This window comes from Streptomyces sp. NBC_00207, from assembly GCF_045160965.1.
GTDB lineage: Bacteria > Actinomycetota > Actinomycetes > Streptomycetales > Streptomycetaceae > Streptomyces.
The window spans coordinates 6,928,358-7,389,730 of record NZ_CP130715.1; the positions used below are offsets into that span (position 1 = coordinate 6,928,358).

General features: G+C 72.7%; 388 protein-coding genes, 1 tRNA gene, 3 pseudogenes and 1 riboswitch (2 of these 393 only partly in view). Of the genes and pseudogenes, 236 read left to right on the top strand and 156 right to left on the bottom strand.

Translation table 11 applies throughout. The features are described from left to right. The 3 genes in view from OG472_RS32405 to OG472_RS32415 are tightly spaced (each overlapping or abutting the next) and all read left to right on the top strand, a layout consistent with a single transcriptional unit that may run on beyond the window. Positions 1–653 carry the end of an LLM class flavin-dependent oxidoreductase gene (locus OG472_RS32405; protein WP_401613750.1) on the top strand. Its footprint begins 682 nt before the window's first position, so the window shows 653 of its 1,335 coding nt (coding positions 683–1,335); its start codon lies beyond the left edge, outside the window; the stop codon is at positions 651–653. Then, positions 650–2,239 (top strand): FAD-dependent oxidoreductase, encoded by a 1,590-nt coding sequence (locus OG472_RS32410; RefSeq protein ID WP_405942324.1) that lies wholly within the window; start codon positions 650–652, stop codon positions 2,237–2,239. Before OG472_RS32405 ends, OG472_RS32410 begins: the two co-directional genes overlap by 4 nt. After that, entirely contained in the window at positions 2,236–2,589 is a 354-nt protein-coding gene (locus tag OG472_RS32415) for a 4Fe-4S binding protein (protein WP_383577148.1), read from the top strand. The genes OG472_RS32410 and OG472_RS32415 overlap by 4 nt, the downstream gene beginning before the upstream one ends. 50 nt (positions 2,590–2,639) lie before the next feature. On the opposite strand, the gene OG472_RS32420 is transcribed toward OG472_RS32415, so the two are convergent. Next, positions 2,640–3,560: an NADP-dependent oxidoreductase gene (locus OG472_RS32420; RefSeq protein ID WP_401613756.1), complete on the bottom strand. Its 921-nt coding sequence runs from the start codon at positions 3,558–3,560 to the stop codon at positions 2,640–2,642. 48 nt (positions 3,561–3,608) lie between these two features. Further along, positions 3,609–4,316, bottom strand: coding sequence for a DUF2470 domain-containing protein (locus tag OG472_RS32425; RefSeq protein ID WP_401613758.1), 708 nt, complete (start codon positions 4,314–4,316; stop codon positions 3,609–3,611). A gap of 157 nt (positions 4,317–4,473) precedes the next feature. Between OG472_RS32425 and OG472_RS32430 the strand changes: the two genes are divergently transcribed. The 4 genes from OG472_RS32430 (at position 4,474) to OG472_RS32445 (ending at position 7,305) form a co-directional block, all read left to right on the top strand. Beyond that, positions 4,474–4,869: a cell division protein SepF gene (locus OG472_RS32430; RefSeq protein ID WP_030721444.1), complete on the top strand. Its 396-nt coding sequence runs from the start codon at positions 4,474–4,476 to the stop codon at positions 4,867–4,869. A 67-nt stretch (positions 4,870–4,936) separates the two neighbouring features. Next, positions 4,937–6,310 (top strand): ATP-binding protein, encoded by a 1,374-nt coding sequence (locus OG472_RS32435; protein ID WP_405832381.1) that lies wholly within the window; start codon positions 4,937–4,939, stop codon positions 6,308–6,310. Then, entirely contained in the window at positions 6,307–6,696 is a 390-nt protein-coding gene (locus OG472_RS32440; protein ID WP_401613762.1) for a nucleotide pyrophosphohydrolase, read from the top strand. The genes OG472_RS32435 and OG472_RS32440 overlap by 4 nt, the downstream gene beginning before the upstream one ends. Before the next feature lie 123 nt (positions 6,697–6,819). Then, entirely contained in the window at positions 6,820–7,305 is a 486-nt protein-coding gene (locus tag OG472_RS32445; protein WP_405832383.1) for a DUF6099 family protein, read from the top strand. Between the two features lie 49 nt (positions 7,306–7,354). On the opposite strand, the gene OG472_RS32450 is transcribed toward OG472_RS32445, so the two are convergent. Continuing rightward, positions 7,355–7,606 carry a hypothetical protein gene (locus OG472_RS32450; RefSeq protein ID WP_405835055.1) on the bottom strand — a complete coding sequence of 84 codons (252 nt, stop codon included), beginning with the start codon at positions 7,604–7,606 and terminating at the stop codon, positions 7,355–7,357. A 202-nt stretch (positions 7,607–7,808) separates the two neighbouring features. Between OG472_RS32450 and OG472_RS32455 the strand changes: the two genes are divergently transcribed. The 9 genes from OG472_RS32455 to OG472_RS32495 all read left to right on the top strand — a co-directional run bounded on the left by OG472_RS32455 (position 7,809) and on the right by OG472_RS32495 (position 20,092). Then, positions 7,809–8,732, top strand: a complete 924-nt coding sequence (locus OG472_RS32455; RefSeq protein ID WP_401613764.1) for an LLM class F420-dependent oxidoreductase — start codon at positions 7,809–7,811, stop codon at positions 8,730–8,732. A 12-nt stretch (positions 8,733–8,744) separates the two neighbouring features. Then, a complete protein-coding gene (mmuM, locus tag OG472_RS32460) occupies positions 8,745–9,686 on the top strand; it encodes a homocysteine S-methyltransferase (RefSeq protein WP_405832386.1) in 942 nt (313 codons plus the stop codon). A gap of 53 nt (positions 9,687–9,739) precedes the next feature. Beyond that, complete coding sequence (locus OG472_RS32465; RefSeq protein WP_405832387.1) at positions 9,740–11,266, top strand: 3' terminal RNA ribose 2'-O-methyltransferase Hen1; 1,527 nt, start codon at positions 9,740–9,742, stop codon at positions 11,264–11,266. Beyond that, complete coding sequence (locus tag OG472_RS32470) at positions 11,263–13,815, top strand: polynucleotide kinase-phosphatase (RefSeq protein ID WP_401613770.1); 2,553 nt, start codon at positions 11,263–11,265, stop codon at positions 13,813–13,815. Before OG472_RS32465 ends, OG472_RS32470 begins: the two co-directional genes overlap by 4 nt. Positions 13,816–14,022: 207 nt before the next feature. After that, positions 14,023–14,499: a hypothetical protein gene (locus tag OG472_RS32475; protein ID WP_401613772.1), complete on the top strand. Its 477-nt coding sequence runs from the start codon at positions 14,023–14,025 to the stop codon at positions 14,497–14,499. Positions 14,500–14,545: 46 nt separating this feature from the next. Then, positions 14,546–15,772: an arginine deiminase gene (locus OG472_RS32480; protein WP_327416942.1), complete on the top strand. Its 1,227-nt coding sequence runs from the start codon at positions 14,546–14,548 to the stop codon at positions 15,770–15,772. Between the two features lie 130 nt (positions 15,773–15,902). Continuing rightward, on the top strand, positions 15,903–16,922 hold the full coding sequence (argF, locus tag OG472_RS32485; protein ID WP_383573575.1) for an ornithine carbamoyltransferase: 1,020 nt from the start codon (positions 15,903–15,905) through the stop codon (positions 16,920–16,922). 70 nt (positions 16,923–16,992) lie between these two features. After that, a complete protein-coding gene (locus OG472_RS32490) occupies positions 16,993–17,820 on the top strand; it encodes an enoyl-CoA hydratase family protein (protein ID WP_401613777.1) in 828 nt (275 codons plus the stop codon). Positions 17,821–17,824: 4 nt separating this feature from the next. Then, the gene (locus OG472_RS32495; RefSeq protein ID WP_405832390.1) at positions 17,825–20,092 is read left to right on the top strand and encodes a bifunctional salicylyl-CoA 5-hydroxylase/oxidoreductase; all 2,268 of its coding nucleotides are present in this window, start codon (positions 17,825–17,827) and stop codon (positions 20,090–20,092) included. A 28-nt stretch (positions 20,093–20,120) separates the two neighbouring features. On the opposite strand, the gene OG472_RS32500 is transcribed toward OG472_RS32495, so the two are convergent. The 6 genes from OG472_RS32500 to OG472_RS32525 form a co-directional block, all read right to left on the bottom strand. Next, the gene (locus tag OG472_RS32500) at positions 20,121–20,927 is read right to left on the bottom strand and encodes a sulfatase-like hydrolase/transferase (protein WP_405832392.1); all 807 of its coding nucleotides are present in this window, start codon (positions 20,925–20,927) and stop codon (positions 20,121–20,123) included. A gap of 26 nt (positions 20,928–20,953) precedes the next feature. Then, positions 20,954–21,742 carry a sulfatase-like hydrolase/transferase gene (locus OG472_RS32505; RefSeq protein WP_405832394.1) on the bottom strand — a complete coding sequence of 263 codons (789 nt, stop codon included), beginning with the start codon at positions 21,740–21,742 and terminating at the stop codon, positions 20,954–20,956. A gap of 173 nt (positions 21,743–21,915) precedes the next feature. Next, positions 21,916–22,755, bottom strand: coding sequence for a GNAT family N-acetyltransferase (locus OG472_RS32510; RefSeq protein ID WP_401613783.1), 840 nt, complete (start codon positions 22,753–22,755; stop codon positions 21,916–21,918). A 46-nt stretch (positions 22,756–22,801) separates the two neighbouring features. Beyond that, positions 22,802–23,278 (bottom strand): hypothetical protein, encoded by a 477-nt coding sequence (locus OG472_RS32515; RefSeq protein ID WP_405832395.1) that lies wholly within the window; start codon positions 23,276–23,278, stop codon positions 22,802–22,804. A gap of 27 nt (positions 23,279–23,305) precedes the next feature. Continuing rightward, entirely contained in the window at positions 23,306–24,106 is an 801-nt protein-coding gene (locus tag OG472_RS32520; RefSeq protein ID WP_401613787.1) for a PaaX family transcriptional regulator C-terminal domain-containing protein, read from the bottom strand. 4 nt (positions 24,107–24,110) lie between these two features. Further along, on the bottom strand, positions 24,111–25,778 hold the full coding sequence (locus OG472_RS32525; protein WP_401613789.1) for an AMP-binding protein: 1,668 nt from the start codon (positions 25,776–25,778) through the stop codon (positions 24,111–24,113). Positions 25,779–25,905: 127 nt separating this feature from the next. Here OG472_RS32525 and OG472_RS32530 point away from each other — a divergent pair, with 127 nt between their 5' ends. Continuing rightward, a complete protein-coding gene (locus OG472_RS32530) occupies positions 25,906–27,051 on the top strand; it encodes an acyl-CoA dehydrogenase family protein (protein WP_401613791.1) in 1,146 nt (381 codons plus the stop codon). After that, entirely contained in the window at positions 27,048–27,446 is a 399-nt protein-coding gene (locus OG472_RS32535; protein ID WP_361753935.1) for a RidA family protein, read from the top strand. The genes OG472_RS32530 and OG472_RS32535 overlap by 4 nt, the downstream gene beginning before the upstream one ends. A 30-nt stretch (positions 27,447–27,476) precedes the next feature. On the opposite strand, the gene OG472_RS32540 is transcribed toward OG472_RS32535, so the two are convergent. Beyond that, on the bottom strand, positions 27,477–27,686 hold the full coding sequence (locus tag OG472_RS32540) for a 4-oxalocrotonate tautomerase family protein (RefSeq protein WP_405832398.1): 210 nt from the start codon (positions 27,684–27,686) through the stop codon (positions 27,477–27,479). A gap of 53 nt (positions 27,687–27,739) precedes the next feature. Then, positions 27,740–28,507, bottom strand: a complete 768-nt coding sequence (locus OG472_RS32545) for an SDR family NAD(P)-dependent oxidoreductase (RefSeq protein ID WP_405832399.1) — start codon at positions 28,505–28,507, stop codon at positions 27,740–27,742. 107 nt (positions 28,508–28,614) lie between these two features. Here OG472_RS32545 and OG472_RS32550 point away from each other — a divergent pair, with 107 nt between their 5' ends. Both OG472_RS32550 and OG472_RS32555 read left to right on the top strand, forming a co-directional pair. Further along, positions 28,615–29,541 carry a LysR family transcriptional regulator gene (locus tag OG472_RS32550; RefSeq protein ID WP_405832401.1) on the top strand — a complete coding sequence of 309 codons (927 nt, stop codon included), beginning with the start codon at positions 28,615–28,617 and terminating at the stop codon, positions 29,539–29,541. A 130-nt stretch (positions 29,542–29,671) separates the two neighbouring features. Beyond that, positions 29,672–30,355 (top strand): alpha/beta fold hydrolase, encoded by a 684-nt coding sequence (locus OG472_RS32555; protein ID WP_405832403.1) that lies wholly within the window; start codon positions 29,672–29,674, stop codon positions 30,353–30,355. Between the two features lie 106 nt (positions 30,356–30,461). On the opposite strand, the gene OG472_RS32560 is transcribed toward OG472_RS32555, so the two are convergent. Beyond that, positions 30,462–31,832, bottom strand: coding sequence for an aminopeptidase P family protein (locus tag OG472_RS32560; protein ID WP_405832404.1), 1,371 nt, complete (start codon positions 31,830–31,832; stop codon positions 30,462–30,464). Between the two features lie 202 nt (positions 31,833–32,034). Here OG472_RS32560 and OG472_RS32565 point away from each other — a divergent pair, with 202 nt between their 5' ends. The 15 genes from OG472_RS32565 to OG472_RS32635 all read left to right on the top strand — a co-directional run bounded on the left by OG472_RS32565 (position 32,035) and on the right by OG472_RS32635 (position 48,860). Continuing rightward, positions 32,035–34,419 carry a collagenase gene (locus OG472_RS32565; RefSeq protein WP_405832405.1) on the top strand — a complete coding sequence of 795 codons (2,385 nt, stop codon included), beginning with the start codon at positions 32,035–32,037 and terminating at the stop codon, positions 34,417–34,419. A gap of 82 nt (positions 34,420–34,501) precedes the next feature. Continuing rightward, positions 34,502–35,689, top strand: a complete 1,188-nt coding sequence (locus tag OG472_RS32570) for an NAD(P)/FAD-dependent oxidoreductase (protein ID WP_405832406.1) — start codon at positions 34,502–34,504, stop codon at positions 35,687–35,689. Further along, entirely contained in the window at positions 35,689–36,000 is a 312-nt protein-coding gene (locus tag OG472_RS32575) for a (2Fe-2S)-binding protein (protein ID WP_405832408.1), read from the top strand. The genes OG472_RS32570 and OG472_RS32575 overlap by 1 nt, the downstream gene beginning before the upstream one ends. 124 nt (positions 36,001–36,124) lie before the next feature. Beyond that, the gene (locus OG472_RS32580; RefSeq protein ID WP_405832410.1) at positions 36,125–37,579 is read left to right on the top strand and encodes an NAD(P)/FAD-dependent oxidoreductase; all 1,455 of its coding nucleotides are present in this window, start codon (positions 36,125–36,127) and stop codon (positions 37,577–37,579) included. Between the two features lie 75 nt (positions 37,580–37,654). Continuing rightward, positions 37,655–38,575 carry a dihydrodipicolinate synthase family protein gene (locus OG472_RS32585; RefSeq protein ID WP_383573625.1) on the top strand — a complete coding sequence of 307 codons (921 nt, stop codon included), beginning with the start codon at positions 37,655–37,657 and terminating at the stop codon, positions 38,573–38,575. A 21-nt stretch (positions 38,576–38,596) separates the two neighbouring features. Then, positions 38,597–39,601: a proline racemase family protein gene (locus OG472_RS32590; protein ID WP_401613810.1), complete on the top strand. Its 1,005-nt coding sequence runs from the start codon at positions 38,597–38,599 to the stop codon at positions 39,599–39,601. Beyond that, complete coding sequence (locus OG472_RS32595; RefSeq protein WP_405832412.1) at positions 39,598–40,614, top strand: proline racemase family protein; 1,017 nt, start codon at positions 39,598–39,600, stop codon at positions 40,612–40,614. Before OG472_RS32590 ends, OG472_RS32595 begins: the two co-directional genes overlap by 4 nt. Then, positions 40,611–41,567 (top strand): ornithine cyclodeaminase family protein, encoded by a 957-nt coding sequence (locus OG472_RS32600; RefSeq protein WP_405832413.1) that lies wholly within the window; start codon positions 40,611–40,613, stop codon positions 41,565–41,567. The genes OG472_RS32595 and OG472_RS32600 overlap by 4 nt, the downstream gene beginning before the upstream one ends. Positions 41,568–41,637: 70 nt before the next feature. Next, the gene (locus OG472_RS32605) at positions 41,638–42,348 is read left to right on the top strand and encodes a GntR family transcriptional regulator (RefSeq protein WP_383573633.1); all 711 of its coding nucleotides are present in this window, start codon (positions 41,638–41,640) and stop codon (positions 42,346–42,348) included. Positions 42,349–42,544: 196 nt separating this feature from the next. After that, positions 42,545–44,287: an ABC transporter substrate-binding protein gene (locus OG472_RS32610; protein ID WP_405942325.1), complete on the top strand. Its 1,743-nt coding sequence runs from the start codon at positions 42,545–42,547 to the stop codon at positions 44,285–44,287. Positions 44,288–44,309: 22 nt separating this feature from the next. After that, entirely contained in the window at positions 44,310–45,335 is a 1,026-nt protein-coding gene (locus OG472_RS32615; RefSeq protein ID WP_401613820.1) for an ABC transporter permease, read from the top strand. Next, positions 45,332–46,318, top strand: a complete 987-nt coding sequence (locus tag OG472_RS32620) for an ABC transporter permease (protein ID WP_401613822.1) — start codon at positions 45,332–45,334, stop codon at positions 46,316–46,318. The genes OG472_RS32615 and OG472_RS32620 overlap by 4 nt, the downstream gene beginning before the upstream one ends. Then, positions 46,318–47,322, top strand: a complete 1,005-nt coding sequence (locus OG472_RS32625; protein WP_401613824.1) for an ABC transporter ATP-binding protein — start codon at positions 46,318–46,320, stop codon at positions 47,320–47,322. The genes OG472_RS32620 and OG472_RS32625 overlap by 1 nt, the downstream gene beginning before the upstream one ends. Beyond that, positions 47,319–48,344, top strand: coding sequence for an ABC transporter ATP-binding protein (locus tag OG472_RS32630; RefSeq protein WP_401613826.1), 1,026 nt, complete (start codon positions 47,319–47,321; stop codon positions 48,342–48,344). Before OG472_RS32625 ends, OG472_RS32630 begins: the two co-directional genes overlap by 4 nt. A 183-nt stretch (positions 48,345–48,527) precedes the next feature. After that, a complete protein-coding gene (locus OG472_RS32635) occupies positions 48,528–48,860 on the top strand; it encodes a hypothetical protein (RefSeq protein WP_405832417.1) in 333 nt (110 codons plus the stop codon). 46 nt (positions 48,861–48,906) lie between these two features. Here the strand turns inward: OG472_RS32635 and OG472_RS32640 are convergent, their stop codons facing one another. Further along, the gene (locus OG472_RS32640; protein WP_401613830.1) at positions 48,907–50,958 is read right to left on the bottom strand and encodes a prolyl oligopeptidase family serine peptidase; all 2,052 of its coding nucleotides are present in this window, start codon (positions 50,956–50,958) and stop codon (positions 48,907–48,909) included. Between the two features lie 83 nt (positions 50,959–51,041). On the opposite strand from OG472_RS32640, the gene OG472_RS32645 reads away from it, so the two are divergent. Continuing rightward, positions 51,042–52,595, top strand: a complete 1,554-nt coding sequence (locus OG472_RS32645; RefSeq protein WP_401613832.1) for an MFS transporter — start codon at positions 51,042–51,044, stop codon at positions 52,593–52,595. A gap of 35 nt (positions 52,596–52,630) precedes the next feature. On the opposite strand, the gene OG472_RS32650 is transcribed toward OG472_RS32645, so the two are convergent. Genes OG472_RS32650 through OG472_RS32660 form a run of 3 tightly spaced genes read right to left on the bottom strand, consistent with a single transcriptional unit; the run spans position 52,631 to position 55,269 of the window. Next, positions 52,631–53,149, bottom strand: coding sequence for an FBP domain-containing protein (locus tag OG472_RS32650; protein ID WP_405832419.1), 519 nt, complete (start codon positions 53,147–53,149; stop codon positions 52,631–52,633). Between the two features lie 38 nt (positions 53,150–53,187). Further along, the gene (locus OG472_RS32655; RefSeq protein ID WP_405942326.1) at positions 53,188–53,781 is read right to left on the bottom strand and encodes a hypothetical protein; all 594 of its coding nucleotides are present in this window, start codon (positions 53,779–53,781) and stop codon (positions 53,188–53,190) included. Between the two features lie 24 nt (positions 53,782–53,805). Beyond that, entirely contained in the window at positions 53,806–55,269 is a 1,464-nt protein-coding gene (locus tag OG472_RS32660) for a cytochrome P450 (protein WP_405832422.1), read from the bottom strand. A gap of 202 nt (positions 55,270–55,471) precedes the next feature. Between OG472_RS32660 and OG472_RS32665 the strand changes: the two genes are divergently transcribed. After that, complete coding sequence (locus tag OG472_RS32665; RefSeq protein ID WP_327416980.1) at positions 55,472–55,777, top strand: putative quinol monooxygenase; 306 nt, start codon at positions 55,472–55,474, stop codon at positions 55,775–55,777. Positions 55,778–55,965: 188 nt separating this feature from the next. After that, positions 55,966–56,862: an RNA polymerase sigma-70 factor gene (locus tag OG472_RS32670; protein WP_405834973.1), complete on the top strand. Its 897-nt coding sequence runs from the start codon at positions 55,966–55,968 to the stop codon at positions 56,860–56,862. Between the two features lie 76 nt (positions 56,863–56,938). Here the strand turns inward: OG472_RS32670 and OG472_RS32675 are convergent, their stop codons facing one another. Continuing rightward, positions 56,939–57,931 (bottom strand): excalibur calcium-binding domain-containing protein, encoded by a 993-nt coding sequence (locus OG472_RS32675; RefSeq protein WP_405832424.1) that lies wholly within the window; start codon positions 57,929–57,931, stop codon positions 56,939–56,941. Between the two features lie 179 nt (positions 57,932–58,110). Here OG472_RS32675 and OG472_RS32680 point away from each other — a divergent pair, with 179 nt between their 5' ends. Beyond that, positions 58,111–59,046, top strand: coding sequence for a MerR family transcriptional regulator (locus OG472_RS32680; RefSeq protein ID WP_401613843.1), 936 nt, complete (start codon positions 58,111–58,113; stop codon positions 59,044–59,046). A 26-nt stretch (positions 59,047–59,072) separates the two neighbouring features. On the opposite strand, the gene OG472_RS32685 is transcribed toward OG472_RS32680, so the two are convergent. Beyond that, the gene (locus tag OG472_RS32685) at positions 59,073–60,602 is read right to left on the bottom strand and encodes a UDP-N-acetylglucosamine 1-carboxyvinyltransferase (RefSeq protein ID WP_319730414.1); all 1,530 of its coding nucleotides are present in this window, start codon (positions 60,600–60,602) and stop codon (positions 59,073–59,075) included. Between the two features lie 295 nt (positions 60,603–60,897). After that, positions 60,898–63,180 carry a DUF6585 family protein gene (locus OG472_RS32690; RefSeq protein WP_405832485.1) on the bottom strand — a complete coding sequence of 761 codons (2,283 nt, stop codon included), beginning with the start codon at positions 63,178–63,180 and terminating at the stop codon, positions 60,898–60,900. Between the two features lie 443 nt (positions 63,181–63,623). Between OG472_RS32690 and acnA the strand changes: the two genes are divergently transcribed. From acnA to OG472_RS32710, 4 genes are all read left to right on the top strand, one after another. Beyond that, entirely contained in the window at positions 63,624–66,353 is a 2,730-nt protein-coding gene (gene acnA / locus OG472_RS32695; RefSeq protein ID WP_401613848.1) for an aconitate hydratase AcnA, read from the top strand. Positions 66,354–66,652: 299 nt separating this feature from the next. After that, positions 66,653–68,080, top strand: coding sequence for an N-acetylglucosamine/diacetylchitobiose ABC transporter substrate-binding protein (ngcE, locus tag OG472_RS32700; protein WP_401613850.1), 1,428 nt, complete (start codon positions 66,653–66,655; stop codon positions 68,078–68,080). A 19-nt stretch (positions 68,081–68,099) separates the two neighbouring features. Beyond that, positions 68,100–69,044: a carbohydrate ABC transporter permease gene (locus tag OG472_RS32705; protein WP_401613852.1), complete on the top strand. Its 945-nt coding sequence runs from the start codon at positions 68,100–68,102 to the stop codon at positions 69,042–69,044. Between the two features lie 13 nt (positions 69,045–69,057). Then, a complete protein-coding gene (locus OG472_RS32710) occupies positions 69,058–69,993 on the top strand; it encodes a carbohydrate ABC transporter permease (RefSeq protein ID WP_401613854.1) in 936 nt (311 codons plus the stop codon). 9 nt (positions 69,994–70,002) lie between these two features. Here OG472_RS32710 and OG472_RS32715 read toward each other — a convergent pair whose 3' ends face one another. Beyond that, complete coding sequence (locus OG472_RS32715; protein WP_405832488.1) at positions 70,003–70,896, bottom strand: hypothetical protein; 894 nt, start codon at positions 70,894–70,896, stop codon at positions 70,003–70,005. 112 nt (positions 70,897–71,008) lie between these two features. Beyond that, complete coding sequence (mgtA, locus tag OG472_RS32720; RefSeq protein ID WP_405832489.1) at positions 71,009–73,735, bottom strand: magnesium-translocating P-type ATPase; 2,727 nt, start codon at positions 73,733–73,735, stop codon at positions 71,009–71,011. A 629-nt stretch (positions 73,736–74,364) separates the two neighbouring features. On the opposite strand from mgtA, the gene OG472_RS32725 reads away from it, so the two are divergent. From OG472_RS32725 to OG472_RS32750, 6 genes are all read left to right on the top strand, one after another. After that, positions 74,365–75,579, top strand: coding sequence for an ROK family protein (locus tag OG472_RS32725; protein ID WP_401613860.1), 1,215 nt, complete (start codon positions 74,365–74,367; stop codon positions 75,577–75,579). Between the two features lie 117 nt (positions 75,580–75,696). After that, the gene (locus tag OG472_RS32730) at positions 75,697–76,812 is read left to right on the top strand and encodes a sugar ABC transporter substrate-binding protein (RefSeq protein ID WP_401613862.1); all 1,116 of its coding nucleotides are present in this window, start codon (positions 75,697–75,699) and stop codon (positions 76,810–76,812) included. 159 nt (positions 76,813–76,971) lie between these two features. Continuing rightward, positions 76,972–77,760 (top strand): ATP-binding cassette domain-containing protein, encoded by a 789-nt coding sequence (locus OG472_RS32735; protein WP_319730941.1) that lies wholly within the window; start codon positions 76,972–76,974, stop codon positions 77,758–77,760. A gap of 26 nt (positions 77,761–77,786) precedes the next feature. Next, entirely contained in the window at positions 77,787–79,076 is a 1,290-nt protein-coding gene (locus OG472_RS32740; RefSeq protein WP_383573810.1) for a sugar ABC transporter permease, read from the top strand. A gap of 262 nt (positions 79,077–79,338) precedes the next feature. Next, positions 79,339–81,255 carry a 1-deoxy-D-xylulose-5-phosphate synthase gene (dxs, locus tag OG472_RS32745; protein WP_401613865.1) on the top strand — a complete coding sequence of 639 codons (1,917 nt, stop codon included), beginning with the start codon at positions 79,339–79,341 and terminating at the stop codon, positions 81,253–81,255. Between the two features lie 132 nt (positions 81,256–81,387). Further along, a complete protein-coding gene (locus OG472_RS32750) occupies positions 81,388–82,875 on the top strand; it encodes an amino acid permease (RefSeq protein WP_266791756.1) in 1,488 nt (495 codons plus the stop codon). 66 nt (positions 82,876–82,941) lie between these two features. Here the strand turns inward: OG472_RS32750 and OG472_RS32755 are convergent, their stop codons facing one another. The 3 genes from OG472_RS32755 to OG472_RS32765 form a co-directional block, all read right to left on the bottom strand. After that, positions 82,942–83,982 (bottom strand): LCP family protein, encoded by a 1,041-nt coding sequence (locus OG472_RS32755; RefSeq protein WP_401613867.1) that lies wholly within the window; start codon positions 83,980–83,982, stop codon positions 82,942–82,944. Between the two features lie 91 nt (positions 83,983–84,073). Continuing rightward, positions 84,074–86,203: a 3-hydroxyacyl-CoA dehydrogenase NAD-binding domain-containing protein gene (locus tag OG472_RS32760; RefSeq protein ID WP_405832492.1), complete on the bottom strand. Its 2,130-nt coding sequence runs from the start codon at positions 86,201–86,203 to the stop codon at positions 84,074–84,076. Then, positions 86,200–87,426: an acetyl-CoA C-acyltransferase gene (locus tag OG472_RS32765; protein WP_215142984.1), complete on the bottom strand. Its 1,227-nt coding sequence runs from the start codon at positions 87,424–87,426 to the stop codon at positions 86,200–86,202. Before OG472_RS32765 ends, OG472_RS32760 begins: the two co-directional genes overlap by 4 nt. A gap of 321 nt (positions 87,427–87,747) precedes the next feature. On the opposite strand from OG472_RS32765, the gene OG472_RS32770 reads away from it, so the two are divergent. After that, positions 87,748–88,917 carry an alpha/beta hydrolase gene (locus OG472_RS32770; protein ID WP_405832494.1) on the top strand — a complete coding sequence of 390 codons (1,170 nt, stop codon included), beginning with the start codon at positions 87,748–87,750 and terminating at the stop codon, positions 88,915–88,917. A 48-nt stretch (positions 88,918–88,965) separates the two neighbouring features. Here the strand turns inward: OG472_RS32770 and OG472_RS32775 are convergent, their stop codons facing one another. The 3 genes from OG472_RS32775 to OG472_RS32785 form a co-directional block, all read right to left on the bottom strand. Continuing rightward, the gene (locus tag OG472_RS32775) at positions 88,966–90,249 is read right to left on the bottom strand and encodes an HRDC domain-containing protein (protein ID WP_401613873.1); all 1,284 of its coding nucleotides are present in this window, start codon (positions 90,247–90,249) and stop codon (positions 88,966–88,968) included. A gap of 149 nt (positions 90,250–90,398) precedes the next feature. Next, positions 90,399–91,061: a response regulator transcription factor gene (locus OG472_RS32780; RefSeq protein ID WP_007267191.1), complete on the bottom strand. Its 663-nt coding sequence runs from the start codon at positions 91,059–91,061 to the stop codon at positions 90,399–90,401. Between the two features lie 386 nt (positions 91,062–91,447). Continuing rightward, the gene (locus tag OG472_RS32785; protein ID WP_383573701.1) at positions 91,448–92,104 is read right to left on the bottom strand and encodes a DUF3000 domain-containing protein; all 657 of its coding nucleotides are present in this window, start codon (positions 92,102–92,104) and stop codon (positions 91,448–91,450) included. A gap of 91 nt (positions 92,105–92,195) precedes the next feature. Here OG472_RS32785 and hemE point away from each other — a divergent pair, with 91 nt between their 5' ends. Beyond that, positions 92,196–93,260, top strand: coding sequence for a uroporphyrinogen decarboxylase (gene hemE, locus OG472_RS32790; protein ID WP_383573703.1), 1,065 nt, complete (start codon positions 92,196–92,198; stop codon positions 93,258–93,260). A 49-nt stretch (positions 93,261–93,309) separates the two neighbouring features. After that, positions 93,310–94,470 carry an NADAR domain-containing protein gene (locus OG472_RS32795; protein WP_405832496.1) on the top strand — a complete coding sequence of 387 codons (1,161 nt, stop codon included), beginning with the start codon at positions 93,310–93,312 and terminating at the stop codon, positions 94,468–94,470. Here OG472_RS32795 and OG472_RS32800 read toward each other — a convergent pair. Together OG472_RS32800 and OG472_RS32805 are read right to left on the bottom strand one after the other, a co-directional pair. Continuing rightward, the gene (locus tag OG472_RS32800) at positions 94,467–95,858 is read right to left on the bottom strand and encodes an FAD-dependent oxidoreductase (RefSeq protein ID WP_405832497.1); all 1,392 of its coding nucleotides are present in this window, start codon (positions 95,856–95,858) and stop codon (positions 94,467–94,469) included. The genes OG472_RS32795 and OG472_RS32800 overlap by 4 nt on opposite strands. A gap of 61 nt (positions 95,859–95,919) precedes the next feature. Further along, positions 95,920–96,951: a DUF4349 domain-containing protein gene (locus tag OG472_RS32805; protein ID WP_405832498.1), complete on the bottom strand. Its 1,032-nt coding sequence runs from the start codon at positions 96,949–96,951 to the stop codon at positions 95,920–95,922. 138 nt (positions 96,952–97,089) lie between these two features. Between OG472_RS32805 and hemG the strand changes: the two genes are divergently transcribed. Both hemG and hemQ read left to right on the top strand, forming a co-directional pair. Beyond that, positions 97,090–98,595 carry a protoporphyrinogen oxidase gene (hemG, locus tag OG472_RS32810; RefSeq protein ID WP_405832500.1) on the top strand — a complete coding sequence of 502 codons (1,506 nt, stop codon included), beginning with the start codon at positions 97,090–97,092 and terminating at the stop codon, positions 98,593–98,595. Positions 98,596–98,599: 4 nt separating this feature from the next. Continuing rightward, positions 98,600–99,313, top strand: coding sequence for a hydrogen peroxide-dependent heme synthase (gene hemQ / locus OG472_RS32815; protein WP_351585520.1), 714 nt, complete (start codon positions 98,600–98,602; stop codon positions 99,311–99,313). A gap of 130 nt (positions 99,314–99,443) precedes the next feature. On the opposite strand, the gene OG472_RS32820 is transcribed toward hemQ, so the two are convergent. The 4 genes from OG472_RS32820 to OG472_RS32835 all read right to left on the bottom strand — a co-directional run bounded on the left by OG472_RS32820 (position 99,444) and on the right by OG472_RS32835 (position 104,435). Then, positions 99,444–101,069 (bottom strand): alpha/beta fold hydrolase, encoded by a 1,626-nt coding sequence (locus OG472_RS32820; protein ID WP_405832503.1) that lies wholly within the window; start codon positions 101,067–101,069, stop codon positions 99,444–99,446. A gap of 102 nt (positions 101,070–101,171) precedes the next feature. Continuing rightward, positions 101,172–102,224: a TIGR04222 domain-containing membrane protein gene (locus OG472_RS32825; protein WP_401613884.1), complete on the bottom strand. Its 1,053-nt coding sequence runs from the start codon at positions 102,222–102,224 to the stop codon at positions 101,172–101,174. Next, complete coding sequence (locus OG472_RS32830; RefSeq protein ID WP_401613886.1) at positions 102,221–103,546, bottom strand: DUF692 domain-containing protein; 1,326 nt, start codon at positions 103,544–103,546, stop codon at positions 102,221–102,223. Before OG472_RS32830 ends, OG472_RS32825 begins: the two co-directional genes overlap by 4 nt. A 136-nt stretch (positions 103,547–103,682) precedes the next feature. Further along, the gene (locus OG472_RS32835; protein WP_405832505.1) at positions 103,683–104,435 is read right to left on the bottom strand and encodes an aminoacyl-tRNA hydrolase; all 753 of its coding nucleotides are present in this window, start codon (positions 104,433–104,435) and stop codon (positions 103,683–103,685) included. Between the two features lie 71 nt (positions 104,436–104,506). Here OG472_RS32835 and OG472_RS32840 point away from each other — a divergent pair, with 71 nt between their 5' ends. The 3 genes from OG472_RS32840 to OG472_RS32850 are packed head-to-tail and all read left to right on the top strand — an operon-like array spanning position 104,507 to position 106,631. Further along, on the top strand, positions 104,507–105,178 hold the full coding sequence (locus OG472_RS32840; protein WP_383573719.1) for an AIM24 family protein: 672 nt from the start codon (positions 104,507–104,509) through the stop codon (positions 105,176–105,178). Next, a complete protein-coding gene (locus OG472_RS32845) occupies positions 105,175–105,984 on the top strand; it encodes an ATP-binding cassette domain-containing protein (protein WP_401613981.1) in 810 nt (269 codons plus the stop codon). Before OG472_RS32840 ends, OG472_RS32845 begins: the two co-directional genes overlap by 4 nt. Continuing rightward, complete coding sequence (locus OG472_RS32850) at positions 105,981–106,631, top strand: ABC transporter (RefSeq protein WP_405832506.1); 651 nt, start codon at positions 105,981–105,983, stop codon at positions 106,629–106,631. Before OG472_RS32845 ends, OG472_RS32850 begins: the two co-directional genes overlap by 4 nt. Before the next feature lie 31 nt (positions 106,632–106,662). Here the strand turns inward: OG472_RS32850 and OG472_RS32855 are convergent, their stop codons facing one another. From OG472_RS32855 to OG472_RS32865, 3 genes are read right to left on the bottom strand one after another with little or no spacing between them, the layout of a single operon-like run. Continuing rightward, the gene (locus OG472_RS32855) at positions 106,663–107,649 is read right to left on the bottom strand and encodes a TolB family protein (protein ID WP_405832507.1); all 987 of its coding nucleotides are present in this window, start codon (positions 107,647–107,649) and stop codon (positions 106,663–106,665) included. Next, positions 107,646–108,899 carry an MFS transporter gene (locus OG472_RS32860; RefSeq protein ID WP_401613894.1) on the bottom strand — a complete coding sequence of 418 codons (1,254 nt, stop codon included), beginning with the start codon at positions 108,897–108,899 and terminating at the stop codon, positions 107,646–107,648. The genes OG472_RS32855 and OG472_RS32860 overlap by 4 nt, the downstream gene beginning before the upstream one ends. Next, positions 108,899–110,248, bottom strand: coding sequence for a discoidin domain-containing protein (locus tag OG472_RS32865; RefSeq protein ID WP_401613896.1), 1,350 nt, complete (start codon positions 110,246–110,248; stop codon positions 108,899–108,901). The genes OG472_RS32860 and OG472_RS32865 overlap by 1 nt, the downstream gene beginning before the upstream one ends. A gap of 268 nt (positions 110,249–110,516) precedes the next feature. On the opposite strand from OG472_RS32865, the gene OG472_RS32870 reads away from it, so the two are divergent. Beyond that, positions 110,517–110,717, top strand: a complete 201-nt coding sequence (locus OG472_RS32870; protein ID WP_383573729.1) for a hypothetical protein — start codon at positions 110,517–110,519, stop codon at positions 110,715–110,717. A gap of 16 nt (positions 110,718–110,733) precedes the next feature. Here the strand turns inward: OG472_RS32870 and OG472_RS32875 are convergent, their stop codons facing one another. The 3 genes from OG472_RS32875 to OG472_RS32885 all read right to left on the bottom strand — a co-directional run bounded on the left by OG472_RS32875 (position 110,734) and on the right by OG472_RS32885 (position 113,766). Beyond that, a complete protein-coding gene (locus OG472_RS32875; RefSeq protein WP_405832509.1) occupies positions 110,734–111,666 on the bottom strand; it encodes a polysaccharide deacetylase family protein in 933 nt (310 codons plus the stop codon). Between the two features lie 87 nt (positions 111,667–111,753). Beyond that, positions 111,754–113,109, bottom strand: a complete 1,356-nt coding sequence (locus tag OG472_RS32880; protein WP_401613901.1) for an alkaline phosphatase PhoX — start codon at positions 113,107–113,109, stop codon at positions 111,754–111,756. Positions 113,110–113,190: 81 nt separating this feature from the next. After that, positions 113,191–113,766 (bottom strand): hypothetical protein, encoded by a 576-nt coding sequence (locus OG472_RS32885; RefSeq protein WP_405832511.1) that lies wholly within the window; start codon positions 113,764–113,766, stop codon positions 113,191–113,193. A gap of 254 nt (positions 113,767–114,020) precedes the next feature. Between OG472_RS32885 and OG472_RS32890 the strand changes: the two genes are divergently transcribed. Then, positions 114,021–115,334 (top strand): cytochrome P450, encoded by a 1,314-nt coding sequence (locus OG472_RS32890; RefSeq protein ID WP_405832512.1) that lies wholly within the window; start codon positions 114,021–114,023, stop codon positions 115,332–115,334. A gap of 27 nt (positions 115,335–115,361) precedes the next feature. Next, entirely contained in the window at positions 115,362–116,456 is a 1,095-nt protein-coding gene (locus OG472_RS32895; protein ID WP_405832514.1) for an amidohydrolase family protein, read from the top strand. A 58-nt stretch (positions 116,457–116,514) separates the two neighbouring features. Here the strand turns inward: OG472_RS32895 and OG472_RS32900 are convergent, their stop codons facing one another. Continuing rightward, positions 116,515–116,940, bottom strand: a complete 426-nt coding sequence (locus OG472_RS32900) for an OsmC family protein (protein ID WP_401613908.1) — start codon at positions 116,938–116,940, stop codon at positions 116,515–116,517. Positions 116,941–117,004: 64 nt separating this feature from the next. Then, entirely contained in the window at positions 117,005–118,060 is a 1,056-nt protein-coding gene (zapE, locus tag OG472_RS32905; protein WP_401613983.1) for a cell division protein ZapE, read from the bottom strand. 84 nt (positions 118,061–118,144) lie between these two features. Between zapE and OG472_RS32910 the strand changes: the two genes are divergently transcribed. From OG472_RS32910 to OG472_RS32950, 9 genes are all read left to right on the top strand, one after another. Next, complete coding sequence (locus OG472_RS32910; protein ID WP_401613910.1) at positions 118,145–118,927, top strand: pyrimidine reductase family protein; 783 nt, start codon at positions 118,145–118,147, stop codon at positions 118,925–118,927. Positions 118,928–119,076: 149 nt separating this feature from the next. Then, complete coding sequence (locus OG472_RS32915) at positions 119,077–119,544, top strand: indole-3-glycerol phosphate synthase (protein ID WP_401613912.1); 468 nt, start codon at positions 119,077–119,079, stop codon at positions 119,542–119,544. 53 nt (positions 119,545–119,597) lie between these two features. Continuing rightward, positions 119,598–120,992 (top strand): UDP-N-acetylmuramate--L-alanine ligase, encoded by a 1,395-nt coding sequence (gene murC / locus OG472_RS32920; RefSeq protein ID WP_383573747.1) that lies wholly within the window; start codon positions 119,598–119,600, stop codon positions 120,990–120,992. 23 nt (positions 120,993–121,015) lie between these two features. Further along, positions 121,016–121,429 carry a peptide-methionine (R)-S-oxide reductase MsrB gene (msrB, locus tag OG472_RS32925; protein WP_327417056.1) on the top strand — a complete coding sequence of 138 codons (414 nt, stop codon included), beginning with the start codon at positions 121,016–121,018 and terminating at the stop codon, positions 121,427–121,429. 365 nt (positions 121,430–121,794) lie between these two features. Beyond that, entirely contained in the window at positions 121,795–124,161 is a 2,367-nt protein-coding gene (locus OG472_RS32930; protein WP_405832516.1) for a nitrate- and nitrite sensing domain-containing protein, read from the top strand. Continuing rightward, on the top strand, positions 124,158–124,577 hold the full coding sequence (locus OG472_RS32935; RefSeq protein ID WP_361754152.1) for a roadblock/LC7 domain-containing protein: 420 nt from the start codon (positions 124,158–124,160) through the stop codon (positions 124,575–124,577). The genes OG472_RS32930 and OG472_RS32935 overlap by 4 nt, the downstream gene beginning before the upstream one ends. Continuing rightward, positions 124,577–124,945: a DUF742 domain-containing protein gene (locus OG472_RS32940; protein WP_319722863.1), complete on the top strand. Its 369-nt coding sequence runs from the start codon at positions 124,577–124,579 to the stop codon at positions 124,943–124,945. The genes OG472_RS32935 and OG472_RS32940 overlap by 1 nt, the downstream gene beginning before the upstream one ends. Beyond that, entirely contained in the window at positions 124,932–125,531 is a 600-nt protein-coding gene (locus OG472_RS32945; protein WP_401613919.1) for a GTP-binding protein, read from the top strand. Before OG472_RS32940 ends, OG472_RS32945 begins: the two co-directional genes overlap by 14 nt. A gap of 137 nt (positions 125,532–125,668) precedes the next feature. Then, on the top strand, positions 125,669–127,729 hold the full coding sequence (locus tag OG472_RS32950) for a phosphocholine-specific phospholipase C (RefSeq protein WP_405832517.1): 2,061 nt from the start codon (positions 125,669–125,671) through the stop codon (positions 127,727–127,729). On the opposite strand, the gene OG472_RS32955 is transcribed toward OG472_RS32950, so the two are convergent. Next, a complete protein-coding gene (locus tag OG472_RS32955) occupies positions 127,716–128,429 on the bottom strand; it encodes a hypothetical protein (RefSeq protein ID WP_405832518.1) in 714 nt (237 codons plus the stop codon). The genes OG472_RS32950 and OG472_RS32955 overlap by 14 nt on opposite strands. Positions 128,430–128,501: 72 nt before the next feature. Here OG472_RS32955 and OG472_RS32960 point away from each other — a divergent pair, with 72 nt between their 5' ends. Next, positions 128,502–129,257, top strand: a complete 756-nt coding sequence (locus tag OG472_RS32960; protein ID WP_401613925.1) for an alpha/beta fold hydrolase — start codon at positions 128,502–128,504, stop codon at positions 129,255–129,257. 72 nt (positions 129,258–129,329) lie between these two features. Here the strand turns inward: OG472_RS32960 and OG472_RS32965 are convergent. Both OG472_RS32965 and OG472_RS32970 read right to left on the bottom strand, forming a co-directional pair. Next, positions 129,330–129,402: transfer RNA gene (locus OG472_RS32965), tRNA-His, on the bottom strand. Between the two features lie 74 nt (positions 129,403–129,476). Then, positions 129,477–130,304, bottom strand: a complete 828-nt coding sequence (locus tag OG472_RS32970) for a glutamine amidotransferase-related protein (protein ID WP_405832520.1) — start codon at positions 130,302–130,304, stop codon at positions 129,477–129,479. A 77-nt stretch (positions 130,305–130,381) separates the two neighbouring features. On the opposite strand from OG472_RS32970, the gene OG472_RS32975 reads away from it, so the two are divergent. Beyond that, on the top strand, positions 130,382–131,227 hold the full coding sequence (locus tag OG472_RS32975; protein ID WP_401613985.1) for a LysR family transcriptional regulator: 846 nt from the start codon (positions 130,382–130,384) through the stop codon (positions 131,225–131,227). Further along, complete coding sequence (locus OG472_RS32980) at positions 131,224–132,363, top strand: M24 family metallopeptidase (protein ID WP_401613929.1); 1,140 nt, start codon at positions 131,224–131,226, stop codon at positions 132,361–132,363. The genes OG472_RS32975 and OG472_RS32980 overlap by 4 nt, the downstream gene beginning before the upstream one ends. 31 nt (positions 132,364–132,394) lie before the next feature. Here the strand turns inward: OG472_RS32980 and treZ are convergent, their stop codons facing one another. Then, positions 132,395–134,152: a malto-oligosyltrehalose trehalohydrolase gene (gene treZ / locus OG472_RS32985; protein WP_405942327.1), complete on the bottom strand. Its 1,758-nt coding sequence runs from the start codon at positions 134,150–134,152 to the stop codon at positions 132,395–132,397. 111 nt (positions 134,153–134,263) lie between these two features. On the opposite strand from treZ, the gene OG472_RS32990 reads away from it, so the two are divergent. Continuing rightward, a complete protein-coding gene (locus OG472_RS32990) occupies positions 134,264–134,827 on the top strand; it encodes an FHA domain-containing protein (RefSeq protein WP_401613933.1) in 564 nt (187 codons plus the stop codon). A 42-nt stretch (positions 134,828–134,869) separates the two neighbouring features. On the opposite strand, the gene OG472_RS32995 is transcribed toward OG472_RS32990, so the two are convergent. Next, positions 134,870–136,027 carry an alpha/beta fold hydrolase gene (locus OG472_RS32995; RefSeq protein ID WP_405942328.1) on the bottom strand — a complete coding sequence of 386 codons (1,158 nt, stop codon included), beginning with the start codon at positions 136,025–136,027 and terminating at the stop codon, positions 134,870–134,872. Positions 136,028–136,328: 301 nt separating this feature from the next. Between OG472_RS32995 and OG472_RS33000 the strand changes: the two genes are divergently transcribed. Beyond that, positions 136,329–136,799, top strand: a complete 471-nt coding sequence (locus OG472_RS33000; RefSeq protein ID WP_405942329.1) for a GNAT family N-acetyltransferase — start codon at positions 136,329–136,331, stop codon at positions 136,797–136,799. Between the two features lie 20 nt (positions 136,800–136,819). On the opposite strand, the gene OG472_RS33005 is transcribed toward OG472_RS33000, so the two are convergent. After that, on the bottom strand, positions 136,820–138,094 hold the full coding sequence (locus tag OG472_RS33005) for a M14 family zinc carboxypeptidase (RefSeq protein WP_401613937.1): 1,275 nt from the start codon (positions 138,092–138,094) through the stop codon (positions 136,820–136,822). A gap of 85 nt (positions 138,095–138,179) precedes the next feature. After that, positions 138,180–139,607 carry a dihydrolipoyl dehydrogenase gene (gene lpdA, locus OG472_RS33010; RefSeq protein WP_405832528.1) on the bottom strand — a complete coding sequence of 476 codons (1,428 nt, stop codon included), beginning with the start codon at positions 139,605–139,607 and terminating at the stop codon, positions 138,180–138,182. 83 nt (positions 139,608–139,690) lie between these two features. Between lpdA and OG472_RS33015 the strand changes: the two genes are divergently transcribed. After that, on the top strand, positions 139,691–140,599 hold the full coding sequence (locus OG472_RS33015) for a LysR family transcriptional regulator (protein ID WP_405942330.1): 909 nt from the start codon (positions 139,691–139,693) through the stop codon (positions 140,597–140,599). Here the strand turns inward: OG472_RS33015 and OG472_RS33020 are convergent. From OG472_RS33020 to treY, 4 genes are all read right to left on the bottom strand, one after another. Beyond that, positions 140,562–141,665, bottom strand: a complete 1,104-nt coding sequence (locus OG472_RS33020; RefSeq protein WP_405942331.1) for a hypothetical protein — start codon at positions 141,663–141,665, stop codon at positions 140,562–140,564. The genes OG472_RS33015 and OG472_RS33020 overlap by 38 nt on opposite strands. After that, entirely contained in the window at positions 141,662–143,005 is a 1,344-nt protein-coding gene (locus tag OG472_RS33025; RefSeq protein WP_405942332.1) for a hypothetical protein, read from the bottom strand. Before OG472_RS33025 ends, OG472_RS33020 begins: the two co-directional genes overlap by 4 nt. Before the next feature lie 4 nt (positions 143,006–143,009). After that, the gene (locus OG472_RS33030) at positions 143,010–144,749 is read right to left on the bottom strand and encodes a protein kinase domain-containing protein (RefSeq protein WP_405942333.1); all 1,740 of its coding nucleotides are present in this window, start codon (positions 144,747–144,749) and stop codon (positions 143,010–143,012) included. An 85-nt stretch (positions 144,750–144,834) separates the two neighbouring features. Beyond that, on the bottom strand, positions 144,835–147,105 hold the full coding sequence (gene treY, locus OG472_RS33035) for a malto-oligosyltrehalose synthase (protein WP_401613949.1): 2,271 nt from the start codon (positions 147,103–147,105) through the stop codon (positions 144,835–144,837). 82 nt (positions 147,106–147,187) lie between these two features. Here treY and OG472_RS33040 point away from each other — a divergent pair, with 82 nt between their 5' ends. Then, positions 147,188–148,498: an MFS transporter gene (locus OG472_RS33040; protein ID WP_405942334.1), complete on the top strand. Its 1,311-nt coding sequence runs from the start codon at positions 147,188–147,190 to the stop codon at positions 148,496–148,498. Here the strand turns inward: OG472_RS33040 and glgX are convergent. Continuing rightward, on the bottom strand, positions 148,483–150,597 hold the full coding sequence (gene glgX, locus OG472_RS33045) for a glycogen debranching protein GlgX (protein ID WP_405832539.1): 2,115 nt from the start codon (positions 150,595–150,597) through the stop codon (positions 148,483–148,485). The two genes, OG472_RS33040 and glgX, sit on opposite strands and share 16 nt — an antisense overlap. A 284-nt stretch (positions 150,598–150,881) precedes the next feature. Here glgX and OG472_RS33050 point away from each other — a divergent pair, with 284 nt between their 5' ends. Both OG472_RS33050 and OG472_RS33055 read left to right on the top strand, forming a co-directional pair. Next, complete coding sequence (locus tag OG472_RS33050; RefSeq protein WP_401253875.1) at positions 150,882–152,171, top strand: SAV2148 family HEPN domain-containing protein; 1,290 nt, start codon at positions 150,882–150,884, stop codon at positions 152,169–152,171. 169 nt (positions 152,172–152,340) lie between these two features. Then, entirely contained in the window at positions 152,341–153,057 is a 717-nt protein-coding gene (locus OG472_RS33055; RefSeq protein WP_401613955.1) for an exonuclease domain-containing protein, read from the top strand. A 51-nt stretch (positions 153,058–153,108) separates the two neighbouring features. On the opposite strand, the gene OG472_RS33060 is transcribed toward OG472_RS33055, so the two are convergent. Further along, a complete protein-coding gene (locus OG472_RS33060; RefSeq protein ID WP_405942335.1) occupies positions 153,109–153,981 on the bottom strand; it encodes a phosphotransferase enzyme family protein in 873 nt (290 codons plus the stop codon). Between the two features lie 192 nt (positions 153,982–154,173). On the opposite strand from OG472_RS33060, the gene OG472_RS33065 reads away from it, so the two are divergent. From OG472_RS33065 to OG472_RS33075, 3 genes and pseudogenes are all read left to right on the top strand, one after another. Further along, entirely contained in the window at positions 154,174–156,834 is a 2,661-nt protein-coding gene (locus OG472_RS33065) for an FUSC family protein (protein ID WP_405942336.1), read from the top strand. 6 nt (positions 156,835–156,840) lie between these two features. Then, positions 156,841–158,087 (top strand): annotated as a pseudogene (gene mgt, locus OG472_RS33070) (macrolide-inactivating glycosyltransferase). A 20-nt stretch (positions 158,088–158,107) separates the two neighbouring features. After that, a complete protein-coding gene (locus OG472_RS33075) occupies positions 158,108–158,671 on the top strand; it encodes a DUF1697 domain-containing protein (protein ID WP_401613961.1) in 564 nt (187 codons plus the stop codon). A gap of 20 nt (positions 158,672–158,691) precedes the next feature. Here the strand turns inward: OG472_RS33075 and OG472_RS33080 are convergent, their stop codons facing one another. Next, positions 158,692–159,537, bottom strand: coding sequence for an aldo/keto reductase (locus OG472_RS33080; protein ID WP_405942337.1), 846 nt, complete (start codon positions 159,535–159,537; stop codon positions 158,692–158,694). Positions 159,538–159,581: 44 nt separating this feature from the next. On the opposite strand from OG472_RS33080, the gene OG472_RS33085 reads away from it, so the two are divergent. The 4 genes from OG472_RS33085 to OG472_RS33100 all read left to right on the top strand — a co-directional run bounded on the left by OG472_RS33085 (position 159,582) and on the right by OG472_RS33100 (position 165,429). After that, complete coding sequence (locus OG472_RS33085; RefSeq protein ID WP_405942338.1) at positions 159,582–160,583, top strand: ketopantoate reductase family protein; 1,002 nt, start codon at positions 159,582–159,584, stop codon at positions 160,581–160,583. Between the two features lie 328 nt (positions 160,584–160,911). Beyond that, a complete protein-coding gene (locus OG472_RS33090) occupies positions 160,912–161,739 on the top strand; it encodes an FAD binding domain-containing protein (protein ID WP_405832548.1) in 828 nt (275 codons plus the stop codon). Next, entirely contained in the window at positions 161,736–164,453 is a 2,718-nt protein-coding gene (locus tag OG472_RS33095) for a molybdopterin-dependent oxidoreductase (protein ID WP_405942339.1), read from the top strand. Before OG472_RS33090 ends, OG472_RS33095 begins: the two co-directional genes overlap by 4 nt. A gap of 4 nt (positions 164,454–164,457) precedes the next feature. After that, positions 164,458–165,429, top strand: a complete 972-nt coding sequence (locus OG472_RS33100; RefSeq protein ID WP_405832550.1) for an antibiotic biosynthesis monooxygenase — start codon at positions 164,458–164,460, stop codon at positions 165,427–165,429. Between the two features lie 35 nt (positions 165,430–165,464). Here the strand turns inward: OG472_RS33100 and OG472_RS33105 are convergent, their stop codons facing one another. The 14 genes from OG472_RS33105 to OG472_RS33170 all read right to left on the bottom strand — a co-directional run bounded on the left by OG472_RS33105 (position 165,465) and on the right by OG472_RS33170 (position 179,127). Next, positions 165,465–166,229: a sirohydrochlorin chelatase gene (locus OG472_RS33105; RefSeq protein WP_401613973.1), complete on the bottom strand. Its 765-nt coding sequence runs from the start codon at positions 166,227–166,229 to the stop codon at positions 165,465–165,467. Between the two features lie 5 nt (positions 166,230–166,234). Then, on the bottom strand, positions 166,235–167,131 hold the full coding sequence (locus tag OG472_RS33110) for an ABC transporter permease (protein ID WP_405832551.1): 897 nt from the start codon (positions 167,129–167,131) through the stop codon (positions 166,235–166,237). Then, a complete protein-coding gene (locus tag OG472_RS33115; protein ID WP_401613977.1) occupies positions 167,118–167,912 on the bottom strand; it encodes an ABC transporter ATP-binding protein in 795 nt (264 codons plus the stop codon). The genes OG472_RS33110 and OG472_RS33115 overlap by 14 nt, the downstream gene beginning before the upstream one ends. A 34-nt stretch (positions 167,913–167,946) precedes the next feature. Continuing rightward, positions 167,947–169,077: an ABC transporter substrate-binding protein gene (locus OG472_RS33120; RefSeq protein ID WP_405832553.1), complete on the bottom strand. Its 1,131-nt coding sequence runs from the start codon at positions 169,075–169,077 to the stop codon at positions 167,947–167,949. 215 nt (positions 169,078–169,292) lie between these two features. Further along, complete coding sequence (locus tag OG472_RS33125) at positions 169,293–170,633, bottom strand: sulfate adenylyltransferase subunit 1 (RefSeq protein ID WP_383570510.1); 1,341 nt, start codon at positions 170,631–170,633, stop codon at positions 169,293–169,295. A gap of 2 nt (positions 170,634–170,635) precedes the next feature. After that, positions 170,636–171,574 carry a sulfate adenylyltransferase subunit CysD gene (gene cysD, locus OG472_RS33130; protein WP_383570507.1) on the bottom strand — a complete coding sequence of 313 codons (939 nt, stop codon included), beginning with the start codon at positions 171,572–171,574 and terminating at the stop codon, positions 170,636–170,638. Next, positions 171,571–172,116 (bottom strand): adenylyl-sulfate kinase, encoded by a 546-nt coding sequence (gene cysC, locus OG472_RS33135; protein WP_319724587.1) that lies wholly within the window; start codon positions 172,114–172,116, stop codon positions 171,571–171,573. The genes cysD and cysC overlap by 4 nt, the downstream gene beginning before the upstream one ends. 59 nt (positions 172,117–172,175) lie before the next feature. Next, on the bottom strand, positions 172,176–172,904 hold the full coding sequence (locus tag OG472_RS33140) for a phosphoadenylyl-sulfate reductase (protein WP_405832555.1): 729 nt from the start codon (positions 172,902–172,904) through the stop codon (positions 172,176–172,178). Continuing rightward, positions 172,901–173,080: a hypothetical protein gene (locus OG472_RS33145; protein ID WP_319724591.1), complete on the bottom strand. Its 180-nt coding sequence runs from the start codon at positions 173,078–173,080 to the stop codon at positions 172,901–172,903. The genes OG472_RS33140 and OG472_RS33145 overlap by 4 nt, the downstream gene beginning before the upstream one ends. Beyond that, on the bottom strand, positions 173,077–174,780 hold the full coding sequence (locus OG472_RS33150; protein ID WP_401614964.1) for a nitrite/sulfite reductase: 1,704 nt from the start codon (positions 174,778–174,780) through the stop codon (positions 173,077–173,079). The genes OG472_RS33145 and OG472_RS33150 overlap by 4 nt, the downstream gene beginning before the upstream one ends. Positions 174,781–175,003: 223 nt before the next feature. Continuing rightward, positions 175,004–175,087 (bottom strand): putative leader peptide, encoded by an 84-nt coding sequence (locus tag OG472_RS33155; RefSeq protein ID WP_312847410.1) that lies wholly within the window; start codon positions 175,085–175,087, stop codon positions 175,004–175,006. A 186-nt stretch (positions 175,088–175,273) separates the two neighbouring features. Next, the gene (locus tag OG472_RS33160; RefSeq protein WP_405832557.1) at positions 175,274–175,837 is read right to left on the bottom strand and encodes a GNAT family N-acetyltransferase; all 564 of its coding nucleotides are present in this window, start codon (positions 175,835–175,837) and stop codon (positions 175,274–175,276) included. Between the two features lie 5 nt (positions 175,838–175,842). Next, a complete protein-coding gene (locus OG472_RS33165; protein ID WP_401614972.1) occupies positions 175,843–177,105 on the bottom strand; it encodes a GAF domain-containing protein in 1,263 nt (420 codons plus the stop codon). A gap of 378 nt (positions 177,106–177,483) precedes the next feature. After that, positions 177,484–179,127 (bottom strand): acyl-CoA dehydrogenase family protein, encoded by a 1,644-nt coding sequence (locus tag OG472_RS33170; protein ID WP_401614958.1) that lies wholly within the window; start codon positions 179,125–179,127, stop codon positions 177,484–177,486. A 17-nt stretch (positions 179,128–179,144) separates the two neighbouring features. Here OG472_RS33170 and OG472_RS33175 point away from each other — a divergent pair, with 17 nt between their 5' ends. Continuing rightward, positions 179,145–180,269 carry a YihY/virulence factor BrkB family protein gene (locus OG472_RS33175; RefSeq protein ID WP_405832558.1) on the top strand — a complete coding sequence of 375 codons (1,125 nt, stop codon included), beginning with the start codon at positions 179,145–179,147 and terminating at the stop codon, positions 180,267–180,269. Between the two features lie 44 nt (positions 180,270–180,313). Next, entirely contained in the window at positions 180,314–181,048 is a 735-nt protein-coding gene (locus tag OG472_RS33180) for a helix-turn-helix domain-containing protein (protein WP_401614955.1), read from the top strand. On the opposite strand, the gene OG472_RS33185 is transcribed toward OG472_RS33180, so the two are convergent. Further along, positions 180,979–181,380 (bottom strand): VOC family protein, encoded by a 402-nt coding sequence (locus OG472_RS33185; protein ID WP_401614952.1) that lies wholly within the window; start codon positions 181,378–181,380, stop codon positions 180,979–180,981. The genes OG472_RS33180 and OG472_RS33185 overlap by 70 nt on opposite strands. Positions 181,381–181,533: 153 nt before the next feature. After that, a complete protein-coding gene (locus OG472_RS33190; protein ID WP_401614949.1) occupies positions 181,534–181,929 on the bottom strand; it encodes a hypothetical protein in 396 nt (131 codons plus the stop codon). Between the two features lie 177 nt (positions 181,930–182,106). Here OG472_RS33190 and OG472_RS33195 point away from each other — a divergent pair, with 177 nt between their 5' ends. The 4 genes from OG472_RS33195 to rsgA all read left to right on the top strand — a co-directional run bounded on the left by OG472_RS33195 (position 182,107) and on the right by rsgA (position 186,323). Beyond that, the gene (locus OG472_RS33195) at positions 182,107–183,381 is read left to right on the top strand and encodes a histidine kinase (protein ID WP_401614947.1); all 1,275 of its coding nucleotides are present in this window, start codon (positions 182,107–182,109) and stop codon (positions 183,379–183,381) included. Then, positions 183,369–184,025, top strand: coding sequence for a response regulator (locus OG472_RS33200; protein WP_383570477.1), 657 nt, complete (start codon positions 183,369–183,371; stop codon positions 184,023–184,025). The genes OG472_RS33195 and OG472_RS33200 overlap by 13 nt, the downstream gene beginning before the upstream one ends. Continuing rightward, the gene (locus OG472_RS33205) at positions 184,022–184,915 is read left to right on the top strand and encodes a hypothetical protein (RefSeq protein ID WP_405832562.1); all 894 of its coding nucleotides are present in this window, start codon (positions 184,022–184,024) and stop codon (positions 184,913–184,915) included. The genes OG472_RS33200 and OG472_RS33205 overlap by 4 nt, the downstream gene beginning before the upstream one ends. A gap of 271 nt (positions 184,916–185,186) precedes the next feature. Continuing rightward, complete coding sequence (rsgA, locus tag OG472_RS33210; protein WP_401614941.1) at positions 185,187–186,323, top strand: ribosome small subunit-dependent GTPase A; 1,137 nt, start codon at positions 185,187–185,189, stop codon at positions 186,321–186,323. 59 nt (positions 186,324–186,382) lie between these two features. On the opposite strand, the gene OG472_RS33215 is transcribed toward rsgA, so the two are convergent. The 3 genes from OG472_RS33215 to OG472_RS33225 all read right to left on the bottom strand — a co-directional run bounded on the left by OG472_RS33215 (position 186,383) and on the right by OG472_RS33225 (position 188,413). Then, complete coding sequence (locus OG472_RS33215; protein ID WP_361769375.1) at positions 186,383–186,754, bottom strand: PPOX class F420-dependent oxidoreductase; 372 nt, start codon at positions 186,752–186,754, stop codon at positions 186,383–186,385. Between the two features lie 174 nt (positions 186,755–186,928). Further along, positions 186,929–187,414, bottom strand: coding sequence for a DUF456 domain-containing protein (locus OG472_RS33220; RefSeq protein ID WP_401612690.1), 486 nt, complete (start codon positions 187,412–187,414; stop codon positions 186,929–186,931). Between the two features lie 24 nt (positions 187,415–187,438). Beyond that, on the bottom strand, positions 187,439–188,413 hold the full coding sequence (locus OG472_RS33225) for a helix-turn-helix domain-containing protein (RefSeq protein WP_401612688.1): 975 nt from the start codon (positions 188,411–188,413) through the stop codon (positions 187,439–187,441). 198 nt (positions 188,414–188,611) lie between these two features. Between OG472_RS33225 and OG472_RS33230 the strand changes: the two genes are divergently transcribed. After that, the gene (locus OG472_RS33230; protein WP_405832564.1) at positions 188,612–192,385 is read left to right on the top strand and encodes a S8 family peptidase; all 3,774 of its coding nucleotides are present in this window, start codon (positions 188,612–188,614) and stop codon (positions 192,383–192,385) included. Between the two features lie 129 nt (positions 192,386–192,514). Here OG472_RS33230 and OG472_RS33235 read toward each other — a convergent pair whose 3' ends face one another. Then, a complete protein-coding gene (locus OG472_RS33235) occupies positions 192,515–193,087 on the bottom strand; it encodes a TetR/AcrR family transcriptional regulator (protein ID WP_401612682.1) in 573 nt (190 codons plus the stop codon). Between the two features lie 148 nt (positions 193,088–193,235). Between OG472_RS33235 and OG472_RS33240 the strand changes: the two genes are divergently transcribed. From OG472_RS33240 to OG472_RS33255, 4 genes are all read left to right on the top strand, one after another. Beyond that, entirely contained in the window at positions 193,236–193,973 is a 738-nt protein-coding gene (locus OG472_RS33240) for an SDR family oxidoreductase (protein WP_401612680.1), read from the top strand. A gap of 1,609 nt (positions 193,974–195,582) precedes the next feature. Then, complete coding sequence (locus tag OG472_RS33245; RefSeq protein WP_405832566.1) at positions 195,583–196,614, top strand: protein phosphatase 2C domain-containing protein; 1,032 nt, start codon at positions 195,583–195,585, stop codon at positions 196,612–196,614. A 76-nt stretch (positions 196,615–196,690) separates the two neighbouring features. Beyond that, a complete protein-coding gene (locus OG472_RS33250; RefSeq protein WP_405832568.1) occupies positions 196,691–198,433 on the top strand; it encodes a pyruvate dehydrogenase in 1,743 nt (580 codons plus the stop codon). A 196-nt stretch (positions 198,434–198,629) separates the two neighbouring features. Further along, on the top strand, positions 198,630–199,022 hold the full coding sequence (locus OG472_RS33255; RefSeq protein ID WP_383570519.1) for an ATP-binding protein: 393 nt from the start codon (positions 198,630–198,632) through the stop codon (positions 199,020–199,022). 39 nt (positions 199,023–199,061) lie between these two features. Here OG472_RS33255 and OG472_RS33260 read toward each other — a convergent pair whose 3' ends face one another. Continuing rightward, a complete protein-coding gene (locus OG472_RS33260) occupies positions 199,062–200,120 on the bottom strand; it encodes a DUF2637 domain-containing protein (protein ID WP_401612673.1) in 1,059 nt (352 codons plus the stop codon). A gap of 224 nt (positions 200,121–200,344) precedes the next feature. Beyond that, positions 200,345–201,220, bottom strand: coding sequence for a (2Fe-2S)-binding protein (locus OG472_RS33265; protein ID WP_405832570.1), 876 nt, complete (start codon positions 201,218–201,220; stop codon positions 200,345–200,347). Positions 201,221–201,324: 104 nt separating this feature from the next. Here OG472_RS33265 and OG472_RS33270 point away from each other — a divergent pair, with 104 nt between their 5' ends. Continuing rightward, complete coding sequence (locus OG472_RS33270) at positions 201,325–201,987, top strand: GntR family transcriptional regulator (RefSeq protein ID WP_401612669.1); 663 nt, start codon at positions 201,325–201,327, stop codon at positions 201,985–201,987. Between the two features lie 341 nt (positions 201,988–202,328). On the opposite strand, the gene OG472_RS33275 is transcribed toward OG472_RS33270, so the two are convergent. Then, positions 202,329–203,111 carry a hypothetical protein gene (locus OG472_RS33275; RefSeq protein WP_401612666.1) on the bottom strand — a complete coding sequence of 261 codons (783 nt, stop codon included), beginning with the start codon at positions 203,109–203,111 and terminating at the stop codon, positions 202,329–202,331. Positions 203,112–203,278: 167 nt separating this feature from the next. Next, positions 203,279–204,958 carry a PucR family transcriptional regulator gene (locus tag OG472_RS33280; protein WP_401612664.1) on the bottom strand — a complete coding sequence of 560 codons (1,680 nt, stop codon included), beginning with the start codon at positions 204,956–204,958 and terminating at the stop codon, positions 203,279–203,281. Between the two features lie 254 nt (positions 204,959–205,212). Here OG472_RS33280 and OG472_RS33285 point away from each other — a divergent pair, with 254 nt between their 5' ends. The 6 genes from OG472_RS33285 (at position 205,213) to OG472_RS33310 (ending at position 213,545) form a co-directional block, all read left to right on the top strand. After that, positions 205,213–206,109 carry a xanthine dehydrogenase family protein subunit M gene (locus tag OG472_RS33285; RefSeq protein WP_214937389.1) on the top strand — a complete coding sequence of 299 codons (897 nt, stop codon included), beginning with the start codon at positions 205,213–205,215 and terminating at the stop codon, positions 206,107–206,109. 2 nt (positions 206,110–206,111) lie between these two features. After that, on the top strand, positions 206,112–206,717 hold the full coding sequence (locus OG472_RS33290) for a (2Fe-2S)-binding protein (protein ID WP_405832573.1): 606 nt from the start codon (positions 206,112–206,114) through the stop codon (positions 206,715–206,717). 2 nt (positions 206,718–206,719) lie between these two features. Next, positions 206,720–209,122: a xanthine dehydrogenase subunit D gene (gene pucD, locus OG472_RS33295; protein ID WP_401612660.1), complete on the top strand. Its 2,403-nt coding sequence runs from the start codon at positions 206,720–206,722 to the stop codon at positions 209,120–209,122. A gap of 322 nt (positions 209,123–209,444) precedes the next feature. Next, a complete protein-coding gene (locus tag OG472_RS33300; RefSeq protein WP_383570424.1) occupies positions 209,445–210,908 on the top strand; it encodes an NCS2 family permease in 1,464 nt (487 codons plus the stop codon). Positions 210,909–210,989: 81 nt separating this feature from the next. Further along, positions 210,990–212,141 carry an XdhC family protein gene (locus tag OG472_RS33305; protein ID WP_405832575.1) on the top strand — a complete coding sequence of 384 codons (1,152 nt, stop codon included), beginning with the start codon at positions 210,990–210,992 and terminating at the stop codon, positions 212,139–212,141. Positions 212,142–212,288: 147 nt separating this feature from the next. Further along, entirely contained in the window at positions 212,289–213,545 is a 1,257-nt protein-coding gene (locus OG472_RS33310) for a YncE family protein (RefSeq protein WP_405832577.1), read from the top strand. A gap of 43 nt (positions 213,546–213,588) precedes the next feature. Here OG472_RS33310 and OG472_RS33315 read toward each other — a convergent pair whose 3' ends face one another. Next, positions 213,589–214,056, bottom strand: a complete 468-nt coding sequence (locus OG472_RS33315; protein ID WP_401612652.1) for an OsmC family protein — start codon at positions 214,054–214,056, stop codon at positions 213,589–213,591. Positions 214,057–214,309: 253 nt separating this feature from the next. On the opposite strand from OG472_RS33315, the gene OG472_RS33320 reads away from it, so the two are divergent. Beyond that, positions 214,310–215,545 carry a GNAT family N-acetyltransferase gene (locus OG472_RS33320; protein WP_401612649.1) on the top strand — a complete coding sequence of 412 codons (1,236 nt, stop codon included), beginning with the start codon at positions 214,310–214,312 and terminating at the stop codon, positions 215,543–215,545. Positions 215,546–215,585: 40 nt separating this feature from the next. On the opposite strand, the gene OG472_RS33325 is transcribed toward OG472_RS33320, so the two are convergent. Next, a complete protein-coding gene (locus OG472_RS33325; protein WP_405832579.1) occupies positions 215,586–217,802 on the bottom strand; it encodes a terpene synthase family protein in 2,217 nt (738 codons plus the stop codon). Positions 217,803–217,914: 112 nt separating this feature from the next. Next, positions 217,915–220,056: an ABC transporter ATP-binding protein gene (locus OG472_RS33330; RefSeq protein ID WP_405832581.1), complete on the bottom strand. Its 2,142-nt coding sequence runs from the start codon at positions 220,054–220,056 to the stop codon at positions 217,915–217,917. Between the two features lie 353 nt (positions 220,057–220,409). On the opposite strand from OG472_RS33330, the gene OG472_RS33335 reads away from it, so the two are divergent. Then, positions 220,410–220,691, top strand: a complete 282-nt coding sequence (locus tag OG472_RS33335; protein ID WP_405832583.1) for a hypothetical protein — start codon at positions 220,410–220,412, stop codon at positions 220,689–220,691. Between the two features lie 68 nt (positions 220,692–220,759). On the opposite strand, the gene cobN is transcribed toward OG472_RS33335, so the two are convergent. Beyond that, a complete protein-coding gene (gene cobN / locus OG472_RS33340; protein ID WP_405832584.1) occupies positions 220,760–224,407 on the bottom strand; it encodes a cobaltochelatase subunit CobN in 3,648 nt (1,215 codons plus the stop codon). A gap of 32 nt (positions 224,408–224,439) precedes the next feature. Then, positions 224,440–224,598: riboswitch (cobalamin riboswitch) on the bottom strand. Between the two features lie 308 nt (positions 224,599–224,906). Between cobN and cobG the strand changes: the two genes are divergently transcribed. The 3 genes from cobG to OG472_RS33355 are packed head-to-tail and all read left to right on the top strand — an operon-like array spanning position 224,907 to position 228,399. Continuing rightward, entirely contained in the window at positions 224,907–226,247 is a 1,341-nt protein-coding gene (cobG, locus tag OG472_RS33345) for a precorrin-3B synthase (protein ID WP_405943224.1), read from the top strand. Next, positions 226,244–226,891, top strand: coding sequence for a precorrin-8X methylmutase (locus OG472_RS33350; protein ID WP_078893060.1), 648 nt, complete (start codon positions 226,244–226,246; stop codon positions 226,889–226,891). The genes cobG and OG472_RS33350 overlap by 4 nt, the downstream gene beginning before the upstream one ends. Further along, a complete protein-coding gene (locus OG472_RS33355) occupies positions 226,888–228,399 on the top strand; it encodes a precorrin-2 C(20)-methyltransferase (protein WP_405942340.1) in 1,512 nt (503 codons plus the stop codon). The genes OG472_RS33350 and OG472_RS33355 overlap by 4 nt, the downstream gene beginning before the upstream one ends. A 61-nt stretch (positions 228,400–228,460) precedes the next feature. Here the strand turns inward: OG472_RS33355 and OG472_RS33360 are convergent, their stop codons facing one another. The 3 genes from OG472_RS33360 to cbiE are packed head-to-tail and all read right to left on the bottom strand — an operon-like array spanning position 228,461 to position 231,238. After that, on the bottom strand, positions 228,461–229,228 hold the full coding sequence (locus OG472_RS33360) for a cobalt-precorrin-6A reductase (RefSeq protein ID WP_405942341.1): 768 nt from the start codon (positions 229,226–229,228) through the stop codon (positions 228,461–228,463). Further along, positions 229,218–229,967 (bottom strand): precorrin-4 C(11)-methyltransferase, encoded by a 750-nt coding sequence (gene cobM, locus OG472_RS33365; RefSeq protein ID WP_401612626.1) that lies wholly within the window; start codon positions 229,965–229,967, stop codon positions 229,218–229,220. The genes OG472_RS33360 and cobM overlap by 11 nt, the downstream gene beginning before the upstream one ends. After that, positions 229,964–231,238, bottom strand: coding sequence for a precorrin-6y C5,15-methyltransferase (decarboxylating) subunit CbiE (cbiE, locus tag OG472_RS33370; protein ID WP_405832589.1), 1,275 nt, complete (start codon positions 231,236–231,238; stop codon positions 229,964–229,966). Before cbiE ends, cobM begins: the two co-directional genes overlap by 4 nt. A 192-nt stretch (positions 231,239–231,430) precedes the next feature. On the opposite strand from cbiE, the gene OG472_RS33375 reads away from it, so the two are divergent. From OG472_RS33375 to OG472_RS33385, 3 genes are all read left to right on the top strand, one after another. Then, the gene (locus OG472_RS33375) at positions 231,431–232,378 is read left to right on the top strand and encodes an oxidoreductase (protein ID WP_401612620.1); all 948 of its coding nucleotides are present in this window, start codon (positions 231,431–231,433) and stop codon (positions 232,376–232,378) included. A gap of 104 nt (positions 232,379–232,482) precedes the next feature. Next, positions 232,483–232,701, top strand: coding sequence for an FAD-dependent oxidoreductase (locus OG472_RS33380; RefSeq protein ID WP_405942342.1), 219 nt, complete (start codon positions 232,483–232,485; stop codon positions 232,699–232,701). A gap of 119 nt (positions 232,702–232,820) precedes the next feature. Continuing rightward, on the top strand, positions 232,821–233,903 hold the full coding sequence (locus OG472_RS33385) for an FAD-dependent oxidoreductase (RefSeq protein WP_405942343.1): 1,083 nt from the start codon (positions 232,821–232,823) through the stop codon (positions 233,901–233,903). Positions 233,904–233,951: 48 nt separating this feature from the next. On the opposite strand, the gene OG472_RS33390 is transcribed toward OG472_RS33385, so the two are convergent. From OG472_RS33390 to OG472_RS33400, 3 genes are all read right to left on the bottom strand, one after another. Continuing rightward, positions 233,952–234,587: a VOC family protein gene (locus tag OG472_RS33390; RefSeq protein ID WP_401612611.1), complete on the bottom strand. Its 636-nt coding sequence runs from the start codon at positions 234,585–234,587 to the stop codon at positions 233,952–233,954. Between the two features lie 212 nt (positions 234,588–234,799). Further along, a complete protein-coding gene (locus OG472_RS33395; RefSeq protein WP_401612608.1) occupies positions 234,800–235,402 on the bottom strand; it encodes a TetR/AcrR family transcriptional regulator in 603 nt (200 codons plus the stop codon). A 120-nt stretch (positions 235,403–235,522) separates the two neighbouring features. Next, on the bottom strand, positions 235,523–236,494 hold the full coding sequence (locus tag OG472_RS33400) for a trypsin-like serine peptidase (RefSeq protein WP_405832594.1): 972 nt from the start codon (positions 236,492–236,494) through the stop codon (positions 235,523–235,525). 203 nt (positions 236,495–236,697) lie between these two features. On the opposite strand from OG472_RS33400, the gene OG472_RS33405 reads away from it, so the two are divergent. The 5 genes from OG472_RS33405 to OG472_RS33425 all read left to right on the top strand — a co-directional run bounded on the left by OG472_RS33405 (position 236,698) and on the right by OG472_RS33425 (position 246,073). Beyond that, positions 236,698–237,777, top strand: coding sequence for a phosphatidylinositol-specific phospholipase C domain-containing protein (locus OG472_RS33405; RefSeq protein ID WP_405942344.1), 1,080 nt, complete (start codon positions 236,698–236,700; stop codon positions 237,775–237,777). Positions 237,778–237,888: 111 nt separating this feature from the next. Further along, on the top strand, positions 237,889–239,142 hold the full coding sequence (locus OG472_RS33410; RefSeq protein ID WP_405942345.1) for a hypothetical protein: 1,254 nt from the start codon (positions 237,889–237,891) through the stop codon (positions 239,140–239,142). Beyond that, a complete protein-coding gene (locus OG472_RS33415) occupies positions 239,139–241,247 on the top strand; it encodes a hypothetical protein (RefSeq protein ID WP_405942346.1) in 2,109 nt (702 codons plus the stop codon). Before OG472_RS33410 ends, OG472_RS33415 begins: the two co-directional genes overlap by 4 nt. A 72-nt stretch (positions 241,248–241,319) precedes the next feature. Further along, positions 241,320–242,423, top strand: a complete 1,104-nt coding sequence (locus OG472_RS33420; protein WP_401612696.1) for an AAA family ATPase — start codon at positions 241,320–241,322, stop codon at positions 242,421–242,423. Next, a complete protein-coding gene (locus OG472_RS33425) occupies positions 242,420–246,073 on the top strand; it encodes an SAV_2336 N-terminal domain-related protein (RefSeq protein WP_405942347.1) in 3,654 nt (1,217 codons plus the stop codon). Before OG472_RS33420 ends, OG472_RS33425 begins: the two co-directional genes overlap by 4 nt. A gap of 6 nt (positions 246,074–246,079) precedes the next feature. Here OG472_RS33425 and OG472_RS33430 read toward each other — a convergent pair whose 3' ends face one another. Together OG472_RS33430 and OG472_RS33435 are read right to left on the bottom strand one after the other, a co-directional pair. After that, positions 246,080–246,946, bottom strand: a complete 867-nt coding sequence (locus OG472_RS33430; RefSeq protein ID WP_401612591.1) for an ion transporter — start codon at positions 246,944–246,946, stop codon at positions 246,080–246,082. An 84-nt stretch (positions 246,947–247,030) separates the two neighbouring features. Continuing rightward, positions 247,031–249,328: an MMPL family transporter gene (locus tag OG472_RS33435; protein WP_405942348.1), complete on the bottom strand. Its 2,298-nt coding sequence runs from the start codon at positions 249,326–249,328 to the stop codon at positions 247,031–247,033. 164 nt (positions 249,329–249,492) lie between these two features. On the opposite strand from OG472_RS33435, the gene OG472_RS33440 reads away from it, so the two are divergent. Continuing rightward, positions 249,493–250,350: a BTAD domain-containing putative transcriptional regulator gene (locus OG472_RS33440; protein WP_405942349.1), complete on the top strand. Its 858-nt coding sequence runs from the start codon at positions 249,493–249,495 to the stop codon at positions 250,348–250,350. 7 nt (positions 250,351–250,357) lie between these two features. Here OG472_RS33440 and OG472_RS33445 read toward each other — a convergent pair whose 3' ends face one another. Genes OG472_RS33445 through OG472_RS33455 form a run of 3 tightly spaced genes read right to left on the bottom strand, consistent with a single transcriptional unit; the run spans position 250,358 to position 252,929 of the window. Next, positions 250,358–251,128 (bottom strand): thioesterase II family protein, encoded by a 771-nt coding sequence (locus OG472_RS33445; protein ID WP_405942350.1) that lies wholly within the window; start codon positions 251,126–251,128, stop codon positions 250,358–250,360. Continuing rightward, positions 251,125–251,364, bottom strand: a complete 240-nt coding sequence (locus OG472_RS33450) for an acyl-CoA carboxylase epsilon subunit (RefSeq protein WP_401612580.1) — start codon at positions 251,362–251,364, stop codon at positions 251,125–251,127. The genes OG472_RS33445 and OG472_RS33450 overlap by 4 nt, the downstream gene beginning before the upstream one ends. A gap of 5 nt (positions 251,365–251,369) precedes the next feature. Then, on the bottom strand, positions 251,370–252,929 hold the full coding sequence (locus tag OG472_RS33455; protein ID WP_405942351.1) for an acyl-CoA carboxylase subunit beta: 1,560 nt from the start codon (positions 252,927–252,929) through the stop codon (positions 251,370–251,372). A 306-nt stretch (positions 252,930–253,235) separates the two neighbouring features. On the opposite strand from OG472_RS33455, the gene OG472_RS33460 reads away from it, so the two are divergent. From OG472_RS33460 to OG472_RS33495, 8 genes are read left to right on the top strand one after another with little or no spacing between them, the layout of a single operon-like run. Next, on the top strand, positions 253,236–255,047 hold the full coding sequence (locus OG472_RS33460; protein ID WP_405832607.1) for a fatty acyl-AMP ligase: 1,812 nt from the start codon (positions 253,236–253,238) through the stop codon (positions 255,045–255,047). Further along, the gene (locus OG472_RS33465; RefSeq protein ID WP_405942352.1) at positions 255,044–256,801 is read left to right on the top strand and encodes an acyl-CoA dehydrogenase; all 1,758 of its coding nucleotides are present in this window, start codon (positions 255,044–255,046) and stop codon (positions 256,799–256,801) included. The genes OG472_RS33460 and OG472_RS33465 overlap by 4 nt, the downstream gene beginning before the upstream one ends. Before the next feature lie 53 nt (positions 256,802–256,854). After that, on the top strand, positions 256,855–257,157 hold the full coding sequence (locus tag OG472_RS33470; protein ID WP_383570334.1) for an acyl carrier protein: 303 nt from the start codon (positions 256,855–256,857) through the stop codon (positions 257,155–257,157). Further along, positions 257,157–260,138, top strand: coding sequence for a type I polyketide synthase (locus OG472_RS33475; RefSeq protein ID WP_405942353.1), 2,982 nt, complete (start codon positions 257,157–257,159; stop codon positions 260,136–260,138). Before OG472_RS33470 ends, OG472_RS33475 begins: the two co-directional genes overlap by 1 nt. Next, positions 260,135–261,175, top strand: coding sequence for a 3-oxoacyl-ACP synthase III family protein (locus OG472_RS33480; protein WP_405832611.1), 1,041 nt, complete (start codon positions 260,135–260,137; stop codon positions 261,173–261,175). Before OG472_RS33475 ends, OG472_RS33480 begins: the two co-directional genes overlap by 4 nt. Before the next feature lie 7 nt (positions 261,176–261,182). Further along, positions 261,183–263,096: an HAD-IIIC family phosphatase gene (locus OG472_RS33485; protein WP_405942354.1), complete on the top strand. Its 1,914-nt coding sequence runs from the start codon at positions 261,183–261,185 to the stop codon at positions 263,094–263,096. Beyond that, on the top strand, positions 263,083–263,319 hold the full coding sequence (locus OG472_RS33490) for a phosphopantetheine-binding protein (RefSeq protein WP_319731376.1): 237 nt from the start codon (positions 263,083–263,085) through the stop codon (positions 263,317–263,319). Before OG472_RS33485 ends, OG472_RS33490 begins: the two co-directional genes overlap by 14 nt. After that, on the top strand, positions 263,316–264,230 hold the full coding sequence (locus OG472_RS33495) for a 4'-phosphopantetheinyl transferase family protein (RefSeq protein ID WP_405942355.1): 915 nt from the start codon (positions 263,316–263,318) through the stop codon (positions 264,228–264,230). Before OG472_RS33490 ends, OG472_RS33495 begins: the two co-directional genes overlap by 4 nt. 16 nt (positions 264,231–264,246) lie before the next feature. Here the strand turns inward: OG472_RS33495 and OG472_RS33500 are convergent, their stop codons facing one another. Together OG472_RS33500 and OG472_RS33505 are read right to left on the bottom strand one after the other, a co-directional pair. After that, positions 264,247–265,284, bottom strand: a complete 1,038-nt coding sequence (locus tag OG472_RS33500; protein WP_401612553.1) for a LuxR C-terminal-related transcriptional regulator — start codon at positions 265,282–265,284, stop codon at positions 264,247–264,249. A gap of 384 nt (positions 265,285–265,668) precedes the next feature. Beyond that, on the bottom strand, positions 265,669–266,397 hold the full coding sequence (locus OG472_RS33505) for a 4'-phosphopantetheinyl transferase (protein ID WP_405832615.1): 729 nt from the start codon (positions 266,395–266,397) through the stop codon (positions 265,669–265,671). Between the two features lie 309 nt (positions 266,398–266,706). Between OG472_RS33505 and OG472_RS33510 the strand changes: the two genes are divergently transcribed. From OG472_RS33510 to OG472_RS33520, 3 genes are all read left to right on the top strand, one after another. Further along, positions 266,707–267,534 (top strand): metallophosphoesterase family protein, encoded by an 828-nt coding sequence (locus tag OG472_RS33510; RefSeq protein WP_401612547.1) that lies wholly within the window; start codon positions 266,707–266,709, stop codon positions 267,532–267,534. Positions 267,535–267,678: 144 nt separating this feature from the next. Next, positions 267,679–270,363, top strand: a complete 2,685-nt coding sequence (locus OG472_RS33515; RefSeq protein ID WP_405942356.1) for an AAA family ATPase — start codon at positions 267,679–267,681, stop codon at positions 270,361–270,363. A gap of 187 nt (positions 270,364–270,550) precedes the next feature. Then, positions 270,551–271,501: a polyprenyl synthetase family protein gene (locus tag OG472_RS33520; protein ID WP_405832618.1), complete on the top strand. Its 951-nt coding sequence runs from the start codon at positions 270,551–270,553 to the stop codon at positions 271,499–271,501. A gap of 524 nt (positions 271,502–272,025) precedes the next feature. On the opposite strand, the gene OG472_RS33525 is transcribed toward OG472_RS33520, so the two are convergent. The 4 genes from OG472_RS33525 to OG472_RS33540 are packed head-to-tail and all read right to left on the bottom strand — an operon-like array spanning position 272,026 to position 279,741. Next, positions 272,026–273,753 carry an AMP-binding protein gene (locus OG472_RS33525; RefSeq protein WP_405832620.1) on the bottom strand — a complete coding sequence of 576 codons (1,728 nt, stop codon included), beginning with the start codon at positions 273,751–273,753 and terminating at the stop codon, positions 272,026–272,028. Beyond that, positions 273,744–276,008, bottom strand: a complete 2,265-nt coding sequence (locus tag OG472_RS33530) for an ATP-binding protein (RefSeq protein WP_405942357.1) — start codon at positions 276,006–276,008, stop codon at positions 273,744–273,746. Before OG472_RS33530 ends, OG472_RS33525 begins: the two co-directional genes overlap by 10 nt. Next, complete coding sequence (locus OG472_RS33535) at positions 276,005–278,731, bottom strand: BTAD domain-containing putative transcriptional regulator (protein ID WP_405942358.1); 2,727 nt, start codon at positions 278,729–278,731, stop codon at positions 276,005–276,007. The genes OG472_RS33530 and OG472_RS33535 overlap by 4 nt, the downstream gene beginning before the upstream one ends. A gap of 5 nt (positions 278,732–278,736) precedes the next feature. After that, the gene (locus tag OG472_RS33540; RefSeq protein ID WP_405832623.1) at positions 278,737–279,741 is read right to left on the bottom strand and encodes an AfsA-related hotdog domain-containing protein; all 1,005 of its coding nucleotides are present in this window, start codon (positions 279,739–279,741) and stop codon (positions 278,737–278,739) included. A gap of 248 nt (positions 279,742–279,989) precedes the next feature. On the opposite strand from OG472_RS33540, the gene OG472_RS33545 reads away from it, so the two are divergent. The 11 genes from OG472_RS33545 to OG472_RS33595 all read left to right on the top strand — a co-directional run bounded on the left by OG472_RS33545 (position 279,990) and on the right by OG472_RS33595 (position 292,093). Further along, complete coding sequence (locus OG472_RS33545) at positions 279,990–281,402, top strand: MFS transporter (RefSeq protein WP_405832625.1); 1,413 nt, start codon at positions 279,990–279,992, stop codon at positions 281,400–281,402. 96 nt (positions 281,403–281,498) lie between these two features. Beyond that, a complete protein-coding gene (locus OG472_RS33550) occupies positions 281,499–282,449 on the top strand; it encodes an AIR synthase-related protein (protein ID WP_405832626.1) in 951 nt (316 codons plus the stop codon). A 167-nt stretch (positions 282,450–282,616) separates the two neighbouring features. Then, positions 282,617–283,216: a DapH/DapD/GlmU-related protein gene (locus OG472_RS33555; RefSeq protein ID WP_383570283.1), complete on the top strand. Its 600-nt coding sequence runs from the start codon at positions 282,617–282,619 to the stop codon at positions 283,214–283,216. A 407-nt stretch (positions 283,217–283,623) separates the two neighbouring features. Beyond that, the gene (locus OG472_RS33560) at positions 283,624–284,793 is read left to right on the top strand and encodes a hypothetical protein (RefSeq protein ID WP_405832628.1); all 1,170 of its coding nucleotides are present in this window, start codon (positions 283,624–283,626) and stop codon (positions 284,791–284,793) included. Next, entirely contained in the window at positions 284,790–285,560 is a 771-nt protein-coding gene (locus tag OG472_RS33565) for a WecB/TagA/CpsF family glycosyltransferase (RefSeq protein ID WP_401612519.1), read from the top strand. The genes OG472_RS33560 and OG472_RS33565 overlap by 4 nt, the downstream gene beginning before the upstream one ends. Further along, positions 285,560–286,816 carry a nucleotide sugar dehydrogenase gene (locus tag OG472_RS33570; RefSeq protein ID WP_401612516.1) on the top strand — a complete coding sequence of 419 codons (1,257 nt, stop codon included), beginning with the start codon at positions 285,560–285,562 and terminating at the stop codon, positions 286,814–286,816. Before OG472_RS33565 ends, OG472_RS33570 begins: the two co-directional genes overlap by 1 nt. A gap of 4 nt (positions 286,817–286,820) precedes the next feature. Further along, entirely contained in the window at positions 286,821–287,966 is a 1,146-nt protein-coding gene (wecB, locus tag OG472_RS33575) for a non-hydrolyzing UDP-N-acetylglucosamine 2-epimerase (RefSeq protein ID WP_401612513.1), read from the top strand. Positions 287,967–287,988: 22 nt separating this feature from the next. Then, positions 287,989–288,747, top strand: coding sequence for a chain length determinant protein (locus tag OG472_RS33580; RefSeq protein WP_405832632.1), 759 nt, complete (start codon positions 287,989–287,991; stop codon positions 288,745–288,747). Continuing rightward, the gene (locus tag OG472_RS33585; protein ID WP_405942359.1) at positions 288,744–290,195 is read left to right on the top strand and encodes an oligosaccharide flippase family protein; all 1,452 of its coding nucleotides are present in this window, start codon (positions 288,744–288,746) and stop codon (positions 290,193–290,195) included. Before OG472_RS33580 ends, OG472_RS33585 begins: the two co-directional genes overlap by 4 nt. Positions 290,196–290,199: 4 nt before the next feature. Continuing rightward, the gene (locus OG472_RS33590; protein ID WP_405832634.1) at positions 290,200–291,276 is read left to right on the top strand and encodes a hypothetical protein; all 1,077 of its coding nucleotides are present in this window, start codon (positions 290,200–290,202) and stop codon (positions 291,274–291,276) included. 13 nt (positions 291,277–291,289) lie between these two features. Continuing rightward, positions 291,290–292,093, top strand: a complete 804-nt coding sequence (locus tag OG472_RS33595) for a glycosyltransferase family 2 protein (RefSeq protein WP_405832635.1) — start codon at positions 291,290–291,292, stop codon at positions 292,091–292,093. On the opposite strand, the gene OG472_RS33600 is transcribed toward OG472_RS33595, so the two are convergent. Both OG472_RS33600 and OG472_RS33605 read right to left on the bottom strand, forming a co-directional pair. Continuing rightward, positions 292,090–292,557: a cupin domain-containing protein gene (locus tag OG472_RS33600; protein WP_405832636.1), complete on the bottom strand. Its 468-nt coding sequence runs from the start codon at positions 292,555–292,557 to the stop codon at positions 292,090–292,092. The two genes, OG472_RS33595 and OG472_RS33600, sit on opposite strands and share 4 nt — an antisense overlap. Positions 292,558–292,608: 51 nt before the next feature. Further along, entirely contained in the window at positions 292,609–293,799 is a 1,191-nt protein-coding gene (locus tag OG472_RS33605; RefSeq protein WP_405832638.1) for an amidohydrolase family protein, read from the bottom strand. 181 nt (positions 293,800–293,980) lie between these two features. Here OG472_RS33605 and OG472_RS33610 point away from each other — a divergent pair, with 181 nt between their 5' ends. Further along, positions 293,981–294,904, top strand: coding sequence for a sigma-70 family RNA polymerase sigma factor (locus OG472_RS33610; RefSeq protein WP_405832640.1), 924 nt, complete (start codon positions 293,981–293,983; stop codon positions 294,902–294,904). 15 nt (positions 294,905–294,919) lie between these two features. Here the strand turns inward: OG472_RS33610 and OG472_RS33615 are convergent, their stop codons facing one another. Next, positions 294,920–295,891: a glycosyltransferase gene (locus OG472_RS33615; protein ID WP_405832641.1), complete on the bottom strand. Its 972-nt coding sequence runs from the start codon at positions 295,889–295,891 to the stop codon at positions 294,920–294,922. Continuing rightward, the gene (locus tag OG472_RS33620) at positions 295,837–297,858 is read right to left on the bottom strand and encodes an O-antigen ligase family protein (RefSeq protein ID WP_405832643.1); all 2,022 of its coding nucleotides are present in this window, start codon (positions 297,856–297,858) and stop codon (positions 295,837–295,839) included. Before OG472_RS33620 ends, OG472_RS33615 begins: the two co-directional genes overlap by 55 nt. 80 nt (positions 297,859–297,938) lie before the next feature. On the opposite strand from OG472_RS33620, the gene OG472_RS33625 reads away from it, so the two are divergent. Then, positions 297,939–298,703, top strand: coding sequence for a hypothetical protein (locus tag OG472_RS33625; protein WP_405942360.1), 765 nt, complete (start codon positions 297,939–297,941; stop codon positions 298,701–298,703). Here OG472_RS33625 and OG472_RS33630 read toward each other — a convergent pair. From OG472_RS33630 to OG472_RS33660, 7 genes are read right to left on the bottom strand one after another with little or no spacing between them, the layout of a single operon-like run. Beyond that, on the bottom strand, positions 298,616–299,665 hold the full coding sequence (locus OG472_RS33630) for a glycosyltransferase family 2 protein (protein WP_405832645.1): 1,050 nt from the start codon (positions 299,663–299,665) through the stop codon (positions 298,616–298,618). The genes OG472_RS33625 and OG472_RS33630 overlap by 88 nt on opposite strands. Beyond that, positions 299,662–302,967 carry a DUF4082 domain-containing protein gene (locus OG472_RS33635; RefSeq protein WP_405832647.1) on the bottom strand — a complete coding sequence of 1,102 codons (3,306 nt, stop codon included), beginning with the start codon at positions 302,965–302,967 and terminating at the stop codon, positions 299,662–299,664. Before OG472_RS33635 ends, OG472_RS33630 begins: the two co-directional genes overlap by 4 nt. A gap of 34 nt (positions 302,968–303,001) precedes the next feature. Then, a complete protein-coding gene (locus OG472_RS33640; protein WP_401612479.1) occupies positions 303,002–304,117 on the bottom strand; it encodes a DegT/DnrJ/EryC1/StrS family aminotransferase in 1,116 nt (371 codons plus the stop codon). Next, positions 304,114–304,881, bottom strand: a complete 768-nt coding sequence (locus OG472_RS33645; protein ID WP_401612476.1) for a NeuD/PglB/VioB family sugar acetyltransferase — start codon at positions 304,879–304,881, stop codon at positions 304,114–304,116. Before OG472_RS33645 ends, OG472_RS33640 begins: the two co-directional genes overlap by 4 nt. Further along, entirely contained in the window at positions 304,878–306,035 is a 1,158-nt protein-coding gene (locus OG472_RS33650; RefSeq protein WP_401612473.1) for a DegT/DnrJ/EryC1/StrS family aminotransferase, read from the bottom strand. The genes OG472_RS33645 and OG472_RS33650 overlap by 4 nt, the downstream gene beginning before the upstream one ends. Continuing rightward, the gene (locus OG472_RS33655; protein WP_405832649.1) at positions 306,032–307,060 is read right to left on the bottom strand and encodes an NAD-dependent epimerase/dehydratase family protein; all 1,029 of its coding nucleotides are present in this window, start codon (positions 307,058–307,060) and stop codon (positions 306,032–306,034) included. The genes OG472_RS33650 and OG472_RS33655 overlap by 4 nt, the downstream gene beginning before the upstream one ends. Before the next feature lie 55 nt (positions 307,061–307,115). Next, a complete protein-coding gene (locus OG472_RS33660; RefSeq protein ID WP_401612467.1) occupies positions 307,116–308,207 on the bottom strand; it encodes a Gfo/Idh/MocA family protein in 1,092 nt (363 codons plus the stop codon). A 327-nt stretch (positions 308,208–308,534) separates the two neighbouring features. Between OG472_RS33660 and OG472_RS33665 the strand changes: the two genes are divergently transcribed. The 3 genes from OG472_RS33665 (at position 308,535) to OG472_RS33675 (ending at position 311,905) form a co-directional block, all read left to right on the top strand. After that, complete coding sequence (locus tag OG472_RS33665; protein ID WP_405832650.1) at positions 308,535–309,413, top strand: glycosyltransferase; 879 nt, start codon at positions 308,535–308,537, stop codon at positions 309,411–309,413. Positions 309,414–309,539: 126 nt separating this feature from the next. Next, complete coding sequence (locus tag OG472_RS33670) at positions 309,540–310,889, top strand: MFS transporter (protein ID WP_405832652.1); 1,350 nt, start codon at positions 309,540–309,542, stop codon at positions 310,887–310,889. Beyond that, a complete protein-coding gene (locus OG472_RS33675) occupies positions 310,886–311,905 on the top strand; it encodes a TolB family protein (protein WP_405832653.1) in 1,020 nt (339 codons plus the stop codon). Before OG472_RS33670 ends, OG472_RS33675 begins: the two co-directional genes overlap by 4 nt. A 33-nt stretch (positions 311,906–311,938) precedes the next feature. On the opposite strand, the gene OG472_RS33680 is transcribed toward OG472_RS33675, so the two are convergent. Further along, positions 311,939–312,784 carry an alpha/beta fold hydrolase gene (locus OG472_RS33680; protein WP_401612455.1) on the bottom strand — a complete coding sequence of 282 codons (846 nt, stop codon included), beginning with the start codon at positions 312,782–312,784 and terminating at the stop codon, positions 311,939–311,941. A gap of 184 nt (positions 312,785–312,968) precedes the next feature. Between OG472_RS33680 and OG472_RS33685 the strand changes: the two genes are divergently transcribed. The 24 genes from OG472_RS33685 to OG472_RS33800 all read left to right on the top strand — a co-directional run bounded on the left by OG472_RS33685 (position 312,969) and on the right by OG472_RS33800 (position 334,790). Further along, entirely contained in the window at positions 312,969–313,361 is a 393-nt protein-coding gene (locus tag OG472_RS33685) for a hypothetical protein (protein ID WP_383570205.1), read from the top strand. A 183-nt stretch (positions 313,362–313,544) separates the two neighbouring features. Then, a complete protein-coding gene (locus OG472_RS33690; RefSeq protein ID WP_405832655.1) occupies positions 313,545–315,410 on the top strand; it encodes a hydrogenase maturation protein in 1,866 nt (621 codons plus the stop codon). 72 nt (positions 315,411–315,482) lie between these two features. Beyond that, positions 315,483–316,538: a hydrogenase expression protein HypE gene (locus OG472_RS33695; protein WP_383570200.1), complete on the top strand. Its 1,056-nt coding sequence runs from the start codon at positions 315,483–315,485 to the stop codon at positions 316,536–316,538. 87 nt (positions 316,539–316,625) lie between these two features. Then, positions 316,626–318,410, top strand: coding sequence for a nickel-dependent hydrogenase large subunit (locus OG472_RS33700; protein WP_361754409.1), 1,785 nt, complete (start codon positions 316,626–316,628; stop codon positions 318,408–318,410). Further along, on the top strand, positions 318,407–318,934 hold the full coding sequence (locus tag OG472_RS33705) for a hypothetical protein (protein WP_401612448.1): 528 nt from the start codon (positions 318,407–318,409) through the stop codon (positions 318,932–318,934). Before OG472_RS33700 ends, OG472_RS33705 begins: the two co-directional genes overlap by 4 nt. Next, complete coding sequence (locus OG472_RS33710) at positions 318,931–319,578, top strand: DUF5947 family protein (protein ID WP_401612445.1); 648 nt, start codon at positions 318,931–318,933, stop codon at positions 319,576–319,578. The genes OG472_RS33705 and OG472_RS33710 overlap by 4 nt, the downstream gene beginning before the upstream one ends. Continuing rightward, positions 319,575–320,279: a DUF6084 family protein gene (locus OG472_RS33715; RefSeq protein WP_401612442.1), complete on the top strand. Its 705-nt coding sequence runs from the start codon at positions 319,575–319,577 to the stop codon at positions 320,277–320,279. Before OG472_RS33710 ends, OG472_RS33715 begins: the two co-directional genes overlap by 4 nt. Further along, positions 320,276–321,718: a hypothetical protein gene (locus OG472_RS33720; RefSeq protein WP_401612439.1), complete on the top strand. Its 1,443-nt coding sequence runs from the start codon at positions 320,276–320,278 to the stop codon at positions 321,716–321,718. Before OG472_RS33715 ends, OG472_RS33720 begins: the two co-directional genes overlap by 4 nt. Further along, entirely contained in the window at positions 321,715–322,269 is a 555-nt protein-coding gene (locus OG472_RS33725; RefSeq protein WP_401612436.1) for a hydrogenase maturation protease, read from the top strand. Before OG472_RS33720 ends, OG472_RS33725 begins: the two co-directional genes overlap by 4 nt. Continuing rightward, the gene (locus tag OG472_RS33730) at positions 322,266–322,370 is read left to right on the top strand and encodes a DUF6893 family small protein (protein WP_401612433.1); all 105 of its coding nucleotides are present in this window, start codon (positions 322,266–322,268) and stop codon (positions 322,368–322,370) included. Before OG472_RS33725 ends, OG472_RS33730 begins: the two co-directional genes overlap by 4 nt. A 113-nt stretch (positions 322,371–322,483) precedes the next feature. Beyond that, a complete protein-coding gene (locus OG472_RS33735; protein ID WP_401612430.1) occupies positions 322,484–322,879 on the top strand; it encodes a hydrogenase maturation nickel metallochaperone HypA in 396 nt (131 codons plus the stop codon). A 3-nt stretch (positions 322,880–322,882) separates the two neighbouring features. Beyond that, on the top strand, positions 322,883–323,782 hold the full coding sequence (gene hypB / locus OG472_RS33740; protein WP_405942361.1) for a hydrogenase nickel incorporation protein HypB: 900 nt from the start codon (positions 322,883–322,885) through the stop codon (positions 323,780–323,782). Continuing rightward, a complete protein-coding gene (gene hypF, locus OG472_RS33745) occupies positions 323,782–326,193 on the top strand; it encodes a carbamoyltransferase HypF (protein WP_401612424.1) in 2,412 nt (803 codons plus the stop codon). Before hypB ends, hypF begins: the two co-directional genes overlap by 1 nt. Continuing rightward, positions 326,162–326,497, top strand: coding sequence for a HypC/HybG/HupF family hydrogenase formation chaperone (locus OG472_RS33750; RefSeq protein ID WP_401612421.1), 336 nt, complete (start codon positions 326,162–326,164; stop codon positions 326,495–326,497). The genes hypF and OG472_RS33750 overlap by 32 nt, the downstream gene beginning before the upstream one ends. After that, a complete protein-coding gene (gene hypD / locus OG472_RS33755; protein WP_405942362.1) occupies positions 326,494–327,636 on the top strand; it encodes a hydrogenase formation protein HypD in 1,143 nt (380 codons plus the stop codon). The genes OG472_RS33750 and hypD overlap by 4 nt, the downstream gene beginning before the upstream one ends. Beyond that, the gene (hypE, locus tag OG472_RS33760) at positions 327,629–328,690 is read left to right on the top strand and encodes a hydrogenase expression/formation protein HypE (RefSeq protein WP_401612415.1); all 1,062 of its coding nucleotides are present in this window, start codon (positions 327,629–327,631) and stop codon (positions 328,688–328,690) included. The genes hypD and hypE overlap by 8 nt, the downstream gene beginning before the upstream one ends. Positions 328,691–328,987: 297 nt before the next feature. Next, entirely contained in the window at positions 328,988–329,320 is a 333-nt protein-coding gene (locus tag OG472_RS33765) for a hypothetical protein (protein ID WP_401612412.1), read from the top strand. 37 nt (positions 329,321–329,357) lie between these two features. Next, positions 329,358–330,209 (top strand): helix-turn-helix domain-containing protein, encoded by an 852-nt coding sequence (locus tag OG472_RS33770; protein WP_405943225.1) that lies wholly within the window; start codon positions 329,358–329,360, stop codon positions 330,207–330,209. Positions 330,210–330,291: 82 nt separating this feature from the next. Next, positions 330,292–330,498, top strand: coding sequence for a hypothetical protein (locus OG472_RS33775; RefSeq protein WP_319728744.1), 207 nt, complete (start codon positions 330,292–330,294; stop codon positions 330,496–330,498). An 80-nt stretch (positions 330,499–330,578) separates the two neighbouring features. Next, on the top strand, positions 330,579–331,148 hold the full coding sequence (locus tag OG472_RS33780; protein ID WP_401612406.1) for a MauE/DoxX family redox-associated membrane protein: 570 nt from the start codon (positions 330,579–330,581) through the stop codon (positions 331,146–331,148). Between the two features lie 19 nt (positions 331,149–331,167). Beyond that, positions 331,168–331,701 (top strand): TlpA family protein disulfide reductase, encoded by a 534-nt coding sequence (locus OG472_RS33785; RefSeq protein WP_405832669.1) that lies wholly within the window; start codon positions 331,168–331,170, stop codon positions 331,699–331,701. 14 nt (positions 331,702–331,715) lie between these two features. Next, on the top strand, positions 331,716–333,650 hold the full coding sequence (locus OG472_RS33790) for an ABC transporter ATP-binding protein (RefSeq protein WP_405832671.1): 1,935 nt from the start codon (positions 331,716–331,718) through the stop codon (positions 333,648–333,650). 11 nt (positions 333,651–333,661) lie between these two features. Beyond that, positions 333,662–334,198, top strand: coding sequence for a S26 family signal peptidase (locus OG472_RS33795; protein ID WP_405832673.1), 537 nt, complete (start codon positions 333,662–333,664; stop codon positions 334,196–334,198). 88 nt (positions 334,199–334,286) lie between these two features. Beyond that, positions 334,287–334,790, top strand: coding sequence for a hypothetical protein (locus OG472_RS33800; RefSeq protein WP_405832674.1), 504 nt, complete (start codon positions 334,287–334,289; stop codon positions 334,788–334,790). 48 nt (positions 334,791–334,838) lie between these two features. On the opposite strand, the gene OG472_RS33805 is transcribed toward OG472_RS33800, so the two are convergent. After that, positions 334,839–335,432: a TetR/AcrR family transcriptional regulator gene (locus tag OG472_RS33805; RefSeq protein ID WP_405942363.1), complete on the bottom strand. Its 594-nt coding sequence runs from the start codon at positions 335,430–335,432 to the stop codon at positions 334,839–334,841. A gap of 155 nt (positions 335,433–335,587) precedes the next feature. Between OG472_RS33805 and OG472_RS33810 the strand changes: the two genes are divergently transcribed. Then, positions 335,588–336,427 (top strand): class I SAM-dependent methyltransferase, encoded by an 840-nt coding sequence (locus tag OG472_RS33810; RefSeq protein ID WP_405942364.1) that lies wholly within the window; start codon positions 335,588–335,590, stop codon positions 336,425–336,427. Between the two features lie 481 nt (positions 336,428–336,908). Beyond that, positions 336,909–341,564: a HEAT repeat domain-containing protein gene (locus OG472_RS33815; RefSeq protein WP_405942365.1), complete on the top strand. Its 4,656-nt coding sequence runs from the start codon at positions 336,909–336,911 to the stop codon at positions 341,562–341,564. A 14-nt stretch (positions 341,565–341,578) separates the two neighbouring features. Here the strand turns inward: OG472_RS33815 and OG472_RS33820 are convergent, their stop codons facing one another. After that, positions 341,579–344,470, bottom strand: coding sequence for a BTAD domain-containing putative transcriptional regulator (locus OG472_RS33820; protein ID WP_405832681.1), 2,892 nt, complete (start codon positions 344,468–344,470; stop codon positions 341,579–341,581). Here OG472_RS33820 and OG472_RS33825 point away from each other — a divergent pair. From OG472_RS33825 to OG472_RS33835, 3 genes are all read left to right on the top strand, one after another. Then, entirely contained in the window at positions 344,469–344,888 is a 420-nt protein-coding gene (locus tag OG472_RS33825) for a trypco2 family protein (RefSeq protein WP_401612379.1), read from the top strand. The two genes, OG472_RS33820 and OG472_RS33825, sit on opposite strands and share 2 nt — an antisense overlap. Next, a complete protein-coding gene (locus tag OG472_RS33830) occupies positions 344,885–347,680 on the top strand; it encodes a trypsin-like peptidase domain-containing protein (protein WP_405942366.1) in 2,796 nt (931 codons plus the stop codon). The genes OG472_RS33825 and OG472_RS33830 overlap by 4 nt, the downstream gene beginning before the upstream one ends. An 83-nt stretch (positions 347,681–347,763) precedes the next feature. Then, positions 347,764–348,702 (top strand): DUF6801 domain-containing protein, encoded by a 939-nt coding sequence (locus OG472_RS33835; RefSeq protein WP_405832686.1) that lies wholly within the window; start codon positions 347,764–347,766, stop codon positions 348,700–348,702. 18 nt (positions 348,703–348,720) lie between these two features. Here the strand turns inward: OG472_RS33835 and OG472_RS33840 are convergent, their stop codons facing one another. Then, positions 348,721–349,746 (bottom strand): hypothetical protein, encoded by a 1,026-nt coding sequence (locus tag OG472_RS33840; protein ID WP_405832687.1) that lies wholly within the window; start codon positions 349,744–349,746, stop codon positions 348,721–348,723. Positions 349,747–349,958: 212 nt separating this feature from the next. Between OG472_RS33840 and OG472_RS33845 the strand changes: the two genes are divergently transcribed. The 4 genes from OG472_RS33845 to OG472_RS33860 all read left to right on the top strand — a co-directional run bounded on the left by OG472_RS33845 (position 349,959) and on the right by OG472_RS33860 (position 353,968). Continuing rightward, positions 349,959–350,156 (top strand): hypothetical protein, encoded by a 198-nt coding sequence (locus OG472_RS33845; RefSeq protein WP_401612367.1) that lies wholly within the window; start codon positions 349,959–349,961, stop codon positions 350,154–350,156. Positions 350,157–350,249: 93 nt separating this feature from the next. Beyond that, positions 350,250–353,126, top strand: a complete 2,877-nt coding sequence (lanL, locus tag OG472_RS33850; RefSeq protein ID WP_405942367.1) for a class IV lanthionine synthetase LanL — start codon at positions 350,250–350,252, stop codon at positions 353,124–353,126. A gap of 86 nt (positions 353,127–353,212) precedes the next feature. Further along, positions 353,213–353,338, top strand: coding sequence for an ALQxL family class IV lanthipeptide (locus tag OG472_RS33855; protein WP_405832691.1), 126 nt, complete (start codon positions 353,213–353,215; stop codon positions 353,336–353,338). Positions 353,339–353,464: 126 nt separating this feature from the next. Then, complete coding sequence (locus OG472_RS33860) at positions 353,465–353,968, top strand: hypothetical protein (protein WP_405832693.1); 504 nt, start codon at positions 353,465–353,467, stop codon at positions 353,966–353,968. Between the two features lie 191 nt (positions 353,969–354,159). Here OG472_RS33860 and OG472_RS33865 read toward each other — a convergent pair whose 3' ends face one another. From OG472_RS33865 to OG472_RS33900, 8 genes and pseudogenes are all read right to left on the bottom strand, one after another. Further along, on the bottom strand, positions 354,160–354,945 hold the full coding sequence (locus OG472_RS33865) for an enoyl-CoA hydratase/isomerase family protein (protein ID WP_405832695.1): 786 nt from the start codon (positions 354,943–354,945) through the stop codon (positions 354,160–354,162). Beyond that, entirely contained in the window at positions 354,942–356,189 is a 1,248-nt protein-coding gene (locus OG472_RS33870) for a cytochrome P450 (protein WP_405832697.1), read from the bottom strand. Before OG472_RS33870 ends, OG472_RS33865 begins: the two co-directional genes overlap by 4 nt. Positions 356,190–356,293: 104 nt before the next feature. Continuing rightward, positions 356,294–357,664 carry a cytochrome P450 gene (locus OG472_RS33875; RefSeq protein ID WP_405832699.1) on the bottom strand — a complete coding sequence of 457 codons (1,371 nt, stop codon included), beginning with the start codon at positions 357,662–357,664 and terminating at the stop codon, positions 356,294–356,296. Between the two features lie 10 nt (positions 357,665–357,674). Then, on the bottom strand, positions 357,675–358,235 hold the full coding sequence (locus tag OG472_RS33880) for an ATP/GTP-binding protein (RefSeq protein WP_383570111.1): 561 nt from the start codon (positions 358,233–358,235) through the stop codon (positions 357,675–357,677). Positions 358,236–358,238: 3 nt separating this feature from the next. Then, positions 358,239–358,631, bottom strand: a complete 393-nt coding sequence (locus OG472_RS33885) for a DUF742 domain-containing protein (RefSeq protein ID WP_401612347.1) — start codon at positions 358,629–358,631, stop codon at positions 358,239–358,241. Next, positions 358,624–359,466, bottom strand: coding sequence for a roadblock/LC7 domain-containing protein (locus OG472_RS33890; protein ID WP_401612344.1), 843 nt, complete (start codon positions 359,464–359,466; stop codon positions 358,624–358,626). The genes OG472_RS33885 and OG472_RS33890 overlap by 8 nt, the downstream gene beginning before the upstream one ends. Beyond that, on the bottom strand, positions 359,463–360,650 hold the full coding sequence (locus OG472_RS33895; protein WP_401612341.1) for an ATP-binding protein: 1,188 nt from the start codon (positions 360,648–360,650) through the stop codon (positions 359,463–359,465). The genes OG472_RS33890 and OG472_RS33895 overlap by 4 nt, the downstream gene beginning before the upstream one ends. Positions 360,651–361,542: 892 nt before the next feature. Then, positions 361,543–361,674 (bottom strand): annotated as a pseudogene (locus OG472_RS33900) (CorA family divalent cation transporter); the annotation flags it as partial. Positions 361,675–362,031: 357 nt separating this feature from the next. Here OG472_RS33900 and OG472_RS33905 point away from each other — a divergent pair. Further along, positions 362,032–362,427: a hypothetical protein gene (locus OG472_RS33905; RefSeq protein ID WP_401612338.1), complete on the top strand. Its 396-nt coding sequence runs from the start codon at positions 362,032–362,034 to the stop codon at positions 362,425–362,427. Positions 362,428–362,917: 490 nt separating this feature from the next. Beyond that, on the top strand, positions 362,918–363,457 hold the full coding sequence (locus OG472_RS33910) for an SMI1/KNR4 family protein (protein ID WP_405834975.1): 540 nt from the start codon (positions 362,918–362,920) through the stop codon (positions 363,455–363,457). A gap of 66 nt (positions 363,458–363,523) precedes the next feature. Here the strand turns inward: OG472_RS33910 and OG472_RS33915 are convergent. Then, a pseudogene (locus OG472_RS33915) lies at positions 363,524–364,124 on the bottom strand (transposase family protein). Positions 364,125–364,697: 573 nt separating this feature from the next. On the opposite strand from OG472_RS33915, the gene OG472_RS33920 reads away from it, so the two are divergent. Together OG472_RS33920 and OG472_RS33925 are read left to right on the top strand one after the other, a co-directional pair. Beyond that, positions 364,698–364,985 carry a lactococcin 972 family bacteriocin gene (locus tag OG472_RS33920; RefSeq protein WP_405832702.1) on the top strand — a complete coding sequence of 96 codons (288 nt, stop codon included), beginning with the start codon at positions 364,698–364,700 and terminating at the stop codon, positions 364,983–364,985. 340 nt (positions 364,986–365,325) lie between these two features. Next, positions 365,326–366,237, top strand: a complete 912-nt coding sequence (locus tag OG472_RS33925; protein WP_405832704.1) for a LysR family transcriptional regulator — start codon at positions 365,326–365,328, stop codon at positions 366,235–366,237. A gap of 304 nt (positions 366,238–366,541) precedes the next feature. On the opposite strand, the gene OG472_RS33930 is transcribed toward OG472_RS33925, so the two are convergent. Further along, a complete protein-coding gene (locus OG472_RS33930) occupies positions 366,542–367,711 on the bottom strand; it encodes a magnesium and cobalt transport protein CorA (protein ID WP_405832706.1) in 1,170 nt (389 codons plus the stop codon). Between the two features lie 152 nt (positions 367,712–367,863). Between OG472_RS33930 and OG472_RS33935 the strand changes: the two genes are divergently transcribed. The 3 genes from OG472_RS33935 to OG472_RS33945 all read left to right on the top strand — a co-directional run bounded on the left by OG472_RS33935 (position 367,864) and on the right by OG472_RS33945 (position 371,539). Then, the gene (locus OG472_RS33935; protein WP_405832707.1) at positions 367,864–368,997 is read left to right on the top strand and encodes a winged helix DNA-binding domain-containing protein; all 1,134 of its coding nucleotides are present in this window, start codon (positions 367,864–367,866) and stop codon (positions 368,995–368,997) included. A gap of 66 nt (positions 368,998–369,063) precedes the next feature. Beyond that, positions 369,064–369,657 carry an O-methyltransferase gene (locus tag OG472_RS33940; protein WP_401612252.1) on the top strand — a complete coding sequence of 198 codons (594 nt, stop codon included), beginning with the start codon at positions 369,064–369,066 and terminating at the stop codon, positions 369,655–369,657. Between the two features lie 190 nt (positions 369,658–369,847). Further along, positions 369,848–371,539, top strand: coding sequence for an AMP-binding protein (locus OG472_RS33945; protein WP_405832709.1), 1,692 nt, complete (start codon positions 369,848–369,850; stop codon positions 371,537–371,539). Positions 371,540–371,657: 118 nt separating this feature from the next. On the opposite strand, the gene OG472_RS33950 is transcribed toward OG472_RS33945, so the two are convergent. Together OG472_RS33950 and OG472_RS33955 are read right to left on the bottom strand one after the other, a co-directional pair. Next, positions 371,658–372,146, bottom strand: coding sequence for a glutathione peroxidase (locus OG472_RS33950; RefSeq protein WP_383571865.1), 489 nt, complete (start codon positions 372,144–372,146; stop codon positions 371,658–371,660). 116 nt (positions 372,147–372,262) lie between these two features. Beyond that, complete coding sequence (locus OG472_RS33955) at positions 372,263–373,168, bottom strand: hypothetical protein (RefSeq protein ID WP_405832712.1); 906 nt, start codon at positions 373,166–373,168, stop codon at positions 372,263–372,265. A gap of 266 nt (positions 373,169–373,434) precedes the next feature. Between OG472_RS33955 and gcl the strand changes: the two genes are divergently transcribed. Beyond that, positions 373,435–375,222: a glyoxylate carboligase gene (gcl, locus tag OG472_RS33960; protein ID WP_401612243.1), complete on the top strand. Its 1,788-nt coding sequence runs from the start codon at positions 373,435–373,437 to the stop codon at positions 375,220–375,222. Between the two features lie 99 nt (positions 375,223–375,321). Here the strand turns inward: gcl and OG472_RS33965 are convergent, their stop codons facing one another. Continuing rightward, a complete protein-coding gene (locus OG472_RS33965) occupies positions 375,322–375,903 on the bottom strand; it encodes a TetR/AcrR family transcriptional regulator (protein ID WP_401612240.1) in 582 nt (193 codons plus the stop codon). Between the two features lie 164 nt (positions 375,904–376,067). Here OG472_RS33965 and OG472_RS33970 point away from each other — a divergent pair, with 164 nt between their 5' ends. Both OG472_RS33970 and OG472_RS33975 read left to right on the top strand, forming a co-directional pair. After that, positions 376,068–377,132: an agmatine/peptidylarginine deiminase gene (locus tag OG472_RS33970; RefSeq protein WP_405832714.1), complete on the top strand. Its 1,065-nt coding sequence runs from the start codon at positions 376,068–376,070 to the stop codon at positions 377,130–377,132. Then, the gene (locus tag OG472_RS33975) at positions 377,129–378,070 is read left to right on the top strand and encodes a nitrilase-related carbon-nitrogen hydrolase (protein WP_405832716.1); all 942 of its coding nucleotides are present in this window, start codon (positions 377,129–377,131) and stop codon (positions 378,068–378,070) included. The genes OG472_RS33970 and OG472_RS33975 overlap by 4 nt, the downstream gene beginning before the upstream one ends. Before the next feature lie 449 nt (positions 378,071–378,519). Here OG472_RS33975 and OG472_RS33980 read toward each other — a convergent pair whose 3' ends face one another. From OG472_RS33980 to OG472_RS33990, 3 genes are all read right to left on the bottom strand, one after another. Then, entirely contained in the window at positions 378,520–379,977 is a 1,458-nt protein-coding gene (locus OG472_RS33980) for a catalase (RefSeq protein ID WP_401612694.1), read from the bottom strand. A 227-nt stretch (positions 379,978–380,204) separates the two neighbouring features. Next, positions 380,205–381,095: a 2-hydroxy-3-oxopropionate reductase gene (locus tag OG472_RS33985; protein ID WP_401612231.1), complete on the bottom strand. Its 891-nt coding sequence runs from the start codon at positions 381,093–381,095 to the stop codon at positions 380,205–380,207. A 75-nt stretch (positions 381,096–381,170) separates the two neighbouring features. After that, positions 381,171–382,004 carry a TIM barrel protein gene (locus OG472_RS33990; protein WP_383571844.1) on the bottom strand — a complete coding sequence of 278 codons (834 nt, stop codon included), beginning with the start codon at positions 382,002–382,004 and terminating at the stop codon, positions 381,171–381,173. A gap of 126 nt (positions 382,005–382,130) precedes the next feature. Here OG472_RS33990 and OG472_RS33995 point away from each other — a divergent pair, with 126 nt between their 5' ends. The 7 genes from OG472_RS33995 (at position 382,131) to OG472_RS34025 (ending at position 388,138) form a co-directional block, all read left to right on the top strand. Then, positions 382,131–382,382 carry a thiamine-binding protein gene (locus tag OG472_RS33995; RefSeq protein WP_383571841.1) on the top strand — a complete coding sequence of 84 codons (252 nt, stop codon included), beginning with the start codon at positions 382,131–382,133 and terminating at the stop codon, positions 382,380–382,382. Beyond that, on the top strand, positions 382,379–382,774 hold the full coding sequence (locus tag OG472_RS34000; protein WP_401612225.1) for a helix-turn-helix domain-containing protein: 396 nt from the start codon (positions 382,379–382,381) through the stop codon (positions 382,772–382,774). Before OG472_RS33995 ends, OG472_RS34000 begins: the two co-directional genes overlap by 4 nt. 154 nt (positions 382,775–382,928) lie before the next feature. Then, positions 382,929–383,444: a 2-oxo-4-hydroxy-4-carboxy-5-ureidoimidazoline decarboxylase gene (uraD, locus tag OG472_RS34005; RefSeq protein WP_319722010.1), complete on the top strand. Its 516-nt coding sequence runs from the start codon at positions 382,929–382,931 to the stop codon at positions 383,442–383,444. Positions 383,445–383,452: 8 nt separating this feature from the next. Further along, positions 383,453–383,842 carry a hydroxyisourate hydrolase gene (uraH, locus tag OG472_RS34010; protein ID WP_030715205.1) on the top strand — a complete coding sequence of 130 codons (390 nt, stop codon included), beginning with the start codon at positions 383,453–383,455 and terminating at the stop codon, positions 383,840–383,842. A gap of 1 nt (position 383,843) precedes the next feature. Next, complete coding sequence (gene pucL, locus OG472_RS34015; RefSeq protein WP_254381168.1) at positions 383,844–384,767, top strand: factor-independent urate hydroxylase; 924 nt, start codon at positions 383,844–383,846, stop codon at positions 384,765–384,767. Positions 384,768–384,956: 189 nt separating this feature from the next. Further along, positions 384,957–386,360 carry an 8-oxoguanine deaminase gene (locus OG472_RS34020; RefSeq protein ID WP_401612221.1) on the top strand — a complete coding sequence of 468 codons (1,404 nt, stop codon included), beginning with the start codon at positions 384,957–384,959 and terminating at the stop codon, positions 386,358–386,360. Between the two features lie 377 nt (positions 386,361–386,737). Then, positions 386,738–388,138, top strand: coding sequence for a nucleobase:cation symporter-2 family protein (locus tag OG472_RS34025; protein ID WP_401612219.1), 1,401 nt, complete (start codon positions 386,738–386,740; stop codon positions 388,136–388,138). Between the two features lie 81 nt (positions 388,139–388,219). Here the strand turns inward: OG472_RS34025 and OG472_RS34030 are convergent, their stop codons facing one another. Beyond that, on the bottom strand, positions 388,220–389,218 hold the full coding sequence (locus OG472_RS34030) for an MTH938/NDUFAF3 family protein (RefSeq protein ID WP_405832719.1): 999 nt from the start codon (positions 389,216–389,218) through the stop codon (positions 388,220–388,222). 162 nt (positions 389,219–389,380) lie between these two features. Between OG472_RS34030 and OG472_RS34035 the strand changes: the two genes are divergently transcribed. Further along, entirely contained in the window at positions 389,381–389,767 is a 387-nt protein-coding gene (locus tag OG472_RS34035; RefSeq protein WP_401604589.1) for a VOC family protein, read from the top strand. Positions 389,768–389,773: 6 nt separating this feature from the next. Here OG472_RS34035 and OG472_RS34040 read toward each other — a convergent pair whose 3' ends face one another. The 4 genes from OG472_RS34040 to OG472_RS34055 all read right to left on the bottom strand — a co-directional run bounded on the left by OG472_RS34040 (position 389,774) and on the right by OG472_RS34055 (position 393,877). Further along, positions 389,774–390,964, bottom strand: coding sequence for a GDSL-type esterase/lipase family protein (locus OG472_RS34040; protein WP_401604590.1), 1,191 nt, complete (start codon positions 390,962–390,964; stop codon positions 389,774–389,776). A 280-nt stretch (positions 390,965–391,244) separates the two neighbouring features. Continuing rightward, positions 391,245–392,864 (bottom strand): malate synthase A, encoded by a 1,620-nt coding sequence (gene aceB / locus OG472_RS34045; RefSeq protein WP_401604593.1) that lies wholly within the window; start codon positions 392,862–392,864, stop codon positions 391,245–391,247. Positions 392,865–393,116: 252 nt separating this feature from the next. Further along, entirely contained in the window at positions 393,117–393,728 is a 612-nt protein-coding gene (locus tag OG472_RS34050; RefSeq protein ID WP_401604596.1) for an NTP transferase domain-containing protein, read from the bottom strand. Then, on the bottom strand, positions 393,695–393,877 hold the full coding sequence (locus OG472_RS34055) for a hypothetical protein (protein ID WP_401604599.1): 183 nt from the start codon (positions 393,875–393,877) through the stop codon (positions 393,695–393,697). The genes OG472_RS34050 and OG472_RS34055 overlap by 34 nt, the downstream gene beginning before the upstream one ends. A gap of 88 nt (positions 393,878–393,965) precedes the next feature. Between OG472_RS34055 and OG472_RS34060 the strand changes: the two genes are divergently transcribed. Further along, positions 393,966–395,453, top strand: coding sequence for a PLP-dependent aminotransferase family protein (locus OG472_RS34060; RefSeq protein WP_383571804.1), 1,488 nt, complete (start codon positions 393,966–393,968; stop codon positions 395,451–395,453). Positions 395,454–395,458: 5 nt separating this feature from the next. Here OG472_RS34060 and OG472_RS34065 read toward each other — a convergent pair whose 3' ends face one another. The 3 genes from OG472_RS34065 to OG472_RS34075 all read right to left on the bottom strand — a co-directional run bounded on the left by OG472_RS34065 (position 395,459) and on the right by OG472_RS34075 (position 397,893). Further along, positions 395,459–395,929 carry a hypothetical protein gene (locus OG472_RS34065; RefSeq protein ID WP_405832721.1) on the bottom strand — a complete coding sequence of 157 codons (471 nt, stop codon included), beginning with the start codon at positions 395,927–395,929 and terminating at the stop codon, positions 395,459–395,461. Between the two features lie 123 nt (positions 395,930–396,052). Next, positions 396,053–396,688: a response regulator gene (locus OG472_RS34070; protein WP_401604604.1), complete on the bottom strand. Its 636-nt coding sequence runs from the start codon at positions 396,686–396,688 to the stop codon at positions 396,053–396,055. Between the two features lie 2 nt (positions 396,689–396,690). Beyond that, a complete protein-coding gene (locus OG472_RS34075; RefSeq protein ID WP_405832722.1) occupies positions 396,691–397,893 on the bottom strand; it encodes a sensor histidine kinase in 1,203 nt (400 codons plus the stop codon). Positions 397,894–398,027: 134 nt separating this feature from the next. On the opposite strand from OG472_RS34075, the gene OG472_RS34080 reads away from it, so the two are divergent. Next, positions 398,028–399,113 carry an ABC transporter permease gene (locus OG472_RS34080; RefSeq protein ID WP_401604609.1) on the top strand — a complete coding sequence of 362 codons (1,086 nt, stop codon included), beginning with the start codon at positions 398,028–398,030 and terminating at the stop codon, positions 399,111–399,113. Beyond that, positions 399,110–399,829: an ABC transporter ATP-binding protein gene (locus OG472_RS34085; protein WP_401604611.1), complete on the top strand. Its 720-nt coding sequence runs from the start codon at positions 399,110–399,112 to the stop codon at positions 399,827–399,829. Before OG472_RS34080 ends, OG472_RS34085 begins: the two co-directional genes overlap by 4 nt. 143 nt (positions 399,830–399,972) lie before the next feature. Here the strand turns inward: OG472_RS34085 and OG472_RS34090 are convergent, their stop codons facing one another. Next, positions 399,973–400,776: an IclR family transcriptional regulator gene (locus OG472_RS34090; protein WP_401604614.1), complete on the bottom strand. Its 804-nt coding sequence runs from the start codon at positions 400,774–400,776 to the stop codon at positions 399,973–399,975. Positions 400,777–401,113: 337 nt separating this feature from the next. Between OG472_RS34090 and allB the strand changes: the two genes are divergently transcribed. The 3 genes from allB (at position 401,114) to OG472_RS34105 (ending at position 404,226) form a co-directional block, all read left to right on the top strand. Continuing rightward, positions 401,114–402,448: an allantoinase AllB gene (gene allB, locus OG472_RS34095; RefSeq protein ID WP_401606380.1), complete on the top strand. Its 1,335-nt coding sequence runs from the start codon at positions 401,114–401,116 to the stop codon at positions 402,446–402,448. A 2-nt stretch (positions 402,449–402,450) separates the two neighbouring features. Further along, positions 402,451–403,563 (top strand): allantoicase, encoded by a 1,113-nt coding sequence (gene alc, locus OG472_RS34100; protein ID WP_383571787.1) that lies wholly within the window; start codon positions 402,451–402,453, stop codon positions 403,561–403,563. A gap of 186 nt (positions 403,564–403,749) precedes the next feature. Continuing rightward, positions 403,750–404,226 carry a pyridoxamine 5'-phosphate oxidase family protein gene (locus OG472_RS34105; protein ID WP_401604617.1) on the top strand — a complete coding sequence of 159 codons (477 nt, stop codon included), beginning with the start codon at positions 403,750–403,752 and terminating at the stop codon, positions 404,224–404,226. Between the two features lie 13 nt (positions 404,227–404,239). Here OG472_RS34105 and OG472_RS34110 read toward each other — a convergent pair whose 3' ends face one another. The 4 genes from OG472_RS34110 to OG472_RS34125 form a co-directional block, all read right to left on the bottom strand. Then, positions 404,240–404,929 carry a hypothetical protein gene (locus OG472_RS34110; RefSeq protein WP_401604619.1) on the bottom strand — a complete coding sequence of 230 codons (690 nt, stop codon included), beginning with the start codon at positions 404,927–404,929 and terminating at the stop codon, positions 404,240–404,242. Further along, complete coding sequence (locus tag OG472_RS34115) at positions 404,926–405,357, bottom strand: hypothetical protein (protein WP_405832726.1); 432 nt, start codon at positions 405,355–405,357, stop codon at positions 404,926–404,928. The genes OG472_RS34110 and OG472_RS34115 overlap by 4 nt, the downstream gene beginning before the upstream one ends. 178 nt (positions 405,358–405,535) lie before the next feature. Beyond that, entirely contained in the window at positions 405,536–407,863 is a 2,328-nt protein-coding gene (locus OG472_RS34120; RefSeq protein ID WP_401604625.1) for a glycoside hydrolase domain-containing protein, read from the bottom strand. An 850-nt stretch (positions 407,864–408,713) separates the two neighbouring features. Continuing rightward, positions 408,714–409,445 (bottom strand): SDR family NAD(P)-dependent oxidoreductase, encoded by a 732-nt coding sequence (locus OG472_RS34125; protein ID WP_405832728.1) that lies wholly within the window; start codon positions 409,443–409,445, stop codon positions 408,714–408,716. Between the two features lie 183 nt (positions 409,446–409,628). Here OG472_RS34125 and OG472_RS34130 point away from each other — a divergent pair, with 183 nt between their 5' ends. Next, the gene (locus tag OG472_RS34130; protein ID WP_401604630.1) at positions 409,629–410,243 is read left to right on the top strand and encodes a dihydrofolate reductase family protein; all 615 of its coding nucleotides are present in this window, start codon (positions 409,629–409,631) and stop codon (positions 410,241–410,243) included. Positions 410,244–410,253: 10 nt separating this feature from the next. Here the strand turns inward: OG472_RS34130 and OG472_RS34135 are convergent, their stop codons facing one another. Beyond that, on the bottom strand, positions 410,254–410,625 hold the full coding sequence (locus tag OG472_RS34135) for a hypothetical protein (protein WP_401604633.1): 372 nt from the start codon (positions 410,623–410,625) through the stop codon (positions 410,254–410,256). 115 nt (positions 410,626–410,740) lie between these two features. On the opposite strand from OG472_RS34135, the gene OG472_RS34140 reads away from it, so the two are divergent. After that, positions 410,741–411,679, top strand: coding sequence for a DMT family transporter (locus OG472_RS34140; protein WP_405832730.1), 939 nt, complete (start codon positions 410,741–410,743; stop codon positions 411,677–411,679). Between the two features lie 79 nt (positions 411,680–411,758). On the opposite strand, the gene OG472_RS34145 is transcribed toward OG472_RS34140, so the two are convergent. Next, positions 411,759–412,772, bottom strand: coding sequence for a Gfo/Idh/MocA family oxidoreductase (locus tag OG472_RS34145; protein ID WP_405832732.1), 1,014 nt, complete (start codon positions 412,770–412,772; stop codon positions 411,759–411,761). 225 nt (positions 412,773–412,997) lie between these two features. On the opposite strand from OG472_RS34145, the gene OG472_RS34150 reads away from it, so the two are divergent. From OG472_RS34150 to OG472_RS34190, 9 genes are all read left to right on the top strand, one after another. Continuing rightward, positions 412,998–413,978: a substrate-binding domain-containing protein gene (locus OG472_RS34150; RefSeq protein ID WP_401606382.1), complete on the top strand. Its 981-nt coding sequence runs from the start codon at positions 412,998–413,000 to the stop codon at positions 413,976–413,978. Next, entirely contained in the window at positions 413,975–415,009 is a 1,035-nt protein-coding gene (locus OG472_RS34155; RefSeq protein WP_405832734.1) for an ABC transporter permease, read from the top strand. Before OG472_RS34150 ends, OG472_RS34155 begins: the two co-directional genes overlap by 4 nt. Continuing rightward, positions 415,006–415,866, top strand: a complete 861-nt coding sequence (locus OG472_RS34160) for an ATP-binding cassette domain-containing protein (RefSeq protein ID WP_401604640.1) — start codon at positions 415,006–415,008, stop codon at positions 415,864–415,866. The genes OG472_RS34155 and OG472_RS34160 overlap by 4 nt, the downstream gene beginning before the upstream one ends. Beyond that, positions 415,863–417,035 (top strand): ROK family glucokinase, encoded by a 1,173-nt coding sequence (locus tag OG472_RS34165; protein WP_401604641.1) that lies wholly within the window; start codon positions 415,863–415,865, stop codon positions 417,033–417,035. The genes OG472_RS34160 and OG472_RS34165 overlap by 4 nt, the downstream gene beginning before the upstream one ends. After that, entirely contained in the window at positions 417,032–417,619 is a 588-nt protein-coding gene (locus OG472_RS34170; RefSeq protein ID WP_383571748.1) for a hypothetical protein, read from the top strand. The genes OG472_RS34165 and OG472_RS34170 overlap by 4 nt, the downstream gene beginning before the upstream one ends. 30 nt (positions 417,620–417,649) lie before the next feature. Further along, complete coding sequence (locus OG472_RS34175) at positions 417,650–418,282, top strand: MBL fold metallo-hydrolase (RefSeq protein WP_401604643.1); 633 nt, start codon at positions 417,650–417,652, stop codon at positions 418,280–418,282. Positions 418,283–418,312: 30 nt separating this feature from the next. Further along, a complete protein-coding gene (locus tag OG472_RS34180; protein WP_405832737.1) occupies positions 418,313–419,098 on the top strand; it encodes an exodeoxyribonuclease III in 786 nt (261 codons plus the stop codon). A 95-nt stretch (positions 419,099–419,193) separates the two neighbouring features. Next, complete coding sequence (locus tag OG472_RS34185) at positions 419,194–419,634, top strand: DUF6278 family protein (RefSeq protein WP_383571740.1); 441 nt, start codon at positions 419,194–419,196, stop codon at positions 419,632–419,634. Positions 419,635–419,732: 98 nt separating this feature from the next. Continuing rightward, the gene (locus tag OG472_RS34190) at positions 419,733–420,476 is read left to right on the top strand and encodes an amino acid ABC transporter ATP-binding protein (RefSeq protein WP_405832739.1); all 744 of its coding nucleotides are present in this window, start codon (positions 419,733–419,735) and stop codon (positions 420,474–420,476) included. A gap of 21 nt (positions 420,477–420,497) precedes the next feature. On the opposite strand, the gene OG472_RS34195 is transcribed toward OG472_RS34190, so the two are convergent. Both OG472_RS34195 and OG472_RS34200 read right to left on the bottom strand, forming a co-directional pair. Continuing rightward, positions 420,498–422,093 carry a CocE/NonD family hydrolase gene (locus OG472_RS34195; protein ID WP_405832741.1) on the bottom strand — a complete coding sequence of 532 codons (1,596 nt, stop codon included), beginning with the start codon at positions 422,091–422,093 and terminating at the stop codon, positions 420,498–420,500. A gap of 130 nt (positions 422,094–422,223) precedes the next feature. After that, complete coding sequence (locus OG472_RS34200) at positions 422,224–423,393, bottom strand: Ig-like domain-containing protein (protein WP_405834976.1); 1,170 nt, start codon at positions 423,391–423,393, stop codon at positions 422,224–422,226. Between the two features lie 252 nt (positions 423,394–423,645). Between OG472_RS34200 and OG472_RS34205 the strand changes: the two genes are divergently transcribed. From OG472_RS34205 to OG472_RS34230, 6 genes are all read left to right on the top strand, one after another. Then, positions 423,646–424,812, top strand: a complete 1,167-nt coding sequence (locus OG472_RS34205; protein ID WP_405942368.1) for a lipid II:glycine glycyltransferase FemX — start codon at positions 423,646–423,648, stop codon at positions 424,810–424,812. Next, a complete protein-coding gene (gene murJ, locus OG472_RS34210; protein ID WP_405832745.1) occupies positions 424,737–426,473 on the top strand; it encodes a murein biosynthesis integral membrane protein MurJ in 1,737 nt (578 codons plus the stop codon). The genes OG472_RS34205 and murJ overlap by 76 nt, the downstream gene beginning before the upstream one ends. 40 nt (positions 426,474–426,513) lie before the next feature. Next, positions 426,514–427,197, top strand: a complete 684-nt coding sequence (locus tag OG472_RS34215) for a response regulator transcription factor (RefSeq protein WP_361763060.1) — start codon at positions 426,514–426,516, stop codon at positions 427,195–427,197. Positions 427,198–427,203: 6 nt separating this feature from the next. After that, complete coding sequence (locus OG472_RS34220) at positions 427,204–428,649, top strand: ATP-binding protein (protein ID WP_401604658.1); 1,446 nt, start codon at positions 427,204–427,206, stop codon at positions 428,647–428,649. After that, positions 428,646–429,179: a hypothetical protein gene (locus OG472_RS34225; RefSeq protein ID WP_401604660.1), complete on the top strand. Its 534-nt coding sequence runs from the start codon at positions 428,646–428,648 to the stop codon at positions 429,177–429,179. Before OG472_RS34220 ends, OG472_RS34225 begins: the two co-directional genes overlap by 4 nt. A 69-nt stretch (positions 429,180–429,248) precedes the next feature. Then, a complete protein-coding gene (locus OG472_RS34230) occupies positions 429,249–430,508 on the top strand; it encodes a cytochrome P450 (protein ID WP_405832747.1) in 1,260 nt (419 codons plus the stop codon). Here OG472_RS34230 and OG472_RS34235 read toward each other — a convergent pair. Further along, entirely contained in the window at positions 430,468–431,196 is a 729-nt protein-coding gene (locus OG472_RS34235; RefSeq protein ID WP_401604665.1) for a hypothetical protein, read from the bottom strand. The two genes, OG472_RS34230 and OG472_RS34235, sit on opposite strands and share 41 nt — an antisense overlap. 160 nt (positions 431,197–431,356) lie before the next feature. Between OG472_RS34235 and ggt the strand changes: the two genes are divergently transcribed. Then, the gene (gene ggt, locus OG472_RS34240) at positions 431,357–433,162 is read left to right on the top strand and encodes a gamma-glutamyltransferase (protein WP_405832749.1); all 1,806 of its coding nucleotides are present in this window, start codon (positions 431,357–431,359) and stop codon (positions 433,160–433,162) included. Positions 433,163–433,244: 82 nt separating this feature from the next. Here the strand turns inward: ggt and map are convergent, their stop codons facing one another. Beyond that, on the bottom strand, positions 433,245–434,012 hold the full coding sequence (gene map, locus OG472_RS34245; protein ID WP_383571709.1) for a type I methionyl aminopeptidase: 768 nt from the start codon (positions 434,010–434,012) through the stop codon (positions 433,245–433,247). A 65-nt stretch (positions 434,013–434,077) separates the two neighbouring features. On the opposite strand from map, the gene OG472_RS34250 reads away from it, so the two are divergent. The 7 genes from OG472_RS34250 to OG472_RS34280 all read left to right on the top strand — a co-directional run bounded on the left by OG472_RS34250 (position 434,078) and on the right by OG472_RS34280 (position 441,994). Next, on the top strand, positions 434,078–434,329 hold the full coding sequence (locus OG472_RS34250) for a helix-turn-helix domain-containing protein (protein ID WP_401604670.1): 252 nt from the start codon (positions 434,078–434,080) through the stop codon (positions 434,327–434,329). 330 nt (positions 434,330–434,659) lie between these two features. Beyond that, the gene (locus OG472_RS34255) at positions 434,660–435,040 is read left to right on the top strand and encodes a PPOX class F420-dependent oxidoreductase (RefSeq protein ID WP_401604673.1); all 381 of its coding nucleotides are present in this window, start codon (positions 434,660–434,662) and stop codon (positions 435,038–435,040) included. Positions 435,041–435,139: 99 nt separating this feature from the next. Next, entirely contained in the window at positions 435,140–437,062 is a 1,923-nt protein-coding gene (locus OG472_RS34260; protein WP_405942369.1) for a hypothetical protein, read from the top strand. A 366-nt stretch (positions 437,063–437,428) separates the two neighbouring features. Continuing rightward, positions 437,429–438,271 carry a nitrilase-related carbon-nitrogen hydrolase gene (locus OG472_RS34265; protein ID WP_327417421.1) on the top strand — a complete coding sequence of 281 codons (843 nt, stop codon included), beginning with the start codon at positions 437,429–437,431 and terminating at the stop codon, positions 438,269–438,271. Further along, positions 438,268–439,563 (top strand): aspartate aminotransferase family protein, encoded by a 1,296-nt coding sequence (locus tag OG472_RS34270; RefSeq protein WP_401604677.1) that lies wholly within the window; start codon positions 438,268–438,270, stop codon positions 439,561–439,563. Before OG472_RS34265 ends, OG472_RS34270 begins: the two co-directional genes overlap by 4 nt. Before the next feature lie 10 nt (positions 439,564–439,573). Then, the gene (gene hydA / locus OG472_RS34275; RefSeq protein WP_405832753.1) at positions 439,574–440,974 is read left to right on the top strand and encodes a dihydropyrimidinase; all 1,401 of its coding nucleotides are present in this window, start codon (positions 439,574–439,576) and stop codon (positions 440,972–440,974) included. Between the two features lie 18 nt (positions 440,975–440,992). Continuing rightward, on the top strand, positions 440,993–441,994 hold the full coding sequence (locus OG472_RS34280) for a TIGR03842 family LLM class F420-dependent oxidoreductase (protein ID WP_405832755.1): 1,002 nt from the start codon (positions 440,993–440,995) through the stop codon (positions 441,992–441,994). Between the two features lie 73 nt (positions 441,995–442,067). On the opposite strand, the gene OG472_RS34285 is transcribed toward OG472_RS34280, so the two are convergent. From OG472_RS34285 to OG472_RS34300, 4 genes are read right to left on the bottom strand one after another with little or no spacing between them, the layout of a single operon-like run. Beyond that, positions 442,068–442,754: a hypothetical protein gene (locus OG472_RS34285; protein ID WP_405832757.1), complete on the bottom strand. Its 687-nt coding sequence runs from the start codon at positions 442,752–442,754 to the stop codon at positions 442,068–442,070. Positions 442,755–442,810: 56 nt separating this feature from the next. Next, positions 442,811–443,989 carry a hypothetical protein gene (locus OG472_RS34290; protein WP_405832758.1) on the bottom strand — a complete coding sequence of 393 codons (1,179 nt, stop codon included), beginning with the start codon at positions 443,987–443,989 and terminating at the stop codon, positions 442,811–442,813. A gap of 14 nt (positions 443,990–444,003) precedes the next feature. Beyond that, positions 444,004–446,874 (bottom strand): ATP-binding protein, encoded by a 2,871-nt coding sequence (locus OG472_RS34295; protein ID WP_405942370.1) that lies wholly within the window; start codon positions 446,872–446,874, stop codon positions 444,004–444,006. After that, complete coding sequence (locus OG472_RS34300; protein ID WP_405832762.1) at positions 446,871–448,040, bottom strand: hypothetical protein; 1,170 nt, start codon at positions 448,038–448,040, stop codon at positions 446,871–446,873. The genes OG472_RS34295 and OG472_RS34300 overlap by 4 nt, the downstream gene beginning before the upstream one ends. A gap of 130 nt (positions 448,041–448,170) precedes the next feature. Between OG472_RS34300 and OG472_RS34305 the strand changes: the two genes are divergently transcribed. From OG472_RS34305 to OG472_RS34325, 5 genes are all read left to right on the top strand, one after another. Beyond that, on the top strand, positions 448,171–448,656 hold the full coding sequence (locus OG472_RS34305) for a hypothetical protein (protein WP_401604696.1): 486 nt from the start codon (positions 448,171–448,173) through the stop codon (positions 448,654–448,656). A gap of 26 nt (positions 448,657–448,682) precedes the next feature. Next, positions 448,683–450,467 carry a hypothetical protein gene (locus tag OG472_RS34310; protein ID WP_405832764.1) on the top strand — a complete coding sequence of 595 codons (1,785 nt, stop codon included), beginning with the start codon at positions 448,683–448,685 and terminating at the stop codon, positions 450,465–450,467. Then, entirely contained in the window at positions 450,464–450,637 is a 174-nt protein-coding gene (locus tag OG472_RS34315) for a hypothetical protein (RefSeq protein ID WP_405832766.1), read from the top strand. The genes OG472_RS34310 and OG472_RS34315 overlap by 4 nt, the downstream gene beginning before the upstream one ends. A gap of 4 nt (positions 450,638–450,641) precedes the next feature. Then, positions 450,642–451,202 (top strand): hypothetical protein, encoded by a 561-nt coding sequence (locus OG472_RS34320; RefSeq protein WP_405832767.1) that lies wholly within the window; start codon positions 450,642–450,644, stop codon positions 451,200–451,202. A 64-nt stretch (positions 451,203–451,266) separates the two neighbouring features. Beyond that, a complete protein-coding gene (locus OG472_RS34325; protein ID WP_401604705.1) occupies positions 451,267–452,841 on the top strand; it encodes an AAA family ATPase in 1,575 nt (524 codons plus the stop codon). A 63-nt stretch (positions 452,842–452,904) separates the two neighbouring features. On the opposite strand, the gene OG472_RS34330 is transcribed toward OG472_RS34325, so the two are convergent. After that, complete coding sequence (locus tag OG472_RS34330) at positions 452,905–454,455, bottom strand: serine/threonine-protein kinase (RefSeq protein WP_405832769.1); 1,551 nt, start codon at positions 454,453–454,455, stop codon at positions 452,905–452,907. A gap of 172 nt (positions 454,456–454,627) precedes the next feature. Here OG472_RS34330 and OG472_RS34335 point away from each other — a divergent pair, with 172 nt between their 5' ends. The 5 genes from OG472_RS34335 (at position 454,628) to OG472_RS34355 (ending at position 459,911) form a co-directional block, all read left to right on the top strand. Beyond that, positions 454,628–456,574: an FHA domain-containing protein gene (locus OG472_RS34335; RefSeq protein ID WP_405832771.1), complete on the top strand. Its 1,947-nt coding sequence runs from the start codon at positions 454,628–454,630 to the stop codon at positions 456,572–456,574. A 186-nt stretch (positions 456,575–456,760) separates the two neighbouring features. Then, positions 456,761–457,597 carry an inositol monophosphatase family protein gene (locus tag OG472_RS34340; RefSeq protein WP_401604712.1) on the top strand — a complete coding sequence of 279 codons (837 nt, stop codon included), beginning with the start codon at positions 456,761–456,763 and terminating at the stop codon, positions 457,595–457,597. 72 nt (positions 457,598–457,669) lie between these two features. Further along, complete coding sequence (locus OG472_RS34345) at positions 457,670–459,088, top strand: phytoene desaturase family protein (protein WP_401604714.1); 1,419 nt, start codon at positions 457,670–457,672, stop codon at positions 459,086–459,088. 48 nt (positions 459,089–459,136) lie between these two features. Then, positions 459,137–459,328 carry a hypothetical protein gene (locus OG472_RS34350; RefSeq protein WP_405832773.1) on the top strand — a complete coding sequence of 64 codons (192 nt, stop codon included), beginning with the start codon at positions 459,137–459,139 and terminating at the stop codon, positions 459,326–459,328. Between the two features lie 64 nt (positions 459,329–459,392). Then, positions 459,393–459,911 carry an O-acetyl-ADP-ribose deacetylase gene (locus OG472_RS34355; protein WP_401604718.1) on the top strand — a complete coding sequence of 173 codons (519 nt, stop codon included), beginning with the start codon at positions 459,393–459,395 and terminating at the stop codon, positions 459,909–459,911. A 35-nt stretch (positions 459,912–459,946) separates the two neighbouring features. On the opposite strand, the gene rph is transcribed toward OG472_RS34355, so the two are convergent. Continuing rightward, positions 459,947–461,373 carry the 3' portion of a rifamycin-inactivating phosphotransferase gene (gene rph / locus OG472_RS34360; RefSeq protein WP_405832774.1) on the bottom strand. The gene runs 1,180 nt beyond the window's last position, so 1,427 of the gene's 2,607 nt are visible here — the last part of the coding sequence; the start codon falls outside the window, past its right edge; it ends in the stop codon at positions 459,947–459,949.

The window sequence follows — 461,373 nt, forward strand, 5'->3', positions numbered from 1 at the left end:
CCGCCCAGTACGCCGAGGCCGTGTTCACCGCCCAGCAGACCCTCGCCGACGGCCAGACCTTCTACAAGGACCTCAAGTCCCGCCTCGCCAAGTACGGACGCACCGAGGGCGACCTGCTCGTCCTGCCCGGCATCGCCCCCGTCATCGGATCCACCGAGGCCGAGGCGAAGGCGCTGGAGCAGCAGCTCACCGACCTCCAGGTGCCGGAGTACGGCCTCGCCCAGCTCTCCGGCATGCTGAACGTCGACCTGACCGGGCTGCCCCTCGACGGCCCGCTGCCCGACCTGCCCGAAGAGCGGGACATCAACGGCAACAAGAGCCGCTTCACCCTCGTCGCCGAGCTGGCCCGCCGCGACGGCCTCACCCTGCGCGAGCTGATCGCCCGCCTCGGCGCCGGCCGCGGCCACCGAACCTTCGCGGGCACCCCCGAGCAGATCGCCGACCAGCTGGAGGAGTGGTTCACGCAGGGCGCCGCCGACGGCTTCAACATCATGGCCCCCGTCCTGCCCACGGGCTTGACGGCCTTCGTCGACCACGTCGTGCCGATCCTGCAGCGGCGCGGCCTGTTCCGCACCGAGTACACCGGCCGCACCCTCCGGGAGAACTACGGCCTCGCCCGCCCGGCCAACCGCCACACCCGGGAGGACGCATGACCGACCACGTCACCGACGTCCTCGTCGTCGGAGGCGGACCGGCCGCCGCCTGGGCCGCCCTCAAGGCGGCCCGGGCCGGGGCCCGGGTCGTCCTCGCCGACAAGGGCTACTGCGGTACGAGCGGCGCCACGGCCGCCGGCGGCACCGGCGTCTGGTACGTCCCGCCCGAGCCCGCCGCCCGCGAGGCGGCCATGGCCTCCCGCGAGGGCCTCGGCGGCTACCTGGCCGACCGGCGCTGGATGGCCCGGGTCCTCGACGAGACGTACGACCGGATGAACGAGCTGGCCACCGAGGGCCGCTACCCGTTTCCCACCGGACCGGACGGACGGCCGCTGCGGGGCGGCCTCCAAGGCCCCGAGTACATGCGGCGGATGCGCATCCTGATCCGCCGCGCAGGGGTCCGCGTCCTCGACCACAGCCCGGTCACCGAACTGCTCACCGACGCGGACGGCGCCGTCGCGGGCGCCGCCGGCTACCGCCGCCAGGCCCGGGAGCACTACCGGGTCCGGGCCGGCGCCGTGGTCCTCGCCACCGGCGGCTGCGCCTTCCTCAGCGGGGCGCTCGGCACCAACACCAACACCGGGGACGGCGCGCTCTTCGCCGCCGAGGCCGGGGCCGAGCTCTCCGGCATGGAGTTCTCCAACGCCTACGGGATCGCCCCCGAGGGCACCTCGGTCACCAAGACCGCCTTCTACTCCTTCGCCACCTTCTACCAGGAGGACGGCAGCGTGCTGGAGGGCGCGGCCAGCCAGGGCGGCCGCTCGGCGATCGCCCGCGAACTCCTCACGGGCGCCCGGGTGTACGCGCGCCTCGACCGCGCCGACGAGAAGGCCCGGGCCGCGATGCGCCTCGCGCAGCCCAACTTCTTCCTCACCTTCGACCGGCTCGGCATCGACCCCTTCACCGACCGCTTCGCCGTGACCCTGCTCGCCGAGGGCACGGTCCGCGGCACCGGCGGCATCCGGATCACCGGCGACGACTGCGCCACCGGCGTCCCGGGCCTCTACGCCGCCGGGGACGCGGCCACCCGCGAGGAGATCTGCGGCGGCTTCACCGGGGGCGGCAGCCACAACGCCGCCTGGGCGGTCTCCTCCGGCAGCTGGGCCGGCCGGGGCGCCGCCCGGCACGCCCTCTCCCTCGGACCGGGACGGGCCGCCCGCCGCCCCGTCACCGGCGCCGGCGGAGCCGGACTGCGCCCGACGGGGACCCGGGCCGAGCCGGGCGGGCACCGGGCCGCCGTGGAACTCGTACAGGCGGAGGTCCTCCCGTACGACAAGAACTACCTGCGCAGCGGTGACGTCCTCGCCGCCTCGCTGCGGACCCTCGACACGGCCTGGTCGCAGCTGCGGGCCACGCTGTACGGCGAGGGCGCGGAGCTGGTCAGGGCCCGGCAGGCGGCCGCGATGACGGCGCACGCGCGGTGGATGTACGCGGCCGCCCTCGCCCGGCCGGAGACCCGGGGGATGGCCAAGCGCCTGGACCATCCGCAGCAGGACCCGAAGCTGCACCACCGGATCCTGGTGGGCGGCCTGGACCGGGTGTGGACCCGGCCCGCGGCCCTGACGGGTACGGGGGCGGCGGCGTGATCGAACTGGTCTCGCGTGATCGGTGCATCACCTGCGACAAGTGCATCGAGGTGTGCCCGACGGACGTGTTCGAGCGGGGCCCCGGGGGGATCCCGGTGCTCGCGCGGCAGGAGGACTGCCAGACCTGCTTCCTGTGCGAGGCGAACTGCCCGGTGGACGCGCTGTTCGTCTCCCCGCTGACCCGCCCGGCGGCGGACGACCCCGCCGTACGGGACGAGACGGGGCTGGCGGAGCGCGGCCTGCTCGGCAGCTACCGGCGCGAGATCGGCTGGGGCGAAGGCCGGACGCCCGGGTCGCTCAGGGCGGTCGGCCCGCCGCTGGGGCCGGACCTGCGTCCGATCACGTCCTGAGGCGGGGGCGGTCCGGCCGGACCGCCCCCGCCGTTCGCCGCGTCAGACAGTCAGACCGTCAGGACGATCTTGCCGCGCGTACGGCCCGCTGCGCTCAGCTCCCAGGCCCTGGCCGCCTCGGCGAGCGGCAGCGCATGCTCCACGTTGACGGTGAGGCTGCCCGCGTCGGCCAGTTCCGCGAGGAACGTCAGGTCGGCCGTGTCGGGGCGCACCCACAGCTGGTGGGCGCCCTTGGCGGCCGCCTGGTAGTCGGCGATGGAGGCGACCCGGTCGCGCTCCTTGACCAGGGACTGCAGGGTCTCCACCACGTCGTCCCCGTAGAAGTCCAGGGCCGCGTCGACCCCTTCGGGCGCCAGCTCGCGGATCCGGTCCGCCAGGCCCTCCCCGTACAGCACCGGTTCGGCGCCGAGCGCGCGCAGGTAGTCGTGGTTGTGCGCGCCGGCCGTGCCGATCACGCGCAGGCCGAGCGCGACGGCGATCTGCACGCCGAAGGAACCGGTGCCGCCCGCCGCGGAGTGGATGACGACGGTCTCGCCGGCTTTCGCGCCCACGCGGGTGAGCGACTGGTAGGCGGTGAGGCCGGCCAGCGGGATGCCCGCGGCCTGCTCGAAGCTCAGCTCGCGGGGCTTGCGGGCGAGGGTGCGGACCGGGGCGCTGACCAGTTCGGCGTAGGTGCCGAGCTCCACCCACTCCTTGCGGACGTAGCCGTACACCTCGTCGCCCACGGCGTAGTCGAAGGTGTCCGGGCCGACGGCCTCGACGATTCCGGCGACGTCCCAGCCGGGTATGACGGGGTAGCGGACTTCGAGGATCGGGTCGAGGTATCCGGCGGCGAGCTTCCAGTCCACCGGATTGACCCCGGCGGCCTTGACGCGGACGAGGACCTCGCCCGGTCCCACCTTCGGCTGCGGTACGTCAACGAGCGTGAGGTTACCGGCAGTTCCGTATGCGCTGTACGTGATGGCCTTCATGATCACTGCCAACAGGGCCCCGCGGGGCGCTATTCCCCCACGATTCCCTCACGCGGGCAGGGTGTTGCGGTGCGAGCTCCGGCGGGCCGCGGCGAAGAGCGCCTGGATCTGCGTGCCGGACTGCTCGACGTCGTCGAGGGGGGAGGGGAAGGGCAGCCTCACGTCCCGGTGGCCGCGCCGCTCCTCCAGCCGCAGGGTGATGCCGTACCGGTCCATGGCGACCGGCAGCGCGCGCACGACGGCGGCGGTGGGCAGCGGCCGGACCAGGCGGAGCAGCAGGGTGACGAGGTCGTGGTGGTCGTCCAGGAGGTGCGTGAGCATGCCCGCCTCGTACGGGGCGAGCGGGTCGGGGCGGGCGGCCTCCAGCTCTTCGAGGCCGACGTACGCGAGGCCGTGCCCGGTCTCCAGGACGGCCTGGCCGAATTCCACGCAGGTGGAGCCGGCGGCCTCGTCCGAATAGGGGGTGAGCAGGCGGCCCAGCACGGTGACGCGGGCGCGCACCCGGTCGCGTACGGGGGTGGGGGCGACGTCGGTGAATTGCAGCCGGATCGTGGGCCGGTACTCGGCGTCGCCGCCGGGCTCGGCGGGGTGCAGGTGCAACCGGCCCATCGGGTCGCTGCCGTCGAGGTGGCGGACCTCGGTGCGCCGCTCGTCGGTGATCAGGGTCATGGAGTGGGCGGCGGTCAGGATCGACCGGATTCGCTCGGCGTCGGTGGGCCGGGCGGCCGGGGTGGCAGGGGCACCGGACATGCGCATGCGGATCTCTCCATCGCCAGAGTGGGTTAGGTATGCCTAACCTAACCCATTCGGCGCTCCGGGAGTACCCGGCGTGGTTCGTGTCGTTGTTGGGCTGAACGGGTGAAACGCGAGAGGATGGGGGGATGCACATGAAGCGCGCGGCCGAGGCGGCCCGGTGAGCAGGTACGACGTCACCGACGAACAGTGGGAGGGGCTCGCGCAGGTGGTCCCCCTGCGCAGTCGCAACGAGTGGCCCTCCCGGGTGGACCACCGCACGATTCCCAAGGCGCCCGGAGCTTCGGTGGCGGAGCAGCGGCGCTTCGTGGTGATCAGAGTCCAGATCTTCGCGGACGCGCGGGAGGTGGCGGAGTACCTGATCGCACAGATCCCGGTGCTGCTCGACCTCACCGGCGCGGACAGCGAAGTGGCCAAGCGCATCCTGGACTTCAGCAGCGGCGTGGTCTTCGGGCTGGGCAGCGGCATGCACCGGGTGGACCGGAACGTCTTCCTGCTGGCCCCCGTGGGGACCGAGGTCGAGGGGATCGCGGCCGCCGCCGTCCCCCGATCGTAGGAAGGTCCCCACGAGGGAACGGTTCGCCGGGGCCACGGGGGGTCCGGCGGCCCGTACCGTCCCGCGCATGGACGCCACCTTGGACGCGGCGGTGGGCCCCGCCCCCGCCGCACCCGCCCCCGACTCCCACCCCGACGGCGCGTTAGCCGGCGGCGAGTCGGCCGACACCCCTGCCGTTCCCGCTCAGGCCGGGCCGGTCACCGCCCGCCGCGCCGCCCGTGCGCGGGCCGGCGCCGCCGCGGCGGCCGAGGCCCCGGCCGTGCCTCCGCAGGCCGGCCCCGGTGGCTCCGGACCGCCCGCCGAGCCGGCGCAGCCGCACCGGCGGCCCGTGGTCACCGAGTTGAGGCTCTCCGCCTTCGGGCCGCACAGGTCGGCCGCCTTCCCGCTCGGGCCCGTCACCCTCTTCGCCGGGCCGAGCGGCAGCGGCAAGTCCCAGGCCCTGGCCGCCTACGAGTCCCTGGCCGCACTGGGATCCGGAGCCACGCTGGAGGAGGCCTTCCCGGATCCGCGCGCCCGCATCCCGGACCTGGCCGTCCCCGACGCCCAGCGGCGGCGAGGATTCCGACTCGGCTGCACGGTCGACGGCCCCGCCGGTCCGGTCCGGCTCGACCTCGCCGTCCAGGCCGAGCCCACCCTGCGGATCGTCGGCGAACGCCTCACGCAGGACGGGCAGATCCTGCTCGCCACCGCCCTGCGCGACCCCGGCCGGCGCTCCGTGCAGGCCGCCTGGCTGACCGGCGGCGCCATCGGCGTCACCAGGGCCCCGCTGCCCGACGACCGGCTCGGCACGGCGCTGCTCCCGCTGCGCGTCGCCGGCTCCACGGCAGGCCAGCGACAGGTCCTGGCCGCCGCCGAGCAGGTCGTGGTGGCCCTGCGCTCGGTGTTCCCCTGCGACCCCCGCCCCGACCGGATGCGCGCCGCCGTCCCGCCGGGGGAGGGCCGGCTGCTGGGAGACTGCGCCAACCTGGCCGACGTACTGCGCCGGACCCGCCACGAATGCGGCACCCGCCACGCGCTGCTGGCCGGCGCGGCCCGTACCGGCTGCGCCGGGCCCGTCGCCGGGCTCGACGTACGGGCCTGCGCGGGCGGCGGCCCCGTCACGGCGGTGCTGGACCGGGGCCCCGGCCGGCCCGCCACGGAACTGGCCCGCCTCGGCGCGGGCGAACTGCGCTTCCTCGCGCTGGCGCTGGTCCTGCTGACCGGGCCCGGCGTGCTGGCCATGGACCCGCCCGCCGAACTGCTCTCCGCGCAGCAGGCCCTGACCGTGCTGGCCGACGGCTTCGACCGCGGCCTGGACCGGCGCCAGAGCGCCGAGCTGCTGCGCCTGGCCCTGCTGTCCGGCAGTCGCGGCCACGTCCGGCTGGTGGCGGAGGTGGGGGAGGAGACCGCGGCGACCGCCCGCCGCCTCCCGGGCGTCGCGATGGTAGACCTGAGGGCATGAACGAGACTCAGGAGCCGCCGCCCGAGCGGCGGCCGGACGAACGGCTGGACCGACTGCAGCGCCGGCTCGCGGAGTTCGCGGCCGCGCGGGGCTGGGAGCCGTACCACACGCCCAAGAACCTGGCGGTGGCGCTGAGCGTGGAGGCGTCCGAACTGGTCGAGATCTTCCAGTGGCTGACACCGGAACAGTCCGCGAAGGTCATGGAGAAGCCCGAAACCGCCCACCGCGTGGCCGATGAGGTGGCCGATGTGCTCGCGTATCTGCTGCAGTTCTGTGAGGTCCTCGGGGTGGATGTGCTGGATGCGCTCGCCGCGAAGATCGAGAGGAACGAACTCCGCTTCCCCGTGACCGGTACACCGACACCTAATCGTCACTCTTCGGAGTGATGGACTCATCCACAATCACGTTTGTGTCCACATTTTCCGAATACCCCTGGCTTTACTGGCTCGTTGCCCTCACTCTGGGTAGTGGTGAGGATGGCGGGATGTCGTGCGGACGGGGGACGGCATATGGATGCGGTACGGCTCATCGCGGCCGGCCGGCACGCGCTGGCACAGAGCGGGGCTGCGTGGGACATCGTGGGCGAGGCCTGGCAGGCCCAGGCGCTCGCGCAGGGGATCGGGAGCTGTCTGGCGGTCACCGGGCCGCCGGAGCTGAGATCGGAGGCACGGGGACTGGGGGAAGCGGGAAGCAGAGGGTGCGGGGTGCTCGACAGAGCCGCCCTGCGCGGCGAGGGCAGCGCACCCGAGTATCCGCCGCGGGCGGCACAGCTGAGCGAGGTCTCGGATGTCCGCCAGGCGCTGCTCGGGCTGCAGGCGCTGCTCGGCGAAGTGGGGATAGCCCTGGTCGGGGTGGCCTGCGGCACGGACGACGAGACCCTGTACTGGCAGTGCATAGAGTCGATCGACGCGGCTGACGAGTCGAGCGACCGGGTACGGGCGATCCTGCGCCGCATGGCGGTCCGCGAGCGGGGATCCGCCTCGGGCGTGGCCTGATGCGGGTGAATCGGGTGGGGTCCCGCCGTGCGCGGCGGGACCCGCACGGTCAGGACGACCGGTAGGACGGGCGCTCGCCCTCGGGGGTGCGGTCCGTGGAGGACTGGAGATCGGCGTCGAGCCGCGAGAGGTCGGCGTTCAGCGCCGCCATCAGCTCTTCCATCTGCTGCAGCAGGCCCTTCGGCGCGCCGCCCTGGGCGGGTACCGCGGACTCCTGGTGTGCGTACTCGTGTGCTGCCTGTCCGGTCGGCCCGGTCGGTCCGGTCTGTCGCGGGGTCTCCGGCACGGCCTCGTGGGACATGGCGGCCTCCTCGGCCCTGGCCCTTCCAAGGCGGAAGGGGGCGGTGGACGCACCGGCGGGAGTCCGCCGGCGCGCGGGCCGGGCGGTCCGGCTCCGTCCGAGGAAACGATCCCCATCCGGGCTGGTCACTGGCGGCGTCCGCGGTGGACCATCCGGTTGACGCAGATTCACCCTGCCGGGGCGGGAAGGGCAGGATGGGTTCATGGATCTGCGCATTTTCACCGAGCCCCAGCAGGGTGCGAGCTACGACACGCTCCTGGGCGTCGCCAAGGCCACCGAGGAACTGGGTTTTGACGCCTTCTTCCGCTCCGACCACTACCTGAAGATGGGATCCGCCGACGGCCTGCCGGGCCCCACGGACGCCTGGATCACCCTCGCCGGACTGGCCCGCGAGACCAAGCGGATCCGGCTGGGCACGCTGATGACGGCCGGCACCTTCCGGCTGCCCGGCGTCCTCGCCATCCAGGTGGCGCAGGTGGACCAGATGTCCGGCGGCCGCATCGAACTGGGCCTGGGAGCGGGCTGGTTCGAGGAGGAGCACAAGGCGTACGGGATCCCCTTCCCGGCGGACCGGATGTCCCGGCTGGAGGAACAGCTGGCCATCGTCACCGGCATGTGGGCCACCGGGGCCGGCGCCACCTTCGACTTCGCGGGCCGCCACTACCAGGTGGAGAACTCGCCCGCGCTGCCCAAGCCCGCCCAGGCCAGGATCCCCGTCCTCATCGGCGGACACGGAGCCAAGCGCACCCCGCGGCTCGCCGCACGCTACGCGTCCGAGTTCAACGTGCCGTTCGCGTCGATCGCCGACAGCGAGCGGCAGTTCGGCCGTGTCCGGGAGGCGGCCGAGGAAGCCGGCCGCAAGCCCGACGACCTGATCTACTCCAACGCCCTCGTCGTGTGCGTGGGCAAGGACGATGCCGAAGTGGCCCGCCGGGCCGCCGCCATCGGCCGGGACGTGGACGAGCTCAAGGCCAACGGCCTCGCCGGCTCCCCGGCCGAGGTCGTGGAGAAGATCGGCGCCTACGAGGCCGCAGGCTCCTCGCGCGTCTACCTCCAGCTGCTCGACCTCGACGACCTGGACCACCTGGAGCTGATCTCCGCCCAGGTGCTCTCCCAGCTCGGATAGGAGGAACCGCCCGTGCCCCGCGCGTCCGGCCCGCTCGCCGAGGCCCTCGCCCGCAGGACCGTGCTCCTCGACGGCGGTCTGAGCAACCAGCTCGCCGCCCAGGGCTGCGACCTCTCCGGCGACCTGTGGTCGGGCCGGGTCCTCGCCGAGCGGCCGGACCAGGTGGAGGCCGCCCACACGGCGTACGCGCGGGCCGGCGCCGAGGTGCTGATCACCGCCAGCTACCAGGTCGGCTACGAAGCCTTCGCCGCCCACGGCCACGACCGCGCCGCGACCACCGCCCTGCTGCACCGCAGCGTCGCGCTCGCCGCCCGCGCGGCCGGGGCCGCCGACCACGAGGTGTGGGTGGCCGCCTCGGTGGGCCCGTACGGGGCGGTGCTCGCGGACGGCTCCGAGTACCGCGGCCGGTACGGCCTGAGCGTGCGCGAGCTCGCCGCCTTCCACCGCCCCCGCATCGAGGCCCTGCTCGACGCCGGCCCCGACGTCCTCGCCGTGGAGACCCTCCCCGACCCGGACGAGGCCGAGGCCGTGCTCGGCGTCCTCGCGGAAACGGGAGCCCCCGCCTGGCTGAGCTACACCGTCGCCGATGGCCGCACCCGCTCCGGCGCGCCCCTCCCCGAGGCCTTCGCCCTCGCCGCGCAGGCCCCCGGGATCATCGCGCTCGGCGTCAACTGCTGCGACCCGGCCGAGGTCCTCCCCGCCCTCGAAGCGGCCGCCGCCGCCACCCGCAAGCCGCTGCTGGCCTACCCCAACGACGGCTCCGTCTGGGACGCCGCCACCCGCACCTGGCACACCCCCCAGACCCCGGCCCCGTGGCCCACCGGAGCCTGGCACCGCGCCGGCGCCCGCCTCATCGGCGGCTGCTGCCGTATCGGCCCCGCCCGGATCGCTGCCCTGGCCACGGCCGTACACACCCCGGAAGGCCGGGCCGCCCCCGGCGGGGAGCCGGCCTGACCCCCCGGAAAACGAGAGGCGCCCAGGCGTGGTGACCAGCAACAATCGGTCGTGTGTTCCTGACGATCTCCACCACCGGCTCCCCTGAACGACCCGCGACCGACCTGGGCTACCTGCTGCACAAGCATCCCGGGAAGACGCAGGCGTTCTCCACCTCACACGGCACCGCCCACGTGTTCTACCCCGAGGCCACGGCCGAACGGTGCACGGCGGCCCTGCTGCTGGAGGTGGATCCCGTCGCGCTCGTGCGGCGCGGTCAGGGCAAGGGCCGTGGCGGGGCGCCCGACGCCGCGCTCGCCCAGTACGTCAACGACCGCCCGTACGCCGCCTCCTCGCTGCTCGCGGTCGCGCTCAGCGGCGTGTTCCGCACCGCGCTGAAGGGCCAGTGCGCCCTCCGCCCGGAACTCCCGGAGCAGGCGCTGCCGCTGCGCATCGAGATCCCGGTGCTGCCCGCACGCGGCGGGGCGGGGCTCGTGCACCGGCTGTTCGACCCGCTCGGCTGGGACCTCGTACAGGCCGAGGCCGTACCGCTCGACGAGCAGTTCCCCGAGTGGGGGGACTCGCGGTACGTGCGGCTCGTCCTGGAGGGGGAGCTGCGCCTGGCGGACGCCCTGCGCCAGCTCTACGTGCTGCTGCCGGTGCTCGACGACGCCAAGCACTACTGGATCGCCCCCGACGAGGTCGACAAGCTGCTGCGCGCCGGAGACGGCTGGCTCGCCACCCACCCCCAGAACGGTCTGATCAGCTCCCGCTACCTGGCCCGCCACAAGCGGCTGACCCAGGACGCCATCGAGCGCCTGGAGCTGGTCCGCCTCGCCGAGGCCGACGGCAGCGAGGTCGAGGAGCTCGACAACGCCGTGGACGAGACGCGCGACACGGAGGAGAAGCCCGTGCCGCTCGCCGTGCAGCGGCGCGAGGCGATCCTCGCCGCGCTGCGCGCCGCCGGCGCCCAGCGGGTGCTGGACCTCGGCTGCGGTCAGGGCCAGCTGGTGCAGGCCCTGCTCAAGGACCCGGCGTACACCGAGATCATCGGCATGGACGTGTCCGTACGGGCCCTGCACACGGCGGCCCGGCGACTGCGCCTGGAGCGGCTGGGCGAGCGGCAGAGCTCGCGCGTCACGCTCCTGCAGGGCTCGCTCGCCTACACCGACAAGCGACTGGCCGGCTACGACGCGGCCGTGCTCAGCGAGGTCATCGAGCACCTGGACCTGGAGCGGCTGCCCGCCCTGGAGTACGTGGTGTTCGGCTCGGCCCGCCCCCGCACGGTCCTCGTGACCACCCCGAACGTGGAGTACAACGTCCGCTGGGAGACCCTGCCCGCCGGGCACGTCCGGCACGGCGACCACCGCTTCGAGTGGACCCGCGAGGAGTTCCGCGCCTGGGCCGACTCCGTGGCGGTGCGCCACGGGTACGACGTCGCGTACGTGCCCGTCGGCGACGACGACCCCGAGGTCGGGCCGCCGACGCAGATGGCCGTCTTCACACAGATCGACACCACCACCGACAGCACCACGAGCCCCCGCACGACCGCCGGCACGACCACCACCACCGACACCCCGAAGGAGGGCGAGGCAGCATGACCACCGAGACCCACCGCACCCGCGTACTTCCCGTCACCGACCTGTCCCTCGTCGTCCTGATCGGGGCCACCGGATCGGGCAAGTCCACCTTCGCCCGCAAGCACTTCAAGCCGACCGAGGTCATCTCCTCCGACTACTGCCGGGGCCTGGTCTCCGACGACGAGAACGACCAGAGCGCGAGCCGCGACGCCTTTGACGTCCTGCACTACATCGCGGGCAAGCGCCTCGCCGCCGGCCGCCTCACCGTCGTCGACGCCACCAGCGTCCAGGCCGACGCCCGCCGCCAGCTGGTCCAGCTCGCCCGCGAGCACGACGTCCTGCCCATCGCCATCGTCCTCGACATGCCCGAGCAGGTCTGCGCCGACCGCAACGCGGACCGCCCCGACCGGGCCGGACTGCCCCGCGCCGTCATCCAGCGGCACCGCCGCGACCTGCGGCGCTCGCTGCGCGGTCTGGAGCGCGAGGGCTTCCGCAAGGTCCACGTGCTGCGCACCGTCGAGGAGGCCGAGACCGCCGAGGTGGTCCTGGAGAAGCGGTTCAACGACCTCACCCACCTCACCGGCCCCTTCGACATCGTCGGCGACATCCACGGCTGTTCCTCCGAGCTGGAGACCCTGCTCGCCAAGCTCGGCTACGAGGACGGGGTCCACCCCGAGGGCCGCACCGCCGTCTTCGTCGGCGACCTCGTCGACCGCGGCCCGGACAGCCCCGGCGTGCTGCGCCGCGTCATGGGCATGGTGAAGTCCGGCAACGCCCTGTGCGTGCCCGGGAACCACGAGAACAAGCTCGGCCGCTACCTGAAGGGCTCCAAGGTCCAGCGGACCCACGGCCTCGCCGAGACCATCGAGCAGCTGGAGAAGGAGCCGGAGGAGTTCGTCGAGGAGGTGCGGGAGTTCATCCGCGGCCTCGTCAGCCACTACGTCCTCGACGGCGGCAAGCTGGTGGTCTGCCACGCCGGGCTGCCCGAGAAGTACCACGGCCGCACCTCCGGCCGGGTCCGCTCGCACGCCCTGTACGGGGACACCACCGGCGAGACGGACGAGTTCGGCCTGCCCGTGCGCTACCCGTGGGCCGAGGACTACCGCGGGAAGGCCGTCGTGGTCTACGGCCACACCCCGGTCCCCAGCACCGCCTGGATCAACAACACCATCTGCCTCGACACCGGAGCCGTCTTCGGCGGGAAGATGACCGCGCTGCGCTGGCCCGAGCGCGAACTGGTCGACGTACCGGCCGAGAAGGTCTGGTACGAGCCGACGCGCCCGCTCGCGGCCGAGGCGCCGGGCGGGCACGACGGCCGCCCGCTCGACCTCGCCGACGTCCACGGCCGCCGGGTCGTGGAGACCCGGCACCTGGGCAACGTCAACGTGCGCGAGGAGAACGCGGCGGCGGCCCTGGAGGTCATGAGCCGCTTCGCGGTCGACCCGAGGCTGGTTCCGTACCTGCCGCCGACCATGGCGCCGACGGCGACCTCGCGGGAGGAGGGCTACCTGGAGCACCCCGCCGAGGCCTTCGCCCAGTACCGCAACGACGGCATCGCCCAGGTGGTGTGCGAGGAGAAGCACATGGGCTCCCGCGCCACCGTCCTGGTCTGCAAGGACGCCGACGCGGCCCGCGAGCGCTTCGGCGTCGACGGGCCGACCGGCTCCGTCTACACCCGCACCGGGCGGCCCTTCTTCAAGGATCCGGAGGTCACCGAGGAGGTCCTCACCCGGCTCCGCTCGGCGGTCACCGACGCCGGCCTCTGGGAGGAGCTCGGCACGGACTGGCTGCTGCTGGACGGGGAGCTGCTGCCCTGGTCCCTGAAGTCCGGCGGCCTGCTGCGCAACCAGTACGCCGCCGTGGGCGCTGCCTCGGGCGCCGTCTTCCCGGACGCCATCGCCGCCCTGGAGGCGGCGGCCGCCCGGGGCGTCGAGACCGGTGAGCTGCTGGAGCGCCAGCGCGGCCGGGCCACCGACGCGGCCGCCTTCACCGACGCGTACCGGCGCTACTGCTGGACCACCGACGGACTGGACGGCGTACGGTTCGCGCCCTTCCAGCTGCTGGCGGCGGCCGGGCGGTCGCTGGCCGCCGTACCCCACGACGAGCAGCTGTTCTGGCTGGACCGGCTCGTCGCCGCCGATGAGGCGGCCGGCACCGGGCTGCTGCGCCGCACCGGCCGGATCCTGGTGGACACCGCGGACGAGGACTCCGTACGGGCGGGCACCGACTGGTGGCTGGAGCTGACGGCCGCCGGCGGCGAGGGGATGGTCGTCAAGCCGCTCCAGGCCTACGCCCGGGACGGGAAGGGCCGCCTGGTCCAGCCCGGGGTGAAGGTGCGCGGACGCGAGTACCTGCGGATCATCTACGGTCCGGAGTACACCCGTGCGGACCACCTGGAGCGGCTGCGCGACCGGTTCCTCGGGCACAAGCGCTCGCTCGCCCTGCGCGAGTACGCGCTCGGGCTGGAGGCGCTGGACCGGCTGGCGGACGGGGAGCCGCTGTGGCGGGTCCACGAGGCCGTCTTCGCGGTGCTCGCCCTGGAGTCGGAGCCGGTCGACCCCAGGCTCTGAGGGGACCGGGCCGGGCCGCGTCAGCACGACCCGTAAAGGGGTGGCCCCCGTACGGCCGCTAATTAGGTCGTATGGGGGAACTTTCGCGGTGAACTCCGGGAAAACCACCGGCGGGATCGTTCAACCAGGGCAGCGGAATGTCCGCGACCCTGGAAGGACGGAACGTCACTTATGAAGATGACCGCGCGCGGAAGCATTGCGGCACTCATGACCTGTATGGCCGCGGCCGGCGCGGCCACCCCGGCCGCGGCGAGCTCGGTGCCGGTCGGTGTGCCGCTGGACGCCGTGAAGACCACGCTGGGCGTGGACACCCCGCGCGTGGGCACGGGCGTGCCGGTGCCGGTCGTGGGAGCGCCCGAGGCGCCCCGCTTCCACAAGGGGGACATGCTCCCGACCCCACTGCTCCCGGTGGTCCCGATCGGCACGGACCTCGGCGGCACCCTCGTCACCTCCCCGGTGCCGAACCTGCTGGGCGAGCCGGAGACGGACGGCGAGGGTTCCGTGGAGGCTCCGGCCACCCGCCTGCTCACCCGGACCCCCGGGGTGGTCACCGGCGGTCTGCTGACGATGCCGGACGCCTCCAACTCCGGGATCCCGAACCTGGCCGCGCCCGAACTGGGCCTGACCGCCCCGGAGCTCACCGGCGCCCCGTCGGCTCTTCTCGGCCTCGGCACCCCCCGCTGAGCGGACGCCACGTCAAAAGGCCGTCCGGTCTGGGAATGTGTACGGCATGGGATTCCATGTCGACTCCGAGACCGGGCGGCTTCGCCGCGTCATCCTCCACCGGCCCGACCTGGAGCTGAAGCGGCTCACACCGAGCAACAAGGACGCGCTCCTCTTCGACGACGTGCTGTGGGTGCGCCGGGCCCGCCAGGAGCACGACGGCTTCGCGGACGTGCTGCGGGACCGGGGCGTGGAGGTCCACCTCTTCGGGGACCTGCTGTGCGAGGCCCTCGAGATCCCGGAGGCGAGACACCTCGTACTGGACCGGGTGTTCGACGAGAAGGAGTACGGGCCGCTCGCCACCGACCACCTGCGGTCGGTCTTCGACGGGCTGTCCTCGGCCGAGCTGGCGGAGGCGCTGGTCGGCGGGATGACCAAGCGGGAGTTCCTGGAGCGGCACGCCGAGCCGGTGTCCGTGCGCTTCCACGCCCTGGACACCGACGGCTTCCTGCTGGGTCCGCTGCCGAACCACCTCTTCACCCGCGACACCTCCGCCTGGATCTACGACGGGGTGTCCATCAACGCGATGCGCTGGCCGGCCCGGCAGCGCGAGACGGTCCACTTCGAGGCGATCTACAAGCACCATCCGCTCTTCACCACCTCCGGCGCCTTCCACTACTGGTCGCAGGGGCAGGCGGACTACCCCTCGACCATCGAGGGCGGGGACGTGCTGGTCATCGGCAACGGCGCGGTGCTGATCGGGATGAGCGAGCGCACCACGCCGCAGGCGGTGGAGATGCTGGCGCGGGGCCTGTTCGCCGCCGGCTCGGCCACCACCATCGTGGCGCTGGACATGCCGAAGAGCCGGGCCTTCATGCACCTGGACACGGTGATGACGATGGTCGATGCAGATACGTTCACGCAGTACGCGGGGCTCGGCATGCTCCGCTCGTACACGATCGAGCCGGGCGCGGGGCCGCAGGAGCTGAAGGTGACCGACCACCCGGCGGAGCACATGCACCGGGCCATTGCGGCGGCGCTCGGTCTGGACTCGATCCGGGTGCTGACCGCGACGCAGGACGTGCACTCGGCGGAACGCGAGCAGTGGGACGACGGGTGCAACGTGCTGGCCGTGGAGCCGGGGGTGGTCGTCGCGTACGAGCGGAACGTGACGACCAACACACACCTGCGCAAGCAGGGCATCGAGGTGATCGAGATCCCGGGCAGCGAGCTGGGGCGGGGCCGGGGCGGCCCGCGCTGCATGAGCTGTCCCGTCGAGCGGGACGCGGTCTGAGGCCGCCCCCGGGCGGCGGCCGGCCCCGGGGGAGGGGGCAGGGGAGGGCGGGAAGAGGGTCCTGTATATCAATGCAGAGGATCGTATAGACTTCCAACATCCCCTGTCACCGTGACGCTGGAGCGACCCCATGGCCACCGACCTCGCAGGCCGCAGTTTTCTCAAGGAGCTCGACTTCACGGCCGCCGAGTTCCGCGGCCTGGTCGAGCTCGCCGCCGAACTGAAGGCGGCCAAGAAGGCCGGGGTCGAGCAGCGCCTGCTCCAGGGCAGGAACATCGCGCTGATCTTCGAGAAGACCTCGACGCGGACCCGCTGCGCCTTCGAGGTCGCCGCCGCGGACCAGGGCGCCCACACCACCTACCTCGACCCCGCGGGCTCCCAGATGGGCCACAAGGAGTCCATCCGCGACACCGCGCGGGTGCTGGGCCGGATGTTCGACGGGATCGAGTACCGAGGCGACAGCCAGGAGGCCGTCGAGGAACTCGCCGCCCACTCCGGCGTGCCCGTCTTCAACGGCCTCACCGACGACTGGCACCCCACCCAGATGCTGGCCGACGTCCTCACCATGACCGAGCACACCGCCAAGCCGCTGGACCGGATCGCCTTCGCCTATCTCGGCGACGCCCGCTTCAACATGGGCAACTCGTACCTGGTGACCGGTGCGCTGCTGGGCATGGACGTACGGATCGTGGCGCCCCGGGCCTACTGGCCGGCCGAGTCGGTGGTGGCCGCGGCGCGGGAGCTCGCGGAGGGGAGCGGCGCCCGGATCACCCTGACCGAGCAGGTCGCCGAGGGGGTCGCGCAGGCGGACTTCGTGGTCACGGACATCTGGGTGTCCATGGGCGAGCCCAAGGAGGTCTGGGACGAGCGGATCGCGGCCCTGTCCCCGTACGCCGTGACCATGGACGTGCTGCGGGCCACCGGGAACCCGGACGTGAAGTTCATGCACTGCCTGCCGGCCTTCCACGACCTCGGCACCAAGGTGGCCCGGGAGATCCACGAGCGGCACGGGCTGGAATCCCTCGAGGTGACCGACGAGGTCTTCGAGTCGGCGCACTCCGTCGTCTTCGACGAGGCCGAGAACCGGCTGCACACCATCAAGGCCGTACTCGTCGCCACGCTCGCCCGTCCCGGCCGGAGTGACGCATAGTCATACGCCGCGGCGACACGATGTCGTGCTTCTCTGACGGCAGTCACGATCTGGTGATACCGTCGATCGTGTGAGTCCCTTCACCGGTTCCACAGCAGCGACCGAACGGTGGCACCACCTCCGGGTCTCCCGGCAGGACGGCGTGGCCACCGTCACCTTCGACCGTCCCGAGAAGCTGAACGCGCTCACCTTCGGCGCCTACGCCGACCTGCGCGATCTGCTCGCCGAACTGTCCCGCGAACGTTCCGTGCGCGCCCTCGTCCTGGGCGGCGAGGGCCGCGGCTTCTGCTCCGGCGGGGACGTGGACGAGATCATCGGCGCCACCCTCGCCATGGACACCGCCCAGCTCCTCGACTTCAACCGGATGACCGGCCAGGTGGTGCGCGCCATCCGCGAATGCCCCTTCCCGGTGATCGCCGCCATGCACGGGGTGGCCGCCGGGGCCGGCGCCGTCCTCGCGCTCGCCGCCGACTTCCGCATCGCCGACCCCACCGCCCGCTTCGCCTTCCTCTTCACCCGCGTCGGCCTCTCGGGAGGCGACATGGGCGCCGCCTACCTGCTGCCCCGGGTCGTCGGCCTCGGCCACGCCACCCGGCTGCTGATGCTCGGAGAAGCCGTGCGCGCCCCCGAAGCCGAGCGGATCGGCCTGCTCAGCGAGCTCACCGAGGAGGGCAAGGCCCACGTACGGGCCGCCGAACTCGCCGCACACCTGGCCTCGGGGCCCGCCCTCGCCTACGCGCAGACCAAGGCGCTGCTCACCGCCGAACTCGACATGCCGCTGGCCGCGTCCGTGGAGCTGGACGCCGCCACCCAGGCCCTGCTGATGAACGGCCAGGACTACGCGGAGTTCCACGCGGCCTTCACCGGGAAGCGGCCGCCCGCCTGGAAGGGCAGGTAGCCGGATGTCAGCGTGCCGCGTGTCTCCGGGCGCCATGCGGGTCGCCGTCGTCGGAGGGGGACCGGGCGGGCTGTACGCCGCCGCGCTCCTGGCCCGCCAGGGCCACGCCGTGGAGGTCTGGGAGCGGGGCGCCCCGGACGACACCTTCGGCTTCGGCGTGGTCCTCTCCGACGAGACCCTCGGCGGCATCGAGCAGGCCGACACCGTCGTCTACGCGGCCCTGAGTGCCGAGTTCGTGCGCTGGGACGACGTGGACGTCGTGCACCGCGGCCGGCTGCTGACCTCCGGCGGCCACGGCTTCGCGGCCATCGGACGGCGCCGGCTGCTGCAGATCCTGCACGAGCGCTGCGCCGGGCTCGGCGTCAGGCTGCGCCCCCGCACCGCGGCCCCGGACGTGCGGGACCTCGCCGCCGCGTACGACCTGGTGGTCGCGGCGGACGGGGTGCACAGCGCGATCCGGGAGGCCGGCGCCGCGCACTACGGGCCGACGCTGACGCCCGGGCGCTGCCGCTACATCTGGCTCGCCGCCGACTTCGCCTTCGAGGCCTTCCGCTTCGAGATCGCCGAGACCGAGCACGGGGTCATGCAACTGCACGCCTACCCCTACGCGGCGGACGCCTCCACGGTGATCGTCGAGATGCGGGAAGAGGTCTGGCGGGCGGCCGGCCTCGACCTGTGCGACGAGGACGAGTCCGCGGCCCGCTGCGCCAAGATCTTCAGCGAGGCCCTGCGCGGACGGCCGCTGCGCGGCAACCGCTCGGCCTGGACGCGGTTCGACACCCTCGTCAACGAGCGCTGGTCACACGGCAACGTGGCCCTGCTCGGCGACGCGGCGCACACCGCCCACTTCTCCATCGGGTCCGGCACCAAGCTGGCCGTCGAGGACGCGCTCGCCCTCGCCGAAGCGGTGGCCGGCGCGGACGGCGACGTACCGGCCGCCCTCGCCGCGTACGAGGCGGCGCGCCGCCCCGCGGTCGCCAGCACCCAGCGGGCCGCGGCCGCGAGCCGGGCCTGGTTCGAGGAGATCGCCGGATACGTCGACCAGCCCGCCCGGCAGTTCGCCTTCAACCTCCTCACCCGCAGCCGCCGGGTCACGCACGACAACCTGCGGCTGCGCGACGAGCGGTTCGCACGCGCCGTGGAACGGGACTTCGGCTGCCCGGACGAGCACACCCCGCCGATGTTCACCCCCCTGACCCTGCGCGGCCTGACCCTGCGCAACCGGGTCGTCGTCTCCCCGATGGACATGTACTCGGCCGTGGACGGAGTCCCCGGCGACTTCCACCTCGTGCACCTGGGCGCCCGGGCCCTCGGCGGGGCCGCCCTGGTGATGACGGAGATGGTCTGCACCTCCGCGGAGGGCCGGATCACCCCCGGCTGCGCCGGCCTCTACACCCGGGAACAGGCCGCGGCCTGGCGGCGGATCGCCGATTTCGTCCACACCTCCGCACCCGGCACCGCGCTCGGCGTCCAGCTCGGGCACGCGGGCCGCAAGGGCTCGACGCGGGTGATGTGGGAGGGCATGGACGACCCCCTCCCGGAGGGCAACTGGCCGCTGGTGGCCGCCTCCGAGCTGCCCTACCGGCCGGGCGTCTCGGCGCTCCCGCGCGCCCTCGGACCGGAGGACCTGGCGGCGCTGCGCTCCGAGTTCGCGGCCGCCGCCGTCCGCGCCGCCGACTGCGGGTTCGACCTGCTGGAACTGCACTGCGCCCACGGCTACCTGCTGTCGGGGTTCCTCTCACCGCTGACCAACCACCGCACCGACGCCTACGGCGGCACCCTGGAGAACCGCCTGCGCTTCCCGCTGGAGGTCTTCGACGCGGTCCGCGCGGTCTGGCCCGAGGACCGCCCGATGACCGTCCGCCTCTCGGCCACCGAATGGGCGCCCGGCGGCACCACGCCCGAGGAGGCGGTGCGGATCGCCGCCGCCTTCGCCGCCCACGGCGCCGACGCCATCGACGTCTCAACCGGCCAGGTCGTCGCGGACGAGGCCCCCGAGTACGGGCGCTCGTACCAGACCCCGTACGCCGACCGGATCCGCAACGCGCTCGGCGTCCCCGTCATCGCGGTCGGCGCCATCTCCTCCTGGGACGACGTGAACTCCCTGCTGCTGGCCGGCCGCGCCGACCTCTGCGCGCTCGGCCGCCCGCACCTCTACGACCCCCACTGGACCCTGCACGCGGCCGCCGACCAGTCCTACGAAGGCCCGGGCGCCCCCTGGCCGGCCCCGTACCGCGCGGGCAGCCGCAAGCCGCCGACGGGGCGCGGCTAGCGCGCAGGCCGAAGGGTGATCCTTCGGCTCAGTGCCGGGACGGTGCGGCTGCGGCCGTCGGCCGGTCGGTGTCGCCGTGCCAGGTGGGCCAGCCCAGGAGGCGGGGGCGTTCGGTGACCCAGGCGCGGGTGTCGGTGCCGATCTCGGCGCTGATGAGGTCCTCGAGCAGGCCGTTGTAGCGTGCGACGAGGTCGCGGTGGGCGGGGTCGGCGGCGAGGTTGCGCGTCTCGTGCGGGTCCTCGGCGCGGTCGTAGAGGACCACGTCGTTCTGGGCGTACAGGGCCTCGGGGCCGGCGGGACGGTTGGGGTTGAGCGGGGAGAAGTAGCGGCCGAAGGTGTAGCGGCTGTCGGTGTATCCGCGCAGGAACCCGCGCTTGGTCCAGTCCGGGCGGAGGTCGCCGGACCGGATCCGCTCGGATGCCTCGGGGTCGGCGAACTCGAACCAGAAGGAGGCGTCCAGGGCCGTGACCGACTCGACCGCGGTGAGCACGCCGTCCCGGATGGTGCCGCCGTGCAGGGCGGGGGTCAGGGAACGGCCCTTGAGCGCGGGGTGGCGGGAGGCGGCCTCGGCCGGGTCGACGCCGGCGAACTCGAGCAGGGTCGGGGCGATGTCGACGGCGGAGGCGAGGGCCTCGGTGCGCGCACCGCGGGGGAAGTCGGGGTGGCTCAGGATGAACGGGACGTGGAAGTTCTCGTCGTACACGAGGGCGCCCTTCTGGCGCAGGCCGTGGGAGCCGGCCATCTCCCCGTGGTCGGAGGTGAAGAGCACGACGGTGTGGTCGGCCTGTCCCGAGGCCTCCAGGGCGTCGAGGACGAGGTCGATGCTGCGGTCCACGTCGCGGATGGCGTTGAGGTAGAAGTTCAGGCCCTCGTGCCAGTGCCGGTCGTCGGCGACCGGGCCGAGATGATGTCGAGCATCCGGGCGAACTCGGCCACGGCCGGCGCCGCACCGGACAGGTCGTCGTGAAGGCCGGCGGGCAGGTCGAGGTCCCAGCGGCGCTGGTAGACCGGAACGTTCGCGGCCGCCTTGGCCACGACGGCGTGGGCGAGGCCGAAGGGAAGTCGGACCTGGGACGAGCCGCCGTAGTCGAAGCTCATGATGTCGTGCGGATTGACGAAGTTGACCGCCATGAACCAGGGCTGGTCGACTTCCACGAGCGGGGCCCGGTTGCGCAGCCAGCGCACGGCCTGGCCGGCGATGACCGGGTCGACCTTGAGCCCGGCCCAGGCACCGCCGTCGATGTCGCCCCAGTCGTTGAACTCGCTGAACCCGTAGGGTTCCAGCGCGTTCGTGGTCGGCCCGGGGTTCCGGGGGGTGACGTAGGCGTTGGAGAGGTGCCACTTGCCCTGGTAGGTGCAGTGGTAGCCGGCCTCGCGGAGCATCGTGCCGAGGGTGCCCAGCCGGGGGTCGAGCGGGCGGATGTACGGCATGTTGTCGTTGTCGTAGATCTCGGTGAGCGGCAGGTGCTGCCCGGTGTAGATGACGGACCGGGCGGAGCTGCACATGGCCGAGGCCGTGTAGTACCGCTCGAAGGTGGTGCCCCGCTCGGCCATCCGCTCCCGGGCGGGCAGCGAGTAGCCCTGTGGACGGGGAAGCACCGCGCGTTCCTCGTCGGTGACGATCATCAGGATGTTCGGACGACGTGTCATGGCCCTCGGTCCTTCGAGATGATCCAGGCGCCGCCCGGGTGTCACGGGAGAGGGCGCGGGAGCGCGGTGGCGCGTTTCGGGCTGAATCTAGATCTGCTGCCGTGCGAAGCATGCGAGGACGCGGCCGGCCTGGGCCGTCCGGGTGACGCCGGCGCTCCCGCCGCCCGGCGCGCTCACACCGGGACGACCTCGGTGCGGTCCTCGACCGGGGTGTAGCCCAGGCGCTGGTAGACGCCGTTGCTGGTGGGGTTCGCCAGGTCGGTGAAGAGGAGGACCTCCGAGGCGCCGGCCGCGTACGCCGCTGCGCTCGCCGCGTGGGTGACCCCGGCGGCGTAGCCGCGGCCGCGGAGCGCGGGCGGGGTGTAGACCAGGCCGACGCGGGAGGCCGAGCCGATCGGACGGGAGAAGGACGCCAGGGAGCCCGGCTCGCCCCCGTGCTCCCACAGCAGCACCCCGCCGTACGAGATCCGGTCGCGCAGCACGGCCTCGGAGGCGGCGCCCCGCACGCCCGCCTCCTTGTGGAAGGCGGTGACCCACTCCAGTAGCAGCGGGAGGTCCGCCGCGGTGGCGGTCCGCGGCCGCCCGGCCGGGGCGGGATCCGGGGCGACCAGGCCGGCCAGCCGGTACAGGCGGAGCTCCTCGGCGATCCGGGTGGGCCGCCCCCAGGCCTCGGCCAGCGCCTCCGCGTCCGCGCGGCGGGCGTTGAACGCGCGGATCCCGGCGAGCAGCGGCTCGCCGCGGAGCGCGGCCCCCAGCGCCCGGACCGCCTCGGCGGGCACCACGCCGAGCACCATCGGGAACGGCGGGGTGCACAGCAGCCCGCCGGCGACGGTCCCGTCGGTCCCGGTCCACCAGCCGAAGAAGGGCGCGTCGGAGCCGTAGGCGCTGCTCCCGCGCCGCTTCAGCCCGTCCGTCACGGTCAGCATGAGGGTGTCGGAGACGGGCCGCGCGGACACGGCCGGGCCCGCCGCGGCCAGATAGGCCGCCAGATCCGTGGTGAAGGTCCAGGTCATGACCCATCCTGGCGGGCCGGGGAGCCGGCGCGCACCCGGATTTCCGTCAGGCCGGCAGCCAACCCGGCCACCACGGCGGCACGTTGTCGGGACCGCACCGCTCCGGGTTCCCGGGGTATCCGTCCAGCGTCCCCTCCGTGGCGAAGAACACGAGCACCACCAGCGCGAGCACGAGCAGGAACGGCACGGGGCGCACCAGCAGGGGCAGCTCTCGGCTGAGGAAGGCGATCAGCAGCGCCAGGAACGCGCATCCCGGCACCATCAGCATCAGCAGGAAGGTCATCTCGAACCGCCCGCCCGCCTCCCAGCCGGCGTCGCAGTACGCGCGGGCGCGGGAGGCGAGCGAGATGGCGGAGCAGCCGGCCGCGGCTCCGGCCAGCGCCGCCGTCACCAGCAGCAGGGGCGTGGCCCATCGCCCGCGCGGCCGCGCGGGGCCCTGGTTCGAGGACTGCGGCGGGGACGGCGGCTGCGCCGGGGGCGGCGGCTGCGGCGGGTACGGAGGAATGTAGGAATGGTGCGTCACGACACCTCGTGACGCGGCCTTCGCCGCCTACGGTTCCACGAAGACCGCCCCGCGATCGCGCAGCCGCGCGTGCAGCTCGGCGAAGACGGCCGCTGCCCGGTCGCCCGGCCAGCCCGCCGGGAGCAGCTCGCGCGGCAGGCCCGGGTCGGCGTACGGCAGGCGCCGCCAGGAGTCCAGCGCGAACAGGTAGCCGCGGTAGGCCTCCTCCGGCGTGGGCTCAGGGCCCGACTGGAGGGCGCGCAGAGCCGGTTCGTGCAGGTCGAGGAATTCCTCGTGCTGTTTGGCCAGGGCCGCCAGGTCCCACCAGCGGGCCACCGCCTCGGCGCTCGGCGCGAAGCCGAGGTGGGCGCCGCGGAACAGCTCCACGTACGGCGTCAGGTGCAGCCGCTCCAGCGTGTGCGCGGTCTCCTCGGCCAGCCGGGCCGGGGCGATCCACACGCCCGGCGCCACCGCGCCGAAACCGAGCCGGGCCAGCCGGGAACGCAGCAGGTGCCGCTTGTTCCGTTCCTGCTCCGGGACGGAGAACACCGCCACCAGCCACTCGTCCGACAGCTGCGGACTGCCGTAGATCCGGCGGTCGCCGTCGTCCAGCAGCTGCTGCGCCTCCTCGGAGAGCCCGTACGCCGCCGAGCCGTCCGCGGCGCGCTCGGGCAGCAGGAAGCCGCGCCGCTTCAGCCGGGACACCGACGAGCGGACCGACGGGGCGTCCACGCCGACCGCGCCCAGCAGGCGGACCAGCGCGGACACCGGGACCGGGCCCTGGAAGGCCCGCCCGTAGGCTCCGTAGAACGTGACGATCAGGGATCGCGGGGTGTGCTGCTCGACCACGGTTTCACTCTAGGCCGTCGGGCCGGCCGGGCCGCTCCGGCCGGTCGGCCCGGGTGCCGTCCTCCCGCAGCCGGAAGCGCTGCAGCTTGCCCGTCGCCGTGCGCGGGAGGGCGGGGAGGAAGACGAAGGAGCGCGGGCACTTGTGCGGGGCGAGCTCCGCCCGCATGAAGGAGCGCAGGGCCTCCTCCGTGAGGACCACACCGTCCCGGGCGACGGTGTACGCCACCACGATCTGCCCGCGTCGCTCGTCCGGGCGGCCCACCACCGCCGCCTCCAGCACGTCCGGGTGGCGCAGGAGGGCCTCCTCCACCTCCGGGCCCGCGATGTTGTACCCCGCCGAGACGATCATGTCGTCGGCGCGGGCGACGTAGCGGAAGTAGCCCTCCGGATCGCGCACGTAGGTGTCCCCGGTGAGGTTCCAGCCGTTCTGTACGTACTCACGCTGGCGGGGGTCCGCCAGGTAGCGGCAGCCCACCGGGCCGCGTACGGCCAGCAGCCCCGGCTCGTTGTCCGCGACCGGCCGGCCGGACCGGTCCACCACCCGGGCCTGCCAGCCCGGGACCACCCGGCCGGTCGTACCGGGCCGGATCTCCTCGTCGGAGGCGGAGATGAAGATGTGCAGCAGCTCGGTCGCCCCGATGCCGTTGATGATCCGCAGGCCGGTGCGCTCGTACCAGGCCTGCCAGGTGGCGGCGGGCAGGTTCTCCCCGGCCGAGACGCAGCGGCGCAGTGCGGACAGGTCGTACATGCCCACGTCGTACGGGCCCAGGGCGTCCAGCATCGTCCGGTACGCGGTGGGCGCGGTGAACAGCACCGTCACCCGGTGCTCCGCCAGCGCGGGCAGCAGCCGGCGCGGCACCGCCTCCTCCAGCAGCAGCGCGGACGCGCCCGCCCGCAGCGGGAAGACGACCAGCCCGCCGAGGCCGAAGGTGAACCCGAGCGGCGGGCTGCCCGCGAACACGTCGTCCGGGCGGGGGCGCAGCACGCTGCGGGAGAACGTGTCGGCGACGGCGAGCAGGTCGCGGTGGAAGTGCATGCAGCCCTTGGGCCGGCCGGTGGTCCCGGAGGTGAAGGCGATCAGGGCGACGTCGTCCGCGGAGGTCGGGGCGGCCGTGAAGGGCCCCTCGTGTCTCTCGGCCAGCCGCAGCAGGTCGTCCCGGCCGCCGCCCCCGTACGCGGTGATCCGCAGCCCCGGCACCTCGGCCTTGACCAGGTCGTCCAGCACGTCCGCATGGCACAGGGCGTGCTGGACCCGGGCCATCGCGCACACCGTGGCCAGCTCCGTCGCGCGCTGCTGGGGCAGTACGGTCACCGCCACCGCGCCCGCCTTCATGACCGCCAGCCAGCAGGCGGCGAGCCAGGGGCCGGTGGGCCCGCGCAGCAGCACCCGGTTGCCGGGCACGACGCCGAGGTCGACGGTGAGCACGTGGGCGAGGCGGTCCACGCGCTCGCGCAGCCCGCCGTACGTCCACACCTCGCCCGCGCCGCTGCGGAAGGCCGGGCGGTCGGCGCCCTCGGGGCCGAACCGGGCGATGGTGGCGTCGAGTAGCTCCGCCCCGCAGTTCAGGCGGTCGGGGTAGGCCAGTTCGGGCAGATCGAAGACCAGCTCCGGCCAGGTGTCGACGGGTGGCAGATGGTCACGGGCGAAGGTGTCCGTGTGAGCGGAAGGCATGAGGTCCAAGGCGGGTCGCCCCCTGCAGCGGTCCGGAGTGGGGTGGGGCCGGCCGTGCTGTTGCCCTACGAGCGTATCGTGATGGTGACGGCAGTCAACAGGACGCGATAGATGCGGGGACATTCGGATGACCGGATTCGCGCTCGGGGTGGACCAGGAGGAGTGGTGCGGGCAGTTGCGCGCACTGGCGGCCGACCGGCTGAGGCCGCTGGCCGAGAAGGGGGAACCGGGAAGGGTCAACCGGCCGCTGCTGGCCGCGCTGGGTGAGCTGGGCCTGCTGGAGCGGGTGTTCGCCTCGGGCGCGCTGGAACTGTGCCTGCTGCGCGAGTCCCTCGCCTACGGCTGCACGGAGGCCGAGACGGCTCTCGCCCTCCAGGGGCTGGGGGCCTACCCGGTGCTCAGGGCCGGGAGCGAGGCGCAACGGGAGCGCTGGCTGCCGCAGGTGCGCGCCGGGCGGGCGGTGGCGGCCTTCGCGCTGAGCGAGCCGGGCGCCGGCTCGGACGCGGCGGCGCTGGCACTCGCGGCCGAGGCCGACCCGGACGCGCGGGGCGGCTGGCGGCTCAGCGGGGAGAAGTGCTGGATCTCCAACGCCCCGGAAGCGGATTTCTACACGGTGTTCGCCCGGACGGGTGAAGGGCCGGGGGCGAAGGGGGTCTCGGCCTTCCTGGTCCCGGCCGACCGCCCCGGACTCTCCGGCGAAGCGCTGGACATGCTGTCCCCGCACCCGATCGGCTCCCTCGCCTTCGACGGGGTCCCGGTCGGACCGAGGGACCTGCTCGGCGAACCCGGGCGGGGCTTCCGCGTGGCGATGGACACCCTGAACCTCTTCCGGCCGAGCGTCGGCGCCTTCGCGGTGGGCATGGCCCGGGCCGCGCTCGACGCGACACTGGCGTACACGGCGGGGCGGGCGGCCTTCGGCGGGACGCTGAGCGATCTCCAGGCGGTGGCGCACCGGGTGGCCGAGATGGCCACCCGCACGGAGGCGGCCCGGCTGCTGGTGTACGCGGCGGCCGGGGCCTACGACCGGGGCGCCGCGGACGTTCCGCGCAGGGCGGCCATGGCGAAACTGCTGGCCACGGAGACGGCCCAGTACGTGGTCGACCACGCGGTCCAGCTGCACGGGGCGGTCGCCCTGCGGCGGGGCCACCTGCTGGAGCACCTCTACCGGGAAGTGCGGGCGCCGAGGATCTACGAGGGGGCGAGCGAGGTGCAGCGCACGATCATCGCGAAGGAGCTGTACGGGACGATGCCCGGGCAGGTGGCGGCCGGATGAGCCCGGAGCGGATCAACCCGCCGGAACTGTCGCCGGCGACGGGCTTCTCGCACGCGGTCGCCGCCACCGGATCCCGGCTCGTCTTCCTGGCCGGCCAGACCGCCCTGGACGGCTCGGGCAAGGTGGTGGGGGAGACCCTGCCGGAGCAGTTCGAGGTGGCCCTGACCAACCTCCTGGCCGCCCTCGCGGCGGCGGGCGGCGCCGCGAGGGACCTGGCCAGGGTGACGGTGTACGCCGTGGACGTGGCGGCGTACCGCGAGTGCTCGGCCGAACTGGGCCGGATCTGGCGCCGGCTGGCGGGCCGCGACTACCCGGCGATGGCCGTCATCGGCGTGGTCCGCCTCTGGGACGAACAGGCCCGGGTCGAACTCGACGGGGTCGCGGTCCTGCCGTGACCGCCGAAGGAGGAGCGGGGCCCGTGCCGCTCAGCTCCGCGCACGGGTCCGGCGGTGCTCCCGCGTCGTGACGCCGCCGACGCCCCAGTCCTCCAGGTCGACCTCGTCGATGAGGACGAAGGTGGTGGCCGGGTCCTTGTCGAGGACCCTGACCAGCAGGTCGGTCACCCCGGCGATGATCTCGGCCTTCTGGGCGGCGGTGGCGCCCTCACGGGTGATCTTGACGTTGACGTACGGCATGGCGGTGGATGTCCTTCCGGTGAGAGGGGAGTGCGCGGGCGGGCAGGCGGGGTTCAGACGGCGCGGCCGGTCACGTGACCGCCGTCCACGCGCAGGGCGTGGCCGGTGACGAACGTGGCGCCCGCGAGGTAGAGCACGGCGTCGGCGACCTCGGGGGCCTCGCCGACCCGGTTCAGCAGGGCGAGTCCGCCGAAGGAGTCCACGTCGGAGCCCGCGTGCAGCGGAGTGCGGATGATGCCGGGCGACACGAGGTTGACGCGGATCCCGTCGGCGGCGAGCTCGGCGGCCAGGCTCGTCGTCAGCGCGTGCACTCCCGCCTTGCTGACCACGGGCGCGGAGGCCGGGAACCCGGCCAGCGCGTGGTCCACCAGGACGGTGCCGATGTTGACGATGCTGCCGCCGCGGCCCTGGGCGCGCAGCGCCCGCACCACGGCCTGGGTGGTGAGGTAGGTCCCCTTGAGGTTGCCCGTCAGGAATCCGTCGAGCTCGGCCTCGGTGACGTCGGTGAAGGGCCTGGAGGCGAAGGTGCCCGCGTTGTTCACCAGGACGTCGATCCCGCCGAACCGGTCGAGCGCGGTGCGGACGAGCGCCTCGCCGGTCTCCGGCTCGGCGATGGCGCCCGCGACCCAGGCGGTCCGCTCCGGGTGTCCGAGGCCGGCGGCGGCCTTGGCGAGGCGGTCGGAGTCCCGGCCGTTGAGGACGACGTTGGCGCCACTCGCCAGGAAGGCGCGGGCGATGTCCAGCCCGATGCCGCTGGAGGAGCCGGTGACGAGAGCGGTGATGGCGTCGGTGTTGGCGTTGGCGTTGGCGTTGGCGGTCATGGTGTGTGCCTTCCGGGGCGAGGGTCCGTCCTGCTGACACCGGAAACCTACGAACCATCAACCCATAACACCACGACGAAAATTGAAGCGTGCCATAATCCCACGTTATGGATGTGGATCTGCGTGACCTGGAGCTCCTGGAGGCCACCGCTGAGGCCGGCTCGCTGACCGCGGCCGCCGAGAGGCTCTACGTGAGCCAGCCGGCCCTCAGCCAGCGGCTCACCCGCCTGGAGGCCCGCCTGGGCATGCCCCTCTTCGACCGCAAGGGCCGCCGCCTGGTCCCCACCGCCGCCGGCCGCCGGATGCTCGTGGCGGCCCGCCAGGTCCTCGGCGAACTGGCCTCGGCCTCCCGGGACCTGAGGGAGATCCGCGACGGGCGCGACCGGCGGGTCCGCTTCACCGCACAGTGCAGCACGACCTTCCCCTGGCTGCCGCCCGTGCTGCGCGCCTTCCGCGAGCGCGAGCCGGACATCGACGTACGTCTGGAGACCGTCCCCGACGACGCACCGATCCCGGCGCTGCTCGCCGACCTCGTCGACGTCGCGCTGGTCACCAAGCCCGATCTGCAGATGGACCGGGTGTCCCTGACCAGGCTGTTCGACGACGAGATGATGGCCGTGGTGCCGGCCGGACACCCGTGGGCCGCGCGGGCGCACCTGACCGCCCGTGACTTCGACGGCGTCGACCTGGTCCTCTACGACGGCTACGACCAGAGCCGCATCCCCTCGACGCCGCTGCCGATCCCGCCGGGGTCCCGGCCGGGCCGGATCACCACCATGCCGGTGGTCACCGAACTGGTCGTCGAGATGGTCGCGGGCGGCCAGGGCGTGACGGTCCTGCCCAACTGGGTGGCCGCCCCGTACGTCGCCTCGCACGGCCTCGCCCTCGTGCGGATCGGCGCGAAGCCGCTGACCCGCACCTGGTTCTGCGCCACTCGGACCGGGCCGCGCCCGCCCCATCTGGAGGCCTTCGTCGAGGAGGTCACGGCCTGCCTGACGACCCCCCGGGCTGCGCTCCCGGGCGGCGGCACCTGAGGGGCCGGTGGGCGACGGGCTCCGGGATGGGTCCGTACGAGATGCGGCCCGCCGTGGCCTGGTGTGGACTCGGAGTGCCGATCGACCACCCGCGGACCGGGTCCGCACCGTCCAGTGGAGGAACGCGCCGATGTCGCCGAGCAAGCCGAGCATCGTCTTCGCCCATGGCCTGTGGGCCGACGGCTCCTGCTACAGCAAGCTGATCCCCGTGCTCCAGCGGGAAGGTTACGAGGTGGTGTCGGCGCAGAACTCCCTGGACTCCCTGGAAGGGGACGTCGACGCCGTCCACCGCGCGCTCGCGCGGGTCAGCAGCCCGGCCCTCCTCGTGGGCCACTCCTGGGGCGGATACGTGATCACCGCGGCCGGCACCGACGAGCGGGTCGCCGGGCTCGTCTACATCGCGGCCCTGGGCCCGGACGCCGGGGAGAACCCGCAGGACCTGATCGGCAAGTTCGAGGCGCCGCCGCTGTTCTCCCGCCTCGACACCGAGGACGGTCGCATCTGGATCGCCCGGAACGGCATCTCCGACTTCGTCGGTGACCTGCCCGAAGAGGAGCAGCAGGTGGTCTGGGCGACCCAGGGCGCCCCGCGCGCGGAGGTCCTGGGCTCCACGGTCGACGAACCGGCCTGGCGGACGAAGCCCAGCTGGTTCCTCATCACCCGGCAGGACCGGGCCGTCAACCCCGACCTCCAGCGGTTCGCCGCGCAGCGCATGGGAGCCACCGCCGTCGAGATCGACTCGGCGCACGTCCCGATGCTGTCCCACCCCGAGGCCGTCCTGGACCTCATCCGGACGGCCGCCGGCTCCGTCTGACCGCCACCCGCGCCCGGGCCCGCGGCCGTGTCGGCCCGCGCCCGCCCGTCGTACCCGCCGCGGTGAGCGGCGGGTACGCGGCGCCGCCCGGTCGGCGGGACGCCTCCTAGCCCTCCAGCAGGCGGCCCATCCACTCCTCGATCCCGGCGACCGTGCGCGGCAGCGCGCCCGACATCAGCCGGGCGCCATCCGCCGTGATGACGAGGTCGTCCTCGATGCGGACCCCGATGCCCCGCAGCTCCGCCGGGAGGGTCTCGTCGTCGGGCTGGAGGTACAGGCCCGGCTCCACCGTGAGGACCTGGCCCTCCTCCAGGACCCCCTCCAGGTAGGTCTCCGCCCGCGCCTTCGCGCAGTCGTGCACGTCCAGCCCCAGCATGTGCCCGCTGCTGCACAGCGTGTACCGCCGGTGCAGGTCGCCCTCCGCGTCCTTGAGGACGCCCCACTCCGCCAGGCCCTCCGCGATCACCCGCATCCCGGCCCGGTGGAAGTCCCCGAAGCTCGCGCCCGGGCGCAGCGCCGCCATGCCCGCCTCCTGGGCGGCCAGGACCAGCTCGTAGACCTGCCGCTGGACGGGGGAGAAGCGGCCCGACAGCGGGAGCGTGCGGGTGATGTCCGCCGTGTAGAGGGTGTCCGTCTCCACGCCCGCGTCCAGCAGGAGCAGTTCGTCCCCGTTCAGCCGGCCGTCGTTGCGGATCCAGTGCAGCGTGCAGGCGTGGGCGCCCGAGGCCGCGATCGTCTCGTACCCGGTGCCGTTGCCCTCGGCCCGCGCGCGCAGGCCGAAGACCCCCTCGATCCACCGCTCCCCGCGCGGATGGGCCAGGGCGCGCGGAAGGGCCCGTACGACGTCCTCGAAGCCGGCCGTCGTGTGGTCGACGGCGAGCTGGAGCTGCTCGACCTCCCATGCATCCTTCACCAGGCGCAACTCCGAGAGCACGGAGGCCAGTTCCGTGTCGGAGGCCGCGTTGCGGCCCGCCGGTGACCCCAGCTCGTCCAGGTGCGCGCAGCGGATGCCGGTGAGGCGCTGCGCCTCCGCCAGGTCCGGACGGCGGCCCACCCAGAACTCCCCGTACCGGCGGTCCCGGAAGAACTCCTCGTTCCCGCCCGCCCGCGGCGAGCGGGGCCGCAGGTAGAGCACCGCCTCGTGCGCGTGCGGGCCCGAGGGTTCCAGGACCAGGACGTGACCGGCCTGGTCCTCGCCCGTGAGGCCCGTCAGCCAGGCGTACGCGCTGTGCGGGCGGAAGCGGTGGTCGCAGTCGTTGGAGCGGACCTTCAGTTCGCCGGCCGGGACGATCAGCCGCTCGCCGGGGAAGCGGGCCGAGAGCCGTGCCCGGCGGGCCGGGGTGACGGCGTGGGCCGGGACGCGTGCGGAGCCGGGGAGGGGTGAAGCGGCCCAGTCGCCCGCCATGAAGCGGGACAACTCCGGAGATACCGGGCGGTCGTGACTGCCCGTGTTGAGGGGGGCGGGGGTCTCGGTCACGAGGCTCCTTCAAGAAAGATGCGAACTGATGGGCGCACAGGTCTTGTCAGTGCAATTTCACATTACTATGTTACAGCTCACACCGCGGCACGTTAACCCCCGTCAAACGCCGTGTGACCCAGGGCAGTTGGCCCAGAACAGACGAACTCAGGGCAGTTCACGCACCACCCCCCACCTCACCCTCTCCACACAGGAGTTCTCGGTGTTCCAGCACAGAGCAGTGCGCTCTTCCCTCCTCGCCTCGGCCGTGGCCGTGACCCTCCTCGCCACCGCGGGCCAGGCCACCACGCAGGCCGCCACGCCGCAGGCCCCTGCCCCGGCCGCCTTCGCCGGCGCCCCGGCCGCACCCGCCTCCGGCCCCACGGGGAACCCGTTCGACGAGGTCGACCGCCTCGCCAACGCGAAGGACAACACCCCCGCGCCCGCCCCGGCCCCCGGCGGACAGGCCATCACCGGCCAGGTCCCCGGCGCGTCGACGGCCGCCTCCGCGCCCGCCGACGACCTGCAGAAGCGCGGCAGGACGGCCAAGGCGGCCCCCACCGCCAAGAGCGTGGCCGCCGGCGTCCCCTGCACCCTCGACGGGATCGCGAACCTCACCCCCGAGCAGTTCGCCGACTTCCTCGGCGACCAGGCCGTCCTCGCCGACGGCTGCCTGCGCGGCCTCATCTGGACCTGGGACGCCCGCCTGGCCCCGGTGATGTCGGACGCGCACGTCCAGGCCGTCTCCCGCCGGATATCCGCCCTGGCCGCCGCCCACGACGGCCGCAACTCCTCCCACCTGGAGGAGATGTTCACCTACCTGCACGCGGTCGCCTACCACGACTACTCGCGCTCCGAGATCGACGTCACCGACGCCCCGACCGTCGACGCCATGCGGCAGGCCATCGCGGACTTCGGCAACGCCTCCCGCACCTTCGACGTGACGCCCTCCAACGCCCGCACCCTGCGTGAGGCCCTCTACGCGGCCAGCGCGCCCGGCCTGCGTCAGCACCAGCTCGGCCTCATCAAGAAGGTCCTGGCCACCATGGACCCGGCCCACCCGGCAACCCACCACGACGCGACCTGGGCGGGTGCGGCGCTCGCCGCCCTCTCCGTCAGCTACCTCGGCGTCTACCCGGGCAACCAGGACACCGCCTTCCACTCCGCCGTGGCGGGCGACGCCTCCTACCGCGCCGCCTTCAAGGCCTTCTCCACGTACACGCACCTCAAGGGCACGGCCAACGCCTGGGTGGCGCGCGACGCGCTCAGCGAGTACGCACGCTTCGGACAGGTCGACGGTCTGCGGGACCAGGTCGTCGCCGACCTCGGCGCGCTGCTGGGACCCGTCAAGGCCGGCTTCGGCGACGGCAGCGAGCAGTGGGCCAAGCTCGTCTCCTGGCTCAACGTCTACGAGGCCTGCAAGCCGTACGGGGTGTGCAAGGAGGACATCGAGAAGCAGCTCTTCCCCTACACCTACTCCTACGACAACGGCGCCATCAAGGTCCGCACCGCCCTGGACCGGGCCACCGTCGACCAGCTCTACTACGCCAGCAAGCAGGTCAAGTCCCAGTACCACCGCGTGCTGGGCACCGAGCAGCCGCTCGCGGGCGACCCCAACACCACGCTGAACATCGTGCTCTACGCCTCCCGCGCCGACTACGTGAACTACCACCCGATCCTGACCGGCTACGGCACCAACAACGGCGGCATCTACATCGAGAACGGCGCCACCTTCTACACCTACCAGCGCCGTGTCCCGCAGGACTCCTCCCTCACCCTCGAGGAGCTCTTCCGCCACGAGTACACGCACTACCTCAACGGCCGCTACGCCGTCCCCGGCTTCTTCGGCGAGGGCCCCTGGTACGAGGGCGACCGCACGACCGCCATGGACGAGGGCACGGCCGAGTTCTTCGACGGCGCCACCCGCGACAACGGCATCGCCGTCCGCAAGTCCCTCGTGAAGAGCATCATCAGCGACACCTCCGGCGGCGGCCCGCGCATGAGCGTAGAGCAGCTGCTGAACGCCACCTACGACGGCGACGGCTTCCGCTTCTACAGCTACGCCGGCACCTTCTTCGAGTTCCTGTGGACCGAGAAGCCCTCCCTGCTGCGCGAGATGTACACCCACCTGCGGGCCAACGACGTGGCGGCGTACGACGCCTGGCGCCACCGGATGGGATCGGACACCTACCTCCAGCGCGACTACGACCGCTTCCTGGACGCGCAGATCGCCAAGGTCGACCAGCTCTACGTGCCGGACACCTCCTTCACGCCGAACGACCGGCTGCGCGACTCCGCGCTCGCGTCGGTGAAGTCGGCCTTCGCCACGGCCACGTACAACACCCCGGACTGCGTGGAGAACGGCGACCCCGGCAAGCGCCGGTTCACCTGTACCGGCCGGATCACCGCGAACCTGAAGAACTGGCGCAGCGACGACCAGAACTTCAAGGACGTGTCGGAGACGGTCGACTACTTCATCCTCGACCGGGCGGGCGCGGCCTCCAACAACCTCGCCGACATGAACTGCTCCTTCGGTCCGCTGGAGATCTGGAGCAACAAGAAGGCGGGAACCTCGAGTTACAGCTGTGAGGGACCCCTCCGCAGCTGACCCGGCACCGGACCGGTCCTGCACCTGAGGAGGGTGCGGGACCGGTCTGGGCAGGCACTAAAGAATGTGACATATTACTGTCGTGCTCAAGAGACACTCCCTGGACGCCGTGATCATCGGCGCCGGCGTCGTCGGGGCGGCCTGCGCCTACTACGCGACCCGCGCCGGGCTCTCCGTGGCCGTGGTCGACCGCGGGCCCGTCGCGGGCGGCACGACCGGCGCCGGCGAAGGCAACCTGCTCGTCTCCGACAAGGAGGCGGGACCGGAACTCGACCTCGCCCTCCTCTCCGCCCGGCTCTGGACCGAACTCGCCGCGGTCCTCCCGCGTGCGATCGAGTACGAGCCCAAGGGCGGGCTCGTCGTCGCCCCGGACGATGCCACCGTGCAGGCCCTGCGGAGCTTCGCCGAGGGCCAGCGCAAGGCCGGGGTCGACGCGGTCGAGGTGCCGGCGGACGCCCTGCACGAACTGGAGCCGCACCTGGCCCCGGGCCTGGCGGGCGGGTTCCACTATCCGCAGGACGCCCAGGTCCAGCCGGCCCAGGCGGCGGCGCGGCTGCTGGCCGCGTCCGGGGCCGAGGTGTACCTCGGCGAGGAGGTGACGGGCGTACTGCTGGACCGGGGTGCCGTACGAGGGGTCAGCACCCCGCGCCGCGAACTCCTGGCCCCGGCCGTGGTGAACGCGGCCGGCACCTGGGGCGGCCACATCGCCTCGCTGGCCGGGGTCGCCCTGCCCGTCCTCCCGCGCCGCGGCTTCGTCCTGGTGACCGAGCCGCTCCCGCGGGTGGTCCGGCACAAGGTCTACGCCGCCGACTACATCGCGGACGTCGCCAGCGGCTCGGCCGCCCTGCAGTCCTCGGCCGTGGTCGAGGGCACCCCGTCCGGCCCGGTCCTGATCGGCGCGACCCGGGAGCGGGTCGGCTTCGACCGCTCCCTCTCGACGGAAGCCCTGCGCCGCCTGGCCGCGCAGGCGGCGGCCCTCTTCCCGGTGCTGGCCGACGTCCGGGTCCTGCGCACCTACCACGGCTTCCGCCCCTACCTCCCGGACCACCTCCCGGCGATCGGCCAGGACGCCCGCCGCCCCGGGCTGCTGCACGCCTGCGGCCACGAGGGCGCGGGCATCGGCCTGGCCCCCGCCACCGGCCTGCTGATCGCCGCCGCCCTGACGGGGGCCGAACCGCCGCTGCCCGCAAACCCGTTCCGTCCGGACCGCTTCGGTGCGGACGCGGCCCCCGCCGACACCCCCGCCGACACCCCCGAGGAGCCCTCCTGATGCGCAGCCCCCGCTCCCTGGTCGGCGGCGCTCCGGCGACCGTGCACGAGATCACCTTCGACGGCCGCGCCCTGCCCGCCCTGCCCGGCCAGAGCATCGCCGCCGTGCTCTGGGGCGCCGGCATCCTGGCCTGGCGGACCACCCGCGAGGGCGGCGCCCCGCGCGGCGCGTTCTGCGGGATCGGCAGCTGCTACGACTGCCTCGTCACCGTCAACGGCCGCCCGAACCAGCGCGCCTGCCTGGTCCCGGCCCGGCCGGGGGACGCCGTCACCACCCAGGAGGGAACCGGCCATGCCGACCTCGCCGTCTGAACCCGCAGCCCCGGCCCCGACCGCGGCCGCCGGCCCTGCGGCGGGTCCCGGCGCGAGCCCGGCCGCCGGCCCTGCACCGACTGCCGCCGCGAACCCCGCCGCCGCTTCCGCAGCCGCTCCTGCCGTGACCCCGTCCGGCCCCGCCGCCGGTCCTGTGGCCCCCGCCGTCGACCTCGCCGTCGTCGGGGCCGGGCCGGCCGGGCTGGCCGCGGCCGTCACGGCCGCCGGGCTCGGGCTGCGGGTCACCGTGCTCGACGCGGGCGACCGCCCCGGCGGGCAGTACTACCGCCACCCCGCCCCCGGCCTCGGCGCGGCCCGGCCCGAGGCCCTGCACCACGGCTGGCCCGACTTCGCCCGCCGCGAAGCCGCCCTGCGCGCCCACGAGTCGGCGGGCCGGATCACGTACCTCCCGCTGCACCACGTGTGGACGGTCGTCCCGGGCGGGGCCGCCGGGCCGGGCCGCGGGCAGACCGCGCCCGCCCCGGAGTGGACCCTGCACGCCGTCGCCGGTCACGCGCCCGAGGAACGGGCCGCCGTCGTCACGGCCCGGGCCGTGCTCATCGCCACCGGCGCCTACGAGCGGCAACTGCCCTTCCCCGGCTGGACCCTGCCCGGGGTGGTCGGGGCCGGCGGGGCGCAGGCCATGCTCAAGGCCGGGCTGGTCCTGCCGGGCAGGCGGGTGGTCGTCGCCGGGAGCGGGCCGCTGCTGCTCGCCGTGGCCGGGTCCCTCGCCGCCGCCGGAGCCACCGTGCCCGCCGTGGTGGAGGCCGCCGCCTACACCGCGTACGCCGGCCGGGTGCCCGTCCTGCTGCGCAACCCCGGCAAGCTCGTCGAGGCCGCCGGCTACGGCGGGGCGCTGGCCCGCCACCACGTGCGGCTGCTCACCCGGCACGCCGTCACCGAGGCCCACGGCACCGACCGGGTCGAGGCCGTCACCGTGGCACGGCTCGACCGGGACTGGCGTCCGCTGCCCGGTACCGCCCGGCGGATCCCCTGCGACGCCCTCGCCGTCGGCCACGGGCTCGTGCCCCAGCTCGAACTCGCCACCGGCCTCGGCTGCGCCACCCGGCGCAGCCCCGACGGCACCATGGCCCTCGTCCTCGACGGGGAACAGCGGACCTCCGTCCCCGGCATCTGGTCGGCGGGGGAGACCGGCGGCATCGGAGGGGCCCAACTGGCCATGACCGAGGGCGAACTGGCCGCCCACTCCATCGCGGGCGTGCCGTGCGGCTCCGGGCTCACCCGCCGCCGCGCGCGGCTGCGCGCCTTCGCCGACGCGATGGCCGCCGCCCACCGCCCGGGCGGGGGCTGGACCGGCTGGCTGCGGGACGACGCCGTCGTGTGCCGCTGCGAGGAGGTCCCGGCCGGCCGGATCCGGGAGGCGGCCGAGGACCTCGGCGCGCGCGACGCCCGTACCGTCAAGCTCCTGACCCGGGCGGGGATGGGCTGGTGCCAGGGCCGGATGTGCGGCCCGGCCGTCGCCGCCCTCGCGGGGGAGGAGCAGCAGGCCGACCGGCGGCCGCTGTCCTGCCCGGTCCCGCTGCGCCGGCTCGCCGAACTTCCGCCCTCGGACCGCTGATCGGGGCGTCCCGGCCCTTGTGGCCGTCCCGCACCCACTAGTAAAATGTCACACACCACTCTAGGGAGCCTTCTCATGACCCACGCGCACACCCCCGCGCCCCGTACCCGCACCCGCCCCTGGCACGGCATCATGGTCGCCACCGCGCTCCCGCTGCGCCAGGACCACAGCGTCGACTACGACGCCTACGCCGAACACGTGGCCTGGCTGATCGCCAACGGCTGCGACGGCGTGGTCCCCAACGGCTCCCTCGGGGAGTACCAGACCCTCACCGACGAGGAGCGCGCGCAGGTCGTGCGCACCGCCGTCGAGGCCGCCGGAGACGGCGCTCGCGTCATGCCCGGCGTCGCCGCCTACGGCAGCGCCGAGGCCCGCCGCTGGGCCGAACAGGCCGCCGAGGCCGGCGCCGGCTCCGTACTCCTCCTGCCGCCCAACGCCTTCCGGGCCGACGAGGAGACCGTACGCGCCCACTACGCCGAGGTCGCCCGCGCCGGGCTGCCCGTCGTCGCCTACAACAACCCGTACGACACCAAGGTGGACCTGACCCCGGCCCTCCTCGCCCGGCTGCACGCCGACGGCTCCATCGTCGCCGTCAAGGAGTTCAGCGGGGACGTGCGCCGCGCCTACGAGATCGCCGAGCTGGCTCCCGGTCTCGACCTGCTCATCGGCGCCGACGACGTCCTCCTCGAACTGGCCCTCGCGGGCGCCGTCGGCTGGATCGCCGGCTACCCCAACGCCCTGCCCCGGTCCTGCGCCACCCTCTACCGGGCCGCCGTCGAGGGTGACCTCGCCACCGCCCTGCCGCTCTACAAGTCCCTGCACTCCCTGCTGCGCTGGGACTCCAAGACGGAGTTCGTCCAGGCCATCAAGCTCTCCATGGACCTGGCCGGCCGTCCCGGCGGCGCCACCCGCCCGCCGCGCTTCCCGCTCACCGGGGAGACCGAGGCCGCCGTCCGCGCCGCCACCGAGAAGGCCCTCGCCGAGGGCCTCAACTAACCAGCTGGAGGGGACCGCCTGATGCGTACGCGCCACGTCTACCACGCGGTGGACTCGCACACCGAGGGGATGCCGACCCGGGTGATCACCGGGGGAGTCGGGGTGATCCCCGGCGCCACCATGGCCGAGAAGCGGCTCCACTTCATCGAGCACACGGACCACGTCCGCACCCTGCTCATGTACGAGCCGCGCGGCCACTCCGCGATGAGCGGCGCCATCCTGCAGCCCCCCACCCGCCCCGACGCCGACTACGGCGTCCTCTACATCGAGGTGTCGGGCCTGCTCCCCATGTGCGGGCACGGCACCATCGGTGTCGCCACCGTCCTCGTCGAGACCGGCATGGTGCCGGTCGTCGAGCCGGTCACCACCGTCCGGCTCGACACCCCCGCCGGACTGGTGAGCGTCGACGTCCGCGTCGAGGACGGTGCGGCCACCGCCGTCACCCTCACCAACGTCCCCTCCTTCAGCGTCGGCCTCGACCTCAAGGCCGAGGTCCCCGGCCACGGCACGGTCACCTACGACCTCGCCTACGGCGGCAACTTCTACGCCTTCGTCGAACTCGACGCCCTCGGACTCCCCTTCGACCGGGCCCGCAAGGACGACCTGCTCGCGGCCGGACTCGCGGTCATGGACGCGATCAACGCGGGGGACGACCGGCCCGTCCACCCCGAGAACCCCTCCATCGCCGGGGTCAAGCACGTCTACCTCGCCGCCCCCGGCTCCGACGCCCGCCGCTCCCGGCACGCCATGGCCATCCACCCCGGCTGGTTCGACCGCTCACCCTGCGGTACGGGGACCAGCGCACGGATGGCCCAGCTGCACGCCCGCGGACTCCTCGAGCTCGGCACGGACTTCGTCAACGAGTCCTTCATCGGCACCGAGTTCACGGGCCGGCTGGTCGCGCAGACCACCGTCGGCGGACTCCCGGCCGTGGTGCCCACGGTCACCGGCCGGGCCTGGATCACCGGCACCGCCCAGTACTTCCTCGACCCGGCCGACCCCTTCCCCGGAGGCTTCCTCCTGTGATCACCGTCCGAACGGTGGACTACCACACCGCCGGCGAGGCCTTCCGGATCGTCGACTGCGGCGCGCAGGGCCCGGCCGTGCCCGGTGACACCGTCGCCGAGCGCTGCGCCACCGCCATCGGCCCGGGGGGCTCGGGGACCGCTCCGCGCCGGGGCGCGCTGGACGACGTACGGCGCCTGCTCGTGCAGGAGCCGCGCGGACACGCCGGGATGTACGGGGGGTTCGTGGTCCCGGCCGACGACGACGGGGCCCACTTCGGCGTGCTGTTCTGGCACAAGGACGGCTACTCCACCGCGTGCGGCCACGGCACCATGGCCCTCGGGGCCTGGGCCGTGGACACCGGCCGGGTCGCCGCCCCGGACCACGGCGACGTCCAGGTGCGCATCGACGTACCGTCCGGGCGGGTCACCGCGACCGTGCACCGGGACGGCGGCCGCACCACCGGGGTCACCTTCCGCAACGTGCCGGCCCGGGTGGGCGCCCGCAAGGTCCCCGTCGCCACCACCCTCGGACTCGCCGAGGTGGACATCGCGCACGCCGGGGCCTGTTACGCCTCCGTCCGCGCCCGCGACCTCGGCCTGGACGTCTCCCGGGCCTCCCTGCCCGCCCTGGTGCGGGCCGGCCGGGAGATCCGGGCCGCGCTCGCCACGCACCCCGCCACCTGGCACCCCGACGGCCCCCTGCTGTCCGGGGTGTACGGGGTGATCCTCCACGAGGAGCTCCCGGACACCCCTGTCGGGCCGCACCAGCGCAACGTCACCGTGTTCGCCGACGGCCAGATCGACCGCTCGCCCTGCGGCTCCGGCACCTCGGCGCGGCTCGCGCTGCTCGCGGAGGACGGGCGGCTCGGCCCCGGCGAGGACCTGCTGAACGAGTCGGTCACCGGCACCATGTTCACGGGACGGATGCTGGACGGCGGTGTCACCGAGGTCACCGGCACGGCCTACCGCACCGGTGAACACGCCTTCGTGCTCGACCCGCACGACGCCCTCGGCAGCGGGTTCTCGCTGTGACGGGTCCCGCTTCGAGCGGCTTGCGGCAGTTCGGCGCCGCCGAGACGGCCGCCCTGCTCACCCCGGCCGGGGCGGCCGATGCCCTGGCCGCCGCCCTGCGCGGCGGCCTCGATCCGGAGAGCTGCCCGCCGCGCACCGCGCTCGCCGTACCGGGCGGGGGCGAACTGCTGCTGATGCCGGCCGCGTCCGGCTCGTACGCCGGAGTGAAGATCGCCGGGGTGGCGCCGGGCAACCCGGCCCGCGGGCTGCCCCGGATCACCGGCTCCTACCTGCTTCTGGACGGGCCCACCCTGCGCCCGCTGGCCCTGCTCGACGGCGCGGCCCTCACCACCCTGCGCACGCCGGCCGTCTCCGCCCTCGCGCTGCGCCACCTGGCTCCGGCCGGCCGGCCGCTGCGGCTGGTGCTCTTCGGCTCGGGACCGCAGGCGTACGGGCACCTGGAAGCGGTCCTCTCCGTCAGGGAGTTGGCCGAGGTGGTGGTGGTCGCCCGCGACCCGGCGGGCGCGGAGCGGCTCGCCGCGCACGCCCGCGGCCTGGGACTGCCCGCCCGGACCGGCACCCCGAAGGCGGTGGCCGACGCCGATCTGGTCGTCTGCTGCACGACCGCCCGGGAACCGCTCTTCGACGGGCGCCTCGTCGGCCAGGGCGCCACCGTCGTCGCCGTGGGCTCGCACGAGCCGACCGCCCGGGAGACGGACACGGCCCTCGTGCGACGCGCGGCCGTGTACGTGGAATCCCGCGCGGCGGCCCTGCGCGAGGCCGGTGACCTGCTGGTCCCGGAGGCGGAAGGGGCGATCGGGCCCGGCCACATCACCGGTACCCTCGCCGACCTGGTCGCGGGGCGGATGCCGGCGGGCGGAGCGCAGAGTTGTCCACAGCTCTTCAAGAGCGTGGGCATGGCCTGGGAAGATCTCGCCGTGGCGGTCGCGCTGTACGAGGCCGCCGGAGTGTGAGCAGCGCAACGTGACATTGTACGCTGTTCCTCTGCGCGTCGGTGGTGTCGGGGGTCTCGGAGGAAATGCAATGGGTGACCTGAAGCAGCACAGTCTCATCAAGGCCCAGGAACGGCTCCGCGACCAGGTCGGCCACGCGCTCCGAGCCGCCCTGATAGCGGGTGAGCTGCGCCCCGGCAGTGTCTACTCGGCGCCCGGCCTCGCGGCCGAACTCGGCGTCTCGGCCACCCCGGTCCGCGAGGCCATGCTCGACCTCGCCCGCGAGGGGCTGGTCGAGCCGGTCCGCAACAAGGGCTTCCGGATCACCGAGGTCAGCGAGCGCGACCTGGACCAGTTCACCGAACTGCGGACGATGATCGAGGTGCCGACCATCGGCCGGATCACCAAGATCGCCACGACCGGGCAGCTGGAGGCGCTGCGGCCCATCGCGGAGGAGATCGTCACCAGCGCGCGCGAGCACAACCTCATCGGCTACCTGGAGGCGGACCGCCGCTTCCACCTCACACTGCTCGGGCTCGCCGGCAACGACCGGCTCGTCGAGACGGTCGGCGACCTGCGCAAGAGGTCCCGGCTGTACGGCCTGACCGGCCTGGACGAGGCCGGCAAGCTGGTCTCCTCCGCAGAGGAGCACATCGAGCTGCTCGACCTGATGATCAGCGGCGACGCCGCGGCGGCCGAGGCCTGCATGGTCCGCCACCTCGGCCACGTCCGCTCCCTGTGGGCCCAGGGCCGCGACGAGCCCGTGGGCCGCACCCCGGGCGGCCTCGGCTCGGGCCTCTGACCTCCAGCCTCCGACCTCTCAGCCCCGACAGGGCCCGCCACGGTGGGCCCTCTCGCGTACCCGGGCCCAACTGCCTTCCGGGCGACCGCATTTGGACACGGCTGGATAACGGGCCGCCCAACCCCTTGTCAGTACAATTTCACATTACTATGTTACCGGTCACATCCTAGAGCGCGGCCCTTCACTGGAGTGACCCATGACCAAGCGCACCCAACTCTCCCTCGCCACCGCCCTGGTGGCAGCACTCGCACTCGGCGCCTCGGGCTGCTCCGACACCAAGAAGGGCTCCGCGGGCGGCGGCGCGTCCAACCCCGCCGCCGCCAACGACGGCAAGATCCTCGGCGGCAGCCCGGCCAAGGGCGGCACCCTCACCGTCCTGTCCAACCAGGACTTCGCGCACCTCGACCCCGCCCGCAACTGGGTCATGCCGACGATGGACTTCGCCACCCGGCTCCTCTACCGCACGCTCGTCACCTTCAAGGCCGAGCCCGGCAAGGCCGGCAGCGAGCTGGTCCCCGACCTGGCCACCGACCTCGGCACCCCGTCCAACGGCGGCCGCACCTGGACCTTCACCCTCAAGGAGGGCCTGAAGTACGAGGACGGCACTCCGATCAAGGCCCAGGACGTCAAGTACAACGTCGAGCGCTCCTTCGCCCCCGACCTCACCGGCGGCCCCGACTACGCGGCCCAGTACCTCGCCGGCGCCGAGGGCTACAAGGGCCCGCTCCAAGGGCAGCACCTGGACTCCGTGAAGACCCCCGACGACCGCACGATCGTCTTCGAACTCAAGCGCCCGGTCGCCGAGTTCTCCGCGACCGCCACCCTGCCCACCTTCTCGCCCGTACCCCAGTCCCAGGAGAAGGGCACCCAGTACGACGCCCGCCCGTTCTCCTCCGGCCCGTACAGGATCGAGTCGTACGACCGCGACAAGAAGCTGGTCCTCGTCCGCAACGAGCACTGGGACGCCAAGACCGACACCGTCCGCAAGGCCTACCCCGACAAGTTCGTCGTCGTCATGGGCCTCAAGGGCGGCCAGATCGACGACCGCATCATCGCCGGCGAGGGCGCCGACGCCTCCACCGTCCAGTACGCCGACATGCGTCCCGAGAGCGCCCCCAAGGTGCTGCCCAAGCCGGACGTCAAGGCGCGCCTGATCGCGGAGTCCAAGGGCTGTACCGAGATGCTCTTCCTGAACAACTCCCGCGCCCCCTTCGACGACCCCAAGGTCCGCGAGGCCATGCAGTACGCCGTCGACAAGGAGGCCGTGGTCACCGCGGGCGGCGGCCCGGCCCTCAACGAGATCGCCACCGCCTACCTGCCCCCGGCCCTGACCGGCGGCAAGCAGGCCGACACGCTGAAGATCGCCCCGGCCGGCGACCCGGCCAAGGCAAAGGAACTGCTGAAGGCCGCCGGCAAGGAGAAGCTCAAGGTCTCCCTGTCCGTCTCCACCGGTGACAAGGGCGCCGCCGAGGCCATCCAGCAGGGCCTGTCCCGCGCGGGCATCGAGGTCGTCATCGACACCGTCGACCCGGGCGCGTACTACGACGTCATCGGCGACCTCGCCACCACCCCCGACATGACCTTCACCGGCTGGTGCCCCGACTACCCGTCCGGCTCCACCTGGATCCCCTTCGTCTTCGACGGACGCACCATCAAGGACAAGGGCAACCAGGGCAACTACAGCCAGTTCCGCGACGAGGCGACCATCAAGCGGATCGACGAGATCAACAACATGGCCGACGCGAAGCAGGCCAATCAGGCCTGGATCGACCTGGACGCGGAGCTCATGAAGAAGTCCCCGTCCATCCCGGTCCTGCTGGAACGCAAGCCGCTGCTCGTCGGCCCCAACATCGCCGGCGCCTTCGGCCACCCCGTGTGGACCGGCGAGATCGACTACGCGACGGTCGGCCTCAAGGACCCGTCGAAGAGCCAGGGCTGAGGACGACGGATCCCCCGACACCATGACCACCACAGCACCGGTCCCGGACGACCGGGCACCCCTGGACCCTGACGGCCCCCCGGCCCCTGGCCCAGCCGAAGTCGAAGCCGCAGCCGCCGATGCCGCCACGGTCCGGCCCGCGGCAGCGCCCGGCAGCAGCCCCTGGCAGCTCGCCCGGCGGGAACTGCGCCGCCGCCCCGCCGTCCGCGTCAGCCTCTGCGTCGTCCTGCTCTTCGTCCTCATGGCCGTGACCGCCCCCTGGCTGGGCGCGCTCGGCGGCTGGTCGCCGGAGGAGTTCGACAAGACCGCCATCGACCCCTACCTCGGCGGCCAGCCCCTCGGCTCCTTCGGCGGGATCAGCCCCGAGCACTGGCTCGGCGTCGAACCCGTCACCGGCCGCGACCTGTTCGCCCGCGTCGTCCACGGCGCACAGGTCTCCCTGCTCATCGCCTTCGCCGCCACCGCCATCGTGGTCGTCGCCGGCACCGCCGCCGGAATCGCGGCCGGCTACTTCGGCGGCCGCACCGACGCGGTCCTGTCCCGGCTCATGGACCTCACCATGTCCTTCCCCTCCCTGATCTTCATGATCGCGATGCTGTCCGTGGCCAAGGACGTCAACCGGATCGTCCTCATGACCTCCGTCATCGGCGTCTTCGGCTGGCCCGGCGTCGCCCGCGTCGTCCGCGGCCAGACCCTCTCCCTCAAACACCGCGAATACGTCGACGCCGCCCGCGTCGGGGGCTCCGGCCCCTGGCGGATCCTGACCCGCGACATCCTCCCCGGCGTCTCCGGCCCCGTCATCGCCTACACCACCCTGCTCATCCCCGGGATGATCAGCACCGAGGCCGCCCTGAGCTACCTCGGCGTCGGAGTCCGCCCGCCCACCCCCTCCTGGGGCCAGATGATCGCCGAGTCCGTCGCCTACTACGAGACCGACCCCATGTACTTCGTCATCCCCAGCGTCTTCCTCTTCCTCGCCGTGCTCGCCTTCACCCTGCTCGGCGACGCGCTGCGCGACATCCTCGACCCGAGGGGCGGCCGCACGTGATCGCCTACCTCGCCCGCCGGCTGCTCGCCCTCGCGGGTGTCCTCCTCGCCATCGCCGCCGTCACCTTCCTCATCTTCTACGTCCTGCCCGCCGACCCGGCCGCCGCCGCCTGCGGCAAGACCTGCAGCGCCGAGCGCCTGGCCGACGTACGGGCGTACCTGGGCCTCGACCAGCCCCTGTGGCGGCAGTTCGCCGACTTCCTGACCGGAATCTTCACCGGCCGCACCCTCGGGACCGGCCAGTACGCCGTCGCCTGTGACTTCCCCTGCCTGGGCTACTCGTACGAGAACTCCCTGCCCGTGTGGGACCTGCTCATGGACCGGCTCCCCGTCTCCGCCTCCCTCGCCGTCGGCGCCGCCGCACTGTGGCTGGTCCTGGGCCTGGGCGCCGGGGTCACCGCCGCCCTGCGCAAGGACACCGCCACCGACAAGGCCCTGATGGTCGGCGCGGTCGCCGCCGCCTCGCTGCCCGTGTACTTCACCTCCGTGATGCTCATCTACGGGGTCATCCGCATCGCCGGCCTCCTGCCCTACCCCACCTACCAGGCCTTCACCGACAACCCCTTCGCGTGGGCCTCGAACCTGCTCCTGCCCTGGACCGCGCTCGCCCTGCTGTACGCCGCCATGTACGCGCGCCAGAGCCGCGGTTCGATGATCGAGGCGATGGCCGAGCCCTACATCCGCACCGCCCGCGCCAAGGGCATGCCCGAGCGGACCGTCGTCGTCAAACACGGGCTGCGCTCCGGGATGACCCCGATCCTCACCATCTTCGGCATGGACCTCGGCGGCCTGCTCGCCGGCGCCGTCATCACCGAGTCCATCTTCGGACTCCCCGGCATCGGGCGGCTGTTCTACGGGGCGCTGGTCAGCTCCGACCAGCCCGTGGTCCTCGGGGTCACCCTGCTCGCCGCCTTCTTCATCGTCGTCGCCAACCTCCTGGTCGACCTCCTGTACGCCGTCATCGACCCGAGAGTGAGGTACTGATGACCGCTCCGCTCCTCGAAGTACGCGATCTGCGCGTCACGTTCACCACCGCGCGCGGGACCGTACGGGCCGTCGACTCGATCGGTTTCACCGTCGAGGCCGGACGCACCCTCGGCATCGTCGGCGAATCCGGCTCGGGCAAGTCCGTCACCTCGCTCGCCGTCATGGGCCTGCACCGGGGCCCGGTCGAGGTCGGCGGCTCCGTCACCCTCGACGGACGGGAGCTGACCACCCTGTCCGAGCGGGAGCTCTCCCGGGTCCGCGGCCGCCGGATGGCCATGATCTTCCAGGACCCGCTCTCCAGCCTGCACCCCTACTACACGGTCGGCGAGCAGATCGCCGAGCACTTCCGGGTGCACTTCAAGGCCGGCCGGGCCGCCGCACGCAAACGGGCCGTCGACATGCTCGGCGAGGTCGGGATCCCGGAGCCGGCCCGGCGCGCGGGGGAGTACCCGCACCAGTTCTCCGGCGGCATGCGGCAGCGCGCGATGATCGCCATGGCCCTGGCCTGCGAGCCCGACCTGCTGATCGCCGACGAACCGACCACCGCCCTGGACGTCACCGTGCAGGCGCAGATCCTGGAACTGATCGCCCGGCTCCAGCAGGAGCGCGGACTCGGCGTCGTGATGATCACCCACGACCTGGGCGTCGTCGCCCGCGTCGCCCACGAGGTCCTGGTCATGTACGGCGGCCGGGCCGCCGAACAGGCGCCGGCCGACGAACTCTTCGCCGACCCGGCCCACCCCTACACCCGGGGCCTGCTCGACTCGCTGCCCCGCCTCGACAGCGCGGACGACCAGCCGCTGCCCTTCATCCCCGGCTCCCCGCCGTCCCTGCTCGCGCCGGCCCCCGGCTGCGCCTTCGCCCCGCGCTGTCCCCGGGCGGCCGCGCGCTGCACCGACGTACGGCCCGAGCCGGCGGCGTACGGGGACGGACCGGACCGGACGGTGGCCTGCCACTTCGCCGGGGCCATGACCCGTACCGCCGAGGAGGCGGCCCGATGACCGAGACCGCCGCACGCGCGGGCGCAACACGCGCAGCCGCCGGACCCGGGAGCGCCCCGGCCCTGCTGTCCGTACAGGACCTCACCATGACCTTCCCCGGCCGACGATCCGTGACCGGGCGCCGGGGGGCGCCCGTGCGCGCCGTTGACGGGGTCTCCTTCGACCTGGCGGCCGGGCAGACCCTCGGCCTGGTCGGGGAGTCGGGCTGCGGGAAGTCCACCACCGGACGGATGCTGGTCCGGCTGCTGGAACCCACCTCGGGCCGGGTCGTCTTCGAGGGCAAGGACATCAGTCGGCTGTCCCAGGGCGCGCTGCGCCCGCTGCGCAAGCACATCCAGATGGTCTTCCAGGACCCGCACTCCTCGCTCAACCCGCGCCAGACCGTGGCCCGGATCATCTCCGACCCGCTGCTCGTGCAGGGCTGGAGCGCGGGGGACGCCCGCCGCCGCGCCGCCGAGCTGATGGAGCTCGTCGGGCTGATCCCCGAGCACATCGACCGCTACCCGCACGAGTTCTCCGGCGGCCAGGCCCAGCGCATCGGCATCGCCCGCTCGCTCTCCACCAGCCCCCGGCTGATCGTCGCCGACGAACCGGTCTCCGCACTGGACGTCTCCGTCCAGGCCCAGATCGTCAACCTGATGGAACGGCTGCGCACCGAACTCGGCCTCGCCTACGTGTTCATCGCCCACGACCTGTCGGTGGTCAAACGGGTCAGCGACCGGGTCGCCGTCATGTACCTCGGCCGGATCGTCGAGATCGGGGACAAGAAGTCCCTCTACGAGAACCCGCAGCACCCGTACACCCGGGCACTGCTGTCCGCCGTCCCGCTGCCCGACCCGGCGGCGGAGCGGCGGCGGGAGCGGATCGTGCTGCTCGGCGACCCGCCGAGCCCGACCGCTCCACCCCCCGGCTGCACCTTCCACCCGCGCTGCCCCAAGGCCCGGGAGATCTGCCGTACCGAACGCCCCCTGCTCCAGCTCGCCGCCTCCCGCGAGGTGGCCTGTCACTTCCCCGGCGACTGACGGGGGTCCAAGGGGAAGGAAACGGAGGACCCGGGGCCGACCGCGTCGGCCCCGGGTCCTTCCGTTGCCCCCGCACGCGCGGCAACCGCCCGATGCCACGGCGGCCGGGCTGGCGCACGGACGACGCCCAGGCCTACGGTCGTGGTTTCGGCCACCACATCGAGGACGCGAGGCGGGCACCGCATGACAGAGGAGCAGGCACCGGGGCTCACCCGACGCCGTCCGGTGGCGACGGCCGCGACGGCTGCCGTCCTGGTGGGACTGCTGGGACTGCACACGGTGGCCGGCTTCTTCGTCCTCAACGCACTGCTCACCGAGTCCGAGGGGCCCTGGGACCGCACGGTGACGGACACCGTGCGGCTGATGGCGGGGCTCGGTCTGGTGGTGGAGCTGATGGCCCTCGCAGGGACGGCGGCCTGTGTGAACACGGGCCGGCTGCGGCGTTGGTGGTACGCGCCGGCGGCGGTGCTGGTCATCACCGCCCTGGTCCGCATGGTGTTCGCCCCGCAGCCCTGACCGCCCCGACGGCCGGATGGCCGGCGGGGCGGGGAGCGGGCAGGAGCTAGGCGAGTTCGCGGCGGAAGAAGTCGAGTTCCAGGGCCATGATCTTCTCGCGGGTGCCGCCCGGGGTCATGTGGGTGACGCCGGGGAGGGCAAGCAGCTGGTGGGGGCGGCCCGCGTCCGTCAGCGCCTGGGACAGGCGCAGCGTGTGCGAGGGGTGGACGTTGTCGTCGGCCAGGCCGGTGACGAGCAGCAGCGGCCGGGACAGCTTCGGGGCGTCGGGGATGAGGGAGTCCCGCTCGTAGACGTCCGGGTGCTCCTGCGGCAGGCCCAGGTACCGCTCCGTGTACGCGGTGTCGTAGTGCCGGAAGTCGGTCGGCGCGGCCCCGGCGGCCGCGGCGTGGAAGACGTCCGGGCGGCGCAGCACCGCCATGGCCGCGAGGTAGCCGCCGTAGGACCAGCCGCGGACGCCGACCCGGCCGAGGTCGAGGTCGCCGTGGCGGGCGGCCAGCGCGTGGAGGGCCGCGACCTGGTCGTCGAGGGTGACCTCGGAGAAGCCGCGGTACATGGCGTGGGTGTGGGAGGGCGAGACGTACGCGGTGCCGCGGTTGTCGACGGTCACCACCGCGAAGCCCTGGTCGGCCCACCACTGGCGGTGCTGCCAGCGGCGCGGGTCGGCGGTGATGTCCTGGGCGCCGGGGCCGCCGTAGCTGTCCATCAGGACGGGCAGCTTCCGCCCGGGGACGTGCCCGCGGGGCAGCACGAGCGCGGTGGGCACGCCGTGCTCGGTGACCCGCTCCAGGACCGGCGCCACCCGGTACGGCAGCGGCTGCGACAGGTCGGCGGGGGTCAGTTCCCGCCCGTCGGGGGTGCGTACGACGCGCCGTACGCCGTCGGCGTCGGCGGAGGTCAGCAGCAGGTACCCGGCCGAGGCGGTCACGCCGTGTACGCCGGGGCCGTCCGCGAGCGGCGTCGCTTCCCCGGTGGCGGTGTCCAGCAGCAGCACCTGCTGTTCGGCCGGGTCGCGGAGCCCGGCCTCGATCAGCAGCCGGCCTTCGTGGACCCCGGCCACCCCGCGGACCTGGACGTCGTCCCCGGTGAGCAGGGATCCGTCCACGGCGAGGCCGCGGGCCGCCCCGCCGGCGGTATCGGCCGCGGTCAGCATCCGCCCGTCGGGCAGGCGGGCCGGGGTGCCGGGGACCAGGGGGTCCACCCACTGGGGGTGCGTGGTGCGGGACAGCTCCCGGGTGCGGCCGGTGGCCGGGTCGGCGGAGAGCAGCAGCACGGTGCGCTGGAGCCGGTCGTGGACCGTCAGCAGGATCTCCCCGGCCGACTCCCAGCCCGCGTCGGAGACGTAGGGGTAGGTCTCGGCGTCCCACTCGATCCGTACCCGGCTCTCGCCGAGCACCCACAGCTGCACCTCGGCGTTGGGTCCGCCCGCCTCCGGGTAGGCGAAGTCCTCGGCGGGCAGCTCGGGGTGCGCCGGGTCGGCGAAGTACCTCCGCTGGAGCGCGGATTCGTCGACGCGGGCAGCCAGCAGGGTGACCCCGTCCGGGGACCACCAGTGGCCCCGGGAGCGGCCGAGCTCCTCGGCGGCGGCGAATTCGGCGAGGCCCCAGCGGGCCCCGTCGTCGGGGCTGACCCGTCCGCCCGGGGTGACGTGCAGGGCGTCGTCGCAGACGTACGCGGTGCGGGAGCCGTCGGCGTTGGGCCGCGGGTCCACGGCGGGTCCGGCGGCCGGGATCTCCTCGGGCTTCCCGCCGCCGGCGGCCGTGACCCCGTAGAGCCGCCCGTACAGCGCGAACACGGCGCGCCGGCCGTCACCGGAGAGGGCGTACGAGCCGATCCCGGCGGCGACGAGCCGGGTCCGCTCGCGCAGCCGGCGCTCGGCGTCCGGCAGGGCTCCCGGCTCGGGGCACAGCTCGCGGGGATCGGCAAGCCGGGTCTCGGCGCCGGTGGTGGTGTCGAGCACCCAGAGGCTGTCGAAGGCGTCGGTGGGGCCGGTGGAACGGAGGAACCAGAGGAGCCGGCCGTCGTCCCCGAAGGAGAACGCGCGCGGGGCGCCGTAGGAGAAACGGGCCGTGCTCGCGGAGAGCCTGAGGAAATCATCCATGATCGTAGTGTGACATGTGCAATGTCACCACCACTAGGCCGTTCGAGTGGTGACCCCAGGGGTGCGGGCTTAGCGTCGAAAGGGTGGACCCGAACGCAACGCCGAGCAGCAACGGGACCGATGGCAAGGTCCGAGGAAGCGGCAACGGACTCGCCCTGTTCGTCATCGCCTCCTGTCAGCTCATGGTGGTGCTCGACATCACGATCGTGAACATCGCGCTGCCGCACATCCAGACCGCGCTCGGCTTCTCCACCGAGAGCCTCTCCTGGGTCGTCAACGCCTACACCCTCGCTTTCGGCGGCCTGCTGCTCCTCGGCGGCCGCACCGGCGACATCCTCGGCCGCAAACGCGTCTTCATCTTCGGCGTCCTGCTCTTCGGCCTTGCCTCCTTCCTCGGCGGACTCGCCCAGAACGAGGGTCAGTTGATGGCGGCCCGCGCCCTCCAGGGCGTCGGCGGAGCCATCGCGTCCCCGACCTCCCTCGCGCTGATCACCACCACCTTCCGCGAAGGCCCCGCCCGCAACCGGGCCTTCGGCGTGTTCGCCGGCGTCTCGGCGGCCGGCGGCGCCATCGGTCTGCTCGCGGGCGGCATCCTCGTCGAATGGCTCGACTGGCGCTGGGTGCTCTTCGTCAACGTCCCCATCGCCGTGGTGATCGCGGTGCTGGCCACGAAGGTCCTGCACGAATCCGAACGCCACCCCGGACACTTCGACTTCGCCGGCGCACTGCTGTCCACCCTGGGCATGGTCGCGCTGGTCTACGGCTTCATCCGGGCCTCCCAGGAGGGCTGGCGCGACCCGGTGACCCTCGGCTCCTTCGGCGCCGCCGTGGTCCTGCTGACCCTGTTCATCCTCAACGAGCGGCACTCGCCCCAGCCCATCACCCCGCTGCACATGTTCGCCGACCGCAACCGGGCCGGGACCTACGGGATCATGCTCATGCTCGCCTGCGCGATCTTCGGCATGTTCTTCTTCCTGACGCTCTTCGTGCAGATCGTGCTCGGCTTCAGCCCGATCCAGGCCGGCCTCGCCTTCCTCCCGGTCAGCGTGATGGTCGCGGTGGGCGCCGGGCTCACCTCGCAACTGCTCCCGAAGTTCGGTCCCAAGCCGTTCATGGTCGGCGGAGCCCTGTCCTCGGCGGCCGGGCTCGCCTGGCTGACGCAGACGGACGTCCACTCCACGTACCTGGGCAGCATCCTGGGCCCGATGCTGCTGTTCGCCCTCGGCATGGGCCTGCAGTTCGTCTCGCTGACCCTGATGGCCCTGTCCAACGTCCCCGACCGGGAGTCGGGAGCCGCGTCCGGACTCCTCAACACGATGCAGCAGGTGGGCGGCTCGCTCGGCCTGTCCATCCTGGTGACGGTCTTCGGCACGGCGAGCCGCAACGAGGCGAAGGACCAGGTGGCGGGCTTCCTCGGCACGGCCACCCCCGCACAGCGGGCGGCCTTCCAGCAGACCGGACAGGTCCCGAAGCCGTGGAGCGACCAGATCCTCACCTCGGGCATCAGCGCGGCCTTCATCGTGGCGGCCATGTTCACCCTGGTCGGCGCGGCGATCGCGCTGTTCGCCATCCAGGTCCGCCCCTCGGACCTCGAACGCCTCCAGGGCAACCACACCCCGGCGGCGGACCGCACCTAGACCGTCTCCTTCGGGCCCAGGCGGGGCCGCGGAGCTCAGGCCGCGGGGACCCCGGCGGCGGTGACCCGGGCGGCGAAGGCGTCCAGGTTGCCCCGCATGCGGGCGAGGCGTTCGTCCAGGGTCAGGGACTCCTCGTGGCGGCCGGTACGCAGCTTCGGCTGCCGCTTGCCGCGCAGGTAAAGGGAACAGGCCAGGTCCGCGCAGATGTAGGTGCCGACGGTGTTGCCCTCGCGGCCGCGGGCGCCCGCCAAGGGGGCCGCCAGGAGGGAGACCCCGGAGGACGCGTGACCCGTCAGACAGATCTGGCACAGGCTGGACTTCACCGCGCTGGTACGGCCCACGGACGGCACGCGCAGGGAGATCCCCAGCGGCCCCGTCTCCCGCGGCAGCACGAGGTGGGCCCGCAGCGGCGCTCCCGGATCCACCCACCCCAGGAAGTCCAGGTCGTCCCAGGGCAGTTCGGCGAAGTCGAGGGGCAGTCGCAGCCGCGCGGCCTCGCCCTTGGTGCAGTTCACGAAGGACGCACGGATCTGTTTCTCACTGAGTGGCTCCACGGGCATCGACCTTATGGCCCGTTCTGACCGGTCGCACCTCAATATCCGCTCTTCGATGTCTGCGCGAGCGCGGCGCGCAGCCGGTCGGCGCCGGCCCGGGTGTTCATCCGCAGGGCCAGCCAGGAGCCGTCGGCGAAGGCCAGGTCCACCCGGGCCGGCCGGCGGCGGAGCCGGGGGATGCGTCGCAGGCCGCAGGCCGCGGCATGGGCCGCGCGGGCCGGATCGCCGCGGCCCCACGGCGGCCGCGCGGTGACCGTGTTCGAGCACCGCGCATCGTCCGGGAGACCGGGGTGCGCGGTGAACGCGCCGTACGGACCACGGGTCTCGGCCTGCCGGCGCGTCCAGTGGAAGCCGTGCAGGGCCAGGGCGAAGCGGCCCGCCTCGCTCGCCCAGCCGCCCTGCAGCGCCGGGCCGTGGAAGAGTCGGCCGAACAGGCGGCCGATCCGTTCGAACGGGTCCAGCAGCGCGGCCCCCGCCTCGGGCAGGTCGTCGGGCAGCGCGCTCAGGAACCCGAAGACGAAGAAGCCGTTGATCCGGCGCAGCAGCGGCTTCGGGGCGGGGGAGCCGGGCAGTAACGCGCGCGGCGGGCGTCGTACGTACGGGGACAATCTGCCCGGAATCTCCTCGTCCATCCGGCCATGATGGCCGTGCGGGCGCTACCCATCCACGCGACGGGCCCGGCAGCGCACCGGGCCGTCCGTCCGCAGGGTGATCCCGGCCCCGACCGGGATCTCGGTGTCCACGGCCTCGAACTCGTACGCCCGAAGGATCATCGCCAGCGCGACCACCGACTCCAGCATCGAGAAGTGCTGCCCGATGCAGGCGCGCGGGCCGCCGCCGAAGGGGAACCACGCGTAGCGCGGCCGCGCCGCCTCCGCCTCCGGGGTGAAGCGCTCGGGGTCGAAGCGGTCCGGATCCGGCCAGTGCGCCGGGTGGCGGTGCGTCACCCAGGGCGCCAGGATCACGTCCGCGCCCGCGGGGACGGTGTGCTCCCCGATCCGGGTGTCCGCGACGGCCTTGCGGCCGATGACCGGCGCGGCGGGGTACAGCCGCATCGCCTCCTTGAGCACCCGGGTGAGATACGGGAGCCGGTCCATGTCGGCGGCCTCGGGCGTACGGTCGCCCAGGACGCGGGAGATCTCCTCGCGGGCCCGGCCCTGCTCCTCGGGGTGGCGGGCGAGCAGGTGCAGGGCGAAGCAGAGGGAGGTGGCGGTCGTCTCGTGCCCGGCGAGCAGGAAGATCAGTACCTGGTCGCGCAGCTCGGAGGCGTCGAACTCCCCGTCGTCCGAACTCCTGGCGGCGGCCAGCAGCGTCAGCAGGTCCTCGCCGGCGCCGCCCGGAACAGCGGAGTCCTGCGCAGGGTCGTCCTGCACTGGGCCGTCCTGCGCAGCGGTGCCCCGACCGGCGGTGTGCGCACCCGCCCCGCGCCGCTCGGCGATGATCTTGTCGCACACCCCGTAGAGCTCGTCCATCGCGGCGGCCGCACGCCTGTTGCCCGGGGTGGGCCAGTGCCGCGGGATGTTGGCGGGGGAGTAGCCGCGGCGCAGCACGTAGTCCGTGATGACCGGAAAGCACCGGGCCACGGCTTCGGCGGTGGCCTCGACGTCGGTGCCGAAGAGGATCCGGGCGACGGCGCGCAGGGCGAGGTGCGTCATCTCGTCGGAGACGTCGACGACGCCGTCCGGGGCCTTGTCCCAGGCGGCGATGACCGACGCGGTCTCGGCGGCGACGGCCCCGGCGTAGCCGTCCACCCGGCGCCGGGTGAAGAGCGGCTGGACCAGCCGGCGCTGGCGCAGGTAGTCCTCGTCCTGACTGGTCAGCAGGCCGTTGCCGAAGGAGTCCCGGACCTCCTGGTAGAAGGCGTTGTCCTTGCGGAAGTTGGCCGCCTCGGAGGCGAGCACCTGCTGGGCGCCCTCGGGCGAGAAGACGCAGTACAGCTCGGCCCGCATGCCGGGCGGGCCGGCCGTGACCCGTACGAGGTCGCCGTGCTGGTGCTGCGCCCGTAGATAGGTGCCGAGGGAGTCCGACTTCAGGTCGAAGAGCGACCCGAGCAGCGGGACCCCCACGAGCCCGGGAACCTCCGCCGCCGCACCGGCCCCTGCGTCCGTTCCACCTGCCATGTCCGCTCCCTCCCCGTACCGGAGGCCCGATTCTGCCGGTCGCCCGGCGCGTCTGACCAGGATCCACGCCCCATCCGGCCGAATGCCGACGAGCCCTCGGTTCGCCGGACGGTCCACAGGGTGATCAAGAAACCGTGCGTGACGGGACATCACCTACCCTGGCCAACGCCGGCCAACGCCCGTCTCGTTGAAGGAGTTCCCAATGTCCGTCGTCGTCACCGCCGTGGTCCACCCCAAGCCGGGACTGCTGGAGGAAGCGCTGGCCACCTACGCCCGCCACATCGAAGCGGTCCACGCCGAGCCCGGCTGCGAGCTCTACGCGCTGCACACCGACGGGACCTCGATCGTGATCATCGAGAAGTGGGCCAGCCAGGCCGACCTCGACGCACACGCGAGCGGGGAGGTGATGGCGAAGCTCGGACCGGAGCTGAACGCCCTGCGCGACCGGCCCGCCGACGTCACCATCCTCCAGCCCCGCCCGGCGGGAGCCGCACAGGGCGCCCTGTAGCCGGATCCGGCCGCGGTCCCGCTCGTCGAGGCGGAGTGATCTGCCTCACGGCATGTCACAACGACCACTGACACGGTGTCTTGAGGACGAACCCCACGAACCGGAGGAGGAGGCACGCCATGACCGGGAACACGGAGGCGGACCAGGCTGTGGACCCGGGGCGGGCCGCGGACGAGAGGGACCGGGACATGAGCGAGCAGGCCACCGACGCGGCGACCGAGACGTTCCTCGGCTACCGCAACCTGCTCTTCACCGTCGCCTACGAGATGCTCGGATCGGCGGCCGACGCCGAGGACGTCCTCCAGGAGACCTGGCTGCGGTGGATCCGGACGGACCTTCAGGAGGTGCGCGACCAGCGCGCGTACCTGGTCCGGATCACGACCCGGCAGTCGCTCAACCGGCTGCGCACGATGACGCGCCGCAAGGAGTCGTACGTGGGCCCCTGGCTCCCCGAGCCGCTGCTCACCGCGCCGGACGTGGCCGAGGACGCCGAGCTCGCGGAGAGCGTGTCGATGGCGCTCATGCTCGTCCTCGAAACGCTGTCGCCGACCGAGCGCGCCGTGTTCGTGCTGCGCGAGGTCTTCGACGTCGGCTACGACGAGATCGCGGCCGCCGTCGACAAGAGCCCCGCGGCCGTCCGCCAGATCGCGCACCGCGCCCGCCGGCACGTGGACGCCCGCCGCCCGCGCGAGACGGTCTCCGCGAGCAGGACCCGGGCGGCTCTGGAGTCGTTCCGGCGCGCGCTCGAAACCGGCGACCTCCAGGGCCTCCTCGACGTCCTCGCCCCCGAGGTCGTCCTGATGGCCGACGGCGGCGGCATCAAGCAGGCCGCGGTGCGCCCGATCATCGGCGCGGACAAGGTGTCCCGCCTCATCATGGGCAACCTCGGCAAGCACCGCAGCCTGGTCACCGCCGGCCCCACCATCGCCAACGGCCACCCGGCACTGCTCGTGCGCGTGGACGGCGAGACCGACGGCATCATCACGGCCCGCATGGACGCCGGCCGCATCACGGGCCTCTACTACGTCCGCAACCCGGAAAAACTGACCCGGATCGCCTCGGAGACCCCGCTCACCCTTCGGTGAACACCGTGCGGGAGCGGGGCGGCCCGGGAATCCGGCTCACCATCGAGGCCGGCCCGCGCCGGCCCGTCGGCCTGGTCTATTCGCAGGCCACTCCGTCGCCGTCCCGGTCGAGGTGGCGCCCGTATCCGGGGTCGCTCCGGCGGATCGGAGCGGCTCCAGCTGCGCGAACCGCCGTGCAGTTCTTGTAGTAGACGCTGCCACCGCCACCGCCAGTGGACGATCCGGCCGAGGCGGAGGTGCCGGAGTCGTCATCGTTGCTCGGCGGGCGCGGCGGCGGCGTCGGGTCGGGGTGCAGTCTGCCGCCCTCCGCTGCCGGGCAGGCCGTGGCGGGTGCGACGACCTTGAGTCGGGCGCTCGACGTCTTCGGGTTCTGGATTTCCCTGCCCTCGGCGGGGTCTTGGAAGCAGACGCTCCAGTCGTCCACGGCGGCCGGGAGGGTGACGTCGGTGTAGGCGCTCTGCGGTTCGATCGCCTTGAGCCCGATCGGCTTGAGGGTCTCGGACGCCTTGGCGAAGGTGAGGCCGACCACCTTCGGCATCTTCGGATACGGGATCGGCTCGCCGTCCTTCGTCGGGCACGGCCACTCGTTGCGCACCACGCCGAAGTCGAGCGTGGATTTTCCGGCAGACTCCGCCGCCGCGCTCTGGAAGCAGATCTTCCAGTTGTCCTCGTCCAGCTGACCGGCATCGTCCGGGCCGGCGTCGTGGGAGACCGAGTTGTACCCGGCGGCGTGGGCGGCGGCCTTCGCCTGCTTGAGGTTCTGGCCGATGTAGCTGGCCGGCGCGGCCGGGCTCGGAGTCGGCGCGGGCGCCGCGCTCTGGACCGCGGCAGCCTTCGGCTTCGCGTCCGTCTCGGTCTTCTTCGGCGGATCGCCCAGGAACGGAGTCAGGAACCAGAGGCCGGCCACAACCGTTGCGACGACCTTCTTCACCTGGCTCCACGGACTCAGCCAGGCGAGGGCTATGCCGGCGGGCGGTATGACGACCAGCAGGGAAATGATCAGTGCCGGGTGCTGCCACCAGCGCCGTACGGGCGCTTGCGGGTAAGGGTGTGGCGCAGGGTAGGTCACGTGGCGTCCTTCTGGCGGTGCGTGAGGGGCCCGGTGAGCGTATAGAAGATTGAAACTTGTACCGGTCGGTACGTGAGATGAGTCGAAGAGACGTCTCGGGCGGGGCGATGCGGTGCGGGGCGGCCCGGCTGGGGAAGGGCCTTGAGTCTCCAGTGACTGGAGACGGCAGAGTGGGGGACATGGACGCCACGACCCTCTACTCGATCGGGGAGCTCTCCCGGCGGACGGGCCTGCCCGTGAGAACCATCCGGTTCTACTCCGATTCGGGGGTGGTGGCGCCGACCACCCGAAGCCCCGCCGGCTATCGGCTCTACGACCTCGACGCGCTGCTTCGTCTGGAACTCCTGCGCACCCTGCGCGAGCTGGGCATGGACCTGGCCACGATCCAACGGGTGCTGGACCGCGAGCTCTCGGTGGCGGAAGTCGCCGCGGCGCACGCCGACGCCACGGACGTCCAGATCCGGGCGCTGCAACTGCGCCGCAGCGTTCTGCGGGCGGTGGCCGGGGGCGGGGCCGGTCCCGAGGAGACGAAGCTCATGCACAGGCTTACGCAGTTGTCCGGCGAGGAACGCCGGCGGTTGATCGACGATTTCCTGGAGGGCACCTTCGGCACCGTGGATGCGGACCCGGCCGCTGCGGCCATGGTGCGCGCCGCCACCCCCGACCTCCCCGAAGATCCGTCCGGCGAGCAGGTCGCCGCGTGGGTGGAACTCGCCGAGCTGGTCGGCGACGAGGACTTCCGGGCCCGGATGCGCCGGACGGCCGGCCGCCGGGCCGCCGGGCGCCCGCTCGACATCGAGAGCGGGGCCGGCGAGGAACTGATGGAGTTCACCCGTCAGAAGGTGTCCGAGGCCGTGGAGTCGGGCATCGACCCGCTGAGCGACAGGGGTGCACCCGTCATCGACGACCTCGTGCAGCGCTTCGCCGAGGCCTTCGCGCGCACCCCTGACACCCGGTTCCGGGACTGGATGGCCCGGCAGTTCGAAGAGGCACACGATCCCCGGGTGGACCGGTACTGGCGGCTGGTCTGGATCGTCAACGGCTGGCAGGTGGTCCCGGACCTGGTCCCGGTGTACCCCTGGCTCATCCAGGCCCTGCGCACCGGCCGCCGTTGAACGATCCCTCCCGACCTGCGGGTTGCTCAGATGTCGCGGAAGATCTCGATCTGGGCGCCCACCGAGTTGAGGCGTTCGGCCAGTTCCTCGTAGCCGCGGTTGATCACGTAGACGTTGCGCAGGACCGAGGTGCCCTCGGCGGCCATCATCGCGAGGAGGACGACCACCGCCGGGCGCAGGGCCGGCGGGCACATCATCTCCGCCGCGCGCCAGCGGGTGGGGCCCTCCACCAGGACGCGGTGGGGGTCCAGGAGTTGGAGGCGGCCGCCGAGGCGGTTGAGGTCGGTCAGGTAGATGGCCCGGTTGTCGTACACCCAGTCGTGGATCAGGGTCTGGCCCTGGGCGACGGCGGCGATGGCCGCGAAGAACGGGACGTTGTCGATGTTCAGCCCGGGGAACGGCATCGGGTGGATCTTGTCGATCGGGGCTTCGAGCTTGGACGGGCGGACGGTGAGGTCCACCAGGCGGGTGCGGCCGTTGTCCGCGACGTACTCCGCCGAGCGGTCGTGGTCGAGGCCCATCTCCTCCAGCACCGCGAGCTCGATCTCCATGAACTCGATCGGCACCCGGCGGATGGTCAGCTCCGACTCCGTGACGACCGCCGCGGCGAGCAGGCTCATCGCCTCGACCGGGTCCTCGGAGGGGGAGTAGTCCACGTCCACGTCGATGTTCGGAACGCCGTGGACGGTGAGCGTGGTCGTGCCGACGCCCTCGACCTTGACGCCCAGCTCCTCCAGGAAGAAACACAGGTCCTGGACCATGTAGTTGGAGGAGGCGTTGCGGATGACGGTGACGCCGTCGTGCCGGGCGGCGGCCAGCAGCGCGTTCTCGGTGACCGTGTCCCCGCGCTCGGTCAGCACGATCGGGCGGTCGGGGGAGACCCCGGCCTCCACCTTCGCGTGGTAGATGCCCTCGGTCGCGGTGATGTCCAGGCCGAAGCGGCGCAGGGCGATCATGTGCGGCTCGATGGTGCGGGTGCCGAGGTCGCAACCGCCCGCGTAGGGCAGGCGGAAGTGGTCCATCCGGTGCAGCAGGGGGCCCAGGAACATGATGATGCTCCGGGTCCGGCGCGCCGCGTCCGCGTCCATGGCCTCCAGGTCGAGGCGGGCCGGCGGGATCAGCTCCAGGTCCACGCCGTCGTTGATCCAGCGGGTGCGGACGCCGATGGAGTTCAGCACCTCCAGGAGGCGGTAGACCTCCTCGATGCGGGCCACCCGCCGCAGCACCGTACGGCCCTTGTTGAGCAGCGAGCCGCAGAGCAGGGCGACGCACGCGTTCTTGCTCGTCTTGACGTCGATGGCGCCCGACAGCCGGCGGCCGCCGACCACGCGCAGGTGCATCGGGCCGGCGTAGCCCAGGGAGACGATCTCGCTGTCGAGCGCTTCGCCGATTCGGGCGATCATCTCAAGGCTGATGTTCTGATTGCCGCGCTCGATCCGGTTCACGGCACTCTGGCTGGTGCCGAGTGCGTCAGCGAGCTGACTCTGTGTCCAGCCCCGGTGCTGACGGGCGTCACGGATGAGCTTGCCGATGCGTACGAGGTAGTCGTCTGCCATGGGGGCACGTTATCTCAGATATGAGATGAGTCCCGCTCCGGGTATGCCAGATGGGTGTGTCGGGTGGGCGATTTGTGTGTTATTGACCGTCAGGTCCCATGGTGGGGTCCCCGTACGCGCGATGCGCGACGATCCGGCCGAGCAGACGGGTGAGCAGACGGATGAGTCAGGTGCCGCCGCTCCTGCCCGGACAGCGGGCCGGGAGCTCCTCCCGGGCCGCGCCGGGGAGTTGCTCCCCGGCTCCCAGGATCCCCGGCGCCCTCGGCCCCCGGCCCCCGCCCTCCGCCCCCGGGACTCAGCGGCGGCCCGCCCGCAGGTGGTCGACCAGCGTCAGGAAGACGGGGAAGCCGTTCACCAGCCCCACCGACACGGTGCCCAGCGGCTGCTGCCGGCCCATGACCCTCAGCGAGGCCGTGCCGTTGCCGTACGAGACGGGCTCGATCCTGTCCCAGGGCTCCGGCCGGCCGCCGGCGGTGACCGCCTCCCGGCTCAGCGAGAACGGGCCGAAGACGACGCTGCCGCCCGCCCGGATCGTCGCGAGCGCGCCGGGCAGCTGCGCCCGGGCCGCCGCCTCCTCCACCACCGGACCCCAGCTCTGCGCGAACGGGAACTTCGTGCCGGGCAGCAGGACCGAGCCGTCGGGCCGCGACAGGGTGCAGTAGTGCTCCGTGCCGCAGTAGACGCCGTCGAGGTAGCGGGCGACGCTGTGCCGCCGGACCTGCAGGCTGTCCCAGCGGCAGGCGGCGGTCCGGCCGTCGGCGTCGGAGACCACCACGCCCCGCTCGAAGAGGTCGAGCCGCGCGTACTTCCCGCGGGCGGCGTGGGTGAGCAGGGCGGGCACCCCCAGGGACGCCGCCGCCACGGCGCCCAGCACCGCCAGGACGGGTTGCGCCAGGAGGGCGCCGAGCGGGACGAGCGCCGCGCATACGCCGGCCGCCCCGGCCAGTCCCTCCCACGCCCGGGAGCCGGCCGAGGCGTAGCCCGTGGTGTGCCCGCCCAGGCCCTCCTGTTCGGCCGCCAGCCGGGCGGGCGGCGGCGCGCCGGCCGCGCCGGGCCCCTTGGCCGCGTCCTTCGGATCGAGGGGCACCAGGGCGGGACCGGGCGGCGGTGCACCGGTCCTGCCCGGGGCCATCCGCCCGGTCCGCGCGCCGGCCGCGTCCCGTGCCACGACCTCCACGGAGCCGTCGCCCCCGATGTCGAAGGTGACCTCGATGCGGGGGGCGCCGCGGCCCCGGTGGGGCAGGCCGGTCAGTTCGACCGTTCCCAGGTGTTCGCAGCCCGCGACCGCGTCGTCGTCGCCCCGGTACACCCGGAAGGCCAGCGTGCCGCCCTCCGGCAGATCGGCGTCGGTGGTGAACTCCATCGACCTCTGCGTCGGGATCGTGGTGCCCCGGACGACGACCGGGGTCATGACTCCGCCCGCGGTCTCCACGCCCAGGGCCGCGTGGGTGGCGTCGAGCAGCAGCAGGCCCTGGTGGGCCCCGGTGAGCACGGCGGCCTGCAGGGCCGCGCCGCGCACGCAGGCCTCCTCCACGCGCACGGTCGTGCGCTCCTGCGGCCCCTCGGCCAGCTCCTCGCGCACCAGGTCCGCGAGGGCGGGCATCCTGGTTCCGCCGCCGGACAGGACGATCCGGGTGATCTCGCCGGGGGAGACGTAGGCGTCCTCCATCACCCGGCGCAGCAGCGGCGCACACCGTTCGCGCAGGCTGCCCGTCAGCCGCTCCAGGTCCTCCCGGGTCAGCTGCTCGTCCAGGTGCAGCGGGCCGTGGTCCGACGCGGCGACGAACGGCACGCCGACGGTCGTCCGCGCGGACGAGGAGAGGTCGGTCTTGGCGCGTTCGGCCGCCTCGCGCAGCCGGCGCACGGCCGTGTCGTCCCGGGTGAGGTCCACTCCGTGCGCCGCGTGGAACCGGGTGGCCAGCCAGTCGGCCACGGCGCGGTCCCAGTCCTCGCCGCCGAGCAGGTGGTCGCCGGCCGTCGCACCGACGTCGACGACGAAGGTGTTCCCGGCCCAGCCCAGCTCCAGTACGCCCACGTCGAAGCTGCCGCCGCCGAGCCGGCACACGAGCACTGTCTCCTCGTCGGCGTCGCGGTCCGTGCCGTAGGCGAGGCCGACGGCTCCGGGTTCGCTGATCAGGCGCAGCACGGTCAGGCCGGCGAGCTCGCCCGCCTCGCGGACGGCCTGACGCCGCGCCTCGCCGAAGTCCGCCGGGACGGTGATCACCGCCTCGGTCACCGGCTCGCCGACCCACGCCTCGGCGTCCCGCCGCAGTCTGCCCAGCAGGAGGGCCGCGATCCGCTGCGCGCTGTACGTGGTCCCGTCGATCGGCAGCGTCCAGTCGGTCCCCAGGAGGCGTTTGACGCCGTGGACGGTCCTGGCCGGGTTGGTGACGGCCTGGCGGGCGGCCGCCTCGCCGACGAGGACCTCCCCCTCCGCGGTGAAGGCGACCACCGACGGCGTGGTCCGGGATCCCTCGGCGTTCGGGACGGTGGTGACCACCGGGCGGTCACGACCCCCCTCGAACACGGCCACGGCCGAGTGCGTCGTCCCCAGGTCGATCCCCACCGCACGTGCCACAGTCGCCCCCTGACCCGGAAACCTCGGCCCCACGAGCAGCAGGATAGGGACGGAGGGGGCCGCCGCTAAGGGCGCGCAAGGGGGCGCTCGCCGGTGGGGGCGGGCCCTGGGCCGGACGAGCAGGCCGCGCCGGAACGCTCCGTGATCATCGTCACGAGCGGGCAGTCGGAAGGGAAGGGGGGATATCGGGTGTCGGCGCCGGTCGCAGGGGCCGCGCCGGAGCATGCGGAAGCATCCGGTCGGCGGACCGGGCAGGCCTTCCCCGGGGTGCGCGCCTCGTCCCCGGACCCGGACATGTACTAGAGTTATCTCGACATCGAGATATCTGCCGAAGGCGTACCGCAGCCGCCCCCGCTGGTAAGGGTTACCTAACTTAGCCCTACCTTAGCGGATTGGCCATGGGGCGTGGCGGCAGGATGCGGTTAATACGCGCGAATTCATGCATGAAGGAGACTGTCGTGTCGGCGAACAGCTTCGACGCCCGCAGCACGCTGCAGGTGGGCGACGAGTCGTACGAGATCTTCAAGCTGGACAAGGTCGAGGGCTCCGCCCGCCTTCCCTACAGCCTGAAGGTCCTGCTGGAGAACCTGCTCCGTACCGAGGACGGCGCGAACATCACCGCCGACCACATCCGGTCGCTCGGCAACTGGGACTCGCAGGCCCAGCCCAGCGAGGAGATCCAGTTCACGCCGGCCCGCGTGATCATGCAGGACTTCACCGGCGTCCCCTGCGTCGTGGACCTCGCCACCATGCGTGAGGCCGTGAAGGCCCTCGGCGGCGACCCGGCGAAGATCAACCCGCTCTCGCCCGCCGAGATGGTCATCGACCACTCGGTCATCGCCGACAAGTTCGGCACGAAGGACGCCTTCGCGCAGAACGTCGAGCTGGAGTACGGCCGCAACAAGGAGCGCTACCAGTTCCTGCGCTGGGGCCAGACCGCCTTCGACGACTTCAAGGTCGTCCCGCCGGGCACCGGCATCGTCCACCAGGTCAACATCGAGCACCTGGCCCGCACGGTCATGGTCCGTAACGGCCAGGCGTACCCCGACACCCTCGTCGGCACCGACTCGCACACCACCATGGTCAACGGCCTGGGCGTACTGGGCTGGGGCGTCGGCGGCATCGAGGCCGAGGCCGCGATGCTCGGCCAGCCGGTCTCCATGCTGATCCCGCGCGTCGTCGGCTTCAAGCTGACCGGCGAGCTGCCGACCGGCACCACCGCCACCGACCTCGTGCTGACCATCACCGAGATGCTCCGCAAGCACGGCGTCGTCGGCAAGTTCGTCGAGTTCTACGGTGAGGGCGTCGCCGCCACCTCCCTCGCGAACCGCGCCACCATCGGCAACATGTCGCCGGAGTTCGGCTCCACCGCCGCGATCTTCCCGATCGACGACGAGACGCTGAAGTACCTGCGCCTGACCGGCCGCGACGCCCAGCAGGTCGCGCTCGTCGAGGCGTACGCCAAGGAGCAGGGCCTGTGGCTGGACCCGGCCGCCGAGCCGGACTTCTCCGAGAAGCTGGAGCTCGACCTCTCCACGGTCGTCCCCTCCATCGCCGGCCCGAAGCGCCCGCAGGACCGCATCGTCCTCGCCAACGCCTCGCAGCAGTTCGCCCAGGACGTGCGCAACTACGTCGAGGACGACGACGAGGCGGGCAAGGAGTCCTTCCCGGCCTCCGACGCCCCGGCCGCCGTCGACGGCGTGCCGACCCGCCCGACGCTGGTCACCCTGGCCGACGGCACCTCCTTCGAGATCGACCACGGCGCCGTCACCGTCGCCGCGATCACCTCCTGCACCAACACCTCGAACCCCTACGTCATGGTCGCCGCGGCGCTCGTGGCCAAGAAGGCGGTCGAGAAGGGCCTGACCCGCAAGCCGTGGGTCAAGACCACCCTGGCCCCGGGCTCGAAGGTCGTCACCGACTACTTCGACAAGGCCGGCCTGACCCCGTACCTCGACAAGATGGGCTTCAACCTCGTCGGGTACGGCTGCACCACCTGCATCGGCAACTCCGGTCCGCTGGACGAGGAGATCTCGAAGGCGATCAACGAGCACGACCTCGCGGTCACCTCGGTCCTCTCGGGCAACCGCAACTTCGAGGGCCGCATCAACCCCGACGTCAAGATGAACTACCTGGCCTCCCCGCCGCTGGTCGTCGCGTACGCCATCGCGGGCTCCATGAAGGTGGACATCACCAAGGACGCCATCGGCACCGACACCGAGGGCAAGCCGGTCTTCCTCGCGGACATCTGGCCCTCCGAGGCCGAGGTCAACGACGTCGTGGCGAACGCCATCGGCGAGGACATGTTCAGCAAGTCCTACCAGGACGTCTTCGCGGGCGACGCCCAGTGGCAGGCGCTGTCGATCCCGACCGGCAACACCTTCGAGTGGGACCCGCAGTCCACCTACGTCCGCAAGCCCCCTTACTTCGAGGGCATGACGATGGAGACCACCCCGGTCTCCGACATCGCCGGCGCCCGCGTGCTGGCGAAGCTGGGCGACTCGGTCACCACCGACCACATCTCCCCGGCCGGTGCGATCAAGGCCGACACCCCGGCCGGCAAGTACCTCACCGAGCACGGCGTCGAGCGCCGCGACTTCAACTCGTACGGTTCCCGCCGCGGCAACCACGAGGTCATGATCCGCGGTACGTTCGCCAACATCCGCCTGCGCAACCAGATCGCGCCGGGCACCGAGGGCGGCTTCACCCGCGACTTCACCGTCGAGGGCGCGCCCGTCGCGTTCATCTACGACGCCTCGCAGAACTACCAGGCCGCCGGCATCCCGCTGGTCATCCTGGCGGGCAAGGAGTACGGCTCCGGCTCCTCCCGCGACTGGGCCGCCAAGGGCACCGCGCTGCTCGGCGTCAAGGCCGTCATCGCCGAGTCCTACGAGCGCATCCACCGCTCCAACCTGATCGGCATGGGCGTCCTGCCCCTGCAGTTCCCGGAGGGCGCCACCGCCGCCTCCCTGGGCCTCACCGGCGAGGAGACCTTCGCCTTCACCGGTGTGGAGGAGCTGAACAACGGCACCACCCCGCGCACCGTCAAGGTGACCACCGACACCGGTGTGGAGTTCGACGCGGTCGTCCGCATCGACACGCCGGGTGAGGCGGACTACTACCGCAACGGCGGCATCATGCAGTACGTGCTGCGGAACCTCATCCGCGGCTGAGCCACGGCATAGGCGCCAAAGGGCCGTATCCCCGTCACGGGGGTACGGCCCTTCCGTTCGTCCGGCGGCGTGTCCATGTGACGGACAGGTCTCAACTCGGAAAAACTGACGGCCATAACTGTGCATGATCTTGCTCACACGAGCGGAAGTGGACTATACCTGTGCCCGTCCGGATCACCGCGAGACGAGCGGCTCCGGGCCGGGGGACGGGCGGGGACTTGTGGTGATGTCCGCATGCACGGTCACCACCGTGAATCTCCGGCTTCCTTCACACTTCTGACGAAGGCGAGGACATGAGCATGGGATCCACTGGTGAGGGCCTCGGACGCCGCGACCTGATCAAGCGCTCCGCAGCACTCGGACTGATCACGGTGCCGACGATGAGCTTCCTGTCCGCCTGCGCCTCCGGCGGTGAGGAGAACTCCACGAAGGGCCCGGCCAAGGCCCCGGTGACCAAGGAGAACCCCTTCGGCATCGCGAAGGGCGGCAAGCTGGACGTCGTCGTCTTCAAGGGCGGGTTCGGCGACGACTACGCGAAGGCCTGGGAGGCCGCCTTCGACAAGAAGTGGGGCACCACCAGCTCCCACCTGGGCACCCAGGAGATCACCGCCAAGCTGCAGCCCCGCTTCAACGCCGGGAACCCGCCGGACGTCGTCGACGACTCCGGCGCCCAGCAGATCAAGCTGGACGTGCTCGCCAAGGGCGACCAGCTCGCCGACCTCACCGCCGTGCTCGACGCGCCCTCGCTCGACGACCCGACCAAGAAGGTGCGCGACACCCTGGTCGAAGGCGCCTACGAACAGGGCCTGCAGGGCGGCAAGTTCGTCGTGCTGAAGTACGTCTACGCCGTGTTCGGCTTCTGGTACTCCGGCAAGCTCTTCAAGGAGAAGGGCTGGGCGCCGCCGAAGACCTGGGACGAGTTCCTGGCCGTCTGCGCCAAGGCCAAGGAAGCCGGCATCGGCGGCCTCGCCCACCAGGGCAAGTTCCCGTACTACATCAATGTCGTCATCATGGACCTGATCGCCAAGAAGGGCGGTCTGGACGCCATGAAGGCGATCGACAACCTGGAGCCGAACGCCTTCGAGGGCAACCCGGCCGCCCTCGCCGCGGTCGAGGCGGTCTACGAGGTGGTGGAGAAGGGCCTGCTGATGCCGGGCACCAACGGCCTCACCCACACGGAGTCCCAGACGGCCTGGAACCAGTACAAGGCCGCCTTCATCCCCTCCGGCTCCTGGCTGGAGAACGAGCAGCTGAAGCAGACCCCGGAGGACTTCGACATGAAGTTCCTGCCGATGCCGCTGCTCGCCGACAGCAAACTGCCCTTCGAGGCCATCCGGGCCGGCGTCGACGAGCCCTTCATCGTCCCGGAGAAGGCCGCCAACAAGGCCGCGGGCTTCGAGTTCCTCCGCTCGATGCTGTCCCGCGAATGGTCGACGATCTTCGCCCAGCAGGCGAACTCGCTCACGGTGGTCAAGGACGGGGTGGACCCGAGCGTCAAGCTGCGGCCGGGCACCCAGTCGGCGGTCGAGGCGCTCAAGGCCGCGGGCGGCAACACGTTCAGCTACCGCTACCCCGACTGGTACAGCGAGATGGACACGGAGATTCAGAACGCGTCCAATGAGCTCATGGCACAGCGGATTCAGCCGAAGGAGTGGATCAAGCGGGCCCAGGCTGCGGTAGACAAGGCGGCCAAGGACCCGAACGCCAAGAACAACAAGCGCACCTGACACCGCAGGGACGGACACCATGAGCCAAGTAGCCCAGAGGAAGGGGCGGGCCGGTTTCATCACCGGCTTCCTCTTCGCACCCCTCGCGCTGTACCTGACCTTCGTCATCTGGCCCTACGTACAGACGTTCGGCTACTCCTTCACCAACTGGAGCGGCCAGTCCCCGACGTTCGACTTCGTCGGCGTGGACAACTACGCGACGTTGCTGTCGGACGAGGTCTTCCGCGGCGCGCTCTGGCACAACCTGCTGCTCCTGGTGTTCGTCCCGCTGGTCACCATCCTGATCGCCCTCTTCTTCGCCTTCATGGTGAACGCGGGCGGGCGCGGCGGGGCCGGCGGAGTGCAGGGAGTCGGCGGATCGCGCTTCTACAAGGTCGTCTACTTCTTCCCCCAGGTCCTCTCCCTCGCCATCCTCTCCGTGCTCTTCGGCGCGATCTACCGCAGCGACGAGGGCGGCCTGCTCAACGGCTTCCTGACCAGGATCGGCGTGATCGACGCGGCCCACCCGGTCGAATGGCTCAACGAGCCGAACCTCGTCCTGTGGTGCCTGCTCCTCGTCGTCGTCTGGCACGGCGTCGGCTTCTACCTCGTCCTGTTCTCCGCGGCCATGCAGTCCATCCCCAGGGACATCTACGAGGCCGCGCTCCTCGACGGCGCCGGGCGCGCCCAGACCTTCTTCAAGGTCACGCTGCCCCTGCTGTGGGACTCTGTGCAGACCGCCGCGGTCTATCTGGGCATCGCCGCGATGGACATGTTCGTGCTGGTGTCGACCATGACCTCGGGCCAGTTCGGCGGCGGACCCGACCACCACAGCGAGGTCATGTCGACGGTGCTGATGCGCAACTTCCTCTACTTCGGAAAGAGCGGATACGCCTGCGCCATGGGCGTGGTCATGCTCACCCTGACCATGATCCTCTCCGTCATCACGCTGCGCGCCACCCGCCGCGAGCGCATCGAGTTCTGAGGGGAGTTCCACCATGACCGCAGAGTCCACAGTGATCAAGGCTCCGGGCGAAAGGGCCGCGGAGCAGCCCGGTGGCGCCGGACCGACGGGGAAGCGGGAGGGGCGCCGCTCCGAGGGCATGGCCCTCAACGTCTTCTCGCACGGCTTCCTGGTCGTCTGGGCGATAATGATCGTGCTGCCCCTGATCTGGCTCGCGCTCGGTGCCTTCAAGACCGACGCGCAGATCGGCGGCTCGGCCCTGAGCTGGCCCTCCAACTGGCACTTCGACGCCTTCGGCCGCGCCTGGACGAAGGGCATCGGAGGCTACTTCGCCAACACCCTCATCGTGCTGGTGTTCTCGGTCCCGCTGACCATGCTGTTCGGCTCGATGGCCGCGTACGTACTGGCCCGCTACCCCTTCACGGGTAACCGGCTCATCTACTACTTCTTCGTCAGCGGGGCGATGTTCCCCGTGTTCCTGGCGCTCGTACCGCTCTTCTTCATGGTCAAGCGCTTCGACATGCTGAACACCTACCAGGGCCTGATCCTGGTGTACGTCGCCTACTCGATGCCCTTCACGGTCTTCTTCATGCACTCCTTCTTCCGGACGCTGCCGACGGCGATCCACGAGGCGGCGGTCATCGACGGGGCCTCCGACACCCGGATCTTCTTCCAGGTGATGCTGCCGATGGCCAAGCCCGGCCTGATCAGCGTCGGGATCTTCAACGTCCTGGGCCAGTGGAACCAGTACATCCTGCCCGCCGTGCTGATGCAGCCACAGACGAGCGCCGACCCCGAGCGGTACATGCTCACCCAGGGGCTCATCCAGCTCCAGTACCAGATGGGCTACGAGACGGACCTGCCGGTGCTGTTCGCCGGCGCCACCATCGCGATGGTCCCGATGCTGGTGGTCTACCTCTCCTTCCAGCGCCAGATCCAGGCGGGCCTCACCTCGGCGACGCTGAAGTGAACCCGGGGGTCAGGAGCCGCCGGTGACCTTCCGCAGCTCGTACAGGTAGCCGGAGTCGGGTCCGCCGATGTCCTGGCGGATCCGGGGCTCGCGGTCGGTGCCGCCGACGCTCCACGCCGGCCAGGAACACCCCGGGACCTGTATCCGGACCTTCTGGGTCCGCACGCCCCGGCCGGGCTCGTACGACCAGGTGCCGGAGCCCGAGCACTGCGGTGCCAGGACGTGGGGGTCGTCGCCGGGGCGGTGCTCGGCGACGCCGAAGGCCGTGACCCGGCCGTCCGACGTGAAGACCAGCTTTCCCGCGGTGTGGTCGCCCCAGGTGCCGGGCATGGTCGCCGGACCGATCTTCGGCGGCTCGTACGCGGGCAGCAGGCCGGCGGTGAGCCCGAGCGCGCCGAGGAGGCCGGTTCCCACCACGAGCGCCGTGCCCCCCAGGGCCACGCGCCGGAGCAGTTCCGGGTGCCGGAGCCGGGCGATCAGACCGCCCGCAGAGAGCGATGCCGTGGCGATCGCCCAGAAGGCGAGCACGGGCCGCGTCTCCACGTCGTTGTACGAGGCGAAGGCCCAGATCGGCGCTGCGACCAGGGCGGCCGTCGTCAGCGGCACCCACCACCAGGCCTCGCGGCCGCCGGTCAGGCGGCCGAGGAGGTGGGCCAGCGCCACCGACGGCAGCACGAAGACCAGGGTCAGCAGCACCGCGATCACCGCGACGATCAGGCCGAGGGAGAGCAGGGAGCCCGCCAGGGCGGTGTGGTCGACGGGGGTGTCCGGCGGCGGCTGCGTCTCGACGTACAGGAAGATCACCACGACGGTGAGGGCGACCTCCAGACAGCCGACCAGCACCGAGACCAACAGCATCAGGCCGTACGACCGCTTCTCAGGCGTCTCAGGCTTCTCGTGCACGGTCAACCCCCCTCGTGGCACGGCGAAATGAACGCGTCCGCCCGGCCGGCGGTGCGCGCGGATCCATACTGCCAGCCGGGCTGAACGTGTTCAATTCATTCTTGTCCTCCTCTCAGAGCCAGGTGTCGAACGTGCGGATGTACCAGGTCTTCACGAGCTGGGTGAGCGTGCAGTACGCGAGCAGCACGCCGATCAGCCACGGGAAGTAGCTCGCCGGCAGGGCCACGAAGCCGAGCGTGGGAGCCAGCGGGGAGAAGGGCAGCCAGAGCCCGGTCAGCACCGCGAGGACCGTCGTCACCATCACCGGCCAGGAGGCGCGGGACTGGACGAAGGGGATCTTCCGGGTACGGATCATGTGGACGATCAGGGTCTGCGAGAGCAGGCCCTCGATGAACCAGCCGGACTGGAAGAGGGACTGGCTCGCCTCGCTGTTCGCCCCGAACACGTGCCACATGATCAGGAACATCGAGATGTCGAAGATCGAGCTGACCGGACCGATGGTGATCATGAAGCGGCCGATGCCCTTCGCGTCCCAGTTCCGGGGCCCCCGCAGGTACTCCTCGTCCATCCGGTCCCACGGCGTCGCCAGCTGCGAGATGTCGTAGACCAGGTTCTGGACCAGCAGCATGATCGCGAGCATCGGCTGGAAGGGGATGAACGCGCTCGCCACCAGCACCGAGAAGACATTGCCGAAGTTCGACGACGCCGTCATCTTGATGTACTTGATCGTGTTGCCGAAGGTGGTCCGGCCCTGGACGACGCCCTGCTCCAGAACGGTCAGGTCCTTCTCCAGCAGGATGATGTCCGCCGACTCCTTCGCGATGTCGACGGCGGTGTCCACGGAGATGCCGACATCGGCGTCGCGCAGCGCGGCCGCGTCGTTGATGCCGTCACCGAGGAAGCCGACCGTGTGCCCGTCGGCCTGCAGCGCCCGGACGATGCGGGCCTTCTGGACCGGGTTGACCTTGGCGAAGACCGTCGTACGGGCGGCCAGCGCGCGCAGTTCCGCCTCGTCGAGGCCGTCGATCTCGCTGCCGGGCACCACGTGCCCGACCTCGATGCCGACGTCGGCGCAGACCCGGGCGGCCACGAGGTCGTTGTCGCCGGTGATCACCTTGACGGCGACGCCCTTGTCGGCCAGGCCCTGCAGGGCGCGTCCGGCGTCGGCCTTCGGCGGGTCGAGGAAGGCGAGGAAGCCGATCAGGGTCAGCCGGTCCTCGTCGGCGACCGTGTAGGCGGAGCGGGCGCTGTCGACGGTGCGGGTGGCGACGGCGAGGACCCGCAGGCCCCGGCGGTTGTTGTCCTCCGCGATCCGGGTGACGTGCCACCGCAGCTGCTCGGTCAGCTCGACGGTCGCCCCGCGGTCGGTCATGTGCGTGCAGAGGTCCAGGACCTCCTCGACGGCCCCCTTGGTGATCATGACGTGCTCGGTGCGGCCGGGGTCGCCCACCATGCTGTTCCGGTTGAGGATCACGGACATCCGGCGCCGGGCGAAGTCGAAGGGGATCTCGTCGACCATCGAGAACCGTGCGTCGACGACAACCTCCTCGGCCTCGTTGACGCGGTCGATGACCGCCTGGTCCATCAGGTTGCGCAAGCCCGTCTGGAAGTGCGCGTTGAGGTATCCGTACTCCAGGACCTCGTCGTCCTCGTTGCCGTGCACGTCCAGGTAGCGGTCCAGGACGATCCGGTCCTCGGTGAGGGTGCCGGTCTTGTCCGTGCAGAGCACGTCCATCGCGCCCAGGTTCTGGATCGCGTTGAGCCGCTTGACGACCACCTTGCGCCTGGACATGGCGACCGCGCCGCGCGCCAGGTTGGCGGAGACGACCATCGGCAGCATCTCGGGGGTCAGGCCGACGGCGACGGCGATGCCGAAGAGGAAGGCCTCGTCCCAGTCACCCTTGGTGAATCCGTTGATCATGAAGACGACCGGGACCATGACCAGCATGAAGCGGATCAGCAGGAAGCTGACCTTGCGCACGCCGGTGTCGAAGTTGGTCTGCGGGCGCTCGCCGACGAGCGAGCCGGCCATCGAGCCGAAGTAGGTGTCGGCCCCGGTGGCGACGACGACCCCGGTGGCGGTGCCGGAGGTGACCGAGGTCCCCATCAGTACCAGGTTGTCGGCGTCGACGGGGTCGCCGGCCGTCTGCCGGCCGAGGTCCTCGCCGCGGGTGCCGGTGTCGGCCTTGGCGACCGGCAGGGACTCGCCGGAGAGGGCGGCCTGGCTGACCATCAGGTCCTTGGCGCTGATGAGCCGCAGGTCGGCCGGGACCAGGTCGCCGGCGGCCAGCCTGACCACATCGCCGGGGACCACCCGGTCCAGGGGCACCTCGAAGGTGGTGGGCCCGGAGCCGCTGCCGGCCCGGCGCTGCACCGCGCAGGTGGTGGTGACGAGCTTCTTGAGAGCGTCGGCGGCGCGGCCCGAGCGGAACTCCTGCCAGAAGCGGAGCAGCCCGCTGATCCCCACCATCACCGAGAGGATGACGACGCCCTCGTCCGCGGGGTCCTGCCAGAACATGATCGCGGCCAGGAAGACCAGGACGGCGATGAAGGGGTTCCAGAAGGCCTTCGCCAGCTGGAGGTGCCAGCGCGGGGCGCGCTCCCGGGCGACGACGTTGGGGCCGTGGCGCTCCAGGCGCAGCGCGGCCTCCGCGTGGGTGAGGCCGTCGGCGCAGGCGTCCACGGACTGCAGAACGCCGACGGCCGGGCGGGCGCTGGTCTCGGCGAGGCGCTCGCCGACGAGCCGGGTACGGGACTCCAGCTCGGCGGCCTTGCGCTCGCGGCGGGACCGGCCCGGCGGTGCGAGCTTGGCCGGGGTACGGGGGGTGAGCATGGTCATGACGAATACCTCCCTCCACGGTGTCCGGGCAGCGCGGAGCCGCGCGGTCACGTGGAGTGATCACGGGTGGGCGCGGAGCAGCCGGGAGGGCCGCGGGCGGCGCCGGCGGGCATGGTGGGAGTGGCCCCGGGGCACGCCTCGGCGACGGCCGGGGGAGGAACCCGGGGGAGCGTGCCCGGCGGAGCTGCCGGCGCACGCGGAAGGAAGAGAATGGAAAGAAACGCGACAGCGCACGGGACAGCGGTGAACCGCGGCCGTGCGCGCTCGGGTAACGGTCAGCTGATCAACAGGTCAGCCGATGAGAGCGCGGCAAGGACTTCGATCGGGACTCATCCCGAACACCTCCTCGCGTAGCGCTGTCATGACGGGCGCCCGATCCGGCCGGTAAAGGCCGCAGAGGACCGGCGCCTCAGCGACCGTAGCACGATCTAGGGGGCCGGTTCTCTCCCCCCTTTCGGTCGGTACTGGCCGTTTCGTGCCGTGTCAGCCTCTTGACGTGTGGATGCGCAAAGGCTCGACTTAAGGTTCACAAGTTGGAGAGACGCCGGGGTCTCGAAGCGCGAAACCGCGACGTGTCCCGGCCGGGGGGCGACGGCTTGCCGTCGCTTATGGGCAGGAGTGGATGAGTCGTGCAGACTCCCGGATCGCAGTCCTCGCTGCATCGCGCGAATCTCGAACGGGTCGTGCGGGCGGTGCGGCTCGCGGGATCGCTGACCCAGGCGGAGATCGCCCGCACCACCGGACTGTCGGCGGCCACGGTCTCCAACATCGTCCGGGAACTGAAGGACGGCGGGACCGTCGAGGTCACCGACACCTCGGCCGGCGGCCGGCGCGCACGCAGCGTGTCGCTCAGCGGTGACGCGGGCATCGTCATCGGCGTCGACTTCGGCCACACCCACCTGCGGGTGGCGGTGGGGAACCTGGCGCACCAGGTGCTGGCCGAGGAGTCCGAGCCGCTGGACGTCGACGCGTCCTGGGCGGACGGCTTCAACCGGGCGGAAGCCCTGGTCGGGCGGCTGATCGCGGACATCGGGGTGGGGCTGGAGAAGGTCATCGGCGTCGGCCTGGGCGTGCCCGGCCCGATCGACGTGGAGTCCGGGACCCTGGGCTCGACCGCGATCCTGCCGGGCTGGGCGGGCATCAACCCGCGCCAGGAGCTCTCGCAGCGCCTCGGCGTGCCGGTGTACGTGGACAACGACGCGAACCTCGGAGCCCTCGGTGAACTCGTTTGGGGGAGCGGGCGGGGAGTAAAGGACCTGGCCTACATCAAGGTGGCCAGCGGCGTCGGCTCGGGCCTGGTCATCAACGGCCAGATCTACCGCGGACCGGGTGGCACGGCGGGGGAGATCGGGCACATCACGCTGGACGAATCGGGTCCGGTCTGCCGCTGCGGCAACCGCGGCTGCCTGGAGACCTTCACCGCTGCCCGGTACGTCCTGCCGCTGCTCCAGGGCACGCACGGGCCGGAATTGACGATGGAGCGGGTGGTCGAACTGGCCCGCGAGGGGGACCCGGGCTGCCGCCGCGTGATCACGGACGTGGGCCGCCACATCGGCAGCGGCGTGGCCAGCCTGTGCAACCTCCTGAACCCCAGCCGGGTGGTGCTGGGCGGCTCGCTGGCGGAGGCCGGTGAACTCGTCCTGGCCCCCATCCGTGAATCAGTGGGGAGGTACGCGATCCCCAGTGCGGCCCGCCAGTTGTCGGTGCTGACGGGGTCTCTCGGCGGGCGCGCCGAGGTGCTGGGCGCGCTGGCGCTCGTACTCAGCGAAATGGGCGATTCGACACTTTTGTCAGACCATGGAAGTGGAGTGCGAGCTCCCGCCGTCTTGCCTTCAGGTAGATAACGGATGGCACCGTTGTCATCTCGTTAAGGATTCACTCCTTGACGGCAAAACGCGGCCGGGGTTGACTCACATCCACCTCGGCCGCAGTGCTGCGGCCTCGTCAGGGAGGTTCAAGTAATGAACACGCGTATGCGCAGAGCCGCCGTAGCTGTTGCCGCCGGTGCCATGGCCGTTTCCCTCGCCGCTTGCGGGAGTGCGAAGGAGGCCGGCGACACGACGAAGGAATCCTCCGGCGCTGCCAAGGGCGACGCGATCAAGGTCGGTCTGCTCCTGCCGGAGAACCAGACCGCGCGTTACGAGAAGTTCGACAAGCCGCTCATCGAGAAGAAGGTCGCGGAGCTCACCGGCGGCAAGGGCAAGGTCGTCTACGCCAACGCCAAGCAGGACGCGACCACGCAGAACTCCCAGGTCGACACGATGATCACCAACAAGGTGGACGTCCTGATCGTCGACGCGGTGGACTCCAAGGCCATCGCGGGCTCGGTCAAGAAGGCGAAGGACGCCGGCATCCCGGTCATCGCCTACGACCGTCTGGCCGAGGGCCCGATCGACGCCTACACCTCCTTCGACAACGAAGAGGTAGGCAAGGTCCAGGGCAAGGCGCTCCTCGAGGCGCTGGGCGACAAGGCCAAGGACGGCCAGATCGTCATGATGAACGGCTCGGTCACCGACCCGAACGCCAAGCTCTTCAAGTCCGGTGCGCACTCCGTCCTCGACGGCAAGGTGAACGTCGGCAAGGAGTACGACACGGTCGAGTGGAAGCCGGAGAACGCCAACACCAACATGGCGGCCGCGCTCTCCGCGCTCGGCAAGGACAAGGTCATCGGCGTCTACTCCGCCAACGACGGCATGGCGGGCGGCATCATCACCGCCCTCAAGGCGGCCGGCGTCACCCCCCTGCCCCCCGTCACCGGCCAGGACGCCGAACTCGCCGGTGTGCAGCGCATCGTCGCGGGCGAGCAGTTCATGAGCGTCTACAAGCCGTACGCCCCCGAGGCCGAGGCCGCCGCGAAGATGGCCGTCGCCCTCGCCAAGGGCGAGAAGCTCGACGGTGTCACCACCTCCACGGTCGACAGCCCGACCACCAAGGGTGTCGCCTCCGTGCTGATCCCGGTCGTCTCGCTCACCAAGGGCAACATCAACGACACCGTCGTCAAGGACGGCGTCTACACGGTCGCAGAGATCTGCACCGACAAGTACGCGGCCGCCTGTGCCGCCCTCGGCCTGAAGTAGCGGCCCCCGTCGCCTCCTCGCGAGGCGGCCCCCGTGCCTGACCGGCGCCCCGCCCCCACTTTCCCCGCCACCCGGCGGGGCGCCGGGCAGAAACGTTCCCCCATTCACCCCGCTCCTGCTCTTTTGCACGACATCCCCGCCGGTCAGGCGGCGAAGGAGATGGTTCATGTGTCCGCTGCGCCCGTGCTGGCGTTGCGAGGGGTCTCGAAGCGGTTCGGCGCCGTTCAGGCCCTGACCGACGTAGAACTCGAGATCCACTCCGGCGAGGTGGTCGCCCTGGTCGGCGACAACGGCGCCGGCAAGTCCACGCTGGTCAAGACGATCGCCGGCGTGCACCCCATCGATGACGGTGTCATCGAGTGGGAGGGCCGTCCGGTCTCCATCACCAAGCCCCACGAAGCCCAGAACCTGGGCATCGCGACGGTCTACCAGGACCTGGCGCTGTGCGACAACATCGATGTCGTCGGCAACCTCTTCCTCGGCCGTGAGCTCAAGAGCTTCGGCATCCTCGACGAGGTGGAGATGGAGCGCCGCGCCCGCGAGCTCCTGACCACCCTGTCCATCCGGATCCCCAGTGTCCGGATCCCCATCGCCTCGCTCTCCGGCGGTCAGCGCCAGACCGTGGCGATCGCCCGTTCCATGCTGGGCGAGCCCCAGCTCGTCATCCTCGACGAGCCCACCGCCGCCCTCGGCGTCGAGCAGACCGCACAGGTCCTCGACCTGGTGGAACGCCTGCGCGAGCGTGGCCACGCCGTCATCCTCATCAGCCACAACATGGCCGATGTGAAGGCCGTCGCCGACAAGGTGGCGGTGCTGCGGCTGGGCCGCAACAACGGTGTCTTCAACGTCGCCGACACCTCGCAGGAAGAGATCATCTCCGCCATCACCGGTGCCACGGACAACGCCGTGACCCGCCGGGCGGCCCGCACCGGGGAGGCCCGCAAGTGAGCACCCAGAACCCTGCCACCGGTCCACTGGGCAAGGGCCCCGTCGACCAGCAGGAGCACATCGACCCGGTCAACCCCGCGGCGGCTCACGACGCGATCCCGGCCGTGGACCCCCGCCTGCTCGTCCGCGAGGAGGGCCTCGCCGGGTACGTGGGCGAGTTCAAGCGCAAGATGAAGGCCGGCGACCTGGGCTCCCTGCCCGTCGTCATCGGTCTGATCATCATCTGGTCCATCTTCCAGGGGCTGAACTCGAACTTCCTCTCCCCGGAGAACCTCACCAACATCGCGATCACGATGACCGCCACCGGCATGATCGCCATCGGCATCATCTTCGTGCTGCTGCTCGGCGAGATCGACCTCTCGGTCGGCTCGGTCAGCGGCGTCTCGGGCGCGATCGTCGCCGTCCTCGCCGTCACCCACGGCGTGAACGAGTGGCTGGCGATCCTGGCGGCGGTCGCCGGCGGTGCCCTGATCGGCTGCATCCACGGCTTCTTCTTCGCCAGGATCGGCGCCCCGGCGTTCGCCGTCACCCTGTCGGGCCTGCTGTTCTGGCTGGGCGCGATGCTGCAGATCCTCGGCAGCAACGGCACGATCAACATCGACGCCGACGGCGTGGTCGGCCAGCTGACCACGTACTTCTTCTCGGACGTGGCCGTCGCCTACGGGCTGGCCGCACTCGCGGTCGCCGGCTACTTCGTGGCCTGCTTCCTCGACGCGAAGCGCCGCGGCGCCGCCGGGATGCCCACCCGGCCGCTCGGCGAGATCCTGCTGCGCACCGGGCTGCTCGCGGTGTTCACGTTCGGCCCCGCCGTGGTGTTCAACCAGTACAAGGGCCTGCCGCTCGCGGTGGTGCTCTTCATGCTGGCCCTGGTCGTCACGGACTTCGTGCTGCGTCGCACGACCTTCGGGCGAAACGTTTTCGCACTGGGTGGCAGCGTCGAGGCCTCCCGCCGCGCGGGCATCAACGTCACCCGGATCCGGATCACGGTCTTCGCGATCTCCAGCACCTTCGCCGCCATCGGCGGCCTGTTCTGGGCCTCCAAGATCGCGGCGGCCAACCAGAGCGCCGGCGCCGGCGACCTGCTGATGAACGTGATCGCGGCGGCCGTCATTGGCGGCACCAGCCTCTTCGGCGGCCGGGGCCGGACCTGGAACGCCCTCCTCGGCGTCATGGTCATCGTCTCGATCCAGTACGGTCTGGCACTGGAAGGCATCGCAACGCCGATCCAGTACATGATCACCGGTGCGGTGCTGCTGACCACCGTGGTGATCGACTCGATCACGCGCAAGACCCAGAAGACGGCCGGACGCGCCTGACCGCGCGGCCGACTGCGCGCCGGAGCGGCATCCGGCGGTAAGAACGGTCACAGTGCCCGGCGCCACTTCACGTGGCGCCGGGCATCCGTGCGTACATGTGCGGGTACTCCTGTGCGGGTATACGCCCGTATGCGATGTGTGGCCGTGTGGTCGTGCGTACATGTATGACAAAGGTGTGACTCCGCCGGGACGGCCCGATGACCGTGCCGCGCAGCGGAACATTAGACTCGACAGACCAGCAAGCAACTGCAAGGAGGCACGGGTGCTGCTGACCCGCATCAAGGGACCGCGCGATCTGGACCGGCTCAGCCAGGAGGAGCTCGACCAGCTCGCGGCAGAGATCAGGTCCTTCCTCGTCGACGCCGTCTCCAAGACCGGCGGGCACCTCGGCCCCAACCTCGGCGTGGTCGAACTGACGATCGCCCTGCACCGGGTCTTCGAATCGCCCAAGGACAAGGTCCTCTTCGACACCGGCCACCAGGCCTACGTCCACAAGCTGCTCACGGGCCGCCAGGACTTCGGCAACCTGCGTTCCAAGGGAGGCCTGTCCGGCTACCCCTCGCGCGCCGAGTCCGACCACGACGTGATCGAGAACTCGCACGCCTCCACCGTGCTGGGCTGGGCCGACGGCCTCGCCAAGGCCAACGAGGTGCTCGGCCGCGAGGACCACCACGTCGCCGCCGTCATCGGCGACGGCGCGCTCACCGGCGGCATGGCCTGGGAGGCGCTGAACAACATCGCCGCCGCCAAGGACCGCCCGCTGGTCATCGTGGTCAACGACAACGAGCGCTCGTACGGCCCCACCATCGGCGGCCTCGCGAACCACCTGGCCACCCTGCGCACCACGGACGGCTACGAGCGCTTCCTGGCCCGCGGCAAGGAGATCCTGGAGCGGACCCCGGTCGTCGGGAAGCCGCTCTTCGAGACCCTGCACGGCGCCAAGAAGGGCCTCAAGGACTTCATCGCCCCGCAGGGCATGTTCGAGGACCTGGGCCTGAAGTACATCGGCCCCATCGACGGCCACGACATCGAGGCGCTGGAGTCCGCCCTGCAGCGCGCCAAGCGCTTCAGCGGCCCGGTCATCGTGCACTGCCTCACCCAGAAGGGCCGGGGCTACGAGCCGGCCGTCCAGGACGAGGCGGACCGTTTCCACGCCGTCGGCGTGATCCACCCGGACACGGGCCTGCCCGTCTCCACCGACGCCGCCAGCTGGACCTCCGTCTTCGCCGACGAGATGGTCAAGCTCGGCAGGGAGCGCAAGGACATCGTCGCGATCACCGCGGCCATGCTCCAGCCGGTCGGCCTGAAGAAGTTCGCGGACGCCTTCCCGGACCGGATCTACGACGTCGGCATCGCCGAGCAGCACGGCGCCACCTCGGCGGCGGGCCTGGCGACCGGCGGCGCCCACCCGGTCTTCGCGGTGTACGCGACCTTCCTCAACCGTGCCTTCGACCAGGTCCTGATGGACGTGGCCCTGCACAAGTGCGGGGTCACCTTCGTCCTGGACCGGGCCGGGGTCACCGGCACCGACGGCGCCTCCCACAACGGCATGTGGGACATGTCGATCATGCAGGTCGTGCCCGGTCTGCGACTGGCCGCCCCGCGTGACGCCGAGCAGCTGCGCGCCCAGCTGCGCGAGGCCGTCGAGGTCAAGGACGCGCCGACCGTCGTCCGCTACTCCAAGGGCGTCGTCGGCCCGGCCGTCCCGGCCGTCGGCAAGATCGGCGGCATGGACGTGCTGCGCGCCCCCGGCGCCGACGTCACCCGTCCGGACGTACTGCTCGTCTCGGTCGGTGCGCTCGCCCCGATGTGCCTGGAGATCGCCGACCTGCTCGACAAGCAGGGCATCACCTCGACCGTGGTCGACCCGCGCTGGGTCAAGCCCGTGGACGAGGCGCTGGCCCCGCTCGCCGACCGCCACCGCGTGGTCGTCACCGTCGAGGACAACGGCCGCACCGGCGGCGTGGGCTCCGCCGTCTCGCAGGCCCTGCGGGACGCGGGCGTCGACGTACCGCTGCGCGACTTCGGCATCCCGCAGCGCTTCCTCGACCACGCCTCCCGCAAGGAGGTCATGGCCGAGATCGGGCTGACCGCTCCGGACATCGCACGGCAGGTCACGGGCCTGGTGTCGAAGCTGGACGGGCGCTACGACAGCGAGCCGGCCGCCGCCGTCGACTAGGCCGGGTAGCGGCCACTAGATCGCCGCGCGGTTGCACGTCACGGGCCGGGAGATCACCCTTGAAGGGGTGGGCCTCCCGGCCCGTTCGCGTGCGTCGACACCTGTTTCGGAGGTGCGTCGGTGAGTAGGGATATGAACAGCCCCTTCCGCACCAAGACGGTGGAGCAGTCCATCCGTGACACGGAGGAGCCGGAACACGCGCTCCGGAAGTCGCTCTCCGCCTGGGACCTGACGGTTTTCGGTGTGGGTGTCATCATCGGCACCGGCATCTTCGTCCTCACGGGCATCGCGGCCCGGAACAACGCCGGACCGGCCACCGCCCTCGCCTTCGTGGCGGCGGGCATCGTCTGCGCCCTCGCGGCGCTGTGCTACGCCGAGTTCGCGTCCACCGTTCCGGTGGCCGGATCCGCGTACACCTTCTCCTACGCCTCGATCGGTGAGCTGCCCGCCTGGATCATCGGCTGGGACCTGGTGCTGGAGTTCGCACTCGGCACCGCCGTCGTGGCGGTCGGCTGGTCCGGCTACGTGCGCCACCTCATGGACACCAACCTCGGCTGGACCCTGCCGACCTCCCTGTCCGGACCCGACGCGGGCGGTCACTTCGACCTGCTGGCCTTCCTGCTGATCCTGGCGCTGACCGCGATCCTGGTCGTCGGGACGAAGCTCTCGGCGCGGATCACCGCGATCGTGGTCGCCATCAAGGTCTTCGTGGTCCTGCTGGTCATCGTCGCGGGCCTGTTCTTCATCAAGGCCGACAACTACTCGCCGTTCATCCCCCCGGCCCAGCCACAGGCCGAGGGCGTCAGCGGCTGGCACGCGCCACTGGTCCAGCTGCTCTTCGGCTACGAGCCCACCAACTTCGGCGTCATGGGCATCTTCACCGCGGCCTCCCTCATCTTCTTCGCCTTCATCGGCTTCGACGTCGTGGCCACGGCGGCCGAGGAGACCAAGAACCCCCAGCGGGACATGCCGCGCGGCATCCTCGGCTCGCTGCTGATCTGCACCGTGCTCTACGTCGCCGTGACGCTGGTGGTCACCGGCATGCAGAAGTACACGGAGATGTCCCCGACCGCGCCACTGGCCGAAGCCTTCAAATCGGTGAACCAGCCCTTCTTCTCCGGCGCCATCAGCCTCGGCGCGGCCGTCGGTCTGATCACCGTGAGCATGATCCTGCTGCTCGGCCAGACCCGCGTGTTCTTCGCGATGAGCCGTGACGGACTGCTCCCGCGCGTCTTCTCCGTGACCCACCCCAAGTACCGCACCCCCTACCGGGCGACCATCCTGCTCGGCTGCGTCATCGCCGTCGTGGCGGGCTTCACCAGCCTGGAGAAGCTTGCGGAACTGGTGAACATCGGCACGCTCTTCGCCTTCGTGCTCGTCGCCCTCGGCGTGATCATCCTGCGCCGGACCCGCCCCGACCTGCACCGGGCCTTCCGCACCCCGTGGGTGCCGCTGATCCCGATCCTGTCGATCGCGGCCTCGTTCTGGCTGATGCTCAACCTGCCGGCCGAGACCTGGGTCCGCTTCGGCGTCTGGATGGCGATCGGAATCGTCGTCTACTTCGCCTACGGACGCTCGCACAGCCGCCTCGGCCAGGTCGGCGCCGACGCGAAGTTCTAGCGGTGGAACGACGGAAGCCGGCCGTACGGGTCACCCGTACGGCCGGCTTCCAGGTGGGCGGGTCCGTCAGCCCTTGGCGGGGGAGTTCTTCGCCGAGGCGGGGACCTTCTCGTCCTTGCGCAGGGCGTCCCACAGCTGGGTGGCCTGCGGTTCGGCCACGACCACGCGGTTCGGGTCCACCTTGTCGTAGGCGACCGGCAGCATGATCGTCTCCATCGTGTCCGGGTTCACGCCCTTCATGCTCTGCGCGAAGTCGGAGAGCGCGGTGAGCGAGGCGAGGTCGGAGTCGGTGGTCAGCGACTTGGTCCCGGCGTCCGCGAGCTTGTAGAGCCGCGCGGGGTTGCCGAGGGCGTCCTGCTTCTTGATCTCGGACAGCATCGCCAGCATGAACTGCTGCTGCAGGCCTATGCGCCCGAGGTCGCTGCCGTCGCCGTAGCCGTAACGGGTACGGACGAACTTGAGCGAGTCGGTGCCGTTCAGCCGGTGCGTGCCCGCGTCCAGCTTCAGGCCGCCCTTGGCGCCGCTCATCGGCTTGTCCAGGGTGACGGTGACCCCGCCCAGCGCGTCCACCAGGCCCTTGAAGCCGGCGAAGTCCACCTCGACGAAGTGGTCCACGCGGACCCCGGACAGCTGCTCCACCGTGTTGACCACACAGGCCGGACCGGCGAGCGAGTAGACGGAGTTGAACATGACCCGCTTCGCGGACGGCACGGTCTTGCCGTCGCGGTCCTTGCACTCGGGCCGGGTGATGAGGGTGTCGCGGGGGATGCTCACCGCGGTCGCCTTGGCCCGGCCCTCGGGTATGTGCACCAGCATCGCGGTGTCCGAGCGGGCGCCGCTGACGTCGCCGTGGTCGAGATCGGCATTGGCTCCGGCGCGTGAGTCGGAGCCGAGCACCAGGATGTTCTGTGCGTTCGCGACCACCTTCGGGGGCCGGTTGTCCCCGATCGCCTGATCCAGGTCGACGCTGTCGATGTTGCCGTTGAGGTGGCTGTACGTCCACCAGCCGGCACCGGCCGCGCCCAGGATCAGCACGGCGACCAGCAGCAGGGTGATCCGCAGAATGCGGCGTCGGCGGCGCCTGGGCCGCGCGTGCGTTTCCGTCATGGGGGTGAATCTTAGACAGATATTCGAATGGCCGAGGCCCGCCCCCCGAAGGGGGCGGGCCAGGCCGCGCAATGCCCGTCTGCGACCCGGACTAGGCCGGGACGCTCGCCAGGCCGGGAGCGAGGAACTTCTTGCCGTTCACGCGCTCCGAGACGCCTTCGCGGTCCAGGTACGGCGTGATGCCGCCCAGGTGGAAGGGCCAGCCGGCACCGGTGATGAGGCAGAGGTCGATGTCCTGGGCCTCGGCCACGACACCCTCCTCCAGCATCAGGCCGATCTCCTGCGCCACCGCGTCCAGGACGCGGTCGCGGACCTGCTCCTCGGTCAGGACGGAGTCGCCCTGCACCAGGAGGGCGGCGACCTCGGGGTCCAGCTCCGGCTTGCCGGAGTCGTAGACGTAGAAGCCGCGCTTGCCGGCCTTGACGACGGCCGCCAGGTTCGGCGAGACGGTGAAGCGCTCCGGGAAGGCGCGGTTCAGGGTCTCGGAGACGTGCAGACCGATCGCCGGGCCGACGAGCTCCAGCAGCACCAGCGGGGACATCGGCAGGCCGAGCGGCTCGATGGCCTTCTCCGCCGTGACGACCGGGGTGCCCTCGTCGATGACGTTCTGGATCTCGCCCATGAAGCGGGTCAGGATGCGGTTCACGACGAACGCCGGGGCGTCCTTGGTGAGGACCGCGGTCTTCTTCAGCTTCTTGGCGACACCGAAGGCCGTGGCCAGCGAGGCGTCGTCGGTCTGCTCACCGCGGACGATCTCCAGCAGCGGGAGGATCGCGACCGGGTTGAAGAAGTGGAAGCCGACCACGCGCTCCGGGTGCTGGAGCTTGGAGGCCATCTCCGACACCGACAGCGAGGAGGTGTTGGTGGCGAGGATCGCGTGCGCCGGGGCGACCGCCTCGACCTCCGCGAACACCTTCTGCTTGACGGACATCTCCTCGAACACGGCCTCGATGATGAAGTCCGCGTCCGCGAAGCCCTCGGCCTTGTCCAGGACGCCGGTCACCAGGGCGGTCAGGCGGTTGGCCTTGTCCTGGTTGATGCGGCCCTTGCCGAGCAGCTTCTGGATCTCGGCGCGGACGTAGCCCACGCCCTTGTCCACGCGCTCCTGGTCGATGTCGGTGAGGACCACCGGCACCTCCAGGCGGCGCAGGAAGAGCAGCGCCAGCTGCGAGGCCATCAGGCCCGCGCCGACGACGCCGACCTTGGTGACCGGACGGGCCAGGGACTTGTCCGGGGCACCGGCCGGGCGCTTGGCGCGCTTCTGGACCAGGTTGAAGGCGTAGATGCCGGAGCGCAGCTCGCCGCCCATGATGAGGTCGGCCAGGGCCGTGTCCTCGGCGTCGAAGCCGGCCTGGAGGTCGCCCGACTTGGCCGCGGCGATGATGTCCAGCGCGCGGTAGGCGGCGGGAGCGGCGCCGTGCACCTTGGAGTCCGCGATGAAGCGGCCCTTGGCAACGGCCGCGTCCCAAGCCTCGCCGCGGTCGACCTCGGCGCGGACGACCTCGGTGGTGCCGTTCAGGACGTTCGCGGTCCACAGGAGCGACTGCTCCAGGAAGTCCGCACCCTCGAACAGCGCGTCCGCGATGCCCAGGTCGAAGACCTGCTTGCCGCGCAGCTGCTTGTTCTGGTTGAGCGAGTTCTCGATGATCACCGAGACCGCGCGCTCGGCGCCGATCAGGTTCGGCAGGATGGCGCAGCCGCCCCAGCCGGGAACCAGGCCGAGGAAGACCTCGGGCAGCGAGAAGGCCGGGATGGCCTTCGAGACGGTGCGGTAGGTGCAGTGCAGGCCGACCTCGACGCCGCCGCCCATCGCCGCGCCGTTGTAGTAGGCGAAGGTCGGGACCGCGAGCGCGGACAGACGCTTGAAGACGTCGTGGCCGCCCTTGCCGATGGCGAGCGCCTCGTCGTGCTTCTTCAGCAGCTCGACACCCTTGAGGTCGGCGCCGACCGCGAAGATGAACGGCTTGCCGGTGATGCCCGCGCCGACGATGGAGCCCGCGAGGGCCTCCTGCTCGACCTGGTCGATCGCCGCGTTCAGGTTGGCGAGGGACTGCGGGCCGAAGGTGGTCGGCTTGGTGTGGTCGAAGCCGTTGTCCAGCGTGATGAGCGCGAAGCGCCCGGCGCCGAACGGCAGGTCCAGGTGGCGGACGTGCGCGGACGTGACGACCTCGTCCGGGAACAGCTCGGCCGCGCCCTTCAGGAGCTCAGCGGTGGTGCTCACTTGGAGTCTCCCTCGGCGTTGAAGTTCGGGTTCTCCCAGATGACCGTGGCGCCCATGCCGAAGCCGACGCACATCGTGGTCAGGCCGTAGCGGACGTGCGGCTGCTCCTCGAACTGACGGGCCAGCTGCGTCATCAGGCGCACGCCCGAGGAGGCGAGCGGGTGACCGAACGCGATCGCGCCGCCGTACTGGTTGACGCGGGCGTCGTCGTCGGCGATGCCGTAGTGCTCCAGGAAGGCCAGCACCTGCACGGCGAAGGCCTCGTTGACCTCGAACAGGCCTATGTCCTCGATGGACAGGCCGGCCTGGGCGAGGGCCTTCTCGGTGGCCGGGATCGGGCCGTAGCCCATGACCTCCGGCTCGACACCGGCGAAGGAGTACGAGACGAGGCGCATCTTGACCGGGAGGTTGTTCTCCCGGGCGAAGTCCTCGGACGCGATGATCGCGGCGGTGGCACCGTCGTTGAGACCGGCGGCGTTGCCCGCGGTGACCCGGCCGTGCGTACGGAACGGGGTCTTCAGGCCGGCCAGGTTCTCCAGCGTGGTGCCCGGGCGCATCGGCTCGTCGGTGGTGACCAGGCCCCAGCCCGTCTCACCCGCCGCCTCGTTGGTGTTGCGCACCGAGATCGGGACCAGGTCCTGCTGGATCTTGCCGTCGGCGTACGCCTTGGCGGCCTTCTCCTGCGAGCGCACGGCGTACTCGTCGGCGCGGAGCTTGGTGATCGTCGGGTACCGGTCGTGCAGGTTCTCGGCGGTCATGCCCATGAACAGGGCGGACTCGTCGACCAGCTTCTCGGAGACGAAGCGCGGGTTCGGGTCCACGCCCTCGCCCATGGGGTGGCGGCCCATGTGCTCGACACCGCCGGCGAGGGCGACGTCGTACGCACCGAAGGCCACACCGCCCGCGACGGCGGTCACGGCGGTCAGCGCGCCGGCGCACATGCGGTCGATGGAGTAGCCCGGGACGGACTGCGGGAGGCCCGCGAGGATGCCGGCCGTACGGCCCAGCGTGAGGCCCTGGTCGCCGATCTGCGTGGTCGCGGCGATGGCGACCTCGTCGATCTTCGCGGGGTCCAGGTCCGGGTTGCGGCGCAGCAGCTCCCGGATCGCCTTCACGACGAGGTCGTCGGCGCGGGTCTCGTGGTAGATGCCCTTCGGGCCCGCCTTGCCGAACGGGGTGCGGACGCCGTCGACGAAGACGACGTCCCTGACGGTACGAGGCACGTTGGCTCTCCTCCAGGTGCGGGTGTGCACTGCTGCGCGCGGGGGCGTTCGGCATGCGTTGCTGAGCGCCCGCTCACCCGACCCATGCTACTTGCGGGTAACCCTTGTGGACACCCCCTCCCCCAGGAGCGGTGAAGGTCACACTCCGCCCGTGGCGCCGCGATCGCGCGACCCCGTCCGATCGGACCCGGTGGGCCAACCCGTTCAGGTCACGTCCGGCGGGCGCCCGGCCGTGGTCGTGGCATTTCCCCCGGACCGTCCCGATCCTGACCCGGCCGGAGCGTCCCTCCTCCGGCTGAGTCGACGGATCGGATGCCAGCGATGCCCCCCACCACCCCGGCCGTGAACCACCAGGTGCCGCACACTTCGACGGTCCCCGCCAACAAGGGGCAGGCCGTCAAGCTGTTCGTGCGCGAATACGACGGCACCCCGACGGGCCCCAACGCGCAGCGCAAGGCCGTTCTGATGCTGCACGGCCGGAGCGTTCCGTCGGTCGTGGCCTTCGACCTCCAGCACGACGGAGGCAAGTACAGCTGGGCGCGCTTCCTGGCCGACGTGGGATTCGACGTGTTCCTCATGGAGCTCACGGGATCCGGCCTCTCGCCGCGGCCGGAGATGGACAAGCCCCGCAACGCCAACCCGCTGCACCAGGCCATCCTGATCCCGAACCCGCTGCCGGACACCAGCCCGCCGCCCTACCCGCACGAGCTGGGGAACTCGGAGAGCGAGTGGGGCGAGGTCGACACGGTCGTCGAGTTCATCAAGAACCTGCGCAGCGTGACCAAGGTGTCCCTCGTCGGCCAGTCGGCCGCCGCCTTCGTGTTCGGGCCGTACGCGATCCAGCACCCGGGGAAGGTGGACAGCCTGCTCCTGCTGGCGCCGATCTATCCGCCCGACGGCCGGGCCAGCGTGCCGCCCGACAGCTTCGGCGCACCGGTCCCGGCGTTCCCCGTGTCCAGCCCGCCGTCCCTGTTCGGCTTCCCGATGAACCTCACCAGCAGGACGGGTCTCGAAAGCGCCTGGGACAAGGAGGTGCACAGCAAGAAGCAGCGGGCGGCCGGCATGGTCGAGGCGGTGTGGAAGGAGTGCATGGCCGTCGACCCGGTCGGCAAGACCTGGGGCGGCCCGGTCGCCGGATCGCCCGAGGGCGTCCTGCGGTTCCGCAACTCCTTCTGGTGGGGCTGGAACAAGGACACCGTCTCGATCGGCGGCGTGCTCGGGGACGAGGTCCCGGTGATGATCGTCTACGGAGAGCACGACCAGACGGCGAACTCGCCCACCTTCTCGGTCCCGGCGTTCTACGACGCGGTCCCCGGCGTCCGCAAGCTGATGTTCCGGGTGGCCGGCGCCGGGCACTCCATGGTCTGGGAGCGCCAGCACAAGGTCCTGCACCAGCTGTCCAAGCGGTGGCTCAAGCACACCAAGGTCGATGACCTCGAGAAGGGCAGCTTCTACGTGGACGAGGACGGCGCCTACACGGACACCGTCTAGCAGAACCCCCGGCACCGGGCCGGGGGCTCCACCACGCGTCAGGCCGGGTCAGGCGGTCGCGGCCAGGGCCGTGACCAGGACCGGGGTCACCTGTTCGATCTGCCAGGCGCGGGCGCCGTAGCCGGCCAGGGCCTGCGCCACCGTGTCGGCGTCGAGCCGCTGCGGCGGCTCCCAGCACAGCCGGCGGACCGTGTCCGGGGTGATCAGGTTCTCCTGGGGCAGGTTGAGCGCCTCCGCCAGCGCCGAGACGGCGGTGCGGGCCGCCGACAGCCGGGCCGCGGCGGCCGGGTCCTTGTCCACCCAGGAGCGCGGCGGCGGCGGACCGGCCGGGGTCGCCCCCGGCTGCGGCAGCTCGCTCTCGGGCAGGGCCTTCGCCCGGTCCACGGCGGCCATCCACTGGTCCAGCTGGCGCCGGCCCATCCGCTGCCCGTAGCCGGGCAGCGCGGACAGGGTGTGCACGTTCGCGGGCAGGGCCAGGGCGGCCTCGACGATCGCGGCATCGCCCAGCACCTTGCCCGGCGACACGTCGCGCCGCTGCGCGATCCGGTCCCGGGACTCCCACAGCTCCCGTACGACCGCCATCTGACGGCGGCGGCGCACCTTGTGCATGCCGGACGTACGGCGCCAGGGGTCCTTGCGGGGCGGTGCGGGCGGGGCGGAGGCGATGGCGTCGAACTCCTGGTGGGCCCAGTCCAGCTTGCCCTGCCGGTCCAGCTCCTTCTCCAGCGCGTCCCGCAGGTCCACCAGCAGCTCCACGTCCAGAGCGGCGTAGCGCAGCCACGGCTCGGGGAGCGGGCGGGTGGACCAGTCGACGGCGGAGTGGCCCTTCTCCAGGGCGTAGCCGAGCACGCTCTCGACCATCGCGCCGAGTCCGACCCGGGGGAAGCCGGCGAGGCGGCCGGCCAGCTCGGTGTCGAAGAGGGAGGTGGGCACCATGCCTATTTCGCGCAGGCACGGCAGGTCCTGGGTGGCGGCGTGCAGGATCCACTCGGTGCCGGACAGGGCCTCGCCGAGCGAGGACAGGTCGGGGCAGCCCACCGGGTCGATCAGCGCGGACCCCGCACCCTCGCGGCGCAGCTGCACCAGGTAGGCGCGCTGGCCGTAGCGGTATCCGGAGGCTCGCTCGGCGTCGACGGCGACGGGGCCGGTGCCCGCGGCGAAGGCCGCGACCACTTCGGCGAGGGCGTCCGCGTCGGCGACCACCGGCGGGATCCCCTCACGGGGCTCCAGCAACGGAATCGGCACCCCACCGGGCGGAACAACGACGTCGTCCGGGGGGCCGCCCCCGGTGGTGGTGCGCAGGTCTGCTGCGGTCTCTTGGGCGTCGGTCACCGGTCAAGGGTATCCGTGTATACGACGCGCCCGTCGCCGGAACGTTCCGGCGACGGGCGCGGGCGGTATGCGGGGAGTTTCCCGGGGTATCCCCGGAGGTTCCCCCGGACGGAGTCCGGGGGCGCTTATCCGGGAGCTCCGCCCCGGGCTCAGTGGATGATCCCGGTGCGCAGCGCCACGGCGACCATTCCGGCGCGGTCACCGGTGCCCAGCTTGCGGGCGATCCGGGCGAGGTGGGACTTGACGGTCAGGGCGGACAGGCCCATCGAGACGCCGATGGCCTTGTTGGACTGGCCCTCCGCGACGAGGCGCAGGACCTCGACCTCGCGGCCGGAGAGCTCTCGGTAGCCGCCCGGGTGGCTCGGGGCACCCGGGGGGCGGCGGTGCATACGGGCGGCCGCGGCGCCGATGGGGGCGGCGCCGGGGCGGGTGGGGAGCCCGATGTTGGTCCGCGTACCGGTGACGACGTAGCCCTTCACCCCGCCCGCGAGGGCGTTGCGCACGGCGCCGATGTCGTCGGCGGCGGACAGGGCCAGGCCGTTGGGCCAGCCGGCTGCGCGGGTCTCGGAGAGCAGGGTGAGACCGGAACCGTCGGGCAGGTGTACGTCGGCCACGCAGATGTCGCGCGGGCTGCCGACGCGGGGGCGGGCCTCCGCGATGGACGACGCCTCGATCACGTCACGTACTCCGAGGGCCCACAGATGGCGGGTCACGGTGGAGCGGACGCGCGGGTCGGCCACGACGACCATGGCCGTCGGCTTGTTCGGGCGGTAGGCGACCAGGCTTGCGGGCTGCTCGAGAAGAACGGACACCTAGGCCTCCTGGGGGAGTGGCGGGACGGCCGGCTCGGGGAAGGAAGCCGGTGCGAACCGTACGGATGGTCACTGACTCCTTCGGCACGTCACCCGCCCGGCTTTAGGGAATGATCACGATTTGGTGAGTAACAATTCGGGCAATTCGGACGCACGATCGATCATCGGGTGATCAGAAGCCCACAATGGACGCCGCCTTCCGACACTCCGTTGCGGGCTTCGACCGCCCGTTCTGCAGGTGCCGGACGCCGGCGTGCGTCTGCAGGTGTCCGCCGGCGTTCGGCGAACGATCCGCGGGACGTCCAGCGGGCGGTCGGCGGACAGGCGGTGGACGGGCGGGCGGACGGCCGACGGAGGGTCCCGGGGGCGTCCGTAAGGCCGTGCGGCTACGGGTGGTGCGGACCGCGCCGCTGTGGCAGGGAGACGACGCCGGTGACGGTGTCCGTCGGACCCACCGGCGGCAGCCCCGCGATCTGGCACAGCAGCTCGCACCACGCCGACAGGTGCGCCGAGGTGTCCGGCACCCCGCCCACCCCCTCGCGGGGCGTCCACGAGGCTCTGATCTCGATCTGCGTGGCCGGCCGCCGCTCCGCGAGCCCGCCGAAGTAGTGCGAGCTCGCCATGGTCACGGTCCCGCTCGCCTCCCCGTACGTCAGCCCGCGCGCGTCCAGCGCCCCGGTCAGCCAGGACCAGCACACCTCGGGGAGGAGCGGGTCCGCGGCCATCTCCGGCTCCAGCTCCGCCCGTACGAGCGTCACCAGCCGGAAGGTCCCGTGCCAGGCGTCGTGACCGGACGGATCGTGGAGCAGGATCAGCCGGCCGTCGGCGAGGTCGTCCTCGCCGTCGACCACCGCGGCCTCCAGCGCGTAGGCGTGCGGCGCCAGTCTCTGGGGCGGTTTCGTCGGGTCGATCTCGATGCCCTGGCGCAGCCGCGCCTTCTTCAATCCGTCGACCGCCCGGCGGAACGGGAGCGGGACGGAGCTCTCCTTCGCGCTGTCCACACCGTCAGCGCCATCTGAAAATCGTCCCTGAGCCGCAGCCATGCGGGGAAGACTAGGCGGTATGTGCGGCCGTACGGCGCAGGGACACCCGCGCCGGGACGGGCACTTCTTCATACGTGCGAAGATTTGGGTCGTGAGTGCCAACGACCGCCCGACGGGCCAGCCGAGTCAGACGTACGATTCCGCCTTCCTGAAGGCGTGCCGGCGCGAGCCGGTGCCGCACACCCCGGTGTGGTTCATGCGGCAGGCCGGGCGCTCGCTCCCGGAGTACCGCAAGGTGCGCGAGGGCACGGCCATGCTGGAGTCCTGCATGCGCCCCGACCTGGTCACCGAGATCACCATGCAGCCGGTGCGGCGCCACAACGTCGACGCGGCGATCTTCTTCTCGGACATCGTGGTCCCGCTCAAGGCCATCGGCGTCGACCTGGACATCAAGCCGGGCGTCGGCCCGGTCGTCGCCCAGCCGATCCGCCGCCGCGAGGACCTCGCACAGCTGCGCGACCTCACCCCCGAGGACGTCCCGTACGTCACCGAGGCGATCGGCATGCTCACGGGTGAACTGGGCTCCACGCCGTTGATCGGTTTCGCGGGCGCACCTTTCACCCTCGCGAGCTACCTCGTCGAGGGCGGCCCCTCGAAGAACCACGAGCACACCAAGGCCCTCATGTACGGGGACCCGCAGCTGTGGGCCGACCTGCTGGACCGCCTCGCGGAGATCACCTCCGCCTTCCTCAAGGTCCAGATCGAGGCCGGAGCCTCCGCCGTCCAGCTCTTCGACTCCTGGGTCGGCGCGCTCGCCCCGGCGGACTACCGCCGCTCGGTGATGCCCGCGTCGGCGAAGGTCCTGGAGTCCGTCGCCTCGTACGGGGTCCCGCGCATCCACTTCGGCGTGGGCACGGGCGAACTCCTCGGCCTCATGGGCGAGGCCGGTGCCGACGTGATGGGCGTCGACTACCGGGTCGCGCTGGACGAGGCCGTCCGCCGCGTGGGCCCCGGCAAGGCGCTCCAGGGCAACCTGGACCCGGCGGTGCTCTTCTCCACGCCGGAGGCGGTCGAGGCCAAGGCGGACGAGGTCCTCGCGGCCGCGGCCGGCCTGGAGGGCCACGTCTTCAACCTGGGCCACGGCGTCCTCCCGACGACCGACCCCGACGCGCTGACCCGCCTGGTGGAGTACGTCCACACCAAGACGGCCCGCTGAGCGGAAAACTGCACCCGAGCAAGATCGAAACGTCGGTACTGTGCCGTGCATGACATGGCGCGGGCCGACGTTTCGCATATCCGACGGAGAGACCATCGACGGGGCCTGGCGCCTCGTGTGGAGCAAGCACGACCGGCTGGACGAGCACCACACCGAGCACCTCTTCGTCTACGCGGACGGCAGGATCACCCACGGGTACGAGGCGACCGACCTCGCCGGCCTGGGAAGGCTGCTCGCCTCCGGGAAGATCGCGCTGGACCCGCCGGGCGCCCGGGAGTGGACCGCCGAGCCGTCGACATGGGGCTCCCGCAGCCCGGAACCGCGGACGGACGAGGGCTTCCTCCTGGAAGTCGCCGACGAGATCGCCCGGCTGGCCGGCAGGCCGACGGCGGCCGACCGGTGCTGGGACGCCGTCCGCTCCTACCAGGCGGAGCCGACGCCGGAGCGACGGGCCCGGCTCCGGGACGCGTACCTTGCCGTCCCCGCCCACCTGCGGGTCTACGTCCTGGGCGACATGGACCTCCAGGACCGGCCGCTGCGGATCCTGACGACCGACCCGGGTGAGGCGGTCGGCGGGGACGGACCGGTGGTGACGGAGGAGCTGCACCGGCGGGCCCTCGCGTACTTCACCGACCAGGACGCGCGCGTCGAGCAGGCCGGGAAGCAACAGGCCCTCCGGTACGCGGACGACCCGGCCGGCGACCCGCAGCCCCCGGTGGTCCTGCACCAGCGCGTGTATCCGCAGGGCCGGCCGGCCGAGCTCGGCGACTTCGCACTGCGCAACGACTACGACGCCCCCTTCACGTACGAGGGGGAGACCTACCCCACCGTGCTCCACGGCTACTGGGCCCGCTCCGCCGCCGACCGGGACGACCACGACCGGATCCGCGCCGCCGCGACCGCCCACGAGGCTCAGGAGCTGGGCGGACGGGCCGAGCGGCGCGCGGACTGGCCCGCCGTGCGGCTCGCGGTCATGGCCGGGCTGCTGCGCGCCAAGTTCGGGCAGCACCCGCGGCTCGCGGAACTCCTGATCGCCACCGGGGAAGCCGGGATCCTCTACACGGGCTACTCCGACGCCCCCTACTGGCGCGACGAGGGCCCCCGGGGCGGCCGCAACTGGACGGGCCGGCTGCTGGAGCTGGTCCGCGCCGAACTCCGAGCCGCCGGATGCTCCGCGGGGCGGAGCCCCGGCAGCCCAGGTGCGGCCTAGACCCCCGCCGAGCGGACCGCGGAGACGGCCTTGCGGGCTGCCACCAGGATGGGGTCCCAGACCGGGGAGAAGGGTGGGGCGTAGCCCAGGTCGAGGGTGACCATCCGGTCCACCGTCATGCCGGCCGTGAGGGCGACCGCCGCGATGTCCACCCGCTTCGCGGACCCCGCGCCGCCGACGATCTGGACGCCGAGAAGCCGGCCGGTGCGGCGTTCCGCCAGCATCTTCACCGTCATCTCCGCCGCGCCCGGGTAGTAGCCCGCCGTGGTCGTGGAGGTGATCGTGGCCGTCACGAAGCGCAGGCCCGCCTCCAGGGCGTCGCGCTCGCGCAGTCCCGTACGGGCGATCTCCAGGTCGCAGACCTTGCTGACCGCCGTGCCGACGACCCCGGGGAACGTCGCGTAGCCGCCGCCCACGCCCGAGCCGATGACCTGCCCGTGCTTGTTGGCGTGGGTGCCCAGCGGGATGTGCCGGGTGCGGCCCGCGATCAGGTCCAGGACCTCCACGCAGTCGCCGCCCGACCAGATGTTCTCGTGGCCCCGGACGCGCATCGAGAGGTCCGTGAGGATGCCGCCCGACGGGCCGAGCGGGAGGCCCGCGGCGCGGGCGAGGGCCGTACGGGGTTCCACGCCGATGCCGAGCACGACCACGTCCGCCTCGTACTCCTCACCCCCGGCCGTGGCCACCGCACGGGCCCGGCCCTGCTCGTCCGTGAGGATCTTCGTCACCTCGGCGCCGGAGACGGTACGGATGCCCATGCGGTTCATCGCGGTGTGCACCAGGCCGCCCATGTCCGGGTCCAGCGTGGCCATCGGCTGCGCGCCCCGGTGCAGGACGGTGACCTCGAAGCCCCGCCCCACCAGGGCCTCCGCCATCTCCACGCCGATGTAGCCCGCACCGACCACGACCGCCCGCCTGCCCCCGGTGCCTTCGGTGCGTTCCAGTGAGTCCATCAGGCGCTGGCCGTCGTCCAGGGTCTGGATGCCGTGGACCCCGTGCGCGCCGATGCCGGGGAGGCGGGGGCGGACGGGGCGGGCGCCCGTGGCCAGGACGAGCTTGTCGTAGTCCGTCCAGGATTCGGATCCGCTGTCCAGATCGCGGGCGCGGACCCGGGATCCGGGCAGGTCCAGCTCCACGACCTCCGTGCGGGTGCGCAGGTCGATGCCGCGGGCGCGGTGCTCCTCGGGGGTGCGGGCGATCAGTTCGTCGCGCCCGGCGACCCGGCCCCCGACCCAGTACGGGATGCCGCACGCGGAGTACGAGGTGAAGTGCCCGCGCTCGAACGCGACGATCTCCAGCTCCGCCGGGCCCTTGAGCCTGCGGGCCTGTGACGCGGCGGACATCCCCGCCGCGTCACCGCCGACCACCACCAGTCGTTCCGTCGCCATCGTCCGTACCGCCCCTTCACCCCGTCATCGGATGGTGAACACGCTACGGGCGAACGCGCGTTCAGTCCTGCACGTCGGCCTCGGTGTCCGAGGACGGCGTCCGGGGCGCGGGGACCTGGGCCGCGGTCCGCTGCGGCATCGGAGCCGGAGCCGGAGCCTGAGCCGGGGACGCCTTCGGGCGCGCCGGCCGCCGCCGGCGGTACAGCCGGAACAGCGCCACCACCAGCGCCGCCGTCAGCGCGAACGGCAGCAGCGCGCCCACCGCCACCGTCAGGTACCGCACGACCGTGGTGAAGACCTCCCAGCCGCCGCGCAGGGCGTCCAGGAAGGTGGGCTCCTTCTCCTTCTTCTCGGTGACCTCCGGCTTCGGGGCGGGCTCCGTGACCTCCAGCGTGATGGTGCCCATCGAGGTCTGGTCCTTCAGCGCCGTCTGCTGCGCCTGCAGCGACTCCAGGTCGGACTGGCGCCGGCTCAGCTCGCTCTCCAGCATCACCACGTCGCCCAGGGCCGTGGCCTTGCCCATCATCTCCCGCACCCGCGCCACGCTGGCCTGCTGCGACGCGACGCGGCTGCCGATGTCGGCGACCTTCTCGGTGACGTCCTGCGCGTCGACCTTGCGGTGCAGGAGCTTCCCGCTGCCCTCCATGGCGCTGAGCACCGAGTCGTAGCGCTCGCCGGGCACCCGCAGGGTCACCGTCGAGGTCATCCGGCCGTCCCCGCCGCGCCTGGTGGACTCGTTGCCGACGTAGCCGCCCGCCCCGTCGGCCGCGGCGCGGGCAGCGGCGAGGGCCTTCTGGGCGTCCGTCGTCTCGATGCCGAGCGTCGCCGTACGGATCACGTTCGGGCGGACCGAGGCCGCCGGCGGGGCGTTCTTGTCGGCGGGAGCGGCCGACGGGGCCGCCGCGGCGCCCTTCGCGCCCTCCGCGCCCTGGGGCGCCTTGCCGTCCTGGGCGGGCGCCGGCGCGACCGCCGCCCGGTCGGCCGAGGACGCCTTGCCCCCGGCGTCCGCGCCGCAGCCGGTGAGCGCGAGCGCCCCGGCCAGGGAGAGGGCGGCCAGGGCCGCCGCGGAACGGTGTCTGTGCAGAGCATGCATCGTGCAAACCCCCGGTGATCGGCTGGTGTTGCCGTTTCGACGCGCGGAGGCCCTCCGCGGGTTTCGCTTCCACGGTCCCGGGCCGGTCCCGATGCGGTCACGGTCCGGCCTCGGAGATCGGTCTGAGACGATGTGTCCATGCACGAAGCGGACATGCGTACGGATCGGTCGGCCCGGGCGGGATCCCCCGGCCATGTCGTCGTCATCGGCGGCGGCATCGCGGGCCTCGCGGCGGCCCACCGGCTGCTCGCCGAAGGCGCCCGCGTCACGCTGCTGGAGGCCGGACCGCGCCTCGGCGGCAAGCTGTACGCCGGCGAGCTCGCCGGGGCCCGCGTCGACCTCGGCGCCGAATCCATGCTCGCCCGCCGTCCCGAAGGCGTGGACCTCGCCCGGGCCGTGGGCCTCGGCGAAGCCGTGCAGCCGCCGGCCACCGCCACCGCCCACCTGTGGACCCGGGGCGCGCTGCGGCCGATGCCGCGCGGACACGTCATGGGAGTCCCGGGCGACCTGGGGCCGCTCGCCGCCTCCGGGGTGCTCTCCGCGGAGGGACTGGCCCGCATCGAGGCCGAGCGCACGCTCGCGCCCACCGAGATCGGCGAGGACGTCGCCGTCGGCGCGTACGTCGCCGCACGGCTCGGCCACGAGGTCGTCGACCGGCTGGTGGAACCACTGCTCGGCGGCGTCTACGCGGGCAACGCCTACCGCATCTCCATGCGGGCCGCCGTGCCCCAGCTCTTCGAGGCCGCCCGGACGCACGTACTGCTGTCCGACGGGGTACGGGAACTGCAGCAGAGGGCGGCGGCCGCCCCCCAGCAGGCCGGTCCGGTCTTCGCCGGCATCGACGGCGGCATCGGACGGCTCCCGCTCGCCGTGGCCGAGGCCTGCCGCGCGGCCGGAGCGCGGATCGTCACCGACGCCCCCGTCACCGAGGTCGTGCGGACGCCCGAAGGCTGGCGGATCGTGGCCGGCGCGGGGACCGCAGGAACCACCGGGATCATCGAGGCCGACGCGGTGATCCTGGCCACCCCGGCCGGGCCCGCCGCACACCTGCTCGACGGGCTCGCGCCCACCGCCGCGGCCGAGCTGCGCGGCGTCGAATACGCCTCGATGGCCCTGGTCACCATGGCCTTCCGCCGCTCCGACCTGCCGGCCGCCGTCGCGGGCGGGGGCGCCAGCGGGTTCCTCGTACCGCCCGTCGACGGGCGGACCATCAAGGCCTCCACCTTCTCCAGCAACAAGTGGGCCTGGGCCGGGGCGGATCCCGAGCTCTTCCTGCTGCGCACCTCGGTGGGCCGGTACGCCGACGAGGCCGACCTGGGGCGCGAGGACGGCGAGCTGGTCGACGTCTCCCTCGCCGACCTCGGCGAGGCCGTGGGCCTCGCGGCCCGGCCGGTCGCCTCCACCGTCACCCGCTGGGACGGCGGGCTGCCCCAGTACCCGGTCGGCCACCTCGACCGGGTGGCCCGGATCCGCGGCGCCGTCGCCGCCCTGCCCGGTCTCGCCGTGTGCGGCGCCCTCTACGACGGGGTGGGCATCCCGGCGTGCATCGCCAGCGCCGGCCGGGCCGCGGAGGCGGTGCTCGCCTCGCTCGGTGCGCGTACGGCACCCCTGGCGCCGACCACTGATCAGCGCACGGGACAATAGGAACATGACTGCACCAGAGAAGATTCCCAACGCGGGGAAGAAGGCGAAGGACCTCAACGAGGTCATCCGCTACACCCTGTGGTCCGTCTTCAAGCTGAAGGACGTCCTGCCCGAGGACCGCGCCGGTTTCGCCGACGAGGTCCAGGAACTGTTCGACCAGCTGGCCGCCAAGGACATCACCGTCCGCGGCACCTATGACGTCTCCGGCCTGCGCGCCGACGCCGACATCATGATCTGGTGGCACGCGGAGACCGCGGACGAGCTGCAGACCGCGTACAACCTGTTCCGCCGCACCAGGCTGGGCCGTGCGCTGGAGCCGGTGTGGTCGAACATGGCCCTGCACCGCCCGGCCGAGTTCAACAAGTCGCACATCCCGGCCTTCCTCGCCGACGAGGTCGCGCGCGACTACGTCAGCGTGTACCCCTTCGTGCGCAGTTACGACTGGTACCTGCTGCCGGACGAGGACCGCCGCCGCATGCTCGCCGACCACGGCAAGATGGCCCGCGGCTACCCCGACGTCCGCGCCAACACCGTCGCCTCCTTCTCGCTGGGCGACTACGAGTGGATGCTGGCCTTCGAGGCGGACGAGCTGTACCGCATCGTCGACCTCATGCGTCACCTGCGCGCCTCCGAGGCCCGCATGCACGTCCGGGAAGAGGTGCCCTTCTACACCGGACGCCGCAAGTCCGTCGCCGATCTGGTCGCCGGGCTCGCCTGATACCTCCCCTGGGGGGAAGGACCGGAGGACGACCACACCGTCAGGTGAGTTCCTCCGGTGGATCGGGAGGCTGGTCCGAAAGACGGCCCCTGCCCCCGAAACGACGCAGCCGGAGATCCCGCCCGGAAGTTCAGACGACCGGCGGCAGCAGCGCCCTGCGGGCGCTCGCTGCCCGGTCGTCCAGCGACACCGGTGCGGGCTCCGGATGCGGCGCACACGTGACACGCCACCCCGGGGTGGCGCCCGTCAGCAGATACCGCTCCACGTGACGGTCCACGCAGTCGTTGCGTCCGCCGACCACTCCGTGCGAGCCGGACCCCGCCTCGGTCACCAGCGCGGCCCCGGCGCCCAGCCGCCGCTGCAGCTCCAGCGCCCCCGGATAAGGGGTCGCCCCGTCCCGCTCCGCCGCGACCACCAGCGTCCGCGGCAGCAGGGCCGGCCGCTCGACCGCCACCGGCCGCTGCCGCCAGGGCACCGGCCAGGAGGCGCACGGCAGGTTCAGGAAGGCATTGGCCCAGGTCTCGAAGGGGGCCGTGCGGGCCACCTCGGTGTTGTCGCGGTCCCAGGTCTCCCAGTCCGCGGGCCAGGGGGCGTCGTTGCACAGCACCGCCGTGTAGACGGCCGTCGCGTTCTCCGCCCGCGCCGCCGCGGCCGGGTCCGGGGCGGCCTGGGCGGCCAGCTCCGCCGGATCGCCGCGCAGGAAGGCGGCCAGAGCCGCAGCCCGCTCCGGCCACACGTCGTCGTAGTACGCGGCCTGGAGGTAGGCGGCACGGAGTTCGCCGGTGCCGACCCTTCCGCCGGCGGGCGTACGGGCCACCGCGTCCCGGACCCGCTCGTAGCTCGCCTGCACGGCCGCCGGGGTGGCGCCCAGGCGGTACGTGGCGTGGTGCCGGGCGGCCCAGGCGCGGAAGTCGTACCAGCGGCGCTCGAAGCCGGCCGCCTGGGCGAGGTTGTTGCGGTACCAGACGCGGCGATGGTCGGGATCGACCGCCGAGTCGAGGACCATCCGGCGGACGTGGCCGGGGTGGAGGGCGGCGTAGACGGCGCCGAGGTAGGTGCCGTACGAGGCGCCCATGAAGGTCAGCTTCCGTTCGCCGAGCGCGGCGCGCAGGACGTGCAGATCGCGGGCGTTGCTCAGGGTCGAGTAGTACGGGAGGGCCGCACCGGCCCGCAGCGCGCAGCCGCGGGCGTAGGCCCGGGCGGCCTCGAGGCGCTGCCTCTTGTACGCGGGGGAGGGCTCGGCCGGCTCCTGGGTGGGGCCCGTGGTGCGGGCGGAGGGGTCCTGGCAGGACAGCGGGGCGGACCGGCCGACGCCGCGCGGGGCGTAGCCGACGAGGTCGTAGGCGGCGGCGATGCGCTCCCATGCGGGCAGTTCGGCGACGAGCGGGAAGGACATCCCGGAGGCTCCGGGGCCGCCCGGGTTGTGGACGAGCGCGCCCTGGCGGACCGCTCCGCGGGCGCGGGTGGCGGTGACCCGGCTGACGGTGAGGGAGATCTGCGGGCCGTCGGGGCGGGCGTAGTCGAGCGGTACGCGCAGGGTGGCGCAGCGGACCGGGCCGCGGAGCTCCTCGACGTCGGGGCAGGCGCGGAAGTCGAGGCCGGCGGTGGCGGCGCGGCGGGCGGCCAGCTCGGCGCCGGCGGCGGCCTCGACAGCCTCGGCGGCTTCCGGGGCCGGTGCGGCGCGGGCGGTGGGGGTGCACAGGGTGAGGGAGAGCGCCGCCACGGCGGCTCCGTGGCGCGCGAGTCTCGTCCGCATGACCGGGCCTGCCTCTCATCGTATGAAGTGATGAGAGGCCGGACCGTCTTCGTTGTAAAGGATCAACGGCGGATGTCGGCCGCCGTGGCCCCTGTCGGCGTATCAGGAACTGCTGGAGCAGCTCGAACTCGAACTGCTGGAACAGCTGGAACCCGAACTGCTGGAGCAACTGGAACCCGAACTGCTCGAACAACTCGAACCTGAGGAGCCGCCGCAGCTCGAACCGCTGCCGCCGGCGCAGCTGGAACTACTGCCTCCGCAGCCGCCGCCCGAGGCCCCGCAGCTCGAACCCCCGCCCCCGTCGCTCGCGGCGCACCAGACCACCGGCAGCAGCAGATCGGCCGAGGTATCGGACGACGACGTGTGGGTGTGGTGGGAACGAGCGCCGGACTGCGCCGCGGCCAGCCGGGTGCCGCGGGCGGCCGGGACCAGCTGCTGCCGCAGGTACGGGTCCCGCAGGCCGCGCAGCCCGAACAGGGCGGTCTGCACGTGCGGGGTCCGGTCGTTCACGTAGGCGGAACGCATCGCCCGCAGTGCCCGCAGCCCCGCCCGGGTGACCCGGCTCTTGGCCCGGGCCGCGCCGATCACGCCCACGACGATGCCGATCACCAGCACGGGCAGCACCTTCACGATGAACGGCACCTGGGCGCCGCTGTCCAGGGCGAGCCCCACGAAGGTCAGCACCAGCGACACCGGGATCAGGAGCGCGCACACGACGGCCTGGACCAGCCCCCAGCGGCGCCGGGTCCGCCCGGATCCGGGCGGGGACACCATCCCGCGGGCGGCCAGGGCGTCCCCGAGCTCCTGGACGGCCGGGTCGCACATGGCGGCGTAGCGCACCTGGTACAGCCACCCCGAGGGTGCCCCCGCGTGCGCCTGGAGGACGGCGCGCTCGACCGGGTCGGCGGCCCGCGCCCCGGGGCGCACCTGGACGATGCCCGGCCCGCCGACCACCAGGCGGCCGTCGCCGAGCATCGCGACGAGCGCGGCGTCCACGACGGTGCCGGGCCCGCCCGCCACGAAGGCGGCCTCGGACAGGTCGTGGAGACGGTCCGCGGGTCCCGCCGGGGCGGGGCGGCCGCCGCGCACCCGGCGCAGCAGCACGACGGAGGAGACGGCTACGGCGATCCAGATCGCCAGGGCGAGGAGGTTCATGCCGCCCTCCCCGCGAGCGTCCGGGCCCAGCGGACGACCCGTCGGGGCGGCCGCACCCCGGCCCGTTCCCGCCACCAGGCGGTGAGCCGGCGCCGGGCGGCCGGATCGGCCGGCAGGTCCCGGATCAGCAGGTGCTCGGCGAAGTCCAGCGCGTCCCGCCGGTACCCGGCGGTCATCGGGCGGCCCTTGGCGTACGCGAGGAACGCCTCGCGGTACGGGTCGCGGCCGCCCAGGATCCCGGGCAGCTCCGGAGCCAGCCTGGCCACCACGTCGGCCCGCTTGGCGGCCAGCGCCCGGGCCTGCACCCGGATGCGCCCGCGGTCGAAGCCCTCGGGTACGGGGGTCCCTGCCACCAGCGCCGACAGCAGCGCGGCCTGCCCGAGCGCGACCCGGGTCCGGGCGGGCTCCACGGGGACGCGGCCCCCGGGCCCGTCGGCGGCGTCCGGCACGCGCTCCGGCTCCGCGGCCGCTTCCGGCGCGGTCTCCGCCCGCAACTCCGCCGCCGGGCCGGCCGTCACCACCGCCCGGATCGCGGCCAGTTCGCCCGCGAGCTCCGCCTCCGGCGGGAAGTCGTCGTCCCGCTCCAGCAGCACGCCCGGCGGGTCCACCCGGGAGCGGAGTGCGGCGAGCAGATCGAGCACCACCGGCGGCACCGGGTGCGCGTGCGTGTCGTGCCAGACCCCGCCCCGCTCGACCCCGCCCGCCACGTGCACGTACGCCAGCGCCTCCAGCGGGATCGCGTCCAGCACGGCCGCGGGGTCCTCGCCCCGGTTGACCCGGTTGGTGTGCAGGTTGGCCACGTCGATGAGCAGCCGGACACCGGTGCGCTCGACCAGTTCCGTGAGGAACTGCCCCTCGGTCAGCTCCTCGCCCGGCCACGAGAACAGCGCCGCGATGTTCTCCAGAGCCAGCGGTACGGGCAGCGCGTCCTGCGCGATCCGTACGTTCTCGCACAGCACGTCCAGCGCGTCGCGCGTGCGCGGCACCGGCAGCAGGTGCCCGGCCTCCAGCAGGGGCGAGGAGGTCCGTACGAAGGCGATGTGCTCGGTGACGAGCGGCGCCCCCAGCGCCACCGCCCGCTCGCCGAGCGCCGCCAGCTTCGCGGGGTCCGGCCGGTCGGCGCCGCCCAGGCCGAGCGAGACCCCGTGCGGCACGACGCGCGTGCCGCGCTCGCGCAGCCGCAGCAGTGCCTCGGGCAGGTGGCCCGGGCAGATGTTCTCGGCCACCACCTCGACCCAGTCGAGGCCGGGCAGCCGCTCGACGGCGTCCGCGATCTCCGGCCGCCAGCCGATGCCCACCCCCAGGTGTGCCATGGGCTTCATGTCCCCTCGCCCCCTCTCAACGCATCGTGTCGTGTGCCGATGTCATGGCCCCGACCGAGTCGAGCCAACCGCAGCAGGGGACGTTCAGAGGAACATTTGAGGTTCCCGCGAACACGGGGCTGTCGGACCGGCGCCGTCAGAGCCGGGCGCGCAGCGCCGGGTGGTCGGCCACCACCGTCGCACTGCCCGGCGCGATCTCGGTGAACCCGGCGTCGCGGACCACCGGCAGCCCGCTCCCGCCCAGCTCCGCCCACCGCTCGCGCGCGGCCGTCCGTACGGCCAGCCGGAAGCCCGATTCCCGCCAGGCGGCGCGCTCCGCGCCGGTCAGCTCCCACCACGCCAGCTGCGCCGCGTGCCCGGCCTGGGCCATCGCCTTGCCGGCCGACATGTCGAGGCCGGGGTTGAGCCACAGCACCGGCAGCGCCGGGTCCTCGACCGCGGCCACCGGCTCCGGGTCGTCCAGATCGGTGCCCGACACCTGGAGCTTCGCGAGTTCCTTGGGCCAGCCGTCCAGGGGCACCGGCGGAAAGACCCGTACCTCCGAGGTGTCACCGTGCACCGTGACACCCGGCAGGGTCTGCGCCTTGCGCCACTCCGCCCCGCGGGCCCGGCGGACCACCTTGCGGATCCGCGCGTCCTGCCAGTCGCGGACCGCCTCGGCCCACTCGCCCTCGCCCTGCGCCCGCTCGTCGGTGAGCAGGACCAGCACCGCGCGGGCCGCCGTCTCCAGGGCGTCCGTCCGGGCCGGCGGCTCGGCCTTCTCGATCCGGACCACCAGCGGCAGGACGAACTGCGGGGCCTCGTCGCGCAGGGCGTGCTCCTGCCGGAAGGGGCTGTCCGCGCCGACCGCGGGCACGTCGGAGATGTCGTTCGTGTGCTGGCTGCTCATCCCGCCAAGGATGCCAGGCTCCACCTCAAGGAGGATGCCCCGGGTGCCGGCCGCGGGTGAGGATCGGCGGCATGAAGAGTGATCTTTTCGCGTCCGAGAACCTGGCCCAGGCCGCCGTCACCCCTGGCATGAGCCTGCAGAACGCCAAGTCCGTCAAGTACAACGTCAACGGTGAAATGCTGGCCCGCCAGGGCTCGATGGTCGCCTTCCGCGGCAACCTCCAGTTCGAGCGCAAGGGCCAGGGCATAGGCGGCATGCTCAAGCGCGCCGTGACGGGCGAGGGCCTGGCGCTCATGTCCGTACGGGGCCAGGGCGAGGCCTGGTTCGCCCACCAGGCGGCCAACTGCTTCATCATCGACTTCGAGCCGGGCGACGCCCTCACCGTCAACGGACGCAACGTGCTCTGCTTCGACCCGACCCTGTCCTACGAGATCAAGATGGTGAAGGGCGCCGGCATGACCGGCGGCGGCCTCTTCAACAGCGTCTTCACCGGCACCGGCAAGCTCGCCGTGATCTGCGACGGCAACCCGATCATCATCCCGGTCACCGCCCAGGCCCCGGTCTACGTCGACACGGACGCCGTGGTCGGATGGAGCGCCCGGCTGGAGACCGGCCTGCACCGCTCCCAGTCCGTCGGCTCGATGATCCGCGGCGGCTCCGGCGAGGCCGTCCAGCTGATGCTGCGCGGCGAGGGCTTCGTCATCGTCCGCCCGAGCGAGGTCACCGAGACGGTGGCGCACTGAACCTCACCGGCGTGGGCCGGCGTTACAGACGGCGCGGGCCCTGGGTGCTGCGGGGGGTCTCGCTGGAGCTGCCGCCCGGCACGCTGGTCCGGATCGAAGGCGGCAACGGCGGCGGCAAGTCCACCCTGCTACGGCTCGTCGCCGGCATCGAGGCCCCGACCGAGGGGCGCGTCAGCGGCCGCCCGCCCCGCACCGGCTACGTGCCCGAGCGCTTCCCGGCGGCGCTGCCGCTCACGGCCGCCGGCTACCTGGCCCACATGGGCCGGGTGCACGGGCTGCCGCGCGCCGAGGCGGCCCGCCGGGCGGCCGACCGGCTGGAGCGGTTCGGTGCCGCCGCGTACGCCCGCACCCCGATGGCCGAACTGTCCAAGGGCAGCAGCCAGAAGGTGGCCGTCGCGCAGGCCCTGCTCGCCGAACCGGGGCTGCTCGTCCTCGACGAGGCGTGGACCGGCCTGGACGGCTCCGCCCGCGAGGAGCTGGACCGGGCCGTCGCCGAACGCACCGCCGCCGGAGGCACGGTGGTGTTCGTCGACCACGACCCGCGGCGGCTCGCGGGCGCGGCCGACGCCCACTACCGGGTCGAGGGCGGGGCACTCGTACCGGCGTCGGCGGCGACCGGGCCCCGTGTACGGATCCACGCGGTCGGCCCGCCCGGCCGGGCCCTGCCCCCGGACCTCACCGCCTCGCCGGCACCCGGCGGGGGAGTGCTGCTCACCGTGGAAGCCGCACGCTCCGACGCGGTCCTGCGCGACCTGCTCACCGCCCGGCCGCCCTGGCACGTCCGCGCCGTGGAGGAACTCCCTTGACCGCCCTGCTCCGTTACCAGGGCGCCCTGCTGCTGCGCTCCCAGCGCTGGCTCGCGCCCCTCATCACCTACGCCGCCTTCGTGGCCGTCGGAATCCGGCCGGGCGACCCGGTGCCGGACTCCCTCGGCCTCGTGGCCGCCGGACTGGTCCCGGCCACCGCCTGGCTGGTCCGGATCTGCGTGAGCGCCGAACCGGACGCGGCCCGCGACTGCACGGCCGCCGCGGCCGGTCCCGTACGGGTGCACGCGGCGGCCCTGCTCACCGCGTCGGCCGGGGCGCTGATCGCCGGAGCCGGGGCGGCGGCCGTGGCCCTGCTGACCGGCGACCGGGCCGGCGCCGACCCGGGCACGGCCGCCCTCGCCGGGGCCCTCGCGATGGCGGCCTGCACACTGACCGGCGCGGCCGTGGGCGCCCTGTGCAGCCGCCCGCTGATCCGCCGCCGGGGCTACGCGGTCCTGGCCGGCACCCTCGGCTCCCTGCTCGCCCTGGTCCTCGCGGTCTCCCCGGCCCGCGGCGCGGTGTCCGCCCTGGTCGCGGCGGGACGCTCGGGGACGGTGCCACTGCCGCTCACCGCCCTGGCGGGCGCGCTGCTACTGGCCGCCGGGGCCGGCACGACGGCCTGCCTGGCCGCCGCGCGGCGGCGCTAGGCCGTCTCCGCCGGTATCCGAAAGAGACGGCCTAGCCGACGTTCGCGGGGGAGGAGCCGCCCGGAACGAGGAGGCGGGGCGGGCCCGTTCCGTCGGCCGGGACCGACCAGACGTCGCTCGCGCGGCCGTCCTGCCCCGGCAGGGCGTAGGCGACGGTCGAGTCGTCCAGCCAGGCGGCCTGGTCGTCGACGCTGCGGGATTCGGCCGACGGGTGCTCGCGCATCGTCGCGAGGTCGAGGACGTACAGCCGCCAGGGTGCCCGGGGGTCGTCGGAGACCTTCTTCTTGAAGGCGACGCGGGTGCCGTCCGGGGACAGCGAGGGGCATTCGGCGTTCTCCCGCAGTGCCTTGGCCGACCAGGCGCGCAGGTCGCCCTCGACGAGGTGGGTCGCGCCCCGGGTGGAGACGGTGGCGTAGAAGCGGTTGTCGTCGGCGGCGAAGGTCACGCCCCAGTAGTTGACGTCGGAGTCGTGGTGGCGGGCCCCGCCGAGGGTCAGCGGGATCTGCTCGACCGACTTGATCAGATAGCCGGTGCGCAGGTCCAGGATCGCCGTCCGCGTGGAGAAGGCGGCGGTGTTGTAGGAGTCGCCGGTCGTGAAGGTGGTCCAGGACAGGACCTGGCCCGAGGGCGAGACACGGGCCCGGTTCGGGATGCCGGGCACGGTCACCTTGCGGACCTCCCGCATGCGCCGGTCGAGTACGAGGGCTTCCGTGCGGGCCGGGACCCCGGGCAGCTTGCGCAGGCACAGGGCGTGGTCCCCGGCGGTGTGGAAGCGGTCGCAGGACGGGCCGCCGGTCACGCGCGCCCCGCCCGGGCCGTCCTGGCGCGCGATCCGCCCGCCGGCCGTGTCCCGGAAGTAGAGGCCGGGCTCCCCGATGCCGAAGGAGGCGTCGGCCTGCTGCCCGGGCGGCCGTTCGCGGTGGCGCGCGTGCAGGACGTAGCCCAGCGAGCCGCCCGCCAGCAGCAGGACCGCGGTGACGACGAGGGCGAGGCGCAGCCGGCGGGACGGGGGATTCACGGGGCCTCCGGGGCGGTCGGGGGAGCGGGAGCGGCGGGCATGATGCGCGCGGCGGCCGCGAGCGCCCCGGCCAGCGCGAGGGCCGCGGCCCAGAGAGCGGGCCGGGGTCCCCAGAAGGTCCACGCCGCCCCGAATCCGGCGGCGCCCAGCAGCCGGGCCAGCGCCTGGCCGGTCTGCAGCACCGCGAGCCCGCCCGCCCGGCCGGCCGCGGGCAGCGCGGGCGCGGCGAGCGCCATCAGGACCCCGTCGGTGGCCGCGTAGAAGACGCCCAGCAGGGCGAGCACTCCCACGACGGTCGGCAGGGAGACGGGGGCGAGCAGCAGGCCGTACGCGCAGAGCAGAGCGCCGTGCCCGAGCAGGAAGGCCGTCCGGCGCCCGGCCCGGTCGGCGAGCCGGCCCGCGGGCACGGCGAGCAGGAGGTAGACGGCGGCGGCCCCGAGCGGCAGCAGTGTGAACAGGGCGGGCGGCAGGTCGAGGCCGCGCAGGAGCAGCAGGTAGAGGAAGGCGTCGCCGATGGTGGTGGCGCCGAGCAGGGCCGCGGCGCAGAGCACGCGGCGGAACGCGGGGTCGCGCAGGACCGACCGGCGCGGCGCGCGGGGCGCGGCCGGGGGAGCGGCGGCCGGCCCGGGCGCCGCCGGGACGTACACGACGAGCAGCAGCACACCGAGCAGGCCGGTGCAGAAACTGACGGCGAACACCGCGTCGTAGGCGTCGGCGGTCGCCCACAGCACGGCGAACGCGGCGAGCGGCCCGAGGAGGGCGCCCGTGGTGTCCATGGCGCGGTGCACGCCGAAGGACCGGCCGAGGCCCTCCGGCGGCCCGCTGAGCGAGATGAGGGCGTCGCGCGGGGCGGTGCGGATGCCCTTGCCCAGCCGGTCGGCGGCGAGCGCGGCGGCGATCCCGCCCGTGGCACCCCCGGCGAGGAGCAGCCCGAGCCGGGAGAGGGCGGACAGCAGGTAGCCGGCGCCGGCGACCCGCTTGTGGTGGCCGCGGCGGTCGGCGAGCCGGCCGCCGAGCAGCCGTACGAGGGCGGTGGCCCCGTTGAACATCCCGTCCAGGAAGCCGAACTGGAGGGGGGTCAGGCCCAGGCCCAGGACGAGGTAGAGCGGCAGCACCGCGGTGACCATCTCGGAGGAGACGTCGGTGACGAGGCTGACCGTGCCGAGCGCGAGGACGGCGGCGGGGACCCGCCGCCCGGCCCCTGGGGGGCGGGGCGGCGCGTCCGGGCGGCCGTTGGCGGCCAGGTACATCAGTGGCAGCTGTACTTCGGGCTGGTGTCCTTGACCTGGCCGTCGGTGGCGACGTAGGTCCACCCGTAGCCGGAGTCGGTGAAGTCGAGCTTCACCACGCCGTACGGTCCGCTGATCCGCTTCTGGCTGTTGGGCTGGACCTCCTCGATCGGGTAGGGCTCGGCGCCGCCCATCCCGCCGACGATCTCCACGATCCCGTCGGCGGTCGCCCGGCCTTCGGGGTCCTGCGGGGCGAACCGCTCGTAGTGGTGGTCGTGCCCGTTCAGGACCAGGTCGGCCTTGGCGGCGTAGAGGATCTTCCAGACCGGCTTGGAGACCGGGTCGTTGCCGTGCCCGCCGGACGAGTACAGCGGGTGGTGCCAGTAGGCGGCGACGCACTGCCTGGTGTTGGCGGCGAGGTCGGCCTTGAGCCAGGTGAGCTGGGCGGCCTGGTCGAAGGAGTTGGAGTCGAGGGCGATGAAGTGCCAGTTGCCCTCGTCGAAGCTGTAGTAGCTCTTGCCCTGCGGGTAGGCGATGCTCCCGAAGTACGACTTGTAGCCGGCGAGCGGGCCGGCCGGGTCGTAGGTCTCGTGGTTGCCCGGGACCGGGCGGGTCCTGGCCTTGAAGGCGCCCCAGGTCTTGTCGTAGTAGGCGCGGTAGTCGGAGAGCCGGGCGTCGTCGTACTGGTTGTCGCCCATCGTCAGGTAGAACTTCGGGTCGATCCGCTGGGCGAGCGCGGCCGTCTTGGGGTGCGCGCAACCGCTGTCGGACGCGGTGCACTGCGCGGCGATGTCACCGGCGGCGACGACCGTGAAGGCGCCGCCCGGCGGCGGCCCGTCCCCGGCGGTGCCGTACACCTCGGCCTCGAAGAGCGAGTAGCCGTACGAGGTGCCGCGCGCGGTGCCCTGGACGCGCAGGTAGCGGCCCTTGCCGGACAGGCCGGTCCAGTCGTCGGTGCCGCCGTTGCCGGCGCTCTCGCCGGCGAGCGTGGTCCAGGAGGAGCCGTCGGCGGAGATCTCGACGCGGTACGCCTTGGCGTAGGCGGCCTCCCAGGTGAGGCGCACCCGCGAGACGGTGGCCCCGGCGCCGAGGTCGACCCGGATCCACTGCGGGTCCTTGCCCTCGGCGCTGGCCCAGCGGGTGGCCGGGTCACCGTCGAAGGCGTTCTTCGCGCCCAGCGACGAGGTCTCGGTGGAGGACGCGGTGGCGGGCCTCCCGCGGGATATGAGGGGGTCGGCGGCGGCCCCGGCGCGGTCGGGCCAGGCCAGGAGGAGCCCGCCGGCGAGCGCGAGCGAGATGACACCGGCGAGGAGGAGGGTGCGGAGTCTGCGGGGTAACAGAGGGGGCCGGTCGGAGGTGTTCGGGCGCATACCTGGAACTCCCTGCTTCGAGGGGGCGGCGAGAGCTGGACACTGGCGCGGGCGGCGCAGCGCCCGCCCGCGGGCGGGCAGGGGGCGGCGCCGCGGCGGCCGGGTCAGAGCTCTCGCTGAGCGCGTCATGCCCGTGGGGGTGGGCACCGCGCCAAGCCGCCGCCCGGGACCTTAACAGGAAGGAAAGTTTCCTACCAGTGCTCCGGCAGCAGTTCTCCAGAGGCCGTTCGCCACCGGAGGTTCCCCCGCCGCCGGTAGGCTCGTACGCATGGACCAGCCGGACGAGACCCCGCCGACCGCCTCGTACTGCCCCGCCCCCGCCGCCCCCGCCGGGCGGGTGGACGGCCCGCCCTACGCGGACTGCCTGGAGTGCGGCAAGCCCACCGAGTACGGGGTCGCGACACCGGGCGTGGTGCTCTGCCCGGTGTGCGAGTGGCAGGACGCCCAGCGCACCGCCTGTTCCGGCTGAGGGGCCCGGCCGCCGGTCACTTCCCGATGAGCTCGGAGACCTTCACGAACCGGTAGCCGCGCTTGCGCAGCTCCGGGACGATCTTCCGAATGGCCTCCTCGGTGACCGGGGCGGCGCTGCGCGTGCAGTGCATGACCACCACCGAGCCGGGCTTCACCCCGGCGAGCACCTGTTCGGCCACCGCGTCCGGGTCCTTCGCGAAGGCGTCCCCGCTGACCACGTCCCACTGGACGGCCGTGACCTTGGCCGTGGACAGGGCCCGCAGCGCCTGGTCGTCGTAGCAGCCGCCGGGGAAGCGGAAGTACGGCACGGTGTTGACGGCCCCCGCCTGCCGGAAGGCGGCGAAGGCGCGGTCCACGTCGGCGCGGGCGGCGGCGCCGTCGAGCGCCGGCAGCCCGTAGCAGGGGGACTTGAAGGCGTGGTGGCTGTACGAGTGGTTCGCGATCTCGAAGTTCGGGTCGGTGCCGATGGACTTCGCCTGGTCCGGGTACTCCTCGGCCCAGCGGCCCGTCATGAAGACGGTCGAGGGAACCTTGAGGGTGCGCAGGGTCGAGATCAGCTGGGGGTTGTCGAAGCGTTCCCCGTCGGCGGCGCGCGGCCCCTGGTCGGAGGTCATGTCGGCGTCGAACGTCAGCGCCACGGTCTTGTCCGTCTGCTGCTTCGCGCGCTCGAAGACGGGGGTCAGGCCGTTCGGGCCGGGGGCCAGGGTCGGGGCCTTGGCGGGGGCGCCGGCCTGCGGGGAGGCGGCCTGCGTGGAGCCGGCCTGCGGGGAGGCGGGCGCACCGTTCTGCGGGGACGCGGTGGCCGGGCCGGAGGCCGAGGCGGCGGGGGTGCCCATGCGGGCTTCGCGGCCGGCGTCCGACGCGGCGCCGCCCCCGCATCCCGCGAGGGCGGCACCCAGCACCGCCGTGACAGCCGTGGCAGCTGCTTTTCGTACGGAAATGGTCACGTACGCAAACTATATGACTATCCGACAATGAAGGTTCACGACAGGCGGTCACGCAGTCGTGCAGTCATAAAGTCATATAAATCAGGGTCAGCGCCAGGGGCCCGTCACCGCGAAGGTGGTGCCCGGACTGTAGGCGTTGACGTACATCGTGTGCCCGTCGGGGGAGAAGGTGACCCCGGCGAACTCCCCCCACTCCGGGGCCCCCGGCCGCCCGATGTCCTCGGCGTTGCGGGCCACCGGATAGACCTCGCCGCCCTCCGTCACGCCGAAGACGTACTGGGCCCCGCCGCCGTCCTCGCACACCATCAGGCCGCCGTCCGGGGCCAGGCAGATGTTGTCGGGGGAGTCCCCGGGCAGCGCGACGTCGGCGGCCGGCCCGAAGAGCACGTCCAGCCGGAGCCGGGCCCGGCGCGGATCGTAGAACCACACCTGCCCGTGGTGGTCGGCGGACGCGCCCTCCCCCGTGCGGGCGAAGCTGGAGACGAAGTGGACGCCCGAGCCGCCCCAGTAGCAGCCCTCCAGCTTCTGCGCGTGGGTGATCCCGCCCGGCCCGAAGTCCTGGAGCCGGATCGGCGTCCCGGCCGCGGAGGGGTCCGGCACGGGCACCCACTCCACCGGGAACTCCGCCCCGGGCTCGTCCACCACGGCGAGGTCCGCGATCCCCGGCACGCGCAGGGCCTCCAGGGCGCCCCCCGCCCGCAGCGAGCCGAGCCCCCCGAGCGGCCGCGCCGGCAGGAAGCGGTAGAACAGCCCGAAGGGCTTGACGAAGGCGTCCTCCGTCTCGTAGACGACCCCGCGGTACGGGTCCACGGCGACGGCCTCGTGCGCGAAGCGGCCCATCGCGGTGAGCGGGACCGCCCCCGAGCGGTGCGGGTCGGCGGGGTCCACCTCGAAGACGTAGCCGTGGTCCTCGGTGTAGCCGGAGGTGCCCGCGCGGTCCTCGGTCTCCTCGCAGCTCAGCCAGGTGTTCCAGGGGGTCCGGCCGCCCGCGCAGTTGACGGCGGTGCCGGCGAGGGCGACCCGCTCGCCGGTGACCTCCCCGGCCGCGTCGAGGTCCAGGGCCGTGCAGCCGCCCAGGGCCCCGGGGTCGTACGTCAGCCCCGGCACGGCGGGGACGCGCAGGGCCGCGGTGGTGCGGTTCTCGTGGTTGCGGACCAAGCGCACGCGGCCGCCGCCGGCGTCGAAGGCGGCCATGCCGTCGCAGTTCGCCGGGACGGCGCCCTCGCCGGAGCGCAGGGGAGAGCCCGCGCGCGAAAGCACCCGGTAGCCGAACCCCGCGGGGAGGTCGAGCAGCCCGCGCGGGTCGGGGAGCAGCGGTCCGTACCCCCGCCCGGCGCCGGCGGCCCGGGCCGGGGCGGGGGAGCCGCCGGCGAACAGCGCGCCGAGCGTCCCGCTGAAGGCGATCGCGCCGGCGGCGAGCAGGCTGCGTCGGGTGACGGACATCGGCGGCTCCGGGCGGTGTTCGGCGGCGGTGTTCGGCAGCGGTGTTCAGGAACGGCGTCAGGAACGGCGTCAGGGGCGGTGTCAGGGCCGGGTGGTGCCCGGGAGGCAGGTCACCGCCGGGTTGAAGCTCTCGAACAGGCCGCGGGGGTTCTCCTTCCAGAGCCACAGGTGCAGGGCGTAGTGGACGGGCTGGCCGGGGAAGTTGCCGGCCTTGGGGCCCTTGAACGGGACGCCGAACAGCGTGGGGCGGTCGTCGTCCGTGGTCAGCTTCTGGTCGCGGTCGTAGACCAGCCACTGGACCCCGACGAGGCGTTTGCCGCCGCGCCCGTCGTCCTCGTAGTACAGAGCGGCGGGCTTCGCCGGGTCGAGGGAGTTGTCGTACGCGTGGTTGAAGTGCGGGTAGCCGAGCGCGCCCGTTCCCCCCGCCTTGTCGAAGACGCAGTACTTGTCCGGCTTGTAGCCGGCCGCCACCGCGTTGGCGTGCACCTGGTACCTGGCCGTCGCCCTGTAGACGACGGCCCGGTCGGCCACGGCCCGGCCCACGCCCCGGTCGGCGTCGGGGCGGGGCACCGCGGCGGACGAGGCGGCGGGAGCGGCGAGCGCCGCCACGGTGAGCGAGGCGGCTGCGGTGAGGGCCAGGGCGAGACTGCGGGCCATGCGCGGGCTCCTTGCGACGGGCTGGCAAGAGACCACCTACCCCTTCCCCGGGCCGCCGCGCCCGCCACCCACCCGGCCCCGGACGGCCGACCGCCGATCGGCTGAGGGGCGGCCGGGCCGCACGCGGACGACCTCGTACCCGGCCCCGTCGCCTCACTCGAACGGGAACGGCGCCGTTTCGCGGCGCACCCGCACGGGGAACCCGTGTGTCCGCAGAAGGCCAGTGCGAGCGAGTGCGACGGAGGGTGCGGAACATGGCGCAGCAGGATGCGGCACCGAACGGCGGCGGAGAGCTGCAGGACATCGTCTCGGCCGTGTCCAGGGGCGCGCCGGAATACCGGCAGTGCCCGCACCCCATGTACGCCGCCCTGCGCGAGCAGGCTCCGGTGTGCCGGCTGACTCCGCCCCACGGGGTCGACACCTACCTCATCACCCGCCACGACGACGCCCGCGACGCCCTGTCGGACCCCCGCTTCAGCAAGAACATGCGCGGCGCCATCGACACCTACCACGCCGTGTACGGCAGCTTCTTCGACGCGCTCGACGACAACGTGCTCTTCTCGGACCCGCCCCGGCACACGCGCCTGCGGCGCATCCTGCGCAGCGCCTTCACCCCCCGGCGGGTGGAGGAGATGCGCCCGAGGATCACCGAGATCGCCGAGGACATCCTCGGCGCATGCCGGAAGGCCGGGACGGTCGACCTGATGGCCTCGTTCGCGTTCCCGCTGCCCATCGCGGTCCTGTGCGAACTGATGGGCATCCCGCAGGAGGACCGCCCGGAGATCCTGGAGCAGTTCGCCGTGGTGACGCGCTCCCGGTTCGACCCCGGTAGGAAGGCGGAGCTGAAGGCGGCCGAGGAGCGGCTGCAGCACCGGCTGGAGCGGCTGATCGCGGACACGCGCGAGCACCCGTCGGACTCCTTCCTCAGCGACCTCATCCAGGCGGAGGAACGGCTGGAGGACCCCGAACTGGTCGCGTCGCTGTGGGTGCTGTTCTTCGCCGGCCACAAGACGACCGCCTACCAGATCGGGAACTCCGTCCTCAACCTGCTGCTCCGCCCCGACCAGGCGGCGAAGCTCCGCGAGGACCCCCGGCTGATCCCGCGGGCGGTCGAGGAGATGCTCCGCTTCGAGGGTTCGGTGGAGACCTCGACCTTCCGGTACGCGGCGCAGGACGCCCGGATCCGGGACACGCTGATCCCCGAGGGCGCCCTGGTGCAGATCGCGATCTCCTCCGCCAACCGGGACCCCGAGAAGTTCGACTCCCCGGACGAGCTGGACGTGACGCGCGAGGGACTCCAGGGGACGCACCTGGGCTTCGGCCACGGGACCCACTACTGCCTGGGGGCGCCGCTGGCGCGGCTCGAACTCGAGATCGCGCTCGCCTGTCTCCTGCGGGAGTTCCCGGACATGGAGCTCGCGGACGCGCGGGAGACCGCGGGTGCGTGGCTCAAGGGGCCGGTGGCGGCGTTCCGGGGGCTCGAACACCTCCGGCTCGTCCTGGAGCCCTCGCGTCCGGGCGGGGAGCCCGGCGAGCCGACCCTGGCCTCCGTGGCCTCCGGAAAGTAACCCAGACCCGATGGGCGGTGGACCGGCATGACGGATTCCGTGAGCACTCCCGCACTGCGCCTCCTGGGCACTCCGGCGGACGAACTGCGCATCGCCGCGGTGGGCACCAGTGAAGTCATCCGCGTCGCGCGGGGTCCCTCCGCAACGGGCCCGGACACGGCCCGCGCGATCCATTCGAAGATCGACATGCATCATCACTACTGCGCTCCGCAATGGCGTGAATGGGCCGTGCACCACGGGCTGATCACGCAGGAACAGCTGCCTCCGTGGACGCGGCTCGACATCGGGGACGCGATCCGCTTCATGGACGGCGCGGGCATCACGACCGCCGTCCTCAAGCCGATGCTGCCGGCGCGCCACCGGTCGTCGGCCCAGCTGCGCGAAGCCGTCAACATCACGCTGCAGTCGATGATCGAGGTGGCGGCCTCGCATCCGGGCAGGTTCTCGTACTACGTGCCCCTGTTCCTGGACGACCCGGAGGCCTCCTCCTGGGCCGTGCGCCGCGGCCTCGGGCAGCTCGGCGCCGTCGGAGTGAACGTGACGGCCAACTACGGGGGCGTCTACCTCGGGGACCCCTCCTACGACCGGCTGTTCCACGAGCTGAACGAGTTCTCCGCCGTCGTGGACACCCACCCGCACAACCTGCCCGGCTGCCCGCCCGGCGCGTCGACGGTCCCGGGCATTCCGAACTTCATGTGCGACTTCCTGCTGGACACCACGCGCGCCGCCGTGAACATGATCAGCAACCGGACGCTGGACCGCTTCCCGGACATCTCCGTCGTCCTGCCGCACGCCGGCGGCTTCCTCCCGTACATCGCCACACGCCTGCAGGCCCTCGGACGGTTCTGCGAACCGCGTGTCGAACCGGCCGCCGTCCGCGACCACCTGAGCCGCTTCTACTACGACACGGCCGGCCCCATGGCGCCCGCGGCGACCCTGCTGGAGCACGTGCCGGCCGACCACGTCCTCTTCGGCACCGACTGGCCCGCCGCCCCCGCCGACACGGTCACGGAGCTGGCGCTCCCCGCTCTCGACGCGGACCCGGCCTTCACCCCGGAGCAGCTGCAGGGGATCTTCCACGGCAACGCGATGCGCCTGATCCCGCAGCTGGCGACCGCCTGACGGGAGTGCGGGCCGCACGGCGCGGCCCGCGCCCCCGTCGGGGCGGGAGCGGGGAGGATCAGGCGAGCTTGGCGCTCAGGGTGATCGTCGTACCGGTCAGGGCCTGGCTGACGGGGCAGTTCTTCTTGGCGTCCTCGGCCGCGGCGACGAACCCGTCGTTGTCGAGGCCGGGGACCTCGCCCTCCACGGTGATGTGGATGCCGGTGATGCCCTCACCGGGCTGGAAGGTGACGTCGGCCTTGGTCTCCAGCCGGGTGGGCGGGGTGCCGGCGCCCGCGAGGCCGTGGGACAGCGCCATCGAGAAGCAGCTGGAGTGGGCGGCGGCGATCAGCTCCTCGGGGCTGGTCTTGCCGTTCGCGGCCTCGGTACGGGCGGGCCAGGAGACGTCGTACGAGCCGAGGCCCGAGGAGTCGAGGGTGACGACGCCCTTGCCCTTGAGCAGGTCGCCTTCCCAGACGGTGTGCGCGTGCCGCGTGGTGGCCATGGGTGATCCCTTCGCAGAAGCGGAAACGGCCGGACACCGGTGAGGGCGTCCGGCGTCCCCAAACCTACTGGGACACCAGGGGTTTCGCGTCGCGCGCCAGCGCGGTGAGCCGCGATATGGCGCGGAAGTACTTCTTCCGATAGCCGCCGTTCAGCATGTCGTCGCTGAACAGCTTGTCGAAGGGGACGCCGGAGGCCAGGACCGGGACCTCGCGGTCGTACAGCCGGTCGGCCAGCACCACGAGCCGCAGCGCCGTCGACTGGTCGGGCACCGGGCCCACGTCGGTCAGGCAGACGGCCGTGATCCCGTCGGTGAGTGCGCCGTAGCGGCTCGGGTGCACCCGAGCCAGGTGTTCCAGCAGGCCGGGGAAGTCGTCCAGGCTCGCGCCCGGGGTCGCGTACGCGGCCTTGGCGACCTGCTCCTCGGAGAAGGGGGCCGGAGCCTCGGGCAGGCCGCGGTGGCGGTAGTCCTGGCCGTCGATCCGCAGCGGCCGGAAGTGCGCCGACAGCCCCTGGATCTCCCGCAGGAAGTCGGCGGCGGCGAACCGGCCCTCGCCGAGCTTGCCGGGCAGCGTGTTGGAGGTGGCGGCCAGCGCCACGCCCTGCTCGACGAGGCGGCTGAGCAGCGAGGACACCAGCACCGTGTCGCCCGGGTCGTCCAGCTCGAACTCGTCGATGCACAGCAGCCGGTGCCCGCCGAGGGTCTGCACGGTCTGCTGGAAGCCGAGCGCGCCGACCAGGTTGGTCAGCTCCACGAAGGTGCCGAAGGCCTTGAGCGCGGGCTCGGCCGGGGTGGCGTGCCACAGGGAGGCGAGCAGGTGCGTCTTGCCGACGCCGTATCCGCCGTCGAGGTAGACCCCGCGCGGACCGGACGGGGCCGCCGGCTTCTTGGAGAACCAGCGCCTCTTGCCGGCGCCGCTCGCGTGCGCCCCGCCCAGACCGGCGGCGAAGCCGCCGAGCACGGTGACGGCCTCGGACTGGCTCGGCTGGGCCGGGTCCGGGTTGTACGTGTCGAAGCGGACCGAGTCGAACCGCGGCGGCGGCACCATCTCGGCCACCAGCCGTTCGGCGGGCACCCGCGGCTCGCGCGCACACAGGGCCTGGGGTCCCGCGTCGGCTATCGGAGGCCGGCCGGAGGTGTAACCGGAGGTGGAGAGTGATGTCGACACAGCCCTTAACTCTACGGGGCGTGGCACACTGCCCGGATGCGACGCCTGTTCCCTGTGACCGATCAGACACCAGCCCCGCCCCGGGACCGGGCCGACCGGGAGTGGTCGCTCGACGAGCTCGCGGACGCCTACGCGTACCCCTCTCTGGGGCCGGACGGACACTGGCTGCGGGCGAACATGGTCTCCACCCTGGACGGGGCGGCCCAGCACGACGGCCGCTCGCAGCCGATCTCCGGCGAGACCGACATGAAGATCTTCGGCACCCTGCGGGCGCTGGCCGATGTGGTGGTCGTCGGGGCGGAAACGGTTCGCCAGGAGGGCTACCGCCCGGCCCGCGCCCGGGAGGCCTTCGCCGCCCGCCGCGAGGCCGCCGGACAGGGCCCGGCCCCCGCGATCGCCGTGGTCACCGCGCGCATGGACCTGGACTTCTCACTGCCCCTCTTCACCTCCCCGCTGGTGCCGACCCTGGTGGTCACCGGCGCCACCGCGCCCGCCGACCGGGTCGCCGAGGCGGTCAAGGCCGGGGCCGAGGTCGTGGTGGCCGGGGACGGCGCGGCCGTCGACCCGGCCCGTGCGGTGCGGGAGCTGGCCGGGCGGGGGCTGCGCCGCCAGCTCACCGAGGGCGGGCCCCGGCTGCTGGGCCAGTTCGTGGCCGCCGACGCCCTGGACGAGCTGTGCCTGACGATCTCCCCGATGCTCGCCGCCGGTGACGCCCAGCGGATCGCCGGGGGACCCTCCGTCACGGTTCCGCACCGGCTCGCGCCCGCCTCCGTACTGGAAGAGGCCGGGTTCCTCTTCACGAGCTACCGTCGGATCTGACAAGGGGCGGAATTTGGCGTTCCGCTTTGCTTCCGCTGGGCACATAACTGGGCAGACATGTCTGCGCAAGGCCCCGTGCGACAGCGGGGCAGGATGGTTTCCGCAGGGGGCCGGCCAGCCGGCCTCGGCCCATGAAGGAGAGGGCGTCCGTGTTCACGAGCGTATTGATGATCGAGCAGCCGCTGACCACGGTGGACGTGGACTTCGTCACCACCCTGCACGGGGACGACCCGGTCTCCTTCATCGTCCTCATGCGACCCCGGGGCGACCAGGACCGACTGCTGCGCGCCATCGACGACGTCGCGCTCGGTGAGCTCCCCGAGGCCATCCACGAGGGCGACGAACCCGAGGGCGAGGCCGCCCGCGGCCCCGCGGCGCACGCCCTCGCGCACTCCCTGAACGCCCTGCGGCAGAAGGGCGCCAACGCCACCGGGCAGATCATCGGGGACCACCCGCTCGACAAACTGAAGGCCGTCGTGGACGAGACCGGCGCCGACGAGGTGATCGTCCTGACCGCCCCGCACTTCGTGGAGGAGTTCTTCCACCGCGACTGGGCCTCCCGGGCCCGCCACAAGGTCGGCGTTCCGGTGCTCAAGCTCTTCGCCCACAACGAATAGGCTTGGCCCGTCAGAGCTCGACAGCACCACCCCTCGATCCTGGAGCGACCTGAATGAAGCCCGGCCTGCCGACCGCCATGGAACGGCCCCACTTCATCGGCATCGGCGGCGCCGGGATGTCCGGCATCGCGAAGATCCTGGCCCAGCGCGGAGCGCAGGTCGCCGGCAGCGACTCCCGCGACTCCGAGACCGCCCAGGCGCTGCGTGCCGAAGGCGCCACGGTCCACATCGGGCACGCGGCCGGCCACCTCGCAGACGACTCCACCTGCGTGGTCGTCTCCAGCGCCATCCGCGCCGACAACCCCGAGCTGGCCCGCGCCGCCGAGCTCGGCATCCCCGTCGTGCACCGCTCCGACGCCCTCGCCGGCCTGATGGACGGGCTGCGCCCGATCGCCGTCGCCGGTACGCACGGCAAGACCACCACCACCTCGATGCTGGCGGTGTCCCTCTCGGCCCTGGGCCTGGACCCCTCGTACGCCATCGGCGGCGACCTGGACGCCCCCGGCTCCAACGCCCACCACGGCGAGGGCGACATCTTCGTGGCCGAGGCGGACGAAAGCGACCGCACCTTCCACAAGTACAGCCCGCAGGTCGCGATCATCCTCAACGCGGAGCTCGACCACCACGCGAACTACGCTTCGATCGAGGAGATCTACGAGTCCTTCGAGACCTTCGTCGGCAAGATCGTGCCCGGCGGCACCCTGGTCGTCGCCCACGGCCAGGAGGGCGCCGCCGAGATCGCCCGCCGCGTCGCGGGCCGGGAGGGCCTCACCGTCGTCACGTACGGCGAGGAGGAGGACGCCGACGTCCGGATCACCAAGATCACCCCGCGCGGCCTGACCAGCGAGGTCACCGTGGTCCTGGCCGGCCGGATGCTCACCTTCACCGTCTCCGTCCCCGGCCGCCACTACGCGCACAACGCCGTCGCGGCCCTCGCCGCCGGCGTGGCCCTCGGCATCCCGGCGCACAACCTGGCCTCCGCCCTCGGCAAGTACACCGGCGTGAAGCGCCGCCTCCAGCTCAAGGGCGAGGCCGCGGGCGTCCAGGTCATCGACTCCTACGCCCACCACCCCACCGAGATGACCGCCGACCTGGAGGCCATCCGCGGAGCCGCCGGGGACTCCCGGATCCTCGTGGTCTTCCAGCCCCACCTCTTCTCCCGCACCCAGGAACTGGGCAAGGAGATGGGGCAGGCGCTGGCCCTGGCCGACGCCTCCGTGGTCCTGGACATCTACCCGGCCCGCGAGGACCCGATCCCCGGCATCACCAGCGAGCTGATCATCGCGGCCGCCCGGTCCGCGGGCGCCGACGTCACCGCCGAGCACGACAAGGCGGCCGTCGCCGACGTCATCGCGGGAATGGCCAAGCCCGGCGATCTCGTTCTCACCATGGGCGCCGGAGACGTCACGGACCTCGGTCCGGCGATCCTCGCCCGGCTGTCGAGCTGAAGGTACGAGGGAGCGGGAGAGACATGTCCTACGAGGTCGAGAAGACGGACGAGCAGTGGCAGGCGGAGCTGAGCCCGTCCGAGTACCAGGTGCTGCGCCTCGCGGGCACCGAGCCCGCCTTCCGCGGTGAGTACACCGACACCAAGACGGAGGGCGTCTACTCCTGCCGCGGCTGCGGCGCCGAGCTGTTCCGCTCCTCGGAGAAGTTCGAGTCGCACTGCGGCTGGCCGTCCTTCTTCGACCCGAAGGACACCGACGCGGTCGAGCTGATCGCCGACACCTCGCACGGCATGGTCCGTACCGAGGTCCGCTGCGCGAAGTGCGGCTCCCACCTGGGCCACGTCTTCGAGGGCGAGGGCTACCCCACCCCCACCGACCAGCGGTACTGCATCAACAGCATCTCGCTGCGCCTGACCCCCTCCTCCGACGAGGGCTGACACCGCGGAACCCCGGCGGGCCCCCACCGACCTCGTACAGGCCGGTGGGGGCCCGCACGCGTTCCGGTTGCCGGTCCGCCCGCGGCGGGCGGTCGGTCGCGCCGCTGGCCGGAACGGGCCCGTCATGGTGTCGAGGACATCGCAGTTCGATTCCGATCCGGTCTCTGGCCTGCGGTGATCCAGGAGCGATAGCACGGTTGGTCGGTGAAGACACCTATCCGTTTTCTCCATGTGTCTGGTTATGATCGGCACCCTCACATCCCGCCGCAGCCGGACCGGTTGTGGCCGTCCCCTCCCCAGGACCGTGCCGTCCGGCTGCTCGGCAACCCCCGACATCCCCCTGCCGCCCCCGTTCCCGAGGACCGATGTCTCCCATAGAACCCGAAGGCGTACGAGGGAAGTCGGCGACCCGTCGCCGGCGCACCGTGCGCCTGCGCACCCTGCTCATCTGGCTGGCGGTGCTCCCCACCCTGGCGATGGGCACCCAAGTCACGGTGACCGCGCAGCGGTTGCTGGCACAGTCGGAACAGCTGAGGGCCGACGTGGAGGCCGCCGAGCGGATCGGCGCCCCCCTCTACACGCTCATGGTCGACATGCAGGCGGAGCGGACGGCGACCGCCGCCCAGTGGGCGGGCAACGACGGGGCCGAGGGCGAACTGCGCGCCCGGCGCGGGGCCACGGACCTGGCCTCGGCCGAGTTCCGCCGGCTGGCGGACGATCCCTCGCGGTCCTTCGCGGAGGTGACCCGGCAGCTCGACAAACTGGCCGTGTACCGCCAGCGCGCGGACACCCGCAGCGGCGCCGCCGACAGCACGCTGGCCTACTACTCCGAGGTGATCGGCAAGGTCATCCAGGTGTACCAGCAGGAGTTCAGCCACGCGGAGGACGCCGAACTCGCCCAGGCGAGCCGGCCCGTGGTGGCGATGCTCCAGGCCACCGAGATGGTGGCGCGCGAGGACACCGTCCTGGCCCTGGCCGGACCCTCCGGGGAGCTGAGCTTCGCCGGCTACGACCAGTTCGTCAGTTCCCTGGGGGCCCAGCGGTACCTGCACGAGGCGTCGATCGTGCCCCACCTCGCGGAGGGGGACGAGCGGTTCTACGAACGGGTCGTCGGCTCCGCGGACTGGCAGACGAAGACGCGCATCGAGAACGCGGTCCTCTCCGGACACAAGGACACCGTCGCGGGCATCAGGGTGCCCGCCGAGGTCGCCGGCTGGTCGTCCGCACACTCCAACTTCTCCGTGCAGATGACCACGCTCAACATCGACCTGGCGCGCTCGGTGCTCGCCCGTGGCGAGGCCAAGGCCGGGGAGCTGCAGACCGAGGTCGCCTGGCTGATCGGCGGAAGCGGCGGCGGGCTGCTGGCCGTTGTGGTCGTGGTCGTGTTCACCACCCGGTCGGTGCTCCGCCGTCTGAACGACCTGCACGAACGCACGGTGACCGTGGCCGAGCAGACCCTCCCCGACGTCGTCGACCGGCTCCAGCGCGGACAGACCGTGGGCCCCGAGGCCCTGCCGGCCGTGAGCGGGGACCGGGACGAGGTCGGACGCATCAGCGACGCGTTCGCCCGGGCCGTCGCCGTATCGGTCGACGGACACCGCCTGCTCGCCGCCGAGCGCCACGGGTTCGGCCTGTTCGCCTCGGGCATCGCCTCGCGCACCGGGAACCTGGTCAGCCGTCAGCTGAGCCTCACCGAGGACCTCCAGGACACCTTCGGCCACGACGAGGCCCTGCTCGCCCAGTTGATGCGGTCCGACCAGCTGACGGTCGGCATGCGGCGGCAGATCGAGAACCTCCTCATCCTGTCGGGCGGCGAGGTCCCCGACCCGCACACCGAGCCCATGCGCGTCGCCGACCTGCTGCGCGAAGCCGCCGCCGAGGTCGAGGACTTCCGGCGCATCGAGCGGCAGGCCCTGGACGAGACCAGCGTGGAACCGAGCGCGATCAGCCAGATCAGCCACCTGCTCGCGGAACTGCTGGACAACGCCACCCGGTTCTCCCCGCCCCGGTCGACCGTCGTCATCCGCGCCGAACTGGTCGCGGACGGGCTGTCGGTCGAGATCGAGGACCGCGGACCGCGGGTGAGCCCCGAGCGCTACGAGGAGATGAACGGGCGCCTGCACCAGGCACCGCCGTACTCCGTCCTGGCGCAGAACGCGCACCGGCTCGGGCTCTTCGTGGTCGGTCACCTCGCCGACAGGCTCGGGGCGACCGTCACCCTGCGCCGCTCGGTGTACGGAGGGACCTGCTCCGTGGTGCTCCTCCCCGGGAACCTGCTGGTGGCGACCGCACCGGACGCCCCGTCCCGGCCCGCGCCGTCCGTCCCGGCCCCGGAGCCGGCCGCCGCCGAGCCGTCCGCCACTGTGCCGGCCGTCTCCCCTCCGGACCTCCCCGAGGAGCCCGAGCCCGCTGCCGAGCGCGAGCCCGAGCCCGCTGCCGAGCCCGAGCCGGTCCTGCTCACGGGCGCCGGTCTGCCCAGCCGCCGTTCGAAGACGCCCGCCCCCGTGCCCGCACTCGCGGTCCGGCCGGCTGCGGCGGACGCCCCCACGCGGCCGGCCCTCCCCGAGCGCGTCCCGCAGACCCACATCGCCGACCAGCTGCGCGCGCCCCGCGCGCCGGAAACGCCCGTCCGGCCGGACACCGCGACACCCGAAGAGGTGGCCGACGCCTGGGCGGACTACGAACAGGGGACCCAGACAGTGGAAGAAGAGCTCCGACGGGATCAGCCATGACCACCTCACCGAACACCGCCGCCGCCAACGACGCCATCTACAGCGTCCTCGACAACAACCTGAGCCGGATCGCGGGCATCCAGGGAGCCGTGCTCCTGTCCAACGACGGCATCCGGCTCAGCGCCTACCTGCTGGACCAGCCCCAGGCCGAGCGCATGGCGGCCGCCGCCTCCGGCATCGCCTCCACGATGAAGGCGATATCGCGGGAGATCGACGGCGGCAGCGTCATCCGCCAGCTCGTCGAGATGGACGACAGGTACCTGTGCATCGTCGGGTGCGGGGAGGGCAGCACGCTCATCGTGGTGACCTCCCGCAAGGCCCGCCTCGGCGAACTGGGCGGCGAGGCGGTCCGCACCGCCCAGGCGCTCGGCGAGTGGCTGGGCACCCCCGAGCGCGGTCAGGTGCCGTCCGCGTAATGCCGCAGGACGAGTCGCAGCCCGCAAGCCGCCGCCGTACGCGGCTGTACGCCCTGACCGACGGACGTACAGCCGTGCCGCAGACCGTCCTCACCATGGACACCACCATCACGGCGGCGGCCACCGACGAAGCGCTCGGCGGGCTGCCCACCGAGTGGCAGGAGATCCTCGCCATGTGCGCGCCGCCGGGCGGGCGGGCGGTCGCCGAGATAGCGGCGCGGATGCACATCCGCCTCACCCCCATGACGCTGCTCCTCGGTGAACTCGCCGACCGCGGGCTGATCGACCACCGGCCGCCCCTGGCGGCCACCGAGACCACCGACGTCCACCTGCTCATGAGAATCAGGGACAACCTTGCCCGGATATGACACGCCCGCCTCCCGGGAACCGGCCCCGGCCAAGATCCTCGTCGCCGGTGGATTCGGGGTCGGCAAGACGACGCTGGTGGAGACGATCTCCGAGATCGAGCCGCTGCGCACGGAGGAGCGGCTGACGGCCGCGGGCATCGGCGTCGACGACCTCGAAGGCATCGAGTCCAAGACGGTCACCACGGTGGCGATGGACTTCGGCCGGATCACCCTCACCGACGCCGGAGTCGTCCTCTACCTCTTCGGCACGCCGGGCCAGGAACGCTTCTGGTTCATGTGGGACGACCTGCTGAACGGGGCGCTCGGGGCGATCGTGCTGGTCGACACGCGGCGCCTCGACCGCAGTTTCCCCGCCGTCGACTTCTTCGAGAGCCGCGGACTGCCGTTCGTGGTCGGCGCGAACTGCTTCCACGGTGAACAGCCGTACACCGCGCAGGAGATCGGAGCGGCGCTGCACCTGCGCGATCCGGACACCCCCGTCCTCATGCTCGACGCCCGCTCCCGTGAGGACGTGCGCGCGTCCCTGCTCTCGCTGCTCGACCGGCTCATCGTCCGGGCGCAGGCACCGGCGGCGGCCGGCGGCTGACCCCCCGGGCGGAGGAACGTCGTCCGTTCTCCAGGTGTACGGCGCGGCGTCATGAGGGTATCCCCGGCTGGTACCCCGGGGCCGCTGTCCTTGGGGCGCCCCTCGACTCGCCCCTCACCCGCAGAGGTCCTCACGCCATGGCAGAACTCAACCGTCGCAGGTTCCTGCAGATAGCCGGCGGCACGGCCGCCCTCACGATGCTGAACGACAGCATCGCGCGGGCCGCCGCCATCCCGGCGCAGGGCACCACCGGAACGATCCAGGACATCGAGCACGTCGTCGTCCTGATGCAGGAGAACCGGTCCTTCGACCACTACTTCGGCGCGATGAAGGGCGTCCGGGGCTTCGGCGACCCGCGGCCCGTCCTCCAGGACAACGGCAAGTCCGTGTTCTTCCAGTCCAACGGGACCAAGGACATCCTGCCCTTCAACCCGCAGGTCGCGGACCTCGGGATGCAGTTCCTGGAGGGGCTGAACCACGACTGGGCCGGCGGCCACCAGGCGTACAACAACGGCAAGTACGACAAGTGGATCCCGGCCAAGACGGCCACGACCATGTCGTACATGACCCGGAACGACATCCCGTTCCACTACGCCCTCGCCGACGCCTTCACGGTGTGCGACGCCTACCACTGCTCCTTCATCGGCGCCACGGACCCGAACCGCTACTACATGTGGACGGGTCACACGGGCAACGACGGGGTCGGCGGCGGTCCGGTCCTCGGCAACCAGGAGGCCGGGTACGGCTGGAAGACGTACCCCGAGCGCCTGGAGTCCGCCGGGGTCTCCTGGAAGGTCTACCAGGACATCGGCGACGGCCTGAACGCGGCCGGCTCCTGGGGCTGGATCAGCGACGCCTTCCGGGGCAACTACGGCGACAACTCGCTGCTGTACTTCAACAGCTACCGCAATGCCCAGCCCGGCAGCGCCCTGTACGAGAAGGCGCGCACCGGCACCGACGTCAAGGCGGGCGAGGGCTACTTCGACCGCCTGCGCGCGGACGTGGTGAACGGCACCCTGCCCTCCGTCTCCTGGATCGCCGCCCCCGAGGCCTTCAGCGAGCACGCCAACTGGCCGACGAACTTCGGGGCCTGGTACATCTCGCAGGTCCTGGACGCGCTGACGGCGAACCCGGCCGTATGGGCGAAGACCGCCCTCTTCATCACCTACGACGAGAACGACGGCTTCTTCGACCACGTGGTCCCGCCGTACCCGCCCGCCTCCTCGGCCTGGGGCCTGTCCACGGCCGACGTGTCCAAGGACCTGTACGCCGGGGGCGGCGGCTACGCGGCCGGACCGTACGGGCTCGGTCCGCGCGTCCCGATGATCGTGGTCTCCCCGTGGAGCAAGGGCGGCTACGTCTGCTCCGAGACGTTCGACCACACCTCGGTGATCCGCTTCATGGAGAAGCGCTTCGGGGTGCAGGAGCCGAACATCTCCCCGTGGCGCCGCGCCGTCTGCGGTGACCTGACCTCAGCCTTCGACTTCACCCGCGCCGACGCCGCGCCCGCCGCCCTGCCCTCCACGGCCGGCTACGTCCCGCCGGACAAGAACCGCCACCCGTCCTACCACCCGACCCCGCCGGCCACGGGCACCCTGCCCGGGCAGGAGGCCGGCTCCAAGCCGACCCGCGCCCTGGGCTACAGCCCGTACGTGGACGGCGCGCGCACCACGTCCACGGGCAAGTTCACGCTCACCTTCGCCTCCGGCCCCACCCTCGGCGCCCACTTCCACAGCACCTCGGGCAACCGTACGGACGGCCCCTGGCCCTACACGGTCGAGGCGGGCAAGACCCTCTCGGACACCTGGTCCACGAGCAGCTCCACGGGCAACCAGATCAACCTGACGGTGTGGGGACCCAACGGGTTCCTGCGCACCTGGAAGGGCCCGGCGAAGAAGGCCGGCCCCGAGGCCACGGCCCGCCACGCCGCCGCCACCGGCAACCTGGCGCTGACCCTGACCAACTCCGGCACGGCGGCCGTCAACCTCACGGTGACCAACACCTACGGCGGCGCGCCCCAGATCATCAGGGTCCCGGCCGGCGGCTCCGTCGCCCACACGGTGGACCTCGGCGCCACGGGTCGCTGGTACGACGTGAACGTCGTCTCCGACGCCGACGCCACCTTCCTCCGCCGCTTCGCGGGCCACGTGGAGACAGGCGCCCCGGGGGTCTCCGACCCGGCGATCAAGACCGTCTGACGCGGTCCTCCGGCGTGCGCAGCAGCCGCCGTTCCAGGACCGGGAGGTCCTCGGGGCGGTGGCTGCGGGCGTGCCGGAGCAGGAGGTCGCGGGCGGTGTCCGGGACCCGGCGCCGCTTCGGGTGGCGGGTGGTGAACTCCTCGCTCGCGAAGAACCGCACGGCGCCCTCCAGCCCGGTGCGGTCCGTCCCCCTCACCGCCCAGGCGAGTTCCTCCGTGGACCTCCCGGCCAGCAGTCGGCCGGGGGCCCGTTCCGCGAGGAGCCACGCCGCGTCGCGCGGCTCCTCCCGTACGGCGCCCAGCCAGCCGAACACCACGCGCAGGGGCACCCCGTGCGGCGGGGGCGGCTCTTCCTCGCCCGCGGCCAGTGCCCGGGCGAACTCCCGCAGCCCCTCGGGCGCCGCCGCCGCCCACCGGTCCCGGTGCCGCGCCGGGATCCCGTCGGGGGAGAGCGGGTCGAGCAGGCGGTTCGACTCGGGAGTGGGGTGCGCGGTTCCCTGGGCGTCCGAGCAGGCGCACTCGATCCGGTCCTGTCCGGCCTCGGCGGCGCGCTCCCGGCCGAGCCGCCGGACGGCGCGGACCTCGTCGATCTCGGCAGGTCCGGTGATCTCGTAGCTGCGCGGATGGTGGGGGTGCCGGGCCCGGTCCGGGCGGAAGAAGTCCCCCATGACCAGCGGCTCCGTGCGCGGTGTCGGCTTCACGGTGTGATCGTAGGCCCGATGGGCAGAACGTACGGGTCCGTTTTCGTCGCCTCCGTCACCGAGGGAGAACGCATGGCCATCGCCCACCGCAGGATCGGCACCGGACCCGTACGCGTGATCGTGCTGCACGACTGGTTCGGGACCTCGGCCAACTGGGGCTCCGTGCTCGACCATCTGGACCCCGAGGGGTTCTCGTACGTCTTCCTCGACTACCGCGGCTACGGCGACCGCCGGGACGTGACGGGCCGCCACACCCTCGGCGAGATCGCCGACGACGTCCTCGAACTCGCCGACCAGCTCGGCTGGGACACCTTCTCCCTGCTCGGCCACTCCATGGGCGGCAAGGCCGCCCAGCAGGTCCTCGTGCGCGCCCCCGAGCGGATCGAGAAGCTCGTCGGGATCAATCCGGTCCCGGCCGCGCCGTACGAGATGGACGCCACCACCCACGCCCTCTTCTTCGGCGCCGCCGAGAGCGCCGAGAACCGGCGCGCCATCCTCGACCTCGTCACCGGCAACCGGGCGAGCCGGCGCTGGATCGACCGGATGGTCGCCCACTCCCTGGAGGTCTCCCGCCCCGAGGCCTTCGCCGACTACCTCGCGAGCTGGCAGTCCCTGGACCTGTCCGACGCCGTCAAGGGCAACACGGTGCCCGTGCTCGTCCTGATCGGGGAGTACGACCTCGCGCTCACCGCCGACGTGATGCGCGCCACCTGGCAGGTCTGGTACCCGAACTGCCGCATCCGCACCCTGCCCGGCGCCGGGCACTATCCGCCGCACGAGACCCCCGTGGCCTTCGCCACCGAGGTCGAGGCCTTCCTGCGCGACTAGCCGCAGCCGCGGAGCGCGGGACCGACGCAAAAAACCCCGGGGTACGAGGAGACCTCGTACCCCGGGGATCAGGGTGAGTGACGGGACTTGAACCCGCGGCCACCTGGACCACAACCAGGTGCTCTACCAACTGAGCTACACCCACCACGAAGGGCGGCGGACCACCCGTTCGATGTGCATGCACAGCATAGCCGATCGGCGGGGTGGTCCCGCGACGCGTTATCCCGCCGAGCGGCTGGCGGCCAGGGTGGCCGCGAGCCGGGCCGCCACCCCGCCCCGGCGGCCGCCGGCGTGCGCGACGGCCGCCGCGGCGAGGGCCCGGACGATCGGGTGCGGCCGCGTCACGTCCCCGTGCAGCTCCGGCTGGAACAGCGTGGCCAGGAAGAACGGGTGCCCGGGCAGCTCCGCGATGCGGGCCTGGCCCTCCTCGTCGTGCCCCGACAGCCGCAGCCCGTGCGCGGTGAGCGTCGGCAGGTGCCGGGGCGCGGGTCCGTAGTTGCAGTGGTAGCGCTCCATCGACCGCTCCGCGCCGATCGCGGCCTCGGCGAGCGAGCCGGGCTCGGCCCGTACGAGACCCTCGTGCCCGACCAGCGAACAGGCGAGCGGCGCGATCAGCGGGTCCGCCGCCCCCGGGTCGTTCTCGGCGTGCGCGGCGGCCGCCAGCCCGCAGACCGTCCGGGCGTACTCCAGCAGGGTGTGCTGGAAGCCGCCGCAGGTCCCGAGGAAGGGGATGCCCTCCTCGCGGGCCACCCGGATCGCGGCCAGTGCCCCGGCCTCGCTCGCGTAGGGGCTCCCGGGCAGCACCCACACGGCGTCGAAGCGGGCCAGGGTCCCTGCGGTGGCCTCGGCCTCGGCGTCGCCGGTGGGGATCCAGTACGCGTCGAGGACGAGCCCGTCGCGGGAGGCCAGGGCGTCGAGGAGGAGCGGGATCCGGGTGTGGGACTTCACGTGCGGGGAGCGGTCGCCGACGAGCGCGATCCGCGCCGCCGGTGTGGTCTGCGTGCTCTGCGAGATTTGTGCGGTCTGTGCAGCCTGTGCGGTGGTCATGTGGATCATCCTGCGGCGGGGTGGCCGTTCAGCGCCAACGATTGTTCCTGCACCTTCCATCAGTGATCCTGATGACCATGGACCCGCACCTCCTCCGCACCTTCGTCGCCGTGGCCCGGCTCTCCTCCTTCTCCGCCGCCGCCCGCGAGCTGGGCTACACCCAGTCCGCCGTCTCCCAGCACATCGCCGCCCTCGAAGGGGACCTGCGCGCCGAGCTGCTCACCCGCCGGCCCGTCGCGCCGACCGCGGCCGGGGCGCGGCTGCTGGAGCATGCGGGGCCGCTGCTCCTGCGACTCGACGCCGCACGGGCCGACGTACTGCGGCTGACCGCCGCCCCGCCCGGCCGGGTCACCCTGGCCGCCTCCCCGCTCGCCGTCGGGCCCCGGCTGCTCGCGGCCCTGCCCGCCACCGGCGTCACCCTGAAGGTGCTGCCCCCGGCCGAGGTGCCCGCCGCCGTCGCCACCGGGGGCTGCGACCTCGGCCTCGTCGACGGCCCGGCCGCGCCCAGCGACCCGCTGCGGCTGCCCGACGTGGCACCCCTCACGGTGACCGGGGTGGCGGAGGAGGAACTGGCCGTGCTGCTGCCCGCCGGGCACCCCTTCGCCGGGCGGACGGCGCTCCGGCTGGACGACCTCGCCGACGCGCGCTGGCTCGACGCCCCCGGCGTGGGGCTGCCGCTCGCCACCGCCCGCGCCTCCGTCCGCTACGACGGCACCGACCTGCACGCCCTCTGCGCCCTCGCCGCGGCCGGGCACGGCCTCGCACTGCTGCCCCGCCGGGTCGCCGAGGCCGCCCGCGCGGGGGTCGCCGTACCGCTGTCCGCCCCGCGCCTGGTGCACCGTACGGAACTGCTCACGCCCGGCACCCCGACCGGCGCGGCCATCGCCCTCGCCGCCCGGCTCACGGCAGGATCACCCGCATGACACGTGACGCCGCATCCCAAGCCCCGGCACCCTTCACGGCCGACGACTACGCCGCCCGGATGGCCGCGGCCGCACAGACCGCCGCCGACGCCGGACTGGCCGGACTGCTGATCGCTCCCGGGCCCGACCTCACGCACCTCACCGGATACCGGCCCACCGCCGAGACCGAGCGGCTGACCCTGCTCGTCCTGGCCGCCGGCCAGGACCCGGTGCTCATCGTGCCCGCGCTGGAGGCACCCGACGCGGAACAGGCCCCGGGCGCCACCGCGCTGACCCTGCGGGACTGGGCCGACGGGAAGAACCCGTACGCCGTGACCGCCCCGCTGCTGGGGCCGACCGGGCGGTTCGGGGTGAGCGACAACACCTGGGCCCTGCATCTTCTCGGCCTCCAGCGGGAGTTGCCGCAGACCTCCTACGCGCCGCTCACCGACTGCCTGCCCATGCTGCGCGCCGTGAAGGACGAGCGGGAGCTGGAGCGCCTCGCCGCGGCGGGAGCCGCCGCCGACGCCGCCTACGCGCAGATCCTCCACCTCCCCTTCGCCGACCGCCGCGAGACCGACGTCGCCGCCGACCTGGCCGCCCTGCTGCGCGCCCACGGCCACTCCCAGGTCGACTTCACCGTCGTCGGCTCCGGCCCCAACGGGGCCAACCCGCACCACGAGGCCGGCGACCGGGTCATCCGCCGCGGCGACATGGTGGTCCTCGACTTCGGCGGCCTGCGGTTCGGCTACGGCTCCGACATCTCCCGCACCGTGCACGTGGGCGAGCCCACGGCCGAGGAGCAGCGGGTCCACGACATCGTCCGCGAGGCCCAGCAGGCGGGCGTGGCGGCGGTCCGCCCCGGGGTCTCCTGCCAGGAGGTGGACCGGGCGGCCCGCGCGGTGATCACCGAGTTCGGGTACGGGGACCGCTTCATCCACCGCACCGGCCACGGCATCGGCGTCACCACCCACGAGCCTCCGTACATGGTCGAGGGCGAGGAGCAGCCCCTGGTCCCCGGCATGTGCTTCTCCGTGGAGCCGGGCATCTACCTGCCGGGCCGGTTCGGCGTCCGCATCGAGGACATCGTGACCGTCACCGGGGAGGGCGGGCGCCGCCTCAACAACGCCCCGCGCGAGCTGGCGGTCGTCGAGTAGCCCCGCCCGGTGGACCACGGCGACCGCGGCCTCACGGCCCCAGCACGACCGCCGATTCGCCGGGTACGTGGATCCGGCCGTCGGGGCCCGGGTGTTCGAGGGGATCCCAGGCGGCCAGCACCCGCACCCCGTTGCGGCCCAGCGCGATCGTCACCGGTTCCGGGGAGAGGTTCACGGCGACGCGTACGTCCCCCCGCCGGAAGGTGATCCAGCGGCGCTCCTCGTCGTGGGCGACCCGGACCGACGCCAGGTCCGGGTCGCGCAGGTCCGGGTGGCTGCGGCGGAGCGAGACCAGGGTGCGGTACCACTCCAACAGGCGGGCGTGGACGACCTGTTCCGGCTCCGACCAGTCCAGGCAGGAGCGGTCGCGGGTCGCCGGGTCCTGCGGATCGGGAACCTCTTCGGCCTTCCAGCCGTGCGCCGTGAACTCCCGGCGCCTACCGGTCCGTACGGCCTCGGCCAGCTCCGGGTCGGGGTGGTCGGTGAAGTACTGCCACGGGGTCCGCGCCCCCCACTCCTCGCCCATGAACAGCATCGGCACGAACGGCCCGGTCAGCGCCACCGTCGCGGCGCACGCCAGCAGGCCGGGGGAGAGGGAGGCCGAGAGCCGGTCGCCCAGGGCCCGGTTGCCGATCTGGTCGTGTGTCTGGGAGTAGCCGAGGAAGCGGTGGGCGGGGATCCGGCGGCGGTCCACCGGCCTGCCGTGGGTGCGGCCGCGGAAGGAGGACCAGGTCCCGTCGTGGAAGAAGGCCCGGGTCAGGGTCTTGGCGAGGGCGGCCAGCGGGGCCTCGGCGAAGTCCGCGTAGTACGCCTGGGATTCACCGGTCAGCGCACAGTGCAGGGCGTGGTGGAAGTCGTCGTTCCACTGGGCGTGCAGGCCCAGGCCGCCGGCGGAGCGCGGGGTGGTCGTGCGGGGGTCGCACCGGTCGGACTCGGCGATCAGGAACAGCGGCCGGCCGGTGTCCGCGGCCAGCGCGTCGACGGCCTCGGACAGTTCCTCCAGGAAGGTCAGCGCCCGCCCGTCCGCGAGCGCGTGCACGGCGTCGAGCCGCAGTCCGTCGATCCCGTAGTCGCGCAGCCAGGCCAGCGCGCTGCCCACGAGGTACGCGCGCACCTCGTCGGAGCCGGGCGCGTCCAGGTTCACCGCCGCTCCCCAGGGCGTGTGGTGGGTGTCGGTGAAGTACGGGCCGAAGGCGGGCAGGTGGTTGCCGGAGGGGCCGAGGTGGTTGTGGACCACGTCCAGCACCACGCCCAGCCCGGCGGCGTGGGCCGCCTCCACGAACCGGACCAGCCCGGCCGGTCCGCCGTACGGCTCGTGCACGGCCCAGGGCGCCACCCCGTCGTACCCCCAGCCGTGCCGGCCGGGGAAGGAGCAGACCGGCATCAGCTCCACGTGCGTCACGCCGAGGGCGGTCAGGTGCCCGAGGCGGGCGGCGGCCGCGTCGAAGGTCCCCTCGGGCGTGAAGGTGCCGATGTGCAGCTCGTACAGGACCGCGTCCTGGAGCCGGGTGTGCGGCGGCGGGACCGGCGCGGCCGCGGCCTGGACCAGGGCCTCGAAGTCGACCACGGCCGACAGCCCGTCGGGGCCGTCCGGCAGCCGCCGCCCGCGCGGATCGGGCCGCGGGACCGTGTCCCCGTCCAACAGGAACCCGTAGCGGCTCCCTTCGCCGGCCGGGGCCTCCACGGTCCACCAGCCGGCCCGGTCCGGATCGCGCTCCATCGCGTACGTCGCCCCGTCGAGTCGCATGGCGACATGACCTGTCTGCGGTGCCCACACCTCGAACTGCAACGGACGGTCCCCTCGTCAGCGGCGGTGGCCGGCATGCGTATCCTGCCCATCATTCCGGGCGTGGCGGGGGAGTTCTGGACACTCCGGCCCCGACGGGCCGACAATCACCCTGTGACGTCGAGTTTCGAAATCCCCGCCTACCCCGCGCCGCGGCTGTCCGACGCCGAGCGCGACCGGGCGCTGGGCCAGCTCAGAGAGGGCGCTGCCCTCGGCAAGCTGTCCCACGACACCTTCCTGCGCCGGATGGAACTCGCCCTGGTCGCCCGCCGCTCCGAGGAGCTCGCCGTCCTCACGGCCGACCTCCAGGCCCGGGACGCCGCCGAAAGCCCGTGGAGCCGTCGGCTGTTCGGCTGGGTCGGCCGGGTCTCGGCCGTCTCCGTCGGCATCCGGCACGCCTGGGCCGCCGAGAAGCTGCCCAAGCTGCTGCTCCCGCATCCGAGCGCGGCCGTCCTGCGGATCGGCCGCGACCCCGGCAACGGACTGCGGCTCAGCCACGAGACCGTCTCCCGGGCGCACGCGGAACTGAGCCTGCGCGACGGGATGTGGGTGCTGAAGGACCTCGGCTCCACCAACGGGACCTCGGTCAACGGGCGCCGGGTGACCGGCTCCGCCGTGGTCCGCGCCGGGGACCAGGTCAGCTTCGGGAAGATGACCTTCCGGCTCTCGGCGAGTTAGTGCCGTGACCGGGAGGGTTCGCCGGGTTGGCCGTTGTGCCGGTCACCCCTCGGGAGCGGGGGCCGGAGAACCCGCCACCAGCGCCTCCACCTGGGGCCGCAGCGTGGTCTCCGTGCACAACGCGAAGTGATCGGTCCGCCGCAGGTCGAACAACCCCCGCACGCCGTGCCGCCGCGCGTGCGCGACCAGATCGTTGAAATGCGTCTCGAAGCGCGTGGAGAAATGGATCCGCACCGGGCCCCCGCACACCGACCGCAGCCGCTCGCACCGGCGCACGAACCGCTCGTAGGACCCCACCTCCTCCGCGTCCTCCCACACCTCGCCCGCCTGCCGGCACACCTGCGCCAGGTCCTTCCCGGCGATCCGGTGCAGGTAGTCGCAGAAGTTCGCGAAGGAGTCCAGGTCCCGGGTCCCCGCCACGATCCCGCGCAACGCCGCCGCCGGATCGGACAGGTCCAGCCCGGCCAGGGCCCGGGTGACGGGGAGAGTGGACCGGTTCATGTTCGGATCCAACAGCAACACCCCCGCGAGCGCGGGCCGCTGCTCCGGACGCTCCGCCCACCGCTCGGCCAGGCGCAGCACCGTGTCCGCCCCGTACGAGAACCCCACGAGCACGAGCCGCTTGCCGGGGTGGCGCCGGGCGAGGGCCCTGATGGCGCCCTCGATCAACTCGGTGTGCGTGGCCAGGCCGATCGGCCGGTAGCGCGCGTCCCGCGCCTCTTCCGGATGGTGACCGAACGCCGTCAACGCGACGGTGTGCGGCCGGGCCGAGGCCATGTACGGGCGGAACTCCGAGGCGTCCGTGCCCAGACCGTGCAGCAGGACCACCAGGTCACGCGAAGGCGTGGCCCGCTCCAGGTAGCGCAGCCGGCGCCCGAAGACCATGTGGTCCGCCGGCAGGTCCACGTCGAAGTCGTCCGCACTGATCTCGAAGGAACCCTCGACCACCACCGGCCCCGCTTCCCGGCCGCCCGAACCCGCCCTGCTGCCGCCCCACCACCCGAGGCCGAAACCGGCGCCCGCGGCGAGGAGCGCGACACCACCCGGCGCGACGGCATGCGCCCCGGCCCAGGCGAGCACGGCGCGGGCCTCATCGGCGTAGATCCCGATCAGGATCCCCAGCACGCCCCCGGCCCCGGCCAGGGCCGCACGCACCCGGGTCACCATGCCCGCGGCGGGTCCCGGGCCCGGAGCCGTCATCCCGTGCCCCGCGGCCCCGCCGACGCCCGCACCCCTGTCCGTTTCCGCACCCCGTCACCCCGTCCTCCGCGCCGCGGCCCCCGTCGCACCGGTGTCCGCTCCCCTTACCCCTGGGGCGGGCGGGCGAAGCCCTTCCGGTTACGGGGGCCTCAGGCAGGCAGATCGGCCCGTCCGGACCGGCAGGAGGGTGCCGGTCGCTGCCGGGCGTTCCTGCCGGATCCAGTGCTGTGACCGCAGCGGGCCAGAGCGGGACCGGGACCCGCCGGACCGCCGGCGGGAGCCACCGCGCAGGATGGCGGGCATGGAACACATGCCCGTCATCCGCCGTGCACGCGTCGGGGACCTCCCCCGCCTGGTCGAGCTCGTCCACGAGCACGTCGCGTACGAGAGGTCGGCGCCGCGCCCGCCGGGCCTCGCCGAGCGCCTCGGCCCGCAGCTGTTCGCCGAGGACGCCCGGCTGTGGGTGCTGCTCGCCGAGACCCCCGGCGGCGCGGTCGCCGGATACGCCGCCTGCTCCGCCGAGTTCGCGTTCTGGGACGCCCGCCACTACCTGCACATGGACTGCCTCTACCTGGCGCAGGAGGCGCGCGGGCACGGCCTCGGCGCCGCCCTGATGGACGGGGTGCGGGAACTGGCCCGCGAGCTCGGCCTCGAACAGGTCCAGTGGCAGACCCCCGACTGGAACGAGGGCGCGATCCGCTTCTACGACCGGCTCGGCGCCACCGGTTTCCCGAAGCGCCGCTACGCCCTGCCCGTGGAACCCACCGCCTGACGGCCCGGCCTCCTGACGGCCTAGGGGGACCGGTCGGCCGCCAGGAGGCGCTCGTAGGTGGCCAGGACGGTCCGGGACTGGTGTTCCACCTGGGTGGCCACCGGGACCCAGCGGGCCCCGAAGCGGGCCGCGAAGTCCTCGCACCACCCCGCGACCAGCCGGTCCAGCCCGGGCGCCGCCGGATGCCCCTGCGCGCGCAGCACCCGCAGCAGCATCGCGGCGGCGCGCAGCGACAGCCGCCGCCCGAAGGCGTCGATGCTGGCGATGTACGCCGCCGTGGCCTCCGTGGGGGCCCCGGCGCCGGTCCACTCGACGGCGATCCGGGGGATCAGCGCGAGCGTCCAGTCCACGGCGCGCAGCAGCGGAGCCGTGGCCCGGTCCTCGTACGGCGGCGGACCCGGGCGGATCAGGTCCCGTACCCCGGAGACGAGCGCGGCGTCCGCCGTCAGCCTCCCGGCCAGCATCCGCAGGGCGCCGCGCGGGTCGGGGTGCGGAGCCGGGTCGTCCACCAGGTCGGAGGCCCACATGGGGACTTCGACGATCGCGGTGGTGCCCGCGTACCGGTGGGCGTGGTACCAGGTGCTGAGCCGGGTGTCCTCCGGGTGGAAGGCCCCGGCGGCCTCGCTCCCGGGCTGCGGGATCACGAAGATCCCGGGGCCGGGGGAGGGCCAGCCGGCGGCGTCCGAGGCCCCGTTCTCCACCGGGATGCGCAGCTCGGCGGCCGATTTGGCGAAGGGCTCGGCGAGGCCGGGTATGTCCCGGGTGAGCTGGACCCAGGAGCCGCCGAGATCGGTGGCGTGCAGCGAGACCTGGAGTACGGGCCGGAGCTCGTCGATGAGCGCGGTCAGGGCCAGGGTCTCCGGGGGCAGCCGGTCCGGGGGCAGTAAAGACGGCGCCCACTCGGGCTGTTCGGGGCCGGGCGGCCGGAAGAAGCTCCGGTGGTAGTCCAGGAGCGAGTACGGGCGGGGCGTGCGGTGCAGGTCCGCGCCGTCCGGGTCCGCGCAGAGCAGGAAGTGCCAGCCGCAGCCGGCCCGCGGCGCCGGCTCGTGCAGGAGGCGCCGGGCGAGCGAGAGGGCGGTGGCGCCGCCGACCGGCTCGTTGGCGTGCGCCCCGGCGACGACGAGGACGTTGCGGGTGGGGGTGTGGGTGACCGGCCCGACGGCTGCGACGGACAGGACCCAGAGCGGCTGCCCGGCCCGGGAGGTGCCGGCCTGGCGGAGCCGGACCTCGCCGGGATGTTCGTCCGCCAGTGCGCGGGCGGCCAGCCCGAGTTCGCGCGGCGTGGGGTAGCACATGTCACGGAGGAGAGTCACAAGTGATGCCATGCCCGCCGGGCCCGCCGCCTACTGCTCCGCAGGCCACGCAGTTCCCCGGACCCGGCTACTGCTGGTGCAGGCCGCGGCCCGCCAGGGACAGGAAGGCTTCGCCCACGGCCTCCGAGAGGGTCGGGTGGGCGTGGACGTGGCGGGCCACGTCGGACGGCTCGGCGTCCCAGCCCACGATCAGCTGGCTCTCCGCGATCATCTCCGACACGTGCGGCCCCACCAGGTGTACGCCGAGTACCCGCCCGCCCCGCTCCGCGACCACCTTCACCGTGCCCCCCTGCCCGTGCACCATGCCCTTCGCGACGGCGGTCAGCGGCATCGTGTTCACCACCACGTCGTACGCGGCCTCGCGCGCCTGCGCCTCCGTCAGCCCGACGGCGGCGGTCTGCGGCGCCGAGTACGTCACCCGCGGCACCGCGGCGTAGTCCACCGGTGGGCTCGCCACCCCGGCCAGGGTCTCGGCGACCAGCAGGCCCTCCGCGAAGGAGGCGTGCGCCAGCCCGAGCGAGGGCGGCGGCAGCAGGTCGCCGACGACGTGGATCCCCGGGACGGCGGTCTCCAGCCGGGACCAGTCGGCCGGCGCCACGAACCCCCGTTCGTCGGTGGCCAGTCCGGCCGCCGCCAGGTCCAGCCCGTCGGTGACCGGGACCCGACCGACCGCCACCAGCAGCCGCTCGGCCGTCAGCTCGCGGAGCTCGCCGCGCGCGGTCCGCACGATGGCCTTCACGGTTCCGCCCGCCACGGTCGCCCCCTCCAGCCGGGCCCCGGTCTGCACGTCGATGCCGCGCTTCTTCAGGCCCCGCGCCAGGTGCCGGGAGACGTCCGCGTCCTCCAGCGGGACCAGCCGGTCCGCCGCCTCGACCAGGGTCACCTCGGCGCCCATGGAGCGGTGGAAGGACGCGTACTCCACCCCGATCGCCCCGCCGCCCAGCACCAGGACCGAAGCGGGCAGCCCGGGGGCGAACAGCGCGTCGTCGCTCGTGACCACCGTGGCCCCGTCGGGCTCCAGCCCCGGCAGGACCCGCGGCCGGGACCCGGTGGCCAGGACGATCCCGCGGGTCGCGGTGAACTCCCGTCCGTCCTCGGTGCGGACGGAACGCGGGCCGGTCAACCGTGCGCCGCTGCGCACCACACGGACCCCGGCGTGCTCCAAATGCCCCTCCACGCCCTTGTGATTGCGGGAGACGATGTCGTCCCTGGTGGCCGTCAGGGCCGACCAGTCGACCGACTCCACGCTCGCCCGGACGCCCCAGCGCTCGCGTGCCTCGGCTATGCCGTCGACGAGTTCGGCGGCGTGCAGCATGGCCTTGCTGGGGATGCAGCCGCGGTGCAGGCAGGTCCCGCCGACCTTGTCGCGTTCGGCGAGCAGGACGGTCAGGCCGAGGGCCGCGGCGCGCAGGGCGGTGCTGTATCCTCCGGTGCCGCCACCGATCACGATCACGTCCACGGTGCCGGTGCTGTCGTTGGTCACGTCGTTGGTCATGTGCCCAGCCTGGACCGCCCGTTGCGTCACGTCCAAGGAAATGATCTTCTGGGTGCCATGCACGCTCTTTATGCTTCCGGCTCATGAGCCTGCGCCAGATGGAGTACTTCCTCGCCGTCGTGGAGGAGTCCTCCTTCACCCGCGCCGCGGAAACCCTGCACGTCACCCAGCCCGCCCTGTCCCACCAGGTCAAGGCCCTGGAGCGGTCCGTCGGCGGCGCCCTGCTGGAGCGCATGCCGCGCGGGGTCCGGCTCACGCCCATGGGCCGCGCCTTCCTCCCGCACGCGCAGCTCGCCGTCCGCAGTGCCCGCCAGGCCGAGCGGGCGGCCCGCGCCGCCGCCGGTGTGGCAGGTGGCGAACTGCACATCGCCACCGTGCACGCCCTGGCCGTCGGCCTGCTCCCGGGCATCGCCGCCCGCTGGCGGGCACTGCACCCGGGGGTGTCCCTGGTGATCCGGGAATACGGTTCCACCGAAGCGCTGGAGGAGCAGCTGGAGCGGGGCGTCGCCGACCTCGCGGTGGGCCCGGAGCCCGCGGAGTGGATGGGGCCGCTGCTGCGGATCGGCCGCGAGGAGCTGGTCATCGTCGTCCCCTTCGACGAGCCGCTGGCCGGGCGGGGGAGCGTCCGCCTCGGCGAGCTCGCCGACCGCGACTGGATCCGCTGTGCGATGGAACCGCTGGTCGACGGTGTCCTCGTCCTGGACCGGGCGTGCGGCGCGGTCGGCTTCACCCCGCGCACGGTGCTGCGCACGGAGCACACCTCGACGGCCGTACGGATGGCGGCCGCCGGGGTGGGCGTGGTCATGGCCCCGGCCCACATGGTCCGGGGCGCCGTCGGCGAGGACTGCGTCCTGCTCTCCCTGGACCCGCCGTGGCACCGGTCCCTGGCGGTCTTCTCCAGGGTCCCGCTGACCGGCGCGGCGGAGGCCTTCGCGGAACTGTTCGGGGCCCGGGCTACGGCAGCTCCGGCCGCGAGTGCTCGGCCAGACTGAGCAGCAGATGCGCCGACTCCGGGTGGTAGAAGTCGGAATGCGCGCCGACCGGGTTGATCCGGGTGCTCCGGTACCGCCAGCTCGCGTCGATGTTGACGAAGGCGTGGTCCAGTGACTGATGCGGATACGGCGTGTCGGCGCGCAGCAGCCGGGTGGTCCACACGTCGTTGGGCGCGAGGGCGTCGCCGGCGCGGGACAGGCGCATCCCCGAGTGCCCGATGCCGGACCTGCCCTCGCCGAGCAGGTGCCAGAAGCCCGTGGCCCGGTCGTGGCGAGAGTGGGTGAACACCAGGGGCCCGCCGACCGGCGAGGTGTGCCCGTGCGGGCCCGGGCGCAGACGCGCGAAGAGCGAGTCGAAGGCGGCCGTGGGCGCGGCCATCTGGAAGACCGTCAGCGAGTCCACGGTGAAGGGGCGCGAGGGATGGGTGGCGGTGCTCCAGCCGAGCGTGTCGCCCTTCGCCGCGTCCGCAGCCCAGGTCACCGCCTCGCACAGGAACCGCCCGCCGAAGGAATGGCCCACCAGGTGCAGGTACTGGCCGTTGCGGTTGCGCAGGGTCCGGTCGGCCGGATCGCCCCGCTCGGCGTGCAGGTAGCCCAGCAGGTGGCCGAGCACGTGGGGGGCGTAGCCGGTGCCCGCGGCGCTCATCGCATGGGCCCGCTCGCGGACCTCCTCGTAGCCGCCCTTGGTGAGCTTGGACGACGATGGCCAGCGCACGACGACGGTCCACGGCGCGTAGCGGCCGGACAGCCGCGGGTAGAGCGCCGTGCGGGCCGCGCGCTGCCGGTCCATCAGGGTGAGCAGGCGCTGGGCGCTGCGGGCGGCGGAGGCCGGGCTCGTCCGCCAGCCGTGTACGTACACGATGACGTCGGTGGCCCAGGACGGCGGGTTCAGCCGGTCGGCGAGGTACCGGGCCAGCCGGTCCGGGCGCACGGGCCGCCCCGTGGCGGCCGAGACCAGCCACCCGTCCTCGTCGAGGTCGATCGTCGTCAGGGCGTCCGGCGCCGGCGCGGGGGCCGCCTTCCGGGCCGGTCGGAGGGTGAACGGGCGCGGCCGTCGTGAGCTCATGGAGTCGTCGGTCCTTCCTGGGGATCGGTGAACAGGCGGCTGTCGAGCCCGCAGACGAGGCTGTACGTCAGGGCGAGCGGGTTGCGGTACTCGGCGGCGAACCAGCGCACGGTCTCGAGCACGGCCCGCCCGGCGGGCAGGCCCTCGACCACGTACCGGGTCAGGAACCGGAGGGCGAACTCGGCGCCGAAGACCTGGGGCATGGCGATGTGCGGCGCGAGGACGCCGAGCGCCCCGTGCTTGACGAAGGCGGCCGCGATGCCCGCGTAGCCCGCGGTCGCCGGCCCGCCGGCGAAGCAGACGTTGAGCAGGACCATCGGGTGGAACAGGCACGGCGTGGCGTCCCGGGCGTTGGCCTCGGTGTGCCGCTTGCGGTACCGGTCCACCATCGAGGCGTCGATCGGCACCGGGTCGCTGAGCCGCAGGTTCCGCCAGGTCCGGTCCCCCTGCCGGGCGTACTCGCCGTGGCAGAAGAAGTACATCAGGTCCTCGTCGAGGACGGGCTGGTTCAGGGCCGCCAGCAGTTCGGTGCCATGGATCCGTTCGGTCAGCTCCGTCCGGTCGTCGAGGAGTTTGTGCACGTCGGTGGCGAGCGGCGTGCCCGTCAGCTCCTCGTCCCACTGGATGCTGGAGGCGGGACGGGTGCGGCCGGACACGTACCAGTAGGCGGTCGGATAGGCGTCCGCGCCCGCCTCGATCTGATGCCGGTGCCCGAGGAAGGTGGCGAAGGGGTCCCCGCCGGGAGGCCCGCCGGTGGCAGGGGGGCCGGCGCCGACGGCCAGCAGGGGCCATGGGATGTCCAGATCGGAGTCGAAGCGGATCCGCAGGTCCCGGAGCCCGAGCACCTCCAGCAGCCGGCGCCGCACCTCCGCCAGCTCCCGGCCGTCCCCGGCGAGCAGCTCGTCCAGCAGGTACTGCCCCTCCCAGGCCAGCTCGGTCACCTGCGCCGTCACCTCGACGGCCGGACGGCCGCTGAGATCGGCGAGGTGGGTGTACGGCTTGACGTCCAGAGGCCCCTGCCGCAGGGAGGGCTGGTACGCGACGAACTCCTGCCAGCGGGATATGAGGCGGGCGGACAGTGTCCTGAGCTCCTCGGCGTCCGTCTCCAGGACGGCGTAGCACGAGCTGGTGCGGGGCTGTGGCAGTACCTCCGGATCGCCCCACAGGACGATGGTGGTCACCGCTTCGGACGGGCAGCGGATGCAGACGGTGAGCTCCCGTGGCCCGCAGGCCGGGGCTTCCGCCAGCAGCCGGTAGCGCCGGCTGGGGTCCTGCGGTGCCGAGAGGGCGATCTCTTCTGCCTCGTCGGCCTCTCCGGTCGCTCGGGTATCGAGGTTCAACGGTTCAGAACTCCGGTCCTTCGTGCCGAGCGGAGCCGAGGACGGCCGGCTCCGCGCTCTCCAGGGTCGCGTTCAGTTCCTGGAGGACCACGCCGTGCACCCGGTCGTAGACCGTGATCCGCAGCGTGTGGGGGCCTGCAGCGTGCGCGGTGAACGTGAAGGCGGCGGGCCCCCCTTCGGGGTCCTGCACGCGGTAGCCGGCACACGGAGGCACGAGCGTCGATCCGCCCGAGCGCGCCGACGCCACCAGCATCAGCTCGGCAGGGTCCCGGGTGTCTCCGGCGGCCCGGTACCAGGGATGCCCGGCCGGCACGTCGAGGCTGAACTCCAGCCGGACGGCCCGGCCCGGCTGGACGGGTCCGCCGCGCATCCTCAACCGGGGGGTGCAGGCGGGGAGTTCACCCAAGGCTGCCGGCGGCGGTGGGGAGACGGCGGAGACCGGGGCGGCCGGTGGAGGGGAGGCGGCGGCCCGGAGGGCGGCGGAAGCCGGGACGTAGGCGTCCGGGTCCCGGGACCGCCAGGGCCAGCGGGCCGGTCTGGCGCGCCACAGGGCCAGACAGTGCCAGCTCGCCTTCGACGCCACCATGACCGCCCCGTACGCGACGCCGAACCCCAGCCCGGACAGGAGGGAGGCCGCCGGGTCGGCGTTCGAGGGGCGGGTCACCAGGTGCCAGCCGAAGAGGGTCACCAGCGTGACGAGCACGCCCGTCAGGAAGCCGGCCATGGCCCGGCTGGTGGCGGCTGTGAACATGCGTACGAGATGTTCGCGCACCCTTTCCCAGGCCGAGCGCGGCGGACGGTTCGCGACGGCCCAGTGCCCGCCCGCCAGCGGCCGGTGCTCCCGGGCGAGCCGCCGGAGCGTGACCACGGCCGGGGCGGCGGAGGTCCGGGCCCCGGGGTGCGGGGAGAGCAGCAGCGCCAGCAGCAGGGTGAGCTCGGGCTCGCCGGCGAGCCTGGGCGGGCGGGCGTCGTGCACCGTGCGGACCCAGCGGAACCTCCGCAGCGGCCCGTACAGCAGGCTGCGACGGCCCGAGAGGATCTCGTACAGGACCATGCCCATGGCCCACAGGTCTGCGGACCGGGTCGGGAGCGGAGGCCGCTCGGCCTTCCGGTCCGCCATCTCGGGCGCGGTGTAACGGGAGTCCGGGCGCCACGGCCGGACCCACGGCCCCTGCTCGTCGTGCGGGGACGGGGTCAGCCCGTAACCGGCCAGGGCCAGGGTGCGGTCGTCGCGGAAGAACACGTCGTGGGGGTCGAGCCGGCCGTGCACGACGCCGGCGTCGTGCAGCTCCTGGAGGGCGGTCGCCATCTCGAGCCCGAGGTACGCGGCCTCCGTGCCCCCGAGCTTGCCCTGTTCCTTCAACAACTGGTGCAGGGTGAAGGGCTGGACGGGGTCCATGACCACCCACAGCGAGCCGTGCTGCTCGAACACGGCGTGGACGGACAGCAGATGGGAGCCGTGCGGGCCGTGTACCCGGCGCACCTGGCGCGGCAGGTCACCGGGGACCGCGACCTGAGCCTTGTCCGGGTCCGTCTTGGATCCCGCCTTCGCCGCGGCCTTCGACGGCGGTTTCGGCTTCGCCGGGGGCTGCGGCCACGCGGTCCGCGGCCGCAGCTGCTGGACGAACACCTCCGCCCGGTCCTGCTGGTCGAACGCCGACCAGCAGGTGGTTCCCTCGTTCTCCTCCCAGGACTCGTCCAGCCAGTACCGCTCCTGGAGCACCCGCGGGTTCTCGGCCGGCATCCCCTCGCCCCCTCCACCCGGCGCGCAGGCCGTGCGGCCCGGGTGCGAGGCAGCCTAGCGTCCGGGGGCGGCACGGCGCAGAGGTTCACCGGCGGAGCCATACGCCCACCGGGCGGCCGTTCAGCAGGCCGGTCACTTCGGTCGAACCACTGTGCGGGGTAGGGGAGTTCGGGCCGGTGTGCGGGGGGAGGAGAGGGGTCCACGTGCCGGGTGGCAGGGGCAGCCGGGTGCCGCGCCAGCCACCGGACGCGGCCAGCCGGTGGGACAGCCGGGTGGCCGCCACCAGCAGGCCCGGGGCCCGGGTGAACGCCACCAGGTGGCCGGCCGCCGGGCCCAGCGCCGGGACGGGGGCATAGCCGCGGAAGAGCTCCGGCCGGTCCCGGCGCAGCCGCAGCAGGGTGGCCGTCAGGGCCAGCTTCTCCTCGGCGGGGCCCTCCGGGGCGGCCCCCGCGTCCAGCCGGGCCAGCTCCCGGCGGGGGAAGCGGGCCGGACGCCGGTTGTCGGGGTCGACGAGGGCCCGGTACTCGGTCTCGGCGCCCTGGTAGACCTCCGGGACCCCCGGCATCGCCAGGTGCAGCAGGGCCATGCCGAGGAGGTTGGCGCGGGCGGCCTCCGCCAGCTCCACGGGGAGGTCGAGGGGGGCCCGTACGTATCCGGGGACCTCCGCCTCGTAGTCCTCGTCCGGCTCCGTCCAGCTGGTGCGCAGGGCGGCCTCGCGCACCGCCTTGAGCAGCGCCTCGGACAGCCGGGGCGCGGCGTCGGGGGCCGGCCCGAGCCCGAGTGCGGTCTGCCGGGCCACCCAGGCCAGCTGGGGGTCGGGGCCGGCGGGCCGGCCCATCAGCTCCGGCGCCTGCGACAGGGTCGCGATCCGGGCCCGGACGTCCGCGCTGCGTTTGGTGTCGTGCGTGGACAGCACGGTCCCGGCCGCGGGCCACTCCAGGTCCTGGGCGGCGCAGTACGCGTGGAACTCCTCGGCCGGAACGGCCGGCTGCCCCGGCTCCCCGCCGACCTCGGTGGCCGACAGCAGCGGCGCGTACCGGTAGAAGGCCCGGTCCTCCAGGGACTTGGCGCGCAGCGCCGCCGAGGTCTGCGCGAAGCGGGCCGCGAAGGCCGGATCGCGCCGCAGCAGTTCCCGTACGCCGGCCACCGGGCCCGGACCGGCCACCGCGGCCGCCTGCTCCAGCGCCTGCGGCGGCAGCTCCGGCTCGCCGGGATAGGGCCGGTAGACGGGGAAGGCGATGAGGAGCTCCCGTACGGCTTCGGACAGTTCCGGACCGGACAGGCGCTCCAGGGCCCGCAGTTCGGCGGCCAGGTCGCCGGTCAGGACCTCCCGTGCGCACGCCCGGGACGCCTCCGGCCACTGCGGCAGCCCGGTGGACCGCCCGTACCGGGCCGCCAGCTCCGCGGCCCCCGCAGGATCGGTGAACACCCCGTCCACCCGGTGCAGTGCGTCGTAGCCGGTGGTCCCCGCCACCGGCCACGCGGGCGGCAGCCGCTCGTGGCGGGCGAGGATCTTCTCGACGACCACCCAGCAGTCGTCCCCGGCCGCCGCCCGCAGCCGCCTGAGGTACTCCTCCGGGTCCGCCAGGCCGTCCACGTGGTCGATCCGCAGTCCCTGCGCGACCCCGTCCCGGAGCAGCTCCAGCACCTTCGCGTGGGTGGCGGTGAACACCTCCGGGTCCTCCACGCGGACCCCGATCAGGTCCGAAATGGTGAAGAAGCGCCGGTAGTTGAGCGAGGTCCGGGCCTCCCGCCACCAGGCGGGCCGGTACCACTGGGCGGCGAGCAGCTCGGGCAGCGCCAGCCCCGCGGTGCCCGGCCGCAGCGGGAACTCCTGCTCGCCGTGGCGCAGTACGTCGCCGTCGGCCGTCAGCTCGGAGGTCTCCACCGGCCCGGCGAGCACCGGCAGCAGCACCTGCCCGCCGCCGGCCTCCCAGTCGATGTCGAACCAGCGGGCGTACGGCGAGCCGGGTCCGTCCCGCAGCACCTCCCACAGGGGCCGGTTCAGCCGCAGCGGCGTCGGCACCGCCATGTGGTTGGGCACGATGTCGAGGACCAGGCCGAGCCCGTGCGCCCGGGCGGCCCGGGCCAGGGCGCGCAGGCCCGGCTCGCCGCCGAGCTCGGCCCGTACGCGGGAGTGGTCGGTGACGTCGTACCCGTGTGCGGAGCCGGGTACCGCCTCCAGGACGGGGGAGAGGTGCAGGTGTGACACGCCGAGCGAGGCGATGTACGGTACGGCTGCCTCGGCCGCCGCGAAGGGGAACTCCGGACGCAGCTGGAGACGGTAGGTCGACGCCGGAGTGACAGGTGTCGGAACGTCAGATTCCGATTCGGTGACCGGTTGCGGCTGGCTCATGAGAACGTACGTACCCAACCTGCCGGATTCCGTGCCATTACCCAATGCATCCGAGTGACTGCGCCGGGTTAATGTCGATCAAGTGGTTGGAACCGTCAACACCTATCGAAGAGTCATCGCCCTGACCGGGCCCCTACTTCCCCTCGTCTCTTTCCTCGCCCGACTGCCCGTCGCGATGTCCCAGTTCGGAAGCTTCCTGCTGGTCGCCCAGACCAGCGGCTCGCTCGCGACCGCCGGCGTGGTCGGCGGCGCCCTCTCCCTCGGCCAGGTCGTCTTCGGACCCGTCCTCGGCTGGCTCGCCGACCGGCACGGTCAGCGGTCCGTCGTCCTGACCGCCGCCGCCGTCAACGCGGTGGCCACCGCCGCCCTGGTCGCGGGGGCCCTCACCCACCTGGCCACCGTGCCGCTGGCCGCGATCGGAGCGCTCACCGGCGCCTCCGTACCGCTGATCGGGCCGCTCGCCCGGACCCGCTCCGTGGCCCTGGCCCGCCGGGCCAAGTCCGACGAGAGCGTCGTGGGCGCCGTCCACGCCCTCGAAGGCACCCTGGACGAGGTCTCCTTCGTCTTCGGACCCGCCCTGGTCGGGCTCGCCGCGCTCCTCGCGCACCCGGCGGTCGCCCTCGGCGGCGCGGCCGGCCTCGTCGCCGTCTTCGGCACCGTCTACGCGCTGCACCCGACCGCCGCCGTCACCGCGGGGTACCCCCGGACGGAGTCCGGGGGAGGGGCCCCCGCGCGCGGCCGCGGTACGGGCCGCCGGGTCCGCCCGCCCGGCGTCGTCTACGCCGTACGCGGCTCCCTCGCCCTCCAGGGCGCGATGTTCGGCGCCTGCCAGGCCGGCATCACCGCGCTGACGATCCGGCTCGGCGTCCCCGACCAGGCCGCCGTCGTCTACTCCGCGATGGGAGTCGTCAGCGCCGCCGTCGGCCTCTCGCTCGGCGCGCTGCCCGCCCGCTTCGGACTGCGGCTGCGCTGGCGGGTGGCGACCGGAGCGGCCCTGGTGCTCTCGGTGCCCCTGCTGTTCACCGACGGCCTGTGGCCGCTGTACGCCGTCGTCACCGTGCTCGGGGCGGCCTACGCGCCCCACCTGATCACCGCCTTCGCGCTCACCGAGCGGGCCGTGGAACCGGCCCGGCTCTCCACGTCGATGGCCTTCGCCGCCAGCTGTCTGGTGGCCGGGCAGGCCACCGCGCTCGTCCTCTGCGGGCGCCTCGCCGAGTGGTACGGCCCCGCCGGGGCCTTCGCCGTGGCCGTCGGGGCCGCCGCACTCTGCCTGACCCTCGCCCTGGTCACCCGGGTGCCCGCCGCCCGTACGCACACCGCCGCCTTCGTTCCCGGCCCGCGGACCGCCTCGCCGGTGTCCGGCGAGAACGGCGCCGCCTACGCCGGGCGCTGAAGCACCACCAGGCACCGACCCGTCAGAGCCACCCGGTCGCCGGCCGCGTACTGCGGCCCGGTGCCGGGTGGCAGCACGTCCGCCCGCGCCGTGTCCACCACCAGGTGCCACTGCGCGCCGTGCCCCGCCGGAATGGTGAAGTCCTGCGGGTCCGCGCCCGCGTTGAACATCAGCAGGAACGAGTCGTCGGTGATCCGCTCCCCGCGGGTGCCCGGCTCGGAGATCGCCTCCCCGTTGAGGAAGACGGTCAGCGCCCGCGCGTGCTGCGCCTGCCAGTCGCGCGCCCGCATCACCTCTCCGTGCGGGGTGAACCAGGCGATGTCGGAGAGCTCGTCGTGCGTACCCTCCACCGGCCGGCCGTGGAAGAACCGCCGCCGCCGGAAGACCGGGTGGTCGCGGCGCAGCCACACCATCCGCCGGGTGAACTCCAGCAGCGACGGCGGCGGTTTGCCCGGCTCCGGCCAGCGCACCCACGACAACTCGTTGTCCTGGCAGTAGGCGTTGTTGTTGCCGCCCTGGGTGCGGCCGAACTCGTCGCCGTGGCTGAGCATCGGCACCCCCTGCGACAGCATCAGGGTGGCCGTGAAGTTGCGCATCTGGCGCTCGCGCAGCTCCACCACCTCCGGATCCTCGCTCGGCCCCTCCACTCCGCAGTTCCAGGAACGGTTGTGGGTCTCGCCGTCCCGATTGCCCTCCCTGTTGGCCTCGTTGTGCTTCTCGTTGTACGAGACCAGGTCGTTCAGGGTGAAACCGTCGTGGCAGGTGGTGAAGTTGATCGACGCCAGCGGCCGCCGCCCGTCGTCCTGGTACAGGTCGGAGGAGCCGGTCAGCCGCCCGGCGAACTCCGCGAGCGTTCGCGGCTGCCCGCGCCAGAGGTCCCGTACCGTGTCCCGGTACTTGCCGTTCCACTCGGTCCACAGCGGCGGGAAGTTGCCCACCTGGTAGCCGCCCTCGCCCAGGTCCCAGGGCTCCGCGATCAGCTTCACCTGGCTGACCACCGGATCCTGCTGGACCAGGTCGAAGAACGAGGACAGCCGGTCCACCTCGTGGAACTGGCGGGCCAGCGTCGCCGCCAGGTCGAAGCGGAAACCGTCCACGTGCATCTCGGTGACCCAGTAGCGCAGCGAGTCCATGATCAGCTGGAGCACGTGCGGGGAGCGCATCAGCAGCGAGTTCCCCGTGCCGGTGGTGTCCATGTAGTGCCGCGGATCGTCCGCCAGCCGGTAGTACGAGGCGTTGTCGAGTCCGCGGAAGGACAGCGTCGGGCCCAGGTGGTTGCCCTCCGCGGTGTGGTTGTAGACCACGTCGAGGATCACCTCGATCCCGGCCTCGTGCAGGGCCCGGACCGCCGACTTGAACTCCAGCACCTGCTGGCCGCGGTCACCCGAGGCGTAGCCGTTGTGCGGGGCGAAGAAGCCGATGGTGTTGTAGCCCCAGTAATTGCTCAGCCCGTCGTTGACCAGCCGGTGGTCGTTGACGAACTGGTGCACCGGCATCAGCTCCAGCGCCGTCACGCCGAGCTTGGCGAGGTGACCGATGACCGCCGGGTGCGCGAGCGCCCCGTACGTGCCGCGCAGCTCCTCCGGCAGGTCCGGATGGCGCATCGTCAGACCCTTGACGTGGGCCTCGTACAGCACGGTGTGGTGGTACTCGTGGCGCGGCGGCCGGTCGTTGGCCCAGTCGAAGTACGGGTTCACCACGACCGAGCTCATGGTGTGCGGGGCGGAGTCCAGGTCGTTGCGCGAGTCGGGCCGGCCGAAGTGGTAGCCGTACACCGCCTCGCCCCACGTCACCCGGCCGCTGATGGCCCGCGCGTACGGGTCCAGCAGCAGCTTCGCCGCGTTGCAGCGCCGGCCGCGCTCGGGCTCGTACGGGCCGTGCACGCGGAAACCGTAGCGCTGGCCCGGCATGACGCCGGGCAGGTACGCGTGGCGGACGAAGGCGTCCGTCTCGCGCAGTTCCACGGCGGACTCCGAACCGTCGTCGTGGAGGAGGCACAGCTCGATCCGTCGGGCGGCCTCGGAGTAGACCGCGAAGTTGGTGCCGGCGCCGTCGTAAGTGGCGCCGAGCGGATACGCCTGTCCCGGCCAGACCTGCATAGATAACGACTCTTCCCGCGTTGTCGGATGTCCCGGCTGATCCGGCGTGGACCACGTCACTGTTCCGATCTTCCCCGAAAGAGGGCCCCCACGCGCGGACTTGGGAGGGGTCCTACCGGGTGACCCGCAGAGCTGATATGCGGGTCAGCGGACTGTCTGCGCATCCGATAATGGGTCAACGGACGACCGTTGCGGGGACCATCCGGCTGCACCGGGCCGCGCGCGCGGAGTACCCTTCCGTGATCACTGGAGACGGGCGTCCAGACGCAGAAGGCGGTGCACGGGTGAGCTCGGGAGGTCTGGAGCTGCCCCCTGGTGACAGCAGTCACGAGGGTGGCCCGGCGGACGCCCCAGGTGGTGTCCCCGGCGGGGCACCGGCAGGGGTCGCCGCCGGAGCGGTCTCCCTGGCGGGCGGACCGGCGGAGGCCGGGAGCGCGGGCGGGCCGGGATCCGCCGGCGCCGAACTGGACTGGAGCGCGGAGGCCTGGAGCGAGGTCCGCACCCGGGCCCAGCGGGCCGGCCGGGCCTACATCTGGCTCAACCTGATCGAACAGCGGCTGCGCTCGGTCGTCGGGGCGGTGCTCCGGCCGATCTACGAGCCGGTGCACGGCGGGGACGACTGGGTGGTCGCGGCCGCCGGACCCGCCGGGCAGGAGTGGGTGCAGCGGGCCGTGGCCGTGCGCGAGGTCAGCCGGCGCAAGGGCTACCTGCTCGACTCGGCAGACGACAACGTGCTGAGCTTCCTGACCCTGCCCCAGCTGCGGGAGCTGATGGTCCAGCACTGGCCGTGCTTCGAACCGTACTTCGACGACCGGCGCGAGATCGAGCTGGCCCTGGACGAGCTGGAGGTCACCCGCAACGTCGTCTCCCGCAACCGGGCGCTGTCACGGCCGGTGCTGGAACAGGCGGAACGGGCCTCGGCGCGGCTCCTGGAGGTCCTGGGCGGCGGCGCCGGCAGCCCCTCGGCGGACCGGCTGCCGATCGACGCCGTCGAGGACCTGGTGGGAGACCGGTACGCGGACGTCATCTCGGTCCACCCGGACCGGGTGCGCCTGCAGCGGCAGCTCCCCGCGGAGGACCTCTTCGGGGGCGCGCGGCGGCTCGACGCCATCGGCATAGGGCTCAACCTGCTGGTCCAGAACTTCTCGGGCCGAAGACTCGTCCGGCTCACGGAGGCCGGCTGCCGGGTGCGGCTGCTGTTCCTGAACCCGGCGAGCAGCGCGGTCAAGCGGCGCGAGCGGGAGCTGGGGCTGCGCAAGGGCGAGCTGAGCCGCTCGGTGGAGATGAACATCCTGCACGTCCGCCGGGTCCGGGCGGGCCTGCGGGACCCCTCGCGCTTCGAGATCCACGTCTTCGACGAGACCCCGCGCTTCACCGCCTACCTGGTGGAGGGGAACTCCTCGGGCATCGCGGTGGTCCAGTCGTACCTGCGGCGGGCGCGCGGGATGGAATCCCCCGTCCTCGTCCTGCGGGGCGGCGGGCGTGGCGTGCCGAAGGACGCGGACCACGGGCTGTTCGCGACGTACCGGGAGGAGTTCGAGTCGATGTGGGAGGACTCCCGCCCCGTGTCGTGAGGACCCGGACACCGGACGCCGGGCACCCCTCGAGGGGGGTGTCGTCGGGCTTGTCAGTGCCCCGTGGCAGGCTGAAAGCCGTTGACCGAAGGTGTACGGGGGAGGGGCACGGCATGGGGGATCTGGAGAGGACCGGCGCGGGGCCGGGGGAATCACGGGGGGCCCGGCGATGAGCTGGATCAGCGGTCCGATGGTGGCCTTCGACCTCGAGACGACCGGGACCGACATCGAGTCCGACCGCATCGTCACCGCCGCGGTGGTGGCCATGGAGCCGGACGGCAGGGTCGCGCGGACCCGCACGTGGCTGGTCGACCCCGGCGTGGCCATCCCGGAGCAGGCGTCGGCGATCCACGGCATCTCCACGGAGCACGCCCGCACGCAGGGCGTGCCGGCCGCACCGGCGATCGCGGAGATCACACAGACCCTCGCCGACGGGCTGGGCTCCGGCACCCCGCTCGTGGTGATGAACGCCCGCTACGACCTGTCGCTGCTGGACCGCGAGTGCCGCCGGCACGGGATCGCACCGCTGGCCGACCGGCTGCGGGGCAGGCCCGCGCACGTCATCGACCCCCTGGTCCTCGACAAGCACGCGGACCGGTACAGGAAGGGCAGGCGGACCCTCCAGGCCCTCTGCGAGCACTACGGCGTGACGCTCGACGACGCGCACAACGCGGCCGCGGACGCCCTCGCGGCAGCGCGCGCGGCGCGCCGGGTGGGCGCGAAGCACGCATCCATAGGCTCGATCGAGCTGGCGGACCTCCACGACCTCCAGATCCACGCGGCCGCCCAGCAGGCGCAGTCCCTGCAGAGCTACCTCCGCCGCACCTCGGACCCCGAGGCGATAGTCGAGCCGGCGTGGCCGGTGGTCCCGCGCAGGGAGAGCTAGACCGGCCGACGGCCCCGCCCGGACGCGCACCCGGACCCGAACGTCCGGGTCCTAGAACGAATGCCAGCGCATGCCGGGGTCGCCGTCCCGGAGGGACGTCACACGGCGGCGGAACTCGGCGCGCGCCCCCGGGCTGACCGGGGCGTGCTGGGCGACCCAGGCGCAGCTGGCCGTCTCCCGGGCCCCGCGCAGGACCGCGCAGCCCGCCCAGTCGCGGACGTCCCACCCGTACGCCGACACGAACGCCCCGTACTCCCCGGCGGGCATGCCGTACCGGTCGCGCGAGAGCGCCATCACCACCAGGTCGTGCTCGCGCAGATCGGCCGAGACGGTCTCCAGGTCGACCAGGGCCGGGCCGTCCGGGCCCACGTGGACGTTGCGGGGCAGGGCGTCGCCGTGGACCGGGCCGGGCGGCAGGTGCGGGGTCAGGGCCGCCACCTCACCGGCGTAGGTGTCCCGGCGGGCCCGCAGGTACGCGGCGTCCGCAGGGTCGATCGCGTCCCCCGCCAGCCGCAGCCAGCGCTCGACCCCGCCCAGCAGGTCCCGCTCGGGCAGGGCGAACGGCGGCGCGGGCAGGGCGTGGACGGCGCGCAGCAGCACGGCCAGGTCCTCGGCGCCCGCGGGCCGGACCGCGTCCGGGAGCCGGTGCCACAGTGTCAGCGGATGTCCGTCCACCAGCCGCGGCTCCGGCTCGGCCGCGCGGACCGCCGGGATCCCGGCCGCGGCGAACCAGCCGGCCACGGCCAGTTCCCGCTCGGCCCGCGCCAGCAGCGATGCCTCCCGGCCCACCTTCACCACCAGGTCGCCCACGGCGAAGACGGCGTTCTCGCCGAAGGCGAGGAGGGCCGGTTCGCCGGCCGCCCCCCGGGTCGGCCGCGTGAGGCCCGCCGCCTTCAGTGCCCGCCTGGCCTGCGCTTCGTCCATGTCCCTGCTCCCGTCCTCCGCCGGTTCGCGGTGATCGTGGCAGCCGTGGTGATCGCGGCCGTGATCGCGGCGACCGCGGTGAACACCGTGATCGCCGGGATGCGCCGGGACCTGCCTTGATCACCGCGCATCCGAGTTCTATCACCGCCCGCGCGGGTGGTGGCTTCGGGAGGGCGGCCCGATGCTGGAGGCATGGGCGCCGACCGTGACGCAGGCGCCGCCCGCGGCCCCAGCGGCGTGGCGCGGCGCGCCATCCGCACGACGCTCGCCGCGTGTGCCGGGTTCTTCCTGTTCCTGTACGGCCTGGACCAGTCCGTCGCGGCGATGTACGCCCTGTTCTCGGTCGTGTCGATGGCGGCCCTCTCGCACATCCCCGGCACCGGGCGCCAGCGGGCGGCAGTCATCGTCCGGACGACGCCCGTGGCCTGGGTGCTCGTCACGATCGGCACCTATCTCGCGGTGCGCACCTGGAGCGCCGTGGCCGGAATGCTGGTCATCGGCTTCTTCCTCGCCTTCGTGGCCGTGGCCGGGCCCCGGGCGTCGGGCGCCGCGCCCGGCCTGCAGCTGCTCTACATCCTGCCGTGCTTCCCGCCCTACGCCCCCGACACCCTCGGCCAGCGCCTGCTGGGCACGACCTGCGGCCTCGCGCTGCTGATCCTCGCCGAGCTCTTCGTGCTGCCCGAGCCGCGCGGCCCCTCCTACCGGCAGCGGGCCGCCGAAGCAGCCGACACCGCCGCCTGCTGCGCCGACGAGCTGGGCCGCGCCCCGTACACGCTGTCCGCCGCAGGGGCGCAGGCGGCCCGGGCGGCCGGCGAGTCGCTACGGCCCTTCCGGGTCCCCGAGGCCGACCGCCCCGCCGGGCCGGGCCTGCGGGACCGCGGGCTCGCGCATGCGGGCCTGGCCGCCCGCACGCTCCTGAACCGCATGGTGAACCTGCCCGCGCCGCCCCCGGAGCGCCCGCCGCCACAGCAGGCGCCCGGGGTGCCGGCCGCGGTCGGCGCGGCCGCCGCCGAGTGCGCGGCCCTGCTGCGCGGCACCGGCGGATCCACCGACGCGGCGGGCGCCCTGCGGGGCGTACGGGAACGGGCCGTGGAGGTGGACGAACAGCCGGCGAGCGAGGCGCTGGGCGTGCGGCGGGCCGCGCTGCTGGAGGTGGCGGACGCCGCCGTCGCCTTCACGACGGCGGCCGAACTGGCGGTACGGGGCCGCCGCGCGCGGCTCCCGGCCGAGACCGATGCGGGCCGCTTCTGGTACGCCGGCCGGCGCGCGCCCCACCTGTGGTGGCACCGGCTGGCCGCACACGCCGGACCGCGGTCGGTGCACTTCCAGAACGCCGTCCGGCTCAGCCTCGCGCTCGCGGCCGCCCGTACGATCGCGGGCATCGACTCCCTGCCGCACGGCTTCTGGGCGATGCTCGCCGTGCTCAGCCTGACCCGGACCACGGTCTCCCAGACCCGGGCGACCGTACGCCTGGCGCTCGCCGGCACCCTGCTCGGCGCCCTCGCGACCGGCTGCCTGCTGGCCCTGATCGGGGGGAACAGCACCGTCTACGCCATCGCCCTGCCGTTCGTCATGTTCGTGGCCTTCCGGGTCGGGCCGGTGCGGGGCGTGGGCTGGGCCCAGGGCATGTTCACCCTCGTCGTGTCCTTCGCCTTCGCGCAGCTGGCGCCGGTGACCTGGCGGCTGGCCGAGATCAGGATCCTGGACGTGGCCATCGGCAGCATGATCGGCGTCGTGTTCGGATTGCTCGCCTGGCCGCGGGGGGCGCAGGCGGAGCTCCACCGGGCGGTCGCCGAGCTGCTGGCGGAGGCGGCCGATGCGGTCGAGAGCACCGCGGCCGCCGTCGCGGCGGGCGGGCCGGGACGCGTCCCCGACGACGAGCCGCTCCAGCGCGCGCTGCTGCTGGCGGAGTCGGCGTTCTCGCAGCGCCAGAGCGAGCCCCAGGCCCCCGTCGGCTTCCCCGCGGACCTGCAGGCGGCCCTGATGACGGGCCACCACGTGCTCTGGGGTTCGCGCCGCCTCCACGCCCGCGGAGGCCCACCCCTGGAGCCGTCCCAGCAGTCACGCCTGCGCGCCCGGGGAGCGCAGGTGGCCACCGGCCTGCGCGCCACCTCGTCCCTGGCATCAGCCACTTCCCGGCCGGTGCCGACGGGCAAGGACCAGGCGGGTGGCAGGGACCGGCCGGCGGCCACGGACCTGCCCGCGGGCACGCATCGGCCGGTGGCCACGAACGGACCGACAGCCGCGAACCCGCCGATGGACGGACCGTCCACACCCGCCCCGGCGCCCGGACCCGCACCCGGCCCGGAGCCCGCAGCCACACCCGGCCCGGCGGCCCCGGGCGCCGCCGGGGCACCGCCCGCACCCGCCCCGGCGCCAGCGCCGGGACCTGATCCTGCACCCGCCCCGGGGCTGTCGGCCGCGCCTGGCGGGGCGTCCGCACCCGGCCCCGCGCACGCGTCCGGCTCTGAGTCGGCATTGCCCCCCGCGCCCGCGTCCGGACCGGAGTCCGGGTCCGCGCCCGGTCCGACGCCCGCTCCCGCTCCCGCCCCGGCGCCGGGGCCGGGACCTGATCCTGCACCCGCCCCGGGGCCGGCGGCCGCGCCTGGCGGGGCGTCCGCACCCGGCCCCGCGCACGCGTCCGGCTCCGAGCCGGCATTGCCCCCCGCGCCCGCGTCCGGACCGGAGTCCGGGTCCGCGCCCGGTTCGGCGCCCGCTCCCGGCCCGGTCGTCGGGGTTGCTCTGCCGCGGTTCTATGCCGGCCTTGCCTGGCTGGACTCGCTGAACACCGACGTCGAGCGCATCAGCGCACCCACCGGCGGTTCCGGGGGGCCGGACGGGACGACGGCCTGAACATGGTTGCACGAGACGTCTCGTCTCGCTATCGTCTGATCATGACCTCAGCCCAGCCGGCCAAGCCCGCACACATCGCCATGTTCTCCATCGCCGCCCACGGCCACGTGAACCCGAGCATCGAAGTGATCCGGGAACTCGTCGCCCGCGGCCACCGCGTCAGCTACGCCATCCCCGCCGCCTTCGCCGAGAAGATCGCGGAGACCGGCGCCACACCCGTGATCTACACCTCCACCCTCCCCACCGACGACGAGCCGGAGGCCTGGGGCACCGAGCTCATCGACAACCTGGAGCCCTTCCTGAACGACGCCATCCAGGTCCTCCCGCAGCTCGCCGCCGCCTTCGAGGGCGACGAGCCGGACCTCGTCCTCCACGACATCACCTCCTACCCGGCGCCCGTGCTCGCCCACCGGTGGGGCGTCCCCGCCGTCTCCCTCTCCCCGAACCTCGTCGCCTGGGAGGGCTACGAGGAGGAGGTGGCCGAGCCGATGTTCGCCGGACTGAAGGCATCCGAGCGCGGACAGGCGTACTACGCCCGGTTCGCCGCCTGGCTCATCGAGAACGGTCTCGACGGCCAGATCGAACGCCTCCAGAGCCGCCCGCGCCGCAGCCTCGTCCTGATCCCCGAGGCGCTCCAGCCCCACGCCGACCGCGTCGACCGGTCCGTACACACCTTCGTCGGTGCCTGCCAGGGCGACCGCTCGGCCACGCAGGGCAGTTGGGAGAGGCCGGCCGCCGCCGAGGGCAAGAAGGTGCTGCTGGTCTCGCTCGGCTCCGCCTTCACCAAGCAGCCCGCGTTCTACCGCGCCTGCATCGACGCCTTCGCGGACCTGCCCGACTGGCACGTCGTCCTCCAGATCGGCAAGTTCACCGACGAGGCCGACCTCGGCGAGATCCCGGCCAACGTCGAGGTCCACCGCTGGGTTCCCCAGCTGGACATCCTGCGCCAGGCCGACGCCTTCATCACCCACGCGGGCGCCGGCGGCAGCCAGGAGGGGCTCGCCACCGCCACCCCGATGGTCGCCGTCCCGCAGGCCGTCGACCAGTTCGGCAACGCCGACATGCTGGTCTCGCTCGGTGTGGCCCGGCACGTACCGATGGCGGACGCGGACGCCGCGACCCTCCGGGGAGCGGTCCTCGCCCTGGTCGCCGACCCCGGGGTCGCCGCCCGCGCCGAGGCCGTGCGCGCCGCGATGGCCGCCGAAGGCGGCACGCGGCAGGCCGCCGACCTCGTCGAGGCCGAACTGTCGTAGGCACCCCCTAAGGTGCCGCCATGACGAAGAAGGCCACGACCACGAAGTACGCGGCGCTGCTGCGCGGCATCAACGTCGGCGGGAGCAGGAAGGTCCCGATGGCGGAGCTGCGCTCCGTGCTGGAGGAGCTCGGCCACGGCGACGTCCAGACGTACCTGCAGAGCGGCAACGCCGTCTTCAGCAGCGAGAAGAAGGACCCGGCGGCGCTCGCCCGGGAACTGGAGGCGGCCATCGAGGCCCGCTTCGGCTTCCGGGTGGCCTGCCTGGTGGTGGACGGCGCGTACCTGCGCGCCGTCGCCGACGCCTGCCCCTTTCCGGCCGCGGAGCTGGAGGGCAGGCAGCTCCACGCGACCTTCTTCTCCGAACAGCCGGGCGCGGAGCGCTTCGCCGCGCTCGACGAGGCCTCGTACCTCCCCGAGGAGTACCGGCTCGGCGACCGCGTCCTCTACCTCTACGCCCCCAACGGCCTGGGCCGCTCCAAACTGGCGGAGTCCCTCGCCAAGCCCGCCGTCGTCAAGGGCATCGACGCGACCACCCGCAACTGGAACACCGTCGCCAAACTGGTGGAGCTCACCGGAAACTGACGCGGCGTGGCTCTCAGGTCTCAGCCGAGCGCGTCCAGCAGCTCCAGCTCCCGCGCCGTGAGGTGGATCGTCGCCGCGTCCAGGTTCTCCGCCAGATGTGCGGGGGAACCGGTGCCCGGCGTCGGGCACAGCACGGGGGAGTGGTGCAGCAGCCACGCCAGGGCGATCTGGCCCGGGCCCGCGCCGTGGGCCGCGGCCACCGAGGTGACGGCGGCCGCGCTCTCGCGGGTCAGGGCGCCGCTCCCCAGCGGGTAGTACGGGAGGAAGGCGATCCCGCGGGCCTCGCACAGTGCGAGCACCTCCGCCGAGCCCCGCTCCAGCAGGTTGTAGGGATTCTGCACGGACGCGATGGGGGTCGACTCCAGGGCCGTCCGCACCTGCTCCGCGGTCACGGTGTCCAGCCCGATGTGCCGGATCTTGCCCTCCGCCCGCAACTCGGCCAGCGTGCCCAGCTGTTCGGCCACCGGCACGGCCGGGTCGAAGCGGTGCAGCTGGTAGAGGCCGATCCGGTCCGCGCGCAGCCGCCGCAGGCTCGCCTCGCACTGCCGGCGCAACTGCTCCGGGCGGCCCGCCACGTGCCACCGGTCGGGGCCGGTGCGCACCACCCCGCCCTTCGTGGCGACGACGAGCCGCTCCCCGTACGGGTACAGGGCTTCGGCGATCAGCTCCTCGGCCAGGTCGGGGCCGTAGTTGTCGGCGGTGTCGATGAGGGTGACCCCGCGCTCCACCGCCGTGCGCAACAGGGCCCTGGCCTCGGCCCGCTCACCGCGCGGGCCCCAGTAGCCGGGGCCGACCAGGCCGCCCGTACCGAAGCCGAGCCGCCGTACGGGCAGCTCCCCGCCGAGATCGATCCCCTCGTTCACCATGCCCCGACGGTAACCCAGGGGCCCGGATGTGCCAGTCTCGTGGCATGCGTTACATCATCATCGGCGCGGGCGCCGTGGGCGCCACCATCGGCGGACGGCTCGCGGAGGCGGGCGGCGAGGTCGTCCTCGTCGCACGCGGCGCGCACGCGGAGGCCCTGCGGGCCGACGGGCTGCGGCTCACCACGGCCGACGGGGAGCGGGTACACCGCCTGCCCGTGGTCACCGGACCGGAAGGGATGGGCGAACTGCGCCCCGACGACGTGCTGTTGCTGGCGGTGAAGACCCAGCACGCGGTCGCCGCGCTCGATGCGTGGGGCGACGCCGAGGTCGCGGGCGGCGGCACGGCGGCCCAGCGGCTGCCGGTGCTGTGCGCGCAGAACGGCGTGGAGAGCGAGCGGCTGGCGCTACGGCGCTTCGCGCGCGTGTACGGGGTGTGCGTATGGCTGCCCGCGACCTTCCTGGAGCCGGGCGTGGTCTCGGCGCTGTGTGCGCCGCTGACCGGCATCCTGCACGTGGGCCGGGCGGCGGGCGGCGCGGACGCCCTGTGCCGGGCCGTCGCGGCGGACCTCGGGAAGGCCGGCTTCGAGGCTCCGGTGGTCGAGGACGTGATGCGCTGGAAGTACGCGAAGTTGCTCGGCAACCTGGGCAACGCCCTCCAGGCGACGACCGGCCCGGAGCCGGACCCGGCGAAGGCGGCCCTGCTGCTGCGGGCCGTGCGCGAGGCGAAGGCCGTCTTCGGGGCCGCGGGCATCGCGTACGCCTCGGACGCCGAGCAGTCGCTGGCGAGGGACGGGAAGGTGAACCAGCCGCCGGGGGTCCGGGGCGGGTCGTCCTGGCAGAGCCTGGCGCGGGGGACGGGCTCGGTGGAAGCGGACTATCTCAACGGGGAGATCTCCCTGCTGGGCCGGCTGCACGGGATTGCGACCCCCGTCAACGACGTCCTGCGGCACGCGGCGAACATCTTCGCCCGTGAGGGCCTCCCGCCGGGCGCGATGTCCGTCGAGGACCTCACCACCCTGGCCGACGAGGCGGCGGCCCGCGCCTAGGCCGGGCTTGGGCGGCCGGGCTCGGGCGGCCGGGCTCGGGCGGCTGCGCTCGGGCGGCTGCGCTTGGCGGTGCGGGGCCGGTCGGGGATACGCTGAAGAGGAGTCTCCACGTCCGCTGGTCCTCGCCGAAGTGCCCGACCACAGCGGCCGGAGTCGAACCGGACGTGCCCGGGATGCCACCCGGAGCCGAACCGGTGCCGACCCATCGCCGACCCGGGCTTCGACGCGCATGCGATGCAGTAGCCCGAGCTCGTGACGCTGCCCGCACGCACCGATGGCCGGTGGACGGTCCGTCACACGGCTGCCGTCGTGAGGGAGAGCGATCCCCGTGGACCTCAACACGATCACCGAAGTCGTCCGGCGCCCGCCCGACCGGCCGGGCGCTGACTGGCGCGAGGGCGACGCCTGGCTCGCGGGCGGGACGTGGCTGTTCTCGGCGGAGCAGCCGGATCTGCGCCGCCTGGTCGACCTGACCGCCCTGGGCTGGGCCCCCGTCGTCCCGACCGACAAGGGCCTCGACATCGGTGCCACCTGCACCATCCGGGAGCTCTACGCCTTCCGGCCCCCGGCCGACTGGACCGCGGGCCCCTTGCTCGGGACGAGCTGCGAGGCCTTCCTGTCCTCGTTCAAGGTCTGGAACGCGGCGACCGTCGGCGGGAACATCTGCATGTCCCTGCCGGCCGGCCCCATGATCACGCTGACGGTGGCGCTGGAGGCGCGCTACGAACTGTGGGCCGCCGACGGAACGACGCGCACCGTCGACGCCCTCGACTTCGTGACCGGCGACCACCAGAACATCCTGGCCCCCGGGGAAATCCTGCGGCGCATCGAGATTCCGGTGCACGCCCTGCGCAAGCGCACCGCGCACCGCCGCTTCACGCTGACCCGCCTCGGCCGTTCGACGGTGTTCCTCATCGGTACGCGCACGCCCGGCCACGACGACCTGCTGCTCACCGTCACCGCCGGCACCACCAGACCCGTGCGCATGGTCTTCGACTCCCTGCCCGACGCCTCGACCCTGCAGCAGAGCATCGACGTCATCCCCACCGACGTCTGGTTCGACGATCCCAACGGCACTCCCGGGCACCGCCGTCATCTGACGAAGCACTTCGCCGAGGAGATCCGCCGTGAACTCGGGTCCGGGAGCACGTCATGACGTACCGCGTGAACGGCAGGAGCTTCGACGAGGAGCCGGCGCCCGGACAGTGCCTGCGCACCTTCCTCCGTGCGCTCGGCCACTACGGTGTCAAGAAGGGCTGTGACGCCGGAGATTGCGGCGCCTGCACGGTATGGCTGGACGGCAGCCCCGTACACAGCTGCATCACCCCCGCCTTCCGCGCCGACGGCCGTGAGGTGACCACCATCGAGGGGCTGGGCTCGCCCGGCAACCTGCACCCGATGCAGCGGCAGTTCCGCGACGCCCCGGGATTCCAGTGCGGTTTCTGCACCGCAGGGATGATCATGACCTCGGCGACCTTCACCGAGGCCCAGAAGGCGGATCTGCCACGGGCGCTGAAGGGCAACCTCTGCCGCTGCACCGGCTACCGGGGGATCGAGGACGCGGTCCGCGGCGTCGTCGGCGTGGAGAGCGCCAAGCCGGGAAGGGCCGTCGGAACCAGCGTCGGCGCACCGGCGGCCAACGACGTGGTGACGGGCCGCGCCGAGTTCACGATGGACACCCACATGGAGGGCATGCTGCACCTCAAGGTGCTGCACGCGCCGCACGCGCACGCCCGGATCCTGTCGATCGACAAGAGCGCCGCCCTCGAGGTTCCCGGTGTACAGCGGGTCTACACCTGGGAGGACGTGCCGCGCAGACGCTTCACCACGGCGATCCACACCGACCACCTGGTCGACCCGGACGACACCCTCATCCTCGACCGGACCGTCCGCTTCGCCGGCCAGCGCGTCGTCGCGGTCCTCGCCGACACCCCCGGCGCCGCGGAGGAGGGCTGCCGCAAGGTCGTCGTCGAGTACGAGGTGCTGCCCGCGGTGTTCGAACCCGAGGAGGCCATGGCCGAGGGGGCACCACAGATCCACGGTGCGGACGACCCCTTCGTCCGCGACCCCGTCCACAACGTCCTGCTCGAGATCCACTCGCACATCGGAGACGTGGAGGCGGGCTTCGCCGAGGCCGACGTGATCCACGAAGGCACCTATGCGTCCCCGCGCGTGCAGCACGCGCACCTGGAGACCCACGGCTCGATCGCCTGGATGGAGGACGGACGCCTCAACGTCCGCACCAGCTCCCAGTCGCCCTCCATCGCCAAGGTCAAACTCGCCCACCTCTTCGCGCTGCGCCCGGACCAGCTCCGCGTGTTCTGCATGCGCGTGGGCGGCGGTTTCGGCGGCAAACAGGAGGTCATCTCGGAGGACCTGGCGGCGCTCGCCGCGCTGGACACGGGGCGGCCCGTGTGCTTCGAGTACACCCGCGAGGAGGAGTTCACCACGGCCTCGCCACGGCATCCGATGACGCTGACGGTCAAGCTGGGCGCGAAGGCGGACGGCACGCTCACCGCGTTCCAGGTCCGCAACGTGTCGAACACGGGTGCCTACGGCAACCACGGCGGGGAAACCCTGTTCGCGGGCGGCGCGGCCGTCATGATCTACCGCTGCCCCAACAAGAAGTACGACGCGTACTCCGTCTACACCAACACCGTTCCGAGCGGCGCGCTGCGCGGGTACGGGATGACCCAGCCGGCCTTCGCCGTGGAATCGGCGATGCACGAACTGGCCCTCGCCCTCCACATGGATCCCTTCGCACTGCGCCGCCGCAACATCGTGCGGCCCGGCGAACCGCTCGTAGCCATGCACGACGGCCCCGACGACGTGATGTTCAGCGAGGACGGCCTCGCGCAGTGCATCGACCTGGTCGCCCGGGCCCTGGCCCGGACGGCCGGGGACCCCCACCTCGGCCCGGACTGGCTCATCGGGGCGGGCGTCGCGGCCTCCCTGCACGAGACCGCGCCCCCGACCGAACACATCTCGGAGGCCTGGGTGACGCTCGGCGACGACCTCGTCTACGAGCTCGCCGTCGGCACGGTCGAATTCGGCGAGGGCACCTCGACCGCCCATGTCCAGATCGCCGCCAACCAGCTGGGCACCACACCGTCGCGGATCCGCCTCGTGCAGTCCGACACCGACCGCACGGGATTCGACACCGGAGCCTTCGCGAGCGCGGGCCTCTTCGTGGCGGGCAACGCGGTCCTGCGGGCGAGCAACGCCGTGCGCGACCGCATTCTGGAGTTCGCCGCCGCCCACACGGGCATCCACCCCGTGATGTGCTCGATGGACGACGACGGGGTCCTCTGCGGGGACCAGCGGGTGTCGCTGGCCGAACTCGTCGCGCTGGCACGGGCGCGCGGCATCCGCTTCACCGCCGCCCGCAAGGCCTACGGATCTCCCCGGAGCGCCGTCTCCAACGCACACGGGTTCCGGATCGCGGTCCACCGGGTGACCGGCGAGATCCGCGTGCTCCACAGCGTCCAGGCGGTCGACGCCGGCGTCGTCATCAATCCCGCGCAGGTACGGGGACAGGTGGAAGGCGCCGTCGCCCAGGGGATCGGCTTCGTGCTGACCGAGAACTTCCGGCTCGACGCGAACGGAGCCGTGGTCAACCCGAACCTCCGCAACTACCGCATCCCCACCTACGCCGATGTCCCGCGCACCGAGGTGCTCCTGGTGGGGTCGGCGGATTCCGTCGGGCCGATGCGGGCGAAGGGGATGGCGGAGTGCAGCATCAACCCGGTGGCCCCCGCACTGGCGAACGCACTCCAGGACGCGACGGGAATCCGCTACCGGTCGCTGCCGCTGACACCGGAACGGATCTACGACCGGCTCGGCGAGAAGCGCTCGCACTCGAAGGCCTGAGCACATGGACACCGAGAAGCACGTAGAGGACGCCGAGGCCACGGCGATCATCGCCCAGAAGGTCCTGCCCGGCTGGGAGCACGAGTACGAGACGTGGCAGCAGGACGTCAACGCCGCCGCCGCCGGGTACGACGGGTACCTCGGTGTCGAGGTCACCCCGCCGACGGCCCTGCAACCCGAATGGGTCGTGGTCTACCGGTACGACTCGGTGGCCCACCTGCAGGCGTGGATCAACAGCCCGACCCGGCAGGGACTGCTCGAAGCCGGCGACAAGTACCTCGACGGCCCCGGAACCCAGCAGGTGGTCAGCGGCCACGCCACCTCACGGGACCCGCTGGTGACCGTGGTGATCACCCACCGCGTCCACCCGGAGCACGTCGAGGACTTCCTCGCGTGGCAGCGCCGGATGAACGAGGAGGAGAGCAAGTTCGAAGGTTTCCGCGGGAGCGAGTTCTTCCCGCCCATCGAGGGGGTCCAGGAGGAATGGACCACGCTGTACCGGTTCGACAACGCCGAGCACCTCGACGCCTGGCTGACGTCGGACCGGAGGCAGGAGGTCCTTGCCGAGGGAAAGGAGTTCGACTTCAAACTGCGCACGATCGACAACTCCTTCGGCAGCTGGTTCGCCTTCGAGGAGAACGGCAGGGAAGCGCCCCCGCCCTCGGTCACCAAGACCGCCATCGCGGTCTGGGTCGGCCTGTACCCGACCGTCGTCCTCCTGGCGCTCGCCACGTCGCCGCTGAAAATGCCGCTCTGGCTCGGCCTGCTCGTGGGGAACCTGCTGTCGAGCCTCGTCATGAGCTTCTTCACGATGCCCTACTACGTGAACCCGCTGCTGGGGCGGTGGCTGCGCCCGTCGCCGGACGAGCCGGCGGCCAGGACCAACCTCATCGGCATCGGGATCGTCGCCGTCCTGCTCGCCTTCTGGGTCGTCGTGTTCTATCTGGTGACCACCCGGATCTGGACCCTGCCCTGAGGGGCCTCGCGGGCCTGCGCCGTCAGGGGCCGGGCCTACGCCGTCAGGGCAGGGAGCCCGGCCGCGGTGGCGGCGGCCGAGGCGTCGTAGCGGCGGAGCAGGAGGCGGGCCAGCTCGGGGGACGCGCCGAGGACGCCGGCCACCACGTCCGCGCCCGCGGCCTCGGCGCCCGCCGCGATGCGGTCCGGGAGCCGGCCGGGGGCGATGACGTACGGGGCCACCGCCACCCGGGCGAAGCCCTCGGCACGCAGGGCCCGTACGGCGTCCTCGGTACGGGGCAGGGCAGCGGAGGCGAACGCAGGCCGCACGGCGCACCAACCGGTGTGCCGCCACTCCCGCGCGGTTTCAGCGATCGCTGCGATCGCCTCCGGGTCTGTGGAGCCGGCGGACGCGAGCACCACCGCAGTGGTGGCGCGGTCCGCCGGGGTGAGGCCGGCTTCGGCGAGCCGGCGTTCGAGGGCCGAGAGCAGGAGCGGGGACGGACCGAGGACATCGGCCACCCGCACCGACAGCCCCGGCAGGCGGGCCGACGACTCGGCCAGTGCCGCCGGGATGTCGGACTTCGCGTGGAAGGCCCGGGTGAGGAGGAGCGGGAGGGCGACGACCTCCCGTACGCCCGACAGGTAGAGCGAGGACAGGGCCTGGCCCACCGACGGGCTGTTGAAGTCCAGGAAGGCCGTCTCCACCCGCAGCCCGGGCCGCAGCGCCCGCGCCCGCCCGACGAGGGCGTGCACGGTCGCCGCGTGCCGCGGGTCGCGGCTGCCGTGGGCGATGACCAGGAGTGCGGGTGCGTGGGACATCGGACTCAGCTCTTGACCAGCAGGCCGCGGCTGCGCAGCACCCACCGCTCGACCGGGCTGAAGATCAGCAGGTCGATGGCGATGCCGACCACCAGGATCAGGATGATCGCGAGGAACACGCCGGGCAGGTCGATGTTGTTGCGGCCGTTCTCCAGGAGCTGGCCCAGGCCCAGGCCCAGGTCGGGCGAGGAGGCGATGATCTCGGCTGCCATCAGCGAGCGCCAGGAGAAGGCCCAGCCCTGCTTCAGGCCCGCCAGGTAGCCCGGCAGCGCGGCCGGCATCACGATGTGCCGGGCGCCGCGCAGGCCGGTGGCGCCCAGGGTGCGGCCCGCCCGCAGGTAGAGCGGCGGGATCTGGTCGATGCCCGAGACCAGGCCGTTGGCGATGGACGGGACGGCGCCCAGCAGGATGACCGTGTACATCATCGCGTCGTTGAGGCCGAACCACAGGACGGCCGGCGGCACCCAGGCCACCGACGGCAGCGACTGCAGGCCCTGGAGGATCGGGCCGATCGCGGCGCGCACGAACTTCACCCGGGCGACCAGCAGGCCCAGCGGGGTGCCGATGGCCAGGGCCAGCAGGAAGCCGAGCAGGCCGCGGGAGACGCTGGTCCAGATCACCTCCAGCAGCGTGCCCTGGACCCACATGTGGGACAGGCTGTCCCACACCGCGGACAGCGGGGGCAGCTTGGTCTCCTCGGTGACCTTCGTGGCGACGAGGACCTGCCAGACCAGGAGCACGAGGCTCACGGCCAGGAGGGGCGGGAGGACCTTCTTGACGAGGACCTCGCGGACCGGGGTGCGGTGGGTCTGGACCGCGTCGAGGGCGTCGAGGCCCGCCTCGAGGCCGGCCAGGTCGTCGTTCTTGCCCGTGGCCTTCGAAGTGGTGTCAGTGCTGGCCATGGCGGCGGATCTCCCCACGCAGGTGTTCAGTGATCTCGAGGGACAGCTCCGCGACGTCCGCGTCCTCGATGCGGCGCGGCTGCGGGATGTCCACGGTCCACTCCTTCGCGACCCGGCCGGGGCGCGAGGAGAGCAGGACCACGCGCTGGGCGAGGCGGACGGCCTCGCGCACGTTGTGGGTGACGAAGAGGACGGACAGGTTCGTCTCGGCCCAGATGCGGGTGAGCTCGCCGTGCAGCACGTCCCGCGTGATGGCGTCGAGCGCCGCGAACGGCTCGTCCATCAGCAGCAGCTGGCTGTCCTGGGCGAGCGCCCGGGCCAGGGCCACGCGCTGGCGCATGCCGCCCGACAGCTCGTGCACGCGCTTGCCGTACGAGCCGCCGAGGCGGACCAGCTCCAGCAGGCGCTCGGCCTCCGGCTTGCGGTCGGCCTTGGCCACCCCGCGCAGGCGCAGGGCGAGTTCGATGTTCTTGCCCGCGGTCAGCCACGGGAAGAGGGCGTGCTCCTGGAACATCAGGGCCGGACGGCCGCCGGGGGTCTCGATGGACCCCGCGGACGGCTTGTCGAGGCCCGCGACCAGGTTCAGCAGGGTGGACTTTCCACACCCCGAGGCCCCCAGGATGGTGACGAACTCTCCGGGAGCGACATCGAGGCTGATGTCGTCCAGGACGAGCTGCGATCCGGCCGGGCCGGAGAAGGACTTCGAGACGTGCGCGATGCGGGCAGCGTGGGTCTGCTCCGCTACGGAGCCCTCGGCAGCCTTGGCAAGCGTGGTGGCCATGGTCGTCACCTCCTGGGATAGCTGGACTACGGGATTACTTGGCGCCGAGACCGGCGTCGGAGACCTCGGGCTTGCCGGCGGCCTTCAGCACCTTGTTCAGGAGCGTCAGGTCGTAGATGCCGGCGAGGTCGGGCTGCTCGATGAGCTTGGCCTTGACCGCCCAGTCCGACTGGGTCTTCAGCGTGGAGGCCAGCGGGTCGTCCGTGACCGTGAAGCTCGGCCACGCCGGGTCGATGACCTTCGCGTCGAGCGGCTTGCCGCCCTCCGCCTCGAGCCTGGCGTTGGCGGAGGCCTTCGCCTTGTCCTGGTTGGCGTGGATCCAGTCGTTGGTCTTCACCGTGCCGCGCAGTACGGCCTCGACGACGTCGGGGTGCTCCTTGAGGAACTTCTGCGACACGATGATGTTCGTGATCACGAACTTCTTGTCGGGCCACAGGGAGGTCTCGTCGAGGAGGACGCTGCCGCCGTCGGAGACGAGCTTGGAGGCCGTGGGCTCCGGGACCCAGGCGCCGTCGATCGAGCCCTGCTTGAAGGCGTCGGGGGTGACCTTGTTGTCGGTGCGGACGACGGAGACGTCGCCCTTGCCGGACTCGGGGTCGACCTTCCAGCCCTTCTCGGAGATCCAGTTGAGGAAGGCGACGTCCTGCGTGTTCCCCTTCTGCGGGGTGGCGATCTTCTTGCCCTTGAGGTCGTCCAGGGTCTTGATCTTGTCCGGGTTCACGACCAGCTTCACGCCGCCCGAGGCGGAGCCGGAGATGATCCGCAGGTTGGAGCCCTTGGACTTGACGTAGCCGTTGATCGAGGGGGAGGGGCCGATGAAGCCGATGTCGAGAGAGCCGCCGTTGAGGGCTTCGATCTCGGACGGGCCGGCGTTGAAGGACTGCGGCTTGATCTTGGTGCCGTTCAGTTCCTTCTCGATCAGGCCTTCCTGCAGGCCGACCAGTGCGGTGGCGTGCGTCAGGTTCGGGAAGTAGCCGATGCGGACCTCGGAGGCCGACAGCTTCTTGCCGTCGGTGGCCGCGACGTTGGCGGCCTTGTCGCCCTCGTCCTTCTTGGCTTCGGAACCGTAGCCGCACGAGGCGAGCGCGCCGATCAGCAGCGGCAGGGCGGCAGCGGCGACGACGCCGCGGCGCAGGGTGGTACGGGTGGTGGCGGTGGCAGGCACGGGAGGACTTCCTCTCGTGACGCGGTCATCTCATGACGCACGTCTTCGTCTGTGGAGCAGGGGCGGGTACGGCTCGTGCGGGGTGTGGGCGCGCATGCGGTGCGCGTACGTCATCGCGCACATCGCGCCACCCCTCCCTGGCCGCTGCCGAGGCGGCCGCTGCCTACGCGGCCGCCCTCCTTGGCGAAGGTGGAGTAGATGTCGGCAGGCATGATCTAGAAGTCCCACCCTTCTTCGTCCGCCTGAACGGTGGTCTCCGCCGTGGAGGCGAAGGACTCGCCGGCCATGCCCGCCGCCAGGGTGGTTCCGTCGGCCGGGTCGATCAGCAGGAAGGACCCGGTGCGGCGCGAGTCGGCGTACGCGTCGAGCGCGAGCGGCTCGGCGGTACGGACGACCACGCGGCCGATGTCGTTGGCCACGAGCTGCCCGGGGTTCGGGTGCTGGGACAGGTCGTCCAGGGTCAGCCGCGAGGGGATCTCCTTGACGATCGCCTTGACCGTGCGCGTCGTGTGCTTGATCAGCACCCGGGCGCCGACGGAGAGGGGCTGGTCGGCCACGTGGCAGACCGTCGCCTCGACGTCCTGCGTGGTGGCCGGGGCGTTCGCGGACGGCGCGATCAGGTCGCCGCGCGAGATGTCGATGTCGTCCGCCAGACGCAGCGTCACCGACTGCGGGGCCCAGGCGATGTCGACGCTCTCGCCGAGCGCGTCGATGCCCACGATCGTGCTCGTACGGCCCGAGGGCAGGACGGTCACGGCCTCGCCGACGCGCAGCACGCCGGAGGCGATCTGGCCCGCGTAGCCGCGGTAGTCGGGGTGCTCCGCGGACTGCGGGCGGATCACGTACTGCACCGGGAAACGCGCCGGGCAGGCGGTGAGGTCGTGGCTGACCGGGACGGTCTCCAGGTGCTCCAGCACCGTCGGGCCGCCGTACCAGTCCATGTTGGCGGACGGGTCCACGACGTTGTCGCCGGCCAGCGCGGAGATCGGGATCGCGGTGATCTCCGGGACGCCCAGGTCCGAGGCGTACGCGGTGAACTCCTCGGCGATCTTCGCGAAGACCGACTCCTCGTAGCCCACCAGGTCCATCTTGTTGACGGCCAGGACCACGTGCGGGACGCGCAGCAGCGCGGCGACGGCCGCGTGCCGGCGGGTCTGCTCGATCACGCCGTTGCGGGCGTCGACGAGGACCACGGCCAGGTCGGCGGTGGAGGCGCCGGTGACCATGTTCCGGGTGTACTGCACGTGCCCGGGGGTGTCCGCGAGGATGAACCGGCGGCGCGCGGTGGCGAAGTAGCGGTACGCGACGTCGATGGTGATGCCCTGCTCCCGCTCGGCCCGCAGGCCGTCGGTGAGCAGCGCGAGGTCGGGGGCCTCCTGGCCGCGGGCCTGGGAGACCGCCTCGACGTGCTCCATCTGGTCGGTCAGGACCGACTTGGAGTCGTGCAGCAGCCGGCCCACCAGGGTGGACTTGCCGTCGTCGACGGAACCGGCGGTCGCGAAGCGCAGCAGCGTGGTCGCCGACAGGTCGGCGAACTGCTCGGTGGTGGAGGTCATTTCTAGAAGTACCCTTCGCGCTTGCGGTCTTCCATCGCAGCCTCGGACATCTTGTCGTCGGCGCGGGTGGCACCCCGCTCGGTGAGGCGGGAGACGGCGATCTCGGCGATCACGGCGTCCAGCGTGGCGGCGTCGGAGTCGACGGCGCCGGTGCAGGACATGTCACCGACGGTGCGGTAGCGGATGAGACGCGTCTCGGGCGTCTCGCCCTCCTTCGCGCCGCCCCAGTCGCCGGCCGTCAGCCACATGCCGTTGCGCAGGAACACCTCGCGCTCGTGGGCGAAGTAGATCTCCGGCAGCTCGATGCCCTCGCGGGCGATGTACTGCCAGACGTCCAGCTCGGTCCAGTTGGACAGCGGGAAGACGCGCACGTGCTCGCCGGGCGCGTGGCGGCCGTTGTAGAGCTGCCACAGCTCGGGGCGCTGGCGGCGCGGGTCCCACTGGGAGAACTCGTCGCGGAGGCTGAACACCCGCTCCTTGGCCCGGGCCTTCTCCTCGTCGCGGCGGCCGCCGCCGAAGACGGCGTCGAACTTGAGGCTCTGGATCGCCTCGGTCAGCGGGACGGTCTGCAGCGGGTTGCGGGTGCCGTCCGGACGCTCGCGCAGCTTGCCCGCGTCGATGTAGTCCTGGACGGACGCCACGTGCAGGCGCAGTCCGTGCTTCTCGACCGTGCGGTCGCGGTACTCCAGCACCTCGGGGAAGTTGTGGCCCGTGTCGACGTGCAGCAGCGTGAAGGGCACCGGCGCCGGCGCGAACGCCTTCAGCGCCAGGTGCAGCATGACGATGGAGTCCTTGCCGCCGGAGAACAGGATCACCGGCTTCTCGAACTCGCCCGCCACCTCGCGGAAGATGTGCACGGCCTCGGACTCGAGGGCGTCGAGGTGCGACAGCGCGTAGGGCGCGTCCGTCCCTTCGTGGACGTGTGCGACGGTGGCGGTCATGCCAGGCCCCTCTCGGTGAGCAGCGCGTGCAGGGCCGAAGCCGACTCCTGCACGGTCTGCGTGTGCGACTCGATACGGAGGTCCGGGGACTCCGGCGCCTCGTACGGGTCGTCGACCCCGGTCAGACCGGAGATCTCGCCCGCCGCCTGCTTGGCGTACAGGCCCTTGACGTCACGCTCGGAGCACACCTCGACCGGAGTGGCCACGTGCACTTCGAGGTAGTCCGTCGCGGCGGCCGCGTGCCGCTTGCGGACGGCCTCACGGCTGTCGGCGAACGGTGCGATCACCGGTACCAGCGCCTTGACGCCGTTGCTCGCGAGGAGCTCGGCGACGAAGCCGATCCGCTGCACGTTGGTGTGCCGGTCCTCGCGGCTGAAACCGAGGCCGGCGGAGAGGAACTCGCGGATCTCGTCACCGTCGAGGACCTCCACGCGGTGGCCCTCGGCGCGCAGCCGCTCGGCCAGCGCGTAGGCGATGGTGGTCTTGCCCGCGCTCGGCAGCCCGGTCAGCCACACGGTGGCGCCCTGGTCGCTCACGCTCATCTGCTCTGTCTCCGTAGGTTCTTCGCTCGTCGTCACGCTGGTCGTCGTGCTGCTCGTCATCAGCCGTGCAGTCCGCACTCGGTCTTGCCCCGCCCGGCCCACCGGCCGGCCCGCGCGTCCTCGCCCTCCGCCACGCGGCGGGTGCAGGGGGCGCAGCCGACGGAGGCGTAACCGTCCATCAGCAGCGGGTTGGTGAGCACGCCGTGTTCGACGACGTACGCGTCCACGTCGTTCTGGGTCCAGCGGGCGATCGGCGAGATCTTGACCTTCTGCCGCTTTTCGTCCCAGCCGACGACCGGGGTGTTCGCCCGGGTCGGGGACTCGTCGCGGCGCAGGCCCGTCGCCCACGCGTCGTACGCGGTCAGGCCCTCTTCCAGCGGCTTGACCTTGCGCAGCGCGCAGCACAGGTCGGGGTCGCGGTCGTGCAGCTTCGGGCCGTACTCCGCGTCCTGCTCGGCCACCGTCCGGCGCGGGGTGAGGGTGATGACGTTGACGTCCATCACCGCCTCGACCGCGTCACGGGTGCCGATGGTCTCCTCGAAGTGGTAGCCCGTGTCGAGGAAGACCACGTCCACGCCGGGGAAGACGCGCGAGGCCAGGTGGGCGACGACCGCGTCCTCCATGGAGGAGGTCACGGCGAACTTCCCGCCGAAGGTCTCGGCCGCCCAGCGCAGGATGTCCAGCGCGGAGGCGTCCTCCAGGTCCCGGCCCGCCTGCTCGGCCAGTTCCTTGAGCTCCGTGGCCTTGAGATCCACGGGCGTGAGACTCGCGTCTTGAGTGGTGGTCATATCTCGTCCCCTCCAGCTGAATCGGACCGGACACCGCGGGCCAGCAGCCCGAGGTACTTCAGCTGGAAGGCTCGGTTGCAGGCCCTGCATTCCCACGCGCCGTGGCCCGCCTCGTGGGGAAACAGGTCCTCGTCGCCGCAGTACGGGCAGTAGAAGGGTGCGGCGCGCTCGCTCACGAGAGGCTCTTCTCGTCCGCGCGGGCGACCCACGCCGCGAAGCGCTCGCCGTCCTCGCGCTGCTCCTCGTAGCTCTTGACGACCCGCTCGACGTAGTCGGGCAGACCGGCCGAGGTGACCTTGAGGCCGCGGACCTTGCGGCCGAAGCCGGCCTCCAGGCCGAGGGCGCCGCCCAGGTGGACCTGGTAGCCCTCCACCTGGTTGCCGTCGTCGTCCAGGACCAGCTGCCCCTTGAGACCGATGTCCGCCACCTGGATACGGGCGCAGGCGTTCGGGCAGCCGTTGATGTTGATCGTGAGCGGCTCGGCGAAGTCCGGCAGGCGGCGCTCCAGCTCGTCGATCAGCGAGGCGCCGCGCGCCTTCGTCTCGACGATGGCCAGCTTGCAGAACTCGATGCCGGTGCAGGCCATCGTGCCGCGGCGGAACGGGGACGGCTTGACCCGCAGGTCCAGCGCCTCCAGCGCCCCGACGACCGAGTCGACCCGGTCGGCCTCGATGTCGAGCACGATCATCTTCTGCTCGGCGGTGGTGCGCAGGCGGCCGGAGCCGTGCTGCTCGGCGATGTCCGCGATCTTGGTCAGGGTGGCGCCGTCCACGCGGCCCACGCGGGGCGCGAAGCCGACGTAGAACTTGCCGTCCTGCTGCTGGTGGACGCCCACGTGGTCGCGCCACTGGCCGGTCGGCTGCTCGGGGGCGGGGCCGTCGGTCAGCTTGCGCTGCAGGTACTCGTCCTCCAGGACCTGGCGGAACTTGGCCGGGCCCCAGTCGGCGACGAGGAACTTCAGGCGGGCGCGGGTGCGCAGCCGGCGGTAGCCGTAGTCGCGGAAGATCGAGATGACGCCCTCGTAGACGTCCGGGACCTCGTCGAGCGAGACCCAGGTGCCCAGGCGCACGCCCAGCTTGGGGTTGGTGGACAGACCGCCGCCGACCCAGACGTCGAAGCCCGGACCGTGCTCGGGGTGGTTCACGCCGACGAAGGCGATGTCGTTGATCTCGTGCGCCACGTCGAGCAGCGGCGAGCCGGAGATCGCGGACTTGAACTTGCGGGGCAGGTTGGAGAAGTCCTTGTTGCCCACGATGCGGCGGTAGATCTCGTCGATGGCGGGGGTGCCGTCGATGATCTCGTCCCGGGCGATGCCGGCGACGGGCGAACCGAGGATGACGCGGGGCGTGTCACCGCAGGCCTCGGTGGTGGAGAGGCCGACGGCCTCCAGCCGGCGCCAGATCTCCGGGACGTCCTCGATCCGGATCCAGTGGTACTGCACGTTCTGACGGTCGGTGAGGTCGGCGGTGCCGCGCGCGAACTCTTGGGAGATCTCGCCGATCACGCGCAGCTGCTCGGTGGTCAGCCGGCCGCCGTCGATGCGGACGCGCAGCATGAAGAACTCGTCGTCCAGCTCCTCCGGCTCCAGGATCGCGGTCTTGCCGCCGTCGATCCCGGGCTTGCGCTGGGTGTAGAGGCCCCACCAGCGCATGCGGCCGCGCAGGTCGTTGGGGTCGATCGAGTCGAAGCCGCGCTTGGAGTAGATCGTCTCAATGCGTGTCCGCACGTTGAGACCGTCGTCGTCCTTCTTGAACTGCTCGTTGCCGTTGAGGGGCGTGTGGTGTCCGACAGCCCACTGGCCCTCACCGCGGTGACGGCCGGTCTTGCGGCGCGCGGCTGCGGGTGCGGCTGCAGGCGTTTCGGGGGTGGCGGCCATGGCGGTACGTCCTTCTTCGGCGGCTCAAGGCAAGGGCAGGGGGAGGCGGAGCGGCGGCAGGTACCCCTGTCAGGTCTGCGACTCTGAGCGGGTGTGGCTGATTCCCGCTCCGTTGCCGGGGTTGCCGGCGGGCAGGGCGGGACATCGGCCTCAGGGGACTAGCGGGTGATCGGCGCGTCCGCGGCGGCGGGGACGGCGACGATGTGCGGCGTGGCTGGTTCCGTCAGCGCGCCGGACAGATGGCGCTGGACATGCGGCCGAGGTCGACGTGCCGCCGACTCACCAAGGCAATTCCAGCTCCATTCATGACGGAAGCGTGTCATGTGCCTCTTGGAGGAGTCCACTACTGTCCACGATTCGGACGAACTCGTCCCGCATCGTGGGATGGCGTGACGGGCGTCACGCACCGAACGCCGGCCAGTGCGGGCATTCCGGCCTCCCCGGCGTTCGAGGCAGCGGAGCCCCAGGTCCCGGCGGAGCCGGGCTCGATGCGCTACGCGCCAGGCCACGGGCCCGGGGTCGGGGTTTCCACCTTGGACTCCGTCTCCGTCTTGAAGATCTTGAAGCCGCGCCGCTCGTAGTTGCTCATCGCCGTCGGGCCGTCCTGGCTGCAGGTGTGCACCCACACCCGCCGGGTCGGCTCCAGCTCCGGCCAGCGCTCCGCCAGGGACCAGGCCCGGGCGATGCCCACCGACAGCAGGTGCCCGCCGATGCGGCGCCCGCGGAAGTCCGGGAGGAGGCCGAAGTACATGATCTCCACCACACCGTCGTCCTGCGGGTCGAGCTCCACGTACCCCGCCGGCGTGCCGCGGTCGTACGCCACCCACGTCTCCACCCCCGGCCGGTCCAGCTGCTCCACCCACTGCGCCCGGGTCAGCGACAGCCGGTCCGTCCAGTGGATGTCGCCGCCCACCGAGGCGTAGAGGAAGCGGCTGAACTCCGGGGACGGGACCTCCGCCCGCGAGATCGTGATCTCGGGGCCCGGTACGGCCGCCGGGACGAGGTCCGACGGGGAGGTCATTTCCAGGGACCAGGTGGTGAGGGTGATGGTGCTCATGCCCTTCAGGGAATCACGCCGGGCCCCCGGCGCCCCAGGCGGGCCCTGATCACCGCGGGGGCGGTGGAGTGCGGGAGCAGCGCGGCCGGGTCCTCGGGGCGGATCAGCTCCACCTCCACGTCCTCCGCGAAGCGGTACGGCCGGTGGGCCAGGACGCCCGCGAGGTGGCGGCGTACGCGGGACAGCTCCGCGCGGACCGTCACCGTGCGCGTCGGGTCCCCGAACAGCTCCGCGGACAGTTCGGCCGCCGAGCGGCCCCGCGGGCTGTCCGCCAGCAGGAACAGCAGCTCCGCGTGGCGCGGGCTCAGCTCCTGCGACCAGCTCCCGGAGGACCCGTACACCGTCGCCGACCAGGATCCCGCCCGGCTGAGGTCCAGGACGATCCGGGTCGCCGCCGTGCTCGTACGCTCCTGCGCGATCCGCAGCAGCCAGCCGCCTGGCAGCGGCTCCACCACGCAGTCGCCCAGCCGCGGCACCCACACCCGGCCCGGCCCGAAGGTCTTCGGCAGCGGGATCCGGTCCGCGGGCGCCAGCCCCGTCACCGCCGCCGTCCAGCCGTCCGGGTCCACGGCCAGCGCCCGCCCCGGCAGCCGGGCCAGGAGCGGGGACGCCACCGTGCGCAGCCGCTCCAGCGACTCCAGGTGCCGGAGCCGCAGCTCCCGCTCGGCGAGGCGGGCCACCGAGCTCACCCACGCCAGGGTCGCCGGGTGCATGGTGGCCAGCGGTCCGCTGACGTCGACCACGCCCAGCAGCCGCCCGTCCCGCGGGTCCCGTACGGGCGCCCCCGCGCAGGTCCAGTCGTGGTGGCTGGAGACGAAGTGCTCCGCCGAGAACACCTGCACCGGCCGCCGGGCCACCAGCGCCGTGCCCACCCCGTTGGTGCCGACCACGGCCTCGTCCCAGTCGGCCCCCACCGAGAAGCCGAGCCGGTCGGCCTTGCGCAGGATCGAGGAGTGGCCCTCCCGCCACAGCAGCCGCCCGTCCGCGTCCGCGACGACCATGATGTGCAGGGCCTCGTCCAGGGCGGGCAGCAGGCCCTCCCGCAGCACGGGGAGGATCTCCCGCAGCGGCGACCCGTGCCGCCGCTCCTCCGTCTCCGCGGCCGACAGCATCCGCGAGCGCGAGTCCCGGTCCGGGTGCACCCCGCCCGCCAGCATCCGCCGCCAGGACTCGGCGATCTCCGGCCTCGGCGCGGCCGGCGGACGGTCCCCGGCCAGTGCGGCCGCCCGCACCCCCTTGAGCAGACGCGCCGCCGCCCGCGCGTCCATGGCCGAGATGCGTGCCACATCGACCGTGCTGCCTGTGGTGTCGGCCACCGGAACCTCCCCGTGCGAACAGGACGTACGACGCGAGCCGCCCGGGCGGTCCGCGAGTTCCGCATCCCCCGGCGCCCCGGCGGGCGGCTGCCGACTCAAAGGTTGCAACGGTATGCAACTCTCGCCAAGTCCCGGTCGCCCGACCGAAACTGTCCGGACGCCGCCGAGCGGCGTGACAGCTCCTCCTCGGGGCTTCGGATCAGAGGTGGTGCCGAGTCGGCGCGGCGCCACCTCTGTACCGGTCGACGGGCCCGGATCACGGCTCGGAGCGGTTTGGGGACCGCAGGGGAGCCCGACGGGGGCTCCTCCCCGGTCCGCGATCCGCGCCCGTCAGCCCGCGATCCGCGCCCGTTCCACCACGGCGCCGAGATCGAGGCTGTGCGGCAGCGTGCCGAAGGCCGCGCCCCAGTCGCCGCCCAGCCGGGAGGCGCAGAACGCGTCGGCGACCTCGGGCGGAGCCCAGCGCACCAGCAGCGATCCCTGCAGCACCAGAGCCATGCGCTCCACCACGCGGCGGGCCCGCGCCTCGATGCCCTCCAGATCGGCGAGGTCCGTCAGCAGGTCCTTGATGGCCGAATCGAGCCGGTGGTCGGCGCCCCGCGCCAGGCCGACCTCCTGGAGGAAGGCGTTGAGCGCCTGCGGCTCGCGCTGAAGGGCGCGGAGTACGTCCAGCGCCTGTACGTTGCCCGAGCCCTCCCAGATGGAGTTCAGCGGGGATTCGCGCAGCAGTCTCGGCAGCCCGGACTCCTCGACGTAGCCGTTGCCCCCCAGACATTCCAGGGCCTCCGCGACCATCGGCGTACAGCGCTTGGTCACCCAGTATTTGGCGGCGGGCACGGCGAGGCGCAGGAAGGCCTTCTCCTGCTCCGTCCCGGCGTCGTACGCGGCCGCCAGGCGCAGGGTCAAGGTGGTGGCGGCCTCCGACTCCAGGGCGAGGTCGGCGAGCACGTTGCGCATCAGCGGCTGGTCGATGAGCGGTGCTCCGAAAGCAGAGCGGTGCTCCGCGTGGTGCACGGCCTGCGTCAGCGCCTGCCGCATCAGGGAGGCCGAGCCGATGACGCAGTCCAGCCGGGTCGCCGCGACCATCTCGATGATGGTCCGCACCCCCCGGCCCTCCTCGCCCACCCGCCGCGCCCAGGTCCCGTCGAACTCCACCTCGCTCGACGCGTTCGACTTGTTGCCCAGCTTGTCCTTCAGCCGCTGGATCGCGAAGACGTTGCGCGTGCCGTCCGGCAGCACCCGCGGCACCAGGAAGCAGGTCAGCCCTCCCGGAGCCTGCGCCAGCACCAGGAAGCCGTCGGACATCGGCGCCGAGCAGAACCACTTGTGCCCGGTCAGCAGGTACTCGCCGGACGCGTCCAGCGGCACCGCCGCCGTCGTGTTCGCCCGTACGTCGCTGCCGCCCTGCTTCTCCGTCATCCCCATGCCGAAGAGCACTCCGCCCTTCTGCGCGGCCGGCCGCAGCCCCTGCTCGTACACGTGCGAGGTCAGCCGCGGCTCCCATTCGGCGGCGAGCGCCGGATCGGCCCGCAGCGCCGGTACGGCGGCGTGCGTCATCGAGACCGGGCAGCCGTGCCCCGCCTCGGCCTGCGACCAGATGAAGAACCCGGCGGCCCGGCGCAGATGCCCGGCCGGGCGCCCCCAGGCGTCGGTGAGCCCGGAGGTCACGGCGTGCCCGAGCAGCCGGTGCCAGGCCGGGTGGAACTCCACCTCGTCGATCCGGTTCCCGTACCGGTCGTGCGTCCGCAGTTTCGGCGGGTTCTCGTTCGCCTGCACGCCCCATTCCTGGGCCTGCGCGGAACCGGCCGCGCGCCCGAGGCCGGTGAGCTCCTCCCGTACCTCGCCGAGGAGTTCGGGTTCCGCGGATGCGAGGTGACGCTCGACGCCCTCGGTGAGGGCCCGATCGCCGCCGTAGACGTCGTAGCCCACCAGGGGCGGGGCCTGGTTGCTGACTGTGTGGGTGGTGGCTGCCATGCGGATACCGTAAGGACGTGCAGCCAGCAAAAGAAACACCCGAGCGGATCCCGGGGCCCCCAGGACGGCTCCACCGGGCCCGCGCCCTCTACCGCAACGTCTCGAAGCGGAAGATGGGCTGGCTGCTACTGAAGGACACCGTCAACTCGTGCATCGAGTACCGCATCCTCGGCCTGGCGGCCGAGGCGGCGTTCTTCACGCTGCTCTCGCTGCCCCCGCTCTTCCTCGGCCTGCTGGGCCTGCTCGGCTACGTGGACGGCTGGACGGGCAAGACGACCGTGGCGAGCATCGAGGAGAACATCCTGGGTGCGGTCGGCACGGTGCTGTCCGACCGGGGCGTCAACGACATCGCCAAACCGATGCTCGACGACGTGACGGGGCGCGGCCGCCCCGACCTGATCTCGCTCGGCTTCGCCTTCGCCCTGTGGTCGGGCTCGCGCGCCGTCAACGTCTTCATCGACACCATCACGGTGATGTACGGGCTCGACGGGCAGCGCGGCATCGTCAAGACCCGGCTGCTGGCCTTCGTGCTCTACATCATCGCGCTGCTGATCGGTGCGGTCGTGCTGCCGCTGATGGTGGTGGGGCCGGACGCCGTGATCGAGCTGGTCCCCTGGGGCACCAGCGTGATCGCGGTGCTGTACTGGCCGACCGTCACCCTGCTGTCCATCGTCTTCCTGACGACGCTCTACCACGTGTCCGTACCGGTGCGTTCGCCGTGGATCGAGGACGTGCCGGGGGCGCTGGTGGCGCTCGCCATGTGGGTGCTGGGCTCGTTCCTGCTGCGCATCTACCTCACCAACACCGTGGAGGGGCCGACGATCTACGGATCGCTGGCGGCGCCCGTGGCCGTGCTGCTGTGGATCGGCATCTCGGCCTTCGCGGTGCTGGTCGGTGCGGCCGTCAACGCCGCCATCGACCGGGTCTGGCCGTCCGTGGCCACGGCGGCGGCGCGCGAGGCGAACGAGCGGGCCCGGGAGCTGGAGGCCGCGCAGCTGATCGCGCGGGCCGCGGCCTGGCGGGCCCTGGCCGAGGGCGAGTCGGAGGACGACGAGGACGGCGGGATGCCGTCGGAGTTCCCGGAGCGGTGGTCGAAGTTCCTGCCGCCCGAGGACTACTCGTCGCGGCTGCGCAAGCACTGACCGGAACACCGGAGAGCCGTGGATCCCCGCCCTACGCTGGAGGGGTGTACGAGGAAGCGCGCTCGGCGGCCGTACCCGGGGCCGTGCTGTGGCGGGCCGGGGGCAACGGCCGCATGGTGCTGCCCGACGGGTGCATGGACCTGCTGTGGGCCGACGGGCGGCTGCTGGTGGCCGGGCCCGACACCGGGCCGCATCCCGCCGGGGAGGTCCCGGGCGGCACCTTTTCCGGGATCCGGCTGGCGCCCGGCACCGCGCCCGCGCTGCTCGGCGTACCGGCCCACGTCCTGCGGGACCGGCGCGTGGAGCTCGCCGAGCTGTGGCCCGCGCGGGAGGTACGGCGCCTCGCGGGACGCGTGGAGGCGTACGGGGATCCGCGCGCCGGACTGGAGGCGCTGGCCGCGCGCCGTGCGGCCGAGGCCGGGCCGCCCGACCCGCTGGCCGCCGAGGTCGCGGCGCGGCTCCGGGCGGGGCAGGCGGTGGCCGGGATCGCCGCGGCGGTCGGCCTCGGGGAGCGCCAGCTGCGCCGCCGTTCCCTGGACGCCTTCGGGTACGGGCCGCGGACGCTCGGCCGGATCCTGCGGCTGCGCCGCGCCCTGGCGCTGGCCGGCGCGGGCATGCCGTACGCCGAGGTGGCCCACGCCGCCGGGTACGCCGACCAGGCGCACCTCGCCCGCGAGGTGCGCGCGCTGGCCGGGACCACGCTGACCGCCTATGCGGCGGGCTCCGCCGGGGCGAACAGGGACACGCCGCAGCCGTCCGGGTCGAGCACGACGGCGTAGCGCTGCCCCCAGAAGGCGTCCCAGGGCTTCAGGTGGCCCTGGTACCCCGCCGCGGTCAGTTCCGCGTACAGGGAGTCCACCTCGGTGGGGGAGTCGCACAGGAAGGCCAGGTCCCGGCGGCCGTCGCCGGTGGGGCGGGTCCAGGAGGGGTCGAAGGAGCGGACGGTCTCCTCGGTGTCCCAGCCGATCCGCAGCCCGCCCGGAAGCGCGGCCTCCACGTGCGGCAGGCCGTCGGCGTCGGCCGGGAGGTCCAGCCCGAGGCGGCGGTAGAAGGCGAGCGAGGCGGCCATGTCGGAGACGACGAGGCCGATCATGTCGAGTCGTGGAGTCATGACGGCAGGCTAGGCAGCCCCCGCGCCGCCCGTCTTGAATGAAACGGACACCTCCGCGCCCGGAGGCCCGTCGGCCGGTCCGCCCGGAGGCCCGAAGGCCCGGAGGCCCGTCGGTCCATCGCTCCGTCGGTCCATCGGTCCGGAGGGCCGCCCTCAGCCCCGGCGGCGAGCGGCCACCATCGCGCACGCCAGTGCCAGCGGCAGCTCCGCGCCCGCCGCCAGCAGCAGCGCCATGCCCTGCCCGCCCGTCCCGGCCGAGGTCGTGACGTCGAACCAGGCGTCCATCACCAGCAGTGCCGCCGTCGCCGCCGCGACCGGCGACACCCGGGGATCGCCCCTGCGCAGCAGCATCCCGGTCCCGGTCAGCCCGGCGGCCAGCACCAGGTCCAGGCCGATCCACGCCGTGGCCCAGTTCGAGACCTCGGTGGTCTGCGGCGTCGTCTTCGCCAGGACCAGCACCCACGGGAGCAGCGCCACCCCCGCGCAGGTGAACACGGTGGCCGGCCGGGGGGTGCGCCAGGTGCGGGTCTGCGGGGCGACAAGTGCCATGGGAGCGGGTCTCCTTCCGGCCCGGCGGTCCGTCCCCCGGGCACACCACCAGCCTCGTCCGCCGCGCCCCCGAGATCACTGGCCCCACTGTCCGAACCGGGGGTGGCGCCAGGTACACCCCCGGGCGGGTGCCTGCGTGATGGAAAGCCCCTGACCAGTGCGATTACCGTACGGGTCATGGCACTTCGCGGCGCGCTGAGGCGTACGTACACCTGGACCGCGGCGCACACGCCGTGGTCGGCGTGGGCCCGGCGCAACACCGTCTTCACCACGGCCGCGATCCCGCCGGCCCTGCCCGCGCTCCTCGGCATCGCCTACGTGTCCGTGGCGCCCGGCCTCAGCCCGGCCCCGCTGCTCGCGGTGCTGGGCCTCTGCCCGCTGCTCACCACGCTCCAGCGCAGCCGCTTCTGGGCTCTGCTCGGCCTCGACGTGCCGGAGGTCGTACGGGAGAACCGCTGGTCCAGCCTGCGCGGGCTGGCCGAACGGGTGCGCTCCGAGGCGACCTGGCGGCAGTACGGCTACCACCTGCTCGTCAGCCCACTCGCCGCGGCCGCCGGCGCGCTGGTGGTGCTGGCCTGGGCCTTCGGCATCGCGGCCGCTTCCGTCTACGGCTGGTTCTGGTTCCTGCCCGCGGACACCCGCACCCCCGGCTGGACCGGCGACTACGACCTCGTCACCGTCGGCGGGATCCTGCTGCTGCTCGCCGCGCCCTGGCTCGCCGCCCTCTTCGCCAGGCTCGACGCCTTCGCCGCGGCCGCCCTCCTCGGCCCCAACCGGGCCCGCGAGCTGGAGCGGCGCGTCGAGGACCTCGCGGAGAGCCGGGCCGGGGTGCTGGACGCCGCCGACCTCGAACGCCGCCGGATCGAACGGGACCTGCACGACGGAGCCCAGCAGCGGCTGGTCGCCCTCGCCATGAACCTCGGCATCGCCCGCGCCACCCTCTCCGATCTGCCGCCCGAGGCCAAGGCCGTCATCGACGAGGCGCACCGCCAGGCGAAGGAGGCCATCGAGGAGCTCAACAGCCTGGTACGGGGCCTGCATCCGGCCGTACTGGAGGACCGCGGGCTCGACGCGGCGCTCTCCGGGATCGCCGCCCGCGCCCCGTTCCCCGTGGAGCTGACCGTGGACATCGCGACGCGGCCGGGGGCCACCGTGGAGGCCGTCGCCTACTTCGTGGTCTCCGAGACCCTGGCCAACGTGGCCAAGCACGCCCGGGCGCGCCGCTGTTCGGTGCGGGCCGTGCGCACGGCCGCACCCGGCGGGGCCGGCCGCCGCGGGGACCTGCTGCGGGTCACCGTCACCGACGACGGGGTGGGCGGGGCCGACCCGGCCCGCGGAACCGGTCTGGTCGGCCTGCGCAAACGCGTAGGGTCGGTCGACGGAAACATCATGATCAACAGCCCTCTCGGGGGCCCGACCGTCATCACCGTGGAGCTGCCGTGCGGGCTGTGATCGCCGAGGACTCCGTCCTGCTGCGGATAGGACTCGTCAAAGTCCTCGAAATGGCGGGCTTCGAGGTGGCCGCCGAGACCGGGGACGCCGAGGGCCTGCTCGCCGCCGTCGAGGAACACCGGCCCGAACTGGCGCTCGTGGACGTACGGATGCCGCCCGGCTTCACCGACGAGGGGGTCCGGGCCGCCCTGCTGATCCGCCGGCAGAACCCCGGCACGGCGGTGCTGCTGCTCTCGCAGTACGTGGAGGAGCGGTACGCCGCCGACCTGCTCGCCGCCCCGAGCGGCGCCGGCATCGGCTACCTCCTCAAACAACGGGTCGCCGACGTCGAGGAGTTCATCGACGCGCTGCGGCGCGTCGCGTCCGGCGGCACCGCACTCGACCCGCAGGTCGTCGCCCAGCTCCTGCTGCGCCGAGGCGGCGGACCGGACCCGCTGGAACGCCTCACCCCGCGCGAGCGCGAGGTGCTGGCCCTGATGGCGGAGGGCCGCTCCAACGCCGGGATCGCCGCCGAACTCGTCGTGAGCGAGAGCGCGGTGGCCAAACACATCAACAGCATCTTCGCCAAACTCGACCTGCCGCCGGCCGACGGCGACCACCGCCGGGTCCTCGCGGTCCTGCGCTTCCTGGACGGCACGCCGTGAGGCGGGCCACCGCGCCGACGGACGCCGTGCCCCCGGACGCCGCGCCGGCGGACGCCCCCGCCGCCACGCGGGCTCGTACGCCGGCCCCGGCCCCGGACCGCCCGGGACAGCGGCTCGCCTGGACCGTCGCCGCCCTGCTGAGCGCGCTCCTGGTCGTGGCCCCGGCCACCTGGCAGGCCTGGTCCTACGGGAACACCCGCAACGACACGCTGAGCGGCGGCAGCGACGGCCGCCCGGTGACCGCGCTGGAGATCGTGGGCGGCGACGCCGACGTCACGGTGAGCCCGCGCGGGGACGGCCAGGTCGGCTACCGCGCCACGATCGGCTGGTCGCTGAAGGCGCCCACCATCGAGGAGAGCTGGCTCGGCGACACCCTCCGGCTGACCCCGCACTGCCCCGGCGAGGAGTTCCTGCCCACCCTCGATGCCGGCTGCTCCGTCCAGCTCGGGGTGACCGTCCCGGAGGACGTCCCGGTGAAGGTGACCGCCGGGTCCGGCCGGGTCCTCCTCAGCGGCCTGGGCGGCGCCGTCGACGCCGAGGTCGACTCCGGCCGGGTCGAGCTCGTGGGGCTGCGCGGAGCGCTGCGGGCGAAGGTCGGCTCCGGCAGTCTGCGGGCCACCGGCCTCACCGGGCCCCAGGCCGAGATCCGGGTCGGATCCGGCCGGGCCGACGCGGCCTTCGTCACCCCGCCGGACCAGGTGAGCGGCCGGGTCGGCTCCGGCCGCCTCGCCCTCACCGTGCCCGCGGCCACCCGCTTCCGGGTCCGCTGCGAGGCCGGCGCCGGCCGCTGCCAAGTCCCGGACGGCATGCGCGACGCCGGCTCCCCGCGGCGCCTGGACATCGAGGCGGGCGTCGGCCGCGCCGTGGCCATGTACCCGGCCGGGCCGTGAAAGAGAACATGAAAAAGAACGTGAAAAAAGAAGTGGCCCCGCCGTGCGGGATCTTGTTACGGTGGGTCCGTTCCCGCCGAGCCGGTGGAGGACCTCAGTAACGTGCATGACCCGGAGGTGAGTTCATTGATGACTGTCGTCGCGCAGGGCGCTGCCCGCACTCAGAAGACCATCAATGTCACTTCTGTGGTCTCCGGCTGACCTCACACCTCTTCGCGCGCCGCCGTCGAGCGAGCGCACGCGGCCGGGGCCACCCTGTGAAGGGTTCCCCTTGTCTTTCTCGTCTTTCCCCGCTTCCTCCTCCGTTTCCACCTCTTCTCTGCAGGCCTCGCTCTCTGACGCCCTCGCCCCCTACGGCTGGGACGACGCGTGGGCGGCCGAGTTCACCCCGTACGCCGAACAGGGCCTCGTGGCCGGCCGGGTCGTACGCGTCGACCGCGGCCAGTGCGACGTCATGACCGCGGAGGGCATCGTCCGCGCCGACACCGCCTTCGTCACCCCGCACGACCCGATGCGGGTCATCTGCACCGGTGACTGGGCCGCCGTCGAGGCGGCGGGCCACCCGCGCTACGTGAAGGCGTACCTGCCGCGCCGCACCGCCTTCGTACGCTCCACCTCCTCGCAGCGGTCCGAGGGGCAGATCCTCGCCGCCAACGTCGACCACGCGATCATCGCCGTCTCCCTCGCCGTCGAACTGGACCTCGGGCGCATCGAGCGCTTCCTGGCCCTGGCCTGGGAATCGGGCGCGCTGCCGCTGGTCGTCCTCACCAAGGCGGACCTCGTCCCCGACCCGGTGACGCTCGGGCACCTGGTCCAGGACGTGGAGGCCACCGCGCCGGGCGTCCAGGTGCTGACCGTCTCCTCCGTCACCGGAGAGGGCACGGACGTCCTCGCGGCCGTCGTCGCGGGCGGCACCAGCGTGCTGCTCGGCGTCTCCGGCGCCGGCAAGTCCACGCTGGCCAACGCACTGCTCGGCGCGGAGGTCATGGAGGTCCAGGAGGCCCGCGAGGTCGACGGCAAGGGCCGCCACACCACCACGACCCGCAACCTGCTCGCCCTTCCGGGCGGCGGCGTCCTCATCGACACGCCGGGACTGCGCGGCGTCGGGCTCTGGGACGCCGAGACCGGGGTCGGCCAGGTCTTCTCGGAGATCGAGCAGTACGCGGAGCACTGCCGCTTCCACGACTGCGCGCACGAGGCGGAGCCGGGGTGCGCGGTGCTGGCCGCGCTGGACTCGGGGGAGCTGGCGGAACGCCGCCTGGACAGCTACCGCAAGCTGCTGCGGGAGAACCAGCGGATCGTCGCGAAGACGGACGCGCGGCTCCGGTCGGAGATCCGCCGCGACTGGCGCCTCAAGTCCGCGGAGGGCCGCGCCAACTACGCGGCCAAGCGCGGCAACCGCTCCTGACCCCCACCGCCCCGGCGGAGCCCCGCCCCAGTGGCTCCGCCGGGGCCGCTCGCCGGGGGTCAGAGGCCCCAGGTGTGCACCCGGTCGGGGTGGATCCGGATCACCTCCGGGCTGAAGTGCGGGCCGAGCCCGTGCGGCCCCGTCTCCAGCGTGGCGTGCCCGCGGATCTCGATGCCGCGGACCCGCCACGGGCTGGTGCTCACCAGGTCGTCCACCACCAGGGCGAGCCGCGGGTCGTGCCGGAGGTTGCGCCACTTCTTCGTACGGCCCATGGCCATCCCGCCCACCAGGAGCGTTCCGTCCTCCTGGGGGAAGAACCCCACCGGGTTCACCTGTGGCTGCCCGGCCGCGTCCACGGTGGCCAGGCGTCCCAGGTGCTGGGACCGCAGGTATGCCGACTCCGACTCGCTGAAACCCTCGAACGCCCTCATACCCGGAAGCCTCGCAGCTGCCGGCCGCACCTGCATCGGACCGCGGCCGTAGCCGGGTTCCCCCGGAGGACCTAGGTCCCGCGGCGGCCGCTGCGCCGGCCGCGGGCCGTGGCCGGCAAGGGACGGGGGAGCGCCGGCAAAGGGCGAGGGGGCGTGACCGGCCAGGGGGCGCGACTACGACCCCGCCACCACCGCCCCCACCCAGGCCCCCACCACCAGCAGGCACGCGAACAGCTCCACCAGCACGCTCGTCCCCACCGCCCGCATCACCGCCCGTACCGACGCCCACGCCTCGCCGTGCGTCCCCAGGCGCAGCCGCTCGCAGAAGTAGATGCCGCCCACGAAGCCCGGGACCGCCCCGAGCACGGGGATCACGACGAAGCCCAGTACCGCGCCGCCCCCGGCGAACACCCCCATCCGGGGGGTGATCCCCAGCCCCCGCACCCGCCGCGGCGGCAGCTGCCACTTCACCACCTGGACCACCAGCAGCAGGGCCGTCGCCGAGACGAGCAGGGACCACGCCAGCGCCGACCGCACGTGCAGCGCCCACCACAGCAGCCCCGCCCACACCAGCCAGGTGCCCGGCACACCCGGCACCAGCACTCCCAGTACCCCGAGCAGCAGCACCAGCCCCACCAGGAGCAGCTGAGGCAGATCCATCTGCTCAGCCTGACCGACCAGGGCCTATCGGGCCACCCAGCCCCGTTCGTAGGCGTGCCAGCCCAGCTGCAGGCGTGTCGTCACCCCGGACAGTTCCATCAGGCCCTTGACTCGCCGCTGCACCGTCCGCAGGCCCAGCTCCAGGTGCTTCGCCACGCTCGCGTCCGTCATGCCTGCCAGGAGGAGGGACAGGATCTCCAGGTCCGTGGCGTCCGGCACGTCCTCGGACTCCTCCGCTCCCGCCGCCCCCAGCCGCAACGGCAGGGCCTCCCGCCACACCGCCTCGAACAGCCCCGTCAGCGACTCCAGCAGCCCCGACGCGTGCACCACCAGCGCCGCCGGCTCTGCTCCGGGCCCCGTCAGCGGCACCAGCGCCAGCGACCGGTCCGCGATCACCAGCCTGGTCGGAACCCGGGGGATCACCCGGACGCCCTCGCCCCGCGCGAGCGCCGTCGACGCCTCCCGGATCCCGGTCGGCAGCGTCAGTACGTCCCGCTCGATCACCACCCGGTACTCGACGCCCCGCGCGGAGGCCTGCTCCTCCGCCTCGTTGTCCATCGACGTGACCACCTGGGGCCGGGCGCTGACCAGGGCGCACACCTCCTCCGCCGCACCCACCTGGAGCTGGTGGAAACGGTGCGCGACCGCGCTCGCGCCCGTCACCACCTCCACCAGGTCGTGCACGGAGGGCTCGGCCGCCTCCGCCCGGTACTCCTCCGCCAGCAGCGCCGCCGCCAGTTCCGCCTGCTCCAGCTCGTGCCGCTGCTGGGTCAGCAGGGCCCCGAGCGCGACCCCGGGCGGGGCCGCCACCCAGCGTCCGGGCCGGGCCGAGGACTGCGCCGCGAGCCCGTGCCGCTCCAGGTGGCGCAGGGCCCGTTCGGTCTGCGGCACCGGCAGCGTCAGCCGGTGCGCGAGGTCGGGCACCTCCGCCGCACCCAGCGCCACCAGCACGCGGTACGCCGACTCCTGCCCCTCGTCGAGGCCTATGGCACCCAGCAACCCGTCCACCACCTTTCGACACAGCGCCTGGCGGGAAGCGGCCACGGCGCAAACCCGCCGCGGACATCATCGCCGCACCCCCCGCCCCTCTGCCAAGGTGGCGCCACCGCAGCACCAACATCCGCTGGCCAGAAGCCATTTACGCGGCAGCTTTGCCGTGCAATGCAGTAGTTGGCCGGAATTCACCTGGGGAGAGCGATGCGCCCGATATCGCGTACGGCACTCGGGGCGGCCACCGCGGCCGTCCTTGCCGTCACCGCCGTCGGCCCGTCGACGGCGCAGCCGGTCGACGGAGCACCTGGAGCGGGGAAGAGACCACTCGTCGGGAGCGAGGCGGCCGGAAAGCAGCCCACGGCCCCCGTCACCGTCACCCTCGTCACGGGTGACCGGATCCTGGTCTCCACGGACGCGGCCGGCCGGACGGCCGCCACCGCGATGCCGCGCGAGGACGGCTCGCAGCCGCTCGTGCAGACGAGGCAGTCCGGCAAGGACCTGTACGTGTACCCCGAGAGCGCGGTCAAGGCGCTCGCCGCGGGCCGGGCCGACCACGAGCTCTTCAACGTCACCGGCCTCGTCCGGCAGGGTTACGACGACGCGCACACCAAGAAGCTCCCGCTCATCGCGGTCTACGACGGTTCCGTGAACGTGGCGCGCAGCGCCCCGCCCGCGCCCCGCGGCGCGGACCGCTCGCTCGTCCTCGGCTCCATCGGCGCCGTCGCGCTCTCCGCAGACAAGGAGCAGGCCGCCGCCTTCTGGGCCGACGTCACCGGTACGGACGCCCGCGCGCGCTCCGTCTCGGGCGGGCTGAAGAAGCTGTGGCTGGACGGCAAGGTCCAGGCGAACCTGGAGCGCTCCACGAAGCAGGTGAGCGCCACCGCCGCCTGGGCCGCCGGATTCGACGGCAAGGGCACCAAGGTCGCCGTCCTCGACACCGGCACCGACCTGGAGCACCCCGACCTCAAGGGCCGCGTCGGCGCGTCGAAGAACTTCACCGACTCCGACACCGACGCCGACCGGCAGGGCCACGGCACCCACACCATCTCCACCGTCGGCGGCTCCGGAGCCGAGAGCGGCGGCGCGAGGAAGGGCGTGGCCCCCGGCGCCGAACTCCTCAGCGGCAAGGTCCTCAACGACGCGGGCTACGGCCTCGACTCGTGGATCATCGCGGGCATGGAGTGGGCCGTCGAGTCCAAGGCCGACGTGGTCTCCATGAGCCTCGGCGACCCCTCCCAGACCGCCTGCGACGACCCGCTCGCCGCGGCCGCCGAACGGCTCTCCCGGCAGGGCCCGCTGTTCGTGATCGCCGCCGGCAACTCGGGCCCCGGCAACAACACGGTCTCGTCGCCCGGTTGCGCGGCCGGCGTGCTGACCGTCGGAGCCGTGGACCGAGACGACACCACCGCCGGCTTCTCCAGCCGTGGCCCGGCCGGCCTCCAGCACACCCTCAAGCCCGAGATCGCCGCCCCCGGCGTCGGGATCTCGGCCGCCGCCGCGGGCGGCCGCGGGGTGTACGCCTACCAGTCCATGTCCGGCACCTCGATGGCCACCCCGCACGTCGCGGGCGCCGCCGCCATCGTCAAGCAGCGCCACCCCGACTGGACCGCCCAGCAGATCAAGGCCGCCCTCGTCGGCTCCGCGAACACCAAGGTCCCCGGCGACGTACGGGAGACCGGCGGCGGCCGCCTCGACGTGAAGGCCGCGATCGACACCACCGTCACCAGCGCCCCCGCCGTCCAGGGCGGGGCGTACAACTGGCCGCAGGACCGCAGCGACCGCGGCAGTGCCGAGGTCCCGTACACCAACCTCGGCAAGACCCCCGTCACGCTGAACCTCGCCGTCGAGAAGGTCACCGGCAACGACGGCTCCGCCGTCCGCAGCCAGGTCGCCCGCCTCGACAAGCGCACCGTCACCGTCCCGGCCGGAGCCACCGTCACGGTGCCCCTCGCCCTCGACCCGGCCGCGAAGCTGGCGCGCTCCCAGTACGGGGACGTCACCGGCCGCGTCGTCGCCACCGCGAACGGCGTGCACGTCTCCACCCCCTTCTCGCTCTACGTGGAGCCCGAGACGGTGACGCTGCGCGTCAAGCTCGTCGACCGCGCGGGCAAGCCGGCCGCCGGACCCTCCTCCCTCGACGTCATCGGCACCGACGACGCCAGCGGTGAGCGCCGCTTCAACGACGGCTCCGCGGACCAGGTCTACCGGGTGCGCCCGGGCGCCTACTTCCTCTCCGCCTTCGTCGGCACCCCCGACGCGGGGGAGGGCGCCGAACTGATCGACTCCCTCACCTACCTCGGCCGCCCCCAGGTCGAGGTGAAGAAGGACACCACGATCGTGCTCGACGCCCGCAGGGCCGGGCGCCTGGACATCGCGGCCGACAAGCCCGTCGAGGCCCGCAACACCACCCTCGGCTTCGCCCGCAGCTGGGGTCGTGAGGGATGGCTGCACGCGGGCACGGCGATGGGCGGCCGGACCATCCGCGGCTTCTACGCCTCCGTCGAAGGCCGCGCCGAGGACGGCGACTTCGAGTTCGGCAGCTACTGGCGGGCGGCCGCGCCGCTGATCTCCGAGCTCAAGGCCGTCGGCGGACCGGTCCTGCACCCGATCACCGCCTCCACCGGCAGCGACAACCTCGACGGAACCGGCAGCGCCCGACTGGTCGACGCCGGCTCGGGCACCCCCGAGGAGCTCGCCGCCGCCGGCGCCAAGGACGCGGTCGTCCTGGTGAAGGTGGTGGACGGCGCGCTGTACGAGGTCGCGCAGAACGCCAAGGCCGCCGGGGCCAAGGCGGTGCTCGCCCACCGCGAGGCCCCGGGCCGCTGGGTCGCCTTCACCGGCTACGCGGGCGGCGCGCTGCCCGCGATGGCCATCGAGGCCGCCGAAGGACAGGCGCTGCTGGCCAGGCTGAAGACGGGCGAGGTCACGCTGTCCTGGAAGGCCACGGCGAAGAGCCCGTACGTCTACTCCCTGGCCTTCCCCGAGACGGGGGAGGTCAAGGGCGGCCGTACCTACCGCGTGCGCGACCGCGACCTCGGCCAGGTCGAGTCCGCCTACAACTCCATGGGCGTGGCGGCCGACTTCATCGACCTGGCAGGCGCCTACCGGCCGATCGGCAGCGCCGTGTACTTCGGCGGGATCGAGACCGTCGCGGCGCCCGGCACGCGGACCGAGTACTACTCGGCCGGGGACACCGCCTGGGACCAGATGCTCTCCAGCAGCTTCCCCTGGGGCGAATTCATGGTCGGCGAGCAGCACACCTACACCAAGGGCCAAAAGGTGCGGGCGAGTTGGTACGACGGGATCACCGGACCCGTCGCACCGCGCGATCTCTCGGGCAAGGAGACGCTCGCCGCCGAGCGGCAGGGCAACCTGATCGGCTTCGCCCCCGCCATGTGGGGCGACGGCGGCCACGCCGCGCAGCCGGGCTCCTTCGGTGACATCGGCGGACTCCAGCTCAAGCGCAACGGCGAGGACATCGGGGACAGTTGGTACCCGTTCGGCGTCTTCGAGATCCCGGCCGAGGAGAGCCGCTACGAACTGACCCAGAGCATCGAGAAGATCGGCCCGCCCGCCCGGGTCTGGCAGCGGTCTACCTCCGTCCGGACGACCTGGGGCTTCACCTCGAAGCTGGACGCGTCGGCGTACTCGCAGGGCCTGCCGGTGCTCTTCCCGCGGTACGCGGCCCCGCTCGACGGGATGAAGACGGTGGCGGCGGCGAACGGCCAGAGCATCGGGCTGAGCGCCACCGGGCACGCGGACTACGTGCCCGGCGCCCTGAAGTCGGCGAAGCTGTCGTACTCCTACGACGGTGAGAACTGGACCCGGGCCAAGGTGAGCGAGCACGCCGGGCGCTGGACCGCGGTCGTGGACCACGCCGGAGCCTCCGGCAAGCCGGTCTCCCTGAGGGTCGAACTGACCGACGCCAAGGGCGCCACCGTCACCCAGACGGTCGTGCGGGCGTACGACGTGCGCTAGTCCGCAGGGGCAGAGCGGTAACGGTCCACCGGGCGGCGGCCCGGTGGACCGTTACCGGCCTCCGGGCATGTACCGGGTGCGCTGGACGGCACGCCGAACCCGCCCCCTGGCAGGCGGATCGCGAACGGATCACGGGCGGACCGCGAGGCCGTCCAGGGTGAGGTCGAGCAGGCGCTCGGCCTGCTTCCGGTGTTCGGCGCCCGCCGAGGTGAGGGCGATGCCTTCGAGGGCGGCGGCGATGTCGGTGGGCCTGATGTCGGTACGGATCGTCCCGGCGGCCGCGCACGCGTCCATGAGCGCGGTGATGGCGGCCTGGATCATCTCCCGGCTGTGACCGTAGGGGTTGCCGCCGGTGGCGGCGATGGCGCGCAGCGCGTCGATCATGCCGTATTTGGCGGTGACGTAGTCCAGGAAGAGGCGCGTCCACGCGCGCAGGGCTTCGGTGGGTGCCTTCTGTGCGAGCAGAGCGGGGGCGGCGTCGCACAAATGGGCCACCTCGTTGCGGTAGACCGCCTCGACCAGGGCCTCCCGGGTGGGGAAGTTGCGGTACAGGGTGGCGCTGCCCACGCCCGCCTCCCTGGCGATGCGCTCCATCTGCGCGTCCAGCCCTTGCGTCGTGAACGCGTGCACGGCGGCGGTGAGGATCTTCTCCCTGTTGCGCCGTGCGTCAGCCCGCAGCGGCCGCTGTGCTCCATCGGTCATCAGTGCTCGCCATCCCCTCTCAAGTGCCCTTCGCTGTGCCATGACTTGCTAAGCGGAGACGCCCCCACTTAGTCTGGACGTAAGTGGGGGCACCCCCGTTTTCACTGTAGGTCACCGGGCCGGCAGGCGCCCACGAAGGAGACTGCTCATGTCGGGTATCCGGGGCAAGGTCATCGCGATCACGGGTGCCAGCAGCGGCATCGGCGAAGCGACCGCGGTCCACCTCGCGGAAAGGGGCGCCCGGCTCGTACTCGGCGCCCGCAGGGAGGACCGGCTGAACGCGGTCGTGGACGGCATCACGGCCAACGGCGGCACCGCCACCGGCGTCATCGTCGACGTCACGCGCCGCGAGGACCTCCAGCGCCTCACGGACACGGCCGTCGACCGGTTCGGCCGGCTCGACGTCCTCGTCTCCAATGCGGGCACGATGGCCGTCTCGCCGTTCGACGACCTGCGCCAGGACGACTGGGACGCCATGGTCGCCACCCACATCACCGGCCTGCTCAACGGCATCGGGGCGGCGCTGCCGGTCTTCCGGCGGCAGCGCTCCGGCCAGTTCGTCAACGTCGGCTCCACCGCGGCCTACGCCGTCAAGTCCCCCCAGGCCGTGTACGCGGCCACCAAGACGGCGGTGAAGGTGCTCACCGAGGGCCTGCGCCAGGAATCGGGCCCCGGCCTCCGCGTGACCCTCGTCTCGCCCGGCTTCACCCACACCGAGGGCGTGGGCAAGGGGGCCGGCCCCGAGGCCGCGGCCGCGATGACCCGGCAGCGCGACGAGATCGCGATGCCGCCCTCCGCCGTCGCCTCCGCCATCGGCTACGCGATCGGGCAGCCCGACGGCGTCGACGTCGGCGAGATCGTCGTCCGGCCCACCGCGCAGGCCTGACACCGCCGCACGCGGGCACCTCCGGCCGCCTCCACCCGCTCCGGCGACCGAAGTGGGGCGCGCTGCCCACGGACGCGCCCGAGGTGTTCCGCCTGGCGCGCGGCACCCGGCGCATCCTCGACCACTGGCGGACTCCTGTGCGAACAGACGTACGGCGGACTGCGGGCCGACGAGGCCAAGGACGGCAGGCTCCTCGCGGCCGCCGTCGCCGCTGTCGGCCACGAGGGTGCCCGGGCCCCGGAGTTGCCGGTGACCCTCGGCATGCGCGATCGGGCCGGACCCGTCGAAGGGGCCGAACGGGCCACGTGTGCCCACGGCGTGACCGTACGGCGCCGGCAGGGCCGCACCCTGCGCGTCTGCTGCGCGCCCGCGGTGCGTTGCCGGCTCGGCGCAAGGACCGCCGTGCGTACCTGAACCGCGTGGACCATTGGACCGATGTTCCCCGGGGCCGATTTCGTGCGTTCGGCGTTTTCCGCCCCTGCGGGAGGCCGAGAATGAGGGCATGAGTCAGCAGGGCGCGGACGACTGGTGGCAGAAGCTCTACGAGGATCCGGACGCTGGGCCGGAAGCCGACCCGGGGGACACCCTGGACAACCGGTTCCGCTCGGCGGCGGGAGTGACGGCGGACCCGGCCGTACCCGCGTCACCGGCTCCGCCGGATCGGGAAGGGGAGCGGGGGCCGGATCAGGCGCCGGAGCGGGGACCGCTGCCGGGCCCGCGGCAGGCTGCGGCCCCGGACGCGGGCCTGCCCGCCCGGCCGCCGGTGCCGGACGCCTTCCGGCAGGACGCCGGCCCGCCGGGGCCGGTACCGGTGCGGGACGACGGGCCCGGTGCCCCGGGACGGACACAGCCGCTGCTTCCGGGCCCGCGCCCGGCCCCGGAGCCTCCGCCCGCGCCGGAAGTGCCGTCACCCCGCGAGCGGTACCTCCCGCCTCCGCCCCCGCCGGTGCTTCCGGGCCCGCGCCCGTCCCCGGCGTCGCCCGAAGCGGAACTGTCGTCACCCGCCGAGCGGTACGCCCCACCACCACCGCTTCCGCCCACGTCCCCGGCCCCGCCCACGTCCCCGGCCCCGCCCACGTCCCCGGCCCCGCCTGCGGCCTCGGGCCCGCCTTCGCCTTCGGCCCAGTCCCCGGCTCCGCCCCGGCCTGCGGCTCCGGAACCGCCTCCGGGCCCGCCTGCGGCCTCGGGCCCGCCTCGGACTCCGTCGGCGGCCCCGGCCCCACCATCGCCGGCCCCGTCTACGGCCTCGCCACCGCCTTTCCCTGCGGCCCCGGCCCAGGCCGCGCCTTGGGCCTCGGCCCAGCCTTGGGCGCCGGCTCCGCCCTCACCCTCGGCCCAGTCCTCGGCGTCGGCCCAGCCTGCGGCTCCGGAACCGCCTCCGGGCCCGCCTGCGGCCTCGGGCCCGCCTCGGACTCCGTCGGCGGCCCCGGCCCCGCCTTCGCCTGCGGCCCCGGCCGCGCCTTGGGCCTCGGGCCAGCCCTGGGCACCGGCACCGCCTTCGCCCCCGGCTCCGGAACCGGCCGGGCCACCGCTTCCGCCGCCGCCTTCGGCCTCTGCCCCGCCTGCATCCCCGGGCCCGCAGGCGCCCCCGGCGCCGACGGGTGTCGGCGTGCCGCGGGATCCTCGTGCGGGCGGGGCCACCGGGTACGCGCTCGGGGGTGTCGACGTGCCGCCGGTGGCCGGGCCCGAGCTGCCGGTCCGGCGTACGCAGGCGCCGCGCCGCGAGGACCGGACCGAGGAGGTGCCCGCGCCCCTACCCGTACCCGCAGCGGACGCCCCGGCGGAGCGGCGGCCCGAGGTACACCACCTCGGCGACCGCGCACCCACCTACGCCGCCGAGCCGGGCGCGCTCCCGCCCGCCGACCCGGCCGCCCTCGACGGGCTGACCCCGGACACCGTGCTGGAGGGTGCCCGCTACGGCAGCTACACGCTGCGCGCCGCCTCCCTGCGCGGGGACTCCGCCCGCTACCGCGGCGAGGCCCGCCGGGACTTCCTGCTCACCGCCCGCTTCGGCGGCGGCGACGACGCCCTGGTCCTGGTGGCCCTGGCCGGCGGGGACCGGGCCGCGCCCGGGGCCGCGGAGGCCGCCGCCGAGCTGTGCCGCACGGTCGCGGCGGCCGTCGGGCGGAGCCAGGGCCGCCTCGCCGAAGACATCCGCGCCGGGCGCCGCGACGCCCTGCGCTCGGGCCTGCAGCGGCTCACCGACCGGGGCTACGGCCGGCTCCGGGCCCGCGCCGCCGAGCTGGGGCTCGCCGAGGCGGCGTACACCGCCGGGCTGCGCGGGCTGCTGCTCCCCGTGGACCCGGAGTGCCGCACGCGGGTCTGCTTCGGCGCCGGCGCGGGCGGGCTGTTCCGTCTCCGGTCGGGCCAGTGGGAGGACCTGGAAACCGCCGGGCAGGCCGAGGACACCGAGGGCGGATTCCGGTTCCGCGCGGCCGTGGCCCGGCCGGGGGACACCCTGCTGCTGTGCTCCGGCGGCCTGGCGGAGCCGATGCGGGAGGAGGCCGCCCTCACGGCGGAGCTCGCCGCCCGCTGGAGCGAGGCGGAGCCGCCGGGCCTGGCGGCCTTCCTCGCGGACACCCAGCTCCGCCTCAAGGGGTACGCCGACGACCGCACGGCCGCCGCGGTCTGGGAGGCGTAACCGGCGCACACATGGCTGGATGGGAGGCACGCGTGTCGGAGAGACCGGACCGGAGACCGGGAAGGATGCCCCCCTCATGGCCAAGCAGAACGTGGCGGAGCAGTTCGTCGACATCCTCGTGCGCGCCGGCGTGCGGCGGATGTACGGCGTCGTCGGCGACAGCCTCAACCCCGTCGTGGACGCGATCCGCCGGACGGGTGACATCGACTGGATCCAGGTGCGCCACGAGGAGACGGCGGCCTTCGCCGCGGGCGCCGAGGCCCAGATCACCGGCCGCCTCGCCGCCTGCGCGGGCTCCTGCGGCCCGGGGAACCTGCACCTGATCAACGGGCTGTACGACGCCCAGCGTTCGATGGCGCCGGTGCTCGCCCTCGCCTCGCACATCCCCTCCAGCGAGATCGGCCTCGGCTACTTCCAGGAGACCCACCCCGACCAGCTCTTCCGCGAGTGCAGCCACTACAGCGAGCTGATCTCGAACCCCGCGCAGATGCCCCGGCTGCTCCAGACCGCCGTGCAGCACGCCGTCGGCCGCAGCGGCGTCAGCGTGGTCGCCCTGCCCGGGGACATCGCCGCCCTGCCCGCCCCGGAGAAGGCCGTGGAGCACGCGCTCGTCACCGCCCGCCCCACCGTGCGGCCCGGTGACGCCGAGATCGAGAAGCTGGTCCGCCTCGTCGACGAGGCGGACCGGGTCACGCTCTTCTGCGGCAGCGGCACGGCCGGGGCGCACGCCGAGGTGATGGAGTTCGCCGGCCGGGTCAAGGCGCCCGTAGGGCACGCCCTGCGCGGCAAGGAGTGGATCCAGTACGAGAATCCGTACGACGTCGGCATGAGCGGTCTGCTGGGCTACGGCGCCGCCTACGAGGCCACCCACGAGTGCGATCTGCTGATCCTGCTCGGCACGGACTTCCCGTACAACGCCTTCCTCCCCGACGACGTGAAGATCGTCCAGGTGGACATCCGCCCCGAACACCTCGGCCGCCGCTCCCAGTTGGACCTCGCGGTCTGGGGGGACGTACGGGAGACCCTGCGCGCGCTGAACACGAGGGTGAAGGCCAAGACGGACCGCCGTTTCCTGGACCGGATGCTGAAGAAGCACGCGGACGCCCTGGAAGGGGTGGTGAAGGCCTATACGCGCAAGGTCGAGAAGCACACCCCGATCCACCCCGAGTACGTGGCCGCCATCCTCGACGAACTGGCCGACGAGGACGCCGTTTTCACCGTCGACACCGGCATGTGCAATGTGTGGGCGGCGCGCTATCTTTCCCCGAACGGCAAACGGCGCATCATCGGCTCCTTCAGCCACGGCTCCATGGCCAACGCCCTCCCGCAGGCCATCGGCGCACAGTTCACCGACCGGAACCGTCAAGTGGTGTCGATGTCGGGCGACGGCGGTTTCTCGATGCTGATGGGAGATTTCCTCACCCTGGTGCAGTACGACCTCCCCGTCAAAGTGGTCCTGTTCAACAACTCATCTCTCGGAATGGTCGAGCTGGAGATGCTGGTTTCCGGCCTGCCCTCCTACGGGACGACCAACAAGAACCCCGACTTTGCCGCGATCGCCCGCGCGGCGGGTGCCTACGGGGTCCGCGTCGAGAAGCCCAAGCAGCTCACAGGGGCTTTGAAGGACGCTTTCCGGCACAAGGGACCCGCTCTGGTGGATGTGGTGACGGACCCCAACGCCCTGTCGATTCCACCGAGGATCAGCGCCGAGATGGTGACCGGATTCGCACTATCCGCCAGCAAGATCGTGCTGGACGGGGGAGTGGGCCGCATGATCCAGATGGCTCGATCCAACCTCCGCAACGTGCCCCGCCCGTAAGCCCGCAGGAGTGCGGAACCCCCCGGGGGGCATGCATCCCGTAGACCAGTTCGAGAGCGTGGACGCGGGGAGGGACATCGCCGTGCGGGTGGGGGCGAAGAACGGGAAGCCGTGGCGGAGAGGCAGGCCGGTGCCGCGCGAACCGTCCGCCGGTGAGGACGGGGGAGCGGTGGACACGCTGCGGATCACCCGGAGCGTGCGCCGGGCCGACCTGAAGGCGGTGGGTGAAGTCCGCCGGGCCTTACGCGAGTTGATGCACCACCGGTGCCGGACCGATGCGGCCGAGGTGGCCGAGCTGCTGATCACCGAGCTCGTCACCAACGCCCTCGTCCACACCGACCGGGGCGCGGAGGTGTCCGCGAGTCTCGCCGCCACACGGTTACGGGTGGAGGTCCGGGACTACGCCGCACGCAGACCCCGGCCGTACGTACCGACCGCCGACGACGGTACGCACGGCCGGGGACTCGTGCTGGTACAGGCGCTCGCCGACGACTGGGGTGTGGACGCGCTGGCCCTCGGCAGCGGCAAGGTGGTGTGGTTCGAGCTGGACGGGCGCCACGACGCGCCGTACGAGGGAGGGCCCGCCTGAGCAGGCGGGCCCTCCGGGGTCTTCCCCGATCGGGACCGGTCAGCCGAACTGCTGCTCCAGGTCCTTCAGTTTGCGCTCCAGCGAGTCCAGCCGGGGAATGGTCTGGGTGTCGTCCTCGGCGGTGAGGTCCACCGTCCGGGTGCCGGTCACGTCAAAGGATTCGGTTCCGTTCACGGCCTGCAGGGAGGGCCGGCGGCGCGAGGGCAGTTGTCCCGAATCCGGTATGGCCGGCTCCGCGCCGACCGGCGCGGAGCCCGCTCCCTGCGTCAGTTCGGGCAGCTCGACCTGGCGGCCGCGGGACCGCCCGAACGCCCGGTTCTGCCGGCCCAGAGCCTTGATGCGCGCCCGGTCCAGCCGGTTCTGGTCGCGCCTGCGGTGCCGGTCCTGCTCCCTCTCCTTCTTGTCCTCGCGCACCTCGTCCACGGCCTCGTCGAGGGTGCGGACCCCCTCCAGCAGCATGAGCGACCAGGCGCCGAAGGTCTCCCGGGGCGCGCGCAGCCAGCGCACCATCCGGATCTGCGGCAACGGCCGCGGGATCAGGCCCTGTTCGCGCAGCGCCGCCCGGCGGGTCTGCTTGAGGGCGCGGTCGAAGAGCACGGCCGCCGAGAGCGACATCCCGGCGAAGAACTGCGGGGCCCCGTCGTGGCCCAGGCCGCGCGGGGCGTGCACCCAGTTGAACCACGCGGCCGCGCCCGCGAACAGCCAGACCAGCATGCGGGAACCGAGGGCCGCGTCGCCGTGGCTGGCCTCGCGGACGGCGAGCACCGAGCAGAACATGGCGGCGCCGTCGAGGCCGAAGGGGACCAGGTACTCCCAGCCCCCGGAGAGGTTGAGGTTCTGCCGGCCGAAGCCGACGAGACCGTGGAAGGAGAGGGCGGCGGCGACGGCCGCGCAGCAGAAGAGCAGGACGTACGAAGCGGTCCCGTAGACGGCTTCCTTGCGCCGCCGCCGTTCCTCGCTGCGCTCCCAGCTGTCGTCGGCCGCGGCCTTCTCGCTCTCGCGCTTGCCACGGGCCAGTACCGCAACTGCCGCAAGTACGCCCAGGATCAGCAGGCTGCCGGGCAGCAGCCAGTCCAGCGATATGTCGGTCAGTCTCATGCGGATGTCCCTTGCCTCGCGTATGCGTCCATGCGGCTGTGCGGCTTTCCGGGCGCCATAGTGGCGTAGCCGGTGAGCTGTGCATGCGGGTTTCGGGGCAAGTGGACGCCATCGGGGGTCGGGGCCCGCCGGATAGGGCGTTGTTACTCGAACTGGCTGCCGTACGAGCCGAGTTGCGTTCGATTACGGTCACTCTTACGGGTGGGTTAGTGCCGGGATCACGCTCAGTAGTCGACGGCGTCGGCCGTGAGCCGGGCGACGCGGTCCGCGTCACAGGTCCGGGGGCACGTGACGCAGGTGTCCTCGGGCCGGATCGTGTAGAAGAAGCAGCAGCCGGCCCGGTCCCGGGTGGGCAGCACGCGGCCGTCGGGGCCCGTGAGCGTACGGAACCCCGCGCCCCCGGTGTAGGGGGCGGTGGAGCCGGGCAGCAGCGCCTCCAGCTCGGCCATGGCCCGGCGCTCCTCGCCGAACAGGGCGCCGACGTACCAGAGCCCCTCGACGACCTCGTCGGTCACCATGCCCCACAGGGCGCGGCGGCCGCGTCGCATCCGCGGACCGAAACCTTCCAGCACGGGCCCGAGGTGGTGGGCCACCGCAGCCCGCACCTCACCGCGCAGCGCCTCCTCGTCGGGCACGACACGGGCCCCGGGGAGCAGGGCCGCCGGATCGTCCGGCAGGCAGGCGAACTCCCCGACGTGCACGGCCATCCGGCCGCGGGTCCGGTGGAAGGCCACCCCGGCGACCGGGAGGTACGGGACCCGCCGGGCCAGGAACCACGGGACGGTGATCAGCAGGCAGGCCGGCCACGCGTACCGGTGCAGCCCGAAGCCCGCGATCACGTCGGGGCGGGCCTGGGTGCCGTAGTCCCTCAGCACCTGGGCGTCGTCCCAGGCGAGGAAGGCGTCCAGGGCGGGTCCGCCCGCCGCGAGCTCGTCCGCGCCGACCCATCCCGCACCGCGAGGGAGGGGTTCGTGCGCGGCCGGCTCGTCGACCCCCAGTCCGCCGTAGACCTCGGCCAGGCGGGCGTACGCGTCCGCCACCGGAGAGCCGGCCGGGGCGGACGGGACGCGCAGGGCAGGGGTCACGGCAGTGACGGCCATGGGTGGACCACCGAATCGCACGATCGTTAACAGGTTAGCCTTACCTTACCCGATCTCGGCGAGGCCGTATCCTCAGGTCAGGTCGAGACCCGGAGGAGGACCGAGTGCACGACACGGACCGAGCCCGGATACCGGCACAAAAAACACGCAAGGTACTGCGCCATTCGGTGCGCGGGCAGATCCTCGACGCCCTGCGCGCGGCGCTGATCGACGGCGAGCTGGTGCCGGGGGAGATCTACTCGGGCCCCGCCCTCGGAGAACGCTTCGGGGTCTCCGCGACCCCCGTGCGCGAGGCGATGCAGCAGCTGGCGGTCGAGGGGGCGGTGGAATGCCTGCCGAACCGGGGCTTCCGCGTCCTGTCGCGCACCCCGGGGGAACGGGCCGAGCTGGCCGAGGTCCGGGCGCTGCTCGAAGTCCCCGTCATGCTCCGGCTGGCCCGCACGGTGCCCGCGGAGACCTGGGAGGCCCTGCGGCCGGAGGTCGCCGCCACGGCGGAGGCGGCCGCGGCGGGCGACCTGCCGGGCTACGCGGAGGCGGACCGGGCCTTCCACCGGGCGGTGCTGAGGCTGGCCGGCAACGCGCAGCTGGTGCAGGTGGCGGAGGAGCTCCACCGGCGGGCGCAGTGGCCCCTGCCGGGCGCTCCGCGGGTTCGGCGGGCCGATCTCGTCGCCGATGCGGCGGAGCACTCGGCGCTGCTGGAGGCGCTGATCGCGCGCGACCTCCCGGTGGTCGAGTCCCTCGTCCGCGAACACTTCGCCGGCGCCTGACCCCTGGGGCTCCGCCCCGAACCCCGCCGGGCTTCGCCCAGACCCGCGCCTCAATCGCCGGCGAGGCTGGGATACCGGGGCTCCGCCCCGAACCCCCTACGGCGCTCCGCGCCCGCGCCTCAAACGCCGACGGGGCTGAAAGCCCCGGGGCTCCGCCCCGAACCCCGCTCCTCAAACGCCGGAGGGGCTGAAATTGCGCTCCGCGCAATCCAGCCCCGCAGGCACGTGCAGGCTGACGCCGGACAAATCCAGCCTCGCCGGCGTTTGAGGCGCGGGGTCTGGGGCGGAGCCCCAGGTCGTTCGGCCGCGCCGGCGATTGAGGCGCCTGCCGGGCCGGCCGGCTACGCCGCAGGCGACGGGGTGGGTTGGAGTTGGTCGGCCAGCCAGGTGGGGATGCCGCCCAGGAGGTGGAACAGGCGGCGGGCCTCCGCGCGCAGGCGGGCGGCCTCCGGTTCCGGCTCGGCCTCGGCCAGCGCGGCCAGCGCGGGGGCCGTGCCGATCAGGAAGCCCAGGTCCTCCCGGATCCGCAGGGACTCCGCGAAGCCCTTGCGGGCCTCGGCCACCTCGCCGTCCCGCAGGGCCAGTGCGGCCAGGTGCCGCCACGTGAAGGACAGCAGCAGGGTGTCCCCGTGCGCCTCCGCGCCGGCGTGCGCCCGGTGGTACGCCGGCCGGGCCGACTGCGGGGCGTCCGCCAGGTGCTCGGCGACCAGGCCGCGGCGGAAGTCCAGCAGCGGGCGGGTCCGGGACCCCGGGGACAGCAGGGCCGCCGCCCGGCCCAGCGCGGAGCGGGCCTCGTCGGCCCGGTCGCGCACGCCGAGCACGGTGGCGGCGTACGCCAGCTGGCCCCGTTCGCACGCGGCCGCGCCCCGGTCGTCGTCGTCCTGCGCCACCGCCTCGGCGACCCGCAGCGCGTCCTCGGCCTCGGCCCAGCCCTGGCCGGTGAACAGGCACCGCTCGACCAGCAGCGCGGTGCGCTGGACCGCGGCACCCGCATCGGCGAGGTGCGGCGTCAGCAGCGCCGCCGCGTCGGTCCAACAGCCGCGCGAGCGCAGCCGCCATATCGCCCGCTGGAGGGGGTCGTCCCCTCCGGTTGTTCCGGCACCCGACATGGCGGTATCCGCCACATTGCCCTCCCCAAAGCAACCAAGCAGCACATCGTTGAGCCCTGGGGCGAAATGAGAGCACGGATCGGCGGCATCGGCCAAGGGGTCGGGTGAACTCTTTCACAAAGTCCGGACGGATCATCAGCCGTCCCGCAGTCCGGACCCCTCCGGCCGCGGGACGGATCTTCTCAGCTCATGCGCAGTGCCAGGAAGAAGTCGAGCTTGTCCTCGAGCCGGGACAGGTCCCGCGCCGTCAACTGCTCGATTCGCCCGACCCGGTAGCGCAGCGTGTTGACGTGCAGGTGCAGCCGCGTCGCGCAGCGGGTCCACGAACCGTCGCAGTCCAGGAAGGCCTCCAGGGTCGGGATGAGCTCCGCGCGGTGGCGCCGGTCGTAGTCCCGCAGCGGGTCCAGCAGCCGGGCCGTGAAGGCGCGGCGGACGTCGTCCGGGACGAACGGCAGCAGCAGCACGTGCGAGGCCAGCTCGTGGTGCCCGGCCGCGCAGACCCGGCCGGGGCGCGCCGCGGCCACCCGGCGGGCGTGCCGGGCCTCCTCCAGCGCCCCGCGCAGCCCCTCGGCGGAGTGCACGGCCGCGCTGACGCCCAGCGTGACCCGGCCGTCGTCGGCCAGACCGGCCGCCAGGGGGTCCCGTACGGCCGAGAGGAGCTCGTCGGCGTGCAGGGCCGAGTCCGGGCCCTTGTCCTCCCCGGCGTCCCCGGACAGGGAGGGCAGCGGCACGAGCGCGATGGCCTCGTCACCCGCATGGGCCACCGCGATCCGGTCGGAGGGCTCCGGCCCCGAGACCGACGGGTCGACGAGGATCTCCTCCAGCAGCGACTGGGCCACCGGGCCGCCGGGGATGTCCCCGCCCTCCCAGTCCACCCGGGCCACGACGACCTGCCAGTGCGGGGCGGCGCCCAGCCCGGGCAGCAGCACCGGCGCCGCCACCCGCAGGCGGGCGGCGATCTCGGCGGGCGCGGCACCCGTCTGGACCAGCTCCAGGACCTCCTGCGCGAGGCGGCGGCGCACCGTACGGGCCGCGTCGCGCCGGTCCCGCTCCACGGCGATCAGCTGGGTGACGCCCTGGAGCAGGTCCAGCCGCTCGGCGGGCCAGTCGCCCGCGTCCGCCTCGACGGCCAGCAGCCAGTCCGACAGCACGGTCTCGCGCACGTCCCGGGCCGCCGGGCCGGCCGCGCCGCGCCCGTGTCCCCTGATCGGGAAGAGCGAGTAGGTAATACCCTGGATGGAGATCCGGTGCGGTCCCCTACGGCCCGTCCGGACCGCCGCAAGGTGCTCGCTCGCCAGTGCTGCGCACACGCCCGGCGCCAGCGGCTCGCCCGCCCCGGCGATCTGCCGGCCCGTGGGGGACAGCACCCAGGCCCGGAGATCGAGGTCGGTGGTGAGCAGATCCAGCACCACGTCGGGTCCACCGCCGGCCGGACCCGAGGTCATCAGACGGCGATGGCGGTCCACGACGGCCGCGAGATCACCGGCGCGCTCGCCCGATACCTGCCGTACGACGTACTCGGTGATCGTGGCGAATGCAACGTCCTCGTTCACGGCGAACAGCGGCAGCCGGTTGCGCACGCAGGCCGAAACAAGATCGTCCGGGATGGCGCCGAGCTCCGCCTCGCCCGCCGCGAGCCCGGCGACGCCGGCGCTCGCGAGGATTCGTACGAACGGCTCGGAGTCGGCTGAATTTCGTCTCCAGGCCAGGCCAGTGAGGACGAGTTCACCCCCCGAGAGATATCGGCTGGGATCACGCAGGTCGGTCGTCATGACCCCGCGGACCGTCCGGTCGAGTTCTTCCTCGCCGCCGAGCAGCCGCAGCCCCAGCGCCTCGGTTTCCAGCAGTGCGCGCAGCCGCATGATGTCGCCGCCGATCTGTCTCGAATGTTGCCGTTGGAAATCGGGCAGGTCGTCGCATCCTGCCTTTCATACGAATCTACAAGACGAGGGAGGCCGTCAGCCAACTCCTTCATGGTTTCGGTGACTGCACCCGGGGGACAGGCGGCCGGTGTACTGAGTCCACACCGCGTTAACAGCACGTGAACGACCAGTCGAGGGCCTGTAGGCCTCCTGGCTTGAAGTGAACGACACGATGAAGAAGAAGAGAGCCGCTCATGGACTTCCTTCGCCCCGCCAGCTGGGAGGAGGCGCTCGCCGCTAAGGCCGAGTTCCCCACAGCTGTGCCGATTGCGGGTGGCACCGACGTGATGGTCGAGATCAACTTCGACCACCGTCGGCCGGAGTACCTCCTGGACCTGAACCGCATCGGTCTCCTGCGGGAGTGGGAGGTCGGCGAGGACGTGGTTCGTCTGGGCGCCTCCGTCCCGTACACGCAGATCATGGAGAACCTCCGGACGGAGCTTCCGGGTCTCGCGCTCGCCTCGCACACGGTCGCGTCCCCGCAGATCCGCAACCGCGGCGGCGTCGGCGGCAACCTCGGTTGCGCCTCGCCGGCCGGCGACTCCCACCCCGCGCTCCTCGCGGCGGGCGCCGAGGTCGAGGTGGAGTCCGTACGCGGCTCCCGCCTCATCCCGATCGACGAGTTCTACACCGGCGTGAAGCGCAACGCGCTCGCCGCGGACGAGCTCATCAAGACCATCCACGTGAAGAAGGCGGACGGTCCCCAGCAGTACTCCAAGGTCGGCTCCCGCAACGCGATGGTCATCGCGGTCTGCGCGTTCGGTCTGGCGCTGCACCCGGAGACCCGCACGGTCCGCACCGGCATCGGTTCGGCCGCGCCGACCCCGATCCGGGCGAAGGCCGCCGAGGAGTTCCTGAACGCCGCGCTCGAAGAGGGCGGCTTCTGGGAGTCCGGCAAGGTCATCACCCCGTCGATCGCCAAGCAGTTCGGTGACCTCGCCTCCGGCGCGGCCAACCCGATCGACGACGTCCGCGGCACGGCGAAGTACCGCCGTCACGCGGTTGGCATCATGGCTCGCCGCCAGCTCGTCTGGACCTGGGAGCAGTACCGCGGTACCGGCAACGGCCGCTCGCTTGAAGGGGCTGCGTAATCATGCGCGTCAATTTCACTGTCAACGGCCGTCAGCAGGAAGCCGACGACGTGTGGGAGGGCGAGTCCCTTCTCTACGTCCTGCGCGAGCGCCTGGGCCTGCCGGGTTCGAAGAACGCCTGTGAGCAGGGCGAGTGCGGTTCCTGCACCGTCCGCCTCGACGGCGTGCCGGTCTGTTCCTGTCTCGTGGCCGCCGGCCAGGTCGAGGGTCGCGACGTCGTGACCGTCGAGGGTCTGGCGGAGTTCTCCAAGCAGCGTGACGAGCACGGCCACGGCGGTGCCTGCGGCACCGGCGGCGGCTGCGGCGGCAAGGGTGTGTCCCTGGACGCGGCCAAGCAGTGGCAGGCCAAGCCGGGCGACTCGCAGACCGGCGAGGGCGTGGAGCTCTCCACCATCCAGCAGGCGTTCATCGACGCCGGCGCCGTCCAGTGCGGTTTCTGCACCCCGGGTCTGCTGATCCAGGCGGACGCGCTCCTGGAGGAGAACTCCTCCCCGTCCGACCAGGACATCCGTGAGGCCCTGTCCGGCAACCTCTGCCGCTGCACGGGTTACGAGAAGATCCTCGACGCGGTCCGCCTCGCGGCCGCCCGTCAGGGAGAGGCGGTCTGACCATGGCTCAGAACACCCGCACCGTGCCCGCCGGTACGCCGACGAACGTCACCCAGAAGCACAACAAGGGCGGCATCGGCGAATCGATTCTCCGCCCGGACGGCACCCTCAAGGTCACCGGCGAGTTCGCGTACTCCTCGGACATGTGGCACGAGGACATGCTGTGGGGCCAGACGCTGCGCAGCACCGTCGCCCACGCCGAGATCGTCTCCATCGACATCTCCGAGGCGCTCGCCATGCCCGGCGTCTACTCGGTGCTGACGTACGACGACCTGCCCGCCGAGATGAAGAACTACGGCCTGGAGATCCAGGACACCCCGGTTCTCGCCAACGGCCGGGTACGTCACCACGGTGAGCCGGTCGCCCTCGTGGCCGCCGACCACCCGGAGACCGCCCGCCGCGCGGCCGCCAAGATCAAGATCGACTACCGCGAGCTGCCGCTCGTCACGGACGAGGCCTCCGCCCTCGCCCCCGACGCGCCGCTGATCCACGAGGGCCGCGACGACCACCACATCGGTCACGTCCCGCACCCGAACATCGTGCACCGCCAGCCGATCATCCGCGGCAACGTGGAAGAGGCCCGCAAGCGCGCCGACGTCATCGTCGAGGGCGAGTACACCTTCGGCATGCAGGACCAGGCCTTCCTCGGCCCGGAGTCCGGCCTGGCCGTGCCGTCCGAGGACGGCGGCGTCGAGCTGTACGTGGCCACCCAGTGGCTGCACTCGGACCTCCAGCAGATCGCCCCGGTCCTGGGTCTGCCGCCGGAGAAGGTCCGCATGACGCTCTCGGGCGTCGGCGGTGCCTTCGGTGGCCGCGAGGACATCTCGATGCAGATCCACGCCTGCCTCCTGGCCCTGGCCACGAACAAGCCGGTCAAGATCGTCTACAACCGGTTCGAGTCCTTCTTCGGTCACGTGCACCGCCACCCGGCGAAGCTCTACTACGAGCACGGCGCCACCAAGGACGGCAAGCTCACGCACATGAAGTGCAAGATCGTCCTGGACGGCGGCGCCTACGCGTCCGCCTCCCCGGCGGTCGTGGGCAACGCCTCCTCCCTCTCGGTCGGTCCGTACGTCCTGGAGGACGTGGACATCGAGGCGATCGCGCTCTACACGAACAACCCGCCCTGTGGCGCGATGCGCGGCTTCGGCGCCGTCCAGGCCTGCTTCGCGTACGAGGCCCAGATGGACAAGCTCGCGGCGAAGCTGGGCATGGACCCGGTCGAGTTCCGCCAGCTGAACGCCATGGAGCAGGGCACGATCATGCCCACCGGCCAGGTCGTGGACGCCCCGGCGCCCGTCGCCGAGCTGCTGCGCCGGGTCAAGGCCCGCCCGCTGCCGCCGGAGCGCCAGTGGGAGACCGCCGGCGAGAACGCGGACGTCCGCGCGCTGCCCGGCGGCCTCTCGAACACCACCCACGGCGAGGGCGTCGTCCGCGGCGTCGGCTACGCGGTCGGCATCAAGAACGTCGGCTTCTCCGAGGGCTTCGACGACTACTCCACCGCCCGCGTGCGCCTGGAGGTCATCAACGGCGAGCCCGTCGCGATGGTCCACACGGCCATGGCGGAGGTCGGCCAGGGCGGCATCACCGTCCACACGCAGATCGCCCGTACGGAGCTGGGTGTCACGCAGGTGACCATCCACCCGGCCGACACGCAGGTCGGCTCCGCCGGTTCCACGTCCGCCTCCCGGCAGACGTACATGACCGGTGGCGCCGTGAAGAACACCTGTGAGGCGGTGCGCGAGGCCCTCCTGGAGATCGGGCGCCGCAAGAACGGCTCCTACCACCCGGCGTGGGCCACCGCCGAGCTGCTGCTCGAAGGCGGCAAGGTCGTCACCGACGGCGGCGAGGTCCTCGCGGACATCGCCGACATCCTCGAGGACGAGGCCATCGACCTCGAGCTCGAATTCCGGCACGCGGCGACCGAGCCCTTCGACCTGGTCACCGGCCAGGGCAACGGCCACGTCCAGTACACCTTCGCCGCGCACCGCGCGGTCGTCGAGGTGGACACCGAGCTCGGCCTCGTCAAGGTCGTCGAGCTGGCGACCGCCCAGGACGTCGGCAAGGCGCTCAACATGCTTTCCGTGGTGGGCCAGATCCAGGGTGGTACCACCCAGGGTCTCGGCGTGGCGATCATGGAAGAGATCATCGTGGACCCGAAGACCGCGAAGGTGCGCAACCCCTCCTTCACGGACTACCTGATCCCGACCATCCTCGACACCCCGACCATCCCGGTCGACGTCCTGGAGCTCGCCGACCCGAAGGCGCCGTACGGCCTTCGCGGTATGGGCGAGGCCCCGACCCTCTCGTCGACCCCGGCCGTCATCGCGGCGATCCGGCAGGCGACGGGTCTGGACATCAACAAGACGCCGATCCGTCCGGAAGCCCTCACCGGGACCCTCTAGGACGGCGTGGTCCGGGGGCCGCGAGGCCCCGGACCCCTCAGACTCTCCGGGCGGTGCGATTTGGGAACGTCACACTTCACAGCGCACCGTCCGGAGTACACACGAAGCACCGCACCGCTCGCGGTCCCTTCACCTGGCAGTACCCCTGCGAAACCCCCACGTAGTACCAGCGGTCACCCCCGCACTACCCGCAGTACACGCAGTGAACATTCGCGTCGCCTCGGGCCGTCACCCCGGGTCGTGCAGCCAAACGCAGCATCCCAAATCCCGCAATCTCCAATCCCCACGCGGGTGCCCCTTTGAACCTTGGGAGTTAGGCACCATGACCCAATCGTCTGTGGAGACCAAGACCACCGCGGAAGAGGCCGGCGACGGCTCTCGCAACCCCGCCGGGCGTTCTTGGCTCGACCGCTACTTTCATATAACGCACAGAGGTTCCAACGTCGGCAACGAGGTCCGTGGCGGTATCACGACCTTCATGGCCATGGCGTACATCCTCCTGCTCAACCCCCTGCTTCTGTCGGGCAAGGACGTCGCGGGCACCGTGATGGACGGATCGGCGATCATCACCGCCACCGCCTTCGCCGCGGCCGTGACCACGCTCCTCATGGGCTTCGTCGGCAAGGTGCCGCTGGCCCTCGCCGCCGGCCTCTCCGTGTCCGGTGTGCTCGCCTCGCAGGTCGCCCCGCAGATGACCTGGCCGCAGGCCATGGGCATGTGCGTGGTGTACGGCGTCGTGATCTGTCTCCTGGTCGTCACCGGCCTCCGAGAGATGATCATGAACGCGATCCCCCTCGCGCTCAAGCACGCCATCACCATGGGCATCGGCCTCTTCGTGGCCCTCATCGGCTTCTTCAAGGCCGGTTTCGTCGGCAAGGGTCCGGAGTTCGGTCCCCCCGTCCAGCTCGGTGCGGTCGGTGAGCTCTCGGGCTGGCCCGTCCTGCTCTTCTGCATCACCCTGGTCGCCATCTTCATGCTCCAGGCCCGCAAGGTGCCCGGCGCGATCCTGATCGGCATCGTCGGCGGCACCATCCTGGCCGCGATCCTCAACGCCGTCGTCGACATCGACCCGAAGGCCTGGAAGAACGGTCCGCCGGAGCTCGACGGCTCCGCGGTCTCGATGCCGAACTTCTCGCTCTTCGGTGACGTCTCCTTCGGCGGCTGGGGCGACGTCGGCTACATGACGGTCGGCATGATCGTCTTCACCCTGGTGCTCGCCGGCTTCTTCGACGCCATGGCCACCATCATCGGTGTCGGCACCGAGGCCAAGCTGGCCGACGACAAGGGCCGCATGCCGGGCCTGTCCAAGGCCCTGTTCATCGACGGCGCCGGTGGCGCCATCGGTGGCGTCGCGGGCGGCTCCGGCCAGACCGTGTTCGTCGAGTCCGCGACCGGCGTCGGCGAGGGTGCCCGCACGGGCCTCGCCTCCGTGGTCACCGGCCTGTTCTTCGCCGCCTGCCTCTTCTTCACCCCGATCACGCAGATCGTCCCGGGTGAGGTCGCCTCCGCGGCCCTGGTCGTCATCGGCGCGATGATGATGCAGAACGCCCGCCACGTGGACTGGTCCGACAGCGCGACCTCGATCCCGGTCTTCCTGACCGTCGTGATCATGCCGTTCACCTACTCGATCACCGCCGGTGTCGCCGCGGGTGTCATCTCCTACGTCGCCATCAAGATCGCTCAGGGCAAGGCCCGTGAGATCGGCGGCTTCATGTGGGCGCTGACCGGAATCTTCCTGGTCTTCTTCGCGCTCCACCCGATCGAGGGCTGGCTCGGGGTCGGCTGACCCGGACCGGCCTGATCCGTACGAAAACCGCACGCTCCACGCATCCGATACTGGAAAACGAACCTCTCCGAGGAGGCCCCCATGCTGGACATCGCCGAAGAGCTGAACCGGTGGGTCGAGCAGGGACGTGACTTCGCCGTCGCCACGGTCGTGGCGGTCGGCGGCAGCGCGCCCCGGCAGCCCGGGGCCGCTCTCGCCGTCGACAGCGAGGGCACGGCCATCGGCTCGGTTTCCGGTGGATGCGTGGAGGGTGCGGTGTACGAGCTGTGCCGGCAGGCGCTGGAGGACGGCGAGACCGTCCAGGAGCGCTTCGGGTACAGCGACGACGATGCCTTTGCCGTGGGCCTGACCTGCGGCGGAATCATCGACATCCTCGTCACCCCGGTCCCCGTGGGCTCTCCCGTACGGGAGGTGTTCGCGGCCGGCCTGGCCGCCGCGGCCCGCGGTGAGGCCGCGGCCGTGGCCCGGATTGCCGAGGGCCCGGCCGAGCTCATGGGCCGCGCCGTCTTCGTCCGTACCGAGGGCGCCCACGAGGGCGGCTTCGGCGGACACCCCGAGCTGGACCGCACCATCGCCGAAGAGGCCCGCGCCATGCTCGACGCCGGCCGCACCGGCGTGCTGGAGATCGGCGCCGACGGCAGGCTCTGCGGAGAGCCGCTGAAGGTGCTGGTCGAGTCCAGCGTCCCGCCCCCGCGGATGATCGTCTTCGGCGCCATCGACTTCGCCTCCGCCCTCGTGCGGATCGGAAAGTTCCTCGGCTACCGGGTGACGGTGTGCGACGCACGGCCCGTCTTCGCGACGAAGACCCGCTTCCCCGAGGCGGACGAGATCGTCGTCGACTGGCCGCACCGCTATCTCGAGAGCACGGAAGTGGACGGCCGGACCGTCCTGTGCGTGCTCACCCACGACGCCAAGTTCGACGTCCCGCTCCTCGAACTGGCCCTCAAGCTCCCCGTCGCCTACGTCGGCGCCATGGGCTCCCGCCGCACCCACGAGGACCGCAACAAGCGGCTCCGCGACGTCGGCGTCACCGAGCTCGAACTGGCCCGGCTGCGCTCCCCGATCGGCCTGGACCTCGGCGCCCGCTCCCCGGAGGAGACCGCGCTGTCCATCGCTGCCGAGATCGTCGCGAACCGCCGCGGCGGCAGCGGCGCGGCCCTCACCGGCGCGCACATCCCGATCCACCCCGACGTTGCGAACACCGCCATCAGCAGGATCGGTTCCGTCGCTTGAAGGAGTGAGTGACGGCCGAAGGTGAGAAAAGGGCGCCACCCTTAGGGGTTGCGCCCTTTTGGCGTTCCCCCTATTTTACCGGCCGGTAATAGGGGGCCCTCGCCGGAGGAGCCCTCTCCCTCCTTTGCCCACACCGGAGTTGAGCGGATGTTGCGTACCGTGCGAACCTTGGGCGTCCTGGCGGCGGCCGCCCTGCTCACCGCCGTCACGCCGGCACCGGCCCCCGCGGCCCCCGCCCCAGCCGCTCCTGCGCCCGGCCTGCGCGAGGTGCTCTTCGTCGGCAACAACTGGGAGGGGACCGCCGACGTCCTCGCCTCCACCGGCGATCTCGCCAAGGTCGGCCGGATCAACGTGATCCCCGACAAGGCGGAGCGGCTCCGCGAGATCTACCTCAACCCCGTGAAACTCGCCTTCTTCCTCGGCATCCGGGAGAGCGCCGGCGAGGGCCACGACCAGTTCGTCGACGACATGTTCACCACCCCGGACGGCTCCGCGGTCGTCGTCTCCCGCCCCAGCTTCGCCGACGTCGTGTCCATCGACGTCACCTCGGGGCGGATCAACTGGCGCTTCCCGGTCTCCGGTCACCGCTCCGACCACATGGCAGTCTCCCCGGACGGCACCCGCATCGCCGTCTCGGCCTCCACCTCCAACACCGTGCACGTCCTGGACATCGCCACCGGACGCCAGGTCGGATCCTTCGGCACCGGGGACAAGCCCCACGAGAACACCTTCACCCGGGACGGCCGCTTCCTGTGGAACAGCTCCATCGGCGAGGTGAACACCGCCCTCGACGCACCCTGGCTGGACTGGACGAAGGGCGACCGGAAGATCACCGTGGTCGACGCCCGGACCTTCCGGACCGTACGGGTGATCGACATGCGGGAGCGGCTGGACGCCTTCGGCCGCCGCGACCTGTCCGACGCCGTGCGCCCCGTGTCCTTCAGCCCCGACGAGTCGAAGCTCTACTTCCAGGTGTCGTTCTTCAACGGCTTCCTGGAGTACGACGTGGCATCCGACCGGATCACCCGCCTCAAGACCCTCCCCGAGAACCCCGCCACCAGCACCGACCGCACCACCTGGGTCAACGACTCCCGCCACCACGGCATGTCCATGAGCCCCGACGGGGCCAAGCTGTGCATCGCCGGGACCATGGACGACTACGCGACCGTCGTGGACCGCGCCACCCTCACCGAGGGGCCGCTCGTGCCCGCCGCCAAGCCGTACTGGGCCACCGTCGACGGTGACGGGACGGCCTGCGTGATCTCCGAGAGCGGCGCCGACCGGGTCACGGCCATCGACTTCGCCACCGGCGCCAAGCGGGTCTCCGTCCCCGTCGGCGACCACCCCCAGCGGGTCCGGATCGGCCATGTTCCGGCCTCCTGGACCGGTCCCGCCACCCGCTAGGCCCTGTCGCGGGACAACGGGGTGACCGGGCCGGCCCGGACGCTCAGCCCACCGTCACGGTCGGCTCGTGCCGGACGGGGAAGTTCACCGAGTTGGCGATGAAGCAGGCCCGGTGGGCCTCCTCGTGCAGGGCGATCGCCGCGGCCACCATCGACTCCTCGCCGACGGTGATCCGAGGGTGCACCACGGCCTCGGTGAACTGCCCGCTGTCCCCGGCGGTGGCCATCGTCCCGGTCGCCTCGTCGACGTACGAGGTGACCACCACGCCGTTGATCGTGCAGAAGTGCAGGTAGGACAGCATGTGGCACTGGGACAGTGCGGCGAGCAGCAGTTGCTCGGGGTTCCAGCGGGAGGCGTCGCCGCGGAAGGTCGGGTCGGAGCTGCCGAGGATCGCCGGCAGCTCTCCGGCGGCCACCTCGTGCGCCCGCGAGTAGGCGCGGTAGTGGCTGGTGCCGGTGCCGAGGTTTCCGGTCCAGGTGACACGGGTGGTGTAGGAGTGCAGTCGGGCCATGGCGGCTACTCCGTCTCTCGGGTGCGGGACCGGACGGCGCAGGTGTCCGGGATGGGGAGGCGGCGGCGCCGGGCGGTGCCGGGCGTCGACCTGGATCGTACGGCCGTCGCGACGGCCGATCGTACGGCCGTCGGGACGGCCGCGCCCGCTTCCTCCGCGCGGCCTGTGCGCCCGGCCGCCGGAACGGCTGAAACCCACCACCTCCGACCCTTATAGGATGACCGGTCTGCGATGACCGATTAGTCTCGCGATCATGGTGCACATCCATGAGGTACCCGAGGCCGACATCGACCGCGCTCTCGAACTCGCGTACCTCGTCTTTCACGACCGGCCCGAGAAGGAGGCCCGCGCGCGACACCACGCGCTGCTGGTGCGGTGCCTGCGGATCGGCGCCTACGACGGGGACGTCCTCGTCGGTTTCATGGCCGCGCACCACTTCCGGCTCTCGGTGCCCGGGGCGGACCTGCCGTGCCCCGGGCTCACCTTCGTCTGCGTCGCCCCAACCCACCGGCGCCGCGGCGTGCTCACCGGGCTGATGACCGAGATGCTGGAGCGCGCCACGGGCACCGGCAGCCCCGTTGCGGCTCTGTGGGCCTCCGAGGCCGCCATCTACGGCCGCTTCGGCTACGGCGACGCGACCACCGGCGTCACCATCGAGATCGACTCCACCCGGCCGCTGGCCCTGCGCATCGATCCGGACCGGCGCCCGCTGCGGCTCGTCGACCCGGAGGAGGCGCTCGCCGTGATCGGGCCCTTCCACGAGTCCGCCCGCGCCCGGCGGGCCGGCCGCCCCAGCCGCAGCGCGTCGCGCTGGCGCGAGGAGTGGCTGGCCGAACAGGACGAGGAGGACGAGGAACTGAGCCCGCCGCGGATCATCGTCCTCGGGGAGCCGGGAGAGCCGATCGCCGGCTACGTGCTCTACCGCACGAAGCCCGAGGCCGACGGCGGGCCCGCCCGCGCACCCCAGGGCCTGGTCCGGGTCGATGAGCTGGAGGCCGACACCCCGGCGGTCGCCGCCGCCCTGTGGGAGTGCCTGGCCGCCCTCGACCTCACCGGCCGGGTCCGCGCGTGGGGGCGCCCGCCCGACGACCCGCTGCTGCACTTCGCCGCCGACCGGGACCAGGTGCGGGTCACCGCCCAGTTCCCGGCGCTCTGGCTGCGCCTGGTCGACGTACGCGCGGCGCTGACCGCGCGGTCCTGGGCCGCGCCGGTGGACGTGGTCCTGGAGGTGCACGACGTACGGCTGCCCGGCAACACCGGGCGGTTCCGGCTCGACGCGGGGCCTGGCTGGGCGGCGTACGAGCCCGCGGCCGGCGCCGCCGACCTGGCCCTGGACGTACGGGAGCTGGCCGCCTGCTACCTGGGCGGGACCCGGGTCGCCGAACTCGTCGCGGCCGGGCTGGTACGGGAGCACACGCCCGGCGCGGCCGCCGCGCTGGACGCGGCCCTGCGCACGCCCGTACTGCCGCACACGAGCGACGAGTTCTGAGGACCGGCGGGGATCGGGCCGGCCGGGTCCAGGCCGGCCCTCAGGCCGGCAGGGAGATGCGGGCGGCCGACATGCCGAAGCCGGAGCCCCGGACGGCGGTGGACAGGCCGGTGTCCGTACGGTGCAGATCCTCCTCGCGGTACCGGCGGCACTTCCGGTGCCAGTTGAGGATTCCGGAGAGCCAGTCCTGGAGCTCGCCGACGTACGCGTCGAGTCCGGCCCGGGCGTCGGCGTCCAGCTTCCAGTCGTCGTAGAGCAGCGGCAGCTGGTTCGCGATGATGTGCTCGAACTCCTCCGTGCGCTGGGTCATCAGCGAGTGGCAGATGTGCAGGGCCTCCGGGTAGCCGATGTCGAAGAAGCTCCGCGTGACCAGGACGTGGTTGTGCACCTCGCCCTCGAACTGCACCTCCTTCTGGTAGGAGAAGATGTCGTTCAGCAGGCACGCGGTGTCGGCCGCCGCGTTCTCCAGGGACCGGATCGTCCCGGAGGCGTAGATCTCCTCGGGGATGCCGCGGCCCGCCTGGCCGAGCCGGCACAGGTACATCGTGAGGTTCGAGCCGAAGGTGTGCCGGCGCATCTCGGCGTAGTCCACCGGGTCCGGGATGCGGTTGCGGATCTGGTTCTCCATCTCCCAGACCCAGCTCTCCAGCATGCTGACGAGCGTCGCCCGGAACTCGGTGCGGACGGCCCGGCTCATGCTCCGGCTCGTGCGGACCCACAGGTCGGCGAGCGCGCGCTCCATCGCCGTGACCGGCGGCGGCTGTTCGGCGTGGTCGACCGGCAGCATCGCGACCAGCCGGGCGGTCGTCGCTTTCGCTGCCGCGAGGTTCTTGGCCTGGCCGAAGACGGCCGGGTAGTAGTCGTCCCCGTACGTTCCCCAGGTCAGCCAGCACGCGTTGAGGAGCAGTGCCTCGGGCGTGGCGTCCGGGTCGATGCCGGCCGAGCAGAGCGCGAAGTCGAAGCCGCGCAGCTTCTGTTCGGTCCAGATGGCGGACCCGGGGTCGCCGGGCTGCGGTTCCAGCAGGCCCATGCGCCGGGCCCAGTCGACCGATCCCTCGCGGGCGTGGTCCAGGTGCGGGCTGAGGGAGAGCGCGAACGGCATGTAGACCTCCGGGATCACGGACGGTCCGGTGCGCTCGAAGGGGACGTGGGTGAAGGAGCGGCGGCGCAGGTCGGCCGAGCGCTGGGTGAAGACGGACCTCAGGTCGAGCGCGGTGGTGCCGAGCCCGGAGGGGAGGAAGGGCAGGGTGACCGGGGCGGTGGCCCTGGCTTCCTTGTTCATGTAGCGGCTGGAGACCATGTGCCATTCGTGGCCGCCGGACTGCCAGTCCTGCAGGCCCTTGGCGTAGGCGAGGACGGCCGCGATCTCCGCCGGGTTCATCGCGTGGTCGGCGAAGAGCTGGGGGAGTTCGGCGAGCGCGGTCTGCTCGAACTGGTGCAGGCGGGAGGTGAGCAGGTCGTTGGAGACCTCGGCGGCCTCCTGGGTGGTGCAGCCGAGGAAGGTCTCCAACACGAGTACGGCATTGGACAGTTCGCCCTCGTCGGTGACCTCGCGCTGGTAGGAGAAGAGGTCGTTGCGGATGTGGACGGCGTCGGAGAAGGCGTCGCGCAGGACGCCGAGCGCGCGCGAGTGCGCGACGCGCGCCGGGACTTCGGCCGCGACGTACTCGATCAGGCCGGCCGACCAGGGGGCGCCGCCCACCTTGCGGCGCATCTCGATGTACTCGAGGGGGTTCGCCACCCGCCCGATGCCGATGTTGGCGAGCTCCCACATCGACTCGTCGAGGAGGTTCTTCGTGGACAAGGAGAACCGTTCCCGCCAGGCCTTGGACATCGCGGGGACGGTCCGCGCCCAGAGGTCCGCGAGGCCCGCCTCGACCGGGTTGGTCGGCGTGGGGAAACCGCCGGCCAGGTCCATCGGCATGAAGGCGGCCAGCCTGTCGAGGTACTCCTTGGCGCCGGCCCGGTCCTGCGAGCGCTTGAACATCTCCAGGAAGTGGTCGTCGAAGAAGAAGACCCACACGTACCAGTCGGTGACCAGGGACAGCGCCTCACCGTCGCAGTCGGGGTGGGTGTACGAGCACAGCAGCGCGTAGTCGTGGGAGTCGAGGTCGCCCTCCTCCCAGACGCCGGACCCCTCCAGCATCCCGAGGCCGCGCGCCCACCGCTTGGTGTGGATCCTCGCCTCCTCCAGATGGGGGTTCAGTCGCGCCGGATAGGGCACATAGAAATCCGGCAGTTGAAACGGCTGCGTCACGACGGGGTGGGCCTTTCGTCCGTGGTGCGGGGGCCCGGTCGTTCCGGGCCCCCGCACGAGATCAGCAGTGCCCTACCCGTGGTGCCGCCGGGATAAGGGGGAGTTCACCGCTTCAGGTGATGGACCTGCCGTTGCGCGGCGCGGGGGCCTGCCGGGGGATAGAAGGGGGCGGTGCCGCCGCCGTGTCGTGCGCGGCGCCGTCGGCAGTGCCGGCCGCGGGCCCGCCGGCCGTACCGTCTGCCGTGTCGGCTGCCCCGACGCCTGCCGTGTCCCTTGCCGTGCCCGTTGCGGTGTCGCCTGCCGTACCGCCCGCGATACCGTCGAACTGCCGGGCCTGCATCCGGAACATCGCCGCGTACCGCCCGCCCAGGGCGAGCAGTTCCTCGTGGCCGCCCTGTTCGACGAGCCGGCCCTCGTGCAGCACGTAGATGACGTCGGCGAAGCGCACGCCGGACATCCGATGCGTGACGAGGACCACCGCCCGCTGCGGTCCGGCGAGGCCCCGGATGCTTTCGAAGGCGGCGATCTCCGCCTCCGGGTCGAGCGCCGAGGTCGGCTCGTCGACGACGAGGACACGGGCGTCGCGGAAGTGGGTGCGGGCCAGACCGAACTTCTGCCACTGCCCGCCGGAGAGCTCCGAGGCACCCCGGAACACCCGGGCGAGCAGGGTCTCGTAGCCGTGCGGCAGCTTCTCGACGACCCGGTCCGCCCCCGCGTACCGGGCGGCGGCGACCACCTCGGCGGCCGGACCGGCGGCGCGGTCCGGGTCCTCGGCGCCGGGCCGGCCGATGGCGATGTTGGTACGGGCGGTCACCGGCCAGCGCTCGAAGTCCTGGGTCAGCAGGGCGACGCGGTCGAAGACCTGCTCCCGGTCGGCGTCCCGCAGCTCCACGCCGTCCCAGGTCAACGACCCCGAGTCGGGCAGGTGCAGGCCCGCGAGGAGTTTGACGAGGGTGCTCTTGCCGGATCCGTTCTCGCCGACGAGGGCGACGACGGTGCCCGCCTCGATGGTGAGGGTGATCCCGCTGAGAGCGGGCTCCTCCCGGTCCGGGTAGCTGAAGTCCACGTCGTCGAGCCGTACCACCGCGAGCCGTTCGGGCAGCGGCAGCCCGCCGGAGGGGATGGCGCGGCGGGCCGCCTCGGCGACGAACCGCTCCAGGTCCCGGACGTACAGGGACTCCTCGTGCAGGGTGTTGGTGGTGGAGACGAGCGCGCCCAGGCTCGCCGATCCGGTGCGCACGGCGATCACGGCGGTGCCGGCGACGGCGAGGTCCATCCGGCCGGAGACGATGAGCGCGCCCATCGCCCCGTAGGTGATCAGTGCGGCGAGGCCGGAGAGCGCGGCGGCGAGGAGTTCGGTGGCGGCCTTGTCCTTGGCGAGGCGGGTGGCCTCGCCCTCGGCGACCTCGGCCATGTTGCGGTAGTGGCCGAGGAGGTAGCGGCCGACGCCGTGCACCCGTACCTCGGGGGCCGACGTACGGGAGATCAGCAGCTGGCCGATGAGCCGGGCGGCCCGTACGTGCTCCACCCAGGTGATCATGGACAGGTAGCGGCGCTGCGCCACCCGCATCGCGCCCCAGCCGCGCGGGGCGGCGATGAGCAGCAGCATGGGGAGCAGCAGCGGGTGCAGCACGGTGAGCACCCCGGCGGTGGCGACCAGCGAGATGACCCCGCCGAGGGTGGCCACGCAGGCCCCCACCGTCCTGCGGGCGGAGGGCGGCCCCCACTGCGCGCTGTCCAGCAGCCGCCGGAACTCCCCGTCCTCGATGGCCTCCAGCTCCACCGCGACGGCGGCGCTCAGGTACTGCTCGTGCGCGGCCCGCTCGACCTTGGGCTCCAGCCGCCCGGCGGCCGCCGTGGACCGCGAGGCCAGTACGGCCCCCAGTACGGCGACCAGCGCGCCGGCGGCGAGCGCGGGCACGGCCGCGTGCAGCCGGTCGGCGGCGCTGCCCGCGCCGAGCAGCGTACGGAGCACCTCGCTGATGACGAGCAGCCCGACGGCGGAGGTGATCCCCTGCCCGGCCTCGGCGGCGGCGACGGTGAGCAGGGCGGGCCGGTCGGTGTCCCAGGCGAGGCGCAGGGTGCCGCCGACCATGCGGGGCATGGAGCGCAGGGTGCTGATCAGCCGGCCTTCCAGCCGGGCGTAGTCGTGGTTGGACCAGCCGGCGTCGTAGCGCAGGGGCCCGCCGAAGAGCCGGCGCTCGCTCTCGGAGACGGCGGGCTCGGCGGCCGCGGGCCGCTTGAGGAGCCTCACGCGCGGCCACCCCCGCCCGGTGTCGGGTCGAACACCACATGAACGTGCACGGATCGCAAGATTCCTCCCGAGGCGCTGCGGCTGCGAACTGACGCCGGAAGAACGTGGCTGCTCAGAGCGGCGTCACGGCCGCGGGGGAACGAACGTCCGCACACAGTTGCGACGCGCTTGCGAACCCCAAGGCGCGCCCGGTGACCCGGCGTTCGAACCACCCGGAGGTGTCGATGCCCCCCTTCGAGGGATTGCGCCCGGAACCGGAGGAGGCCGCCTCCCCGGGGCGGGGAGGCGGCCTCCGTGGGCCGCCCTCGGCGCAGCCGACAAGGGTGTTGCCGGGGTGTCGGAGTCTGGGGGGAATGTCTGGTTCGGTTAGGTTTGTCACGGTATTTGGTTTCGGCGTTCCGGGAGGGACACTCGTGGCTATTGATCTGGACAAGGTGCTCGACAAGGCGTGGGCCGACAAGCCGCTCGCCGAGGTGCTCGCGGCCCCCGTGGCCGCGCTCAAAGGGGTGAGCGACAAGGACGGCGAGCTGCTGCACGAGGCGTTCGGGGTCAGGACCGTCGCCGACTTCGGGCAGCTGAAGTACGTGCGCTGGGCGCAGGCGCTCGTCGCGCTGAACCAGACCGTCAAGGCCTAGCCGGGCAACGCGAGAGGCCGTCCTCCCCGCCTCGGAAGGGTTGGGGAGGACGGCCTCTCGCGTTGGTCTTACTCGCCTTCGCCCTCGAGGTTGCCCTCGGTGTCCAGGTAGACCTGGCGGAGGGATTCGAGGATCTGGGGGTCCGGCTTCTCCCACATGCCGCGGGACTCGGCCTCGAGGAGGCGTTCCGCGATGCCGTGCAGGGCCCAGGGGTTGGCCTCCTCCAGGAAGGCGCGGTTCGTCGGGTCCAGGACGTACGTCTCGGTGAGCTTGTCGTACATCCAGTCCGCGACCACGCCCGTCGTGGCGTCGTAGCCGAAGAGGTAGTCGACCGTCGCGGCGAGTTCGAAGGCGCCCTTGTAGCCGTGGCGGCGCATCGCCTCGATCCACTTGGGGTTGACCACGCGGGCGCGGAAGACCCGGCTGGTCTCCTCCACCAGGGTGCGCGTCTTCACGGTCTCGGGGCGCGTGGAGTCGCCGATGTACGCCTCGGGGGCCGTGCCGCGCAGGGCGCGGACCGTGGCCACCATGCCGCCGTGGTACTGGAAGTAGTCGTCCGAGTCCGCGATGTCGTGCTCGCGGGTGTCCGTGTTCTTGGCGGCGACCGTGATGCGCTTGTAGGCCGTCTCCATCTCGTCGCGCGCCGGGCGGCCCTCCAGGCCGCGGCCGTACGCGTAGCCGCCCCACACCGTGTAGACCTCCGCGAGGTCGGCGTCCGTGCGCCAGTCGCGGGAGTCGATCAGCTGGAGGATGCCGGCTCCGTACGTACCCGGGCGCGAGCCGAAGATACGGGTCGTGGCCTTGCGCTCGTCGCCGTGCACGGCGAGGTCCGCCTGGGCGTGGGCGCGGATGAAGTTCGACTCCGCCGGCTCCTCCAGGGAGGCCGCGAGCCGGACCGCGTCGTCCAGGAGGCCGATGACGTGCGGGAACGCGTCGCGGAAGAAGCCCGAGATGCGCAGGGTCACGTCGATGCGGGGGCGGCCGAGCTCGTCCAGCGGGATCGGCTCCAGGCCCGTGACGCGGCGCGAGGCCTCGTCCCAGACCGGGCGGACGCCGAGGAGCGAGAGGGCCTCCGCCACGTCGTCGCCCGAGGTGCGCATCGCGCTCGTGCCCCAGAGGGACAGACCCACGGAGGCGGGCCACTCGCCGTTGTCCGTGCGGTAGCGGGTCAGGAGGGACTCGGCCAGGGCCTGGCCCGTCTCCCACGCGAGGCGGGAGGGGACGGCCTTCGGGTCGACCGAGTAGAAGTTGCGGCCCGTCGGCAGCACGTTGACCAGGCCGCGGAGCGGGGAGCCCGAGGGGCCCGCCGGGATGAAGCGGCCGTCCAGGGCCGCGACGACGTGGGCGATCTCGTCCGTCGTGCCGGCCAGGCGCGGGACGACCTCGCGGGCCGCGAAGGACAGGACCGCCACGACCTCCGGAGACTGGTCCGCGGCGACCGAGGACACGGCGTCGAGGGACCAGTCCGCGTCCTCCATCGCCTGGACCAGCGCGCGGGCCTGCGCCTCGACCTCGTCCGCCGAGGTACGGGTGGCCTTGGACTCGTCGAGGCCGAGCGCCTCGCGCAGGCCCGGGAGGGCCGTCGTACCGCCCCAGATCTGACGGGCGCGCAGGATCGCGAGGACCAGGTTGACCCGGGCCTCACCGGTCGGAGCGCCGCCGAGCACGTGCAGGCCGTCGCGGATCTGGGCGTCCTTGACCTCGCACAGCCAGCCGTCGACGTGGAGCAGGAAGTCGTCGAAGCCGTCGTCGTCCGGGCGCTCTTCGAGGCCCAGGTCGTGGTGGAGCTTCGCCGCCTGGATCAGGGTCCAGATCTGGGCGCGGATGGCCGGCAGCTTCGCCGGGTCCATCGCGGAGATCTGGGCGTACTCGTCCAGGTGCTGTTCGAGGCGGGCGATGTCGCCGTAGGACTCGGCCCGGGCCATCGGCGGGACGAGGTGGTCGACCAGGGTCGCGTGCACGCGGCGCTTGGCCTGGGTGCCCTCGCCCGGGTCGTTGACCAGGAACGGGTAGATGAGGGGGAGGTCGCCGAGCGCGGCGTCCGGCGCGCAGGCCGCGGACAGGCCGGCGTTCTTGCCCGGCAGCCACTCCAGGTTGCCGTGCTTGCCCAGGTGGATCATCGCGTCGGCGCCGAAGCCGCCGTCCTCCGCGCGCGCCTGGATCCAGCGGTACGCGGCCAGGTAGTGGTGCGAGGGCGGCAGGTCCGGGTCGTGGTAGATCGCGATCGGGTTCTCGCCGAAGCCGCGCGGCGGCTGGATGAGGATGAGCAGGTTCCCGCGGCGCAGGGCCGCCAGGACGATGTCGCCCTCCGGGTTCGCGGAGCGGTCCACGAACATGTTGCCCGGCGCCTCGCCCCAGTGCTCGGTGACGCTGTCGCGCAGCTCGGCCGGGAGCTCGGCGAACCAGCGCTTGTAGTCGGCGGCCGGGATGCGGACCGGGTTGCGGGCCAGCTGCTCCTCGGTCAGCCAGTCCTGGTCGTGGCCGCCGGCCTCGATCAGGGCGCGGATCAGCTCGTCGCCGTCGCCGGACACCAGACCGGGGATGTCCTCGGTGGGGCCGAAGTCGTACCCGCCGGCGATCAGCGTGCGCAGCAGCTCGACGGCGCTGGCCGGGGTGTCGAGGCCGACCGCGTTGCCGATGCGGGAGTGCTTGGTCGGGTACGCGGACAGGACCAGCGCGACCTTCTTTTCGCGGCGGTCGATGTGGCGCAGCCGGGCGTGGCGTACGGCGATCCCCGCGACGCGGGCGGCCCGCTCGGGGTCGGCCACGTAGGCGGGCAGGCCGTCCTCGTCGAGCTCCTTGAAGGAGAACGGGACGGTGATCAGGCGGCCGTCGAACTCGGGCACGGCGACCTGGGTGGCGGCGTCGAGGGGGGACAGGCCCTCGTCGTTCTCCTCCCAGGCGGAACGCGAACCGGTCAGGCACAGAGCCTGGAGGATCGGCACGCCGAGCGCGGCGAGGGCGCCGGCGTCCCAGGACTCGTCGTCACCGCCGGCGGAGGCGGTGGCGGGGCGGGTGCCGCCCGCCGCGAGGACGGTGGTGATGATCGCGTCGACGGACTCCAGGGCCTGGAGGAGCTCCGGCTCGGGCGTGCGCAGGGAGGAGACGTACAGGGGGAGGGGCTGGGCGCCCTTCGCCTCGATGGCCTCGCAGAGGGTGTGGACGAAGGCGGTGTTGCCGCTCATCTGGTGGGCGCGGTAGTAGAGCACGGCGACCTTGGGGGCCGCGTCGGCGGCGGCGCCGGTGGCGGTGCCGGTGGTCTGCTGCGCGTCGCGCTCCAGGGGGCCCCAGGTGGGGGCGGCGGCGGGCGGCTCGAAGCCGTGGCCGGTGAGCAGGACGGTGTCCGAGAGGAACCGGGCCAGCTGGTCGAGGTTGGCCGGGCCGCCGTGCGCGAGGTAGCCGTGCGCCTCGGCCGCGATGCCGATCGGGACCGTGGAGGCCTCCATCAGCTGGGCGTCCGGGGCCTGTTCGCCGGTCAGGACCACGACCGGGCGGGTCTGGCCGGGGGCCAGGAGCAGGTCGAGGCCGTCCTGCCAGGCGCGGAGGCCGCCGAGGAGGCGTACGACGACCAGGTCGACTCCGTCGAGGAGGCCGGGGAGGTCGTCGAGGGGAAGGCGGGAGGGGTTCGCGAACCGGTACGGGACGGGGCCGTCCGCCGTGTTCGCGGCGCGGGCGCTGAGCAGATCGGTGTCGGACGTCGACAGCAGCAGGATCATGCGGCGGCAGGCCTTCCTCGGGGTTTCCGCGCCCCGGGCAGTGAGGACAGCGGGAGTTCCTGACTTGCCCGGCGATGTGGCTCTGCCGGGTTCACAGTGGCGGGACCGCGCCGGAATCGCACCGGGCTTCCTCCCATGTCGCCGTCCTCGGCGACGGCGGGCCGTGTGGTCCGCCGGAAGGTCATCTTAGGGGTGGGCGGGGGTGGCATCGGTGGCGGGGCGGTGGCGGGTCGCGTGGCCGCTGCGCTGCGCTGTGCTGCGCTGGGCTGGAGCGGGTACCGGGCGGGTGCGGCGCCGTTGCGGGGGCTCTGCCCCCGGGCCCCCGCGCCTCAAACGCCGGCGGGGCTGGATTTGGCCGGGCTGGGCCGGTTTGGCCGGGCCGGGCTGGATTGGCGGGGCCGGATTGGTCGGGTGGGGTGGAGGAGTGGGTCTGGCCGGATTGGTGGAGTGGCTGGTGGGGGTGGTGACGGACACAGGTCGGGGGAGGGGAATCGTGGGTATGCTCGCCGCCATGCCCCAGTCCCCTTCCGCCGCATCGCGGGACGAACCCGTCATACGGGACCGCGGTGACGCCTGCCCCGGCGCGCTGCGGCTGCACGCGGCGGACGACGGGTTCCTGGCGCGGGTGCGGATTCCCGGCGGGATGCTCGACGGTTCCGCCGCGCGGCTGCTGGCCGATGCCGCCGACCGGCTCGGCGACGGCCACCTCGACCTCACCTCGCGCGGCAACGTGCAGCTGCGCGGCCTCGGCGAGAGCTGTGGCGGGGAACTTGCCGAACTCCTGGCGGGCGCCGGGCTGCTGCCCGCGCCCACGCACGAGCGGGTCCGCAACATCGTTTCCTCGCCCCTCGCCGGCCTCGACCGGCTGGGCCTGCCCGACGTGTCCCCCTGGGTGGCGGAGCTGGACGCGCTGCTCTGCGCGAGCGACGCGGCGGCCGGGCTGTCCGGGCGGTTCCTCTTCGCCCTCGACGACGGCCGCGGTGACGTGACCTCGCTCGCGGCGGACGTGAACCTCGTCCCGGAGGGGGACGATCGGGCCCGGCTGTGGTCGGGGGACCCGCGGGAGGCCGTGCTCGTCCCCTCGCAGGACGCGCCGCGGGCCGCGCTGACGGCCGCCGCGTACTTCCTCGACTCCGTTCGCCAGGCCGGTACGCGAGCCTGGCGGGTGGCCGAGCTGCCTCCTGAACACACCCTGTCCGGTGCCCGGTTGGTGGAACGGCTGGCCGATGCCGGTGTCTCCGCCGTCCTGGCGGCGCCGGACCCGTCGGCCCGATCCGCCGGGTCCGTCACGACGCCCGAGCCCGGCATCGTGCCCGGTGCCGACGGCACCGCCTCGCTTTCCGTTCTCGCGCCGCTCGGGCGGCTCACGACCGCGCAGTGGCGTCGGCTCGCCGGTCTCACGGGCCGGGTCCGGCTGACTCCCTGGCGCGGGATCGTGGTCCCCGGACTGCCCGGCCACGAGGCCGCCGCCGCGCTCGCCGGCCTCGCGGAAGCAGGGCTGGTCACGACGGCCGACAGTCCCTGGCGGTCCGTCACCGCCTGTACGGGGAAGCCCGGTTGCGCAAAGGCCCTGGCCGACGTGCGCGCCGACGCGCAGGCCGTCATGGAACGGGCCCGCGGACCGCTGGCCGTGCACTGGTCCGGCTGCGAGCGACGGTGCGGGCATCCGCGCGGCTCCGCCTGGGTGGACCTGGTCGCCACCCCCGCCGGATACGACCTCCACGTCGAAGGCCGCGCACCGCGGCGCGGCGTACCGGAGCACGAGCTCGCCCCCGCCCTCGCGGACGCCCGCCACGCAGATCACGTACGTCACAACCTCCCCGACTCAGTGCAGAAATGAGCGAGTACACCGTGTTCGAGTACGAGAAGGACGGCGCCGCGATCTACCGCCAGTCCTTTGCCACGATCCGCGCCGAGGCGGACCTCTCCGGCCTGCCCGCCTCGGTCGCCCAGGTCGCGGTGCGCATGATCCACGCCTGTGGAATGACCGACCTCCCGCAGGACCTCGGGTACACCCCCGAGGTGGTGCTGCGCGCCCGCGCGGCCCTGGAGGCCGGTGCGCCGATCCTTTGCGACGTCCAGATGGTCGCCAGCGGCGTCACCCGCAAGCGGCTGCCCGCCGGCAACGACGTGATCTGCACCCTCTCCGACCCGGCGGTGCCGGACCTCGCGGCGAAGATGGGCACCACGCGCAGCGCCGCCGCCCTCGAAGTCTGGCGCGACCGCGGGCTGTTGGAGGGCTCGGTGATCGCCGTCGGCAACGCGCCGACCGCACTGTTCCGGCTGCTGGAGATGATCGAGGAGGGTGCGCCGCGCCCGGCCGCCGTCATCGGCGTGCCCGTCGGCTTCATCGGCGCCGCCGAGTCCAAGGACGCGCTCGCCGCCCACCCCTCGGGGCTCGACCACCTGATCGTGCGCGGCCGGCGGGGCGGCAGCGCCATCGCCGCGGCCGCCGTCAACGCCATCGCGAGCGTGGCCGAATGAGCGCCGACAGCGCCGGCCAGGCCGTCAAGGGGCGCCTGTACGGGGTCGGGCTCGGGCCCGGCGATCCGAACCTGATGACGCTGCGCGCCGTCCAGGTGATCGGCGAGGCCGATGTCGTCGCCTATCACAGCGCGCGGCACGGGCGGTCCATCGCCCGCTCGATCGCCGCGGCGCACCTGCGCGAGACGCACATCGAGGAGCCGCTGGTCTACCCGATCACCACCGAGACCACCGACCACCCCGGCGGCTACCAGGGGGCGATGGAGGAGTTCTACGAGGCCGCCGCCGCCCGGCTGGCCGCGCACCTGGACGCCGGCCGGACCGTCGCCGTGCTCGCGGAGGGCGACCCGCTCTTCTACAGCTCGTACATGCACATGCACAAGCGGCTCGCGGACCGGTACGAGACCGAGGTCATCCCCGGCGTCACCTCGGTGAGCGCCGCCGCCGCCCGGCTCGGCACCCCGCTCGTGGAGGGTGAGGAGGTCCTCACCATCCTTCCCGGCACGCTGTCCGAGGAGGAGCTGACCGCCCGTCTCGCCGCCACCGACTCGGCGGTCGTGATGAAGCTCGGCCGGACCTTCCCCGCCGTACGGGGCGCGATGGAGAACAGCGGCCGGCTCGCCGAGGCCCGCTACGTCGAGCGCGCCACGATGGAGGGGGAGCGGACGGGCCGCCTCGCCGACACCGACGCGGCCAGCGTGCCGTACTTCGCCGTCGCCGTGGTGCCCAGCCGGATCGGCAACCCGGGCAGCGTGCCGTCCGGGCCCGGCGAGGTCGTGGTCGTCGGCACCGGCCCGGCGGGCCCACTGTGGCTCACCCCGCAGACCCGGCGCGCGCTGGCCGACGCCGAGGTGCTGGTCGGCTACACCACGTACCTGGACCGGGTTCCCGTGAAGCCGGGCCAGATCCGGCACGGCTCCGACAACAAGGTGGAGTCGGAGCGCGCCGAGTTCGCGCTCGACCTGGCCCGGCGCGGGCAGCGGGTGGCCGTGGTCTCCGGGGGCGACCCCGGTGTCTTCGCGATGGCCACGGCGGTCCTGGAGGTGGCCGGGCAGGCGGAGTACAAGGACGTGCCCGTACGGGTCCTGCCGGGCGTGACCGCGGCCAACGCGGCGGCCGCCGCGGCCGGCGCCCCGCTCGGCCACGACTACGCCACCGTGTCCCTCTCGGACCGGCTCAAGCCGTGGGAGGTCATCGCGGAGCGGCTGCGCGCGGCCGCCGCGGCCGACCTGGTGCTCGCCCTCTACAACCCCGGCTCCCGCAGCCGCACCTGGCAGGTGGCCCAGGCCCGCGAGCTGCTGCTGGAGCTGCGTGCACCCGAGACCCCGGTGGTCGTCGCGCGCGACGTGGGCGGGCCGGAGCAGTCGGTGCGGATCGTCACGCTCGCCGAACTGGAGCCGTCCGAGGTCGACATGAGGACGATCCTGCTGATCGGCTCCTCGCAGACGCAGGTCACCGAGCGGCCCGACGGGTCGCGGATCACGTGGACCCCGCGCCGCTACCCGTGACGGCGGCCGAGCGCGCATGACCGGGCCCGGAGCGGTGAACCGCCTCCGGGCCCGGGCTGTTTCACCCCACCGACCCGAGCCACCGCAGGGCCGCGGCCACCGAATCCGCCTCCGCCACACCCTGCGGCACCGCGGGGCGGCGTACGACCAGGACCGGGATGCCCGCCTCGCGGGCGGCGGCCAGTTTCGGTGCGGTGGCCGAGCCGCCGCTGTCCTTCGTCACCAGGAGGTCGATCCGGTGACGGGCCAGCAGCTCCCGCTCGTCGTCGAGGGTGAACGGGCCCCGGGCGAGCAGCACTTCGAGCTGCGGCGGCGCCGGTGCGTCCGGCGGGTCCACCGAACGCACCAGGAACCAGGTGTCGGTGAGGTGCGCGAAGGCGTGCAGGCCCATCCGGCCGGTGGTGAGGAAGGCGCGGGTGCCGAGACCGGGCAGCAGTGCGGCCGCATCGGCGAGGGAGTCCGCGAAGGTCCAGTCGTCGGCGGGCTCCGGCGTCCAGCCGGGGCGCCGCAGGGCCAGCAGCGGGACGCCCGTGAGCGCCTCCGCCTCGGAGGCGTGGAAACTCATCCGCTCCGCGAAGGGGTGGGTGGCGTCGACGACGCGCGTGACGTCGTGGGCGACGATCCAGCCCGCGAGGCCCGCGATGCCGCCGAAGCCGCCGATGCGGGTGTCACCGGGCGGGAGCACCGGCGAGGCCACCCGGCCCGCGAGCGAGGTGGTCACATGGACCGAGGGGTCGAGTGCCAGTGCCTCCGCGAGCTGCCTGGCCTCCGTCGTACCGCCGAGGATCAGCACGTGGTGGGCAGGGAGGACGTGCGGTTCAGCAGACATGCCGGTCGCGCTCGGGCGAGTACAGGTGGCTGTCCCGGAACTGCTCCGCCCCCAGGGTGCGGCCCACCAGGATGACGGCGGTGCGGACCAGGCCCGCCTCCTTCACCTGGGCGGCGATGTCGGCCAACGTCCCGCGCAGGATCAGCTCGTCGGGTCGGCTGGCCATCGCCACCACCGCCACCGGGCACTCGGCCCCGTAGTGCGGCAGCAGCTCGTCGACGATCCGGTCCACGTAGCGGGTGGCCAGGTGCAGGACCAGCAGCGCGCCGCTGCGCCCCAGGGTGGCCAGGTCCTCGCCGGGCGGCATCGGGGTGGCCTGCTGGGCGATGCGGGTCAGGATCACCGTCTGGCCGACGGTGGGCACCGTCAGCTCCCGCTTGAGGGCGGCGGCCGCCGCGGCGAAGGCCGGTACGCCCGGCACGACCTCGTAGGGGATGCCGGCCGCGTCGAGCCGGCGCATCTGCTCCGCGACGGCGCTGAAGACGGAGGGGTCGCCGGAGTGCAGCCGCGCCACGTCCTGGCCCGCGGCATGGGCACGTACGCACTCGGCGATGATCTCGTCGAGGTTCAGCTGCGAGGTGTCGACGAGGCGGGCGTCCGCCGGGCACTCGGCGAGCAGCTCGCGCGGCACGAGGCTGCCCGCGTACAGGCAGACCGGGGCGGCGGCCAGGGTCCGGGCACCGCGCACCGTGATCAGGTCGGCGGCGCCGGGGCCCGCACCGATGAAGTACACGGTCATGTTCGATCCTTCTCCTTGGATGCGGTGGCCGGCTCGGCAGGCTTCGTCACCGACCACTGGGTGACCGGCATCGCCTGCCGCCAGCCCGTGAAACCGCCGACCGGCACGGCGTGCGCGACCGCGAGCTTCACCAGTTCGCCGCCGTGGCGGCGGTAGCGGTCGGCGAGGACCGCCTCCGATTCGAGGGTGACGGTGTTGACGACGAGGCGGCCGCCGGGGGCCAGGGCCGCCCAGGCCGCGTCCAGCAGGCCCGGCGCGGTCAGCCCGCCGCCGATGAACACCGCGTCGGGGGCCGGGAGTCCGTCGAGGGCCTCCGGCGCGGCGCCGACGACCACCCGCAGGCCCGGTACGCCGAGCGCCGCCGCGTTACGGGCGATCCGCGCGGCCCGCTCCGGTACGCGCTCCACGGCCACCGCCCGGCACGAGGGGTGCGTGCGCATCCACTCGATGCCGATGGAGCCGGAGCCGCCGCCGATGTCCCACAGCAGCTCGCCGGGGGCCGGGGCCAGCGCGCACAGCGTCGCGGCCCGGACGTGGCGCTTGGTGAGCTGTCCGTCGTGTTCGTACGCGGCGTCGGGGAGGCCGGGGGTCGCGCCGAGGCGCGGCGCGGCGTGGGCCGGATCGCGGCGGCAGTCGAGGGCCACCACGTTCAGGGGGTCGCCGGGTGCGCGGTCCCAGCTGTCGGCGCGGCCCTCGTACGCGTCCTCGCGCTCGGATCCGAGCTGCTCCAGCACCCGCATCCGGCTCGGGCCGAAGCCCCGCTCTCGAAGCAGAGCAGCGATCTCGTCAGGGGACGCCGCTCCGGCGCTGAGCACCAGCACCCGGCGCCCGTCGTGGAGCGCGGCCGCGAGCCGGGCCACCGGGCGGCCGACCACCGTGATCACCTCGGTGTCCTCCACCGGCCAGCCCAGGCGGGCGCAGGCGTACGACACGGAGGACGGGTGCGGGTGGATCCGCAGGGACTGCGGCCCGAGCTCCTCGGCGAGGGCGCGGCCGATCCCGTAGAACATCGGATCGCCGCTGGCCAGCACCGCGATCCGGCGCCCCGCGTGCTCGGCCATCAGCTTCGGCACGGCGGGCCGCAGCGGGCTCGGCCAGGCCACCCGCTCACCGGCGCACTCCCCGGCCGGCAGCAGGTCCAGCTGGCGCGGCCCGCCGATCAGCACCTGGGCCGAGGACAATGCGGCCCGCGCGGCGGCGGCGAGACCGGCCCAGCCGTCGGCGCCGAGGCCGACGACCGTCACGGTTCTGGGGGGCGGTGCGGAGCTCACTGCGCGCTACCTCGGGGACGGGAAGGGGAAAGACGGCGGACCCGCAGCCTACTGGCCTGCGGATCCGCCACCCACGCCCACCCTCGCGATGCCTTCACAACGCCCCTCGCGACGCCTTCGCGACGCCCTCGTGACACCTTCACGACGCCTGGGTCTACCCTCGGTAACCCACCGCGACCCGAGGGAGCCGCCATGCCCGGCTGGAACGCCAGCAAGATCCCCGACCAGAGCGGCCGGACCGCCGTCGTCACCGGGGCCAACAGCGGGATCGGCTACGTCACCGCCCGAGAGCTCGCACGGCGCGGCGCCTCGGTCGTGCTGGCCTGCCGCAGCGCGGCGCGCGGGCGGGCCGCGGTGGTCCGGCTGCGCGCCGAAGTGCCCGGTGCCGAGGTGGAGTTCATACCACTGGACCTCGCCGACCTGGCCTCCGTGCGGGAGTTCGCCGCCGCGTACGGTCAGCGGCGCACCTCGCTGGACCTGCTGGTCAACAACGCCGGTGTGATGGCGCTGCCGTACGGGCGGACCGCCGACGGGTTCGAGACGCAGTTCGGGGTCAACCACCTCGGGCACTTCGCCCTCACCGGGCTGCTGCTGCCCAGGCTCCGGGCGGCCGACCCCGGGGCCCGGATCGTCAACGTCTCCAGCGGCTTCCACGCACTGGGGAGGATCGACGCCGAGGACGGAGGCCTGGAGGCGCTCTCCGGCGAACACGGCTACCGCCGCTGGGTCGCCTACGGCCGCTCCAAGACCGCCAACCTGCTCTTCACGCACGAGCTGGGCCGCCGCTTCACCGCCGCCGGCTCCGCGATCACCGCCGCCGCGGCCCACCCCGGCTACGCCTCCAGCAACCTGCACTCCGGAGCGTCGAAGCTGGAGGGCCCGACCCTCAACTCGCGCGTGGCGGCCTTCGGCAACGCGGTCGTCGCCCAGCCCACCTCGGCAGGCGCGCTGCCCACCCTCTACGCGGCCACCGCGCCCGGGGTCGGGCAGGACGCGTTCATCGGCCCGCGGTTCGGCTGGCGCGGCGCGCCGGCACCGTCCTGGCGGGCGAAGTGGACCCTCGACGACACGTCCGGCGAACTGCTCTGGGCGGCCTCCGAGAAGCTCACGGGAGTCTCGTACGCATCCCTGCCGCGCTGATCCGCGCGGGCGCCCCCGGTATGAGTCCGTCCGCCCCCGGGGCGCCTCCGGGCGCCCCGGCCCGGGCCTGACCCGGGCGCCGCCCGCGCTGGAGACTCGGCGGCATGAGCGACGACGATACGGACAACCACCCAGACGTCCAGGACCATGCGGTGGTCCTCGGGGCGGGCGTGGCCGGCCTGCTGGCGGCGCGGGTGCTCGCGGAGCGGTTCGGGCGCGTGACCCTGGTCGAGCGGGACGAACTGCCCGAGGACGCGCCGGCGTTCAGGCCGGGGCTGCCGCAGTCCCGGCACGCGCACGTGCTGTGGTCGCGGGGCGTGTAACTGATCGAGGACCTGCTGCCCGGGGTCACGGAGCGGCTGCTGGCGGGCGGGGCGTTCCTGCTGGACAGCCCCGGGGACTTCCTCTGGCTGAGCCCGGCCGACTGGTTCGGTTCCACCGGGTGCCGGGGGCGAAACTGCTCGTGGCCGGCCGGGAGCTGCTCGACTGGACGGTGCGCCGGGAGGTGCTGCGGGACGAGCGGATCCGGCTCCGCTCCGGCAGCCCGGCCACGGGGCTCGTCGGCGCGCCGGACGGCCGTTCGGTGACCGGCGTGGAATTCCGCGAGGGTGACCCGCTGGCCGCGCGGTTCGTGGTCGACGCCACCGGACGGACCTCCAGGGCCCCGGCCTGGCTCGCGGCCCTCGGGCACGCGGCCCCGCAGGTGACCCGGTACGACTCCCGCCTCGGCTACTCCAGCCGGTACTTCGAGGTGCCGGAGGATCCCGCGCGGCGCTGGCACGGGATGTACGTACAGGGCCGCCCGGACGTCCCGCGCGGGGCGGTGCTCGTCCCTCAGGACGGCGGCCGGTGGCTGGTGACACTCATCGGCAACGGCGAACACGCCCCGCCGACCGACGACGACGGGTTCCTCGACTTCACCCGGAGCCTGCGCAGCCCGGCGCTCCACGACGCGATCCGCGGGGTCACACCGCTCTCCTCGGCCACCGGGTTCCGCGCCACGGCGAACGAGTGGCGCCACTACGAGCGCATGGACCGCTGGCCCGCGGGCTTCGTCGTGCTCGGCGACGCGGCCTGCCGGTTCAACCCGGTGTACGGCCACGGGATGACGGTGGCGGCACTCGCGGCCGACGTCCTGCGCAAGGAGATCCGCGACCTGGCGCCCCGGGACGTCCCGGCGGCCGCCCGGCGGATCCAGCGCCGGACGGTGGCCGCGTCGGAGGTGGCCTGGCAGATCGCCACCAGCGAGGACCTGCGGTACGCGGAGACGGAAGGCCCGCCGGCGGACCGGGCCACCCGGATCCTGCAGCGCTACATGTCCCGCGTGATGGTGGGCGCCAACACCGACCCCGCCGTCTCCAGCCGCTTCTTCGGCGTGCTGTCGCTGTCGACCTCGCCGAACGCCCTGCTCAGCCCGGGCACGGTGGTCCGGGTCCTGTCCGAGTGGCACCTGCCGACCACACCGACGGCCACCGCCTACCCACCCCACCACGACCCGCCCCAGGTCCGGACCCTTCAGGCCTGAAGGGTGTTGCAGACAGCCGGCTGCTCCCGCGGGGCGGTCGGGCCCTGGTCAGATCGTGACCGGGCCGTGGGCGGTGGCGAACTCGACCGAGACCAGGCCCGGTTCCTCATCCTCGACCCAGGTGACGTCGATCTGGTCGAGGGGGTGGTCGGCCGGTTCGCCGAGGAAGTCGGCGATGGAGGCGGCGTCGCCGGCGATGGAGACCCCGTGGATGGTGGTGGAGGTGCGCGGGTCGGCGCTCGGGCGCTCCTCGACGGGGACCAACCACTGAAGGAAGTAGGGCAGTTCCGGGTCCTCCAGCAGTTCCAGCAGGCCGATCTGCTTCCACCTCAGGTCGAACCCGTCGGGGCGGACACGGTGGCCCTCGGCCGAGGTGCGGCCGAGGCGGGCCTCGACCGGGGCGATGTCGTCGACGGAGACCACCCAACCGAGCCAGCCGCCGCCCTCGGCGGCGCGGCGCGCAACCGCCTGGCCGAAGGGCGCGCGGTCGGCGGCGGGGTGGTCGAGCGTGGTGACGACCTCGACGAAGGTGCCGCCGCTCAGCGGGAGAATGAAATTGCGGGTGCCGAATCGTGGGTGCACGCCCCCGTCGACGAAGCCGGCGCCGAGAGCCGATCCGATCCACTGGACGGTCGAGACGAAGCTGTCGCGGGCCACCGCATAGGACACGTGATCAAGTCGCACTTCGCCATCATCACCCGACAACCCGCACAAATCTCCACGCCACGCCCGCCGCCCCGGCCGGGTCCGCCGTGGATTCAGCCGTGGAGCGGATCGATCACCGTCATCCCGGCGGGGGAGGCCCGGTCGAAGCCGGGCAGCAGCGCTGCCGCCTCGTCGAAGCCACGACCTGCTCGACCAGCCGCTGCGGGGCGAGCGCTGCTGCCACGGGACGGTCAGGCCGGGTCGGGGCTCAGGGAGCGCCAGATGTGGTCCGGGAGGTAGCGGGCGGCCTCGGTGAGGTCGATCTCGTAGGTGCTGGACAGCCAGCGGCGGGCGGCCTCGGCGAGGGGGCCCATGACCAGGACCTCGATCACCGGGGCCGGCAGGGGGGCGATCTCGCCGCGCTCCATGCGCACCCCCAGCCACTGCATGATGGCCGCGAACTTCTCGGCCTTGGCCGCGCCGATCTCCTCGGCGTGCGCCACCAGGTAGCCGGAGTAGGCGGAGGCGTGCAGGAACAGTGCCACGTCCCGGTGCTCCTGGGTGAAGGCGAGGTAAGCCGCCACCCAGGACCGCACCCCGGTCCGGGCCGTGCGGCACCGGGTGAGGGCGGCGACCATGTCGTCGCACAGCATGTCCATGCACCGAATGTAGAGCGCGGCGGCCAGGCCGTCGAAGCTGCCGAAGTGGTGGTAGAGGCTGCCGAGGCTGACCCCGCTGGCCGAGACGACCGCGTTCACCGTGAAGCCCTGCTGCCCGGACTCGGCGAACACCCGCAGTGCGGTGGTCAGGAGGAGGTCGACGGTGGCTTCGCCGCGTTGTTGCTTGGGAGTCATGCTGCGGTCCCGTCGGTGTGCGTGGTGCTGTCCGGAATCTGCGCCACCGAGCCTAGCAAGATCGCGGAACTGGAAGACCTTTCTAGAAAGATCCTTTGTGATTCCTCGCGGCGACGCGGGTCAGGGCCTGGTGGACCGCTCGTAGAGGGCCTTGGTGTCGTCGCCGAAGTAGATGCTGTACGAGGTCGTGTCGTCGCCGCCCCCGTCGCGGCCGCCGATCACCCCGATCAGGGTGCGGCCGTCGGTCAGCACCGGGCCGCCGCTGGTTCCGTCGGGTACGTCCGCGCAGTCCAGCCGCAGCTGCGTCGGCCCGGCGGCGACGGCGGTGTTGCGGCACTCCAGCGGCTGCTCGGAGAAGTTCGGGTAGCCCGCGAGCCGTGCGGGCGCCGGCAGCCGGGGCCGGAAGGCGATGGTCTGGGCGCCGGTGACGTCCTCCAGCCGCTGGCCGGGGTAGCCGGGCCGGCGCAGCCGGAGGAAGGCGATGTCGTGGTCGGGGTCCTGGCCCTCGGTCCAGCGCGGGTCGACGTCGATCCGGGTGGGCACCCAGACGCCGTACGGGGCCACGCCGTCCCGGTAGCCGGGGGCGAAGGCGAGGTTGGTGCGGAACCCGCCGCCGTACACGCAGTGGGCGGCCGTCGCGATGAGGTCGCCGCCGGGGGAGTGGACCACGACGGCCGAGCAGTGGTGGTCGGGGTCGCCGTCGGGGCCGGGGGAGAAGAGCGCGCCGATCGCGGGCTCGGCGGGGGCGGGCCGGGCCTCCAGCGGATCGGAGGGGCTCCATCCGGCGGTCCGCCAGTTCACCGGGCCGGCGCCGTCGGTGAAGGCCTTGCCGTCCGTCGGCGGCTCCGTGGCCTCCCGGACGATCCCGTCCAGCACGGCTGCCGCCGTCTTGTCGGCGCGCTCGGGGTCCTGCTGGTAGGTGCCGCGGGCGGGATCCCCGTCGGCGCGGTTGGCGGCGATGCCGCGCAGCTCCCAGGCGGTGTACCCGAGGCCCGCGAGGGCCAGGGTGCAGAGCAGGCCGACGAGTACGGGGCCCCGTACGCCCCGCCCCCGCTCCCGCCCCCGGTTCCGCTCGTGAACCCTGCTGACCATCTGGTACTCCCACCCCACCGACGCTTCTGACTCTTCGTTCGATGGGGGGACGGCGGCGCGGGTTCCGGGAACCGGACGTGTCCGTGCTCACAGCCGACCGTGTTGTCGTGTGCGTGTCATCCCCGGGTCTTCTGCGGGCCACGCAACCGCCCTACGCTCCAGGCGACTTGAGCAACCCCACCTTGATCGACAGGAGCCAGGGTATGAGATTGCGGAAGCGGACGGCGGGTGCGGTGACCGCCCTGTCGGCGGTCGTGGCCCTCGCGCTCGGCACCGCTCCGGCCGGTGCGTCGGGCGGCGCGCCGGCCCTCGCGTCCCCGGCGGGGGCCGCCGAGGACCTCCCGTACGCGGGATCGACCGGGGTCGGCGTGCACAACGCCTACGACAAGGCCAAGTACCCGTACTTCGCGGACGCGCTGGACTCCGGCGCCGCGATGCTCGAACTCGACGTGTGGACCAACTTCTTCGGCAGCTCGTGGCGGGTCTCGCACAACAACCCCTTCGGCAACGACAACAACTGCGAGAACGCCACCACCCCCGCCCAGCTGCGCACCAAGAGCCGCAACCAGAGCCTGGCCGGCTGCCTCGCCGACATCCGCAGCTGGCACGACGCCCACCCCGGCCACCGCCCGGTCGTCCTCAAACTGGAGCTCAAGGACGGCTTCGCCGCCAACCTCGGGCGCGGCCCGGCCGACCTCGACGCGCTGCTCACCGGCAAGCTCGGCGACGCCGTCTACCGCCCCGGCACGCTCGCGGCCGGACACCCCGACCTCGACACCGCCGCCCGCGCCGGAGCCTGGCCCGGCCGCGCCGCCCTGGCCGGGAAGTTCATCGTGGAACTGATCCCCGGCACCGTGGAGGAGGGCAACGCCTCCGACACCCTGTGGACCGACCGCGAGTACGCCACCCACCTGCGCTCCCTCGCCGCACAGGGCCGCCTCGGCCAGGCCGCGGCCTTCCCGGCCGTGCACCGGGCCGAGGCGGGGGACCCGCGCGCCCGCTACGCCGACGCGTCGCTGCGCCCCTGGTTCGTGATCTTCGACGGGGATGCGAGCGCCTACGCCGGAGGCGCCGTCGACACCGGCTGGTACGACCGCAACCACTACCTGCTGATCGCCACAGACGCCCACAGCGTCGCCCCCGCCATCGACTCCACCCGGCCGACCGAGGCGCAGGCCCGCGACCGCCTCGCGCTCCTCGCCGGCCACCACGCCTCGATCGCCTCCGCCGACTGGTACCCGCTGCCCCAGGTCCTGGCGACGGTGGTGCCGCGCGGCCGCTGAGCCGCAGCCGCCGAGCCGCCGGCGTCCCGAACTCCCCTTTCCATGCCCCTTGTTACCCGCACGGCGCTATGGTGCGGGCGGGGGCGACTGTACGAGGGGGGCGGGGCGGCGATGCGTTTTCTGTTTGTCCACGGCACGGGGGTACGGCGCGAGCGGCACGACCGGCTCTTCGGCCTGGTCCGTGAGCGGCTGACGGCGAGATTCCCCGACGCGGCCGTCGAATCCTGTTACTGGGGCGACCGGTTCGGGGCGAACCTCGGCGCGGGCGGCCGGTCCGTCCCCGGGCTGCGGCGGCCGGGTCGGGAGCCCGAACCCGACCCCGTGGACGCGGAGACGGCCGAGTGGGCGCTCCTGCTCGCCGACCCGCTCTGCGAACTGCGCGTCCTGGCCGAGGCCGGCTGGGAGAGCCGGGACGGCGGGGACGCGGAAGACGACGGCTTCGCGATGCCCGGCGTCCAGACCGCCGGAGCCCGGGTGCTCGGGTCGCTGGCCGCGTTACCGCCCGCGCCGCCCCGGGCCGGGGACGAACTCGGCGCACTGCTGCACGGCACCGGTCTCGCCGAGGGCTTCGCCGCCGCCCTGGAATCCACCGCCCGCTCCGCCGAGGCCGCCCGCGCCGGGGAACGCGCCGCCGGCGAGCCGCAGGCCCGGGAGGTGGCCACCGCGCTCGCCCGGGCCGTGACCGCCGCCGCCCTGGCCCGCGCCGGAGCCGAGGCCGACTGCACCGGCGCCGAACGCGACCGCCTCGTCGAGCTGCTCACCACCCGCCTCGGCGGCGACGCCCGGGTGCCCGGCGCCCGCGCCGCCGCCGTCCTGGGACGGCTCGCCCTGCGCGTCACCACCCAGCCCCTGCTCAACGCCTGGCGCGGCTCCCTCACCGTCGGCGCCACTCCCGCGCTCGGCGACATCCTGCGCTACCAGGCGCGCGGCCACGACCTGCGCACGTTCCTGCACGCCCGGATCGCCGCCGGCCCCGGGCCGACCGTACTCATCGGCCACAGCCTCGGCGGGATCGCCCTGGTGGACCTCCTCGCCCTCGCCGCTGCCCGCGGCGAGGCCGTCCCCGGGGCGGAACTGCTCGTCACCGTCGGCTCCCAGGCCGCCTTCCTCCACGAGCTCGGCGCGCTGACCGCGCTCGAACCGGGCGCGAAGCTCCCGTACGGCTTCCCGCGCTGGCTCAACGTCTACGACCGCCAGGACGTGCTCTCCTACCTCGCCGGACCGGTCTTCCCCGGCGACCCGCGCGTCACCGACCACGAGGTCGGCAGCCGCCAGCCCTTCCCGGCCTGCCACAGCGCCTACTGGAAACAGGACTCCCTCTACGAGCGGATCGAACAGGCGGTGGCCGAGGCGGAGATCGGGTGACTCCCGCCGACTTCCTGCCCCCGGCCCTCGGGCCGCGGCGCACCTTCGCGCTCGTCGCCGGGATCGAGCGCTACGACATCAGCCACCGCTGGAACCTGCGCGGTCCGGCCCGCGACGCCCTGCGCTTCGCCCGCTGGCTGACCGGACCCGCCGAGGTGCCGCCCGGCAACGTCCGGCTGCTGCTGTCCCCGCTCGACGCTCCGGACGCCCTCGACTGGCCGGACACCCCGGCCATGGCCGCCCTGCGGACGGCGTACCGCCCGGCGACCGAGGAGAACGTCAAAGCGGTGCTGCTCGACGAACTCCCACAGTGCGACGGCGACCTGCTGTGGATCTTCTGGGCGGGACACGGCTACCTCGGCCCGCGCCAGGAGCTGATGCTGCCCTGCGCCGACGCCCGCCGCGGCCAGATCAGGCACCTCAACCTCGACTCGGCGCTGCGCTGGTGGCGGACCGACCTGGTCAAACCCCGGCGCTTCCCGCTCCAGGCCGCCCTCGTGGACTCCTGCCGGGTCGACGCGCCCCGCGACGCCCGCTGGAACTTCGGCACCACCGACTACGGCGGCGGCAGTTCGGTGCCGGGCCGCCGGCAGTTCCGGCTCTACGCCTCCCGGGAGGGCGAGGCCGCGCAGAACGACGCCGAGCGCGGCGCCGGCCGGTTCACCGAGGCCCTGCTCGGCGAACTCGGGCAGCGCAACGTGCGCGAGAGCGTCAGCGGACTGCCCGGCGCCGCCCTCAGCATCCACCGCGCCTTCCAGGAACTGCGCGAACGCGGCGAGGGCTGGCAGCTGCCGCAGTTCCTCGTGGACCGGGACTGGGACGCCTGCTCCTTCCTCGACGACGGCCTGCCCGGACCCCGGCTGCCCCGGGCCGCCCGGCTCGACCAGCCCGCCTGGGACGGGCTCGGCGCACTCTTCGAGGGCCGCGAGCTGCCGCGCTGTGCCCACGAGGCCTACGCGTGGGCGTTCAAAGTGGCCGGCTGTACCACCCCGGTGCGCGGCGGCCTGCCGGGAGACAGCCTCCTGGAGGTGGTCCAGGACCTGGACGAGCGCCAGGGCGGGCGCGGCGGGATGCCGCTGGTCGTGCCGTTCGTACGGTTCCTCGCGGACCGGGCCGCCGCGGCGGGCGACGCGGACTGGGCGGCCCGGCTGCGGGACTGGGTGCACGCCACCCGCGCGCGCCTCGTCCTGCCCGCGGTGCCCCCGCCGCCGCCCGCGCCGCGCCGGACCGTCGTGCACGTCCGGCTGGAGGCGCCACCGGACGGCGGGCCCGGCCACCTGGCCCGGATGTGGCTGCACGGCGAACGCGCCGAGCACATATGGGAGTCGGAGGGCGCACCGGTCCGGCTGGACACCGTACGGGAGGAGCTCGTACGCCAACTGGCCCTCATCGCAGGGGCGTCGGCAGACGGAGGGGAGAGCGGGCGGCGTACGCACGGCGCGGTGGACCGCATCGAGTTCCATGTGCCCTACGAGCTGCTGGACGCCGACTTCGACCAGTGGCCGGTGCCCCGCGGCCCGGCCGGCCGGCCCCGCGCCCTCGGCCTGCTCCACCAGGTGGTGGTGCGCTGCCCGCAGGAGCGGACGGACACCCGGGCCGAATGGCACACCTCCTGGCGCTGGCTGTGTGCCCAGGGCGGCCGGCACCCCGACGCCGTCCGGGTGGTGGAGGACTCCGGGGTCACGGACGCGCTCGGGATGGAACTGGCCGAGGGGCCGGAGCCCGCCTGCGTCCTGGCGCACACCACGGCCGCGCCGCACGCCGGACTGCTGGAAGCCGTGCTCGAAGGCGGCGTCCCGGTGGCGGTGTGGCGGCGCGGGGGCGGCCTGCCCGCGCCCGCGCTCCTCGACCTGCTCGCGCCGGCCGGGCCGGACGGCCGCCCCGACCCCGGCGCGCTCGACGTACTGGCCCTGCCCGCGCGCGTGCGGGAGGTGCGCCGGGGGGCCGCGAGCGCCGCATCGGCAGCCGCGAGCGCCGCCGCGAGCGCCCCGGACGCTCCTGTGGGAGCCGTGCGCGCCGCCCGCCAACCTCCCACGGGGGAAGACCAGTTGGTGCTCCTGTGGGACGATCCCGACGACATGCCGGGCCTCCGGTCCCTTGCCTGAACCCCCGACCCCCGACCCCCGACCCCCGACCCCCGACAGACCGCGACACCGACGATGGAGGAAGAGGCAGTGGTGAAGGACTGGTGGCTGTACCACGGGAGCGGCCCGGGCGGGGAGCGGCGCACCCGCCTGGAGGCCGGATCCCCGCCGCCCTGGCGGGACTTCACCGGCATCCCCGACCCGGGGTACGTGCCACCCGGGTGCGAGGGGCCGGCCTGGGAGCGCACCTGGCGGCGCGGTGCGGGCTACGTGCCCGACGAGCCGGAGAAGGACGTGGTCAACACGGCCCTTTACCTGCGCCGGCCGCTGCTCATCACCGGGAAGCCGGGCGTCGGCAAGTCCACGCTCGCCTACAGCATCGCCGCCGACCTGGGCCTGGGGCCCGTACTGCACTGGCCGATCACCAGCCGGACCGTGCTGCGGGACGGGCTGTACCTGTACGACGCCATCGGGCGCCTCCAGGAGGCCGGCCTGGACCAACTGCGCACACCGGGCGCGCAGCCCGCGGCCGCCGCCGACGTACCGCCCCCGCCCGACCCGGCCGCCGCCCCCGCCGGTGCGCCGTCCGCCGTCCCCGCCGCTGCCCCGTCGATCTCCCGCTACCTGCGCCTCGGACCGCTCGGCACCGCGCTGCTGCCGCAGGACCGGCCGCGCGTCCTGCTCGTCGACGAGATCGACAAGAGCGACATCGACCTGCCCGGCGACCTCCTCACCGTCTTCGAGGACGGCGGCTTCCTCATCCCCGAACTCGCCCGCCTCGCCCAGGAGGACCCCACCGTCGCCATCGGCACCGACGACGACCCCGACGCCGCCGTGCGGATCACCCAGGGCCTCGTACAGTGCCGGTACTTCCCCGTCGTGGTCCTCACCAGCAACGGCGAACGCGACTTCCCGCCCGCCTTCCTGCGGCGCTGCGTCCGCCTCCACCTGGAGCCGCCCGGCCCGGAGAAGCTCGCCCGCATCGTGCGCCGCCGGCTGGGCGTCGACATCGGGGACGGCGAGGAGTACCAGGAACTCGTCCAGAGCTTCCTCGACCGCGGCGAGGACGGGGACCTGGCCACCGACCAGCTCCTCAACGCCATCCAGCTGCGCCTCGCCGGCGCCTGGTCCGCCCCCGCGGACCGCGACCGCTTCCTCGCCACCGTCATGCAGCACCTGACCGGGCCGACGGCGTGATCGAGAGGCTGCTCGCCGCCTTCGCCGAGGGCGCCGACGACGACGGCGGACCGCGCACCGGCGTGGGGGCGGAGGAGATCGCCGACATCCTGTGGCTGGCGGCCCGGGTGGACCCGGCCGGGGCCCGCCCGCCCGGTGCGCCCGCCGCCGGCCCGGGCGGCGAGCAGCCGCCGGTCCCCGAACCCCCCGGGCCGGAGCCCGGTCCGGACACCCCCTCCTCCCCGGTGTCCGGCGGCCGGGACGCGGGCGAGCCCGCCGTCCGGTTCTTCCCGGCCTCCCCGCGCGAGCCCGCCGGAAAGCCGCCCGACGTCCACGGACAGCCGGCCGACGCCACCGCCGGCCGCCGGGGCTCGCCCGTACGGCTGCCGCGGGCCGCCTCGCTCGACGATCCGCTCGCCCTGATGCGCTCCCTGCGCCCGGTCGGCCGGCGCTCCATCGGCGGCCCCGGGGAGGAACTGGACGAGCAGCTCACCGTCGAGCGCAGCATCGAGCGGATGGTGCCGACCCCGGTCCTGCGGCCCGCCGAGAGCCGCTGGCTGGACCTGGCGCTGGTCGTCGACACGCACCACTCGATGCTGCTGTGGTCGGACCTCGTGGACGAGCTCCGCCGCGTCCTGACCCGCAGCGGTGTCTTCCGCGACGTCCGCACCTGGCAGCTCACCGGCACCGGATCCGGCGCCACCCCGATGGTCACGCGCGGCCGCGGCGGCCCGCCCCGCAACCCGCTCGAACTGGCCGACCCCGCCGGCCGCCGGCTGATCCTCGTGCTCTCCGACACCGTGGCGGGCGGCTGGCGGGAAGCCCCCGTGCAGGGCGTGCTCCGGCACTGGTGCGCGCACAACGCCGTGGCCGTCCTGAACGTCCTGCCCGAACGGCTCTGGACGCGCGGCGCCGTCCGGCCCGTTCCCTTCGCCGTCCGCGCGGACCGGCCGGCCGCCGCCACCCGCTCCTGGCAGCAGGTACCGGCCGCCCGGCGGGCCGGCGCCGGGCGCCGCCGCGCCGCTGCCGCCGCCGCGGCCGTCGTGCCGGTGGTCGGCGTCGCCTCGGGGAGCCTCGCCCGGCTGGTGCGCGTGGTCTCCGGGGACGGCCGGTGGCGGCGGCTGGCCTGCCTGCGCCTGGACGCGGAACCGGGGGCCACGGGCGCCCGGGAGGATCCCGCCCCCGTCGGCGGCGGCAGCGCGCTGGAGGTGGTGGAACGCTTCCGCGCGAGCGCCTCCCCGACCGCGCAGCAGCTCGCCGCCCACCTGGCCGCCGTACCGCTGACCCTGCCTGTCATGACGCTCGTCCGGCGCTCCCTGCTGCGCGACTCGGAGCACGGCCACCTGGCGGAGGTCGCCCTCGGCGGGCTCTTCGCCCCCTGGGGTGCCGAACAGGACGCCGAGGAGGTGGAGTTCGAGTTCCTGCCCGGCGTACGGGAAGCCCTGCTCGGCTCACAGCTGCGCGGGGACGTGGCCGCCGTACGGGAACTGGTGCGCCGCCGCGTCTGGGAGTTCATGTCCCGCAACCGGGGCACCGGACCGGACTTCTCCGCGATCCGGGTCGCCGCGGGGCGGGCCGGCCGCCGCCGGGTGGCCGACGGGGCGCTGCCCTTCGCGGCCGGGCCGCCGCCGGACCTCGAACCGGGCCTGCGGGACCGGGTCGTACGCGTCCGGTACGAAGGGACGCCGGAGCCGCAGGAGGTCGGCACCCTCCTGACGCCGCGCCTCGTCCTCACGGTCGGGGACACGCGGTTCCCCCGGGACGCGGTCGCCTGGGTGCGGGCCTACGACCGGGAGATCCCCTGCCGCGCGGTGTGGTGGGACGACGCACCGCCGCGGGTGTTCCTGCTCCTGGCCGACGAGGACCTGATGGACCCGGCCGCCTGGCCGGAGCCCGCGCCGCTGCCCTGGGCGCAGGCGGATCCTCGGGCCGCTCCGGTCCGGGTCGACGGCGTCACGGACCAGGGCCACCCGATTGCACTGACGGGCGAGGTGGTCCGCTACGAGGGGGACCGCAACGGCGAACTCGTACGGCTCTCCGCCGAGCCGGAGACGTGGACGCACTACCGCGGTGGACCGGTCTCCCACGGCGGCGAGCTGATCGGCATCGTCCACGGAGTCTGGCCGGACCGCATGGTGTTCCTGTCGGGCCGGGCCCTGCTGGACCAGTCGGACTTCAGAGCCGCCATGGCCGCACACGGCCGTACCCGCGCGGCGGACCGCTCCATCGTGTGCCTGGCGGTGCAGCCGGGTGACGACGGCGTGTACCCGACCGGAAGCTCGCCGAACGCGGAGGCGAGAGACTTGATGGTGCAGCTGATGGGGGACGCGGGCATCACCGGGAGGCTGGTCGGCGGTGAGGAGGGGGCGCCGGTGCTCGTGCTGCTGGACGCACCGGGCGCCCTCGGCAAGGCCGGCCGGCTGCTGTCCGAATTGCCGGGCGCCATGGCCCTGTTCGGTGATCGGAGGTCGGACGGCTCGCAACCCTCCCTCCGCGTGGCAGTGGCCGTGGGGCCGGCGGAGACCATCGCCGCGGGGAGCCGCGGGCAGATCATGTCCGAGGCGCGCCGGATCGTCCGACACCCCGGGATGAACAGGCGCCGGCGGCCGTCGGCGCACCCGGCCCCGGTCCTGGCCCTGTCCCACCCCCTGTACGAGGACCTCGGTGAGCTGCTCGGACCTACGGTGCTGCGCACGCTCGCGCCGCTCGGTCGCGAGGCGGAGGGCTGGGTGTGCACCGGCGATCCCGTGGAACTGGGCTGCGCCCTGGTGGAGGCCGATGAGCTCCCGGACGGCGGCATCGGCTGGCCGACCTGCGGCCTCGGCGCCTCCATGACGCTCCCGGCCGGGTGCGTCGGCATCCGGCTGCCCGGGTACGACCGGTGCCTGGCCCATCTGGAGCGCCCGGAGGAGCGCGTGTACCTGGGGGCCCTCGGGCCCGGATCACCGGTGGACTTCAGGGGCACCACCTTCGATCAGGGCCTGCTCCGGCGGCTCCTGGCCGCGCTGCGGGAACCGGGTCAGCACCCCGCCAGGCTCGGCCCCGCGGACTTCGACCGTGCGGCCTTCGTGGACGACTGGAACGAAGAAGGGGCTGAGTTCCTGGACCGGGCCTCATTCGTCCGGGCGCAGTTCGTGGGGCGGGCCAGGCTCGGGGGCTCCACCTTCGCCGGGCCGGTCTCGTTCGACGGTGCGGTGTTCCTCGGCGTCGGAGACTTCGACCGCTGCCGCTTCCACCGTGCCGCCATGTTCCGCCGCACGGTCTTCCGCGGCCTGGCGGGCTTCGCGGGCAGCGCCTTCCGGGACGAGGCCTCCTTCGCCCGGGCCGTGCTGGAGGGTTCGGCCGATCTGAACGGGATGCAGGTGGCAGGGAGGGCGGATTTCTCCCACACCGTGTTCCGTGGTCTGGCCGGGCTGAGCAGAGCCGGTTTCGCCGGACCCGTCTCCTTCGCCTCCGCGACATGGGAGCAGGGCCTGGTGTCCACCGGCGCCGTGTTCGAAGGTCCGGTGGACTTCGCGAAGGCCACGTTCCGGGGCCGGGTGCGTTTCGAGGGACTGAGTATCCGGACGAGCCCGCAGGACGGTCTCACCGACCAGCACGGCCGCTGGGACACCCACCGGCGCCCGGACGGGACGTGGGACGTCCACCTGCTCGACGCCGGCGACGACTGACCCGGCTCAGGGCCCGCTGTGCGAGGCCTCCAGTTGGCGCGGCGGGCGGCCGTCCGGGGTGGTGAGGGTCGCCTCGATCTCGTCCAGGGCGCGGCGGGCCGTCGCGATGCGGTCCCGTACGTCCGTGTCGGCCGGCGGCGGCCCCGGCTGCTTGCGGTCGCGGTTGGCCGCGTCCTCGATCTCGCGCGCCTCGTCGAGGGAGTTGAGGACGACCCCGATGAGGACGTTCACCAGCACGAAGGAGGCGAGCAGCGCGTAGGAGGCGTAGTAGATGATGCTGAGCCGGGAGATCTGCAGCCCGGCCCGGACGGCGTCGGTCAGGCCGTCGAGGGTGGTGAGCAGGAACAGCGTGAGCATCGCGCGGCCCACCGAGCCGTAGTGTCCGGGGTCGGACTCGGCGAAGCAGACCCAGCCGACCATGGCGTACACGTACAGCACCAGCGCTCCGACGAACAGGAAGCTGGCGGTGCCCGGCAGACTGCGGCCGACCGCGATCAGCAGAATGCGCAGGTGCGGCAGGAAGCGTGCGGTGCGCAGCACGCGGGCCAGCCGCAGCAGCCGCAGCAGGGTGGTGTTCTCGCGGACGAGCGGGACGAAGGCGGAGGCCACGACCGCGAGGTCGAAGAGGTTCCACGGGTCGCGGAAGAATGCTTTCGGCCGGTCGGCGAACGCGCCCAGGCGCAGCAGCATCTCGACGCTGAACAGGGCCAGGCAGCAGTTCTCCGCTCCCTGCAGGACGAGCCGGTGGTCCGCGGCGAGCCCGCTGTACGTCTCCGCGCCCATCAGCGCGGCGTTGAACAGGATCGCGCAGAAGACGACCATCCCGAAGGCGGGGGCCTCCGTGGCCACCCGGCACCGGGCTGCCAGTTTCATCCGACCACGTCCGGCCGGCCTCGGGTCTGTCATCGTGCTCCTCGTACTCTCGTCTGCGCCGCAGGCGAACGGCGGCCCACCTCTCTAACGCCCCACAGCCGATCGGGTTTCATCACTTTCCGCACGCCAACGCGCCGACTCGTGCGGGTTGTCCGCCGATCCGGTCTCGGAGAGGCCGAACCGGGCGTGGAAGGCGCGCAGGGGAGCCGGGGCCCACCAGTTGGCCCGGCCCGCCAGCCGCATGGCGACCGGTACGAGGACCGCCCTGATCAGCGTGGCGTCGACGAGGACCACCACGACCATCCCGATGCCCAGCATCTTGAGGAAGACGATCCCGGACGAGGCGTACGTGGCGAAGGAAGCGGCGAGGACGACGGCCGCGGAGGTGATCAGCGGACCTCCGCGCTCCAGGCCGGCGGCCACGGCGCCGGGGCCGTCGCCGGTGCGGTCGTACTCCTCCTTGATCCGCGCCAGCATGAAGACCTCGTAGTCCATGGAGAGCCCGAAGGCGATGCAGAACATCAGGATGGGGATGCTGGGCTCGATGGAGCCGCTCGCCGTGAAGCCCAGCACGCCGGACAGGTGGCCCTCCTGGAAGACCCACACGAGGACTCCCGCCATCACCCCCATGCTGAGGGTGTTGAGGAGCATCGCCTTCGCCGGGAGCAGCACGCTGCCGGTCATCAGGAACAGCACCAGGAAGGTGGCCAGCAGGACCAGTCCGGACACCAATGGCAGGCGCTCGGTCAACTCGGCGCGGAAGTCGCTCAGTTCGGCTGGATAGCCGCCGACCGCGGCGCCGGGGACCGTCGTGCGGATCTCGGCGAGCAGCCGGTCGGCGTCCCGGTCGAGCCCGTCGTGGGTGGCGATCACCGAGTACCAGGTGTCCGGCCCGCCGCCCTCGAACCGGGTGGCGGAACCGTTCGGTCCGGCGATCTTCCGGCCCTGCGCGTACGAGCCGGTCCCGGCGTCGACCTGGTGGACCCCGGCGAGCCGGGACAGCCCCAGGGCCGTGGCCTCGACGGCCGTCCTGTCCGCCGTCCCGTCCGCCGACCCGTTCCCCGGGCCGTCCGCCCCGCCGGGCCGCAGGACCTGGATCGCGTCCATCTCCTCCGCCGCGAAGCCGTCGCGGATCTGCTGCTGCACCACCCTGCTGGACACGCCCGCGGGCAGCACCCGTTCGTCCGGTACCCCGAAGGTCAGCCCCAGCGCCGGCGAGGCGAGCCCCAGCAGCAGCGCCAGTGCCGGGATCCCGTACCGCAGCGGCCGCCGCATCATGCGCAGGGCCGTGCGGTGCCACCACCCCCCGCCAGGGCGCGCGCCGCCGGCCCGGCGGGCGACCCGTGACCCCAGCCGGGCCAGCGCGGCGGGCAGGACCACCAGCGCCGCGAAGACCGAGGTGAGGACCGTGGCGACGCCGGCGTACGCGAACGAGCGCAGGAAGGGGAACGGGAAGAGGAGCAGGGCGGAGAGGGAGAGGACCACGGTGAGACCGCTGAAGGCGACGGTGCGGCCGGCCCGGGCGACCGCGTGCTCGACGGCCCCGGCGACGGTGCGTCCGGCGTCCAGCTCCTCGCGGAACCGGCTGATGACGAACAGGCTGTAGTCGACGCCGAGTCCGACGCCCATCACCAGGGCCAGGTTCGCGGCGAAGGTGGACACGTCGGTGACGTAGGTGATCCCGCGCAGCAGCGCCAAGGTGGTGATCACGGAGAAGAGGCCCATGCCGAGGGTGAGGAAGGCGGCCGAGAAGCGGCGGTAGATGGCGAACAGCAGGAGCAGCACCAGGGGGAACACGATCAGCTCGGCCCGCAGGAAGTCCTTGCGGGCCTGCTCGGCCGCCTGCCGGAAGACCTCGTCCCCGCCGCCGACCCGCACCGAAACGGTGGCGCCGTCCCGGCTGAAGGCCGGCGAGATCTGCGCCAGTGCGGCCCGGGCCTCGGTCACCGTGCCCGCCATCCGGGCGATGACGAGGGCCTGGCGGCCGTCGGCGGAGCGCATGGCGGGCGAGCCGCCCCGGGACCAGTAGGAGGCGACCTCGGCCACCCCGTCCCGGGCGGTCAGTTCCCGCTCCAGCGCCCGCCCCTCCGCCGCGACCGCGGCATCGTCCACGGTGCCGTGCGCTGCCGTGACCATCAGCAGCATCCCGGGGGTGCCCGTCCCGAACCGCTCCTCCAGGACGGCCCGGGTGCGCAGCGACTCGGATCCGGGACTCTCGAACCGGCTCAGGACCAGGCGGTCCATGGTGCCGGCGGCGAGCACCAGGCCGATTACGGCCAGGGCGACACCGGTCCAGGCCAGGAGCCGGGAGCGGGTGGCGGTCAGCCGCCCCCACCGCTGAAGGGCGGGCGGGCGGTCCGCGGGACGGACGGGACCGGTCATCGTCGTTCTCCAAGGGCCACAGGGGGAGGGGGACCGCACCACCATGGCCGAGGAGCCTTCACCGGCCGCTGGAACGATCGCTGACCACCCTGTGGACCGTGCCCGCACGAACCGGCCGGTAGTGCCTAGCCTCCGTACGAGGGTCCGGGCACGGGGGAGAGAACATGTCGGGTGTGCTGCTGCGCGAGCGCGGCTTCGAGGGTGGCGGGGCCGGCGACGGCGGCGGGGCGGCCGGCGAGGACGGTGCGGGCGCCGCGCCGGGGACGGCCTTCCGGCTGCTGGGCCCGCTCCAGGTCTGCCGCGCCGGCCGGGTGCTGGATCCCGGTCCGCCCCGGCAGCAGGCCCTGCTGGCCGTCCTGTTGCTCAGGCCCCGCCTGGAGACCGGGGTGGACCAGCTCATCGAGTCCCTCTGGGGCGAGGAGCACCCGGCGTACGCGAGGAACCTGATCCAGAAGTACGCCTCCGGCCTCCGCGCCCTGGGGGTGCGGCTGGAGTGGTCCGGCAGCGGATACCGCCTGGACGTCGCGGGCGCGGACGTCGACCTCTACACCTACGAACGGCTGGCGGCGGCCGGCATCGCCGCGGCGCGCGCCGGCGAACTCGTCGAGGCGGCCCGGCTGCTGGAAGAGGCGCGCACCATGTCCACGGGCCCCCTCGGCGAAGGGCTCGAAGGGCCGATGCTGGAGCGCGAGCGCCTCTACCGCCATGAGCGCTTCCTCGCCGACATGGAAGTGCGCGCCGAGCTGGAACTGGAGCTGGGACGCCACCGCAACGCCGTGCCCTACCTGCACTACGCCGTCCACAAGTACCCGTTGCGGGAACGCTTCCTGTGGCTGCTCATGGTCGCGCTCTACCGCTCGGACCGCGGCAACGAGGCGCTGACGGTCTACGCCGCCCAGCGCAGCCGGGTCGTGGAGGAACTGGGCGCGGAGCCGGGCCCCGCCCTGCGCACCCTCCACGCCCGCCTGCTGCGCCAGGAGCCGGAGCTGATGGCGATGTCCGTACTGCGCGGGGACGGCTGAACCCGGGCTACGCGAGCTCCCCGCGGATGAGGGCGATCACCTCGGCGACGTGCTCGTTGAGGTAGAAGTGGCCGCCGGGGAAGCGGCGGAGGGCGAAGCGGCCCACGGTGTGGTCGGCCCAGGCGGCGGCCTCCTCGGCGGTGACCTCGGGGTCGCTGTCCCCGGTGAGTACCGTGATCGGGGAGGTCAGGGCGGGGCCCGGGCGGTAGCGGTAGGTCTCGGCGGCCTTGTAGTCGCCGCGGATCGCCGGGAGCACCGACCGAAGTAGCTCGTCGTCGGCCAGGACCGCCGGATCGGTGCCGTTCATCCCCTTGATCCTGGCCAGCAGCTGCTCGTCGGGGGCGAGGTGGACCAGCTGGTTCTCGCGCGGGCGCGACGGTGCCCGGCGCCCCGAGGCGAACAGCGCCACCGGCGCGCGATCACCGGCCGCCTCCATCCGACGCGCCACCTCGAAGGCCAGGGACGCGCCCAGGCTGTGCCCGAAGAGGGCCACCGGCCGGTCCAACCACGGCCGCAGCTCCGCGACGACCCGGTCGGCGAGCTCGTGCAGATCGTCGACGCACCGCTCGTGGCGGCGGTCCTGACGGCCCGGATACTGCACGGCGAGCACGTCGGCGTCCGGGGACAGGGCCCGCGACACCGGGAAGTAGTAACTGGCCGAGCCGCCCGCGTGCGGGAAGCAGAACAGCCGTACCGGGGCGTCCTCGGCGGGGTGGAAGCGGCGCAGCCAGACGCTGGTCGCCGTCAGGGTCGAATGGGTCAGGGTCGAACGGGTCATCGTCGGTCGGTGTCCTTTCGGTGGGGGCCGGCCCGGCTCACGGGGGCGGTCCAGGCGCCCGGCGGACGCCAGCCGCGCGCGGGACCCCAGTCGGCCCGGGCCGGCGGCGCGGCCTGCACGCCGCCCTCGCCCGGCTGCCGGGCGGCGGAGAGCAGTGCGAGGAGGACGGCGGCCAGCTCGGTGCCGTCGGGTGCGCCGCGCACGATCTTCAGGGTGGGTTCGGTCCGCTCGCTCATCAGGGTCAGAACGGCGGGTTGCCGTGCTTGCGTTCGGGCAGCGGCACGTGCTTGGCGCGCAGCACGTCGAGCGCGTCCGCCAGCACCTGCCGGGTCGCGGCCGGGTCGATGACGTCGTCGACGAGGCCGCGCTCGGCGGCGTAGTAGGGATGCATGAGTTCCTGCCGGTACTGCTTGACGCGCTGCGCGCGCGCCGCCTCCGGGTCGTCCGAGGCGGCGATCTCCCGGCGGAAGACGACGTTGGCCGCGCCCTCGGCGCCCATGACGGCGATCTCGTTGGTGGGCCACGCGAACGACAGGTCCGCGCCGATCGAGCGGGAGTCCATGACGATGTAGGCGCCGCCGTACGCCTTGCGCAGGATCACCTGCACCCGGGGCACCGTGGCCGCGCAGTACGCGTACAGCAGCTTCGCGCCGTGCCGGATGACACCGCCGTGCTCCTGGTCGCTGCCCGGCAGGAAGCCGGGCACGTCCACCAGCGTCACCAGCGGGATGCTGAAGGCGTCGCAGGTCTGCACGAAGCGGGCCGCCTTCTCCGAGGCGTGGATGTCCAGCACCCCGGCGAGCGAGGCGGGCTGGTTGGCGACGATGCCCACCACGTGGCCGTCCAGCCGGGCCAGCCCGCAGATGATGTTGGTCGCCCAGTGGGCGTGCACCTCGAAGAGATCGCCGTCGTCGATGATCTCCTCGATCACCGCGCGCATGTCGTACGAGCGGGCCGGGTCGGCCGGGACCAGCCCGGACAGGGCCTCGGTCCGGCGGTCGGCCGGGTCGGCGGCGGGCACGGCGGGCGGCATCTCACGGTTGTTGGAGGGCAGGAGGGACAGCAGGTGCCGTACCTCCTCCAGGCACTCCTCCTCGGTGTCGTGGAGGAAGGCGCTCGCGCCCGAGACGCAGGAGTGGACCTGCGCGCCGCCGAGATCGTCGTGGCTGATCCTCTCGCCGGTCACCGCCTGCACCACGTCGGGGCCGGTGATGTACATCTGCGCGATGTCGCGCACCATGAACACGTAGTCCGTCAGCGCGGGGGAGTACGCGGCCCCGCCGGCGCACGGCCCGAGCATCACGCTGATCTGCGGAATCACCCCGGACGCCGCGACGTTGCGGCGGAAGATGCCGCCGTACCCGGCGAGCGCGGTGACCCCCTCCTGGATCCGGGCCCCCGCGCCGTCGCTGAGCGACACCAGCGGGGCGCCCGCCGCCAGCGCGAGGTCCATCACCTTGTGGATCTTCTGCGCGTGGGCCTCGCCGAGCGAGCCGCCGAAGATCCGGAAGTCGTGCGCGTACACGAACACCCGGCGGCCGCCGACCTTGCCCCAGCCGGTCACCACACCGTCGGTGTGCGGTCTGCGGTCCTCCAGGCCGAAACCCGTGGCCCGGTGCCGGCGCAACTGCTCGATCTCGCGGAAGGTGCCCGGATCGAAGAGGAGGTCCAGCCGCTCGCGCACGGTCAGCTTGCCGCGGGCGTGCTGCGCCTCGGAGGCGCTCGGGGACGGGCCCAGCCCGGCGGACTCCTTGATCGCTCCTAGTTCGGCCACTCGGACACCGACATCGGCAACTGTCATGCTCCACCCGTTTCCTCGGCCGTCGGGGCGCGCCGATGGCGGCCCTGGGCAGTGCCCGCCATTGAAGGCGGCCGGGGCGCGCGCGGAGAACACCGACCACCCCCCTGACCGGGATAGGGGTGCCGTCCGCGGCCCGCCGGCAGCCGGCGGACGCACGCCCCGGAGCCCCCCGCGCAGTCGGCAGAAGCACGCGCCGGAGCCCCCCGATCCGGCGGGCGCAAGCGCCCCTTAAGGAAGTCCGCGCAGGATCCGGGGGAATCGAGGTCCGCCATTCCACGGGCCCGCTGACCCGAGGGGATGCCGCGGATGTCACCGTCACGCTTCGCCACCTTCACCGAACTCCTCCGGGTTCGGGCGGCCGAACTCGCCGACGAGGACGTGCACGTCTTCCTGCGCGACACGGCCGGCGGAGTGGCAGCCGACCACCTCACCTACGGCGAACTGGACCGCGAGGGGAGACGCATCGCCTCCTGCCTGCGGGAACACGGGGCGACCGGGCAGCCGGTGCTGCTGGTCTACTCCTCCACCGTCGAGTTCCTCAAGGCGTTCGCCGGCTGCCTCTACGCCGGCGCCATCGCGGTCCCCGTACCCATGCCGGGCGAGGCCGGCCGCGACAAGCGGCTCAACCGCACCACCGCCGTGCTCAAGGACACCGCCGCGAAGGTGGTCCTCACGGAAACGGACGCCGCCCCCGAGGTCGCGCTCTGGCTCGCCCGCAACGCCGGCCCCGACGCCGTGTGCGTGGTCAGCGACGTGCCCGGCATCGGCGACGCCGACGCCTTCCAGCCCGTCAGCGCCCGCCCGGACGACCTGGTGTTCCTCCAGTACACCTCGGGCTCCGTCTCCGAGCCGCGCGGCGTGACGGTCTCCCACCGCAACCTCCTGGCCAACCAGGCCGCCCTGCAGAAGGTGCTGCGGACCACCCGAGAGGACGTCTTCGGAAGCTGGCTGCCCTACTTCCACGACATGGGACTGGTCGCCCACCTCCTGCACCCGGTCTGGCTCGGCAGCCACAGCGTCCAGGTCACCCCGCTGTCCTTCGTCAAGCGCCCGCTGCGCTGGCTCCAGGCCATCGACGAGTACGGCGTCACCGTCGGCGGCGGCCCCAACTTCTCCTACGACCTGTGCGTACGCCGCGTGAAGGACGAGCAGGTCGCCGCGCTGGACCTGTCCCGCTGGCGGCTGGCCCTCAACGGCGCGGAACCCGTACGCCCCGAGAGCCTCGACGAGTTCGCCGAGCGGTTCGCCCCGGCCGGATTCCGCCCCGAGGCCCTCTACCCCTGCTACGGACTGGCCGAGGCGACCCTGGTCGTCTCCGGCGGAGCCCCCGGCACCCCGCACGTCCGCAGGGACTTCGACAAGACCGCCCTGCAGCGCGACCAGGTGCTCCGCGCCGGGTCCGGACAGGACGTCAAGACCCTGATCGGCTGCGGCACCCCCGTCGACGTGGAGGTCCGCATCGTCGACCCGCTGACCCACCGCGAACTGCCGGCCGGCGCCGTCGGCGAGATCTGGCTGCGCGGCTACAGCGTCGCCCGCGGCTACTGGCGGCGGCCCACCGAGACCGCGCACACCTTCCTCGCCAGCCTCAACGGCGAGGAGAGCAACTTCCTGCGCACCGGCGACCTGGGCATGCTCGAAGAGGGCGAACTGTTCGTCACCGGGCGGCTCAAGGAAGTCGTCATCATCAACGGCCGCAACGTGTACCCGCAGGACATCGAATGGGCCGCCCGGACCGTCAGCCCCGCGCTGACCTTCGGCGCCGGCGCCGCGTTCTCCGTGGACGCCGGGGGCGAGCAGCTCGTCCTCGTCCAGGAGGTGCGCGGGGCGGGCAGCGCCGAACTGCGCACCGTCGCGCAGCGGATCCAGGCCCTGATCGGCAAGGAGTTCGAGATCCCGGCCGGCAACGTGCTGCTCGTACGCCCCGGCACCGTGCGCCGCACCAGCAGCGGCAAGGTCCAGCGCACCCTGATGCGCAAGCTCTTCCTCGACGGGGTGATGCGCGGCGAGTACGAGGTGCTGACCCCCGACGTGTTCGCACTGGCCCGCGCCGAGGACGTGCTGTTCGGGGAGGACCTGCTGCAGCCGGAAGGAGCCGACGGAGGAAGACGGTGGTGACGTCGCTCCTCGGCGACCAGGCGGTGGCCCAGCAGCGCGAGAAGACCGTCCGGGCCCGGGTGGCCGAGCTGGAGGGGCTGTTCGGCGACCCCTCGGACCCGGCGAACCCGGTCGGCTACACCGCGCTGCTGGAGGCCGACCGGGCCGCGGTGCCCTTCGCCGCGGGCGAGGCGCTGCTCGACGGCTTCGGCATCACCGACGAGTTCATACCGCGCGCCCTGGGCGGGCGGCTCGACGGGATGGACACCCTGGTCAGGATCATGCGCCCGGTCTTCCGCCGGGACGTGGGCCTGGCCATGGGCCACGGCATGACCACCTTCATGGCGGCCTCCGACGTCTGGACCGCCGGGAGCTCCCGGCAGCGGCACTGGCTCGCCGGACTGCTGCGCGACGGCGGCAAGGCGGCCATCGCACAGCACGAGACCGCCCACAGCAACGACTACGTCCGCAGCCAGGTCACCGCCCGCCGCAGCGGCGACGGCTACCTGATCAGCGGCGGAAAGCCCATGGTCAACGACCTGGAACGGGCCGGGGCGCTGGTGCTGTTCTGCCGTACCGACCCCGCCCCCGGCAGCCGCAGCCACTCGGTGCTCCTGCTGGAACCCGGGCAGCTGACGGACGCACGGGCGGCCGTGACGGCCCGCCGGACCCCGGTCGGGCTGCGCGGCTGCCGGTTCGCCGGGGTCGAGTTCGACGACTGTCCCCTGCCCCGGTCCGCCCTGCTGGGCCCGGAGGGCAGCGGGATCACGACCGCCCTGCGCTCGTTCCAGATCAGCCGGACCGTGATCGCCGCGACGGCCGTCGCGGCCCTCGACACCAGCCTGCGCACCGCCGTGCGCTTCGACCGGGAGCGCTCCGGCGGCTGGCAGGCGGGCGGCGGCCGCGGTGACGGCGGCCGCACGGGCGCGGCGCTCACCAACGCCTTCGTCAACCTGCTGCTCTACGACGCCCTCGCCGTCGTCGCCACCCGGGCCCTGCACCTGCTGCCCGCCGAGACGAGCGTCTACTCGGCGGCGCTCAAGTACCTGCTGCCGCGCGTCCTCACCGAGACCATGTACGACCTGTCCATCGTACTGGGCTCCGGCCTCTACACCCGCGAGGGCACCCTCGGCATCTTCCAGAAGCACGTCAGGGACGTACCGGTGCTCAGCCTCGGCCACGCCGGGACCGTCGCCTGCCAGGCCACCGTCATCCCGCAGATGCCGCGGCTGGCGCGGGCCTCCTGGTTCGTCGAGGACGAGGCGCCGGCCGGGCTGTTCCGGCTGCAGGGCGACCTGCCGCCGCTGCGGACCGACCGGCTCAGCCTTGCGTGCGGCCGGGACTCGCTCAGCGCGACCATGCTCGCCGTCAGCGCGGGCATCGACGGCACCGGCCCCGTCGAGAGCGCCCTGCGCACGCTCGCCGGGCAGCTCGTCGAGGAGTTCCGCGACGTACGGGCCCGGGTGCTCCGGCTGGAGGCGGCCGGTGCCGCGGCCACCGCACAGCCCGCGAAGTTCGCCCTCATGGACCGGTACGCGCTGCTGCTGGCCGCGGCCGCCGTACTGGGCCTGTGGGACCAGGGCCGCTACGGCCCCGACCCCTTCCTCGCCGACCCGTCCTGGGCCGCCGCCGCACTGCACCGCATCGCCCGGCGGCTGGGCACGCGCGTCGCCGACCTGCCGCCGGAGTGCGAGACCCGGATCCGGCACGAGGTCCAGCTCCGCTTCAGCACCCAGATCAGCTACGACCTCTACTCCACGCCCATCCCCGGCTGACCGGTTTCCCCGGCCGCCGGCGGATGCGTCGTACGCACTGAAGGAGTCCCACGATGACCGTTCCCACCGCTCGGCCCGCCGCGGCCATCGACGGCGTGCTGCCGCACGAGTGGCTGTACGCCCGGCTCTCGCTCTACCTGCGGCGCGCACCCGAGACCATCGACCCGGGCGTGCCCCTCGCCGAGTACGGCATGGACTCGGTGGCGGCCCTGAGCCTGTGCGGCGACCTGGAGGACGAATTCGGCCTGGAGGTGGAGCCCACCCTGCTCTGGGACCACCCGACCGTGACCAGCCTGGTCGGCTACCTGTCGACGGTGCTCCCGGCCGCCTCGCCGGACGCGCAGGGCCGGCACTGATGGGGGACATCGCCGTCGTCGGGATCGACTGCGCGTTCCCCGGGGCGGCGGGCGTGCAGGCGTACTGGGACCTGCTGATGCGCGGCGGGGACGGGATCGGCCCCGTCCCCGCGCAGCGCTGGGAAGCCGCGGACTTCCCCGCCGTCAGCGGCAGCGGCGGTTTCATCGACGACGCCGATGTCTTCGACAGCGACTTCTTCTCCGTCACCCCGCGCGAGGCCGCCGCCATGGACCCGCACCACCGGCTGCTGCTGCCCTGCGCCTGGCGGGCCCTGGAGGACTCGGGCCGGGCGCCCGGCGATCTCGCGGGCACCGAGACGGGCGTGTTCATCGGGGTGATGGGCGGCGAATGGGGCCGCCTCACCATGAGCGACCTCGCCCGCGTCACCCCGCTGCTCGGCGCCGGCAGCAGCGCCGGCATGGCGGCCAACCGGATCTCCTACCACTTCAACCTCACCGGACCGAGCCTGGCCGTCGACACGGCCTGCTCGTCCTCGCTCGTCGCCGTCCACCTCGCCGCGGGCTCCCTGCTGGCCGGGGAGTGCGACACCGCGCTGGCCGGCGGGGTCAACATCGTGCTCTCGCCGTCCCTGGGCATGGTCTACGGCCAGCTCGGCCTGGCCGCCTCCGACGGACGCTGCAAGCCCTTCAGCGCCGACGCCGACGGAATAGGGCGCTCCGACGGCGTGGGCCTGGTGGTGCTGCGCCGGCTCGACGACGCGCTCGCCGACGGACAGCGGATCTACGCCGTCCTGCGCGGCAGCGCCGTCAACCAGGACGGCCGCAGCAACGGGGTGATCGCCCCCAACCGCTGGTCCCAGCAGCGGGTGCTGAACTCCGCGTACCGGCGCGCCGGGGTCACCCCCGACCGGGTCGCCTTCGTGGAGGCGCACGGCACCGGGACCGTACTCGGCGACGCCATCGAGTGCGCGGCGCTCGGCGCGGTGCACGGGATCCCGCGCGAGACCCCCTGCGCGATCGGCTCCGTCAAGGGCAACCTGGGCCACACCGAGGGTGCGGCGGGCATCGCTGGCCTCATCAAGACCGTGCTGGCCCTGCACCACCGGATCGTCCCCGCCAGCCTCTTCGCCGACCGCGAGAACCCGCAGCTGCGGCTCGGCGAACGCGGTATGCGGCTGCTGAAGTCCCCGATGCGGCTGCCCCGCGGGGAGAGCCTCGCCGGGGTCAGCAGCTTCGGCATGGGCGGTACCAACGCCCACGCCGTCCTGGGCTCGGCGCCCCGGATCCCGGTCGCCGCGGGAGCCCGTACGGGCGCGGCCCGCGACGCCGTCGGCGTCTTCACCGTCAGCGGCGACACCCCCGAGGCGCTGCGCCGCAACCTCGCCGCCCAGGCCGACGCGGTGGCCGCGCGGCCGCGCGGCGGGGCGGCGGCCCTGTGCTGGAGCAGCAACCGGATCAAGACGGGCCTGCCGTACCGGTTCGCGGCTCCCGTCCGCGACACCGACGAGCTCGTGGCCGAACTGCGCCGCGCGGCGGCCCCCCAGGACGCGGCCGGGAGCGGCGGGCGTCCGTGGGGCAGGCCGGTCGTGGCCTTCCTCTTCACCGGCCAGGGCAGCGAGTACCCCGGCATGACGGCCGGGCTCCACCGCGACTCCCCGGCCTACCGGCGCCATCTCGCCGAGGCCGACGAGGCACTCGCCGCACACCTCGGCACGTCGGTGCGCGAGCTGATCCTCAGCGGCGACGAACGGGTCCACCGCCCCGAGTTCGCGCAGCCGGCGCTGTTCGCCGTCGGCTACGCGCTGGCCCGTACGCTCACCTCGCTCGGGATCACCCCGGCGGCCGTCCTCGGCCACAGCCTGGGCGAGTACGCAGCCGCCGTGACCGCCGGGGCCCTCTCCCTCGACGAGGCCGCCCGCCTGGTGGTCCGGCGCGGCGCGCTGATGGGCGAACTGCCCGCAGGCGGTGCCATGATCGCCGCGGCGGCCGGTCCCGAGGAGCTCGCCGAGCTCCTGGCGGGGGAGCCGGGCACGGTCGTGGCGGCGCTCAACGGCCCCGCGGACACGGTGGTGTCCGGACCGCTGGAAGCCCTGGAACGGATCGGGCGGGAGCTCGCGGGCCGCGGCGTCCGGGTCAAGCGGCTGCCCGTCTCCCACGCGTTCCACTCGCCCCTGATGGCCCCGGCCGCCGCGGGCCTGCGCACCGAGCCGGTGCGCTGCGAGCCGCCCACCGTGCCGGTGGCCTCGACCCGGCACGGCCGGATGCTGCGCCACGACCTCATGGACGCCGGCTACTGGGCCGACCAGATCGAGGAGCCCGTGCTCATGGACGCCGCGCTCGGCGCGCTCGTCGCCGACGTCGCCCCCACCCACCTGATCGAGATCGGCCCGCGCGGCACGCTCCTGCAGATCGCCGCCAGGGGCGGGCGCGCGCCGGCGGCGGAGTTCCTGCACCCGGCCCCGGGCGCCGAGGCCACGGGGAGGGAGCTCGCCGCGACCGTCGCCGCCCTGTACCGCGGCGGGCTGGACCCGCTCTGGGAGGAGCTGTACGAACCGGGGCACCGGGTCGTCGAAGCGCTGAGCCCGTACGTCTTCTCGTCGGCGCAGCGACACTGGGACCGGCAGGCGTTCGTGCACACCGCGCAGCCCCACACCGCACAGCCCCCCACGGCTCAGCCCCACCCCGCCGGGCCCGTCGCCGTCCCGCCGGCCCCCGTGACACCGGCCGCCGCGCACTCCGTTACCGGCGCCGGGGCCCACGTCGACGATCCGGTGCTGCTCGCGGTCGTCCAGGCCGTCACCGAGGTCGGCGGCTACCCCCCGGAACGCGTCGTGCACGAGGCCCGCTTCTACGAGGACCTCGGCTTCGACTCGGTGATGATCATGCAGCTCAAGAACCAGGTGGAGGCCAGGCTGCCACGGGTCGGCGAGGTCTCCGTACAGCAGATGCTGCCCGCCCTGCGCACGGTCGGCTCACTGGCCGCCTTCCTCGACGACATGCTCCTGGCGAGGTCGGCATGACACGGGCCGCGAACACGACGGACCGTTCCACGGTGTACCTCGCGGGGACCGGCACCGCCCTGCCCGGCGCCCCGGTGGACAACACCGCGCTCGGCGCGCTGCTGGGCGTGAGCGAGGAGTGGATCGACATCTTCGTCGGCACCAGGACCCGCCACTTCGGCTGGGACCCGGTCACCGGCGAGGTCCGCGGCTCGCTCGCCGACCTGTGCGCCGAGGCCGGCGCCCAGGCCATGGGCGCCGCGGGACTCGGCCCCGCCGACATCGAGTTCGTGGTGCTCGCGACCGCGACCCCGGACCTGCTCCTGCCGACCACCGCGAGCGAGGTCGCCGACCGGCTGGGCCTCGACCACCTGCCGGTCTACCAGATCCAGGCCGGCTGCTCCGGCGCCGTCCAGGCCCTCGACCTCGGCCGCACCCTGATCCGCGGCGGCCGCCGGGCCGGCCTGATCCTGGGCGGGGACGTCACGCACCGGTTCCTGTCGCCGCGGCGGGACACCGCCCGGATGCCCACCGAGGAGCTGGTCAACTACGTCCTCTTCGGGGACGGGGCGGGCGCCGCGGTCCTCACGGACGAGCCCGAGGGCGAGCGGGTCGCCGTACGGGCGGTGCTGAACTCCTGGACCGGGCGGGGCCGTCCGCCAGGCCAGCTCCTGGACTGGTACGGAACCACCGACCGCGACTCGGAGCGGCGGATGCTGGCCGAGGACTACAAGGCGATCGAGGAGCACGTCCCGAAGATCTCCGTGGAGATCCTCTGGGAGCTGCTCGGGGGGCTCGGATGGGGCCTCGACGACGTCGGCTTCCTGCTGCCGCCCCAGCTGTCCGAGCGGATGACCGCACGCATCGTCGAGCGGCTGCCGGCCGGCCCCGCGCGAGAGGTCTCCTGCGTGTCCGAGACCGGCAACACCGGCAATGCCCTGCCCTTCCTGCAACTCGAGCGGCTGCTCCCGCAGTTCGCCGTCGGGGACCGGGCCCTGGCCCTGTGCGTGGAGTCCAGCAGGTGGATCAGGGCCGGGTTCGCCCTGGAGAAGGTGTGAGGCGTCGATGACGACGGGACTGGACCGGCTGCGCGAACTGCGCGCGCAGGGTCTGCTGGAGAAGGCGTACGACCGGGTGCCCGGGCTGCTCGCACAGGAGGGCGGGCCCGGCGGCCCCGGCCCCGGGACGGCCGGAGGGACGGCGTCCGCGGCCGGTCGGCTGCTCGGCGGACTCGACGCCGACGCCGTGCTGGCCCACCACCCGCTGACCCCCGTCGTGACGGTGGCGGTCACCGGCCAGTCCACCGTCGGCCACGTCGTCGACCCGCTCCGGGGCGAACTGGCCCGCCACGGCATGCTGCTGAAGCCGGTGCTCGGCGAACACGGCACGTACCTGCGCGACCTGACCGACCCCGGCGGCGAGCTGTGGACGGCCCGGCCGGACCTCGCCCTGTGCCTGCTGGACGCCGAGACCGTCTTCGCGCAGGTTCCCGCGGTGTGGCGGCCCGAGGACGTGGAACGCGCGGCCGAGGAGGTCCTGACCCGGTGCGCCGTGCTGGCCGGGGCGGCCCCGGGGACCCTGGTGCTCAACACCCTTCCCCTGCCGCGCGGCTACAGCCACCAGCTGATCGACCACCGCTCCCGGGCCCTCCTGGGAGCCGTGTGGAGGGAGTTCAACGCCCGCCTGCTGAGGCTCGCCGCCTCCGCCCCCCGGCTCGTGGTGATCGACCTGGAACCGCTGGTCGGCGAGGGCGGACCGGTCACCGACCCGCGGCTGGCCCGCCACGCCAAGGTCCAGCTCGGCGCGGAACTCCTCGCCGCCTACGCCCGGGAGGTCGGCCACCTGGCCCGCGCGCTGGCCGGCCGGGTCCGCAAGTGCCTGGTGCTCGACCTCGACAACACCCTGTGGGACGGGGTGCTCGGCGAGGAGGGGCCCGAGGGAATCGCGGCGGCCGGCACCCTGCGCGGGGAGGCGTTCGGGGCCTTCCAGAAGTGCGTCAAACAGCTCGGCTCCCAGGGCGTGCTCCTCGCGGTCAGCAGCAAGAACGACGAGGGACCGGTCCGCGGGGCGCTGAGCACCCACCCCGATCTGGTGCTGCGCGAAGCCGACTTCGTGCGGATCAACGCCAACTGGGAGCCCAAGGACGCCAATCTGGCCGACATCGCGCGAGCGCTGGACCTCGCCGCCGACGCCCTCGTCTTCGCCGACGACTCACCGGCCGAGCGCGCCCTGGTCCGGCACGGGGCGCCCGAGGTGGCCGTCGTGGCGCTCGACGGGGAACCCGCGCTCCACGTGACCCGGCTGCTCGCCGACGGCTGGTTCGACACCCTGCGGCTGACCGAGGAGGACCGGGCCAGGACCGGCGAGTACCACCGGCAGCGCGAGCGCCGGGAGCTGCAGGCGGGTTCGGGCTCGCACGAGGAGTTCCTGCGGGCGCTGGAGGTGCGGGTCGGGCTCGGCCCGCCCCGCCCCCACGAGTTCGCCCGCATGTCGCAGCTGACCCTGCGCACCAACCAGTTCAACCTGGCCGGCGGGGGCCACACGGAGTCCGAACTGGCCGCCCTGGCCGCCGACCCGGCGCGACTGCTGCTCGCCGCCCGCAGCGCGGACCGGTTCGGCGACAACGGCCTGGTCGGGGCGGTGCTCGGGACCGTGGCGGAGGGGGTCCTGCTGCTGGACAACATGTGGCTCAGCTGCCGGGTGCTCGCCCGCGGGGTCGAACACGCCTGTATCGCGGTGCTGTTGGAGCAGGCCCGCGCCCTCGGACTGGCCGGGGTGACCGCCCGGTACGTCCCCACCCCGCGCAACCACCGCGCCCGCGGCTTCTACCCGTCCTGCGGCTTCGCGCGGGCGGGTACCGGCGGGCCGGCGGACACGGCGGTGGAGTTCCACCACGACCTGGCGCGGGTGCCGGAAGTCCCGGCGCACGTGCGCATCACCGAAACCCCAGGGGGAAGACGGACGGATGAGCCTCGATAGCCTCGACGTGTTCCTGCGGACGGTCCGTGACGACCTCGGCCTGGACATCGCGATTCCCGAGGGCGCGGACACCGCACTGGTGGACCTGCCCGGCTGGGACTCGCTGAACCTGCTTCGCCTGGTGGCCCTCCTGGAGGAGTCGGGCCACCGGGTACCGGTACACCGTCTGCTGGAGGCGCACCGCCTCCGGGAGATCCACACCCTCGTGAAGGAGTACGGATGACCGCCCCGGGCAGCCCCTCGCTCGGCCCACCGCTCGGTGAGCCCGTCGCCGTGGTACCGGGAGGCGACTCGTGGGACCGGGTCAGGGACGACCTCGCCGCCCACGGCACGGCGCTGGTCTACGCGTGGCTGAGGGACATGGAGCCGCGCGTGCCGTCCGGCGACGGGCTGCGCGAGCTGCTCGGCCGGGACTGGACGCGCTACCTCGACCTGACGCACGCGGACGTACGCGGCCGCTACATCGCCTCCCGGATGCTCCTGAAGCACGCGGCGGGCGCGGTGCTCGACAGCGATCCAGCGGACCTGGAACTGGCCTACGGGCCGACCGGCCGGCCGTACCTGCGCGGCTGCGACCAGATCGACATCAGCCTCAGCCACACCGAGGACCTGCTGCTCGTCGGACTGACGACCACCGGCCTCATCGGGGTGGACGCGGAGCGGGCCGACCGCGAGATGCACGCCGGCGGGCTGGGCCGGCACATCTGCACGCCGTACGAGTCGGTGCTGCTGTCCGGGATGCCCGTGGCGGAGCGCAACGACGCGCTGGTGCGGCTGTGGACCCTCAAGGAGGCCTACAGCAAGGCCATCGGCCAGGGCATGCAGTTCCGGTTCACGGAGTTCGGATTCGGTCCGGACGGCAGGGCCGTGCGGGTCCAGCGGCCGGACGGGACCGCAGGCACCGGGGACGAGTGGATCTTCCGTACGTTCCCGGTCGCCGACGGCTACGTCGTCAGCGCCGCGGTGTACGACGCGGGCTTCGGCCGGCTCCAGGACGCCCACGTCACCACGATGCTCGACCAGGACTGCGTGGACGCGATCACGGAGGCGCTCGACGAGACGGCGTACGAGGAGGCGGCGTACGACGGGATCGCGTGGGACGGGACGGCGTACGGCGAGGGCGCCGCCCGCTGAGGGCACATCGCCGGGATCACGACAAGGAGGGAACCGACCCCCCGGAGAGCATCTCCTGCCGGGCGGCGTTGTAGCCGGCCTGGAAGCGGCTGGTGGCCTCCAGCTCCTCGGTGATCTCGGCGATGTGGCGGCGGCAGGTCCGCACGGACATGCCGAGCCGGCGCGCGACCATCTCGTCCTTGTACCCCTTGGTCATCAGCCGGATGATCGACCACTTGAGCTCGTCCGAGGAAGCGGGGGAGCGCTGGGATTCGACGACGTACGGCGAGGCGCCGTCCCACAGGTACTCGAAGACGGAGCACAGGAACGCCACGAGCGTGGGCTCGCGGACGATGGCCGCACCGGGCGCGCTGTCGCCATGGGTGCGTTCCGGCAGGAAGACGACCTCCCGGTCGTAGATGATCAGCCGGTCGATGACTTCGTCCGCGGTGCGGATCTCCGCGCCCCGTTCGCTGACCTCGCGGACGTAGGAGCGGGTGGGCAGGTCGTTGCGGGCGGTGTGCTGATAGATCGTCCGGATCCGGACGCCGCGGGAGAGGGTGGACAGGGCCGAGTCCCTGGCCTCCGCGAGCAGATCCGCCGGGCGTGCGCCGCCGGGCTGGACGGTGAGCAGCTCGCTCTTGCAGCTCTGACTCAGGTGGTCGAGCATCGCCTGGATCCGGGAGACGTCGGTGATGACGTCGAAGGCCTCCAGCCGGTTGCGCAGGCGGCGCCCCTCGAAGTACAGGGGTGTCAGGGACAGCAGCTTGGCCCGGACGTCGGTGACCGCCTGCTGCAGGTCGCGTATGTGCCGTTCGGCGGGACCCACCAGGGAGGCGGCCGCGACATCGGGTGTGACGGGGGTGAGCTCGCCGGCGTTCCCCGGCATGGACTGCAACAGGCGGACCCCGGCCAGCACCTGCTCCACCCGTACGACCTCTTCGGGCGTCAGTGACAGCTGCTCGGCGATCTGATCGCGCACGAAGCGGCCGCACTCCACCGCCAGCCCGTACGCGGTGGCGCTGATGTCGTCCAGCTCGGCGAACCCTGAATCCGAGCCCTCCCCAGTAAACATCCCAGCCCCCGCTGATCGGTGTAATTGCTGCCACGTAACTTTACGCCAACGTACCGCCCTTGGCGTGGCTGATCGAGATCAAGCACTCTGTTCGCATCACCCGGAGCCACCGAGACGTAAGGGTCCGGAGGTACGGGTGGAGTGGATCCCGATCTTCGACTGGGGGAAGTCGTGAGAACAGTTTCCGTTAAGGTATCTTCGATTTGCTTGACTGCCGTGGCGAGTGTGGTATTAGCGGTGGGAGTTCAGGCCATGGCGGGCCCGGTGGTGTCGAACGCGTCCGCCGAGTCCGTGATCACCGTCGTGCTCGATGCGGACACCCCGGAAGTGGGTGTCGTACCGGAGGACGACCGATGGGGGTGACCGGCCTCCACGGCTAGCGGTTCAGAAGGCGCTCCCCGCACGGCAGATGCGGGGAGCGCTTCTGCGTACCGGAGCGCCCACGGCGGCGAGCCGGGCAGCCGGCACCGCTATGGCACTCAGCAGTACGTCGTTCTCCGCCGACCAGCGGCCGCTGAACGCGGTCGGCCCGGCCGGGGAGAGCGTGGAGGGATCCGGCAGGAGCCGGGCGTGGAAGGTCTCCTGCACCGGGTCGACGCTCACCAGGGCGTCGGTGAAGTCGAGTTCCTGTCCCGTGAGCGGGAACCACGTCTTGTAGACGGCCTCCTTGATGCTGAAGAGCAGCCGGTCCCACGCCACCTCGGGCACCGCCCGCTCCAGCTCCCGTACGAGACGGAGCTCATCGGGCAGTGCGATCGAGTCGAGGACTCCTTCCGGCATGGGGGCGTTGGGCTCCGCGTCGACTCCCACGGAGGCGAACTCGGCGCTGCGGGCCAGTGCCACACCCCGGAAACCGGCGCAGTGGGTCATGGATCCCACGACCGAAGGCGCCCACTGCGGGACACCGCGCCGGCCCGGCATCACGGGAGCGGGCGGCAGGCCCAGCTGTCCCATGGCGCGACGGGCGCACCACCTGACCGTCCCGAACTCCAGCCGCCGTTTGGGTACGGCATTGCGGATCAGGTGCTCCTCCTCGGGGTAGAGGAAGACGTCGGCAGGGTCGGTGGTGGCTTCGGCGGTCGCGACGTTCGCGGGCAGGAGCTTTGTGAGCACGGCATTCCCTCGGGTCGCTGTTTCGGTCTGACAGCTCCCACACTCACGCCGTCGCTCCGCCCCGACCAGGAACGAAGTCCCAGGTCAAGCGGACTGACCCGGAGTAACCCCGGTTCTCTCCCAGGCTGCTGCCATCCGCCGGTCCGTCCGCCCGCCGCCTGCGGGCAGACTGGCAGCCGGCCGCACGGCATTGTCATCTCCCTGCCATGTGGCCGAACAGGGGTTCGTTCTCGTCAATTGAGGGGTAGGGAAGGGGTGTTCATGCCGCAGCCGGCCGTCCACACTCACGGAATGCCGCACGGAAACCTCATGGGTATCAGCGACCTCCATGTCGGATTCCCGGAGAACCGCCGGATCGTCGAGGAGCTGTATCCCGACAGTCCCGCCGACTGGCTCATCGTGGCCGGCGACGTGAGCGAGTCGCTCGACGACCTCCGATGGGTGCTCGACCTGCTCACCCGGCGCTACGCCACCGTGGTGTGGGCGCCCGGGAACCACGAACTGTGGACCGTACGGGACGATCCGCACCCCCTGCGCGGGGAGGCGCGCTACCGCCGGCTGGTCGAGATCTGCCGCTCCTTCGGCGTGCACACGCCCGAGGACCCGTACCCCGTCTGGTCGGGGCCGGGCGGCCCGCTCATCGTGGCCCCCCTCTTCCTGCTGTACGACTACAGCTTCCGCACCCCCACGGCCGCCACCAAGGAAGAGGCCCTGGAGCAGGCGTACCAGGCCGGAGTGGTGTGCACGGACGAGTTCATGCTGCACCCCGACCCCTACACCTCCCGGGAGGCCTGGTGCCGGGCCCGGGTCGCCGCCACCGAGCAGCGGCTCGCCGCCTGCGACCCCGACCTGCGCACCGTGCTCGTCAACCACTTCCCGCTCGTGCGCACCCCCACCCGGATCCTGCGGCACCCGGAGTTCGCCCAGTGGTGCGGCACCGAGCTCACCGCCGACTGGCACACCCGGTTCCGGGCCGCCGCAGTCGTCTACGGCCACCTCCACATCCCGCGCACCACCTGGTACGACGGCGTGCGGTTCGAGGAGGTGTCCGTCGGATATCCGCGGGAGTGGCAGACCCCCGGCCACCCGCGGGACACCCCGCGCCGGATCTTCCCCGTCACCGGCCCCGGGAATTGATGCCTGGCAGCTTCCGGACAGTGTGGGCCCCCTAGTCCCCGCCTAGACTGATCCTGAATTCTTGCTCGCTCCACGCTCGAACATCCCTTTCCGCGCTCGCGCTTTCCTGCCGAAGATGCGGAACCGGGACACTGGGGGACTCTTATGCTTTTGTTCCGGCGCGCCGAGGAAATGTCTCTATTAGATGCGCTGCTTTCGGGATGCGCATCCGGCAATTCCGGGCTGCTGCTCGTCGAAGGTGCGGTCGGCTGTGGAAAGACCGAATTCCTGGAAACGGCCGCCGGACAGGCCGAGAGCCGCGGCGGAACCGTTTTGCGCGCCATCGGCACCGCCGCCGAACAAGGCCATCCGCTGGGCGTCCTGCGCCAGCTGGCCGCCGACGCCCCGGCCGGTGCGCTGCCCGCGCCGCCGGCGCCGGACGAGGCGGACCGGGTCGAGGCCATGCGGGCCTTCGCCGCGGCCGTCCGCGCACTGAGCGCCGCCGCCCCGGTGGCCGTCCTCGTCGACGACCTGCACCACGTCGACGAGCTCTCCCGCCGCTACCTGCTGCACCTCGCGCGCGGCACCCGGCAGGCCGGCGTCCTGCTGGTGCTCGCCGCATCCGCCCACGAACACGGCGACGACCCGCTGCTGAGCACCGAGCTGATCCGGTTGCCCCACTTCGCGCGGCTGCGCCTGCAGCGCCTCGCCCCCGAGGCCGTCCGCGCGATGACGGCGGACCGCACCGAGACGGAAGCCGACCGGCTGTACGAGGCCAGCGGCGGAAACCCGCTGCTGCTGCGGGCCCTGCTCCAGGACCCGCAGGCCCGGCCAGGCGACTGCTACGCCCAGGCCGTCCTCGCCTGCCTCCACCGCAGCGGTCCCGCCACGGCCGAACTGGCCGGGGCGATCGCCGTACTCGACGACCTCGCGACCCCCGCCCGCCTCGCACGGCTGACCGGCGCCGCCGAGGGCACCGCGGCCCGGGCGCTCACGGACCTGGAGGCCGCGGGCCTGCTCGCCCCCGGGGGCGGGTTCCGCCACCCGGCCGCGCGGGCCGCCGTACTCGACCGGACGGACCCGGCGGACAGACCGGCCCTGCACCGCGAAGCCGCCCTGCTGGCCCGTGCGTCGGGCGCGCCCGACACCGCGGTCGCCGCGCAGCTCCTCGCCGCACGGCACACCCGTGCGGAATGGGCCCTGCCGGTCCTGCGCTCCGCCGCCGACCAGCACATCGCGGACGGGGAGCTCGACCTGGCCGTGGCCCTGCTGCGGCTCGCCCACGAGGCGTGCCCGGACGACGCGCTGCGCGCCGAAGTGAGCGTCAGGCTCAGCACCGTCGCCGGCCGCACCGACCCGGCCGCCGCCGAACACCACCTCGCGGCCCCCCTGGCCGCCGTGGCCGGCGGCGGACTGGACCCGCACGCGCTCGGCTCGCTGGCCCGGGCACTCGCCGCCCAGGGCCGCATCGACGCGGCGGCCGACGTACTGGAACGGCTCGCGCCCGCCGACGGGCGCCGCGCCGGCGTCGCGGAGCCGGACCCACTGGACGGCCTCTCGGCATTCCCCCAGTGGGCGGCCTCCGCCCGCCGCGGCGCCCCCGCCGAGGGCGGGCCGCACCCGGCGGTCCGCCCCGCCCGGGCCGCCGCCCACCCGGCCTCCCTGTGGACCCTCCCGGGGGAGGCGGAGGAGGGCGCGGCCGTCCACGCCGCCGAACTGTTCCTGCGCGGAGCCGCCCTCGCCGAGGGCACGGTCGAACCGGTGGCGCAGGCCCTGCGCACCCTGCTGTACCTGGACGGCCCGGCCTCTGCGCTGCCCTGGTGCGAGGAGTTCGTCCGGCAGGCCACCCAGCGCGGAGCCACCGGCTGGCGGGCCGCGTTCGCCGGACTGCTCGCCGAGGCGCGGTTGCGCACGGGCGACCTGACGGGCGCGGCGGACACCGCCGAGGAGGTCCTGCGGTCGGCTCCGGGGCGGCGCGGCGGCATCCTGCTGAGCGCGGTGGCGGGAACGCTGGCCCGGGCCCGCATCGCCATGGGCCGGCCCGAGGAGGCGGCGGCCGTCCTGAGCCGGCCGGTCCCCGCCGAACTGGCGGGAAGCATCCACGTGCTGGGCCACCTGCGCGCCCGGGGCCAGTACGCGCTGGCGACGAGCCGGTTCCACGCGGCCCTCGGCGACTTCCTGGACATCGGCCGCCACATGAAGCGGTGGGGCCTGGACCGGCCCCGGGTCCTGCCCTGGCGCTCGGACGCGGCCGAGGCCCTGATCCGGCTCGGCGAGGCCCACCGGGCGGAGCGGTTCCTCGCCGACCAGCTGACCACGCGGGACGCCTCCGACCCCTGGGTACGCGGCATGTCACTGCGGCTGCGGGCGTCCCTGCGCGAGCCGAGGGAGCGGCAGGCGATGCTAGCCCGGGCCGTCGACGAACTGCAGCGCTCCGGGGACCAGTACGAACTGGCCCGCGCCATGGGCGATTTCGGCCAGGTGCTGCGCGAGGTCGGCGAACCGGCACGGGCGGCCATGGTCGACCGCAGGGCCTGGCACCTGGCCAAGGAGAGCGGGGCCGAGGCCCTGTGCGTGAAGATCTGGCCCGGCCGCACCGGTGAGGACGACGAGGCACCGGAGGCGGCCGGGGCGCCGGACGCCGGACTGGTGGCGAGCCTCAGCGAGTCGGAGCGGCGGGTGGCCCTGCTCGCGGTGCACGGCCACACCAACCGGGAGATCGCGAAGAAGCTCTTCATCACCGTGAGTACGGTGGAGCAGCACCTGACCCGGGTCTACCGGAAACTGAACATCCCCGGCCGGCAGGCGCTCCCGGCCGACCTCCGGCCGGGCGTCGCGGAGCTCGTCTGAGGCGGCGGGGGTCCCGGTATGACAAGGTGATGGCAAGCCAATCCCTTCCCGCCCGTGCATGGCAGACAACAGGGACTCCCGGCCCCGCCGCGCACGCCGGAACCTGCCGGTGCACGCTCTTCGGTGGCTTCCGCGCCCGGCGTGCGGGAGAGTCGGTCATGAGGACGTAGCCCGCAGGGAGGGCACCATGACCACACCGACACACGACCAGCCGTGGCGCACCGCGTCGCCCGGACAGGTTCGCGACGCCATGATCGACCGGGTCGAGGAGCGACTCGCCGGACTGCTCGCCGAGGAGCACCGCAACCGGCGTACGTCCGACCCGCGCAGCGCCGTCCTGGTGATGGGCGTGGCCGAGCTCGTCCAGGCCGGCGGGGAACGGGCCCGCCCCGCGATCTGCCTCACCGGGTACCTCGCCGCCGGCGGCGACCCGGAGGCGCAGGACGCGGTGACCGCGGCCGCCGCACTCGAACTGCTCGACACCTGCCTGGTGATCCGCGCGGACGTACGGGACAACGCGCCGCTGCGCCGGGGCATCCCGACCCTGCACATCAGCCATGCCGCCGAGCACGAGCGCAACGGCTGGCGGGGCGAACCGCGCCGGTTCGGGGAGGGCACCGCCGTCCTCGCCGGGGACCTGGCCCTCGCCTACGGGGACCGGCTCGCGGTCGGGCTGCCGCACGAGGCCCGGCGGTTGTGGGACGACCTGCGCGCCGAGCGGGCGATCGGCGCGCACATGGAGGCCGCCGCGGCGACCGAGTACCTCGACGACGCCTGGCCGGGCCAGTGCCTGGACGGCTGCGGCAGCGGCTGCGGCGCAGGCTGGTACGGCCTGCGCCACTCCCTGCTGATGGGCGCCGCGCTCGCCGGCCGCGAGGATCTGGGCGAGGCCTACGAGGAGTACGCCCGGGCCGTGCACGCCGCCTGGCGGATCCGCGGATTCCTCAGCGGCGGCCCGGGCTTCGACGGCGACGCCCAGTTCCTGCGCGACGTGTTCTTCGACGCGCAGGCACGGGAACGGGCCGAGGAGACGATCGCCGCCCTCGTGGTCCGCGCGGACGAGGCCGTGACCGGCGCCCGGATCCCCCGCGCCTGGCGCACCGAACTGGGCGCACTGGCCCGCGAGATCGCCGGCTAGACCGTCTGCGGAGGCTCTGCTTCTGAGCGGGCGGCGGGGTGGGACGGTGCGGCCCAAAGATCGGGGCTCCGCCCCGGACCCCGCGCCTCAAACGCCGGCGGGGCTGGTTCGTGGGGCGGGGTGGGACGGTGCGGCTCAAGGATCGGGGCTCCGCCCCGGACCCCGCGCCTCAAACGCCGGCGGGGCTGGTTGGTGCGGCGGGGCTGGAAGGTGCGGCGGGGCTGGAAGGTGCGGCGAGGCCGCTTGGTGCGGTGAAGCCGGAAGGTTGCAGGGGCTGAAGTGGAACCTGCCGGCTCCTGTCGGGTCGGGTGTGTGTCGGGGCGCTCCCCGCAGGGCGTCGAACGCAACGGGGCTCGGCCCTCCGACCCCCCGTCACGTTCGGCGCCCGAGGAGACGCCCCGGCGCGCGCCCGGCCCCACCCGAACCGATCCGCCCGGCAAGGCCAGCGGCGTGCCCGGCCGAGGCCGCACCGATCCGCCCGGCTCCCTTGATCCGGCCGGACCGCCGGACCGCCGGGCCGCCGGTCAGTCCGGGGCCGGGCGGGGGCCGCCCGGTCGGAGCCGGGCCAGCCAGTTTCGCAGGGCGCCCCGGCGGACCCGGCCCCCCTCGTCGCGCGGCAGCGCGCCGACGATCTCCAGCCTCGTGGGCAGGAAGGCCTCCGCGACGCCCAGCGAGACCAGGTGCTCGCGCAGTTCGGCCGGCCCCGGCGGCCGGTCCAGGGCGGTCGGGACCACGACGGCGCAGGGCAGCTCCCCGTGCTCGGGATCGGTGTAGGCGACGACCGCCGCCTCCCGCACCCGGGGGTGGGCCAGCAGTTGCTCCTCGACCTCGGCGACCGGAACCATGAAGATGGCGCCGGTCCGCGTGCCGGCCCGGGCCAGGACCCGTATCCCGCCGTGCCGGTCGGCCGTCGCCATATCCCCCGTGCCGAGCCAGCCGTCCCCCTGCTCCCAGGTGGCCACCGGCGCCGGAGCGCCGTGACGCCAGGTGGCCAGGCAGACCGACGGGCCGCGCACCTCGAGGGGCGACGTCGCGTCCGCGGCCGACACCTCCAGCCCCCGCAGCGGGCGGACGCCGTCACCACCCTGCGCGGTGTCCCCGGAGAGCGCGCCCATGCCGAGTTCGGGCGCCCCCCACACGGAGAGCACCGGTACGCGGAACACCTCGCGGAGTTCGGCGGCGAGCGGCGCCGGGGTGCTGGTGCGGCCCCCCGACAGCACCAGCCGCAGCCGGTCCGTCTCCCGGGGGCGCCGCCGCTGCGCGGTGACCAGCTCGGCCAGGTAGGCCGGCTCCGCGTAGACCTGGTCCACTCCGGCGGAGGCCATCAGGTCCAGGCACCGGCCCGGATCCCACACGTCCAGGCAGACCCCCGTCCCGCCGACCGCCAGCGGCCAGCACACGGTGTAGATCAGCGAGGCCAGCGAGGTGAGCGGCAGCGTGCTCAGGAAGACCTCGCCCGGCCGCCGCCCCGGGCCGTCGGGCCCGCTCTGGGCGGAGATGTTGGCGTACAGGGTGTTGGGGGAGTGCAGCACCGAGGTGTACGCGTCCCGCAGTCCCATGACGCTGATCAGGAGCGCGGGCCGGTCGGCCCGCCCGCCGCGCGGCCGGCTGCGCAGGCCCGCCTCGGTGCGCTCGTGGGCGGTGCGCCGGAAGTACGCGCCGAAATCGATCGCCCCGGTCGCCGCGGCGTCCCCCAGGACGACTCGGTGGCGCAGCCACGGCAGCCGTCCGGCGAGGTCCGCCAGGGCCTCCGCGTGCGCGAAGCCCTCCCAGACGTCGGGCACCACGCAGATCCGGGCCCGGGTGCCGTCCAGGATCCGGTGCAGCCCGTGGGCCCGTACCGTCGGCAGTACAGGCACGGCGACCGCGCCGACCCGCAGACAGGCGAGGGTGAGCGCCGCGGTCTCCCACCAGTCGGGCAGCTGGAAGGCGACCGGATCGCCCGGGGCGACCCCGAGGGAGGCCAGGGCGCCGGCGAACCGGTCGACGTACTGGGCGAGCTGGGCGTAGGTGAGGGTGACCCGGCGCAGGCCGACGGGCCGGTGGGCGCGCTCGGAGACGATCGCGGGGCGCTCGGGCGCGCGGGCGGCCGTACGGTACAGGTCGTCGAGGAAGGTCTGCGTGCGCCACCACCCGGCGGCCCGGAACCGGTCCGCGACCTCGGCGGGCGGGACCAGGTCCAGCGGGCGGGCGGGGGTCCGCCCCGGGCGTGCGTCCGCCGTACCGGGCGCGGCGGAGCCGGTCAGGCCCATCGGCCCACCGCCCCGGCGACCTGCACGCGCGAACTGCACCCGAGGCGGCGCATCACGTGGCGGACGTGGTTGACGACGGTCCACTCGGAGATGTCGAGCTTGGCTGCTATCTGACGGTTCGTCATGCCTTCGGAGACCAGCAGGGCCACCTGGACCTGCCGCGGGGTGAGCGACTGCGCCTCGGGGGCCGTCCCGGCCGCGGCGCGCCGCGAGGGCGCGGGCGCCGAAAGGGCCTCCGCCACCGCCGCGGGCACGGTCATCCGGACGCCCTCCGCCCAGGCCACGGCGAAGTCGGTCCAGCCGAGGCGCGCGCTCAGTTCCGTACGGGCCCGCTCGGCCGCGGACCGCCACTCGTCCGGCACCTCCGCCCCCGTCTCGCCGCGCAGGGTGTCGGCCGCCGCCAGCAGCCGTACCGTCCGCGGCCGCTGGGCGGGCGCGGTGCGGAGCAGCAGCAGGGAGAACTCCTCCAGAGCGCCCGGCAGTTCGGTCCGCTCGCCGTAGGCCCCGTACAGCCGCAGGCTCTCCCGCAGCGCCCGGTCGGCCCGGTCCGGCTCGTCGCCCTCCAGGGCGAGCGCGGCCGCGGTCCGCAGGGCGCCCGCGAGCCCCCGCCCGTCGCGGATCCGCCGGAACGTCTCCACGGACCGCTCCAGCAGCTCCTGCGCCTTGCGCCGGTCCCCCTCGGCGCGGAGGACGGCCGCGAGCGAGCCCGCCGCCTCGGCCGCGCCCCCGGTCACGCCCATCGACTCCAGCGCGCTGAGGGCGGTCACCAGGACGGCCCGCGCGCCCGCCGGATCGCCGGCCCGCAGCAGGGCCGCGCCGAGCCGGGCGGAGGCGAGCGCGTTCTGCCGGCGGTCGCCGACGGACTTGCCCAGGGCCAGTGCGTGCCGGTGGCGGCGGACCGCCTCCAGGGGATCGCCGAGGGCCAGCGCGAAGACGCCGGACATGTCGGCGAGCCGGGACCGTACGGCCTCGGGCAGCGCCGCCCCGCCCGCCTCGGTGATGTCGTCACACCACTCCAGTGCCTCCCGCAGCCGTCCCTGCGCCAGCCAAGGAAGGCGGCAACCGAGCACCAGCGCGGCCGCCGTCCCGCTGTCGCCGTGTTCGCGCAGCCGCCGCAGGGCGCCGCCCACGTTCTCCCCCTCGGCCGCCAACTCGCGCAGCAGTCGCTCCTGTTCGGTGCCGCGCAGGCCCGGCAGGGCAGCGGCCACCAGCAGCCGGTAGCGCTCCGCGTGTGCGTCCAGTGCCGCACCCTCACGGCCCGCATCCGCCAACTCGGCCCGGCAGTGCGACCGTACGGGCTCGGGCACGGCCAGCCGCAGCTCCCCCTGCTCCTCGCCCACCACGGCGAGCAGCCCGCGGTCCAGCAGGGTCTCGACGGCCGCCTCGGCCGACAGCCCGGCCGCCGACAGGCCGAAACCGGGCTCGTACACCGAGAGCCGGCCCAGCAGGGCGCGGGCGCCGTCGTCCAGGCCGCGGCAGCTCCACTCGGCGAGCGCGGCCAGCGAGCGGTGCCGCTCGGGCGCGTTCGCCGGACCGCCCGACAGGATGGTCGTACGGCCGCGCAGGCGCGCCGGCAACAGGTGCGGGGGGAACAACCGCAGCCGCCCCGCGGCGAGTTCGACGGCCAGCGGCAGGCCGCCGAGCAGCGTGCAGATCTCGGCGACGGCCCCGGCGTTCTCCTCGGTGAGCGCGAAGGAGGGGTCGGCGTCCCGGGCCCGGCGCACGAACAGCGCGACCGAGGCCGCCTCCTGCACCTCGTGCGGATCGGCGGCGCCGCCGGCCGGCCCGCGCCGCGGCCCGGGCACGGGCAGCGGCGCCACCGGCAGCAGCTGCTCCCCGTACACGCCGAGCGGCTCCACGGCGGTGGCCAGCACCACCACGCGCGGGTCACCGGCGAGGGCCTCCACGGCCGCGGCGGCGGCCGGGCGCGCCTCGTGGTCGCAGCCGTCGAGCACCACCAGGATCCGGCCGGGCAGGCCGGGCAGGCCGGGCAGGCCCGGCAGGTCGTGCGGCTCCGGCTGTTCCGGCTGATCCGGGCGCGCGACCGCGGGGTCCAGGTGCTCCACCCGCGCGAACTCCCCGCCGATCTCCCGTACGACCTCCACGGCCAGCCGGCTCTTGCCCACGCCGGCCCGCCCGGTCACGGTCAGCAGCCGCACCGACGGGTCCCGCAACCGCTCCCGCAGCGCGGCGGCCTCGAGCTCGCGGCCGACCAGTTCCGTCACCCGGCCCGGCGACGGCTGCCTCCCGTTCACGCGCGGACACCGGCCGGCTGGATCCGCCACAGCCCCGGACGGATCTCCACGGCACGCGTCGCCGCGGAACCGGAACCGGAGCCGGCACCGGCACCGGCTCCCGGCCCGGACGGGGTGCTCAGCGCGCGCAGCGAGCGCAACGCGTACACCTCCAGCCGGTGGTCGCGCAGCGCGCCCGCCAGCTCCAGGCACTCGCCGAACCAGGCCCGCGCGGTCTCCGGCCCCTCCTGCGCCAGCGCCAGCAGCGCCCGCGCCCGGCTCGCCTCGTACCGGCCCCGCGTGCGGCCGGGGGCCGACAGGGCGGCGAGGGCGGGCTCCAGCAGGGCGGCGGCCTCCGCCGACTCCCCGGCGTCCAGCCGCAGTTCGGCCAGCCCGACCAGGGCGCGCGCCGCCTCCTCCTCGTCGTCCGCCGCCCGGGCGAGCGCCAGCGCCCCGGAGAACAGCTCGTGGGCCCGCTCCACGCGCCGGTACTGCCAGGCGAGATCGCCGAGCGAGCGCAGCATCCGCGCCCGGGCCGACCGGTCCCCGCACCGCTCGGCGGCGTCCAGGGCCAGCGTGTAGGCGGCCTCGCCCTCGTCCTGCACCGATCCGCCGGCCAGGGCGTCCGTCAGCTGTACGGTCAGCTCCCACAGCCCGGCGTCGTACGCGGTCCTGGCCAGGCGTACGAGCCCGCGCGCCCCCTGGTCCGGTACGTGACCGGGCTCCGCGGAGGCGACCGCGTACGCCCGGCACACGCGCTCGGCCCCCGCACGCGCCGCCCCGGGCTGCTCCTCCAGGGCCAGCCGCTCCACCGCCAGCAGCCGCAGCAGCTCCGGGAGGTGCCAGCCGTCCCGGTCCACCGCCACCAGCCGCTCGTCGGCCAGGGCCTCCAGAGCCGCCGAGGCCTGCGGCCCGGTCACGTCCAGCGCGGCGGCGGCCTCGCGGGCGCCGAAGCGCCCGGGAGGCAGCAGGGACAGCAGCCGGAACGCGCGCCGCTGCTCGTCGGGGCACGCCGCGTACGCCTCCAGGAGGCGGGCCCGTACGTCCACGTCGCCGGTCCGCAGTGCGTCCAGGCGGCCGCTCTCGTCCCGCAGCCGGTCCGCGAGGGTGGCGGCCGTCCAGTGCGGCCGGGCCGCGAGCTGCGCGGCGGCGGCCCGTACGGCGAGCGGCAGCCGCCCGCACAGTTCGGCGATCTCGGCGACCGTGTCCGGATCGGGGGCAGGGCCCGGATCGAGGACGGGGGCGCCGCCGCGCGTCACCGCGCGGGTTCCGGCGCGCCCGGTGAACAGGCCGGCGAGCCGCCCGGCCTCCTCGGGACGCCACGGCCCGAGCACCACGGACCGCAGCCCGGGGAGCCCGGAGGGCACGCGGCGCGCGGTGAGCAGCACCACGGCGCCCCGCAGCGCGGGCAGCAGGGGCCGCACCTGGGTCTCGGAGGTGACGCCGTCCAGGATCAGCAGGACGCGGGGGGCCGTGGAGGGGCCGTCCGCCGCGGAGGGGGGATCGCCGGCCCGGTGCAGGAGCCGGTCCAGGGCCTGCTCCCGCTCCGCGGACGCGCTCTCCCCGTCCTGGAGGTCCAGGAAGATCCGCCCGTCGGGGAAGGCGTCCGCAACCCGGTGCGCGGCCTCGACCGCGAGGGCGGTCTTGCCGGCGCCGGGCATGCCCGTCACGGCGACGCAGCCGCCCGCCGGGGCGCTGCGCAGCATCCGCTCCAGTGCGGTGAGTTCGTCTGCCCGGGCGGTGAAGCAGGGGTCGGCGGCGGGCAGCAGCGACGCGAGCGCCGCGGACCGGCCGCCTGCGGAAGCCCCGGCGTCGGCGTCCCCGCCGGTGGTCCCGCCCCCGCCCGCCGTGCGCTCGCCGTACGCGCCTTCGGTGCCGGCCGGCGCCGCGCCCGCGCCCCGCGTCCCGGTCTCCGGCCCCGTCGCGCTCACCGTCCTGGCCCTGGTCCCGGCCCCGGACCTCGACAGCGCCGGGTCGCCCTCCAGGATGCGCCGCTGGAGCCGGCTCGACGCCGGCCCCGGCTCGATCCCCAGCTCCTCGACGAGGGTCTCGCGCAGCAGGGCGAACACCCGTAAGGCCTCGGCCTGCCGGCCGCACCGGTACAGCGCCACCATCAGATGGGTGTGGAACTCCTCGTGCATGCGGTGCTCGGCGACCAGCTCCTGGAGTTCGGCGACCAGTTCACGGTGCAGTCCGAGGTGGAGCTCGGCCCGGATGCGCTCGTCGAGCGCGGTGGTGCGCGCCTCCGCCAGGCGGACGGCCGCTCCCTCCAGTACGGGACCGTGCGGGGTGTCCGACAGCACCGGCCCCCGCCACAGCGCGAGCGCCCGCCGCTGCAGATCGGCCGCGGTGGCGAAGTCGCCCGCCTGCAGGGCCTGGTGGCCGCGCCGGGACAGGTCCTCGAAGGCCGTGCCGTCGACCGCGTCCGGCCCGACCCGCAGCAGGTAGCCCGGCCGGCGGGTGACCAGCGCTTCCCGGCCGTGCTCCGGGTCGGCGCTCTGCAGGGTCTTGCGCAGGTGGGAGACGTACACCTGGAGCGTCGTCGTGGCGGTGCGCGGCGGCGCGTCCGGCCAGAGCTCGTCGATGAGGCTCTCCACCGACACGACCTCGTTCGCCCGGACCAGCAACGTGCCGAGGACGACCCGCAGTTTGGCGGCCTGCGGGGCGTACGACGTCACCCGGCCGGTGTCCGTGGGGCCCGTACCGCCGGTGACCTCAAGCGGGCCCAGAATCCCGAAGCGCATGGTGCTCAGTAGTCCTGCACCACGGAGGTACGGGCCTCGGCGACGGCCCGGCGACGCTGCGTCAGGGTGAGCGTGACGGGAACGGTCGGCCGCCCCTCGTCGTCCCGCCCCAGCGGCCCGGCCACCGCCACGCAGCGCAGCGGCAGATCGCGCTCCGCCGGCCCGCGGAAGTGCACCTGGCAGGCGCCCAGCGTGCTGCGGGCGGGGTTGAGTCCGTGCGCGCGGCCCGAGGCGAGCAGCGAGGTCTGGCGCAGTGCCTCCATCAGGTGCAGACCGCTGTACTGGCCGTCCTCGCCGGTGAACACGGGGCTGACCCGGGTGGAGAGCAGCCAGGTGCTGAGCCGGCCGCGCGAGACGTCGGTCGGTTCGCTGATCACGATGTTCTCGGGGGCGTAGCGGCCCGCCTCGGCGGAGTCGACCGGGTGCAGCGGGCCGTCCGGGGCGTCGTCGAGCTCGGGCGCGGCCTGCAGGGCCTGCCGGGAGTGCTCCACGTGCTTGCGGTACAGCTTCGGCATGAGGAAGACCAGGCCGGCGGCGCCCGTCGCGCAGGGGCGGCCGTCGATGGTGACCTGGAGGTGGAAGTCGAGCCCGCGCGGCACCTCGGCCACCACGTTCGCCGGGCGGGCCGTGATGTGGGTCGCGAGGGGGACGGGGCCGGCGGCGCCCGCGTCCGTGCGCCAGGCGGAGAGGTCGCTGAAGTCGAGGGTGAAGCGGTAGAAGAGGCCGGGCCGGTCGTCCGGCACGCCGAAGTAGCGGTGCCCGACGAACTCGCCGATCTCGCGCACCATCTCGGTGGCGATCTGCAGGTCGTGGAAGTACCCCGGGCCGTCGTTGAAGAGCGGGTGGGTGACGGGAGTCGCGCCGACGAGGGTGAAGTGCTCCTCCCCCAGGCTGGGAGCGTCCAGGGCGTAGTACGCCCGCGTGGGCGGACGGTGGATCAGGTGCTGGGTGCCCGCGGTCGCGTGTCCATGGATGGTGGGGGGCGAGGTCGTGCCGTTGTCGACTGTCATGTCCCTCTCCTTCTCTGCAGCCATGGTGGAGCGGCGGCGGAGCGGGCGGCCACCTGGCGCCGGTGTCAGCAACGTGCATGGCAGGAACTCGTCCCGCCCCGCCGGCCGCTCCGGGCCCGCGGGGCTTTAGCGAGGTCCATGCGGCCGGACGCACTGTTCGTATCGAGGCCCCGCCCCCGGGACGTCCCCCACCCTTCGGGCGGGGCCTTCGGACCACTGCTCTCCCCGATCCCGGAAGGGAGCCCCCGATGGCCACCACAGGGTCCGCGCGCACCCCCCGCGCCGTACCGGACCGTGCGGAGCCGGCGGGAGGACCGACGGCACCGGCAGCACCGGCCCCGTCGGGACCGCCGGGCCGGGCGCCGGCCGGCCCGGCCGCCCGGCTCCGGTTCGGCTACGCCTCCGGATCGCTCGTCACCGGTACCTTCACCACGCTCCCCGGCCTGCTCCTGCTCCCGTACCTCACGGACACCCTGGGCGTGGGCGCCGCGCTGGCCGGCGTGATCGTCTTCGTCCCCAAGGCGTGGGACGCGCTGCTCAACCCCCTGGTCGGGCGGGCCAGCGACCGCACCCGCACCCGCTGGGGCGCCCGCCGCCCGTACGTCCTGGGCGGTGGCCTCGCGATGGCCCTGGCCTTCGCGCTGACCTTCGCGGGCCCCCTGCCGGGCACCGCCGGCGCCTGGTTCACCGCCGCCGGCTACCTGCTCACCGCCACCGCGTTCGCCTTCTTCCAAGTGCCGTACGTCGCCATGCCCGCCGAGCTCGCCGACCGCGACGAGGACCGGATGCGGCTGGTCGGCGGGCGGGTCGCGGTCATCGGGGTGGCGGCCCTCGTCACCGGCGCCGCCGCTCCCGCCTTGGTCGAAGCCGGTGGCGGCGGCCTCGCCGGGCACCGCTGGGTCGGCGTGTTCGGCGCGGCGGTCATCGCCCTGGGCGCGCTGTGGGTCTTCGCCGGCACCTCCGGCGGCCGCTCCGGCCGGGTCCTGGAGAGCGAACCCAGCCTGCGCCGCCAGTTCGCGGCCGCCCGCGGCAACCCCTCCTTCACGGCACTGCTGCGATGCGTGGTCCTCCAGTCCGTCGCGACCGGGGTCCTCCTCGCGGGCGCACCGTACTTCGCCGACCACGTGCTGCACGACTCCGCCGGGGTCGGCCCCATGGTGGCCGCGTTCGTCGCCCCCAACCTGCTGACCCTCCCGCTCTGGTCGCGGCTGCGCGGCCGCCGCGGCCACGCCTTCGCCTCCGCGCTCTTCGCGGCCGGCTGCCTGCTCTTCCTCGCGGCGCCGGTGCTGCCCCCGGCGGCGGTGCTCGCCACCATGGCGCTCGCGGGCACCGGCCACGCGGGCCAGCTGCTCTTCCTGTACGCGCTGCTGCCGGAGTGCATCGCCGATGACACCGCCCGCACCGAGCGCCGCCAGGCGGGCGTCCTGTCCGGCCTGTTCACCACCGGCGAGGGGCTCGGCGTCGCCCTCGGCCCCTTCCTCTACGGCCTCGTGCTCCAGCTCTCCGGCTACGTCTCCTCCGGCACCGGCCGCGCCGCCGGGCAGAGCACGACCGCCGAACTGGGCATGCTGGCCGGCTTCGCCCTCCTCCCGGCGCTGGCCACCGCTGGCGCCGTCTTCCTGCTGCGCGGATACGGACGTACGGGCCGCCGCCCCTACTGACCCCTCATCCCTCGCCGTTCGGGTGACACGGGTATGCGGGACCCCGCAGGCGCAGGATGATGGGACGATCAAGGCTCGCGGGCATCGGGGGATGGCGTGACGTACACACAGGGGTGGGAAGCGGCCCAGGTCGGTTTCGGTCCGGGGGTACGGGCCCTGATCGAGGAAGAGCTCCTCCCGGACCGGAGCGTCATCGTCCGGACCGGCACGTACGTCGTCGACCCGCCCTTCTTCGGCAACGGCGACATCGGACGGGTCGCCGTCTGCGGAGCCGTCAACGAACTGGCCGTCACCGGCGCCGAACCCCGGCACATCGCCCTCGGCATCGTGCTGGAGGCCGGGCTGCCGCTGGAGCTGGTGCACAGGCTCACCGCTTCGGTGCGCTCCGCCGCCGCCGAGGCCGGGGTCACGATCGCGGCCGTCGACACCCAGGTCGTCCGCGCGGGAGAGGCCGACCGGGTCTTCGTCACCGCGACCGTCTTCGGAGTGGCGGTCCCCGGGGCACCGGCCCTGGACCTCGACTCGGTCCGGCCGGGCGACCGCATCCTGGTGACCGGGCCGCTGGGCAGCCACGCCGCCCACCTGGTCTCGCTGCGCGACGGCCTCGGGTACGAGCACCACGTGCCCAGCGACTGCGCCCCGCTCGGCGGCCTGCTGCGGGCGGTGGGCGCGGACCTCCACCACGCCCGCACGGTGGTCGCGGGAGGCCTGGCGGAGGTGCTGCGCCAGTGCGCCGCGGGCCGGGGCCTGACGCTGTGCGTCGAGGAGGCCGCCCTGCCCGTGCGGTACGAGGCCCGGGTGGCCCTCGGGGCCCGCGGCCTGGCCCCCCTGGACGCGGCCTGCGCCGGCTGCCTCTGCCTGTTCGTCCCGCCGGAGCGCACCGCCCGGGTCCTGGCGGCGCTGCGCGCCCACCCCTACGGCCGTCAGTCCGCCGTCGTCGGAGAGGTCACGGCCGACCCGATGGGCGGCGTGGAGTTCCGGGCCCCCGACGGCCGCCTCCACACGCGCACCGTCCCGGCCGGCTCCGTCCCCGAACGCCTCCTCTGACCGTCCCGGCGGCAGGGCGCGGCAGGGCGTGAAACCGGCCAAATCCTGTTTCCGGACGGTTGGTTGATCAACCGGTGGGGTGACCCGGCGGCGCATATGCTCGGCCCGTACGGACGTGCGTGCGTCCGTACGTCCGAATGCCTCGCGAACCGTAAGGGGACCGCGCCGTGAGTGTCCGCATCCAACCCTCCTCCCAGGTCGACGAGAGCGCCGAGCTCGGTGAGGGGACCACGATCTGGGATCTGGCGCAGATACGGGAGGACGCCCGGCTCGGACGCGGGTGCATCGTGGGGCGCGGGGCGTACGTCGGGCCCGGCGTGCGGATCGGGAACCACGTGAAGCTCCAGAACTACGCGCTCGTATACGAGCCGGCCGAGCTCGGCGACGGGGTGTTCATCGGTCCGGCGGCCGTCCTCACCAACGACTTCTACCCCCGCGCGGTCGAACCCGACGGCCGGCTCAAGCGCGACGGCGACTGGGAGCCCGCCGGGGTCGTGGTCGCCGAGGGGGCCTCGCTGGGGGCCCGCTCGGTGTGCGTCGCCGGGGTGCGGGTCGGACGCTGGGCACTGGTCGCGGCCGGCGCGGTCGTGTCGAAGGACGTACCGGACTTCGCGCTCGTGGCGGGTGTGCCGGCGCGGCGGATCGGCTGGGTGGGCCGGGCCGGTGTCCGTCTGGTGGAGCGCGCGGGCGAGCCCGGCGTATGGGAGTGCCCGCGCACCGGCGCGCTGCACGACGAGAAGGACGGCACGCTCCTCGAGCGAACCTGACGGAACGTCGGCAAACTGCGTCATCGGCATTTCCTCAAAACCGCAATCAACGAACATCCGTGGGCATACCTTGTCCCTGTATACGGGATCTGAGCACGCAACAGACCGTGCTCAGTGGGGGGTTGTAACACGACGAGGGCATCGCTGGCAGTGTGACGGCCGGCGCGGACACCACGCGCCTGCCGGCACTGCCGATCACGCATGCTCCAGTCCGAGGCATCGCTGGGGGGTCCAGACGCAGCCTTCGGACGGCTCGTGCCACCGGTGGGACGACACCGGCGGCACGGGCGTCGCCGTCACGCGCAATCCCCCTCCGAGGAACGATCAGAGGGGGTAGGTGTCTTGGTGCCGTACGGCTCGGACATACGGAGTGCGCGGAGCACCCGGGGAGTCGGGGTGGGGACCCGATGACCAGCACACGATTAGGAGCACTGGCCGGCGAGGACCTGCCGCTGCACGCCCTCGCCGAGCGGCTGCTCGCCCTCGCCGAGGCGGGACTTCCCCCGATGTACCTGCCGGACGCCGAGACCTTCGTGTTCACCAGGGCGGGGACCGTCTCACCCGACGGCACCCGCCGCATGGAGCCGCGGGGGACCAGCACCCGGTACGCGGCCATCACCGCGCTGGGCGCCCGGTTCCTGCCCGAGGACCGCCAGCGGGCCCTGTTCGGCGGGCGCTCCGCCGGGGAGTTCGCGGGACTGCTCGTGGAGCGGCTGCCGGGGGTGGTGAACCTCGGCGACGCGGCACTCATCGCCTGGGCCGCCGCCGAGACCGGCCACCCGAAGCTGTCCGACGCCCTCGAACGGGTGGCGGCACTGGACGTGTCCGGACGGCCGCAGTACACGGTCGAGGCCGCCTGGGTGCTCTCCGCCCTCACCGCCGCGCGCGGCGCGGTGGACGTGGAGGAGCGCCTCGCGGCTGCCCGCACCCGGCTGCTCGCGGCCAGGGCGGGCGACAGCCCGCTCTTCCCGCACGCCACCGGGCCGGGGCTGGTACCCGGATACCGCTCCCACGTGGCCTGCTTCGCCGACCAGACCTATCCGCTCCAGGCACTGGCCCGGCTGCACGCGAGCGGCGACGACCCGGAGGCCCTCGCCGCCGCCGACGCCTGCGCCGCCCGCATCTGCGCCCTGCAGGGGGACGGCGGCCAGTGGTGGTGGCACTACGACGCCCGCCGCGGCGGCGTGATCGAGGGCTACCCGGTCTACAGCGTCCACCAGCACGCCATGGCCCCGACCGCGCTGCTCGACCTGGCCGACGCGGGCGGCACCGACTTCGGCGCGGCCGTCCGCAAGGGCCTGCGCTGGATGACCGACGTGCCCGAACTCGCCGGTCCCACCGGGACCCCGCGGGAGCCGATGATCCGCGAGGACTTCGGCGTCACCTGGCGCAAGGTCTACCGCGGCGACCCGAAGAAGGCCGTCCGCGCCGCCCGCGGGCTCACCACCCGGGTCGTGCCCGGCGCGCGGCTCACCCCGCTGGACCGGATCTTCCGGCCCCTCGCGGTGGACCGCGAATGCCGCCCGTACGAGTTCGGCTGGATGCTCTTCGCCTGGCTCGGGGGGCTGCCGAGATGACCCGACGGCCCACCCTCTTCGGGATCGCGCTCGATCCCCTGACCATGGACGAGACCGTCCAGCGCTGCCTCGACGCGGTGCGGCGCGGTGAACAGATCGAGATCGGCATGGTCAACGCCGCCAAGCTGGTCAACATGCGGCGCGATCCCCGCCTCGCCGAGGCGGTCGCCGGCTGCGACCTCGTCCTGGCCGACGGCCAGGCGGTGGTCTGGGCCGGCCGCGTCCTGGGCGTCCGGCTGCCCGAACGGGTCGCGGGCATCGACCTGTTCATGCGGCTGCTCGCGGCGGCCGAGGTGGCGGACATCCCCGTCTACCTGCTCGGCGCCGAACAGTCCGTCCTGGAACTGATGCTCCGGCAGATCTCCGAACGCTTCCCCGGACTGCGGGTGGCCGGCAGCCGCAACGGCTACTTCGCCGACTCCGACCAGGAGCCGATCGCCGACGGGGTCGCGGACAGCGGCGCCCGGATGCTGTTCCTCGGCATGACCTCGCCCAAGAAGGAGATCTTCACCGCGGGCTACGGCAAGCGCACCGGCGCCCACGTCGTCCACGGGGTCGGCGGCTCCTTCGACATCCTCGCCGGCATCACCAAGAGGGCCCCGCTGGTCTGGCAGCGGATGGGACTCGAATGGTTCTACCGCACCCTCCAGGAGCCGCGCCGTCTCGGCAAGCGCTACCTCACCACCAACGCCGCCTTCCTGGCCATGACGGTCCGGGAGCTCATCCACCGCACACCGTCTGCCGGTTCCGCGAACAGGAGTCACTGATGCGCGTCGTCGTCGTGGGACAGGGATACGTCGGACTTCCGCTCGCCATAAGGGCCGCCGAGGTCGGACACCAGGTGATCGGGTACGACGTCGACGCGCGGCGGGTCAAGAGCCTCGCCGCCGGCGAATCGTACGTGGAGGACGTCTCCTCCGAACGGCTGAACCGGGCGCTGGCCAACGGCACCTACCGCCCGAGCGAACTGGCCCGGGACTGCGGCGGCTTCGACGTCGCCGTCGTCACCGTGCCCACCCCCTTACAGGACGGGGCCCCCGACCTGCGCTACATCGAGGAGTCGGCGCACACCCTGGCCCGCTTCCTGCGCCCGGGCGCGACCGTCGTCCTGGAGTCCACCACCTACCCGGGCACCACCGAGGAGCTCTTCGCTCCGATCCTGGAGGACGGCTCCGGGCTCACCGCGGGAGAGGACTTCCACCTCGGCTACAGCCCCGAGCGCATCGACCCCGGCAACACCGTCTGGGGCTTCCAGCAGACCCCCAAGGTGGTCTCCGGAGTCGACGCCCGCTCCCTCAAGGCCGTCGAGGCCTTCTACGGGGAACTCGTCGACACCACGGTCCCGGTCCGCTCGCCCAAGGAGGCCGAGCTGGCGAAACTGCTGGAGAACACCTTCCGGCACGTGAACATCGCGCTGGTCAACGAGATAGCGATGTTCGCCCGCCACCTCGACATCGACGTCTGGCAGGCCATCGAGGCGGCCTCCAGCAAGCCCTTCGGCTTCATGAAGTTCACCCCCGGCCCGGGCGTCGGCGGCCACTGCCTGCCGATCGACCCCTCGTACCTGAACTGGCGGGTGCAGCGCGAACTCGGCCAGAACTTCCGCTTCGTCGAGCTCGCCAACGACATCAACAACCACATGCCCGAGTACGTGACCCGCCGCGTGATCGACGCGCTCAACAGCAAGCGCCGCTCGGTCAACGGCTCCAAGGTCCTGCTGCTGGGACTCGCGTACAAGAAGAACACCGGCGACGCGCGGGAGTCGCCCGCCGTCCGCATCGCCGAACTCCTCCTCGACATGGGGGCCAAGGTCCGCGCCGTCGACCCCCACGTCGTGGAGAGCATCAAGGTCGACGCCCGGCTCGTCCGGGTCGAGCCGACCCGCAAGGAGGTGGCGGCCGCCGACGTGGTCGTCCTGCTCACCGACCACGACTCCTTCGACTACCAGATGATCGCGGAGCACGCCTCCTTCGTCCTCGACACCCGCAACCGCATGACCGGACCGAAGGTGGAGGTGCTCTGACCCCATGACCAGGATCGTCTGCGTGGCCGGGGCCCGGCCCAACTACATGAAGATCAAACCGGTGATGGACGCACTGGAGCGCCGCGGCGCCGAGGTGATCCTCGTCCACACCGGACAGCACTACGACGAGTCCATGAACGACGTGTTCTTCCGCGACCTCGGCATCCGCCCGCCCGACCGGTACCTGGGTGCCGGATCCGGCACCCACGCCCAGCAGACCGGGCGGGTGATGGCCGCCTTCGAGCCGCTGCTCGAAGAACTGGCCCCGGACGCGGTGGTGGTGGTCGGCGACATCAACTCCACCCTCGCCTGCGCCCTGGTCACCGCGAAGGCCGGCCCGCTGCTGGCCCACGTGGAGTCCGGCCTGCGCAGCCGGGACTGGAGCATGCCGGAGGAGGTCAACCGGGTCGCCACCGACCGGCTCAGCGACTACCTGCTGGCCCCCTCGCCCGACGCGGCCGCGAACCTGCGGGCGGAGGGCTACCGGGAGGACCAGATCCACGTCGTGGGCAACGTCATGATCGACACCCTCCTCGCCAATCTGGACCGGGCCAGGAAGTCGGACGTCCTGGACCGGTACGGACTCACCCGCGGCGGATACGGCCTGGTCACCCTGCACCGGCCGGCCAACGTCGACGACCCCGCCGCCCTGCGCGGCCTGCTCAAGGCGCTGGGCGAGATCGCCGACCGCTGCCCGCTGCTGCTGCCCGTGCACCCGCGGGCCGCCGAACGGCTCGCGGAACTGGGGGTACCCGGCGGGATCAGGCTCGTACCGGCCGCCGGATACCTCGACTTCATCGCCCTGCAGGACTCCGCGCGCCTGGTGCTCACCGACTCCGGCGGCGTCCAGGAGGAGACCACCGCCCTGGGCGTGCCCTGTGTGACCCTCCGGGAGAACACCGAGCGCCCCATCACCGTCGAGGAGGGCACCAACGTCCTCGCGGGCACGGATCCGGACCGCATCACGGCCACCGTGAACCGGGTGCTCGACCATCCGCCCGCGCCGCGCTGCCCCGAACTCTGGGACGGCCGGGCGAGCGAGCGCATCGCCGCGGTCCTGCTCGACGGCCCGCCCGCGCACACCCGGCCGCGCCCGACCGACCTCGTCCCGCGCGGGGCGGCGGCCACCGATCCACAGCACGTGCTGTAAACGCAATTCGAAGGGGAAGACCATGGATCTCGCGGAGATCTGGCGGGTCATGCGCAGACGCTGGTACGTGCTGCTGCCCGGACTGCTGATCACGGCGGCGCTCACCGCCGCCGTGTACCTGCTGGTCCCGGTGGAGTACCGCTCGCAGAGCACGGTCACGCTGCTGAACTCGGAGAAGGCCACGGTGGCCTTCGACGGCAACCCCTTCCTGAGCACCCAGGCCTCGCTCACCGGGATGGCCGACGGTCTGGCCCGCAACCTCAACTCCGACGGCGCCAAGGCCGACCTCAAGTCCCTGGGCGTCACCGGCGTGCACGAGGCGAAGATCGCCGACAACGCGCTCGGCCCCTACATGTGGCTGAGCGTCGTCGGGACCGACCCGGCCGCCGTGCTGAAGTCGGACGAGATCCTCACCACCTACGCGGAGAAGCGGCTGCTGGAGTTCCAGAGCCAGCAGTCGGTGGCACCCAACGCCATGATCCGGATGTCGACGATCGTGCCTCCCCAGAAGCCGGAGGCACAGACCAAGGCCAGGCTCCAGTTCCTGGTCATGGCGGGCGCGCTGGGCTTCGTACTCAGCCTGGTGGCCACCTTCTTCGTGGAGGCCCGCAAGCGGCAGCGGTCGTCGCCCGGCAGGCACCGGCCCGCCCCCGGCGAGGGCGGCGAGGCCGGCGGACCTGCCGCGGACGACGCCGGTGACCCGACGGCCACCCTGCGCATGACCGTCGCCCACCCGGCCGACTCCGGGGCGGCCGGCTCCCGTTCGGCCGGATCGCCGTGACCGCCGCCGGAACGGACACCGGGACCGCCCCGGCGGCGGCGCCGTCGCTCGGGCGGAAGGTCGGCTCGGCCGCCCGGTGGAGCCTGATCAACACCGTGGTCATGCGCCTCGGCAACTTCGTGACCGGGATCATCCTGGCCCGCTTCTTCCTCGGGCCCGAGGCCTGGGGCGTCTACGGGATCGCGCAGACGGTGCTGCTGGTCCTGCTCTCCGCGAACGAACTCGGCGTCTCGCTCGCGATCATCCGCTGGGAGGGCGACCCGCGCCGCTTCGCCCCGACCGTCCTCACCCTGAGCGCCCTGTCCAGCTGCCTGCTGTACGCGGTGCTGTTCGCGACGGCCCCCGCCGTGGCCGACGTACTCGGCTCGCCAGAGGCCTCCGGCGTCCTGCGGGTCATGTGCCTGGTCGTGGTCCTCGACGGCCTGTCCCAGGTGCCCGCGGGCTTCCTCACCCGCGCGTTCGCGCAGGGCCGGCGGATGGCCGTCGACGCGGTCAACTTCGTGCTCAGCACCACGGTGACCCTGCTGCTGGCCGTCCAGGGCCACGGCGCGATGAGCTTCGCCTGGGGCGCCGTCGTCGGCAGCGCGGGCGCGCTCATCGGCTGCTGCCTCGCGGCCCCCGGCACCCTGCGGTTCGGCTGGGACCGGGAACAGGCCCGGGCCCTGCTCCGCTTCGGACTGCCGCTCGCCGGGGCCAGCCTGCTCGCCCTCGGCGTCGCCAACGTGCCGCCCATGGTGGTGGGTTCGACCCTGGACCAGCTGGCTCTCGGCTTCTACGTGCTCGCGTTCAACATCTCCGGCTGGCCCGTACGGATCGTCTCCGAGGCGGCCCGCCGGGTCTCCTTCGCCGGATTCTCCCGGCTCGCCGAGTCCCCGAAGGCGCTGGCCGACGGGTTCGGCCGCGCCCTCGCCGTCCTCGTGACGGTCACCGTCCCGCTCTGCGTGCTGCTGGCCGGCCTCGCCGGACCGATCGTGGAGCTCGTCTACGGCGAGCGCTGGGGGCCCGCCGCCCGCGCCCTGCCCTGGCTGATGGCACTCGGCCTGATCCGCATCGGCTGCGAACTCGCCTACGACTGCCTGGTGGCCATCGGCCGGCGCCGCTCGCTGATCGCCGTCCAGGGAATATGGCTGCTCCTCCTGATCCCGGTCCTCGTGGCCGGCGCCCGCACCGGCGGGATCGCGGGGGTGGCACTGGGCCAGGTCCTGGTCGCCGCGGTCGTCGTGGTGCCGGTGTACCTGGTCGCCCTGCACCGCGGCGGCATCCGGTTCGCCGTCGTCGCCCGGGCCTGCGCCTGGCCCCTGCTCGGCGGGGCCGTGATGGCGGCGGCGGTCCTCGGCCTGGAGCGGTTCCTCGGCGACGGAGTGCTCGCGCTCCTGGCGACCGGGACCGCCGGCACGCTCGTCTACGGGCTGTGCGTCCTGCCCAGCCGCTCGTTACTCCGGGGGTAGCACCGTGACACCGCACCGAAGGCGGCTGGGGGCGTGGCTGCTCGCCGGCGTCGTGCTGGCCGTCGTACTGACCCTCTACCAGGCGGACCGCACCGGCGTCGGCGAGCACGCCGCCGCGCCGTCCGCGACACCGACCGCGGCCCCCTCCGGGACGGACGCGCCCGCGCCCACCGCCACGCCGAGCCCCTCGGCCACACCCTCCCCGACGCCGTCACCGGGCACGGCCGAACCGTCGCCCTCCACCTCCGCCCCCGCCTCCGCGTGCGCCTCGCCCGGCGCCTGCGGATTCCCCGACGCGGGCAGCACCGGCCCGCGGATCGACCTGGAACGGCACGACACGGGGAACATGTCGGTCAAGAAGGACGGCACGGTCATCAAGGGCTGGGACATCCGCGGCTCGCTCGACATCTACGCCAACGACGTCACCGTCATCGACAGCAGGATCACCTCCACCAACTGGTGGGGGATCAACCTGCGCCCCGGGTTCAGCGGACTGAAGGTCCTGCACACCACCATCACCGCCGTGCCCGGCAAGGGCCCCGACAACGGCGGGGTGAACTACGCCGTCTCCAACATGGGCGGCAGCTCCATCGAGGTCGGCTGGTGCGACATCTCGGTCTTCGGCAACGCCCTGTCCATGGGCCAGGGGGAGCTGCACGACAACTACGTGCACGACCTCGTCGCGTTCCGCAACCAGGGCGGTGAATGGCAGCACACCGACGCCGTCATCAGCGGGGGCGGCAACAAGGGCCGGCTGATCCTGCGCCACAACACCCTGCTGAACTCCACCCCGGTGGACCGGGGAGCCACCGCGGCCGTCGGCCTGTTCGCCGACACCGGGGTCGTCTCCTCCGTCGTCGTCGACGGCAACTGGCTGGCCGGGGGAGCGTACGCGCTCTACGGCGGCGGCCCGGGCGCCACCGGCATCCAGGTCACCGACAACGTCTTCTCCACCCAGTACCACCCGGCCGCCGGAGCCTACGGCCCGGTCGCCGCCTGGAACGCGGGCGGCGCCGGGAACGTGTGGAAGGGCAACCGCATGTCCGACGGCCGGCCCGTCACCCCCGAACCCACCAGCTGACGACGGAGAGTCCATGATGCGCCGGATCGCACGGGCCCCCTGGGAGCTCCTCAAGCGGGCCTTCGGCTGGCTGGTGCTCTTCGAGGCCCGCAACAAGCTCCTGCTCTTCCCCTCCGCCGTGCGGCTGCGGCGCTTCGAGGACGCCGAGGCCGCACGCCTCGCCGCCCTCCTGGGCCGGCCCCCGGCCGCGCTCGTCGCCACCGTCATCCCCACCCACCGGCGCCCCGGGGGGCTGGGCGCGGCGGTCCGCTCGGCGCTGGCGCAGACCGTCACCGACCAGGTGGTCATCGTCGTCGACGACGGCGCCGGACTGCCCGAACTGCCCACGGACCCCCGGCTGTTCGCGGTCTCCCTGGCCCGCAACACCGCCACCGCCGGCATCGTCCGCAACGTGGGCATCCGCCTCACCCGCTCCCGGTACGTGGCCTTCCTGGACGACGACAACCTCTGGGAGCCCGACCACCTGGAGCAGGCCCTGGCGGTGCTGGAGCCCTCCGGCGGCCCCGACGCCGTCTACACCGCGCTGCGCAGGGTGCTGCCCGACGGCACCGAACGGGACGTCCTGTCGGTGCCCTTCGACCGCCGCCGCGCCGCCCACGAGGCCTTCCTGGACACCAACGCCTTCGTGGCGCGGCGCAACCGGTCCCTGTACTTCAGCCGGCTGCGCCGCACCCCCGAGGTGCTGCCCCGCGAGGACTGGGAGCTCGTCCGCCGCTACGCCCGCCGTCACGAGGTCCGCCACCTGCCCCGCCCCACCGTCCGCTACCTGGTCAACCCGGCCAGCTTCTGGACCCGTTGGGACGGATCGGCGGGCTAGGGCGCCGTTTCCTCGTACGTGATGCCGTGCCGCCCGGCGATCCGGTTCAGCCGGGCCGGGTCCAGCCGGCCGTCGACAGTGAGCCGCGGCCCGGCCTCGATCATGTCCTCGACGAAGCATTCCCAGCCGCCCGGCGAGGAGATCTGCAGCACCCGCGGCGGCCGGCCGCGGCCGGGACGCAGCGCGTGCGGCACACCGCGGGGGAGCAGCACGAACTGTCCGGCGGTCAGGGTGTGGGTGCGGCCCCCGGTGTCCACGAGGAGCTCGCCGTCGAGCACGTACACGCTCTCGTCCGCGACATGGTGGGTGTGGCGCGGGATCTCCCGGGCCAGCACCACCTCGAGGAGGGAGAAGCGCCCTTCGGTGTCCTCCGTGGCCGCCTTCACCGAGAAGGCCGCCGGCAGCGGGATCCGGCCCGGCCGGGCCTCTCCCGCAGCGAGGAGGACGAAGCGTTCGTTGAGCACGGGTGTGGTCCTTTCCTGGAACGGTGGGGGAAGACGCGCAGGGGCCCGGGCTCAGCGGGCCTGCCGGAGCCCGCGGCGCCAGACGGCGGCGATCGAGCCGAGGGCCGAGACCTCGCGCGTGGGGTCGCCCTCCACGAGCAGCAGGTCCGCGCGCATCCCCGGGGCGATCCGGCCGCGGTCGGCCAGCCCGAAGTGGCGGGCCGGCAGGGCGGTAGCGGCGGTCAGTGCCTCCTGCGGGCGCAGGCCGCCGTCCTGGGTGAGCAGCGCCAGTTCCCGGTGGAGACCCGCGCCGTGGGCGGGCGTGAACGGGGTGGCGTCGGTTCCGGCGAGCAGCGGGACGCCCGCCTCGCGCAGCGCGCGGAGCGCGCCGACGGCGGCCGGGTACCGGCCCGGGGGCACGCAGGCCGCCGCGCCGGACGCCTGGGCGTCGACCGCCTCGAAGTACGCGAGCGTGGACACGACGAACACGCCCTGGTCGCGCACGCGCCGGGCGAGGCGTCCGGAGGCCGGGTCCTCCGGCGCGAGGTCCGCCCACACATGGGCGAGCCCGTCCACCCCCGCGTCGAGCGCGGTGACCACGTCGGCGGCGGTGACGGCGTGCGCGACGACGCGGAGCCCGGCCGCCCGGGCGGCCCGGGTGAGGGCGCCCGCGACTTCCGGGGACATGACGGGGAGGCCGGTGCCGTGCACCGTCCCGTCGTCGATGACGACCTTGAGGAAGTCGCTTCCCTCGGCGAGCCGCGCCTTCACGAAGTCCGGGGCCCGCTCCGGATCGGTCACGAACTCGATCTCCGTCACGTCCTCCGGGGCGAGCAGCGTGCCGGTCAGCGCGGCGATGAGCTGGGTCGGATGTCCGCCGGGTGCGGTCGCCACCGTGCCGGCGCTGCGCAGATCGGCCACGTCGTCGCGGTCGGCCGCGAGCTGCCGGTGCCGGGCGAGCGGGCGCGGCAGGCAGAACATGTCGAGCTCGGTCGTGACCCCGTGGCGCAGGGCCTCGGCGAGGCTGCCGTCGAAGACGTGGGTGTGCGCGTCGATCAGCCCCGGCAGCAGGGTCCTGCCCCTGCCGTCGACCTCGGCCTCGGCGGGCCCGGCCGCCGCCTCCGCGCCGCCGGGGCCGATCGCGGCGCCGGCCCCCGCCGGTGCGGAGACCGCCGCGACGAGGCCGTCCTCCAGGATCACGTCCCGGACACCGGCACTGCGCTCGCCGTCGAAGACGCGGACGCCGTGGATCCGTGTACGCATGAAAGGTCCTCCTCCTGCGCGCCGGGCAGGCCCTTCCTCCCCGGACTCCACCACAGAGGGCGAACCCGGCCCGGGCTGTGACATCGCGGCAGGCCGTCGTGACGCGGCTCACATCCGGGCCGTTCCGTGTCACACTCCCGGCCCGGCGGACCTCTTCGGTCACGGCAGACAAGGAGGACGTATGAGCGCCACGCCGCCGCCCCACCCGATCGACTCCGTCACCGACCGGTTCCTCGGCCATCGCGAACTGCTCTTCTCGGTCGTCTACAACATGCTGGGCACGGTCGCCGACACCGAGGACGCCCTCCAGGACGTGTGGCTGGCCTGGTCGGCCCGGCACCGCAGGCCCGGTGCCGAGCCCGTGGAGAACGCCCGCGCGTACCTCGTGCGGATCGCCGTGAACCGGGCGCTCGCCCGGCGGGCCGAAATGAGCCGCCGTCAGGAGACGTACGTGGGCACGTGGTTGCCCGAGCCGCTGGCGGCCGTCGACGATCACGCGGCCGAGGGGGCCGAGCGGGCCGAGGCGCTGTCGATGGCACTGCTCGTCGTCCTGGAGACGCTGTCCCCGCTGGAACGCGCCGTGTTCGTCCTGCACGAGGTGTTCGGATTCGCGCACCCGGAGATCGCGCGGATCCTGGACCGCTCGCCGACGGCCGTCCGCCAGCTCGCCACCCGTGCGCGCCGCCACGTGCACGCCCGCCGGCCCCGGCACCGGCCCGAGGCGGACCTGCACGCCCGGGTCACCGAGCGGTTCGCCGTGGCCGCGCTCGGCGGGGACCTGCGGACGCTCCTCGAACTCCTCGCACCCGACGTGACGCTCTGGACCGACGGCGGAGGCAAGGGCCCTGCGGTCAGCCTCCACCCCGTCCACGGCCGCGACGGCGTCGCCGCCGTGTTCATGGCCGTCGCGCGCGCCCTGCCGGCGACGGGTATCGACCTCCGCTACCGCCGGGTGGCCGGCGACCCCGGAGCCCTCGTCTTCGCCCACGGCAGCCCGCTCGCCGTCGTCGTGGTGGACCTGAGCCCCGAAGGGGACCGGATCACCGGCGTTTTCTCGGTCACCAACCCTGACAAACTCACCGGAATCCGCCCGCCCGCCCCCTGAAACGGCCCGGGGCCGTCACGGCCCGGGGGTGGCCCGCAGCGCGGACGGGCTGGCCAGGGCGCGGGCCGCCGCCAGGCTGGCGGGGCGGCCGAGGACGGCCCGCGAGGTCTCCCGCAGCAGGACCGCCGCCCGGAAGGCGGCCGTCGCCGCCGCCCCGTGCCGGCGCCCGTAGAGCCTCACCCGGTTGAGCGTCAGCAGGGTCCACAGGCGCGGCGAGACCTGTGAGTCCCCGCCGAGATGGGTGGCCGCGGCCGCCGGCTCCAGCCGGGTGACGAAACCCCGGTCCCGGGCCCGCAGGCAGTACTCGGTCTCCTCCGAGTACAGGAAGAAGGACTCGTCCCAGGCCCCGCAGGCGTCCAGGCACTCCCGGGACAGGGCCATCAGCGCGCCGGTGGCCCAGTCGGCGACCGTCGCCCGCTCGTACGCGGCCGGGTCGGTGACCAGTTCGCTCCAGCGCGGGAACCGGCCGGCCCGGCGGTTGCCGATCACCGCCTCGCCGAGCGCCCGGGTCACCCGCGACTCGCGGCGCAGCGAGTGCAGGAGCGTCCGGCCGTCCTCCTCGTACAGCAGCGGGACGCTGATCCCGACCCGGCCGCCGCCGGGCGCCGCGGCGCCGAGCGCGTCCACGAGCAGCGCGGCGCAGCCCCGCCGCATCCGCACGTCCGGATTGCACACCAGGGCCGCCCGGAAGCCGCCCTCCCACTCGGCGGCGGCGCCCAGAGCGGCGTTCACCCCGGCGGCGTACCCGGCGTTGCGGCCCGTCTGGACGACCGTCGCCTCCGGGGCCAGGGAGCGGATCAGGTCCACGGTGCCGTCGGCCGAGTCGTTGTCGGCGACGACCAGGCGCCAGTCGAGCCCGGCCATCCCCTCCGGCAGCGAGGCGAGGAAGGCGGGGAGCACCGCAGCGCTGTTCCAGGTGACGACGAGGACGGCTATCGGGCCGGAGCCGGGGAGGGGCTGAGGAGAGGCTGGTCGGCGGGAAGACATGGGAACTCCACGGATCGGGGCTTCGGCGCCGCGCGCCGGATGAAGCCGAGGTAGCTGCCTCCGGCGGCGATCGTCAGGAAGAACATCCCGGCGAACATCGGGAAGCTGAGTGCGTCGAAGGTGGCGCTGACGACCAGGGCGACGACGGCGGAGGCGAAGAACGCCTGCCCGAGCTCCCGGTCGGACTCGCCGACGGCCAGCCGGCGGATCGCCCCGCCCTGGTGGATGCCGGTGAGGAAGAGGAACAGGAGCGCGAACAGCCCCAGGAAGCCCATCTCGGCGAGGGTCAGCATGTACTGGTTGTCGGTGAAGAAGTACAGCTCGGGAATGAAGGTGCCCAGACCCCGGCCGGCGAACGGGCGCTCGTCCAGGTAGGGAACGATCGCGCTGTACTTGACCGTACGGGCCTGGGTACTGCTGTCGGAGTTCGTCAGGAAGGACGCGAACAGCGCCGTGATGGTGCCGATCAGCCCCGGGATGATGACCTTGAAGCAGGCCACCGCCCCCAGCAGCACACCGATCGCGCTCCACCTCCGCTGCGGCTTCCAGCGCGGCACCATCACCAGGATCACGAGCAGCGCCCCGATGATCGAGGTGCGCGACACGGTCAGCGGCAGCGCGCCGCCCATCAGCACCACCGGCCCCCAGCGGCGCCACGCCCGCAGGTGCCTGCGCACCGGATCGAAGGCCTGCTGCACGGCGAAGGGCAGCAGCAGCGCCAGCATCCCGCCGAACTCCAGCGGCTGCGCCGTGGTGGACCGGGGCCGGGTGAACGCCCCGCGGTCCAGGGTCGCGATCTGCGGGACGCTCGACTGCAGCCCCGGGATGCTGATGCTGTCGGCGATGTTCGTCGCGGTGAAGAAGTCGTAGAACCCGACGGCGGCCACGATCGTCCCCATCACCACGGCCCGCCGCAGCAGTACGTCCAGGCGCGAGCGGTCCTGGATGCCGGCGGAGACCAGCACCACCAGCGACACCCACACCAGCAGGGCGATCAGTCCGCGGTCCGCGCCGAGCAGCTCCTTGCGCACGCTCCCGCGGCCCGCGTTCGCGATGTAGGAGGCCAGCACCGACACGGCCAGCAGCCACATGGCGACCCGGGGCAGCCGGGTCCCGGGAGCCGGCCGGATCCGGCCGGTGAGCCAGGTCGCGAGGTACCAGAACAGGGCCAGCAGGGCGAACACGTTGGCCGGGGTGCCCACCCCGCCCAGGCCCGGCAGCGTCAGGTTCGACGGGATGAAGAAGGCAAGCGCCAGATACCCGGTGAGCAGCGCGGTGGCGTCCACGTGCCGGCCCCGGGACCTGCGCCGGGCGGCCCGGCCCCGCGCGGTGGCCTCGGCGGAGCTCTCGCGCCTGCGGCGGCGGGCCGCCAGCAGGGCGTCCGTCACGAAGGAGAGGGTGAACCCGCTGCTGACGCCGAGGATGAGGACCCCCAGCACCTGCTGGTAGCGGCTCTTGAGCTGCGGCACCGGGGTCTGCGGCAGCACCACGGGCGCGGTCTGCACCATGTACGCGGGCTGGACCTTGGCCGCCGCCTGCAGCGCGTTGAGCTGCTCACCGGCGAAGGCCGTCAGTGTGTTCGTCTCCTCCAGCACCTTCCCCCGGTCGGTGCCCGTGACCGTCAGCGTCAGCAGCGGGCCCGAGGTGTTCGCGGCGAAGCCGACGGTGTACGGATCGGTCACGCCCAGGCTGTGCAGGTCGCGGGCGGCGTCGGCCCCGGACAGCGTCCTGATCAGCACGTCCGCGGTGACGACCAGGGTGCCGCCCGCGTTGGATATGGGATTGCCGAAGGCGGGCGGCAGCTGGGAGGCCGCGTTGGAGTCGAGCAGCGCCACCGAGCTCTGCGACTGGTACGCCACCGGCACCGACCGGTACAGGTGCAGCGCCGCCAGCAGGCTGAACAGGATCGCCGGCACGATCACGTACCAGCGCCGGCGCAGCACCGCGCCCATTTCACGAATGCTCACGAACACCCCTGCCGGGTAGCGGATTTGATGGCGGACCTACCCGGGTCCTGCAAAGATCGGTCATGAAGGAAAGGAACCCCGTGTCGCCTGGTGAGTTGGTCCGTGCGCTGCGTCGGCGCTGGTACGTCCTGGTCGTGGCGGTGCTGCTCGCGGCCGCCGGCGCGGCGGCGGTGCTGCGGCCCGAACCGGTCTACTTCAGCTCGGCGATCGTGGTGCTCAAGCCGCCGGTGACCAGCACCCAGCCGAACCAGCTCGCGAACCTCCAGCCGCCGCTCGCCGCCGTCTCCTACGGGGTGGTGCAGCAGCTGGACTCGCCCGCCGGAGCGGCCGAGCTCAAGGCCGCGGGAGTCACCGGCACCTACCGGATGACACCGCGCAACAGCGGTACCAGCGTCACCCCGCGCCACCTGATCCCCTCGCTCCAGATCCAGGTGGAGCACTCCGACCCCGCAGCGGCCGACGCCTCCGTACGGAAGATCATCGAGGCCTACACCCGGCACCTGACCGAACTCCAGACGCAGCAGGGCATCCCGGCCGGGGCACGGATGAGCGTGGACCTCCTGGTGCAGCCGCACGCGGCCGCGCGGACCGGTGACCGGGTGCGCGCCCTGGCCGGAGTGGCCCTGCTGACCGCGGTCGGCGGTGTGGCCGCGGCCCTGTGGACCGACCGCCTCCTGACACGCCGGAACCGGCGCCGGCGCGAGAGCGCCGACGCCGGTCCGCAGGACCCGCCGGAAGAACCGGTGGAGACGGGACATCAGATCCCTCGGCGCTTCCACGACCGCCACCACAGCCACTCGCGCCCCCGGTCGGCGACGGCCGACAGCACCAGCGGCTGGAGGTAGGGCATCACGCGCGGACCGATCCGCCGGCGCCTGCGCAGTGCCCGGTACTCGGCCAGCGAGGTGTGGCCGCCGGGAAGGCACTCGGCGGCGAACTCCACGAGCTCGTCGACCGGTACCACCGCCGTGCGTCCCCGGTCGTACGCCCGGTAGGCACGCCGCAGCGCGTACCGGGCGAGCCGGGTGCGCGCCGCCAGCGCCAGCCGGTCGGCATCGGGCAGCAGGCCGGCGCACTTGTCGAGCACCGAGTCGAAGGCGACCAGGCGCTGGCGCAGGTCGTCGAGCTGTCCGCCGAAGTCCGTGGTGGACATGTTGTTGCCGTGGACCCGGTAGAAGGCCTGGTCGGCCCCCTGGACGTAGCCCACGTCGGCGTGGGCCGCGAGCCGCATCCACATCTCGATGTCGCCGGCGTGCGGCAGTTCGGGATCGTAGCCGCCGACCTTGCGCTGGAGGCTGGTGCGGACGACCACCTCGGGTGAGGTGATGCATCCGGTGCCCTCCCGGAACCGCCGCTCCAGCCACCACTGCCCGGGGTAGACGACCGACCCCGTGCTGTGGGTGCGGGCCGCGGGCAGCGGGCCGCCGTGCTGGAAGCGCAGCGGCCGGCCGTAGGCGAAACCGGCCTCCGGATGTGCGTCGAGCAGGGCGGCGGCGCGCACCAGCGCCCCGGGGACCAGCCGGTCGTCGGCCGAGAGCAGGGCGACGTAGTCCCCGTCCGCCCACTCCAGCAGGCCTTCGTTGTAGGTGGCGATGTGCCCCTGGTTCTGCTCGTGGACCACGACCTCGATCCGCGGGTCGGCGGCCGCCAGGGCGCGCGCCACCTCCGCCGAGTCGTCGGGGGACGCGTCGTCGATGATCAGCACCCGGACGTCGACGCCCTCCTGCTCGTCGAGGACGCTCTTGACGCAGTCGGCCAGGAAGTGGCCGTACTTGTAGCAGGGGATCACCACGCTGACCGTGCTCACTGGCCGGCCACCTCCGTGGAGCCGTCCGACTGGATGCCGTTCGGCAGGGTGGTGGTGAAGATCGGCCCGACCCAGTAGTTCACCGAACCGAAGGTGTTCGTGGGGAACGTGGTGGTCGCGCCGTACTTGTAGAGGCCGTTGGCGCCGCCCGATCCGTCGGCCGGTGCGACCAGCGGGTAGGAGCGGTGCGCTCCGGTGAAGTAGCCGCCGTCCACGGAGTAGTTGCCGTTGGGTGCGTGGTAGGAGGCCACGTACGAGGTGCCGGCGGTGACGGGCACCGGAGTGGCGAACTTGAGCTGCTGCCAGCCGGTCAGGGTCTCGCTGCCGAAGGTTCCGGTGGCGAGCAGGGTGCCGTCGGCGGCCCAGAGGCTGCCGGTGTGGGCGCCGGTGTTGCCGGGGCCCTTGTAGAAGGTGACACCGGTGACGTAGCCGTTCACCGCGGACTGGAAGCGGGTGCCCAGTTCCACGGAGTTGGCGTCGTCCACCACGTTGGCGGTGGTCGGTGTGGCGGTGTTCGGCCAGAGGGCGCAGGGGCAGTTCACGGTGGGCGGGTTGGGGCTGGTGGTGAAGTTCCACGTGACCGGTGCGGTCATCGCGTTGCCCCACAGGTCGCTCGCCTGGACCGACAGGGTGTAGGTCGAGTTCAGGGCGAGTTCGCTGGACGGCGTGAAGGTCGCGCTGTTGGCCGCGCCCATCACCTTCGTACCCGGGATGTTGGCTCCCCCGGAGTCCTTCAGGGTGAACACCAGGGTGTCGGAGTCGATGGCCGTGGAGAAGGTGGCCGACGCCGAGGCCGTGATCTGGGTGCCGGTCGCCGCGGACTGCGGCGAGGTGGAGGTGACGGTGGGCGGTGTGGTGCTCGCGGCCGAGGTGTCCAGAACCGCGTCGACCCAGTAGTTGCTGCCGTTCGCGGCCGTGTTCGGGAAGCCGCCCGTCGCGCTGTAGCGGTAGACGCCGTTGCCGCCGTCGGTGCCGCTCTTGAGTGCGGTGAGCGGGGCGAGACCCGCGGAGCCGGAGGCGAAGGTGTTGTCGAAGGAGTACCCGCCGTGCGGCGCGAAGTAGGAGGCGACGTACGTGGTGTTCGCCTTGACCGGTACCGGAGTGGCGAAGTTCAGCTGCTGCCAGCCCGAAGCCGTCTCGTTGGTGAACGTGCCCGTGGCCAGGCGCTGGCCGGTGGAGCTCCACAGGCTGCCGGTGTGCGTGCCCGTGTTGGCCGGGGACTTGTAGAAGCGGACCCCGGTGATCGAACCGGCCGCCGTGGTGCGGATCTTCACGCCGAGCTCCACCGAGCTGCCGTCACCCGCGTTCACGGTCCCCGGTACCGCGGCCGCGGGCCATACGGTGCAGGGGCACTGCTGGGGGCCGACGGTGAGCGGCACGGTGGTGACGGCGCCGATGTTGACGCTGTCGTCCACCGCGCGGACCTTGATCTGCACGGAGCCGGGAGCGGTCGGCGTCCAGGTGTAGCTCCAGGTTCCGACGCCGGTGGTCGCCTTCCAGGTGGTTCCGCCGTCCGTGGAGACCTCCACGCGGGCCACCACGCCGCCGCCGCTGTCGGCCGCCGTGCCGGTGACGGTCACGGGCCGCAGGGCCGGCACGGTGGCGCCGGAGGCGGGGCTCGCCACGCTGACGGTCGGCCCGGTGGCGTCGGTGGACGCCGTGGCCGGGACCAGATTGCCCTGCAGGCTCTTGGGCTGCACCCCCATGTCCGCGAAGACGTTGACGGTGGCCTGCTGCATCCGCTTGTCCTCGGTGACCACCGCGTCGTCCGGGTTGCCCGTCGGCATGTTGGTCAGGCCCCACGACCACTGCACCGTGCCCGTGCCGAACACCAGCGCGTGCGAGGTCGGGTCGCGGAAGGCGACCAGGCTGTGCGTTGCGGTGCCGTTCCCGTAGGTGTTGCCGTAGTCCAGCCGGTACTTGCCGTCCTCGATGTCCACGGTGGTGGAGGACATCTTGATCTGCCCCGGAGGCCGCGCCGCGTCCTCGATGTCGGAGTCCCACTCGTAGCCGAGCGTTCCGGTCGGGAAGGTCGCGGTCTGCGAGGGGGTCAGGTTCGCGACGGTGGTGTTGCGCCACAGCCGCATCTTGGCGAACGCGCCCGGCACGGTGATCGCGTCCGCCCGGTAGCCGTTCACCGTGAACAGCGTTCCGGTCAGCTGGTTCTGGGGCTGGTACGGACGCCCGTTGGTGGCGCTGGCCGGGTCCATGAAGGTGCCCGTCCAGGTACCGCTCGGGTCGGGAACGCCGTTGGGCACCGGGAAGGACAGCTTGGTCTCCTTGTAGCAGACCAGTGTCCGGTTGGCGGTGTTGGCGCCGTCGATGCTCGGCGCCAGCCGGGTCTTCCAGAAGATCTCGTTCCCGGCGAAGTACGTCTGGTGCTGACCGGCACGCCGGGCGTTCAGGGCGTTGGTGAACTGCTCCTGCGTCCAGTACTCGTCGTGCCCCGAAGACATGAACACCTTGTGGTTCTGCATCAGCGAGGCGCCGCGCACCGACATGTCGATCCCGGACATGTAGCTGACGTCGTAGCCGTTGCGCTCCAGCCACGAGATCATCTGGTACTCGGAGCCGTAGATCCCGTTCTCCCCGCCGATGTCCATCGGACGGTTGTAACTCACCTCGTAGGCACGCCCGTCCGGTGCGGGACCGCCGCCGTCGTAGAGGTCCTGGCCGCCGTAGTTGTTGTAGGCCTGCCAGGTCTGGTCGCTCGTCTGCACCAGGATGTCGGAGTGGCTGGAGTCGTTGCGGACGACGAACGGGTACGGCATCAGGCCGTTGCCGTCCGCCTGGTCAAAGTTGGCGATGTACAGGCCGGAGACGGCGTCGGACGGCACGCTCCACGTCGCCGTCACGGGCCAGTTGCCGCAGTCGACCAGACCGGTCGACGCCTTGGTCGTGCAGTTCTTCGGGTTCGCGCCCTGGGCGTAGTTGGCCGGGTAGGTCTGGGCGGCCTGGGCCTCCGTCGACAGCAGCCGGGCGCCGTTGCCCCCGTAGTGGCCCAGCCGGTAGACCGAGACGCGGTAGGGGGAGGGGGACTGGACCTTGAACTGCACGGTGTCGCCGGCCTGGACGCTCATCTGGGCACTGAAGCCCTTGATGTCGCCCCAGGCGCTGGGCGCGAACCAGTCCGACATCGGTGTGCCCGGCTTGGAGTTCTCGCAGACGACGGCGTTCGACGTCGGACCGCAGGGGTCGGCGGCACCGGCCACCGAGGCCGGTGAGAGAACCGTGGCCAGCAGGGTGGCGACCACGGTGAAAAGACCGTACCGAAACCGGAGCAGCCTTCTCCGCTTGTTCATCTGTACCTCATTTGTTTGCGTGAACCGGGAGGCGTCAGCGCAGGGCGCCGCTGAGCGCGTCCACGACCCGCTGCTGCTGGGCGGCGGTGATCTGCGGGAAGAGGGGGAGGGAGAGCATCCGGTCCGCGGCCTCCTCGGCGTGCGGGAAGGCGCCTCGGCCGTGCCCGAGGTGGGCGAAGGCCGGCGTGAGGTGGACCGGGGCCGGATAGTGCACGCCCGCGCCGATGCCCTCCGCGTTGAGCTTGCCGACGACGGCGTCGCGGTCCGCTCCGGCGACCCGTACGACGTACAGGTGCCACACGTGGACATTGCCCTCCGCGGTGACCGGCAGGGTGACCCGGCCGGCCGCCGCGAGCTCGCCGAGCAGGGCGTCGTAGCGGGCGGCCGCGGTCCGGCGGGCCGCGTTCCCCTCCGCCAGCCGGGCCAGCTTCGCCCGCAGGACCACGGCCTGCAGCCCGTCCAGCCGGCTGTTGAAACCCGCCACGTCGTGCCGGTACTTGGCGACGCCGCCGTGGTTCGCCAGGGCCCGGACCAGGTCCGCGCTCTCCTCGTCGTCGGTCACCACCGCGCCCGCGTCGCCGTACGCGCCCAGGTTCTTGCCCGGGTAGAAGCTGGTCGCCGCGATCCCGCCGCTGCCGGGGGAGCGGCCGTCGCGGGTCGCGCCCTGGCTCTGCGCGGCGTCCTCGACGATCCGTACGTGCGCCGGCAGCTGCGCGGTCAGCTCCGCGGTGGCGGCGCACTGCCCGTACAGGTGGACCGGGACCACCGCGCGGGTGGCCTTCCCGACCGCGTCCAGCGCGGCCCGCTGGTCCATCAGCAGCGTGTCGGGGAGGCAGTCCACCAGCACCGGCCGGGCCCCGATGCGGGCCACGGCGCCCGCGGTGGCGATGAAGGTGTTGGCGGGCAGCACCACCTCGTCGCCCACCCCGACCCCGCTGGCCCGCAGCGCCAGTTCGAGGGCGTCGGTGCCGTTGGCGACGCCCACGCAGTGCCCGACCCCGGCGAAGTCGGCGTACTCGCGCTCGAACGCGCGGACCTCCTCACCGCCGATGAAGGCGGTGTTCGCGAGGACACGGTCGAATCCGGCCCGTAATTCCCCGGCTACCTCGGCGTGCGCCGCCTTCAGGTCCACGAGCGGTATCTGGTTCATGCGACTGGGCTCTCCATCCGTGTCCCCGGCCACCGGCCGGCCGTCTCACCATCGGTCCGCAGCTCGTCGAGCGCCGCAGCGCCCGCCGCGCGCAGCCGGCGGGCCGGGCTCCCGGCCCACACCTCACCGGGCGGCACATCGGCCAGGACCGTGCTTCCCATACCGGTCAGCGACCAGGCGCCGACCGTCGTGTACTCGCGGACCAGCGAGCCCGCACCCACATAGGCCCCCCGGCCCAGCCGCACCCCGCCGCCGAGGCGCACCCCCGAGGCGAGGGTGGCGAAGTCCCCGACCGCGTCGTCGTGGGTGAGGACCACCTGAGGCATCACCGCCACGTGCGACCCCACCCGGACGGCGGCGGTCAGCACGCAGTGCGCGAGCAGCACCGAGCCCGCGCCGAGCATCGAGGACCCCGACACCACGGCCGTGGGGTGGACCACGGTCGCGTAGCGGTTCACGGGCAGCCCCAGGCGCCGCACCACGCGGGCGCGTACGGCGTAGTCGCGCGGGCTGCCCACGCAGACCACCACCCGGGCGGCCCCCAGCTCGTGCACCCGCTCGCTGCCGCCCAGCACCGGCACCCCGTCCACGTCCCGGCCCTCCAGAGCCGGGTCGTCGTCGAGGTGTCCGATGAGCCGCCACCGCGGCGGAAGGCCCCGTGCCACGTCGGCGGCGGCCACGTCCCGGACCGCCTGGGCGGTCTCCCGGGCGAACCCGCCCGCGCCGACGATCAGCAGGTCCTCGGTGCCCCGCGGCCCGTTCATCCGCCGGCCTGTTCCCGCAGCACCGTCACCACCCGGTCCTGCTGGTCGTCCGTCATCGTGTGGAACAGCGGCAGGATCAGCGAGTCGCGGCTGATCCGCTCGGTCACCGGCAGCGGCGCCGCGCCGTGGCCCGCGTACGCCGGCTCCAGGTGCGAGGCCATGATCCCGCGCCGGGCCGAGATCCCCGCCTCGGAGAGCGCCGCGAGCAGATCGTCCCGGCCGACCGGGAAGTCCTCGGCCGGCAGCACCCAGTACGACTGGAAGTTGCCCTGGCCGTGAGCGGGGTCCCGGACCGGGGTGATCCCCGGCACGTCGCGCAGCAGCTCCCCGTACCGGGCGGCCAGGGACCGGCGCCGGGCGACGATCTCGTCCAGCTTGCGGAGCTGCACCAGGCCGACCGCCGCCTGGATGTCGGTCATCCGGTAGTTGTAGCCGACCTCCAGATAGCTCTCGACGATCGGCTTGCTGCTCGCGTGCCGCTGAGCCGCGGACACGTTCATCCCGTGCTCGCGCAGCCGGCGCAGCCGCTCCGCCCACTGCGCGTCGTCCGTGGTCAGCATGCCGCCCTCGCCGGTGGTGATCACCTTGCGGGGGTGGAAGGACCAGGCGGCGAGCAGTGCGCCGTGACCGACGGACTTGCCGCCGACCGTCGCCCCGATGCCGCAGGCGGCGTCCTCCACCAGGGCGACGTCCCAGTCGGCGCACGCCGCGCGCAGCGCGTGCACGTCCGCGGGCACCCCGCCCTGGTGGACGGCGAGCACCGCCTTCGTCCGGGGCGTGCGGACCGCGTCCACGGTGGCCGGGGTGAGGTTGCCGGTGGCCTCCTCGACGTCCGCGAACACCGGTTGCGCGCCCACGTAGCGGACCGCGTTGGCCGTGGCGATGAAGGACAGGGAGGGGACGATCACCTCGTCGCCCGGGCCCAGGTCCAGCGCGATGAGGGCCAGGTGCAGGGCGGTGGTGCACGAACTCACCGCTATGCCGTGCTCGGCGCCCACCCGCTCCGCGAAGGCCCGCTCGAACTCGGCGACCCGCGGGCCCTGCGCCACCCAGCCGGAGAGCACCGCGTCGGCGGCGGCCTTCGCCTCCTCCTCGCCCAGCCACGGCACCATGACCGGGACGCGGGCGGGCGGTACGGGATCCTGCGCGCTCATCGGCCGGCCTTCCCGGCCGCGGTGTCAGCCGCTGCCGCCGCCGATGCCGCCGCGGCGTCGGCGGCGCGCTCGGCCCGCCACCAGTCCACCAGGTCCCGCAGCCCGCTGCGCAGGTCGATCCCGGCGGTGAAGCCGAGCCGCTCCGCGGCCTGCGCGGTGTCCGCGAGCCGGCGGGTCACGCCGTTCACGGCACGGGCCGGACCGTGCTCCGGCACCAGGCCGTCCGCGCCCATCGCCTCCAGCAGGCCGTTCGCCAGCTCCAGCAGGCTGGTCTCGGTCCCGCTCGCGATGTTGAACACCTCGTCGGTCAGGTCCGATTCGGCGGCCAGCAGGTTGGCGCGCGCGATGTCCCGCACGTCGACGAAGTCCATGGTCTGGAGGCCGTCTCCGAGGATCAGCGGCGGCTCGCCCGAGGCGATGCGCTCCATCCAGCGGATCAGCACCTCGGTGTAGAGCCCGTGGATGTCCATCCGCGGCCCGTACACGTTGAAGTAGCGCAGGGCGACGTAGTCCAGCCCGTACATGGAGTGGAAGCTGCGCAGCATCCCCTCGTTGAAGGCCTTCGCGGCGCCGTAGAAGGTGTCGTTGTTGTACGGGTGGTGGCGCTCGGTCGTCGGGAACTGCTCGGCCAGTCCGTAGACCGAGGCCGAGGACGAGGCGATCACCTTGCCCACGCCTGCGGCGGCCGCCGACTCCAGCACGTTGAACGTGCCGTCCACCATCACCTCGTTCGCCAGCCGCGGCTCCTCCGCGCACTGGGTGATCCGGATGGCCGCCAGGTGGAACACCAGCTCGGCGCCCTCCGTCACCTTGCGCACCGCGGCCAGGTCGCGGATGTCCCCCTCGACGACCTCCACCACGCCGCTCGGCAGGGAGCGGGCCAGGTTGGCCGTCCGCCCCCGCACGAAGTTGTCGAGCACCACGACCTCGCGTGCCCCGTTGTCCACCAGCAGGTCCACCAGGTGCGAGCCGATGGTGCCCGCCCCGCCGGTGACCAGAATCCTCTTGCCTCGTACGCTGCTCAACGCCCTGCCCCCACTGAGTCGTTCGTTGTCTTTCGTGCCACGGATCCGCGAACGGTCAGCGTCCGGTGCGCAGTCCGACGACCGCGCCCTTGAACTCCAGGCTCCGGGAGGCCGCTTCCAGGATGTCCAGCACCTTCAGGCCCGCCCGCCCGTCGGTCAGGGCCGGCCGCCCCGAGCCGATCGCCGCGGCGAACTCCTCGACCATGCTGCGCAGCGCCTCCTTCTCCCCGATCGCGGGCGCCACCATGTCGCCGGTCCGGTAGGAGACGAGCATGTCGCGGCGCTCGTCCGCACCGATCTCCTGCGGGGTGCTCAGCTCCACACCGCGGTCGAACACGGCCACGCGCTGGGAGGGGTTGAGGTCGTCCCACACCAGGGTGCGCTTGGAGCCGCCGACCATGGTGGTGCGCACCTTCGTCGGGGACAGCCAGTTGACGTGCACGTGGGCGATGGCGCCGGTGCTCAGCTGGAGCGTCAGATAGGCCACGCAGGACTGCCCGGCCCCGATCGGATCGGCTCCGTGCGCGGCGACGGCGACGGGCTGGACGTGGTCCGGGAGGATGAAGTCGAGGACCGACAGGTCGTGGGGGGCCAGGTCCCACAGGACGTCGACGTCCTTCTGGACGAGCCCCAGGTTGATCCGTACCGAGTCGACGAAGTGGATCTCGCCGAGTTCGCCGGAGCGGACCATCTCCCGGATGCGGCGCACCGCCGGGGTGTAGCAGTACGTGTGGTCGCACATCAGCGTGAGACCGCGCTCCTCGGCCTCCTTGACCAGCCGCAGCCCGTCCTCGTACGTGGCGGCGAGGGGCTTCTCCACCAGGACGTGCTTGCCGGCGCGCAGGGCGGCCAGGGCGACGTCCAGGTGGGTTCCGGCCGGGGTGGCCACGGCGACCGCGTCGACGTCCGGATCGGCGAGGACCGCCGCGTAGTCCGAGGTCGCCTGGACGGTGGAGTACCCGCCGAGCACCTGCCGGGCCCGGTCGACGTTCAGATCACAGAGCCAGCGCAGCCGGAACTGCGGACTGGACTGGAAGTTGCGGACCAGATTGGGGCCCCAGTAGCCCGCACCGACCACGGCGACGCCTAACGGCTCCGCCCGCCCGGCGGCCTTCGAGCCGTCGTCCTTCACAGTGTTGGGCTTCACAGCGTTCCCCTTCCTTCCGCGCACGCCGACCGGCGTGCCGACAACTCATGGCCGGGGCGCGTGGGATGGAGGGAATAGCCGTCGAGGGCAGGCCGGACGCCTGCGCGACCGGTGCCTGACCTGCTCAACGGTGATGGCCCCCCACAACCGATGTTTTGCGTGATTGCGCGTACTACCCCCCGGCCGGCTGCATGTTCCCCCAGGCAGCCGAACCCGTACCTCCTGCCGAAACCGCTCGGCGCCGCTCAATCTAGTCCACCGGGCGTACCCCCGGGCAGAGTTGACGGAATCGCCTGGCGTGGGTGTTCGACCGTGCATACTGCCCGGGTGACCAGCATCGTGATACCGGCCCACAACGAGGGCCGGGTCATCGGCCGGCTCCTCGACGCGCTCCTGGCCGACGCCGACGGCAACAACGGCACACCGGCGGACGGGCCCGACATCGTCGTGGTGTGCAACGGCTGTACGGACGACACCGCCCGGGTGGCGGGCGCGCGCGGCCCCCGCGTACGGGTGGTGGAGATCCCGACCCCCTCCAAACACACGGCACTCCGGGTCGGGGACGAGCACGCGCGGGGCTTCCCCCGGCTCTACGTGGACGCCGACGTCGTCGTCGGGGCCGCCGACGTACGGGCCCTGACGGGCGCGCTCGCCGGAAGTCCGGCCCTGCTCGCCGCCGCCCCCGGCCGCGACATCCCGCTGGCCGGCTGCGCCTGGCCGGTCCGGGCGTACTACCGCGTGTGGCAGCGGCTGCCGGCCGTCCGCGAGGGCCTGTTCGGCCGGGGGGTCATCGCGGTGACCGAGCCCGGGCACGCGCGGATCGCCGCGCTGCCCCCGCTGATGGCCGACGACCTGGCCGCGTCCCTCGCCTTCGGGCCGGGGGAGCGGCGCGTCGTCGAGGCGGCCCGGGTCGTCGTGCACCCGCCGCGCACCTGGTCCGACCTCGTCCGGCGGCGGATCCGCGCGGCGACCTCCTCCGCCGAGTTCGAGCGCTACCAGGCCGCGCAGCGGGCCGGTGATGCCGCGCCGTCCGCCCGTACGGGCACGGCCGACCTGCGCGCCCTCCTGCGGGCCCAGCCGCGGCTGCTCCCCGGGGTGGTGGTCTTCGTCCTGGCCGCGCTCGCCGCCCGCAGGGGGTCCCGCAAGGCCATCCGGAACCAGGACTTCTCCACCTGGCTGCGGGACGAGAGCAGCCGGCAGGGGTGACCGCGGGACCGGAGGGTGGCGGGCGGCCGAATCGGGCCGTACGCCCCACCGTTGGCCCGTACAGCCATTAGGGTTTCATCCGCACGTTCGAGTGACTCAGACCGTCGGCACCGGGAGCTCCAGAGCATGTACCTCGCGGACCGCTCCGCGCCCTCGCCCGCGGACACGGGAGCCCCGCCGGACCGGGGATCCTTACGGACCCCCGCCGTCACATCGGCAGTCCTGGCCCTGGGCACGGTCAGCCTGATCACCGACGTCTCCTCCGAGATGGTCACCGCCGTCCTGCCCCTGTACCTGATCGCCGGGCTGGGCCTGAGCCCGCTCGGTTTCGGCGCGCTCGACGGCCTCTACAACGGAGTCAGCGCCCTGGTGCAGCTGACCGGCGGCCACCTCGCCGACCGGGTCCGCAACCACAAGCTGATCGCCGGCATCGGCTACGGACTCTCCGCCCTGTGCAAGCCGCTGCTGCTGCTCGCCCACAGCCTCGGCCCGATCAGCGTGATCCTCGCGCTGGAACGCACCGGCAAGGGCCTGCGCACCGCCCCGCGCGACGCCATGATCTCCCTCTCCACACCGGCGGAGTTGCAAGGCCGCGCCTTCGGCGTGCACCGGGCCATGGACACCACCGGCGCGCTGCTCGGCCCGCTCGCCGCGTTCCTCGTCCTGAGTGTGGCGGTCGACGGGTACGACGCCGTCTTCGGCGTCAGCGCGTGCGTCGCGGTGCTGGGCGTCGTGGTGCTCGTGCTGTTCGTCCCGTCCGGCGGCGGCGCGGCGGTCCCGCCCCTGCCGTCCGGCGGCGATGGGGCACGCCCGGAGCCCGTACGGCTGCGCGACGCGACGGCCCTGCTGCGGCTGCCCCGGCTGCGCGCCCTGGCGCTCTGCGCCGTCCTGCTGGGCCTCACCACGGTCAGCGACGCCTTCGTCTACCTGCTGCTGCAGCGCCGCACCGGCATCGGCGAGCAGTGGTTCCCGCTCCTGCCGCTGGGCACCGCCGCCGTGTTCCTGCTGCTGGCCGTCCCCGCCGGGGCCCTCGCCGACCGGATCGGCCGGCGCACCGTGTTCCTGACCGGGCACGCCCTCCTGCTGGCCGGGTACGGGCTGCTCCTGTGGGCCCCCGGCTGGCCGCCGCTGCCCTACCTCGTCCTCGCGCTGCACGGCATGTTCTACGCCGCCACCGACGGCGTGCTCCCCGCAGCCGTGGCCGCCACCGTCCCCGGGCGGCTGCGCGCCACCGGCCTGGCCCTGGTCGGCACCGGCCAGGCGCTGGCCCGCTTCGGCTGCTCGCTGGCCTTCGGCGCGGCGTGGAGCCTCTGGGGCACCGGCCCGGCACTCGCCGCCGCGGCCGCCGGGCTGCTGTGCTGCGCGGCCGTCGCCGGCGTCGTCCTGCGCCCGGCGGCCCCCGCCGACAGCCCCGTTCTCGCCGACCTCGACTCTGACTCCGACCCCGACCCGAAGCCCGTGAGGCCCCCCGTATGACGCTGTCGTTGTCACGCCGCCTGCTCGTCCTCGCGGTGGCGGTGCTGCTGCTCGGAGGCCTCGCCGCCGCGCTGGTGGTACGCGCCGCCGACCGGGCCGACCGGCCGCGTACGGGCGGCCCGGAGATCGCCGCGGGCGGTGTCACCCTCACCCGGCAGGGAGGACTGGCCTTCCTCAACAGCGGACAGGGCCCCCACCGGGGAGCCCTCGCCTCGGTCCCGGCCGATGCGCCCCAGTCGGCGCGCACCGCCTCCGACCTCGACTGCCAGCGGTTCTACGCGGCCGCGGGCACCGGCGTGTGCCTGCGCTCCTCGCCGGGCGCGCTCGCCCAGGACAACAAGGCCCTGATCGTCGACGCCGACCTGCGCACGGTGCGCAGCCTCCCTCTGGCGGGCACCCCCAGTCGTGCCCGCGTCTCGCCCAGCGGCCGGTTCGCCGCCTGGACCGTCTTCGTCTCCGGCGAGTCCTACGGCTCCGCGTTCTTCTCCACGCGCACCGCGATCCTGGACACCCGCACCGGCAAGCTCGAATCCAGTCTGGAGGAGTTCGCCGTCTCCATGGACGGCCGGGACTACCGCGCCCAGGACGTGAACTTCTGGGGCGTCACCTTCTCCAAGGACGACGACACCTTCTACGCCACGCTCGCCACCGCCGGCCAGACCCATCTGGTCAGGGGTTCGATCTCCCGGCGCACCGTCACCACTCTCGCGCAGAACGTCGAATGCCCCTCCCTGTCGCCGGACGAGACCCGCATCGCGTACAAGAAGCGGGTGCGGGCCGGAGCCTCGCTGTGGCGCGAGCACGTCATGGACCTGGGCACGCTCCGCGAGCACGCCCTCGCCGAGAAGCGCAGCGTGGACGACCAGGCCGCCTGGCTCGACGACCGGACCCTCGCCTACGCCCTGCCCACCGACGGGGCCGCCGACAGCACGGACCTGTGGACCGTGCCCGCCGACGGCACCGGCGCCCCCCGGCTGCTGACGCCCGGCGCCTCCTCCCCGTCCCGTCTGGGCTGACGGGCCCGCGCGCGGCCCGTCGCCTCCAGCCGGTCAGGCCTGGTCCACGAAGGTCCTCACCCGTTCGACGAGCGAGGCGTTGTCCCGGATCCACCCGTAGTGCCGGCTGCCCCGCACCCCGTCGCCGAGGACCAGCTCCCAGTGCGTCACCCGCGCGCTCGTGAGCTTGTCGCCGAGCCCCCGCACCCCTGCGGGCGGGGCCATGCCGTCGCCCCTGACGGTCACCGCGAGCACCGGCAGGTCCAGCTCGGCCAGCCCGGGCTCGAAGTCCACGGGGGAGGACGGCACGTGGTAGCGGCCCGTCCGGACCTGGGTGGCCATGTCCCGCAGGACCTGCGCGGAGTCGTTGCCCAGCACGCCGATGCGCCGGCCGGGGAAGTACCCGTACGCCGAGGAGAACGCGGCCGCGAGCCGGAACCCCGCGAGCATCCCCAGGCTCTGCGGGAACGGCCAGCCGCGGTAGTGGCAGGAGGGGGCGCCCACCAGGACCGCGCCCGCGGCCATGTGCGGCTCCCGGCTGAGGTAGAGCGTGCCGAGCTGCCCGCCGAGGCTGTGCCCCAGGAGGTGGCGCGGCGCCTGCGGGAAGGCGGCCGCGACCGTCCGGAACAGCGCGGGGCAGTCGTACGTCACCATCTCGTGGTAGCCGTAGCGCACCCCGCGCCGCACCCGTACGGAGCTCGTCCCCTGCCCCCGGAGCTCGCCGAGGGCCACCTGGAACCCTGCCCGGGCGAGGGCCTCCGCCAGCGGGGCGTAGGAGACGGCCCTGGTGCCCATGGCGGGCATGCACACCAGCACGGGGGCCGAGGGCTCGTCGGGCCTGCGGTACAGGCGGACCTCGGCCGTGGCGCCGTCACCGGCGTACACGGTCTGCGTGGTCACTTCGGTGGACGGAATCACAGGCCTCCCTCGCTCGTGGCCATCCTGCGCGTTGCGCGGAGCACGTTCAACAGCCCGGTCCCGCCCAGCCCGCCCGTTCCCGGGGCCGTCCGGAGCCGGTGCGCCCCCGTCCGCGCCGGCATGGGCCGGTCGGGTGCTTGACCGGGGCGATGGGATTGGGTGCGGGGTGAGCGGGCACCTGCAGACCATGGCCCTCGAACATCCCTCGGAAAAGGGCGACCACGGGCGGCTCGGCCGCTTCGAGAAGCTGGCGGAGCTGGCTTCGAACTTCACCAGCTCTGCTGCCTTCTCCCTGTTCTGCGTCCTGCTGGTCGCCGGCTTCATCGCGGTCCACCTGGCCCACCTGGACGTGAGCTGGCAGCACCTGCTCGGCGACGCGATGGGCGCGGTCGCCCTGCTGCTCCTCGCCCTGCTGAAGAACTCCGAGCGCAGGGCCGAGCACGCGATCCAGGTCAAGCTCGACGCCATCGCCGCCGCCCTCCTGGAGCAGCACCCGGGCGAGCGGGGCCCCGCGCACCGGGACCTGGCCAAGGCCATCGGGATCGAGGACGGCGAGTAGCGGCCCGCCTTGGGCCGAGCGGACGCCGCAACGGGCGCTTTCGAGTGACGACCCGCGCGGCCTCGGCCGCGGGCGCCCCGATCTCCCCGACCATCTCAGGCGGCCGGTCATGTTCCGGACACGCACGGCCGGTCGGGCCGGGCACCGCCGTACCGCGGCTCCGGGCCGCCGCTGGGAGATCACGTGTACGTCCTGCTCGTCGCGAGCGCGTTCAACAGCCTCACGCAGCGAGTCCACGCCGAGCTGCGCGACCACGGCCACCACGTCGCGGTCGAACTCGCCCTGCCCGGCACCTCCCTGGCCGAGGCCGTACGCGGGCACCGGCCCGACCTCGTGATCGCGCCGATGCTGCGCACGGCCGTCCCCGAGGAGGTGTGGTCCGCCCACACCTGCCTGATCGTCCACCCGGGACCGGTCGGCGACCGCGGCCCCTCCTCCCTCGACCGCGCGATCCAGGACCGGGAGACCCGTTGGGGGGTCACGGTCCTGCAGGCCAACGCGGAGATGGACGCCGGCGACGTCTGGGCGAGCGTCGAGTGCCCGGTGCCGCCGGTCGGCAAGAGCGACCTCTACCGCGGCGAGATCGCCGACGCGGCCCTGGAGGCCGTCCTCCTCGCGGTGGAACGCTTCGCCTCCGGCACCTATGTCCCGCAGCCGCAGACCGGCGGCCGGGCCCGGCCGCTCCTGCGCCAGGAGGAGCGGCGGATCGACTGGGAGGCGGACGGCACCGAGCAGGTCCTGCGCGCGCTGCGCGCCGCCGACTCGCAGCCCGGCGTACGGGACGACCTGCTCGGCGGCGAGTGGTTCCTGTACGGAGGGCACCGCGAGGAACAGCTGCGGGGCCGCCCCGGCGAGCTGCTGGCCACCCGGGCCGGCGCGGTCTGCCGGGCCACCGCCGACGGCGCCGTCTGGATCCCGGAACTGCGCGCCCGCCGCCTGCCGGGCCGGCCGGCCGGACCCAAACTGCCCGCGACCACGGCCCTTTCGGACCGCTTGCCCCCGCTGCCCGAGGTGCCCGCGCCCCCGGACGCCGGCCCCCACCGCCGCACCTGGTCCGACGTCGGCTACCACGAGGAGGGCCAGGCCGGCTTCCTGACCTTCTCCTTCCCCGGCGGCGCGATGAGCACCGCGCACTGCCGGCGCCTGCTGGACGCGTACCGGACCGCCTGCACCCGCCCCACCTCCGTGCTGGTCCTGGGCGGCGGCCGCGACTTCTTCTCCAACGGCATCCACCTGGGCGTCATCGAGGCCGCCGCCGACCCGGCCGAGGAGTCCTGGGCCAACATCAACGCCATGGACGACCTCGTCGAGGCGGTGCTGACCACCACCGACCGCCTCGTGGTCAGCGCGCTGGGCGGCAACGCCGCCGCCGGAGGGGCCGTGTTCGCCCTCGCGGCCGACGAGGTCTGGTGCCGCTCCGGCGTCGTCCTGAACCCGCACTACCGCCTGATGGGGCTGTACGGCTCCGAATACTGGACGTACACCCTGCCGCGCCGCGTCGGCCCCGGCCTCGCGGAGCGCCTCACCGCCGAGGCCCTGCCGCTGAGCGCCGCCGCCGCGCAGCGGCTGGGCCTGGTCGACCGTACGGTGCCCTGCGCGCCCCAGGAGTTCACCGGCGAGACGGAACGCCTCGCGGCCCGCCTCGCCGCCCTGCCCGCCACCGCGGCCCGGATCGCCGCCAAGAAGGCGGCCCGCGAGCGCGACGAGGCGGTCCGGCCGCTGGCCGCCTACCGCGAGGCCGAGCTGGCCCGGATGCGGCGGACCTTCTTCGACCCGGACGCCCCCTACCACGCCCTGCGACGCGCCTTCGTGCGCAAGGAGCGCGCGGTCGCCACCCTGCCCCACCTCACCCGTGCCACGACGGACCGGGCCCCCGCGGCGGCCCCCGGGCCGCAGCCCGCCCGGCAGCCCGCGCCCCGGGCCGCCCCGCAGGCCGCCGGCCCGCCCGTCACCGCCCCGCCCTCCTCCGTGCCCCGCTCGGCCGTCCGGCAGCGCGATGTCACTGGACTGGCCGCACCTGACGCGGCGCCCGGACCGACCTGCTGTTAGCAAGAAGGGTGAGGACGAGACAGGCCGCCTCTCCGCACCCCCTTCCCGACCCCCTCCCCGAGGAGGCATCCCATGGCCGCAGTGACGAAGGACCCGGTCGAAGACCCGCCGATCCACATCCTCTGGATCAACGCGGGCCTGAGCTGCGACGGCGACTCCGTGTCCTTGACGGCCGCGATGCAGCCGAGCATCGAGGAGATCGTGACCGGTGTGCTGCCCGGTCTGCCCAAGATCGCCGTGCACTGGCCGCTGATCGACTTCGAATGCGGACCGGTCGGCGGCGCCGACACGTTCATCGAGTGGTTCTTCAAGGGCGAGCGGGGCGAGATCGATCCGTTCGTCCTGGTCGTCGAGGGGTCGATCCCCAACGAGAAGATCAAGCCCGAGGGCTACTGGTGCGGCTTCGGCGACGATCCGGAGACCGGGCAGCCCATCACCACCAGCGAGTGGATCGACCGGCTGGCCCCCAAGGCCCTCGCGGTCGTCGCCATCGGCACCTGTGCCACGTACGGCGGCATCCACGCCATGGAGGGCAACCCGACCGGCGCCATGGGCGTCCCCGACTACCTGGGCTGGGACTGGACCTCGAAGGCCGGCATCCCGATCGTGTGCGTGCCGGGCTGCCCGATCCAGCCGGACAACTTCTCGGAGACCCTGACCTACCTGCTCTACCAGGCGGCCGGCTCCGCCCCGATGATCCCCCTCGACGACAAGCTGCGCCCCACCTGGCTGTTCGGCGCCACCGTCCACGAGGGCTGCGACCGCGCCGGCTACTACGAGCAGGGCCAGTTCGCGCAGACGTACGACTCGCCCAAGTGCCTGGTCAAGCTCGGCTGCTGGGGCCCGGTCGTCAAGTGCAACGTCCCCAAGCGCGGCTGGATGAACGGCATTGGGGGCTGCCCCAACGTCGGCGGCATCTGCATCGCCTGCACGATGCCCGGCTTCCCCGACAAGTTCATGCCGTTCATGGACGAGCCCCCCGGCGCCAAGGTCTCCACGAAGGCCAGCGGCGCGTACGGCGCCCTGGTCCGCAAGCTCCGGGCGGTCACCGCCCACACCGTCGACGAGGAACCGAAGTGGAGGCACGGCGGCCGCAGCCTGACCACGGGCTACCGCCCGCCCTGGTGACGGCCCGCTCCTCACCCCTCCCCGCAGCGCAAGCACCCCCGCGGCAACTCCCGCTCCCCGCACCGAAGAAGGGTCACGGCAGACACGATGGCACCGAACACGAAGGCGGCCGGCGACGGCAGCGGCCTGGTGGAGATGGCCTGGGATCCGATCACCCGGATCGTGGGCAGTCTCGGCATCCACACGAAGATCGACTTCAAGCAGAAGCGGGTGGCGGAGTGCTACAGCACCTCGTCGGTCTTCCGCGGCTACAGCGTCTTCATGCGCGGCAAGGACCCCCGCGACGCGCACTTCATCACCAGCCGCATCTGCGGGATCTGCGGTGACAACCACGCCACCTGTTCCGTGTACGCGCAGAACATGGCCTACGGGGTGAAGCCGCCCCACCTCGCCGAGTGGATCATCAACCTCGGCGAGTCGGCGGAGTACATGTTCGACCACAACATCTTCCAGGAGAACCTGGTCGGGGTCGACTACTGCGAGAAGATGGTCCGCGAGACCAACCCCGGTGTCCTGGAGCTCGCCGAGCGCACGCCCTCCCCGCACGCCGGGGAGCACGGCTACAAGACCATCGCCGACATCATGCGCTCCCTCAACCCCATCGAGGGCGAGTTCTACCGCGAGGCCCTCCAGGTCAGCCGCTACACGCGTGAGATGTTCTGCCTGATGGAGGGGCGCCACGTGCACCCCTCCACGCTCTACCCGGGCGGCGTCGGCACCATCGCCTCCGTCCAGCTCTTCACGGACTACATGAGCCGCCTCATGCGGTACTGCGAGTTCATGAAGAAGGTCGTCCCCCTCCACGACGACCTCTTCGACTTCTTCTACGAGGCCCTGCCCGGGTACGAGGAGGTCGGCCGCCGGCGCGTCCTGCTCGGCTGCTGGGGCGCCCTCAACGACCCCGAGTACTGCGACTTCACGTACGCCAACATGACCGACTGGGGACGGAAGATGTTCGTCACCCCGGGCGTGATCGTCGACGGCAAACTGGTCACCAACGACCTCACCGAGATCAACCTCGGCATCCGCATCCTGCTCGGCAGCTCGTACTACGACGACTGGCAGGGCCAGGAGCAGTTCGTCACCCACGACCCGCTCGGCAACCCGGTCGACCCGCGCCACCCGTGGAACCAGCACACCATCCCGGCCCCGCAGAAGCGGAACTTCGACGACAAGTACAGCTGGGTGATGTCGCCCCGCTGGTTCGACGGCAAGGACCACCTGGCGCTCGACACCGGCGGCGGCCCCATCGCCCGCCTGTGGTCCACCGCCCTGTCCGGGCTGGTCCACACGGACTACGTCCAGGCCACCGGGAACAGCGTCGTCATCACCCTGCCGCGCACGATGACCAAGCCCGAGACCCGCTTCGAGTGGAAGATCCCGAAGTGGAGCAACGCGCTGGAGCGCAACCGCGCCCGCACCTACTTCCAGGCGTACGCGGCCGCCATCGCCCTGCACTGCGCCGAGAAGGGCCTCGCCGAGGTGCGCGCGGGACGCACGCAGACCTGGGAGAAGTTCGAGGTTCCGGACGAGTCCATCGGAGTGGGCTTCACCGAGGCCGTGCGGGGCGTCCTGTCGCACCACATGGTGATCCGCGACGGGAAGATCGCCAACTACCACCCGTACCCGCCGACGCCCTGGAACGCCAGCGTCCGCGACAGCTACGGCACCCCGGGACCGTACGAGGACGCCGTGCAGAACACCCCGATCTTCGAGGAGAACAGCCCGGAGAACTTCAAGGGCATCGACATCATGCGCGCGGTGCGCAGCTTCGACCCCTGCCTGCCCTGCGGCGTCCACATGTACGTCGGCGGCGGCAAGACGGTGAAGACCATGCACGTGCCCACCGGTCTGAGCGGACTGGGCGGATGAGCGCGGTGCTCGACGCCGCCCAGGCGGGGCGCAGGGTCGAGGAGGTGCTCGACCGGATCGCCGCCACGGGCGACCGGGCGGCGTGCGCGGCCGCCGAGGAACTGGTGCGCGTCCTCATGGACTTCTACGGCGCCGGGCTCGCCCGGATCGTCGAGGGGCTGGGGCACGGACCGCTCGGGGCGGTGCTCGACGACGAACTCGTGGCGAGCCTGCTCTCCCTGCACGGCCTGCACCCCGAGGACGCGCGCACCCGGATCGCGCGCGCCCTGGACGCCGTGGACGACCCGGTGGAGCTGGTCGGCTTCGACGAGGCCACCGGCGTCCTGCGGCTGCGCCCCGGGGCCGCGACCGGCGGCTGCGGCTGCGGCAGCGGCGGTCAGGACGACGCACGGCGGACCCTCGAGGACACCCTCGCCTGCTTCGCGCCCGAGGTGACGGGCGTGGAGATGGAACCCGCCGCGGCCCCGCCGCCCGCCCTCCTCCAGATCGGCACCCGGCCCCCCAGCCCGGCGCGGGTGTCGTGACCGGCACCGGAATCCGTACGGACGGCCCGCGCGGGCTGCGCAGGTTCGCGGGCCCGCGCCCGCCCCGGCCCGAGACCTGCGAACTGTGCGGGGTGATCGTGCCCGGGGAGTCCCACCGCCACCTGGTGGAGACCGAGAAGCGGACGCTGGTCTGCGCCTGCACCGCCTGCGCCCTGCTGTTCGACCGGCCGGGCTCGGTCACCGGACGCCTGCGGGCCGTCCCCGACCGCTACCTCACCGACCCGGGACACCGGCTCGACGAGGGCGCGTGGGAACTCCTCCAGATCCCGGTCGGGGTCGCGTTCTTCTTCCGCAACGCCGCCCTCGACCGGCTCGTCGCCCTCTACCCGAGCCCGGCCGGGGCCACCGAGAGCGAACTCGCCCCGGAGACCTGGCAGACCGTACTGGGCACGGGCCGGCTCGCCGAGCTGCTCGAACCGGACGTGGAGGCGCTGCTGCTGCGCCGCTCGGAGGGCCGCACCGAGTGCTACCTGGTGCCCATCGACATCTGCTACGAGCTGGTGGGGCGCATGCGGCTGCTCTGGCAGGGCTTCGACGGCGGGGCGGAGGCCCGGGCCGCGCTGCGCGACTTCTTCGCGCAGGTGGAGCGCCGGGCCAGGGTCCTGGCGGAGGACGCCCGATGACGGAGTTCTCCTTCACCTGCACCGGGGTGCGCGCCGACCCCTACGCCGCCGGCCCCACCCTCGTCTTCCGGCTGCGCATCACCGCCGCCGGGGGAGCCCGGGTGCACGCCCTCGCCCTGCGCTGCCAGATCCGCATCGAACCGGCCCGGCGCGGCTACGGCCCCGCCGAGGCCGAAGGACTGGCCGACCTGTTCGGGGAGCGCGCCCGCTGGGGCACCTCGCTCAAGCCCGTGCAGTTCGCCCAGGTCCAGGCCATGGTTCCGAGCTTCACCGGCGAGACCGAGACGGACCTGGTCGTTCCGTGCACCTACGACATGGACATCGCCGCGACCCGCTACTTCGAAGCCCTGGAGGACGGGGAGGTACCGCTGCTGATGCTGTTCTCCGGCACCGCCTTCACCGGTGACGGCGGCTTCCGGGTCGAGCCGGTGCCCTGGGACCGCGAAGCCGCGTACCGGATGCCCGTGGCCGTGTGGCGCGAGATGGTCGAGCAGCACTTCCCCGGCTGCGGCTGGCTCCGGCTGCCCCGCGACACCATGGACGAGCTGCTCGCCTTCCGCTCCCGCCACGCGCTCGCCTCGTGGGAGGCGACCGTGCGCGCCCTGCTGGACGCGGCGGCCCCGCCCCCGCAGCCGCCCCCGCCGGGGGCGGTCCGGCTGGGTGCGGTCCTGCCCCGCCGCACCGAGAGGACGGCCCCGTGACCGGCTCCCCGACCACGACGACCGCCGCCGCGGAGTCCCGCTTCGACGTCGCCCGGCAGGTGGCCGACGCCGTCCTCCTCGAGGGGTACGTGCTCTACCCGTACCGGGCCTCGGCGGCCAAGAACCGGATGCGCTGGCAGTTCGGCGTGCTCGTCCCCCCGGCGTGGGGCCGCGCGCACGACGAGCACACCTTCCAGCAGACCGAGATCCTGATGGAGCCGCGGGGCGGGGCCACCCTCGCCCTGGAGCTGAGGTTTCTGCGGGCGCAGCGGCGCACGGTCCAACAGGCCCTGGAAGACGGCCGCTTCGCGGAGGTGGCCGAGCTGCACCTGGCCGACCGCGTCCTGGTCCCCTGGGACGAGGGCGTGGAGGAACGGGTCGAACTGTCCGTCCCCGTCGCCGAACTGGCGGCCGGGGAAGTGACCGTCCCCTTCCGCCGCCCCGCCCGCGACGACACCGAGACCGTCCTCGACGCCGACGGGCGGACGGTCGGCCGCATGGTGCGGCGTACCGAGGAGGTCGAAGGCCGCCTCAGGCTCCGGGCCATCGAACTCGACGGCGCCTACCGGGTGTTCCGGCTCCGGGCGGTGGTGGAGAACACCAGCCCGTGGGCCCCGGCGGCCGGTTCCGGGAACGGCTCCGCCGACCGCGAGGCCGCCCTGCCGCACGCGCTGGTCGCCGCCCACCTCCTGCTGGGACTCGACCAGGGCTCCTTCCTGTCCATGACCGACCCGCCCGAGTGGGCCCGGGAGGCGGTGGCGGCGTGCGTCAACCGCCACACCTGGCCGGTGCTCGCCGGCGAACCCGGCCGCGCCGACGTGGTCCTGTCCTCCCCGATCATCCTGGAGGACCACGCGGCCATCGCCCCCGAGAGCGCGGGCGCCATGTACGACTCCACCGAGATCGACGAGATCCTCGCCCTGCGCACGGCGGCCCTGACCGACCGGGAGAAGCGCGAGGCGCGCGGTACGGACGCCCGGGCGGCCGCCGTGATCGACCTCGCCGACTCCATGCCCCCCGAGGTGCTGGAGCGCCTGCACGGCGCGGTGCGCGGCCTGCGGGAGATCACCGGACCGGACCAGCCGCCCCTGCTGGCGGAACTCCCCGACGTGGACGCGGTGTTCACTCCGGACACCCCCTGGTGGGACCCGGCCCGGGCGCAGACCGCGGACCCGGCCCGCGACCGGATCACGATCGGGGGCGCCTCGGTGGGACCGGGCAGCCGCGTCCTGCTGCGCCCCGGACTGCGGCGCACCGACGCCCAGGACCTGTTCCTCCAGGGCCGTGCCGCGCTGGTCGAGGCGGTCCTGCACGACGTCGACGGCGGAGTCCACCTCGCCGTCACCGTCGAGGAGGACCCGGGCGCGGACATCCGCCGGGAGCAGGGCAGGTTCCTCTACTTCCAGCCCGACGAGGTCACCCCCCTGGAGGACGCGTGAGCGCCAGGATCCTGATCGCGGGCATCGGCAACGTCTTCCTCGGCGACGACGGCTTCGGCGTCGAGACCGTGCGGGCGCTGTCCTCGCACCCGCTGCCCGACGGGGTCGAGGTGGTGGACTTCGGCGTACGCGGGGTCCACCTCGCCTACCAGCTCCTCGACGGCTACGACACGCTCCTGCTGATCGACGCCACCACACGGGGCGGCGAGCCGGGCACCCTCTACCTCATCGAGGCCGACGGGAGCGGGGATCCGGGCCGTGCGGGCCCCGTGGGTGCCGCGCCCGGCGGACCCGTCCTCGACGGCCACCACATGTCACCCGACACCGTCCTCGCGCTGCTCGGCACCCTGTGCGCCGGCACCGGCACCACCCCTCCGCGGCGCACGCTGGTCCTCGGCTGCGAACCGGCCTGTGTCGAAGAGGGCATCGGGCTCAGCGCACCCGTGACCGCCGCCGTCCCGGAAGCCGTACGCATGGTCCTGGACCTGATCCGGGGTCCGGACCCCGACGAAACCGGCGGCCTCCGCCGCGAACTGAGGAGAACCCCATGAAGAACGCCCTCATCGGCGGGGCCGCGGCCGCCGCCCTCGCCGCGGTCCTGGCCGTGGTCCTTCCCGACCTCAGGCGCTACCTGCGCATCCGCAGGATGTGACGCCGCAGCCCCTGCCGCGCCCGAATGGCGTACGGGGCACGCCGCGCACCGGCGTGCCCGACCGCGACGACCCCGTCCCGCCGGTGTAATGAGCCCCGGCAGGACGGAGTCCCATGCACGAGATGTCCATCGCCATGGCCGTAGTGGGCCAGGTGGAAGAGGCGGCCCGGGCGGGCGGCGCGCGCGCCGTCACCTCCGTACGGCTGCAGGTCGGCGAGCTGGCGGGGGTGGTCCCCGACGCGCTGGCCTTCTGTTTCGAACTGGCCTGCGCCGGCACGGTCCTCGACGGCGCCTCGCTCGTCACCGAGTCCGTCCCGGCCCGCGCCCGCTGCGCCTCCTGCCCCGGCACCTGGGCCGTGGGGATGCCCCCCGAACTGTGCTGCCCCGGATGCGGCAGGGCCACGGACGTGGAACTGCTGTCGGGCCGTGAGCTGGAGATCCTCAGCGTGTGCTGGGAGGACGGCCCCGCCGGTGCCCGTACCCGCGAACCGATTCCCGAGGAGGCCTGAACCATGTGCCGAGTGGTCGATCTGCGGCAGGCGGTACTCGCCAAGAACGACACGGCGGCCCAGGTCCTGCGCGCCGAACTCACAGCCCGCGGAACGACGGTGGTCAATCTGCTCTCCAGCCCCGGCAGCGGGAAGACGGCGCTGCTGGAACGCGAACTGCTCCTCGCCCGTGAGCGGGGCGTGGCCGTGGCCGCACTGACCGCGGACCTGGCCACCGAGAACGACGCGACGCGGCTGGCCCGTTCGGGCGTACCGGTCAAGCAGGTGCTCACCGACGGACTGTGCCACCTGGAGGCCGGGATGCTCGGCCGGCACCTGGACGGCTGGCTGCCCGAGGACACCCGGCTGCTCTTCGTGGAGAACGTGGGCAACCTGGTCTGCCCCGCCTCGTACGACCTCGGGGAAACGCTGCGCGTGGTCCTCGCGTCGGTGACGGAGGGCGAGGACAAGCCGCTGAAGTATCCGACCGCCTTCGGGCTGGCCCAGCTGGTGGTGGTCACCAAGACCGACATCGCGCGGGCCGTCGACTTCGACGAGGCCGCCTTCCGCGCCCACGTCGAGCAGGTCAATCCCGGTGTGGAGGTGGTCCTCACCTCGGCCCGCGCGGGTGAGGGGCTGGGCCTCCTGCTCGACCGGGCGCTGGCGGCGGGGGCGGGCGCCGGGGCGCACACCCCGGTCATGGCCGGCCGCCGGCAGTCGCACGGCCACGACCACGACGATGACCACGGCCACGACGATGACCACGGCCATGACCATGACCACGGCCACGACCATGACCACGGCCACGACCACGGGGACGCGCACGACCACGTGCACATCCACGGCGACGGCCACGGCCACAGTCATGGGGACGACCACCACCACGCTCACCCGCACGTGCGTTCCGCCGCGCAGACCCGCTGATGGAGGCCGTGCAGCGCCGCCGGGTCACCGTCCGCGGCGTGGTCCAGGGTGTCGGCTTCCGGCCCTACGTCTACACCAGGGCGACCGGGCTCGGCCTCGCCGGGCACGTCACCAACACCCCCGAGGGCGTCGTCGCCGAGGTCGAGGGCGCCCCGGCGGCGGTCCACCGGTTCTGCGAGCGGCTCGCCGCGGACGCGCCCCCGCTGGCCGTCGTGGACGCCGTCGACCACTGCGAGGTCCCGGTCTCGGGCGGCGCCGGGTTCACCATCATCGCCTCCCGGACCGGAGGCCCCGCCCGCACCCTGGTCTCCCCGGACGCGGCCACCTGCGCCGACTGCCGCGCCGAACTGGCGGACCCCGCCGACCGGCGCCACCGGCACCCCTTCATCACCTGCACCCACTGCGGGCCGCGGTTCACCATCGTCACCGGGCTGCCGTACGACCGCGCCCACACCACCATGGCCCGCTTCCCCATGTGCCCCGACTGCGCCCGCGAGTACGGCGACCCCGCCGACCGCCGCTTCCACGCCCAGCCGGTCGCCTGCCCGGCCTGCGGCCCCCGGCTGAGGCTGCTCACCGGGCAGCCGCCCCGCGAGAGCGCCGGCGCCGGCCCGGACGGCCCCGACCCGGTCGCCGGGGCCCGGCGGCTGCTGGCGGCCGGGGCGATCCTCGCCGTGAAGGGCCTGGGCGGCTACCACCTGGCCTGCGACGCCACCCACCCCGGCGCCGTGGCCGAGCTGCGCCGCCGCAAGAACCGCGGTGACAAACCGTTCGCCCTGATGGCCCGGGACCTCTCCGACGCCGAGCGGTTCGCGCACATCGGCCCCGCGGAGCGGAAGCTGCTGGAGGGAGGCGTACGGCCCATCGTGCTGCTGCGCCGCCGCGACGGCGGCGAGCCGGGTCCGGGCGCCCCGGGCGCACTGGCCGACGGGGTGGCCCCGCGCTGTCCCGACCTCGGCGTGATGCTCCCGTACACCCCGGTCCACCACCTGCTGCTCGGCCTGCCCGGCGACCCCCCGGGCCCCCGCCTGCTCGTCATGACCAGCGGGAACCTCGCCGGCGAGCCCATCGTCACCGATGACGACGAGGCCCTGGACCGGCTCGCCGGCCTCGCCGACGCCTGGCTCACCCACGACCGCCCCATCCACGTGCCGTGCGACGACTCCGTGGTGCGGGTCTGCGACGGCGAGACGCTGACCCTGCGGCGCTCCCGCGGGTACGCCCCGCTCCCGCTGACACTGCCGCTGCCGGTCCCGCCGACCCTCGCCGTGGGCGGGGACCTGAAGAACGCCTTCTGCCTCGGCGAAGGGCGCCAGGCCTGGCTGTCCGCCCACGTCGGCGACATGGACGACCTCGCCACCCAGTACGCCTTCGAACGCGCCGAGCGCCAGCTGGAGTCCATCACCGGCGTCGACCCGCTGCGCCTCGCCGCCGACCGGCATCCCGGCTACCGCTCCACCCGCTGGGCGCGGCGCGCCGCGGGCGCCCGGCCGCTCGTGCGCGTCCAGCACCACCACGCGCACATCGCCTCCGCCATGGCGGAGCACGGCCTGGACGGCGGCCGGCCGGTCATCGGCATCGCCTTCGACGGCACCGGCTACGGAGACGACGGGGCCGTGTGGGGCGGCGAGGTCCTCCTCGCCGACTACGCCGGGTACACCCGCTTCGCCCACCTCGGGTACGTCCCGCTGCCGGGCGGCGACACGGCCGTGCAGCGTCCGTACCGCATGGCGCTGTCCCACCTGCGGGCCGCGGGTATCGGATGGAGCCCGGACCTGCCCTGCGTCGCCGCCTGCCCGCCGGACGAACTCACCGTTCTGGAGCGTCAGCTGACGCGCGGCCTGAACTGCGTGCCGACCTCCAGCATGGGCCGGCTCTTCGACGCCGTCTCTTCCCTGGCCGGCGTCTGCCACCAGGCGGGGTACGAGGCGCAGGCCGCGATCGAGCTGGAGGGCGCCGCGCTCGGCGCGGGCGCGGCCGGCCCCGGCTACGCCTTCGGCCTGCGGATCCCGCCCGGCCCGGCCGGGGCTCCGGTCACCGCCGATCCCGCGCCCGTACTGGCCGCCGTGGTGGCCGACGTACGCGCGGGCGCGCCCCCGGGACTGATCGCCGCACGCTTCCACACCAGCGTCGGCGACCTCGTCGGCACGCTCTGCGAGCTCGCGCGCGAGCGGCACGGCCTGGACACCGTCGCCCTGACCGGCGGGGTCTTCGCCAACACCCTGCTGTCGTCCGCGTGCGCCCGGACCCTGCGCGCGAGCGGTTTCACCGTCCTGCGCCACGGCCGGGTCCCCCCGAACGACGGCGGACTGTCCCTCGGCCAGCTCGTGGTGGCGGCCGCCGCCGACACCGCGCACCACCCACAGCAAGGAGAAGCCCATGTGCCTGGCGGTACCCGGCAGAGTGCTTGACATCGGGGAGAGGGACGGCACCCGCATGGCTACCGTCGACTTCGGCGGCGTGCAGAAGGAGGTGTGCCTGGAGTACCTGCCCGACCTCCAGGTGGGCGAGTACGCCATCGTCCACGTGGGCTTCGCCCTCCAGCGCCTCGACGAGGAGTCGGCGCGCCAGACCCTCGAACTCTTCGCGGAACTCGGCATGCTCCAGGAGGAGTTCGGCGATCCGTGGGAACAGGCCGCCGAAGCCGGCGGCGAACCCTGGCCCTTCGCCGGTGAACCGGCCGCCGCCGCACCTCAGGGAGAGGTCACGCAGTGAAGTACATCGACGAGTTCCAGGACCCCGAGCTCGCCCGCCGGCTCCTCGACGACATCCACGCCACCGTGACCCGGCCCTGGGCGCTGATGGAGGTCTGCGGCGGCCAGACCCACACCATCATCCGGCACGGCATCGACCAACTGCTCCCGGATCAGTTGGAATTGATCCACGGTCCGGGCTGTCCGGTGTGCGTCACCCCGCTGGAGGTCATCGACAAGGCGCTGGAGATCGCCTCCCGCTCCGACGTGATCTTCTGCTCCTTCGGGGACATGCTCCGGGTGCCCGGGACCGGCCGTGACCTGTTCCGGGTGCGGAGCGAGGGCGGCGACGTACGCGTGGTCTACTCCCCGCTCGACGCCCTGAGGATCGCCCAGGAGAACCCGGACCGGCAGGTGGTGTTCTTCGGCATCGGCTTCGAGACCACCGCGCCCCCCAACGCCATGACGGTCCACCAGGCGAAGAAGCTGGGCATCCGCAATTTCAGCCTGCTGGTGTCCCACGTCCGGGTGCCCCCGGCGATCGAGGCGATCATGCAGTCGCCGAGCTGCCGGGTCCAGGGCTTCCTCGCCGCCGGGCACGTGTGCAGCGTGATGGGCGTGGGCGAGTACCCCGAGCTGGCCGCACGCCACCGCGTGCCGATCGTGGTGACGGGATTCGAGCCGCTGGACATCCTGGAAGGCGTACGGCGGGCGGTGCGGCAGCTGGAACGCGGCGAGCACACCGTCGACAACGCGTACGCGCGGGCCGTCCGCCCCGAGGGCAACCCGGCCGCCCTCGCCATGCTGGAGGACGTCTTCGAAGTCACCGACCGGGCCTGGCGCGGCATCGGCGTCATCCCCGGCAGCGGCTGGCGGCTGTCCGACCGCTACCGGGAGTTCGACGCCGAGCACCGCTTCTCGGTGACCGGCATCAACACCCGGGAGCCGGCCGCGTGCCGCAGCGGCGAGGTGCTCCAGGGGCTCCTCAAACCGAACGAGTGCGAGGCCTTCGGCACGCTGTGCACCCCGCGCAGCCCGCTCGGCGCCACCATGGTGTCCAGCGAGGGGGCCTGCGCCGCGTACTACCTCTACCGGCGGCTGGAACTGAAGACCGTGCCCGCCGCCCCGACCGCACCGCTGGAGGCGAGCCCCGTTGCCTGACACCGCACTCGACATCACGGGCTGGACCTGCCCGGCCCCGCTGCGCGACCACCCCCGCGTGGTGATGGGCCACGGCGGCGGGGGAGCACTCTCCGCCGAACTGGTCCAGCACCTGTTCGCCCCGGCCTTCGGCGGCGAGGCGCTGGCCCAGCTCGGGGACTCCGCGGCCATCTCCCTCGGCGGAGTCCGACTGGCCTTCTCCACCGACTCGTACGTGGTGCGGCCGCTCTTCTTCCCCGGCGGCACCATCGGCGACCTCGCGGTCAACGGTACGGTGAACGACCTGGCCATGAGCGGGGCCCGGGCGGCCTACCTCTCCTGCGGCTTCATCCTGGAGGAGGGCGTCGAGATGTCCGCCGTGGCGCGCGTGGCCGAGGCCATGGGCGCCGCCGCGCGGGCCGCGGGCGTGGAGGTGGCCACGGGCGACACCAAGGTGGTCGAAGTGGGCCACGGGGACGGCGTCTACATCAACACCACCGGCATCGGGATCATCCCCGACGGGGTGGACCTGCGCCCGCAGCGCGTGGTGCCCGGCGACGTCGTCATCGTGAGCGGCGAGATCGGCCTCCACGGGGTGGCGATCATGAGCGTCCGCGAAGGCCTGGAATTCGGCGTGGACATCGAGAGCGACTGCGCGGCCCTGGGCGGCCTCGTGCAGAGCATGCTCGCCGTCACCCCGGACCTGCACGTCCTGCGCGACCCCACCCGCGGCGGCCTGGCGGCCTCGCTCAACGAGATCGCGGCCGCCTCGGGCACCGGTGTCGTGATCACCGAGAGCCGTGTCCCGGTCCCGCCGGCCGTCGCGAACGCCTGCTCGATCCTCGGCCTCGACCCGCTCTACGTGGCGAACGAGGGCAAGCTGGTCGCCTTCGTCCCCCGCGAACACGCCGACGCCGTCCTCGACGCCATGCGCGCCCACCCCCTGGGCCGCCACGCCACGGTGATCGGCGAGGCCGTCGAGGCCCACCCCGGCATGGTCGTCTCCCGCACCGCCCTCGGCGGCACCCGCGTGGTCGACCTCCCGCTCGGAGAGCAGCTGCCGCGCATCTGCTAGCTCCGGCCGGAGTCCTCACCGTACGACGAAGCCCCTGGTGGGACGGGTTCTCTACCGAGAATCCCGGTCTCCGCCAGGGGCTTCGCGCGTGACACCAAACGCTCCGGAGCGGTTGCTGTCACCCGCTCTCCCTTCCGTGCGCCGCGGCCGGTCGCAAGACTCGTCACCAGGAACAAGGCGGGCCCGCCTCCCTGCACACCGACCGGGTGATCTCCGATCACCCCCCTCCCGACCGCCAGAAACGAGGCATGCCGTGTTCTTCGTCCTCTTCGGCCTGATCTGGGACTGACCGGGGTCGTGCACCTCGTCATGACCCTGCTGTTCCTGTCGGCGCCGCCGGACCGTCCCGTCCGGCTCGCCGACCGCCATCTCGTCACCGATGTCATCTGGGCCGTCGCGGTCCCCGCCGACCGGCTGGAGCACGTCTACGCCCGCTCCGCCGAAGGGCGCCTGGACATCGCGCTGTTCCTGCTGGCCGCCGGCGCGGAGGAAGCCGCCTCGGTCGGCGACCGGATCATCCGCAGAGCCCTCTCCGGGGCGCCCGCACTGGCCGGTTGGCGAACGGACCCCGTCCCCTTCGAGGGGATCCACCGGGAAGGAGAGAGTCCTGTTACAGACGGCCATCCGTAGGGAGGACCACGCCGCGCACGTCACGGACGCGCCCGCGCTGACCTTCCGCTCACTGCAGGTGCTCCGGACCCCGCACCTGATCCGCAGGGCCGATCCCGCACTGTTCCACCTGGCGCTCCCGCTGCACGGCCGGCCACTGCTGACCCGGGCCGGCCGGGAGACCGTGCTCGGAGCCGGGGAGATGGTCTTCTACGAAGGCTCGCAGCCGTTCCGCTCGGTGGTGACGGGGTGCCGGGATCCCGCCGAGCTCGTCCAGATCCACTTCCCCGGGGCGCTTCTGCCCCTGCCTCCCGCCGGCATGGACCGGCTGGCGGGCGAGCGGCTGTCCGGCCGTGAGGGGATCGGTCCGCTCCTGACGGACTTCCTCGTCCGCCTGGTCAGGGACGCCCGGCACTACCGGCCGGCCGACACCGCGCGGCTGGGCGGCATCCTCCTCGACCTGTTGACGGCCCTGCTGGCCCACGAACTGGACACCGCGGCCTGCGTACCGGCCGATTCGTACCGGCGCTCGCTGATGCTCCGCGTGCAGGGCTTCGTGGAGCGGCACCTGGGGGACGCCCGCCTCTCGCCGCAGGCCGTCGCGGCGGCCCACCAGATCTCCGTCAGCTACCTCTACAAGCTCTTCCAGGAGGAGGGGCTGACCGTCGCGGCATGGATCAGGGAGCGGCGCCTGGAGAGCTGCCGCCGCGACCTGTCCGACCCGCGTCTGGACTCCCATCCCGTCCACGTGATCGCCGCGCGCTGGGGCTTCCTCAGCAACGCCCACTTCAGCCGTGCCTTCCGCGCCGCCTACGGGATGTCGCCGAAGCAGTACCGGCACACGGCCGCGCCCCCGCGCGGCGTACAAGAACCGTCAACAAGCGTGCTCGGGCAGTCAACGACATGCTGACCGCGCTCCGACATGCTCATGACATGCCACCGCGGACACCACACCGGAGCGGTGGACACACCACGACAGAGAAGAGACCGACATGTTCGCCAAGATCGAAGCCATGGGCGCCGCCCTGCTGGAGCGCGTCGTCCCCACCGTCACCGCGGATGCCGCCGCCGCGCCCGGCTGGTACAGCTACGGCGCGTGCTGGCAGTGCAACAACGGCCCCTGGGGCCACTTCGGCTACAACGCCCCCTGTGAGGCGTACTGGAACGGCGCCAAGTTCACGCGCGGCATCTGCGGCTGAACCCGCAGCACGCACGGCTGAAACACCGCCCCGCTACCGGAACCGACCGGTGGCGGGGCCCACCGCCGAAGGGAACGCCAATGTCCTCGTTCGAGATCGCCGTGCGCAGCCTCATCGGCACGGTCTTCCTGATCTCGTCCCTGAGCAAGGCGCGCAACCGTGCGGCGTACCGGGGGTTCGTACGGTCCTTGGCCCACATGCGCATAGGACCCCCGGCCCTGGACGAACCGGCCGCACGGGCCGTCCTGACCGCGGAGTTCGCGACCTGGACGCTCCTGGCGGTGCCGACGCGGACGGCCGGCCGGCTGGGGCTGCTCCTCGCGGCGCTGCTGCTCGCCGCCTTCACGTTCGGGATCGCCCGGACCCTGCGCCGCCGCTCTCCCGTGGCGTGCAACTGCTTCGGGCTCTCCGCCACACCCGTCGGCGCGCGGCACGTCGTACGCAACCTCCTGCTCGCGGCCGTCGCCGTCGGCTGCCTGCTGGCGCCCGCGGCACGCGGCCCGGCCGGCCCGGGCCACGTGCTGGTGGCGGCGCTCGCGGGCCTGGCCGCCGGCCTGGTGACCACGGCCCTCGACGAGATCACCGCGCTCTTCAGGCCGCTCCCGGACGGCGGCACGCCCCGGGCGCCCGTCCGCCCCTTCGCCCCATGACCGAACCCCAGGAGTCCCGATGTATGTCCTGACAGCCGCCGTCGTGCTGCTCTCAGCGCTCTGTCTGCTGAACCTGCTGCTGACCGTCGGCGTGGTCAAACGGCTGCGCGAGCACACCGAGATCCTCGCCCCCATCCGGCAGCAGGCCGGAATCCGCCCCGGGGACGAGGTCGCGGAGTTCCAGGCCGTCACCGTCGACGGCCGGCCGCTGGACCGCGCCTGCCTGGCCGACGACAGCGTCGTCGCGTTCTTCGCCCCCGACTGCCAGCCCTGCAAGGCGGCGCTCCCCGACTACGTCCGTTTCGCCGAAGCCGACGAGCACGGCCGGGACCGCCGGATAGCCGTCGTGATCGGCACCGCGGAAGCCTCCCAGGACCTCGTGGCACTGCTGAGCCCCCTCGCGCACGTCGTCGTGGAGGAGCCCCTGGGCCCCGTCGGCACGGCCTTCCGCACCTCCGGCACGCCGACCGTCCTGCGGATCGGCACAGTCGGCGGCCGGACTGTGGTGACCTCCGACCGGGTACTGGCCATGCCCGCCGCGACAGCGGTATGACCAGGGGCGATCGCATGCGCGCCGCACCGTCCGGACTCCTGCGGACCGTCCGCCTCGCAGCCGCGGCGCTGCTGCTCGTCGGGAGGACGGCCCCCTGGCACCTGTCGGCCTTCGCCGTGGTCACCCTCTGCCGGGGCGCGTTCCCGCTGGCCACCGCGTGGCTCATGAAGACGCTGCTCGACGACCTCGTCCGGGGCGCCGAACTGTCCGGCCTGGTGGGACTCGCGACCGCCCTCGCCGTCGTCGGTGTCGCGACGGCGGTCACCCCCCTGGTGTCGCAGTTCCTGCACGCCGAGCTGGACCGCAGGACCGGCGTGGTGGCCATGGACGAGCTGTTCGCCGCCGTCGACCGGTCCATCGGCATCAGCCGGTTCGAGAACCCCCGCTTCCTCGACGAGCTGCGGCTCGCTCAGACGGCGAGCCGCAGCGCACCCGTCCAGATCGTCAGCGGGGGACTGGACATCGCCGGCCAGGTGCTCCCCGTCCTCGGATTCGCGGCGTCCCTGTTCGCCCTCAGCCCGGTCATGGCCCTCGTCGTCCTCGCGGCCGCCGTCCCCGCGGTGATCGCGGAATGGCTGCTCTCGCGCCGCCGCGCCCAGCTGGTCATGGACGTGAGCCCCGTCGAACGCAAGGAGTTCTTCTACAACCAGCTGCTGAGCACGGTCGAGGGGGCGAAGGAAGTACGGCTCTTCGGGCTCGGCGGGTTCTTCAGGACGTCGATGCGCCGTGAGCGGCTGGCCAACAACGCGGCCCGCAAGCGGATGGACCGCAAGGAACTGTCCGTGCAGTTCTGCCTGGAAGGACTGGCCGCGGCCGTGTCCGGCGGCGGCCTGCTGTGGGCCGTGGGCGCCGCGCGCGACGGCAGCATGACGGTCGGCGGGATCGCCCTGTTCGTCGCCGCCGTCACCGCCGTGCAGGGCGCGCTCGGTGCGCTGGCCATGCAGATGGCGTCGACGGCCGAGGCCCTGCTCCTCTTCCAGCGCTACCGGGCCGTCACGGCCCTCGGATCGGACCTCCCCGTGGCCGACCGGCCCAGGCCGCTGCCCTCGATGCGGCTCGGGATCGAGTTCCGGGACGTGTGGTTCCGGTATGCGGACCAACTGCCGTGGGTGCTGCGGGGCGTGAACCTCTTCATCCCCCACGGCCGGGCCCTGGCCCTGATCGGGCTCAACGGCGCGGGCAAGTCCACCTTCGTGAAACTGCTGTGCCGGCTCTACGACCCCACGCGGGGCGCGGTCCTGTGGGACGGGGTCGACATCCGGGAGATCGACCCGGCCGAGCTGCGGTCCCGGATCGGCGCGGTCTTCCAGGACTCCATGCACTACGACCTCACCGCGGCCGAGAACATCGGGCTGGGCGACCTGGAGGCAGTGGCCGACCGCCCGCGCATCCGGGAGGCGGCCCGCCGCGCGGGGATCGACGGGGTGCTGGCCTCGCTGCCCCAGGGGTACGACACCCTGCTGTCGCGGAAGTTCATGACGGCACCGGACGCATCCGATCCGTCCGTGGGCGTCCTCCTGTCCGGAGGACAGCACCAGCGGGTCGCCCTGGCCCGTGCCCTGATGCGGCACGACCGCGAACTCATGATCCTCGACGAACCCTCCTCCGGCCTCGACGCCGAGGCCGAGCACGAGATCCACGCCTCGCTGCGGAGCTTCCGCGCAGGGCGGACCAGCGTGCTGATCTCCCACCGGCTCGGCACGGTGCGGGAAGCGGACGTCATCGTGGTGCTCCAGAACGGCAGGATCGTCGAGCAGGGCGGCCACGAGGAACTGCTGGCGGCGGGCGGCACGTACGCCGACCTGTTCACCCTGCAGGCCAAGGACTACCAGGACGGGCCCAAGGACCCGGCACCGGACCCGGCCCCGGACCCGACCGTCCCTGACGCGGGGGTCCCTGATGCGGCCGTCCGTGACGTGGCGGTCCCCGACGCGGCGGTCTCGCGGTGAGGCCCCGTCCGGTGCATGCCGCGTCCCGTCCCGGCTCCGGGCGCGGCCCCTCCTACGATCCGGCGGCCGGGGTGATGCCGAGCCGGGAGGAGCTCGACGCCCTCGCGGTGTCCTGGCCCTCCCCCCGCGCGCCCGGAGCGCCCCGGTCCCGGCTCGCCCGGCTCGCCGGAGCCCTCGCCGCGCTGCCGGGGCGCCGGCTGGTCCTGGTGACCGTACGGGGCCGCAGCATGGAGCCCACCTACCACGAGCGGGACCGCGTCCTGGTGGTCCGCGGAACCGGGGCCCGCCGGGGCCGGGTGGTCGTGGTCGCCAACCCGCGCGAGGAAGGCGCCCACTTGATCAAGCGGGTGCTCGCCGTGCCCGGCGACCCCGTGCCGGGGGACCTCGCCCCGACCCTGGCCGGCGTACCGGAGCGGCGCGTGCCCTCCGGCAGCCTCGTGCTCATCGGCGACAACCCCGAACAGAGCCTGGATTCCCGGCAGCTGGGCTACTTCCCGGCCTCGGCCGTCCTGGGCCGGCTCCTGCGGGACCTCTGGCGCCGCCCCTGACCTCGCGTGCGCCGGCCGGCCCGGACTCCCCCTGCCCCACGCGCCATCGACGTACGCTGACGGTGACCGACGAACTGGAGAACCGGCCGTGACCGCCGTCGAATACCTCGCCTCGTTCATAGCGACCGGACGCCTGCACGGGATCGGGATCGGGTCTACCCTCGGCGAGGTCGACCGGGCCTTGCGCCACCGCTTCGTCGACGTCGTCGACGAAGGCGGGGAATCGCTGCGCCGCGACTACGGATTCGTCGAGTTCTACTTCAACCCCGGCGAGGAGTGGGTGATGTCCGGCGGGTCCGTCGAGCTCCACCGCCTGTCCTCCGGCCACGGCATGGCGAAGACGTGGGCCCGGACGACGGGCGTCCAATTCCCGCGCCACCTCGCCTGGGCGGAGGTGCGCGAGGCGCTCGCGGGCCTCCCCGGAGCCCCGGTGTTCGACGTCACCGACCAGGGTGGCTTCCTCGAACACCGGGCGGCGGCGTCCCACGTCTCCGTCATCGTCGTCGACGACGTCGAGGAGGAGCGGGGCCGCCACGTGGGGCACGGGGACGTGTGGAGCGTCAGCCTGTGGGCGCCCGTACGGGCGCAGTAGCGGCGAGGCCGGGGCAGCGGCCCCGGGGGCCGGGTCCGCGCCCGGTCGCTACGGACGTGCGGCGGCGCCGGAGACGACCGAGCTCACGACCTTGCGGACGTCGGCGACCCCGGGTGCGGCGCCCCCTCGGCCGGCGAACAGCAGGTGGCCGGATCCGATCAGGGTGAGGGCGAGCGTGTCGACGTCGGCGTCGCTGCCGAGGCGGCCCTGCTCGCGCTCGGCGGCGAGGTACGAGGCGATCATCGCGGTGGCCTCGGCCAGGACCGGGACGCCCGTGGAGCCCGCCCGGTGCAGCCGGGCACGCAGTTCGTCCCGGGCGATGACGAGGCCGACGACCGCCACGGCGACCGACGTGAAGAGGTCCGTCAGGGCGGTGGTGAGGTTGTCCACGACGGTCCCCGTCCCGGCCGAGGCGGACATGGCGGCGGCCTGGGCCCGGATCCGGCCGATCCGGTCCAGGACGAGCTCGGCGAGGAAGGCGTCGAAGTCGGCGAAGTGCCGGTGCAGGACGCCCTTGGCGCAGCCCGCCTCGGCGGTGACCGCCCGGCTGGTCAGCGCGTTCGGCCCGTGCTGGAGCAGCACGCGCTCGGCTGCGTCGAACAGCTGCCCGGACACGTCGCGGATCGCCACCCCCGTCGGCATTCCGGCCCCTCGCCTTCCTCGTCCGTTTGCTGCGTACCGGTCCCCACGGTACCCGCGCCGGTTGGGCGCGGTCGTCGTCGCGTCGGGAGCCGGCCGAAGTGTGCCTTCCGTAGGCGGAGTTGACGAGTGGGCGAGCGCCCATGCAGAGTGGGCACATGCCCACTAATCCGCACGGTGAAGTGCACCGGCAGCGAGAGGTCGCGGAGTCCTTCGGCGCGGACGCCGAACGCTACGACAGGGCCCGCCCCCGGTACCCCGAGACCCTGGTGGAGCGGATCGTCGCCGGCAGTCCCGGCAGTCCCGGCAGTCCCGGCCTGGACGTCCTCGATGTCGGCGCCGGCACCGGTATCGCCGCCCGGCAGTTCCAGGCGCTCGGCTGCCGGGTCGCCGGCGTCGAACCCGATCCGCGACTCGCCGTACAGGCCCGCCGGTTCGGCCTCGCGGTGGACGTGGCGACGTTCGAGGACTGGGATCCGGCCGGCCGCCGGTACGACGCGGTGGTGGCCGCACAGGCCTGGCACTGGATCGACCCGGTCGCGGGCGCGGCCAAGGCCGCGCGGGTCCTGCGCCCCGGCGGCCGCCTGGCGGCCTTCTGGAACGTCTTCCGCCTCCCGGCGGCGGTGGCGGACGCGATCGACGGGGTCTGCCGGCGGGTGGTGCCCGATGCGCCGTTCGACTTCCGGGCGGTGCTGACCGGCGCCGTGGACGGCTATCAGGCCGTATTCGCGAAGACCTCCGACGGGATCCGCGAGGCCGGCGGCTTCGGGGAGCCGGAGCAGTGGCGCTTCGACTGGGAGTGGACCTACACCCGGGACGCCTGGCTGGACCAGATGCCCACGCTGGGGGCCTTCACCCGGCTGCCCCCGGACAGGATGGCCGAGGTGCTCGACGGCGCCGGTACCGCCATCGACGCGATGGGCGGCGGCTTCACGATGGACTACGCCACGGTGGCGATCTCCGCGGTGCGCACCGGCACCGGCGCCCGACGTCCGTAGGTCACGGCCGCGCCGGGTGGAGGGGGCGGCCCGGCGCGGCCGTGTGATCACTCGGCGCCGCTCCGCTTGACTTCATCGCGTACTGCGCGAACAGAGCGAATCGCCGTGATCATCTTCTGGGACAGTGCCGGTACCTGGTCGAAGAGATGTCCTACGACGGCAACACCTCCCGCGACCGAGGTCACGGCAACGGTGACCCAACCTGCCAGTTCCATAGAGCGCCTTTCGAAAGAGGGTGATGCGCGGACCGGGGAGGTCCCCCGAGTCCCCTCACCTCCGGGCGCCCTCCATGCCTCGGCCCTCCGCAGCCCCTCACGCTCGATCGGCAACTACGCAACCAGCGGGTTGAGTTGAGCGTACCGAGCAACGGCGCCGGATGTCCTGTGGACCGGGGAGGCGGGAGACGTCCCCTCTCGCTCCCCGGGCTGCATCGAGCGAATCCTGCTGGTGGGGCCGGGAACGTCCCGGTTAGCATCCGACGATGACGACGCCCACGGACAAGCCCTTCCACGATGCGGTGCGCCGGGCGGACGTCGGCCGGCTCGCCGGCCATCTCGACGCGCAGCTCTGCCCGCCGGCCGTCTTCGGACGTCTCATCCGGCACGAGGATCCCCGCCTGCGGTACCTGGGGCTGGTCCTGCTCACCGAGCGCGTCACGTCGGGCCGGACGGGCGACGAGTCCGAGATGGCCGAGCTCGCGGGGCTGCTGCCCGCGTCGGTGGAGGGACCGCCGGAAACGGCGCTCGTGCTGGCGCGGCTCTACGAACGACTGGCGCCGTACCTCCCGGGGCTCCGCCGGCCGTCATGGCGTACGGCCGAGCTGCCGGTGCGCGTACGGATCGCCTGGCTGCGCGCCGAGCTCCTGAACGAGCCGGCCGTGATCCGGACGGAGCCTCGGGGCGAACTGCTGTACCAGGCCGTACAGGAAGCGACCGCCCCGTGCGCGCACCGCCCCGAGCGGCTCGTCGAGGAGCTGGTGGACAGCGGCGACCCGGTGTTGCAGGCCGCGGCCCTGCGGCTGGCCCGGCAGGGGCTGCACGCCGGTCTGCTGGCTCCCGTACTGGTTCGCGCCCACGTGTGGAGACTGCTCGGTGCCGGCAGCGCCGACGTCGTCGCCGCCGCGCTGGGTGAACTCGGCGAACCGTGGACGGCGTTGGACCCCGTGCCGCCGGAACGTCTGTCTCCCTTCCTCGCCGCCGAGTCCGTGATCGCACGCCCCGGGGCGGCCGATGCCGCACTCGCGGCCGCGGCCCGGCACGGGCACGGTGGTCTGCTGTGGCAGGTCGTCGACGATCCGGAGCTGCCGCCGGGTCTTCGCCGGCGCGCGATGGAACTGCTCGGTGACCTGGCGGACCGCGGCGACATCGGCGCGTTGACGGCCGTCGCCGCAAGGGACCCGTTGCTGTTCGGCGGGCCGGCGGTGACGTGCCTGCGGGGGCTCCACCGGCGCGGGCACTTCCCGGACGGTGCGCACGTCCCGTCCGTCATCGGCCTGGCCCTGGCCGATCACACGATTGCGGCCCACGAGGTCGCGACGATCCTGTTCACCTGCCGTCAGGCGATGTTCCGTGAGCTGGTGGACGCCGACGCCGACGCCGGCGATCCGAGCTGGCCGCGGCGGCTCGCGCTGCTGGTCGCCCTGGCCGGACAGGGGGCGGGGGAGCTCCCGATCGGGGAAGCGATCACACAGGTGCTGCCCTCGGCTCCTGTGCCGGGGCCGTTCCTCGACGCGATCCGTGCGTTGCGCCATGCGCCGGCCGAGGACGCGGTGATCGCCCTCCTGCCGTCGGCGCCCGCGCCGGCCCTGGACGCTCTGGAGGCCATCGGCGGGCACCGGACGGTGACCGCGCTGGGGGAAGGGCTCGGCCTCGCCGCGGAGGAGGGCGCGGCCGTGATCGCGCCGCATCTCCGCGCGGTGCGCAACCGCGCCCTTGAGGTGCTGTGGCATCTGACCGACGATCCGTCCCGGCGGCGTGCCCTCCTCTTCCGGCTCGATCCCTCCGATCTGCCGGCCCGCATCGCGTCGGATCTCGGTGGCCCGGACGAGCAGGAACTGGCCCTGCTCACCTCCCACCTGGACCCGGACGAGCCGGTCGCGGCACTGTGCAGACTGGCAGCCCACGGCAGCGCCGGCACGCTGCCGGTCATCGCGGACCTGCTCCTGCGCGTCGTGGCCGAGCTGGCTGCCTCCTCGGAGCCGGGCGCGGTCCCCCCGCACCCCGCGAACGGACAGCCGGCGGGGGAGCCCGTGGTGCCCCAGGAGATCCTGGACGCCGTGCACGGTCTGGGCCGCCGTCTCCACGAGCGGGGACGGATCAGGCCGTCCTGCCTGCTCGACGCGGCAACCGGACGAGAGGCCGGACACGCACTCGTCGCGTCCATGGCGCTGGATCTGCTCGACCGGCCGGGACTGTCGAGCGGCGAGCAGGCGATCCTGCTCGAACTCCTGCTCCGGGCCCCCTCTCCGCGCACCCGTGCCCGGACGCACCGCCTGCTGCGGCACCGCGACCGGCACGTGCGCAAGCACGTGATCGCGTTGCTCGCCCGCGACGCCACGGGGAACGACGCGCAGGCGTTGTCGGCGACCCTGATCGCGCTGACCGCCGCCCAGGACATCCAGACCGTTCGGCAGGCGCTGCTCGCCCTCGGTCACGCGCGGGCCCGCTGGGCCTCCGCCGCGATCGCCGGATGTCTCGGCCATCCGAACATGAACATCAAGAAGACCGCCGCCCAAGTACTGGTCCACGCGGGCACGCCCACGGCGGTACCGGCACTGCTCTTCTGGCTCGGCCACCACGACAACCCGGGCCTGCGCACCAGGCTCGTCGAGGCGCTGCGCGCCATCCTCGGCGGCGCGTACCCGGCGACCGTCCTAGCCGCCGCCGAACACGGCGAAGACGCCCGCGCCCGCGAACTGCTGCTCCAAGGCCTCGACCGCACCCTGCCGGCCCGCTCGGTCCTCGCCCTGGACGACCAGGCGTCACGGGTCGCACCGACCCTGCTCGCCCTGGTGGCGGCCGGCCGGGTCGGCCTCGCCGCCGGAACGGCCGAAGACCTGTCGACGGCCATGGCCAGGCACGGGATCACCGCGCCCGCCCCGCCGCGGTCGGCGGGCGCGACCGGAGCGGATCCCGACGCCGACTCGCTGACGGCCGGGGCCTGGAACCCGTCGGCCGCCCTGCGCATCGCCGAACGGCACGAGCTGCCGCACCCCACCCGGCTGCGGGCCCTGCGCCCCCTGCTGGCGGACTGGCTCCGCCTGGCCGGCTCCGAACCCGCCGCCCGGGGCCGCGTCCTGCGGCTCACGCTCCGGCTCTGCCCCGCGCCGTGGACCGCCGGGGAACTGGCGGCCTTCTCCCGGTCCACCCCGGTCCTCCTCGACGCCCTCGCCAAGGCAGCGGCCGGAGACCGCCGCGACCTCATCGCCGTGCTCGAAGCCGTCGCACCGACCCTGCCGGCGGCCGAGAAGCCGACTGTCGTCGAAGCGGTACGCGCGCTGCCCCCCGTACCCGCAGGAAACCGGTCCACGCTGCCCCTGCTCCGCAGCCTCGATGCGGTGCTGGTCCGCGCCGACCTCGACCGGGCACTCGCCTCGGCCCGGCTGGACGCCAACCCCCGGCAGGCCGAAACCGCCGTACTGCGGGACGCGTTCGCCGCCCCGCCCTCCACGCCGGCCGAGGCCGAGGGGTGGCGAACGGCGCTGGATGCGGCCGCACGCACACCGGAGGCCCTGGAGGATTTCCGCCGGCTCCCCCTCCAGCCCCTCCAGTCCCGCCAGTCCCTCCAGCCCCTCCATCACGACGACGTCCCGGACTCCAGGGACCGGCTGACCGCGCTGATCGACGTCTACGCCACTGCAGGCTCCGAGGTCCGCGCCGCCCTCCTCGACTGGATGACCGACATCCAGCCCCTGGACGCACCACCCTGGACCCTCGCCGAGACCACCCGCGCGGCGGCGCCGCGGCCGCGGACCGTGCACGCCGACGACCTCGACCAGCCCCGTTCGACCGCCCTGCGGGAGCGCCTGCTGGCCATGCTGCAGGCATCCGCCCCGGACCGCCGGCACGCCGCGGCCCTGGCGCTCCTGGAGTGGCCCGAGCCCGAGGCCGCGGTTCCCGTGCTCCGGGCGTTCCTGCGAGGCCGCATCGACGTACCCGTCAGCGCAGGCCTCGCCCGCAGTCTGAGTGCCATCGGCGAGAGCGAACTCCGCGCGGACGGCGTCCTGCACGACAGGGTCGCGCTCGCGGCGGCCCGGCTCGACCCGTGGGACCTGGAACCGCTCGTCCCGCTGCTGCTGGAGTGGTGGGAGCACGACCCGCCGTCCAGCAGCTCCGCAGCCGGACGGGCGCTGCTCCGGTTCCCCGCCGACGCACTGGCGGAACACCTCGCCGACCGACTCGACGCCGGCGCCTGGGGATTCCTCGACCTGCTCTCCGGACGCTCCCTGCTGCGCACCCCCGCACTGACGCGGACCTGCCGGCGGCTGCGCGCCGAAGGACGCGACGCCCTCGCGGACGGACTGCTCCTCGTGGAAGGTCCGCTGCGCCGCCCGGACTCCGCCCGGCAGGACGCCGCCGCCCTGGCAGCACTCCGCGACCGCACCCCGCCCACCCCGCCGGACACCTCACCCCTCCGGTCCCGCCAGAAGCTGTTCAGCCTGGCCCGCACCGGCGACCCCGCGGCGATCCACCAGGCACTCGGACAACTCACCGAACGGCACACCGGCTCCGCCGACCAGGACCCCGGCCTGCGCGACCTGATCGGCGAGTTGCTGCGTCACCCCAGGCCCAAGGTCCGGCTGCACGCCCACCGCACCTCGCGGGCCCTGCTGGACCGTCAGACCTACCTGCACCACACGTCGCTCCTGCTGGCCGACCCCCAGCCGGACCTCGTCCGCGCGGCGATCCGGACCCTCGGCCACGCGGCCTGGCCACCCGCCATCCCCGCGATAACCGCGATGCTGGAGCACCCCCACCCCACCATCCGCAAGACCGCCACCGAGGCCCTCGTCACCTGGGGCGAACCGGCGATCCCCGCCCTCAGGCACGCCGCCGCGCACACCCGCCCCGACAAACGCCCCCTCTACACAGCGGTCCTCGACCGGATCACGACCACCGGCAGGAGCGCGAAGGGGTAGCCGCCGGCGCGCGGTCAGCGGTGTCCACGGGCGTCCGCCACCTCGAGTACGGCCCGGAACTGCCCGAGCGCCTCGTGGATGCGGCCCATCGCCAGGTACGAGCGACCCAGCCGCGAGCGGATGTCCATCTCCAGCCAGTCGTACGCGGGTTCGGTGAGCGGGGAGAGCAGCTGGTGCTGGATCAGGGCCTGGTGGTGGAGGGCCACGGCCGCGCCCGGATCCCCCGCGCCCTGCTCCGCCGTGCCCAGCCGGGTCAGGCTGCACGCGCAGAGGAAGACGTCCCCGGCCTCCTCGACCAGGTCGACCGCCTGCCGGAGCAGGCTCTTGGCCTCGGCGTACCGGCCGCGGCGGAGGTGGATCTCGGCGGCGAAGCTCAGGACCCTGCCGAGCATGCGCGGTCTGCGGCTCCCGTCGGCGTGGGTGCGGGCCTCGGCGAAGGAGGCAAGCGCCTCCTCGTTCCGTCCCCTGTACTGGTGGGCGAGGCCCTGGATCACGAATCCGATCGCGGCGATCCAGTCGTTGTGCGGCCGCCGGGACACGGCCAGCCCCTCGGTGACACGGGAGATCGCCTGGTCGGCCTCGCCCACGCTCACGTCGACGGATGCCAGCCCGATGAGGGCCCGGGTCTCTTCGGCCGGGTCGGGGCAGCGCCGGCTGAGGTGGAGCGCCTCGGTGAACACGGTCCGCGACTGCGCGTACCGGCGCTGGTACACGCCGGTGTAGGCGAGGCAGTTCCGCAGGGCGAGCGCCATCCGCGGATCGGTGGCCCCGTCCACGTGCGCGAGTGCGATCTCGAGAGCGGTCTGGGACTCGTGGTAGCGGCCCTGCCGGGTGAAGTAGTCGACCAGCGCCTCGGCGATCCAGCACGCGTGGTCGACCTCGCCGAGGGCCACGGCGTGTCCGACGACGTCGACGAGCTCTCCACCGGCCGCGTCCAGCCAGATCTCCGCGTCCTTCCAGTGGGCGAACGGCGCTCCGGAGGGCTGGGGTCCGGTGGGGAAACCGGTGGGGAGGCCCCAGTCACTGGCGATCCGGGCGGCGTCCAGGTAAAGGCGCAGCGCGGCCGTGCGCATGACGGCGGCCTCGCCGGGCAGGGCTTCCGCGAGGCGCCGCGCGTGCACGCGGACCAGATCGTGCAATCGGTAGCGGCCCGGCCGCGGCTGTTGCAGGAGGTTCGCGTCGACCAGGCTTTCCAGGATCCGCTCGGTGTCGTGGGGCGGCCGGCCGAGCATGGCCGACGGCGCCAGCACATCGAACTCGACCGTCGGTGACTGGCCCAGGGCACGGAATCCGAGCTGCTGGTCGGGTGCGAGCTGGTCGTACGACAGCCGGAAGGCCGCCTCGACGCTGCGGTCCCCGATGCTCAGTTCGCCGAGTCGGCGTTCGTCGCCCGCCATGCGGCCCACCAGGTACTCCACCGTCCAGGTATGGCGGTTCTGCAGCCGGGACCCGGCGATGCGCAGCGCCAGCGGCAGCCCGTCGCACAGCCCGGCCAGCCGGCGCGTCGCCTCCGGCTCGCGGCTCGCGCGCTCCTCCCCGATGAGGTCCGTGATCAGCAGCACCGCGCCCCCGCTCCTCAGCGGCTCCAGCGTGACCCGTCGGTCGGCGTCCAGTTCCGGCAGCCGTCGGCGACCGGCCACCAGCACCCTGCTGCCCGCTCCCGCGGGCAGCAGCGGTCGCACCTGGTCGGCGTCCAGGACGTCGTCCAGCACGAGGAGCAGCCGCAGCGGGCTGGTCGCCGCGCGCCAGGCGGCGGTGAGCTCGTCGAGGTCGCTCGGCAACTCGCCCTTGGCCGCGCCCAGGGAGCGCAGCAGGCGCTGCAGTGCCTGCTCGGGGGTCTGGCGCCGCTGTGTGCTGTGCGCGCGCAGGTCCACGAACAGGCTGCCGTCCGGGTACCTTTCGCTGAGCTCACGGGCCGCGCGTACGACGAGCGCGGTCTTGCCGACACCGGCCGTGCCGTCGACCGTCACGATCGACACGGATCCGGGCGCGTAGGACTCGGTCAGCTGCGCGATCTCGGCCTCCCGGCCGACGAGACGGCCGGCGTCGCCCGGCAGTTCGTTGACGGTGCGGCGGGGCCGGGCCCGGGCGGCAGGTGCCGTGGAGCGCGCACCGGCCGGACCGAGCAGGTGTTCGTCGTCGCGGCGCAGCACCGCTTCGTACAGCCGGTGGAGCTCTTCCCCCGGATCGACGCCGAGCTCGTCACGCAGCCGTACGCGCAGGCCCTGATAGGCGTTCAGCGCTTCCGCCTGGCGGTCACAGCCGTACAGGGCCCGCATCCGCAGCGCCAGCAGCGACTCGTCGTACCGGTCGGACGGGGACAGGACCGTGAGGTCGTCCAGGGCGTCACCGAACCGGCCGAGCAGGACCAGGCACTCGAGTCTGTCCAGCCGGAGCCCTCGCCGGCGCTCCTGCAGCCGCTCCCGCTCGGCCTGCGCGAACAACCCCGGCAGGCCGGCCAGGGGTTCGCCCCGGAACAGTGCGAGCGCCGCGGACAACTGGTCGACGGCCCGGGCCAGCTCGCCGGATGCCTTCGTGCGCCGCGCCTCGACGCCGCGCTCGGTCAGGTCCGCCACATCGAGCCGGACCCCGTCGACGACGAAGCGGTACCAGCCCTTTCCGCTGCGGATCACCGACTCCGTATGGCGGGTGCCCTCCGCGTCGAGCGCCCGGCGCAGCGGGTTGACGTGACTGGCCAGCACTTTGTGGCCGGATCCGGGTGGCTCCGACCCCCACACTCCGTGCATCAGCTGCTCATGGCTCACCAGGGCGCCGCGGCTGAGCAGCAACGCCGCCAGTACGGCCTGCCGTTTGACCGGCCCCAGATCCAGCGGTGCTCCGCCCCGGGACGCCCGTAACGGCCCGAGCACCGCGATCCGGAGCTGCCCGGGAGGTTCGCTGTCCATGGAGAAGCCCCGCTTTCGCACATCATCGGAATTTCATCTGCTCTGCAGCGTGTCCGGTCATGGTGGCAGAGATGCGACGGAGAACGGCTGTGAAGCCAGGGAGCGCAAGGGGCACGGTGTGATCGAGTTGACGAGCGTGATCAGGGATCTACGGGAGGAGCTGGGCCGGGCGATCGCCGCGGGCGAGGGCGAGGCGCTGCGCTTCGAGCTGGGACCGATCGAGTTGGAGCTGTCGGTCGCGCTGGAGCGGTCGGGGCAGGCGGGGGCGAAAGTGCGGTTCTGGGTGGTGGAGTCCGGTGCTCAGGCGGCGGTGAGCGCCGTCTCCGCCCAGCGCATCTCACTGGTGCTGCGGCCGGCCTTGGCGGGGGCCGGCCAACCGCCGTTCATCTCCGGCCGCGCCGACGCGCACGAGCAGTGAGCGCCGTCGTGGGCGGGGCGGCGGAACCGGACGGGCTCGACCGGCGGCGGGCGGTCCAGGTCGTCACCACGTGCGGCGCGGGCGCCGGAGGGCGCGGGTCGGGCTACCAGGTGACCGGGAACGTGGTGCTCACCGCCGCGCACGTGGCGTGCGGCGCGGCGACGGTGCAGGTGCGCTTCCTCACCGAGGACGGCGGCACGCGGGAGGTGCAGGGCAGGCCGTTCTGGGTGAACTCCGATGCGGACGTCGCGCTGATCGCCCTCGCGGACGCAGGCGCCGGCGTCCCGGGCGCGGGCAGCCCGGCGGGTGCTGCGGTCGCGCCGGTTCGGTTCGCCCGGGTCTCCAAGCCGGTGGAGTGCGAAGCGCTGGGATTCCCGAGGTTCAGACTGCGGGCCGCGGCGGCGTCGCCGGGCGGCGGTACGGCCGTGACGTATCGGGATTCCCACCACGCGCGCGGTGAGACCACCCCGTTGTCGAACCAGCGTGAGGGCAGTCTGGAGATGACCCTGAGGTCTTCCCCGGAGTACGACCCCGAGCGGGGCCGTTCGCCTTGGGAGGGCATGTCCGGGGCCCCGGTGTGGAGCGGCGGGTACGTGATCGGAGTCATCACCAGGCACTACCGCTCCGACGGGCTCGGCACGCTCGCGGCGAGCCCGGTGGACCGCTGGTACCGACAGATGGGTCCGCAGGAGATCGGCGAACTGAGCTCGTTGATCGGGTTGCCGCCGGATCCCGGCGGGCTGGAGGAGCTTCCCCGTGCAGCGCCGCTCCCCGGTGCGCCGGAGCTGCGGGAGGCGGCCGGGCTGCTCGCCTCCAGGGTGGCGGGACAATGGCGGAAGGAGGAGCGGCGGCGGCACGTGCACGACCCGTTCCCGCTCCCCGTGCGCTTCCGCAATGCCGACGCGCGCCTGCTCGACCACTGGGCCAAGATCCGCGACGCGCCACCCGGGGCGGATCCGGAGCCGCTCGCACTGGCCGGCCGCATCGACCGGATCGTGGAGGTGTACCGGTCCATCCCGTCCCGCCGGCTGGTGGTGCTCGGCGGGGCCGGGGCGGGCAAGACGATCCTGACCCTGCGCTTCGTCCTCGACTGGCTGGACGCCCGTACGCCGGACGAGCCCGTACCGGTGATCTTCAGTCTGGGATCGTGGGACCCGACCATCGTCTCCCTGCGCGACTGGATGTGCCACCAGCTGGTACGCGACCACGGCCTCGCCGCTCCCGCCGCACACGGAGGGAACCTGGCCGGCGCGCTGGTCGACACCGGCTGGATCCTGCCCGTCATGGACGGGTTCGACGAGATCGCCGGCGGTCTGCAGCGCGCAGCGCTCAAGGAGATCGACCGCACCACCACCCCGCTGCTCCTCACCAGCCGGCCCGGGGAGTACGCCGAGGCCGTGGAGACCCGCCCGTTCCCGAAGGCCGCCGTCGTCGAGCTGACCGACCTGACCTTGCACGACGTCGCCCTCTACCTGCCGCTCACCAGCCGTCCCGGTACGGACGGCGGTACGCGCAGCACCGTGTGGGAACCCGTCCTGGACGAACTGCGCGGGCAACGGCGCAGCCCGGGCGCGGAGAACCTGGCCGGGGTGCTCGTCACCCCGCTGATGGTCGCCATGGCCCGTGCCGTCTACAGCGACGCCCCCGGGTCCGACCCCGTACGGCTCCTGGACACCGCCGCGTTCGCCTCCCCGGAGGACCTGCAGAGGCATCTCCTGGCCGCGTTCACCCCGGCCGCCTACGAGCCCTCGCCCACCGACGGCGACGGCCACCGTCGTCGGCGGCGGCAGGACTGGAACCCCGACCGTGCGCAGCAGTGGCTCGGCTACCTCGCCGTGCACCTGGACCGACTGGGCCGGGCGGGCACGGGCGTTCCGGCACGTGACCTCGCCTGGTGGCAGCTGGGCACCACCATGAGCCGCTCCTCGCGCGTGCTCGTGATCGGATTCCTGGCCGCACTGGCCCTCGGGGTGACCACCGCCGTCGGGAACGTTCCCGTGGACCTGATCGCGACACCGTTCGGGCTCGGGTTCGCGCTCGTACGGGGGCTCGTGGTCGGGCTCCTGCACGCGCTCGTGAACGGACTGTTCTTCGGGCTCGTGTACGGATTCGTGTCGCAGGGCGCGGCAGAGCCGTCGCGCGTCCGCATCCAGGTCTTCGGCAGGGCCGGGCACAGGCGTACGGGGGTCCTCCCCAGGTTCCGGCTGGGGCTCGGGTGCGGGGTCCTGGCCGCGCTCGTGCTCCTGTTCCTGGACAGGGTCGTGGTCGAGTCCCTGGGACTCGGGGACGGCCTGGACGGCGGGCTCGTGGGGGGCCTCGTGTTCGTGCCCGGGCTGGGGCTCGGGGTCGGGTCGGTGTTCGGGATCACGGCCTGGCTGGAGGTTCCCGTCGACATCAGATCGGGTGTCAGCTCCTCGGAGCTGCTCGGCCAAGACCGCCGGAACGTGCTCTTCCATATGCTGGTGTGGGCCCTCGTGTTCGGGACGGGAGCCGCATGCGCCAACGCGTTCACGGCCGGGCCCGGGTGGGGACTCCTGGTGGGGCTCGCCTTCGGGATCGAAGCCGCCTTCGCGGGCGGACTCGCGTACGGACTCGCTTTCACCGCCTGGGGCCAGTGGGTGGCCCTCGCGCGCATCTGGCTTCCACTCACCGGACGGTTGCCCTGGCGGCTGGTCGCTTTCCTCGACGACGCGTGCGAGCGGGACGTACTGCGCCAGGCCGGCGCGGTCTATCAGTTCCGGCACGCTCAACTCCAGGACCACCTGGCCCAGGCCGGTCCGGCGGGCCGGTGACGGGCCGGGCCGGCCTCGACCGGCGCATCACCGCTGCCTGGCGCATTCGTCCGAGAGATCACCACACCCTGACGGGGGCCGGCATGAGAACGGGCAAGCACATCCAGAACCCTCCGGTGCCACGCGGCCCGCTTCGACTGGCGGCGGTCGCAGCGGTTGCGGGCGGGGTCCTGGGGCTCTCGGGAACCGGACCCGCCGCCGCGGACCCGGTGTCGCTCACCCTGCGGTACACGTGCTCGACCGGGTTGATCGGGAATCTGCCGGTCACGGTGCAGATCCACTCGGACTTTCCCGCGTCGGCCGAGGCGGGAAAGCCCACCCCGGCCTTTCCCGTCAGCGCTACGGTGCCGGTGCCCGCGGATGCCGCAAGGGCGCTGGGCGGGATCGGTGTGACGAGCGTCGAGGGCACGGTGGAGGCGCAGGCCCGCGTGGCGGCCCCGGAGGGGGACAGCCGGGTGAGTGTGCCGGTCGAAGTGAAGGCACGCATCCCGGCGGCCGGGTCCTTCCGCGTCGAGACGTCCGGCTCCGCACCGTCGCTCACCTTCAGACAGACGGGCAGCGCGCGGATCACCGTCGGCGACCTCGTCGCGCATCTCGCCCTCAAGGACGCGAGGGGCCGTGTCGTCTACCCGGGCAGGATCGACGCGCGGTGCACGCCGGAGGCGGGGCAGAACAACGTCCTGGCATCGTTCCGCATCACCGGAGCCGGAGCCGGAGCCGGAGCCGGGACCGGGACCGGGGTCGGGGTCGGAGCCGGGACCGGGACGGACACGGGCCAGGCCGCGCCCGGGGCCACAGGCCCCGCCGGTACGGCGGCCGCTCCCGGCGCACCGGCAGCCGACCGGACCGCGTCCGGTGCCACCGACTCCACACCGCAGGGCGCGCTCCCCGAGACCGGAGCCCGTCCCGACCTGTGGCTGCTCGGCGGCGCGGGCCTGCTGCTGGCCGCCGGTGCGGTCACCTTCGCCGCCGCACGCCGAACCCGTACGGACGACGGCGCAGGCGATGCCGCCGCGTCCTGACCGGCTGCCCGGCCGCGCCTATTCCGGCGTGGTGAGTCCGGCGCGTTCGGCGAGGGCGCCGCCCTGGAACCGGCTCTCCGCGCCGAGCTCCTCCAGCAGGTCCGCGATGTGGCGGCGGCAGGTGCGCAGGGACATGCCCATCCGCCGGGCGATCACCTCGTCCTTGGCGCCCTCGGCCAGCAGCCCGACCAGCGCCCGGCGCAGGCTCGGGCCGACCTCCTTGTACGCGGCCTCGCTGCTGCCGTGGAACGGGGTCGCGCCGGACCAGTGCTGGTCGAAGACCCGGCACAGGTACGCCACCACGTCCGGGTCCCGGACCAGTACCGCCCCCTCGCCCGGGCCGCCGTCGGCACGCCGGGGCAGGAAGGCCACCGAGCGGTCGAACACCACCGCACGGTCGGGCAGTTCGGCGGCGGTACGGTACTCGGCGCCGGCCTTCGTGAGGGTCTCCACGTACCCCTGGGTGGAGAGGCTGGCGCGCGCCGAGTGCTGGTAGAGGGTGCGCATCACGACCCCGCGGCGCAGCATCGCGAGGTCCCGTTCGATGGCGTCCCCGAGGCGGTGCGGGGCCCGGCCGCCCCCCGGCTGGATGCTGAACACCTCCTCCCGGCAGCGGGCGGACTCCTGGGTGAGCATCGCCGACGCGGCCGCGAGATCGGGCAGTACGTCCACACCCTGCCGGTGGTCGCGTTCGCGTTGGGCGGCGCGGTAGTGGGGCATCAGGGAGCGCAGGTCCTCGCGTACGGACTGGGCGTGCGCGGCGGCCTGGGCGACCCGGGCCTCCAGCGGGCCGACCGCCTCGGCCGCGGCCGCGTCCGGACTGACCGGTATCAGCTCCTCGGGGCTGTCGGGTGCCGGGCGCAGCAGCCGGAGCAACAGCAGGGTGCGGCAGGCCCCTTCGAGGTCCTCCGGGCTCAGCCCGAGGGCTTCGGGCACGTCGGGCGGGCACCTCTTGAGGCTGCCCTGCGACAGCGCGTACGCGAAGACCGCAACCGCCCGGGCGTCCAACCGCGGCAGTTCCATGGAGTTTGTGTGGATGGTCATGATTTCCCCCGCAATGCGGCCGTGCTACTTCCGTGCCATGCAGGCTATTGCCAGCTCACAAGGCTGGACCAACGAGGCGCACCCGTATGAGCCTTGAGTTCCGGCCGGGTCACACCACACCCCATCAGGCCGATATCCCGACACAGGGCGTGAACCGCCCGACGCGGGCGTTCGCCGCCCGGTCCACACTCTCCCCATCCAGGAGCCGCCCCATGTCCCGAGCCCTCCGCTGTCTGCTCCTCCTCGCGGTCCTGCTGGCCGGCGGAGCCTCCGTCGCCGCCGAACCGGAGACAGGGCCGGGGGCGGCAGCCGTGCACCACGGGGGTGCGCAGGGCGGGGCGACCGCGGTCCTCGCCGGGGAAATCCTCGACACGAGCTGGGGCGACGGCTACATCCGGCCGCTCCACTAGGGCCCGCCGGTTCCTCCCGTCCGCCGCATCCTTGGTTGCGCCGTCCGAAGCCGAAGTCCGAACCCCGAAGCCCGAATTGCGAGGTCGTAGCGCGTGTCATCACTGCCCGAGACGCCGTCCCGGTCCTCCACCGGGCCCCGGCGGACCCGCGCCGAGGGTCCCGCGGACCTGGCGCTGCTGCCCGACCTGGTACGCGCCGTCCTCGCGCGGGCCGGGGCCGGCCGGCCCGGGGCGGCGGGGGACTGGGCCGTGGAGCCCGGCGAGTTCTGGTGCCACGTACGGCCGGGGGATGCCGTCCGCCGCACCCAGGGGTGGAAGCTCCACGTCTCGGCAACCCCGCTCTCGGCCCCGCTGGTGCTGGCCCGGGCCGCCGAGGTGCTGACCGCCCACCGGGTGCCGTTCAAGTTCGCGGCGAGCCCCGCACGGGTCGCCGCGCTGGTCTCGGGGCGCTTCGCCCGCGGCGGCGGCGGCAAGTTCATGACGGTCTACCCGGCGGACGACGCGCAGTTCCGGCTGCTCGCCGAGGAGTTGCACCGGGCCACCGTGGGGCTGCCCGGTCCCGCGGTGCTCTCCGACCGCCGGTATCTGCCGGACAGTCAGGTCTACTACCGCTACGGGGTGTTCGCGGCAGACCCCGAACTCACCGCCGACGGTGCCTTCGCCGCCCGCCTGACCGACCCCGAGGGCCGGCGAGTCCCCGACGAGCGCAACGCCTGGTACAGCCCGCCGTCCTGGGCGGGCGACCCCTTCCCGGGCCGCCCGCTCGCTCCGGCCCGCAGCGCGGCCACCGCGAAGCCGGTGCTGCTGCACGAGCGCTACCTCGTACGCGGCGCGATCCAGCACTCCAACAAAGGGGGCGTGTTCCGGGCGGAGGACACCGCCACCGGCGCCCGGGTGGTCGTCAAACAGGCCCGTCCCCATGTGGGCGCGGGACTCGAAGGGCTGGACGTACGGGACCTGCTGCGCCGGGAGGCGGCACTGCTGGAACGCTTCGGCAAGCGGTTCCCCGACCTGGTTCCCCGGCTCGTCGAGCTGTTCGAGCAGCAGGGCAGCGCCTTCCTCGTCGCCGAGTCGGTGCCCGGGGCGACCCTGCGCCGGACCGTCGCCGAGCGGCTGGTCCGGGAGGGCGCCGCCTGCCCCGAGGACACCGCCGAATCCCTCGTCCGGCAGCTGCTCGACCTGGTCGGCGCCGCCCACGGACTCGGCCTCACCCTGCACGACTTCAATCCCAACAACGTCATGGTCACCCCCGACGGGCGGCTTCGGCTGATCGACCTGGAGATGGCCGCCCGGGAGGGCGAACGCTGGGTGCTCGGCGCCACCCCCGGCTACACCGCCCCCGAACTGCGCGCCGCCGACCCGGTGGCCCCCGCGTTCGGGCCCGGCGTGGACCTCTACGCCCTGGGCGCCACCATCCTGCACACCCTCACCGGCGCCGATCCGCTCTTCGCGGCGGACCGGCCCGCGGCGGGGGCCCGCCCGGACGAGGAGCGACTGGCCGGGCTCCTGGACCTGCTGGCCCGCGACCAGCCGCTCGTACGGCGGTTCGGGCCGCTGGTCCGGGGGCTGATGCGGGACGCGCCCGCGGACCGCTGGACCCTGGAGCGGGCCCGGGCGGCCCTCACCGGCGGCGCGGCACCGGCGGCGCCTGCCGCACGCGCCGGCACCTCGGGGTCCGCGGGGGCCGCGGGGCCCACCGGAGCGGCGGAGCTGCGCGCAAGGCTGCTGCACGACGGCATCGCCCACCTGCTGGCCACCATGCGTCCGGCGGACCCCGACCGGCTCTGGGCCGCGGACTCCTTCGGCGAGACGTGCGACCCGGTGGCCCTCCAGCACGGTTCGGCGGGCGGGGTGAGCGTGCTCGCCCGGGCCTTGCGCCACGCCGACGACCTCGCGGCCGGGTTGCCCTACGGAACCTCGTACGGGTCCCCGTACGGGCCGAAGGTCACCCCGGAGGCCCTGCGTACGGGACTGCGTGCGGCCGCGGTCTGGACGGCGGACCGGCAGGAGGCACTGCCCGGGAACCTGCCCGGACTCCACTTCGGCCGTTCGGGCACGGCCTGGGCCCTGCTCGACGCCGCCCGGGCGCTGGAGGACCCGGCGCTCACCGAACGCGCCGTCGCGCTCGCCCTGGCACTGCCCGTGGAGTGGCCCAACCCCGATGTCTGCCACGGAGCGGCCGGCGCCGGCCTGACCCAGCTGAACTTCTGGCGCGCCACCGGGGACCCGCGCTTCCTCGACCGTGCCGCGCACGCCGCCGAAGGGCTGCTGGCAGCGGCTCGGCGTACGCCCGAGGGCGTCTTCTGGCCGGTTCCCGAGGACTTCGACTCCGGTCTGGCGGGCGCCTGGCACTACGGATTCGCGCACGGCGTGGCCGGGGTCGCCACCTTCCTGCTCCTCGCCGGGCAGGCCACGGGCGACGAGCGGCTACGCGCGGCGGCCGTGGAGGCGGGGGCGACCCTCGCCCAGGCCGCCCGCCGCGGACCGGCGGGCACCCTGTGGCCGGTGGACCGGGCCCGGCACCTGTCGGACTCCCCGGACCTGGCCCGGCACTGGTGCAGCGGCTCCTCCGGAGCGGGCACCTTCCTGGTCCGTCTCCATTCGGTCACCGGCACCCGGGACGAGGGCCTGGCCGGCCTGGTGGAGGGCGCGGCCGCCGCCGTCCGGGCGGGCAGGGTGACCGACTCGGCCGCCACCTGCCACGGGCTCGCGGGCAACGCCGAGTTCCTGCTCGACGCCGCCGAGCTGACGGGCGACGCACGCCACCGGGCCGGAGCCGAGCTGCTCGTCGAGCACATGGCGGCCCAGGCGGTGCTGCGCGACGGCCGGCTGCTCGTGCCCGACGAGAACCGCAAGACCGTACTGGCCGAGTACGCCACCGGTCTGGCCGGGAGCCTCTCGCTGCTGCTGCGCCTGCGGTACGGCGGCCCGAGAGCCTGGCTGCCCGAGGGCGAACCCGCCCTCCCCTGAGTCTCCGGCGGCCGTCGGCCACCGGCTGCCGGGCCCGTCCGGGTCCGGCGTTCCCCGCAGATCCATTCGCACAGAAGGAGACCGCCATGGCGGAGCTCGACATCGATGCCCTCCAGGTCCTGCCCGAGGACCTCCGTACCGAGGACGCCCGTGGCGAGGAGCACGCCGCCGCGCTGATCACGGCCTGCCGCTGGCACACCAGCGGCTGCTGATCGCCCGCTGAACCGGCGGCGACCCCTGCGCCGCCCCGGGAGGGGACAGGAGCCCGGCACCGGTCCCCTCCCTCGGCCATGCCCCGGCGGAAAACAAGCCCTGACCGACACATGGGAGAACTGGCCGTGACCGGCATCGAATTCCTCGCCTCGCTCCTCAGGACCGGACGCCTGCACGGGATCGGTATCGGCTCCACCTTCGGAGAGGTCGACCGGGCGATCCACCACCGCTTCGCCGACGTCATCGGCGAGGGCGGCCAGTCGGTGCACCGCGACTACGGATTCGTCGAGTTCTGCTTCAGCCCCGGCGGCGAGTGGGCGGTGTCCGGCTGGTCCCTCGAGCTGCACCGGCTCGCGTCCGGGCACGAGGCGGCGAAGGAGTGGGCCCGGACCACGGGGGTCGAGTTCCCCCGACACATCGCCTGGAAGGACGTCCGGGACGAACTCGCACGCGTCCCCGGAGCCCCGGAACTCACGGTCACCGACCAGGGCGGCTTCCTCGCATACCGGGCGGCGGCGTCCGGCGTCTCCGTGATCGTCGTGGACGACGAGGAGGAGGAGCGCGGCTACCACGCGGGACACGGCGACGTCTGGAGCGTCAGCCTGAGGGCGCCGGTACGCACGAGGTGACCGCTTGCGGGTCCGCCGCAGCTCGGCGGCCGGCACTGCGCCCGCATCCCCCGGCGCGAGGTGTCCGACCCGATGGTGAGCGGTCGGGAACCCCGCCGCGCGGACCGTGCCCGCCACGCGCGCCGGGCACCCGGCCGGCCCCCTGCCTCGGCGGCCCGTGGCGGGCCGGACGCCCGCGTGGGCCTGCGGGATCAGCCCCTTGCGTGCTGGTGGAGCGTGGCTGCCAGGAGATGGGAGTCGAGCAGGGAGACGTCGGCCGTCCTGTCCGCCCGTGCGTAGCCGGCCAGCATCCGCTTGGTCAGGACGAGCGCTTCGGGCGAGCGCCGCACGAGGGGCCTGGTCCAGGAATCGATCACCTTGTCCAGCTGGTCGAGTGGGGCGGTCCGGTGGAGCAGGCCGATCCGGTGGGCCGTGTCGGCGTCGAAGGCCTCGCAGGTGAGCATGAGCTCGCGAATCCTGGAGGTGCCGGCCTCGGAGACCAGGCGTCCCATCGCCCCGCCCCACGCCGGCGGCAGTCCTATGCCGACCTCCGGCATGCGGAAGCGGCTGGTGTCGGCACCGGCGCGCAGATCGCAGAAGGAGGCGAGCGCGAGACCCGCGCCGATGACCCGCCCGTGCAGCCGGGCGATGGTGACCGCGTGGGTGTTCTCCAGGGCCTGGCACAGGCGGTGCGCCTTGTCGGCGATGCGCCGCAGGCCCGCTCCGGACGGATCGGCGGCCAGTGCCTCCTGGTACTCGTTGCGATCGGCGCCCAGGCAGAAGTCCGTACCCAGTGACGAGAGCGTCAGGATCCGGACGTCGGGTCTCTCGTGGAGGTCGTCGAGCAGGGTGATGAGGTCGTCGAGGACTGCGGCGCCCAACGTGTCCTCCTGCCCCCAGGGGTTGAGGCGGACGTGCAGTACGGGGCCGTCCTGCTCGGTGCGTATCGCCTTGGGAGCGGTCCGGGCGTGTGCGGGGGCGGGGGTCGATTCGGTCATGCGAGTGCTACGTCCAGGTTCAGCAGGCGACGGAAGGCCACACGGGGCGCCATCGACGGGGGGCGTACGAGGGTGAGGCGCGGAAGGCGCCGGATCAGTTGGCGCAGGAGGGTCTGGGCCTCGAGGCGGGCCAGCGGCGCGCCGAGGCAGTAGTGGATGCCGCCGCTGAACGCGAGGTGGTCGGGGGTGCGTGCGGGGTCGAACCGGTCCGGGTCCTTGTGCCTGGCTGGGTCCCGGTGCGCGGCGCCGATCATCAGGTGGACCATCTCGTCGCGGCGGATCTCGATGCCTCCCAGCACGGAGTCCTGCGATGCGACCCTGCTGATCACGTGGGTGGGCGGGTCGTAGCGGAGCGTTTCCTCCACGAACCCGGGTACGAGGTCCGGGTTGTCGGCGACCATGTCCCAGCGTTCCGGGCTTTCGACGAGCCGGAGCGTCATCGTCGAGAGGAGGGTCGCTGTGGTTTCCAGGGCGGCCAGCAGGACGAACAGCACCAGGAAGTAGACGGCCTCTTCGGCCTTGTCCCGGTCGGGCTCGATCCCGTCCCACGTCTGGATCCACCGGGTGATGGGGTCGTCACCGGGGTGGGAGCGCCTCTCGCGCACCAGGTCCGTGAAATAGGTGCGGAGTTCGGCCGTGGCCGCGTCGGACAAGGCCAGTTGGCTGGCCGACGGCAGCAGCTCCTGGGTGAAGACCTGATCATGTGTCAACTGCCTGAGTCTGGACCAGTCGGCCTGTGGCAGCCCGAGCCATTCACCTATGGCGGCCACCGGCAGCTCCTCGCAGACAAGCTCCGAGAAGTCCGCCTCGCCGGTGCGTATTCGCTCCGTGAAGGCGTCGAGGAGCCGATCCGCGGACCGGTTCACATTGCGGCCGATGCGCTCCACGGTGGTCCGGTCGAAGGTGCCCGCCGCCCGTCGCACCTTGGTGTGGTCCGGGGAGTTGAGGGCGGCGAGCGTGTTGCTCATCTCGCGCGAGGAGGGCGCGTTCCAGCGTGTCCCGGCTCCCTGGCGCTCCCGCCACTCCCTGTCGGGCTCCAGCCATTGGCGGCTGCGCAGAACCTGGTCGCAGGCGGCGAAGCCCGTCACGGCGAAGCCTCCCCACGGGGCGGGCACCACCTCGCCCCGCGAGAGGAGTTCGTCGTATATCGGGAAGGGGTCGGCCTGCCCTCCGGCCGTCCGAAGACGGGAGAAGAGGGAGGCGGACGCCCGGCGGTCATACGACGGAGTTGTGGCAACCCCCATGACGGCGGCTCCTTTCTGAGAATGAGCCGCCATGCATACCCACATGATCACTAGGGCATCCACTACCACTGAGTACTCAGGAGGTTACGAGAATCACACTTGCCTCACTCGCCCCTGGTCCACGCCAGGAAGCGGCTGAACAGGCCGCCCTTGGGCTGTGGCGCGAAACCGGCGTTCGTACGCGAGGGTCCGGAGGCGGAGGGCGAGGAGGCGGCTGCCTGCTGCTGGGGCATCTGGCCCGCGTCCGACCCGGCCGCCTGGGGGACGGTCCTCGGGGTGAAGCGGATCGGGAGGGTGACCAGCGAGCGGCTCCACGGGCTCGGCGCCCAGGTGAGCGCCTTGAACGGGACGCGCAGCTCGACGTCGGGAAGCTGGTTGAGCAGCGCCTCGACGGCCGTCACGGCGATCATGAAGGCCGGGTCCTTGGCGGGGCAGGCATGCGGGCCCGCGCCGAACGCCAAGTGCGCCTTGGCACTGAGCTGTTCGCGGTGTTCGGTCAGCTTCGGGTCCGTGTTGGCCGCGGCGAACGAGATGAGGACCGGGTCGTTGGCCCGGATCGTCCTGCCGCCGAGCTCGACGTCGTGAGTCGGGTAGTGAGCCGCGTAGTTGGCGATCGGCGCGTAGTTCCAGAGGGTCTGGGAGACCGCGTCCTCGACCGGGAGGCCGACCTGCCAGTCCTCTCCGAGGTACAGGGCGCTACTGGTGCCGATGGCCGCGGCCAGCGGCGCGGTGCCGCCGGAGAGCAGGGTGACCAGCTGGTGCAGCACCTCCTCGTCGCTCAACTGGGCCGAGTGCTCCATCAGGCGCGTTGTCAGATCGTCCGTCGGGCGCCGCCGCTTGAGGGCGATCAGCTCGGTGAGCGCCCCGCCGAGCACCTCATCGGCCCCGGGGGTTCCCTCGAAGATGCCGCTGATCCCGGCGATCACGCGGTCGCCGATCTCGGGCGGGCAGCCGAACAGCTCGCTGAAGACCAGCAGGGGCAGCGGCTGGGCGTACTCGGCCATCAGCTCCGCCTGGCCGCGGATGTCGGTGCTGAACTGGCTGATCAAGTAGTTGGCGGACTGCTGTGTCTGCCTGATGAGCCGGTGCTCGTTGATCGTCGCGAGACTGTCGGTGACGGACCGGCGCAGTCGGGCATGTGCCGCACCGTCACTGAAGAGCGCGTTGGGGCGGTATCCCATCATGGGCAGTGCCGGGCTGTCGGCCGGGACGCGCCCTTCGTTGAGGGCGTTCCAGCGGCGGGAGTCACGCACGAAGGAGGCGGGGTTCTGCAGGACGTACAGAGCGGCGTCGTAGCTCGTGACGAGCTCGGCCTGGACGTCGGGGGCGATGTCCACGGGCGCGCTGAGACCGAAGCGGCGCAGCTGTGCGTAGTGGCCGTCGGGGTCGGCTCCGAACGAGGGGCCGTACATCTGGACGTTCCCGTGCGCGGGGCAGCCGGGGGGTATCTCCTGCGGTTCGAGTGGCTGTTTCATTCCTGCGCTCCTAGCCGAGTTGGGACATGAGGTGTTGCACGAGGGTGATGAGGGCCTGCGCCGAGGAGTTCTCGTCCCGTACGTCGCACTCCACGACAGGGGTCTCGGCGGTGAGGTTCAGAGCCTCGCGCACCTCGTCGAGCGGGTAGTGCGTGGTGCCCTCGAAGTGGTTCACGGCGATGGCGTACGTCAGGCCGAAACGTTCCACGAGGTCCAGGACGGGGAAGGACTCGTGCAGCCGCTCCGGGTCGACGAGGACCAGCGCGCCCAGCGCACCCCGCGAGAGCTCCTCCCACATCTCCTTGAAGCGCTCCTGGCCGGGCGTTCCGAAGAGGTAGAGCACCAGGGTGTCGCTCAGGGTGAGCCGGCCGAAGTCCATGGCGACGGTGGTGGTCTTCTTGTCGGGCGTGCCCGACAGGTCATCGAAGCCCACGCTGGCTTCGGTGATCTCTTCCTCGGTCCGCAGCGGCTCGATCTCGGAGAGACTGCCGATGCAGGTGGTCTTGCCGACCCCGAAGTGCCCCACTATGAGGATCTTCACCGCGTGGGAGACGTGTGGATCCAGGTACACGCGTTACGCTCCGAATCGATTCTTCAGGCCCTCGAGCACGGCGCTGACCAGTTCTCTGTCGACACGTTCGGCGCGCGGTATCGGTGTCCTCGCGAGGATGAGACCGTCTTCCTCCAACTGCGCCAGCAGGATGCGGACGATGCCCAGAGGCAGGTGCGTGTGCCCTGCCACCTCGGCCACGGAGAGGAAGCCGTCGGCGACCAGATCCATGACCTGCCCCGCTTCCGGGGACAGCGTCCGCGCTGCGACCTGGCCGTTCTCCGCCGCCATCGTCACGAGCGTCGTGTGCTCGTACTCGTGGTCCGGGGGCAGCGCGCGTCCGTTCGTGATCACGAAGAGGGGGACTAAGGAAGACGTCAGTTCCAGCTCGTCATCCTGTCCGAACCCGTCAGGCATGGTCTGTCACCTTCCCCGGTGTCGCCGCCGAGGTCAGTCCGGGAACCACCTCGTGCAGACGCGTGGTGAACTGTTCTATGTCGCAGTCGTGTTCGGCGGCAGCGGCCAGGAAGGCATCGGGGCCGGCGGCCATCAGGAAGATCCAGCCGTGCTGGAACTCGATGACCGTCTGACGCCATTCCGCGTCATCGGTGACCCCTGCGAACTGGGAGGTGACCCGGCTGTAGGCGTGGATGCCCGTCATGGCCGCGGAGACCGTGTCCGCGAGGTCGCGGCTCATCCCGCCGGTCGCCCCGCGGGGAAGGCCGTCCGACCCCAGCAGTACGGCGTGGCGGGCACCCTTGACCTCGGACATCACCTGGTCGAGCTCGCCGATGACGAATCCTGCGTCACCGGAGCTCTGCTGCCGGACGGAGCTCCCCCGCGGACCGCCGGCGTCCTCGGCCCTCACCCGCGGCGGCGAGGTGAGGTTGTTGCCCAGCCGGGCGACAAGGCGGTGCATGCGGAAGGAGATCTGCTGCATGTCCACATCGGGAGCGGCCGCGGCGGCCAGGTAGGAGCCCTGCCCCGCCCCGATCAGGAAGCTCCAGCCGTGCGAGAACTCGATGATGGTCTGGTTCCACTCCCGGTCCTCCTCCGGTCCCGCGAAGTGGGCCGTCGCCCGGCTGAGCGACTGCATCCCGGCCATGGCCGCGGAGATGGTGCGTACATCCTTCTCGGCCAGGCCCTCCGTCGCGCCGCGAGGAAGGCCGTCCGCGGACAGCAGGACGGCGTGCCGTGCATGGGGCACGTTGTGCACGATGTCCTCGAGCATCCACGACAGGTCTGCGGTCATGCCTCTTCGGGCCCTTCGAACGAGGTGGCGTCAAGGTTGCGGCCGGAGAGCATGCCGCGCTGGAAGGCCCCCAGACTGCGCCCGGAAGCGCGGCCTGTCTCGACCGGGGGCCGCGGCGCCGGCGAGGTGGTGTCGGGATCGGGGACGCTCGCGATGGGCGCCTGGCGTGCACCGCGCTTGGGCAGCCCGTGCATCGTGCGCGACGTCGCGCTCTGGGGCCGGCTCTCGGTGGCGCGCCGGATGTCGCTGACCGGAGCCTCCTGGGCGGGCGGCATCTCCTCCATGGTCCACAGCTCCTCGGGCAAGAGGACGACGGCCCTGACGCCGCCGTATCGGGAGACCCCGGTGACGTCGACCTTGAAACCGTGCTGACGCGCGATCAGGCCGATGACCGGGAAACCGAACTTCGGCTGAGTCCCGAGCTGCGACAGACGGGGGGCGACTTCTCCGGAGAGCAGCGCGGTCGCCCGCTGCCGCTCTTCGTCGTTCATGCTGACACCGGCGTCGTCGATGACGATGCACAGGTTGTTCTGGACGCGCTGGAACGTCACTTCGATCGGCGCGTCGTGCTGCGAGAAGCTGGCGGCGTTGTCGAGCAGCTCGGCCACGGCGAGGGCGACGGGCGCGACCGCGGACGCCTTCAGGGCGAGACTGGTCTGCTGCATGATGGCGACCCGGTGGAAGTTGCGGATCTGGCCCTGGGCACTGCGCACCACGTCGTAGACGCTGGCGGGCCTGTTGCGCCGGCCGAGCGGGGCACCGCACATGACGGCGATGCCCTGAGCCTTGCGCGCCATCTGGGCGTTGGCGTGGTTGACGTCCAACAGGTCGCTGAGGACGGCGTGTCCGCCGTACTTGCGCTGGATGCCGTCCAGAAGCGTCGTCTGCTCGGCGGCGAGGCTCTGCAGGAGGCTGGCGGCACCCTTGAGGACGGCCTTGGTGTTCTCCTCCGCTGCTTGCTTGGCTTCGCGGAGCGTGGCGTCCTGCTCGTTGCGGAACCTCTGCAGCTCGGCGTGCGACGAGCGCAGGTGGCCGTCTGCCGTGATGAGCTGGTGCCTCAGTTCGGCCTCGGTGTGCTGCTTCTTCGCCCCCAGCGCTCTGTTGCGGGCGACGAGTGCCACGACGGCGACAACGGCTATCGCCGCGACCGCAACCAGGCACCACACAAGTGCGTCTCGATTCATGGAAACCTTTCCCGGCGCATGGCATGCGGACGGCTGCAGATACACCTCGCGAGGCCCCGCAACACAGCTGATCGGCACGGTCCACCGGCGGTTACGCGGAGAGCATGCCGTCGATCACACATCAGCATCTGCGTCAAATTGGATCAAGATCACAGATGTCGGGATGCTATCACCGGATCTTCGCCTCCCCGGACGCCTGCTATGAGGCCACATCCGGCCAACCTGCCTGTCACAGCAGTGGGTTGACATGGCCTTTTGGTCCCGTATCTGCCGTCGGCCACCTCTCTCGCCACCGATTCGTCAAGCAGTTCTTCACGAAAGGAGTGGCAATCTCTCACATCGATCCGGCACACCGTCAACCGACCCTTGGTCAGGCCTCATTGACAGGTGGCGGAGCCCAGTTCAGGGATGCCGGGTGTGTGTTGGGTGCTGCCCATATTTGTGGATATCTCTTGAGGATCGGATGGTGTGATCCGAGAGAGAGGGTTCTCGTCGGTGTTGCCCCGTATGGGGGAGGAGCGTGAGTGGGACGCGTCACGGCAGCAGGTCCGCCCGGCCGTGGCCGCGTCCGGCTGTGCCGGTTCACCGCGGCCATGGTGTGGAGTACGGAGTGCAGCGGCCGCGCAGAATCCGCGGGTTGGCTGAAAATGACGAGACCTGTATGGCCGATTCCCAGGCTGGCCTGGGGCAACGGCCGACGTCGCCATTCCGATGTCGGTCCACCTGTTTTCGCGATCCTGCGCAGGCGCCGGGATGGGGTTCCGGGGTTCCCCACGGCGTGGAGACTGTCCTGCAGGGTCCGGGCGCGACCCGTTCTCCCCAGGTTCCCCCGAGGAGCCCGACGCCCCCGGGTGTTCGCAAGAGCTAAGTTGATCAACAGTTGATGCGTTGGCTACAGCCGGTCGCGCTTCTTGAAGATGGCGTACAGGCTCGTGCAGACCACCGCCATCAGCAGGATCGCGAAGGGACAGCCGCCGGCCCAGTGGAGTTCCGGCATGCTCTCGAAGTTCATGCCGTAGATCGTTCTTGGAGTTGTCCACCTGCTGGCGCTGACCTGCATCGATGCGGCTGTGCCCACCCCTGACCTGCGCGGACAAGTCTTTCAGCGTCTTTCGGGATCGTGCTGCGTTACGCCACCAGAGGTGCTGCCAAGGGCGCGTTGGAAGTCGACGTTTTCCGATGACGCATCACGTGGAATGCGTAGCCATCCTCGAACCAACCGGAATGATGGTCAGCCGGCGCCGGTCGGGACGACATAAGTTCCCACGTGGCTTTCGATAAGCACTCTTGATCGATATTTCTCCGAAATCGCTGGGCGGGGCAATGTGTTCATGGTTGACTGCTGAGCGGCAACTCGACGAACCAATGAAAGGAAACAGTCATGTTTTCCAGGAGATGGATTTCCCGAGCAGTGGCAGTATGTGCGCCAGTAGCCTTCATGGTCGGCCTCTCCAATCCTGCACACGCAACTGGTGATGACAAGGTCAACCTCGTTATTGACGGTCATACCGTCGGAACCATCGCCTACAAGGACAATGGCGACAAGTTTACTCTTTGTGACACCTATGCCGACGGCTACGCCGTCCAGGCCCGTATCCACATGTACTATTACGCATTCAATGACTGGGTTAAGGAAAAGGAGTGGAACAAGGGCGGCGCCGGCACCTGCTCCACCATCAGTTATGACGTGCGGAACAATCAGCGGTACTGGGTCACAATCACCCGGAATGGCAACTCTAAAATCGCGAGCTTCCAAGTCTACGGGTCAGAGGAATAGCCGCTGACGGCATCTCGCCGAACGAGCCCCCATTCAGTGATTGAATGGGGGTTTTCGGCGTACATGTGAACGTGGCTCCGGCGAGGGTTTCGTAGCCGGAGCTTGAAGTGAGGGTCGCCCGGATCGTGGCGCCCGGCTCATGGCCGGGTTCGGTTCACGGGCGGTGCGGCTAGCAGTGAGCGTTTTCAGCTTCGCCACCCCAGGGTGACGCCGTGGCCCTCGCTTGAGTCCTAAAAACTCCTCGGCTGGGCCCGCCGGGCGCAGTCGGTCGTCTGTGAAGAGTCGCAGGCGGTCACTTCGCTGAGGGGCCGACCCTGCGCTTCGGGGCGGAAGGCGATCGTGGGGAGGGATGGAACACACGCTCGAAGTACCATCCCTGCAAGGTTCTCCGGCTGGTACTTCTCAACCTCCACAGTGGCGTAGTCGGACGGAGACATCCCTGTAGAGAGGGCAGAGGACGATGAGTGTGGCCGAGAGTTGGTCGCGTGTGATGAGTCTTCTTCGGGAGCACGCGCCGGCCGATCACGCGGATCTGCCAGGGCCCGCTACGGAACAGATGCTCGCGGCAGCCGAGGAACGGATGGGGATATCCCTGCATGGGGACCTGCGGACGTGGCTGTTGCAGAACAATCTGGATCTGCCGGAGGAAGACGTCGACGACGAAGTGGCATGCTGCGGCTTCGACGGGTTCCCCGACGAGGGAAGCTTCTTTCTGGGTATCCGGGCGATGGAGAGGCTCTACGCGAACCGCTCCACGTCCTGTGGATTCGACCCTCCGGACCAGCCGGACTACCCGTTCTGGCGTAACGAATGGATCCCGTTCCTGTCGGACCAGGACGGCTGGATGGGAAAGTTCATCGATGTGCGGGACGGGCGCGTCGGCAGCTGGTTCGTGGGTGACTCCACGGTTACGGGCGAGTACGAGTCGATGGCCCAGTATTTCGACTCCGTGGCGGAGACGCTGACGAGGATCGCCGATGGAAGCTCCCCAGTCTGTCGGTTCACCGAAGGTCGACTTGTCTGGTCGTGAGCCGGTTCCCAACTGGATGACGGCCATTGCCAAGCTGCCCTCACCCTGGAACGGCAATGAGATTCATCAGCGTTGACGTTCCAAGGTGAGGATGGCTGCGGCAATGACGGTCATCCGGTTGGGGCTGCAGCGGGCCCGGCGGAGGATCTGCCAGGACTTGAGTCGCGCGATGCTTCGTTCGACCGGTGCTCGCGCCGCTGCCAAGACCCGGTTGATCGTCTGCTGGGTTGTGGTGAGGTCCCGGCCGGGAAGCCGTCTGATCGGTGCGGTCACCCAGGGGCCGGCCCCGATGTAGGCGCGGTCGGCGAGGACGGGAACGCCCTGGCGTTCGCAGATCCGGATGATGCGGTGGGTACGGGCCGCGGTCAGGTCATGGGTGCGGCCAGGCAGCGTGGGCGAGATCCACAGCAGCTTGCCGGCGGGATCGGCCACGACCTGCACGTTCACGCCGTGACGGCGGTGCTTCTGCGAGAAGTCCCGACGGATATGCCGGAGCCGGCGGCGATCTGCGTGAGCGTGTCGCGCCGGCGAAGGTAGACCAGGCCGACGAGGGCACACTGGTGTGGCGGGAGCTTGCAGCGGCGGTCACCTTCACGGGTGACGATAAGCATGGATACCCACTCGACCAGGGCTGCGGTGGGTTGAGTGCGGCAGGATTCGGAACCAACAAGGCTCCTGTGCTGATGAGTTGAGGCGTCGAACACCCCTCTCAACGGCAGAGGAGCCTCGTGCGTTGTGAGACGTCAGCCCGTCACCCGAGCGGTGGCTACTCTGAAAGAGCTCCGTGTCTGCAGGCGCGGCAGCACCTCGACGAACGACGCGCATGCGCACCATTCCTTCAAGCAGATAAAGCTGCCGCCTCTCCCACATCCCACCGTCCCGCCTACCGGGCCAGCGAGGCGGGCGAACAACCGCGAGCGTATCCGCGGCGTACTCTGGGACGCTGGCTGTGGGAGCGTCGGCAGCAGGCGGCCCTGCCCACACCACCTCCGGCGAACCGCGGGTCCCTTGTCCCTCGCGATGTAGTGTCATCCGGCCAGGACGCGCGCCTATCTCTGGGCACTGCACGTGCAAGGCTCAATTTCTCCTCAGAACCACGGTCAGTTGGTTGTTGCGCACATGACGTGAATCTATTGTCTGAGTGCTTGATCGCCACGGGGGCGGTCCATGGGAAGGGTGTGCCATGGGCATGGTTCATGGCGCGTGTTGGCCAGCGCCGCAACGGCTTACTGTCATCATCATGGCCGCGGCCACGCCGGCCTTGGCTGCCACTGTCGACGTGGATGGTGGCACGTGGAGCTGCAACCACGGCGCCAACACGGCGTGGTCGAACGACAAGCACCCGACAAGCCGGCATGCGTCCTCGGTGAAGACGGGCGGCACGGAACTTGACAGCGGCTGCACCGCGAAGGGGAAGTGGTCCCTCGGCGGGGCCGAGCGGCTCGGTGTCGTACTCCTGCAACCGGAACTGCTGAGCCTCCGATCGAAACTCGACGAGTCTGGTCATCCACGAGTGGTGCCGCTCTAGGTTTGTTTGTCTGACTGAGGTCTGTTGGTTGACTTTGCTGAACTGTCTCGGACTGCTCGACAGGCCGAGTGCCGGGACGATCCGGTGCGAGGAGAAGGAAATCGCCCAGGCAAGGGGCGCCTCCTGAACGGCGCAGCGCTGTGGCCGGCTGGCGTACTTTCCGCATTTGCTTGAGTGGTTGGGGGGCCTGGCCGACCAGGGCCTGAACGTCAATCAGATCGCCGAACAGCTCAACGCCGAGGGCCTGCGGCCACCCAAACGCACCAAAAGGAATTTCGTGCCGACAATGCCGCCTACAGGCAGTGGCGACGTCGACGCATCATGATTACGGGTGGGGGAAATGTACCACGATCTGCAAGTTACGCGGTTGCGAACCCTGGTGGCCGTGGTGGAATGCGGTGGATTCCGGAGGGCTGCAATGACGCTGCACATCACCCAGCCTGCTGTCAGTCAACAGATCCGTCAGCTAGAGAGCTTCATCCAGGGACCTGTCTTTACGTCCACCGGGCGTAACCTGCAGCTCAGCGTGCGGGGTGAGGAGCTGCTCGGCTACGCACGGCGCGTTGTGGCCCTCAACGACGAGGCTGTCGACCGCTTGATGCCGAGAACGGGCACAACTAGAATTTCGATCGGCGTGGTGGACCAACTTGCCGAAGCCTTACCAGAGTTCCTGCGGCTGCTATCGGCAAGCCTGCCTGAGGCGCAAGTGAGCGTGCAATCCGGGCCAAGCGAGTTGCTTGCCAGTCAAGTCGCCACAGGGCAGCTTGACTTAGCCCTGCTGTTTCGGTGGCAAACCCAGGAGGCGGTCACCACAGAGGAAGAACTCGGTCGCATACGGCTGGCGTGGTTCGGGCAGCCAGTCCACGGTACGGAGGATGGATTGCCAGTGGCGCTATTCACTGAGCCCTGCATCCTGCGTGGCCAGCTAGTGGACGCCCTTGACGCATCCGGCATCTCTTGGCGCATCTCGTATGAGGGAGCTGAATTCGTTGGGCTGCGTGCAGCGGTCAAGGCCGGGCTGGGGCTGGCCTGCCTCGTTGCCAACGGCGACGACTTGTGGGGACTGCCGAAGGCGGCGAAGAAGCTCGGGCTCCCCTCCCCACCGGATCCCATCCCGGTGACGATGGCGCTTCCCGCGGGAGCAACAACCTCAGGTGTGCCCGCGATCGTGAAGAAGACCTTCCGCCAAGCGCTGGACGGCTATCCGTTCGCCGAGATTGCCTCTGCATCGAACAGCGAACCCATAGCCTGAATCCACCGATGTGATTTCGAAGTGGTCTCCGAGGGTTTGTGGGGCAGGTGCTGGGCTTTGGGCTGGGTGCGGGCAGGGACGTCAGGCCGGTTCGGGTGGGCGGCGGAGGGCCCTGCTGGTCGAAACCGTCCGCAAGACTGGACCTGGACGGAGTGCTGGTCCTCGCCCACTCGGGCAAGCGGGATGCGGCCCCGACCTGTACAGCCGTGCGGGGGCATTCTCCCCGGATTCTCCCCAGAGGGCCAGAACGGCCGGTCCATAGCGTTCGTGGACGCGAACCTTGTCGGCACGTCCGGCTCGACCTCTATAGCCAGTCGCGCTTCTTGAAGATGACGTACAGGCTCGTGCAGACCACTGCCATCAGCAGGATCGCGAAGGGATAGCCGCCGGCCCAGTGGAGTTCCGGCATGGTCTCGAAGTTCATGCCGTAGATGGTTCCCACCAGGGTGGGGGCGAAGAGGATGGCGGCCCAGGAGGAGATCTTCTTGATCTCCTCGTTCTGTTCGAAGCCGGCCTCGGCGAGGGCGCGCATTTCGGCGTTCTGTTGTTGGGAGACCAGGGTGGCGTTGACCGTCAGGATTTCGGTGAGGGCCTGGCGGAAGCCGTCCACGCGTTCGCTCGTGTGCGTGACGTGGTCGGCGACGTCGCGGAGGTAGCGCTGGAGTTCCTCGTCCGTGCCGTATTTCGCGAAGCCGGCCATCAGGTTGTGGAGCATGCCGACCAGGGGGCGGGTGGCGCGTTGGAACTCGACCATTTCGCGGGAGAGTTCGTAGATGCGGCGGGAGACCGCCGGATCGCCGCGGAAGACCTCCGTCTCGATCTCGTCGATGTCGGTCTGGACGCCCTCGACGACCGGGGCGTAGCCGTCGACCACCGCGTCGAGGATGGCGTACAGGGCGGCCTCCGGGCCGAGTGAGAGGAGTTCCGGGTTCTCCTCCATGCGGCGGCGGACGGAGGAGAGGTCCGGGGCGCCGCCGTGGCGGACCGTGATCAGGAAGTCCGGGCCGACGAAGATGTGGAGCTCGCTGAAGTCGACCTCCTCCTGGACGTCGAGGTAGCGGGCGGCGCGCAGGACGACGAAGAGGGTGTCGCCGTAACGCTCCAGCTTGGGGCGCTGGTGAGCTTCCAGGGCGTCCTCCACGGCGAGTTCGTGAAGGTTGAACTCGGCAGCCAGGGAGTGGAGTTCAGGTTCCGTGGGCCGGTGGAGGCCGATCCAGGCCATCCCGTCGGGCTCCTCGCGCAGCTGCCGGAAGGTCTCGGCCAGGGTGGCGGGGGAGGCGACCCGGCGGCCGTCGCGGTAGACGGCCGAGTCGATCACGCTGCGGTGGTTCGGGGGAGTGGGGGTCGGCGGTGCGGGCTGCGGGTCGGCCGGCGGCCCCGCCGGGGGCGCGGCGGCCGGGGCGGCGGCGCGCCGCCACCCGGGCCGCTTCCCGGCGGGTGGCGGCGAGGGGCGACGGTCTGGGCGCTCCGGCATCGCAGGTCAGCTCCCGTGACGGGTGTTCATTGCGGGCAAGGGGCAGGGTATCGGGGGAAAACGGCGGCACGGGCGAGGGGGCGGGATCCGAGGTGGATTTCGACGGGTTGTTGCGGACAGAGGGTGTCCGCAAGGAGGGCTAGTTTGTGGTCATGGCCTCCACGACGACGCATCCCGTACTCGGCACCCGCGCTCTGAACCGTGCCACCCTCGCCCGCCAGCTGCTGCTCAGCCGCGCCGAGATGTCCGCGGAGGGCGCCGTCACCCACCTGCTCGGACTGCAGGCCCAGAACGTCAAGCCGCCCTACTTCCAGCTCCACGCCCGGCTCGCCGGCTTCCGGCCCGCCGAGCTGGCCGGGCTGATGGAGTCCCGTGAGGTGGTCCGGATGGTCACCATGCGCTCCACCATCCACACGCACACCGCGCATGACGCCCTGACGCTGCGCCCCCTCGTCCAGCCCGCCCGCGACCGGGAGATCAACTACTTCCGGAAGGGGCTCGTGGGAGTGGATCTGGACCGGCTGGCAGAGCGGGCCCGCGGCTTCGTCGAGAGCGCGCCGCGCACCATGGGCGAGATCCGCGAGGAACTGCTCCGCGAGTGGCCCGACGCCGACCCGCAGTCCCTGTCCGTCGCCGCGCGCTGCCGGCTGCCGCTGGTCCAGGTCACCCCGCGCGGGGTGTGGGGGCGCAGCGGGCAGGTCCGGCTCACCACCGCCGAGAACTGGCTCGGCCGGCCCGCCGGGGCGCCGCAGCCCGTCGACGACGTCGTACTGCGCTACCTCGCCGCCTTCGGGCCCGCCTCCGTCAAGGACATGCAGATCTGGGCCGGACTGACCCGGCTGCGCGAGGCCTTCGAGCGGCTGCGGCCGGGCCTGGTCGCCTTCCGGGACGAGAACGGCGTCGAGCTCTTCGACCTCCCCGACGCGCCCCGCCCCGACCCGGACACCCCGGCGCCGCCCCGCTTCCTCCCGGAGTTCGACAACCTCCTGCTCTCGCACGCCGACCGCACCCGCGTGGTCGCCCCCGAGATCAAGGGCCGCACCTGGACCGGGAACCAGGCCCACTGCACGCTGCTCGTCGACGGGTTCGTCGCCGGGCTGTGGAAGCTGGAGGGGGCGGTGCTCACCGTCGAGCTGTTCGGCCGGGTCTCGAAGGCGCAGAAGGAGGAGATCGTCGCCGAAGGGGAGCGGGTGATCGCCGATATGAGGGAGGGGGGAGCGGCAGGGGACGGGGCCGGTTCTGCCGCTGGGGCTTCCGTGCGCTTCGGGGCGACGCGTCACGAGTGAACCCGGGTAACCGGGCGCCCTTGAAAAGGAGTTGTACGGGGGGTGCGCCGACCGGATGATCCCGGGATGGACGACATGCCGACACGGTTCCCCGATTCCCTGCCGGCTCTGCGCGCCGCGGCGCTCCAGGCGGGCTTCACCCTGTCCTGCGAGGAGCGCACCGGCAGCCTGCTGGCCCTGCTCGCGGCCACCCGCCCCGGCGGCCGCATCCTCGAACTCGGCACCGGCGTGGGCGCAGGAGCCGCCTGGCTCCTCAGCGGCATGGACGGAGCCTCCCGCCTGGTCACCGTCGAACTGGACGAGGCCGTACAGAAGGTCGCCCGCGAGGAGTTCCGTTCCGATCCGCGGGTGACCTTCGTGGCGGCGGACGGCGGCGCGTGGCTGGAGGCGTACGAGGGGGAGCCGTTCGACCTGGTCTTCGCGGACACCTGGCCCGGCAAGTTCACCCACCTGGACCGCGCCCTGGCGCTCGTGGCCCCCGGCGGGACCTACCTGATCGACGACCTTCTCCCGCAGCCCGGCTGGCCGGAGGGTCACGACGCCTCGGTCCAACGCCTGCTGGCCGAGCTCGAAGAGCGGGCGGACTTCCGTACCGTCCGCATGGCCTGGGCGAGCGGCCTCCTCATGGCCGTGCGAACGGCTCCGGGCGGCAGGTGGTGATCGGGCCGGGCCGGTAGCGGGCGATCCGGTCGGTTCCGGTCGGTCCGGTCGGTCCAGGCGGGTTCCGGCCCTGCAGCCACCGGCATCCGGTCGTACAGCCACCCGCATCCGGCCGTACAGCCGCCGGCGGTCAACTCCCGCCGAGCGTCGCACTGGTGGTCCGTACGGCGGACGCGGCACGATACCTGCCATGACGACCGAAAGCGCGCAGAACAGCGCCACAGCCCAGTTCCTCGCCGCACGGGACTTCCTGCTGGAGCGCCGCGGTGACTACGAGGCCGCCCACACCGGATTCACCTGGCCCCGCCCCCGCCGCTTCAACTGGGCCCTGGACTGGTTCGATCACATCGCCGCCGGGAACGGCGCCGACGCCCTGCGCATCGTGCAGGAGGACGGCACCAGCGAGGCGCTCACCTTCGCCGAGCTGGCCGCCCGCTCCGGCGCTGCCGCCAACTGGCTGCGCGAGCAGGGCATCGCGCCGGGCGACCGCATCCTCGTCATGCTCGGCAACCAGCGCGAGCTGTGGGAGGTGATGCTCGGCGCGATGAAGCTGCGCGCCGTCGTCATCCCCGCCACCCCTCTGCTCGGCCCGGCCGACCTGCGCGACCGGGTCGAGCGCGGCCTCGTACGCCACGTCATCGCGCGCGCCGAGGACACGGCCAAGTTCGACGAGGTACCGGGCGGCTACACCCGGATCGCCGCCGGGCAGCAGATCCCGGCGGGCTGGCGCCGGCTCGCGGACATGGAGACGGCGGACACCGCCTTCACCCCCGGAGGGGAGACCCTCGCCACCGACCCGCTGATGCTGTACTTCACCTCCGGCACCACCGACCGCCCCAAGCTCGTCGAGCACACGCACGCCTCGTACCCCATCGGGCACCTCTCCACCATGTACTGGCTCGGCCTGCGCCCCGGCGACGTGCACCTCAACATCGCCTCGCCCGGCTGGGCCAAGCACGCCTGGTCCAACCTCTTCGCCCCCTGGAACGCTGGCGCCACCGTCTTCGTCCACAACTACACCCGCTTCGACCCGGAGCGGCTGATGGCCGAGATGGACCGGCACGGCGTGACCACCTTCTGCGCCCCGCCCACCGTGTGGCGCATGCTGATCCAGTCCGACCTCACCAAGCTGGCCAGGCCCCCGCGCGAGGCCGTCGCCGCAGGTGAGCCGCTCAACCCGGAGGTCATCGAGAAGGTCCGCGAGGCCTGGGGCGTCACCATCCGCGACGGCTTCGGCCAGACCGAGACCACCCTCCAGGTCGGCAACTTCCCCGGGGTGCCCGTCAAGCCCGGCTCCATGGGCCGCCCGGCGCCCGGCTACGAGATCGTCCTGGTGGACCCCGTCTCCGGAAAGGAGTCCCCGGACGAGGGCGAAATCTGCGTGAACCTGCGCGCCCGGCCCGCCGGCGTCACCACCGGCTACCGCGACGACCCGGAGCGGACCGCCGAGGCCATGGCGGACGGGCTCTACCGCACCGGCGACATCGCCGCGCGCGACGCCGACGGATACCTCACCTACGTCGGACGCTCCGACGACGTCTTCAAGGCCTCCGACTACAAGATCAGCCCGTTCGAGCTGGAGAGCGCCCTGCTGGAGCACGAAGCGGTCGCCGAGGCCGCGGTCGTGCCGGCTCCCGACGCGCTGCGGCTGGCGGTCCCGAAGGCGTACGTCACGCTCGCGGGCGGCTGGGAACCCGGGCCGGAGACGGCCCGGGTGCTGTTCGAGCACTCCCGCGCGGTGCTGTCCCCGTACAAGCGGATCCGCCGCATCGAGTTCGGGGAGCTCCCGAAGACCGTGTCCGGAAAGATCCGCCGGGTCGAGCTGCGGGAGCTCACCGCGGCCGGCTCGACGGGGGAGTACGACGAGGCCGACCTGGGCTGAGCCGAGCGGGTACGGGCTGCCGCGCGGCCCGCGCAGCGGCCCGTACAGGTGCCCGGCCTCCTACGGGAACCGACCCCGCACCGGAACCGACCCCGCACCGGAACCCGCGGCCGAGGCCCTACGCCGGGAGGTGCGCCTCGATCGCGGCGACGACCTCGGGGGCCTCGGGCTCGGTGCGCGGGCGGAAGCGCGCGACGACCTCGCCTGCGGGGGAGATCAGGAACTTCTCGAAGTTCCACTGGATGTCCCCCGCCTCGCCGTCCGCGTCCGGGGTCTTCACCAGCTCCTGGTACAGCGGGTGCCGGTTCTCGCCGTTGACCTCGGACTTCTCCAGGATCGGGAAGGTGACGCCGAACCCGGCCGCACAGAAGGTCTGGATGTCCTCGGCGTTGCCGGGCTCCTGCTCGCCGAACTGGTTGCAGGGCACGCCGATGACCGTGAAGCCCTTCTCCTCGTACTTGAACTGCAGACGGGCCAGCCCCGAGTACTGCGGGGTGAGCCCGCACTGGGAGGCGGTGTTCACCAGGAGGATCGCCTTGCCCTTGTGCGCCGCCAGGCTCGTGGGCTCGTCGGACAGGGTGGTCAGCGGGATGTCGTACAGGCTCATCGGGCTCTCCTCGGCAGGAAGGGCGGCGGCCGGCGGCAGACGGCCGGCAGGCGGTAAGAAAGTAAGCAAGCAACGCCTACGAGCTTAAGCGCCCCTCCTGCGGATCACGCCGACGCCTAGGCCCCCGATCCCACCAGCTCGTCCGCCGGGTCGTTGACCGGCTGCGGCATGCCGGTGAGGTCCATCACGAACAGCGGTATCCCGAGATCGTCCGCGCGGGTGCGGGCTTCCTCCGTGTACCCGGCGAGGGCGAAGTAGACGCTGGTCGCGGAGGCTGTGAGTCCGTTCAGCCAGACGCACTCCACCGCCCGCAGCCCGGCCGGTGCGGTGGTCGGGTCCACTTGGGCGACCAGCCCCGGAGCCCGCAGGTCCACGGCCGCCGAGGGGATCGGGCGCGCGTCGGGCTGCCGTACGTCCTGGAATCCGAGCCAGCGCAGGTACAGCGCGGCCGTGGCCACCGCGTCGCGGGCCGTACGGATGGTCACCGGCCGGAAGGCGGGCCGCGGCAGCGGAGCGGTGGGCGGCGGCAGCGGCGTCTGAGGCGGCTGCCCGCCGGCGGGGCGGTCGGTGGGCCCCTTGCCGTGCGGATCGGACCCGGGTCCGGCATCGCGCGGATCCGGCCGGCCGTCGGACCGGCGGTCCGGGCCGCTCTGGCCCGCGCCCCGCCCCGTACCCGCGCCGTCCCTCCGTACCCCGCCGGCCTGCCCCGGCCCGGGCTCCTCGCCCACACCGGCACCGTCCCAGGAGTCCAACCGCTCCAGCGGGTGCACCGGGATCCGCACCACCGTCCCGCACGAGCCGCATCCCAGCTCGGGCTGCGGCCACTCGCTCTCCCGCCCGCAGGCCGTGCACCGCACCGCCACCCAGCTGTCCGACCAGGTGCGATGGGTCAGCGGCACCGGCGGCGCCGCCAGGTCCAGCGGGGGATTCACCGGGCTTCCGCAGGCGCAGGGGAAGACCGGCGCGGTGTAGCCGTTGTCGCGCAGGCACGCCGGGCAGCGCACCGGTACCGCTTCCGCCATGAGACCTGGACCCCCTCCGTCGCTGTGCGTAGGTCCATGCTCCACCACCGGCGACCGCGGGGGCGAGAGCGCACGCCATTTCCGGGGGATTCGGGCCGCCTGATCGGTCATTTGTACAAGTCACCGAGCAAGACGCGGCTTTTGGTGGGTTCCGGGGTCCGCTACCGCCTTGACGCCGACGAAGTCGACACTTAGCTTGTTCCGTATAGCAGAACAAAACTTCCGGATGACGGAAAAGCCTGACCGCCAGACCCGCAGGAGAACTGATGCCTCGTATGACAGCCGCCGCCGCTGCAGTTGAGATCCTCAAGCTCGAGGGTGTCGAACAAGCGTTCGGCGTGCCCGGTGCTGCGATCAACCCGTTCTACCGCGAGCTCAAGAACGTGGGCGGTATCGCGCACACGCTGGCCCGCCACGTCGAGGGCGCCTCGCACATGGCCGAGGGCTACACGCGGGCCAAGGCGGGCAACATCGGTGTCTGCATCGGCACCTCGGGCCCGGCCGGCACCGACATGATCACCGGCCTGTACTCCGCGATCGCGGACTCGATCCCGATCCTGTGCATCACCGGTCAGGCTCCGGTCTCGAAGCTCCACAAGGAGGACTTCCAGGCCGTCGACATCGCCTCGATCGCCAAGCCCGTCACCAAGAAGGCCACGACCGTCCTGGAGGCCGCGCAGGTCCCCGGCGTGTTCCAGGAAGCCTTCCACCTGATGCGCTCCGGCCGTCCGGGCCCGGTCCTGATCGACCTCCCGATCGACGTCCAGCTGACCGAGATCGAGTTCGACCCGGCCACCTATGCGCCGCTGCCGGTCTACAAGCCGCAGGCCACCCGCGCCCAGGCCGCCAAGGCCCTGCAGTTCCTGCTGGAGTCGGAGCGCCCGCTGATCGTCGCCGGTGGCGGCATCATCAACGCCGACGCCTCCGACCTGCTGGTCGAGTTCGCCGAGCTGGTGAACGTCCCCGTCATCTCCACCCTGATGGGCTGGGGCACCATCCCGGACGACCACGAGCTGGCCGCCGGCATGGTCGGTGTGCAGACCGCGCACCGCTACGGCAACGCCACGTTCCTCGAGTCGGACTTCGTCTTCGGCATCGGCAACCGCTGGGCCAACCGTCACACCGGTTACAACCTCGACGCGTACACCAAGGGCCGCAAGTTCGTCCACGTCGACATCGAGCCCACCCAGCTCGGCAAGATCTTCGCCCCGGACTTCGGCATCGCCTCCGACGCCAAGGCCGCGCTGGAGCTCTTCATCGAGATCGCCAAGGAGCTCAAGGCCGAGGGCAAGCTGCCGGACTTCTCCGCCTGGACCGCCTCCGCGCAGGACCGCAAGGCGACCCTGCAGCGCCGTACGCACTTCGACAACATCCCCCTGAAGCCGCAGCGCGTCTACGAGGAGATGAACAAGGCCTTCGGCCCCGAGACCCGCTACGTCACCACCATCGGTCTCTCCCAGATCGCCGCCGCGCAGTTCCTGCACGTCTACCGGCCGCGCAACTGGATCAACTGCGGCCAGGCCGGCCCGCTCGGCTGGACCATCCCGGCCGCCATCGGTGCCGCCACCGCGGAGCCGGAGACCCCGATCGTCGCGCTCTCGGGCGACTACGACTTCCAGTTCATGATCGAGGAGCTGGCGGTCGCCGCCCAGCACAAGGTCCCCTACGTCCACGTCCTCGTGAACAACGCCTACCTGGGTCTGATCCGTCAGGCGCAGGGCGGCCTGGGCATCAACTTCGAGGTCAACCTCGAGTTCGAGAACATCAACACCCCCGAGCTGGGTGTCTACGGTGTCGACCACGTCAAGGTCGCCGAGGGCCTGGGCGTCAAGGCCATCCGCGTCACCGACCCGGACAAGCTGGGCGAGGCCTTCGAGGAGGCCAAGAAGCTGGCCCAGGAGTTCCAGGTCCCGGTCGTCGTCGAGGCCATCCTGGAGCGCATCACCAACATCGCGATGAGCAAGACGGTCGACATGAGCGACGTCACCGAGTTCGAGGAGCTCGCGACCGAGCCGGGCCACGCCCCGACCGCGATCAAGGCCCTCAAGGTCTGATCGGCACCTCGCGCAGTACACGGCGACCCCCGCACCTCCGTCAGGAGGAGCGGGGGTCGTTCCGCGTTCGGGGCTCGTTCCGGGTCCGGGAGCCGACCCCTACGCGGGAACGGGGCCGAGCTCGGCGTCCACCGCGCCGGTCAGCAGCTCGCGGGCCCGTTCCAGGGACAGGGAGCCGCTCAGCCAGCGCTCGCTGAGGCCCTCCACCAGGGCGGTGAGCCGCTCGGCGGCGTCGAGCGGCGTGACGTGCAGATCGGCGAGGCCGGCCGCCTGCGCGTCCGAGATGGCGTCCGCGGTGTCCCGGGACCAGGAGCGGGTGGACTCGGCCAGGGTCGCGCGCAGGTCGGCGTCGAAGACGGCGCTGGCCCGCAGCTCGCCCCAGGCGGTGCTGTTCTCGCGGACCCGTGGAGTGTCCTGGAGCTCGCTCAGCAGCAGGTGCAGAAGGATGGTGCGGGCGTCCTCGGTGTCCTTGAGCGCCTCGTCGGTGTACCCGGTGGCGCGGTCGCTGATGAAGGCGAGGGTGCGCTGGACCAGGCCGGCGCGGTCCTTGAAGTGGTAGTAGATCAGTGCGGTGGAGACGCCCGCCTCGGCCGCCAGTTCCTCGACGCGCAGTCCTCTGACGCCGTTGCGCGCGATGACGCGTACGGCTGCTTCCAAGATCAACGCCTGGCGATCGGCCACTCCTGCTCGCATCCTTCCGGTCGGAAACTCTTGACTGACCTTTCAGTCAGGTCCCACGATAGCTTCAACCCGACGCCCTGACTCGATTTTCAGTCTCTGCGATCCTGACTGAAAATTCAGTCAATGAGTCACGCCGTTCAGTCCCGCACCGAAGGAGCACCCCGATGAGTCCGCTGACTCCGTGCCGTCCGCGCATGCCCGCCGAGTGGGCCGCACACGATTCCTGCCTGATGGTCTGGCCGACCCGCGCCGCCCTGTGGGGGCCGGCCTTCGAGGCGGCCAAGCGCGAGTACGCAGCCGTGGCCCGCGCCATCGCCGGCTTCGAACCCGTGATCATGATCGCCGCGCCCGGCCTGGCCGACGAGGCCCGCGCCGCGTGCGGCGGAGCCGCCGCGAGCGACACCACCGGCAGCCACGGCATCGAGGTCGTCGAGCTGCCGGCCGACGACTCCTGGCTGCGCGACTCCGGCCCGATCTTCGCCTACGACGAGCACGGCGACCGGGTCGGCGTCGACTTCCGCTTCAACGCCTGGGGCGAGAAGCACTACCCCTGGACCGCCGACGACAAGCTCTCCTCGCTCCTCCTGGACCGGCTCCGCACCCCCCGCGTCCACTCCTCCATGATCCTCGAAGGCGGTGCCATCACCGTCGACGGCGAGGGCACCCTCATCACCACCGAGCAGTGCCTGCTCCACACCAACCGCAACCCGCGCATGAGCCGCGCCGAGATCGAGGACGAGCTGAAGCGCCGCCTCGGCGTCGAGAAGGTCATCTGGCTGCCCTACGGCGGCCTGGAGGACACCGAGACCGACGGCCACGTGGACGGGGTCGCCGCCTACGTCGCCCCCGCCAAGGTGGTCGTCTCCCTCCCCGAGGACCCCGCCCACCCCGACTACGCCCGGATGCGCGCCAACCTCGCCGTCCTGGAGGCCTCCACCGACGCCCGCGGCCGCTCCCTGGAGATCGTCGCCCTCCCGCAGACCACCCACGGGGAGGTCGAGGGGACCCCCGTCGAGGTGGGCTACCTCAACTTCTACCTCCCCAACGGCGGTTGCGTGGTCCCCGTCGGCGGGGGCCCGCAGGACGAGGCGGCCCTCGCCGTCCTCGCCTCCGCACTCCCCGGCCGCAAGGTGGTCGGCGTACCGACCCCGGTCCTCGCGTACGGCGGCGGCGGTGTCCACTGCATCACCCAGCAACTCCCCACGGAGCGCGAGGACCTGACGGCATGAGCTACGCACTCCTCACCTCCTACGGCTCCCCGCTCGGCTCGCCGGCCCGCACCGAGCCCGCCGAGCGCGTCCCCCTGCGCGTCGGCCTCGTCCAGATGCGCTGGTACGCCGACGAGAACGAGCACGACGACCGGCTCCGCGAGGGCGTGGCCCTGGCCGCCGCCGAGGGAGCCACCGTGGTCTGCCTCCCCGAGCTCACCCGCAGCCCGTACTTCTGCACCGCCGACGACCCGATGGCGCAGGGCGCCGCCCGCCACCTCGAAGACGTGGAGGACGGTCCGACCGTCCACCTGGCCGCCGAGCTCGCCACCGGCCTCGGCATCACCGTGCACGCCTCGCTCTACGAACGCGCCGAGGACGGCGGCCTCGGCTACAACACGGCCGTCTGCGTGGCCGCCGACGGCAAGCTGATCGCCCGGACCCGCAAGAACCACATCCCCGCCTTCCCCGGCTACCGCGAGGACCTCTGCTTCCGCCCCGGCGACAGCGGCTTCCCGGTCGTCCCCCACCAGGGCGCCCGCTTCGGCTTCCCCACCTGCTGGGACGAGTGGTTCCCCGAACTGGCCCGCGCCTACGCCCTGAACGGCGCCGAGATCCTCGTCCACCCCACCGCCATCGGCTCCGAGGCGGGCCTGCCGGACTTCGACACCCGGCCGATGTGGGAACACGCCATCAGCGCCAACGGCCTCGCCAACGCGCTCTTCATGATCGTGCCCAACCGCACCGGCACCGAAGGCCGCGCCGCCTTCTACGGATCCTCCTTCATCTCCGACCCCTACGGCCGGGTCATGCTGCGCGCGCCCCGGGACCGGCCCGCCGTCCTCGTCGCCGACCTCGACCTCGACCAGCGCCGCGACTGGCTGGAGTTCGGCCTGCTGCAGACCCGCCGCCCCGAGCTCTACGGCCGGCTCACCGAGCCCCTCGCGCAGCACCGGTAGCAGCCGGGACGCCGTACGACCGCAAGGCCGTACGACCACAAGGAGTGAAGGCGACAAGGAGGGAACGACAAAGCGCCGAGTCACGGGACCGTCCGTGACTCGGCGCTCTGGTTTGTTACCGCCCGACGGTGCGAGGCTGGCGCGACAGGACGTTCGCACCGCCGGGCGGAGTGTGTGGGGAGGTGGGTTCCTCCGTGCAGGGGGCTCTGTGCGTAGCCCCTGTACGGAGAGGTTTGGCTGGGACCGTGGCGGTCGGCGACGAGAACTCCGGCTTCGTCTCCCTCAGGTCAAGAGACGGGCCTCGGAACCCATTACCACCGCACTGGCTCGCACGCCCGCCACGGTCCTCGTCCTGCCCTCACCGCGTACCACCCCTCATCCGGGTCCACGGGTCGGGCTCAGCACCCGGGGCCTGACCTCCCGTCAGGCCCCCGGTACAGCTGTGCGGCTCAGGCGTCGCGCAGGGCGCGCACGGCCTCCTCGACGCGACGGCCGTAGTCGGCGTCGGCGGCGTGGAAGTGAGCCAGGTTCTTCTCGATGACGTCCTCGAGGGTGACCTGAGACAGGCCGCCGGCGATGTTCGCCACCAGACGCTGCTTCTCGGCCTCCGACATCAGGCGGTAGAGCTCACCGGCCTGGAAGAAGTCGTCGTCCTTGGTGTGGGCCGGGGCCTCGTGGGTGCCCGTGTAGCCGGAGACGGCCTTGGGGGCGCCCAGCGCCAGACCGGTCTCGGCCGGACCCTGGTACGAGTTGGGCTCGTAGTTCTTGTCGTGGCGCGAGCCGTTGCGCAGCGCCATGACGCCGTCGCGGCCGTAGTTGTCGGCCTTCGTCGCCTTCGGGGCGTTGACCGGCAGCAGGGTGTGGTTCACACCGAGGCGGTAGCGCTGGGCGTCGGCGTAGGCGAAGAGACGGCCCTGGAGCATCTTGTCCGGCGAGGCGGTGATGCCCGGGACGAAGTTGTTCGGGGAGAAGGCGGACTGCTCGACCTCGGCGAAGACGTTGTCCGGGTTGCGGTCGAGGACCAGACGGCCCACGCGCTGCAGCGGGTAGTCGCTGTGCGGCCACACCTTGGTGAGGTCGAACGGGTTGAAGCGGTAGTCCGCGGCCTCGGCGGCCGGCATGATCTGCACGTACAGGGTCCACGAGGGGTTCACACCGCGCTCGATCGCCTGGAGCAGGTCGGTCTGGTGCGAGTTCGCGTCCTTGCCGACGAGCTCGGCGGCCTGCTCGCCCGACAGGCTGCGGATGCCCTGGTTCGTCTTGAAGTGGTACTTGACGAAGAAGGCCTCGCCCGACTCGTTGGTCCACTGGTACGTGTGGGAGCCGTAGCCGTTCATGTGGCGGTACGACGCGGGGATGCCGCGGTCACCCATGAGCCAGGTGATCTGGTGCGTCGCCTCGGGGGCGTGCGCCCAGAAGTCCCAGACGTTGTCCGGCTCCTGCTTGCCCGTGAAGGGGTCGCGCTTCTGGGAGTGGATGAAGTCGGGGAACTTGATCGGGTCCTTGATGAAGAACACCGGGGTGTTGTTGCCGACGAGGTCGTAGTTGCCCTCTTCGGTGTAGAACTTCAGCGCGAAGCCGCGCGGGTCGCGGACGGCGTCCGCGCCGCCCAGCGAGTCGGCGACGGTGGAGAACCGCAGGAAGGTCTCGGTCTTCTTGCCGACCGTGTTCAGGAACGCGGCGCTGGTGTACGCGGTGACGTCGTCGGTCACCTCGAAGTAGCCGTACGCGGCCGAACCGCGGGCGTGCACCACGCGCTCCGGGATGCGCTCGCGGTTGAAGCGGGCAAGCTTCTCGAGGAGCTGCTGGTCCTGGACCAGGAGCGGGCCACCGACGCCGGCGGTGGCGGAGTTCTGATTGTCGGCGACCGGGGCGCCGGACTCGGTCGTCAGCGTGCGCTTCGACATGGTGACCTTCCGTACGGGTAACTGCTGACGGAAAGCGTCTTCCGTCATGCGGAACAGCCTAATTTCGGCGAGAACTAAACGTCAACAGTTTGTTGAACGAAGTTGAAGAGAGGTGATCCGGACGGCACCGGCGCTTGGGCGCGACAGGACAGGTGTCAGCGCCGGCGCCATCCGGAGACTCAGGCCCCCGTCAGGGGGAGGTGCGGCCCGTCATGCGGGCCGCGGGCTCAGATCTGAGCGCCGGAGAGGCGCTCGACCGCACGGAGCAGGGCGGAGTGGTCCAGGCCGCCGTCACCCTGGGCGCGCAGCGAGGCGACCAGCTGGGCGACGACCGCGCCGACCGGGAGCGCCGCACCGACGTTGCGGGCGGCGTCGGTGACGATGCCCATGTCCTTGTGGTGCAGGTCGATCCGGAAACCGGGCTTGAAGTCGCGGTTCAGGAAGTTGTCCTTCTTGCGGGTCAGGACCGTGGAGCCGGCCAGACCGCCGTTGAGGACGTCCAGGGCGGCCTGGAGGTTCACGCCGGACTTCTCGAGGAAGACGACGGCCTCGGCGCACGCCTGGATGTTCACCGCGACGATGAGCTGGTTGGCGGCCTTCACCGTCTGGCCGGAGCCGTGCGGGCCGCACAGGACGATGACCTTGCCGAGGGCCTCGAGGATCGGCAGGGCGGCGTCGAAGTCGGCCTGCTCGCCACCCACCATGATCGACAGGACGGCCTCGATGGCGCCGGCCTCGCCGCCGGACACCGGGGCGTCGAGGACGCGGATGCCCTTGGCGGCGGCGTTCTTCGCGAGGTCGACCGAGGTCTGCGGGGTGATCGACGACATGTCGATGATCAGCGCGCCGGACTTCGCGTTCTCGAGGATGCCGTTCTCACCGTAGGAGATGGCCTCGACCTGCGGGGAGGCGGGCACCATCGTGATGATGACGTCGGCGTCCGCCACGGCCTCGGCGATCGAGCCGGCCGCGGAGCCGCCGGCGGCGGCCAGGCGGTCCAGCTTGTCCTGCTCGAGGGTGAAGCCGGTGACCGAGTAGCCGGCCTTCAGGAGGTTCTCGGCCATGGGGGAGCCCATGATTCCGAGGCCGATCCAGGCAATCTTGGGGAGGTTGCTCATGATGAGGGTCCTTCTCTTAATGCTTTGTACGAAAAGTGCGTGAAGTGCCTGGCTGATCGCCCGGACTTTGTCCGACTACTTCGCGGCGCGGGCCTCGGCCGGCAGCCATGCGAAGGAGGCGGCAGCGTCGGCGGCCTTGTACTCCAGGCCTACGTAGCCCTCGTATCCGGCCTTCTTCAGCTGGTCGAGCAGCTCCTCGAGGGGCAGCTCGCCGGTGCCGGGGGCACCGCGTCCCGGCTTGTCCGCGATCTGGACGTGCCCGGTCTTGGCGGCGTACTTTTCGATGACCTCGGAGAGGTCCTCATCGTTCATCGCCAGGTGGTACAGGTCGAGCAGGAACTTGGCGTTGCCGAGGCCGGTGGCCTCGTTCACCTTGTCCACTACATCGATGCCGGCCGGGGCGCTCACCAGCGGGTAGAGCGGCGACTCGGGCTTGTTGAGGGTCTCGATCAGGAGGATCGCGCCGACGCGGTCCGCGGCCTGAGCCGCCACGACCAGGTTCTTCAGGGCGAGCTCGTCCTGCACGGCCGGGTCCACGCCTTCGACGCGGTTGCCGTACAGGGCGTTCAGCGCCTTGCAGCCGACCGAGGCCGCGAAGTCGGCGGCCACGTTGATGTTGGCGTTGAAGCGCTCCGACTCCTCACCGGGAACCGAGACCGCACCGCGGTCCGGTCCCGGCAGCTGGCCGGCGTAGAAGTTCAGGCCCACCAGCTGCGTGCCGGCGTCCTCAAGAGCCTTCTTGAGGGCGTCGAGCTCCTCCTGTGCGGGGGTGGGGGTCTCGATCCAGGGCCACCACAGCTCGACCGCCGTGAAGCCCGCCGCGGCGGCAGCCGCGGGACGCTCCAGGAGCGGGAGTTCCGTGAAGAGGATCGAAAGGTTTACATCGAAGCGCTGGTCCGTGTATCCCATGAGGGGTGTGCGCTCCTTCCGTATTGCGGAAGTTAGTTTCTGCTTGATGGAAGACTGCATCGGGCTTGTCCCGGATGTCAAGTGCGGACTGCCGGAAAATCGACACTGCGGGGTAGCTTGACCAGCGTGCGATTGAGAGTGGAGTTCACGACCGAGCCCTTCGACCTCGAAGAGGCTCCTGCCCATGCCGTGGCCGCGCGTGAGGTCATCCAGAAGGCCCAGCTGGAGGCGGTAGACGTCGGCCCGTTCGGCAACACCGCCGAGGGCGAGGCCGACCGGGTGCTGGCGGCGGTCGGCGCGCTGCTGCGCGATTCCCTGGAGGCCGGAGCCACGCGCGTCTCGCTCCAGGTCAACGTGATCGGGGAGGACACCCCATGACCGAGCCCCGCGACCACCCCTTCGTCACCGCGGTCAAGCCGCTGGTGGACGCCATGGGCGGCGAGCTGATGGATCCGGCCCTGGCGCAGCCCGACGACGTCGTGCTCAGCTGGGAGGGTCAGGACCTGCTGGCCGTGCGCCTGCCGCAGCTCTCGGATTCGCTGGACCACATCCTGGCGGCCCTGGAGCGCCGGCACGGCGTACCGTTGTCGCAGCTCGACCGGAAGTCCAAGCAGGACGTGGTGCGGATACTGGAGGCGCGGGGCGCCTTCTCCGTGCGGCACGGCGTGGAAACGGTCGCGGGCGCCCTGGGCGTAAGCCGCTTCACGGTCTACAACTACTTGAACCGGGACTCCGGCCCCAAAGGCACCGCTAAGAGCACCCAAGAGTGAAATACTGCTGACCCGCAGTGACGAGCCGCCGCCCAATTCACCCGGGCGGCGGCTTTTGTGTACGGGAAGTTTCAACAAAGTGTTGACGCCGTGTTGTCGAGGGCGTTAGCTATGCGCAGCCCGTCAAAGCAACAACAGGCCACGGAGGCCTACCGTGACTTCGAGTCCGACCCCGGGTCTCACCCGGTTCAACACCTTGGACGACAGCGCGGCCACGGCCGAGCTGCACGAGGTGTGCGCCAGTTCGGCGTGGGGGAGCAAGCTGCTCGCCCAGCGCCCCTTCGCCACCGCAGAGTCCCTGTTCGCCGCGAACGAAGCCGCCATGGCGGAGCTCACCGCGGAGGACCTGGGCGAAGCGATGGGAGGCCACGCGCCGATCGGCCGGCCGAAGCCGGGAGACCCGACCTCCGCCCGCGAGCAGCGCGGCATGGCCGGTGCCTCGGAGGAGCTCAAGAACGAGCTCCTCGAACTGAACCTGGCGTACCAGGAGAAGTTCGGCCACGTCTTCCTCATCTGCGCCACCGGTGCGACCGGTGAGTTCATGCGGGACGCGGTCAAGGTCCGGATCGACAACTCGCCGGAGCAGGAGCGGGAAATCGCCCGCGGCGAGCTCGTCAAGATCAACAAGATCCGCCTGACCCGCCTCGTCGAACTCGTTGAAGGAGAGTGAGACCGATCATGAGCACCGAGACCACCGCGTCGGTGTCCACGCACATCCTGGACACCAGCATCGGCAAGCCCGCCGAGGGCGTCGCCATCTCCCTGTCGGCCCGTACGGGTCTGGACGGCGAGTGGGCGGCCCTGGGCGGCTCTGCCACCGATGCGGACGGGCGCTGCAAGGACCTGCCGGCGCTGCCGGAGGGCACCACCCACGTACGTCTCGACTTCGAGACCGAGACGTATTTCTCCAAGAAGCAAGCCGAGGCGCAGCAGGACGCCCCCCGCGTAAGGGACAGCGGTGCGTTCTTCCCCGAGGTCACCATCACCTTTGCGGTGAACCCGGGCGAGCACTACCACGTACCGCTGCTGCTCAACCCGTTCGGCTACTCCGTTTACCGAGGGAGCTAGCATGGCCACGATTCTGGGCCAGAACCAGTACGGCAAAGCAGAGAACCGCGTCGTCAAGATCACGCGGGACGGCGACACGCACCACATCAAGGACCTGAACGTCTCGGTCGCCCTCTCCGGCGACATGGACGACGTCCACTACTCCGGCTCGAACGCCAACGTCCTGCCGACGGACACCACCAAGAACACGGTGTACGCGTTCGCCAAGGAGTACGGCATCGAGTCCGCCGAGCAGTTCGGCATCCACCTGGCGCGCTGGTTCGTCAACAGCCAGGAGCCGATCCAGAAGGCGCGCATCCGGATCGAGGAGTACTCCTGGTCCCGGATCGCCACCTCGGACGCCAACTCGAAGTTCATCGGCTCCGACGAGGTGAACCACTCGTTCGTCCGCAACGGCGGCGAGACCCGGGTCACCCAGATCACGTACGACGGCAAGAACTGGGAGGTCATCTCCGGCCTCAAGGACCTCGTCGTCATGAACTCCACGAACTCCGAGTTCTGGGGTTACGTGAAGGACAAGTACACGACCCTGAAGGAAGCGTACGACCGCATCCTCGCCACCCAGGTGTCGGCCCGCTGGCGCTTCAGCTGGTCGGACGACGACCAGCGGATGCCCAACTGGGAGAAGTCCTACGCCGAGACCCGGAAGCACATGCTCCAGGCCTTCGCGGAGACCTACTCCCTGTCGCTGCAGCAGACCCTGTACCAGATGGGTTCGCGCATCATCAACCACCGTTCGGAGATCGACGAGGTCCGCTTCTCGCTCCCGAACAAGCACCACTTCCTCGTGGACCTTGAGCCGTTCGGCCTCAAGAACGACAACGAGGTCTACTTCGCCGCGGACCGCCCGTACGGTCTGATCGAGGCCACTGTTCTCCGGGACGGCGTTGACGCCCGTATCCCCGTGGACATGACCAACCTCTGATGCGGCACGCGCGTCCCGGGGCTCCGCAGTGGCCCCGGGACCGCGCGACACACTTCAGCTTCCTGAATCGGCACCCGGACGCACACTCGGGGCGGCAGTACTGTCAGCTGTCAAGGCCTCCGGCTCCGGCACTCAAATCTCCTGGGCCTTGCCGTGCCCATACCGCCACTGAAAGCACGAGGAAGTCCCATGGCAGCATCGGCAGCCCCTGACAGCGCGGTCGAGCGCATCGTCATCGAGAACTGTGCGATCGCGACCGTCGACGCGAACGACACCGAGTACGCCTCGGGTCACGTCGTCGTCGCCGGCAACAAGATCGAGTCGATCGGTGCGGGCAAAGCCCCCGAGAACCTCGAGAACGTCGTACGCCGCATCGACGGCACCGGGCACCTCGTGACCCCCGGTCTGGTCAACACGCACCACCACTTCTACCAGTGGATCACGCGTGGCCTGGCCACCGACCACAACCTCTTCAACTGGCTGGTCGCGCTGTACCCGACGTGGGCGCGCATCGACGAGCAGATGGCGTACACGGCCGCGCAGGGCTCCCTCGCCGCGATGGCCAAGGGTGGCGTCACCACCGCGATGGACCACCACTACGTCTACCCCAAGGGCTCCGGCGACCTCTCCGGCTCGATCATCCGCGCCGCCTCCGAGATGGGCGTACGGTTCACCCTCGCCCGCGGCTCGATGGACCGCAGCGAGAAGGACGGCGGCCTGCCGCCGGACCACGCCGTCGAGACCCTCGAGGGTGCGCTCGCCGACACCGAGGCGACCGTGAAGAAGTACCACGACGCCTCCTTCGACGCGATGACCCAGGTCGCCGTCGCCCCGTGCTCCCCCTTCTCGGTCTCCACCGAGCTGCTGAAGCAGGGCGCCGAGCTGGCCCGCCGCCTGGGCGTGCGCATGCACACGCACGGCTCCGAGACCGTCGAGGAAGAGCAGTTCTGCAAGGAACTGTTCGGCATGGGCCCGACCGACTACTTCGAGTCGACCGGCTGGCTCGGCGAGGACGTGTGGATGGCGCACAGCGTCCACATGAACGACTCCGACATCGCCGCGTTCGCCCGTACCAAGACCGGTGTCGCGCACTGCCCGTCCTCCAACGCCCGTCTGGCCGCCGGCATCGCCCGCGTCCCGGACATGCTCGCCGCCGGCGTCCCGGTCGGCCTCGGCGTGGACGGCACCGCCTCCAACGAGTCCGGTGAGCTGCACACCGAGCTGCGCAACGCGCTCCTCATCAACCGCCTGAACCCGGTCCACCGCGAGCGCGCCCTGAACGCGCGCCAGGCCCTGCGCCTCGGTACCTACGGCGGCGCCCAGGTCCTCGGCCGCGCCGACAACATCGGCTCGCTGGAGGTCGGCAAGTGCGCCGACCTGGTGCTGTGGAACCTGAGCACCTTCCTGCACTCCTCGATCGCCGACCCGGTCACCGCGCTGGTCTTCGGTGCGGCCGCCCCGGTGACCGCGTCGTTCGTCAACGGCAAGCAGATCGTCGAGAACAACCGCCTCCTCTTCGCGGACGAGGACGCCATCGCGGTGTCCACCCGGGAAGAGGCCCAGCGCCTGGCGCGGATCTCCGCGCAGGCCTGACCCTCTCCCGGCCAACGCCGGGAGGTACCCCCAGAAGTCCGGCCGGGGGGGACGGCCTCCGGCCGGCGGCCGCGGACCCGAGCGGGGTCCGCGGCAGCCGTTCCCGGGTAGCGCCCGAGGAGATCCGAGGGCGCCCCCGGGGGCGGTGACTCGTGCCACTTGCGCTGCCGCGCGCGCATCGCGCCATGGCCACGGCACCTCCAGCCCTGGAGCTGGAACCACAGCGCGGAACCGATTTTTGGGCGAATCGTTTCTGCACCCCTTGGGACACGTAGTCGCACCACCCACAACTCCATACAGGCTCGACTCGCACTCCTTTCGCACCACCTCCATGACACCCACGTCCCTGCCGACGTGTTACCCGACCGGAGGAAGCCGTGGCCGCAATGCCCAGGTTTCGCAAAGACGCAGTCGCAGTACCGCAGGTCTCCGGGGAGAAACACCCGGTCGACGAGACCCTGCCTCCGCTGAAAATGTTCACGAGCGGTCTCCAGCACGTGGCCGCCATGTACGCCGGCGTCGTCGCCCCGCCCATGATCGTCGGCCCTGCCGTGGGGCTGTCGGCCACCGAGACCGCCTTCCTGATGGGCGCCTCGCTCTTCACCGCCGGCCTCGCCACCCTCCTCCAGACCCTCGGGTTCTGGAAGATCGGCGCCAAACTCCCCTTCGTCAACGGCGTTTCCTTCGCCGGTGTGACTCCGATGATCGCGATCGGCAAGGGGGAGGGGGCGGACGCCCTCCCCGTCATCTTCGGCGCGATCATCGTCGCCGGAATCATCGGCTTCTTCGCCGCCCCCTACTTCGGCAAGCTCGTCCGCTTCTTCCCGCCGGTCGTGACGGGTACGGTCATCACCCTCATCGGCGTCTCGCTCCTGCCCGTGGCCTTCAACTGGTCGCAGGGCGGGAACAGCACCGCCGCCGACTACGGCTCGATGAAGAACATAGGCATGGCCGCCGTCACCCTCGTCATCGTCCTGCTGATGCGCAAGTTCCTGCGCGGCTTCCTCCAGCAGATCTCCATCCTGCTCGGCCTGGTCGCGGGCACGCTCATCGCCCTGCCGCTCGGCATGACCAGCTTCGACGCCGTCAAGAACGCGTCCCTGGTGGGCTTCCCGACCCCGTTCCACTTCGGCGCCCCGCAGTTCCAGGTCGCCGCGATCATCTCGATGTGCATCGTCATGCTCGTCTGCATGACCGAGTCGACCGCCGACATCCTGGCCCTCGGCAAGATCGTCGGCCGTCCGGCGGACGCGAAGACCATCGAGGGCGGCCTGCGCGCCGACACCCTGGGAAGTGCGCTCAGCCCGCTCTTCAACGGCTTCATGTGCAGCGCCTTCGCCCAGAACATCGGGCTGGTCGCGATGACCAAGGTCCGCAGCCGGTTCGTGGTCGCCGCGGGCGGCGGCATCCTGATCCTGCTGGGCCTGTGCCCGATGGCCGCCTCCGTCATCGGCGTGGTGCCGCTGCCGGTCCTCGGCGGCGCCGGCATCGTCCTCTTCGGCTCGGTCGCGGCCAGCGGCATCCAGACCCTGGCCGGCGCGGCCATGGAGAAGGGCGAGAACGCCCTGATCGTGGCCGCCTCCGTGGGCATCGGCCTGATCCCGATCGCCGCGCCGGAGTTCTACCACGCCTTCCCGAAGGACCTGCTGGTCGTCCTCGACTCCGGCATCAGCACCGGCTGCGTCGTGGCCATCCTGCTGAACCTGGCCTTCAACCACCTCGGCGCCAGGAAGGGCGCGGCCTCGGGGGCCGCGCCGGATCCGGTACCGGTGCACTGACCGGCGCTGCCGGACGAAACGGCGGTGCGCACGTCACCCACTGCGGGCGTGACGTGCGCACCGCCGTTCGCGCGTGCCCGGTCAGCAGGTCGAGTGGAAGAGGCCGGCGACCCGCTCGGTGGCGGCCAGCCGGTTGTAGACCTCCACGGCTGCGGTCGTCTCCGCCACGTGCACCTCGACCCCGGCCGCCCGGAGCACCTCCAGCGTCTGCGCGACGATCCCGAGCCGCTCGTCCATGCCCCGGCTGAGCACCACCGCCGTCACCCCGAGGTCGAGGAACTCGCGCACCTCCTGCGGCTGGATGCCGGGCTCGTGCCGGGTGCCGTGCTCGGACCAGTCCCAGGGGCGGCCGCCGCCCGGGTAGAGCCTGAAGTCCTTGCCGGGGGCGAGTCCTTCGGCCTCGATCCGGCCCCACGAGAGGTGCGTGATGCGCGGGGAGCGCTCCGCGTCCGCGTCTGCGTCCGGGTTCGGGTCCGCGTCCGGCACCGGCGGGGTCCACAGCATCAGGTTGCTCATCAACTCGGCCTGTTCGACGGCGTCGTCGAGGGCGTGGTGCGTGTGCCGTCGCCGGGAGAGCAGTGCGCGGGGCATCCGGCCCTTGACCGCGGCGCGCAGCGGTACCCGTGCCTTCGTCGCGTAGAGGGTCTTCATGTCCAGGCAGCCGGAGTGGCCGAAGGGGCTGTCCCCGCCGAACCGCATCAGGTACCAGTACAGGAAGGTCCAGTCGAAGGGGGCCGGGTAGCCGCACATCACCGGCTGGGCCCCGGCCTCTGCGGACACCTTCCGCACCCAGGTGCGGAACTCGTCCATGGCCGCTGCCGGATCGGCGCCCTCCCGGAGCAGCCGGTCGCGGTCCAGCCCGCTGACGGCGAGCGCCTCGGGCACGTACTCCTCGCTGATCGGCCGCAGCTCGCGGTAGAAGGTCTGCCGCTCCGGATCCGCGGCCGTATACGAGGCGCCGTCCTGCCGGCCGGCGACCGCGGCCCCGAAACTGATCATCGAGTAGGGGCCGGGGATGGGTCCGTCGGCCTCGATGTCGACGGAGATGTAGAGGCTGGGACGTGCGGTGCGGGCTGCCATGTGCGAGAGCATGCCAGCCCGCGCCGCGCCGTTCATCCGGATTTGGCGGGGCCCACGCGCGGTGACCGGCCCTGGACGGTCCGTACGCCCGACCGCCGGTCGACGGCCTCCGCCGCCGGAGGGAGGATGGAGAGCGGGGAGCGTCGGATCGAAGGAACGGTCATGTTCGCAGACACCAAGGCATTCAGCGGATTCTCGGTCGACGACCTGGGCAGGGCCAAGGAGTTCTACGAAGGCACCCTCGGCCTGCGCGTCTCGGAGGACGAGGACATGGGCATGCTGTCGCTGCACCTGGCGGGAGACACCACGGTCCTCGTCTACCAGAAGGACAACCACGAGGCCGCGAGCTTCACGATCCTCAATTTCCCCGTCGACGACGTCGACCGGGCCGTCGACGAGCTCACCGCGCGCGGTGTCCGGATCGAGCGCTACGACGGGTTCGACATGGACGACAAGGGAATCGTCCGGCCGGAGGGGAACGAGCCGACCATCGCCTGGTTCAAGGACCCGGCCGGCAACGTCCTGTCCGTGCTGAACGAATCCCCCTGAGCCGCCTCAGGAGGCCGGCGTCAGGAACATCCCGGTCTGGTCCCCGCCCGCGGTGTTCTTGCAGCTGAAGCCGGAGCTCGCGGGCTGGGCGACGACCAGCGCGAGGCAGCGTCCGGCCGCGAGCTGCCCGAAGTAGTTCGGGTGCATGGACTCCTGGATGAGGCCCTGCGACTCGTTGTTGTCGATCCAGCGCGCCCACTCGCTCGTCTTCGCCGAGGCCGGCACGGTGGAGCTCACCTGCTTGCTCGCCTTGGCGCACACCTCGCGGCCCTGGAGCATGTCCCGCAGGTCCAGGAACTGCACGCCCTTGGCCGCCGCGACCGCCTTGATCCGGTCGGCTATCTGCGGCACGAGCGAGTCCCGCGCCCAGTCCGAGTCGCGGTTCCAGAAGGGGCAGCCGCCCGTGTTGAGCCGGCTCCAGTCGCTCTGGGTGTACCGGTTCTCCGCGCTCCGCGGGATCGGCGACGGGTAGGACTGCAGCACGATCCGGTACGAGGAGTCGGCGTACCCGGCCGCGCGCATCACGGCCCGCACCTCGTCCACGGACTTGCCGACCTTGCCCATGACCGCGTCGATCTTCTGGTCGACCCCGTACTGCTGGTCGTCGTAGCAGTACGAGTTCCAGATGACGAAGTCGAGCGCGCAGTCCTTGATGATGTCGGCGAAGCCCAGGTCGTTCCCGCCGATGGACAGGGCGATGACCTTGACGTTGTGGCTGGCGGCCACCGCGGCGAGCTGATCCGCCTGCGGCGCTTCGCCCTTGAAGGCGACGCCGCCGTTGGAGGCGCGGAACACGTTGTCGGAAACGGCACCGGAACAGGCCAGGTTCACGGCGACGTCGGCGATCGCACCGGCGCTGCGCACCTCGGCGGAGTCGGAGCGGTGACACCCGCCGGCGGTGGTCCCGTAGACCTTGCCGGGATCGTAGGTGCTGCCGCTGACCCAGCCCCGGTCGGTCCCGTTCCTGCTCCCGGTGTTGGTGAGGGTGTTGCCCTTCCAGCGCCCGGCCTCGCCGGAGATGTAGCTGTCGCCCATGGACACCACGGCGGTGGGTCCGGTCCCGGGACTGGCCGCGGAGGTCCCGGCGCCGCCGGCCACGAGCGCGCCGACGGCGAGCGGCAGAACCAATCCGGCCCCGGCCAGCCGTCGCACCCGACTGCGGTCCCGGTCCTTGCTGGCGTTGCGGAATCCGATCACTGCGGAACTCCTGCGTTTTCGGCCATGCCGAAGTCGGCAACGACTCCGTCGCGTGGCTGGGAAAGTGGGGGTACCGCCGGCCGGTGGCATCGGAAAGGTGACACGGGCCCACTTGTTACCGCTAGGTACAGGCAAGTTACGAACAAGTAACAACCGACCGGTCGTTCGGGGGTCCGGTCCTCCTGTTGTGGAAAGCAAACGGCTCCGCCCCCGTGCCGTGAAGGCAGCGGGGGCGGAGCCGGCGGGTTCGGCTGCTGTGCGATTCAGTCGAGTCCGGGGATCAGCCGACCAGCTGGTCGTACGCGGGGAGCGTGAGGAAGTCCGCGTAGTCCGCGTCCAGGGAGACCTGGAGGAGGAGGTCGTGGGCCTGCTGCCACTTGCCGGCCGCGAAGGCCTCCTCGCCGACCTCGGCGCGGATGGCGGTCAGTTCCTCGGCCGCGATCTTGCGGGTCAGGTCGGCCGTGGCCGTCTCGCCGTTCTCGAACACGACGCCGGCGTTGATCCACTGCCAGATCTGCGAGCGGGAGATCTCGGCGGTGGCCGCGTCCTCCATCAGGCCGAAGATGCCGACGGCGCCCAGGCCGCGCAGCCACGCCTCGATGTAGCGGATGCCGACCTGGACCGCGTTGCGCAGGCCGTCGTACGTCGGCTTCGCGTCCAGGGAGTCGATCGCGATGAGCTCGCCCGGGGCCACCGAGACGTCCTCGCGCAGCCGGTCCTTCTGGTTCGGCTTCTCGCCGAGCACCGCGTCGAAGGAGGCCATCGCGATCGGCACCAGGTCGGGGTGGGCGACCCAGGAGCCGTCGAAGCCGTCGCCGGCCTCGCGGTCCTTGTCGGCCTTGACCTTCTCGAAGGCGACCTTGTTGACCTCGGCGTCCTTGCGGGACGGGATGAAGGCCGCCATGCCGCCGATGGCGTGCGCGCCGCGCTTGTGGCAGGTGCGGACCAGCAGTTCGGTGTACGCCCGCATGAACGGGGCGGTCATCGTCACCGCGTTGCGGTCCGGCAGGACGAACTTCTCGCCGCCGTCGCGGAAGTTCTTCACGATGGAGAAGAGGTAGTCCCAGCGGCCCGCGTTCAGGCCCGCCGCGTGGTCCTTCAGCTCGAAGAGGATCTCCTCCATCTCGTACGCGGCGGTGATCGTCTCGATGAGGACGGTGGCGCGGACGGTGCCCTGCGGGATGCCGACGTAGTCCTGGGCGAAGACGAAGATCTCGTTCCAGAGGCGCGCCTCCAGGTGCGACTCCGTCTTCGGCAGGTAGAAGTACGGGCCCTTGCCGAGGTCGATCAGGCGCTTGGCGTTGTGGAAGAAGTACAGGCCGAAGTCCACGAGCGAGCCGGAGGCCGGGCCGCCCTCGAACCGCAGGTGGCGCTCCTCCAGGTGCCAGCCGCGCGGCCGCATCACGACGGTGGCGAGCTGGTCGGCGGGCTTGAGGGCGTACGCCTTGCCCGTGCGCGGGTCGGTGAAGTCGATGCGGCGCTCGTAGGCGTCGATCAGGTTGAGCTGGCCGAGGACGACGTTCTCCCAGGTGGGAGCGGAGGCGTCCTCGAAGTCGGCGAGCCAGACCTTGGCGCCCGAGTTCAGGGCGTTGATGGTCATCTTGCGGTCTGTCGGACCGGTGATCTCCACACGACGGTCGTTCAGCGCGGCCGGGGCCGGCGCCACCTTCCAGTCGCCCTCGCGGACCTGTGCGGTGTCCGGGAGGAAGTCGAGGGTGGAGGTCCGGGCGATCTCGGCACGGCGCTCGGCGCGGCGGGCGAGGAGCTCGGCGCGGCGGGGGGCGAACCGCCGGTGGAGCTCGGCCACGAAGGCGAGAGCCGCTTCGGTGAGGACTTCGTCCTGCCGGGGCAGGGGCTCGGCGTCGACGATGGCCAGCGGGGACGGCGCTGGTGCGGACATATCTGTCACTCCTTCAGCGGCGGTGCCTGGCGGCCGCGGGGGAATGCTCGCGCGAGACGGCACGCAGTGCCGTCGGGTGTGGAGAGTTCCGGGATACGGTCGCGGGCGCCGTCTGGGGGTTCAGGGCGCTTCTGACCAGTGGATAGTAATTTCCTCATGGTGGAAGTTCAATGGTTTGTTGATATCGAGATTCTCCGAGTCGACAGATTCCACTCTCCGGTGGCCCTCAGTGCCATTGCCGTCACGCCGTGCTCAGAGGAGACGCGCCAGGTCGGGCGGCGTGTCGATGTCGAAGGCCTCCGCGACGTCCGAGCACTCCACCAGCATGAGCTCTCCGGCATGTCGCGCAAGGTGCACCCGTGCGCCCTTGTCGCCCGTCGCCGTCGCCGCGATGTCCGCCCACCGGTCGGCCCCGAACAGCACCGGGTGGCCGCGCTCCCCGTCGTACGCCGCCGCCACCAGGCTCGCGGGGGAGCGGTAGGCCTCCCGGACCCGGGCCACGGCCGCGGGGCCGATGCCCGGCTGGTCCACCAGCGAGACCAGGGCCGCGCGGGCGCCCGTACCGGCCAGCGAGGTGAGGCCGACCCGCAGGGAGGAACCCATCCCCTCCGCCCAGTCCGGGTTGTCCACGACCACGCAGCCGGCCAGATCGGCCTGGTCGCGGACCTCGGACGCCGAGGCGCCGAGCACCACGTGCACCGGGCCGCAGCCCGCCTCGCGCAGGACCCGTACGGCGTTCTCGACCAGCGGGCGGCCGCGGTAGGGGAGCAGGGCCTTGGGCCGCCCGCCGAGCCGGCGGCCGCCGCCGGCCGCCAGGAGCAGGCCCGCGATCATGGGTGGAGCGGAGTGGGAGTTGGCTGACATGCCACCGATTCTCGCTCCTGTACGGAATCCCGTGAGCGCCGCGCCAGCGTGCGCCGTACGGAGGCCAGCACGGCCCCGACGCGCAGCGGCCGGGAGATCCGGTTCTCGGCGGCGGCCAGCAGGGCGCGTTCGTCACGGTCGGTCAGCATCTGGGTTTCTCCTTGCCAATCGGGGGCCAATACAGCGAGTCTGGTCCTCGATTGGCCTGGACGTCAGAGCCAATCAGGGGAGGTTGGCATGGCAAACGGGCGAGTGGTCCAGACAGCGGACAGGACGATCGGCAGCCGGCAGCTCGCCGCCCTGCTGCCGGCGGAGGTCCTGGCCCGCCCCGGCTACCGGGCGCTCGCCGACGCCGTCCGCACCCTGATCCTCGACGGCCGGATCGCCCTGCACGTCCGGCTGCCCGCCGAACGCGAGCTCGCCGAGGCCGTCGGCGCCAGCCGGGCCACCGTCACCGGCGCCTACGACCTGCTGCGCGAGAGCGGCTACGTCCGCAGCCGGCGCGGCTCCGGCACCTGGACCGAACTCCCCGACGGCCACCGCCCGGTCGGCGCGCACGCCATCGTCGGGGGGATAGGCGGCCGCGCGGACGGCGAACCGGGCATCGACCTCGCCATCGCCGCCATGGGCGCCCCCGAGGGCAGCCTCGCCGAGGCCTTCGCCTGGGCCGCCCCACGGCTGCCCCAGCTCGCCCGCAGCCCCGGCTACCACCCGTTCGGCCTGCCCGACCTGCGCACGGCCGTCGCCGAGCGGTTCAGCCGGCGCGGGCTGCCCACGCGCCCCGAGCAGATCCTGCTCACGTCCGGCGCCCAGCAGGCCTTCAGCGTGGTCGTCAGCCTGCTCTGCCGGGCCGGGGACCGGGTCGTGACCGAGAACCCCACCTACGCCAACGCCCTCGACGCGCTGCGCCACGCACGGCTGCGCACCGGTTCCATCGCCGTCTCCGACGCGGGCTGGGACATGGAGATCGCCGAGTCCACGCTGCGCCAGACCGTGCCGAGGATGGCGTACGTGATCCCCGACTTCCACAACCCGACGGGCTCGCTGATGCCGCCGGAGCAGCGGCTGCGGCTGCTGGCGGCGACCCGTGCGACCGGGACCTGGCTGGTGGTCGACGAGACCATCGCCGACATCGCGCTGGACGTGCCCGCGCCCGCGCCGCTGGCCTCCCTCGCGCCGCGCGGCGGCGCGGACCACGTGATCACGATCGGCTCGCTCAGCAAGACGCACTGGGGCGGCCTTCGCGTGGGCTGGGTCCGGGCCACCGCGAAGATGATCGCCGAGCTGACGGCCGTGCGGGTCTCGGCCGACATGACCGGCTCGGTCCTCGACCAGCTGGTCGCGCTCCCGCTGATGGACGACATGGACCGGACCCTGCCCGCACGGCTCGCGCAGCTGCGGATCCAGCGCGAGGCCCTGGTGCAGGCGCTCCAGCGGCACACGCCGGAATGGTCCTGGCGGATCCCGCCGGGCGGGCTCTCGCTCTGGGTCGACCTGGGCGAGTCGGTCAGCTCCGCGCTGGCCGAGCGGGCCGCGGCCGCCGGCGTCCACATCGGCCGGGGCGCCCGCTTCGGCGTGGACCCGGGCACCTTCGAACACCGGCTCCGGATCCCCTACACGCTCCCCGCCGACCGCCTGGACGAGGGAGTCCGCCGCCTCGCGAGCGCCTTCCACGACGGGGTCCCGCTCCCGTCGGCGGTGGACCGCCCGCACTGGGTGGCGTAGCCCGGTCAGGCCTTGCGGAAGTACGCGTTCGCCGCCGGGCGGAACATCAGGGCCACCGCGGTCAGGACGGCCGCCAGGTGGACGGTCCGGCTGATTCCGAAGACCCACTCCAGGGCGTCCGCGCGCGCCAGCGCGTCGGCGGCCGACCCGCCGTCGAGGAGGTGGCCGAGCGGTTCGACGACCAGCGAGGCGGTACCGAGGACGCCGAGGCCTATGGCGAGGGCGACCCTGGCCCAGCCGGCCCCGCGGCGCATCCGTACGGCGACCAGCACGGCGGCGGTGAACACCACCAGCCGCACCGCCAGGCCCGCGCCGAACCCCTCGGCCGGATCCCGGCCGACCATCAGGGCGGTCTCGAAGGCGCCGGCGGCCACGGCCGTGACCCACAGGGCGAAGGCGGCCCGGACGGGGGCGGGCGGCGGGCCGGGGTTGCCGCGCTGTACGGAACGGTGCGCGGCGGCGGAGGTGGCAGGCATCGGAGGCTCGCTCTCTCGGGTACGGGGTCTCGTCTCGACACCCCGATGCTCCCGCCGGACCCGGGTCCCGCACGCGCCGGTGGCCCGGTGTGTCCGCCCTGGGGCTGTCCCCCCCTGCCGGGCCTACGGCGTGCGGATCAGCCGGCGGGTGGCGGCCGCCGCGACCGCCGAGGTGCGGGAGTCGACGCCGAGCTTGGCGTAGACGTGCACCAGGTGGGACTTGACCGTGGCCTGGCTGAGGAAGAGCCTCTTCGAGATCTGCTGGTTGGACAGGCCGTCCGCGACCAGCTGCAGCACCTCCAGCTCCCGCTTCGTCAGCGCCTCCGCCGGGGTCCGCATCCGGTCCATCAGCCGCAGCGCCACCGCCGGGGCCAGCGCCGACTGGCCGGCGGCGGCCGTACGGACCGCCGCCGCCAGTTCCTCCGGCGGGGCGTCCTTGAGCAGGTAGCCCGAGGCGCCCGCCTCCACCGCCGCCAGGATGTCCGCGTCCGTGTCGTACGTCGTCAGGACCAGCACCCGGGGGGAGCCCGCACGGGCGGTGATCAGGGCCGTCGCCTCGGAGCCGTGCATGCCGGGGCCGGGCCCGAACTGGAGGTCCATCAGGACCACGTCCACCGGCTCGGACGCGGCCAGCTCCACCGCCCGCTCGGCGGTCGCGGCCTCGGCCACCACCGCGAAGTCCGCCTCGGTGTCCAGGACCGCGCGCAACCCGGCCCGGACCACCGGATGGTCGTCGGCGAGCAGCAGCCGGATCGTCATCGTCAGGCCTCCAGGGCGAGCGGCAGGGTGACGGCCACGGCGGTGCCCTGGCCCGGGCCGGACTCCACGGTGAACAGCCCGCCCAGCGTCTCGGCGCGCGAGCGCATCGCGGGCAGCCCGAACCCGCCGTCGCCGGAGCCCGAGGCCGCGGAGGAGGGATCGAAACCGTGCCCGTCGTCGACGATGTCCAGCGTGACCGAGGCGTCCATGAAGGTCAGGGTGATCTCGGCGCGCCCGGCCCGCGCGTGCCGCACCACATTGGCCAGCGCCGACTGCGCGATCCGCAGCAGGGCCACCTCGTACGGGGTGGGCAGCACCCGCGGGCTGCCGCTCAGCGAGAACCGCACCCGCGGGCCCGGCACCCCCGCACACAGCCGCTCCAGCGCGGCGGCGAGCGACCCGTGCTCCAGGTCCGGCGGGGTGAGGGCCCGAACGAAGCGGCGCGCCTCGGCGAGGTTCTCCTGGGCGGCCTCCCGGGCCCGGGCGATGTGTTCCAGCGCCGGGGCCTCCTGCGGCAGCGCCCGCTCGGCGGCCCGCAGCAGCAGCTGGATGGAGGACAGCCCCTGGGCGAGGGTGTCGTGGATCTCGCGGGCGAGCCGCTCCCGCTCGGCCAGGATCCCGGCGCCCCGCTCGGCCGCGGCCAGCTCGGCCCGGGTGGTGATGAGCTCCTCGATCAGCTCGCGGCGGCGCTCGCTCTCGCGGTACAGCGCCTGGTAGCCCAGCACGGTCGCCACCGCCACGGCCCCGCCCAGCAGCGGCCCCAGGAAGGCCCCGGGGGTCGCCGTGCTGCTGTGCGCGAGGAACCCGCCGATGGCCGCGCAGGCGGTCACCGCGACGGCCGCGACCCCCCAGCGCAGCCGCAGCAGGTGCAGCTCCAGGAAGTACAGCGGGAAGGCGATCCACAGCCCGTCGGGGGAGACCGCCAGCAGCGCCGCCCAGGCCGCGCCGAGCCCGGCCAGCCACACCGCCCCGGCGCGCGGCGAGCTGTGCACGGCGGGGGCCCGTACGCCGGCCGTGTAGACGGCGGCCAGTACCGCGCAGGCGGCGATCACCCAGCCGGCCCGGGGCGCGGAGTCGGCCACGGCCCGGCCGGCGGCGAGCGCGAGCAGCCCGAGGAGCAGCGCGTGCAGGCACAGCCGCAGCACTTTCGACACCGGGGTGAGGGCGCGGGAGACGGGGGGAAGGAGGGCGGCGGGAGCAGTCATGGCGTGACCAGCGTAAGTCGGCCCCGGCCGGCCCCGGTCAACCGAAAGTTTGATGTACCGGTGCGCCCTTCGATACGAGGATCACTACTGTGGCGCGATGCCTTGTGTCCACGCGGAACACCAAGGTGGGGAACATGTTCGTCGCATGGAGAGATCTACGGTTCGCCAAGGGACGCTTCGCCCTGATGGGCTCGGTCGTCCTGTTGATCACGCTGCTGGTCGGCCTGCTGTCCGGGCTCACCTCCGGCCTGGCCCGGGAGAACATCTCGGCCATCACCGGCCTGCCCGCCTCACACCTGGCCTTCGCCGCGCCCACCGGGGACCAGAAGGTCTCCTTCACCAACTCGCAGGTCCCCGAGTCCGCCTGGCTGGCCTGGCGGAAACAGCCCGGGGTGACGTCGGCGGAGCCGCTCGGCATCCGTACCACCAACGCCGTCTCGGGTGAGCGCACCGCCGCCGTCTCGGTCTTCGGCGTGGACCCCGCCGGCCGCCTCGGGCCGCAGCGGACCGGCCTCACCCAGGGCCGGGTGGTCCTCGCCGAGAAGGCCGCGAAGGAGCTCGGCGGCCTCACCGCCGGCGCCAAGCTCAAGATCGGCCCGCTCGAACTGACCGTGGCCGCCGTCTCCGGGACCGCCGCCTACAGCCACACCCCGGTCGTCTGGATGGACCTCAACGATTGGCAGCGCATCGGCAACCCCGGCACCTCCATCGACACGCTCGCCACCGTCGTCGCCGTCTCCGGCAGCGGCGTCGACCTCGCCGCCGCGGACGAGGCCGCCGCCACCCGGGCCCAGACCGTCGACGAGGCCCTGGGCGCCATAGGGTCGTACCAGGCCGAGAACGGTTCGCTCCAGCTGATGCGCGGCTTCCTCTTCGTCATCTCCGCCCTGGTCATAGGGGCCTTCTTCACGGTGTGGACGATCCAGCGCAGCGGCGACATCGCCGTCCTGAAGGCACTGGGTGCCTCCACCCCGTACCTGCTGAAGGACGCCCTCGGCCAGGCCGTGGTGATGCTCGCCATCGGCACCGGGCTGGGCACCGCGCTGGCCGCCGGCTTCGGCGCGCTAATCAGCGGCGGGAACGTGCCCTTCGTGCTCGACGCCGCCACGGTCCTCGTCCCCGCCGCGATCATGATCGTGCTCGGTGCGCTGGGCGCGGCCCTGTCCATCCGGCGGATCACCGCCGTCGACCCGCTGACCGCCCTCGGGAGCGCCCGATGACCCTGCTCGTCCACGACGTCACGCTCACCTACCCCGACGGCGAGAGCCGGCTGACCGCCCTCGACGCGGTCCGTCTGGAGGTGCCCGCCGGCACGCTGACCGCCGTGATCGGGCCTTCCGGATCCGGCAAGTCCAGCCTGCTCGCGGTCGCCGCCACCCTGGTCACCCCGGACTCCGGCCGGGTCGTCGTCGCCGGCCGGGACACGGCGGGGCTCAGCGCCGCCGAGAAGTCGGCCCTGCGCCGGGAGAAGATCGGCATCGTCTTCCAGCAGCCGAACCTGCTGGCCTCGCTGACCGCCGCCGAACAGCTCCAGGTCATGGCGCACCTCTCCGGCCGGCCCTCCAAGGCCCTGCGGCGCCGCGCACTGGAGCTGCTGGACGCGGTGGGCCTGGCGGACAAGGCGGGCAAGCGGCCGCACCAGCTCTCCGGCGGCCAGCGCCAGCGGATCAACATCGCCCGCGCCCTGATGAACGAGCCCGCCGTGCTGCTGGTCGACGAGCCGACCAGCGCCCTGGACCACGAGCGCGGCGCCGCCGTGCTCGACCTGCTGGTCACCCTGACCCGCGAGCGCTCCACCGCCACGGTGGTGGTCACCCACGACCACGCCCACCTGGAGCGGATGGACCGTACGGCGACGATGACCGACGGCCGCCTGACGCAGAGCCCGGAGCCGGGCACCGGTCCCGGCGTCCTGAGCGGCGTACGGGCGTCCTGAGCGGCGTACGGGCGTCCTTGAGCGGGCGCGCCCCGAGCGGCGCCCGACGGGCCGTACGGAAAGGCCACGGCCCGTACGGAAAGGCCCCGGCCGTCCCTCGCTCCGAGGGACGGCCGGGGCCTTCGTGCGACCGTGTGCCGCGCCTAGGCGGGGGTCTGGTTGGACAGGGCCACCGACAGCTCGGCGGCGACGCCCTGCAGGATCGGCACGAAGGACTCGGCCACGGCCTCGGTGACCCGGCCCGCCGGACCCGAGATGGAGATCGCGGCGGCGGTCGGCGAGTTCGGCACGGAGACGGCGAGGCAGCGGACTCCTATCTCCTGCTCGTTGTCGTCGACCGCGTAGCCCACCTTGCGGACCTGCTCCAGCGCGTCGAGGAAGCCCTCGGGCGTGGTGATGGTCTTCTCGGTCGCCGCCGGCATTCCGGTGCGCGCGAGGAGGGCCCGTACCTCTTCGGCGGGGGTGTACGCCAGGAGCGCCTTGCCCACGCCGGTGGAGTGCGGCAGCACCCGGCGGCCGACCTCGGTGAACATGCGCATGGAGTGCTTGGACGGCACCTGGGCGACGTAGACGATCTCGTCCCCGTCGAGCAGGGCCATGTTCGCCGTCTCCCCGGTCTCCTCCACCAGGCGGGCGAGGTAGGGGCGGGCCCAGGTGCCCAGCAGCCGCGACGCGGACTCGCCGAGGCGGATCAGACGCGGGCCGAGGGAGTACCGTCGGTTGGGCTGCTGGCGGACGTAACCGCACGCCACCAGGGTGCGCATCAGGCGGTGGATCGTGGGCAGGGGCAGACCGCTGGCAGCGGAGAGCTCGCTCAGGCCGACCTCGCCCCCGGCATCGGCCATACGTTCGAGCAGATCGAAGGCGCGCTCAAGGGACTGGACGCCACCGCTGGCGGCAGGGGTCTTTGAGGAAGCGTCGGTGGTGCTGGCGCTGGACGTCGGCACGGCGCGGTCCTTTCGGTGCTGGCAGGCAAGGGAGCAGCCTACCCGGCGGTCGGCGTCGGTCCCAGTGCTGGGGTCGGGGCCGTCGCCGCCGGTCAGAGGCGGTTTGTCCTGGTGGTGGACGTCCCCGGGAAGTTACCTGCCCAGATCCCGGTGGTGGTAGCTACATTCTGGATAGTGAAATCTTAATTCCATCCTGTGGAAACATCCAATTGCGGTCCTGGTGTGTCAGTGGTCCGTCCGGGCGCTCTTGACTGCTTCGGGATCGCCGGGAAGACTCCGTCAACAGAACGTTGAATTTCGCTCTGTGGAAGTAGATGGGGAGGTTCCGGTGGCCGACGTGGCTGTGGAACTGGTACTGCGCTCGACGCGCGTCATCACCCCCGAGGGGACGCGCGCCGCTTCGGTGGCCGTCGCCGGCGGGAAGATCACGGCCGTGCTGGCGTACGAGGCGGAGGTACCGGCCGGAGCCCGGCTGGAGGACTTCGGCGACGACGTCCTGCTCCCCGGCCTGGTCGACACCCACGTCCACGTGAACGACCCGGGCCGCACCGAGTGGGAAGGCTTCTGGACGGCCACCCGCGCCGCGGCGGCCGGCGGCATCACCACGATCCTCGACATGCCGCTGAACTCCCTGCCGCCCACCACCACGACCGACAACCTGCGCGTCAAGCAGGAGGTCGCCCGCGCCAAGGCGCACGTGGACGTCGGCTTCTGGGGCGGCGCCCTGCCCGACAACGTCAAGGACTTGGCGCCGCTGCACGACGCCGGCGTCTACGGCTTCAAGTGCTTCCTGTCGCCCTCCGGCGTGGACGAGTTCCCCGAGCTCGACCAGGAGCAGCTGGCCACCTCCCTCGCCGAGATCACCGGCTTCGGCGGCCTGCTGATCGTGCACGCCGAGGACCCGCACCACCTCGACGCCGCCCCGGTCGTGCCCGGCCCCAAGTACGCCGACTTCCTCGCGTCCCGTCCGCGCGACGCCGAGAACACCGCGATCGGCAACCTGATCGCCCAGGCGAAGCGGCTGAACGCACGCGTCCACGTACTGCACCTGTCGTCCTCCGACGCGCTGCCGCTGATCGCCGCCGCCAAGGCCGAGGGCGTCAAGATCACCGTTGAGTCCTGCCCGCACTACCTCACCCTCACGGCCGAGGAAGTGCCGGACGGCGCCAGCGAGTTCAAGTGCTGCCCGCCCATCCGCGAGGCCGCCAACCAGGACCTCCTGTGGGACGCGCTCGCGGACGGCACCATCGACTGCATCGTCTCCGACCACTCGCCCTCCACCGCGGACCTGAAGACCAGCGACTTCTCCACCGCGTGGGGCGGCATCTCCTCCCTCCAGCTCGGTCTGCCCGCCATCTGGACCGAGGCGCGCCGCCGCGGCCGGACCCTGGAGGACGTCGTGCGCTGGATGTCCGCGGCCCCGGCCGCGCTGGCCGGCCTGGCGCAGAAGGGCGCGATCGAGGCCGGCCGCGACGCCGACTTCGCCGTGCTCGCCCCCGAAGAAACGTTCACTGTGGATCCGGCCGAGCTCCACCACCGCAACCAGGTCACGGCGTACGCGGGCAAGACCCTGCACGGCGTCGTGAAGTCCACCTGGCTGCGCGGTACGCAGATCGCCGACCACGGCACCCCGACCGAGCCCACGGGCCTCCTCCTCGAAAGGCAGAACTGACAGTGGCGATTCCTTCCTTCACCGGCAACGCGAACCCGTACGGAGGCGGCGACCCGTACGCGGACTACCGCACCGCGGACTTCCCGTTCACCCAGTACGCGAACCTCGCCGCCCGTGAGCTGGGCGCCGGCGTCATCGCTGCCAACGACGAGTTCTTCGCCCAGCGCGAGAACCTCCTCATCGCCGAGGCCGCGCACTTCGACCCCGAGCACTTCGGCCACAAGGGCAAGATCATGGACGGCTGGGAGACCCGCCGCCGCCGCGGTGTCTCCGCCACCCAGCCCTGGCCGACCGCCGAGGACCACGACTGGGCGCTCGTCCGCCTGGGCGCCCCCGGCGTCATCCGCGGCATCGTCGTCGACACCGCCCACTTCCGCGGCAACATGCCGCAGGCCGTATCCATCGAGGGCACCTCGGTCGACGGCGCGCCGACCCCCGAGGAGCTCCTCGGCGACGACGTGAAGTGGACCACCCTGGTCCCGCGCACCGCGGTCGGCGGCCACGCGGCCAACGGCTTCGAGGTGAGCGCCGAGCAGCGCTTCACGCACCTGCGCGTCAACCAGCACCCGGACGGCGGCATCGCCCGCCTGCGCGTCTACGGCGAGGTCCTGCCCGACCCGAAGTGGCTCGCCGCGCTCGGCTCCTTCGACGTGGTGGCCCTGGAGAACGGCGGCTCCGTCCAGGACGCCTCCAACCGCTTCTACTCCCCGCCGACCAACACCATCAACCCGGGCCGCTCCCGAAAGATGGACGACGGCTGGGAGACCGCGCGCCGCCGTGACAACGGCAACGACTGGATCCGCTACCAGCTCGTCACCGAGTCCGAGATCCGCGCCGTCGAGATCGACACCGCGTACCTCAAGGGCAACTCGGCCGGCTGGGCCTCCCTCTCCATCAAGACGGGCGAGGAGGGCGAGTGGACGGAGTTCCTGCCGCGCACCCGCCTGCAGCCCGACACCAACCACCGCTTCGTGCTGGACGCCCCGGCGGTCGGCACGCACGTCCGGATCGACATCTTCCCGGACGGCGGCTTCTCCCGCCTGCGCCTTTACGGCTCCCTGACGGAGACCGGCGAGGCCGCGCTGACCGCCCGCCACCAGGAGCTGGGCGGCTGACGCCACCCGTTCGACCGCCCCGGGAGCCGACACTCCCGGGGCCACGCCCGGCCCGATGGGGCGCACCGCGTCGCGGTGCGCCCCATCGGCATGCGCCCTGCCGTACGAACTCCCTTGCGGGTGAGGCACAGTGGGGCGCGGCGGCTCCGCCCGGGGGCCGGCCGGTACGGACAGGAGCAGGCCCGTATGACGGAGCAGACCATCCCGAGCGTCCCCGCGCCGCCGCGCACGCACGAGGAGCGCCTCAAGGACACCCTGGCCCGCTTCGAGCACGACGTGGACGTGTGGGTGGCCACCGCCGACGCGGACGGCGTCCCCTGCATGGTCCCGCTCTCCTTCCTCCGGGACGGCGAGACCTTCCTCGTCTCGACCCAGCGCACCAACCCCACCGCCCGCAACCTGATCGCGAACGGCCGCGTCCGCCTGGCCTTCGGCGTCACCCGGGACGTGGTCCTGGTGGAGGGCACCGCGGAGACGGTGGAGGCGAGCGACCTCGCGCCGGCGGTACGGGAGGCCTTCGCGGCCCGCACGGGCTTCGACCCGAGCGGTTTCGCGACGCCCTACCCGTACTTCCGGATCACGCCGGTGTGGATCCAGGCGTGGCGCGAGGTCAACGAGATGGCGGGCCGTCAGCTGATGACGGACGGCCGCTGGCTCCCCTGACGCCGCAGCGGACTCAGGACTTCTGGCTCTTCGCCAGTTCCTTCGACGCCTTCACGCGCTTGGGGTCCTCGACGTTCTGGGTCCCGGCGCCCTTGCTCGGAGTGAGCTGCCATGTCCTGAGCGTCTCTGCGACCCGCTTGAGCTGCTGAGACTCCGGCGGCACGTCGATGAAGAACATGGATTCCATGGACGGCTTCGTGTCGCCGCCCCACTTCACCACGCCTCCGAGTTCCGCGAGGATGTCCCGGATCGCCGTGACCTGGTACGGGAAGAAGTTCCCCGTGACTCCCAGCGGGTAGGTTTCCGGATACAGCGCCAGTGCGGTTCCCGACAGGTGGTTGGACTCGAAGTCCGCCCTGACCTTGCGATCGGCGCGGTATCCGACGATCTCGCCGCGACCGCTCTCCAGCCGGGCGACGTCGTAGTGGAAACGCTGTGCCAGATAGGCCAGGACCGTTGCGGTGTCCCCTTGGCGCAGGACGACGGTCAGGCCGGTTCCCTGGATGTCGCAGGTGCCGGTGAACGGGGCGCGGGCGTTCGGGATGCTCCAGCCGTTCGCCGAGGTCGATCTGCGCCACGTGCCGTCCGCGGCGACGGCGGTGCCGGGAGCCAGCAGTGCGCCTCCGGCGGATACCAGTGCGGCTCCGGCGGCGACGCCGGTGAACTGCTTGAGTACGGTGCGACGTGAGAATTCGATGCTCATGGGGTCCCCCCGGGAATGTGTCGTGCCCGCCGGTACAGGAACACGGCGGCGCAGGTCAGGACGACGGCAAGACCAGCGGGCACGTAGACGAACAGGTTGATCGACGTGGAGACGTGCTCCACCGTCGAGCCGTCGGAATAGATGCAGGCGTTGCGAAGGGGCCAGTAATCCTGCTTCAGGCTCGCCAACTCGGCGCCGGGGCCGTTCCTGTCCTCGCACAGCTCCGGGAACGGCCCCCCGAGGGTGACGGAGAACCAGCCGTAGCAGTACACGGCCACAGCCGAGGAACCGAAGAGCAGGGCGAGAACCGCAGAGATCCCGGGCAGTGAACGGGGCGGGTTCCTCAGCATGAGAACGACCACCACGATGCACGCCGGCACCGCCACCACACTGACGAGCAGGAGCAGCCCGATCAAAGGTGCCGACATTGCGTCCCCTCCTCCTGATCCGATGTCGCGGGCACGCGGCACCGCTTGGTTCTTCCCGTGTCCCGCGCCAGGCGATTCCCCATGGCCGGGCAAGATACCCGGCATGCCGCTTTCGGCGGGTACGGGCGTCCGGGTCTGCTGTCACAGCCCGTCGGCCGGGACACCGGCTTCAGCCGGGTCACTGCTGCTTGATGAGACGGTCCAGCACTTCGGCGAATCCCCGGTAGAACTCGTCCATCACGGAGTCGGACTCGAGCCACGGCTTCTTGTGGATCGGGCAGTTCCGCTGGATCAGCAGTGCACGCGTAGCGGACAGCAGAGTGTCGCTGATGTCGTCCTCAAGGAACGCCTTCGCCGTCTTCTTCGCGCCTTCGGTGGAGTCGCCGAACCTGGCCCTCTTGAAGTCGCTGAAACGCGTCTTGTGACCCCCGCCGACCAGAATCCTCCTGAGTTCGGTGACGACGTTCGTGCCGCCGGCCTTCAGCTTCATCGCGACCGTGAACCCGTCGATGTCCTCGATCAGGTCGCTGAGCGAGAACGTGGACGCGACGTCGGGCCTGGCCAGTGTCCTGCGGCAGAAGTCCAGCGGGGACGCGTTGTCCGAGCGACTCCATTCGCCGTAGAACGTGAGCAGGTCCCCGCCCCAGCTGGCGAGTTCGGCGCGGTTCGCCTTGCCGACTCCGGCGTTCCCCTTGAGGAAATAGCCTGCGGCACTCGCAATCAGGTGGTCCGGGCTGATGGTGACACCCATCGACGGGTCGAGGTACTCGTGATCCCTCGCTCGGCCCAGTCCCCGGTTGTTGCAGAATTCTATGAACGCGTTGTCCACATCGCCGAACAGCGATCCCCAGCGGGAGTCCGTGTACTTGTCCCAGCGCATGAACTGCAGGCACAGTTCGTTCGCGTTGCTCGCTTTGTACGCGACGGCGGCATCGTGGACCCTCTGGACGTAGGCGAGGAAGTCGTTGACCGTCGAACTTCCCGACTTGTTCACCGAGTTCTGCCCGAAGTCCGAGCCGGGGCGGTGCGCCACCCGGTCCAGCGCGAAGGTGTCCGAACCCGCGGAGAAGTTGAACTCCTTGATCTGGTTGAACGCCCAGTTCTGCGGGAGGGGGAATCCGAGGTTGCCGGAGAACCCATAGGACATGCCGGAGACGTAGGCGTACGGCACGAAGGCGCCTCCTGCCACGCTGGAGCACACGTTCCGCGAACCGTAGACGCCGGTGATGTACTTGCTGCCATTGCCCTTCAGGGCGTCGTTCACGCCGATGAAGTAGTCGACGATCTTGTCCATCTCCGCCTGCGTGGCGTCGTAGTCGACCGCGAAGTAGATCACCGTACTGCGGTTGAAGCCATAGCCTTCGGCCCGTTCGTGCGCCCTGCGCCCGTGCGCGTATCCGTTGGAGTACGTGAAGTCCGCGAGCTTCCGCGCGTCGTACTGCCAGATCGGGATGACGCTCAGACCGGCGGAGAAGATCGCTTCCAGCTCTCCGGGCTGTATCTCCTTGTTCAGGGTGCTGTTGGCCGGCTCGTCGAGGTAGCGGCCCACGGCGCGGTAGCCGGCGTCGTAGAGCGCCTTCGCCCGCGAGGGGGTGATCGTGAAGCGGGTGTCACAGCAGTTGACCGGCCGGTCGGGGTTGCCGTAGGCGACCAGCAGCTGCGCCCAGGTGTCGAAGTCGGACTTGCCCGTCTCGCTGATCGCGGAGAAGCTCTGGAACTTCTCCACCCAGCTCCTGAGCTTCGGTCCGAACTCGTAGCTGAAACTGGCGATGTCACCACTCGTGTTCGAGGGGCCGTTCGCCACGCAGGCGGCCGAGAACAGTTGTACCCATACCCCGGAGTCGCCTTCGCCGAGCGTGTGGGCCCGCAGGCCCGCTTCCGTGCCGGGCCCGAAGATGCCGTTGGCCGAGCCCTCGGGAATTCCCGACTCGTACTGGATCGCCTTCATCAGGGCCTGCTGGACATCACGGGAGAAGAACCCGTCGCACGGGCCTATGAAGAAGGTCGACTTCTGCCAGTAGCGGGAGTTGAGCCACCGCTGCATGAGGCGGATCTGCTCCAGTCCGCCGGACAGGAAGACGTAGGCGTCCATGGTGAGCAAGGCCTTGAAGACCTTGGGCGGCAGGGCGTTGCCGACGTCCGTGGCATGGAGACCCATGTCTTCCATCATCGTCTTGAAGCCGGACAGAGTGGGGTTCGACATCTCCCCGTCGATGGCGCCGGCGCTGTAACCCTTGCAGTACAGGCCACACTGGATGATCTTGACTATGTTCTTGTTCGGCTCACCGACTTTGATGGGCCCCCTGGCTGCCAGCGTCGACAGTGTGGTGGGACCGAACGCGTTCGAGAGTGTCGTGATCCCGAGTTCGTACTGCAACGCCCGGGTCAGGGAGTACATGGTGTTCCAGCCGGTCTTCCCGTCCTCCGTCACGGGGTTGTAGCCGGCGACACTCTTGTACGTCGCGTTGACCCATTTCTGGGCCTGAAGAACCATTTGGTCAGCCATGGCGGAAATCCGCTCCTTCGACTTTTCGATGCGCGTGGGGAAGTGGCGAGCGCGAACCGGTCGCGATGGACGACAGGTCCCGGTATCCCGACTCCGGCTGAGAGGTGCAGCGGTCCGCCACCAGCGACCAGCCGAAGAGCATCCCTTGTTCCGTCGAGCCCCCGCCACGACGTTCTTCCGGAAAGTGGTCCCGCTGGGAAGTGGCGGGGCACTCTCACGTATTGCTGGTGCGGCCCCTGTGGGCCAAGTGGTCCCGGGACGTGGGCCGGTCACCGTGATGGAGACCCGGCGGACCCGGTGGCGATGCGAGGCAGCGCCCGGATGTGAGGGGCTGCCGCGGTCGGCGTGTGACGAAGCGTAATGACATGGCCGGACGCATGTTCGAGCATTAATCCGGGCCGAGGCGGCGTCGGCCCGGCCGGGCACAATCGTCAAGTCAGCAGTCTGCAGGGTGCATTGACGGATCATCAATTTCTGCTGGTCGCGGCGCCTTTCGGCTGTGTGGCCGAATGTGCGGCAAGAGTTGGCCGAATCCATTCCACGTGCAAACCCTGCCGATGTCGGCCTCCGGGGCGCCCGCCGCCTCGCGGTCGGCCGTGCCGGCCGACCGTGAGGCCTGCGCGCGGGCTCCACGGCGCCGTGTGCGGCCGGCTCCGCCCCGGACCGGCCGGCCGCCCCGGCCGTCACCTCGGGAACCGGCGCGCACTCGCCCGCCGCCGTGGCCGCCGCGAGCGCATGGGCGATTCCGGCCAAGCCGTCGCCGGTCTGCTTTCGCACCGGCAGACCGCGGACCTCTGCCTGGAACGAGCGAGGCGATGCCCCGCCCGGCCGGCCCCCGGCGTCGACTTCGTCAGGCGGCGTGCCCGCCGTCGACGGCGAACTCCGCCCCGGTGACGTACGCCGCCCCGGGCCCGGCCAGGAAGGCCACCATGGCGGCCACCTCACCCGCCGTGCCGAAGCGCCCGAGGGCGGTCATCGCCGCCTGCGGCCCCGCGTAGGGCCCGTCCGCCGGGTTCATGCCCGTGTCCACCGGCCCCGGGTGGACGATGTTCGCGGTGATCCCGCGCCCGCCCAGCTCCCGGGCGAGGGCCTTCGTCAGCCCGGACAGCGCCGACTTGCTCATCGCGTAGAGCGTCCCGCCGGGCCCGGGGACCCGCTGGGTGATGCAGCTGCCGATGGTGATGATCCGCCCGCCCGGCCCCAGTTCGGCGGCCGCGGCCTGGGCGGTGGTGAACACCCCGCGGACGTTGACCGTGAGCACCCGCTCCACGTCGGCCGCGGTCAGGCCCTCCAGCGGCCCGAGGACGCCCACGCCCGCGTTGTTGACGAGCACGTCGAGCCGCCCGAACTCCCGCACGGCCCGCCCCACCGCGTCGGCGCCGGCCCCCGGATCCCCGGCGTCGGCCCGCACCGCCAGCGCCCGCCGCCCGAGCGCCTCGACCTTCCCGGCCACCCCGGCCGCGGCCTCCCCGCTGCTCGCATAGGTGAACGCGACGTCCGCGCCCTCCTCGGCCAGCCGCAAGACCGTCGCGGCCCCGATCCCCCTGCTGCCACCGGTCACCAGTGCCACCTTGCCGTCCATGACGTTCCTCCCTCGATTGCCCACCAGTTGGTTGCGGGTTCAATCAAATCCCCGGAGGGTCGATGGCGCTGGCAGGAATCCGACCACGCGTTCGTGCGGGGGCGTGCGTGGCGTCGCGCCGAGAATTCGGGGGTCCGGGAGTCTGCACTCCTGTAGGGACGACCGAGCTAGGAGCGCAGAGCCATGGGAAAGCTGACCCTGACCACCTTCGTGACCCTCGACGGCGTGATGCAGGCACCCGGGGGACCGGAGGAGGATCGCAGCGGAGGGTTCGAGTACGGCGGGTGGCTGGCGCAGTTCGCCGACGAGGGCATGCTGGAGTTCGTCAAGGAGGTCTTCGGGCGGACCGGGGCGTTCCTGCTCGGGCGGCGGACGTACGAGATCTTCGCCGGGTACTGGCCGCACCACGACGATCCGGCCGACCCCATCGCGGGCAACCTGAACCGGCTGCCGAAGTACGTGGCCTCCACCACGCTCAAGGAGCCGGCCTGGGGCCCGGCCACGGTGCTCGACGGGGAGAACCTGCAGAGCGAGATCGTCCGGGTCAAGGACGTACTGGAGGGGGAGCTGCAGGTGCACGGCAGCGGGCAGCTCGCACAGTGGCTGCTGGCCCGGGACCTCGTGGACGAGCTGAACCTGCTGGTCTTCCCCGTGTTCCTGGGCGCGGGCCGGAAGCTGTTCCCGACCGGTGGGCTGCCGACCGCCTTCGAGGTGACGCAGTCCCGTACGACGGCGGCCGGAACCGCCATCCACACCTACCGGCCGACGGGGCGGGCCACCTTCGGCACGGTCGGCTGAGCCGGGCCGCCTACCGCGGGTCCAGGGCGAGCTGGACCACGCGGCCCTCGCGCAGGACCAGCAGGTCCGGGGCCTCGTGCTCGTAGTGGCGGATGCGGCCGACCGGGCCCGGCGGGCGGATGTGGGGGGCCACGAGCAGCAGGAAGTCCTCCAGGTCGGGGAGCTGTTCCGCGTGGATCTCCTGGCGGGCCGTCAGCGCCCATCCGCCGTGTTCGGTCGGGGTGAATTCCCCGACGAGCACGCCCCGGACGCGCCACGCGGGGCCGCGGGCGCAGAGGAGGCCGGTGTCCGGTGCCAGCTGGCGCCGGACTTCGGCGAGTACGGCGTCCGGCGTGCTGTCGAGCAGGTCGAACGCCAGGTCCAGGGCGTAGAGATCAGCCATGCACCCGATGCTACGGGCCCTGCGCGGACGGTCCGGAAACGGGTCGCCCGGCATGATCGGCTCCGGTAGCGTGCCCCCTGCACCCGTGCGAGCCGCCGAAGCCTCCACTTCTCCCGTGACGTTGGAGACCTCCGTGACCGTGATCTCGCCGGCCCTCGAAGCCGCCCCCCGCCGGGCCTGGCTCGCCGACCTGCCGGTCCTGGCCGTCGCCGTCGTCTGGGGCGGCAGCTACCTCGCCGCCAAGGGCATCACCACCTCGCACACCGTCATCGCCGTGCTCGTGCTGCGGTTCGCCCTGGTCCTGCCCGTCCTGGTCGTCGCCGGGTGGTCGCGGCTGCGCGCGCTCGGCGCCGCCCGGCTGCGCTCCGCCGGGCTGCTGGGACTCGTGCTCGGCGGGATCTTCCTCCTGGAGACCTACGGGGTCGTCCACACCTCGGCCACGAACGCAGGGCTGATCATCAGCCTGACCATGATCTTCACCCCGCTGGCCGAGGCCGCGGTGCGGCGGCGGGCGCCCTCCACCGGATTCCTCGGGGCCGCGGCCGTCTCCGTGGCCGGTGTCGTGCTGCTCACCCAGGGGGCCGGATTCACCGCGCCCGGCCTCGGCGACCTGCTCATCCTCGGCGCCGCCCTCGCCCGGACCCTGCACGTCCTGCTCATGGCCCGGATCGAGGCCGTCCAGGACGCCGACGCGCTGTCCCTGACCACCGTGCAGCTCGGCGGGGCCGTACTCGTCTTCGCGCTGCTGGCCGCCGTGCCCGGGACCGGGGCGAGCCCCTGGGCCGCCGCCGCCGGTTTCGGGGCCGCGGAGTGGGCCGGGCTGGCCTTCCTCTCCGTCTTCTGCACCCTCTTCGCCTTCTTCGTACAGATGTGGGCCGTGCGCCGCACCTCGCCCTCCCGGGTCAGCCTGCTGCTCGGCACCGAGCCCCTGTGGGCGGCCGTCGCCGGCATCGCCATCGGCGGCGAGGACCTCGGCCCCCTCGGCTACGCGGGCGCCGCCCTGGTGCTCGCCGGCACCGCATGGGGCCGCCGCGCCGTCGCCCCGGCCGCCTGATCCCCGTTCGGGCATGTGTCCGGAAAACGACGCAGCCACGGGTGATCGCCCGCCATAGGGTGACCCAATGCCCGTGCGCTTACAGAACCGGCAGGTCCGGGAGTTCCTCCAGGCGGACCCGGCGCCGTTCCCGGCGCGAGAGTTCGCAGGCCTCCGCGATCCGGAACGCCGCCAGTGCCTCCCGGCCGTCGCACGGGTTGGCCCCCTCGCCCCGCACCAGCTGGACGAAGGCCGCCAGCTCGGCCTCGTACGCCGGGGCGAAACGTTCCAGGAAGCCGGTCCACGGCTTGCTCGCCGGGGGCGGGCCGTGCGGTTCGGTGGAGGCGATCGGAGTCCGGTCGTCCAGCCCCACCGAAACCTGGTCCAGCTCCCCGGCCAGCTCCATCCGCACGTCGTACCCGGCGCCGTTGCACCGCGTGCCGGTGGCCGTGACCAGGGTTCCGTCGTCCAGCGTCAGCACGGCCGCCGCCGTGTCGATGTCGCCCGTCTCCCGGAACACGGCGGGCCCCGCGTCCGACCCGGCCGCGTACACCTCGACCACCTCGTGTCCGGTCACCCAGCGGACCATGTCGAAGTCGTGCACCATGCAGTCCCGGTAGAGCCCGCCGGAGGTCGCCAGGTACGCGGCCGCCGGCGGCGCCGGATCGGCCGTCATCGTCCGGACGGTGTGCAGCCGCCCCAGGGCGCCCGAACGGACCAGCTCGCGGGCCGTGCCGTAGCCCGCGTCGAAGCGGCGCATGAAGCCCACCTGGAGCAGCCCGCCCGCGGCCGCGACCTCCCGCAGCGCCGCCAGGGTCCGGTTCAGATCCGGGGCCAGCGGTTTCTCGCAGAACACCGGCAGCCCGCCGCGCACCGCCCGTACGACGAGGTCCGCGTGCGCCTCCGTCGCGGACGCGACCACCACGGCGTCCACGCCCCAGGTGAAGACCTGCTCCACCGAGGGCGCGGCAGTGGCCCCGAGCCGGTCGGCGAGGCGCGCCGCCCGCACGGGATCGGCGTCCGCGAGCAGGAGCGAACCCGCCTCCGGGTGGCGGGCCAGTGCCGCCGCATGGAAGGACCCGATCCGGCCCGTTCCGATCAAGCCGATGCGCATGCACTCAACCTGACCCTGTCGGCGGAACCTGTCAATCCGCCCGCGCATGTCAACCTGCCCGTGCGTGCCCCGATGACCCTTCATGGTCGACTGTGGCGGATACTGAGCGGCTGGACCGGAATGGAGCCGGAATGACCGGATTGGTGACCGGCTCGACGACGGACCGAATTGGTGACGAGGGAAGGGCGCGGCGACGTGGCTAGGGTTCGGACAGGGGTGCGCGTCGTGGGCGCGGTGCTCGCGGCGGTACTGGGGGCCTCGCTCGCGGGCTGCAGCAGTACGGGTGGCAAGCGCGCCGAGGAGCGGGCGAAGGCCGCCGTGGCGGGCCGGCCCGCCGTCTCCACCCCGCGCTGGACCTTCGCGATGGTCACGCACGCGGGCGACGGCGACACCTTCTGGGACATCGTCCAGAAGGGCGCCAAGGAGGCCGCGGCCAAGGACAACATCAACTTCGTCTACGCCCACGACGACCAGGCGCAGCAGCAGGCGCAGTTCGTGCAGAACGCCATCGACCAGAAAGTCGACGGGATCGTCGTCAGCCTCGCCAAGCCGGAGGCCCTCAAGGACGTCATCGCCAAGGCCGTGAAGGCCGGCATCCCGGTGATCACGGTCAATTCCGGCTCCGCCCAGTCCGCCGAGTACGGCGCACTGACGCACATCGGCCAGGACGAGGAGATCGCCGGCGAGGCGGTCGGCACCGAGCTGGGCAAGCGGGGCCGCAAGAAGGCCGTCTGCGTCCTGCACGAACAGGGCAACGTCGGCCACGAGCAGCGCTGCGCCGGGGCCAAGAAGACCTTCAGCGGCACGATGGAGAACCTGTACGTCGAGGGCACCAACATGCCCTCCGTCCAGGCGTCCATCCAGGCGAAGCTCCAGGCCGACCCGTCCGTCGACGCGATCGTCACCCTCGGCGCCCCCTTCGCCCCGACCGCGATCAAGGCGAAGGACGCGGCGGCCAGCAAGGCCGAGGTCGACACCTTCGACCTCAACGCGTCCGTGGCCCGCGACCTCAAGTCCGGCGCCCTCGGCTTCGCCGTCGACCAGCAGCCCTACCTCCAGGGCTACGAGGCCATCGACCTGCTCTGGCTGTACCGCTACAACGCGAACGTGCTCGGCGGCGGCCGCCCGGTGCTCACCGGACCGCAGATCGTCACCGCCGCCGAGGCGTCCAAGCTGGAGGAGTTCATCAAGCGGGGCAGCCGATGAGCACGCACGCCGCCGTCGACGAACGGCTCGCGCCGACCTCCACCGTGCGCAAGCTGCTCGCCCGCCCGGAGCTGGGCTCGGTGGTCGGCGCCGCCGCCGTCTTCGTCTTCTTCTCCATCGCCGCGCCCAGCTTCCTGCAGGCCTCCAGCCTCAGCACGGTCCTGTACTCGGCCTCCACCATCGGGATCATGGCCGCTCCGGTGGCCCTGCTGATGATCGGCGGCGAGTTCGACCTCTCCGCCGGTGTCATGGTCACGACCTCCGCGCTGGTGAGCTCGATGTTCAGCTACCAGATGACGGCCAACGTCTGGGTCGGCGTCGCGGTGTCCCTGCTGGTCACGCTGGCCATCGGCTTCTTCAACGGCTTCATGCTGACCCGCACCAGGCTGCCCAGCTTCATCATCACGCTCGGCACCTTCCTGATGCTGACCGGCCTGAACCTCGGCTTCACCAAGCTGATCAGCGGCTCGGTCTCCACCAAGACCATCGCCGACATGGAGGGCTTCTCCTCCGCGCGGGCCCTGTTCGCCTCGCAGTGGAACATCGGCTCGGTCACCCTCAAGGTCACCATCCTGTGGTGGTTCGCCATCGTCGCCGTGGCCACCTGGATCCTGCTGCGCACCCGCGCCGGCAACTGGATCTTCGCCGTCGGCGGCGGGGCCGACGCGGCCCGCGCGACCGGCGTGCCCGTCGTGAAGACCCGTATCGGCCTCTACATGGGCGTCGCCCTGTGCGCCTGGATCTCCGGGCAGCACATCCTCTTCTCGTTCGACGTGGTCCAGTCGGGCGAAGGCGTCGGCAACGAGTTCCTCTACATCATCGCGGCCGTCATCGGCGGCTGTCTGATGACCGGCGGCTACGGCTCCGCCATCGGCTCGGCGGTCGGCGCCTTCATCTTCGGCATGACCAGCAACGGCATCGTCTACGCCCAGTGGAACCCGGACTGGTTCAAGTTCTTCCTCGGCGCGATGCTCCTGCTGGCCACGCTGCTCAACGCATGGGTCCGCAAGCGGGCGGAGGCACGGGCATGACCACGGCACTCGTGAAGCTGACCGACGTCAGCAAGTACTACGGCAACATCCGCGCCCTCCAGGGGGTCTCCCTGGAGGTCTCGGCGGGCGAGATCACCTGCGTCCTCGGCGACAACGGCGCCGGCAAGTCCACCCTCATCAAGATCATCGCAGGGCTGCACCGGCACGACGCGGGCACCTTCGAGATCGAGGGCGAGGAGACCGTGCTCGCCAACCCGCGCGCGGCCCTGGACCTCGGCATCGCCACCGTCTACCAGGACCTCGCCGTCGTCCCGCTGATGCCCGTGTGGCGCAACTTCTTCCTCGGCTCCGAGCCCACCAGGGGCCGCGGTCCCCTCCGCCGCCTCGACGTGGACCTCATGCGCGAGACCACCCGCGCCGAGCTGCTGCGCATGGGCATCGACCTGCGCGACGTGGACCAGCCCATCGGCACCCTGTCCGGCGGCGAGCGCCAGTGCGTGGCCATCGCCCGCGCCGTGTACTTCGGCGCCAAGGTCCTCGTCCTCGACGAGCCCACCGCGGCCCTCGGCGTGAAGCAGTCCGGCGTGGTCCTCAAGTACGTCGCCGCCGCCCGCGACGCGGGCCTCGGCGTGGTCCTGATCACCCACAACCCGCACCACGCGTACCTGGTGGGGGACCGTTTCGTGCTCCTCAAGCGCGGCGCCATGGCGGGAAGCCACACCCGCGACTCGATCACGCTCGACGAGCTCACCCGGCAGATGGCGGGCGGCTCCGAGCTGGACGAACTGAGCCACGAACTGGAGCGAGTGGCAGAATCAGGGGCAGAGGCCCCACCAGGCGCAGCCGACCCGGCTTCCCGCACCACCCCACCGAAGAGGGACGACACGACTCGATGAGCACGTACCGGGACTTCACGCTCTCCCACCGGGGGTCGGCGCGAGGCACCGTCCTGCGGACCATCGGCACCCGTGAGCGCCGGTCGCACCTGACCGCCCCGCGCGTCCCGACCGTCGGCATCGACATCGGCGGCACCAAGGTGATGGCAGGGGTCGTCGACGCCGACGGCATCATCCTGGAGAAGATCCGGACCGAGACCCCGGACAAGTCCAAGAGCCCCAAGGTCGTCGAGGACACCATCGTCGAGCTGGTGCTCGACCTCTCCGACCGGCACGACGTGCACGCGGTCGGCATCGGGGCCGCCGGCTGGGTCGACGCCGACCGCTCCCGCGTGCTGTTCGCACCCCACCTGGCCTGGCGCGACGAGCCGCTGCGCGACGCGCTCCAGTCCCGGCTCGCCGTCCCCGTCATGGTCGACAACGATGCCAACACCGCCGCCTGGGCCGAGTGGCGCTTCGGCGCCGGACGCGGCGAGGACCACCTCGTCATGATCACGCTCGGCACCGGTATCGGCGGGGCCATCCTCGAAGGCGGCCAGGTCAAGCGCGGCCGCTACGGGGTGGCCGGCGAATTCGGCCACATGCAGGTCGTCCCGGGCGGCCACCGCTGCCCCTGCGGCAACCGCGGCTGCTGGGAGCAGTACAGCTCAGGCAACGCCCTGGTCCGCGAGGCCCGCGAGCTGGCCGCCGCCGACTCCCCGGTCGCGTACAACATCATCGCCAGGGTCGGCGGCAACGTCCAGGAGATCACCGGGCCGCTCATCACCGAGCTGGCCCGCGAGGGCGACGCCATGTGCGTCGAGCTGCTCCAGGACATCGGCCAGTGGCTCGGCGTCGGCATCGCCAACCTCGCCGCAGCCCTCGACCCCTCCTGCTTCGTCATCGGCGGCGGCGTCAGCGCCGCCGACGACCTGCTGATCGGCCCCGCCCGGGAGGCCTTCCGCCGCCACCTCACCGGCCGCGGCTACCGGCCGGAGGCCCGCATCGCCAAGGCCCAGCTCGGCCCCGAGGCCGGCATGGTCGGCGCCGCCGACCTCGCCCGGCTCGTCGCCCGGCGCTTCCGCCGCGCCACCCGCCGGCGGGTCGAGCGCTACGAACGGTACGAGCGCTACGCGCAGCAGCTGGGCCGGCGCGAGCCCGCCGGACCCGAGGACCAGGAAAAACAGTGACACCGCCCTCCCTGCCCCACCAGGCCTCCGCCCCCGACGCCACGCCGCCGCCCACCGCCGAGGACCGCAGGCACGTGGTCAAGCGGCGCTGGATCACGGCGATCATCATCCTGCTGCTGATCGGCGTACCCGCGGGCTACCTCGCCATCTCCACCCAGCAGAGCCGCGAGAGCGGCCGCGACAAGGCCGCCAAGGTCGGCGCGTCCGAGGTGCGCCCCGGCTGGCCCTCCAAGGTGCAGCGGAGCATCTACGAGGTCCCGATCCCGCCGAAGGCCTGGCGGGTCGGGTTCCTGGAGACCAACAACTGGCGCACCAGCCGGCTGTTCACCCAGTTCGCGGTGACCCCGGAGGACCTGGACGCCTTCCTCGCCGCCGTCGGCACCAGCCGGGCCGGGCTGAAGCGGGGCGAGGTCTCGATCTCCCCGCACGACTCCGAGGTCGCCGGCTGGAGCTGGAGCCCGGAGGCCACCTGGTACGGGACCACCGTGGAACAGCCGGACCCGCGCCCGAGCCGGGACATCACGGTGGACCTCACCGACCCCGGGAAGCCCAAGGTCTACGTGGTCTCCACGACCACCCCCTGACCGGGGCCCCTCCACCGCTAGCCTGGGATCATGAAGCTCACCAAGCGGCTGCACTCCTGCGTCCAGTTGGAGAAGGACGGGCGCACGCTCGTCATCGACCCGGGCGCCTTCAGCGAACCGGACGCGGGCCTGGGGGCGGACGCCCTGCTGGTCACGCACGAACACCCCGACCACTTCGAGGAGGGCCGGCTGCGGGCCGCCCTCGACGCGAACCCGGCGGCCGGGCTGTGGACCCTGCGCAGCGTCGCCGAGAAGCTCGCCCCCGCCTATCCGGGCCGGGTGCACACCGTCGGCCACGGCGACGTCTTCACCGCCGCCGGGTTCGAGGTCCAGGTGCACGGGGAGCTGCACGCGGAGATCCACCCGGACATCCCGCGGGTCACGAACGTCGGCTACCTCGTGGAGGGTTCCCTCTTCCACCCCGGGGACGCCCTGACCGTGCCCGGGGTGCCGGTGGAGACCCTGATGGTCCCGGTGCACGCCCCCTGGAACAAGGTCGCGGAGGTGATCGACTACCTCCGCGAGGTCAAGCCGCGCCGGGCCCTGGACATCCACGACGCCTACCTCTCCGACATCGCCCGGCCGATCTACGACTTCGCCCTGGACGCCCTCGGCGGCACCGATCACGGCCGACTCACCGCGGGGGACAGCACCGACCTGTGAGTGTCGGTGCCTGGAGGTAGGTTGGAACGCATGCGTATCGCCACCTTCAACGTCAACTCCATCACCGCCAGGCTGCCGCGCCTGCTGGCCTGGCTGGAGAGCTCCGGCACCGATGTCCTGTGCATCCAGGAGACCAAGTGCTCGGCGGAGCAGTTCCCGCACGCCGAGCTGCGCAAGCTGGGCTACGAATCGGCCGTCAACGCCACCGGCCGGTGGAACGGCGTGGCCCTGCTCTCCAAGGTGGGCCTGGACGACGTGGTCCTCGGGCTGCCCGGCGGGCCCGACTACGAAGGCGTCCAGGAGCCCCGCGCGATCTCCGCGACCTGCGGCGGGGTCCGGGTCTGGTCGGTGTACGTGCCCAACGGCCGCGAGGTCGAGCACGACCACTACGGCTACAAGCTGGACTGGTTCCGCTCGCTGACCACGGCCGTCGCGCAGGACGCGGTCGGCCCGCGCCCCTTCGCGGTGCTCGGCGACTTCAACGTGGCCCCGACCGACGAGGACGTCTACGACCCGGCCGTCTTCGCGGGCCTCACCCACGTCACCCCCGCCGAGCGGGCCGCCCTGGAGGCACTGCGGGGCGCCGGGCTCTCCGACGTGCTGCCGCGCCCCCTCAAGTACGACCGCCCGTACACGTACTGGGACTACCGGCAGCTGGCCTTCCCCAAGAACCGCGGCATGCGCATCGACCTGGTGTACGGGAACGAGCCCTTCACCAAGGCCGTCACCGACGCCTACGTCGACCGCGAGGAGCGCAAGGGCAAGGGTGCGTCCGACCACGCGCCGGTCGTCGTGGACCTGGACCTCGACCGGTAGGCCGTGCCGGACGGCCCCGCCGGCCGCCCATCCGGGCCGGCCGGTCCAGGCGCGCCCTGTGGCCAGCGGCGGATCCTGGTGCGACGCTGGGCGGTATGAACATCCCTTTCCTGGACAACTGGCTGAACCGGCGTGAAACGGAACAGGGTGCGGGACTCGCCGCCGCCCTCGCGGACGATCCCGAGGGCGTCGCCGAGCTGTTCTCGGAGTGCGAGATGCTGCGCGTCCAGGCGCGGGCGGCCGGCCTCGAACTCGACGGGAGCCAGGGCTCCTTGGAGGCCCTGGACCAGCTGATGCCCCGCTGGCGGCGGGACCCCGAGGCGGTGCCCTGGCTCGGCAACGACGCGGGCTTCTACCTCGGGACGGTGATCGTCCGGACCATCCCGGGGGCCGGCTGGCAGGTGTGGCCCAACGGCCAGCCGGTGATCCGGCTGGCCTCGGGCCGCGAGCTGAACGTGATCGAGTCGGGGGTGTCCTGGGCGATGACCGGATCCCCCGAACTCAGCCAGGCGTACGCCGAGGCCTCCGAGGGCTGATGCCCCGGCGCCCCGGCGTGTCGGAGCGAAGTGCCCTTCCGCGGCTGGATAGTTTGCGCTGACCTCGACACACCGACACCGAGTGGGCAGGGCAGCGCATGAGCGTCGATCCGTTGATCGAGCTGCGGGACGTCAACAAGCACTTCGGACAGCTGCACGTCCTGCGGGACATCAACCTCACCGTCGGCCGCGGCGAGGTGGTGGTGGTCATCGGCCCCTCCGGGTCCGGGAAGTCCACCCTGTGCCGGGCGATCAACCGGCTGGAGACCGTCGAGTCGGGCACGATCCTGCTGGACGGGGAGCCGCTGCCCGCCGAGGGCAAGGAACTGGCCCGGCTGCGCGCCGAGGTCGGGATGGTCTTCCAGTCCTTCAACCTCTTCGCGCACAAGACCGTCCTCGCCAACGTCTCGCTCGCGCAGGTCAAGGTGCGCGGGCGCAAGAAGGGCGAGGCGGACAAGCGCTCCCGGCAGCTCCTGGACCGCGTCGGCCTCGCCGACCAGGCGGAGAAGTTCCCCGCGCAGCTCTCCGGCGGCCAGCAGCAGCGCGTGGCCATCGCCCGGGCCCTGGCCATGGACCCCAAGGCCCTGCTCTTCGACGAGCCCACCTCCGCCCTCGACCCGGAGATGATCAACGAGGTGCTGGAGGTCATGCAGCAGCTCGCCAGCGAGGGCATGACCATGGTCGTGGTCACCCACGAGATGGGCTTCGCCCGCTCCGCCGCGAACCGGGTGGTCTTCATGGCCGACGGGCGGATCGTCGAGGACCGTACTCCGGAGCAGTTCTTCACCGCTCCGGAGAGCGACCGGGCCAAGGACTTCCTCTCCAAGATCCTCAAGCACTGAGGGGCCGGCGGCAGCCTTCGGTCACTGCTCGCGCAGCGGTACCGAGACGTACGACGGATCGGAGCGCGGCGAGGAGAAGGTCAGCTGCGCCCCGGTGGGGTTGTGTTCGATGTAGAGCGGGTCGACGGTGTCGATGACGAGGGCGAGGCGGTGGCCCGCGGGCACGTCGTAGGCGGTGGAGAAGAGCTCCAGGTCCACCCCGAACGCCCGGCCCGGCGTACGGCCGTGGAAGGTGTACGGGGCGTTGCTGACGAGCTTGCCGATCCCGAGCGGGCCGACGTCGTAGAGGTACGCGACGAAGGTGCCGTCGGCCTTGGTGGGAGTGACGGTGGTGTGCAGCTTCACCGTGCCGCGCACCCGGCGGTCCTCGTCGTAGCGCCCCGACTGCCAGACGGCGGCGAAGGCGCGGGGGAGGAGCGGGATGGAGGCGATCGGCGGCGCCTTGACGAACTGGTCGAGGGCGCTGGAGAGCAGGAGGATGCCGCCGTTGGCGCCGGAGTCGACATTGGCGAAGAGGTGCTCGCTGTCGGAGAGCGCGAGCTTCTCGGTGCCGCCCGCGCCGACCGACTTCCAGTCGGCGTAGCCCTCGTAGCCGTCGTTGCTGCGGGACTTGATCTGCACCGGGGCCTCGGTGTCGATGCCGTTGCGCTCGCCCTTGAGGTAGCGGTCGAACCAGCGGTGGGCGTTGGTCCAGGTGTCGTTGGGCAGGCCGAGCAGGCCGGTGCCCTCGGCGGTGGCATGGTCCCCGGGCCGGAACTCCAGGCGCTTGGGGCCGGTCAGCCGCTCGTAGAACTTCGCGTACTGGTTGGGCGGGAAGATCGTGTCCCCCCAGGCGTTGCCGAGCATGACCGCTGCGCCGTTGGCGTTGATCCGGTCCACCTGCTCGGAGGCGGATCGCTGCCTGCCCCACTCGATCATCTGCTGCTCCTGGTCCAGCCGGGAGCCGAGGAAGTTGCCGAGCAGCGCCTGGAGTTCGGGTCCGGGGCGGCCGGTGAGGTATCCGGCGGCGCCGAGCATCGCGGCGGCCTGGAGGTGCTGGGTGCGGCCGGAGTAGATGGATTCGATGAGGTCGGCCCAGCCGCTCATCGCGACCACGGCCTTGATGCGCGCGTCGTGGGCGGAGGCCAGCAGGGTGATGCCGGCGGCGTACGAGACCCCGCCGAGGCCGATGCGGTCCGCGTCGGCGGGGGAGTTGGCCAGGGCCCAGTCGATGACGGCGCTGACGTCGGCGATGTCCGGCGGGCCGGCGACCTCGATGTTGCCGCCGGAGAGCCAGAAGCCGCGGGAGGTGTAACTGACCACGACGTAGCCGGAGTCGGCGAGCTTCCTGGCCTGCGCGATGTATTCGATCTGCGGCAGGCCCCAGCTGGTGGGCAGCACGATCAGCGGGTACTTGCGGCCGCTCACGGCCCCGGCCGGGGTGAAGACGTTGCCCTTGAGGGTGATGCCGCCGGATCCGGGGATGTCGTGGAAACGCAGTTCCGGCGAGGCCGCCGCGGCGTCGGAGACGACTGCCGCGGCGGGGGCGGGAGCCGCCTGGGCCTGGTGGGGGGCCAGGCCCAGGGCGGCTGCCGCCAGCAGGGCTGCCACGGCTGCGGCGGTGGTGGTGCGTTCCATCAATCGCTCCTCGCGTACGCCGGGTTGTCAAAGTGACCCGACGGTAACGGGAGCGGATTACTGAAGGTAACCCATCAGTAAGTTACGTGGTGGTAACAATTGAACGAGAGTCAGTGGAACGGTCGGCAGGTCAGCCGTTCTGCGGGGCGGCCGACAGGGCGCTCTTGGCCTTCCACTCGTCCCAGGAGAGGTTCCACTCGCCGTAGCCGTTGCCGATCGGCGCCTGGCCCTTCGAGCCCTCGCCGACCACCTCGAAGAGGTCGCCGACCTGGGACTGCCCGAAGAACTCCTTGGCGTCGGCGTCGCTCATCCCCACACAGCCGGAACTGCTGTTGGTGCGGCCGAAGTTGCCGGAGTTCCACGGGGCGGCGTGCGCGTACATGCCGGACCAGGTCAGGCGCATCGAGTAATCGACCATCTTGTCGTAGGCGTTGTCCAGGCCCACCGTCTGGGAGTCCATCCGGATGGTGCCCTCCTTGGTCATGATCACCATCTTCCCGGACCAGGAGGCCTTCTTGCCGCCGGGAGTGCCGGCCGAGATCGGGATCGTCCTGAGCGCCTGGCCGTCCTGGGTGACCGACATCTTCTTCGTGTCGAGGCTGACCTGGACCCGCCGGTCCTTGCCGATCTTGAACTCGGTGTTGTAGTCGCGGGCGAACAGCCCGCCGCCCTTGCCGGAGTCCACGCCGTTCAGGTGCATGTCGACCTTCACGTCCGTGCCGGACTTCCAGTAGTCCTTGGGCCGCCAGTCGACGCGGTCCTTGCCGTCGTGGTCCTTCATCCAGCCCCAGGAACCCTCGGTGTTGTCCGAGGTGGTGACCTTGAGCTGCTTCTCCACGTCGGCCTTGTTCGTCACCGGGTTGTCGAAGACGAGGGACACCGGCATCGCCACGCCCACCGTGCTGCCCTTGGAGATGTTGATCGAGACCTTGTTCACCTTGTCGGCGGGGCCGGTCTTGAACTGCGTGGTGGCGCTCTGGCTGTCGGTGTTCTGCGCCTCGACCTTGTACTCCGCACCGGGCGGGGCGTTGCGCTCCGAGGTCCAGGTCTTCCCGTCGTCGGCTATCTTCCCAGGCAGCTCCGCGCCCTTCGCGTCGGTCACCTTCACCTGGGCCAGCTTGCCTTCGGCGACGGTCACCGTGACGGGCTGGCCCGCCTTGACCTGATCGCCCGTGAGGTTCACCGAGACGGCCATGTCGGCCTTCGGCTTCAGCTCGGCGTTGTTGGTCGCACTGCTCCCGCCATCGCTTCCGCCCGAGCAGGCGGTGAGCGCGGCGGCCAGAAGTGCGGTACCGGCCATGGCGGTGCGGCGTGTGCGGCTCAACGTAAACCCCTCCCAAGAATTAACCGTTCGCAAACCTAGATGCGAACAGGGCGACTCTAGGTTGCGCAATCCGCGAAAAACGTCGTCCCGCCGCTTGTGACCTGGACCGCAGCGAAACGGTCACCGTCCGGTCACAATCGCCGCGCCGTCCGGTCATGGGCGGCTGTGAGAGTCCTGTGCATCCGGATCCCCGGCCCCGCCACCGACGTACAGGAAGGCCGATCAGCCATGTGTGCACTGCTCGTGACCCCCGCCCGGCAACACGACCAGGACCGGGAGCTGACGGTGCGCACCCTGTCCGACCTCGAATACCAGGCGTTCCTTTCCCGGCACGGCCGGGCGAGTTTCCTCCAGTACCCGTCCTGGGCCGCGGTAAAGGACCTCTGGCGCTCGGAAAAGGTCGGATGGCACTATCCCGGCGGCGAAATAGAAGGTGCCGGACTCGTTCTCTACCGCCAATTCCCCGGCACCCGTAAATATTTCGCCTACCTTCCCGAGGGCCCCGTCGCGGACTGGTCCGACCCGCGCATCGACCGCTGGCTCAACCCGCTCATGCGCCACATGCGCGCCTCCGGTGCCTTCGCCGTCCGCATCGGCCCCACCCCCGCCCACCGCCGCTGGGACGCGGCCACCGCCAAGGCCGGCACCGGGACCGGCCGCCAGATATCCGACGTGCTCGCCACCGAGGTCGACCCGGTGGGCGCCGCCCTCGCAGACCGGCTGCGCACCCGCGGCTGGAAGCGCTGCGGCGGTGAGGACGACGGCGACGCCCAGCCCCGCCACGTCTTCCGCGTGCCGCTGGCCGGCCGCTCCCTGGACGACCTGTGGTCGGGCCTGAACCAGGAGTGGCGGCGCAACGTCCGCAAGGCCGCGAAGGCCGGTGTGGAGACGGTCCTCGGCACCTCCGCCGACCTGCCCGAGTTCTACCGGCTGCTGCGCATCACCGAGGAGCGCGACGGCTTCCGGCTCGGCCGCTCCCTCGCGTACTACGAGCAGCAGTACCGGGTCCTGAACGCCGAGCAGCCCGGCCGCATGCGCCTCTACCTGGGCATCCACCGGGGCGAGATCCTCGCCGCCCACACGTTGATCGTCGCCGGGAAGCGGGTCTGGTACCAGACCGGTGCCTCCGCCGACCACCGGCGCGAGGTGCGGCCCAGCAACGCCCTGCAGTGGCGCATGATGTGCGACGCACACGCCCTCGGGGCGGAGGAGTACGACATGCGCGGGGTACCCTCCACCCTTGACCCCGACGAACGTTCTTTCGGGCTGCTGCGCTGGAAGCTCGGCACCGGCGGGCAGGTCGTCGAAACGCTCGGCGAATGGGAGACCCCGATGGAGGGAGTGGCCAACACGGCGCTCTACAAGGCGTTCCAGGCCTACCTGGCCCGCCGGTGACGGCCACCGACACCAGGCACAGCGCCGCCCCGGCCGGCGGCCCGGCACCGGACAAGACCTCGGTGCTGCGCAGCGGCGCGCTCATGGCGGCCGGTTCGATCGTCTCCCGTGCCACCGGCTTCATCCGCTCCGCCGTCGTCGTCGCCGCCCTCGGCATCGGCATGCTCGGCGACGGCTACGCGGTGGCCAACACGGTCCCGAACATCATCTACATGCTGCTCGTCGGCGGCGCGCTCAACGCCGTCTTCGTGCCCGAGCTGGTCCGGGCCGCCAAGGAACACGCCGACGGCGGCGCCGCCTACACCGACCGGCTGCTGACCGCCTGCACGGCGGCGCTCGTCGCGCTCACCGCCGCGGCCGTCCTCGCCGCCCCGCTGATCGTCTCGGTGTACACCGGCTACAGCGGGGCCCAGGAGAGCACCACCGTCGCGCTGGCCCGCTACTGCCTGCCGCAGATCCTCTTCTACGGGCTCTTCACCCTGCTCGGCCAGGTGCTGAACGCGCGCGGCCGGTTCGGCGCGATGATGTGGACCCCGGTCCTCAACAACATCGTGATCATCGGCGTCTTCGGGCTCTTCCTCTACGTCTCGCACGACGCCACGGACGGCCTGACCGCCGCCGAGACCCGGCTCCTGGGCCTCGGCACCACCGCCGGAATCGTCCTCCAGGCCCTCGCCCTGGTCCCCTCGCTGCGCGCGGCCCGCTTCCGCTGGCGCCCCCGCTTCGACTGGCGCGGCAGCGGCCTCGGCCGCCCCCTGCGCAACGCGGGCTGGCTGGTCATGCTCGTCCTCACCAACCAGATCGCCTACTGGGTCGTCACCCGGCTCTCCACCACCGCCGGCACCGAGGCGGACCTGGCCGGCCTCCCCGGCGCCGGCTACACCGCCTACAGCAACGCCTACCAGCTGTGGATCGTCCCGCAGGGCATCATCACCGTCTCCCTCGTGACCGCCCTGATGCCCCGGATGAGCGCGGCCGCCTCCGACGGCGAACTCGCCACCCTGCGCGGGGACATCTCCTACGCGCTGCGCTCCAGCGCCGCCCTCGTCGTCCCCGCCGCCGCGCTCTTCGCCGCCCTCGCACCCTGGGTGATGGGCAGCGTCTTCGAGTACGGCGTCACCGACGCCGCCGACATCGAGGTCATGGCGGGCATGCTCATGGCCTTCGCCCCCGGCCTGATCGCCTTCTCCGCGCAGTACGTGCTCTCGCGCGGCTTCTACGCCCTCTCCGACACCCGGACCCCCTTCTTCCTGAACCTGGTCATCGCCGCGCTGAACGCCGGGCTGTCGGCCGCCGCCTACTTCCTGCTGTCCCCGCGCTGGGCGGTCACCGGCATGGCCGCGGCCACCTCCCTCGCCTTCCTCGCGGGCGCCGCCGTGACCGCGTACACCCTCTCTCGCCGGCTCGGCCCGCGTGCGGGGACCCGTACGCAGCGGCGCGCCACGGCCGTACGGACCCACCTGCGGCTCCTGGCCGCCTGCGTCCCGGCGGCGGCCGCGGCGTACGCGGCCGCCCGGGCCGCCGAAGGCCTCGGCGACTTCGCGGCGGTCGGGGCGGGAACCGCGGCCCTCGCTCTCGTCGTCGTCCTCCTTGCCCGGCCGCTGCGCCTGACGGAGATCACCGACCTGCTGGACTCCCTGCGGCGAAAGGCCGGCCGATAGCAGGAGGAAGCGCAACAGAACGACTTGGCATACTGGCCGGATGCCACGTGTACTGCTGATCGAGGACGACCCGTCCATCCGGGAGGGCGTGGGTCTGGGCCTGCGCCGCCGCGGCCACGAAGTGAGCTCCGCCGAGACCGGAGAGGAAGGGCTCGCCCTGATGGCGGGCTTCCGCCCCGAACTCGTCCTCCTCGACCTGATGCTGCCCGGCATGAACGGTGTGCAGGTCTGCCATCGCATACGCGAGAACAGCGAGGTGCCGATCATCATGCTCACCGCGCGCGGCGACGACTTCGACGTGGTCATCGGCCTGGAGGCCGGCGCCGACGACTACATCGTGAAACCCGCCCGTACCGAGGTCATAGAAGCCCGCATCAAGGCCGTGCTGCGCCGGCTCAGCGACCCCGTGGGCGCCCGCCCCGAGATCGCGGTCCACGGCGAACTCGCCATCGACCGCGCCGGGCTGACCGTCGCCAAGAACGGCGAGCGCGTCGCCCTCGCCCCCAGCGAGATCAAGCTCCTGCTGCACCTGTCGGCCTCGCCCGAGCAGGTCTTCTCCCGCCAGCAGCTCCTCGAGTACGTCTGGGACCACAGCTACCACGCCGACTCCCGGCTCGTGGACGCCTGCGTCCGCCGCCTGCGCCACAAGATCGAGGACCCGGCCGGCAGCCCCCGCTACATCCAGACCGTGCGTGGCTTCGGCTACCGCTTCGGCCCCCTGTAGGCCGGGGTGCGACGCATAGCACCGCTCGGGCTGCGCACCCGGCTGATAGCGGCCTTCCTGCTGGTCGCCGCGATCAGTGCGGTCAGCACGGCCGCCCTCACCTACCAGCAGGCGCGCAACGCCATCCTCAAACAGACCCAGGACACCGCCGTCAACACCCTGCGGGACCAGGTCGAGCAGCAGGAGCTCCACCTCCCGCTGAGCCAGCCGGAGCTGCAGCGCATCGTCATCGAGCTCGGCAAGCGCGGCAAACCCCACCCGTGGATCATCTTCGGCGAGTACGGCGCACTGCGGGTCTCCACCAACCCCGGCACGCCCACCTCCGGCGTGATCACCGACAGCCTGCGCGACAAGGTCCGCCACAACCAGTACGCCGCCTTCCAGCGCGCCGAGGACCAGCGCGGCAACCCGTGGCTCACGATCGGCGTCCCCGCCGTCTTCGAGCACAACGGCTACACCGAGGCCACCGGCGTCGTCTTCTACGCCAGCGTCCCGCTCTCCACCGAGAAGCAGACCGTCGAAGCCATGGTCGAGGCCGCCCAGCAGGGCGCCGTCCCGGGGCTGGCCATCGCCATCATCCCCGCGCTGCTGGCCGCCCGCAGCGTACTGCGGCCGGTCCGCGACATGCGGCGCGCCGCCCAGCGGCTGGGCCGGGGCCGCCTCGACACCCGCATCGAGGTCCGGGGCGCCGACGAACTCGCCGGACTCGCCCGTACCTTCAACGAGACCGCCCGCGCTCTGGAGCAGTCCGTGCGCGAGCTGCAGGACGCGGAGACCCGCGCCCGCCGCTTCGCCTCCGACGTCTCCCACGAACTGCGCACCCCGCTCGCCGGGATGCTCGCCGTGACCGAGGTCCTCGACGAGGACGCCGCGCGCCTCGACGCCGACACGGCCAAGGCCCTGCGCCTGGTGAGCGCCGAGACCGGCAAACTCGCCGTCCTCGTCGAGGACCTGATGGAGATCTCCCGCTTCGACGCCCGCGCCGCCGAGCTCAACCTCGACGACGTGGACATCGCCGAAGCCGTGCGCAAGACCCTCGAACGCCGCCACTGGGACGACGAGCGCGTCGTCACCCGGCTGCCCGACCGGGTACGCGCCCGACTCGACCCGCGCCGCTTCGACGTGGTCCTCGCCAACCTCGTCGGCAACGCCCTGCGGCACGGCGGCGCCCCCGTACACGTCACCGTACGGACCTCACCGGGCGAGGACGGCGAACGGCTGCTCATCGACGTCGCCGACAGCGGGCCCGGCATCGCCCCCGAGGTGCTGCCGCACATCTTCGACCGCTTCTTCAAGGCCGACGCGGCCAGGACCCGCTCCGCCGGCAGCGGCCTCGGACTCGCCATCACCCTGGAGAACGTCCGCCTGCACGGCGGCACCCTCCAGGCGGGCAACGGGCCCTCCGGGGGAGCCCTCTTCACCCTCGACATGCCACTGGAGGCCCGCGCATGACAGGGCGGAAGACGAGAGCCCGGGCCAGTGCGGCCACGGCCGCACTGGCCGGCTGCGCCCTGCTGCTCACCGGATGCGGGATCAAACGCACCGGGGTGATCGACAGCGGACACGCCGCCACCGTCAAGGTCCCCGGCTCCAAGAACGCCGCCGTCCTCTACTACGTCTCCAAGGAGGGCGACCGGCTCGTCCCGGTGCCGTTCACGATCGGCGCCGACTACACCCTCGCGCCCGTGCCGCTCCTGCGGCTGCTGATGAACGGCCCCAGCGGTCCGGCCCAGGAGGCCGGGCTCACCACGGAGCTCCCCAGGCTGCCCGACGGGGCGGAGGCGATGATCGTGAGCGCGCCCGCGCCGGACACGGGGCTGACGGTCCGTCTGCCGTTCGCCGTGGAGCCCCTGTCGGACCTGGCCCGCGACCAGCTGGTGTGCACCGTCGGCGTCTCCGCCCGGCCGGACGTCATCAGCCCGGTCACCTTGCAGGGCACCGACACCACCCTCCCGTCCGCGGAGTGCGGGCGGCGGCGCTGACGCGTGCGGCCGGCCCGCGGCCGGCCGCGCCCCTTGCGGGCCGGGCTGCGCACCCGTCACGGTGGCCCCATGGATCACCCCGCGGACGTCCCGGACGTCTTCGACCCCCGGATCTACGCCGAGGGCCTCCCGCACGAGAGCTACCGGCTGCTGCGCGAGCACCATCCCGTCGCCTGGCAGCCGGAGCCGCAGATCCAGGGCTGGCCCGCCGGGCCCGGCTTCTGGGCCGTCACCCGGCACGCCGACGTCGTCCACGTCCTGCGCGACCACCGCACGTACTCCTCCTGGATCGGCGCCACCCAGATCCGCGACCCCGACCCGGCCGACCTGCCGTTCCTGCGGCGCACCATGCTCAACCAGGACCCGCCGGAGCACGGCAGGCTGCGGCGGCTCGTCTCCCGCGCCTTCACCCCCGCCCGCGTCGACGCCTTCGCCGGCCGGGTACGGGAACGCGCCCAAGCCCTGCTGGCCGCCGCGCGGGAGGGCGCCGAGGACGGCGCGGCCGACCTCGTGCGCACCGTCACCGACGAATACGCGCTGCTGAACCTCACCGACCTGCTCGGCGTCCCGGCCGCCGACCGCGCGCTGCTGCTGGAGTGGACCGTGCGGATCATCGGCTACCAGGACCCCGACGACGCCCCGGCCCCCGTGCTCGGCCCGGACGGCAAGCCCCTCAACCCGCGCTCCCCGGCGCTGCTCGGCGAGATGTTCGCGTACGCCCGCGAACTGGCCGCCCACAAACGGGCGCACCCCGGCGACGACGTGATGACCGCCCTGGCCGGGGCCCGGCTCGACCCGGCCGAACTGGAGATGTTCTTCTTCCTGCTGACCGTCGCCGGCAACGACACCGTGCGCAGCGCCGCCCCCGGCGGCCTGCTCGCACTCGCCCACGCCCCGGACGCCTACCGGCGGCTCGCGGACGGACGGGTCCCCGTGGACCGGGCCGTCGACGAACTCCTGCGCGTCCACCCGCCGGTGCTCAGCTTCCGCCGCACCGCCGCCGTCGACACCGAACTGGCCGGGCAGCCGATCCGGGCCGGGGACAAGGTGGTGGTCTTCCACGCCTCCGCCAACCACGACGAGCGGGTGTTCACCGACCCCGGCCGCCTCGACCTCGGCCGGACGCCCAATCCGCACGTCTCCTTCGGGGACGGCCCGCACGTATGCCTCGGCGCCCACTTCGCCCGGCTCCAGCTGCGCACCCTCTACGAGGAGTGGTGCGCGGCCATGCCCGCGCCGGAACTCGCGGGCCCGCCGCGGCGGTTGGTGTCGAACTTCATCAACGGGATCACGCGGCTGCCGGTTCGGGTGTCCGGGCCGGCCCGGTGACGTCCGCCAGCAGCTCCGTGACGTCGGGGCCGTAGGCATCGGAGTTGATCACCTTCAGCATGAGGCAGAACGACCCGTTGCCGTACTTGCGGGCCAGCCGCTCGTGGTGCCTGGCCAGGTAACGGGCCGCGGCCTGGTTGCTGATGGCCGTCTGACCCGACAGCAGGAACACCGGCCGGGAGCCCTGCCCGGTCGTCAGCCGCGCCAGCAGGACGTGCTCGACCTCGCCCTTCACCCAGCGGTACGCCTCCCCGCCGACCCGGATGGCCCCACGGTCCGGATGCCCCGACGCGAGCCCGACATCGGTCCGCACCCCCGGCAGCATGGAGGCCAGGTGCGCGGTCGTCCGGGCATTGGAGGCGGGCCCGCCCACACAGAACTCGGCGCGCTCGCCGAAGCCCTGCCGGGCCGTGTCGTGGGTGACGATCTGGACGGTCGCCCCGCAGTCCCTGATCAGGGAGGAGATCTCCAGCAGGGCGAAGGCGTCGTTGCGGTGCAGGGACGCATCGGTGCCGCCCATCTGCCGGTTGACCACGAACAGGCAGTCGGAGCCGGTCGGCAGGCCGAAGAAGGCCTGCTTGCGGCGGAGCGCGCGCCGCCAGAGGTAGGTGCGGGCGAACCAGCCGAGCCCGCCGCTGAGAGCGGTGGCTATCACCCCGAGCAGGATGTTGCGCACGTCGTCGTTCATGCGCGGGATGCTAGCGCCGTGACCGCGGCACCGGGACACCCGGTGCGGGAGATCACGCGCCCCGCAACCGGGTGCGCCCGACGGCGCGTGCCACCAGGCGCCCTGACGGGGCGGGGGGCTCGGCGCTAGGCTCGGCGCCACGCTGCCACTGGAGGTCCGGATGCACCGTCCCGTCGCCCGCACGTTACCGCTGCTGGCCGTCGTCGCCGCACTCGTCTCGACCGGCGCCGCACCGCCGTCCGCCGCCGGGGCCCCGGCCCCGCCGGCGAAGGTCCCGGTCGCCGCGGGCTACGGCGGGGCCGTCGCCAGTGTCGACGCCGACGCCTCGGCGGTGGGCATCGGCGTCCTGCGCTCCGGCGGCAACGCCGTGGACGCCGCCGTCGCCACCGCCGCCGCACTCGGCGTCACCGAGCCCTACTCGGCGGGCATCGGCGGAGGCGGCTATTTCGTCTACTACGACGCCAAGTCGCGGCGCGTGCACACCATCGACGGCCGGGAAACCGCGCCGGCCTCGGCCACCGCCGCCCTCTTCCAGGAGAACGGCGTCCCCATCCCCTTCGCCGAGGGCCAGACCAGCGGCCTCGGCGTCGGAGTCCCCGGCACCCCCGCCACCTGGACGAGCGCCCTCGACGCCTGGGGCACCCGCAGGCTGCCCCAGCTCCTCAAGCCCGCCGAGAAACTGGCCCGCGACGGCTTCACCGTGGACAGCACCTTCCGGGCCCAGACCGAGCTCAACGAGGCCCGGTTCAGGGACTTCCCCGACACCTCGAAGCTCTTCCTGCCCGGCGGCGCCCTGCCGGTCGTCGGCTCCACCTTCAAGAACCCGGACCTGGCCGACACCTACGCCGAACTGGCCCGCAAGGGCACGGGCGCGCTCTACCGGGGCCCGATCGCCGAGGAGATCGTCCGGACCGTCCGCAAGCCCCCGGTGGACCCGGCCGCGACACGGACCGTCCGCTCCGGCGACCTGACCACCCGCGACCTGCGCGCGTACGCGACCAAGCGGCAGGATCCGACCCGGGTGGGCTACCGCGGCCTGGACGTCTACAGCATGGCGCCCTCCTCCTCCGGCGGCACCACCGTCGGCGAGGCCCTCAACATCCTGGAACGCGCCGACCTGTCGAAGCTCTCCGAGACGCAGTACCTGCACCACTTCATCGAGGCCTCGCGGATCTCCTTCGCGGACCGGGGCCGCTGGGTCGGCGACCCGGCCGCCGTCAGCGTGCCGACGCGCGAGCTGCTCTCGCAGCGGTTCGCCGACTCGCGCGCCTGCCTGATCAAGCCGGACCGTACGCTGACCAGCCCGCTCGCCCCCGGTGACCCGCGCAGCCCGGTGCCGTGCGCCACCACCGGCCAGGCCGCCCCCACCACGTACGAGGGCGAGAACACCACCCACCTGACGGTCGCCGACCGCTGGGGCAACGTGGTCTCCTACACCCTCACCATCGAGTCCACCGGCGGCAGTGCGATCACTGTGCCGGGCCGCGGGTTCCTGCTCAACAACGAGCTCACCGACTTCTCCTTCGCCCCGGCCGCGCCCGGAGTCCCGGACCCGAACCTGCCCGGCCCGGGCAAGCGGCCGCGCTCCTCCATGTCCCCCACGATCGTGCTGGAGGACGGCCGGCCGGTGCTCGCCGTGGGCTCCCCGGGCGGCGCCACCATCATCACCACCGTCCTGCAGACCCTCACCGGACACCTGGACCGGGGCCTGCCGCTGGTCGACGCGATCGCCGCGCCGCGCGCCAGCCAGCGCAACCAGGCCACCACCGAGCTGGAGCCGGGCCTGTGGAACAGCCCGCTCCGCGCCTCTTTGGAGGCACTCGGCCAGGGCTTCCGCCTGAACCCGGAGATCGGCGCCGCCACCGGTGTCCAGCGGCTGCCCGACGGGCGCTGGCTGGCGGCGGCCGAGACCACCCGCCGCGGCGGCGGCTCGGCCATGGTCGTCCACCCGCACGGCAGGCCGTAGCGCCTCGCGGCGGGCCGGGGGAGTGTGCGGCGGGGCCCCGCCCCGGCTCCCCCCCGCCCGCCGGGCCCCGGCGGCGGGGCCGCTACGGCGCGGTGAGGATCCTCGGGCCGTCGGCGGTGATCGCGACCGTGTGCTCCGAGTGCGCGGCGCGGCTGCCGTCGACGGTGCGCAGCGTCCAGCCGTCCCCGTCGCACCGGTAGTCGTCCGTACCGCCTGCGATCAGCATCGGCTCGATGGCGAGGACCATGCCGGGGCGCAGCTTCATGCCGCGTCCCGGCGGGCCCTCGTTGGGCACGCCCGGGTCCTCGTGCATGCTGCGGCCGACGCCGTGGCCGCCGAAGCCGTCCGGGACGCCGTACCCGGCGGCGCGGCAGACCGTGCCGACGGCGTGGGCGATGTCCCCGATCCTGTTGCCGGGCACGGCGGCGGCGATCCCGGCCGCGAGGGCCGCCTCGGAGGTCTCGATCAGCCGCAGGTCGGCCGGGCGGGCCCGGCCGACGGTGAAGCTCACCGCCGCGTCCCCGACCCAGCCGCCGAGCTTCGCCCCGCAGTCCATGCTGACCAGGTCTCCGTCGCGCAGCCGGTACCCGTCGGGGATGCCGTGCACGATCGCGTCGTTGACCGAGGCGCACACCACGCCGGGGAAGGGCACCGGCGCGAACTGCGGCCGGTACCCCAGGAAGGGCGAGGTCGCGCCGGCCTCCCGGAGCACCCCCCGGGCCACCCGGTCCAGGTCCAGCAGGGACACCCCGACGCGCGCCGCTTCCCTTACGGCGGCCAGGGCGCGGGCGACCACCCGGCCCGCGGCACGCATCTCGTCGATCTCTCGGTCCGTCTTCAGTTCCACCATGCCAATAACTATACCGGTATAACAATGACGGGATAGTTATTGGTCTCCGGGGGTAGGATGAGGGCATGGTCCGTACCCCTCTCACCCCTGAAGAGCGCGAGCGCGGCGAGCGGCTCGGCGCGCTGTTGCGCGAGGCCCGCGGCAGCCGCAGCATGGTCGAGGTCGCCGCCGGCGCGGGGCTCTCCGCCGAGACCCTCCGCAAGATCGAGACCGGCCGCGCGCCCACCCCCGCCTTCTTCACGGTCGCCGCGCTCGCCGGGGCGCTCGGGCTCTCGCTGGACGATCTGCTGACGCGCAGCGCCGTCGTCCCCGCCTGAGGCCGGGCTGTCCGGATCGCTCCGTCCTGGCCGGTCCGTCCGGGCGGGTCCGGCGGGCCGAACGGCCCAATCGGCGGTGGGAGCGCCGGGGCGCGGGGCAGGCGTGAAGGCGTGTCAGCCACGAACGCATCCCAGCGACTCGGTTTCGGAATCCTCGGCGCCCTCCTCGCGGGCGGCCTGCTGCTCGCTGCGTGCGCCGCCCCCGACGGCCGGCCGCGCACCGGCGACGACGCGAGCCGCGCCCCTTCGAAGGCGGCCCGCAGTCCTGCCGCGGCGAACGGAAGGACGCCCCCGCCCCCGCCGGAAGGCCCTCGGGACTAGGGTCGCGTCATGGATCTCGAGGAACTCGGCAGAGCGCGCTACATCAGTCTCACCACCTTCCGCAAGGACGGCACGCCCGTGGCGACGCCGGTCTGGGCGGTGGCCGACGGCGGTGAGCTGTACGTGTGGACGCGTACCGACACGTGGAAGGTCAAGCGCATCCGCAACAACGGGCGGGTCACCGTCACCGCGTGCGACGTGCGCGGGCGCGTCCGGGAGGGGGCGCCGGTGCACGAGGGCGAGGCCCGGCTGCTCGACGAAACGGGGCTGCGGCGGGTGCGGAAGCTGATGTCGCGCAAGTACACCTGGCAGTACTGGTTGGTGGACGTGCCCGCCACCCTGGCGCGGCGCGGGAAGCGGCCGCACACCGCGATCGCCGTCAAGCTTTGAGACTCCCGTAGCCCGCCCGTAACACGGGTGGGATCCAATGCGGTCATGGAGACCGCGACTTCGCTGGCGATCAGTCGACTCTCGGGATACTTGCGGGGGTTGACCCAGAGGCTGGATCCCGGGGCAGGCTGGTACGGGGAGTTCCTGCGCCGGGATCCGGATGGCATGCGGGCCTGTCTGGAGGGCGCCGCGATACCGCCGTGGGACGTGGTGGAGTCGCTGCTGCGGGACCTGGAGGGGGCGCGCGGTACGGAGTTTGCGGCGCGGGAGACCGTATACGCGGCGCAGCTGCGGGCGGCGGCCGTCACCGCGTGGGACCGGCTGCCGGGCGGCGAGGAGGAGCTGCGGACCCTGCTCGCGGCGTCGGCCGCCCAGCGGACCGAGGCGGAGACGGCCCTGCGGAACCTGACGGCACGGCTCGGCGGGGCCGTCGGCCCGGCGGAGACGGACGCCCTGACCCGCGAACTCTCCTGGACCCAGGACGACGTGGCCCGCGCCGCGGCCCGCCACGAGGACCTCGCGGCCCGCCTGGCGTCCCTGCGGACCACTCCCTTACCCGGCGTCCCCCGCCAGCGGACCACACCACCCGAACACTCCCGGCAGCCGGGCGCCTGGACCCACACTGCGCCCGAGCGGGCGCACCACCCGGCCGGCTGGAGCGAAGCGCCCGCCGAAGCGTCCGCCGACCGGTCCGAAACGCCGCCCGGACCGTCCCGTCGGTCGTCCGAGGAGTCCGAGGCGCCACCCGGGCAGTTCCCCCACCCGGGCGGCTGGCCCGAGGACGCCCGGCCGTCCGGAGGGGACGAAGTGCCGGGCGGGTGGGCCGGGGCTCCGCCCGCGCGGGGCGGTCAGTCGGCCGAGGCGGCCGGAGCACCGCCCGAGCAGCCCCGCCACATGGTCGGCTGGCCCGAGGCGTCGGACGGCCGGACCGGAGCATCGCCTGGTGGGGCGCCGGAACGGGCCGAGGAGGCCCAGGCGTCGGGCGGAGGGGTCGAAGCGCCGGGCGGGTGGGCCGGGGCTCCGCCCGCGCGGGGCGGTCAGTCGGCCGAGGCGGCCGGAGCACCGCCCGAGCAGCCCCGCCACATGGCCGGCTGGCCCGAGGAGCCGGACGGCCGGACCGGAGCATCGCCTGGTGGGGCGCCGGAACGGGCCGAGGAGGCCCAGGCGTCGGGCGGGCAGGGGCCGGTGGGGCGGGCCGAGGGGCGGTGGCTGCGTGGGGGGCGGCGTTCCGGGGGTGCCCGGTACGCCGGGTCGGCGGCTCCTGACGCTCCGGCCTTCACCCCGCCGCCGGGACAGCCGGCCGACACGGGGCTGCCGGGGTCCGAGGGACTCGGGGCGGAACACGGCCGGCCCGCCCCGCGCGGAGCGCGTTTCGGGCCCCCGCCGGATCCGCTGCCCCGTGGCGTCCGCTTCGGGCGTCCCCGGCCGGAGCCCGTGACACCGCGCGAGGCGGCTCCGGCGGCGGTCGGCGAGGCCGCGCCCCACCCCTCGGCCCCGGCCGGGCCATCGCGGGCCGTCGCCGCCGAACTGCTCGCGCTGCGCGCACAGGGCCGCAGCGGCGAGGCGCACGTGCTGCTGTGCGAGGCCGCGGCCGGGCCCGCCGAGCGGCTGCCCGGGCTGGCCGTCGAGCTGGCGCGCGCCGGGCTCGCGGCCGACTGGGCCACCCTGCTGTGGGAGGCGGGCTCGCTTCCGCCCGGACAGCTCGCGGCGGCCGCGGCCGCCCTGGGTGACGCCGGCCGGGAGGCCGACTGCGACGCCCTGCTGCGCCAGGGCGTGGCCCGCCCCGCCGCGGAGGTCGCGGACGCCGCGCTCGCCCTCGGTGACGCCGGCCGAGTCCGTGAGGCCGACGCCCTGCTCGGCGCGTTCGTCCGGGTCCGCACCGCCGAGGAGGCGGCCGGGCTGGCCCGGCGCGACCCGCAGTGGTTCGTCCCGCGCCTGCTCCAGGCGGCCCGCGCCCTGCCCGGCTCCCGGCAGCGCGACCTCGTCCACGCCCTGCGGGTGGCCGGCATCGCAGCGGGCTAGCGCGTGCGGTTCGCTGCGCCGCTTGGCGGGGCTGGGCCGGGGCGGTCGCAGAGGTGGGGCCGGGCGCGCGCCGGGGCGTCTCCTCGGGCGCCGAACGTGACGGGGGGTCGGAGGGCCGAGCCCCGTTGCGTTCGACGCCCTGCGGGGCGCGCCCCGGCACACACCCGACCCCGGCGGCGGTCCGACAAGCTCCCCCTAACCCGCCCGTCTGCTGACCGCAATCGACCGCGGGGCGACGTAACCTGATCGACTACTCCAACAGCGCACGGCGGTCTTGCCCCACGCTGTGACGGGGCCTACGTTCTACTCCCTACGGACATCATCTACGTGCGTAGAACTCGGCGTTCCCGTCGCGAGGAGCAGCTCATGGCCCAAGTCGTCCGCGCCGCGCTGGTCCAGGCCACCTGGACCGGAGACACCGAATCGATGATCGCCAAACACGAGGCGCACGCCCGCCGGGCCGCCGCCCAGGGGGCGAAGATCATCGGCTTCCAGGAGGTGTTCAACGCCCCCTACTTCTGCCAGGTCCAGGAGCCCGAGCACTACCGCTGGGCCGAGGCCGTCCCGGACGGCCCGACCGTCCGCCGCATGCAGGAACTCGCCCGCGAGACCGGCATGGTCATCGTCGTCCCGGTCTTCGAGCTGGAGAACGAGGGCTTCTACTACAACACCGCCGCCGTCATCGACGCGGACGGCAGCTACCTGGGCAAGTACCGCAAGCACCACATCCCCCAGGTCAAGGGCTTCTGGGAGAAGTACTACTTCCGCCCGGGCAACCTCGGCTGGCCCGTCTTCGACACCGCCGTCGGGAAGGTCGGGGTCTACATCTGCTACGACCGCCACTTCCCCGAGGGCTGGCGCGCCCTGGGCCTGGCCGGGGCCCAGCTGGTCTACAACCCCTCCGCCACCCACCGGGGCCTGTCGTCGTACCTGTGGCAGCTGGAGCAACCCGCCTCCGCCGTCGCCAACGAGTACTTCATCGCCGCCATCAACCGGGTCGGCCAGGAGGAGTACGGCGACAACGACTTCTACGGCACCAGCTACTTCGTCGACCCGCGCGGCCAGTTCGTCGGCGAGGTCGCCAGCGACAAGGAGGAGGAACTCCTCGTCCGCGACCTCGACTTCGACCTGATCAAGGAGGTCCGCGACCAGTGGGCCTTCTACCGCGACCGCCGCCCCGACGCCTACGGAGGGCTCGTACAGCCGTGACCAACCCGATCCCCCTGCACAGCCGCCACGCCGCCGTCCTGCCCGACTGGCTCGCGCTCTACTACAAGGACCCCATCGAGCTCACCCACGGCGAGGGCCGCCACGTCTGGGACGCCGACGGCAAGCGCTACCTCGACTTCTTCGGCGGCATCCTCACCACGATGACCGCCCACGCCCTGCCCGAGGTCACCAAGGCCGTCGCCGAACAGGCCGGGCGGATCATCCACTCCTCCACCCTCTACCTGAACCGGCCGATGATCGAGCTGGCCGAGCGGGTCGCCGCACTGTCCGGCATCCCCGACGCCCGGGTCTTCTTCACCACCTCCGGCACCGAGGCCAACGACACCGCCCTGCTGCTCGCGACGACGTACCGCCGCTCCAACCAGATCCTGGCGATGCGCAACAGCTACCACGGCCGGTCCTTCTCCACCGTCTCCATCACCGGCAACCGCGGCTGGTCCCCGACCAGCCTCTCGCCGCTGCAGACGTACTACGTGCACGGCGCGGTCCGCTCCCGCGGCCCCTTCGCCCACCTCGACGACGCCGCCTTCACCGCCGCCGCCGTCGCCGACCTGGACGACGTACTCGGCCAGGCCCGCGGGGGAGTGGCCGCCCTCATCGCCGAGCCGATCCAGGGCGTCGGCGGGTTCACCTCCCCGCCGGACGGGCTCTACGGGGCCTTCCGCGAGGTCCTGAACCGCCACGGCATCCTGTGGATCAGCGACGAGGTGCAGACCGGCTGGGGCCGTACCGGCGAGCACTTCTGGGGCTGGCAGGCGCACGCCCAGAACGGCCCGCCCGACATCCTCACCTTCGCCAAGGGCATCGGCAACGGCATGTCCATCGGCGGCGTGGTCGCCCGCGCCGAGGTGATGAACTGCATCGACTCCAACTCCATCTCCACCTTCGGCGGCTCCCCGATCACCATGGCGGCCGGCGTCGCCAACCTCGGGTACCTGCTGGAGCACGACCTCCAGGGCAACGCCCGCCGCGTCGGCGGCCTGCTCCTGGAGCGGCTGCGCGGCATCGCCGCACACGCGCCCGCCGTACGGGAGGTCCGCGGCCGCGGCCTGATGGCAGGGCTGGAGCTGACGAAGCCGGGCACCGACGAGGCCGACCCGGACGCGGCCTCCGCCGTCCAGGAGGCGGCCCGCGAAGGCGGCCTGCTGCTCGGCAAGGGCGGCGGGTACAACACCAGCGTGCTGCGCATCGCGCCGCCCCTGTCCCTCACCGTCGCCGAGGCGGAAGAGGGCGCCGAGATCCTCGAACAGGCCTTGCGCAGCATCGAGTAGGGGGACTCCCATGAGCATCCGCACCCTGATCCGCGGCGGCCTCGTCATCACCGCCGCCGACGAACTGCACGCGGACGTCCTGATCGAGGACGGCCGCGTGGCGGCCCTCGCCGCACACGGCTCGGCGGCCGCCGACGCCTGGACGGCCGACCGCACGATCGACGCGGGCGGGAAGTACGTGATCCCGGGCGGGGTCGACGCGCACACCCACATGGAGCTCCCCTTCGGCGGCACCTCCGCCTCGGACACCTTCGAGACCGGAACCCGGGCCGCCGCCTGGGGCGGCACCACCACCATCGTCGACTTCGCCGTGCAGAGCGTGGGCCACTCCCTGCGCGAGGGACTCGACACCTGGTACGCCAAGGCCGACGGCAACTGCGCCGTCGACTACGCCTTCCACATGATCCTCTCGGACGTCAACGAGGGGACCCTGAAGGAGATGGACCTCCTCGTCGGGGAGGGCGTCACCTCCTTCAAGCTGTTCATGGCCTACCCCGGCGTCTTCTACAGCGACGACGGGCAGATCCTGCGCGCCATGCAGCGGGGTGCCTCGAACGGCGGGCTGATCATGATGCACGCCGAGAACGGCATCGCGATCGACGTCCTCGTCGAACAGGCCCTGGCCCGCGGCGAGACCGACCCCCGCCACCACGGCGAGGTCCGCAAGGTGCTCCTCGAAGCCGAGGCCACCCACCGCGCGATCCAGCTCGCGCGGGTCGCGGGTGCGCCGCTGTACGTGGTCCACGTCTCGGCCGAGGAGGCGCTGGCCGAGCTGGCCGCCGCCCGCGACAAGGGCCTGCCCGTCTTCGGGGAAACCTGCCCGCAATACCTGTTCCTGTCCACCGACAACCTCGCCGAGCCCGACTTCCAGGGCGCCAAGTACGTCTGCTCCACGCCGCTGCGGCCGAAGGAGCACCAGGCCGCGCTGTGGCGGGGGCTGCGGACCAACGACCTCCAGGTGGTCTCCACCGACCACTGCCCCTTCTGCTTCCGCGGCCAGAAAGAGCTCGGCCGCGGGGACTTCTCCAAGATCCCCAACGGGCTGCCCGGCGTGGAGAACCGCATGGACCTCCTCCACCAGGCCGTCCTGGACGGGCACATCAGCCGCCGCCGCTGGATCGAGATCGCCTGCGCGACCCCGGCCCGGATGTTCGGCCTCTACCCCCAGAAGGGCACCATCGCGCCGGGTTCCGACGCCGACATCGTCCTCTACGATCCGCACGCCGAGCAGGTCATCTCCGCCGAGACGCACCACATGAACGTGGACTACTCGGCGTACGAGGGCAGGCGGATCACCGGACGCGTCGACACCGTGCTGTCGCGCGGCGAACTCGTCATCGACCAGCGCGAATTCACCGGCCGGGCCGGCCACGGGGCCTTCGTCCCCCGCGCCACCTGCCAGTACCTGTAAGCGTCAAGGAGCCGCCCCATGGACTTCGGCCTCGTCCTGCAAACCGACCCGCCCGCCTCGCAGGTGATCAGCCTCATGCGCCGTGCCGAGCGCAACGGCTTCCGCTACGGCTGGACCTTCGACTCCGCGGTGCTGTGGCAGGAGCCGTTCGTCATCTACAGCCAGATCCTGGAACACACCCGCAAGCTGCACGTGGGCCCCATGGTCACCAACCCGGGCACCCGCACCTGGGAGGTCACCGCCTCCACCTTCGCCACCCTCAACGACATGTTCGGCAACCGCACCGTCTGCGGGATCGGCCGCGGTGACTCGGCGATGCGGGTCGCCGGGCGCAAGCCCAACACCCTGGCCCGGCTCGGCGAGGCCATCGACGTCATCCGGGACCTCGCCGAGGGCCGCGAGGCGGAGGTCGACGGCAACCCGATCCGGCTGCCATGGGTCCGCGAGGGCCGGCTGCCGGTGTGGATGGCGGCGTACGGCCCGAAGGCCCTCGCCCTCGCCGGGCAGAAGGCGGACGGGTTCATCCTCCAGCTCGCCGACCCCTACCTCACCGAGTGGATGGTCAAGTCGGTCCGCGAGGCGGCCGCCGAGGCCGGCCGCGACCCGGCCGCGATCACCATCTGCGTCGCGGCCCCCGCGTACGTGAGCGAGGACCTCGCGCACGCCCGCGACCAGTGCCGCTGGTTCGGCGGGATGGTCGGCAACCACGTGGCCGACCTCGTCACCCGGTACGGCGAGCACTCCGGGCTGGTCCCGGACGCCCTGACCGAGTACATCAAGGCCCGCCAGGGCTACGACTACAGCCACCACGGCCGCGCCGGGAACCCGTCCGCGGACTTCGTTCCCGACGAGATCGTCGACCGCTTCTGCCTGCTGGGCCCGGCCGAGGCCCACATCGAGAAACTCCGGTCGTTGCAGGCCCTCGGCGTCGACCAGTTCGCGGTCTACGACATGCACGACGCGAAGGAGGCCACGATCGACGCCTACGGTCAGTACGTCATCCCGGCGTTCAACCGCTGACGTCACTGTGCCCGGCCCGGCCGCCCCCCCTGCGACCCAGGTACAGCGGAGTCCAGGGGCAGCCGGGCCGTGCTCAGAGGTCCTTGCCCGGGCCCAGGTCGTCTCCCCGGCCGCGGCTCCGGCCCGGCCCCTTCGAAGGCGCACCGCGCCCCTGCTCCGCGCTCTTGCCGGCGTCAAGGCCCAAGGCCTCGTCGGCGGGTCCGAACCCAGCGGCAGCCGCCCTGCTGCCCGCCCGGGCCGCCGCCGTGGCCTGGCTCTCCTGCTGCCGGAGCAGCCTCGCCTGCTCCTCAGTGGTCCCCGTGGCTGCCTCAGCACCTGCCGAAGGGGTGTTGGCCTCGCGCAGCCAGAGGTTCGGCTTCCCCGCCTGTGGCGGAGGCTCCCCACCCAGTGCCAGCGCCCTTTCGCCCCCGGTGTCGTCGTCCTCGGTCTTGCGGCGCAGGGCCTGGCTCTCCTGCTGCTGCCGGAGCAGCCTCGCCTGCTCCTCAGTGGTCCCCGTGGCTGCCTCAGCACCTGCCGAAGGGGTGTTGGCCTCGCGCAGCCAGAGGTTCGGCTTCCCCGCCTGTGGCGGAGGCTCCCCACCCAGTGCCAGCGCCCTTTCGCCCCCGGTGTCGTCGTCCTCGGTCTTGGGCCGTTCCCCGATGTCCAGGAAGTCGTTCGGGTCGTCCTCGGGCACCTTGTCGTTCGTCGGCTCCGCCTCGGTGGTGTCGTGGTCCGGCCACTCCACGCCTTCGTTCCGGTACTTTCCGATCTCACCGCTCATGGTGTGCCTTCCTTCAGGTCGCGGTTCTGGAAGTCGCCCTGTTCGCGGCCCCGTTCCTACCGAGGCACACCGGCCTGCCCCTCACCGCCGGCGCGGGCCTCGCGGGCACGCATGGCCAGCTGGACGGGCAGGAGCCCCTCGGCGGCGGCCGCTGCCTCCCGGCGCAGCCTCGCCTCCCTTTCCTCATCGGTCTCCGGAGTGGCGTTGGCCTCGTACAGGGCGGGGTCCGGCTTTTCCACCCTGTCCAGGAAGGCGTAGGGGTCGTCCTCCGGCACCTCGGACCCGTAGGCGTCCTCCTCCGTCTCCACAGCCTCGACGCCGGCGTCGAACGAGGCTTCCCCGCCTTCGGCCCCGCCCTCGCCACCGCTCTCACCACTCATGACGTTGTCCTTCCGGTCCTGGCCCTCGGTATCTGCACGCTTGCGCTCCTTTTCGCTGACGATCGTCTCGGCGCCCGGCGGAACGGCCACGAAGTGGGTGAACACCATCTGCTTCCGACGGAGTTCCTCCGCCCTCTCGTCCGTGGTGGCGGGCAGCCGCTGCTCCGAGTAGAAGAGGTGGGTCGCCTGCTTGATCTGGTAGCCGAACCGGGTGTGGAACTGGACCTCGAAGTTCAGTCCCGACTCCGCGTCCTGCCAGAAGGTGTTCACACCCCTGTACACCTCGTCGTTCCAGAAGTTCTTCACATCCAGCTGGGTGTGTCCCTGCGCGATGAGCGTGTCGATGGCCTTCCACGCCCCGGCGGAGTACTCGTCGTCGGGGAGCTGGATGGTGTAGCGGAGGGCGTCCTTGATACGGGTCGTCACTTCCTCGTCGCTCACTCCTTCGGCCGCGTAGTCGGCGGCCTTGCGGCGGAGCGAGTCCAGATCCTTGACGGAGTGCTTCAGACCGACCAGATGGACACGGCGCGCGTCCTCGAACTTCTCCTTCCAGTTCTGCGGCTTCCGTTCCTCCTCCCGGCCCTCGATTCCGCCGGCGGCCACGATGGCGCCTTTGATGCCCTTCCGCAGGCCGGACTCCCGAGCGTGCGCCTGTTCGTGGAACTTCTCGACCCGTGCGTCGAGCGTCAGCTCCTCCTTGCCGGCCTCGGATCCGCCGGGCCGGTCTTCCCCTTCGGCCGGGCCCGGGCGTTGGTGGAAGCTTTCCCGGCCGTCCGCAGCCTCGGCCGACTCATCGTGGGGCTCGGCGGGTTCATCCGCCTCCCCGGCACCGGATGATTCCGTTCGCGTCTCCATCGCTCCTCCTGTGCCTATGTCTCCATGAACTTCAGCAGGGCGGACTCGAAGCCGTACTCTGCGGCCACGTGCACACCGAGGCAGTAGCCCACCGCCTTGGAGGTGTGGGCCGGGTGCCGGACCGCGAGTTCCGCCCGGCAGGCATGCATCGCGTTGGTCGTCGCGTCCATTGCGGTCTTGTTGCCGGCGGCGCGCGAGGCCAGGGTGCGGGCGCGTTGCAGTTGCGGGAGGGCTCCTGTGGTGACGGCGGCCCGGACGAGGCAGGGGGCCAGGCAGCGCTCGCAGGCCTGGAAGGGGCGGGTGGCGGGTTCCGTCGCCGGGTGGGGTGGCAGCGGGCCCCGGGTGACCATCGCCTGCCACAGCGCAGCCTCGTACTCCCGGCCGGTCGCCCCGGGAAGCTGCCCGAGGCGGCGGAGCGTACGGATGTGGCGGCGGATGCCCGTCCCGACCAGGCAGCTGGTCCGGCTGCCGGGGTGCGCGGCCGCGAGCGGGCGCATCAGATCCACCACGTCCGTGCCCCCGGCGGCCGCCGTCCACAGGGCCACGGCGAGTTCCGCCTGCGCTCCCGCCCCCTCGCTGACGTGGTGGTGCAGGGCGTCCTCGGGGCGGTGGCAGCGGGCCCCGTACGGCTGTGGCGTCGGCGCGGGAGGGTCCCGCAGCGGCCCCGGCGTCAGATCGGGGCCGGTGACCTGGACGGACTGGGGGCGGACCAGCTCGCGCGAGGACAGCAGGCAGCGGCCCACCGTCAGCGAGCCGAGCATCGGGGTCTCCGTGTCCGACAGGCCCAGGGCGCCGCCCAGCGACGCCTGGTCGTCGGTGTCGACGATCCGGTGGGCCAGTTTGAGGTTGGTGTTGCGCAGCACCTCACGGGCCACGGCGGCCGGGCTCTGGTCCACCACGACCAGCGCCTCGCCGTACGCGCGCACCTCGGCCAGCAGCTGCGTCATCAGGCGGGAGGCGACACCGGCGGCGTCCCCGTCCTCGGCGCCGGTCGGGCGCGGCTCCGGCATCAGGCGGTGGGCCTCCTCGATGACCGTCACATGGGTCACGCCGGCCGACTCCCCCCGGGACCGGGCCGCGTCGGAGATGTAGAGGACGAGCAGCGCGGCCAGGAAGGCCCGCTCCTCCTCGTCGCCCAGGTCGCTGAGCCGCACCAGGGTGGGCCGCTCGGTGAGCCAGCCCGGCGGGCCGCTGCCCGCCACCCGTTCCGCGCGTCCGGGCTGCAGGAGCAGCCGCAGGCGCAGCCCGAGCGAGGCCCGGATGTTGCTCTCCACCTCGCCCTGGTAGCGGAGTTCGGCGACGAGGGAGTCGAGCCGGGCGGCGGCGTCGTGCAGGGTGACCTCGGAGCCGGCGGCCGCATCGGTGGCCAGTTCCTCCAGGATCAGCGCGGCCACGTACGGCATCGGCACGGGCATGCCGAACGCGGCGCGGAACGCGGTGCCGACCTGCGCGATGTGGCGGTCGGCGGGCTGCCCGGGCCAGGGTGCGAGTACGTTCATCCGCAACTCGGTCCCGGAGACGACGGTGAGGCCGCCCTCCAGCGCGGCGGAGAGCCGTGCGTAGTCCCCCTTGGCGGGGTCGATCACCAGGAAGGGCACCCGGTGCTCGTTCCACAGCTGGAGCAGCAGGCTGCTGGTGGTGGTGCTCTTGCCGGAGCCGGTGATGCCCGCGACGAAGGCGTGTCCGGCGAGGTCGTCGACGTCGATCAGCGCGGGCAGGTCCGTGCCGAGCCAGTGGCCGAGGGTGAGGGCGCGGCGCGGCCGGGAGGAGCGCCGCCCGGCCGGCAGGGCGCGTCTGACCTGGAGGTCTCCCACGGCGTCGGCGGGCGGTACGAGCAGGGAGCCGAGATCGCGGGAGCTGAGCCAGCCCACGGCGGGCGCGGCCCCGGCCACACACCGGGCGGTGTCCCAGTCCTGGGCCCGCCCCTCGGGCGCTGCGGCGGTCTCGGCCCGCAGGGCGCGGCAGAACGCGGACCGGACCACGGCGGCCGTCTCGGGGGTCCGGGCGCACAGGTGGACGCCGACGCTCCAGCCGCCGGTGCGCAGGCAGTCGTCGACGAGGGCCTGCCAGGCGCCGAGGGTGGCGGTGACGGCTTCGGCGCGGGGGTCGACCACGGAGCTCTGACGGTGTTCGGCGACGCCTTCGGAGAGGGTGACCCGGCGGGCCGCCTGGGCCCGCAGATGGGCCAGCCGGCCGCCCGCCGCGGCCAGTTCGCCGGTCTCCAGGGGCTGCAGGGTCAGGACCACGCACCAGCCGGCCAGGGGGAGTCCGAGCAGTCCGGCGAGATGCGGCAGCCGCTGGTCCTCGGCCAGTCCTCCGCCCGCCGGGGGCTCGGCGGACCGGGACCGGCAGACGAGGGCCTCCTCGGTGTGCGCCGGATCCGCGACCACCGACCAGCCGGGCGGGGCGCCGGGCTCCCAGATCAGGTCCGGGGCCTGGTCGGAGAGCCACTGGCGGATTCCGTCCGCCCCGGTGTCCGCCCCGGTGTCCGCCCCGGGGTCCAGTCCGATGGCCACCCCGGCGCGGCCGGTCTCGTCGGAGCCGACGATCAGGGCGGCCGGCCGGCGGAGGGCGGCCAGGGAGCTCCAGGCGGCCGTCGCCCGGGCGGCGGCGAGCCGGGGTTCCTGGTCGGCGGCCGCCTCGCGCAGGCAGAGCCAGCTGAACCGGTCCGGGGCGACGCCGAGTTCGTGGAGCGGGGCGGCCGGAGTACCGGGGCCGGGCCCGCGCGAGAGCCGTTCCTCGGCCGCCGCGAGGGCTTGCTCGTCGGGGGCCCATTCGCGGGAGGATTCCAGGAGCGCCGCGACCTGTTCGAGCAGCGGCGGCAGCGTCGCGTACACCTGCGGTCCGGCCGGTGTACGGCTGGGACCGCCGTTGGCCCGCGTCATCCCACGACCGCCGTGACCTGGGTGAAGAGGTTCAGGGCCAGTACGGCGGCGAGCACCCAGGCGAGCCCGTCGGCCCACACGCCGAGCTGGAACCGGCGGCCGGTGCGGGTGGTGACGACGCTGGTGGCGGGGCCGCCGGGGACGGACAGCACCTCGGCGCGGCGGATCCTGATGTGTCCGGTGCGCAGGCCGCGCCGTTTGACCCGGATCAGGTCGCCCTGCCGTACCTCGGGCCCCTGGAGCTCGCCGACGAGCGTGCAGGCGGTGACGCCGCCCGTCATGTCGCGGATGCGGAACCGGCGGACGGACTGGTGGAGTTCGCCCTGCCCCGCGGACTGGGCGGCCCGGGTCCCGCTCCTGAAGCCGCTCAGGAGGCCGGTGAAGACCAGGCGCAGGGCCGTGGTGATCAGGGTGAGGCAGCCGCGGACGAGGGACATCCCCATGGAGAAGATCCCGCCTGCGCCGCTTCCCGGCAGGGAGACGTGGAAGACGATGCCGAGGGCGACGCCGATCACGGCGAGGAACACCAGGAAGTAGAGGAACTCGTCGAGGGCGGTGCCGAACGAGACGCCTTCGCCCATCGAGGCCACCAGCCGGAACAGCGCGAACAGGAGCTGCAGCAGTCCGAGGGCGACCAGGGCGCCCACGCCGAACAGCCGGTGGCGGACGGTGTCGAGCACCACGGGCCCGTCGACCAGTCCCTCCAGGTGCGCGCCGGTCCGCCGGCCTCCGGAGGAACCGGGTAAGTGCGGGGCGGGCGGCGGCGGGGGAGCGGCGGCGGCGGGCGGTGCCGGAGGCGGCATCCGCCCGGGTGGCGGGGTCCCGGCGGGCCCGGCGGGTGGCGGCAGCGGTCCGCGCCGCCCTCCGGCGGCGTCCGGGACGCTTCCCGGCACGTGGACGATCCGGCGCGGCGCGGACCGGTCCGGCCGCTCGTCGCCCCCGTCGGGGGCCGGGCGGGTGCGCCGCACCGGTGGCAGCGGGGGAAAGAGCGGCGCATCGGCGTCGTCCGGGCGGCCGGCGGGAGCCGGGAACAGCGGAGCGTCCGAGGCGGCGGGCGCTGCGGCCGGCGCCGGTGCCGTGGCGGCCGTACGGACGGGCATGCCGCAGTGGGGGCAGGAGCCGGAGCCGAGATCCTCCTCCCGGCCGCAGTTCCAGCAAGTCTCCATCGCTCCCCCGGAATTGACGATCGAAGATGGCTCAAGTCTCTATGAGTTCGACTCGGAAGCACGTAGGTTTGAGTAAATTGACGACCCATCATGACCAGATCGGGTTGACGCGTGTATGCGGGGGGACCGTATGGAATTCGGACAGCGGCTGCGCCGTGTCCTGGGCCCGTTCGCCCGCGAGACCGAGACCCGCGCAGCGGCCCGGAACGAGAACGCGACGCTCCCGAGCACCACCGGAGGGCAACTGGCCGCCGGACTGTCCAGGCCCCGCCACGCAGGACTCTTCGAGGCGCTCCACCGGCTGGACGCCGGCCTGAGCCCCGAGGCCCTGCGCGAGCTGACCGACTGGATCCGTGAGGAATACCAGAGCGAGTACGGCGACTTCCCGGTGGGCTGGATCGCCGTGTGCGGCCTGGGCCCGCCGTACGTCGACCACCGGCTCGACCTGACCATGGCCATCCTCCAGCACTACACGCCGGGCGACGTGGTCCCCGAGCCCTACGCGCGGGCCCGGATGCTCGTCCGCACCGGCGCCTACCCGCTCGTCGAGGTGTACGCCAGCGGAGCCCTCGTCCCGGTCCCGCCCGACGGAGTCGTCTACACCCGCGGCATGTGAGCCAACGAAGAGGAGCAGAAGGCTTCATGGCAGACATCGACTACCACCTGCGCAGCCAGGTCTCACAGCTCACCAGCCTGGTGAACCAGCTCGACCAGGGCCTGGTGGCGGTCTCCGCCCAGGTGACCGGGGTGGAGGCGACGCAGCGCGACACCCGGGACTCGCTGCAGAAACTCCGCGACGAATTCCAGGCGTTCGTCCACTCCTCGCAACTCGCCGACGCCCTCCAGCGGGCCGAGACCAGGATCGGCGTGATCCTGGACCGCATCGAGCACGACTTCGGCCACCACAAGGTGGTGCGCCGCACCACGGTGGGTCTGCTCCAGGCCTTCGACACCGGCCTCGTGTCCGAGGAGTCGGTACGGTCCGTCAGCGACGAGCTGATGATCCAGACCCCCCGCTACTGGCTGGCCCCCGCCCTCGTCGCACTGGCCGCCTGGTCCTCCGACGACCGCGAGCTGTGCGAACGGGCCGTCACCGAGGCCTTCCGGCGCTCGCCCGGACGCACCTCGCTGCTCTTCGCACTGATCCTCCGCCGCCAGAACCGGCAGGCCGCCGCCGTGCGCTGGCTCCTGCACTACCTGCGCGCCCAGGACCCGACGGCCCTGGGACGGGAGTTCGCGGTCATCCTGGAATCCGTGGCCCAGGGTGCCTTCGGACCCGCCGGCCGGGAGCTGCTGCGCACCGTGCTCGACGAATGGCTGGAGTTGCTGCTGGAGGGCGACCAGGCCGTCGCGGCCCAGGTCCAGCGCTGGCGCGCCGAGGTGGAGGCGCACCGGGCGAAGTCCGCGAAGGAGGACTTCCCGAGGCTGGCCGCGGTGTCACCGCAGTGGCCCGCGCTGGAGTCCGTACTCGGCGCGGCCGAGGCGCACCGGGCGCTCCTGGAGAAGTACACCCGGTTGACGAGCCAGGAGAACCGGCCCAGCCACCGGCTGGAGGACCTGGTGGACGACATCCTCGACCGTCTGGTGTCCGAGTACGACAACGAGGAACTGCCGCTGCGCCGGGACCTGGCCTACAACGAGGCCGTCGTCGCGCACGACGGCGACACGGCGGCCGCCCGGAAGGCCGCGGACGCCGACGCCACCTCGCTGGAGGAGAAGCTCGACTACCTGACCGTCCAGTCGGCCTCCGCCCTCAACCCGGCCGCCATCGGCGTCTCCACGGCCACCCAGCGGCTGGCCGTCGGCGCCTGCCGCGACTGGTTTCGCCAGGCGCACGCCGAGTTCAGCCGGGACTACCGACTGCACATCCCCGGCACCGTCGAAGCCGTCTTCCAGCCCAGCCACAACCTCGGCGCGCAGACCTTCGGACTGCCGCGCTGGAGCGGCGCGTTCACCACGCCCATGGAGCAACTGGAAAAGTCGCTGAGCGACCACTGGGACACCCATGTGCGCCCGTTCGTCGCCGGCCTCGTGCCCGCATGGCACACGGTGGTGGCCCTTCCGGCCGTGGTGCTGCTGATCCTGCTGTTCGTCTCCATGAACGTCGACCCGGGGGGCGGCCTGATCGTCACCCTGCTGGTGGGCGGGATCTGGGCGCTGGTGATCGCGCACGGCCGCCGCGGGGCCCTGGAGCGGCAGAGATACGCCCAGAGCGTGCTGGACCGGTCGAAGGCGGACTCGCTGCTTCAGCTACGCGCCGCCGGAGCCGAACTCGTCGACTACGAAAGCCGGTTCCGCACCGCCGACGCCGAGGAGTCAGCCGTACGGGAGATGATCGACGGCCTGGCCGGTGCAGGCGAGGGGAACTCCCCCTTCGAGGCCCGCGTCGTGCGTCCGGCCGCGAGCCCGACAGGAGAGACGCCATGAGCGGCAGCCGGCAGGACCAGAGCGCGCCCGACCCCCTCCCGTGGGCCCGGCAGCCGACCGCCGCGGAGGAGACGACCACCGCACGGCTGCGCCGGATCGTGGAAGGGCTGCCCGACTGGGAACCGCTCCCGCCCGGGGAGATCGTGGTCCGGCGGGGCGGGAACGACTGAGCCGATGCTGTGGACCTCCGGAGGCCCCTACCGCGCCTGGGCCGACCACCTCGACGCCTGGGCCGACGAGCGGGTGCCGGTGGACCCGGCACTGCCCCGGCTCGTACCGGCCGATTTCGCCGCCGAGACCTGGACCCGGCTGGTCGAGCGGATCCGGCAGGCCCTCGACCGGCGGCTGCACCACTGGAGCCGGCTGCTGACCGCGGCGATGGCCGAGGCGTCCGACGAGTTCTCGGTCGGCCGCGCCCTCGTCCAGGCCCGCGCCGGACTGCGGGAGATCCGGGCCATGGCGGGCCACCCCGGCCTGCCCGCGGACCTCCGCGACCGGCTCCGGGACGCCATCGACGACCAGATCCGCGACGCCCAGAACTCCCTGGAGCAACAGGTGGAGAACATGCGGAGGCAAGGCGTCGACCCACGCCTGACCGAGGCGCGGCTGCGCGCCGTACGGGACAGCTCCCTCGTCGCCGCACTCGACGCTCTGCCCCCCGCCGCCGGGCCCGATCCCGACCCCTGGCGACTGGACCCGGCCGCCCGGCCGCGCCGCCGGGTCATCACCGACTGACGCCGACGCCCCCCCGAGACAACCGCCCGTCCCACTGGAACCACACGATCGACAGAAGGTCTCCATGCCCCTCTTCGCCGAGGCCCGCCGTGATCTGGACAGCTACATCGCGGCCCGGATCCCCGTCGTAGGCCTGCGCACCATCGAACAGCCGCGAGCCATGAGGCTGGTCAGGGAGGCTGCAGGCAGCCCGGCCCGTGCCGGTCTGCCCTTCTGGGTGTACACCCGGGCCACCGGACTGCGCGATCTGCGGACCAACGCGCCGGTCAACGAGGACCGCTCCCTGACCGGCGCGATGGAGTTCGCAGCGGCTCAGTTCACCGGCCGGGCCCAGGCCACGGTCGTCTTCGTGGACCCCGACGACGTCAGCGGCGACAGCCCCTTCACGCGCCACCTCTCCGAGCTGGCGCGGCTCGCCGACAGCAACTCCGGCTGTCTGATGCTGATCACGGACACGCCCATCTGGACGGGACTGCTGCGGCTGGGCATGACCTTGCAGCTGGACCTCCCCGACGCGGAGGAGATGTACACGCAGATCACGAGCTTCCTGGGCGACCATCACGGCGTCGTGCCGATCGAATGGACCGAGCAGGACACCCGGCGGGCCGCGGAGTTCCTGGTGGGCGTCACCGAGGCGGAGGCCGTGAACCTGCTCGCCACCATCGTGGCGAAGGGCTCGGTGAAACGGGAGGACGTCCATCTGCTGGCCCGCGCCAAGGACCGGATCTTCGGCGATCTGGCCGGGCTGGAGCGCGTCCAGGTCAAGGAGGCCGACCGGCAGATCGGCGGTCTGGCCACCCTGCGGGCCTGGCTGCGGAACAAGCGGGAGCTCCTGGAGTCGGATCTGCGCGGCACCGGTCTGCGCCCCCCGCGCGGCGTGCTGCTGGTGGGCGTGCCGGGATGCGGGAAGTCGCTCTCCGCCAAGGCCATCTCCGCGGAGTGGCAGCTGCCGCTGTACCGGCTGGACCTCGCCTCGATCCTGGGCAAGTACGTCGGCGAGTCCGAGGGCAGGCTCAAGGACGCGCTGGAGACCGTGGACCGGATCTCCCCCTGCGTCCTGTGGATCGACGAGATCGAAAAGGGGCTGGCCGGGCAGAACGACTCCACCGGAGTCAACCGGCGGCTCGTGGGGCAGTTCCTGTTCTGGCTGCAGGAGAGCGACTCGCGGTCCTTCGTGGTCGCCACCGCCAACGACGTGCGCAGCCTGCCCCCTGAGCTGTTCCGCAAGGGCCGCTTCGACGAGCTGTTCTTCGTCGACCTGCCGGACGAGGCGGACCGTCGGGAGATCATCGCCATGTACTACCAGCGCTACGTGAAGGTCGCCCCGCCGCGGGACCTGCTCGACGCCCTGGTGTCGATGTCGGAAGGCTTCGCCGGAGCCGACCTCGAATCGGCCCTGCACGACGTCGGCGCCATGCGGCACATCCGCGGTGAGGCAGCGGTGACTCCGGCGTTCGTCAGGGACACCTTCGCCAATACGATGCCGCTGAGCCGGACCAACCCCGAGCAGATCGAGGACATCAGGGCGTGGGGCCGGGACCGCGCGGTGCCGGCGGGCACCCCTGCCCCGGCGCCGGAACCGGGTGGACGGGGCGGCCGCCGCATCCTTCCGCAGCCGGAGGTGGGAGGCGGATTCTAGAGGCCGCGATCGACGCGTACGGGCAGCACGCCATCCCGGTGTTCAACCGCCGGCCGGCCGGGATCAGCCGGTGCAGGTGATGGAGAAGGGGACCGGGTTGGAGGTGGTGCGCGTGGGGCTCTGGAGTTCCACGGCCATCCCCGTGGTCAGGGTGCCGGCCTTGGCGTAGGTCGTCAGCCGTACGGTGTCGTGCCCGGTGGGGTTGGCCTTGTCCCCGATGGACATGGTGCGCCAGTGCGGATCCACCACCGAGCCGTCGCCGGACACCCACCGGTAGGAGATCAGGGTCGGCTCGGAGGCGGTGAAGGTCGCGGTGAACGCCGGGGCCCGGCTCTCGGGGGTCGGGCATCTGCCGGTGTAGGTGGTGTTCGTGCCCGCCACCGACATCCGTACGCCCGAACCGGTGGCACCGTCCTCGTCGTTGCCGTCGAGGGCGTGGACCAGCCCGGCGGCGACGAGTACGCAGGCGGCCGCGCCGGCCGCGACGAAGGCCACCGTACGGCGCTTGCGGGGCGGGGCCTCGGGCGACACGTGCTTCGGCGTTGCGTGCTTGGGCGTCGCGTGCGCGGGTGACGCGTGCGCGAGCGGGGCGGCCGGGGCCGGCGCGGTGGCGGGTGCCGCGGCCGTCTCGGGTTCCGCGGGAGACGAACGGACGCGGGCCGCGGTCGTGGTGGCGTCCGGTTCGTGGGCGATGTCCCGCAGGGCCTCGGAGGCTTCGGCGGCGGGGGTCCGCTCGGCCGGCTCCTTGCGGAGCAGCCCGGCGATGACGGGGGCGAGCGGGCCGGCCCGGGTCGGCACGGGCGGTTCCTCTTCCACGACGGCCCGCAGGGTGCTCAGCGCGGTGTCCTGCCGGAACGGGGAGATCCCCTCCACGGCCGCGTACAGCATCACGCCGAGGGACCACAGGTCCGACTCGGGGCCCGAGGGGCGGCCCAGCGCCCGCTCCGGCGGCAGGTATTCGGGGGAGCCGACCACCTCGCCGGTCAGGGTCAGCGCGGTGCTGCCCTCGACCATCGCGATGCCGAAGTCGCCGAGCACCACCCGCCCGTCGTCGGCGATCAGCACGTTCGCCGGCTTCACGTCGCGGTGCTCCACCCCGGCGGCGTGCGCGGCGCGCAGCGCGCTCAGCACCTCCGCGCCGATGTGCGCGGCGTGGCGCGGGGTGAGCGGCCCCTCGTCGCGCAGCAGCTCGGCCAGCGACCGCCCGCGGATCAGCTCCATGACGATCCAGGGCCGGTCGTCCTCCATGACCACGTCGTGGACCGTCACCACATTGCGGTCGGGTATCCGGGCCGCCGCCCACGCCTCCCGCTCCAGCCTGCTGTACATCCGGGCGATGTCGCCGGCCCGCAGGTGCGCCGGGACCCGGACCTCCTTGACGGCGACCTCGCGGTGCAGCGTCTCGTCGCGGGCGCGCCACACGGTGCCCATACCGCCCTCGCCGAGCGGGGACAGCAGCCGGTAGCGGCCGGCGATCAGCCGTTCCCCGCCCGGGGTGCCCGGGGTGCCCGGGGCGCCCGGGGCGGCGGCGGTCGTGGCCGCGGTCGTGGCCGTGCCTGCGGTGGTGGCCGCGAGCGTGCCGTCCGTCACGGTCTCGGATTCCTCGTTGTGCATGGGGGCGGTTCTCCCTCTGATCGCCTGCCGACGCCAACATCACGTACGGACCCGGATGGCCGGTTCAACGAAGTGACCGGAAAGTTTCGGAAATGGTTGAACCGAATACCTTCGCGACGGCGTGTTGCTGTCGTACAAGGAGTCAGCAGGCGTCTTTTTCAAGGAGTGTGGAGTGGCTTCGGTCATCGTTGGAAGCACGGGTCCCTTTGCCGGGCAGAGCGTGGTCCTGGACGGCGAGCCCGTCAGCTTCGGGCGCAAGAGCGACAACACCGTCGTGATCGTCAGCCCCAGTGCCTCCCGGCTGCACGCCGAGATCCTCACCGAGGACGCCGGTTACGTCCTCTACGACAGGGACAGCCGGAACGGCACGTTCGTCAACGACCAGCGCGTCACGCGGCATGTGCTGCGTCCGAACGACTGCATCCGGATCGGCGATGAAACGTTCCTCTACGAGGCCCAGGACGCCATGGAGACGGTCATGGACCTCTCCCTCCTGGACGTGCCCCGGCCGAGTGCCGCGGACCCCGGCACGCTGCGGGTCACCATCACCGGCGGCGGCCCGGTGGGCCTCGCCTTCGCCCTGGCGCTCGACGAGATGCTGCCCGGGCGGACCGCCATCACCCTCTACGACGGGCGCTGGACCAGGAAGGGCTCCTCGGTCGTCTGGAAGGACGAGACCCAGGGGAACTTCCGCCGCCAGCAGGTGGTGACCGTCCAGAGCCGGCAGTACCTCGCCCTGCCCGGGGAGGTGCTCGCCGCCCTCTTCGACGACGAAGGCGCCTACTCCGAGATGTGGCCCGTCGGCCCGGACTCGGTCGACGGCCGCCCGCCCCGCAACATCCGGATCGCCCACATCGAGGACCGGCTGCTGGACCTGGCCAACCGCAAGTCCTCGATCCGCCTGGTTCCCCGGCGTTTCGACGCGGCCGAGGAGCAGAACCGGATCACCCAGGATCACGTTCTGGTGGTCGCCGAGGGCGGGCGGTCCCGCACCCGGGAGCACTACGCCGACCGCTTCGGCGCGGCCGACGCCTCGATCTACTCCCTCGACGGCGAGCACCTCCAGGACGTCGTGCTGGGGCTGCGCGTCAAGTCGAAGCTGCCCGACCCGATGAGCGTGCTGCTCACCGTGTCGCAGAACCGGTTCCTGCTCAACTCGCTGCGCGGCGAGGGCTTCCTGAACATGCGGCTCACCCGGGAGGAGGTCAAGAACGTCATCGGCATCGACCCGGTCCGCCACGTCTTCGAGGAGTGCATCGCCGCCCGCCCCTGCCTGATGAGCCGGCAGGAGGAGGACAACGAGTTCCGCTGCCCCACCCACGGCACCCTCTTCCTGCCCGCCCTGCTGCGCGGTTCCCCGCTGTGGAAGGAGATCCGGCAGGGCCTGAGCCTGTTCGGGGTGGCCGAGGAGGACCTGTCCGCGATCACCTCGTTCCGGCTGGACATGGTGCAGCGCCCGCGGTTCACCGCACAGCTGCACCGGCCGACCACGACCACCCCCGGCACCTACGGCTTCCTGCTGGGCGACGCGGCCAACGCCATCCACTTCTGGCCGGGCCGCGGCCTCAACAGCGGCCTCGCCTCCGCCACTTCGCTGGCCCGCTCGCTCAGCCGCGCCTGGCAGGGCAAGCCGCTGCGGGACGCCGACTTCATCCGGCACGAGGCGGCGATGTCCATGCTCCAGTACCGGCACAAGAGCCGGGCCTGGAACGCCATGGTGACCACCGACGAACAGGGCGTCACCCGCGCCATCAAGGACATCATCGCGCGCAGCACGGAGGCCGGTGTGGGTGCCGGTGCGGGTGCCCGTTCGGGGGCGGCCGCCGGTGCCGGTGCAGGTGCTGCGGACGGGAGCGACCTGGACGCGCTGCTGGACCGGATGGCCGGGATCCGTGAACGGCTGGCGCCCCGGATGCCGGGCCTGCCCGGCGACGGGGAACTCCGTTCCCACCTCGCCTCGATCGCCCCGGCCACCCTGCGCACCCTGCGGGAGAGCGGGGCCTGGGACACCCTGATCGTCGGCGGCGAGGAGGCCGACATCGACCTCTTCTACCAGTCGGACTCACCGGTCTTCGTCCCCCGACCGGCCGATCCCCGGAGCCCCTCTCCCGTCGGCTGACGTCCGTGAGGGGTCTGCGGAGCGCCGCCCCCCAGGGGGCGGCGCCGGTCCGGCACGGGGATCCGGCGTCCGGCAGGCGGTACGCCTTCTTCCGGCGGCCGGATTCACCCGCGGTACATCGGGAATCCAGCGGTCCGACGGGGATTGTCGGTGGGGTTTGCCGTGCGGGCGTGATGTGATGGGCACATGATCGATGAGTTCCTTACCCATGGCCTGCCGGATGTGGAAGAGGCCGTCCGCAAGGCGGCGGCGATCGAGATCATGCCGAGATTCAGGCAGCTCGCCGAGCACGAGGTCGACGAGAAGAGCGGCCCCCACGACCTGGTGACCGTCGCCGACCGCAAGGCCGAGGAGCACCTCACGGCCTCCCTGACGCGCCTGCTGCCCGGCTCGGCCGTGGTCGGCGAGGAGGCCGTGCACGCCGATCCCACGGTGTACGAGGCGCTGCGCGGGGACGCCCCGGTGTGGATCGTCGACCCGGTCGACGGCACCCGTCAGTTCGTGAACGGCGACCCGGCCTTCTGCACCCTGGTGGCGCTGGCCCTGCGCGGGGAGATCCTCGCCTCCTGGACCTTCGCCCCGGCGCTGGAAGAGCTGGCGACCGCCGTGCGCGGGCAGGGGGCGTACGTCAACGGCGAGCGGATCCACAGCGGTTCGCCCGAGGCCGGCGCCGCGCTGCGGGTCGCCATCGCCCACCCGCTCTACACGTCCGACGAGAACAAGCGGACGCTGGCCCGGCTGGACGTGCCCGGGGTGGCGGCCAGGCCGTGCGGTTCGGCGGGCCTGGAGTACCTGAAGGTGGCCCGCGGCGAGATGGACGCCCTGGCCTTCACCTGGCCCTCGGCCTGGGACCACGCGGCAGGGCTGCTGCTGGTCGCCGAGGCCGGCGGGGCACAGAGCACGGTCGAGGGTGTCCCCTTCCGGGTGGACCGGGACAACGCGCTGCCGTTCGCCGTCGGGCGGGACGAGGCCACCGCCGTACGCATCCGGGAACTGCTCCGGGGAGCCCGGACCGCGTCCTAGGGGTGTCCCGCCCGGGGTACGGGGCGCAATATCCTGGAGGCGCAGGCGCCGCCGGAAACGAAGGAGTCGCAAGTGCCGTCGATTCTCGATGTGGTCGTGGTGGGGGCGGGGCCCAACGGGCTGACCGCCGCCGTCGAACTGGCCCGGCGCGGCTTCTCGGTGGCCGTCTTCGAAGCCGCCGACACGGTGGGCGGCGGCGCCCGGACCGAGGAGCTCACCCTCCCCGGCTTCCGGCACGATCCGTGCTCGGCGGTGCACCCGCTCGGTGTCGGCTCCCCGGTCTTCTCCACGATGCCGCTGAAGCGGTACGGGCTGGAATGGCTGCACGCCCCGCTGCCGATGGCGCACCCCTTCGACGACGGCACGGCCGCCGTCCTCTCCCGCTCGGTCGCGGAGACGGCGGCGTCGTTCGGGCCGCGGGACGCGGGTGCCTACCGGCGTCTGGTCGGGCCGTTCCTCGGCAAATGGGACACCCTGGCCCGGGACTTCATGTCCCTGCCGGACACCGCACTGCCCAGGGACCCGGTCACCCTCGCCCGCTTCGGGCTCGCCGGGCTGCCGCCCTCCACCTGGCTCCTGCGCCGCTTCCGCGACGAGCGGGCCCGGGCCCTGTTCGCGGGGCTCGTCGCCCATGTCATCGCTCCGCTCGGCGGGATCGGCACCGGCGCCGTCGGCCTGGTCTTCGCGCTCGCCGCGCACGCGAACGGCTGGCCGATGGCGCGCGGCGGCTCGCAGTCCGTCTCCGACGCGCTCGCCGCCTACCTGCGCGACCTCGGCGGGACGATCCACACCGGCTTCGAGGTCAAGCGGCTCGACGACCTCCCGCCGGCCAGGGCGTACGTCTTCGACACCTCGCCGACCGCGCTGGCCCGGATCGCCCGGCTGGGGCGCGCCTACGACGGCTACCGGTACGGCGCCTCCGTTTTCAAGATCGACTACGCGCTGGACGGCCCGGTCCCGTGGACCGCCGAGGAGCCGCGCCGCGCCGGCACCGTCCAGATCGGCCCGCGCGCCCGCGACATCGACGCCGCCCTGCAGCTGGCCTCCGGCGGCCGGGCCCCCCGCAACCCCTTCCTCATCACCGCGCAGCCCAGCCTGGCCGACCCCGGCCGGGCACCCGAGGGCAAGCACGTGTTCTGGGCGTACGGGCACGTTCCGGCGGGCTGGGACGGCGATCTCACCGAGGCCGTCGAGCGCCAGCTGGAGCGCTTCGCCCCCGGCTTCCGCGACCTGGTCCTGGCCCGTGCCACGGCCGGCCCGCCCCAGCTCGCCGCCCGCAACCCCAACTACGTCGGCGGGGACATCGCCTGCGGGGCCGCGTCGGGGCTACAGCTGCTGCTGCGCCCGAAGATCTCCCTCTCCCCGTACACGACGGCCCACCCGGCGGTCTTCCTCTGCTCGTCGGCGACCCCGCCGGGCCCCGGGGTGCACGGCATGTCCGGCCACAACGCCGCCAAGGCGGTCTGGCGCCACCTGCGCCGGGACGCCTGACGGCGGCCTCCCACGCGAATTCCCATTCCCATGCAACAGGAGGAAGCAGTGGCTCCAGGCAACGACACCGGCGGCAGGGGGAGAGGGCTCCTCCTCTTCGACCTTTTCAGCGCGGTGGTCATGGCTGTGTTCACCGCGATATTCGTGGCACGCGGTGAATGGATGCTCACCGCGGGATTCAGCGCGGCCACTCTCGGCTGCCTCTTCACGGCGTTCAGGCGCCGTCAGCAGCACGGATAGACGGACGCGGGCCCCCGGCCGCCGTGACGGCCGGTCGGGGGTGCCGCTCGCGAAAGGACTCCTGATGGTCCGCATCACCCTGGTCCTCGGCGACATCACCGCCGAGAAGGCCGACGCGATCGTCAACGCGGCCAACTCCTCGCTCCTCGGCGGCGGCGGGGTGGACGGCGCCATCCACCGCCGGGGCGGGCCGGAGATCCTCGCGGCCTGCGAGGACCTGCGGCGCTCGCAGTACGGCAAGGGACTGCCGACGGGCCGGGCCGTCGCCACCACGGCCGGCAGGCTCGCCGCCGGGCACGTCATCCACACGGTGGGCCCGGTCTGGTCGCGCGAGGAGGACCGGTCGGAGCTGCTGGCCTCCTGCTACCGCGAATCGCTGAGGACCGCCGACGAACTGGGGGCCCGTACGGTCGCCTTCCCGGCCATCTCCACCGGAATCTACGGCTGGCCCATGGACGACGGGGCGCGGATCGCGGTGGAGACGGTGCGGGCGTCCCGGACCGAGGTGCGGGAGGTCCGCTTCGTCCTCTTCGACGCGGCCGCCTTCGCCGCCTTCGAGGCGGCGCTGGCGAGCGCCGGGTAGGCCGCACCGGATCCCCTGCGGGGCGGCGCGGTCGCTCAGGGCAGGATCTCGACGTACCCGCCGGTTCCGTGCACGCGGATCCGCTGCCCGTCCCGGATCAGCCGGGTGGCGCCCTCCACGCCCACGACGGCCGGCAAGCCGTACTCCCGGGCGATCACCGCGCCATGGGTCATCAGCCCGCCCACCTCCGTCACCAGGCCCGCGACCGCGACGAACAGCGGTGACCAGCTGGGGTCCGTGAAGGTCGTGACCAGGATGTCGCCCGCTTCGAGATCGGCCTCCCCCATGTCGAGGACGACGCGGGCCCTTCCCTCGACGGTCCCGGCGGAGACCGCGAGGCCGATCAGGGCGCCGGCCGGCACGTCGTCGCGCCGGTACGCCCCGGTGACGGCCTCGCCGTCCGAGGTGAGCACCCGGGGCGGTGTGAGCGCGTGGTACGAGCGGAACGCGTCCTTGCGCTGCCGGACGAGCCGGCCGTCCAGCCGGTGCGAGCGCACCACCTCGTGGAGCTCCTGGAACGTGAGGTAGAAGGCGTCCTCCTGCTCGGCGAGCACGCCGGCCTGCACGAGGCGCTCGGCCTCCTCCAGCAGGGCCTGCTTGTAGACGAAGGAGCGGCTGACGATGCCGTACTTCGGGTACTCCCGGTACCCGATGAAGGTTCTGACCCGGTCGATCATCCGCTTGGCCTCGTCGGCCTTCCGGTCCCCGTCGGGCAGGGCCCGCAAGCGTGACAGCACGTCCCGTTCCTTCTCCTGCGCCTTCCGCAGCCCTTGCTCGAAGCGCCGCCGGGCGGCGCCCGGCTCGAAGTTCCGGACGTTGTCGAGGATCGCGGGCACGAGCGTGGCGGGGCGCTCGCGCCAGCGCGGCCTCGTGATGTCGATCTCGCCGACGCAGCGCATGCCGTACCGGTCGAGGTACGCCTCGACGGCGTCGCGCGCTTCGGTCCCGCCCGCGAGCTTCGCCAGCTCGTCCAGGAAGGCCTCGTCCCCGGGGCCGATGGCCTGAAGGAACGCCACCACTTCCGGGTGCGGGCGGATCGCGTCCGCGACGTCGAGCAGTGCCAGTCCCATCTCCGACGTGATGTTGTCCGGGGCGGACAGCGTGAGCGTGTCAGCCGCGTTCTTCTCGCCCAGCCATTCCTGCAGCGTGTCGCCCAGCCACCACGTGGCCTCCATCGCCGCCATGATCGCCTGGAGGTTCAGCGGATCACCGAGGACCCGCTTGTGCTCCTCGAAGGCCTCCAGCAGGAAGTCGAACAGTGCCGGTCCGGTCTTCGTCCGGATGTCTCGCTCCAGGGCGGCGACGGACGCGCGGCTGCGCTCGATCAGCCCGGTCACGATGGCCGGATCGGTCGCGATCGGGGCGGGCGCACCGCCGGCCGGCGGGGGCCCGCCGGGACCCGCGTCAGGGAGCGGCAGGACGAAGTCCGCACGGTCGAGGACGGTCTCCAGCGCGTCCCTGA

Coding starts and splice junctions, on each gene's coding strand:
- acnA (WP_401613848.1), top strand. CDS start 63,624: ATGAAGGAGACTGTCGTGTCGGCGAACAGCTTCGACGCCCGCAGCACG.
- OG472_RS33140 (WP_405832555.1), bottom strand. CDS start 172,904: ATGACCACCACTCAAGACGCGAGTCTCACGCCCGTGGATCTCAAGGCC.
- OG472_RS32820 (WP_405832503.1), bottom strand. CDS start 101,069: ATGCGGACGAGACTCGCGCGCCACGGAGCCGCCGTGGCGGCGCTCTCC.
- OG472_RS34030 (WP_405832719.1), bottom strand. CDS start 389,218: ATGGCAGCCCGCACCGCACGTCCCAGCCTCTACATCTCCGTCGACATC.
- OG472_RS34135 (WP_401604633.1), bottom strand. CDS start 410,625: ATGGCTGATCTCTACGCCCTGGACCTGGCGTTCGACCTGCTCGACAGC.
- OG472_RS34340 (WP_401604712.1), top strand. CDS start 456,761: ATGATCGATGAGTTCCTTACCCATGGCCTGCCGGATGTGGAAGAGGCC.
- OG472_RS32455 (WP_401613764.1), top strand. CDS start 7,809: ATGGATCTGCGCATTTTCACCGAGCCCCAGCAGGGTGCGAGCTACGAC.
- OG472_RS32410 (WP_405942324.1), top strand. CDS start 650: ATGACCGACCACGTCACCGACGTCCTCGTCGTCGGAGGCGGACCGGCC.
- OG472_RS33510 (WP_401612547.1), top strand. CDS start 266,707: ATGGGTATCAGCGACCTCCATGTCGGATTCCCGGAGAACCGCCGGATC.
- OG472_RS32615 (WP_401613820.1), top strand. CDS start 44,310: ATGACCACCACAGCACCGGTCCCGGACGACCGGGCACCCCTGGACCCT.
- cobM (WP_401612626.1), bottom strand. CDS start 229,967: ATGACCGTGTACTTCATCGGTGCGGGCCCCGGCGCCGCCGACCTGATC.
- OG472_RS33075 (WP_401613961.1), top strand. CDS start 158,108: ATGACGAAGAAGGCCACGACCACGAAGTACGCGGCGCTGCTGCGCGGC.
- OG472_RS33410 (WP_405942345.1), top strand. CDS start 237,889: ATGCGTTTTCTGTTTGTCCACGGCACGGGGGTACGGCGCGAGCGGCAC.
- OG472_RS32585 (WP_383573625.1), top strand. CDS start 37,655: ATGACCCACGCGCACACCCCCGCGCCCCGTACCCGCACCCGCCCCTGG.
- OG472_RS33675 (WP_405832653.1), top strand. CDS start 310,886: ATGACGCTGTCGTTGTCACGCCGCCTGCTCGTCCTCGCGGTGGCGGTG.
- OG472_RS33895 (WP_401612341.1), bottom strand. CDS start 360,650: ATGAATCGAGACGCACTTGTGTGGTGCCTGGTTGCGGTCGCGGCGATA.
- OG472_RS33870 (WP_405832697.1), bottom strand. CDS start 356,189: ATGGGGGTTGCCACAACTCCGTCGTATGACCGCCGGGCGTCCGCCTCC.
- OG472_RS33845 (WP_401612367.1), top strand. CDS start 349,959: ATGTCCCGAGCCCTCCGCTGTCTGCTCCTCCTCGCGGTCCTGCTGGCC.
- OG472_RS33005 (WP_401613937.1), bottom strand. CDS start 138,094: ATGTGCTACCCCACGCCGCGCGAACTCGGGCTGGCCGCCCGCGCACTG.
- OG472_RS33835 (WP_405832686.1), top strand. CDS start 347,764: ATGAGAACGGGCAAGCACATCCAGAACCCTCCGGTGCCACGCGGCCCG.
- OG472_RS34130 (WP_401604630.1), top strand. CDS start 409,629: ATGGGAAAGCTGACCCTGACCACCTTCGTGACCCTCGACGGCGTGATG.
- OG472_RS34195 (WP_405832741.1), bottom strand. CDS start 422,093: ATGGAACGCACCACCACCGCCGCAGCCGTGGCAGCCCTGCTGGCGGCA.
- OG472_RS33300 (WP_383570424.1), top strand. CDS start 209,445: ATGACCCAATCGTCTGTGGAGACCAAGACCACCGCGGAAGAGGCCGGC.
- gcl (WP_401612243.1), top strand. CDS start 373,435: ATGCCTCGTATGACAGCCGCCGCCGCTGCAGTTGAGATCCTCAAGCTC.
- OG472_RS33165 (WP_401614972.1), bottom strand. CDS start 177,105: ATGGACGCGCGGGCGGCGGCGCGTCTGCTCAAGGGGGTGCGGGCGGCC.
- OG472_RS34055 (WP_401604599.1), bottom strand. CDS start 393,877: ATGCTGACCGACCGTGACGAACGCGCCCTGCTGGCCGCCGCCGAGAAC.
- glgX (WP_405832539.1), bottom strand. CDS start 150,597: ATGCAGGTCTGGCCGGGACAGGCGTATCCGCTCGGCGCCACTTACGAC.
- OG472_RS33015 (WP_405942330.1), top strand. CDS start 139,691: ATGAGCCTGCGCCAGATGGAGTACTTCCTCGCCGTCGTGGAGGAGTCC.
- OG472_RS34190 (WP_405832739.1), top strand. CDS start 419,733: ATGAGCGTCGATCCGTTGATCGAGCTGCGGGACGTCAACAAGCACTTC.
- OG472_RS34265 (WP_327417421.1), top strand. CDS start 437,429: ATGGCCCAAGTCGTCCGCGCCGCGCTGGTCCAGGCCACCTGGACCGGA.
- OG472_RS33105 (WP_401613973.1), bottom strand. CDS start 166,229: ATGTCCCACGCACCCGCACTCCTGGTCATCGCCCACGGCAGCCGCGAC.
- hemQ (WP_351585520.1), top strand. CDS start 98,600: ATGACTGCACCAGAGAAGATTCCCAACGCGGGGAAGAAGGCGAAGGAC.
- OG472_RS34155 (WP_405832734.1), top strand. CDS start 413,975: ATGAGCACGCACGCCGCCGTCGACGAACGGCTCGCGCCGACCTCCACC.
- OG472_RS33560 (WP_405832628.1), top strand. CDS start 283,624: ATGACCAGCACACGATTAGGAGCACTGGCCGGCGAGGACCTGCCGCTG.
- OG472_RS33445 (WP_405942350.1), bottom strand. CDS start 251,128: ATGACCCGTTCGACCCTGACCCATTCGACCCTGACGGCGACCAGCGTC.
- OG472_RS34145 (WP_405832732.1), bottom strand. CDS start 412,772: ATGCGCATCGGCTTGATCGGAACGGGCCGGATCGGGTCCTTCCATGCG.
- OG472_RS32540 (WP_405832398.1), bottom strand. CDS start 27,686: ATGCCGTACGTCAACGTCAAGATCACCCGTGAGGGCGCCACCGCCGCC.
- ngcE (WP_401613850.1), top strand. CDS start 66,653: ATGGGATCCACTGGTGAGGGCCTCGGACGCCGCGACCTGATCAAGCGC.
- OG472_RS33290 (WP_405832573.1), top strand. CDS start 206,112: ATGCGCGTCAATTTCACTGTCAACGGCCGTCAGCAGGAAGCCGACGAC.
- OG472_RS33500 (WP_401612553.1), bottom strand. CDS start 265,284: ATGTTTACTGGGGAGGGCTCGGATTCAGGGTTCGCCGAGCTGGACGAC.
- OG472_RS33490 (WP_319731376.1), top strand. CDS start 263,083: ATGAGCCTCGATAGCCTCGACGTGTTCCTGCGGACGGTCCGTGACGAC.
- OG472_RS32495 (WP_405832390.1), top strand. CDS start 17,825: ATGTCAGCGTGCCGCGTGTCTCCGGGCGCCATGCGGGTCGCCGTCGTC.
- OG472_RS34310 (WP_405832764.1), top strand. CDS start 448,683: ATGGCAGACATCGACTACCACCTGCGCAGCCAGGTCTCACAGCTCACC.
- OG472_RS32625 (WP_401613824.1), top strand. CDS start 46,318: ATGACCGCTCCGCTCCTCGAAGTACGCGATCTGCGCGTCACGTTCACC.
- pucL (WP_254381168.1), top strand. CDS start 383,844: ATGGCCACGATTCTGGGCCAGAACCAGTACGGCAAAGCAGAGAACCGC.
- OG472_RS33355 (WP_405942340.1), top strand. CDS start 226,888: ATGAGCGCCGACAGCGCCGGCCAGGCCGTCAAGGGGCGCCTGTACGGG.
- OG472_RS32865 (WP_401613896.1), bottom strand. CDS start 110,248: ATGCGCCCGAACACCTCCGACCGGCCCCCTCTGTTACCCCGCAGACTC.
- OG472_RS32805 (WP_405832498.1), bottom strand. CDS start 96,951: ATGCATGCTCTGCACAGACACCGTTCCGCGGCGGCCCTGGCCGCCCTC.
- OG472_RS32995 (WP_405942328.1), bottom strand. CDS start 136,027: ATGACGGCTCCGGGCCCGGGACCCGCCGCGGGCATGGTGACCCGGGTG.
- OG472_RS33930 (WP_405832706.1), bottom strand. CDS start 367,711: ATGCCGGAGCGCCCAGACCGTCGCCCCTCGCCGCCACCCGCCGGGAAG.
- OG472_RS33595 (WP_405832635.1), top strand. CDS start 291,290: ATGATGCGCCGGATCGCACGGGCCCCCTGGGAGCTCCTCAAGCGGGCC.
- OG472_RS32970 (WP_405832520.1), bottom strand. CDS start 130,304: ATGACCACCGCACAGGCTGCACAGACCGCACAAATCTCGCAGAGCACG.
- OG472_RS33125 (WP_383570510.1), bottom strand. CDS start 170,633: ATGACCTCCACCACCGAGCAGTTCGCCGACCTGTCGGCGACCACGCTG.
- OG472_RS32510 (WP_401613783.1), bottom strand. CDS start 22,755: ATGACCTGGACCTTCACCACGGATCTGGCGGCCTATCTGGCCGCGGCG.
- OG472_RS33395 (WP_401612608.1), bottom strand. CDS start 235,402: ATGACTCCCAAGCAACAACGCGGCGAAGCCACCGTCGACCTCCTCCTG.
- map (WP_383571709.1), bottom strand. CDS start 434,012: ATGGTGGAACTGAAGACGGACCGAGAGATCGACGAGATGCGTGCCGCG.
- OG472_RS33485 (WP_405942354.1), top strand. CDS start 261,183: ATGACGACGGGACTGGACCGGCTGCGCGAACTGCGCGCGCAGGGTCTG.
- pucD (WP_401612660.1), top strand. CDS start 206,720: ATGGCTCAGAACACCCGCACCGTGCCCGCCGGTACGCCGACGAACGTC.
- OG472_RS33735 (WP_401612430.1), top strand. CDS start 322,484: ATGCACGAGATGTCCATCGCCATGGCCGTAGTGGGCCAGGTGGAAGAG.
- OG472_RS33940 (WP_401612252.1), top strand. CDS start 369,064: ATGGACGACATGCCGACACGGTTCCCCGATTCCCTGCCGGCTCTGCGC.
- OG472_RS33230 (WP_405832564.1), top strand. CDS start 188,612: ATGCGCCCGATATCGCGTACGGCACTCGGGGCGGCCACCGCGGCCGTC.
- OG472_RS32980 (WP_401613929.1), top strand. CDS start 131,224: ATGACACGTGACGCCGCATCCCAAGCCCCGGCACCCTTCACGGCCGAC.
- OG472_RS33150 (WP_401614964.1), bottom strand. CDS start 174,780: ATGGCCGCCACCCCCGAAACGCCTGCAGCCGCACCCGCAGCCGCGCGC.
- OG472_RS32825 (WP_401613884.1), bottom strand. CDS start 102,224: ATGAACCTCCTCGCCCTGGCGATCTGGATCGCCGTAGCCGTCTCCTCC.
- OG472_RS32785 (WP_383573701.1), bottom strand. CDS start 92,104: ATGGCTGCGGCTCAGGGACGATTTTCAGATGGCGCTGACGGTGTGGAC.
- OG472_RS34185 (WP_383571740.1), top strand. CDS start 419,194: ATGAACATCCCTTTCCTGGACAACTGGCTGAACCGGCGTGAAACGGAA.
- OG472_RS34330 (WP_405832769.1), bottom strand. CDS start 454,455: ATGCACAACGAGGAATCCGAGACCGTGACGGACGGCACGCTCGCGGCC.
- OG472_RS32555 (WP_405832403.1), top strand. CDS start 29,672: ATGTCGCCGAGCAAGCCGAGCATCGTCTTCGCCCATGGCCTGTGGGCC.
- OG472_RS33455 (WP_405942351.1), bottom strand. CDS start 252,929: ATGACAGTTGCCGATGTCGGTGTCCGAGTGGCCGAACTAGGAGCGATC.
- OG472_RS32545 (WP_405832399.1), bottom strand. CDS start 28,507: ATGACCGCCAACGCCAACGCCAACGCCAACACCGACGCCATCACCGCT.
- OG472_RS34020 (WP_401612221.1), top strand. CDS start 384,957: ATGGCAGCATCGGCAGCCCCTGACAGCGCGGTCGAGCGCATCGTCATC.
- OG472_RS33790 (WP_405832671.1), top strand. CDS start 331,716: ATGCGCGCCGCACCGTCCGGACTCCTGCGGACCGTCCGCCTCGCAGCC.
- OG472_RS33515 (WP_405942356.1), top strand. CDS start 267,679: ATGCTTTTGTTCCGGCGCGCCGAGGAAATGTCTCTATTAGATGCGCTG.
- OG472_RS34325 (WP_401604705.1), top strand. CDS start 451,267: ATGCCCCTCTTCGCCGAGGCCCGCCGTGATCTGGACAGCTACATCGCG.
- OG472_RS34050 (WP_401604596.1), bottom strand. CDS start 393,728: ATGTCAGCCAACTCCCACTCCGCTCCACCCATGATCGCGGGCCTGCTC.
- OG472_RS33030 (WP_405942333.1), bottom strand. CDS start 144,749: ATGCCGGCCGAGAACCCGCGGGTGCTCCAGGAGCGGTACTGGCTGGAC.
- OG472_RS33480 (WP_405832611.1), top strand. CDS start 260,135: ATGACACGGGCCGCGAACACGACGGACCGTTCCACGGTGTACCTCGCG.
- cysD (WP_383570507.1), bottom strand. CDS start 171,574: ATGACCGCCACCGTCGCACACGTCCACGAAGGGACGGACGCGCCCTAC.
- OG472_RS33570 (WP_401612516.1), top strand. CDS start 285,560: ATGCGCGTCGTCGTCGTGGGACAGGGATACGTCGGACTTCCGCTCGCC.
- OG472_RS33400 (WP_405832594.1), bottom strand. CDS start 236,494: ATGGTCAGCAGGGTTCACGAGCGGAACCGGGGGCGGGAGCGGGGGCGG.
- OG472_RS33650 (WP_401612473.1), bottom strand. CDS start 306,035: ATGAGCGCGCAGGATCCCGTACCGCCCGCCCGCGTCCCGGTCATGGTG.
- OG472_RS33240 (WP_401612680.1), top strand. CDS start 193,236: ATGTCGGGTATCCGGGGCAAGGTCATCGCGATCACGGGTGCCAGCAGC.
- OG472_RS34315 (WP_405832766.1), top strand. CDS start 450,464: ATGAGCGGCAGCCGGCAGGACCAGAGCGCGCCCGACCCCCTCCCGTGG.
- OG472_RS33080 (WP_405942337.1), bottom strand. CDS start 159,537: ATGGTGAACGAGGGGATCGATCTCGGCGGGGAGCTGCCCGTACGGCGG.
- OG472_RS34225 (WP_401604660.1), top strand. CDS start 428,646: ATGACAGGGCGGAAGACGAGAGCCCGGGCCAGTGCGGCCACGGCCGCA.
- OG472_RS32770 (WP_405832494.1), top strand. CDS start 87,748: ATGCCCCCCACCACCCCGGCCGTGAACCACCAGGTGCCGCACACTTCG.
- cobN (WP_405832584.1), bottom strand. CDS start 224,407: ATGATCCTGCTGCTGTCGACGTCCGACACCGATCTGCTCAGCGCCCGC.
- uraH (WP_030715205.1), top strand. CDS start 383,453: ATGAGCACCGAGACCACCGCGTCGGTGTCCACGCACATCCTGGACACC.
- OG472_RS32610 (WP_405942325.1), top strand. CDS start 42,545: ATGACCAAGCGCACCCAACTCTCCCTCGCCACCGCCCTGGTGGCAGCA.
- OG472_RS32590 (WP_401613810.1), top strand. CDS start 38,597: ATGCGTACGCGCCACGTCTACCACGCGGTGGACTCGCACACCGAGGGG.
- mgtA (WP_405832489.1), bottom strand. CDS start 73,735: ATGACCATGCTCACCCCCCGTACCCCGGCCAAGCTCGCACCGCCGGGC.
- OG472_RS33580 (WP_405832632.1), top strand. CDS start 287,989: ATGGATCTCGCGGAGATCTGGCGGGTCATGCGCAGACGCTGGTACGTG.
- OG472_RS33565 (WP_401612519.1), top strand. CDS start 284,790: ATGACCCGACGGCCCACCCTCTTCGGGATCGCGCTCGATCCCCTGACC.
- hypB (WP_405942361.1), top strand. CDS start 322,883: ATGTGCCGAGTGGTCGATCTGCGGCAGGCGGTACTCGCCAAGAACGAC.
- OG472_RS32480 (WP_327416942.1), top strand. CDS start 14,546: ATGGGATTCCATGTCGACTCCGAGACCGGGCGGCTTCGCCGCGTCATC.
- wecB (WP_401612513.1), top strand. CDS start 286,821: ATGACCAGGATCGTCTGCGTGGCCGGGGCCCGGCCCAACTACATGAAG.
- OG472_RS33215 (WP_361769375.1), bottom strand. CDS start 186,754: ATGAGGGCGTTCGAGGGTTTCAGCGAGTCGGAGTCGGCATACCTGCGG.
- OG472_RS33495 (WP_405942355.1), top strand. CDS start 263,316: ATGACCGCCCCGGGCAGCCCCTCGCTCGGCCCACCGCTCGGTGAGCCC.
- OG472_RS33110 (WP_405832551.1), bottom strand. CDS start 167,131: ATGGCCAGCACTGACACCACTTCGAAGGCCACGGGCAAGAACGACGAC.
- OG472_RS32635 (WP_405832417.1), top strand. CDS start 48,528: ATGACAGAGGAGCAGGCACCGGGGCTCACCCGACGCCGTCCGGTGGCG.
- OG472_RS33540 (WP_405832623.1), bottom strand. CDS start 279,741: ATGACAGTCGACAACGGCACGACCTCGCCCCCCACCATCCATGGACAC.
- OG472_RS34205 (WP_405942368.1), top strand. CDS start 423,646: ATGTGTGCACTGCTCGTGACCCCCGCCCGGCAACACGACCAGGACCGG.
- OG472_RS34215 (WP_361763060.1), top strand. CDS start 426,514: ATGCCACGTGTACTGCTGATCGAGGACGACCCGTCCATCCGGGAGGGC.
- OG472_RS33160 (WP_405832557.1), bottom strand. CDS start 175,837: ATGAGCACCATCACCCTCACCACCTGGTCCCTGGAAATGACCTCCCCG.
- argF (WP_383573575.1), top strand. CDS start 15,903: ATGGCCACCGACCTCGCAGGCCGCAGTTTTCTCAAGGAGCTCGACTTC.
- OG472_RS33955 (WP_405832712.1), bottom strand. CDS start 373,168: ATGGCGGAAGCGGTACCGGTGCGCTGCCCGGCGTGCCTGCGCGACAAC.
- OG472_RS32605 (WP_383573633.1), top strand. CDS start 41,638: ATGGGTGACCTGAAGCAGCACAGTCTCATCAAGGCCCAGGAACGGCTC.
- ggt (WP_405832749.1), top strand. CDS start 431,357: ATGCACCGTCCCGTCGCCCGCACGTTACCGCTGCTGGCCGTCGTCGCC.
- OG472_RS33265 (WP_405832570.1), bottom strand. CDS start 201,220: ATGGCCGTCACTGCCGTGACCCCTGCCCTGCGCGTCCCGTCCGCCCCG.
- OG472_RS33115 (WP_401613977.1), bottom strand. CDS start 167,912: ATGGCCACCACGCTTGCCAAGGCTGCCGAGGGCTCCGTAGCGGAGCAG.
- OG472_RS34175 (WP_401604643.1), top strand. CDS start 417,650: ATGAAGCTCACCAAGCGGCTGCACTCCTGCGTCCAGTTGGAGAAGGAC.
- OG472_RS32870 (WP_383573729.1), top strand. CDS start 110,517: ATGGACCAGCCGGACGAGACCCCGCCGACCGCCTCGTACTGCCCCGCC.
- OG472_RS33000 (WP_405942329.1), top strand. CDS start 136,329: ATGGAACACATGCCCGTCATCCGCCGTGCACGCGTCGGGGACCTCCCC.
- OG472_RS33450 (WP_401612580.1), bottom strand. CDS start 251,364: ATGAGCGAGCGGACCGAACCCACCCTGAAGATCGTGCGCGGCGCACCC.
- OG472_RS33700 (WP_361754409.1), top strand. CDS start 316,626: ATGGCACCGAACACGAAGGCGGCCGGCGACGGCAGCGGCCTGGTGGAG.
- OG472_RS32835 (WP_405832505.1), bottom strand. CDS start 104,435: ATGAGCAGCCAGCACACGAACGACATCTCCGACGTGCCCGCGGTCGGC.
- OG472_RS33475 (WP_405942353.1), top strand. CDS start 257,157: ATGGGGGACATCGCCGTCGTCGGGATCGACTGCGCGTTCCCCGGGGCG.
- OG472_RS33670 (WP_405832652.1), top strand. CDS start 309,540: ATGTACCTCGCGGACCGCTCCGCGCCCTCGCCCGCGGACACGGGAGCC.
- OG472_RS32670 (WP_405834973.1), top strand. CDS start 55,966: ATGAGCGAGCAGGCCACCGACGCGGCGACCGAGACGTTCCTCGGCTAC.
- OG472_RS33380 (WP_405942342.1), top strand. CDS start 232,483: ATGAGCGACGACGATACGGACAACCACCCAGACGTCCAGGACCATGCG.
- OG472_RS34110 (WP_401604619.1), bottom strand. CDS start 404,929: ATGAGCATCGAATTCTCACGTCGCACCGTACTCAAGCAGTTCACCGGC.
- OG472_RS32660 (WP_405832422.1), bottom strand. CDS start 55,269: ATGGCAGGTGGAACGGACGCAGGGGCCGGTGCGGCGGCGGAGGTTCCC.
- OG472_RS33905 (WP_401612338.1), top strand. CDS start 362,032: ATGTTTTCCAGGAGATGGATTTCCCGAGCAGTGGCAGTATGTGCGCCA.
- OG472_RS33825 (WP_401612379.1), top strand. CDS start 344,469: ATGGAGAAGCCCCGCTTTCGCACATCATCGGAATTTCATCTGCTCTGC.
- OG472_RS32530 (WP_401613791.1), top strand. CDS start 25,906: ATGACCGGATTCGCGCTCGGGGTGGACCAGGAGGAGTGGTGCGGGCAG.
- OG472_RS34320 (WP_405832767.1), top strand. CDS start 450,642: ATGCTGTGGACCTCCGGAGGCCCCTACCGCGCCTGGGCCGACCACCTC.
- OG472_RS33405 (WP_405942344.1), top strand. CDS start 236,698: ATGAGATTGCGGAAGCGGACGGCGGGTGCGGTGACCGCCCTGTCGGCG.
- murJ (WP_405832745.1), top strand. CDS start 424,737: ATGGGAGACCCCGATGGAGGGAGTGGCCAACACGGCGCTCTACAAGGC.
- hemG (WP_405832500.1), top strand. CDS start 97,090: ATGCACGAAGCGGACATGCGTACGGATCGGTCGGCCCGGGCGGGATCC.
- OG472_RS32750 (WP_266791756.1), top strand. CDS start 81,388: ATGAACAGCCCCTTCCGCACCAAGACGGTGGAGCAGTCCATCCGTGAC.
- OG472_RS34120 (WP_401604625.1), bottom strand. CDS start 407,863: ATGGCTGACCAAATGGTTCTTCAGGCCCAGAAATGGGTCAACGCGACG.
- OG472_RS33855 (WP_405832691.1), top strand. CDS start 353,213: ATGGCGGAGCTCGACATCGATGCCCTCCAGGTCCTGCCCGAGGACCTC.
- OG472_RS33780 (WP_401612406.1), top strand. CDS start 330,579: ATGTCCTCGTTCGAGATCGCCGTGCGCAGCCTCATCGGCACGGTCTTC.
- OG472_RS32960 (WP_401613925.1), top strand. CDS start 128,502: ATGGCCATCGCCCACCGCAGGATCGGCACCGGACCCGTACGCGTGATC.
- OG472_RS33970 (WP_405832714.1), top strand. CDS start 376,068: ATGAGTCCGCTGACTCCGTGCCGTCCGCGCATGCCCGCCGAGTGGGCC.
- treY (WP_401613949.1), bottom strand. CDS start 147,105: ATGAGCCAGCCGCAACCGGTCACCGAATCGGAATCTGACGTTCCGACA.
- OG472_RS33980 (WP_401612694.1), bottom strand. CDS start 379,977: ATGTCGAAGCGCACGCTGACGACCGAGTCCGGCGCCCCGGTCGCCGAC.
- OG472_RS33935 (WP_405832707.1), top strand. CDS start 367,864: ATGGCCTCCACGACGACGCATCCCGTACTCGGCACCCGCGCTCTGAAC.
- OG472_RS34280 (WP_405832755.1), top strand. CDS start 440,993: ATGGACTTCGGCCTCGTCCTGCAAACCGACCCGCCCGCCTCGCAGGTG.
- OG472_RS33065 (WP_405942336.1), top strand. CDS start 154,174: ATGGGCGCCGACCGTGACGCAGGCGCCGCCCGCGGCCCCAGCGGCGTG.
- OG472_RS34255 (WP_401604673.1), top strand. CDS start 434,660: ATGGATCTCGAGGAACTCGGCAGAGCGCGCTACATCAGTCTCACCACC.
- OG472_RS33865 (WP_405832695.1), bottom strand. CDS start 354,945: ATGACCGAATCGACCCCCGCCCCCGCACACGCCCGGACCGCTCCCAAG.
- OG472_RS33950 (WP_383571865.1), bottom strand. CDS start 372,146: ATGAGCCTGTACGACATCCCGCTGACCACCCTGTCCGACGAGCCCACG.
- OG472_RS33440 (WP_405942349.1), top strand. CDS start 249,493: ATGTCGGGTGTGCTGCTGCGCGAGCGCGGCTTCGAGGGTGGCGGGGCC.
- OG472_RS32910 (WP_401613910.1), top strand. CDS start 118,145: ATGCGACGCCTGTTCCCTGTGACCGATCAGACACCAGCCCCGCCCCGG.
- OG472_RS33360 (WP_405942341.1), bottom strand. CDS start 229,228: ATGTCTGCTGAACCGCACGTCCTCCCTGCCCACCACGTGCTGATCCTC.
- OG472_RS33305 (WP_405832575.1), top strand. CDS start 210,990: ATGCTGGACATCGCCGAAGAGCTGAACCGGTGGGTCGAGCAGGGACGT.
- aceB (WP_401604593.1), bottom strand. CDS start 392,864: ATGTCCGCACCAGCGCCGTCCCCGCTGGCCATCGTCGACGCCGAGCCC.
- OG472_RS32475 (WP_401613772.1), top strand. CDS start 14,023: ATGACCTGTATGGCCGCGGCCGGCGCGGCCACCCCGGCCGCGGCGAGC.
- OG472_RS32880 (WP_401613901.1), bottom strand. CDS start 113,109: ATGTCCGTCACCCGACGCAGCCTGCTCGCCGCCGGCGCGATCGCCTTC.
- OG472_RS32755 (WP_401613867.1), bottom strand. CDS start 83,982: ATGACGGAAACGCACGCGCGGCCCAGGCGCCGCCGACGCCGCATTCTG.
- hydA (WP_405832753.1), top strand. CDS start 439,574: ATGAGCATCCGCACCCTGATCCGCGGCGGCCTCGTCATCACCGCCGCC.
- OG472_RS34075 (WP_405832722.1), bottom strand. CDS start 397,893: ATGACTGCTCCCGCCGCCCTCCTTCCCCCCGTCTCCCGCGCCCTCACC.
- OG472_RS34230 (WP_405832747.1), top strand. CDS start 429,249: ATGGATCACCCCGCGGACGTCCCGGACGTCTTCGACCCCCGGATCTAC.
- OG472_RS32535 (WP_361753935.1), top strand. CDS start 27,048: ATGAGCCCGGAGCGGATCAACCCGCCGGAACTGTCGCCGGCGACGGGC.
- OG472_RS33020 (WP_405942331.1), bottom strand. CDS start 141,665: ATGAGCTCACGACGGCCGCGCCCGTTCACCCTCCGACCGGCCCGGAAG.
- OG472_RS33645 (WP_401612476.1), bottom strand. CDS start 304,881: ATGAACGGGCCGCGGGGCACCGAGGACCTGCTGATCGTCGGCGCGGGC.
- OG472_RS32655 (WP_405942326.1), bottom strand. CDS start 53,781: ATGGACGAGGAGATTCCGGGCAGATTGTCCCCGTACGTACGACGCCCG.
- OG472_RS33350 (WP_078893060.1), top strand. CDS start 226,244: ATGAGCGAGTACACCGTGTTCGAGTACGAGAAGGACGGCGCCGCGATC.
- OG472_RS33055 (WP_401613955.1), top strand. CDS start 152,341: ATGAGCTGGATCAGCGGTCCGATGGTGGCCTTCGACCTCGAGACGACC.
- OG472_RS33525 (WP_405832620.1), bottom strand. CDS start 273,753: ATGGGCCTGACCGGCTCCGCCGCGCCCGGTACGGCGGACGCACGCCCG.
- OG472_RS33095 (WP_405942339.1), top strand. CDS start 161,736: ATGACGTACCGCGTGAACGGCAGGAGCTTCGACGAGGAGCCGGCGCCC.
- OG472_RS34105 (WP_401604617.1), top strand. CDS start 403,750: ATGACGGAGCAGACCATCCCGAGCGTCCCCGCGCCGCCGCGCACGCAC.
- OG472_RS32795 (WP_405832496.1), top strand. CDS start 93,310: ATGACATGGCGCGGGCCGACGTTTCGCATATCCGACGGAGAGACCATC.
- OG472_RS33185 (WP_401614952.1), bottom strand. CDS start 181,380: ATGACTCCACGACTCGACATGATCGGCCTCGTCGTCTCCGACATGGCC.
- OG472_RS32975 (WP_401613985.1), top strand. CDS start 130,382: ATGGACCCGCACCTCCTCCGCACCTTCGTCGCCGTGGCCCGGCTCTCC.
- OG472_RS33945 (WP_405832709.1), top strand. CDS start 369,848: ATGACGACCGAAAGCGCGCAGAACAGCGCCACAGCCCAGTTCCTCGCC.
- OG472_RS32575 (WP_405832408.1), top strand. CDS start 35,689: ATGCGCAGCCCCCGCTCCCTGGTCGGCGGCGCTCCGGCGACCGTGCAC.
- OG472_RS33310 (WP_405832577.1), top strand. CDS start 212,289: ATGTTGCGTACCGTGCGAACCTTGGGCGTCCTGGCGGCGGCCGCCCTG.
- OG472_RS34290 (WP_405832758.1), bottom strand. CDS start 443,989: ATGGAGACGCGAACGGAATCATCCGGTGCCGGGGAGGCGGATGAACCC.
- OG472_RS33470 (WP_383570334.1), top strand. CDS start 256,855: ATGACCGTTCCCACCGCTCGGCCCGCCGCGGCCATCGACGGCGTGCTG.
- OG472_RS34035 (WP_401604589.1), top strand. CDS start 389,381: ATGTTCGCAGACACCAAGGCATTCAGCGGATTCTCGGTCGACGACCTG.
- OG472_RS33820 (WP_405832681.1), bottom strand. CDS start 344,470: ATGGACAGCGAACCTCCCGGGCAGCTCCGGATCGCGGTGCTCGGGCCG.
- OG472_RS32900 (WP_401613908.1), bottom strand. CDS start 116,940: ATGGCCACCACGCGGCACGCGCACACCGTCTGGGAAGGCGACCTGCTC.
- cobG (WP_405943224.1), top strand. CDS start 224,907: ATGCTCGCCGCCATGCCCCAGTCCCCTTCCGCCGCATCGCGGGACGAA.
- OG472_RS32885 (WP_405832511.1), bottom strand. CDS start 113,766: ATGGCCCGCAGTCTCGCCCTGGCCCTCACCGCAGCCGCCTCGCTCACC.
- OG472_RS33335 (WP_405832583.1), top strand. CDS start 220,410: ATGTCTGGTTCGGTTAGGTTTGTCACGGTATTTGGTTTCGGCGTTCCG.
- OG472_RS34235 (WP_401604665.1), bottom strand. CDS start 431,196: ATGAACGACGACGTGCGCAACATCCTGCTCGGGGTGATAGCCACCGCT.
- cysC (WP_319724587.1), bottom strand. CDS start 172,116: ATGAGCGTGAGCGACCAGGGCGCCACCGTGTGGCTGACCGGGCTGCCG.
- OG472_RS32890 (WP_405832512.1), top strand. CDS start 114,021: ATGGCGCAGCAGGATGCGGCACCGAACGGCGGCGGAGAGCTGCAGGAC.
- OG472_RS34250 (WP_401604670.1), top strand. CDS start 434,078: ATGGTCCGTACCCCTCTCACCCCTGAAGAGCGCGAGCGCGGCGAGCGG.
- OG472_RS32550 (WP_405832401.1), top strand. CDS start 28,615: ATGGATGTGGATCTGCGTGACCTGGAGCTCCTGGAGGCCACCGCTGAG.
- OG472_RS32950 (WP_405832517.1), top strand. CDS start 125,669: ATGGCAGAACTCAACCGTCGCAGGTTCCTGCAGATAGCCGGCGGCACG.
- OG472_RS33520 (WP_405832618.1), top strand. CDS start 270,551: ATGACCACACCGACACACGACCAGCCGTGGCGCACCGCGTCGCCCGGA.
- OG472_RS33815 (WP_405942365.1), top strand. CDS start 336,909: ATGACGACGCCCACGGACAAGCCCTTCCACGATGCGGTGCGCCGGGCG.
- OG472_RS34200 (WP_405834976.1), bottom strand. CDS start 423,393: ATGGCCGGTACCGCACTTCTGGCCGCCGCGCTCACCGCCTGCTCGGGC.
- OG472_RS33920 (WP_405832702.1), top strand. CDS start 364,698: ATGGCCGCGGCCACGCCGGCCTTGGCTGCCACTGTCGACGTGGATGGT.
- OG472_RS33785 (WP_405832669.1), top strand. CDS start 331,168: ATGTATGTCCTGACAGCCGCCGTCGTGCTGCTCTCAGCGCTCTGTCTG.
- OG472_RS33060 (WP_405942335.1), bottom strand. CDS start 153,981: ATGGACGAAGCGCAGGCCAGGCGGGCACTGAAGGCGGCGGGCCTCACG.
- OG472_RS32630 (WP_401613826.1), top strand. CDS start 47,319: ATGACCGAGACCGCCGCACGCGCGGGCGCAACACGCGCAGCCGCCGGA.
- OG472_RS34125 (WP_405832728.1), bottom strand. CDS start 409,445: ATGGACGGCAAGGTGGCACTGGTGACCGGTGGCAGCAGGGGGATCGGG.
- OG472_RS33280 (WP_401612664.1), bottom strand. CDS start 204,958: ATGCGGCTGCGCGCACTGCTGGAAACCGAGGCGCTGGGGCTGCGGCTG.
- OG472_RS33235 (WP_401612682.1), bottom strand. CDS start 193,087: ATGACCGATGGAGCACAGCGGCCGCTGCGGGCTGACGCACGGCGCAAC.
- OG472_RS32895 (WP_405832514.1), top strand. CDS start 115,362: ATGACGGATTCCGTGAGCACTCCCGCACTGCGCCTCCTGGGCACTCCG.
- OG472_RS33155 (WP_312847410.1), bottom strand. CDS start 175,087: ATGAATGGAGCTGGAATTGCCTTGGTGAGTCGGCGGCACGTCGACCTC.
- OG472_RS34305 (WP_401604696.1), top strand. CDS start 448,171: ATGGAATTCGGACAGCGGCTGCGCCGTGTCCTGGGCCCGTTCGCCCGC.
- OG472_RS32470 (WP_401613770.1), top strand. CDS start 11,263: ATGACCACCGAGACCCACCGCACCCGCGTACTTCCCGTCACCGACCTG.
- OG472_RS34060 (WP_383571804.1), top strand. CDS start 393,966: ATGGCAAACGGGCGAGTGGTCCAGACAGCGGACAGGACGATCGGCAGC.
- OG472_RS32830 (WP_401613886.1), bottom strand. CDS start 103,546: ATGAAGCCCATGGCACACCTGGGGGTGGGCATCGGCTGGCGGCCGGAG.
- OG472_RS32665 (WP_327416980.1), top strand. CDS start 55,472: ATGTCCGTCGTCGTCACCGCCGTGGTCCACCCCAAGCCGGGACTGCTG.
- OG472_RS32445 (WP_405832383.1), top strand. CDS start 6,820: ATGGATGCGGTACGGCTCATCGCGGCCGGCCGGCACGCGCTGGCACAG.
- OG472_RS32710 (WP_401613854.1), top strand. CDS start 69,058: ATGACCGCAGAGTCCACAGTGATCAAGGCTCCGGGCGAAAGGGCCGCG.
- OG472_RS33775 (WP_319728744.1), top strand. CDS start 330,292: ATGTTCGCCAAGATCGAAGCCATGGGCGCCGCCCTGCTGGAGCGCGTC.
- OG472_RS32685 (WP_319730414.1), bottom strand. CDS start 60,602: ATGGCAGACGACTACCTCGTACGCATCGGCAAGCTCATCCGTGACGCC.
- OG472_RS33805 (WP_405942363.1), bottom strand. CDS start 335,432: ATGCCGACGGGGGTGGCGATCCGCGACGTGTCCGGGCAGCTGTTCGAC.
- OG472_RS32680 (WP_401613843.1), top strand. CDS start 58,111: ATGGACGCCACGACCCTCTACTCGATCGGGGAGCTCTCCCGGCGGACG.
- OG472_RS33640 (WP_401612479.1), bottom strand. CDS start 304,117: ATGAACCAGATACCGCTCGTGGACCTGAAGGCGGCGCACGCCGAGGTA.
- OG472_RS33615 (WP_405832641.1), bottom strand. CDS start 295,891: ATGTCTTCCCGCCGACCAGCCTCTCCTCAGCCCCTCCCCGGCTCCGGC.
- OG472_RS33890 (WP_401612344.1), bottom strand. CDS start 359,466: ATGACCGCAGACCTGTCGTGGATGCTCGAGGACATCGTGCACAACGTG.
- OG472_RS32800 (WP_405832497.1), bottom strand. CDS start 95,858: ATGGCGACGGAACGACTGGTGGTGGTCGGCGGTGACGCGGCGGGGATG.
- OG472_RS34180 (WP_405832737.1), top strand. CDS start 418,313: ATGCGTATCGCCACCTTCAACGTCAACTCCATCACCGCCAGGCTGCCG.
- OG472_RS33260 (WP_401612673.1), bottom strand. CDS start 200,120: ATGAGACTGACCGACATATCGCTGGACTGGCTGCTGCCCGGCAGCCTG.
- hypF (WP_401612424.1), top strand. CDS start 323,782: ATGGAGGCCGTGCAGCGCCGCCGGGTCACCGTCCGCGGCGTGGTCCAG.
- OG472_RS32505 (WP_405832394.1), bottom strand. CDS start 21,742: ATGACACGTCGTCCGAACATCCTGATGATCGTCACCGACGAGGAACGC.
- OG472_RS32525 (WP_401613789.1), bottom strand. CDS start 25,778: ATGCCTTCCGCTCACACGGACACCTTCGCCCGTGACCATCTGCCACCC.
- OG472_RS33810 (WP_405942364.1), top strand. CDS start 335,588: ATGCCCACTAATCCGCACGGTGAAGTGCACCGGCAGCGAGAGGTCGCG.
- OG472_RS34295 (WP_405942370.1), bottom strand. CDS start 446,874: ATGACGCGGGCCAACGGCGGTCCCAGCCGTACACCGGCCGGACCGCAG.
- OG472_RS33925 (WP_405832704.1), top strand. CDS start 365,326: ATGTACCACGATCTGCAAGTTACGCGGTTGCGAACCCTGGTGGCCGTG.
- OG472_RS33715 (WP_401612442.1), top strand. CDS start 319,575: ATGACGGAGTTCTCCTTCACCTGCACCGGGGTGCGCGCCGACCCCTAC.
- OG472_RS33315 (WP_401612652.1), bottom strand. CDS start 214,056: ATGGCCCGACTGCACTCCTACACCACCCGTGTCACCTGGACCGGAAAC.
- OG472_RS33220 (WP_401612690.1), bottom strand. CDS start 187,414: ATGGATCTGCCTCAGCTGCTCCTGGTGGGGCTGGTGCTGCTGCTCGGG.
- OG472_RS32860 (WP_401613894.1), bottom strand. CDS start 108,899: ATGTACCTGGCCGCCAACGGCCGCCCGGACGCGCCGCCCCGCCCCCCA.
- murC (WP_383573747.1), top strand. CDS start 119,598: ATGAAGCCCGGCCTGCCGACCGCCATGGAACGGCCCCACTTCATCGGC.
- OG472_RS34165 (WP_401604641.1), top strand. CDS start 415,863: ATGAGCACGTACCGGGACTTCACGCTCTCCCACCGGGGGTCGGCGCGA.
- OG472_RS32705 (WP_401613852.1), top strand. CDS start 68,100: ATGAGCCAAGTAGCCCAGAGGAAGGGGCGGGCCGGTTTCATCACCGGC.
- OG472_RS34300 (WP_405832762.1), bottom strand. CDS start 448,040: ATGGAGACTTGCTGGAACTGCGGCCGGGAGGAGGATCTCGGCTCCGGC.
- OG472_RS34085 (WP_401604611.1), top strand. CDS start 399,110: ATGACCCTGCTCGTCCACGACGTCACGCTCACCTACCCCGACGGCGAG.
- OG472_RS33750 (WP_401612421.1), top strand. CDS start 326,162: ATGTGCCTGGCGGTACCCGGCAGAGTGCTTGACATCGGGGAGAGGGAC.
- OG472_RS34070 (WP_401604604.1), bottom strand. CDS start 396,688: ATGACGATCCGGCTGCTGCTCGCCGACGACCATCCGGTGGTCCGGGCC.
- OG472_RS34080 (WP_401604609.1), top strand. CDS start 398,028: ATGTTCGTCGCATGGAGAGATCTACGGTTCGCCAAGGGACGCTTCGCC.
- OG472_RS33085 (WP_405942338.1), top strand. CDS start 159,582: ATGCGTTACATCATCATCGGCGCGGGCGCCGTGGGCGCCACCATCGGC.
- OG472_RS33975 (WP_405832716.1), top strand. CDS start 377,129: ATGAGCTACGCACTCCTCACCTCCTACGGCTCCCCGCTCGGCTCGCCG.
- OG472_RS34000 (WP_401612225.1), top strand. CDS start 382,379: ATGACCGAGCCCCGCGACCACCCCTTCGTCACCGCGGTCAAGCCGCTG.
- OG472_RS33195 (WP_401614947.1), top strand. CDS start 182,107: ATGGCACTTCGCGGCGCGCTGAGGCGTACGTACACCTGGACCGCGGCG.
- OG472_RS32935 (WP_361754152.1), top strand. CDS start 124,158: ATGACCACCTCACCGAACACCGCCGCCGCCAACGACGCCATCTACAGC.
- OG472_RS33430 (WP_401612591.1), bottom strand. CDS start 246,946: ATGAAACTGGCAGCCCGGTGCCGGGTGGCCACGGAGGCCCCCGCCTTC.
- OG472_RS32420 (WP_401613756.1), bottom strand. CDS start 3,560: ATGAAGGCCATCACGTACAGCGCATACGGAACTGCCGGTAACCTCACG.
- OG472_RS32450 (WP_405835055.1), bottom strand. CDS start 7,606: ATGTCCCACGAGGCCGTGCCGGAGACCCCGCGACAGACCGGACCGACC.
- OG472_RS33635 (WP_405832647.1), bottom strand. CDS start 302,967: ATGAACAAGCGGAGAAGGCTGCTCCGGTTTCGGTACGGTCTTTTCACC.
- OG472_RS33250 (WP_405832568.1), top strand. CDS start 196,691: ATGGCCAAGCAGAACGTGGCGGAGCAGTTCGTCGACATCCTCGTGCGC.
- OG472_RS34065 (WP_405832721.1), bottom strand. CDS start 395,929: ATGCCTGCCACCTCCGCCGCCGCGCACCGTTCCGTACAGCGCGGCAAC.
- OG472_RS33840 (WP_405832687.1), bottom strand. CDS start 349,746: ATGACCATCCACACAAACTCCATGGAACTGCCGCGGTTGGACGCCCGG.
- OG472_RS32640 (WP_401613830.1), bottom strand. CDS start 50,958: ATGGATGATTTCCTCAGGCTCTCCGCGAGCACGGCCCGTTTCTCCTAC.
- OG472_RS33730 (WP_401612433.1), top strand. CDS start 322,266: ATGAAGAACGCCCTCATCGGCGGGGCCGCGGCCGCCGCCCTCGCCGCG.
- OG472_RS33885 (WP_401612347.1), bottom strand. CDS start 358,631: ATGCCTGACGGGTTCGGACAGGATGACGAGCTGGAACTGACGTCTTCC.
- OG472_RS32735 (WP_319730941.1), top strand. CDS start 76,972: ATGGTTCATGTGTCCGCTGCGCCCGTGCTGGCGTTGCGAGGGGTCTCG.
- OG472_RS33910 (WP_405834975.1), top strand. CDS start 362,918: ATGAGTCTTCTTCGGGAGCACGCGCCGGCCGATCACGCGGATCTGCCA.
- OG472_RS33875 (WP_405832699.1), bottom strand. CDS start 357,664: ATGAAACAGCCACTCGAACCGCAGGAGATACCCCCCGGCTGCCCCGCG.
- OG472_RS34285 (WP_405832757.1), bottom strand. CDS start 442,754: ATGAGCGGTGAGATCGGAAAGTACCGGAACGAAGGCGTGGAGTGGCCG.
- OG472_RS33375 (WP_401612620.1), top strand. CDS start 231,431: ATGCCCGGCTGGAACGCCAGCAAGATCCCCGACCAGAGCGGCCGGACC.
- OG472_RS34160 (WP_401604640.1), top strand. CDS start 415,006: ATGACCACGGCACTCGTGAAGCTGACCGACGTCAGCAAGTACTACGGC.
- OG472_RS33610 (WP_405832640.1), top strand. CDS start 293,981: ATGAGCGCCACGCCGCCGCCCCACCCGATCGACTCCGTCACCGACCGG.
- msrB (WP_327417056.1), top strand. CDS start 121,016: ATGTCCTACGAGGTCGAGAAGACGGACGAGCAGTGGCAGGCGGAGCTG.
- OG472_RS34355 (WP_401604718.1), top strand. CDS start 459,393: ATGGTCCGCATCACCCTGGTCCTCGGCGACATCACCGCCGAGAAGGCC.
- lpdA (WP_405832528.1), bottom strand. CDS start 139,607: ATGACCAACGACGTGACCAACGACAGCACCGGCACCGTGGACGTGATC.
- OG472_RS33100 (WP_405832550.1), top strand. CDS start 164,458: ATGGACACCGAGAAGCACGTAGAGGACGCCGAGGCCACGGCGATCATC.
- OG472_RS33435 (WP_405942348.1), bottom strand. CDS start 249,328: ATGACCGGTCCCGTCCGTCCCGCGGACCGCCCGCCCGCCCTTCAGCGG.
- OG472_RS33985 (WP_401612231.1), bottom strand. CDS start 381,095: ATGAGCAACCTCCCCAAGATTGCCTGGATCGGCCTCGGAATCATGGGC.
- OG472_RS33705 (WP_401612448.1), top strand. CDS start 318,407: ATGAGCGCGGTGCTCGACGCCGCCCAGGCGGGGCGCAGGGTCGAGGAG.
- OG472_RS32435 (WP_405832381.1), top strand. CDS start 4,937: ATGGACGCCACCTTGGACGCGGCGGTGGGCCCCGCCCCCGCCGCACCC.
- OG472_RS33695 (WP_383570200.1), top strand. CDS start 315,483: ATGGCCGCAGTGACGAAGGACCCGGTCGAAGACCCGCCGATCCACATC.
- OG472_RS33545 (WP_405832625.1), top strand. CDS start 279,990: ATGGCCACCACAGGGTCCGCGCGCACCCCCCGCGCCGTACCGGACCGT.
- OG472_RS32730 (WP_401613862.1), top strand. CDS start 75,697: ATGAACACGCGTATGCGCAGAGCCGCCGTAGCTGTTGCCGCCGGTGCC.
- OG472_RS32940 (WP_319722863.1), top strand. CDS start 124,577: ATGCCGCAGGACGAGTCGCAGCCCGCAAGCCGCCGCCGTACGCGGCTG.
- OG472_RS32840 (WP_383573719.1), top strand. CDS start 104,507: ATGAAGAGTGATCTTTTCGCGTCCGAGAACCTGGCCCAGGCCGCCGTC.
- OG472_RS33320 (WP_401612649.1), top strand. CDS start 214,310: ATGGTGCACATCCATGAGGTACCCGAGGCCGACATCGACCGCGCTCTC.
- OG472_RS33460 (WP_405832607.1), top strand. CDS start 253,236: ATGTCACCGTCACGCTTCGCCACCTTCACCGAACTCCTCCGGGTTCGG.
- OG472_RS32425 (WP_401613758.1), bottom strand. CDS start 4,316: ATGCGCATGTCCGGTGCCCCTGCCACCCCGGCCGCCCGGCCCACCGAC.
- OG472_RS34115 (WP_405832726.1), bottom strand. CDS start 405,357: ATGTCGGCACCTTTGATCGGGCTGCTCCTGCTCGTCAGTGTGGTGGCG.
- OG472_RS33605 (WP_405832638.1), bottom strand. CDS start 293,799: ATGCGTACACGGATCCACGGCGTCCGCGTCTTCGACGGCGAGCGCAGT.
- OG472_RS33535 (WP_405942358.1), bottom strand. CDS start 278,731: ATGCGCTTCGGGATTCTGGGCCCGCTTGAGGTCACCGGCGGTACGGGC.
- OG472_RS33285 (WP_214937389.1), top strand. CDS start 205,213: ATGGACTTCCTTCGCCCCGCCAGCTGGGAGGAGGCGCTCGCCGCTAAG.
- OG472_RS32440 (WP_401613762.1), top strand. CDS start 6,307: ATGAACGAGACTCAGGAGCCGCCGCCCGAGCGGCGGCCGGACGAACGG.
- OG472_RS33170 (WP_401614958.1), bottom strand. CDS start 179,127: ATGGCAGCCACCACCCACACAGTCAGCAACCAGGCCCCGCCCCTGGTG.
- OG472_RS33990 (WP_383571844.1), bottom strand. CDS start 382,004: ATGGGATACACGGACCAGCGCTTCGATGTAAACCTTTCGATCCTCTTC.
- OG472_RS32930 (WP_405832516.1), top strand. CDS start 121,795: ATGTCTCCCATAGAACCCGAAGGCGTACGAGGGAAGTCGGCGACCCGT.
- OG472_RS33190 (WP_401614949.1), bottom strand. CDS start 181,929: ATGGCACTTGTCGCCCCGCAGACCCGCACCTGGCGCACCCCCCGGCCG.